The sequence below is a fragment of the Rheinheimera salexigens genome, from assembly GCF_001752395.1.
In the GTDB taxonomy this organism is placed as follows: domain Bacteria; phylum Pseudomonadota; class Gammaproteobacteria; order Enterobacterales; family Alteromonadaceae; genus Alishewanella; species Alishewanella salexigens.
Genome location: NZ_MKEK01000001.1, coordinates 2,810,843 through 3,272,215, shown reverse-complemented (window position 1 = coordinate 3,272,215; position 461,373 = coordinate 2,810,843). Strand labels below are relative to the sequence as shown.

At 42.4% G+C, this 461,373-nt stretch carries 441 protein-coding genes, 15 tRNA genes, 2 other RNA genes and 1 pseudogene (2 of these 459 only partly in view); 300 read left to right on the top strand and 159 right to left on the bottom strand.

Translation table 11 applies throughout. From position 1 onward, the window contains the following. The 10 genes from BI198_RS15115 to alr form a co-directional block, all read left to right on the top strand. Positions 1-532: the 3' portion of a S41 family peptidase gene (locus tag BI198_RS15115; protein WP_070050302.1), read on the top strand. It extends 818 nt beyond the left edge of the window; only the last 532 of its 1,350 coding nucleotides appear in the window; the start codon falls outside the window, past its left edge; it ends in the stop codon at positions 530-532. A 166-nt stretch (positions 533-698) separates the two neighbouring features. After that, positions 699-1,319, top strand: coding sequence for a tetratricopeptide repeat protein (locus BI198_RS15110; protein ID WP_070050300.1), 621 nt, complete (start codon positions 699-701; stop codon positions 1,317-1,319). Positions 1,320-1,420: 101 nt separating this feature from the next. Further along, a complete protein-coding gene (gene rnr / locus BI198_RS15105; RefSeq protein ID WP_070050299.1) occupies positions 1,421-3,799 on the top strand; it encodes a ribonuclease R in 2,379 nt (792 codons plus the stop codon). A gap of 42 nt (positions 3,800-3,841) precedes the next feature. After that, on the top strand, positions 3,842-4,573 hold the full coding sequence (gene rlmB, locus BI198_RS15100) for a 23S rRNA (guanosine(2251)-2'-O)-methyltransferase RlmB (protein WP_070050297.1): 732 nt from the start codon (positions 3,842-3,844) through the stop codon (positions 4,571-4,573). Between the two features lie 207 nt (positions 4,574-4,780). Next, positions 4,781-5,158 (top strand): 30S ribosomal protein S6, encoded by a 378-nt coding sequence (rpsF, locus tag BI198_RS15095; RefSeq protein WP_070050294.1) that lies wholly within the window; start codon positions 4,781-4,783, stop codon positions 5,156-5,158. Positions 5,159-5,167: 9 nt separating this feature from the next. Then, positions 5,168-5,473, top strand: a complete 306-nt coding sequence (gene priB, locus BI198_RS15090; RefSeq protein ID WP_070050293.1) for a primosomal replication protein N — start codon at positions 5,168-5,170, stop codon at positions 5,471-5,473. Positions 5,474-5,484: 11 nt separating this feature from the next. After that, positions 5,485-5,712, top strand: a complete 228-nt coding sequence (gene rpsR / locus BI198_RS15085; protein WP_070050292.1) for a 30S ribosomal protein S18 — start codon at positions 5,485-5,487, stop codon at positions 5,710-5,712. Between the two features lie 19 nt (positions 5,713-5,731). Further along, the gene (rplI, locus tag BI198_RS15080) at positions 5,732-6,184 is read left to right on the top strand and encodes a 50S ribosomal protein L9 (RefSeq protein WP_070050291.1); all 453 of its coding nucleotides are present in this window, start codon (positions 5,732-5,734) and stop codon (positions 6,182-6,184) included. Between the two features lie 116 nt (positions 6,185-6,300). Next, positions 6,301-7,710, top strand: coding sequence for a replicative DNA helicase (gene dnaB / locus BI198_RS15075; protein WP_201243530.1), 1,410 nt, complete (start codon positions 6,301-6,303; stop codon positions 7,708-7,710). Then, the gene (gene alr / locus BI198_RS15070; protein WP_070050290.1) at positions 7,710-8,801 is read left to right on the top strand and encodes an alanine racemase; all 1,092 of its coding nucleotides are present in this window, start codon (positions 7,710-7,712) and stop codon (positions 8,799-8,801) included. The genes dnaB and alr overlap by 1 nt, the downstream gene beginning before the upstream one ends. Positions 8,802-8,880: 79 nt before the next feature. On the opposite strand, the gene BI198_RS15065 is transcribed toward alr, so the two are convergent. From BI198_RS15065 to BI198_RS15055, 3 genes are all read right to left on the bottom strand, one after another. Continuing rightward, positions 8,881-9,345 (bottom strand): chemotaxis protein CheX, encoded by a 465-nt coding sequence (locus tag BI198_RS15065; protein WP_070050289.1) that lies wholly within the window; start codon positions 9,343-9,345, stop codon positions 8,881-8,883. Between the two features lie 86 nt (positions 9,346-9,431). Beyond that, positions 9,432-9,872 (bottom strand): zinc uptake transcriptional repressor Zur, encoded by a 441-nt coding sequence (zur, locus tag BI198_RS15060; RefSeq protein ID WP_070050288.1) that lies wholly within the window; start codon positions 9,870-9,872, stop codon positions 9,432-9,434. A 111-nt stretch (positions 9,873-9,983) separates the two neighbouring features. After that, positions 9,984-10,199 (bottom strand): hypothetical protein, encoded by a 216-nt coding sequence (locus BI198_RS15055; RefSeq protein ID WP_070050287.1) that lies wholly within the window; start codon positions 10,197-10,199, stop codon positions 9,984-9,986. Between the two features lie 225 nt (positions 10,200-10,424). On the opposite strand from BI198_RS15055, the gene tadA reads away from it, so the two are divergent. Further along, positions 10,425-10,913 (top strand): tRNA adenosine(34) deaminase TadA, encoded by a 489-nt coding sequence (gene tadA, locus BI198_RS15050; RefSeq protein WP_070050286.1) that lies wholly within the window; start codon positions 10,425-10,427, stop codon positions 10,911-10,913. On the opposite strand, the gene BI198_RS16155 is transcribed toward tadA, so the two are convergent. After that, entirely contained in the window at positions 10,876-11,046 is a 171-nt protein-coding gene (locus BI198_RS16155) for a hypothetical protein (RefSeq protein ID WP_201243529.1), read from the bottom strand. The genes tadA and BI198_RS16155 overlap by 38 nt on opposite strands. Before the next feature lie 15 nt (positions 11,047-11,061). Next, positions 11,062-12,534, bottom strand: coding sequence for a membrane-bound lytic murein transglycosylase MltF (gene mltF, locus BI198_RS15045; RefSeq protein WP_070050285.1), 1,473 nt, complete (start codon positions 12,532-12,534; stop codon positions 11,062-11,064). Between the two features lie 151 nt (positions 12,535-12,685). On the opposite strand from mltF, the gene purL reads away from it, so the two are divergent. Next, positions 12,686-16,579, top strand: coding sequence for a phosphoribosylformylglycinamidine synthase (purL, locus tag BI198_RS15040; RefSeq protein ID WP_070050962.1), 3,894 nt, complete (start codon positions 12,686-12,688; stop codon positions 16,577-16,579). A 79-nt stretch (positions 16,580-16,658) separates the two neighbouring features. On the opposite strand, the gene BI198_RS15035 is transcribed toward purL, so the two are convergent. The 3 genes from BI198_RS15035 to BI198_RS15025 form a co-directional block, all read right to left on the bottom strand. Beyond that, positions 16,659-17,585: a histone deacetylase family protein gene (locus tag BI198_RS15035; protein WP_070050284.1), complete on the bottom strand. Its 927-nt coding sequence runs from the start codon at positions 17,583-17,585 to the stop codon at positions 16,659-16,661. Positions 17,586-17,587: 2 nt separating this feature from the next. Further along, the gene (locus BI198_RS15030) at positions 17,588-19,435 is read right to left on the bottom strand and encodes a bifunctional acetyl-CoA hydrolase/transferase family protein/GNAT family N-acetyltransferase (protein ID WP_070050283.1); all 1,848 of its coding nucleotides are present in this window, start codon (positions 19,433-19,435) and stop codon (positions 17,588-17,590) included. Positions 19,436-19,544: 109 nt separating this feature from the next. After that, positions 19,545-21,077 (bottom strand): DUF3300 domain-containing protein, encoded by a 1,533-nt coding sequence (locus tag BI198_RS15025; RefSeq protein ID WP_070050281.1) that lies wholly within the window; start codon positions 21,075-21,077, stop codon positions 19,545-19,547. Between the two features lie 159 nt (positions 21,078-21,236). Between BI198_RS15025 and BI198_RS15020 the strand changes: the two genes are divergently transcribed. Beyond that, positions 21,237-22,157: a 2-hydroxyacid dehydrogenase gene (locus tag BI198_RS15020; protein ID WP_070050280.1), complete on the top strand. Its 921-nt coding sequence runs from the start codon at positions 21,237-21,239 to the stop codon at positions 22,155-22,157. 1 nt (position 22,158) lies between these two features. Continuing rightward, the gene (locus tag BI198_RS15015) at positions 22,159-22,740 is read left to right on the top strand and encodes a GNAT family N-acetyltransferase (RefSeq protein WP_070050279.1); all 582 of its coding nucleotides are present in this window, start codon (positions 22,159-22,161) and stop codon (positions 22,738-22,740) included. Positions 22,741-23,135: 395 nt separating this feature from the next. On the opposite strand, the gene BI198_RS15010 is transcribed toward BI198_RS15015, so the two are convergent. After that, positions 23,136-23,423 (bottom strand): hypothetical protein, encoded by a 288-nt coding sequence (locus BI198_RS15010; RefSeq protein ID WP_070050278.1) that lies wholly within the window; start codon positions 23,421-23,423, stop codon positions 23,136-23,138. A 277-nt stretch (positions 23,424-23,700) separates the two neighbouring features. Here BI198_RS15010 and BI198_RS15005 point away from each other — a divergent pair, with 277 nt between their 5' ends. Beyond that, entirely contained in the window at positions 23,701-24,102 is a 402-nt protein-coding gene (locus tag BI198_RS15005) for a DUF5656 family protein (protein ID WP_070050277.1), read from the top strand. Positions 24,103-24,196: 94 nt separating this feature from the next. Here the strand turns inward: BI198_RS15005 and BI198_RS15000 are convergent, their stop codons facing one another. Next, complete coding sequence (locus BI198_RS15000) at positions 24,197-25,528, bottom strand: M20/M25/M40 family metallo-hydrolase (protein WP_070050276.1); 1,332 nt, start codon at positions 25,526-25,528, stop codon at positions 24,197-24,199. Between the two features lie 117 nt (positions 25,529-25,645). Between BI198_RS15000 and BI198_RS14995 the strand changes: the two genes are divergently transcribed. Beyond that, the gene (locus tag BI198_RS14995) at positions 25,646-26,023 is read left to right on the top strand and encodes a response regulator transcription factor (RefSeq protein ID WP_070050275.1); all 378 of its coding nucleotides are present in this window, start codon (positions 25,646-25,648) and stop codon (positions 26,021-26,023) included. Between the two features lie 121 nt (positions 26,024-26,144). Continuing rightward, positions 26,145-26,453, top strand: coding sequence for an ArsR/SmtB family transcription factor (locus BI198_RS14990; protein ID WP_070050274.1), 309 nt, complete (start codon positions 26,145-26,147; stop codon positions 26,451-26,453). A 46-nt stretch (positions 26,454-26,499) separates the two neighbouring features. Here the strand turns inward: BI198_RS14990 and rpsT are convergent, their stop codons facing one another. Then, a complete protein-coding gene (gene rpsT, locus BI198_RS14985) occupies positions 26,500-26,769 on the bottom strand; it encodes a 30S ribosomal protein S20 (protein ID WP_070050273.1) in 270 nt (89 codons plus the stop codon). Between the two features lie 176 nt (positions 26,770-26,945). Between rpsT and murJ the strand changes: the two genes are divergently transcribed. The 20 genes from murJ to BI198_RS14890 all read left to right on the top strand — a co-directional run bounded on the left by murJ (position 26,946) and on the right by BI198_RS14890 (position 45,824). Continuing rightward, positions 26,946-28,520: a murein biosynthesis integral membrane protein MurJ gene (gene murJ, locus BI198_RS14980; RefSeq protein ID WP_070050272.1), complete on the top strand. Its 1,575-nt coding sequence runs from the start codon at positions 26,946-26,948 to the stop codon at positions 28,518-28,520. 50 nt (positions 28,521-28,570) lie between these two features. Continuing rightward, positions 28,571-29,548 (top strand): bifunctional riboflavin kinase/FAD synthetase, encoded by a 978-nt coding sequence (gene ribF / locus BI198_RS14975; protein ID WP_070050271.1) that lies wholly within the window; start codon positions 28,571-28,573, stop codon positions 29,546-29,548. After that, positions 29,545-32,373: an isoleucine--tRNA ligase gene (gene ileS, locus BI198_RS14970; protein ID WP_070050270.1), complete on the top strand. Its 2,829-nt coding sequence runs from the start codon at positions 29,545-29,547 to the stop codon at positions 32,371-32,373. Before ribF ends, ileS begins: the two co-directional genes overlap by 4 nt. Continuing rightward, positions 32,373-32,867, top strand: a complete 495-nt coding sequence (lspA, locus tag BI198_RS14965) for a signal peptidase II (protein ID WP_070050269.1) — start codon at positions 32,373-32,375, stop codon at positions 32,865-32,867. Before ileS ends, lspA begins: the two co-directional genes overlap by 1 nt. Continuing rightward, the gene (locus BI198_RS16390; protein ID WP_268793912.1) at positions 32,860-33,126 is read left to right on the top strand and encodes an FKBP-type peptidyl-prolyl cis-trans isomerase; all 267 of its coding nucleotides are present in this window, start codon (positions 32,860-32,862) and stop codon (positions 33,124-33,126) included. Before lspA ends, BI198_RS16390 begins: the two co-directional genes overlap by 8 nt. Positions 33,127-33,139: 13 nt before the next feature. Beyond that, positions 33,140-33,358, top strand: a complete 219-nt coding sequence (locus tag BI198_RS16385) for an FKBP-type peptidyl-prolyl cis-trans isomerase (protein WP_268793911.1) — start codon at positions 33,140-33,142, stop codon at positions 33,356-33,358. Between the two features lie 4 nt (positions 33,359-33,362). Further along, complete coding sequence (ispH, locus tag BI198_RS14955) at positions 33,363-34,295, top strand: 4-hydroxy-3-methylbut-2-enyl diphosphate reductase (RefSeq protein WP_070050268.1); 933 nt, start codon at positions 33,363-33,365, stop codon at positions 34,293-34,295. A 2-nt stretch (positions 34,296-34,297) separates the two neighbouring features. Further along, positions 34,298-35,314 carry a sensor histidine kinase gene (locus tag BI198_RS14950; RefSeq protein WP_070050267.1) on the top strand — a complete coding sequence of 339 codons (1,017 nt, stop codon included), beginning with the start codon at positions 34,298-34,300 and terminating at the stop codon, positions 35,312-35,314. A 55-nt stretch (positions 35,315-35,369) separates the two neighbouring features. Then, positions 35,370-36,101, top strand: coding sequence for a LytR/AlgR family response regulator transcription factor (locus BI198_RS14945; protein ID WP_070050266.1), 732 nt, complete (start codon positions 35,370-35,372; stop codon positions 36,099-36,101). Positions 36,102-36,238: 137 nt separating this feature from the next. After that, positions 36,239-36,802, top strand: a complete 564-nt coding sequence (locus tag BI198_RS14940; protein ID WP_074467441.1) for a GspH/FimT family pseudopilin — start codon at positions 36,239-36,241, stop codon at positions 36,800-36,802. A gap of 12 nt (positions 36,803-36,814) precedes the next feature. Next, positions 36,815-37,240, top strand: a complete 426-nt coding sequence (gene pilV, locus BI198_RS14935; protein WP_070050265.1) for a type IV pilus modification protein PilV — start codon at positions 36,815-36,817, stop codon at positions 37,238-37,240. Next, a complete protein-coding gene (locus BI198_RS14930; RefSeq protein WP_070050264.1) occupies positions 37,237-38,208 on the top strand; it encodes a PilW family protein in 972 nt (323 codons plus the stop codon). Before pilV (BI198_RS14935) ends, BI198_RS14930 begins: the two co-directional genes overlap by 4 nt. 2 nt (positions 38,209-38,210) lie before the next feature. Continuing rightward, a complete protein-coding gene (locus BI198_RS14925; RefSeq protein ID WP_070050263.1) occupies positions 38,211-38,720 on the top strand; it encodes a pilus assembly PilX family protein in 510 nt (169 codons plus the stop codon). 5 nt (positions 38,721-38,725) lie between these two features. Then, on the top strand, positions 38,726-41,956 hold the full coding sequence (locus tag BI198_RS14920; RefSeq protein WP_070050957.1) for a pilus assembly protein: 3,231 nt from the start codon (positions 38,726-38,728) through the stop codon (positions 41,954-41,956). Continuing rightward, positions 41,956-42,375 carry a type IV pilin protein gene (locus BI198_RS14915; protein ID WP_074467428.1) on the top strand — a complete coding sequence of 140 codons (420 nt, stop codon included), beginning with the start codon at positions 41,956-41,958 and terminating at the stop codon, positions 42,373-42,375. Before BI198_RS14920 ends, BI198_RS14915 begins: the two co-directional genes overlap by 1 nt. Before the next feature lie 101 nt (positions 42,376-42,476). Beyond that, the gene (gene pilV, locus BI198_RS14910; protein WP_070050261.1) at positions 42,477-42,965 is read left to right on the top strand and encodes a type IV pilus modification protein PilV; all 489 of its coding nucleotides are present in this window, start codon (positions 42,477-42,479) and stop codon (positions 42,963-42,965) included. Beyond that, positions 42,965-43,918 carry a PilW family protein gene (locus BI198_RS14905; RefSeq protein WP_070050260.1) on the top strand — a complete coding sequence of 318 codons (954 nt, stop codon included), beginning with the start codon at positions 42,965-42,967 and terminating at the stop codon, positions 43,916-43,918. The genes pilV (BI198_RS14910) and BI198_RS14905 overlap by 1 nt, the downstream gene beginning before the upstream one ends. Before the next feature lie 8 nt (positions 43,919-43,926). Further along, positions 43,927-44,304 (top strand): SRPBCC family protein, encoded by a 378-nt coding sequence (locus BI198_RS14900; RefSeq protein ID WP_083256642.1) that lies wholly within the window; start codon positions 43,927-43,929, stop codon positions 44,302-44,304. Beyond that, positions 44,291-45,403: a hypothetical protein gene (locus BI198_RS14895; protein ID WP_070050259.1), complete on the top strand. Its 1,113-nt coding sequence runs from the start codon at positions 44,291-44,293 to the stop codon at positions 45,401-45,403. The genes BI198_RS14900 and BI198_RS14895 overlap by 14 nt, the downstream gene beginning before the upstream one ends. A gap of 1 nt (position 45,404) precedes the next feature. Further along, on the top strand, positions 45,405-45,824 hold the full coding sequence (locus tag BI198_RS14890; RefSeq protein WP_070050955.1) for a type IV pilin protein: 420 nt from the start codon (positions 45,405-45,407) through the stop codon (positions 45,822-45,824). A 34-nt stretch (positions 45,825-45,858) separates the two neighbouring features. On the opposite strand, the gene BI198_RS14885 is transcribed toward BI198_RS14890, so the two are convergent. Together BI198_RS14885 and nadE are read right to left on the bottom strand one after the other, a co-directional pair. Further along, positions 45,859-46,359 (bottom strand): GspH/FimT family pseudopilin, encoded by a 501-nt coding sequence (locus BI198_RS14885; protein ID WP_070050258.1) that lies wholly within the window; start codon positions 46,357-46,359, stop codon positions 45,859-45,861. Positions 46,360-46,484: 125 nt separating this feature from the next. Continuing rightward, positions 46,485-47,315 (bottom strand): ammonia-dependent NAD(+) synthetase, encoded by an 831-nt coding sequence (gene nadE / locus BI198_RS14880; protein ID WP_070050257.1) that lies wholly within the window; start codon positions 47,313-47,315, stop codon positions 46,485-46,487. A gap of 109 nt (positions 47,316-47,424) precedes the next feature. On the opposite strand from nadE, the gene glnB reads away from it, so the two are divergent. The 4 genes from glnB to BI198_RS14860 all read left to right on the top strand — a co-directional run bounded on the left by glnB (position 47,425) and on the right by BI198_RS14860 (position 50,570). Next, positions 47,425-47,763: a nitrogen regulatory protein P-II gene (gene glnB, locus BI198_RS14875; RefSeq protein WP_070050256.1), complete on the top strand. Its 339-nt coding sequence runs from the start codon at positions 47,425-47,427 to the stop codon at positions 47,761-47,763. Further along, positions 47,687-48,730, top strand: a complete 1,044-nt coding sequence (locus BI198_RS14870; RefSeq protein ID WP_083256641.1) for a M28 family peptidase — start codon at positions 47,687-47,689, stop codon at positions 48,728-48,730. Before glnB ends, BI198_RS14870 begins: the two co-directional genes overlap by 77 nt. 49 nt (positions 48,731-48,779) lie before the next feature. Further along, positions 48,780-49,934, top strand: coding sequence for an MFS transporter (locus BI198_RS14865; protein WP_070050254.1), 1,155 nt, complete (start codon positions 48,780-48,782; stop codon positions 49,932-49,934). 99 nt (positions 49,935-50,033) lie between these two features. Continuing rightward, entirely contained in the window at positions 50,034-50,570 is a 537-nt protein-coding gene (locus tag BI198_RS14860) for a ZrgA family zinc uptake protein (RefSeq protein WP_070050253.1), read from the top strand. A 5-nt stretch (positions 50,571-50,575) separates the two neighbouring features. Here BI198_RS14860 and BI198_RS14855 read toward each other — a convergent pair whose 3' ends face one another. Further along, positions 50,576-51,118 (bottom strand): DUF3299 domain-containing protein, encoded by a 543-nt coding sequence (locus BI198_RS14855; protein ID WP_070050252.1) that lies wholly within the window; start codon positions 51,116-51,118, stop codon positions 50,576-50,578. 100 nt (positions 51,119-51,218) lie between these two features. On the opposite strand from BI198_RS14855, the gene BI198_RS14850 reads away from it, so the two are divergent. Together BI198_RS14850 and BI198_RS14845 are read left to right on the top strand one after the other, a co-directional pair. Next, the gene (locus BI198_RS14850) at positions 51,219-51,911 is read left to right on the top strand and encodes an ABC transporter ATP-binding protein (RefSeq protein ID WP_070050951.1); all 693 of its coding nucleotides are present in this window, start codon (positions 51,219-51,221) and stop codon (positions 51,909-51,911) included. Beyond that, the gene (locus BI198_RS14845; protein WP_070050251.1) at positions 51,905-53,155 is read left to right on the top strand and encodes an ABC transporter permease; all 1,251 of its coding nucleotides are present in this window, start codon (positions 51,905-51,907) and stop codon (positions 53,153-53,155) included. The genes BI198_RS14850 and BI198_RS14845 overlap by 7 nt, the downstream gene beginning before the upstream one ends. Positions 53,156-53,189: 34 nt before the next feature. Here BI198_RS14845 and BI198_RS14840 read toward each other — a convergent pair whose 3' ends face one another. Both BI198_RS14840 and BI198_RS14835 read right to left on the bottom strand, forming a co-directional pair. Beyond that, on the bottom strand, positions 53,190-54,563 hold the full coding sequence (locus BI198_RS14840) for an ATP-binding protein (protein WP_070050250.1): 1,374 nt from the start codon (positions 54,561-54,563) through the stop codon (positions 53,190-53,192). Positions 54,564-54,675: 112 nt separating this feature from the next. Continuing rightward, complete coding sequence (locus tag BI198_RS14835) at positions 54,676-55,560, bottom strand: PEP-CTERM/exosortase system-associated acyltransferase (protein ID WP_070050249.1); 885 nt, start codon at positions 55,558-55,560, stop codon at positions 54,676-54,678. A 490-nt stretch (positions 55,561-56,050) separates the two neighbouring features. Here BI198_RS14835 and BI198_RS14830 point away from each other — a divergent pair, with 490 nt between their 5' ends. From BI198_RS14830 to BI198_RS16515, 4 genes are all read left to right on the top strand, one after another. Further along, positions 56,051-56,467 (top strand): organic hydroperoxide resistance protein, encoded by a 417-nt coding sequence (locus BI198_RS14830; RefSeq protein ID WP_070050248.1) that lies wholly within the window; start codon positions 56,051-56,053, stop codon positions 56,465-56,467. A gap of 246 nt (positions 56,468-56,713) precedes the next feature. Then, positions 56,714-57,769 (top strand): GGDEF domain-containing protein, encoded by a 1,056-nt coding sequence (locus BI198_RS14825; protein WP_070050247.1) that lies wholly within the window; start codon positions 56,714-56,716, stop codon positions 57,767-57,769. A 230-nt stretch (positions 57,770-57,999) separates the two neighbouring features. After that, positions 58,000-58,575 (top strand): NF038132 family protein, encoded by a 576-nt coding sequence (locus BI198_RS14820; RefSeq protein WP_235605355.1) that lies wholly within the window; start codon positions 58,000-58,002, stop codon positions 58,573-58,575. A gap of 90 nt (positions 58,576-58,665) precedes the next feature. Beyond that, a complete protein-coding gene (locus BI198_RS16515) occupies positions 58,666-58,797 on the top strand; it encodes a PEP-CTERM sorting domain-containing protein (RefSeq protein WP_394331520.1) in 132 nt (43 codons plus the stop codon). Between the two features lie 1,029 nt (positions 58,798-59,826). On the opposite strand, the gene BI198_RS14810 is transcribed toward BI198_RS16515, so the two are convergent. The 6 genes from BI198_RS14810 to smpB all read right to left on the bottom strand — a co-directional run bounded on the left by BI198_RS14810 (position 59,827) and on the right by smpB (position 64,218). Beyond that, a complete protein-coding gene (locus BI198_RS14810; protein WP_074467427.1) occupies positions 59,827-60,915 on the bottom strand; it encodes an Arm DNA-binding domain-containing protein in 1,089 nt (362 codons plus the stop codon). A gap of 2 nt (positions 60,916-60,917) precedes the next feature. Beyond that, positions 60,918-61,127, bottom strand: a complete 210-nt coding sequence (locus BI198_RS14805; protein ID WP_141728893.1) for an excisionase — start codon at positions 61,125-61,127, stop codon at positions 60,918-60,920. A gap of 123 nt (positions 61,128-61,250) precedes the next feature. Continuing rightward, positions 61,251-61,490: a hypothetical protein gene (locus BI198_RS14800; RefSeq protein WP_070050245.1), complete on the bottom strand. Its 240-nt coding sequence runs from the start codon at positions 61,488-61,490 to the stop codon at positions 61,251-61,253. Between the two features lie 17 nt (positions 61,491-61,507). Continuing rightward, on the bottom strand, positions 61,508-63,139 hold the full coding sequence (locus BI198_RS14795) for a replication endonuclease (RefSeq protein ID WP_070050244.1): 1,632 nt from the start codon (positions 63,137-63,139) through the stop codon (positions 61,508-61,510). A gap of 83 nt (positions 63,140-63,222) precedes the next feature. Continuing rightward, positions 63,223-63,584: a transfer-messenger RNA gene (ssrA, locus tag BI198_RS14790) on the bottom strand. A 151-nt stretch (positions 63,585-63,735) separates the two neighbouring features. Continuing rightward, positions 63,736-64,218: an SsrA-binding protein SmpB gene (gene smpB, locus BI198_RS14785; protein ID WP_070050243.1), complete on the bottom strand. Its 483-nt coding sequence runs from the start codon at positions 64,216-64,218 to the stop codon at positions 63,736-63,738. Positions 64,219-64,324: 106 nt separating this feature from the next. On the opposite strand from smpB, the gene BI198_RS14780 reads away from it, so the two are divergent. Together BI198_RS14780 and BI198_RS14775 are read left to right on the top strand one after the other, a co-directional pair. Beyond that, positions 64,325-64,768, top strand: a complete 444-nt coding sequence (locus BI198_RS14780; protein ID WP_070050242.1) for an SRPBCC family protein — start codon at positions 64,325-64,327, stop codon at positions 64,766-64,768. Next, positions 64,761-65,102 carry an RnfH family protein gene (locus tag BI198_RS14775; protein WP_074467426.1) on the top strand — a complete coding sequence of 114 codons (342 nt, stop codon included), beginning with the start codon at positions 64,761-64,763 and terminating at the stop codon, positions 65,100-65,102. Before BI198_RS14780 ends, BI198_RS14775 begins: the two co-directional genes overlap by 8 nt. A gap of 62 nt (positions 65,103-65,164) precedes the next feature. On the opposite strand, the gene BI198_RS14770 is transcribed toward BI198_RS14775, so the two are convergent. The 3 genes from BI198_RS14770 to nadK all read right to left on the bottom strand — a co-directional run bounded on the left by BI198_RS14770 (position 65,165) and on the right by nadK (position 68,307). Beyond that, entirely contained in the window at positions 65,165-65,518 is a 354-nt protein-coding gene (locus BI198_RS14770) for an outer membrane protein assembly factor BamE (protein WP_070050240.1), read from the bottom strand. 67 nt (positions 65,519-65,585) lie between these two features. Further along, positions 65,586-67,259, bottom strand: coding sequence for a DNA repair protein RecN (recN, locus tag BI198_RS14765; protein ID WP_070050239.1), 1,674 nt, complete (start codon positions 67,257-67,259; stop codon positions 65,586-65,588). 166 nt (positions 67,260-67,425) lie between these two features. Further along, on the bottom strand, positions 67,426-68,307 hold the full coding sequence (gene nadK, locus BI198_RS14760) for an NAD(+) kinase (RefSeq protein WP_070050238.1): 882 nt from the start codon (positions 68,305-68,307) through the stop codon (positions 67,426-67,428). Between the two features lie 126 nt (positions 68,308-68,433). On the opposite strand from nadK, the gene hrcA reads away from it, so the two are divergent. From hrcA to BI198_RS14745, 3 genes are all read left to right on the top strand, one after another. Continuing rightward, a complete protein-coding gene (hrcA, locus tag BI198_RS14755; RefSeq protein ID WP_070050237.1) occupies positions 68,434-69,450 on the top strand; it encodes a heat-inducible transcriptional repressor HrcA in 1,017 nt (338 codons plus the stop codon). A 42-nt stretch (positions 69,451-69,492) separates the two neighbouring features. Next, a complete protein-coding gene (gene grpE / locus BI198_RS14750; protein WP_070050236.1) occupies positions 69,493-70,065 on the top strand; it encodes a nucleotide exchange factor GrpE in 573 nt (190 codons plus the stop codon). Positions 70,066-70,358: 293 nt separating this feature from the next. Further along, a complete protein-coding gene (locus tag BI198_RS14745) occupies positions 70,359-73,163 on the top strand; it encodes an FAD-binding and (Fe-S)-binding domain-containing protein (protein ID WP_201243525.1) in 2,805 nt (934 codons plus the stop codon). A 139-nt stretch (positions 73,164-73,302) separates the two neighbouring features. On the opposite strand, the gene luxS is transcribed toward BI198_RS14745, so the two are convergent. Then, on the bottom strand, positions 73,303-73,812 hold the full coding sequence (luxS, locus tag BI198_RS14740) for an S-ribosylhomocysteine lyase (RefSeq protein WP_070050235.1): 510 nt from the start codon (positions 73,810-73,812) through the stop codon (positions 73,303-73,305). Positions 73,813-74,045: 233 nt separating this feature from the next. Between luxS and dnaK the strand changes: the two genes are divergently transcribed. From dnaK to BI198_RS14710, 6 genes are all read left to right on the top strand, one after another. After that, entirely contained in the window at positions 74,046-75,956 is a 1,911-nt protein-coding gene (dnaK, locus tag BI198_RS14735; protein WP_070050234.1) for a molecular chaperone DnaK, read from the top strand. A gap of 60 nt (positions 75,957-76,016) precedes the next feature. Further along, positions 76,017-77,156: a molecular chaperone DnaJ gene (dnaJ, locus tag BI198_RS14730; RefSeq protein ID WP_070050233.1), complete on the top strand. Its 1,140-nt coding sequence runs from the start codon at positions 76,017-76,019 to the stop codon at positions 77,154-77,156. Positions 77,157-77,262: 106 nt separating this feature from the next. Beyond that, complete coding sequence (locus BI198_RS14725) at positions 77,263-78,063, top strand: M48 family metallopeptidase (protein WP_070050232.1); 801 nt, start codon at positions 77,263-77,265, stop codon at positions 78,061-78,063. Positions 78,064-78,290: 227 nt separating this feature from the next. Next, positions 78,291-78,902, top strand: coding sequence for a hypothetical protein (locus tag BI198_RS14720; protein WP_070050231.1), 612 nt, complete (start codon positions 78,291-78,293; stop codon positions 78,900-78,902). Positions 78,903-79,069: 167 nt separating this feature from the next. Next, positions 79,070-79,921: an HprK-related kinase A gene (locus BI198_RS14715; RefSeq protein WP_083256640.1), complete on the top strand. Its 852-nt coding sequence runs from the start codon at positions 79,070-79,072 to the stop codon at positions 79,919-79,921. After that, on the top strand, positions 79,915-80,997 hold the full coding sequence (locus BI198_RS14710; RefSeq protein WP_070050229.1) for a nucleotidyltransferase domain-containing protein: 1,083 nt from the start codon (positions 79,915-79,917) through the stop codon (positions 80,995-80,997). The genes BI198_RS14715 and BI198_RS14710 overlap by 7 nt, the downstream gene beginning before the upstream one ends. Here BI198_RS14710 and BI198_RS14705 read toward each other — a convergent pair. Beyond that, a complete protein-coding gene (locus BI198_RS14705; protein WP_070050228.1) occupies positions 80,984-82,339 on the bottom strand; it encodes a Na+/H+ antiporter NhaC family protein in 1,356 nt (451 codons plus the stop codon). The genes BI198_RS14710 and BI198_RS14705 overlap by 14 nt on opposite strands. A gap of 236 nt (positions 82,340-82,575) precedes the next feature. On the opposite strand from BI198_RS14705, the gene BI198_RS14700 reads away from it, so the two are divergent. From BI198_RS14700 to greA, 6 genes are all read left to right on the top strand, one after another. Then, on the top strand, positions 82,576-84,456 hold the full coding sequence (locus BI198_RS14700; RefSeq protein ID WP_070050227.1) for an MFS transporter: 1,881 nt from the start codon (positions 82,576-82,578) through the stop codon (positions 84,454-84,456). A 180-nt stretch (positions 84,457-84,636) separates the two neighbouring features. Further along, entirely contained in the window at positions 84,637-85,791 is a 1,155-nt protein-coding gene (locus BI198_RS14695; protein WP_070050226.1) for an iron-containing alcohol dehydrogenase, read from the top strand. Between the two features lie 91 nt (positions 85,792-85,882). Further along, positions 85,883-86,689 carry a 4-hydroxy-tetrahydrodipicolinate reductase gene (dapB, locus tag BI198_RS14690; protein WP_070050225.1) on the top strand — a complete coding sequence of 269 codons (807 nt, stop codon included), beginning with the start codon at positions 85,883-85,885 and terminating at the stop codon, positions 86,687-86,689. A gap of 200 nt (positions 86,690-86,889) precedes the next feature. Continuing rightward, positions 86,890-88,020: a glutamine-hydrolyzing carbamoyl-phosphate synthase small subunit gene (gene carA / locus BI198_RS14685; protein WP_070050224.1), complete on the top strand. Its 1,131-nt coding sequence runs from the start codon at positions 86,890-86,892 to the stop codon at positions 88,018-88,020. A 30-nt stretch (positions 88,021-88,050) separates the two neighbouring features. Beyond that, entirely contained in the window at positions 88,051-91,272 is a 3,222-nt protein-coding gene (gene carB, locus BI198_RS14680; RefSeq protein WP_070050223.1) for a carbamoyl-phosphate synthase large subunit, read from the top strand. After that, positions 91,269-91,745 (top strand): transcription elongation factor GreA, encoded by a 477-nt coding sequence (gene greA, locus BI198_RS14675; RefSeq protein WP_070050222.1) that lies wholly within the window; start codon positions 91,269-91,271, stop codon positions 91,743-91,745. The genes carB and greA overlap by 4 nt, the downstream gene beginning before the upstream one ends. A gap of 309 nt (positions 91,746-92,054) precedes the next feature. Here the strand turns inward: greA and BI198_RS14670 are convergent, their stop codons facing one another. Continuing rightward, positions 92,055-92,978 carry a LysR family transcriptional regulator gene (locus BI198_RS14670; RefSeq protein WP_070050946.1) on the bottom strand — a complete coding sequence of 308 codons (924 nt, stop codon included), beginning with the start codon at positions 92,976-92,978 and terminating at the stop codon, positions 92,055-92,057. Positions 92,979-93,103: 125 nt separating this feature from the next. Here BI198_RS14670 and BI198_RS14665 point away from each other — a divergent pair, with 125 nt between their 5' ends. Beyond that, positions 93,104-93,676, top strand: a complete 573-nt coding sequence (locus BI198_RS14665) for an FMN-dependent NADH-azoreductase (protein WP_070050221.1) — start codon at positions 93,104-93,106, stop codon at positions 93,674-93,676. A 50-nt stretch (positions 93,677-93,726) separates the two neighbouring features. Beyond that, a complete protein-coding gene (locus BI198_RS14660; protein WP_070050220.1) occupies positions 93,727-94,593 on the top strand; it encodes a pirin family protein in 867 nt (288 codons plus the stop codon). 133 nt (positions 94,594-94,726) lie between these two features. Here the strand turns inward: BI198_RS14660 and yhbY are convergent, their stop codons facing one another. Next, complete coding sequence (yhbY, locus tag BI198_RS14655; RefSeq protein ID WP_070050219.1) at positions 94,727-95,023, bottom strand: ribosome assembly RNA-binding protein YhbY; 297 nt, start codon at positions 95,021-95,023, stop codon at positions 94,727-94,729. Positions 95,024-95,106: 83 nt separating this feature from the next. Between yhbY and rlmE the strand changes: the two genes are divergently transcribed. The 17 genes from rlmE to BI198_RS14570 all read left to right on the top strand — a co-directional run bounded on the left by rlmE (position 95,107) and on the right by BI198_RS14570 (position 112,681). Beyond that, complete coding sequence (rlmE, locus tag BI198_RS14650; protein ID WP_070050218.1) at positions 95,107-95,736, top strand: 23S rRNA (uridine(2552)-2'-O)-methyltransferase RlmE; 630 nt, start codon at positions 95,107-95,109, stop codon at positions 95,734-95,736. Between the two features lie 57 nt (positions 95,737-95,793). Continuing rightward, a complete protein-coding gene (gene ftsH, locus BI198_RS14645) occupies positions 95,794-97,731 on the top strand; it encodes an ATP-dependent zinc metalloprotease FtsH (RefSeq protein ID WP_201243523.1) in 1,938 nt (645 codons plus the stop codon). 106 nt (positions 97,732-97,837) lie between these two features. Next, positions 97,838-98,671 (top strand): dihydropteroate synthase, encoded by an 834-nt coding sequence (gene folP, locus BI198_RS14640; protein ID WP_070050216.1) that lies wholly within the window; start codon positions 97,838-97,840, stop codon positions 98,669-98,671. A 3-nt stretch (positions 98,672-98,674) separates the two neighbouring features. Then, on the top strand, positions 98,675-100,009 hold the full coding sequence (gene glmM, locus BI198_RS14635; RefSeq protein ID WP_070050215.1) for a phosphoglucosamine mutase: 1,335 nt from the start codon (positions 98,675-98,677) through the stop codon (positions 100,007-100,009). A gap of 95 nt (positions 100,010-100,104) precedes the next feature. Continuing rightward, positions 100,105-100,848 carry a triose-phosphate isomerase gene (gene tpiA / locus BI198_RS14630; RefSeq protein WP_070050214.1) on the top strand — a complete coding sequence of 248 codons (744 nt, stop codon included), beginning with the start codon at positions 100,105-100,107 and terminating at the stop codon, positions 100,846-100,848. A 2-nt stretch (positions 100,849-100,850) separates the two neighbouring features. Continuing rightward, positions 100,851-101,183, top strand: a complete 333-nt coding sequence (gene secG / locus BI198_RS14625; RefSeq protein WP_070050213.1) for a preprotein translocase subunit SecG — start codon at positions 100,851-100,853, stop codon at positions 101,181-101,183. Between the two features lie 13 nt (positions 101,184-101,196). Beyond that, a tRNA-Leu gene (locus BI198_RS14620) sits at positions 101,197-101,281 on the top strand. Positions 101,282-101,354: 73 nt separating this feature from the next. Further along, a tRNA-Met gene (locus tag BI198_RS14615) sits at positions 101,355-101,431 on the top strand. Positions 101,432-101,712: 281 nt separating this feature from the next. Next, on the top strand, positions 101,713-102,168 hold the full coding sequence (rimP, locus tag BI198_RS14610; protein WP_070050212.1) for a ribosome maturation factor RimP: 456 nt from the start codon (positions 101,713-101,715) through the stop codon (positions 102,166-102,168). Positions 102,169-102,197: 29 nt separating this feature from the next. Then, positions 102,198-103,694, top strand: coding sequence for a transcription termination factor NusA (gene nusA / locus BI198_RS14605; protein ID WP_070050211.1), 1,497 nt, complete (start codon positions 102,198-102,200; stop codon positions 103,692-103,694). Positions 103,695-103,718: 24 nt separating this feature from the next. Beyond that, positions 103,719-106,397, top strand: coding sequence for a translation initiation factor IF-2 (gene infB / locus BI198_RS14600; RefSeq protein WP_070050210.1), 2,679 nt, complete (start codon positions 103,719-103,721; stop codon positions 106,395-106,397). A gap of 74 nt (positions 106,398-106,471) precedes the next feature. Then, positions 106,472-106,975: a 30S ribosome-binding factor RbfA gene (gene rbfA, locus BI198_RS14595; protein ID WP_074467425.1), complete on the top strand. Its 504-nt coding sequence runs from the start codon at positions 106,472-106,474 to the stop codon at positions 106,973-106,975. Further along, positions 106,975-107,898, top strand: coding sequence for a tRNA pseudouridine(55) synthase TruB (truB, locus tag BI198_RS14590; RefSeq protein ID WP_070050209.1), 924 nt, complete (start codon positions 106,975-106,977; stop codon positions 107,896-107,898). The genes rbfA and truB overlap by 1 nt, the downstream gene beginning before the upstream one ends. Positions 107,899-108,008: 110 nt before the next feature. Next, positions 108,009-108,278 (top strand): 30S ribosomal protein S15, encoded by a 270-nt coding sequence (gene rpsO, locus BI198_RS14585; protein WP_070050208.1) that lies wholly within the window; start codon positions 108,009-108,011, stop codon positions 108,276-108,278. A 189-nt stretch (positions 108,279-108,467) separates the two neighbouring features. Then, positions 108,468-110,597 (top strand): polyribonucleotide nucleotidyltransferase, encoded by a 2,130-nt coding sequence (gene pnp, locus BI198_RS14580; RefSeq protein ID WP_070050207.1) that lies wholly within the window; start codon positions 108,468-108,470, stop codon positions 110,595-110,597. A gap of 4 nt (positions 110,598-110,601) precedes the next feature. Further along, positions 110,602-111,486, top strand: a complete 885-nt coding sequence (gene nlpI / locus BI198_RS14575; RefSeq protein ID WP_070050206.1) for a lipoprotein NlpI — start codon at positions 110,602-110,604, stop codon at positions 111,484-111,486. Further along, positions 111,473-112,681, top strand: coding sequence for a hypothetical protein (locus BI198_RS14570; protein WP_070050205.1), 1,209 nt, complete (start codon positions 111,473-111,475; stop codon positions 112,679-112,681). Before nlpI ends, BI198_RS14570 begins: the two co-directional genes overlap by 14 nt. A 10-nt stretch (positions 112,682-112,691) precedes the next feature. Here BI198_RS14570 and BI198_RS14565 read toward each other — a convergent pair whose 3' ends face one another. The 14 genes from BI198_RS14565 to leuS form a co-directional block, all read right to left on the bottom strand. Further along, positions 112,692-113,057, bottom strand: a complete 366-nt coding sequence (locus tag BI198_RS14565; protein WP_070050204.1) for a PilZ domain-containing protein — start codon at positions 113,055-113,057, stop codon at positions 112,692-112,694. A 74-nt stretch (positions 113,058-113,131) separates the two neighbouring features. After that, positions 113,132-114,112, bottom strand: a complete 981-nt coding sequence (lipA, locus tag BI198_RS14560) for a lipoyl synthase (RefSeq protein WP_070050203.1) — start codon at positions 114,110-114,112, stop codon at positions 113,132-113,134. Further along, complete coding sequence (gene lipB, locus BI198_RS14555; RefSeq protein WP_235605354.1) at positions 114,105-114,776, bottom strand: lipoyl(octanoyl) transferase LipB; 672 nt, start codon at positions 114,774-114,776, stop codon at positions 114,105-114,107. The genes lipA and lipB overlap by 8 nt, the downstream gene beginning before the upstream one ends. A gap of 81 nt (positions 114,777-114,857) precedes the next feature. Beyond that, positions 114,858-115,139 carry a DUF493 family protein YbeD gene (ybeD, locus tag BI198_RS14550; RefSeq protein ID WP_070050201.1) on the bottom strand — a complete coding sequence of 94 codons (282 nt, stop codon included), beginning with the start codon at positions 115,137-115,139 and terminating at the stop codon, positions 114,858-114,860. A gap of 137 nt (positions 115,140-115,276) precedes the next feature. Further along, on the bottom strand, positions 115,277-116,437 hold the full coding sequence (locus BI198_RS14545) for a serine hydrolase (protein WP_083256639.1): 1,161 nt from the start codon (positions 116,435-116,437) through the stop codon (positions 115,277-115,279). 42 nt (positions 116,438-116,479) lie between these two features. Beyond that, positions 116,480-117,286: a septal ring lytic transglycosylase RlpA family protein gene (locus BI198_RS14540; RefSeq protein WP_201243519.1), complete on the bottom strand. Its 807-nt coding sequence runs from the start codon at positions 117,284-117,286 to the stop codon at positions 116,480-116,482. An 11-nt stretch (positions 117,287-117,297) separates the two neighbouring features. Further along, positions 117,298-118,416: a rod shape-determining protein RodA gene (rodA, locus tag BI198_RS14535; RefSeq protein ID WP_070050199.1), complete on the bottom strand. Its 1,119-nt coding sequence runs from the start codon at positions 118,414-118,416 to the stop codon at positions 117,298-117,300. Further along, entirely contained in the window at positions 118,409-120,277 is a 1,869-nt protein-coding gene (gene mrdA / locus BI198_RS14530; protein ID WP_201243517.1) for a penicillin-binding protein 2, read from the bottom strand. The genes rodA and mrdA overlap by 8 nt, the downstream gene beginning before the upstream one ends. Before the next feature lie 2 nt (positions 120,278-120,279). Further along, positions 120,280-120,750: a 23S rRNA (pseudouridine(1915)-N(3))-methyltransferase RlmH gene (rlmH, locus tag BI198_RS14525; RefSeq protein ID WP_070050198.1), complete on the bottom strand. Its 471-nt coding sequence runs from the start codon at positions 120,748-120,750 to the stop codon at positions 120,280-120,282. Positions 120,751-120,756: 6 nt separating this feature from the next. Beyond that, entirely contained in the window at positions 120,757-121,077 is a 321-nt protein-coding gene (gene rsfS / locus BI198_RS14520; protein ID WP_070050197.1) for a ribosome silencing factor, read from the bottom strand. Positions 121,078-121,157: 80 nt separating this feature from the next. Further along, a complete protein-coding gene (gene nadD, locus BI198_RS14515; RefSeq protein ID WP_070050196.1) occupies positions 121,158-121,799 on the bottom strand; it encodes a nicotinate-nucleotide adenylyltransferase in 642 nt (213 codons plus the stop codon). After that, positions 121,792-122,829: a DNA polymerase III subunit delta gene (gene holA, locus BI198_RS14510; protein ID WP_070050195.1), complete on the bottom strand. Its 1,038-nt coding sequence runs from the start codon at positions 122,827-122,829 to the stop codon at positions 121,792-121,794. The genes nadD and holA overlap by 8 nt, the downstream gene beginning before the upstream one ends. Beyond that, the gene (locus BI198_RS14505; RefSeq protein ID WP_070050194.1) at positions 122,829-123,308 is read right to left on the bottom strand and encodes an LPS-assembly lipoprotein LptE; all 480 of its coding nucleotides are present in this window, start codon (positions 123,306-123,308) and stop codon (positions 122,829-122,831) included. The genes holA and BI198_RS14505 overlap by 1 nt, the downstream gene beginning before the upstream one ends. 1 nt (position 123,309) lies before the next feature. Beyond that, positions 123,310-125,922 (bottom strand): leucine--tRNA ligase, encoded by a 2,613-nt coding sequence (leuS, locus tag BI198_RS14500; RefSeq protein WP_070050193.1) that lies wholly within the window; start codon positions 125,920-125,922, stop codon positions 123,310-123,312. Positions 125,923-126,274: 352 nt separating this feature from the next. Here leuS and BI198_RS14495 point away from each other — a divergent pair, with 352 nt between their 5' ends. From BI198_RS14495 to BI198_RS14465, 7 genes are all read left to right on the top strand, one after another. After that, positions 126,275-126,589, top strand: a complete 315-nt coding sequence (locus BI198_RS14495; RefSeq protein ID WP_070050192.1) for a hypothetical protein — start codon at positions 126,275-126,277, stop codon at positions 126,587-126,589. A gap of 148 nt (positions 126,590-126,737) precedes the next feature. Continuing rightward, positions 126,738-127,292 carry a zinc ribbon-containing protein gene (locus BI198_RS14490; RefSeq protein WP_070050191.1) on the top strand — a complete coding sequence of 185 codons (555 nt, stop codon included), beginning with the start codon at positions 126,738-126,740 and terminating at the stop codon, positions 127,290-127,292. Positions 127,293-127,380: 88 nt separating this feature from the next. Beyond that, positions 127,381-128,865, top strand: coding sequence for a SulP family inorganic anion transporter (locus BI198_RS14485; RefSeq protein WP_070050190.1), 1,485 nt, complete (start codon positions 127,381-127,383; stop codon positions 128,863-128,865). 20 nt (positions 128,866-128,885) lie between these two features. Beyond that, positions 128,886-129,740, top strand: a complete 855-nt coding sequence (locus BI198_RS14480) for a universal stress protein (RefSeq protein ID WP_070050189.1) — start codon at positions 128,886-128,888, stop codon at positions 129,738-129,740. 173 nt (positions 129,741-129,913) lie between these two features. Continuing rightward, complete coding sequence (nhaD, locus tag BI198_RS14475; protein WP_070050941.1) at positions 129,914-131,326, top strand: sodium:proton antiporter NhaD; 1,413 nt, start codon at positions 129,914-129,916, stop codon at positions 131,324-131,326. 133 nt (positions 131,327-131,459) lie between these two features. Further along, positions 131,460-131,810, top strand: a complete 351-nt coding sequence (locus BI198_RS14470) for a putative quinol monooxygenase (protein WP_070050938.1) — start codon at positions 131,460-131,462, stop codon at positions 131,808-131,810. A 108-nt stretch (positions 131,811-131,918) separates the two neighbouring features. Continuing rightward, positions 131,919-132,632: a ZIP family metal transporter gene (locus BI198_RS14465; protein ID WP_070050188.1), complete on the top strand. Its 714-nt coding sequence runs from the start codon at positions 131,919-131,921 to the stop codon at positions 132,630-132,632. On the opposite strand, the gene BI198_RS14460 is transcribed toward BI198_RS14465, so the two are convergent. From BI198_RS14460 to BI198_RS14450, 3 genes are all read right to left on the bottom strand, one after another. Beyond that, positions 132,629-133,339, bottom strand: coding sequence for a DUF3379 family protein (locus tag BI198_RS14460; RefSeq protein WP_070050187.1), 711 nt, complete (start codon positions 133,337-133,339; stop codon positions 132,629-132,631). The two genes, BI198_RS14465 and BI198_RS14460, sit on opposite strands and share 4 nt — an antisense overlap. Continuing rightward, positions 133,332-133,991 (bottom strand): sigma-70 family RNA polymerase sigma factor, encoded by a 660-nt coding sequence (locus BI198_RS14455; RefSeq protein WP_235605353.1) that lies wholly within the window; start codon positions 133,989-133,991, stop codon positions 133,332-133,334. The genes BI198_RS14460 and BI198_RS14455 overlap by 8 nt, the downstream gene beginning before the upstream one ends. Positions 133,992-134,201: 210 nt before the next feature. After that, on the bottom strand, positions 134,202-134,477 hold the full coding sequence (locus BI198_RS14450) for a hypothetical protein (RefSeq protein WP_070050186.1): 276 nt from the start codon (positions 134,475-134,477) through the stop codon (positions 134,202-134,204). 145 nt (positions 134,478-134,622) lie between these two features. Here BI198_RS14450 and BI198_RS14445 point away from each other — a divergent pair, with 145 nt between their 5' ends. Continuing rightward, positions 134,623-137,013, top strand: coding sequence for a Lon protease family protein (locus tag BI198_RS14445; RefSeq protein ID WP_070050185.1), 2,391 nt, complete (start codon positions 134,623-134,625; stop codon positions 137,011-137,013). A 65-nt stretch (positions 137,014-137,078) separates the two neighbouring features. Here the strand turns inward: BI198_RS14445 and BI198_RS14440 are convergent, their stop codons facing one another. The 10 genes from BI198_RS14440 to mtnN form a co-directional block, all read right to left on the bottom strand. Next, positions 137,079-137,657, bottom strand: a complete 579-nt coding sequence (locus BI198_RS14440) for a GNAT family N-acetyltransferase (RefSeq protein WP_083256637.1) — start codon at positions 137,655-137,657, stop codon at positions 137,079-137,081. Between the two features lie 57 nt (positions 137,658-137,714). Next, complete coding sequence (gene lnt / locus BI198_RS14435) at positions 137,715-139,271, bottom strand: apolipoprotein N-acyltransferase (protein ID WP_201243515.1); 1,557 nt, start codon at positions 139,269-139,271, stop codon at positions 137,715-137,717. 5 nt (positions 139,272-139,276) lie between these two features. Continuing rightward, on the bottom strand, positions 139,277-140,149 hold the full coding sequence (locus BI198_RS14430; protein ID WP_070050184.1) for an HlyC/CorC family transporter: 873 nt from the start codon (positions 140,147-140,149) through the stop codon (positions 139,277-139,279). A 33-nt stretch (positions 140,150-140,182) separates the two neighbouring features. Next, complete coding sequence (ybeY, locus tag BI198_RS14425) at positions 140,183-140,644, bottom strand: rRNA maturation RNase YbeY (protein WP_070050183.1); 462 nt, start codon at positions 140,642-140,644, stop codon at positions 140,183-140,185. After that, positions 140,644-141,648, bottom strand: coding sequence for a PhoH family protein (locus BI198_RS14420; RefSeq protein ID WP_070050182.1), 1,005 nt, complete (start codon positions 141,646-141,648; stop codon positions 140,644-140,646). The genes ybeY and BI198_RS14420 overlap by 1 nt, the downstream gene beginning before the upstream one ends. Before the next feature lie 62 nt (positions 141,649-141,710). After that, positions 141,711-143,147, bottom strand: coding sequence for a tRNA (N6-isopentenyl adenosine(37)-C2)-methylthiotransferase MiaB (gene miaB / locus BI198_RS14415; protein ID WP_070050181.1), 1,437 nt, complete (start codon positions 143,145-143,147; stop codon positions 141,711-141,713). A 90-nt stretch (positions 143,148-143,237) separates the two neighbouring features. Further along, positions 143,238-143,939: a DMT family transporter gene (locus BI198_RS14410; RefSeq protein ID WP_235605352.1), complete on the bottom strand. Its 702-nt coding sequence runs from the start codon at positions 143,937-143,939 to the stop codon at positions 143,238-143,240. Between the two features lie 237 nt (positions 143,940-144,176). Next, positions 144,177-148,724: an EAL domain-containing protein gene (locus BI198_RS14405; protein WP_235605351.1), complete on the bottom strand. Its 4,548-nt coding sequence runs from the start codon at positions 148,722-148,724 to the stop codon at positions 144,177-144,179. A gap of 123 nt (positions 148,725-148,847) precedes the next feature. After that, positions 148,848-149,888 carry a cobalamin biosynthesis protein gene (locus BI198_RS14400; protein WP_070050179.1) on the bottom strand — a complete coding sequence of 347 codons (1,041 nt, stop codon included), beginning with the start codon at positions 149,886-149,888 and terminating at the stop codon, positions 148,848-148,850. Between the two features lie 61 nt (positions 149,889-149,949). Next, a complete protein-coding gene (gene mtnN, locus BI198_RS14395; RefSeq protein ID WP_070050178.1) occupies positions 149,950-150,660 on the bottom strand; it encodes a 5'-methylthioadenosine/S-adenosylhomocysteine nucleosidase in 711 nt (236 codons plus the stop codon). A 188-nt stretch (positions 150,661-150,848) separates the two neighbouring features. On the opposite strand from mtnN, the gene BI198_RS14390 reads away from it, so the two are divergent. Next, positions 150,849-151,385, top strand: coding sequence for an outer membrane beta-barrel protein (locus BI198_RS14390; RefSeq protein WP_070050177.1), 537 nt, complete (start codon positions 150,849-150,851; stop codon positions 151,383-151,385). A gap of 47 nt (positions 151,386-151,432) precedes the next feature. Here the strand turns inward: BI198_RS14390 and BI198_RS14385 are convergent, their stop codons facing one another. Both BI198_RS14385 and BI198_RS14380 read right to left on the bottom strand, forming a co-directional pair. Further along, positions 151,433-151,888, bottom strand: a complete 456-nt coding sequence (locus BI198_RS14385) for a methylated-DNA--[protein]-cysteine S-methyltransferase (protein WP_070050176.1) — start codon at positions 151,886-151,888, stop codon at positions 151,433-151,435. Position 151,889: 1 nt separating this feature from the next. Next, positions 151,890-152,738 carry a DNA-3-methyladenine glycosylase family protein gene (locus tag BI198_RS14380; protein WP_070050175.1) on the bottom strand — a complete coding sequence of 283 codons (849 nt, stop codon included), beginning with the start codon at positions 152,736-152,738 and terminating at the stop codon, positions 151,890-151,892. A 230-nt stretch (positions 152,739-152,968) separates the two neighbouring features. On the opposite strand from BI198_RS14380, the gene BI198_RS14375 reads away from it, so the two are divergent. Beyond that, positions 152,969-154,207, top strand: coding sequence for a DUF819 family protein (locus BI198_RS14375; protein ID WP_070050174.1), 1,239 nt, complete (start codon positions 152,969-152,971; stop codon positions 154,205-154,207). 39 nt (positions 154,208-154,246) lie between these two features. Next, positions 154,247-155,329, top strand: a complete 1,083-nt coding sequence (locus BI198_RS14370) for an AI-2E family transporter (protein ID WP_070050173.1) — start codon at positions 154,247-154,249, stop codon at positions 155,327-155,329. 135 nt (positions 155,330-155,464) lie between these two features. Here the strand turns inward: BI198_RS14370 and BI198_RS14365 are convergent, their stop codons facing one another. Next, complete coding sequence (locus BI198_RS14365; protein ID WP_070050172.1) at positions 155,465-155,659, bottom strand: hypothetical protein; 195 nt, start codon at positions 155,657-155,659, stop codon at positions 155,465-155,467. 166 nt (positions 155,660-155,825) lie between these two features. Next, entirely contained in the window at positions 155,826-156,476 is a 651-nt protein-coding gene (locus tag BI198_RS14360) for a DUF2726 domain-containing protein (RefSeq protein WP_070050171.1), read from the bottom strand. A 244-nt stretch (positions 156,477-156,720) separates the two neighbouring features. Here BI198_RS14360 and aceB point away from each other — a divergent pair, with 244 nt between their 5' ends. Further along, positions 156,721-158,334 (top strand): malate synthase A, encoded by a 1,614-nt coding sequence (gene aceB / locus BI198_RS14355; RefSeq protein WP_070050170.1) that lies wholly within the window; start codon positions 156,721-156,723, stop codon positions 158,332-158,334. Between the two features lie 93 nt (positions 158,335-158,427). Here the strand turns inward: aceB and BI198_RS14350 are convergent, their stop codons facing one another. Further along, positions 158,428-159,372 (bottom strand): LysR family transcriptional regulator, encoded by a 945-nt coding sequence (locus BI198_RS14350; RefSeq protein ID WP_070050169.1) that lies wholly within the window; start codon positions 159,370-159,372, stop codon positions 158,428-158,430. Between the two features lie 239 nt (positions 159,373-159,611). Between BI198_RS14350 and BI198_RS14345 the strand changes: the two genes are divergently transcribed. Next, entirely contained in the window at positions 159,612-161,207 is a 1,596-nt protein-coding gene (locus BI198_RS14345; RefSeq protein ID WP_070050168.1) for an isocitrate lyase, read from the top strand. An 88-nt stretch (positions 161,208-161,295) separates the two neighbouring features. On the opposite strand, the gene BI198_RS14340 is transcribed toward BI198_RS14345, so the two are convergent. Further along, positions 161,296-164,088 carry an ATP-binding protein gene (locus BI198_RS14340; RefSeq protein ID WP_070050167.1) on the bottom strand — a complete coding sequence of 931 codons (2,793 nt, stop codon included), beginning with the start codon at positions 164,086-164,088 and terminating at the stop codon, positions 161,296-161,298. A 201-nt stretch (positions 164,089-164,289) separates the two neighbouring features. Here BI198_RS14340 and BI198_RS14335 point away from each other — a divergent pair. The 7 genes from BI198_RS14335 (at position 164,290) to gpt (ending at position 169,749) form a co-directional block, all read left to right on the top strand. Further along, positions 164,290-164,365, top strand: a tRNA-Phe gene (locus BI198_RS14335). A gap of 108 nt (positions 164,366-164,473) precedes the next feature. Beyond that, positions 164,474-164,549: transfer RNA gene (locus tag BI198_RS14330), tRNA-Thr, on the top strand. Between the two features lie 50 nt (positions 164,550-164,599). Next, a tRNA-Phe gene (locus BI198_RS14325) sits at positions 164,600-164,675 on the top strand. 190 nt (positions 164,676-164,865) lie between these two features. Then, complete coding sequence (locus BI198_RS14320; protein WP_070050166.1) at positions 164,866-167,034, top strand: prolyl oligopeptidase family serine peptidase; 2,169 nt, start codon at positions 164,866-164,868, stop codon at positions 167,032-167,034. 195 nt (positions 167,035-167,229) lie between these two features. Next, entirely contained in the window at positions 167,230-168,447 is a 1,218-nt protein-coding gene (locus tag BI198_RS14315; protein WP_070050165.1) for a phosphopentomutase, read from the top strand. A gap of 74 nt (positions 168,448-168,521) precedes the next feature. After that, the gene (gene deoD / locus BI198_RS14310; protein ID WP_070050164.1) at positions 168,522-169,223 is read left to right on the top strand and encodes a purine-nucleoside phosphorylase; all 702 of its coding nucleotides are present in this window, start codon (positions 168,522-168,524) and stop codon (positions 169,221-169,223) included. A 52-nt stretch (positions 169,224-169,275) separates the two neighbouring features. Further along, on the top strand, positions 169,276-169,749 hold the full coding sequence (gene gpt, locus BI198_RS14305; protein WP_070050163.1) for a xanthine phosphoribosyltransferase: 474 nt from the start codon (positions 169,276-169,278) through the stop codon (positions 169,747-169,749). Positions 169,750-169,808: 59 nt separating this feature from the next. On the opposite strand, the gene BI198_RS14300 is transcribed toward gpt, so the two are convergent. The 8 genes from BI198_RS14300 to queF form a co-directional block, all read right to left on the bottom strand. Then, complete coding sequence (locus tag BI198_RS14300) at positions 169,809-170,033, bottom strand: VF530 family protein (protein WP_070050162.1); 225 nt, start codon at positions 170,031-170,033, stop codon at positions 169,809-169,811. Between the two features lie 83 nt (positions 170,034-170,116). Continuing rightward, complete coding sequence (locus BI198_RS14295) at positions 170,117-171,124, bottom strand: isocitrate dehydrogenase (protein WP_070050161.1); 1,008 nt, start codon at positions 171,122-171,124, stop codon at positions 170,117-170,119. 159 nt (positions 171,125-171,283) lie between these two features. Further along, positions 171,284-172,756, bottom strand: coding sequence for a hypothetical protein (locus BI198_RS14290; RefSeq protein ID WP_070050160.1), 1,473 nt, complete (start codon positions 172,754-172,756; stop codon positions 171,284-171,286). Between the two features lie 6 nt (positions 172,757-172,762). After that, entirely contained in the window at positions 172,763-173,212 is a 450-nt protein-coding gene (locus BI198_RS14285; protein WP_235605350.1) for a DUF3192 domain-containing protein, read from the bottom strand. Next, the gene (gene xni / locus BI198_RS14280) at positions 173,193-174,002 is read right to left on the bottom strand and encodes a flap endonuclease Xni (protein WP_070050159.1); all 810 of its coding nucleotides are present in this window, start codon (positions 174,000-174,002) and stop codon (positions 173,193-173,195) included. Before xni ends, BI198_RS14285 begins: the two co-directional genes overlap by 20 nt. Further along, the gene (ppnN, locus tag BI198_RS14275) at positions 174,003-175,361 is read right to left on the bottom strand and encodes a nucleotide 5'-monophosphate nucleosidase PpnN (RefSeq protein WP_070050158.1); all 1,359 of its coding nucleotides are present in this window, start codon (positions 175,359-175,361) and stop codon (positions 174,003-174,005) included. Between the two features lie 19 nt (positions 175,362-175,380). Further along, positions 175,381-176,940, bottom strand: a complete 1,560-nt coding sequence (locus BI198_RS14270) for a GGDEF domain-containing protein (protein ID WP_235605349.1) — start codon at positions 176,938-176,940, stop codon at positions 175,381-175,383. Positions 176,941-177,012: 72 nt separating this feature from the next. Continuing rightward, entirely contained in the window at positions 177,013-177,855 is an 843-nt protein-coding gene (queF, locus tag BI198_RS14265) for an NADPH-dependent 7-cyano-7-deazaguanine reductase QueF (protein ID WP_070050156.1), read from the bottom strand. Positions 177,856-177,914: 59 nt separating this feature from the next. Between queF and syd the strand changes: the two genes are divergently transcribed. Then, complete coding sequence (gene syd / locus BI198_RS14260; protein WP_201243513.1) at positions 177,915-178,481, top strand: SecY-interacting protein; 567 nt, start codon at positions 177,915-177,917, stop codon at positions 178,479-178,481. Here the strand turns inward: syd and BI198_RS14255 are convergent. Then, complete coding sequence (locus tag BI198_RS14255; RefSeq protein ID WP_070050155.1) at positions 178,466-179,245, bottom strand: DUF2310 family Zn-ribbon-containing protein; 780 nt, start codon at positions 179,243-179,245, stop codon at positions 178,466-178,468. The genes syd and BI198_RS14255 overlap by 16 nt on opposite strands. Beyond that, positions 179,245-179,562: a hypothetical protein gene (locus BI198_RS14250; protein WP_070050154.1), complete on the bottom strand. Its 318-nt coding sequence runs from the start codon at positions 179,560-179,562 to the stop codon at positions 179,245-179,247. Before BI198_RS14250 ends, BI198_RS14255 begins: the two co-directional genes overlap by 1 nt. Before the next feature lie 209 nt (positions 179,563-179,771). On the opposite strand from BI198_RS14250, the gene BI198_RS14245 reads away from it, so the two are divergent. After that, positions 179,772-180,149, top strand: coding sequence for a DUF3192 domain-containing protein (locus tag BI198_RS14245; protein WP_070050153.1), 378 nt, complete (start codon positions 179,772-179,774; stop codon positions 180,147-180,149). 217 nt (positions 180,150-180,366) lie between these two features. Here BI198_RS14245 and BI198_RS14240 read toward each other — a convergent pair whose 3' ends face one another. Next, positions 180,367-180,594, bottom strand: coding sequence for a DUF2789 domain-containing protein (locus BI198_RS14240; protein ID WP_070050152.1), 228 nt, complete (start codon positions 180,592-180,594; stop codon positions 180,367-180,369). Positions 180,595-180,765: 171 nt separating this feature from the next. Here BI198_RS14240 and BI198_RS14235 point away from each other — a divergent pair, with 171 nt between their 5' ends. Then, on the top strand, positions 180,766-181,431 hold the full coding sequence (locus BI198_RS14235) for a GNAT family N-acetyltransferase (protein ID WP_070050151.1): 666 nt from the start codon (positions 180,766-180,768) through the stop codon (positions 181,429-181,431). A gap of 179 nt (positions 181,432-181,610) precedes the next feature. On the opposite strand, the gene BI198_RS14230 is transcribed toward BI198_RS14235, so the two are convergent. Next, positions 181,611-181,907, bottom strand: coding sequence for a DUF3301 domain-containing protein (locus BI198_RS14230; RefSeq protein ID WP_070050150.1), 297 nt, complete (start codon positions 181,905-181,907; stop codon positions 181,611-181,613). Positions 181,908-182,028: 121 nt separating this feature from the next. On the opposite strand from BI198_RS14230, the gene BI198_RS14225 reads away from it, so the two are divergent. Genes BI198_RS14225 through BI198_RS14215 form a run of 3 tightly spaced genes read left to right on the top strand, consistent with a single transcriptional unit; the run spans position 182,029 to position 183,640 of the window. Next, a complete protein-coding gene (locus tag BI198_RS14225) occupies positions 182,029-182,349 on the top strand; it encodes a YqcC family protein (RefSeq protein WP_070050149.1) in 321 nt (106 codons plus the stop codon). Next, on the top strand, positions 182,346-183,152 hold the full coding sequence (truC, locus tag BI198_RS14220; protein ID WP_070050148.1) for a tRNA pseudouridine(65) synthase TruC: 807 nt from the start codon (positions 182,346-182,348) through the stop codon (positions 183,150-183,152). Before BI198_RS14225 ends, truC begins: the two co-directional genes overlap by 4 nt. A 44-nt stretch (positions 183,153-183,196) precedes the next feature. Next, positions 183,197-183,640: a flavodoxin gene (locus BI198_RS14215; protein ID WP_070050147.1), complete on the top strand. Its 444-nt coding sequence runs from the start codon at positions 183,197-183,199 to the stop codon at positions 183,638-183,640. Between the two features lie 6 nt (positions 183,641-183,646). Here the strand turns inward: BI198_RS14215 and cysZ are convergent, their stop codons facing one another. Further along, on the bottom strand, positions 183,647-184,408 hold the full coding sequence (gene cysZ, locus BI198_RS14210) for a sulfate transporter CysZ (protein WP_070050146.1): 762 nt from the start codon (positions 184,406-184,408) through the stop codon (positions 183,647-183,649). Between the two features lie 262 nt (positions 184,409-184,670). Here cysZ and BI198_RS14205 point away from each other — a divergent pair, with 262 nt between their 5' ends. Further along, a complete protein-coding gene (locus BI198_RS14205; RefSeq protein ID WP_070050145.1) occupies positions 184,671-184,865 on the top strand; it encodes a hypothetical protein in 195 nt (64 codons plus the stop codon). A 101-nt stretch (positions 184,866-184,966) separates the two neighbouring features. Here BI198_RS14205 and dapD read toward each other — a convergent pair whose 3' ends face one another. After that, positions 184,967-185,797, bottom strand: a complete 831-nt coding sequence (dapD, locus tag BI198_RS14200) for a 2,3,4,5-tetrahydropyridine-2,6-dicarboxylate N-succinyltransferase (protein ID WP_070050144.1) — start codon at positions 185,795-185,797, stop codon at positions 184,967-184,969. Positions 185,798-185,803: 6 nt separating this feature from the next. Next, complete coding sequence (gene glnD, locus BI198_RS14195; protein WP_070050143.1) at positions 185,804-188,431, bottom strand: bifunctional uridylyltransferase/uridylyl-removing protein GlnD; 2,628 nt, start codon at positions 188,429-188,431, stop codon at positions 185,804-185,806. Between the two features lie 334 nt (positions 188,432-188,765). Here glnD and BI198_RS14190 point away from each other — a divergent pair, with 334 nt between their 5' ends. The 8 genes from BI198_RS14190 (at position 188,766) to BI198_RS14155 (ending at position 195,416) form a co-directional block, all read left to right on the top strand. Continuing rightward, positions 188,766-189,077: a hypothetical protein gene (locus tag BI198_RS14190; protein ID WP_070050142.1), complete on the top strand. Its 312-nt coding sequence runs from the start codon at positions 188,766-188,768 to the stop codon at positions 189,075-189,077. A gap of 176 nt (positions 189,078-189,253) precedes the next feature. Continuing rightward, a complete protein-coding gene (locus BI198_RS14185) occupies positions 189,254-190,132 on the top strand; it encodes an RHS repeat domain-containing protein (RefSeq protein WP_083256636.1) in 879 nt (292 codons plus the stop codon). Between the two features lie 87 nt (positions 190,133-190,219). Next, entirely contained in the window at positions 190,220-190,894 is a 675-nt protein-coding gene (locus tag BI198_RS14180; RefSeq protein ID WP_070050140.1) for a hypothetical protein, read from the top strand. A 1-nt stretch (position 190,895) separates the two neighbouring features. Further along, positions 190,896-191,465 (top strand): hypothetical protein, encoded by a 570-nt coding sequence (locus BI198_RS14175; protein WP_070050139.1) that lies wholly within the window; start codon positions 190,896-190,898, stop codon positions 191,463-191,465. 169 nt (positions 191,466-191,634) lie between these two features. Next, positions 191,635-193,062: an RHS repeat-associated core domain-containing protein gene (locus BI198_RS14170; protein ID WP_158007096.1), complete on the top strand. Its 1,428-nt coding sequence runs from the start codon at positions 191,635-191,637 to the stop codon at positions 193,060-193,062. Beyond that, a complete protein-coding gene (locus tag BI198_RS14165; RefSeq protein WP_070050137.1) occupies positions 193,059-193,535 on the top strand; it encodes a hypothetical protein in 477 nt (158 codons plus the stop codon). The genes BI198_RS14170 and BI198_RS14165 overlap by 4 nt, the downstream gene beginning before the upstream one ends. A 339-nt stretch (positions 193,536-193,874) precedes the next feature. Continuing rightward, a complete protein-coding gene (locus BI198_RS14160) occupies positions 193,875-194,636 on the top strand; it encodes an RHS repeat-associated core domain-containing protein (RefSeq protein ID WP_074467424.1) in 762 nt (253 codons plus the stop codon). A gap of 210 nt (positions 194,637-194,846) precedes the next feature. Then, positions 194,847-195,416 carry a hypothetical protein gene (locus BI198_RS14155; protein WP_070050135.1) on the top strand — a complete coding sequence of 190 codons (570 nt, stop codon included), beginning with the start codon at positions 194,847-194,849 and terminating at the stop codon, positions 195,414-195,416. Between the two features lie 99 nt (positions 195,417-195,515). Here the strand turns inward: BI198_RS14155 and map are convergent, their stop codons facing one another. After that, positions 195,516-196,304 carry a type I methionyl aminopeptidase gene (map, locus tag BI198_RS14150; RefSeq protein ID WP_070050134.1) on the bottom strand — a complete coding sequence of 263 codons (789 nt, stop codon included), beginning with the start codon at positions 196,302-196,304 and terminating at the stop codon, positions 195,516-195,518. A gap of 322 nt (positions 196,305-196,626) precedes the next feature. Here map and rpsB point away from each other — a divergent pair, with 322 nt between their 5' ends. The 19 genes from rpsB (at position 196,627) to tilS (ending at position 218,542) form a co-directional block, all read left to right on the top strand. Further along, a complete protein-coding gene (gene rpsB / locus BI198_RS14145) occupies positions 196,627-197,355 on the top strand; it encodes a 30S ribosomal protein S2 (protein WP_070050133.1) in 729 nt (242 codons plus the stop codon). A 110-nt stretch (positions 197,356-197,465) separates the two neighbouring features. Further along, the gene (gene tsf / locus BI198_RS14140) at positions 197,466-198,338 is read left to right on the top strand and encodes a translation elongation factor Ts (protein WP_070050132.1); all 873 of its coding nucleotides are present in this window, start codon (positions 197,466-197,468) and stop codon (positions 198,336-198,338) included. Between the two features lie 118 nt (positions 198,339-198,456). Then, positions 198,457-199,197, top strand: a complete 741-nt coding sequence (gene pyrH, locus BI198_RS14135) for a UMP kinase (protein ID WP_070050131.1) — start codon at positions 198,457-198,459, stop codon at positions 199,195-199,197. 48 nt (positions 199,198-199,245) lie between these two features. Then, positions 199,246-199,803, top strand: coding sequence for a ribosome recycling factor (gene frr, locus BI198_RS14130; protein WP_070050130.1), 558 nt, complete (start codon positions 199,246-199,248; stop codon positions 199,801-199,803). 117 nt (positions 199,804-199,920) lie between these two features. Next, entirely contained in the window at positions 199,921-200,685 is a 765-nt protein-coding gene (gene uppS, locus BI198_RS14125) for a polyprenyl diphosphate synthase (protein WP_070050129.1), read from the top strand. 5 nt (positions 200,686-200,690) lie between these two features. Next, positions 200,691-201,554, top strand: coding sequence for a phosphatidate cytidylyltransferase (locus BI198_RS14120; protein ID WP_070050128.1), 864 nt, complete (start codon positions 200,691-200,693; stop codon positions 201,552-201,554). Then, complete coding sequence (gene ispC, locus BI198_RS14115) at positions 201,554-202,747, top strand: 1-deoxy-D-xylulose-5-phosphate reductoisomerase (protein WP_070050127.1); 1,194 nt, start codon at positions 201,554-201,556, stop codon at positions 202,745-202,747. Before BI198_RS14120 ends, ispC begins: the two co-directional genes overlap by 1 nt. Continuing rightward, a complete protein-coding gene (gene rseP, locus BI198_RS14110; RefSeq protein WP_070050126.1) occupies positions 202,747-204,102 on the top strand; it encodes a sigma E protease regulator RseP in 1,356 nt (451 codons plus the stop codon). The genes ispC and rseP overlap by 1 nt, the downstream gene beginning before the upstream one ends. A gap of 26 nt (positions 204,103-204,128) precedes the next feature. Continuing rightward, complete coding sequence (bamA, locus tag BI198_RS14105; protein ID WP_070050125.1) at positions 204,129-206,621, top strand: outer membrane protein assembly factor BamA; 2,493 nt, start codon at positions 204,129-204,131, stop codon at positions 206,619-206,621. 44 nt (positions 206,622-206,665) lie between these two features. Beyond that, positions 206,666-207,184 (top strand): OmpH family outer membrane protein, encoded by a 519-nt coding sequence (locus BI198_RS14100; RefSeq protein ID WP_070050124.1) that lies wholly within the window; start codon positions 206,666-206,668, stop codon positions 207,182-207,184. Then, a complete protein-coding gene (gene lpxD, locus BI198_RS14095) occupies positions 207,184-208,248 on the top strand; it encodes a UDP-3-O-(3-hydroxymyristoyl)glucosamine N-acyltransferase (RefSeq protein WP_070050123.1) in 1,065 nt (354 codons plus the stop codon). Before BI198_RS14100 ends, lpxD begins: the two co-directional genes overlap by 1 nt. 2 nt (positions 208,249-208,250) lie before the next feature. Next, positions 208,251-208,703, top strand: a complete 453-nt coding sequence (gene fabZ, locus BI198_RS14090) for a 3-hydroxyacyl-ACP dehydratase FabZ (RefSeq protein ID WP_070050122.1) — start codon at positions 208,251-208,253, stop codon at positions 208,701-208,703. A 1-nt stretch (position 208,704) separates the two neighbouring features. Continuing rightward, positions 208,705-209,475 carry an acyl-ACP--UDP-N-acetylglucosamine O-acyltransferase gene (gene lpxA / locus BI198_RS14085; RefSeq protein ID WP_070050121.1) on the top strand — a complete coding sequence of 257 codons (771 nt, stop codon included), beginning with the start codon at positions 208,705-208,707 and terminating at the stop codon, positions 209,473-209,475. A gap of 317 nt (positions 209,476-209,792) precedes the next feature. Continuing rightward, a complete protein-coding gene (locus tag BI198_RS14080; protein WP_070050120.1) occupies positions 209,793-210,527 on the top strand; it encodes an endonuclease/exonuclease/phosphatase family protein in 735 nt (244 codons plus the stop codon). 301 nt (positions 210,528-210,828) lie between these two features. Then, positions 210,829-211,998, top strand: a complete 1,170-nt coding sequence (gene lpxB, locus BI198_RS14075; RefSeq protein ID WP_070050119.1) for a lipid-A-disaccharide synthase — start codon at positions 210,829-210,831, stop codon at positions 211,996-211,998. Continuing rightward, on the top strand, positions 211,979-212,572 hold the full coding sequence (gene rnhB, locus BI198_RS14070; protein ID WP_070050118.1) for a ribonuclease HII: 594 nt from the start codon (positions 211,979-211,981) through the stop codon (positions 212,570-212,572). Before lpxB ends, rnhB begins: the two co-directional genes overlap by 20 nt. After that, complete coding sequence (gene dnaE / locus BI198_RS14065; RefSeq protein WP_070050117.1) at positions 212,572-216,042, top strand: DNA polymerase III subunit alpha; 3,471 nt, start codon at positions 212,572-212,574, stop codon at positions 216,040-216,042. The genes rnhB and dnaE overlap by 1 nt, the downstream gene beginning before the upstream one ends. Positions 216,043-216,059: 17 nt before the next feature. Then, positions 216,060-217,016: an acetyl-CoA carboxylase carboxyl transferase subunit alpha gene (accA, locus tag BI198_RS14060; protein ID WP_070050116.1), complete on the top strand. Its 957-nt coding sequence runs from the start codon at positions 216,060-216,062 to the stop codon at positions 217,014-217,016. Positions 217,017-217,150: 134 nt separating this feature from the next. After that, positions 217,151-218,542, top strand: coding sequence for a tRNA lysidine(34) synthetase TilS (gene tilS, locus BI198_RS14055; RefSeq protein ID WP_070050115.1), 1,392 nt, complete (start codon positions 217,151-217,153; stop codon positions 218,540-218,542). Positions 218,543-218,544: 2 nt separating this feature from the next. Here tilS and BI198_RS14050 read toward each other — a convergent pair whose 3' ends face one another. Next, complete coding sequence (locus BI198_RS14050; protein ID WP_070050114.1) at positions 218,545-219,447, bottom strand: GGDEF domain-containing protein; 903 nt, start codon at positions 219,445-219,447, stop codon at positions 218,545-218,547. 137 nt (positions 219,448-219,584) lie between these two features. Further along, positions 219,585-220,745, bottom strand: a complete 1,161-nt coding sequence (locus BI198_RS14045) for a patatin-like phospholipase family protein (protein WP_235605348.1) — start codon at positions 220,743-220,745, stop codon at positions 219,585-219,587. Between the two features lie 106 nt (positions 220,746-220,851). Between BI198_RS14045 and BI198_RS14040 the strand changes: the two genes are divergently transcribed. From BI198_RS14040 to BI198_RS14010, 7 genes are all read left to right on the top strand, one after another. Next, a complete protein-coding gene (locus tag BI198_RS14040) occupies positions 220,852-221,688 on the top strand; it encodes a DUF3014 domain-containing protein (protein WP_070050113.1) in 837 nt (278 codons plus the stop codon). Positions 221,689-221,766: 78 nt separating this feature from the next. Continuing rightward, positions 221,767-221,863, top strand: an RNA gene (gene ffs / locus BI198_RS14035) — signal recognition particle sRNA small type. A 556-nt stretch (positions 221,864-222,419) separates the two neighbouring features. After that, complete coding sequence (locus BI198_RS14030; protein ID WP_070050112.1) at positions 222,420-224,801, top strand: TonB-dependent receptor domain-containing protein; 2,382 nt, start codon at positions 222,420-222,422, stop codon at positions 224,799-224,801. Further along, positions 224,801-225,394, top strand: a complete 594-nt coding sequence (locus tag BI198_RS14025) for a PepSY-associated TM helix domain-containing protein (protein ID WP_070050111.1) — start codon at positions 224,801-224,803, stop codon at positions 225,392-225,394. The genes BI198_RS14030 and BI198_RS14025 overlap by 1 nt, the downstream gene beginning before the upstream one ends. A gap of 16 nt (positions 225,395-225,410) precedes the next feature. Further along, positions 225,411-225,923: a DUF2271 domain-containing protein gene (locus tag BI198_RS14020; protein ID WP_141728889.1), complete on the top strand. Its 513-nt coding sequence runs from the start codon at positions 225,411-225,413 to the stop codon at positions 225,921-225,923. Positions 225,924-225,952: 29 nt separating this feature from the next. Further along, a complete protein-coding gene (locus BI198_RS14015) occupies positions 225,953-226,774 on the top strand; it encodes a DUF4198 domain-containing protein (protein WP_070050110.1) in 822 nt (273 codons plus the stop codon). Next, positions 226,774-228,075: an NADPH cytochrome P450 oxidoreductase family protein gene (locus BI198_RS14010; protein WP_070050109.1), complete on the top strand. Its 1,302-nt coding sequence runs from the start codon at positions 226,774-226,776 to the stop codon at positions 228,073-228,075. The genes BI198_RS14015 and BI198_RS14010 overlap by 1 nt, the downstream gene beginning before the upstream one ends. Before the next feature lie 379 nt (positions 228,076-228,454). Here the strand turns inward: BI198_RS14010 and rsmS are convergent, their stop codons facing one another. Further along, positions 228,455-228,631, bottom strand: coding sequence for a pleiotropic regulatory protein RsmS (gene rsmS, locus BI198_RS14005; RefSeq protein WP_070050108.1), 177 nt, complete (start codon positions 228,629-228,631; stop codon positions 228,455-228,457). Then, positions 228,621-228,884 (bottom strand): late competence development ComFB family protein, encoded by a 264-nt coding sequence (locus BI198_RS14000; protein ID WP_070050107.1) that lies wholly within the window; start codon positions 228,882-228,884, stop codon positions 228,621-228,623. Before BI198_RS14000 ends, rsmS begins: the two co-directional genes overlap by 11 nt. Before the next feature lie 138 nt (positions 228,885-229,022). Here BI198_RS14000 and BI198_RS13995 point away from each other — a divergent pair, with 138 nt between their 5' ends. Further along, on the top strand, positions 229,023-230,120 hold the full coding sequence (locus BI198_RS13995) for a tryptophan 2,3-dioxygenase family protein (RefSeq protein ID WP_070050106.1): 1,098 nt from the start codon (positions 229,023-229,025) through the stop codon (positions 230,118-230,120). Here the strand turns inward: BI198_RS13995 and BI198_RS13990 are convergent. The 4 genes from BI198_RS13990 to dinG form a co-directional block, all read right to left on the bottom strand. Then, complete coding sequence (locus tag BI198_RS13990) at positions 230,091-231,032, bottom strand: histone deacetylase family protein (RefSeq protein ID WP_070050105.1); 942 nt, start codon at positions 231,030-231,032, stop codon at positions 230,091-230,093. The genes BI198_RS13995 and BI198_RS13990 overlap by 30 nt on opposite strands. Further along, complete coding sequence (gene priC / locus BI198_RS13985; RefSeq protein ID WP_070050104.1) at positions 231,032-231,574, bottom strand: primosomal replication protein PriC; 543 nt, start codon at positions 231,572-231,574, stop codon at positions 231,032-231,034. The genes BI198_RS13990 and priC overlap by 1 nt, the downstream gene beginning before the upstream one ends. Before the next feature lie 54 nt (positions 231,575-231,628). Continuing rightward, positions 231,629-232,408, bottom strand: a complete 780-nt coding sequence (locus tag BI198_RS13980) for a sulfite exporter TauE/SafE family protein (protein WP_070050103.1) — start codon at positions 232,406-232,408, stop codon at positions 231,629-231,631. 130 nt (positions 232,409-232,538) lie between these two features. Then, on the bottom strand, positions 232,539-234,605 hold the full coding sequence (gene dinG / locus BI198_RS13975) for an ATP-dependent DNA helicase DinG (protein WP_070050102.1): 2,067 nt from the start codon (positions 234,603-234,605) through the stop codon (positions 232,539-232,541). Between the two features lie 511 nt (positions 234,606-235,116). Between dinG and BI198_RS13970 the strand changes: the two genes are divergently transcribed. The 11 genes from BI198_RS13970 to adk all read left to right on the top strand — a co-directional run bounded on the left by BI198_RS13970 (position 235,117) and on the right by adk (position 248,414). After that, the gene (locus BI198_RS13970) at positions 235,117-237,723 is read left to right on the top strand and encodes a TonB-dependent receptor plug domain-containing protein (RefSeq protein WP_070050101.1); all 2,607 of its coding nucleotides are present in this window, start codon (positions 235,117-235,119) and stop codon (positions 237,721-237,723) included. 129 nt (positions 237,724-237,852) lie between these two features. Then, the gene (locus BI198_RS13965) at positions 237,853-238,800 is read left to right on the top strand and encodes a class I SAM-dependent methyltransferase (RefSeq protein ID WP_070050100.1); all 948 of its coding nucleotides are present in this window, start codon (positions 237,853-237,855) and stop codon (positions 238,798-238,800) included. A 149-nt stretch (positions 238,801-238,949) separates the two neighbouring features. Continuing rightward, positions 238,950-239,357 (top strand): HvfA family oxazolone/thioamide-modified RiPP metallophore, encoded by a 408-nt coding sequence (locus BI198_RS13960; RefSeq protein WP_070050099.1) that lies wholly within the window; start codon positions 238,950-238,952, stop codon positions 239,355-239,357. An 88-nt stretch (positions 239,358-239,445) separates the two neighbouring features. After that, positions 239,446-240,297, top strand: coding sequence for an HvfB family MNIO-type RiPP peptide maturase (locus BI198_RS13955; protein ID WP_070050098.1), 852 nt, complete (start codon positions 239,446-239,448; stop codon positions 240,295-240,297). Positions 240,298-240,299: 2 nt separating this feature from the next. Beyond that, entirely contained in the window at positions 240,300-241,061 is a 762-nt protein-coding gene (locus BI198_RS13950) for an HvfC family RiPP maturation protein (protein WP_070050097.1), read from the top strand. A gap of 274 nt (positions 241,062-241,335) precedes the next feature. Beyond that, positions 241,336-241,884: an adenine phosphoribosyltransferase gene (apt, locus tag BI198_RS13945; RefSeq protein ID WP_070050096.1), complete on the top strand. Its 549-nt coding sequence runs from the start codon at positions 241,336-241,338 to the stop codon at positions 241,882-241,884. 45 nt (positions 241,885-241,929) lie between these two features. After that, positions 241,930-244,266: a DNA polymerase III subunit gamma/tau gene (gene dnaX, locus BI198_RS13940; protein WP_070050095.1), complete on the top strand. Its 2,337-nt coding sequence runs from the start codon at positions 241,930-241,932 to the stop codon at positions 244,264-244,266. A gap of 170 nt (positions 244,267-244,436) precedes the next feature. Continuing rightward, a complete protein-coding gene (locus BI198_RS13935) occupies positions 244,437-244,763 on the top strand; it encodes a YbaB/EbfC family nucleoid-associated protein (RefSeq protein ID WP_070050094.1) in 327 nt (108 codons plus the stop codon). Further along, positions 244,763-245,365: a recombination mediator RecR gene (gene recR / locus BI198_RS13930; RefSeq protein ID WP_070050093.1), complete on the top strand. Its 603-nt coding sequence runs from the start codon at positions 244,763-244,765 to the stop codon at positions 245,363-245,365. Before BI198_RS13935 ends, recR begins: the two co-directional genes overlap by 1 nt. A gap of 176 nt (positions 245,366-245,541) precedes the next feature. Further along, positions 245,542-247,476, top strand: a complete 1,935-nt coding sequence (htpG, locus tag BI198_RS13925) for a molecular chaperone HtpG (RefSeq protein WP_070050092.1) — start codon at positions 245,542-245,544, stop codon at positions 247,474-247,476. 293 nt (positions 247,477-247,769) lie between these two features. After that, on the top strand, positions 247,770-248,414 hold the full coding sequence (gene adk, locus BI198_RS13920; RefSeq protein WP_070050091.1) for an adenylate kinase: 645 nt from the start codon (positions 247,770-247,772) through the stop codon (positions 248,412-248,414). A gap of 69 nt (positions 248,415-248,483) precedes the next feature. On the opposite strand, the gene tpx is transcribed toward adk, so the two are convergent. Then, complete coding sequence (tpx, locus tag BI198_RS13915) at positions 248,484-249,107, bottom strand: thiol peroxidase (RefSeq protein ID WP_083256635.1); 624 nt, start codon at positions 249,105-249,107, stop codon at positions 248,484-248,486. Positions 249,108-249,233: 126 nt separating this feature from the next. Here tpx and BI198_RS13910 point away from each other — a divergent pair, with 126 nt between their 5' ends. Continuing rightward, positions 249,234-250,265: a response regulator gene (locus tag BI198_RS13910; RefSeq protein WP_070050090.1), complete on the top strand. Its 1,032-nt coding sequence runs from the start codon at positions 249,234-249,236 to the stop codon at positions 250,263-250,265. Between the two features lies 1 nt (position 250,266). After that, positions 250,267-251,226 (top strand): sensor domain-containing diguanylate cyclase, encoded by a 960-nt coding sequence (locus BI198_RS13905; protein WP_070050089.1) that lies wholly within the window; start codon positions 250,267-250,269, stop codon positions 251,224-251,226. Between the two features lie 77 nt (positions 251,227-251,303). On the opposite strand, the gene sodB is transcribed toward BI198_RS13905, so the two are convergent. Further along, positions 251,304-251,888: a superoxide dismutase [Fe] gene (sodB, locus tag BI198_RS13900; RefSeq protein ID WP_070050088.1), complete on the bottom strand. Its 585-nt coding sequence runs from the start codon at positions 251,886-251,888 to the stop codon at positions 251,304-251,306. A 239-nt stretch (positions 251,889-252,127) separates the two neighbouring features. On the opposite strand from sodB, the gene BI198_RS13895 reads away from it, so the two are divergent. Next, on the top strand, positions 252,128-252,481 hold the full coding sequence (locus tag BI198_RS13895) for a Grx4 family monothiol glutaredoxin (protein ID WP_070050087.1): 354 nt from the start codon (positions 252,128-252,130) through the stop codon (positions 252,479-252,481). 91 nt (positions 252,482-252,572) lie between these two features. Here the strand turns inward: BI198_RS13895 and rnt are convergent, their stop codons facing one another. After that, a complete protein-coding gene (rnt, locus tag BI198_RS13890) occupies positions 252,573-253,325 on the bottom strand; it encodes a ribonuclease T (protein ID WP_070050086.1) in 753 nt (250 codons plus the stop codon). Between the two features lie 132 nt (positions 253,326-253,457). On the opposite strand from rnt, the gene BI198_RS13885 reads away from it, so the two are divergent. Further along, the gene (locus tag BI198_RS13885) at positions 253,458-254,330 is read left to right on the top strand and encodes a flagellar protein MotY (protein WP_235605347.1); all 873 of its coding nucleotides are present in this window, start codon (positions 253,458-253,460) and stop codon (positions 254,328-254,330) included. 35 nt (positions 254,331-254,365) lie between these two features. Here BI198_RS13885 and BI198_RS13880 read toward each other — a convergent pair whose 3' ends face one another. The 4 genes from BI198_RS13880 to mnmC all read right to left on the bottom strand — a co-directional run bounded on the left by BI198_RS13880 (position 254,366) and on the right by mnmC (position 257,782). Beyond that, the gene (locus tag BI198_RS13880; protein ID WP_070050084.1) at positions 254,366-254,689 is read right to left on the bottom strand and encodes a hypothetical protein; all 324 of its coding nucleotides are present in this window, start codon (positions 254,687-254,689) and stop codon (positions 254,366-254,368) included. Positions 254,690-254,772: 83 nt separating this feature from the next. Next, positions 254,773-255,177 carry a response regulator gene (locus BI198_RS13875; RefSeq protein ID WP_070050083.1) on the bottom strand — a complete coding sequence of 135 codons (405 nt, stop codon included), beginning with the start codon at positions 255,175-255,177 and terminating at the stop codon, positions 254,773-254,775. Then, positions 255,164-255,805: a response regulator gene (locus BI198_RS13870; protein ID WP_070050082.1), complete on the bottom strand. Its 642-nt coding sequence runs from the start codon at positions 255,803-255,805 to the stop codon at positions 255,164-255,166. The genes BI198_RS13875 and BI198_RS13870 overlap by 14 nt, the downstream gene beginning before the upstream one ends. 72 nt (positions 255,806-255,877) lie before the next feature. Then, entirely contained in the window at positions 255,878-257,782 is a 1,905-nt protein-coding gene (gene mnmC, locus BI198_RS13865; RefSeq protein WP_070050081.1) for a bifunctional tRNA (5-methylaminomethyl-2-thiouridine)(34)-methyltransferase MnmD/FAD-dependent 5-carboxymethylaminomethyl-2-thiouridine(34) oxidoreductase MnmC, read from the bottom strand. Between the two features lie 174 nt (positions 257,783-257,956). Between mnmC and fabB the strand changes: the two genes are divergently transcribed. Next, a complete protein-coding gene (gene fabB / locus BI198_RS13860) occupies positions 257,957-259,171 on the top strand; it encodes a beta-ketoacyl-ACP synthase I (RefSeq protein WP_070050080.1) in 1,215 nt (404 codons plus the stop codon). A gap of 64 nt (positions 259,172-259,235) precedes the next feature. Here the strand turns inward: fabB and BI198_RS13855 are convergent, their stop codons facing one another. Continuing rightward, positions 259,236-259,427: a PA3496 family putative envelope integrity protein gene (locus BI198_RS13855; RefSeq protein ID WP_070050079.1), complete on the bottom strand. Its 192-nt coding sequence runs from the start codon at positions 259,425-259,427 to the stop codon at positions 259,236-259,238. 353 nt (positions 259,428-259,780) lie between these two features. Here BI198_RS13855 and BI198_RS13850 point away from each other — a divergent pair, with 353 nt between their 5' ends. Further along, a complete protein-coding gene (locus BI198_RS13850; protein WP_070050078.1) occupies positions 259,781-260,365 on the top strand; it encodes a glutathione peroxidase in 585 nt (194 codons plus the stop codon). Between the two features lie 377 nt (positions 260,366-260,742). Here the strand turns inward: BI198_RS13850 and rnhA are convergent, their stop codons facing one another. Then, on the bottom strand, positions 260,743-261,225 hold the full coding sequence (gene rnhA, locus BI198_RS13845; protein ID WP_070050077.1) for a ribonuclease HI: 483 nt from the start codon (positions 261,223-261,225) through the stop codon (positions 260,743-260,745). Between the two features lie 65 nt (positions 261,226-261,290). Between rnhA and dnaQ the strand changes: the two genes are divergently transcribed. The 4 genes from dnaQ to BI198_RS13825 all read left to right on the top strand — a co-directional run bounded on the left by dnaQ (position 261,291) and on the right by BI198_RS13825 (position 263,748). Further along, entirely contained in the window at positions 261,291-261,992 is a 702-nt protein-coding gene (gene dnaQ, locus BI198_RS13840; protein WP_070050918.1) for a DNA polymerase III subunit epsilon, read from the top strand. After that, entirely contained in the window at positions 261,980-263,338 is a 1,359-nt protein-coding gene (locus BI198_RS13835; RefSeq protein ID WP_235605346.1) for a TIGR03503 family protein, read from the top strand. The genes dnaQ and BI198_RS13835 overlap by 13 nt, the downstream gene beginning before the upstream one ends. 206 nt (positions 263,339-263,544) lie before the next feature. Beyond that, positions 263,545-263,621, top strand: a tRNA-Asp gene (locus BI198_RS13830). Positions 263,622-263,671: 50 nt separating this feature from the next. Continuing rightward, a tRNA-Asp gene (locus BI198_RS13825) sits at positions 263,672-263,748 on the top strand. 196 nt (positions 263,749-263,944) lie between these two features. Here the strand turns inward: BI198_RS13825 and BI198_RS13820 are convergent. The 4 genes from BI198_RS13820 to BI198_RS13805 form a co-directional block, all read right to left on the bottom strand. Beyond that, entirely contained in the window at positions 263,945-264,352 is a 408-nt protein-coding gene (locus BI198_RS13820; protein ID WP_070050076.1) for a DUF6691 family protein, read from the bottom strand. Positions 264,353-264,385: 33 nt separating this feature from the next. Beyond that, entirely contained in the window at positions 264,386-264,790 is a 405-nt protein-coding gene (locus BI198_RS13815; RefSeq protein ID WP_070050075.1) for a YeeE/YedE family protein, read from the bottom strand. An 18-nt stretch (positions 264,791-264,808) separates the two neighbouring features. Further along, the gene (locus BI198_RS13810) at positions 264,809-265,210 is read right to left on the bottom strand and encodes a rhodanese-like domain-containing protein (protein ID WP_070050074.1); all 402 of its coding nucleotides are present in this window, start codon (positions 265,208-265,210) and stop codon (positions 264,809-264,811) included. Between the two features lie 125 nt (positions 265,211-265,335). Next, the gene (locus BI198_RS13805) at positions 265,336-266,085 is read right to left on the bottom strand and encodes a sulfite exporter TauE/SafE family protein (RefSeq protein WP_070050073.1); all 750 of its coding nucleotides are present in this window, start codon (positions 266,083-266,085) and stop codon (positions 265,336-265,338) included. Positions 266,086-266,199: 114 nt separating this feature from the next. Here BI198_RS13805 and BI198_RS13800 point away from each other — a divergent pair, with 114 nt between their 5' ends. From BI198_RS13800 to rpoS, 12 genes are all read left to right on the top strand, one after another. Continuing rightward, a complete protein-coding gene (locus BI198_RS13800) occupies positions 266,200-267,096 on the top strand; it encodes an MBL fold metallo-hydrolase (RefSeq protein ID WP_070050072.1) in 897 nt (298 codons plus the stop codon). 555 nt (positions 267,097-267,651) lie between these two features. Continuing rightward, positions 267,652-268,398 (top strand): TerC family protein, encoded by a 747-nt coding sequence (locus tag BI198_RS13795; RefSeq protein ID WP_070050071.1) that lies wholly within the window; start codon positions 267,652-267,654, stop codon positions 268,396-268,398. Between the two features lie 48 nt (positions 268,399-268,446). Continuing rightward, the gene (locus BI198_RS13790) at positions 268,447-269,100 is read left to right on the top strand and encodes a hypothetical protein (protein WP_070050070.1); all 654 of its coding nucleotides are present in this window, start codon (positions 268,447-268,449) and stop codon (positions 269,098-269,100) included. 139 nt (positions 269,101-269,239) lie between these two features. Next, complete coding sequence (gene ftsB, locus BI198_RS13785) at positions 269,240-269,545, top strand: cell division protein FtsB (protein ID WP_317133701.1); 306 nt, start codon at positions 269,240-269,242, stop codon at positions 269,543-269,545. Then, positions 269,535-270,245, top strand: a complete 711-nt coding sequence (ispD, locus tag BI198_RS13780) for a 2-C-methyl-D-erythritol 4-phosphate cytidylyltransferase (RefSeq protein WP_070050069.1) — start codon at positions 269,535-269,537, stop codon at positions 270,243-270,245. Before ftsB ends, ispD begins: the two co-directional genes overlap by 11 nt. Continuing rightward, complete coding sequence (ispF, locus tag BI198_RS13775; protein ID WP_070050068.1) at positions 270,245-270,724, top strand: 2-C-methyl-D-erythritol 2,4-cyclodiphosphate synthase; 480 nt, start codon at positions 270,245-270,247, stop codon at positions 270,722-270,724. Before ispD ends, ispF begins: the two co-directional genes overlap by 1 nt. Continuing rightward, a complete protein-coding gene (gene truD, locus BI198_RS13770; RefSeq protein ID WP_070050067.1) occupies positions 270,721-271,764 on the top strand; it encodes a tRNA pseudouridine(13) synthase TruD in 1,044 nt (347 codons plus the stop codon). The genes ispF and truD overlap by 4 nt, the downstream gene beginning before the upstream one ends. A gap of 6 nt (positions 271,765-271,770) precedes the next feature. Next, entirely contained in the window at positions 271,771-272,523 is a 753-nt protein-coding gene (gene surE, locus BI198_RS13765) for a 5'/3'-nucleotidase SurE (RefSeq protein WP_070050066.1), read from the top strand. A gap of 1 nt (position 272,524) precedes the next feature. Beyond that, positions 272,525-273,163, top strand: a complete 639-nt coding sequence (locus BI198_RS13760; RefSeq protein WP_070050065.1) for a protein-L-isoaspartate(D-aspartate) O-methyltransferase — start codon at positions 272,525-272,527, stop codon at positions 273,161-273,163. 22 nt (positions 273,164-273,185) lie between these two features. Continuing rightward, on the top strand, positions 273,186-274,088 hold the full coding sequence (locus BI198_RS13755) for a DUF368 domain-containing protein (RefSeq protein ID WP_070050064.1): 903 nt from the start codon (positions 273,186-273,188) through the stop codon (positions 274,086-274,088). A 28-nt stretch (positions 274,089-274,116) separates the two neighbouring features. Then, positions 274,117-274,968 carry a peptidoglycan DD-metalloendopeptidase family protein gene (locus BI198_RS13750; RefSeq protein ID WP_070050063.1) on the top strand — a complete coding sequence of 284 codons (852 nt, stop codon included), beginning with the start codon at positions 274,117-274,119 and terminating at the stop codon, positions 274,966-274,968. Between the two features lie 102 nt (positions 274,969-275,070). After that, positions 275,071-276,045: an RNA polymerase sigma factor RpoS gene (gene rpoS / locus BI198_RS13745; protein WP_070050062.1), complete on the top strand. Its 975-nt coding sequence runs from the start codon at positions 275,071-275,073 to the stop codon at positions 276,043-276,045. Between the two features lie 8 nt (positions 276,046-276,053). Here rpoS and BI198_RS13740 read toward each other — a convergent pair whose 3' ends face one another. The 3 genes from BI198_RS13740 to mutS form a co-directional block, all read right to left on the bottom strand. Beyond that, positions 276,054-276,692: a GntR family transcriptional regulator gene (locus BI198_RS13740; protein ID WP_070050061.1), complete on the bottom strand. Its 639-nt coding sequence runs from the start codon at positions 276,690-276,692 to the stop codon at positions 276,054-276,056. Beyond that, positions 276,686-277,840, bottom strand: coding sequence for a benzoate/H(+) symporter BenE family transporter (locus BI198_RS13735; protein WP_201243509.1), 1,155 nt, complete (start codon positions 277,838-277,840; stop codon positions 276,686-276,688). Before BI198_RS13735 ends, BI198_RS13740 begins: the two co-directional genes overlap by 7 nt. A 126-nt stretch (positions 277,841-277,966) precedes the next feature. Beyond that, positions 277,967-280,537, bottom strand: a complete 2,571-nt coding sequence (gene mutS, locus BI198_RS13730; RefSeq protein WP_070050059.1) for a DNA mismatch repair protein MutS — start codon at positions 280,535-280,537, stop codon at positions 277,967-277,969. A gap of 45 nt (positions 280,538-280,582) precedes the next feature. On the opposite strand from mutS, the gene BI198_RS13725 reads away from it, so the two are divergent. The 21 genes from BI198_RS13725 (at position 280,583) to BI198_RS13630 (ending at position 302,940) form a co-directional block, all read left to right on the top strand. Further along, positions 280,583-281,074 carry a CinA family protein gene (locus tag BI198_RS13725; protein WP_070050058.1) on the top strand — a complete coding sequence of 164 codons (492 nt, stop codon included), beginning with the start codon at positions 280,583-280,585 and terminating at the stop codon, positions 281,072-281,074. 86 nt (positions 281,075-281,160) lie between these two features. Then, positions 281,161-282,195, top strand: coding sequence for a recombinase RecA (gene recA, locus BI198_RS13720; RefSeq protein ID WP_070050057.1), 1,035 nt, complete (start codon positions 281,161-281,163; stop codon positions 282,193-282,195). 384 nt (positions 282,196-282,579) lie between these two features. Then, the gene (locus BI198_RS13715; RefSeq protein WP_235605344.1) at positions 282,580-285,165 is read left to right on the top strand and encodes an HzsA-related protein; all 2,586 of its coding nucleotides are present in this window, start codon (positions 282,580-282,582) and stop codon (positions 285,163-285,165) included. After that, complete coding sequence (locus BI198_RS13710) at positions 285,122-285,889, top strand: SH3 domain-containing protein (protein ID WP_141728888.1); 768 nt, start codon at positions 285,122-285,124, stop codon at positions 285,887-285,889. Before BI198_RS13715 ends, BI198_RS13710 begins: the two co-directional genes overlap by 44 nt. Continuing rightward, positions 285,859-286,554, top strand: coding sequence for an outer membrane beta-barrel domain-containing protein (locus BI198_RS13705; protein WP_083256633.1), 696 nt, complete (start codon positions 285,859-285,861; stop codon positions 286,552-286,554). Before BI198_RS13710 ends, BI198_RS13705 begins: the two co-directional genes overlap by 31 nt. Positions 286,555-286,608: 54 nt before the next feature. Then, on the top strand, positions 286,609-287,097 hold the full coding sequence (locus BI198_RS13700; protein WP_070050055.1) for a TlpA family protein disulfide reductase: 489 nt from the start codon (positions 286,609-286,611) through the stop codon (positions 287,095-287,097). Beyond that, complete coding sequence (locus BI198_RS13695) at positions 287,063-287,344, top strand: DUF4266 domain-containing protein (protein WP_235605343.1); 282 nt, start codon at positions 287,063-287,065, stop codon at positions 287,342-287,344. The genes BI198_RS13700 and BI198_RS13695 overlap by 35 nt, the downstream gene beginning before the upstream one ends. Continuing rightward, positions 287,331-288,488, top strand: a complete 1,158-nt coding sequence (locus BI198_RS13690) for a DUF3570 domain-containing protein (RefSeq protein ID WP_235605342.1) — start codon at positions 287,331-287,333, stop codon at positions 288,486-288,488. Before BI198_RS13695 ends, BI198_RS13690 begins: the two co-directional genes overlap by 14 nt. Positions 288,489-288,500: 12 nt before the next feature. Continuing rightward, a complete protein-coding gene (locus BI198_RS13685; protein ID WP_070050053.1) occupies positions 288,501-289,040 on the top strand; it encodes an AraC family transcriptional regulator in 540 nt (179 codons plus the stop codon). Then, positions 289,025-290,932, top strand: a complete 1,908-nt coding sequence (locus tag BI198_RS13680; protein ID WP_070050052.1) for a tetratricopeptide repeat protein — start codon at positions 289,025-289,027, stop codon at positions 290,930-290,932. The genes BI198_RS13685 and BI198_RS13680 overlap by 16 nt, the downstream gene beginning before the upstream one ends. Beyond that, positions 290,922-293,888: a tetratricopeptide repeat protein gene (locus tag BI198_RS13675; RefSeq protein ID WP_070050051.1), complete on the top strand. Its 2,967-nt coding sequence runs from the start codon at positions 290,922-290,924 to the stop codon at positions 293,886-293,888. The genes BI198_RS13680 and BI198_RS13675 overlap by 11 nt, the downstream gene beginning before the upstream one ends. Continuing rightward, positions 293,875-294,591 carry a tetratricopeptide repeat protein gene (locus BI198_RS13670; protein ID WP_070050050.1) on the top strand — a complete coding sequence of 239 codons (717 nt, stop codon included), beginning with the start codon at positions 293,875-293,877 and terminating at the stop codon, positions 294,589-294,591. The genes BI198_RS13675 and BI198_RS13670 overlap by 14 nt, the downstream gene beginning before the upstream one ends. After that, positions 294,588-294,929: a hypothetical protein gene (locus tag BI198_RS13665; protein ID WP_083256632.1), complete on the top strand. Its 342-nt coding sequence runs from the start codon at positions 294,588-294,590 to the stop codon at positions 294,927-294,929. The genes BI198_RS13670 and BI198_RS13665 overlap by 4 nt, the downstream gene beginning before the upstream one ends. A 45-nt stretch (positions 294,930-294,974) precedes the next feature. Continuing rightward, positions 294,975-295,634 (top strand): MotA/TolQ/ExbB proton channel family protein, encoded by a 660-nt coding sequence (locus BI198_RS13660; RefSeq protein ID WP_070050049.1) that lies wholly within the window; start codon positions 294,975-294,977, stop codon positions 295,632-295,634. Continuing rightward, positions 295,618-296,136, top strand: coding sequence for a biopolymer transporter ExbD (locus BI198_RS13655; RefSeq protein WP_083256631.1), 519 nt, complete (start codon positions 295,618-295,620; stop codon positions 296,134-296,136). The genes BI198_RS13660 and BI198_RS13655 overlap by 17 nt, the downstream gene beginning before the upstream one ends. Then, positions 296,133-296,696 carry an ExbD/TolR family protein gene (locus tag BI198_RS13650; protein WP_070050047.1) on the top strand — a complete coding sequence of 188 codons (564 nt, stop codon included), beginning with the start codon at positions 296,133-296,135 and terminating at the stop codon, positions 296,694-296,696. The genes BI198_RS13655 and BI198_RS13650 overlap by 4 nt, the downstream gene beginning before the upstream one ends. After that, positions 296,693-297,667: an AgmX/PglI C-terminal domain-containing protein gene (locus BI198_RS13645; protein ID WP_235605341.1), complete on the top strand. Its 975-nt coding sequence runs from the start codon at positions 296,693-296,695 to the stop codon at positions 297,665-297,667. Before BI198_RS13650 ends, BI198_RS13645 begins: the two co-directional genes overlap by 4 nt. A 16-nt stretch (positions 297,668-297,683) precedes the next feature. Next, entirely contained in the window at positions 297,684-298,916 is a 1,233-nt protein-coding gene (locus BI198_RS13640) for a hypothetical protein (protein WP_070050046.1), read from the top strand. A 3-nt stretch (positions 298,917-298,919) separates the two neighbouring features. Further along, positions 298,920-301,214 carry a LamG domain-containing protein gene (locus BI198_RS13635; protein ID WP_235605340.1) on the top strand — a complete coding sequence of 765 codons (2,295 nt, stop codon included), beginning with the start codon at positions 298,920-298,922 and terminating at the stop codon, positions 301,212-301,214. After that, on the top strand, positions 301,180-301,353 hold the full coding sequence (locus tag BI198_RS16280) for a hypothetical protein (protein WP_235605339.1): 174 nt from the start codon (positions 301,180-301,182) through the stop codon (positions 301,351-301,353). The genes BI198_RS13635 and BI198_RS16280 overlap by 35 nt, the downstream gene beginning before the upstream one ends. A 9-nt stretch (positions 301,354-301,362) precedes the next feature. After that, positions 301,363-302,940 carry a general secretion pathway protein GspF gene (locus tag BI198_RS13630; protein ID WP_070050045.1) on the top strand — a complete coding sequence of 526 codons (1,578 nt, stop codon included), beginning with the start codon at positions 301,363-301,365 and terminating at the stop codon, positions 302,938-302,940. A 75-nt stretch (positions 302,941-303,015) separates the two neighbouring features. Here BI198_RS13630 and BI198_RS13625 read toward each other — a convergent pair whose 3' ends face one another. Continuing rightward, entirely contained in the window at positions 303,016-304,074 is a 1,059-nt protein-coding gene (locus tag BI198_RS13625) for an FAD:protein FMN transferase (protein WP_083256630.1), read from the bottom strand. A 201-nt stretch (positions 304,075-304,275) separates the two neighbouring features. Between BI198_RS13625 and BI198_RS13620 the strand changes: the two genes are divergently transcribed. The 12 genes and pseudogenes from BI198_RS13620 to BI198_RS13555 all read left to right on the top strand — a co-directional run bounded on the left by BI198_RS13620 (position 304,276) and on the right by BI198_RS13555 (position 318,971). Beyond that, positions 304,276-305,232 (top strand): homoserine O-succinyltransferase, encoded by a 957-nt coding sequence (locus BI198_RS13620; RefSeq protein ID WP_070050908.1) that lies wholly within the window; start codon positions 304,276-304,278, stop codon positions 305,230-305,232. A gap of 7 nt (positions 305,233-305,239) precedes the next feature. Continuing rightward, positions 305,240-306,322, top strand: coding sequence for a homocysteine S-methyltransferase family protein (locus tag BI198_RS16435; protein ID WP_070050044.1), 1,083 nt, complete (start codon positions 305,240-305,242; stop codon positions 306,320-306,322). Beyond that, positions 306,322-308,943: a methionine synthase gene (gene metH, locus BI198_RS13610; RefSeq protein WP_070050043.1), complete on the top strand. Its 2,622-nt coding sequence runs from the start codon at positions 306,322-306,324 to the stop codon at positions 308,941-308,943. The genes BI198_RS16435 and metH overlap by 1 nt, the downstream gene beginning before the upstream one ends. 497 nt (positions 308,944-309,440) lie before the next feature. After that, complete coding sequence (locus BI198_RS13605; protein ID WP_070050042.1) at positions 309,441-310,472, top strand: DUF262 domain-containing protein; 1,032 nt, start codon at positions 309,441-309,443, stop codon at positions 310,470-310,472. 1 nt (position 310,473) lies between these two features. Beyond that, positions 310,474-311,139 (top strand): MAE_28990/MAE_18760 family HEPN-like nuclease, encoded by a 666-nt coding sequence (locus BI198_RS13600; protein WP_070050041.1) that lies wholly within the window; start codon positions 310,474-310,476, stop codon positions 311,137-311,139. A gap of 466 nt (positions 311,140-311,605) precedes the next feature. Next, positions 311,606-311,824 carry a hypothetical protein gene (locus tag BI198_RS13595; protein ID WP_070050040.1) on the top strand — a complete coding sequence of 73 codons (219 nt, stop codon included), beginning with the start codon at positions 311,606-311,608 and terminating at the stop codon, positions 311,822-311,824. A 25-nt stretch (positions 311,825-311,849) separates the two neighbouring features. Further along, positions 311,850-312,080 carry a hypothetical protein gene (locus BI198_RS13590; RefSeq protein WP_070050039.1) on the top strand — a complete coding sequence of 77 codons (231 nt, stop codon included), beginning with the start codon at positions 311,850-311,852 and terminating at the stop codon, positions 312,078-312,080. A gap of 94 nt (positions 312,081-312,174) precedes the next feature. After that, a complete protein-coding gene (gene chrA, locus BI198_RS13585; protein ID WP_070050038.1) occupies positions 312,175-313,392 on the top strand; it encodes a chromate efflux transporter in 1,218 nt (405 codons plus the stop codon). A gap of 980 nt (positions 313,393-314,372) precedes the next feature. Beyond that, positions 314,373-315,698, top strand: a complete 1,326-nt coding sequence (locus tag BI198_RS13575) for a serine hydrolase domain-containing protein (protein ID WP_083256629.1) — start codon at positions 314,373-314,375, stop codon at positions 315,696-315,698. Positions 315,699-315,727: 29 nt separating this feature from the next. After that, positions 315,728-316,707 (top strand): annotated as a pseudogene (locus BI198_RS16510) (serine hydrolase domain-containing protein); the annotation flags it as partial. Between the two features lie 798 nt (positions 316,708-317,505). Beyond that, a complete protein-coding gene (locus tag BI198_RS13560) occupies positions 317,506-317,991 on the top strand; it encodes a hypothetical protein (protein ID WP_070050034.1) in 486 nt (161 codons plus the stop codon). 230 nt (positions 317,992-318,221) lie between these two features. Then, entirely contained in the window at positions 318,222-318,971 is a 750-nt protein-coding gene (locus BI198_RS13555) for a hypothetical protein (protein ID WP_141728886.1), read from the top strand. Between the two features lie 107 nt (positions 318,972-319,078). On the opposite strand, the gene BI198_RS13550 is transcribed toward BI198_RS13555, so the two are convergent. After that, a complete protein-coding gene (locus tag BI198_RS13550; protein WP_070050032.1) occupies positions 319,079-319,777 on the bottom strand; it encodes a transposase in 699 nt (232 codons plus the stop codon). Positions 319,778-320,208: 431 nt separating this feature from the next. On the opposite strand from BI198_RS13550, the gene BI198_RS13545 reads away from it, so the two are divergent. The 12 genes from BI198_RS13545 to BI198_RS16150 all read left to right on the top strand — a co-directional run bounded on the left by BI198_RS13545 (position 320,209) and on the right by BI198_RS16150 (position 327,073). Continuing rightward, positions 320,209-320,463 (top strand): hypothetical protein, encoded by a 255-nt coding sequence (locus BI198_RS13545; protein WP_070050031.1) that lies wholly within the window; start codon positions 320,209-320,211, stop codon positions 320,461-320,463. A 47-nt stretch (positions 320,464-320,510) separates the two neighbouring features. Beyond that, positions 320,511-320,708: a hypothetical protein gene (locus BI198_RS15965; protein WP_141728885.1), complete on the top strand. Its 198-nt coding sequence runs from the start codon at positions 320,511-320,513 to the stop codon at positions 320,706-320,708. Between the two features lie 197 nt (positions 320,709-320,905). Further along, on the top strand, positions 320,906-321,259 hold the full coding sequence (locus BI198_RS13535) for a DOPA 4,5-dioxygenase family protein (protein WP_070050029.1): 354 nt from the start codon (positions 320,906-320,908) through the stop codon (positions 321,257-321,259). 83 nt (positions 321,260-321,342) lie between these two features. Further along, positions 321,343-321,810, top strand: a complete 468-nt coding sequence (locus BI198_RS13530; protein WP_070050028.1) for a hypothetical protein — start codon at positions 321,343-321,345, stop codon at positions 321,808-321,810. Positions 321,811-321,995: 185 nt separating this feature from the next. Then, on the top strand, positions 321,996-322,352 hold the full coding sequence (locus BI198_RS13525) for an iron chaperone (protein ID WP_070050027.1): 357 nt from the start codon (positions 321,996-321,998) through the stop codon (positions 322,350-322,352). A 360-nt stretch (positions 322,353-322,712) separates the two neighbouring features. Then, a complete protein-coding gene (locus tag BI198_RS13520) occupies positions 322,713-323,432 on the top strand; it encodes an RNA polymerase sigma factor (RefSeq protein WP_070050026.1) in 720 nt (239 codons plus the stop codon). Between the two features lie 45 nt (positions 323,433-323,477). After that, on the top strand, positions 323,478-324,119 hold the full coding sequence (locus BI198_RS13515; protein WP_074467422.1) for a hypothetical protein: 642 nt from the start codon (positions 323,478-323,480) through the stop codon (positions 324,117-324,119). Positions 324,120-324,433: 314 nt separating this feature from the next. Then, on the top strand, positions 324,434-324,607 hold the full coding sequence (locus BI198_RS16535; RefSeq protein ID WP_449421107.1) for a GFA family protein: 174 nt from the start codon (positions 324,434-324,436) through the stop codon (positions 324,605-324,607). Positions 324,608-324,684: 77 nt separating this feature from the next. After that, positions 324,685-324,873 (top strand): hypothetical protein, encoded by a 189-nt coding sequence (locus BI198_RS16275; protein ID WP_235605338.1) that lies wholly within the window; start codon positions 324,685-324,687, stop codon positions 324,871-324,873. Between the two features lie 179 nt (positions 324,874-325,052). Further along, the gene (locus BI198_RS13505) at positions 325,053-326,291 is read left to right on the top strand and encodes a Vgb family protein (RefSeq protein ID WP_070050024.1); all 1,239 of its coding nucleotides are present in this window, start codon (positions 325,053-325,055) and stop codon (positions 326,289-326,291) included. 65 nt (positions 326,292-326,356) lie between these two features. Beyond that, on the top strand, positions 326,357-326,890 hold the full coding sequence (locus BI198_RS13500; RefSeq protein WP_070050023.1) for an MAPEG family protein: 534 nt from the start codon (positions 326,357-326,359) through the stop codon (positions 326,888-326,890). 12 nt (positions 326,891-326,902) lie between these two features. Further along, the gene (locus BI198_RS16150) at positions 326,903-327,073 is read left to right on the top strand and encodes a hypothetical protein (RefSeq protein WP_201243507.1); all 171 of its coding nucleotides are present in this window, start codon (positions 326,903-326,905) and stop codon (positions 327,071-327,073) included. Positions 327,074-327,157: 84 nt separating this feature from the next. Here BI198_RS16150 and BI198_RS13495 read toward each other — a convergent pair whose 3' ends face one another. Beyond that, positions 327,158-327,826, bottom strand: a complete 669-nt coding sequence (locus BI198_RS13495; protein ID WP_201243505.1) for an ankyrin repeat domain-containing protein — start codon at positions 327,824-327,826, stop codon at positions 327,158-327,160. A gap of 323 nt (positions 327,827-328,149) precedes the next feature. Here BI198_RS13495 and BI198_RS13490 point away from each other — a divergent pair, with 323 nt between their 5' ends. From BI198_RS13490 to BI198_RS16380, 4 genes are all read left to right on the top strand, one after another. Continuing rightward, entirely contained in the window at positions 328,150-328,494 is a 345-nt protein-coding gene (locus BI198_RS13490; RefSeq protein ID WP_070050021.1) for a hypothetical protein, read from the top strand. A gap of 379 nt (positions 328,495-328,873) precedes the next feature. After that, complete coding sequence (locus tag BI198_RS13485; RefSeq protein WP_070050020.1) at positions 328,874-330,709, top strand: SLC13 family permease; 1,836 nt, start codon at positions 328,874-328,876, stop codon at positions 330,707-330,709. Between the two features lie 362 nt (positions 330,710-331,071). Next, complete coding sequence (locus BI198_RS13480) at positions 331,072-332,283, top strand: hypothetical protein (RefSeq protein WP_070050019.1); 1,212 nt, start codon at positions 331,072-331,074, stop codon at positions 332,281-332,283. A 64-nt stretch (positions 332,284-332,347) separates the two neighbouring features. Continuing rightward, positions 332,348-332,482: a hypothetical protein gene (locus BI198_RS16380; protein WP_268793910.1), complete on the top strand. Its 135-nt coding sequence runs from the start codon at positions 332,348-332,350 to the stop codon at positions 332,480-332,482. Positions 332,483-332,700: 218 nt separating this feature from the next. Here BI198_RS16380 and BI198_RS13475 read toward each other — a convergent pair whose 3' ends face one another. Both BI198_RS13475 and BI198_RS13470 read right to left on the bottom strand, forming a co-directional pair. Further along, positions 332,701-336,363 (bottom strand): hybrid sensor histidine kinase/response regulator, encoded by a 3,663-nt coding sequence (locus tag BI198_RS13475; RefSeq protein WP_158007094.1) that lies wholly within the window; start codon positions 336,361-336,363, stop codon positions 332,701-332,703. A 75-nt stretch (positions 336,364-336,438) separates the two neighbouring features. Continuing rightward, the gene (locus BI198_RS13470) at positions 336,439-336,927 is read right to left on the bottom strand and encodes a TIGR00645 family protein (RefSeq protein WP_070050906.1); all 489 of its coding nucleotides are present in this window, start codon (positions 336,925-336,927) and stop codon (positions 336,439-336,441) included. 220 nt (positions 336,928-337,147) lie between these two features. Here BI198_RS13470 and BI198_RS13465 point away from each other — a divergent pair, with 220 nt between their 5' ends. The 14 genes from BI198_RS13465 to BI198_RS13400 all read left to right on the top strand — a co-directional run bounded on the left by BI198_RS13465 (position 337,148) and on the right by BI198_RS13400 (position 351,531). Next, entirely contained in the window at positions 337,148-339,286 is a 2,139-nt protein-coding gene (locus BI198_RS13465) for a S46 family peptidase (RefSeq protein WP_083256627.1), read from the top strand. 112 nt (positions 339,287-339,398) lie between these two features. After that, a complete protein-coding gene (locus tag BI198_RS13460; RefSeq protein WP_070050016.1) occupies positions 339,399-340,124 on the top strand; it encodes a DUF2189 domain-containing protein in 726 nt (241 codons plus the stop codon). A gap of 2 nt (positions 340,125-340,126) precedes the next feature. After that, positions 340,127-340,570: a regulatory protein RecX gene (locus tag BI198_RS13455; RefSeq protein ID WP_070050015.1), complete on the top strand. Its 444-nt coding sequence runs from the start codon at positions 340,127-340,129 to the stop codon at positions 340,568-340,570. Positions 340,571-340,639: 69 nt separating this feature from the next. Continuing rightward, positions 340,640-343,258: an alanine--tRNA ligase gene (alaS, locus tag BI198_RS13450; RefSeq protein WP_158007100.1), complete on the top strand. Its 2,619-nt coding sequence runs from the start codon at positions 340,640-340,642 to the stop codon at positions 343,256-343,258. A gap of 353 nt (positions 343,259-343,611) precedes the next feature. After that, positions 343,612-343,812: a carbon storage regulator CsrA gene (gene csrA / locus BI198_RS13445; RefSeq protein WP_070050013.1), complete on the top strand. Its 201-nt coding sequence runs from the start codon at positions 343,612-343,614 to the stop codon at positions 343,810-343,812. A 162-nt stretch (positions 343,813-343,974) separates the two neighbouring features. Further along, positions 343,975-344,064: transfer RNA gene (locus BI198_RS13440), tRNA-Ser, on the top strand. Positions 344,065-344,078: 14 nt separating this feature from the next. Beyond that, positions 344,079-344,155, top strand: a tRNA-Arg gene (locus tag BI198_RS13435). 89 nt (positions 344,156-344,244) lie between these two features. Beyond that, positions 344,245-344,321: transfer RNA gene (locus BI198_RS13430), tRNA-Arg, on the top strand. Between the two features lie 88 nt (positions 344,322-344,409). Continuing rightward, entirely contained in the window at positions 344,410-345,801 is a 1,392-nt protein-coding gene (locus BI198_RS13425; protein ID WP_235605337.1) for a PqiA/YebS family transporter subunit, read from the top strand. Further along, positions 345,791-347,464, top strand: a complete 1,674-nt coding sequence (gene pqiB, locus BI198_RS13420) for an intermembrane transport protein PqiB (RefSeq protein ID WP_074467421.1) — start codon at positions 345,791-345,793, stop codon at positions 347,462-347,464. The genes BI198_RS13425 and pqiB overlap by 11 nt, the downstream gene beginning before the upstream one ends. Continuing rightward, the gene (locus BI198_RS13415; protein WP_083256626.1) at positions 347,461-348,081 is read left to right on the top strand and encodes a PqiC family protein; all 621 of its coding nucleotides are present in this window, start codon (positions 347,461-347,463) and stop codon (positions 348,079-348,081) included. The genes pqiB and BI198_RS13415 overlap by 4 nt, the downstream gene beginning before the upstream one ends. A 242-nt stretch (positions 348,082-348,323) precedes the next feature. Beyond that, the gene (locus BI198_RS13410; RefSeq protein ID WP_070050010.1) at positions 348,324-348,566 is read left to right on the top strand and encodes an OadG family protein; all 243 of its coding nucleotides are present in this window, start codon (positions 348,324-348,326) and stop codon (positions 348,564-348,566) included. A gap of 12 nt (positions 348,567-348,578) precedes the next feature. Next, the gene (oadA, locus tag BI198_RS13405; protein ID WP_070050009.1) at positions 348,579-350,375 is read left to right on the top strand and encodes a sodium-extruding oxaloacetate decarboxylase subunit alpha; all 1,797 of its coding nucleotides are present in this window, start codon (positions 348,579-348,581) and stop codon (positions 350,373-350,375) included. A gap of 25 nt (positions 350,376-350,400) precedes the next feature. After that, positions 350,401-351,531 carry a sodium ion-translocating decarboxylase subunit beta gene (locus BI198_RS13400; protein WP_070050008.1) on the top strand — a complete coding sequence of 377 codons (1,131 nt, stop codon included), beginning with the start codon at positions 350,401-350,403 and terminating at the stop codon, positions 351,529-351,531. Positions 351,532-351,925: 394 nt separating this feature from the next. Here the strand turns inward: BI198_RS13400 and BI198_RS13395 are convergent, their stop codons facing one another. Then, positions 351,926-353,272: a peptidoglycan DD-metalloendopeptidase family protein gene (locus BI198_RS13395; protein ID WP_070050007.1), complete on the bottom strand. Its 1,347-nt coding sequence runs from the start codon at positions 353,270-353,272 to the stop codon at positions 351,926-351,928. Between the two features lie 148 nt (positions 353,273-353,420). Here BI198_RS13395 and tyrS point away from each other — a divergent pair, with 148 nt between their 5' ends. Together tyrS and acnA are read left to right on the top strand one after the other, a co-directional pair. Next, a complete protein-coding gene (gene tyrS / locus BI198_RS13390; protein WP_070050006.1) occupies positions 353,421-354,623 on the top strand; it encodes a tyrosine--tRNA ligase in 1,203 nt (400 codons plus the stop codon). A 139-nt stretch (positions 354,624-354,762) separates the two neighbouring features. After that, complete coding sequence (gene acnA / locus BI198_RS13385; protein ID WP_070050005.1) at positions 354,763-357,483, top strand: aconitate hydratase AcnA; 2,721 nt, start codon at positions 354,763-354,765, stop codon at positions 357,481-357,483. Positions 357,484-357,607: 124 nt separating this feature from the next. Here acnA and BI198_RS13380 read toward each other — a convergent pair whose 3' ends face one another. The 3 genes from BI198_RS13380 to BI198_RS13370 form a co-directional block, all read right to left on the bottom strand. After that, on the bottom strand, positions 357,608-358,903 hold the full coding sequence (locus tag BI198_RS13380) for a mechanosensitive ion channel family protein (protein ID WP_083256625.1): 1,296 nt from the start codon (positions 358,901-358,903) through the stop codon (positions 357,608-357,610). Between the two features lie 178 nt (positions 358,904-359,081). Next, on the bottom strand, positions 359,082-359,984 hold the full coding sequence (locus tag BI198_RS13375; protein ID WP_070050004.1) for an AEC family transporter: 903 nt from the start codon (positions 359,982-359,984) through the stop codon (positions 359,082-359,084). A 2-nt stretch (positions 359,985-359,986) separates the two neighbouring features. After that, positions 359,987-360,232, bottom strand: coding sequence for a GIY-YIG nuclease family protein (locus BI198_RS13370; RefSeq protein WP_083256624.1), 246 nt, complete (start codon positions 360,230-360,232; stop codon positions 359,987-359,989). Positions 360,233-360,350: 118 nt separating this feature from the next. On the opposite strand from BI198_RS13370, the gene BI198_RS13365 reads away from it, so the two are divergent. Beyond that, positions 360,351-361,598 carry a DEAD/DEAH box helicase gene (locus BI198_RS13365; protein ID WP_070050002.1) on the top strand — a complete coding sequence of 416 codons (1,248 nt, stop codon included), beginning with the start codon at positions 360,351-360,353 and terminating at the stop codon, positions 361,596-361,598. 89 nt (positions 361,599-361,687) lie between these two features. Here the strand turns inward: BI198_RS13365 and BI198_RS13360 are convergent, their stop codons facing one another. The 10 genes from BI198_RS13360 to cmoA all read right to left on the bottom strand — a co-directional run bounded on the left by BI198_RS13360 (position 361,688) and on the right by cmoA (position 373,135). Then, on the bottom strand, positions 361,688-363,535 hold the full coding sequence (locus BI198_RS13360) for a M2 family metallopeptidase (protein ID WP_070050001.1): 1,848 nt from the start codon (positions 363,533-363,535) through the stop codon (positions 361,688-361,690). Positions 363,536-363,675: 140 nt separating this feature from the next. Continuing rightward, the gene (locus BI198_RS16375; RefSeq protein WP_268793909.1) at positions 363,676-364,917 is read right to left on the bottom strand and encodes an ABCB family ABC transporter ATP-binding protein/permease; all 1,242 of its coding nucleotides are present in this window, start codon (positions 364,915-364,917) and stop codon (positions 363,676-363,678) included. Continuing rightward, on the bottom strand, positions 364,862-365,482 hold the full coding sequence (locus BI198_RS16370) for an ABC transporter transmembrane domain-containing protein (protein ID WP_268793908.1): 621 nt from the start codon (positions 365,480-365,482) through the stop codon (positions 364,862-364,864). Before BI198_RS16370 ends, BI198_RS16375 begins: the two co-directional genes overlap by 56 nt. Before the next feature lie 208 nt (positions 365,483-365,690). Further along, positions 365,691-368,159, bottom strand: a complete 2,469-nt coding sequence (fadE, locus tag BI198_RS13350; protein ID WP_070050000.1) for an acyl-CoA dehydrogenase FadE — start codon at positions 368,157-368,159, stop codon at positions 365,691-365,693. Between the two features lie 258 nt (positions 368,160-368,417). Next, positions 368,418-369,215, bottom strand: coding sequence for a DUF3108 domain-containing protein (locus BI198_RS13345; RefSeq protein WP_235605336.1), 798 nt, complete (start codon positions 369,213-369,215; stop codon positions 368,418-368,420). Further along, positions 369,196-369,846: a phosphoribosylglycinamide formyltransferase gene (purN, locus tag BI198_RS13340; RefSeq protein WP_070049998.1), complete on the bottom strand. Its 651-nt coding sequence runs from the start codon at positions 369,844-369,846 to the stop codon at positions 369,196-369,198. Before purN ends, BI198_RS13345 begins: the two co-directional genes overlap by 20 nt. A gap of 8 nt (positions 369,847-369,854) precedes the next feature. Beyond that, positions 369,855-370,898, bottom strand: coding sequence for a phosphoribosylformylglycinamidine cyclo-ligase (gene purM / locus BI198_RS13335; RefSeq protein WP_070049997.1), 1,044 nt, complete (start codon positions 370,896-370,898; stop codon positions 369,855-369,857). Positions 370,899-370,975: 77 nt separating this feature from the next. After that, positions 370,976-371,392 carry a hypothetical protein gene (locus BI198_RS13330; RefSeq protein ID WP_070049996.1) on the bottom strand — a complete coding sequence of 139 codons (417 nt, stop codon included), beginning with the start codon at positions 371,390-371,392 and terminating at the stop codon, positions 370,976-370,978. Positions 371,393-371,432: 40 nt separating this feature from the next. Next, on the bottom strand, positions 371,433-372,398 hold the full coding sequence (gene cmoB / locus BI198_RS13325) for a tRNA 5-methoxyuridine(34)/uridine 5-oxyacetic acid(34) synthase CmoB (RefSeq protein ID WP_070049995.1): 966 nt from the start codon (positions 372,396-372,398) through the stop codon (positions 371,433-371,435). A gap of 8 nt (positions 372,399-372,406) precedes the next feature. After that, a complete protein-coding gene (cmoA, locus tag BI198_RS13320) occupies positions 372,407-373,135 on the bottom strand; it encodes a carboxy-S-adenosyl-L-methionine synthase CmoA (RefSeq protein WP_070049994.1) in 729 nt (242 codons plus the stop codon). Positions 373,136-373,473: 338 nt separating this feature from the next. On the opposite strand from cmoA, the gene BI198_RS13315 reads away from it, so the two are divergent. The 19 genes from BI198_RS13315 (at position 373,474) to BI198_RS13225 (ending at position 389,057) form a co-directional block, all read left to right on the top strand. Further along, entirely contained in the window at positions 373,474-376,284 is a 2,811-nt protein-coding gene (locus BI198_RS13315) for a transporter substrate-binding domain-containing protein (RefSeq protein ID WP_070049993.1), read from the top strand. An 87-nt stretch (positions 376,285-376,371) separates the two neighbouring features. Beyond that, the gene (gene aspS / locus BI198_RS13310) at positions 376,372-378,150 is read left to right on the top strand and encodes an aspartate--tRNA ligase (RefSeq protein ID WP_070049992.1); all 1,779 of its coding nucleotides are present in this window, start codon (positions 376,372-376,374) and stop codon (positions 378,148-378,150) included. Positions 378,151-378,289: 139 nt separating this feature from the next. Next, a complete protein-coding gene (locus BI198_RS13305; RefSeq protein WP_070049991.1) occupies positions 378,290-379,033 on the top strand; it encodes a YebC/PmpR family DNA-binding transcriptional regulator in 744 nt (247 codons plus the stop codon). A 2-nt stretch (positions 379,034-379,035) separates the two neighbouring features. Continuing rightward, positions 379,036-379,560, top strand: a complete 525-nt coding sequence (gene ruvC / locus BI198_RS13300) for a crossover junction endodeoxyribonuclease RuvC (protein ID WP_070049990.1) — start codon at positions 379,036-379,038, stop codon at positions 379,558-379,560. 30 nt (positions 379,561-379,590) lie between these two features. Beyond that, a complete protein-coding gene (gene ruvA, locus BI198_RS13295; protein ID WP_070049989.1) occupies positions 379,591-380,211 on the top strand; it encodes a Holliday junction branch migration protein RuvA in 621 nt (206 codons plus the stop codon). Positions 380,212-380,214: 3 nt separating this feature from the next. Further along, the gene (gene ruvB, locus BI198_RS13290) at positions 380,215-381,231 is read left to right on the top strand and encodes a Holliday junction branch migration DNA helicase RuvB (protein WP_070049988.1); all 1,017 of its coding nucleotides are present in this window, start codon (positions 380,215-380,217) and stop codon (positions 381,229-381,231) included. 659 nt (positions 381,232-381,890) lie between these two features. Beyond that, positions 381,891-382,301 carry a tol-pal system-associated acyl-CoA thioesterase gene (gene ybgC / locus BI198_RS13285; protein ID WP_070049987.1) on the top strand — a complete coding sequence of 137 codons (411 nt, stop codon included), beginning with the start codon at positions 381,891-381,893 and terminating at the stop codon, positions 382,299-382,301. Further along, on the top strand, positions 382,291-382,980 hold the full coding sequence (tolQ, locus tag BI198_RS13280; protein ID WP_070049986.1) for a protein TolQ: 690 nt from the start codon (positions 382,291-382,293) through the stop codon (positions 382,978-382,980). Before ybgC ends, tolQ begins: the two co-directional genes overlap by 11 nt. Beyond that, positions 382,980-383,411: a protein TolR gene (tolR, locus tag BI198_RS13275; protein ID WP_070049985.1), complete on the top strand. Its 432-nt coding sequence runs from the start codon at positions 382,980-382,982 to the stop codon at positions 383,409-383,411. Before tolQ ends, tolR begins: the two co-directional genes overlap by 1 nt. A gap of 1 nt (position 383,412) precedes the next feature. Beyond that, a complete protein-coding gene (gene tolA, locus BI198_RS13270; protein WP_070049984.1) occupies positions 383,413-384,336 on the top strand; it encodes a cell envelope integrity protein TolA in 924 nt (307 codons plus the stop codon). Then, complete coding sequence (gene tolB, locus BI198_RS13265; RefSeq protein ID WP_235605335.1) at positions 384,333-385,685, top strand: Tol-Pal system beta propeller repeat protein TolB; 1,353 nt, start codon at positions 384,333-384,335, stop codon at positions 385,683-385,685. Before tolA ends, tolB begins: the two co-directional genes overlap by 4 nt. A gap of 39 nt (positions 385,686-385,724) precedes the next feature. Further along, positions 385,725-386,258 carry a peptidoglycan-associated lipoprotein Pal gene (pal, locus tag BI198_RS13260; RefSeq protein WP_070049983.1) on the top strand — a complete coding sequence of 178 codons (534 nt, stop codon included), beginning with the start codon at positions 385,725-385,727 and terminating at the stop codon, positions 386,256-386,258. 26 nt (positions 386,259-386,284) lie between these two features. Beyond that, entirely contained in the window at positions 386,285-387,103 is an 819-nt protein-coding gene (ybgF, locus tag BI198_RS13255; RefSeq protein ID WP_070049982.1) for a tol-pal system protein YbgF, read from the top strand. 216 nt (positions 387,104-387,319) lie between these two features. After that, positions 387,320-387,395, top strand: a tRNA-Lys gene (locus tag BI198_RS13250). 27 nt (positions 387,396-387,422) lie between these two features. Beyond that, positions 387,423-387,498: transfer RNA gene (locus BI198_RS13245), tRNA-Lys, on the top strand. A 17-nt stretch (positions 387,499-387,515) separates the two neighbouring features. Then, a tRNA-Lys gene (locus tag BI198_RS13240) sits at positions 387,516-387,591 on the top strand. A gap of 19 nt (positions 387,592-387,610) precedes the next feature. Next, a tRNA-Lys gene (locus tag BI198_RS13235) sits at positions 387,611-387,686 on the top strand. 85 nt (positions 387,687-387,771) lie between these two features. Further along, positions 387,772-388,830 (top strand): quinolinate synthase NadA, encoded by a 1,059-nt coding sequence (gene nadA / locus BI198_RS13230; RefSeq protein WP_070049981.1) that lies wholly within the window; start codon positions 387,772-387,774, stop codon positions 388,828-388,830. Between the two features lie 137 nt (positions 388,831-388,967). After that, positions 388,968-389,057: transfer RNA gene (locus tag BI198_RS13225), tRNA-Ser, on the top strand. Positions 389,058-389,340: 283 nt separating this feature from the next. On the opposite strand, the gene BI198_RS13220 is transcribed toward BI198_RS13225, so the two are convergent. Beyond that, positions 389,341-390,054 (bottom strand): 2OG-Fe(II) oxygenase, encoded by a 714-nt coding sequence (locus BI198_RS13220; protein WP_070049980.1) that lies wholly within the window; start codon positions 390,052-390,054, stop codon positions 389,341-389,343. Between the two features lie 155 nt (positions 390,055-390,209). On the opposite strand from BI198_RS13220, the gene BI198_RS13215 reads away from it, so the two are divergent. Beyond that, positions 390,210-390,497, top strand: a complete 288-nt coding sequence (locus BI198_RS13215) for an encapsulin-associated ferritin-like protein (RefSeq protein ID WP_070049979.1) — start codon at positions 390,210-390,212, stop codon at positions 390,495-390,497. Positions 390,498-390,595: 98 nt separating this feature from the next. Continuing rightward, positions 390,596-390,799 (top strand): hypothetical protein, encoded by a 204-nt coding sequence (locus BI198_RS13210; protein ID WP_070049978.1) that lies wholly within the window; start codon positions 390,596-390,598, stop codon positions 390,797-390,799. Between the two features lie 140 nt (positions 390,800-390,939). Here the strand turns inward: BI198_RS13210 and BI198_RS13205 are convergent, their stop codons facing one another. After that, positions 390,940-391,536: a DUF3617 domain-containing protein gene (locus tag BI198_RS13205; RefSeq protein ID WP_083256622.1), complete on the bottom strand. Its 597-nt coding sequence runs from the start codon at positions 391,534-391,536 to the stop codon at positions 390,940-390,942. A gap of 90 nt (positions 391,537-391,626) precedes the next feature. Then, entirely contained in the window at positions 391,627-392,367 is a 741-nt protein-coding gene (locus BI198_RS13200) for a DUF1499 domain-containing protein (RefSeq protein WP_070049977.1), read from the bottom strand. Between the two features lie 253 nt (positions 392,368-392,620). Between BI198_RS13200 and BI198_RS13195 the strand changes: the two genes are divergently transcribed. Next, positions 392,621-392,809, top strand: coding sequence for a hypothetical protein (locus tag BI198_RS13195; RefSeq protein ID WP_070049976.1), 189 nt, complete (start codon positions 392,621-392,623; stop codon positions 392,807-392,809). A 226-nt stretch (positions 392,810-393,035) separates the two neighbouring features. Beyond that, the gene (locus tag BI198_RS13190) at positions 393,036-393,761 is read left to right on the top strand and encodes a DUF445 domain-containing protein (protein WP_235605334.1); all 726 of its coding nucleotides are present in this window, start codon (positions 393,036-393,038) and stop codon (positions 393,759-393,761) included. A 143-nt stretch (positions 393,762-393,904) separates the two neighbouring features. On the opposite strand, the gene BI198_RS13185 is transcribed toward BI198_RS13190, so the two are convergent. Further along, positions 393,905-395,098, bottom strand: a complete 1,194-nt coding sequence (locus BI198_RS13185) for a dipeptidase (RefSeq protein ID WP_083256621.1) — start codon at positions 395,096-395,098, stop codon at positions 393,905-393,907. A gap of 295 nt (positions 395,099-395,393) precedes the next feature. On the opposite strand from BI198_RS13185, the gene BI198_RS13180 reads away from it, so the two are divergent. From BI198_RS13180 to BI198_RS13170, 3 genes are all read left to right on the top strand, one after another. Beyond that, the gene (locus BI198_RS13180; RefSeq protein WP_070049975.1) at positions 395,394-396,350 is read left to right on the top strand and encodes a hypothetical protein; all 957 of its coding nucleotides are present in this window, start codon (positions 395,394-395,396) and stop codon (positions 396,348-396,350) included. Between the two features lie 112 nt (positions 396,351-396,462). Then, a complete protein-coding gene (locus BI198_RS13175) occupies positions 396,463-396,849 on the top strand; it encodes a cytochrome b562 (protein WP_141728884.1) in 387 nt (128 codons plus the stop codon). 242 nt (positions 396,850-397,091) lie between these two features. Continuing rightward, complete coding sequence (locus BI198_RS13170) at positions 397,092-399,272, top strand: M3 family metallopeptidase (protein WP_070049973.1); 2,181 nt, start codon at positions 397,092-397,094, stop codon at positions 399,270-399,272. A 132-nt stretch (positions 399,273-399,404) separates the two neighbouring features. Here the strand turns inward: BI198_RS13170 and BI198_RS13165 are convergent, their stop codons facing one another. From BI198_RS13165 to BI198_RS13155, 3 genes are all read right to left on the bottom strand, one after another. Beyond that, positions 399,405-400,106 (bottom strand): YebC/PmpR family DNA-binding transcriptional regulator, encoded by a 702-nt coding sequence (locus BI198_RS13165; protein ID WP_070049972.1) that lies wholly within the window; start codon positions 400,104-400,106, stop codon positions 399,405-399,407. Positions 400,107-400,203: 97 nt separating this feature from the next. After that, positions 400,204-400,608: an MGMT family protein gene (locus BI198_RS13160; protein ID WP_235605333.1), complete on the bottom strand. Its 405-nt coding sequence runs from the start codon at positions 400,606-400,608 to the stop codon at positions 400,204-400,206. Positions 400,609-400,618: 10 nt separating this feature from the next. Next, positions 400,619-401,029, bottom strand: coding sequence for a YccF domain-containing protein (locus BI198_RS13155; protein ID WP_070049971.1), 411 nt, complete (start codon positions 401,027-401,029; stop codon positions 400,619-400,621). 227 nt (positions 401,030-401,256) lie between these two features. Between BI198_RS13155 and BI198_RS13150 the strand changes: the two genes are divergently transcribed. Beyond that, complete coding sequence (locus BI198_RS13150; RefSeq protein ID WP_070049970.1) at positions 401,257-401,844, top strand: HAD family hydrolase; 588 nt, start codon at positions 401,257-401,259, stop codon at positions 401,842-401,844. A 49-nt stretch (positions 401,845-401,893) separates the two neighbouring features. Here the strand turns inward: BI198_RS13150 and hemH are convergent, their stop codons facing one another. From hemH to BI198_RS13110, 8 genes are all read right to left on the bottom strand, one after another. After that, entirely contained in the window at positions 401,894-402,976 is a 1,083-nt protein-coding gene (gene hemH, locus BI198_RS13145) for a ferrochelatase (RefSeq protein WP_070049969.1), read from the bottom strand. 269 nt (positions 402,977-403,245) lie between these two features. Beyond that, a complete protein-coding gene (locus BI198_RS13140; protein ID WP_070049968.1) occupies positions 403,246-403,749 on the bottom strand; it encodes an FKBP-type peptidyl-prolyl cis-trans isomerase in 504 nt (167 codons plus the stop codon). 134 nt (positions 403,750-403,883) lie between these two features. Further along, positions 403,884-404,684: a tryptophan synthase subunit alpha gene (trpA, locus tag BI198_RS13135; protein ID WP_070049967.1), complete on the bottom strand. Its 801-nt coding sequence runs from the start codon at positions 404,682-404,684 to the stop codon at positions 403,884-403,886. Further along, positions 404,681-405,874 carry a tryptophan synthase subunit beta gene (gene trpB / locus BI198_RS13130; RefSeq protein ID WP_070049966.1) on the bottom strand — a complete coding sequence of 398 codons (1,194 nt, stop codon included), beginning with the start codon at positions 405,872-405,874 and terminating at the stop codon, positions 404,681-404,683. Before trpB ends, trpA begins: the two co-directional genes overlap by 4 nt. Then, positions 405,867-407,294, bottom strand: coding sequence for a bifunctional indole-3-glycerol-phosphate synthase TrpC/phosphoribosylanthranilate isomerase TrpF (gene trpCF / locus BI198_RS13125; RefSeq protein ID WP_235605332.1), 1,428 nt, complete (start codon positions 407,292-407,294; stop codon positions 405,867-405,869). The genes trpB and trpCF overlap by 8 nt, the downstream gene beginning before the upstream one ends. Beyond that, positions 407,281-408,306, bottom strand: a complete 1,026-nt coding sequence (trpD, locus tag BI198_RS13120) for an anthranilate phosphoribosyltransferase (RefSeq protein WP_070049965.1) — start codon at positions 408,304-408,306, stop codon at positions 407,281-407,283. Before trpD ends, trpCF begins: the two co-directional genes overlap by 14 nt. Beyond that, on the bottom strand, positions 408,303-408,893 hold the full coding sequence (locus tag BI198_RS13115; RefSeq protein WP_070049964.1) for an aminodeoxychorismate/anthranilate synthase component II: 591 nt from the start codon (positions 408,891-408,893) through the stop codon (positions 408,303-408,305). Before BI198_RS13115 ends, trpD begins: the two co-directional genes overlap by 4 nt. 3 nt (positions 408,894-408,896) lie before the next feature. Then, positions 408,897-410,531: an anthranilate synthase component 1 gene (locus tag BI198_RS13110; RefSeq protein ID WP_070049963.1), complete on the bottom strand. Its 1,635-nt coding sequence runs from the start codon at positions 410,529-410,531 to the stop codon at positions 408,897-408,899. A 407-nt stretch (positions 410,532-410,938) separates the two neighbouring features. On the opposite strand from BI198_RS13110, the gene rnm reads away from it, so the two are divergent. From rnm to rluB, 5 genes are all read left to right on the top strand, one after another. Beyond that, on the top strand, positions 410,939-411,796 hold the full coding sequence (gene rnm / locus BI198_RS13105) for an RNase RNM (protein ID WP_070049962.1): 858 nt from the start codon (positions 410,939-410,941) through the stop codon (positions 411,794-411,796). Positions 411,797-411,856: 60 nt separating this feature from the next. After that, positions 411,857-412,477, top strand: coding sequence for an L-threonylcarbamoyladenylate synthase (locus BI198_RS13100; RefSeq protein ID WP_070050894.1), 621 nt, complete (start codon positions 411,857-411,859; stop codon positions 412,475-412,477). 122 nt (positions 412,478-412,599) lie between these two features. Beyond that, positions 412,600-413,349 (top strand): segregation and condensation protein A, encoded by a 750-nt coding sequence (locus tag BI198_RS13095; RefSeq protein ID WP_141728928.1) that lies wholly within the window; start codon positions 412,600-412,602, stop codon positions 413,347-413,349. After that, a complete protein-coding gene (scpB, locus tag BI198_RS13090) occupies positions 413,349-413,933 on the top strand; it encodes an SMC-Scp complex subunit ScpB (RefSeq protein WP_070049961.1) in 585 nt (194 codons plus the stop codon). Before BI198_RS13095 ends, scpB begins: the two co-directional genes overlap by 1 nt. Then, positions 413,933-415,042: a 23S rRNA pseudouridine(2605) synthase RluB gene (gene rluB, locus BI198_RS13085; protein ID WP_070049960.1), complete on the top strand. Its 1,110-nt coding sequence runs from the start codon at positions 413,933-413,935 to the stop codon at positions 415,040-415,042. The genes scpB and rluB overlap by 1 nt, the downstream gene beginning before the upstream one ends. Before the next feature lie 8 nt (positions 415,043-415,050). Here rluB and BI198_RS13080 read toward each other — a convergent pair whose 3' ends face one another. The 3 genes from BI198_RS13080 to BI198_RS13070 all read right to left on the bottom strand — a co-directional run bounded on the left by BI198_RS13080 (position 415,051) and on the right by BI198_RS13070 (position 417,352). After that, a complete protein-coding gene (locus tag BI198_RS13080; protein ID WP_083256619.1) occupies positions 415,051-415,905 on the bottom strand; it encodes an SDR family oxidoreductase in 855 nt (284 codons plus the stop codon). A gap of 122 nt (positions 415,906-416,027) precedes the next feature. Then, positions 416,028-417,041, bottom strand: coding sequence for a UDP-glucose 4-epimerase GalE (gene galE, locus BI198_RS13075; RefSeq protein ID WP_070049959.1), 1,014 nt, complete (start codon positions 417,039-417,041; stop codon positions 416,028-416,030). 11 nt (positions 417,042-417,052) lie between these two features. After that, complete coding sequence (locus BI198_RS13070; RefSeq protein ID WP_070049958.1) at positions 417,053-417,352, bottom strand: YciI family protein; 300 nt, start codon at positions 417,350-417,352, stop codon at positions 417,053-417,055. A 201-nt stretch (positions 417,353-417,553) separates the two neighbouring features. Here BI198_RS13070 and BI198_RS13065 point away from each other — a divergent pair, with 201 nt between their 5' ends. Next, positions 417,554-418,984, top strand: a complete 1,431-nt coding sequence (locus tag BI198_RS13065) for a sodium-dependent transporter (RefSeq protein WP_070049957.1) — start codon at positions 417,554-417,556, stop codon at positions 418,982-418,984. A gap of 232 nt (positions 418,985-419,216) precedes the next feature. Here BI198_RS13065 and BI198_RS13060 read toward each other — a convergent pair whose 3' ends face one another. From BI198_RS13060 to can, 4 genes are all read right to left on the bottom strand, one after another. Then, complete coding sequence (locus BI198_RS13060) at positions 419,217-420,959, bottom strand: proline--tRNA ligase (protein ID WP_070049956.1); 1,743 nt, start codon at positions 420,957-420,959, stop codon at positions 419,217-419,219. Positions 420,960-421,054: 95 nt separating this feature from the next. After that, the gene (locus tag BI198_RS13055; RefSeq protein ID WP_070049955.1) at positions 421,055-422,122 is read right to left on the bottom strand and encodes a Kelch repeat-containing protein; all 1,068 of its coding nucleotides are present in this window, start codon (positions 422,120-422,122) and stop codon (positions 421,055-421,057) included. After that, entirely contained in the window at positions 422,094-422,801 is a 708-nt protein-coding gene (tsaA, locus tag BI198_RS13050) for a tRNA (N6-threonylcarbamoyladenosine(37)-N6)-methyltransferase TrmO (RefSeq protein ID WP_070049954.1), read from the bottom strand. Before tsaA ends, BI198_RS13055 begins: the two co-directional genes overlap by 29 nt. Positions 422,802-422,832: 31 nt before the next feature. Further along, positions 422,833-423,474: a carbonate dehydratase gene (can, locus tag BI198_RS13045; RefSeq protein WP_070049953.1), complete on the bottom strand. Its 642-nt coding sequence runs from the start codon at positions 423,472-423,474 to the stop codon at positions 422,833-422,835. A 206-nt stretch (positions 423,475-423,680) separates the two neighbouring features. Between can and BI198_RS13040 the strand changes: the two genes are divergently transcribed. The 3 genes from BI198_RS13040 to BI198_RS13030 all read left to right on the top strand — a co-directional run bounded on the left by BI198_RS13040 (position 423,681) and on the right by BI198_RS13030 (position 427,163). Continuing rightward, complete coding sequence (locus BI198_RS13040; RefSeq protein WP_070049952.1) at positions 423,681-425,099, top strand: mannose-1-phosphate guanylyltransferase/mannose-6-phosphate isomerase; 1,419 nt, start codon at positions 423,681-423,683, stop codon at positions 425,097-425,099. A 1-nt stretch (position 425,100) separates the two neighbouring features. After that, positions 425,101-426,537, top strand: coding sequence for a phosphohexomutase domain-containing protein (locus BI198_RS13035; RefSeq protein WP_070049951.1), 1,437 nt, complete (start codon positions 425,101-425,103; stop codon positions 426,535-426,537). A gap of 95 nt (positions 426,538-426,632) precedes the next feature. Beyond that, entirely contained in the window at positions 426,633-427,163 is a 531-nt protein-coding gene (locus BI198_RS13030) for an H-NS family histone-like protein (protein ID WP_070049950.1), read from the top strand. 177 nt (positions 427,164-427,340) lie between these two features. Here the strand turns inward: BI198_RS13030 and BI198_RS13025 are convergent, their stop codons facing one another. Continuing rightward, positions 427,341-428,087 carry a YciK family oxidoreductase gene (locus BI198_RS13025; RefSeq protein ID WP_070049949.1) on the bottom strand — a complete coding sequence of 249 codons (747 nt, stop codon included), beginning with the start codon at positions 428,085-428,087 and terminating at the stop codon, positions 427,341-427,343. Between the two features lie 227 nt (positions 428,088-428,314). On the opposite strand from BI198_RS13025, the gene BI198_RS13020 reads away from it, so the two are divergent. From BI198_RS13020 to BI198_RS13010, 3 genes are all read left to right on the top strand, one after another. After that, positions 428,315-430,756, top strand: coding sequence for a VolA/Pla-1 family phospholipase (locus BI198_RS13020; RefSeq protein WP_070049948.1), 2,442 nt, complete (start codon positions 428,315-428,317; stop codon positions 430,754-430,756). Positions 430,757-430,868: 112 nt separating this feature from the next. Then, a complete protein-coding gene (gene sohB, locus BI198_RS13015) occupies positions 430,869-431,864 on the top strand; it encodes a protease SohB (RefSeq protein ID WP_070049947.1) in 996 nt (331 codons plus the stop codon). Continuing rightward, positions 431,864-432,526 carry a thiopurine S-methyltransferase gene (locus tag BI198_RS13010; RefSeq protein ID WP_070049946.1) on the top strand — a complete coding sequence of 221 codons (663 nt, stop codon included), beginning with the start codon at positions 431,864-431,866 and terminating at the stop codon, positions 432,524-432,526. Before sohB ends, BI198_RS13010 begins: the two co-directional genes overlap by 1 nt. Positions 432,527-432,646: 120 nt before the next feature. On the opposite strand, the gene BI198_RS13005 is transcribed toward BI198_RS13010, so the two are convergent. Beyond that, positions 432,647-433,984, bottom strand: coding sequence for a dicarboxylate/amino acid:cation symporter (locus tag BI198_RS13005; RefSeq protein WP_070049945.1), 1,338 nt, complete (start codon positions 433,982-433,984; stop codon positions 432,647-432,649). Positions 433,985-434,162: 178 nt separating this feature from the next. Here BI198_RS13005 and BI198_RS13000 point away from each other — a divergent pair, with 178 nt between their 5' ends. Together BI198_RS13000 and BI198_RS12995 are read left to right on the top strand one after the other, a co-directional pair. Beyond that, positions 434,163-436,379: an Ig-like domain-containing protein gene (locus BI198_RS13000; RefSeq protein WP_070049944.1), complete on the top strand. Its 2,217-nt coding sequence runs from the start codon at positions 434,163-434,165 to the stop codon at positions 436,377-436,379. Between the two features lie 198 nt (positions 436,380-436,577). Continuing rightward, positions 436,578-437,549 carry a tetratricopeptide repeat protein gene (locus tag BI198_RS12995; RefSeq protein WP_083256618.1) on the top strand — a complete coding sequence of 324 codons (972 nt, stop codon included), beginning with the start codon at positions 436,578-436,580 and terminating at the stop codon, positions 437,547-437,549. A 138-nt stretch (positions 437,550-437,687) separates the two neighbouring features. On the opposite strand, the gene astB is transcribed toward BI198_RS12995, so the two are convergent. Then, positions 437,688-439,031, bottom strand: coding sequence for an N-succinylarginine dihydrolase (gene astB, locus BI198_RS12990; RefSeq protein WP_070049943.1), 1,344 nt, complete (start codon positions 439,029-439,031; stop codon positions 437,688-437,690). Between the two features lie 225 nt (positions 439,032-439,256). Here astB and topA point away from each other — a divergent pair, with 225 nt between their 5' ends. Continuing rightward, positions 439,257-441,866, top strand: coding sequence for a type I DNA topoisomerase (gene topA, locus BI198_RS12985; protein WP_070049942.1), 2,610 nt, complete (start codon positions 439,257-439,259; stop codon positions 441,864-441,866). 397 nt (positions 441,867-442,263) lie between these two features. On the opposite strand, the gene BI198_RS12980 is transcribed toward topA, so the two are convergent. Then, positions 442,264-443,028, bottom strand: a complete 765-nt coding sequence (locus tag BI198_RS12980) for a hypothetical protein (protein ID WP_070049941.1) — start codon at positions 443,026-443,028, stop codon at positions 442,264-442,266. A gap of 435 nt (positions 443,029-443,463) precedes the next feature. Between BI198_RS12980 and cysB the strand changes: the two genes are divergently transcribed. The 3 genes from cysB to BI198_RS12965 all read left to right on the top strand — a co-directional run bounded on the left by cysB (position 443,464) and on the right by BI198_RS12965 (position 446,296). Continuing rightward, complete coding sequence (gene cysB / locus BI198_RS12975; RefSeq protein WP_070049940.1) at positions 443,464-444,441, top strand: HTH-type transcriptional regulator CysB; 978 nt, start codon at positions 443,464-443,466, stop codon at positions 444,439-444,441. A gap of 75 nt (positions 444,442-444,516) precedes the next feature. Then, on the top strand, positions 444,517-445,395 hold the full coding sequence (locus tag BI198_RS12970; RefSeq protein ID WP_201243503.1) for a sterol desaturase family protein: 879 nt from the start codon (positions 444,517-444,519) through the stop codon (positions 445,393-445,395). A 91-nt stretch (positions 445,396-445,486) separates the two neighbouring features. Next, the gene (locus BI198_RS12965; protein ID WP_070049939.1) at positions 445,487-446,296 is read left to right on the top strand and encodes a substrate-binding periplasmic protein; all 810 of its coding nucleotides are present in this window, start codon (positions 445,487-445,489) and stop codon (positions 446,294-446,296) included. Positions 446,297-446,332: 36 nt separating this feature from the next. Here BI198_RS12965 and mutH read toward each other — a convergent pair whose 3' ends face one another. Next, positions 446,333-447,058, bottom strand: a complete 726-nt coding sequence (mutH, locus tag BI198_RS12960) for a DNA mismatch repair endonuclease MutH (RefSeq protein ID WP_317133699.1) — start codon at positions 447,056-447,058, stop codon at positions 446,333-446,335. 332 nt (positions 447,059-447,390) lie between these two features. On the opposite strand from mutH, the gene rppH reads away from it, so the two are divergent. The 11 genes from rppH to BI198_RS12905 all read left to right on the top strand — a co-directional run bounded on the left by rppH (position 447,391) and on the right by BI198_RS12905 (position 458,049). Beyond that, positions 447,391-447,894 carry an RNA pyrophosphohydrolase gene (gene rppH / locus BI198_RS12955; RefSeq protein WP_070049938.1) on the top strand — a complete coding sequence of 168 codons (504 nt, stop codon included), beginning with the start codon at positions 447,391-447,393 and terminating at the stop codon, positions 447,892-447,894. 31 nt (positions 447,895-447,925) lie between these two features. Then, positions 447,926-450,184 carry a phosphoenolpyruvate--protein phosphotransferase gene (ptsP, locus tag BI198_RS12950; RefSeq protein WP_070049937.1) on the top strand — a complete coding sequence of 753 codons (2,259 nt, stop codon included), beginning with the start codon at positions 447,926-447,928 and terminating at the stop codon, positions 450,182-450,184. A 128-nt stretch (positions 450,185-450,312) separates the two neighbouring features. Further along, positions 450,313-451,107, top strand: coding sequence for a sulfite exporter TauE/SafE family protein (locus BI198_RS12945; RefSeq protein WP_070049936.1), 795 nt, complete (start codon positions 450,313-450,315; stop codon positions 451,105-451,107). Between the two features lie 17 nt (positions 451,108-451,124). Next, complete coding sequence (gene lgt / locus BI198_RS12940) at positions 451,125-451,937, top strand: prolipoprotein diacylglyceryl transferase (protein WP_070049935.1); 813 nt, start codon at positions 451,125-451,127, stop codon at positions 451,935-451,937. A 2-nt stretch (positions 451,938-451,939) separates the two neighbouring features. Next, positions 451,940-452,791: a thymidylate synthase gene (locus tag BI198_RS12935; protein ID WP_070049934.1), complete on the top strand. Its 852-nt coding sequence runs from the start codon at positions 451,940-451,942 to the stop codon at positions 452,789-452,791. Between the two features lie 235 nt (positions 452,792-453,026). After that, positions 453,027-453,353, top strand: a complete 327-nt coding sequence (locus BI198_RS12930) for a DMT family transporter (RefSeq protein WP_070049933.1) — start codon at positions 453,027-453,029, stop codon at positions 453,351-453,353. Positions 453,354-453,559: 206 nt separating this feature from the next. Then, complete coding sequence (locus tag BI198_RS12925) at positions 453,560-454,675, top strand: S-(hydroxymethyl)glutathione dehydrogenase/class III alcohol dehydrogenase (RefSeq protein ID WP_449421117.1); 1,116 nt, start codon at positions 453,560-453,562, stop codon at positions 454,673-454,675. 83 nt (positions 454,676-454,758) lie between these two features. Beyond that, the gene (gene fghA, locus BI198_RS12920) at positions 454,759-455,598 is read left to right on the top strand and encodes an S-formylglutathione hydrolase (RefSeq protein WP_070049932.1); all 840 of its coding nucleotides are present in this window, start codon (positions 454,759-454,761) and stop codon (positions 455,596-455,598) included. A gap of 74 nt (positions 455,599-455,672) precedes the next feature. Then, positions 455,673-456,599 carry a bestrophin family protein gene (locus BI198_RS12915; RefSeq protein ID WP_070049931.1) on the top strand — a complete coding sequence of 309 codons (927 nt, stop codon included), beginning with the start codon at positions 455,673-455,675 and terminating at the stop codon, positions 456,597-456,599. A 200-nt stretch (positions 456,600-456,799) separates the two neighbouring features. After that, on the top strand, positions 456,800-457,441 hold the full coding sequence (locus tag BI198_RS12910) for a FlgO family outer membrane protein (RefSeq protein WP_070049930.1): 642 nt from the start codon (positions 456,800-456,802) through the stop codon (positions 457,439-457,441). Further along, positions 457,438-458,049, top strand: a complete 612-nt coding sequence (locus BI198_RS12905; protein WP_070049929.1) for a FlgO family outer membrane protein — start codon at positions 457,438-457,440, stop codon at positions 458,047-458,049. Before BI198_RS12910 ends, BI198_RS12905 begins: the two co-directional genes overlap by 4 nt. A 195-nt stretch (positions 458,050-458,244) precedes the next feature. Here the strand turns inward: BI198_RS12905 and BI198_RS12900 are convergent, their stop codons facing one another. From BI198_RS12900 to BI198_RS12855, 11 genes are all read right to left on the bottom strand, one after another. Further along, on the bottom strand, positions 458,245-458,445 hold the full coding sequence (locus BI198_RS12900; protein WP_070049928.1) for a helix-turn-helix transcriptional regulator: 201 nt from the start codon (positions 458,443-458,445) through the stop codon (positions 458,245-458,247). Between the two features lie 12 nt (positions 458,446-458,457). After that, the gene (gene ssb / locus BI198_RS12895; RefSeq protein WP_070049927.1) at positions 458,458-458,922 is read right to left on the bottom strand and encodes a single-stranded DNA-binding protein; all 465 of its coding nucleotides are present in this window, start codon (positions 458,920-458,922) and stop codon (positions 458,458-458,460) included. Then, entirely contained in the window at positions 458,916-459,161 is a 246-nt protein-coding gene (locus BI198_RS12890; RefSeq protein WP_070049926.1) for a hypothetical protein, read from the bottom strand. The genes ssb and BI198_RS12890 overlap by 7 nt, the downstream gene beginning before the upstream one ends. An 18-nt stretch (positions 459,162-459,179) precedes the next feature. Then, entirely contained in the window at positions 459,180-459,437 is a 258-nt protein-coding gene (locus BI198_RS12885) for a PapB/FocB family fimbrial expression transcriptional regulator (RefSeq protein ID WP_070049925.1), read from the bottom strand. A gap of 3 nt (positions 459,438-459,440) precedes the next feature. Beyond that, positions 459,441-459,635, bottom strand: coding sequence for a hypothetical protein (locus BI198_RS12880; RefSeq protein WP_070049924.1), 195 nt, complete (start codon positions 459,633-459,635; stop codon positions 459,441-459,443). Continuing rightward, entirely contained in the window at positions 459,632-459,988 is a 357-nt protein-coding gene (locus BI198_RS12875) for a hypothetical protein (protein ID WP_070049923.1), read from the bottom strand. The genes BI198_RS12880 and BI198_RS12875 overlap by 4 nt, the downstream gene beginning before the upstream one ends. Next, the gene (locus BI198_RS16000; RefSeq protein ID WP_158007093.1) at positions 459,985-460,143 is read right to left on the bottom strand and encodes a hypothetical protein; all 159 of its coding nucleotides are present in this window, start codon (positions 460,141-460,143) and stop codon (positions 459,985-459,987) included. The genes BI198_RS12875 and BI198_RS16000 overlap by 4 nt, the downstream gene beginning before the upstream one ends. Next, entirely contained in the window at positions 460,140-460,706 is a 567-nt protein-coding gene (locus tag BI198_RS12870; RefSeq protein WP_070049922.1) for an MT-A70 family methyltransferase, read from the bottom strand. Before BI198_RS12870 ends, BI198_RS16000 begins: the two co-directional genes overlap by 4 nt. After that, the gene (locus BI198_RS16145; protein ID WP_201243501.1) at positions 460,703-460,915 is read right to left on the bottom strand and encodes a hypothetical protein; all 213 of its coding nucleotides are present in this window, start codon (positions 460,913-460,915) and stop codon (positions 460,703-460,705) included. Before BI198_RS16145 ends, BI198_RS12870 begins: the two co-directional genes overlap by 4 nt. Before the next feature lie 161 nt (positions 460,916-461,076). Beyond that, positions 461,077-461,352, bottom strand: a complete 276-nt coding sequence (locus BI198_RS12860) for a hypothetical protein (RefSeq protein WP_070049920.1) — start codon at positions 461,350-461,352, stop codon at positions 461,077-461,079. Next, positions 461,349-461,373, bottom strand: partial view of a hypothetical protein gene (locus BI198_RS12855; protein ID WP_070049919.1) — the end only. 338 nt of this gene lie beyond the right edge of the window; 25 of the gene's 363 nt are visible here — the last part of the coding sequence; its start codon lies beyond the right edge, outside the window — the gene reads right to left on this strand; it ends in the stop codon at positions 461,349-461,351. Before BI198_RS12855 ends, BI198_RS12860 begins: the two co-directional genes overlap by 4 nt.

The following is a 461,373-nucleotide window of genomic DNA, read 5'->3' as shown; positions in this document are numbered from 1 at the left end:
CCAAACATTTATTAAATATCAGTATAATGACAAAAATAACAATAAAAATTCTACTACTTTGTTTTCATTAGGCCGAGGCAATACTACGTTAAATTTACCTAGAGTGGTGGTACTCACTACAGCAGGCAGTTGCTCGTCTAGTGAGTTAGTGATCAACTCCTTGGCGCCGTTTATAGATGTAGTACAAATCGGCGATACTACCTGTGGTAAGCCGGTCGGCCAACAGCCAGAAATTATTAGCGGTTATGTATTATTTGCGATTAATTTTCAAACCGTGAATGCCTTGGATCAAGGCGCGTATTTTGATGGCCTAGTGCCTAACTGCCGGGTAGATGACGAGGTCGTCGGTGATTGGGGTGTCAATGACGATCCATTATTGGCCGAAGCCTTATATTATTTAGATAACGAACAATGCAGTGCAGCCGGTGCCGCCCAAGCTTTTACTACTTTTAGCGCGATGCCTAATCAAGGTTTAACCCCAGTAAATGCGCCTATTGTTGGTTTGCCAGCTCAATTTGGTAATGAGCACTAAGTTTCAAATAAGGTTTTAAAACAGGGTTTAAATACGGCTAAGTGCTGTGATAGGATAAATAATCGTTAGATAAGACGATAAAAAAATACTATCACAGCAATAAAGATACTGTAGAATAACCCAGATTGGCCGATAACAGGTGATGTCGCAATTTTTAGGCGTTGTCATGATTAAACCGCGTATTATATTTCTATTATCACTGCTAGTCGCACCCATTTTTGCTTGTAGCCAAGAGCTAGAAGCAGTGCAATTATACTCTCAAGATGAATTATTAGGTTTAATTCGCACCAATAGCCATTTACAACGGGTACGCCAAGACGATTGCCAATTAGTGAAAGATATTGAAGCACGAGCGGATATTATGCAGCTACCTGCTTATCAATATTTATATGGTGACATGTTAGCGTATGCGGTGTGTGTACCACGTAATGTGGAGCGAGGCTGGGACTTAATGTTACAGTCTGCTGGACAGGGTTTGCCTGAGGGTTTAGAGCAGGTAGGTCGTTATTATCATCTTGGCCACTTTGTGCAGCCAGACCTTGATAAAGCCATTATCTACTTACGTGAAGCTTCGGCATTAGGTAATGTAAAAGCCCAATTACGTTTAGCTAAATTGCTGGCATCAGGTCAAGGAAGTCCAGTCGATTTTGAGCAAAGTTATCGTTGGTTGCATTATGCTGTGACGGCGGATGCACAACAACATAAACAAATTAAACAAACATTAGCAGCGTTAGCAAATAAAATGCCTGCTGGCGTAGTCGCTAGAGCAAAGCGACCCATAAAATGACCAATACAAGGATCGGTTAAAAGACCGGTTTAATGAATAGATACGCAATATTGCGTATCACTGTTACACTTAACCTAATTTAGGAAGACAAAGATACTTTAATGACGGTAAATGATCCGCATCTTGCGCGAGAGCAGGAAAAATATGAAAATCCCATCCCTAGTCGTGAATTTATTCTGCAACATATTGAAAAACGTAATGAACCAGCCTATTTCGATGAATTAGTCCAAGAGCTAGGTTTAGTTGACGACGATGCTATTTTCGCCTTAAAAAAACGACTACGTGCCATGGAGCGCGATGGCCAGCTTATCTACACCCGAAACCGCCGCTATGGTTTAGTCGATAATATGGATTTGGTAAAAGGTACAGTACTCGGTCACCGTGATGGTTTTGGCTTTTTAAAGCTAGACCAAGGTGGACCTGATTGGTTTTTACCCCAATTTGAAATGCGCCGGCTATTGCCCGGCGATAAAGTACTAGCAACAGCGCAAACAATTAAAAGTAAAGATAAAATAGAAGCTAGGGTTGTGCGTATTTTAGAAGCACGCTCAGAACCGGTGGTTGGCCGCTATTTTAAAGATTTCGCCTTAGGTGTCGTTGTGCCTGAAGACCCGCGTATTACTCAAGATATTGTGATACCTGATGGTGAACAAGGCGCGGCTCGCCATGGTCAAGTCGTCTTAGTCGAAATGACGCAACGGCCTTCCAAACGGGTTAATGCCATTGGTCGTATTACTGAAGTGTTAGGTGAGCATTTAGCACCTGGCATGGAAATTGAAGTGGCTATTCGTAACCATCAAATCCCGCATGAATTTTCTAATGCCGTGCTTGAGCAAGTTGCGGTGTATGGTGAAGAAGTATCAGAGCAAGCTAAACAAGGTCGGGTAGATTTAACCAAGCTTGGTTTAATTACCATTGATGGTGAAGATGCTCGAGATTTTGATGACGCTGTATACGCTGAATCCAGAAAAGACGGGGGCTGGCGGTTATACGTTGCCATTGCTGACGTCAGTGCTTATGTGCAACCCAATACTGCTTTAGATGACAGTGCGTTAGAACGTGGTAATTCAGTGTATTTTCCTGATCACGTAGTGCCAATGTTGCCAGAAGCGTTATCTAATGGCTTATGCTCTTTAAATCCTCATGTTGATCGATTATGTTTAGTCGCCGATATGAAGATCAGTGCCAGTGGTGAATTAGAAAGCTATCAGTTTTATCAAGCTGTAATGAATTCTAGTGCTCGTTTAACCTATAACCGGGTACATAAAATCATCCAAGGCGACGAAGAACTGCGCCAACAATATGCAGAGAACTTAAGTAATATTGAAGCCTTACAGCAGTTATATACCAAGTTAGCAGACGTTCGTACTAAACGTGGCGCGCTGGAATTTGATACTGTTGAAACACGCTTCATATTTAATAGTCATCGTAAAATTGAACAAATAGTGCCAGTGCATCGTGTCGAGTCACATAAGCTGATAGAAGAATGCATGATTATGGCTAACGTAGCAGCAGCACGCTTTATTGAAAAGCATGAAGCCCATGCCTTGTTCCGCGTTCACGAGCGGCCAGATGCTGACCGATTTGCTAACTTCCGCCGCTTTTTAGCTGAATTAGGTATTGAAGCTAATTTATCAGCCGAGCCAACACCATTAGAATTGACCCAAACTTTAGCCAGTCTGGGTGAAAGACCCGATCGTGAGCTGATTGAAACCACTATGTTGCGATCTATGAAGCAAGCGGTGTATCAAGGCGATAATCAAGGTCACTTTGGTTTGGCGTTGGAAGCGTATGCCCACTTTACTTCACCTATTCGGCGCTATCCTGATTTAGTTTTGCATCGCAGTATTAAATCGATTTTAGCTAAACAAGGTCAAAAGGTTACCGGTGCGCGTTATTATACCGAAGCAGAAATTGTGCCTTTAGGCGAGCAATGTTCCATGACAGAGCGTCGTGCCGATGATGCTACACGTGAAGTCGCTGATTGGCTAAAATGTGAATATATGCAAGATCACATCGGTGCAGAATTTGCTGGCGTGGTAGCAACGGTGACTAACTTTGGTTTATTTGTTCGCTTAACCGAGTTGTACATTGAAGGTTTAGTCCATATCTCGTCATTAAAAAACGATTACTACCATTTTGATGCCGAGCGCCAAGCTTTAATCGGCAAGCAAGGCAATAATAGCTATCGCATGGGTGATGTATTAAGCGTAAAAGTGGCAGCGGTAAATTTAGAAGCCCGCAAAATTGATTTAGTGTTAGCGGATGATGGTCAAGACGCATCGTCGAGAAAACCACGCAAAAGCAGTAAAAAAGCCAATGCTGCCAGCGCGACAAAATCTACTGACACGGCAAAGTCTGACAAAAAGCCAGCTAAAAAGCCTGCTAAAGCAAAAGGCGCACGTAATATAACGGCGTTGAAGAAAGCTAAGCCTAAATCTAAAGTGAAAAAGGCTAAAAAAACGCCTAAAGCTGATTGATATAACAATTTTAAATTTAAAATACAGTTTAACAGGTGATAAATGAGTGCAGATTTAGTATTTGGGATCCATGCGGTAGGCGCATTATTACAGCGTGCACCGCAAGACGTGCTTGAACTCTTTGTAATGAAAGATCGTGACGATAAACGCACTCAACCTTTAGTTCAGCAAGCGCGTGACAATGGTGTGTCAGTCCAGTTTTGTAATCGCAAGACTTTAGATGATTTAGTTAAAGGTCAGCACCAAGGTGTTGTGGCAAAAGCTCGGCCACAAAGTACCGGTAGCGAAGCTGATTTAGATGAAATTGTGGCCAAGCATGCCAAGCCATTTATTTTAATCTTAGATGGCGTAACCGATCCGCATAATTTAGGCGCCATTTTACGCAGCGCCGATGCGGCCGGTGTCCATGCCGTAGTTTCACCCAAAGATCGTTCAGTTAAACTGACATCTGTCGTACGTAAAGTGGCCTGCGGTGCCGCAGAAACCGTGCCTTTTATTACCGTAACCAACTTAGCGCGTACCTTACGCCAGTTACAAGATGCCGGTTTATGGATAGTGGGCACGGCAGGTGAAACTGACACCTTAGTTTATGATGCCGATCTTAAAGGCCCATTAGCCTTAGTATTAGGTGCTGAAGGCGATGGTTTACGCCGTTTAACCCGCGAAACCTGTGACAGCTTAGTTAAAATCCCCATGTTTGGCAGTGTATCTAGTTTAAACGTATCGGTTGCGGCCGGTATTTGTTTGTTCGAAGCCGTACGTCAACGCCAATAATTTCAGTCATTTACCCTACATTTTCAAGGGGTCAGAGTACTTGAAACTGCTTTTAGAGTTTCAAGTACTCTGACCCCTTGAAATGCTGCTTGTTATTTGACTACTAGGTGCGTATTATATGCGACCTTCGGCCATACACTATCGTTCCTTGCCTCTATGAGAACCACGGCCGAGTTCTTTGAGGCTTACTAACCGTAAGGAGCTACAATGCGTCATTACGAAATCGTTTTTATGGTTCACCCTGATCAGAGTGAACAAGTACCTGGCATGATCGAGCGCTACACTGGCGCGATCACTGAAGCGGGTGGTTCTATTCACCGTCTTGAAGATTGGGGCCGTCGTCAATTGGCTTACCCAATCCAAAAGTTACATAAAGCACACTATGTGTTAATGAACGTGGAAGCTCCACAAACTGTGATTGATGAGCTGGAAACTAACTTCCGCTATAACGACGCAGTATTACGTAACCTAATTATGCGCACTAATGATGCCGTAGTTGAGCCATCTCCAATGGCAAAGGTTCGTGACGAACGTCGTGAGCGTGCTCCTCGTGAAAATGACGAGCCGGTAGCAAACCAAGAGTAATATTTGTACATGGATAATTGCAGCGTGCTAGTTGGTAGCTTATGCCGTCAGCCAGATCACAGCGAAAGTCCAGCGGGAATTCCGCATTCAGTTTTAGTATTAGAGCATCGCAGTATGCAGCATGAAGCCGGCTTACAAAGGCAGGTTTATGTTCGGATACAAGTGGTTGCCACTGGCACTGAATTTCAACAAATAACTCGAAAATTAACGTTGGGTGATACGCTAAAAGTGACCGGTTTTTTAAGCCGTCATCAAAGCCGCAGTGGTCAAGCTAGATTGGTTCTGCACGCGCAACGCATTGAACAAATAAGTTAGGAGACAGACAAATGTCACGTTTTTTCCGTCGCCGTAAATTCTGCCGTTTTACTGCAGAAGGCACTGTAGAGATTGATTACAAAGATACCGCCGTTCTGAAAAACTATGTTACAGAAAGTGGCAAAATCGTACCTAGTCGTATTACTGGCACCAGCGCTAAGTATCAGCGTCAATTAGCTCGCGCTATCAAACGTGCACGCTACTTGGCTTTGCTGCCTTACAGCGACTCACACAGTTAATACGAAAGGGGTATAAGCAATGCAAATTATTCTATTAGACAAAGTCGCTAACCTAGGAAGTTTAGGTGATAACGTAGCGGTCAAGTCAGGTTATGCTCGTAACTTCTTATTCCCACAGGGAAAAGCAGTTCCAGCAACTAAAGTTAACCTTGAAAAGTTCGAACAGCGTCGTGCTGAATTTGAAGCTAAATTAGCTGCTGATTTAGTCGCTGCTAACGATCGCGCAACTAAACTTACTGAATTAGCAGAAGTGACTATCGCTTCTAAAGCTGGTGATGAAGGTAAATTGTTCGGTTCTATCGGTACTCGTGATATTGCAGAAGCAATCTCAGAAGCCGGTGTTAGTGTTACTAAAGCTGAAGTTAAATTACCAAACGGTACTTTACGTGAAACTGGCGAGTACGATATCGACGTTCAGTTACACGCAGAAGTAACAGCGACTATCAAATTAGTCGTTATTGCTGAAGCGTAAAAAGCTTTAAAGCGCACTGCATCTGTAGTGCGCTTCTTCTCTGCTCGTTCTAATACAAAAATATCCTCCACTTTACTTCTTATTCTGTGCTTAGCAGGGTAGCATTATGCTGTCTAATGCAAATTGATACAGGTGATATGAGTAGTCTAAAAGATAAACAAGTTGCTGCGGTTAAAATGCCGCCACATTCTATTGAAGCTGAGCAATCAGTGCTCGGTGGCTTAATGCTAGATAACGAAGCATGGGACCGAGTCGCTGAAAAAGTAGTAGAGCAAGATTTTTACTTACGCGCCCACCGCTTTATCTTTAATGCTATGTGGCGTTTGGCTGAGGCTAATCAACCCATAGATATTATTACCGTATCAGAATCGCTGGAAGCTAATCAAAAATTAGACGATGTCGGTGGCTTTGCTTATTTAGGCGAAATTGCAAAAAACACCCCTAGTGCTGCTAATATTTTGGCTTATGCCGTAATAGTACGCGAACGAGCGGTAGTGCGAGATATGATCTCTGTAGCACATGATATCGCTGATGCAGGTTATGATCCGCAAGGTCGCAATAGTGCGCAGTTGCTGGATTTTGCTGAAACTAAAGTGTTTAAAATAGCCGAGCAACGGGCTGATGCTAATGAAGGCCCAGAACCGATTAATAGCATTTTAGCTAAAACCATCGATAAAATTGATGAGCTGTTTCGTAATCCAAGTGATGGTGGCTTAACAGGTGTGTCTACCGGTTATGTTGACCTAGATAAAATGACTAATGGCTTACAACCTTCTGATTTAATAATTGTCGCAGCACGGCCATCAATGGGTAAAACCACTTTTGCCATGAACTTATGTGAGCATGCGGCGATTACCAGTGACAAACCGGTATTAATATTTAGTTTAGAGATGCCGTCAGAACAAATTATGATGCGTATTTTGGCGTCCCTAGGCCGTATCGATCAAACTAAGGTACGTACGGGGCAGTTAGAAGATGAAGACTGGGCGCGGCTATCGTCAGCGATAGAGCTATTAAATAGTAAAGGTAAAATGTATATCGACGATGCTTCTGGTTTAACCCCAACCGAAGTACGATCGCGTGCACGGCGTGTTGCTCGTGAGCACGGTGGTTTAAGTATGATTATGGTCGACTATTTACAGTTAATGACAGTGCCAGGCTTAAGCGAAAACCGGACCTTAGAAATTGCCGAAATCTCTCGCTCATTAAAAGCCTTAGCCAAAGAATTAAAAGTGCCGGTAGTGGCCTTATCTCAGCTTAACCGTTCACTAGAGCAACGCTCAGACAAACGGCCAATTAACTCTGATTTACGTGAGTCGGGTTCAATTGAGCAAGATGCGGACTTAATTATGTTTATCTACCGAGATGAAGTCTATAACGACGATAGTCCTGATAAGGGCACTGCAGAGATTATTATCGGTAAACAACGTAATGGGCCAATCGGCCGGATGCGCTTAACCTTCCATGGCCGTTTTTCCAGGTTTGATAACTACGCCGGTAGTACACGTTTTGAGGACGAATATTAATGCACCGCCAACCTCAGGTTCAAATTAATTTGCAGGCGTTACAGCATAACTATCTGCAACTGAAAAAATTAGCACCCAATAGTAAATTGTTAGCGTTGTTAAAAGCCGATGCTTATGGTCATGGCATGTTGGAAGTCGCCAGTGCTTTACCCGACGTGGATGCGTTTGGTGTCGCACGTCTTGATGAAGCGTTAGCATTGCGTACCGGTGGCATAGTCAAACCGATTGTTTTATTAGAAGGCTTTTTTCATGCCGACGAGTTAGAACAAGTGGTGGCATCTAATTTACAAATAGTGATTCACCATATTGATCAAGCTGAAGCGTTGTTGGCGGCCAATCTTTCCACACCAGTACCGGTTTGGTTAAAACTGGATACGGGCATGCATAGATTAGGTATTTTACCTTCAGACTATGTGGATGTGTATGAGCGCCTCATCGCAAGCGACAATGTGCAAGGGCCTATGCGTTTAATGACTCACTTTGCTAACTCAGATGATTTAACTAGCGATGCGACAGCGACTCAAATTGCCTTGTTCCAAAGCATTACCGTTGATTTAGTGGCAGAGCATTCATTAGCAAATTCGGCTGCGGTGTTAAGCCGGCCCGATACTCATGCGGATTGGGTAAGACCCGGTTTATTGCTCTATGGTGTTTCTCCGCTGCAAGGCCACACAGGGCGCGATCATAATTTACTACCGGTAATGAGCTTAGTCAGCAGTGTTATCGCCGTACGAGACGTTGCAGCTGGCGATGCGGTAGGGTATAGCGGTAGTTGGACTTCACCTAAGGCGACACGGGTGGCAGTAGTCGCTATGGGCTATGGCGATGGCTATCCGCGAGCGGCGGGTAATAAAGCCGAGGTATTAATTAATAATCAACGTTTTGCTGTTGTTGGCCGCGTGTCTATGGACATGATAACGGTAGATATTGGTGCTGCCGCGGTGCAAGTGGGTGATGAAGTCTTATTTTGGGGACCAAATTTGCCAGTTGAGTTGTTAGCTGAAAAAATTGGCACTATCCCATACGAGTTACTGTGCAACATAAGCAGCAGACGCCGAATAAAATTTAATTACGCCAATCAGACAGAGTAGTATTTGTTGCTAAAGATCCCTTGTTGCTAACCGTATTAGTTAGTAACAACGGATCATATTGATGGGTGTTTATTGTAGATTATTTATCAAAGCTAACTTCAATATGCACTTTGCCAAAATCAGAATCAAACGGCATCAGAATTTTTGCACCTTCCGATTTATGCGAAATAGTGTGGTCTTTCCCTGACACGACAACAGGTGTTGCCATGGTAAAATCATAACCTTTATCGGCCAATATACGCTTAGCACCGCCGGTAACCATATTGGTAATTTCACCCACCATATCAGTCACGTCTGAATTAATACCATCAGGGCGTTCGCCAAGCATTCTAAACATAACTTCAATTGCTAACGGGGCTTCAAACGTTATCGAAAACGAGCCTTTAATTTGCGGACTGATCATACCGATAAGGCCGGATACATCACCTCGCGCCACTTCATCTTTTTTGATTCGTGGTTTACCCGGAATAATCTTGGTGTTTGCCATAGTGCTAAGCACATTTACTAATGAGGACAGAAAAGGGTTAATAAATTCTACATTCATATCTTAGCCTAAGAGAAAGTCTATATTGAACCAGTAATACGCTAAAACCGCCCATTGCCGATACCTAATAAAGCGCGGTTAAAAATTTATTCTTCGCTACTACATTTATTGCAAATACCATGAGCTTCAATAGTTTGGTGCGAAATGGTAAAGCCCAGTGCTTGAGCTTGCTGATCAAATTCTTGTTGTAAAACATCGGAATGTAATTCATGTACATTGCCGCATTTATCACAGACTAAGAGTTGTGCCGGATGATGTTCATCAAAGTGATGGCAAAGTAAAAACGCATTGCTGGATTCTATTTTATGAATAAAACCCTGCTCAGTTAAAAACTCTAAGGCTCTATAGACGGTAGCAGGTTTAGCGGCAGGCTCGGTTTGCTTTAGTTGTTCAAGTAATTCATATGCACCGATACCGCCATCAATTTTTGCCAATAAACGAAACACTTTCTCTCGAATAGAGGTAAAGCGGGCTCCATTATTTTGACACACCGTGCGAGCACGAGAAACCAAAGACTCTGTATGCATATATAGCTCCAAGTAGCAATTATCGGCAGTGTACCATATCGGTATATAACTGCCACATTGCTATAAAACTGCCATTTGGGGCTACGGCAAGTTCATTACTGTAATAGTTAGTTACTTTAAACGATCGATTTGTTCTTTTAGTTGGTACGATTTATCAGTAACAATACTTTCTAATGTAGCGACTCGTTGTTTAACGTTATTAAGTTCAAGCTTTAAATCATCAACATCTTTGCTGCTAACTTTGTTTTTATTTTTACTATGCACTTCATACGCTGAATAAGCTAAACCACCAATAATAGCAATGGCGGCAATTTCAAATGGTCCCATGAGGTTTTCTCCTTGATAACGAAATAAACAGTAATTCAAGCATCACTAAAACATAACTAAGCATAACTAAAGCAAAGCCAATGCCACATTTATATTGCATTAATAATCAATAGCTTAGGTTTGTGCAAAATATCTTGATAGTATAATTAAACAAAACTTTAGCCAGACTCACTAAAATATAGTGGTAAACTAAGGTTAACGTCTAGCCATTAATTGTAAGCCATTATGACCGATGAAGATTGGATGCAGCTAGCCATAGGCTTAGCCGCTAAAGCCGAAGCACAAGGTGAAGTGCCTGTTGGGGCAGTATTAGTAAAAGATAATCAATTAATTGCAGAGGGCTGGAATCAAATGATTAGCAGCCAAGATCCGTCAGCGCATGCCGAGATGCAAGCGATACGAGAAGGAGCAAAGGCGTTAAATAATTATCGACTACTTGATTGCACACTTTATATCACCCTTGAGCCATGCAGCATGTGTGCAGGCTTAATGGTGCATAGTCGAATTAAGCGTTTAGTGTTTGGGGCTAATGACCTAAAAACGGGTGCCGCGGGTTCAGTATTGAATATTGTGCGCCAAGCAGAATTTAATCATCAGCTTGAAGTCGTATCGGGTGTGTTAGCCTCGGCATGTGCCGAGCAATTATCTGCTTTTTTTCGCCGCCGAAGAGCCGAGATTAAAGCGGCGCGTCTGCAGCAACGCGCTGGCGAATAAAGCCGTAATAATGCTGACGGCGTTGATGACTTTTTATAACACTGATATGCCGTTTTACTTTACGTCTATTGGCAGCAACATGAGATTGACGGCGGCGTTTTAATCTTAGTAAACTATTATTTTTTATTTTCATAGGCTTCCATTCACATTATTGTTTTTTGCTGTCGTTATCAGTAGTGTTACTCGGCTCAATATCAGGCTCAGACACTACAGGCGGCAATGTAGCTGAATCGAGTTCTTCGCTCAACCGAATTTTTTGCTGCTCCATTCTCTGCTCTGCTTGTTGGCGTTCATCGACCCACAACAACGTATCATAATAACGGCGAATATTTTCAACATAGGTAACGGCTTCATCGCCGCGGGCATAACCATAACGAGTATGTTGGTAGTGCCGACGTTGTCGCAGTAGCGGTAATTGCTGTTTCACTTCTAACCATTTATCCGGATCTGCGCCCATATTTTGGCTAAGTTTGCGGGCATCTTCAACATGGCCCCAGCCTATATTGTAAGAGGCTAAAGCAAACCATAATCGATCTGGCATTGGGATGCGCTCGGGTATACGACTAAATAAGCGGTGTAAATAACGGCTGCCACCGCGGATACTTTGTTCAGGGTCAAGGCGGCTATTGACGCCCATTTGCTTCGCCGTTGGCAAAGTTAACATCATTAAACCCCGTACCCCAGTAGGACTTTTGGCTACAGGGTTCCAATGTGATTCCTGATAACTGACTGCCGCAAGAAGGCGCCAGTCAAGTTCACCTGAATAATGTTCAAACCAAGGACGGTAATTGGGTAACACTTGTTCAATGGCATCAATATAGGCCAGCGTGTCTACATAATCAAACTCTTGCACATGGCCAAAATATTTATCTTCTAAAGCAATTAAATCACCGTTTTGATAAACATTACCAAAAAATTCAATTAATACTGCAAATAAGGAATCATCAGGGCTGTCTGCTAGCAACCAACTGACCGGAAGATTATCTTTTACGGTTAGCGCTAAACTCAGTTTAGGATAAAAGCGTCGATTTAAGGCCAGCTGATTAGAATCGGTAATAGTATAAGCAACGTCACCATCTATAACTTGTTGTAAAATTTCGTCAGCATCTAAAGTCGGTTCTTCTAACCACTGTAAATCAGGGTTTTCTTGTTGTAATTGGTGCAATGTTTCAGCGTGGCTGCTGTCTTTAACCACGACGATAGGCGCAGTTAATTCACTTAAGGTGCGGGGCCAAGTATTACCTTGCCGAAATACCAATACTTCATTTATCCAGCGATACGCTGGCGTGGCACGAAACTGGGCTTGGCGTTGCTCGGTTAAGGTTAAACCGCCGGCAATATAATCTACTTTACCTACGGCTAGTTTCTGGATTAAATCATCTAACTGATAACTGGGATAAAGCTCTAACTTAACGCCGAGTTTATCGGCTAAAGCTTGGCTAAGCTCTAATTCAAAACCAATAGGGCCATCTACCCCGACGTAATAGCTAGTGGGGCCATGCAAAATGCCAACTTTAATACTGTCTCGAGTATAAATCTGCTGGAGTTGGTTAGATGTTTGTTGTGGCGAGCAGCCAAATAACATCATTAAAATTAGTAACCAGAAGCTACTTTTGTGCATGTATTCTCACTTATTACGTCATTCTCAGCGCAGTTATAACAAACTTCTAGGCATCAGTCAGTTTTTACTCATACCACTTAGCGATAAATTTCATTATAATGATGCGCCTGTTTTAGGTTCCATCGACGTTCAACCAACGGAAACCAAGCCTATGTTGATCCTGCGTGGTGCACCAGCACTGTCTGAATTCAAAATCCAAAAGCTACTTGAGCAAGCTGCTCAAAGTGGTTTAGCTATCAGCGATATCTATGCTGAATATTTTCATTTTGCAGCTGTTTCAGCGCCGTTAAGCGCAGAACAACAGCAAATACTTAATAAATTGCTGACCTATGGCCCAAGTACTGCTAGCCATGAGCCAGAAGATCAGTTGGTATTAGTGACCCCACGGCCAGGTACCATTTCGCCATGGTCATCTAAAGCAACAGATATTGCCCATAACTGCGGTTTACCGCAAGTACAGCGTTTAGAACGCGGTATAGCTTATTATATCAGCGCTGATGCCCGTTTAGATAAGGCGCAATTACAACAATTATCTGCTTTGTTACATGATCGGATGATGGAAACTGTATTTAGCCAACTTGAACAGGCCGCAGCGTTATTTCAACAAGCCGAACCGGCTGAGTTGAGTTCAGTTGATATTATCAACGGTGGCGCAGAAGCGCTAGCTAGCGCTAATATTACTATGGGTTTAGCATTAGCAGATGATGAAATTGATTATTTATATCAAAATTTCACTAAGCTAGGCCGTAATCCCAATGATATTGAACTATACATGTTTGCCCAAGCTAACTCTGAGCACTGTCGACATAAAATCTTTAATGCCGATTGGACTATAGATGGCGTTGAACAGCCAAAGTCGCTGTTTAAAATGATTAAAAACACTTTTCAGCAAACACCTGATTACGTTTTATCGGCCTATAGTGATAATGCGGCGGTAATGGAAGGCTCCACGGCGGGGCGTTTCTTTGCTCAGCCTGGCACGCACCATTATCAATATCATCACGAACCTATTCATATTTTAATGAAAGTGGAAACCCATAACCATCCAACCGCTATTTCACCATACCCTGGTGCAGCGACTGGCTCGGGTGGTGAAATTCGTGATGAAGGCGCAACCGGTATCGGCTCTAAACCTAAAGCGGGTTTAGTTGGCTTTTCGGTGTCTAACCTACGTATCCCAGGATTTGAACAACCTTGGGAAACTGATTTTGGTAAACCCGATCGTATCGTTACTGCGTTAGATATTATGTTAGAAGGCCCCCTTGGTGGCGCCGCTTTTAACAACGAGTTTGGTCGACCCAATATTTTAGGTTACTTCCGTACTTATGAAGAACAAGTACTTAGCCATAACGGCGTTGAAGTCCGTGGCTATCATAAGCCCATTATGTTGGCGGGCGGCTTAGGTAATATTCGCGAAGATCATGTGCAAAAAGGCGATTTATTACCCGGTTCAAAATTAGTGGTATTAGGCGGCCCAGCGATGAATATCGGCTTGGGTGGCAGTGCGGCATCATCAATGGCATCGGGTGAGTCTGCGGAAGATTTAGACTTTGCGTCAGTACAACGTGAAAACCCAGAAATTGAACGCCGCTGCCAAGAAGTGATCGACCGTTGTTGGCAGATGGGTAAAGATAACCCTATCGTATTTATTCACGATGTGGGTGCCGGTGGTTTATCTAATGCGTTTCCTGAGTTAGTAAACGATGGCGGTGTTGGCGGTAACTTTGAGCTACGCAACGTGCCGAATGATGAGCCTGGCATGTCGCCATTACAAATTTGGTGTAACGAGTCGCAAGAACGCTATGTTATGGCTATTCCTGCTGACAAGATGGCCATCTTTGAAAAAATTTGCTTACGCGAACGCGCGCCTTTTGCCGTAGTCGGAGAAGCCACTGCCGAGAAACATTTAACCTTAACGGATAAGCACTTTGGCACCACGCCTATTGATTTACCGTTAGAGGTTTTATTAGGTAAAGCGCCGAAAATGCATCGCGATGTAGTGAGTGCGCAGGTAGTAGGTGAGCCATTAGTGTTAAGCGGTGTCACGATTAGTGATGCAGCCGAGCGTTTATTGCGTTTACCAACCATTGCCGAAAAGTCATTCTTAATCACCATTGGTGACCGTTCAGTGACCGGTTTAGTCGCGCGCGATCAAATGGTTGGCCCATGGCAAGTGCCAGTCGCTAACTGTGGTGTTACCGCCGCGAGTTACGACACTTATCATGGCGAAGCCATGGCAATGGGCGAGCGTACGCCAGTAGCATTATTAGATTTTACGGCATCAGCACGTTTAGCCGTAGCTGAAGCGATTACTAATATTGCCGCAACTGATATCGGCAGCTTAAAACGGATTAAGTTATCGGCTAACTGGATGGCCGCTGCAGGGCATCCGGGTGAAGATGCCGGTTTATATGCCGCAGTAAAAGCCATTGGTGAAGAGTTATGTCCGGCACTTGAAGTGACGATACCGGTGGGTAAAGACTCTATGTCGATGAAAACCCAATGGCAGCAAGATGGTGAAAACAAAACCGTTACTTCACCCTTATCGCTAGTTATTACCGCTTTTGCGCGTATAGAAGATGTACGTAAAACGGTCACACCACAATTACGTACGGATAAAGGCGTCAGTCATTTAGTATTAATTGATTTAGGCGCAGCGCAAAACCGTTTAGGTGCATCGTGTTTGGCCCAAGTGTATAAACAACTTGGTCAAACACCAGTTGATTTAGACAGCCCTGAATTATTAATTAACTTCTTCCATGCCATACAGCAACTTACCACTGAGCAAAAGCTATTGGCTTATCATGACCGCTCAGACGGTGGTTTATTTGTTACCTTAGCGGAAATGGCGTTTGCCGGTAAAGCCGGTTTTAATGTTGATATTGACGCTTTAGGTGCGGATGATTTAGCGGTGCTATTTAGTGAAGAGTTAGGGGCGGTTATTCAAGTCACTGATGCTGAGCTAGCTTATGTACAACAAGTCTTAGCGCAACATAACTTAGCTGAATTAAGCCATGTTATTGGTACGGTAAACGACAGCGACGTATTAAATATTAAGCGTCAGCAGCATAGCATTTATAGTGAAAGCCGTACCCGGTTACGTTGTATTTGGGCTGAAACTAGCTACCAGATGCAAGCGTTACGTGATAATCCAGAAACAGCTAAACAAGAGTTCGATGCCAAAGCGGATAAAGCTGATCCGGGTTTAAACGTTAAGCTTAGCTATGACTTAAACCAAGATGTTGCCGCACCTTATATTTTAAAAGGTGTTGCGCCTAAAATTGCTATCTTACGTGAGCAAGGTGTTAACTCGCATGTCGAAATGGCAGCTGCCTTTAACCGTGCTGGTTTTAGCGCCATTGACGTTCATATGAGTGATATCTTGGCTGGGCGCACTGAACTAAGCGACTTTAATGGCTTAGTGGCCTGTGGTGGCTTCTCTTACGGTGATGTTTTAGGTGCTGGTGAAGGTTGGGCTAAATCAATATTGTTTAACCCGCAAGCGCGTAAGCAATTTAGCGAGTTCTTTGAGCGTGATAGCACCTTTTCATTAGGGGTGTGTAACGGTTGTCAGATGATGTCTAATCTGAAAGAGTTAATCCCTGGTGCAGATTTATGGCCGCATTTTGTGCGCAATAAATCTGAGCGCTTTGAAGCGCGCGTAAGCTTGGTTGAAATTCAAAAAAACCCGTCGTTGTTCTTTGCTGGCATGCAAGGTTCACGCATGCCCATCGCCGTTTCACACGGTGAAGGTCATGCTGAGTTTGCTAATACTGCGGCTTTTGCTAAAGCCGATCAGAGTGGCACAGTGGCGATGCGCTTTGTGGATCACCATGGTCAAGTAACCGAGCAATACCCTCTTAATCCAAACGGTTCAGCAGCTGGTATTACCGCGTTAACCTCGGCCGATGGTCGTTCAACGATTATGATGCCGCACCCAGAGCGTGTATTCCGTGCCGTTGCTAACTCTTGGCAGCCAGATGGTTGGCAAGAAGACAGCCCATGGATGCGCATGTTCCGTAATGCGCGGGTTTGGTTAGGCTAAATAAGCCGCTCCTTAGCAGCCGCTCCTTAGAAATAGGGAGCGGCTTTTTTATACCAATTACTTTTATAGCATGTACTTTTTATAACATGGCTTTTAAATGCGCCACAACACTGCGACCTAAGGCACTTAAGGCATAACCGCCTTCTAAGGTTGAAACAATGCGACCTTGGCAATGTTTATCGGCTAACGCTTTAAGCTCTGTGGTGATCCAAGCAAAATCGGCTTCGGTTAATAAAAACTGCGACATTTCATCTTCAGCATGGCCATCAAAACCGGCGGCAATAAAAATTAACTCTGGAGCAAACTTATCTAGCGCGGGTAACACATGCTGACTAACTTGCTGTTGCCACGCTACTGATCGACAACCTGCAGGCAAGGGCACTTTTATAATATGCTCTGGTAACGTCTCTAATTCAGCCGTGTCAACATAAGGGTAAAGTTGATCTTGATAGGTTGAGCAGAGCAAAACTCTAGCGTCATGTTGAAAAATATCTTCAGTACCATTGCCATGGTGGACATCAAAATCAACAATAGCAATGCGCTGCAAACTATACTTTTCTAAAGCATAAGCCGCCGCAATGGCAATGTTATTAAACAAACAAAAGCCCATGGCTGCACTGCGAGTGGCGTGATGACCGGGCGGGCGCACCGCACAGAACGCTTGCTGGTTATCTGCTGCCATTACCGTATCTACAGCATTAATGGCAGCACCAGCGGCATGCAGGGCAGCCGTAATACTATGGCGATTAATTTGTGTATCTGGATCAATACGGGCATAACCTTCGCTAGGTGATAGCTCAAACAAGGTGTCGACATGTAGTTTATCGTGCACGCGATATAAGTCTTGTTTAGTCGCGGGTGTGGCATCGCGTTGCTGAATAATATACTCCATGCCCGAGCGAATAAGCTGATCATTAATGGCACTTAAGCGAGCCGGGCGTTCTGGATGATGCTCGCCAGCATCGTGTAAGCTACAACTAGCATGACTAAAAACAGTAATGGCCATAATTAAAGCTCTTTTTGTTTAGGGATGGGCAAGCGTAACTGTAAGGTTACTTCGGTCGGGTCATCAGAGGGTAAACGACTAAACCCAGCTTTTTGGAATACACTGAGCATGGCTCTATTTTCAGCGCGAACAAAAGCCGACATACTGGTTAAACCGCGCAACTGGGCAATATTAATCATCTCGCTTAGTAACAATTTGGCCATGCCCTTGCCCTGATGCTTTTCACGGGTAACAAAAGCCACTTCACAACCGGTATTATTATTAAGTAAATAGTAGCGACCGACCGCTTGAATTTGTACCGCTGAGCCTTTTTGCTTCACAATACATAAGGCCAGATCTTTGGATTGATCGACGCCAACTAAGGTGCAGGATTTTTCTCGGCTCATTTGGGTAGGGATAGCGCTATAACGCAACTGCAAGGTTTCTTTGGTATGGGAGTAAAAAAACTCTTGTAAGCGCCGCTCATCCGAAGGGTTAAGTGGCCTAAGATCAAACTCTTCACCATCAATATCTAATTTTTTAAAGCCAACACTGCCTAATTCTGGTACTTCCATCGGTGTATGCAATTGAAAATGTGGCACCCAATAATGAGCACGAACTTGCTCCAGCAACTGCTCACGAAATTTAGGATGAGCGACCCGTATTAACTCTAAAGAGCGCTCCCGAATGCTTTTGCCACGTAATGATGCCACGCCAAACTCCGTTACCACATAATGGACATGACCTCGCGACGTTACGACACCAGCTCCTTCAGATATCACAGGTACTATGCGTGATACGGTGCCATTTTTTGCCGTAGAGGGCAGGGCAATAATGGGTTTACCACCATTGCTCATTGACGCCCCTCGGCTAAAGTCAACTTGGCCACCAATACCGCTATAGAATAATCGACCAATGGAATCAGAAACAATTTGCCCGGTTAAATCGACTTCAATAGCGCTATTAATGGCAATCATTTTATCGTTTCTGGCAATATTGGTGGGGGAGTTAATATATTCGCTGGGATAAAAACCAAAGTGCGGGTTAGCATGCACAAAGTCATATAGCGCTTTGCTGCCGATACAAAAACTGGTTACGGTTTTACCTTGATGAAAGGTTTTTTTTCGATTGTTAATAACGCCTTTCTTAATCAAATCCATTATGCCATCAGTGATAAGCTCGCTATGTACGCCTAAATCTTTATGGTTACTTAAATAGCGTAAAACTGCATCACTGATTTTACCTACTCCAACTTGAATGGTGGCACCGTCTTCGACTAATAAAGATACATATTGACCAATACGTTCTGTTACGGCGTCTAATGGCGGCGGGATAACTTCAGGTAAAGCTTGTTCGGCATAATAAAACGCATCTATTTGGTCACGATGGATAAAAGCTTGGCCATAGGTAACGGGCATGGCGGGATTGACTTGGGCAATCACTTTTTTCGCTGCTTTGACGGCTCCGGACACGACGTCAACTGAGACGCCTAAGGAATGATAACCATGTTCGTCAGCTGGGCTCACCATAATAAGCGCTGCATCTAAAGGTAAAATACCATCACTAAATAAGGCGGGAATGCCCGACATAAAGCAGGGAGTATAATCAGCTCGACCTTCGGCTACGGCTTGGCGAACTTTATAACCGCTAATATAAAAAGCATTTACTTTAAACAACTGCTGATGTTGCGGCTCGGCCCAATTATTGTCACCTAATATAGCGACCTGGACTATTTCAATATCGTTTAGCTGCTTGGCATTATTGATAAGATCATTAACTAATGCGGTTGGCGCGGCGGCATGTGAACCTAAAAAGATGCGATCGCCTGATTTCAATAGCTGCTGCCAATTAAGCTTATTTTGACCGGTCATTACCAATTCCTTAGAGATTGCCCGTTTTATCTATCTGAGCTTACTCTAAACAAAAAGGCAACTGCTGTGCAGTTGCCTTTAGTCTTATAGAGCAATATTTATGCAGCGACTAATCAATACTGCGTTGGTCTTGGCGACGTGAGGTCACCGTTTGACGCTGCGCTTGCGGACGTGATTCACGTACTGTGGCCGCCGCTCTAGTCTGTTGTGCCGGCCTCGTTTGTTGCACCGGTCTTGACTGTTGTACAGCTCTTTGTTGACTAGCTTGTTGGCGCACTGCACTGTGATTTGACCGCTGTTGCTCACGTGCTTGCGGGGTATTAACCGCTTGGCGCTGTTGGCTGCGCTCTTGCGTGCGATGCTGGCTTTGCTGTTGAGTCATAACTCGCTGCGAATTGGGCATCACTGCACTAGCTGGGCGTTCTTGCATCAGTTTAACCCGAGTATCTTCATGTTGCTGACTACGGCGCTGCACACGTTCTACTGGCTGCGTTCTATCTACAACTGGACCTTGTGTGCGTTGATCCGAGCGCAGTTCACGAGTTGTCGTGGCGTGATCACGACGATTATTTATTCGGTCATTCTGTACTCTATCCTGCCGCAAGTTAGTACTATTAGTTACGTTGCGCTTAGGCTGATTAGATATTGTGACTTGATCTGCACTACGACGCTGATATGCCGGACGGTTCTCACGGGTAACCTGTGTTTTATTATAGTCACCATTATAGTTATCACGACGATAACCTCTATTTGGCTGACCTTTATATTCTTTGGTGTACTGTTTAGGGCCATAACCACCGTTGTATTGCTTATTTAACCGTGGGTGACGGTAATGTACGCCCCGACGATGGTAGCTGTCATGATACCAGCGATTGCTATTGGTAAAATGCACTCGACGTCTTGGATAGTAGCGAGGTGGTGAGTAATAATAGTTATGATTAACGATGATATGGCGTTGCTGCCAATCAAATACACCAAAGTAGAACCAAGGGTTTACATTAACACTGACACCCCAAGAAATGGCGTTATTAGTATAATGTCCACCTACATTGTGCCAATAAACTGGAGGGTAGGCAGGCCACCACCAGTTACCATACACAACACGGGTATCATAAACGGGCACATAAATAACTTCTTTACGGGCCGGCTCAATAATAATGATGTCGCGGTCACGTTCGACAACAACATGCTGAGTATCGTTTAAGCTACCTTGTTTATACGCTTTTTGCCGCAATAACTGCACCCGAGATAGCACTTCGGTTTCATCTTGTAGAAATGCTTCACCTAGTTGCTCTGTCCAGCTTAAGTCATCACTTAATCGAGTAAGTATCTGCGGAAAAGCCACTAAGGCTTTTACACTGGGATCCCAGTTCTCATCTTCAACGGCATCCACGGCTTGTTGGCCACTTAGCTTTTTATGTCGATTAAGCCAACGATCGGCTTGTACAACTTCTAAAGGATAAGTAGAAGCTATTAATATATGGGTTAGTACAGTGTCTGGATAAAGTGCAATTGGCGCCAACATTTGATCCAGTTCAGCTTCAGAAATGGTATTATCTGCTGCTGAAGCAGTGACAGGGCTGAGCATAAATATTAAGCAAACTGTCATTGCATAACTTAATTGCATCAGTAAGCGTTTCATATTAGCTTCCTCTTAGCTATCGCAGATCAGTAAGTGAATTCCTACTGGCGATATTTTGTTCAATTAAGTGAAGTTATAAGCTTTAGCGGCTGAATTGAAACTGAACTTTACCTAATCTTTACATTCACTAGCAGTATTCAAAAAACTATTGGTAACCTAATGAGCATAGCATTAATTATCCCCGATCGAGACCTTACCGAGCTGCAGCAGCGTTTACAGCAGAAACTTCCGCAAACTGAAGTTGAAATTTGGCCTAATATTAGTCAAGCGCAAAACATCGAGTTCGCTTTAGTGTGGAAACCTCCACTAGGTAGCTTATCTAGCCTGCCTAATTTAAAGGCTATTCAGTGTTTTGGTGCCGGTGTTGATGCTATTTTACAAGATAGCAGCATCCCGCTTGTGCCGATAGCCAGAATTGTTGACGACAGGCTTAGTCAAACAATGGTCAGTTATTTAGATGGTGTTGTTGCGCACTACCAATTACGCTTTGATACGTTTTTACAGCAGCAACAGCAACAGATTTGGAAGCCGAAAAGCCCAAGAAAGTTAACCCATATTTGTATCCTAGGATTAGGTGAGTTGGGTACAGCCGCCGCTAAGCATTTTGTGGCATTAGGTTATAAGGTTAGTGGTTGGTCAAGACGCGCAAAGAGCCTACCTCAAGTTACTAGTTATAGTGGTGATACTGAATTGGCTGCAGCAGTGACCGATGCAGATGTGGTGATTTGTTTATTACCCTTAACCGAGCAAACAGACAGCCTGCTCAATGATGAAGTATTTGCTGTTTTTAAAACCAACAGTATTCTTATTAATGTCGCTCGCGGTGCTATTGTCGATGATAATGCATTAATTCGTGCCCTAGATAGCGGTAAGTTACAAGCAGCCTGCTTAGATGTATTTCGCCAAGAACCGTTACCTGCTGAACACCCATTTTGGCAACATCCAGCTGTTTTTATTACCCCGCATATCTCAGCTGTCACTAATATAGAAGCGGCCATAGAGCAAACCATCTTAAATTATCAACGCCAGCAGCAAGGGCTACCAATGCAAAATTTAATTGATATCAAGCAAGGTTATTAATATGCAACAGACCTTAGTCACAACATGGTATTTAGATTATCAAGGGCCCACAGTACAACCAGTAACTTGGCCCAACGATGTACAGTTAGTAGAAGCCGAAATAGCCAGTCCAGAATTGAATCAATTTTTGTTTCGCACCGTAGGCGGACCTTGGCGATGGTATAGCCGCTTAAGTTGGAGCTATCAACAGTGGCTAACGTATCTAGAGCAGCAACAAGTGCGCACTTGGCTGTTATGGAATAAAGGGACGCCGGCAGGCTATATTGAGCTGGTAAAGCACCAAGATAACAGTGTTGAAATTATGTTCTTTGGTCTATTGCCGCAATTTGTTGGCCAAGGCTTAGGTAAAAAGCTGGCGCAACAGGCCATTTATTTAGCCCATTCTTGGCAGGCGACAAAGGTATGGTTACATACTTGCAGTGCAGATCATCCAGCAGCGTTACATAATTATCAACAAGCCGGTTTTAAGATTGTTAACAGCAAGAAAGCGTTAGAAACCCTGCCAGAGCCGAACGATAACCAACTTTTAACCGCTGAGTTTGTATTTTCTGCGTTACAGCATCATAGCAAAAGCGCTGGTTAAATACCCAGTTATTGTTAAATTGTTACAATTTCTCTAGACTGTTACGCGACTTAAGTTAACTTGGGTCAGATCTTAAACTAATAATAATAAAAAGCGTTACTGAGGTTAGTTATGAGTAAAGCGTCCAGTCGTGGTTTTGGCTTTACCGCAATCGCTGTTGTTGTAGTATTAATGGCGTTATCGGCATTTTTGACCAGAGCCGAAGCAGCATTACTGTATATAATATAAGTAATATTTTAAGCTGCAGGAATCTATAGGTCGAACGGATTGACCAGCACAGCCCCCAAGAGTATGTAATACTATTGGGGGCTGTTTTATTTGTACTCGAGCTATACTCGGCCAGCACGTAATTCGGGCAGTACTAATTCGGCCTAGTACTTTACTAGGCTAGTACTTTACTCGGGTAGCACTGTCGCAGGATGGTTTGCTAACGTGGTTTGTTGCAGCGCTTTCTCTGATCTTTTCGCTTTTATAAAGTGAAAAATATAATAAGCATTAATTAACAATACTAATAAGTTTGAAATCACACCTTGCAAAATATCGATATGGCTATAATAAACAAATAGCATGCTACAACCAATAAGGGTAGCAAGACGTAAGCGGAACACATCTTTAATAAAAAACGCTCCGATACAGATAACCAAGCCAATCCAGCTGATAATATCAAAAAATAAATTTTCCATATCGGTACTGCCAATATTAAGGGGGTGGTTGAATTGTGTGCATTATGCTGCCAGATCAAAAATTGCTCAACTGAGTAATTTTGCTAGTTTCGCATTAGATAAAGTAATCAACACTAGGCAAGCTGTAACAGAGGTTTGTTTTGCTTATATAAAGATTTTATAGAAATTATATAGAGACTTTATAGAAAGCTTTGTTGCTTATTTAGCCACTGAAAGCAGCAAATATAAATTAAGCAACTATACTAAAAAAGTGATGTTGCTGTGCAGGAGGCACACTATGGTTCCGTTAAGACTTTACGAAGTTATGCCATATATTTATTTTATTGCAGGTGCAAGCATACTCCAATTGCCTATAGTGGCTAATTCTTGGCTAGGTGTCAGTTTAGCGTTGTTATTGATGGCGCGAGGGGCAACTATTTGGGTGTTACGATCGCATAATCGCCGTTCTGATGGTGTCAGAAATAAAAGTTTAGGCCCATTACCATTTTGGTTATATGAACTATTACCTTTTGTATATGCCGTTAGTGCGGTATGTATTTTCTCTATTGCTGACAATCTGTACTTGTATCCATCGGCAGCAATATTACTGAGTGTATTTTTATTACTGTATTTATTTCGCGTTTTATATCGTAAACATCAGCGGCCTGATGTGAAATTTCCACGTCAGGCGCTGCGTTAACTGTCTACCATGTCACTGTGTCACGTATAAGTGTAATGACGATGACAGTACACGTTGATAGATACCGTTACACCTTGATAAAGGTAGGTACCGATTATTGTCGTAAGTCTACTTGGCTATTCGCTACGGCTTTAGTGGTGATTAACCAAGCGGCTAAGTTTTGCGCTAAAGCTTCGGCATTTACTTTATCAAAGGTGTCGTTAGCAGTGTGATGATAATCAAAGTAATCGGTACCATCTTGTAATAAGGTTACTACCGGCACACCTAGTGCTTTAATTACCGAGACATCAGGACCGCCAGAAGCATTATTATTACCTAAGCTAATATCTAAATGCGCCAGTTTCTGTTGTAACTCGGCAATAAATGCTAGCGATTTTTCACCGACACCACTGTCTAAACGCCAAACTCGGTCGGCACCAAAATCTGACTCTGACGCAAACACATGCTTATCCATATTAGCGGCATGTTTGGCTGCGTAGGCTTTAGCGCCTAATAATCCGCCTTCTTCATTACCAAATAGCACTACGCGAATAGTACGCTCTGGTTGGCCTTGTTGTTTGATTAATGCGCCCACTGCCATCACTAAGCCTACACCTGCGCCATCATCTAATGCACCCGTGCCTTGATCCCAAGAATCTAAGTGAGCACTAATCAACACAATTTCATCAGGTCGTTTGCTTCCGGTAATCTCGGCAATAACGTTATGGCTTTTTACGATACCGGGTAATTTATTCTGCATTGTTAGCTGTAGGGTTAAATTAGGTTGTAGCGCTAACATTTTTTCTAATTGAATCGCATCTGGTACAGAGATAGCTGCGGCAGGAATACGCGCTACATTATCGCTATATCGCATTACGCCAGTATGAGCAAAGCGATTTAAACTAGTACCAACAGAGCGAATAATAATGGCTTTAGCACCGAGTTTTGCTGCTTCTACTGCGCCTTGCGCGCGCGCGCCCACCACTTGGCCATAAAATTCACCTTCTTTATCTTTTGCCATACTATGGTTAATAAAGACAATTTTACCTTTTACTCTAGGTGTGTCGGCATTTTTTAGTTGCTCTAAACTGTCAAACATCACTACGTTGCTATCAATACCCAAAGCTGGAGTCGCAATTGAGCCGCCTAATGCGGTTACTACTAAAGACTGATGAAAAGGGGCATTCACGGTTAATGATGCTGCGCCACGCTGCCAATATGGCATATCAAAAGCTTCACGCCATACTTTATCGTATCCTAGCGCTGCAAAGTTTTTCTCTGCCCAAACCACGGCTCGCTCGTCTGCAGCGCTGCCGGCAATACGTGCACCTACTTCGACAGTCAACGACTCGGTAAGTTTATAAGCTAATGAATTATCGAGTTTTAGCTCATTAGCCGCCAAGTTGACACTAACTGTCGCAATTAGCATTGTTAACCAAATTTTCATGTTTTAGTATTATCCTTAGGTAAGTGATGACGCAGACTTTAGCATTTTTAGTAGCGGTCTACAGTATGAATAGTGTAAATTTATACTGAGTCAAAGGAATTGACATGGAGCAGCAGGATGCAACAGGGTGTGCCCGTAATACGAGCCTTAATTATTGATGATATTGAAAGCGTACGGCAGCATTTAAGGCAAATTTTATTTCAGCTTGGTATTGTTGATGTTCTAGAAGCTAAAGACGGCCTTAGTGCTGGGGCGCTATTTAACCAGTATAAGCCTGAGTTGGTATTTCTTGATTTACAATTGCCAGATATCAACGGTCAGTTGTTGTTAAAGCAATTTAAATTAAGCCAACAGCAAACAAAAGTATTTATTATTTCAGCCTATTCAACGGTGGATAATTTAAAGCAAGCGTTAGAATATGGCGCTAGTGCTTTTGTTATTAAACCCATTTCAGCCCATCGTATCAGTAAATTAGTCCAGCCATTGTTAGTGTAAACCAGATAAATTTAAGCTACACGGCTGATCAATTATCGGTTGTTTATTGCTAACATGTTTAGTTTAGCGCTGAAAACGAATATGCTTAGCGCAAGTAAAGTGTGTAAGGGGTTTCGGTACCATGAAGTTAGCCGATATGCTAGATAACTCAGCCAAAGCGGTGAAGTTGCTCAAGGCAGTATCAAATGAGCGTCGCTTATTAATTATGTGTCATTTACTTCCCGGTGAATTATCAGTGGGTGAAATGAACCAGAAGCTAGAATTAAGTCAATCTGCGTTATCGCAACATTTAGCCTTATTACGTCGGCATAAATTAGTGAAAACGCGAAAAGTTGCGCAAACAGTCTATTACAGTATTAATAGCGAGGAAGCAAAAGCCTTAATAGGTTTGCTGTATCAATTATATTGCACAGACAAGCCAGAAATTTAGCACAAAAAAAACCGGCTAATGCCGGTGTTTTTTATTTTGCTTTGTCTTAAGCCGCGCTTAATGCTTTTACATGTGCATTTAAACGAGATTTATGACGAGCTGCTTTATTTTTGTGAATCAGACCTTTAGCGGCCATGCGATCCAAAATAGGCATCATTTTGTTTAATGCTTCAGTTGAAGCTGTTACGTCAGCAGTAACTACCGCTGCGTAGGTTTTCTTGATGAAAGTACGCATCATAGAGCGTTGACTAGCGTTTTGCTGACGACGTCTCTCTGATTGAATTGCGCGCTTCTTAGCAGACTTTATGTTAGCCAAGGTGACACTCCTAAAAACTAAAAACCGGACCCTTTAAAGGCCGCATAATATGCCTATTTAATGGCCCGTTGTCAAATGAATTTACGATAAATACCTAGAATTAATCTATCTAGCTACTGGTAATTGTATTCTATAAACAGGCAGAATAGCACTGGTATTTTCCGAGGAGTGATTTCGTGTCAGATAAGTTATTAAAATCAGGCCTAATTGTTAGCGCTATGACCCTGATTTCTAGGGTGTTAGGCTTAATCCGTGATGTGGTGGTGGCTAATTTTATTGGTGCCGGAGCTGCAGCTGACGTATTCTTCTTCGCCAATCGTATTCCAAATTTTTTACGGCGCTTATTTGCCGAAGGCGCTTTTTCTCAAGCTTTCGTACCGGTTTTAGCAGAAGTTAAAGCCAAACATGGTGATGATGCGGTGCGATTATTAATCGCCAAAGTGACTGGCAGTTTAGGCGCTGTCGTGACTATCGTAACGCTTATAGGTGTTATTGCTTCACCTATTGTAGCTATGTTGTTTGGCATGGGCTGGTTTATCGAATGGTTAAATGACGGCCCAGAGCAGCATAAATTTGAATTAGCCAGTGTTATGCTAAAAATAACCTTTCCTTATTTATGGTTTGTTAGTTTAGTGGCGTTATCTGGGGCGATTTTAAACACCTATAACCGTTTTGCTGTCGCAGCGTTTACCCCAGTATTTTTAAATATCGCTATTATTGCTTGTGCAATTTGGCTGGCACCTACTTTAGAAGTACCCGCTTTGGCCCTTGCTTGGGGCGTATTTATCGGCGGAGTAATACAACTGCTGTTCCAATTACCCTTTTTAGCCAAGGCTGGATTTCTGGTTATGCCTAAGTGGGGCTGGCACGATGAACATGTGGTTAAAATTAGAAAATTGATGTTACCAGCATTATTTGGTGTATCAGTAAGTCAAATTAACTTATTACTTGATACCGTCATTGCTTCATTCTTATTAACGGGCGCCGTCAGCTGGTTATATTATTCCGATCGGTTAATAGAGTTTCCGTTGGGGTTATTTGGCATTGCTATCGCCACGGTCATTTTACCTAATTTATCGCGGCATCATGCTGGTGAAAATAAAGTACGCTTTAGTCAAACCTTAGATTGGTCGCTGCGTTTTGTGGCTTTATTTGGCATTCCAGCGATGGCAGGGTTAATGGTGTTAGGTAAACCCATTATTTCCTTGCTGTTTATGCGCGGTGAGTTTAGCCAGCACGATGTATTAATGGTGTCACATAGTTTAGTGGCTTATAGCTTAGGTTTATTTAGTTATATGCTGATTAAAGTATTAGCCCCAGGCTTTTATGCACGGCAAGATATTAAAACCCCAGTGCGTATTGGTATCATCGCCATGGTCGCCAATATGGTATTTAACTTAATGCTGGCACCGTTTTTAAGTTATGTTGGTTTAGCGTTGGCGACTTCGATGTCGGCTAGTTTAAATGCATTTTTACTCTATCGTGGTTTAAAATTAGCTCAGGTATACCAATTAACTAAAGCAACTTGGTTGTTTTTAGCCAAGCTAGTGCTAGCCACTATATTGATGGCTGCACTATTATATTGGCAAACGCCCAGCTTTTCGGCTTGGCTATTATTAAGCTTTAGTCAGCAAGCTATGTACTTATCAGGGCTATGTATAGCAGCCGTTTTGGTCTATTTTGTGCTGTTATTATTGTTTGGTATCAGATTAAGCCACTTCAAGGCGAATTCTATTGCTGAAAGCAACTGAGTTAGCGGTTATAATGCGCGGTTTATAAACAGCAGGTAGAATCAGCAAGCATGGAGTTAATTCGCGGCTTACATAATATTAAAGCTGAACATCACGGCTGTGTATTGACGATCGGTAATTTTGATGGTGTTCATTTAGGCCATCAGGCGGTATTGGCAAAGCTAATCGCGATAGCGCGGCAACAGCAACTGCCGGCTTGTGTCATGCTATTTGAGCCACAACCGTTAGAGTTATTTGCTGCCGAAGCTGCCCCAGCAAGATTGTCACGGTTTCGTGAAAAATATACGGCTTTAGCTGCGTTAGGTATAGATCGTTTAATTTGCGTTAATTTTAATGCTGCCTTTGCGGCTCAGCAGCCAGAGCTATTTATTCAGCAATTGCTATTAAAGCAGTTGGGTGTGGCGCATTTAATTGTCGGTGATGATTTTTGTTTTGGTCAAAATCGTTGCGGCAATTTTGCTATGCTGAAAAAAGCGGCTGAAAAATACAAGTTTGGTTTAACCAATACTTCTAGTTTAGTAATGGGCGAGCAACGTATTAGTAGCACGTTAATTCGTCAAGCTTTGCAGCAAGATAAGCTAAGTTTAGCGGCGGATATGTTAGGCCGGCCTTTTTCGTTAACAGGCCGAGTGCGCCATGGTAGAAAACTAGGTCGCGACCTAGGCTTTCCTACGGCAAACGTGTTTTTATATCGACGCAAGCTGCCGGTTGCAGGTGTGTATGCTATTCGCGCTAAAACCATGTATGGCTGGTTTGACGGTGTCGCTAATATTGGTAACAGACCCACTGTACAAGGTAAACGACAGCAGTTAGAAGCGCACTTATTTGATTTTAAAGCCGACTTATATGGCAGCCAAATAGAAGTGCAGCTGGTAAAAAAGATTAGAGACGAGCAACGCTTTGCAGATTTAATGGCATTGCAACAACAGATCGCAACGGATGTCGTTGCGGCTAAACAGATTTTTAATAGCGAGGCTGATGTAACCCAATCAGACGCTAACACTGACATAACGGAACATAACGGATGAGTGATTACAAGCATACCTTGAATTTGCCACAAACTGCCTTTGCGATGCGGGCGAATTTGGCCCAGCGTGAGCCACAAATGTTAGCTAAATGGACCGAAGCCGATTTATACGGCAAAATTCGGGCAGCTAAAAAAGGTAAAAAAAGCTTTATTTTGCATGACGGCCCTCCTTATGCAAACGGCAATATTCATATTGGCCATGCGGTAAATAAAATCCTTAAAGATATTATTGTTAAAGCCAAAACGTTATCTGATTTTGACGCCCCGTTAATTCCTGGTTGGGACTGTCACGGTTTGCCTATCGAATTAGTGGTAGAAAAAAAGTACGGTAAACCGGGCGTAAAATTGACTGCGGCTGAATTTAGACAGAAATGTCGTGAATTTGCTGCCACCCAAATCGATGCCCAGCGTACCGATTTTATACGTTTAGGTGTGTTTGCTGATTGGGATAACCCATACCGCACCATGGATTTTGATTTTGAAGCTAATATCATTCGTTCATTAGCCAAAATTGTCGATAACGGTCATTTACAGCAAGGCTTTAAGCCGGTGCATTGGTGTACCGACTGTGCTTCAGCGCTAGCTGAAGCCGAAGTTGAATATCAAGATAAAGTATCACCCGCCATAGATGTTCGCTTTGCAGTAACTAATGAAGCCGACGTTGATCGTTTTGATCATCCAGAAGGTCATAAAGGCAGTGGCAAGGTGTCTGTGGTTATTTGGACCACCACACCTTGGACCATTCCGGCTAACCGGGCAGTCGCTGTGAATGCCGAGTTAGACTATAGCTTAGTGCAAGTTGAGCAAGGCCCGAATGGCGCCGAGCGTTTAATCATAGCAACCGATTTAGTCACAGATGTGATGGCTCGAGCGGGTATTGAACATTATCATGCTTTAGGTTTTGCTAAAGGTGAAAGCCTAGAGTTAATGCCTTTACAGCATCCGTTATATGATTTCTCAGTACCGGTAGTATTAGGCGATCACGTTACAACAGATTCAGGTACCGGTTGTGTGCATACAGCACCAGGTCATGGTCAAGAAGACTTTATTGTTGGTAAACACTATAACCTAGAAATCGCTAATCCAGTGGGTGCGAATGGGGTGTATTTACCGGATACGCCATTATTTGCAGGCCAGCATGTATTTAAAGCTAACGACAGTGTAGTTGATGCCTTACGTGATGCTGGTGCTTTGTTATTACACAAAGCCTATACCCATAGTTATCCGCATTGCTGGCGTCATAAAACGCCGATTATTTTCCGTGCAACACCGCAATGGTTTATCAGCATGGAGCAACAAGGCTTACGCCAAGCATCATTACAACAAATTGAACAAACCCGTTGGATCCCAGAGTGGGGTCAGCAACGGATTGAAAAAATGGTTGCAGGTCGTCCAGACTGGTGTATTTCACGCCAGCGTACTTGGGGCGTGCCAATAGCCTTATTTATAGATAAAGATACCGGCGCCTTGCATCCTAACACTGCTGAATTAATGGAGCAGGTTGCACAGTTAGTTGAAAAAGAAGGTATTCAAGCTTGGTTTGATTTAGAAGCTGAAACCTTAATTGGTGATGACGCTGAGCAATTTGTTAAAGTTAAAGATACCCTAGATGTGTGGTTTGATTCGGGTGTCACGCATGCCTGTGTGGTGAGCAAGCGGCCTGAGTATAATGGTACTAGCCAAGCCGATTTATATTTAGAAGGTTCGGATCAGCATCGTGGTTGGTTTATGTCGTCGTTAATGACTGGCGTAGCCATTAATCAACATGCACCTTACAAACAAGTATTAACCCATGGTTTTACCGTAGATGGTAGTGGTCGTAAAATGTCTAAGTCGTTAGGCAATGTTGTTGCACCACAAGACGTGATGAACAAGCTTGGCGCTGATATTTTACGCTTATGGGTGGCAACCGCCGATTACACCTCAGAAATGACGGTGTCAGATGAGATTTTAAATCGGGCAGCAGATACTTATCGTCGTATTCGTAATACCGCGCGTTTTTTACTGGCTAACTTATCGGGTTTTAATCCTGAAAATGATATGGTCGCTTTTGAAGACATGGTGCAACTGGATCTGTGGGTGGTTAATCGCGCTGCACAGTTACAGCAAGAAATTGTCGATGCTTACGATAACTACCAATTCCATCAGGTTAGCGCCAAAATCATGAATTTCTGTACTGTTGAATTAGGTAGCTTCTATTTAGATGTGATTAAAGATCGCCAATACACGGCTCATGCTGATGGTATTGCCCGGCGTTCTTGTCAAACTGCGCTGTATCATATCGCCCAAGCGATGGTACGCTGGATGGCGCCAATTATGAGCTTTACTGCTCAAGAAATTTGGCAAGAGTTACCAGGCCAGCAAGAAGAGTTTGTGTTTACTGATGTTTGGTATTCAGGTTTTGCAGGCATTAGCGGTGGCAAGTTTTCTAATGACTATTGGCAGCAGCTATTACAACTGCGTGATGCCGTGAATAAAGTATTAGAAGCGGCACGTCGTGACGACAAAATTGGCGCCTCTTTGCAAGCTGAAGTGACCTTGTACGCTAATGATAAATTAGCTGCAGATTTAGCCTTGTTAGCCAATGAATTACGTTTTGTGCTAATTACCTCTACCGCTACCGTTAGCACTGATGCAGCACCTGCCGAGGCGATAGCGACAGATATTGCTGGCTTAAGCGTATTGGTTAATGCGTCTACCGCAACAAAATGCGAGCGTTGCTGGCACCACCGCCATGATGTTGGTGCGAATCCAGCGCATGAAGGCTTATGCTTACGGTGTGTTAGTAACATAGACGGTGAAGGCGAACAGCGAGAGTTTGCATAATGAAGTTATTTAGCCAAACCGGTTGGCGTTTTTGGTGGTTAATGTTGCTGCTATTAGTCGCCGATCAGGTGACTAAACAAATTGTGATTCAAAATATGCAGTTGTTTGACTCCATTAGCGTTTTACCGTTTTTTAATTTTACCTATGTCCGTAACTATGGCGCGGCGTTTTCTTTTTTAAGTGACGCCGGCGGCTGGCAACGTTGGTTTTTTACCCTAATTGCAGTGGTTGTGAGTATTGTTATCGCAGTGTGGTTAGCCAAGTTACCACGACAGCAGGTTAAGTTAAGCTTAGCTTTAAGCTTAGTGTTAGCTGGCGCGATAGGGAATTTGATTGATCGTAGCGTGTATGGCTATGTTATTGATTTTTTTCATCTATTTTATAAAAACTGGCATTATCCTGCATTCAACGTTGCAGACTCTGCTATTTGCATTGGTGCAGTGTTATTAATCTGGGATAGTTTTACCCATAAAACTGAGGCTAAGCATGTCTGATGTTTCTAATGTAACAAAGGTGACGGATACTAGCGCCATGGCAGAAGCTACTAGCAATACAGAAGCAACTATAGGCGCTAACAGTGCGCTTATTTTTCACTTTGATATTAAACTGGCAGATGGTAGCGCAGCGGATAGTACCCGCGTGCATAATAAACCGGCTAAGTTGCAAATGGGCGATGCTAGTATTTCAGCGGCGTTTGAAGCTGAACTAACCGGATTAAAAGCCGGCGATAAAAACGTTTACCCTAGCGCCTGAAGATGCCTACGGTATGCCTAATCCAGATAATATTTATTTTGTTGATCGTAGCCGCTTTTCTGCCGATACTGAGGCTAAAGTAGGGGCGATTATTGGTTTTTCTATGCCAGATGGCTCTGAATTACCAGGTTTAATCCGTGAGGTCGCCGGTGAATCGGTGACGGTTGATTTTAACCATCCGCTAGCAGGGCAAACGTTAACCTTTAGCGTAGAAATAATGCAGGTACTTTAAGTCTATGGATATTTTATTAGCCAACCCGCGTGGCTTTTGTGCCGGTGTCGACCGTGCCATTAGCATTGTTGAACGAGCCTTAGAGCTATTTGAACCGCCAATTTATGTGCGCCACGAAGTAGTACATAATAAGTTTGTGGTAGACGGCCTACGTAAGCGCGGTGCGGTGTTCGTAGATGAATTAGATGAAGTGCCAGATGATAATATTGTTATCTTTAGTGCCCATGGTGTATCGCAAGCGGTACGGGCTAACGCCAAGCAGCGTGGACTAAAAGTATTTGACGCCACTTGTCCGCTAGTAACTAAAGTACATATGGAAGTGACGCGTGCTAGTCGCAAAGGTGTAGAGTGTATTTTGATTGGTCATGCCGGACACCCTGAAGTTGAAGGTACTATGGGCCAGTACAGTAATCCGCAAGGTGGCATTTATTTAGTTGAATCGGTAGAAGATGTTGCTAAGTTAAATGTGAAAAATGCCGCTGCCTTATGTTATAGCAGCCAAACTACATTATCGGTTGACGATACTGCCGATGTGATAGAAGCCTTACGCAGTCGTTTTCCGGAAATTGAAGGGCCACGCAAAGATGATATCTGCTATGCCACTCAAAATCGGCAAGATGCGGTGCGTGATTTAGCCAATAAAGCTGATTTATTATTAGTGGTCGGCGCTAAAAACAGTAGCAACTCAAATCGACTACGTGAATTAGCCGATAAGATGGGCTGCGTGGCGTATTTAATTGATACCGCAGCTGATATTCAGCAAAGCTGGTTAGAGAATGTTAAAGCAGTGGGTGTAACGGCTGGCGCATCGGCACCTGAAGTATTAGTGCAGCAAGTGGTCACTCAGTTACAACAATGGGGGGGCGTGACGGTAACGGAAAATCCTGGTCGTGAAGAAAATGTGGTGTTTGCTATACCAGCCGAACTACGTTATTAATTATGCCTAGCGCGTTACCGGCTTTAAAGCTGCCTTATTTATGCCGAGGTCGGTTTTTATTACGCGCTATCGTACTGTCGCAAGCCGTCGCAGTAGTACTGTCATTTGCGCCAGGCATTAATACCGATGCTTGGTATCGACTAGGATTAATCAGTTTATTTGTCCATTGGGTGGTACTGCTTAGTACCGGCTGTTTATGCTGGTTACGGCCACAATTAAATAAACTGCCGGCAATGACTATTCTAGGTTGTTGTACATTTATCTTTATCATAATAACGGTGGCCATAAGCAGTTTAGCTTATCATTGGCTGCACGCGCAAAACTGGCCATTAAGCCAAAGCCTAGCCGGGTTTTTACTGGCAAATAGTATGATTGCTTTTATTATTAGCATGATTGCTATTCAGTTTTTTATTATGCACGGCGAGCATAGCGAGCAACTTGCCGCCCAAAATCGGGCTGAACTCAGTGCTTTACAAGCCAGAATTCAGCCGCACTTCTTATTTAACAGCCTTAATACCGTGGCAGAATTAACCCAAATTGATGCTAACTCAGCCGAAAAAGCCTTACTTGATTTAGCGGCATTATTTCGCGCCGCATTACATGTCGGTGAAGCACTGCCGTTAGCGCAAGAGTTACAATTAGCTAAACAGTATTTATCGCTAGAGCAATGGCGCTTAGGCAGCCGAATGCAAGTGGATTGGCAGCTACCCGAAACCATACCTGACATCAATATTCCGGTATTAACTATTCAGCCGTTATTAGAAAATGCCGTGCGTCATGGTATCGAAAGTTGCCAAGATAACGCACTGTTACGGATCCAATTGCTTGAATCACGAACAGCTGTTAGCTTTGTTATTACCAATCCATTTCAGCAGTTAAGTGCGAATAGACCGAAAAATGGTATCGCGATGGAAAACATTCGCCAGCGCTTAAAACTGCATTATGGTCAACATGCTAGCTTAACTTACAGTGTTACTGATAATGTGTTTAGGGTTAAGTTAGTCTTGCCTAGAGCGTAAAATTGGTAAAACAGGGTAGCAGTAAGGAGTAACAGTGGTGAACACGGAGAAGCTAATGCGAGTGTTGATAGTGGACGATGAGCCTTTAGCGCGGGCCAGAATAAAACGTTTATTACTGCAGCAACCGGGTTTTCATTGTGTAGCCGAAGCCGAAAATGCTAAACAAGCACTACAGTTAGCTCAGCAGCATGCCCCAGATGTGATGTTACTTGATATTGAAATGCCGGATATGGATGGCATTAGTTTAGCGTGTCAGCTAGAGAGCCTGAACCCAGTGCCCGCAGTTATTTTTGTTACCGCCCATGCCGAACATGCCCTAGAAGCTTATCGGGCAGCTCCGTTAGATTATATTTTAAAACCGGTCGCCGCAGAGCGTTTATTTGAAGCGCTGCAGCGAGTGCAAAGCCAGTTAGTAGCTCAGCAGCAAGTTAAGCCCGCAGCTTCAGCTGCGCAAACGGAAAAACTCAATTACACCATCGCTGGCGTGACTAAGCAGGTATGTATTACTGATATTTTATATTGTATGGCCGATGATAAATATGTCCGGGTTATTACCGCAGATACTACAGCGTTAATAGATCAAAGTTTAAATCAACTTCAGCAAATACTGCCGCAACATTTTTTACGTAGTCATCGTAAAATATTGATCAATAGTCACTACTTTCATAGCTTACATACCGCAAGCGACGGCCGAACGTATATTAAGTTACAAGGCCTAGACGAAAAGCTAGACGTATCTAGACGCGCCTTATCTAACATAAAACAATCCCTGCAACTTACCCCTTAAAATCATACATCTACCGCTTATCGGTTAATTAAACCGCTCATCACTATGTGGCTTGCTTGTATATGGTTAATAGATTATTTGTAATAATAACAGAAACCTATTTATTGCAATGTATTGCAAAATGGAAGGCAGCCAAGGTGTTTACAAACAAACATTATAAAAAAGCCAATGGCTTTACGTTAATTGAATTAATGGTGACGGTGGCGGTTGTAGCAATTACCCTGACTGTTGCGGTACCTAGTTTTACCGGTTTAATCAATGGTAATCGTTTAACAGGGCAAGCTAACGAGATTATTGCCGCTTTTATCTTAGCCAGAACCGAAGCGATTAAACAAAATCAGGTAGTGGTACTTTGCCATAGTAGTGATGCAGCTACTTGTTCTGATGCGCCGGTTGCAGGTTGGCAAGGTTGGTTAGTGATGCGCGAAGGTGGCGGTACTGTTATAGCTAGCGGTCAAATTAATACTGGCCGGATTAAAGCGTTAGCCAGTCCTGCTGTTTCTGGAGCCTCAGATATTATCCGTTTTACACCGCAAGGCTTAGCAAGAACCAGCACTAATGGTGCCTTAAACGCGGTTTTACGCATTTGTATCCCTTCAATTGATAATAATGTGCGTGATGTAGAGTTACGTTCAGGTGGTCGGGCTCGTATAACCCAAGGTGCAAGTGCAAGTTGTAACGCACCGGCTAACCCAAGTTAATAGGTAATTAAGATGAAGCATAATTTAAAATCGCCTATAAATTCACAACAAGGCGTGACGTTAATAGAAGTCCTCGTCTCGGTGCTGGTATTAGGGGTGGGTTTATTAGGTGTTGCTGGCCTGCAAACTACCAGTATAAAGAATACTAACAGCTCATACGAGCGCACTATGTCAATGATCCTTACGGAAAATTTAGTCGAATTAATGCGTTCAAATCCAAATATAGCTCGTACGGGTGGGTATTCACTTACCGATTGTACAGGCAGTACTGCTTTATTGACTGACAGTTGGGTAGATAGCGTGAAAGCGGTTACAACAGCTGAAACTTGTCCTGTAGTGGCATGGGATGAAGGTGATGATAGTTATACGGTAACAATTACTTGGTCAGATGACCGTTTAAATTCAGGAAACTCTATTGTAATGCAGGTTTTGCCATGAAGAATATAACAGCAGTTTCAACAGTAAGAACGGCAGGGTTTTCTTTAACCGAATTAATGATCGCGATGGTGCTTGGCTTATTAATTCTAGGCGGTGTCTTAGGTGTGTTTATGGCTAACCAAACCACCAGTCGAGTGAATAGTTCGTTATCTGAAGTGCAAAATACCGCTCGAATTGCATTTCAATTAATGTCTAAAGATATTCGCAGTGCCGGCTTTAGTGGCTGTGGTAACCCGGTACGAGTAGTGAATGTATTAAACTCAGCACAACCCTGGGCTGATTGGAATGAAGGTATCCGCGGGTTATCTTCTCCTGTTGCTGCTATAAATACTGTCACCCCTACGGTAGGTACTGAAGCTATTCGATTAATGTACGCTTCAGGTGCAAGTAGCAGTGTTAATAGCCATGATACTGGCAATGCAGAATTTACTTTAACGGCGGCACCAACTCTTAATCCATTAGATATTGCCATAGTATGTGATGATGTTTTAACCAGTATTTTTCAAGTGTCAGCAGTGAATGCTGGTGCAAGTACTCTTACATATAAAGCGCCCGCTGCGCCACTTAACTGCACTGAAAACCTAGGTTTTCTTGTTCCATTTAACTGTGCAACGGCACCGGTCCGAACTTTCCCAAGTACAGCCATGATAATGCGCTTTGAGTCAGTGGCGTGGTTTGTGGCACCTAGCGCAGATGATAGTAGTGTTAAATCGTTATATCGCGCCGCATTAGTCGGGACGCAACAAATTAATGAAGAAATATTATTTGGCGTTTCTAATTTACAGTTGCTGTATATGGATGCCACCACCAGGCAGTTTCGCGCTGCGAATGTAGTGATTGATTGGGGCGATATTGTTGCCGTTAGTGTCACGCTCACTTTAGATGATGAAGTATTAAAACAACTGGATCTGATGGCAGAAGCAAAAAATATCAACTTTATCGTCACGCTTAGAAATCGAGTAGGTTAAGTATGCACAGACATAATTTTAAACAACAACAAGGCGTAACCTTAGTCATTAGTTTACTGCTATTGGTCGCTATTACTTTATTAGCGTTAAGTAGCATCCAGCGCACCACGTTACAAGAAAAAATGACGGCCAATTTATATGATAAACAACTAACTCAACAGCAAGTTGAAGCTGCTTTATTAGAAGCGGAACGACGTTTAAATGTGTTAGATCCGGCGGCCTTAGGGTTTGTATTTCCCATTCCGGCTGCAGATCAAGTTGATCGCTGGACGTTAGCTGACCCAGGGGCACCAAATTGGCAAAACGCTAGCGCCATCAACGGTGGTATGGCGAATGCTGGCAGTTATATCGTGGAATATATGGGTGACTGGCCAGATCCGGATTTTCCGGATTGTAATAGTGCTACTACTCCGCCGCGGGGGTGTTTATCACCTACTTTTAGAATAACGGCTCGTACCGCTGATGATGACGGTCGCGCGGCAGTAATAATGCAAACTATTTGGCGGAGATAATAGTGATGAAATTATTTAAATGTAATGTTTTTGCTGTGAGCATGTTATTTGCTGCCAGTAGTGCTCATGCTGCAGTGGAATTATCCTCTTTACCCCTACAAACCGGTGGTACTGTGCCGCCAAACGTAATGTTTATTATTGATGACTCCGGCTCAATGGGCTGGGAATATATGCCGGATAGTATCAGTAATAGAGATGGTTCAGGTAAAAGTGAATTTTGTATTGAATATAAGAAAAAGGGAGATTGCAAAGACGAAGAGGAATATTATGATGGCAAAAAAGTAACCTATAAATGGTATTACAGCTCTAAAGTTAATGGTGTGTTTTACGATCCAGCAGTGACTTATAAAGTGCCAACGAAGAGTGATGGTGCAACTTCATGGGGTAAAGCTGACTTTAACGCTGCATTTGTTGATGGTTTTGTTAATCGAGGCAGTAAAAGAGATTTAGCAACTAATTTTAGACATCGTGATAAACGTTTTTATGGTGCTTTTTATTATCAGTATAACGAAACTAATAAAGACTGTAATGGTAAGGATGACGACAATGATTGTTATGACTTCGTCTCTGTTGTAGAGCAGTCTGAAGAAAAACAGCAAAACTTTGCTAATTGGTATTCATATTATCGCGACCGTATGATGGCGTCTAAATCAGCAATAAGTACGGCTTTTCATCAGCAAAGTAACTTGTTGCGTGTAGGGTATGGTTCAATCAATAAAACCGGTTCCTACAAAGGCGTAGCTGCATTTAATGGTGGGGCCCGTACTGGATTTTTCGATTGGTTATTCAATGTTAATGCCAGTGGTAATACGCCATTACGTCATGCATTAAACGAAGCAGGAAAATATTACCAAACCAATCAGCCTTGGTATACCGATCCTAGCGATACTGGAAGTGGCCAATTAACATGCCGTCAAAGTTTTAGTATTTTGATGACAGATGGTTATTGGAATAGCTCCCAAGCATCCACTAGTGCTGCGCGTGAGAATAATGACGGTACTGATGGCAACACCTATAGTAATGATTCAGGAGAAAGCTATAAATATGTAGCCGCTGATCCATTCAAAGATAGCTATAGTAATACCCTAGCTGACGTGGCGATGTATTACTGGAAAAACGATTTAATGCCCAGCCTAGAAAATAATGTGCCATCTGTTAAAGATACATCCCCAGCGTTTTGGCAGCATATGCGAGTATTTGGTATTAGTTTTGGTTTAGAAGGTAGTGTTGACCCAGTTGAAGCTTTTTCTGCCATTACTTCGCCCAAAGATTTGAAGTGGCCAAACCCTGGCAGTAGTGGGCCAGCTAAAATAGATGATTTATTGCATGCATCAGTTAACTCAAGAGGTGGCTTTTTTAGTGCGAAAAACCCACAAGAGTTTGCTAACAAATTATCAGAAACATTAAAAAATATTAATGCCGGCGTTGCTTCAGCTTCAAACTTAGCCGGCACGACTACTTCGACTCAAGCAGACAACTATGTTTATCAGGCAAGTTATAATGGTAAAGACTGGAGCGGTACGCTAACAGGCTATGATATTAACAATCCAACTGTTGGGTTATGGACTGCTAATTTCCCTACTTGGAATAGTCGTAAAATCTTATTTAGCGGAGCGACAGGTGTAAAGGATTTAACGTGGTCAAATTTAAACCCTGCAGAACAACTAGTTCTTAAAAGTGAAAATTTAGTTAATTATTTACGCGGAGAGCGGGTAAATGAAGCGCCCGCGACAGCTAACTTCCGCTCACGTAGCTCGGTATTAGGCGATATTGCTAACGCATCACCTTTTTTTGTTGCCGAACCTATAAATCGTAACTTTGGCCGGCATAATTGGGCTGGCGCAGATAAATATAATAGCTTTATTGCTAGTCATAAAAACCGCGATTCACGTTTATATGTGGGTGCCAATGATGGTTTTTTACATGCTTTTGATGCCAGTAATGGTACTGAAACCTTCGCTTATATGCCAAAGGCAATGCTACTACCCAGTACCAACTTAGTTTCTTATGCTGATCCTTATTATGAACATAAATACTTTGTAGATGGCTCACCCGTCGCCGCAGATGTCTATGTTAGTGGAGAATGGAAAACTATCTTAGTAGGCTCACAAGGCCGTGGTGGTAATAGTTTATTTGCATTTGATGTTACTAATCCTGATACAACAATGACTAAAGAGAAAGTGCTGTGGGATAAATCTTTTAGTCAGCTGGGTGTGATTACCACTAAACCAACTATCACGCGTTTAAATAATGGTAAGTGGGCGGTAGTAGTAGGTTATGGTTATAACAATATTACCAATGGCTCAGGCTTATTAGTCTTGGATATTGAAGATGGAACTGAAATTGCTAATATTGTTATCCCTAGTACAGTTGATCCAGATGCCCATGGTCTTGGCCAAGTAGAAGGCTGGGATGCTGATCGTGATGGAACTACAGACTGGTTTTTTGCCGGTGATTTATTAGGTAATATCTGGAAATTTGATTTATCCAGCAAAACTGCTGCCGAGTGGAAAGTTGCCTATTCTGGTTTTCCGTTGTTTAAAGCAAAAAATGCAGCAAATCAAGAACAGCCAATAACGGGGGGGTTAACCTTAAGCTCAGAGCCTAAAACAGGTCAGTTATGGGTGTTTTTTGGTACTGGTAAAATGCTAACTCCAAGCGATGTAAATAATACTGAAGTACAAAGTTGGTATGGCATTAAAGATGTTACTGGTATTACAGACCGAACTAAGTTGAAAAAACGAGAAATGCAAAATGTAATGTATACCGATGCTAGCGGCAGTCGTCCTGCTAGAACCGTATCAGAAGCAACTGCGAATGATATGGATGGTAAACTTGGCTGGTATATGGATCTTATTGATAGTAAAGAGCGTATCGTAACTCGACCTGTGCAAGCAGGTAATAACTTAGTGGTGAGTACTGCTATCCCCAGTGGTGATGACTGTAAGCCAGCGGGTGATGGTTATGTGATGTCAATTGACCCGTTTAAAGGCGCACGTTTAAAATACCACTTCTTTGATTTATCCAAAGATAGTGAGTTTGATGGTAAAGATGGTATTGATTCAGGTGAAACTAAACTAGCCGCCAGCGGTGTTAAATTTGATGGTACTCCTAGTGAGCCAGTACTGTATGAAGATAAAATGGCGATTGGTTTAGCGACAGCTAATATAGCTGTTGAAGGCTATAACGGTGGCGTAAGACGCGGACGTGTGTCATGGCGGGAGCTAACAAACTAATGATAAATAACAAATCACAATGGGGTATTACCCTTATTGAACTCATGATTGCAGTAGCAATAGTAGGCATATTAGCCGCTATTGCGGTGCCGTCTTATCAAGCGCATATAGTAAAGTCTAATCGTGCGGCAGCTTCAGCTTGCTTAGCTGAATACGCCCAGTTTATGGAGCGAAGTTATACGTCAAATATGCGTTATAATCCTGATGGTTTTGCTTTACCGGATTTACAATGTCGTAATGATATTAACGCCCGATACACTGTTGCAATAAAAGATTTAGCTGCCCGCAGTTATCAATTAACAGCGACGCCGACGACGTTGCAAAAAGACAGTGAGTGCACCACCTTAACCTTGGATCAAGCGGGTCGTAAAGGCGCGAAAGGTGGTTTTGATGCTACCGTTGTTGCTAAATGCTGGTAATTATTGAAGGTTATTTTATTAATTATTTAAGTAATTAATTTGATCTTTTGAAATAATGTTGTAACTTTAAAGTTAATAGCAATTAACTTAGGCATATGGAAATGCGGTTACAACAGGGTTTTAGCCTCCTTGAAGTACTGGTTTCACTTTTAATCATAAAAATAGGTCTGCTTGGCATTCTTGCCGGGCAGACCCTTGCCTTACGTAATGTTATTGATGCCACCCAGCGTACTCAAGCGGTGGCATTAACTAACGAGCTAATTAACAATATTTATAGTAATCAGCAACTCATCCCTTTAATGACTGGCCGGATAACCAAAGCGGCAGAATTAACCACTGCACCTAATTGTTCGGCTGACGTTGCGTGTAGTAAAGCTGAATTGGCCCAGCAACAACGCTTTAATTGGTATCAGCAATGGGCTACAGCAGCAAAGTTACCGTTAACTGAGCCTGAGTTCTGTCTGGCATCTAGTGCGGCTGGGCTTGCTATGTCAGTAAGCTGGCAACAACGTTTGGCTTCTTCACCTCCTGTTGCGGTAGCTTGTGAATTAAGCAAGGGTCGTAGTGGCTTTGTATTGGGTGACGGCTAATGCAAGCTAGAAATGGTTTTACCATTACTGAGTTATTAATTGCCATGTTACTGGGCTTGTTTTTGTTAGCAATGGCATTAACGGCCTTTAGTAGCTTAAGCCGCTCAGCAAAACAAACCCAGCAAATAGCCGAGTTGCAGCAAAACGGCCAATTTATTTTAAGCTTAATGCAAAATGAGCTACAGAATATGGGCTTTTGGGGTGGCAGGGCCGATGTATTATTAGCCGCAACTACAACTAAGCCTGATGCCCCGAGCCCTGACTGCCTTAACGACAGTATTGATAATGGCAGCTTCCCCAGTGTTGATCAGGGCTTTGTTACTTTATATGCCAAACCGGTCAACTCAGGCCGGCAGTTAAGTTGTATCCCCTCTGCGCTTAAAGACAGCGAACTATTGCAACTAAAACGCTTAATAGGACAGAGCCAGCCTGTAGGCACTTTAAAGTCGAACCGGTTTTATTTAGAAACCGATTGGCAGCATAGCCGTTTTGTTAGTGCCGCGAGCAGCGGCTTGCAAGCTGAGATGAATTATTATCCGTATCAGCATCTGGTGTTTTATGTCCAAAAGCAGTACCGAGACGGTGAATCTGTGCCGGTATTAATGCGCAAACGGTTAATACGCAATGCCAGCGGCCATGCCAATATAGCCACCGATTCCATCATTGATGGAGTCGAAAGGTTACATTTTGAATTTGGTATCGATGCCGATAATGACGGTAGCATTGATTATCAGCAAGCTACTGCAGAAATGACAGATTTGCAGTGGCAGCAACAACATAGTCGTATTGTGAGTATTAAGTTTTATGCCTTGCTGCGCGCACTGAAGCAGGATCGGCAATATAGCAATAACGACGTTTATTCCATGGGACCGCATAGTTTTAACGCCGACGGAGATCATTATCGTCGCTTATTAATTAGCAGTACGGTTTTCTTTCATAATAGCCAATTATAGGAGGAGAGATGAGTACTTCACGCGGTATGGTATTAGTGATTGCTTTGGTCATGTTAGTAAGTATGACCCTAATTATGACTGCCAGTTTGTATGTCAGTCAGTTAAGTAAAAAATCAGCCACGGCTGGCCAGCAGCAGTTACAAGTTGCCCAAAAAGCCCTAGCCGAACATCTTGCTGCGCTAAACACTAGCCCAGTTGAAGCGGTAGACGAGTTTGTGGTGTGTCCGGCAGAATATGCGGCATGGTCTGACTCGGTGCTGCGGTGTAAAACCTTATTACTCTCTACCGAAACTTATGGCCCTAGAGGACGTTTTTATAGCGGTTATACCAGTCTGGTGTTGCAACAGTCATTAACAGAAGAGATAACCGCTGATGAATTTAAATGATCTTATTATGCTGTTGGTATTAAGTTTTACTAGTTTAGGATTCTCGAGTTTAAGCTTGGCAGAATGTAATTTAAACTCAACCAGTGCTTTACCTTTACAGGTAGCGACAAGTATTACTGAGCCTACAGAAACACGAGAAATATTACTAAATCATAACCGTTTATTAAGCACTGAAGTTAGCCATGGCCAATTAGAATTGCGTGATGCTGATAGCTTAATATTATTTGATCAGCTAAGTGCTTGGTCAGATACCGATACGGATATTGATGCGGCTATTATCATGGCCGAGCCTGCGTTATTAGATCAAGACGCCAATGGGTTAGCCGATGCGGTATATGTTGTCGATATTAACGGGCGAGTCTGGTTTATTGCATTGTCGGCATCGGGCTTTGCCAGCCCAGTGTTAATTGCAGATTTTAGTGCCATCGATGCCAGATTTACCCAGCCATTACAATTAGTCCAAACCACTTATCAGGTAAATTATAGCGGTGTAGGTGACTTTCAGCGGATGAAAGTCAGTTTAGTCCTGATTGCTAGTCATGATGAGCTAGGGGATACCGTGCTGTTATTTAACCATCAACCGCAACTTAGTCGACTGATTAATTTTAGTGATTTAATGGATAGAACGGATCTTGGAGACGATGATAGTGATGTGGCACTAACAGATGCGGTGTGGCGGGATTTACAGCAGAGTCCAGGTTGGATAATTCAGCTTGATGCCTCAGTAATGCTAAAACCACAAGTGTATGCTGGCGTGGTGTATTTTGTGACAGCAGACACTAACAGCGAACGTACTGACTGTAATATTAGTGCTGAGGAAGAAACCCGTTTATTTGCCGTACATTTACATCATGCCGGTAAAGTCTACGCAAGGCGCAGTTGGCGAATTGACGCCATTGCTAATGCAGCCCTACAGTTAAATGCCCATGATGATAAGTTACAACTTAATTTAGTCAATGACACAGAGCACAGTGAAGTTATCCCTGAGATGTTAGCGATTACTGAGCATTGTGCTGATTGTAGCGAAGCCTTAAAAGCGGCAGATTTTCCGCGCAGTTTACGCCTTGCAACTTATGTTGCTGAATATGGTGCTTGGTAACATGCTAAATCAGCGTGGTTTTAGTTTAATCGAACTCATGATAGCCGTGGTAATAGTGGCCATTTTAGCCAGCATTAGTTACCCCGCTTATCAGCAATATGTATTACGCACCTATCGGGCAGAAGCAATACAACTATTATTAGCCTTAGCCAATGCGCAAGAACAACATTTTGCCGATCACGCTGAATACCAAGCTGATATTAGTAAGCTAAGCGGTATGGCAGAGCTAACAAGCTCTGGCGTAACCAAGTCAGGGCGTTATACGTTAAGCCTTAATTTAACTGATGCTGCAAGCGGTTTTACCGCTTTAGCTTCCGCAACAGGAATACAAACAGCGGATAGTGAATGTTTAAGTTTTCAGCTTAATCACTATGGCCAGCGTAATAGCGATAACGGCGTTGCACTAAGTTGTTGGCAGTGAGTTGGTGGAAATAAATTATTGGCAATAAGTGTAGTTAACTGGGACAAGCGCTATTAATAAGCGCTAATTTACTGCGACCGGCTTGGTTTAAGGTCATTTTATAGTGCCAATGATACTTAGCACTTGGGCAATAATAAAAGCTGCCATTCTCAAAGCCATCTAAGCTACCGTCGCGACGAAAACTGACTTGTTCACGATTATAAACTAATTTATGCGGCAGGCTAATGGCAGGAACCTGACGCAATAAGATTATTGATGAGTCAGGATGTAATAAACTAATTTGTATCGGTACATGTTGCCAATCTGCACTACAGGTTACGCCTGTCTTTGGGCATAATTGCACCGGTAAATTACTGCTAACGGCCATTATTCTAGCATAGGCTAAATGTTGGCTAAATTGGCGCATATACGCTGAGGCTTGCTGGCGCTCAGTTAGCTCCGCCATAGCGGGGATAGCAATAAACACCAAAATACAAAAAATAGCGATTGCGACGAGTAATTCTATTAAAGATAAACCGATATGATGCCAGCGCACTTTATATCACTCTTATTGGCTACAAGGTTGATAAAAAGTATAGTAAAAATTAACTAAATGTAAAACTGCGGCCAAATTTAGCCGAGTTTAGCTAAATTTGGTTTTGAATCTAAGTTAGCCTAAGGCTAACTATAAATGGTCGGGATAGGCTGGCGTTTATGCTGGGTTTTATTATAGGTAGCAATTAATTTTGCACTTACTTCTGGCGCAACCTCTTTGCCTTCTAAAAAGTCATCTATTTGTTGATAAGTTAAGCCTAAAGCGGCTTCATCTGCTTTTAACGGCGCTAAGCTTTCTAAATCGGCAGTGGGCGTTTTATCCACTAAAATCGCATTCGCTCCTAAGGTTTTACCTAATAACCGCACTTGGCGTTTATTTAAGCCAAATAATGGTGCCATATCGCAAGCGCCATCACCCCATTTGGTATAAAAACCGGTAATATTTTCAGCAGAATGATCAGTACCAATAACTAAACCTTTAACTAAAGCCGCGACATGATATTGCACTATCATACGAGCACGCGCTTTGACATTGCCTTTAGCAAAATCAACGTCATGTTCATTACTGGGTGCCAATGTTGTTGTTGCTACTGCGCTATAGGTCGCTTGATGTAGGGCATCTGCACCAGACTGAATATTAATCGTTAAGGCTTGGCTGGGCTGAATAAAGTCGATAGCCAGCTGGGCATCTTGTTCATCTTTTTGGTTGGCATAGGGTAAGCGCACGGCGATAAACTGGTACTTATCAGCATGGCCTTGGTTTAATTCATTTACCGCCAATTGAGCTAACCGACCACAAACGGTTGAGTCGACACCGCCACTAATACCCAAAACTAAATGTTTCATGCCAGAATTTTGTAGCTGTTGTTTAATAAAATCGACCCGGCGGCGAATTTCAAATTCAACATCAATCTGGGGTAGAACCTGCATTTGTTCAATTATTTCGGCGGCATTCATGGCAACAAACCTCTGGTGTTGTTATCTGTTATATTAATATACTACTGATTGCACTAAGGCTATGTATTATACTGGTTAATATCTTTGTGGCTAATCTATGGATGCTTAAATGAAAAAAATTGAAGCGATTATTAAACCATTTAAATTGGATGATGTACGAGAAGCATTAGCCGAAATCAATATTACGGGCATGACCGTCACAGAAGTTAAAGGATTTGGCCGACAAAAAGGCCATACTGAGCTGTATCGTGGTGCTGAGTATATGGTCGATTTTTTACCGAAAGTAAAGTTAGAAATTGTTGTGTCAGACGATCAAGTAGAACGCTGTATAGAATCTATTGTGCAAACAGCGCAGACAGGACGTATAGGCGATGGCAAAATATTTGTATTCGACGTTGAGCGTGTTATTCGGATCCGTACCGGCGAAGAAGACGAAGAAGCTATTTAGCTTTAAGCGAATTAACTGTAAGCAAATAGCTCAGTTATTTAGTTGTCGTTTAGTTGGTCAAGGGCTGATAATTTGTTTTATTAGTATTAGTGCCAACGCAACCAGCGTTAACTCGGTATTGGCCGACATCCAACAACTCAGTTCGGAATCAATGCAGGGCCGACAAACTAATACGCTGGGCAGTGAACAAGCCCAAGCGTATATTGCTGCACGTTATGCCGCTTTAGGCTTAGCGAGCTTTAAGCAAAGTTATTACGCCAATTATACTTATCAACGGGCTTGGTCAGATAAAACGGGCACCAATGTACAGGCCTGGGTTCAAGGCTGTAAGTATCCAGAGCATTATATCGTTGTAACTGCGCATTATGATCATTTAGGCCGTAAAGGATCACAGGTGTATCATGGCGCTGACGATAATGCATCAGGTGTAGCTGCTATGCTGGCGTTGGCCCAGCAGCTAAAAATCAATTGCCCAGCTTATTCTTATATATTTCTCGCTACTGATGGCGAAGAAACGGGCCTATATGGCAGTAAAGCTTTTTTGCAGCAGCCGCCTGTGGCTTTGACACAAATAATTCTGAATTTAAATTTAGATATGATCAGTCGTGCCGATCGGCGGGGTAGGCTATATGTAACCGGAGCCAATAAATATTCTGGGTTGAAAAAGCAACTGACCTTACTAGAGCAGGGAGCGCCAATCCGCTTTTTATCGGCCAGTGGGCCCAATCATTTTAACGGTCAATCTAGAAGTCAAAACTGGTTAACAGCTAGTGATCACGGTACATTTCATCGCCAAGGAATTAATTATATATTTATCGGTGGTCAGGAGCATCCGCATTATCATACCACTGACGATCAATGGCATTATATTGATCCTAGCTTTTTACAACAGTCGCTAAACAGTATTTATGCCACTGTATTTTGGCTAGAGCAACAACATCCTGAACGTTTAATCAGGGCAAAATGAATCGATTTAGTGTTTAACTCATAGAGGTTATTTCAGGTGGAATCCGTTAATGTCGAGTAAAGAGCAAAAGTTCTCTTGGTTTATATTTAGTTTAATGGCCAGTGTCACCTTTATGGCCATTTTGTCTGAATTAGCCCCATCTGGCATATTGCCTCAAATGAGTGAAGGGTTAGGCGTAGATGCTGCTCAAATTGGTTTCTTAGTCGGCATTTATGCCTTAGCCTCAGCTGTGTTTACCATCCCGTTAATTAGTGCAACCTTAGCCTTTAACCGAAAAACGTTATTGCTTTGGCTGTTAATCGGCTTTGCAATTTCTAATATTATTGTTGGCTTGTCTTCTTCTTACTCTGTAATTGTATTTTGCCGGATTATTGGTGGAGTATGCGCCGGTATTTTATGGCCTATGATCGCCGCTTATGGAACTCGATTAGTACCTAAACATCTGCATGGACGAGCCATCACCGTCATTATGGCTGGCGCAACCTTAGGCATAAGTGCTGGTTTACCTATTATGACTGCGATAGGAAATATGTTTAGCTGGCGCGCGGAGTTTATTGGGCTTGGACTACTTATTGCTCTTATTGCCTTACTAAGCTATTTATTTTTACCCTCGCTTGACGGAGAGCGACTATGTAAAACTAATTCACCTTTTACATTGCTAAAAATGCCTGCCGTTCAGATCATTCTGGCGTTAACTTTCCTTGCGGTTATAGCGCATTACGCGGTTTATACCTATATAAGCCTACTGGTTGCTAAGATAGCGTTTTGGGGTGGTATCGAGCTAGCGTTAGCTATTTTTGGTGTTGGTTCTGTTGTCTCTGTGGTGGTATCCGCCCGCTATATTGACCAATATTTGCGGGTTTTAATTATCAGTATGTTGGCAGTGGGCGCCATTGCTATGGCGATGTTTTTATTATTCCATGCTATCACAGGCTTAACCCATTTTGCTTTTTTCTTGTGGGGGCTGGCATTTGGGCCTGTGGTGACAATGTTCCAAGCGGCAATTAGCAAACAAGTTGAGTCAGCAAAAGACGTGGCGACTTCAATTCAGTCTAGTGCCTTTAACTTCTCAATTATGATAGCCAGTTATTTTGGCGGCTTGTTATTAAGCTATGGCTCGGCCATGGCGGTTGTGTATTTAGCGTTAGGTTTATTTATTCCGGCTATATTTATCGCGTTTTGGGCAAAACGTAGCTTGCGTTAAAGTAGAATAAATCAAGTTTGTCAGTTATAGAGCGCTAGAAAATACCTTAGTCGCTGTGTTATGTTAACAGAATTAGTGCGTCCCCTTGGATAATGAGCCATGAACTTTAAAACTATCTGTGTTTCAGCTTTACTTGCCTTTAGTATATTTTCCAGTGCTGCAGACGAGCAATATGCTGCAAGTGACACTAGCGTTTTAGGTGCGCATGAACATGGCAAAGCATTATTAATGCTTGTGGTTGATGGCAATGAAATGCAACTGGCGTTGCAATCTGCGGCGCAGACTATTGTTGGCTTTGAGCAAAAAGCCAGTACAGCTGAGCAAATAGCTGAAATTGCCGCAGCGATTGAGGTGTTTAATCGCGGCGAATGGTTTCAATTTAATGCCGATGCTAATTGCGAGGTAACTGCGGCCGAAACCAATACCGATTTGCTTGATGCCAAGTTTAATCGTGGTCATGCCGATTTCTATGCTAATTATCAATTATTGTGTCAACAACCGGCTCGCTTAAAACAATTAGACTTACAGCTGTTTAGTTTGCTGCCTAGCTTGCAACAATTACAAGTACAATGGGTTATTAATGGCCGGCAAGGTGCTGCGGATGCCAATTTAAATAATTCGACTATCCGCTTTTAGTTTGCTTAATAACTGTATTCTTCAACACTGTCAGCTTTAATACTATAAGCACTTTGCCCCAAATCGTGGCTCATGGTTTCGGTAATTAAAGTGCCGCTAATCCAAAACGGTGAATAAATCATATCGGCTTTTAAATTACGGGCACCACTAACATAAATTATTTGGTTAGGCGGCGGAGGTGGCACGTGAATACAAGCGCCAAAGTAAGGCACCAGAAAAAAATGGGTGATATTTTGTTTATCATCAAACTCTAGCGGGACAATAAAACCAGGGATGCGTACTTTACTATTATTCAGCTCGGTGCGAACTTTTGCTGACTTTAAAATTTCTTGCCATTGCATTGCAGCCGGATCATCGCCGGTATAGTCGCGATCAAAAATAGACTGATTAGTGTCATGCTGCACTTCAGGTAAATTTGCCATTAACTGTTGCTCAGAATCTGGAATTAAATCCGTCCACTCGATTGTTTTCGCTTCGCTAGCTAATAAAGACCCACTAAAAGCTGCGACCAGCATTAGGTAAAACATAATAAATAACATCCGTAGCATTGGAGCTGCTCCTGCAAAGTGGGCATAATAGGCCAGACTAATACTGCACATAAAAACAAAGCAATAATATGGCTATCATAACATGACACACAGAGCGCTCGTGACCGAACAGCTGAAAAATCCGGCAATTAATCTGAAAAATGTCCAGTTTGCTTATAGCAAAAATAGCTGGCAGTTACAGATCCCACAGTTAACCCTAGCTACAGGGCAACACTTATTTGTTTATGGCAGTTCTGGCTCAGGTAAAACAACCTTATTAAATTTATTGTCAGGTATTACGCAAGTGGATAGCGGAGAGCTATGGTTAAACGGCCAAGCTATGCATACATTAAGCGCTAAACAACGTGACTTACTGCGGGCGCAACACATTGGCGTGGTGTTTCAGCAGCTTAATTTAATTTCGTATCTGTCAGTGTTAGATAATTGTTTGTTAAGTAGTTATTTTGCCGGTAAAGACCGCAAGCAAGCAATATTACGTGCCCAAACATTATTAAAACACTTAGATATTGCTGAATCGCTATGGCATAAACCGGCGCGGATATTAAGTGTTGGTCAGCAACAGCGGGTAGCAATAGTACGAGCTTTAGTGCCCAAACCCACCATCTTAATTGCTGACGAACCCACTTCAGCTTTAGATAGTGACAACAGAGATAGCTTTATGCAGCTAATGTTAGCCGAAGCGAGCGCTAACCAATGCACGGTTATTTTTGTTAGCCACGACCGAAGTTTGCAGCAATACTTTCAGGCTTATTTAGATATGCGGCAGTTAGCGCAAGGGGTACAAGCATGCTAATTAAGTTGGCTCGACTAAGCTTATATAATCGTCGCAGTACTGTACTAATGACTTGGTTGTCACTGACCATTAGCTTAGCTTTGTTATTGGGCATTGATCATTTACGTCACGAAGCAAAAGCAAGCTTTACCAACACCGTATCGGGTACCGATCTAATAGTTGGCGCACGCTCTGGTCAGATAAATTTATTATTGTATTCAGTATTTCGTATTGGCAATGCCACGGCCAATATGAACTGGTCAACCTACCAAAAAATCATAGCCCATCCGCAAGTAAAATGGAGTATTCCTATTTCGTTAGGCGACTCGCACCGGGGCTTTCGGGTTATGGGCACCACCACAGATTACTTTAAATATTTTAGTTACGGTAACAAGCAGCCGCTGAAGCTGGCGCAAGGCGAGGCTTTTGCCGGAGTTTTTGAAACCGTTATCGGTGCCGAAGTAGCCAACAAACTGGGTTACCGTTTAGGGCAGCAGATTGAGCTATCTCATGGCATAGGAGCAGTAAGCTTTAGCCAACATAAAGGTAAACCTTTTACCATTGTTGGCATTCTTAACGCCACGGGAACGCCGGTTGATCAAACCGTGCATGTGAATTTACCGGCCATAGAAGCTATTCATCAAGGCTGGCAGCAAGGTGCTCCGGCGCTAGCACGTCCTAATGCTGCAGATAACTTAGATAAATTACAGCCCAGTTCGATTACGGCTTTTATGCTGGGTTTAAATTCGCCTATGGCTACTTTTACCTTACAGCGCGAAATAAATACTTACCGTGCTGAACCTTTGTCGGCTATTTTACCGGGTGTTGCATTAGCGGAGTTGTGGCAAATGCTAGCGATGGTAGAAAATATGTTGTTACTTATTAGTATGATGGTGCTATTAGCGGCTTTAGTTGGCATGGTGACAACGTTACTGGCATCTATGCAACAGCGGCAACGTGAATTAGCCATTTTGCGGGCAGCGGGTGCTAATGCTTGGTATGTGTTTGCGTTAATTCAAATTGAGGTGTTATTGCTGATGTTAGCTGCGTTTATATCTGCAGCTGGGCTATTAGCGCTAATATTAAGTTTATTGGCGTCAAGCTTAGCAGCCAATTATAGCTTAATGATTAGTTGGCACATTATACATTCGCATACTGGATATTGGGCGTTGGCTATTTTAATCTTTGCTGCGGTATTAGCGCTGTTGCCAAGCATTCAGGCTTATCGAAATACCTTAAATGATGGTCTGAGTGTGAAGTTATAATGCGTATTACTTCTTACTCATTACTTAATACCCATTACTTAACATCCATTACTAAAAACCGAGGGCAGGTGATATGGACTCTAAAGCCGTTGTCGATACTGTCTAATTGAATTTGGCCTTGTAGAATTTGTGTCACTAAGTTGAATACTAAGGTTAGGCCTAAGCCTTTTGAACCGCCACTGCGGTTAGAAGTGAAAAAGGGTTCAAAAGCGCGGCTTAAATGCTTTTCAGTCATACCGTGGCCATTATCACTAAGGGTAAGGCACCAAACCGCATCATGTAATGCAATGCTCAGGTGCAAAGTACGATTAGTTTGCTCAGTAAAAGCATGTAAACAGGTATTTTCAATAAGCTGGCGCAATATGGTTGCTAGCGCAGAAGAATGGGTTTGTATTTGTGCACCCGGAGGAATATCTACCACCACCTGCAACTGACAACTGGCAATTTCATATGCCAAACTAGCAATGACTTGCGAAATAAATGGATCTAACTTCAGCCAGACTGGCGCCGAGGCTGAAGGTTCTAAAGCCGTTTGTTTTATACTCTCTACTAAATCAACCGTACGTTGTAGGTTATTAGTCACTAAGTGAATGCTACTCTTCATCGCTTCGCCACGTTGTGAGAACAAGCTTTTTGTTAACTGGCCCGATAAATACAAGGCTTCTAACTCGGCTAATGTGGCTTGAGCATGGCTATTGGCGGTGACAGCAATACCTAAAGGGGTATTAATTTCGTGGGATATACCCGCAACCATTCTGCCCAGACTCGCCATCTTCTCAACTTCAATCATTTTATGTTGGGCATTTTTTAGCTCGGCTAATGATTGGGTCAGTTTTTTGGTTCTTTGTAGAACTTTTTGCTCTAATTGACTATTAAACTGGGTTAGTTGTTGTTGATAATCTAAACGTTCAGCGGCATTAATGGCGCGGCCCAAAATGTCTGCAAAGACAGTAATAAACATTATTTCTGCATCGGTCCAATGTTTAGCTTGCTGATGCTCAATCCGGATAATACCAACAGCCTTACCATGGTTTCTAACGGGAGCTTCGACGATAGTGCCTAGGCCTAAGGGTTTGAAGTAATGTTGATATAATTCAGAAGTGGGTTGGTTAGTAGATGGATCAAAAATAGCGGGGCTTTGTAAGTTATTTAAAGCATTAAAATATAATGGAAAATCTTGACTGTGTAAGCTTAAACTGCTCGGGGTTTCAAACAGGTTAAGATCAAATAAACATAAACAATCTATCTGGTTACCTTTGGCATTATGCAGCCATATACTAAGGCTATCTACCTGCAATTGTTGCTTAAGAGTGGTTAATATAAGCTGACCAGCAGTGTGCAGGTTTCCTTGATCAATTTTAGGATCTAAGCTGATATCTAATAGTATTTGTTGTAAAGATTTATTCATAAATGGCTTTAGCCTTATACTCAATGAGTAGCTGCTGACAAAAGCAAATTAATAAATTTATAACGTAATAAGAGTATTACGTTTAATACTAGAAGAGTAAACAGCTTGCAGCTTAATTATAAGCTGCAGTTGCTACAGAACGAGATATTGGTGCTGCTGTTACTTGTTCGCGGCGTATAGAGTGCATTAAGCTTGAAGTACCAGTGTTTGGTAATCTTATGCCTAATTGTTGAGCTAACAAGCTATAAAGCGCTAAGTAATCTGGTTTTAAAGTCGAACTTACCGTACGCATATCTAAGTAATACGGCGCGCGCTTACCATTAAAATTAATGCTTTCGCCAATTTGCTGAAAATGAATACCAATACGGCGTAAAATACGGGCTAAAGCGGGCTCTACCATCACGTAAGCGTGAAACTTACCTTTTTCAACACTTACTAGCGTCGCAATCAAATACAATGCCACTGCAACACTAGAATGGCATTCAGCTTCAAGTTTTTGCAACAATTGGTTTAGCGGGGTAGCATTTTCAGTAAGGGTAATTTTACGCCGGCGAATAGTAGCAGGTACCGCTAAGCGCGAAATTTCACAAATTTGGTTATGATCAAAATGCTTAGGCGATAACATGCTACTGCTATTCATACAGTAATTCTCAATGGGTAGCTTATCATCGGCATTTTTAGCCGTCACTAAACGAACCGTACCAGCTAAAGAGTCTGATTTAGTATGATTAATAAAACAGTGAATTGATCTAGGATCAAATTCATCATGCTCTAAGCCACTTTCTCTAACAGGTTCAAAATTCAGCTCTTCACAATATATTTGATGCCGTAAGCGATAAATCGCCCGTTGTTGCACGGGATTAGTTGCTAAGCATGCATTAAAAAAGTAAGGAAAATGCTGTAACACTGAATCTGAAGTTTTATGTTTAGCCGACTGCTCAAGTTTCTGGATACTAGGTTTTTCGGATCTAGTCGATAATGGCGGCATTGATATCATTGAAGTAGCCTTTCTTGTAATGGTATTAATTCAGTGTCTTGCAACTGAATTGCTAATGTTAAAATTAAGCCTGAAAATACCATTCCGTGTATACAAAAGCTGACATTTCCGTCACAAATCCACAGGCATGAATAACTATGCTACTGAATAGACAAGGCGTCAAATCGCAATTTTCAATTATGGGCGCAAAACTTAACGGTTTTTTACTAAGTAATTGATTTTATATGCTGAAAATATTTAAATAAAAAGTTTTATTTAAATCGAAATTGTTCAGCTAACATTAATTTAATTTTGTAAAACCCAAATAACGCATATTTAGCACCGATTGTCGGAACTTTAACAAAATTAGCGTACCGAATTGTTGTCGGCAACTAGCAGTTGAAGTAAGCGCAGGTGTAAATTTAAAACATTTACTTTATATCAGCAAAAATTTGACAAACAACTAAACTTGATAAGCAAAATTACCACTCACTTATAAAAGGATCTCATTATGGATATTATGTATAAAGCAGTTGTAACCTCTACCGGTGGTCGCGATGGTAAAGCAAAGTCAGACGATGGTTTATTAGAGGTTAAATTGGCGCCACCAAAACAGATGGGGGGCCCAGGTGGTGCGACTAATCCAGAGCAGTTATTTGCTGCTGGCTATTCTGCCTGTTTTATTGGCGCCATAAAAGCGGTAGCGGATAAAACCAAACAAACTGTACCTAATGACGTTAGCTTACGCGCTGAGGTTGGTATAGGTAAGATTGAGGGTGGCTTTGGTTTAGATATCGACCTATATATTAGTCTGCCTGGAATGGATAAAAATGATGCAGAAAGCCTGGTTAACAAAGCGCACCAAGTTTGCCCATACTCTAACGCGACCCGAGGTAATGTCGACGTGCGTTTGCATGTTGATGTATAAATGTAGTTTATTGTTATAATTTACAATTTTAACGTTGGCACCACTTATATAAAGCGTAGTTGGTGCCAACTCTATCTAATACATTCATTTTCTTATACAAAAAATATCGAATTATTTAGTGCCGGCTTATTTTAAATTGGTTTTAGTCAAGTACACCATTCTAGTTATATTTAGACGGGTTTATAAAGTTTTGATACTATTTAAAAAAATGGCTTGCGTAATACAATAAGAGAAGAGATAAAGATCATGGATGACCGAAATCGTAAGCATCAACGGCCTCCTTTTTGGCGCGTTGCTCAGCGCTGCTGTATTGTTGCCGGCGCCATCGATACAGCTTATTTTTTCTTGTTTTTAACGCTTGACTCTCCCGCACTTGCTTGGATAAACATCATTAGTGTTGCGATGTACATAACGGCCTATTATGCGTATCGTAGAAGGAAAAATCAGCTCGGCTCGCTGTTGATTTGGACTGAAGTAATTCTTCATGCTGCATTTGGTACTATTCTGATAGGTTGGGATAGCGGATTTTATTATTTTCTTTTAGCCTTTATTCCGGTGTTACCGGTAAGCATGGCGGCTAACAAAGCAATTGTTGCCTTGCTGGTATTATGGACATATTTTGTCGGCTTACACACGCTGGCTATATTTATAGATCCGATCCAACCAATATCCGCGCTCGGCCTATTTGCCGTGAATACGTTTAATCTAACAGTCGTATTTGGTATTTTTGCTTACTTAGCATTCTATTACATTCGTACGGTTACTTCTGCGCATCGTAAACTTCGTGAACATGCTACCACCGACTCCATGACCCGTTTATTTAACCGCCGTTACATGACTGAGAGAATGCAACTAGAAGCTCAGCAAGCCACTGTTAACCAAACAGCGTTAAGTTTTTTATTATTAGATATCGACTACTTTAAACAAATTAACGACCAGTATGGTCACCATATAGGTGATGAAGTATTAACCCAAGCTGCCGATTTACTTCGTGCTGAATTAAGGCCGAACGACATAGCCGCGCGTTGGGGCGGAGAAGAGTTTCTAATTGTGTTACCAGAATCATCTAACTTACAAGCAGCGATTGTAGCGGAGCGTATCCGTAGTGCGTTCGAAGACTTTGCTTGGTCAGATATCATTGGAGAAGATGTTAGTGTCACTATCAGTACTGGCATACACAGCATGCAACACAACGAAGCAATATCAGACACTATAAAAGCCGCTGACCATGCGCTGTATCAGGCAAAAAGCAACGGCCGAAATAGGGTGGAGCTAAGCATAAATCAAATGGTAACAGAATAACTTAATTGGTTTGTATCATTAAAACTGAACTAAAAGTATTCATTTAATTATTATATGAAAATTATTACTAATTTAAAGACGCTTAATAAGTAAAAGTGTCAGTTTGTTATACATTTTAATAAATTTAATATTCTTATTTTCCCTAATCTATTGTTTCAGTAATGAATTTAATTGTGGTCTGCTTGTTGCTTGATATGTGCTGCTAAACGATTAATTAGGGATTACACATTATGAAAAGTCGAAGCTTAGCAGTTTTAAAACTTTTATCTTCTATATTTACTGTAATGTTGTTTTCTTTTTCAGTAAATGCGTCAGTAATATTTGACACGGGAATACCTTCCGGCTGGGGTTGTACCGGTAACTGTGGTACTGCTGGTGCAGATGGCGTAGTAACCGAATCTCCTATTGCAGGTAATTACGGTTGGGTTTCAACAAGCGGAGGAGCAGCAGGAGTTGGTTTAGAGGGTTTAATAGGTACCAATGGTTCAGTGCTGTTATCATCATTATTTTCTGCTGAAAGTAATGATGATTTAAACTTTTACTTTAACTTTGTCACATCAGATGGCGCAGGCTTTGCCGATTATGCTTGGGCAAGATTGCTCGATGAGTCTTTCAATCAAATTGCAATGCTATTTACAGCCCGTACCTTGCCAACAGGCAATATTGTGCCAGGTATGGGCATGCCGACACCAGAGGCAACTTTATCGCCTAGCACAGTTGAAATTATATCTGGTGCTCCTTCATGGTCACCTTTAGATAGTTCATCTGGATTGTGTTATGACAGCGGTTGTGGTTATACCGGTTGAATTGAGTCTAGTTATCAAATACTTTTAGCGGGCAACTACTTTTTAGAATTTGGTGTAACAAACTGGACGGACACAATTTATGATACTGGTTTGGCATTTGATGGTATTACCGTAGGAGGTATAGAAATCGGTGTACCTCCAGTATCAGTAACAGAACCTGGAACGTTATTCATTTTTGGTTTTGCACTTACCGCTCTTCTGAGAAGAAGAAAAGTAATTTAATATTAATATTTACAGTAAAAAGCCAACCTTAGGTTGGCTTTTTTGTAACTATGTATCCTGTAATGACCTATCAATTTCTTGCTGAACAATAAAGTCAGGCTCTCTGCACAACTTTAAGTATCTAGTAGTAATTTTACAATTAAGATTGTACGTGGTGCGATAAAATTAAGTTTAGGTACAAATTGCAAGCAGCGCATTACTTTATGAAAGACTTTTTAATGAGAGCACTAACGAAAATTAGGTAAAACAACTTAACTCCAATTAGCATTCAATAAATCACATAAACTCGAAAGAAGGTGTTGGCTGTTTTGACTATAGCTAATTTATTGTAGGCAATAAAAAGCGGCGCTAATTGCGCCGCTGTTTATTTGGTGGAGCTGGCGGGAGTTGAATTGTGCAAAAGGTTAATCAAATCAATTCCTTAAAATACTACTGTCATAATCTATTTAATTTCAATTATAAAGTATATTTTAGTCTTTATTTTTAAAGTTTACAATTAACTTAAAGAAGTTTAGACGAAAGCCAGCTTTTATTATGATTGGTTAAGTCTTATTTTCTGGCAATTCCTTAACTATGGTAAAGTAATAAACTAAATAACCAAGCCAAGAAATAAAGAATGACATTATAAACCAAATAAATTTATGTTTACCTTGTACTTTTTTAGAACACAAAGCACATAACCAAGGTAGAATTCCTGTACTAAATATAAATAAAATAATTAGTATTTGCCAGATACTGATTCCGCCTATTCCCATGGGTTATTTCCCTATCTAATTAATTTATATGATTATGTTTATTGAAATATCATAGGAACCTTAACAGAAACATTATAAAAATACATCACTTACAGATAAAGATATTCGTTTGTGATTTCGCAAGTTACAAAGCAAATATTAATTATTTTAATAGTGTAAAGCTTCATAAATATTAGAGAGCCTTAACTCAAGGATATAAATTATTTATTTCTTTAGGGTACCCTCCGTTACACGGCTCCCCCCTATAGCAATAAATATCATATCTGATTTAAAGTTACTCAATCCAACGGGCATAAATTTGGCGAATCATGCCCCAGTCTTTATGTCCCATTTGTTTGGCTAACCATGTCGGATCTGCTCCTGCTGTTAGCATCGCTGAAGCGTAGCTATGGCGGCAATTGTATGGTCGGCGGTATTTCACCTTTGCTTGTTGTAACGCTGGTATCCAGAAACGTTCTCGCATTACACCATCGTATTGCCAAGGCGTTAATGTTCTTGGGTCTAAGAAGATGCGCGCATCAGGTTCAAGGCTTGGGTGGGTTGTTTTAATGCGCTGTAATACAGCTAATGCCTGAGCATCTAGATCGTGGGTGCGAAACGAGCTATTTGTTTTAGTGCCAGCAAGCTTGCCATGTACTATTGAACGGCGGATATACATACGCTGTTTATCAAAATCTATATCTTGCCATTGCAGTCCGAGTTGTTCGCCAGTACGTAAGCCTGTCCAGAATGCAAAGGTATAAAAGTCTCTAGCATAGCCCTCAGGTAGCGCAATTAATATCGCAGTGCGTTCTGCTGGGGTGAATGGTTCGGGTTCTGTACGCTGTTTAGGTGCAGTAGGGCATTTGTCCATTGGATTACTATCAATGATTTCGTCATAAACCAACTCTTTTAAAATACCATGTAAAATTGAGCGCACTTCATTGATGGATTTAGCCGAAATGGTGGCAGAAGCCGCCCAGTCTTTAAATACATAAGGTTTAAAGTCAGCAACCATTAACTTACCGAAATTTGGCAAGATATGAGTGTTTACTTTGCTGTTGTAGCCACGGTAGGTACTAGCCGCCCAGCGTTTACTATTGCGATGAAACCATAAATCGACAGCTTTACTTATAGTGATATATGCGGCTTTGTTGTTACTAAATTTAAACGCCATCTTGCTACTTGGGAAATGCTCAGCGTAATCAAATTTACCCATATCAATTTCATACAAGATTTGTTCACGCTTTCTAGCGACTTCCTGTAAGCGAGTTTTAGTAGGTGTCCCTCTAATTGTTTCTCGGCAACGTATGCACTGATACATAAACTCAATTCGGATTGAAGTTTTACCGGCATAGATGCCTTTATACTCAGTTGGCTGCATGTTTATTTACCAGTCTCTATCCAGTGTTGAAAAGCATGCATATCGATAAAAATACGCCCCTCACGTTTTCGCCAATGAATATCCATGCGAAGCTTACCTTTAACACGCAAAGCATTAAGGGCATCTTTGGTATAGCCAACTAGCTCTGCGCATTTGTCTAATGTCACCCAACGTACGCCATATTGCTCAAAGGAATTATTACCAATTTTCACAAAATCACCCATGTAATAATTAATAAAATCAAATACAAAATTGACCATATGGCATACATTCGCTTGCACCAATAGAGAGGCTTAAATTTAACATTCTGTTATCAGTGTGTGGTTTTATAGGTTCTATTCTTTTATTACGCGGTAGCTTTTATTAAATTCAGTTTTAGTAAACTGAGTTATGCGATCAATAAACTTAACCACCATTTCAACTTCTTCATTCAGTGTTACGACACCTACTACTAGGCCAATATTTTCAGGGACAAATTTATCCCCTCTGTTATGACGAATAACTGGCTTATTTATTAAGTTAACTACTTCATCAATACTAAAGCTCTGCTGCTGGTTTGTTGTTATTTGGTTCATTTGTTTTGTCCGTACAGTTATTTACACAAGTCCAAGAATTCCACCTCACTCAATGCGACACCCCCAAAAGGGGGAATCGCATCTCGGCTCGGCGGCTCCTTTAAAATGCGCCACTTTTTCAGTCTGGTGCTAAACGAGCAGTCCATAAACCTCAGCCCAGTAATAGAAGCTTTTCGTTGTTCACCGTATTTATTTAAGCTAGTTGAATTTATTTCACCGCTTAGGTAATCAATGACTTCAGATTCTTTAATGGCATAGTAAGGCGCTATACGATGTTCACTGCGTTTGGTGTTTACGGCATTCATAGCAAAGCAAAATGCCGCCCAATTTGCTGAGTCAGCGGCTTGGTAAGATTCGTTTAAATCGTTAAATGGGGTTTCACAACCTTTTAAGCGGCGAAGCTCTCGCCATACCGTGACACTTGGCCCACCAATTTGCTGGAATTGTCGAATATTGTTTGCCCGCGCCCAGGCGCTCGTGCGCTGCGCCGCATCTATCGCCTGCACGCCGTAACGGTCGGTGTCTAGTGCAAAACCATCTATGTTCTTTGCTACATACTTTGCGATATAACCTGCTGCACTGCCTTTAGCTGGGTCAATATCGACATAATTAATGCGATAGTCTTGAGCACCTTTTTCATCAGGAGAATCTAATAAGGCATAATCAGTGGTAATATTTTTAAAGGTATTAATTTGCTCGTTTGGCATAAACAGCAATAAGTGCCAGTGTGGCGTGCCATCATGGTGTGGTTCAACGACACGAAAGCCATAAGGTTTTATATCAGAACGATCTAATTTGGCGCGTATAAGCTGCCATACATGGTTTAAATAAGCTTGAGCATCAGCAACGCTACTGCCGTCATATTTTGCATTAGGTAGACCTGTGCTGTGGGTAGCATGCATTCTTGATGGGGTGGTAATAGTCGTGAAAATAGCGGCATGGCCACACTGTTGTGCGACTTCTTCAAAACCACGAATACGTACCATAAGTTCGGCGCGGCGTATGGCGGGGTTACTAATATTATGCTCTGCAATTTCATGTAGCGAAATACTCAGGCCATCTTCATTCTCTAAATGAGTACGCTTCATGTATTGTTCGCTTAACTGCTGGCTGTGTTTGAAGTTAGCAAAGCTAGTATCACCGCAGTATATGGCTTTACGTTTTGAAACATGATTTATGGCGCGTTCTATCTGGCCGATAATCTCTATTGTTTTACGTCTAATGCGTCTAAACCAAAACCGACTATCACTTAATCTATTGGCTAGCTCAGTGTCATTGTAATCAAGTGATCCCAGACCGTATTTTTGGAACTGTTGAATTGCGAACTGAATATCAGCAGGGTGATTGATGAGGTGGTGTTTGCATAGGTTGGCTTTATGTTGAGCAAAGATTTTTAGCATTGCAGGTTCTGCCGATAAATCTAAATCAGCAATACACATGGCATCTTGTACCGCATTAAGTAGTTTTAAAGCGCTGTAATATTCAAATTGATTTTTATCGCGCAGGTACTTGCTGAGGATTTGAAAGCTAACACCCGTTGCTTCATGGCTGGTGTTTTTTTCGTATTGGACACGAAAGTTGGCAGCAGAATGACAAAAGTTGGCAACAGGATGACAAATTCCAGAGTAGTTTTGGCTACTGGGGGTCAAGTTGGTTGCTAGGGAACGTATAGATAAGCTTTTGTTTTTGAAGCAGAAATGAGAAACGGCGCTAATTGCGCCGTTCTCAATTTTGGTGGAGCTGGCGGGAGTTGAACCCGCGTCCGAGACACCTAGCTCTTCAGTACTACATGCTTAGCACATTCTTTTAGTTAACCCTCTGAGCGCCGAATGGCAGGCTATCGTCGGGCGAGCCTGATTGGTTTTAATGCTTTGTCTCCAGGCGAAGACGCCACACGATCCTGTTAGGGGTGATCTTCCAGAGTCTCAGCTTACAGGCATGCGTGAGGGGAAGAGCTATCTACTGCCTATTAAGCAGCGACTGCGTACGTTTCGTCGTTTGCGACTATTGGTTTGCGGTTTTTTATACGAGGCCTACCGCACCTCGGCATGCACTTAGGAGTTCGTGAATCTCGTCGAATCCAGAATCAGCCCCGAATTCTGTGGTGAAGCACTTACACGCATCAGTGTTTTTGCATTGTACGTTGCAGTGGTTTGTTATACAAGTACCATCACAACCTTCTTTGCTTAGTCACACTTACTTAGATGGGGATGAATACAAATAGTTCAAGTCTATTTAATACTAATTAGCGTTTAGAATGCTTCATCATCCGTTCTTTTTCTCGCGACCAGTCACGATCTTTAACATCATCACGTTTATCATAGCTTTTTTTACCTTTAGCCAAGTGAAACTCAACTTTTACCCAGCAGGTTTTCCAATACATTGCTGTGGTGACTAAAGTATAACTTTCACGTTCGGTTAAGCCTATTAGCTTACTGAGCTCGCGTTTATGCAATAGTAATTTGCGGCTGCGATCTGGGTCACATATCACATGGGTAGAAGCATTATTTAGTGGCTGAATTTGGGCGCCAAATAAATACGCCTCACCATTTTTGATGATGACATAAGAGTCGGACAAATTAACTTTGCCTTCACGAATACTCTTTACTTCCCAGCCTTGTAAGCTAATGCCTGCTTCAAAACGGTCTTCTAAAAAGTACTCATGTCGCGCTTTTCTATTTAGCGCTATGGTACCATTTTGGTTTTTGCTATTGTTTTTTTTAGTCATAATTTATCAGTATCTACGGCCCTGTATTAATGAATTGCTTTGGCGTTAGCCTTGTTGCAGCCCGTTATTCTGTTACAATCTGCCGCGACAATATAGGGGACAGAGTATGCCACAAATTGAGCGCAGTGCCTTGGTTTTTTATAGCACTCAACAGATGTTTGACTTGGTAAATAAGGTGCCGGATTATCCGCAGTTTTTACCAGGCTGTACTGCAGCACGAATTGTAAATCAGTCTGAACAAGAGATGGTGGCGTCACTGCAAGTTTCCAAGGCTGGTATCGGACATACTTTTACCACCCGCAATACGCTGCATCCTTATCAACGTATCGACATGCAATTAGTTGATGGCCCATTTAAAAGCTTACAGGGTGGCTGGGAGTTTGTTCCGCTTAACGACCATGCCTGTAAAGTTGTGCTTAAATTAGAGTATGAATTTTCTAATAGATTAATTCAATTTGCGTTTGGCAAAATTTTTAGTGAATTAGCCGCTTCGATGGTGAATGCTTTTACTGTTCGCGCTAAGCAAGTATACGGAGAAGCTAATGGCTGAGCAACTTATGGTTGAGGTAGCTTATGCTTTACCTACTCAACAAAGTTTATTAACTTTATCGGTAGCGGCCGATGCAACGGTTGAGCAAATTATTCATTCATCAGGCATTTTGCAACAATACCCTGAAATAGATTTAAGCCAATTGAAAGTGGGTGTTTGGAGCAGAACCGTAAAACTGACTGACACGGTAAAAGAAGGCGATAGAATTGAAATTTATCGGCCTTTAATTGCCGATCCTAAAGACTTACGCCGCAGACGTGCAGAAAGAGCTAAAGAAGAAGGCAGAGCCGATAAGGTAACGGGTGGTCGTGTAGTGGATACAAAAAACGCTTAAACTTGGTTAATTAAGTTTAAGCGTTAAATTTACCAAATCAATATGCTGTTTTACGGCAATGATTAAATATCTAATGGCTGATTAAAATCAGCAGACTTTTCATAATCGCCGCTGATATCTTGCAACTTGTTGTCGTTAAAGCTAACGATAAGTTGCTTTTTAAAGTTATTGTCACCTGCGCCACTTTTTAATGAATAAAAATAGTGCCAAGTGTCATTATCAAAGGCATTGCTCGCTACCGGGCTGCCAAGTACATACAGCACTTGCTCTTTAGTCATTTCGACCCGAAGTTTGTCGATGTCTTTTTGCTCTAAAAAGTTGCCCTGTGGAATATCAATGCGATATACCCAGCTGCTACAAGCGCTAAGACTGCTCAGGCCAATAATTAGTAATACTGTTGTTAAAACTGCTTTCATATACTTTATCTACTCTAGCTGAATGCGCACATCATACCCTATCAGACGTACTGATAAAAACCCTCTTTCAGACTACAGGCGCACATAAAAGTTCTCTAGCATTGGCCAACGCACTGGCACTGATGTTTTCACCGGCTAATAAACGAGCAATTTCGCTAATACGTTGCTCATCGCTAAGCGGGATCATACGAGTTTCGGTAGCAACGCCGTCGGTATATTTTTCAACAAATAATTGTTGATGACCTTGGCTGGCAACTTGCGGTAAATGGGTAACACAAATAATTTGAGTTTTTTCACCGAGTTGACGTAATAAGCGACCTACACCAGCGGCAACTGGGCCACTGATACCCACATCTACTTCATCAAAAATTAAGGTTGGGGTGGTTATTTTGTCGGCAAGAATAACTTGCACCGCTAAGCTGATCCGAGAAAGCTCACCGCCAGAGGCCACTTTTTGCATCGCTTGCAAAGGCTGACCTGGGTTGGTAGACACTTGAAACTCCACCGCATCAATACCGTTAATACTGGCTTGAGATAAGCCAAGCTCGGTTAACTGAATATGAAATTTAGCATTACTCATACTTAACTCATGCATGCTGGCACTAATTTTTTTACTCAGCTGATCGGCGGCTACTTGGCGCTGCTTTCTTAACTGTTGTGCTTGCTCGGCATACAGCTCTTTGGCTTGCTCGATGCTGTCTGCTAGTGAGGCCAAGCGTTCATCATTACAGGTGAGCTCTGCTAGTTGGCTGCTAAGTTGTTGGTGTAATGCCGGCAATAACTCATTACTGGTTTGGTGTTTGCGAGCCAGTGTTAGCCATTGGCTTAGGCGCTGATCTATATAATCTAACCGCTCTGGATCCAGTTCCATTTTATCGCTATAGCGGCGTAATTCACGGCTGGCTTCTTCTGTTTGCACTAATGCTTCGTTTAGCATTTGGCTTATAGGCGCTAATGCAGGATCTAAGCTACACAAATGATCTAATTGAGCATGAGCAGCTGATAAAGTTTGATAGATATTTTGTTGTTCATCGTCATACAGTGATTGCACAATTTGCTGGCTTTCACTTAATAAGGTTTGGCCATGGCTAAGTAAATTATGCTCAGCTTCTAAACTTTCATACTCATCAGCAGTAGGAGCGAAGCTGTCTAATTCCACAACTTGATATTCTAATAACTGGCGCTGGGCATCACGTTGCTGTTTTGACTGCTCAAGTTCGGTATATTCGCGCTGCAATTGCTGCCACTGACGCCACGTTTCTTTAGTGTTATTTATTTCTGTATGGTGGCCGGCAAAGCTGTCGATAAGTTGGCGTTGATAATCACTTTTTAATAATTGTTGATGGGCATGTTGACCATGAATGCTTAATAAATGTTGGCCTAAAGCTTTTAATTGTTGCGCCGGCACTTGTACGCCATTGATATAGCCACGTGAACGACCTTCGCTGCTAATAACCCGACGCACGATACATTCATTAGCCATGGCTAAATCTTGCTCGGTTAGCCATTTTTGAGCAGCAGTTAGCTTACTGACATCAAAAGTAGCAACAATATCGGCTTTATCAGCCCCGGGGCGCACTACATTTGCATCTGCGCGTTCGCCTAAACACAAAGATAGTGCATCGATAGCAATTGACTTACCGGCACCGGTTTCACCTGTTATGGTTGACATGCCATCGGCCCAATCGATTTCTAATGCGCGTACTATAGCAAAGTTGCTAATGTGAAGATGACACAGCATATAAGGCTCCCGTTTCGATGCAAAATTGCACCTCGTAGCTAATATAAATGACATGTGTTTGCGCATGTTTTGTATTAGCTGAATTGATAAAGTTACTGCTTAAAATAACAGTGGTTATTTATACAGTAACTTTATACCGGAAATTAAGCCTTAGCAAGTGACTTGTTTAATAAAGTTTGCTACCCCAGCCAAGTTTATTTCTCAGGACATGAAAGTAACTATAACCAGGCGGATGGACTAAACGTAATGGGGTAGGGTGTTTGCGGATATAAATATCATCGCCAGGCATTACGGCTAAAATAACGTGGCTATCGCAACTAATTTGTAAGTGAGCATCATTAGTACTAGCCACTTTTAAGCGAATTTCGCTGCTGCCTGACACTACCAAAGGCCGGCTACTTAAGGTATGTGGAAACATCGGCACTAAGCTAACCGCATCTAAATCTGGAGTTAAAATAGGCCCGCCACCGGAAAGTGAATATGCAGTTGAGCCGGTTGGCGTACTAATAATTAAGCCGTCAGAGCGTTGAGAAAACACAAACTCATCATTTATGTAGGCTTCAAACTCAATCATATGGGCGACTTTATCGGCGTGTAATACCGCTTCGTTAACTGCGCTATTACTGCTTTTAACAATGCCATGGCGATGCACGGTTATTTCTAGTAAATTACGGTTTTCAGTGACAAAGTTACCTGCCAGTACCTCATTTAACGGTTGTTCAAAGCTTTCAGGCGCCAAATCGGTTAAAAAGCCTAAATTACCACGGTTAACCCCGAGCACTGCTATATCAAATCTAGCTAATACTCTGGCGGCCCCGAGCATATTGCCATCGCCCCCTACCACTATGGCTAAATCACACTTCTTACCTAACTCTACTAAATCTAGAATTTGTGCGTCGGGTAAATCAATCGAATCTGCCACCCGTTGTTCAATATAAACGGTTAAGCCTTTAGCTTGCAGAAACTGATATAAGCTAAGCAGGGTTTGATTTGCACCGGCGTGATGGGGTTTGCCAATTAGGCCGATAGTTTTAAAAGCGTCAGACATAGTAGTTTCCTTACACAGCATTTAGCCAGTATAGCCGCAGCGTTAGTCAGACACTAGTCGCATTTATGGCTTGTTTCAGTAATAACTGCCCCCATATAAAGCTTACATTTGTATCAGGAAGTAGGCATGACGTTACCGCTAAATCGCTCTGAGCTAATACTGAAGTTGATTGTTGAGCAGTACTTATTAGATGGCCAGCCGGTTTCGTCTAAACTGTTGGCGCAGCATGCCGAGTTAGCAGTAAGCTCCGCCACGGTTCGTAATTCGATGGTACTACTTGAGCAGGAAGGCTTAATTCGTTCGCCGCATACTTCTGCTGGCCGAATTCCCACAACTAAGGGTATTCGCTTATTTATTGATAAAATGATGCGGTTACAGCCGCTTTCAGCCATGTGGAGTACTGAGTTACAACGCAAGCTGACTGCGCAATTGCCAGTATCATTATTATGTCAACAAGCTGGACAGTTACTGACTAACTTAACCGGTTTTGTCGCGATTATTAGCGCTCCTAAAGCGGAAGGTCGGATGGTTCGACAAATTGATTTAGTGCGTTTAGCCAGTGATCGCTTACTGTTAGTGGTAATAGATGAAGATGGCGATATTCTGCATCGAGTGTTGCACTGCGAGCATGCCATTGATAGTGCCACTTTAAGTAAGGTTTTATGTTTATTGAATGCCGCACTCAGTGGCGGTCAATGGCAAGAAGGTATAGAGCGCTTAGGTAATGTGGTACGTAACGAAAGTGATTTATGCCAAAGTTTATTGCGTAAAGTGTTAGGTCAATTAAGTTTAGATGAGTTACAACAACATAAACCGATTATATTTGGCCAACATCAACTGTTATTAACACCTGATTATCAGCAAAGCCCGGCCTTACAACAAGTGATGCAGCTGTTAGAATATCCGGATGGATTAATGTCACTGCTACAGACAATAACCAAAGATGGTCATCCTAAGTTATTGTTAGGCAAAGAGTCAGGTTTTGCTGAACTGGCAAATGTAAGTATTATAGCGCAACGTTGTCAGGCTGAACCGCAGCGATTCGTTGCTTTACTTGGACATAGAAGAATGGATTATGGTCGATTAATTCCGCTGGTTAGCGCTTGTGCCAGACAATTAAGTTTGCACTTGAATCGGCAATAAGTATCCCCATAATACACCTACTTAATTTGGGAGTAGCAACACATGACAGAGCAACAACAGCCGAACGACGTAAATGCTGAGCAAACCCAGCCAGTAAACGAACAAGCCGAAACAGTAGAGTTATCGGCTGAGCAAGATATTATTACTAAATTAGAAACAGATTTAAATCAAGCGCAAGCGCAATTGGCTGAGCAAAAAGATTTAATGCTGCGGATCAAAGCTGACGCAGAGAATACTCGTCGCCGTGCCAGCCTAGATGTAGAAAAAGCACATAAATTTGCTTTAGAAAAGTTTGCCGCTGATTTGTTATCTGTTGCTGATAACTTAGAGCGCGCACTAGAATTTGTTGATCGCGACAATGAACAACTGAAAGGTTTTGTTGAAGGTGTCGATTTAACCTTAAAAGGCTTTTTAGATGTCGTGGCTAAATATGGTGTTAATCAAATTAATCCACAAGGCGAGCCATTTAACCCTGAGTTTCATGAAGCTATGACCACTATGCCAACCACAGAATTTGCGCCAAACACGGTCACTTTTGTGATGCAAAAAGGCTATGAATTAAATGGTCGTTTATTACGTCCAGCCATGGTAGGTGTCGCAAAAGCTCCTGAATAAGCGTCCATGAATAAGTAAGACAGCTTATTTTGCTTAATTAAAAACCTTGCTTAGTTTTATTACCAACTAAGCAAGGTTTTGTTGTTTATAAAGGCTTATTTTTATAAGTGCTGTTTAAACACAGCTAGATTTAAAATACAGCAGCTTTACTTTAAATAGTTGTAGCTTATTAATGCTATAACTCAGCTTAAAAACTCGTCCTTCCACAGTTTTTGATACAAAACCTTATACAAGCCAACGTAGAATGCTTACTATCAGTTAGTGTCGCTGTAAGTTAGTCATTTGAGGTCTAGATGTTGTCGCCGCCGTTTATTCAGTCTGTAAAACAATTAATTCCTGCTGAGCGTTATTTTGATGATGCTATTGCAACCTTAGCGTATGGAACAGACGCCAGTTTTTATCGGTTATTACCCAAGTTAGTGTTGCGAGTAGAAACCGAAGCCGAAGTGGTTAGCCTGATTAAACTAGCGCATCAGCATCAGGTGGCCATTACTTTTCGTGCTGCTGGCACCAGTTTGTCTGGGCAAGCAATAACCGATTCTGTATTAATTGTACTGGGTGAAAATTGGCAACAACGCGAAGTACGTGGCTTAGGTGAACAAATTCGCTTGCAGCCAGGTGTGATCGGTAATGACGCCAATAGCGTATTGCGCAAGTTTCAGCGTAAAATTGGCCCTGATCCTGCTTCGATCAATAGCTGTAAAATTGGCGGTATTATCGCCAACAATGCCAGCGGCATGTGTTGTGGTACGGCACACAATAGCTTTCAAACCTTAGCGGGTATGCGTGTAGTGTTATTTGATGGCAGCATTTTAGACACTGAAGATGGCCCAACTGTTGCAGCATTTCGACAAAGTCATGCCAGTTTATTAACGGCATTAGGCCAACTGGCCGAGCAAACCCGAGCTAATACGCTGTTACTACAAAAAATTCAGCATAAATATCGCTTAAAAAATACCACCGGTTTTTCACTTAATGCACTTACTGAATTTACTGATCCTATCGATATTTTAATTCATCTAATGGTCGGCTCTGAAGGCTGCTTAGGCTTTATTAGTTCTGTAACCTTAAATACAGTGCCAGATTATCCTCATCGCGCCAGTGCATTACTGGTTTTTCCCGATATCGAGCAGTGCTGTCATGCCGTTACGGTGTTAAAGCAACAACCGGTAGCGGCAGTAGAATTGCTTGATAGACGCAGTTTACGATCAATCGAGCATAAAGCCGGCATGCCAGATTGGGTAAAAAACTTATCCGTTTCGGCTAGTGCTTTACTGATTGAAACCACCGCAGCGTCAGCCAGTTTATTGCAGCAGCAAATACAGCAGATAAATGTCGCCCTTCAGGGCTATTTATTAGAACAAAAAGTACCGTTTAGCACTGACCCCAAAATCTATAATCAGCTATGGGCCATTCGTAAAGGCACCTTTCCCGCAGTAGGCGCAGTGCGAGAAACGGGCACTACAGTGATTATTGAAGATGTGACATTTCCAATTGCTCAACTCGCCGCAGGCGTATTACGCTTGCAGCAATTATTTGATAAGTATCAGTATAATGAAGCGATTATTTTTGGTCATGCCTTAGAGGGCAATTTACACTTTGTGTTTACCCAAGGCTTTGCTGATACAGCCGAGGTAGCAAGATACGCTGCCTTTATGCAAGATGTCGCGCATTTAGTCGCTGTAGAGTTTGGCGGCTCACTTAAAGCCGAGCATGGCACTGGGCGTAATATGACGCCTTTTGTTGAGCTAGAGTGGGGCGAAGAAGCGTATCAACTTATGTGGCAAATTAAACACTTGCTAGATCCAAAAGCTATTCTTAATCCAGATGTAGTGCTCAGCCATAATAGCCAAATTCATCTGCAGAATTTAAAGCCGCTACCGGCAACCGATCCGTTAGTGGATAAATGCATTGAATGTGGTTTTTGTGAGCCAGTCTGTCCATCGCGCAAGCTGACATTAACACCACGCCAACGCATAGTGGTGCAGCGGGAAATTGCCAGCTTAACCCGCAGTGGTGCTGATAAAGCACGGTTAAAACAACTGCAACAAGCCTATGAATATCAGGGCAATGACACTTGTGCCGCTTGTGGTATGTGCAGTACCGCTTGTCCGGTAGGGATTAATACCGGTGACTTAACTCGTCAATTACGGGCTAAAAACAATACCCGCTGGCAAGGGCTGGCGAAAGTTATCGCCTCGCGGTTTTCTACTGTAGCCCAAACTGCCCGGCTCGGGTTAAGCGTTGGCAACACACTACAAAAGTTATTACCGTTTTGGCATAACGCTATGCCCACGGCGCACTATATGAAGTCGAGCGAGCTTGCTAGCTTAAGCTCTTGTACCAAAGCGGGTTCTGACACAAGTTTGCAACAACAGCCTAGCCAAAATAATGTCGATCTCATCCCCGTGATTTACTTCGCTAGTTGCTCGGGGCGGGTCATGGCACCGGCGGCTAACAGTAAAGATAAACGCAGCTTAATTCAGGTGATGCAAGCGTTATTAGCTAAAGCCGGTTACCAGCTTATTATGGCCGAAGGCTTAGATAACCAATGCTGTGGTATGCCGTTTCAATCTAAAGGCCAGTTTGCTGCTGCTGGCCAAAAACAACAGCAGTTAGAACAATGGTTACTACAGGTGAGTGATAACGGCCGATTGCCGGTGTTATCTGATACTAGCCCATGCAGTTTAACCTTAACGGGCAAGCTAGACGCTCGTTTGAACATTAGCGATAGCGTCGATTTTTTAGTGGATTTTGTTCTGCCTAAATTGCAGTTAACCCAGCTTAATACGCCAATAGCGTTACATGTGACTTGTAGTGCCAGCCAACTAGGCCATGCCGAGAAGTTAAAGCAATTATTAACTGCTTGTACTGATCAGGTTGTGATCCCAGAAGGCATTAGCTGTTGTGGTTTTGCCGGTGATAAGGGTTTTGTGTTGCCAGAGCTCAATGCGTCAGCGTTAGAGTCATTACAGCCGCAAGTTCAAGCCTGTACGCAAGGGGTGTCAACTAGCCGGAGTTGTGAGATAGGGTTATCTAAGCATAGCGGCATTGAATATCAGCATATTGCTTACTTGCTGGATGCGTGTGCAAACTAGTGTTGAGATATAACATAGAAGTGACTAGTTGCCTATGGCAACGGTAACCGCGCTGTAAGCGCTAGTGACTGTTCGCTTTGCGAACTTGTTACAGCTTACTTAGCAACGACTTGTTGTCGTTGCTAAGTAAGGGCTTGGCTTACAGCGTATTTAATATAGCGTCTGGTAGCGCTAATTCATCGTTTTGATTAACACCAACACCACGAGCAATAATATCTGCTGCAATTTGCTTGGCTTCATCTAAAGAATGCATTTGTGCCGTACCACACTGATAAATATTCAGCTCAGGAATATCGCTTTGCTTAGTCACGTTTAATACATCTTGCATAGCTGCTTGCCACGCCGTGGCGACAGTTGACTCATCTGGCGTGCCAATTAAGCTCATATAAAAGCCAGTGCGACAGCCCATAGGTGAAATATCAATAATTTCTACCTGCTGGCTATTTAAGTGCTCACGCATAAAACCAGCAAATAAATGCTCTAAAGTATGAATGCCTTTTTCTGACAAAATTTCTTCGTTAGGCACACAAAAACGCAAATCAAATACCGTAATAGCATCACCCTTAGGCGTATGCATCTTTTTAGCAATGCGAACGGCAGGTGCTTTCATAATGGTATGGTCGACGGTAAAACTATCCAGTAATGGCATAAAATAACCTATTTCTTAGCTAAACGGTGGTGGTCATTATAGTCAGGTCGCCTAGCAGAAGTTAACCGTTTTTACGATTAAAGGGCTGAATTTAGCTGCAACAATAGATATTTCAGCAATTTTCATCACAAAACAAAATTTTTTAGTCAAATAACCTTGAATGAAACAAGGCCTATCCCCATTAACTGTTCAACGCAATTTTTAATTGTTCAGAATATAAGTGGAGAGCAGTTATGGGTAGAATTATTGGTATAGATTTAGGTACAACGAACTCTTGTGTAGCAATACTTGATGGCGATAAGCCTCGCGTATTAGAAAATGCTGAGGGTACACGTACTACACCTTCGATTATTGCTTATGCCGAAGACGGTGAAGTTTTAGTAGGTCAGCCGGCGAAACGCCAAGCGGTAACCAACCCTAAAAATACCTTGTTCGCAATTAAGCGCTTAATTGGTCGTCGGTTTGAAGACGAAGAAGTACAACGTGATATTAAGATCATGCCTTTTGCAATTGTTAAGGCTGATAATGGTGATGCGTGGGTTGAAGTTAAAGGTAAAAAATTAGCGGCACCACAAATTTCAGCCGAAGTGTTGAAAAAGATGAAAAAAACCGCTGAAGATTATTTAGGTGAACCGGTAACAGCAGCAGTTATTACGGTTCCTGCCTACTTTAACGATGCGCAACGTCAAGCAACTAAAGATGCGGGCCGTATCGCGGGTTTAGATGTTAAACGTATTATCAACGAACCAACAGCTGCAGCATTAGCTTACGGTATGGATAAGAAGAAAGGCGACACTAAAGTTGCAGTATATGACTTAGGTGGTGGTACTTTCGATATTTCAATCATTGAGATTGATGACTTAGACGGCGAGCAAACCTTTGAAGTATTAGCCACTAACGGTGATACCCACTTAGGTGGTGAAGACTTTGATAACCGTTTAATCAACTATTTAGTTGAAGAGTTCAAGAAAGAGCAAGGCTTTGACTTGAAAAATGATCCGCTAGCAATGCAGCGCTTAAAAGAGTCTGCAGAAAAAGCGAAAATTGAACTGTCTTCAGCATCACAAACTGAAGTGAACCTGCCATACATCACAGCTGATGCATCAGGTCCAAAACACTTAAACATTAAAGTAACGCGCGCTAAATTAGAATCGTTACTTGATGATTTGATTCAACGTACCTTAGAGCCATTAAAACAAGCATTAAAAGATGCTGATTTAAGTGTAGGCGACATCAACGACATTATTTTAGTTGGTGGCCAAACACGTATGCCTAAAGTGCAAGAAGTGGTAACTGCTTTCTTTGGTAAAGAGCCACGTAAAGACGTTAACCCAGACGAAGCAGTTGCAGTAGGTGCGGCAATTCAAGGTGCGGTATTATCAGGTGATGTGACTGACGTTTTATTATTAGACGTTACGCCATTATCGTTAGGTATCGAAACTATGGGTAGCGTAATGACAGCGCTAATTGAGAAAAACACCACGATTCCTACCAAGAAGTCGCAAGTGTTCTCAACGGCTGAAGATAACCAATCTGCGGTAACTATCCATGTGTTACAAGGTGAACGTAAGCGTTCGTCTGATAACAAATCTTTGGGTCAGTTTAACCTAGAAGGTATTCGTGGTGGTCGTCGTGGCGAGCCACAAATCGAAGTAACATTCGATTTAGATGCTGATGGTATCTTACATGTGTCGGCTAAAGACAAAGAAACCAATAAAGAGCAAAAAATCACCATTAAAGCCAACTCAGGTTTAACGGATGAAGAAGTTGAAGCAATGGTACGTGATGCCGAAGCGCATGCTGAAGACGATAAAAAGTTTGAAGAGTTAGTACAAACACGTAACCAAGCTGATGCCATGGTGCATGCAACGCGTAAGCAATTAGAAGAAGTTGGCGATAATTTAGCGGCTGAAGATAAAACAGCTATTGAGACGGCAATTACTGATTTAGAAGCTGTGTTAAAAAGCGGTGATAAAGAAGCTATTGATGAAAAGTCTCAAGCGTTAATAGAAGCTTCGCAAAAGTTAATGGAAGCCGCTCAAGCTAAAGCGCAAACCGAACAAGGTGATGCCGGCCAGCAAGCTGATTCAAATGACGACGTTGTTGACGCTGAGTTTGAAGAAGTTAAAGACGACAAGAAGTAAGTTAAGTTTAACTGGGCTGAGTTTACTCAGCCCCTCAACATAAGAAGTTAGCACTAACCTATGTCGAAGCGTGACTATTATGAAGTATTAGGTGTCGCTAAAGATACCGACGACAAAGATATCAAAAAGGCTTATAAACGCCTCGCTATGAAATTACACCCTGATAGAACTAAGGGTGATAAGGCCATGGAGGAGCAGTTTAAAGAAGTCCAAGAAGCTTATGAGATATTGTCGGATGAGCAAAAGCGAGCTGCCTATGATCGCTTTGGTCATGAAGGTGTTAATCCTAATCGTGGCGCTGGTGGTTTTGGCGGTGGCTCAAATGCTGATTTTGGCGATATTTTTGGTGATGTGTTTGGTGATATCTTTGGTGGCGGTGGCCGTCGTGGACAATCAAGAGCGCAACGCGGATCAGATTTACGCTACAACTTAGAATTAAGTTTAGAAGAAGCTGTTCGTGGTAAGTCTGTTGATATTAAAATACCAACAATGGCCAGCTGTGATATTTGTGATGGTTCAGGCGCCAAGAAGGGCACCTCGGCTAAGTCTTGCGGTACCTGTCAAGGTGCTGGTCAAGTTACTATGCGCCAAGGCTTCTTTGCTGTGCAACAAACCTGTCCAACCTGTAGTGGCCGCGGTAAAGTTATTGCTGACCCATGTAAAAAATGTCATGGCGAAGGTCGAATTGAAAAGACCAAAACCCTATCGGTGAAAATACCGCCAGGCGTTGATACAGGCGACCGCATTCGCTTAACCGGCGAAGGCGAAGCGGGTATGCATGGCGCTCCAGCAGGTGACTTATATGTACAAGTGCATGTAAGAGAACACGCCATTTTTGTTCGTGAAGGTAGCAACTTATACTGTGATGTGCCGCTTAGTTTTACCACAGCTGCTTTAGGTGGTGAGATTGAAGTACCCACACTTGATGGCCGGCTTAAGTTAAAAGTACCGGCAGAAACGCAAACAGAAAAAATGTTCCGTTTACGTGGTAAAGGTGTGCAATCCGTTCGCGGTGGTGCCGTAGGTGACTTAGTATGTAAAGTGGTTATCGAAACACCGGTAAATCTTAGCGACAAACAAAAAGAGTTACTACGCCAGTTAGGTGACAGCATGGCCGGTGATGCAGAAGCAAAACACCGCCCTAAATCTAAAGGCTTTTTTGATGGTGTAAAAAAGTTTTTTGATGACTTAACTAGTTAAAAGTTTAAGAAAAAACCACCTTCGGGTGGTTTTTTTTTCGTTAAGCGATAATATTAACTATACTCAATTTTCTATTAGCTATTTTAGCTAGCATAAGGATATACCTATGTTAAAAACAACGGCGCTGGTTTCTGCAACAGTTTTATTATTAGCAGCATGTGTCCAATCGCCCACCGGCCGTAATCAAATTATGTTATTTAATGATGCTGAGCTTAGTAAAATGGGCGCACAATCATTTGAACAATTAAAAGCCGAAACGCCCATTTCCAAAGATCGCAATACTATTCAGTATGTGCAGTGTGTAACAGGTGCATTAATTAATGTCACGCCGTCAGAATACTCACGACAAAATTGGGAAGTGGTAGTATTTGACAGCGAACAAGTGAATGCCTTTGCTTTGCCAGGCGGTAAAATTGGTATTTATACTGGTTTATTAAAAGTAGCAGAAAACCAAGCGCAATTAGCCGCGGTTGTTGGCCATGAAATCGCCCACGTTATGGCAGGACATAGTAATGAACGGTTATCGACTAACCAGTTTGTGCAAACTGCGCTAACCTTAAGCAGCACGGCAATGAAAGCGTACAACGTGCAATACCAAAACGAATTAATGGCAGCATTTGGTTTAGGCGCGCAAATTGGCGTGACCTTACCTTTTAGTCGGGCTCACGAAACGGAAGCCGACATTATGGGATTAGACTTAATGGCCAAAGCCGGTTTTGAACCAAGACAAGCGGTTAACCTGTGGCAAAATATGGCAGCAGCAGGTAGTGCGGGTACACCAGAAATTTTATCTACCCACCCATTACCGCAAAATCGTATAACGTCATTACGGGAAAGAATGCCTGCAGCAATGAAAACCTATAATGAGCGTAAAACCACAGCTGCAACACCGCGTTGTAGTTTATAAAGCGGAGTTAAGGGCGGTAATATAACACAAAGATGTCAGCTAAATGTTGGTACAAAGTGAGTTATTAAATGTGTCAGTTTGCTTTACAATTGTTGGTTGCCGGGCAAGATTAAGTTCAATTTATGTATATGTAACAATGGCTTAAATTGTTGGATTTGATTTTGCATGGATCTAGTATTACACTCAATGTAACTTGCATTGATGCAAATTGCTTATGGAATAAGGCTATGAAACCAATGGATAACAAGGAATTAATCGTAAGCCAAACTTCGCGCAGAAAGTTTTTGCAAAGAACCGCGTTAGGCTCTTTACCGGTGTTACTAACATTAAAAAGTAAAGCTGCTTGGGGTACCAGTACGCTTAATTGCTCATTGAGTGAAAATGCCTCGCAAATGCAATCTGTTCAACCGGAAAAGTTTGCAGAGTGTCAACGCAGCTTTGACTCGCACGGTAGTGCAAAATTATATTTAGAAAATAAAAAGTCTAGAGTAGGTGGTGGTAAAGGTGGTTATTTTTATAAGCCGGCTAGCACCCCGATAGCTGCTTGGAGTAAATCGTGGAATGGTATCAATATTTATCAAGATACGCTGTTTAGCCAAATTTTTAACGGCAGTTATAGTGGTACTTTCAAAGACGCGGTAAATCAAGGCGGAGATTATGCATTGATTCGAAATATTACGGCCGTGTTTTTACATGCACTGTATTACCAAATGACGGGACAAAGCACTAACATTCCATCACCGGCAGAAATTGTAAGCGCTTATGTTAACTCGGTTACCCAAGCGCAAAAAGATCAGTTGGCTGCACTACTGGTATTTTATATCGACGGAAGTAGTTAAATTAATGCAAAAAAGCCTTGGCTACACTGCTTGGTTAATACAACAAGATACCCAAAAAAGCACGTTGCAATTATCGTTTAACGATAACAGTAGCGTGCTTTTTTCGTTATTAGATCATACAACCTGTATCGAAACTGGAACAGAGCCAGAGACACAGGAGTCAACACTTGACTGAATTTGCCATCTATACCGCGCCTTTTTCAGTGTTAGTCGCTAATCGCAGTAATAAGCTTTTAAATGCTTTGTCAGAGTTATATCCACCCCAGCTAATAGCTGAACCTGATCCAGAGCAGATTTATGATTTTTGTCTTAATGTGCAGCGAAAATGGTCAGGTTGGGGCCGGCCTTATCATGTCTCGGCCGGACAGCAGCATTTTAGAATGACTGATACTGAGCAACTAGTGCCGGTATTTGAATGGGGGCTTAATTGGTGTGTAGCATCGTACCAGCATCAATATTTAGCTATCCATGCAGCAGTATTAGAGCGCGATGGTAAAGCTTTAATTATGCCGGCACCTCCTGGTGCAGGTAAAAGCACTTTATGTGCAGCGCTAATGCTAGAAGGTTGGCGTTTGTTATCAGACGAGATGTGTTTAGTGGATTTAACCCATGGCCACATAGTTCCTTTTGTTCGCCCTGTCAGTTTAAAAAATCAATCATTATCGTTATTACAAACTTGGTATCCAGCAGCGAGAATATGCCAAATAACCGCAGGTACAACTAAAGGTACCGTTGGCTATTTGTCACCTTCAGAGACCAGTTGGCAATCTTATCGACAAACTGCAGACCCAACTTGGGTTGTTTTTCCGCAATATAATGCCAGTCAAACTACTTTACAGCTAAGCCGCATTAGTAAAGCAGATGCCTTTATGCATATGGCTAATAATTCATTTAATTATGCCGTATTAGCAGAACAAGGCTTTAGCAGCCTTGGCCGGTTAACGCAGCAAATAACGGCATATCGTTTAGAGTATGCTGATATTGAACAAGCACTTACTGAGTTGAATAAGCTATGCTAAATAAGCACTTGTTAACTTTTTTTGCTACGCCTACTGTTTTTATTCAAGCTGCTACCGCTCGGCAATGGACAGAGTTTTTACAGCAAGCCAGAGAGCATGGTTTAACGGCAAGGTTTTATTATTTATTACAACAGCATAATTTGTTGGATCAGGTGCCAGTGCAAGTACGGTTACACGGCAAGTCGGCCGCGTATTACGCCGAAAAACAACAACACTCACTGTATTTTGAATTACAGCAATTAGAGTCGTTGTTTGTTCAGGCAGGCTGTCCTTGTATATTGTTAAAAGGAGCTGCATATCGCGCTTTGGCGTTACCTATGAGTTTTGGCCGTTTGTTTGCCGATATTGATATATTGGTACCGACGTCACGGCTTAAACAGATCAGAGATAAATTGTTTTTTAATGGGTTTGCCGAAGGTGCAATGAGTAATTACGATCGTGACTACTATATTAATTGGTCGCACCAAAACCCACCGCTACAACATTATCAACGCGGTACTGTGATAGATTTGCATCATCATATTTATCCAACCGCATCAGCGAAAAAAATTGATATCACCCCTATTTTCAACCACGCCCAATCTATGCCTGGCTCGGTTTTTAAGGTGCCAAAGGCTGTGCATTTATTTATTCATGCTGCGGTGCATTTATTTTATCAAGAAGAAAGCCACAAACTAGTCAAAGACATTATTGATTTGAATGATCTGTTATTAGAGGTCGAGCAACAACAGCAACTTAGCTTGCTAATGGAACAAGCTAGGTTAATGGCAGTGCAATCTGCAGTCATTAATGCTTGCTGGGTTTTAGCCGAACTGTTTGCTAATAAAACTGCGCTTACGGTGTTAGCTAACGCAGCTGAAAAGCCGCAGTTAGGCGTGGGTAAATTGCTATTATCTATGCTGCGAGGTCGAACTGTAACGGCATGGCTAGCCCGTAAAATATGGTTTGTTCGAGGCCATGGTTTAAAAATGCGTTGGCAAATACTGCTCTATCACACCTTAGCTAAACCATTAGTTATTACCCGCAACTGGTTGCAACGGGTAATTGATACTGATACTGATACTAAGCGTGGCTAGTTATTATGTGGCCAGCGGGTGTACTTGTATGGGTACTTTTACGTAATAGTATGATTGTTACAGCCACCACAAATAAAATCATACAGTAATAGCTTTGGCTAACAACTTGCCACGGCGTTAAGCCAAAACTAGCTCCTAATAATAACGCCTGGGCACCATAAGGCACTAAGCCTTGACTGACACAGGCAAATATATCTAATAAGCTGGCACTGCGTTTAGGGCTAATATGATGCTGTTTCGCTAAGGTTTTACTGATGTCGCCGGTTAAAACAATGGCGACTGTATTATTGGCAATACAAAGATTACTGCTAAAAGCTAAGGCGGCAATGGCTAGTTGCTGGGCTTTATTACCCGCTAGCTTTAACGAATTTGCCACTAATTGAATATGTGAGGCAATCCACTGTAAACCACCTTGTTGTTTAATAAACTCACTTAATGCACTCACTAGCATGGCTAAAATAAAAATTTCTTGCACATTACTAAAACCGGTTGCGATATCTTGGCCTAAGTTGCCGATATTATAATCAGCGAATAGTGTGCCTTGTCCTGCTGCTAGTATTACGCCTAATAGCAATACCACGAATACATTTAAGCCCATGATGGCTAATATTAAAATTGCTGCGTAGGGTAATACTCCACTCCAATTCACTGCTTGATGAGTGATAACCGCGCCGTCTGAGGATAAAAAGATATAAAGCACCAACGTAATAAGTGCTGCGGGCAGGGCGATTTTAATATTTTCTTTAAACTTATCTGACATCTTGGCACCTTGGGTGCGGGTTGAAGCAATAGTGGTATCTGAGATCATGGATAAGTTATCACCAAACATGGCACCACTTAATAATACTCCGGCCACTAATGCCGGCTCTAAATCTGCTTGAGTAGCTAAACTGACGGCGATAGGGGCTAGCGCAGCAATAGTGCCCATTGAAGTCCCCATAGCTGTGGCAATAACGGCAGCTATGATAAACAATCCCGGTAGCAACCAATCGGCAGAGACTAAACTTAAACCCGCATTCACGGCTGCGTCTACGCCACCAGTTGCGGTAGCAACGCTAGCAAAGGCTCCCGCCAGTAAATAAATAATACACATAGTAATAATATTATGATTACTGGCGCCAGTGATCATGACATCAATAGATTGGGTTAACGGCGCTCTATGTAAGTAAATCGCCAGCATTAGCGCCGGAATAATAGCAACATGGCCAGGCAATTGATAAAAGGCATACTCAACACCTTGGCTTTGTAAATACAAACCAGTACCTAAAAACAAAACGACAAAAAACAGTAGCGGTAGTAACGAACGCTTAGCGCCAACGGGCGTTAATAAGGGTGTAGTCATAACAATACCTGTAGTAAAGGGCTGATACCGCGACTGAAAATCTAAGTCGCAATATATAGACGGCTAGAAGTCCTGTCAATGTTGGTATTAGTTTCTTTTGTACCATGCTATAGCGAATTACTCTAATTACGCTAATAACGCAATTAAGTTGAATTAAGCTAAGTGCTGGCGCAGTGGCGTTGTTTTTATTATGCTGCCTAGCAAATAAATATATAAAAATTGTTAATGGAGTAACTATGTCAGGGTTGAAGGTTATGGCTAGCAAGCGGTTTTTACCGTTTTTTTTAACCCAAGCATTAGGCGCTTTTAATGATAATGTGTTTAAAAATGCGTTAATGCTAATTCTGGCATTTACCGCAGCGAATGCCTTACCTTGGCCTATTGATGTCACCATGAATGTGGCCGCTGGCTTATTTATATTACCGTTTTTATTGTTCTCAGCTACCGCAGGTGCACTGGCCGACGCGCGTTGTAAAACCACGTTAATTCGAGCGCTAAAGCTGATTGAAATTGGCTTAATGCTGGCCGCCGCGATAGCGTTTTATTTTCAACAGTATCTACTATTATTGGGCTTATTATTTTTAATGGGCAGCCAGTCGGCATTTTTTGGCCCGGTAAAGTACGCTATTTTACCGCAGTTACTGACAGACAAAGAATTACTGGCCGGCAATGCTTGGGTAGAGATGGGCACCTTTGTTGCCATTTTACTCGGCACTGTATTGGGTGGGCTTATTGTCGGTTTTAGCCAGGCGCCGTTGTGGATCGGCATCGTAATAATGCTGTTTTCGGTGTTAGGTTATGTCGTTAGTCGGCATATTCCTAAAGTAGGCAAGGTTGCGTCGGCACAAAAATTTCGTTTTGCACCTTGGCAGCAAACAAAAACAGCCATTAGCATTAGTTACAGTAATCGTAATTTATATTTATCTATCATGGCCATTAGCTGGTTTTGGTTTTTAGGCGCCAGTTATTTAACCCAATTTCCCAACTTTACTAAAACCGTATTAGGCGGTGACAATACGGTGGTTACCGCGCTGCTAGTCGCCTTTTCGGTCGGTGTCGGTATCGGCTCTATGCTCTGTGAGCGTTTATCCGGAGATAAAGTAGAACTGGGTATCGTGCCCATAGGCTCTATGGGATTAACCATATTTGGCATCGCCTTGTATTTTAGTAGCCCGTCGATTGCGCCGACCAGCGTAGTAAATTTAAGTCAGTTTTTAGCCACCGCACATGGCTGGTGGTTATTAATTACGCTAAGTTTAATTGGGGTTTTTGGTGGTTTATTTATTGTGCCATTATATGCGTTATTACAACAACGCGCTGAACCACAGCAACGGGCGCGAGTGATTGCCGCCAATAATATATTTAATGCCTTATTTATGGTGGCAAGTGCTGTAGCCGGTATTGTATTTTTGTCAGTATTACAGATTTCGATTAGTGAATATTTTTTAGTGCTGGCGCTAATGAATATTGCAGTGGCCGTTTATGTCTATTACCAAATGCCAGAGTTCGTATTACGGTTTGTGATTTATTTACTTAGCCATAGTATGTATCGGGTGCAAAAGAAGGGCTTAGAGCATATCCCAGAGCAAGGTGCAGCTGTGCTGGTGGCTAACCATATTAGCTATGTTGATGCGCTGTTAATTGCTGGTGCAGTAAGGCGACCAGTGCGCTTTGTGATGGAAAAAGCAATTTATGATTTACCAGTGGCGCATAAGCTATTTAAAGCCGCCAAAACCATTCCAATATGCAGCAAACAACGCAACGAGCAAGTGCATGAAGCGGCGTTTGCTATGATAAAGCAGGAGCTAGCCGAAGGTAATTTAGTCTGTATTTTTCCTGAGGGCCGCTTAACTAAAGATGGTGCTATAGACAGCTTTCGTCCTGGTATAGAGCGCATATTAGCCGAAAGCCCAGTGCCCGTTGTACCTATGGCACTGAAGGGGCTTTGGGGCTCATTTTTTAGTCATCAAGGCAATGGCGCCTTTAAATTTAAAGGCCGGTTTTGGTCGGTTATTGAACTTGAAGCAAGCCAAATTATACCGGCTTGTGCCGTTACGGCAGATGGATTAGAGCAAAAAGTAAAGCAATTATACTCTGGGCCATTAGACAATAACTGAGCATAAATGATTATTTAACGGCTTAAACGCGCTAATCAGCTGACCAGAATTGCTGTTTGGCGCAGTAATCCCCAGCAACGCTTAAATTGCTTTATCTTAATCTACAGACAGTACGAGCAGTACAAAACAGTGCGATATAGTGTAAGTCGATACTCGCAATTTAAGTAATGGTGTAATGATATGTTTAATTTTTCTTTTCAAAATCCGACCAAAATTATTTTTGGTAAAGAGCAAATAGCTGCGCTAACAAATAATATACCGCCAGACAGTAAAGTATTACTGCTTTATGGCGCAGGCTCTATTAAACGTAATGGTGTTTATCAACAAGTCACAGCGGCATTAAGCGACTTTACTTGGCTGGAATTTTCTGGAATTGAGCCTAATCCTAGTTTTGAAACTTTAATGCAAGCGGCCGATTTAGTGCGCCGAGAAAAAATTGATTTTTTATTAGCGGTAGGGGGTGGCAGTGTTATTGATGGCGCGAAATTTATTGCCGCTGCCGCTGTGTTTGAAGGCGATGCGTGGCAAATTTTAGCCGAGGGCGCCAAAGTTACGTCAGCAATTTCGTTAGGCTGTGTATTAACCTTGCCAGCAACCGGCACCGAAAGTAATGGTAACTCAGTAGTTACTCGCTATGAAACTCAGCAAAAACTGGCTTTCTCCAGCCCATTGGTATATCCAAAGTTTGCTATTTTAGACCCGACAGTGACCTTTAGTTTACCGGTGAAACAAGTTGCCAATGGTGTAGTAGATGCATTTATTCATGTTATTGAGCAGTATTTAACCTATCCAGTCAATTCGCCAGTACAAGACCGATTCGCTGAAGGATTGCTACAAACCTTAATAGAGCAAGGGCCTTTAGCGCTTAGCCAGCCCGATGACTATGATGTTCGTGCCAATATTATGTGGGCTGCTACCATGGCCTTAAATGGCTTAATTGGCCAAGGTGTACCGCAAGATTGGTCAACCCATATGATAGGTCACGAACTGACGGCGTGTTATGGCTTAGATCATGCGCAAACATTAGCAATAGTATTGCCGGCATTATTACAACAGCAAAGACGACAAAAACGCGAGAAACTGCTGCAATATGGTCGTCGTGTTTGGCAACTGCAAGGTACTAATGAAGAACACATTATTGATCAGGCCATTGCCAACACTAAAGCTTTTTTCCAACAGATGGGCGTGCCGACACAGTTAGCCGATTACGATCTTAGCGCTGCAGCGATAGATACTGTAGTGGCAAAGCTAGTTCAGCATAAAATGGTTAAACTAGGCGAACATGGTGACATTACACCTGATGTGGCTCAGCAAATATTGCAACAGGCCATGTAATCAATTACTTTTTGGCTGTGCGGCTTTAATACTCGTTGCAGCCGCTTTTTAAACAAAAACCATTATGATGGATATTATTTAAGGTAAGTTTATGCCAACTATCGGAATTTTAGGCGCTAATGGTCGCATGGGACGAGCGTTAATTAATGTTGCTAAACAGCAACAACTTAAGCTCAGTGCGGCAACCGTGCGCCAAGGTTCGTCGTTAGTCGGCATCGACGCCGGAGAATTAGCTGGGTGTGGCAACATAGCGCTGCCGGTAACTGAAGTGAATGCTAGTAGCATGAATCAAGCAGATGTTTGGGTCGACTTCACCTTGCCTGAGCCCATGCTGGCGCACTTGCAGTTAGCGGTTGCTCAGAATAAAGCCATGGTAATAGGAGTGACCGGCTTAACAGATACGCAATATGCGCAGTTACAGCAAGCCAGTAAATCGATAGCCATTGTTTGGGCACCTAATATGAGTGTTGGCGTAAATTTATTACTGCATTTAGTGCAAACTGCCGCCAAAGTGATGGGAAATACTGCTGATATAGAAATTATTGAATCTCACCATAGATTTAAAAAAGATGCACCATCTGGCACCGCGTTAGCCATCGGTAACAGTATTGCTAAAAGTTTAAATAGAGACTTGGCCGAGGTTGCAGTGTATGGCCGAGAAGGTGATACCGGAGAGCGAGAGCAACAAACTATTGGTTTTTCTACCATTCGTGGTGGTGACATAATTGGTGATCACACCGTATTATTTGCCGATTTAGGTGAAAGACTGGAAATAACCCATAAAGCCTCCAGCCGTGAGACATTTGCCCAAGGCGCCATGCGTGCTGCTGTCTGGTTGAAAAACAAACAGCCAGGACTTTATTCTATGCAACAAGTGCTTGGTTTAGCCGATTTATGATAGCTTTATGCACCGTTAAGTGAATAAAAGTTAGCAAAGCCAGTAATTTCAATAAAAGCAAAAAAAACATAGAAAAAAAACCTCAGATCGCCTAAAATAGTCAGGTTTGCCTAAGGCAAATTCGGGTATCATTTTTTGGGTCAAAACGGGTACTAAACCTTATAGTGTTTAAGCCCGTTTTTTGCTGTTTGGAGGTTATTTTGTCTAAGTCCGCCCTGCTCGTACTGGAAGACGGCACCGTATTTCGCGGTACAGCCATTGGCGCTAAAGGAGTTTCTGTTGGAGAAGTAGTGTTTAATACTTCAATGACGGGGTATCAAGAAATATTAACTGATCCCTCGTATGCAGAACAAATCGTCACTCTTACTTATCCACATATTGGCAACACTGGCACAAACTCTGAAGATGAAGAATCGAATCAGGTTTGGGTTAAAGGTTTAGTCATCAGAGACTTACCTCTACTTACCAGTAACTTCCGTAATCAACAATCGTTAACTGATTATCTTAGCGCACACAACATTCTTGGTATCGCTGATATTGATACTCGTAAACTAACCCGAATCTTGCGAGAAAAGGGTGCGCAAAACGGCTGTATTATGGCCGGAGATGATTTAGATGAAAGCAAAGCATTACAATTAGCTAAAGACTTTGCTGGCTTAAATGGCTTGGACTTAGCCAAAGTAGTCAGCACTAAAGAGTCGTATCAGTGGATTGAAGGCACTTGGAAGTTAGGCCAAGGCTTTAACCAAACTAACTCGGGCGAGTTTCATGTTGTCGCATATGACTTTGGTGTCAAACGGAATATTTTACGTTCATTAGCTGAACGTGGTTGCCGAATTACGGTTGTACCGGCGCAAACACCCGCAGCAGATGTGTTAGCCATGAACCCAGACGGTATTTTCTTATCTAATGGTCCAGGCGATCCGGCACCTTGTGATTACGCTATCGACGCGATTAAAACTTTCTTAACAACCGATATTCCAATTTTTGGTATCTGCTTAGGCCATCAGTTATTGGCGTTAGCAAGCGGTGCACGTACGTTAAAAATGAAATTTGGCCATCACGGTGCTAACCACCCAGTGCAAGACTTAGACACTAAACGGGTAATGATTACCGCACAAAATCATGGCTTTGCAGTTGATGAAACTAGCTTGCCAGATACTTTGCGCGCGACCCATAAATCATTATTTGACGGTACCTTGCAAGGATTAGAGCGTACAGATAAAGCTGCGTTTAGTTTTCAGGGCCACCCTGAAGCAAGCCCAGGCCCGTACGAAGCCGCTGAGCTATTCGACCATTTTATTGCGCTGATGCGTAAACACTCAGCCTAAGCAAACACGAATTACGGAGACTCAGACGCAATGCCAAAACGTACCGACATAAAAAGTATTCTTATCTTAGGCGCTGGCCCTATCGTGATTGGTCAAGCTTGTGAGTTTGACTATTCAGGAGCTCAAGCCTGTAAAGCGTTAAGAGAAGAAGGCTATCGAGTTATTTTAGTTAACTCAAATCCTGCCACTATTATGACCGATCCAGAAATGGCTGATGCGACTTATATCGAGCCAATTCACTGGCAAGTAGTGGAAAAAATCATTGAAAAAGAGCGCCCTTGTGCTGTATTACCTACCATGGGTGGCCAAACTGCACTTAACTGCGCATTAGACTTAGAGCGTCATGGTGTGTTGGCTAAGTACAATGTTGAGATGATTGGCGCCACAGCAGACGCCATTGATAAAGCAGAAGACCGCGGTCGTTTTGATAAAGCTATGCGTGCTATTGGTTTAGAGTGTCCGCGTGCAGGTTTTGCTCACTCAATGGAAGAAGCCTTTGCAGTACTTGAAGATATCGGCTTCCCTTGTATTATTCGGCCTTCATTTACCATGGGCGGCTCAGGCGGTGGTATTGCCTATAACCGCGAAGAGTTTGAAGATATCTGTACCAATGGTTTAGATTTATCGCCAACAAACGAGTTATTGATTGATGAATCATTAATCGGTTGGAAAGAGTACGAAATGGAAGTAGTACGCGATAAAAACGACAACTGTATTATTGTCTGTGCCATTGAAAACTTCGACCCTATGGGCGTACATACTGGCGACTCCATAACAGTAGCACCGGCGCAAACCTTAACTGATAAAGAATATCAAATTATGCGTAATGCCTCTTTGGCAGTACTGCGTGAAATTGGTGTTGAAACCGGTGGTTCTAACGTCCAGTTTGGTATTAATCCTGTAGACGGCCGCATGGTGATTATTGAGATGAACCCGCGGGTTTCTCGTTCTTCTGCCTTAGCCTCAAAAGCAACGGGTTTCCCTATTGCTAAAGTCGCTGCAAAATTAGCGGTGGGTTATACCTTAGATGAACTCGCTAACGATATTACTGGTGGTTTAACACCTGCATCGTTTGAGCCAAGCATTGACTACGTAGTCACTAAGATCCCTCGTTTTAACTTTGAAAAATTTGCCGGCGCTAATGACCGTTTAACCACCCAGATGAAATCGGTGGGTGAAGTGATGGCAATTGGTCGTAACCAACAAGAGTCATTACAAAAAGCGTTGCGTAGCTTAGAAACCGGCATGTCGGGTTTAGACCCTATTGTGGATTTAACCGCTAACGATGCTAAAGATATTATTGTTCGCGAATTAAAAGAACCTGGTGCAGAGCGTATTTGGTATATCGGCGATGCATTCCGTTTTGGCATGACAATCGAAGATATCTTTGCTCTAACCAACATTGATCCTTGGTTCTTGGTGCAAATTGAAGACTTAATTAAAGAAGAGCAAATCTTAGCTACTGCCGGTTTTGCTGGTTTAGACAAAGACGCTATCGCGCGGGTTAAACGTAAAGGCTTTGCCGATCAGCGTATTGCCGATGTATTAGGTGTCAGCGAAAACGAAGTGCGTAAAAAACGCCATGGTTTTGGTATTCATCCGGTATACAAACGGGTTGATACTTGTGCTGCTGAATTTGCTTCTAACACAGCATATATGTATTCAACCTACGACGAGGAGTGTGAAGCTGCCCCAACTAATCGCGATAAAATCATGATTATTGGTGGTGGACCAAACCGTATCGGTCAAGGTATCGAATTCGATTATTGTTGTGTTCATGCTGCCTTAGCGTTACGCGAAGACGGTTATGAAACCATTATGATCAACTGTAACCCTGAAACCGTATCAACCGATTACGATACGTCAGACCGGTTATATTTCGAGCCAATCACCTTAGAAGACGTGCTAGAAATTGTACGAAAAGAACAGCCTAAAGGCGTTATCGTACAATACGGTGGCCAAACGCCATTAAAATTAGCGCGTGCTTTAGAAGCTAACGGAGTGCCAATTATTGGTACCTCGCCAGATGCGATTGACCGTGCAGAAGACCGCGAGCGCTTCCAACAAGCCGTAGTCCGTTTAGGCCTTAAACAGCCGAAAAATGCCACGGTAACCAGTGTCGAAGAAGCCTTAAACAAAGCCGCTGATATTGGTTTCCCAATGGTAGTGCGTCCGTCTTATGTTTTAGGTGGCCGGGCTATGGAAATTGTATACGACGAGCAAGATTTACGTCGTTATATGACCGAAGCCGTAAGCGTGTCTAATGACTCACCGGTATTACTGGATAACTTCTTAGATGATGCGATTGAAGTCGATATCGATGCCATCTGTGACGGCACTGAAGTAGTTATCGGTGGCATTATGGAACATATCGAGCAAGCGGGTGTGCACTCAGGTGACTCAGCCTGTTCATTGCCACCGCATACCTTGTCGGTAGAAATTCAAGATGTGATGCGCGACCAAGTGCGTAAATTAGCGTTAGAGTTAGGCGTTGTAGGCTTAATGAATACCCAATTTGCGGTTAAAGATAACGAAGTTTACTTAATCGAAGTCAACCCTCGTGCTGCCCGTACCGTACCTTTTGTGTCTAAAGCCACAGGTGTTGCTATTGCCAAAGTAGGTGCGCGTTGTATGGCCGGCCAATCTTTAGCGTCACAAGGCATTACTAAAGAAATAATTCCGCCATACTTCTCAGTAAAAGAAGTTGTGATCCCGTTTAATAAATTCCCAGGGGTTGACCCTATTTTAGGCCCTGAGATGCGTTCTACGGGTGAAGTAATGGGTGTGGGTGATACCTTTAGTACTGCGTTCTCAAAAGGTCAGTTAGGCGCAAGTTGCTATATCCCTACAGGTGGCAGAGCCTTGCTTTCAGTGCGTGACAGCGATAAAGTAAAAGTAGTTGAGTTAGCAAAACTAATGGTTGCGAAGGGCTTCGAGCTTGATGCAACTGGCGGTACCGCTAAAGCATTACAAGCCGCAGGTATCGAATGTCGTACGGTAAACAAAGTATTTGAAGGCCGTCCACATATTCTGGATAGAATTAAAAATGGTGAATACAGCTATATTGTTAATACGACTGATGGCCGTAAAGCAATAGAGGATTCTAAAATAATTCGCCGTGGTACCTTGCAGCATAAAGCAAATTACACTACAACCATGAATGCCGCTTTTGCCACGGTAGAATCCAGTGCAGCGAGCGCGTTTGAAAGTGTTGTGTCGGTGCAAGAATTACATAAGAGAGTAAACGCATGATTCAGATCCCAATGACGGTGCAGGGCGCAGAAAACTTGCGTCTTGAATTGCATGAATTAAAGTCGGTAAAAAGACCGGCTATTATTCAAGCAATCGCAACTGCACGTGAGCATGGCGATTTAAAAGAAAATGCTGAATACCACGCTGCTCGTGAGCAGCAGGGGTTCTGCGAAGGTCGAATTCAAGATATCGAAGCTAAGTTATCTAATGTACAAATTATTGACATTAGTAAAATGAAAAACACCGGCAAAGTTATCTTTGGTACCACAGTAACCATTCTTAATCTGGAAACCGATCAAGAAGTTACTTACCGCATTGTCGGTGATGATGAAGCTAATATTAAAAATAATTTAATATCAGTTAACTCGCCCATAGCACGCGGTTTAATTGGCAAGTCAGTAGATGACGTCGCCAATATCACCACACCTAACGGTGTAGTGGAATTCGAAATAACAGCAGTAGAGTACCTTTAAGTTTAAATATACTTAAACATGACTCAGATTAAAAATAGCGCCGTTTGGCGCTATTTTTGTTTGTATTTCAAAAAAATTAAAATGGGGTCGTAGCTAATTAATTTTTTGTTAACGGTAAAGAGTAAAGAGTAAAGAGGAACAGAGATAAATCTACATAATTTTATATACAGTGTTGCTGTAGGCAATACAACGGTTAGATTATTCGCTCTAAGGGGAAATGTTGTTATGGATAACATAACTGCGTTAACCAACAGAATATAAATATCAAAATTGGCTATTAACAAAAAATTAATTAGCACTGACCCCATATTAGGTTTGTAGGTGGTGCTGTAGGCGCTGGGCAAGCTCTTCTACGGCTGGGCCGGCGTGGCTTTGCGCGGTTTTAATTAAATATAGTGGTATACGCTGGTGCATGTCGGTTGCCATTTTTAATGGTACTAATTGGCCAGACTTTAATTCGGCGGCTATGCAGGCGGGGGGAAGTTTGGCAAAGCCTAAGCCGGCTGTTACGGCTTTAATGCTGCTGGAAATGTGTGAGAAGCTCCAACGCTGCTCTGAGCCTAACCAACCTTCATCGCGTTGCCGTTGCAGGCCAGAATCTTTAATGACAATTTGCCGATGTTGCTTTAAGTCATCTTCATGGATAGCTCGGGCTAATTGAACCAGCGGATGGTTGGGGCTGGCAACATATTGCATTAGGCTCTCACCTATTGGCATGCCCATAAAGCCTGTGATTAAGGTGGGGCTTAACACAATATCGGCTTTGCGAAATAACACGGCTTCATCGGTGCCTGAAAGCGTGGTTTCTAGTACGTTTATTCGCGGTTGCGGGTGATCGGCTGAAAAGCTTTGTAAAGCACAAAATACGTTATCCATAGCGACAATGGCATCTACGGCCAGGGTAACTTCTGTCTCCCAGCCTTGGGCAATATAGTTAGCAATATTTTCAATTTGGCTAGCTTGGGCTAGTAAGTTGCTAGCATAACGGTATAGCACCTTACCAGCTTCTGTCAGAACAGCTTTTCGCCCCTCTGGCATTAAGGCGGGCGCAGGCAGTTGTGCTTCTAACTTGGCAATTATATAACTAACACTAGACTGGCTTTTATGTAAATGTTCAGCCGCTTTAGCAAAAGAGCCTTCATCAACAACGGCTTTAAAGGTAGCCCATTGCTCTAAGGTGATTTTGGGGAGTCGGCTTAATTTAACTGACGAGCTATTTTGTGAGTTAGGCATAGTATTCATCAAGATTATTGATTGATTTTAGCTAATATACCGTACATTTGATTAAGTTGTAACGGATATAATAGCTAGCAATTAAGTTAACCAATTTAAAAAAATCAGTCAAAGAGGACACTCATATGAACACGCAAAACATTTTATACGTAAAGTCTAGCATCTTCGGTGATAACGGCGTATCAAGCGGTATAGCTAAAAAATTAGTCGCAGCCCTAGCACAAAAGAAAGACTCTGCCATTGTTGAGCGTAATGTTTCAGCTGGTGATATTCCACATTTTTCTATGCAAACTATCGAAGCCATTGGCGCGGGTAATGCAACATTAGCCGATACATTAATTGCCGAAGTACAACAAGCCGATGTGATTGTTATTGCAGCGCCTATGTATAACTTTGCTATTCCAAGCCAGCTTAAAGCTTGGTTTGACCATATAGCAAGAGCAGGTGTAACTTTTAAATACACCGAAGCAGGCGCGGTAGGCTTGTTAACTAATAAAAAAGTATATATTGCAACCGCACGTGGTGGCTTGCATCAAGATAAAGGCACGAATTTAGATACAGTTTATTTAAAAACTATGCTGGGCTTTTTAGGGATCACCGATGTTGAATTTATTTATGCAGAAGGGGTTAACCTAGGCGAAGAGGTGCGTGTTAAAAGCATTGCCGCAGCTGAGCAGCAAGTGCAAGCAGTAGCTTGAGCTTATAAACACAGCAAGCCACTTAAATATAACTGAAGCGAGGTGTAAATATGACTCAGAAACACAATGCTGTAAAAATTCAGCAGCAAGTTGTCGCCCGTGCAGCATCTGATGGTGATGGTGTAAAATTATTGCGTGTATTTGGTGGCAATAATTTACAGCGCTTTGATCCATTTTTAATGTTAGACGAATTTGGCTCAGAGCAAGCTTCAGATTATATTGGTGGCTTTCCATCGCACCCGCACCGTGGCTTTGAAACGGTAACCTATATGCTGCAAGGTAAAATGGAGCATAGAGACCATATTGGTAATGTTGGCCTGTTAGAAGACGGCGGTGTGCAGTGGATGACAGCGGGTAAAGGCATTATTCACTCGGAAATGCCAAAACAAACTGAAGGTAAAATGCATGGTTTTCAGCTTTGGGTTAATTTGCCAGCTAAAAGAAAACTTGTGCCTGCAGCTTATCAGGATACGCCTGCTGATAAACTGCCTTGGCAACAGTTTGCAGGTTTTAGTGTTAAAGCTATCGCAGGTGAAACTAGCATTAATGATAATAAGATAAATGGCTATTTTACTATTGCTGATACAGAAGTGGTTTATCTTGATATTCATTTAGCCCCAGGCCAAACAATTAGCATACCTAAAAGCGAGCAGCTTAATGCGATGCTCTATAGCTACCAAGGTGCTATTCATGTTGGTGAGGCAGGCTCGATAAATAAAGAAAAGACCTTAGGGCTATTATCAGGTGCAGGCAACTTGACGATAAGCAATAACAGTAATGACACAGTAAAGTTTTTATTTATTGCCGGTAAGCCATTACAAGAGCCAATAGCGCAATATGGGCCTTTTGTTATGAATACGCCAGAGGAAGTAGAGCAAGCTATTATGGATTTTAGAAATGATGTGCTTACTGACTAGCATTGACACTTTTACTTTAACTTTTAGCTATTAGCTCGTTATTTAGCTTATTTAAAACGAATTAGGCTATAATAGGTTAACAAGTAAAAAAAGCGCCAAAAGGCGCTTTTTTGTTATCAGGTTAAAAAGGCAATTAACCGCGAGGTAATTGAATCTTTTTATCTTTACTTGGTCTGAAGATAACCTGTATTTTACCGATAGCTTGTACTTGCTCAGCTTTGGTTTCACGAACAATAGCATCCATAATTAATACTTTTTGTTCGCGATCTGCTGTTGGTACTTTAATTTTAATTAACTCATGAAAATTAAGTGCTGTTTCAATTTCGGCAAGTACACCTTCGGTCAGACCGTTGTTGCCAAGTAAGATAACCGGCTTAAGATCATGTGCTTTTGCCTTTAAAAATTGTGTTTGTTTGTTAGATAAACTCATAAAATGACTATTTCCGCTGCAGACGCTTGAATTTTGGCTATTGTAACGCCATCTAAGCGATAACACTAATTAAGAGTGATAGCATGACGAAGAAAAAACGTTCAGCAAGTTCTAGCCGCTGGTTACAAGAGCATTTTGCTGATCCTTTTGTGCAACAAGCGCAAAAGTTAGGTTTGCGTTCACGCGCAGCGTTTAAATTAGAACAGATCCAACAGCAAGATAAAGTGTTTAAACCCGGCATGACGGTAGTTGATTTAGGATCAGCACCCGGCAGTTGGTCGCAATACAGTACGGGCGTGGTGGGTGAGAAAGGCACTGTGATAGCCTGTGATATTTTACCGATGGACCCTATTAATGGTGTGCACTTTTTACAAGGTGACTTTCGGGAAGAAGCAGTGTTAAATGCCTTACTGAGCCGAATCGATGGTAAGAACGTAGATGTTGTATTGTCGGATATGGCGCCGAATATGAGTGGTAATGATACTACTGATCAGGCACGATCCATGTACTTGATCGAATTAGCACTCGATATGTGTAACAACGTATTGAAGCAAAATGGTAGTTTTGTGGTCAAAGTGTTTCAAGGTGATGGCTTCGAGCAATTTGTTAAAGATGTGCGCGCAGCCTTTACTACAGTAAAAATACGTAAGCCAGATTCTTCGCGTGCACGATCACGTGAGACATATATCGTGGCGACCGGCTTCAAAATTTAGTAAAGTAGTCGGGAATTTATAAATTTTGGTAATAAAGAGGTTATAACCTTGAGTGACATGGCAAAGAATCTAATTGTCTGGTTGGTGATCGCTGTCGTATTAATGTCAGTATTCAACAGCTTTGGGCCTAATGAAAACAGCGAGCGGCAAACCAACTACACTCAGTTTATCAAAGAGGTAAACCAGGGGCAGATCCGTGAAGTGAAAGTTGAACGCACGGGTGTGATTACCGGTGTAAAGCGCAGCGGTGAACGTTTTGAAACCGTAATTCCTACTGGTTATGACGATAAACTGTTAGATGATCTGATTAAAAATGATGTCAGTACCCTTGGTGCTAAACCTGAAGAAAGTAGCTGGTTAGCCACTATCTTTATTTCTTGGTTCCCAATGTTATTGTTAATTGGTGTCTGGATTTTCTTTATGCGTCAAATGCAAGGCGGCGGCGGTAAAGGGGCAATGTCGTTTGGTAAAAGTAAAGCGCGCTTAATGGGCGAAGACCAAATTAAAACCACTTTTGCCGATGTTGCGGGTTGTGATGAAGCTAAAGAAGAAGTCTCTGAATTAGTCGATTACTTAAAAGATCCTTCACGGTTCCAGAAATTAGGTGGCCGTATTCCGAAAGGTATTTTGTTAATCGGTCCTCCAGGTACGGGTAAAACCTTATTAGCTAAAGCCATTGCGGGTGAAGCAAAAGTACCTTTCTTCACTATTTCTGGTTCAGACTTTGTTGAAATGTTCGTTGGTGTCGGTGCGTCACGTGTCCGAGATATGTTTGAACAAGCGAAAAAAGCCTCGCCTTGTATTATCTTCATCGATGAGATTGATGCGGTTGGTCGCCAGCGTGGTGCCGGTTTAGGTGGTGGTCACGACGAGCGTGAGCAAACATTAAACCAAATGCTAGTAGAAATGGATGGTTTTGATGGTAATGAAGGTATCATTATCATTGCTGCAACTAACCGTCCTGATGTATTAGACCCAGCATTATTACGTCCAGGCCGCTTTGACCGTCAAGTTGTGGTTGGCTTACCGGATGTTAAAGGCCGTGAGCAAATTTTAAAAGTTCATATGCGTAAAGTACCATTAGGCGAAGGCGTTGAGCCATCAGTTATTGCCCGTGGTACACCTGGTTTCTCAGGTGCTGATTTAGCAAACTTAGTTAACGAAGCCGCCTTATTTGCTGCCCGCACCGATAAACGCGTGGTATCAATGGATGAGTTTGAGAAAGCCAAAGATAAAATCATGATGGGCTCAGAACGTCGCTCTATGGTGATGACTGAAAAAGAAAAAGAAATGACGGCTTATCATGAAGCAGGTCACGCCATTGTTGGCCGCTTAGTACCTGATCATGACCCTGTGTATAAAGTGAGTATTATCCCACGTGGTCGCGCTTTAGGTGTCACTATGTATTTACCAGAGCGGGATCGGGTATCACATAGTAAACGTCATTTAGAAAGCATGATTAGTTCGTTATTTGGTGGTCGTATTGCTGAAGAAGTGATCTATGGTTTTGAGTATGTAACCACAGGTGCCTCTAACGATATTGAACGCGCTACTGATTTAGCCCGTAAAATGGTGACGCAATGGGGCTTTTCAGAAAAGCTAGGTCCACTGTTATATGCAGAAGAAGAAGGCGAAGTGTTTTTAGGCCGCTCTGTATCTAAAAATAAACATATGTCAGAAGAAACGGTTAAAGCTATCGACGCTGAAATTCGTGAGTTTATTGATCGTAACTATATACGTGCTAAAACATTAATTGAAGAAAACATGGATGTGTTACATACCATGAAAGATGCATTAATGAAGTATGAAACGATTGATGCTAAACAAATTGATGACCTAATGGCCAGACGCGAAGTACGTCAACCAGAAAACTGGGAGCCAAGAGCTAAGCCAACTGATGACGATAGCGACGATACTAGCAGTGACACTACCACTGATAGCAGTAGCGATAATGTTTCAGCTAGCGATAAGCCTTCTGAAGGTAACTTGCACTAAGCCTGCAAGCGTAGAATAAACTAAGCCCCGCGTTCCGGGGCTTTTTTGCTATTACTTTATGTGATTTTTTGCGTGTGCTTTTTGCCGTTAACGTATCGGAGTCGATATGATTTTACAGTTACCTAGACAACGACAGCTCAATTTAGATCGACCTGTGGTTATGGGTATTTTAAATCTTACCCCAGATTCATTTTCAGATGGTGGCAACTACACCAACTTAGATGCGGCGTTGCGCCAAACAGAACAAATGTTAATTGATGGTGCCAGCATTATTGATATTGGTGGCGAGTCCACTCGCCCAGGTGCGGTTGATGTTTCATTAACTGAAGAATTAGCGCGAGTGATACCGGTTATTAAGGCAATACGGCAGCGTTTTGACTGTGTTATTTCAATTGATAGCAGTAAAGCAGTTGTAATGTCAGAAGCGGTTCAGGCAGGGGCTGATATTATTAATGACATTAGAGCCTTACAAGAACCTGGTGCTTTGGAAGTTGCTGTTGCATGCCAAGTGCCTGTATGCCTGATGCATATGCAAGGCGCCCCGCGTACTATGCAACATCAGCCAAGTTATCAAGATGTGGTGCAAGACGTAAAACAGTTTTTGCAGCAACGCGCCGAGCAATGTATCGCGGCTGGCATACTGGCAGAAAATATTATTCTTGACCCCGGTTTCGGTTTTGGTAAAAGTGTCGCACATAATTATCAGTTGTTAACCCAACTAACAGAATTTATCGATATGAACATGCCAGTATTGGCAGGCATGTCACGAAAATCAATGATTGGTGAATTATTAAATGTGCCTGCTGCAGAGCGGATGATTGGCAGTGTCGCTTGTGCCACTATTGCCGCTATGGCTGGCGCTCAAATAATTCGAGTACATGACGTTAAAGAAACTGTACAAGCAGTGCGGATCGCAGCTGCAGTACGGCATGGAGCATAATAAATGAGCAGAAAATATTTTGGTACTGATGGCGTGCGCGGTAAAGTCGGTGAGTTTCCGATAACCCCTGAATTTGCCATGAAACTAGGCTGGGCAGCCGGTCGAGTATTATCAGAGCGTGGTACCCGTAAAGTATTAATTGGTAAAGATACCCGGATCTCTGGTTATTTACTAGAAACCGCTATGGTAGCTGGATTAATAGCGGCAGGTATTAATGTGCGTTTACTTGGTCCTATGCCAACACCGGCAGTAGCCTATTTAACCCGAACCTTTCGGGCTGAAGCGGGTATTGTTATCAGTGCTTCACATAATCCTTATTATGATAATGGTATAAAGTTTTTTTCTGCTGATGGCACTAAATTAGCCGATGAAGTTGAGTTGGCAATTGAGGAAGAGTTAGAGAAACCAATGATTTGCGAGCCATCTGAAAAGCTTGGTAAAGCGATGCGGATTGACGATGCTGCGGGTCGTTATATTGAATTTTGTAAAAGCCACTTACCTAATCATTTATCATTAAGTGGCATGAAAATTGTTATCGATTGTGCTAATGGTGCTACGTACCACATTGCCCCAGCTGTGTTTAAAGAATTAGGTGCCGAAGTCGTTATTATTGCTGCAGCACCAGATGGCATAAACATTAACCACGAATGTGGCGCAACTCATACTGCTTTATTGCAGAAAACCGTTTTAGATAGCCAAGCCGATTTAGGTATCGCTTATGACGGTGACGGCGACAGAGTGATGATGGTTGATCATACTGGCAATGTGCTAGATGGTGACGAAATTGTTTATATCATTGCTCGAGCTGCAAAAAACCAAGGTAAATTACAAGGGGGTGTTGTTGGCACCTTAATGAGTAATTTAGGCTTGGAGTTAGCCCTTAAAGAATTAGAGATCCCCTTTGTGCGCAGTAAAGTAGGCGACCGTCATGTTATGGAATTATTGCGTGAACATAACTGGCGTATTGGCGGTGAAAACTCAGGTCATGTTTTAAACTTAGACTATACCTGTACTGGCGATGGCATTATTGCCTCGTTACAAGTACTAAATGCCATGATTGAGGCTAATTTATCTTTAGCCGAATTTAGCCAAGGCATGAAAAAAATGCCCCAAGTATTGGTAAATGTTAAATTTGAAAAAGGTACAGCTCCACTAGAAAATCATCACGTCAAAGAAGTGATTGCTACTGTTGAAGCGAAATTAAATGGCGCTGGGCGGGTGTTAATTCGTAAAAGTGGCACTGAACCGTTAATACGGGTGATGGTGGAAGGTGAAGATGAAGCCGTGGTGCGCGCTTTTGCAGAGCAGATTGCCGATGCGGTAAAAATCGCCAGCTAACTCCAGCATTTTAGTTTAACTAGATGTTAGGTCTTGAATGTATTGGGCGCCTTGGTTAACATCGCGCCCGTAAATGATAAAGGTTAGGAAACGGTATGAAAGTTCAACATCGGCTACTGGTAGCTAACTGGAAAATGAATGGTTCAGTTGCATTAGTTCAGACTATGAATGAAACATTAGCGGATATAAGCTTATCTGCGGTAGATGTTGTTATTTGTCCACCTTTAACCTTACTGCATCACTTTACTGTACAAGGTAATGTCCAGCTTGGTGCCCAGAATATTAGCCAACATAACGCAGGTGCTTACACTGGCGAAATAAGTGCTGACCTGTTGTTAGAAGCGGCAGTAACTTATGTTATTATCGGCCATTCTGAGCGCCGTACGCTTAACCTTGAAACCGATGAGCAGATTGCGGCTAAAGTAAAAGTCGCCGTGCAGGCTGGTTTAATTCCCATCTTGTGTATTGGTGAAACGTTACAGCAGCGGCAACAAGAAAAAACCGAGCAGGTTATTGCACGCCAACTTGATGCAGTGTATGCTTCGCAGCCCGAATTGCTAGCAAAATCAGTAATTGCCTATGAGCCAATCTGGGCGATAGGGACAGGTGAGTCAGCGTCACCGGAACAAGCACAAGCTACACATGCTTTTATCCGTGACCATTTGGCAAAGCTTGATAAAGAAGCAGCATCAAATATAAAGTTATTATACGGTGGCAGCGTAAATGGCGACAATTGTTCAGCCTTGTTTGCCCAGCCAGATATAAACGGCGCATTAGTTGGTGGTGCTAGCCTTAAAGCAGCAGAGTTTGCGCAAATTTGCAGTAGTGCACAGGAATAAGCATGTACGAAATTTTAATTGTAGTGTATTTATTAGTTGCCATTAGCTTAATAGGATTAGTATTAATCCAGCATGGTAAAGGCGCCGATATGGGCGCAGCTTTTGGTGCAGGTGCATCAGCAACCGTATTCGGTTCGTCTGGTACCGGTAATTTTTTAACCAAAACAACTACTTTGTTGGCTACCGTGTTTTTTGTTGTCAGTATTATTTTAGGTAATTATAGTACTGGTCAAACTAAACAAGCTGATGAATGGCAAGATTTATCTGTACCAGTTACAGAGCAAGTAGACGCAGTAAAACAAGAACCTGTTAGCGATATCCCTGTAGGAAGTTAAGCAGCTTATTTTTGCCGAGGTGGTGAAATTGGTAGACACGCTATCTTGAGGGGGTAGTGTCTTAGGACGTGCGGGTTCAAGTCCCGCTCTCGGCACCATTAAATGCTTACTTTACGCAGGCAAAGCTTGCGATAAAAAGCGCAGCGCTATATAATGATTACCTATTACGGACGCGGGATGGAGCAGTCTGGTAGCTCGTCGGGCTCATAACCCGAAGGTCGTTGGTTCAAATCCAGCTCCCGCAACCAAATTAGTTTGTAGTAAGGTTATATAGAACGCCCTCGGGCTCCTCTTTATAACCGAAGAGCGAAGGTCGTAAATCCGACTGCCGCAACCAAATTTTTGACAATAAGCATTGGCGATATGTTTGTTGATTGGATGCCTCTTCGCCCCGCTAGCTCGGGGCGTTTTCGTATCTGCAGACTGTGTTTTAGTAAGTAATGGGCTGTAGGCCCTTTTTTATTTGTGTAAACAGTACTGGCGAATGGTTGCCAAATTAGGTTGCACAAATTGTGTTTTGGAGGTCTTTTTGACTAGGCAAGAACAAAAACTGACTGAATTGCTTCGCCCAACAGTTGAAGCAAATGGCTTTGAGTTATTAGGCTTAGAGGTTGTGCAAGCTGGCCGTCATTCGACATTACGTATATATCTTGATCATGCAGATGGCGTTAACGTTGAAGACTGTGCGTTAGTAAGCCGTGAAGTAAGTGCAATATTAGATGTTGAAGATCCCATACAAGCAGAATATTTGTTGGAAGTATCGTCACCAGGTTTAGATCGTCCATTATTTATCCCAGCGCACTATGCTGCGGTACTAGGACAAAAAATTGAAGTTAAATTAGCGATCCCACAAGATGGCAGACGCAAATTTAAAGGCATGCTAACAGCTATTGAAGACGATATGTTGATAGTGGAAGTAGATGGCAAACCCTATCGTTTGCTGATGGATAATATTGATAAAGCAAACGTGGTACCTGTTTTTTAAGATACCGGGGCAAATCGAGGCAACAAACAATGGCAAAAGAAATATTATTAGTTGTTGATGCAGTTTCAAACGAAAAATCAGTGCCAAGAGAGAAAATCTTTCAAGCACTAGAGTTTGCATTAGCAGCGGCAACTAAAAAGAAAAATGGTGGCGATATTGAAGCACGCGTCAATATCGATCGCAAAACGGGATCTTACGAAACTTTCCGTCGTTGGCTAATTGTTGCCGATGATGAAGTGCAAGAAAACCCGTACCGCGAAATCACGCTATCAGCAGCCCAATATGATGACGAGTCATTAAATATTGGTGATTATGTTGAAGAACAAATAGATTCAATTCAGTTTGACCGCATCACTACACAGATGGCAAAGCAAGTTATCGTACAAAAAGTACGTGAAGCAGAGCGTTCACAAGTTGTTGAAGCTTATATCGACCAAGTAGGCGAGCTCGTCACCGGTGTAGTTAAAAAAGTTAACCGCGATAGCATAATTGTCGATTTAGGTAATAACGCAGAAGCCATGTTAGGCCGTGACGAAATGTTACCGCGTGAAACTTATCGTCCAGGCGATCGGTTACGTGCATTATTATTTGAAGTTAAGCCTGAAGCACGTGGTGCCCAGTTATTTTTAAGCCGTTCACGTCCAGAAATGCTGTTAGAGTTATTCCGCATTGAAGTGCCAGAGATTGGTGAAGAGATGATTGAGCTTCGTGGTGCTGCACGTGATCCTGGTGCTAGAGCGAAAATCTCGGTGAAAAGTAATGACCGCCGTATCGATCCTGTTGGTGCTTGTGTTGGTATGCGTGGTTCACGCGTACAAGCAGTTTCTAATGAATTAGCCGGTGAGCGCGTAGATATTGTATTATATGACGATAATGATGCTCAATATGTCATTAATGCTATGGCACCTGCTGAAGTGGCGTCTATCGTGGTAAACGAAGATACCCACTCTATGGATATCGCTGTTCAAGACGATAACTTAGCCATGGCAATTGGTCGTAATGGCCAAAACGTGCGTTTAGCTAGCCAATTAACAGGCTGGGAATTAAACGTTATGTCGTTAAGCGACATGAACAAGAAACATCAAGAAGAAAGCAGCAAAACTCGCCAAATCTTTATGGAATTTTTAGATATTGATGAAGATTTTGCTGACGTGCTTATCGATGAAGGTTTCTCTTCATTAGAAGAAGTAGCATACGTGCCAATTTCTGAATTACTAAGCATTGACGGTTTTGATGAAGACATCGTAGATGTTCTGCGTACTAGAGCTAAAGCGGTATTAACCACTCGCGCCCTAGCTAGCGAAGAATCACTAGAAAGTGCTAAGCCTACAGAAGCGTTATTAGCGCTTGAAGGTTTAGATACTCATACTGCCTATACACTGGCAAGTAAAAAAATAATCACGTTAGACGACCTAGCTGAGCTAGGTGTAGATGATTTACTGGATATAGCGCCAATGTCGGAACAACAAGCCGCCGACTTAATTATGGCAGCCCGTAATATCGTCTGGTTTAGCGAAGAACAATAGTAGTCAACGGAGGTAACAACACAAATGGCAGAAGTCACTATAGAAAAGCTAGCCACGGATGTCGGTACTACTGTTGATCGGTTAGTACTACAATTCGCTGAAGCGGGCATTACAAAAACCGCTGGCCAAATGGTTAATGAAGATGAGAAAAAATCACTTTTAGATCATTTAAGTGCGCAACATGGTGGACGTACGGCTGAGCCGTCACGTTTAACTTTACAGCGTAAAGAAAAATCAACGTTAAGTGTCGCTAGCGGTGGCGGACGTAATCGTGAGATCACGGTTGAAGTTCGTAAGCAACGCACTTATGTTAAAAAACCACAAATTGATGAAGCTGAAGTAAAAGCCCAAGAAGAAGCACGTATTGCTGAGCAACAAGCGCAAGCTGAAGCTGACAAAGCCCGTGCAGAAGCTGAACGTGCAGTAAAAGAAGCTGCAGCAGCAAAAGCTAAAGAAGAAGCTGATCGTAAGGCCGCGGAAGCAAAACGTCGCGAAGATACAAAACAGGCCCAATTATTGAAAGATGACCCTGAAGAAGCCGCGCGTCGCGCAGCTAAAGAGCAAGCACGTAAAGAAGCCGATCGTATTCGTCAGCAACAAGAAGCTGAATCTTTACGTAAGTTAGAAGAAGATGCTAAAAAACAAGCTGAAGCAGCCCGTAAATTGGCTGAAGAAAACGGTGAGCGTTGGGCAGCAGAAGCTAAAAAGCCGGTTGAGAATAATGACTACCACTTAACCAGTAATGAATTTGCTAAAGAAGCTGAAGACGAAGTAGACGCTAAAGAAGAGCGTGCAGGTCGTCGTGGTGCGGGTAAAAAAGCGCCACCGAAAAATAAAAAGAAAGATGATGCTAACGATAGAGAAGCCTTTAATCGTGCCAATCGTCATTCTAAGAAAAAGAAAACGCCAACCAGTATGCAGCATGGTTTTAATAAACCAGCACAACCAGTTGAACGTGAAGTGAAGATTGGTGAAACTATCTCTGTTGCAGAATTAGCCGCTAAAATGGCAGTAAAAGCATCAGAAGTAATTAAAGTGATGATGAAAATGGGTGCTATGGCAACCATTAACCAAGTTATCGATCAAGAAACTGCTTCAATCGTTTGTGAAGAAATGGGTCATAAATTTACCCTGACTAAAGAAAACGAACTTGAAGAAGCGGTAATGTCGGTTCGCGAAGGCGAAGGTAAACTTGAGCCAAGAGCACCGGTTGTTACGGTTATGGGCCACGTTGACCATGGTAAAACTTCATTACTAGATTGTATCCGTAAAGCTAAAGTTGCTTCAGGCGAAGCCGGTGGTATTACTCAGCATATTGGTGCTTACCATGTAGAGACTGAACGCGGAGTTGTTACCTTCCTTGATACACCAGGTCACGCCGCATTTACTTCTATGCGTGCGCGTGGTGCAAAATCAACGGATATCGTAATCTTAGTTGTGGCAGCAGACGATGGTGTAATGCCACAAACCAAAGAAGCAATCCAGCATGCTAAAGCTGCGGGTGTGCCAATTGTAGTTGCGGTAAACAAAATTGATAAGCCAGAAGCCGATCCAGATCGGGTACGTAACGAACTATCTCAATATGATGTTATTTCAGAAGAGTGGGGCGGTGATACGCAGTTCGTACAAGTTTCTGCAAAAGCCGGCTTAGGTATTGATGACTTACTTGAAGCGGTACTTAACCAATCTGAATTATTAGAATTAACGGCAGTTCGTGACGGTATGGCTCGCGGTGTTGTTATTGAATCACGCTTAGATAAAGGCCGTGGTCCAGTAGCATCAATCTTGGTGCAGCACGGTACGTTAAAGCAAGGCGAAATCGTCCTGTGTGGTTTTGAATACGGTCGTGTTCGTGCCATGCGCGATGAAAATGGTAAAGAAGTTAAATCAGCGGGTCCGTCTATTCCTGTAGAGATCCTTGGTTTATCAGGCGTACCACAAGCGGGTGATGAAGTAACTGTTGTTAAAGACGAGCGTAAAGCCCGTGAAGTTGCTCTATATCGTCAAGGTAAGTTCCGCGATATTAAATTGGCGCGTCAGCAAAAAGCTAAACTTGAAAACATGTTTGCTAACATGACTGAAGGTGATGTTTCTGAACTAAACATCGTGCTTAAAGCGGATGTTCAAGGTTCAGTAGAAGCGATTATCGAATCGTTGATGAAGCTATCAACTGATGAAGTAAAAGTGAGAATCATCGGTAGTGGCGTTGGCGGTATTACTGAAACTGACGTAACCCTTGCTGCGGCATCGTCTGCAATCGTAATTGGCTTTAACGTTCGTGCTGATGGTACTGCGCGTAAGCTAATTGAAGATGAAGGCCTAGACTTACGTTATTATGGCATCATCTATGAGTTGCTAGATGAAGTACGTGCAGCCATGACGGGTATGTTAGCACCAGAATTTAAACAGCAAATTATTGGTTTAGCTCAGGTTCGTGATGTATTCCGTTCACCTAAATTTGGTGCAGTTGCTGGTTGTATGGTGACTGAGGGTGTCATTAAACGTCAAGCGCCTATTCGTGTACTACGTGATAACGTGGTTATATTTGAAGGTGAGTTAGAATCGTTACGTCGCTTTAAAGATGACGTTAACGAAGTTCGAAATGGTTATGAATGTGGTATCGGTGTTAAAAACTACAACGATGTCCGTGAAGGCGACCAAATCGAAGTATTTGAAGTTATTCAGGTTGAACGTACCCTGTAACTTGCGTTTAGTTGCTAAAAACAGGGGCCATTCGGCCCCTGTTTTGTCTCAATAATCGTTTAGGACAATAAATTATGAGTAAAGAATTCTCTCGCGTTGACCGACTTTCCCAGCAGATGAAAAAAGAAATGGCTGTGATTTTACAACGTGAAATAAAAGATCCCCGTTTGCACAGCATGATCACCGTATCTGATGTTGAAGTATCTCGTGACTTATCGCATGCAAAAGTATTTGTAACTTTTCTTGGCTTAGAACAAGAATTGGTAGCGGATAACTTAAAACTGTTAAATGACGCTTCGGGCTTTGTTCGTAAGTTAATTGGTAAGCGGATCCAATCACGCATTGTGCCAAATATTCGCTTTTCTCATGATGCGTCGTTAAACGAAGGTATTCGCATGGCTACGTTAGTGGCTGATGCTCGTCGTGATGATGATCGTCGCCGTTTAGATTCTGGCCAAGAGTTAGATGAAGTTGAAGCTGTCGACTCAGATGATGTTACAGATACTGATATCAGTACTTATGCCACTAATGATAGCGACACAGATACCAATACAGATAGTGAAGAGTCGAAAAACTAATGGCTCGTCGTAATGCGCGTGCGGTTAATGGCATTTTGCTCTTAGATAAGCCGCTTGATATCAGCAGTAATGGTATTTTGCAGCGGGTACGTTGGTTATTTCAGGCCAAAAAAGCTGGCCATACTGGCGCTTTAGATCCTCTCGCATCAGGTTTGTTGCCACTATGTTTTGGCGAGGCGACTAAGTTTAGCCAGTTTTTGTTAGATACCGATAAAACCTATCAGGTTAAAGCAAAGTTTGGCATTCGTACTAGTACCAGTGATAGTGAGGGTGAAGTCATTAGTGACAAGCCTGTGCAGCATGATCAAGCGATGTTAGAGCAAGCCATGCAAGCCTTTCGCGGTGATATTCTGCAAATTCCTACCATGTTTTCGGCGTTAAAGTATCAAGGTCAACCTTTATACCGTTACGCCAGACAAGGCATTACAGTGCCAAGAGAAGCGCGGCCAATCACGATTTATCGGTTTGAATTAATTGATTTTACGCCGCAAGAAGCTAGTTTTATTGTCCATTGCAGTAAAGGTACTTATATTCGCACCTTAATTGATGACTTAGGCGAAGCATTAGGCTGTGGTGCCCATGTCTCAGCTTTACATCGAACCCAAGTTGGCCCATTCGATATTAGCCAAGCGCAGACAGTGCCATTTATAGAGGAAAACACTTTACCCTGTCATGATAGTAAAGATTTCTCTGTAGTTGATGCCTTACTACTGCCTATGGATGCGGGTATAGTAGAATTGCCTAGTCTAACTGTTACGGCTGCTGAGCAGCAGCAATTACAGTATGGTCAAAGCTATGCCACCGCTTTAACCGATATTGCAGCGATTAAACTGTATAGCCAAAACCATGAATTTATAGGTATTGGCCAAGTTAATGCTGGAGTGTTAAGCTCTCGTCGGCTATTGAATACGGCTATAGAGTAAAAAACATTGTAAAAGCTGTTGCAACTGGTAAAATGCCGCGGTTAATTATTGTCTGCTGAATGAGTGATCGGCGACAAGTTATTTTAATTCACTCACATTTGGAGTTATCTATGTCATTAAATGCTGCAGAAAAAGCAAAAGTTGTTGCAGACTACGCAACTAAAGAAGGCGATACTGGTTCACCTGAAGTACAGGTTGCTTTATTAACTGCAACTATCACCCATTTGCAAGGCCACTTTGCTGAACATAAACACGATCACCATTCACGTCGTGGCTTGTTACGCATGGTAAGTCAGCGTCGTAAATTATTGGATTACTTAAAAGGTAAAAACCAAGAGCGCTACGCGACATTAATCAAACGCTTAGGCTTACGCCGTTAATAAGTAGTTTGCATAAAAAAGGGGCTTTTAGCCCCTTTTTTATGCGTAAAAATTAGTTTTTATCATAATGTGTCAATAAGTTTAGTTTTAATGGAACTATCTTTTAATATTGGTTACAGAGTATACTAGTAACGAAATAAACGAAAAATAAGACATCGCAATTAGGCGATTAAGCAAAGGAAACAAAACGTGACTCCAATCGTAAAATCATTCCCATTCGGCCAACATACATTTACTTTAGAAACCGGCGTAATTGCCCGCCAAGCTGATGCTGCAGTGCTTGCCAGTATGGGTGATACCTCTGTACTTGTAACGGTTGTTGGTAGAAAAGAACCTAAGCCTGGTCAAAATTTCTTCCCGCTTACGGTGAATTATCAAGAAAAAATGTATGCTGCTGGTCGTATTCCAGGTGGTTTCTTTAAACGTGAAGGTCGTCCATCTGAAGGTGAAACCTTAACTGCGCGTTTAATTGACCGCCCATTGCGTCCATTATTCCCTGAAGGTTTTCTTAATGAAGTACAAATCGTTGCAACTGTAGTATCAGTGCAACCAGAAATTCAGCCAGATATCGTTGCATTAATCGGCGCTTCAGCAGCGTTAGCGATTTCAGGCTTACCATTTGCAGGTCCAGTCGGCGCAGCCCGTGTTGGTTATATCAATGATCAATATGTGATTAACCCTTCAGAAGAAGAGTTAGTAAGCAGCAAACTAGATTTAATTGTTGCTGGTACTTCTAGTGCAGTATTAATGGTTGAATCAGAAGCTAACGTATTATCTGAAGATGTTATGTTAGGCGCGGTAGTGTATGGCCACGAGCAAATGCAAGTTGCCATTAATTGCATCAAAGAATTAGCCGCAGATGCTGCTAAACCAGCTTGGAATTGGCAGCCACCTGCTAAAAACCAGCCATTAATTGCTAAAGTTGCTGAGTTAGCCAGTGCTGACATTGGTGATGCATACCTTATTACAGAAAAAGCTAAACGCTATGAGCGTATTGGTGAAATTAAAGCCGCGCTATTAGAGAAATTGACTGCAGAGTTAGCAGCAGACGACAGCATAAACGGCCAAGAGTTTTCAGATATTTTTCATGCTTTAGAAAGCCAAGTTGTTCGTACTCGCATTACTAAAGGTGAGCCACGCATCGATGGCCGTGACCCAGAAATGGTTCGTGGTTTAAGTGTAATGACTGGCGTGTTACCACGTACTCATGGTTCATCATTATTTACCCGTGGTGAAACGCAAGCGTTAGTAACGGCTACTTTAGGTACTGCACGTGATGCACAAACAGTTGACGATTTATTAAGTGCTAAAACTGATACCTTTATGTTGCATTATAACTTCCCTCCGTACAGCGTGGGTGAAACGGGCATGATCGGTTCACCTAAGCGTCGTGAAATTGGTCACGGTCGTTTAGCTAAGCGCGGTATGCAAGCAGTAATGCCTGAATTTAATGATTTCCCATATACTATCCGCGTTGTATCTGAAATTACAGAATCAAACGGCTCTAGCTCTATGGCGTCAGTTTGTGGTGCATCTTTAGCATTAATGGATGCAGGTGTACCAATCAAAGCTTCAGTAGCGGGTATCGCTATGGGCTTAGTCAAAGAAGGCGAAGATTTTGTTGTGCTGTCTGATATCTTAGGTGATGAAGATCACTTAGGCGATATGGACTTTAAAGTGGCGGGTACTACTGAAGGTATTACTGCCCTGCAAATGGACATTAAGATTGATGGTATTACCCAAGAAATTATGCAAATTGCGTTAAAACAAGCAAAAGCAGCGCGCTTACATATTCTAAACGTAATGGACCAAGCTATCAGTGGTCACCGTGATGAAATGTCTGAATATGCACCGCGTATTTACACTATGAAGATTAACCCTGAAAAAATTCGTGAAGTTATCGGTAAAGGCGGCGCTGTTATTCGTCAAATTACTGAAGAGTCAGGCTGTACAATTGAACTTGAAGATGATGGCAGCATAAAAATTGCCGCGACTACCGCTAAAGCAGCTCAAATTGCTATTGATAAAATCAATGCTATTACGGCTGAAATTGAAGTGGGTACTATCTACGAAGGTGAAGTTGTTCGTATCGTTGATTTCGGCGCCTTTGTTAACGTATTACCTGGCAAAGACGGCTTAGTGCATATTTCACAAATTTCTGATGAGCGTGTTAACAACGTATCTGAGCATTTAACGGTTGGCCAAAAAATTAAAGTTAAAGTGCTAGAAGTTGATAAGCAAGGCCGTGTTCGTTTAAGTATTAAAGAAGCGAGCGAGAAACCAGCTGCAGACACTGCAAATGCTGAAGATAAAGCTTAATAGCATGACTAGCCAGTTAGCGCCGTTGGCGCTGCTGGCCGCTTTGCTTGGCGGTTGTGCACAGACTCAAACTGAGCCGCAAGGCTGGTTAATCCCAGAGCCACTGGCGGTTTCATACCGTACAGAGCTTGCTATAGCGCGACTCACTGAAATATTACACCGAGCAGAATTAACAGAAGAGCAAATAGCTCAGCTGTATTATGATCGTGGTGTGATGTATGACAGTGTCGGTTTGCGCTCATTAGCGCGCTTAGATTTTTTACGCGCTTTGCGTTTAAAGCCTGATTTAGCGGATGCTTATAATTTTGTTGGTATTCACCATACTGTTAACGGTGAATATAACCAAGCCTATGAAGCCTTTGATTCTGCATTAGAACTGGCACCAGAGCATGAGTATGCCTACTTAAATCGTGGTATTGCGTTATATTATGCCGGTAAAAGTGAGCTTGCTATCAGTGACTTTGAAACCTTTTTACAACTTAAATCCGATGATGCTTATCGGATGTTGTGGTTATATTTAGCCCAATCAGCAGTCTCAATTGAACAAGCCAGCGTAGCGTTACAACAGCAAGCTTTACAACTTGATGCAGCTAATTGGTCAACAAATTTAGTGGCGTTCTTTAATGGCCAAATCACAGAAGCAGAGTTACTCAATACTGTTGCTGAAGATTTAGTATCAGAGCGGATGCTAGCTGAACGCTTGTGCGAAGTGTATTTTTATCTTGCAAAGTGGCATCACAGCCAACAACGCGATGAGCAAGCACTAAGCTATTATAAGCAAGTGTTAGCAACCAACGTGTTTGAATTTGTTGAACATCGCTATGCCAGAGTAGAAATATCTCGACTGCGCGGTGATCCTGAACAAGCTGAATATGATGGCGAGTTTTAACTTAGCCAAGCTGATATTATCTAAAAAAAGCCAGTTTACTGGCTTTTTTGTCTTTTTGCTGTTGCTAGGCTGTCAGCCTACCGACAACAGCAGCAGTAATGACAATCATTTAATGCAACAAGCTCAGACTGATGCAAGTGCAGCCAATACATTAGCGGCAAAGCGATTAGCCAGTAATGAGTTAGTGGCCGCTTTAAAGTGGTTGCAACAGGCTGCTAGGTTAGGTGATGTCGCGGCTTTAGCCCATGCACTGCAGCTTCAGCAGCGCTTAGAAGGTAAATTAGCCACAGCGCATTGGTTAGCACAGTCTGTAGCCACAAAACAGCTTAAACTGAGTTCGGTAAGCGAACTTCAGCAGCAGCAATTAGGTTTCTGGTCTGAACCAAGTGTTGTTACAAACCCCAGTGTACTAACTGTAGCTGGCTATACCAGCCCTAATGGCTGTGCAGTTACTATTCAGCCAGTAGCCACTCAATTGGCCGGTGTCCAGCAGTGGCGGCTATTACAGCAACAATGGCAACAGCACCCGCAGTTATCACAGCTAGCGGTATGCTATTCTGCTTTGAAGCATGTTAATAGCACCGAATTAAACTGCAGCGAACAAGTTGCTACCCGTATTTCTTGTCAATACCAAGCGTTAGAACCTTTGGTCGCAAAGGCTGATATTAGCCAAGTTGTAATAATAGCTGGTCGCGGTAAAGCCAGTTATAACAACGGTATTATTCAACTACCAGACAATGCGTCTTTAGCCTTATTCCAGCATGAATTTTTCCATTTACTGGGTTTTATTGATGAATATAAATTAGCTGTTAGCAGCGCAGAGCAAGTCTGTCATGCCGAGCTAATCCACCCTAATATTGTGTTAAATAATCAAGTTGAATATTATCTACAGCATTGGCAGCTAAAGGGGAGTGAACTTGAATTAACAGCGGTTGAGAGTTGTAATGCAGTCGGGATTCAAGCTTATAGAATAGTAGCAGCAATCAATCCAATGCAATTTTATGAAGCCAAGATGCCCGCGGTGTATTTACAGCTAGCGCGCAAAGTGTTGCAACAACCTGAGCAGATTATGCCAGTACAATATTACTTTGCTTACCTTGCACGGCAACAGCAAGATTGGCCGTTATGGCAACAGTTTATGCAACAAGCCTCAAAGCGCGGCTATGCGGATGCCCAGCAGGCTTTAAGTTTATAGCTTATGTATATCAGCTAACTTGTTGCTCAATTAATTGTTGTAATTCAAGATCAAGTAAATCAGCATCGCCTAAATTTAATTGTAATAGTCGGCGAAAGTGGCTGGCACTATCAATATCAATAGCCTCACAATGTAAACCTAAGACTTGATCGGTCTGGTGGGCAACGCTAACTTGCATAGTTAGCTCGATAGGGTAGTCGTTTAAGACAATTCGTAACTGCATTTTATGCGGAAACGCCACAGGCCAGTCGGTTGGCTTTTTAACTAAAGCTCCTTTTAAAGACAGATTAAGTACTTCAGTGGCGCAACTGTAACTTGCCATATCAAGATGCGCGATACCATGGAAGCTGACTCTACTAAACTTGCGTTTCTTCATAGTGCTACCTAGTTTTATCGTTATAAGCATAGCGCTTTATTGCTAAAGCGCAGCATCTTGTTCTGACTAGCAGATTATGGCGTACTGTAACTAATAATTTCTTCACCCGCGGCTTGGCGATCTGCATGATAGCTAGAGCGCACAAATGGACCACTCGCGACATGTTTAAAGCCTAACTCATAAGCAATTCGCTTTATTTCGTCAAACTCTGCAGGTGGCATATAACGCTTAACCGGTAAGTGGTGTTTACTGGGTTGTAGATATTGGCCAATGGTTAACATATCTACATCATGTTGACGTAAGTCTTTTAAAACTTCGATTAGCTCTTCAGTAGTTTCACCTAAACCGACCATTAATCCAGATTTAGTGGCAATACCTGGATGGGCGGCTTTAAAACGCTGTAATAACTGTAATGACCATTTATAGTCAGCTCCCGGCCGTGCTAATTTATACAAGCGTGGAGCGGTTTCTAAATTGTGATTAAATACATCTGGCGGCGTATCCACTAAAATTTCTAGCGCCGCGTCCATTCTGCCACGAAAATCAGGTACTAAAACTTCAATTTTAATCTCTGGATTATATTTACGAATAGCAGCGATACATTCGGCAAAGTGTTTAGCACCGCCATCGCGTAAGTCATCACGGTCTACTGAAGTAATGACTACATATTTAAGCGCCATATCACGAATGGTTAAGGCTAATTTTTCCGGTTCTTCAGCACTTGGCGGTAATGGACGACCATGAGCGACATCACAAAATGGGCAACGTCGAGTACAAATAGCGCCTAAAATCATAAAGGTGGCAGTACCGTGATTAAAGCATTCGGTTAAATTAGGGCAGGCGGCTTCTTCACACACTGAATGTAACCCATGCTTGCGCATCGCGCCTTTAATTTGATCTATACGCTCTGAGCTTTTGGGTAATTTAATTTTTAGCCATGCTGGTTTGCGCAGCATTTCTTCTGGCTCAGTAGGCAATACCTTGACTGGGATCAAGGCCATTTTAGCGGCGTCACGTAATTTAACGCCTGGTTCCATACGTGCTGTTTTAGTCATTTTGCCAATTCAACCCTGTTGTGTGGTGCAGCTTAGTTACCTGCAGTTGTTGCTCGAAACACTGCACTATTCGTTGTTTAGCTTCTGCAACGGTTTGTGGGCCGTTTAAATCTTTGCATTGTACCATTTGCATCCCAGCGTAACCGCAAGGATTAATGCGCGTAAATGGCGTTAAATCCATATTAACGTTTAGTGCTAAACCATGAAAGGTGCAACCTTTGCGGACGCGTAACCCTAAAGAGGCTACTTTTGCTTCATCAACGTAAACGCCAGGAGCATCAGATTTTGCATAAGCATTAATATTATAGCTTTGCAGTAGGCTTACTAATACTTGCTCTATCAGCGTGACCAGATGTCTTACACCAAGTTTACGTCGCTTTAGATCTAATAATACATAGACGACCAATTGCCCCGGGCCATGATAAGTAACCTGACCGCCTCTATCGACTTTGACTACCGGGATATCGCCTGTAAACAACAGATGTTCTGCTTTTCCGGCTTGGCCTTGGGTGAATATTGGTTGATGCTCTAATAGCCAAAGTTGGTCTAAGGTTGCGGCATCACGTTGATCAGTAAAATCCTGCATGGCATGCCATACATTGGTATAGCATTCTATGCCTAGATCTCTAATGATTAACTGATTACAGATGCTATCGCTATGCACAAGGTTTACCCGTTCGTTGAAAACTGGCAGCATTATACCGTGTTATGGCCTGAATACGAACAGCAGTAAACCGACTGTGATCTATAAAACGTAACGAACTAACTCAATTTTGCCAAGTTCGGTATACAGTAATTCGATATGATCTTTACTGGTAACGGTGACATTAACTGCAACTGAGTGGTAATTGCCTTTAGCGCTAGGCTTAACGGTTGGGCTATAATCACCGGCTTCAGTATGCTGACGGATTACTGTCATCACTAAATCAACTAAACGCTCATCTGCTAAGCCTAATACTTTAAAACTAAAGTTGCAGGGAAAATCTAAATATTGATCAAATTTGGTGTCTTTAACTATTTTACTCATTTTACAATCTCTGTGCTTTAAAATGGATTAACTTTAACCCTTTACAGCCTAATTATAACAAAGAACCCGGCTAAAGCCGGGATTCATATTTATCACGTTATGCCGTGATAATAACGGAAGCGGTTTTCTCAGATTAATTAAAACTGCATTTTAATATAATCAACCATGCGGCTGAAGAAACCACCCTTAGCAACATCTTCTAGTGCCACTAACGGATAGGTTGCAACATCTTCATTGTTCAGCTTTAAAAATACGGTGCCAACTTGCTCGCCTTTAGTAATGGGGGCCAATAGTTGCTGATTCAAGGTGAAATCTGCTTTAAGATTTTTGCGTTGACCACGCGGAATAGTCAGCTGTACTGGGTTTAAAATGCCCAATTGGATGTTTTCTTTATCGCCTTGCCAAATACGCTGCTCTGCAAACACTTCCCCGGCAGGATAAGCGGTAATAGTTTCGAAAAAGCGAAAGCCATATGTTAATAATTTTTTATTTTCAGTTTGCCGAGCACGCTCATTAGAGGTGCCCATAACCACTGATACTAAACGCATACCATCACGAGTAGCTGATGTAATTAAACTAAAACCTGCTTCATTAGTATGGCCGGTTTTAATGCCATCTACTTCTAAGCTACGATCCCACAATAAAGAATTACGGTTATATTGCTTAATATTATTATAAGTAAATTCTTTTTCGGCATAGATAGCATATTCTTCAGGCACATCTCTCACCAGAGCAGCGGCCAAAATAGCCATATCGCGAGGCGTAGTATAATGCTCGGCAGTCGGTAAACCATGGCTATTGCCAAAATGACTATTATGCATACCTAAGCGCTGGGCATGAGCATTCATTAAATCGACAAAAGCTTGTTCGCTACCTGCGATATGTTCGGCCATAGCCACACAAGCATCATTACCTGATTGAATAATAATACCGCGGTTTAAATCAGCAACGGACACTTGAGTGCCCACTTCAATAAACATTAATGACGAACCAGGAAAGTTTTTGGCCCAAGCCTTTTCACTGATGGTGACCATGTCGTCGTTTTTGATATTACCTTTTTTTAGCTCAACACCGATAACATAACTAGTCATCATTTTGGTTAAGCTGGCAGGTGCTAAAGAGGCATCTGCATTAGATTCGGCCAACACTTTTTGGGTATCAAAATCAATTAAAATATGGCCTTTTGCTGCCACTTCAGGCGCTTGCGGGATCATTACTTGGGCTAATGCCGGCAAACTAATGCTGATACTTGCCATAGATATGGCGGCGACAGTAAAAAGATGACTATAACTATTCATAATACCTGTTCTTTTAATAATAAGTGAATGTAGTACGCATGGTTAACTACACCAGTGGCTATCAAAATAATAGGCACTGGGGTAATCATTGCGGCGCAAGTGTTGCAGCCATTGCTGAGCTTGTTGCTTATTTGTTGTTGGACCAACCAATAACCGATAAATTCCTTCCGCAGGACGAATTTCGCTGGGGAGCTGTTGTTGTTTAAGTTGATGCTGTAATTGGTTTAATTTTTTACTGTCAGCACTTGCAAATACTTGAATAAAACACTGTTCAGGTGTTTGCGCAGCAGCAAGCATGGCTGGCGATTGTAATAACTGCAACTGAACTCTTGCTGTACCTTGCTTTAGCATATCAAGTTTATGGGCTGCAGAATATGATAAGTCTATTATTCTATCACGATGGAAAGGGCCACGATCGTTAACGCGGACTATGGCTGATTTCATATTATCTAAGTTAGTCACCTTAACATAAGAAGGCAAAGGTAGTGTTTTATGCGCGGCGGTCATAGCAAACATATTATAGGTTTCGCCATTAGAGGTTAAATGGCCATGAAATTTATTGCCATACCAAGAAGCCATTCCCACTTCGTCATGATCTAACACTTGTACCAAAGGCGTATAATGTTGACCAAATAATTGATACGGTTTATTACCGCCGCGGCTAAGCTGCTCAGTTTGCGGCGTAGGGTCGGTCATTTCTAAATAGGTGGGTAGGCGCTCAGGTATACTATCAGTTTGCTGCTGATAACGACCGGCATTAGGTTCGGCTGGCTTTGGCGCTATAGGCTGAGGCTTACTGCTACAGGCAACAATAGACACGAGCATTGCTAAGCTAAAAATTATTTTCATTCTGTTAATCATTATAGAGTTGCCAACATTCGTTTATGTGTACTCACTGACATAATTACACCAAAAGCTGCCATCAAGGTCACCATAGAGGTGCCACCGTAACTGACAAGGGGCAAGGGCACACCTACTACAGGTAAAAGCCCTGATACCATGCCTATATTAACAAAAACATAGACAAAAAACGTTAAAGTAAAGCTACCGGCGACTAATTTTCCGTAGCTGTCTTGAGCTCGACTAGAAATAATCATGCAACGACTAATAATAAACAGATAAATGCTTAATAAAATAAGCACACCGGTTAAACCAAATTCTTCACTAAGTACGGCAAAAATAAAGTCGGTATGACGCTCAGGTAAAAACTCCAACTGAGATTGGGTACCCTGCAACCAGCCTTTACCCTCTAAGCCACCCGAACCAATGGCAATTTTAGATTGAATAATATGATAGCCAGAACCAAGTGGATCGCTTTCTGGATTTAAAAAAGTTAGTACCCGTTGGCGTTGATAATCACGCATTAAAAACAACCATAATACGGGTGCAAAGGCTGCTATAGCCGTTGAGACAACTGCGATAAGCCGCCAGCTCATACCTGCAAGAAAAAGTACAAAAACACCCGCAGTAGCAATTAAAATAGAGGTGCCTAAGTCCGGTTGTTTAGCGATTAATAACGTCGGGATTAAGCACATTAAAAAACCACCGGCTAAATGACGTAACTTAGAGGGTAAACTATGCGATGAAATAAACCACGCTACTGCCATAGGCACTGCTAGCTTCATTAACTCTGAGGGTTGAAACTTCATAAAACCTAAATTTAACCAGCGTTGAGCGCCTTTACCTACATGGCCAAACAATAATACGGCTATCAGTAAGCATAAACCGAATAAAAATACTGGAAATGACCAGCGCATCAAGGTTTGCGGTTTTATTTGGGCAAATACCAACATGGTAATCAAGGCGATTGCTAACCGGATAATTTGGCCTTCAACCATGTCAATATTTTGGCCAGAGGCACTATAAAGCACCACTAAGCCAAAGCCCATTAAGGCCAATAAACCCAATAATAACGGTAAATCTAAATGGAATCGGCTTAATAAGTTTGCTGGTGGTGCATGGCTAAAGTGTTTATTCATTTTGATTCACGCCAGCCGAAAAATAATAATCTAATAATTGCCGTGCTATGGGCGCAGCGATACTGCCACCACCGCCAGCATTTTCTAAAGCCACCACGACGACAATTGTCGGTTTATCGTAAGGTGCGTAGCCAATATGCATGGCATTGTCACGATGTCTTTCGTCAATAGCTTCGGCATCATACTTTTCATCTTGAGCAATATTAACCACTTGGGCAGTACCCGTTTTACCGGCAGCTTGATATTCGGCACCAATAAAAGCTCTATGCGCAGTGCCCCCTAAGGTACTGACGGTTTTATGCATAGTGTCCATTACCGTCTCCCAGTTTTTACTATTAACCACATCAATGGCGGGTACTAATGCAGGGGAGTTTGGTGTACTGCTATCGTCAGTAGTAAAAGCGGTAACCAAATGTGGTGTTGCTAACATGCCTTTATTTATTAGCACAGATGTTGCCAATGTTAGCTGCAACGGAGTCGTGGTCCAATAGCTTTGGCCAATGCTAAGCGGTACGGTATCACCGGGATACCAAGGTTGGTTATACCGTGCTCGTTTCCAGCCTCTAGAGGGCATGTTGGCACTGCTTTCTTCTAAAATATCAATACCGGTTTTCTCGCCAAAGCCCATTTTGCGCATATATTCAGAAATGCGATCTATGCCTAGCTTGACGCCAAGATCGTAAAAATAAGTATCACAACTTTTAATAACAGCCGTATATAAGTCTACCCAACCATGCCCCCAGCGTAAGTGATCGCGAAACTTATGGTCACTGTTAGGTAAATTATAAAAACCGGGATCCCAAATTTTTGTACTGGTGTTAATGGTATTGGTTTCTAAGCCGAGTAAGGCTAAATGCGGTTTAATAGTAGACGCAGGTGGATACACCCCCTGAGTAACCCGATTAATTAGTGGTCGGTCACGGGAATTTAGTAGCTGATTATAATTGGTGTTACTGATACCGCGCACAAACAAGTTAGGATCGTAACTTGGGTTACTATAAAACGCCATGACCGCGCCATCGCGCGGGTCAAGCGCAACAATAGCACCGCGATGTTGTTTTAATACTTGCTGCGCCGTTAATTGTAAACCAACATCTAAACCGAGTTGAATGTTTTGTCCTGACACTGCAGGAACGGAGCGTAAGACACGAATGGTGCGACCGCGATTATTGACCTCAACTTCTTGATAACCCATAGTGCCATGCAGTTGTTGTTGATAAAAACGCTCTAGGCCTATTTTACCAATATCGCGAGAGGCCGCATAATTGGCTAATTCACCCGATGCATCTAATTGCTGTAATTCTCGGCGATTAATCTTACCTATATAGCCAATTGCATGGGTAAATAAGTCCGCAAAAGGATAGTAACGGCTTAAACGTGCTTCTACCGATACACCGTTAAAACGGTGCTGGTTCGCGGCTAAAATCGCCACTTCATCATCATTTAATAATTCTTTTAAAGCGATACTATTAAATCGGCGCTGTTGTTTTACTTGTTGTAAAAAATTTTGTTGTTGCTCGTCACTAATGACGATAAGTGTGGCTAGTTCAGCTAAGGTATTCGTCATATCGCTGATTTGCTCAGGCACCAGTTCTAATGAAAATACTGGCCGGTTTTCGGCTAATAAAATACCGCTGCGATCATAAATAAGGCCCCGGTTTGGTGCCAAGGGCACCACTTTAATTCGGTTACCTTCAGAGCGGGTTTGATAATCTTGATAGGACACAATTTGCAGTTGATATTGATTATAAATAACGACGAAAAACAATAGGAATACTATAACAATAGCAACAACAGCCCGCTGATTAAATAAGCGGGCTTCGGCAGCGAGATCTTTTATAGCGACGCGCTTTTTTAACATCTTTACTCGCGATGATAAGGGTGGTTAGTACTAATGCTCCAAGCGCGATATAAGCTTTCCGCTAACACAACGCGAACCATGGGATGCGGCAGGGTTAACGCCGATAGAGACCATTTTTCTTCACTGGCTGCAATACAGTTGGGTGATAAACCCTCAGGGCCACCCACTAGTAAACAGATATCTCTACCGTCATGTTGCCATTCAACCAATTTTGCCGCTAACTGCGGGCTGCTCCAATTGTGCCCAGTTACTTCTAGGGTCACTATTTTGCAGCCTTTACCAACAGCAGCGAGCATTTTTTCGCCTTCTTGCTCAAGGATACGTTTAATATCGGCATTTTTACCGCGTTTACCAGCTGCAATTTCAATGAGCTCCAGTGGCATATCACGGGTAAAACGTCGGGCGTATTCTTCATAGCCTTGCTGAACCCAAGCGGGCATTTTACTGCCAACGGCGATAATGGTTAACTTCATGCGGTATTAGGCATCCCAAAGTTTTTCTAATTGATAATGCTGACGCATTTCGTCAATCATGACATGGAGTACAACGCTGCCCATATCTAGCAGAACCCAATCCCCTGAAGCCTGACCTTCCATGCCTAAAGCTTGCACATCAACTTTTTTCATTTCATTGGCAATATAAGTAGCTATAGACTTAGTATGGCGGGTAGAAGTTCCCGAACACACTACCATATAGTCAGTGACCGTCGATTTATCTCTAACATCTACTGTTATGATATCGCGACCTTTCATATCGTCGGCTTTATCGATAATAAAACTCAATAGTTCGCTGGATTGCACCCTAATTCCTCATTTAATGTTTAAGCAGGTATTTTAACATAAAAAGCCTAAGCAATACTTTATACCTGTGCTAATCGTTTTTAGTTTAAGCCTTGATAGAGCTGGTGTTGCCGAATGTAACCGAGTACATCCGTGGTTAACCATTTTTGTACCGGTTGTTGTTGCTGTAACGCCATGCGTAACTCGGTAGCCGAAATTGGGATCATATCGTTTGCACTAAGCCAGATACTACCATTTTGTTGTTGTTGAAATTGGGCTAAAGACTGACAGCGATATTGGGCTAAAAGCTTAGCAGCATCGCCTTGTTCAACAGTATAACCAGGACGGCGGCAGACAATTAAATTGGCATGATTAAGAATAGTTTGCCATTGATGCCAACTACAAAACCGCGTTAGCGAGTCCATACCAATAATTAAATTCAGGGTAGCTGATGGATGCTGCTGGCGTAATAGTCTAATTGTCTCAGCGGTGTAAGACAGCGTGGTACGTTTTAGCTCAATATTCTCTACGCCTAACTCAGGGTAGGGGGCAGTGGCTAACTTAACCATATTCAATCTATGCTCTGCGCTGACACCAGGGCTTTGTCGATGTGGTGGTAAATGGCACGGCATCAGATCAACCCGGTTTAAATGGCACTCTTTAGCCACCGCGCGGGCAATGCCAATGTGACCAATGTGGATAGGATCAAAAGTACCACCGAGCAAATTAATCTGCTTAGTCATATTGTGCCTGTTGTAAGCTAAAGTTTTTTGCCACCGGTGTAATAAACAACAGCACTAAGTGGCTTAAGGCAATTTCGGTATTATTAAGCTGGCCGCTTTTATATAACCGATCGAACGCTGCTAATTCAAGCAACAAAAAATCTAACCACTTAGCGGGCAAGCGGGCTAAGGCTTGTTGATATTGCGGTTGCCGCTTAGGCCAAATAGCCAGTTGCTTAAAGGTTTGCGCTAAAGGTTGTTGGCTTTGCTGCAGCTGTTGTAATTGCAGCACTTCTTTTTGCAATTGCCAAGCAATAATAACCGGCTCAATATCTTGCTGATGTAAGCGCTGTAAACGATGTAGGGCTTCGTCGGCTTGGCCTGCAAGCATGGCATCCACTAATTGAAACACCGTAAAATGCGAATGGTCAGCCAAAAATTGCTCTAATACTGCGGCGTCTATGGTTTGCTTAATACCGCTAAGTGCCAGCTTTTCTAATTCTTGTCTGGCCGCGAGTAAGTTACTGGCACAATGGTGTTGTAATAAGGCTATGGCATCAGGTGTTAGCTGTAGTTGCAGTTGTCGTGCACGCTGATTTAGCCATTGCTGGCTTTGTTTATCATCTAGCTGATAAATGCCGACTTGTACGGCGTGAGTTTGCAGTTGCTTAAACCACACTAGCTTACTGACATCATTTAGGCCACGTTCACCATGGATTAGCAACACGATATCAGGGTTTAATAAATCGGGCAGCCGCTTTAGGCTGTCATTGGCAGCAGGGCTTAATTTTTGCTGCGCGAGTTCTAACTCAATTAAGCGCCGCTCAGAAAATAGCGACATGGCTTGCAGTTCTGCTTCCAGCTGTTGCCAATCAAATTGCGCATCGGCCACTAAACTGATGCGCTCTGAAAAGCCTTGCGCTTTAGCCGCTAACCGTAGCGCATCAATTGCTTCTAACTTTTGTAAGGGTTCTTCACCAAAAATCAAATAACAGCCGGCTAAAGGCTGTTGTAAATGAGTTGCCAGTTGATTGGCATACAGCTTTTGCATTAATGCAGCCGCGATAATTGACGAAGTATGCGATTAGCGGCTTGTTCACGTAGCTCGCCTAGCATCAAATCCAGCTCTTTAGCTTTAGCCAGCGCCTGATTAGGGTCGTCTTGATAGTCGCGGAATAATTCAAACTGATAAAATTGCGGTTCAGCATCTGGCATCGTTAACGCATACCGCACTTTATAGATCAGTTCATATTCTGCTACTTGGCCGTTTGGAAATAACGATAAGGTTCGCCGTTCTAATGAGTCGCTTACCAGCTGCAGCATAGGTGCAGTTTGTTGCATGCTATCCAACAACTGCACTTTATTATGCTGTAACTTAGCACTGACTAATTGAGCTAATTCTGAGTGGCGATCACTTTGAATATACATAGCTGGAAAATGGCTTAGCGGTAGGTTACCCCGTAAATGAAAGCCACAACTGGTGAGCAGTAAACTGCTCGCCAGTATCAGTAAGCCTAACGCGCGGGCCATATTAGCCAACCACCAAGTTAAGTAACTTTCCTGGTACATATATCACTTTACGAATAGTCACACCTTCTAAGTGGCGACCCACATTGTCATCTGCTTTAGCGCTATTTAGCACACTTTCTTGATCGGCACTGGCAGCAACTGTTACTTTACCGCGCACTTTACCGTTCACTTGCACCACTACCAGCTTTTCATCTTCAACTAAGGCGTTAGTATCGACTACTGGCCATTGGCTTTGCTCAATATGTTGTTTTTGGCCAAGTTGCTGCCATAAATATTGCGCTACGTGCGGGATCATAGGGTTTAACATTTGTAATGTGGCTAATAAGGCTTCTTGCATAACAGCACGGTCTAGCTCGGTGACTAAACTGGCTTTTTGTAGCTTATTAGATAATTCCATCACTGCCGCAATAGCAGTATTAAAGGTATAACGCCGACCAATATCATCGGATACTTTAGTAATGGTTTTATGTAGCTCGCGGCGTAATATTTTTTGCTCAGAGTTAAGTGCGGTTAAATTAAGTTCAGCCACCTTACCGGCTTTAACAAAATTAGCGACTAGGGCATAAACGCGCTTAATAAAGCGATGTGAACCTTCAACCGCAGAGTCAGACCATTCTAACGTTTGCTCTGGTGGTGCGGTAAACATCATAAATAAGCGTACGGTATCAGCACCGTACTGATCGATTACTTTTTGCGGGTCAATACCGTTATTTTTCGACTTTGACATCTTGCTCATGCCAGAAGACATAACCGGTTGGCCATCGCTGGTTAAAATTGATGATGTTATACGGCCTTTTTCATCGCGTTGTACCGTAACATCTTGCGGTGAAATCCATTGTTTACCACCATTGTCTGTTTCACGATAAAAAGTTTCAGCTAACACCATACCTTGGCATAACAGGTGTTTAAACGGTTCATCAGAGTTGACTAAGCCAACATCACGCAACAACTTATGGAAGAAACGGGCATATAATAAGTGCAATATAGCGTGTTCTATACCACCAATATATTGATCAACCGGTAACCAGTAGTTAGCTTTGGCTGGGTCTAGCATGGCCTTATCACTATCTGGGCTACAGTAACGGGCGTAGTACCAGCTTGATTCCATAAAGGTATCAAAGGTGTCTGTTTCGTGAAACGCTTCCATGCCGTTATAGCTAGTTCTGGCCCATTCAGGATCAGATTTTATCGGCGAGGTAACGCCATCCATTACCACATCTTCCGGCAACAGCACCGGCAGTTGATCTTCTGGCACTGGCACTTGACTACCATCAGCTAGGTTTAGCATGGGGATAGGCGTACCCCAATAACGCTGGCGTGAAACGCCCCAGTCACGTAGACGGTAATTTACTTTTACTTCGCCACGGTTATCAGCTTTTAACTTAGCCGCAATAGCGGTGAAGGCATGCTCGAAATCTAAACCATTAAATTCTGCCGAATTAATTAAGATGCCTTTGTCGGTAAAAGCTTCAGTGCTGATATCGCTAAGTTGATGACCATTCTCAGGGCTATCTTGAACAGCATCAGCAGCTGTGATTACTTGTTTAATGGGTAAATTATATTTGTTAGCAAACTCATAATCGCGCTGATCATGTGCCGGTACAGACATCACTGCACCAGAGCCATAATCCATTAATACAAAGTTAGCTACCCATACCGGCACTTGCTCACCGGTTAATGGATGCACGGCAAATATACCCGTAGCACAACCTTTTTTGTCTAAGGTTGCCAACTCTGCTTCGGCCAATTTACCGCCTTTACAGTCGGCAATAAATGCCGCTAATTCAGCATTGTTTTTTGCTGCGGCTAAGGCTAAAGGGTGTTGTGCCGCTACGGCAACATAGGTAACGCCATACAGGGTGTCAGGGCGGGTGGTGTAAACCGAAAGTTGCTCACTACTATTGGCAATATCAAAAATGATATCAACGCCTTCAGAGCGACCAATCCAGTTTTTTTGCATGGTTTTAACTTGCTCTGGCCAACCGTCTAGTTGGTCTAGGTCGGCTAATAGTTGTTCAGCATAATCGGTGATCTTGATAAACCATTGGGCTAATTCACGTTGCTCAACTAAAGCCCCTGAGCGCCAACCGCGACCATCAATCACTTGCTCGTTAGCTAATACGCACTGATCAACCGGATCCCAGTTTACGGTGGCCATTTTTTTATAGACTAAGCCTTTTTCATATAGCTTAGTAAAAAACCATTGTTCCCACTTGTAATACTCTGGTTTACAGGTGGCAAATTCGCGATCCCAATCATAACCAAAACCTAAGCGTTTTAGCTGGGTACGCATATAGTCAATGTTTTCGTAGGTCCACTTTGCTGGCGCAGTATTATTATTAATAGCGGCATTTTCTGCGGGTAAACCAAAGGCATCCCAACCCATAGGCTGCATAACATTTTTGCCTTGCATGCGCTGAAAACGACTCACCACATCACCAATGGTGTAGTTGCGCACATGGCCCATATGCAAGCGACCGCTGGGATAAGGGAACATAGACAGACAGTAAAATTTTTCTTTGGTCTCGTCCTCTGTCACTTTAAAAGCTTGGGTTTGTTCCCACTCTTGCTGCAGAGCGATTTCAATCTGCTGCGGGTTGTATTGTTCTTGCATTAAGGTCTTCCAAAAAATGGGGTTAATACAGCTGCTGTTATTGCAGCAAAAAGTACCTATAGCATACCGCAGCAACGTATTGACAACAAGAACGGCATGGTTTTAAGGCTAACTAATGTGCGGGCGTAGATTAATTAAATATTGGCTTAGGGTTAGATATTATAATTGGCTTAAAAATATCGATAAGCTGCTATTTATCATCAAAATATCCTTGCTGCGTAATCGCTAGTACTTGCTTCTTATTTAGCGAAGGCTTACTGTCTTGAATAGAGTGAAATTAGCCATTTTAATTAAAGTGTAATTAACAAAAATCTAGCGTAATACACTTATCTAGTCACAAGGATGCAGGAATATGGTAGGCAAAACGGCTTTTAAATTCGGCTTGGTTGGCATTGCTTGCTTTATGTTGGGGCTGGTTGTTGCAATCATGTACCAGCAATATGATTATTATAAATGGCAAATGAAAGTTAAAATTCATGAGTCAATACATGTTTTAGAGCAATTAAAACAAGTAGATAGTTATGACGCTGCTTTACTTAGAATTAAACGTAATGTTGCCTGCGAAGTAGAAAATTACCAATTAAGAAACCAAGAGGCAGGTTTTGCTGTTGACCAAGATTTTATTAATTCAACGATGGAGCAAATTAAACTTAGTTGCGACCAGTAACCTACTAGCTAAGGTTTAAAAGCAGTTGATATAGCTGCTTTTTTTTATTCAAGAACTATACTGATTGTAGATGCCTTTTCTATGTAATTTTTCGAAGCAATTATCGCTAAGTAATTATCTTTAAACAACAATGTCTAAGGAATAGTGAATGCAAAGTCTAAAACAAAAGTATCAGCAATGGTTAACTGATTTTACTGCTACCTTACAACAGGCTGAAGAGCAGCAGCTTGAAAATATGATTGATGTTATTGAGCAATTAAAAGCTTATTTAAAAGCGGGTCGTGATTTAAGTGCATACGAAACCCAGTTGTTTGTCGAAACCTTAAAGCGGCAGTGGCAAGAGAATGATCAAATTGATCACCAGTCAGAAACTCCTTTAATTGAAAATACACCCGCTGCAAGCGCAGCAACTAGCAGTATACCATCTACCAGCAATGCAGAAACAAGCACTGCACCGTCATTATGGCCTGAAGCCTTATGGCAAGAGCTCAGCTCAATTACCGATAAAAGCCAGGTGGAATGGCAAGAGTTAGCCCAAGACTTTAAACATAACGGTGTTTATTATCAGGGTGAAATTGTCGGAATGGCCCGTTATCGCTGCAGTAAGTGCTTACAGCATATTGATTATACTCACCCAGCAGAGCTATTAGCCTGCAGTCAATGCGGTGGGGTGCAGTTTCATCGTGAAGGTTTGCCGGTTTAGATTGTCTTGACATACCTGTATTGGCAGTGGCGATTTGCACGGTAATTTGCTAGAATTCGCGGTCATTTTGCCAGCTTAAGTACCTAATATGCTCAATTATTTAAAACAACATTGGTTTTCAAATATACGTGGTGATGTGCTTGCCGCTTTAGTGGTCGCCTTAGCTCTGATCCCTGAAGCCATTGCTTTTTCAATTATTGCCGGTGTTGACCCGAAAGTCGGTTTATATGCGTCGTTTTGTATTGCAGTTATAACCGCTTTTGCTGGTGGCCGTCCTGCGATGATCTCTGCTGCTACTGGCGCTATGGCGTTAGTAATGGTGACCTTAGTTCGCGAGCATGGTTTGCAATATTTACTGGCAGCAACTTTATTAACCGGTGTGCTACAAGTTGTTTTTGGTATTTTTAAGCTGGGCGATTTAATGCGCTTTGTGTCGCGCTCAGTGGTAACGGGCTTTGTAAATGCCTTAGCAATCTTAATTTTTATGGCGCAAATGCCTGAGTTAATTGGTCAACATGGCAGCAACATGGTCTATGGTATGACGGCGCTAGGCTTGATGATTATCTATTTATTTCCGTATATAACCAAAAAAATACCCTCACCGTTAATCTGCATCGTGGTATTAACCTCGTTAGCTTTGTATTTTGGCATCGATATTCGCACTGTAGCAGATATGGGTGAATTGCCGGATACCTTACCTATTTTCCTCTGGCCAGATGTGCCGCTGAATTTTGAGACATTAACCATTATCTTCCCTTACGCCTTAGCGTTATCGGTGGTAGGTATTCTAGAGTCGTTAATGACCGCCACTATTATTGATGATTTAACTGACACCAGCAGTAATAAGAATCGTGAATGTGTCGGCCAAGGTGTGGCGAATATTGGTTCAGGTTTAATTGGTGGTATGGCTGGTTGTGCCATGATTGGTCAATCGGTTATTAACGTAAAATCGGGTGGCCGTACTCGGTTATCAACGTTATTAGCCGGTATTATATTATTAATAATGGTGGTATTTCTGGATGCTTGGGTCGGCATGATCCCAATGGCTGCATTAGTCGCTATTATGATAATGGTGTCTATTGGTACCTTTAGTTGGTCGTCGATAAAAGATATTAGAACGAATCCAGCCAGCTCGAGTATTGTAATGATTGCGACAGTATTAGTTACCGTGTTTACCCATAATTTGGCGTATGGTGTTTTTGTTGGCGTGTTGTTAAGTGCTTTATTTTTTGCGAGCAAAGTGGGTCGCATTTTATATATCAGCTCTAAGTTATCAAACCAAAACAAACAGCGTGATTATAAAGTGGTTGGCCAAGTGTTCTTTACCTCAGCAGAGCAATTTGTTGCTGGCTTCGATTTTAAAGAAGCGATAGAAAAAGTGACCATAGATTTAAGCCAAGCGCATTTTTGGGATATCACCGCGATAAGTTCATTAGATAAAGTGGTGATTAAATTTCGGCGCGAAGGCACAGTAGTGGAGTTAGTCGGATTAAATGAAGCCAGTGCCACTTTAGTGGATAAATTTGCAGTCCATAATCAACCGGACGATATGGCGAAATTAATTAATCATTAAATGGTATGCAGGAGCAAGTTATGACAAAAAGAATTATGGCATGTATCGACGCTTCACCTTATGCCGAAGCAATATGTGATTATGCAGTATGGGCGGCTAAAAAATTACAGGCGGCAATGTCAGTTATTCATGTCTTAGATAAAGCCCAGCATACCCATACGCCAGATTTAAGTGGCAGTATTGGTTTAGGCTCGCAAGAGTTATTGTTACAGCAATTGGCTGAGTTAGATGAAAAACATGGCAAATTAGCCATGGAGCGTGGTCGACATATTTTAGAGGCGGCAACTGCACGTGCTCAGCAAGCGGGCGTGACTGATGTTGATCAGCGCTTGCGACATGGTCAATTAGTAGAAACCCTAGTGGCAATGCAAGACGAAAGCCGATTAGTTGTAATGGGTAAGCGGGGTTTTAGTAGTGCTGAAGAGCATGGCCATATTGGCTTACATGTTGAACGGGTGATCCGCAGTGTTAGCACGCCGATTTTATTGACCCAGCAAGCTTACATTGAACCAAAACGGATTATGTTAGCTTTTGATGGTAGTGCCACAGCAGAAAAATGTTTAGCCACGTTAGCCAATAGCCCTTTTGCCCAAGGTTTACCGGTACATATTGTGATGGCGGGAGATGAAAACGAGGCTAACCGTAACCTGTTAGCCGCGGCCACGTTACAGTTGCAACAAGCCGGTTTTAAAACTAAAAGCGCAATTATTGATGGTGATCCTGAACAAGTTTTAAATGAATATCAGCAACAGCATCTTATAGATATGATGGTAATGGGTGCTTATGGTCATTCACGGATTAGGCAGTTTATTGTCGGCAGCACCACAACCAGCATGATTTGTAATGCTAAATGCTCGTTGCTTATTTTGCGATAAATGATCTGCGATAACAAAATTGTCCATAATTAGAATGTTTATTCTAATTGACCTAATTTACTTAAGTATTCTAACTTAGATGTTTTATAATAGGCGTTCGACTTTGTCGGACGTCTTTTTTTTAACTTAAGGATAACTTTGTGAAACAGTATTGGCTGTACTTGCTGCTGTGTATGGTGTTTTCTCCTGCAGCGTTCGCTGCAACTGGAAGTTTAAATCTAACTACCTCTGTTATTGGTCTGTCATCTTTAGCCGTGTTTTTCTTCGCTTACATGCTGGTTATGGCCGAAGAAAAAATCCACTTACGAAAATCGAAACCGGTGTTAGTTGCCGCAGGTATTATCTGGGTGCTAATTGCCTGGAAGTATATGCAGGCTGGCTTACCTGGAGTTGCTGCAGTAGCCTTTCGCGAAACCTTGTTAGAATTCTCTGAGTTAATGCTTTTTTTGCTGGTAGCCATGACCTACATCAATGCGTTGGAAGAGAGACGGTTATTTGATGCCTTGCGCGCTTGGATGATTCGTAAAGGCTTTAGCTATCGTAGTTTATTTTGGATCAGTGGTGTCTTAGCCTTTGTTATCTCTTCTTTTGCCAACAATATGACCACCGCAATGTTAATGTGCGCTGTGGTGATGAAGGTAGCCGAAGGCGATAAGCGCTTTATTAACCTGACCTGTGTCAATATTGTTATTGCGGCGAATGCCGGCGGCGCTTTTATTCCCTTTGGCGATATTACCACCCTAATGGTCTGGCAAGCAGGTATTGTGACCTTTCACGAATTTTTAAGTTTATTTATCCCGTCGGTGATTAACTACTTGGTGCCGGCTATCATAATGAGCTTCTTTGTCGAGAACCGTTTCCCGGCGGCGCTGCAAGAAGATGTCGAGTTAAAGCGCGGTGCGCTACGAATTTTGACCTTATTCTTATTTACCATCGCCTCTGCCGTAGTGTGTCACTCATGGTTAGGATTACCGCCCGTCTTAGGTATGATGACAGGCTTAGGTTATTTGCAATTTTTTGGTTATTTTCTGCGGGTTACCTTGCCAGGTTCATTGGCTCGCAAGCGGGCGATGGCCGAACGGGTGGGGGATGAAGAGCGCATCCGCTCATTAGGCCATATTGTGCCGTTTGATGTCTTTAGTCGAGTGGCACGTGCCGAGTGGGATACCTTATTGTTTTTCTACGGCGTGGTAATGTGCGTAGGCGGCTTAGGTTATCTTGGTTATCTAGAGTTATTGTCAACAACGTTATATGGTAGCGGTAATGCAACCTTTGCCAACGTCGTTTTGGGATTAATGTCGTCGGTGGTAGATAATATACCGGTGATGTTTGCGGTATTAACAATGGAGCCTGTTATGTCGCATGGTCAGTGGTTACTGATTACCTTAACGGCTGGTGTTGGTGGTAGCTTATTATCCATAGGCTCGGCAGCGGGTGTTGCGTTAATGGGCCAAGCGCGTGGCTATTATACCTTTGTTGGCCATTTAAAGTGGGCACCAGTTATTTTACTAGGTTATGCCGCCAGTGTGGCCACGCACTTATGGCTAAATGCAGATTTATTTCTAATAGTAAGTGGCGGCAAATAAACGGTGCTAAAGCACTGAATATTTAATTCACTAAGTAGTTGATTAAGTATTTGAGTAAGTATTTGATTAAGTAATTTAAAACATAAAATAACCGCCTGTTGATAGCAGGCGGTTATTTAGTATGGAGCATAAAATGTCTAAAAAAGTGTACTGCATTGCCCAATTTCTACCTAAACCTGGCCAAGAAGCGGCGTTATTTCAAGTGTTACAAAGTTTAGAGCCCAATACTGTGCGTGAAGACGGTTGCTTGCAATATCGCGTTACTCGGCAAATAAGCAGCTCATTTGCCACAGGTACTAGCTTTCCAATTGCATTTAATGAAATATGGGCGGATATGGCTAGTTTTGAAGCCCATTGCCAACGTGAAGAAATTAAACAGTTTTTTGCTAAATACTGTGCTGCAGCTGATGGCTTAGTGGCAGATTGGAATGTCTGTATTTATAGTGATGAGCCAGATCATTATGATGCACCAAAATTAGCGTGACCTTTTATAGTTTAGGCGTCGTTGAGGTGTAGTTAAGGTGTAGCTTAGTTGTAATTTAACAGCAGTTTAGTCATGATTTAGAATAGCTTCGTTAATTCAGGAGTAAATATGAGCGATGTTGTCAGCTTAATAGTGATAACGCTAGCGGCGGGCTTAACCATGTCGTTAGGTGCCAGTATTGCTGCGGTAGAGCATATTCATCGGCAATGGTTAGCCCAAGAGTTACGCCACTCGGTGCTGGCTTTTGGCGCCGGCGCATTGTTATCTGCCGTGGCATTAGTGCTGGTGCCAGAAGGTATTGAGCACCAAACAATGATACCGGCATTGTTGTGGTTTTGTGCCGGTGGTGTCGGCTTTATGCTGTTAGATATGTTGCTAAAAAAAATTGATACTCCGGCGAGTCAATTAGCGGCAATGTTGGCCGACTTTATTCCTGAATCTATTGCACTGGGTGCGGCTTTTGTTGTTGACAGAAGTACCGCTATGTTATTGGCTGGACTAATCGCGCTACAAAACTTACCTGAGGGCTTTAATGCTTTTAGAGAGTTAACGGCAGCAAGTAGTTATCGACGTCGTACCGTTATTATTGTGTTTGCGGCAATGGCTCTATTAGGGCCCATAGCAGCTTTAATCGGTCATTACTGGTTGGCAAATTCAGCGCATATTATTAGCGCTATGGTGCTTTTTGCTGCTGGCGGCATTTTGTATTCGGTATTTCAAGATATGGCGCCGCAAATAAAATTAGATAAACATTGGGGCCCGCCACTGGGCACGGTATTAGGTTTTGCCCTAGGCGTCGCGGGCTTAATGCTGACGCATTAAGCACTCACGCGTAAATTAGCCAGTAATTTTTGCGGTAACACATTTAGATCGGCTGGCTCGCGGCTAACAATAACCAAATTCGCTTGTGCCATAGCAAAGCTTAAGCCTTGATAATCGGTATCCGAAAAATTAGCAATTAAATCTAGCTGGCTATCTTTAGGCACAATAAATACAGTCGCGTAACCGGTGTCGGTTCTTATGGCTAAATGAAGAGAACGGACGCCTTTAAAGGTGCAAAAGCGGGCATATATAATCTCTTCGGCCCAATCTTGTAAGCTAATATTAAAGCTAGCAAGTTTAGTATTGACCTCGGTTAAAGGCTGCTGCACTAAATGACTATCAACAAAGTTGGCTTCTTCATGGACATGGGCTAACACATGACTGGCCATATCCTCGTGCTGATAGTTAGTATAAACAACCACACTTAATATCGACACTAACGCTAAAGACGCGGCCACGGCTAAATTTATTAACCAAGGCGTCTTGGCTTTGCTTTTATTGGCTAGTTGCAATAATTCGCTAGCGAGTTCTGTTGGGGCGGTTATGCGTAATGCTTGCTCAAGTTGCTGCTGTTGTTGGCGGACTTGAGACACAAATTGCTTAAATTCAGCATCTTGTTGTATTAAGGCATTAACCTCAGGACTTTCAATACTAGGGTCTTGCAAGACTAATTGTTTAAGCTGCTGACGTAGCTCAGTATTATTCATGGCCATTCTCCCCAGAGTAAGCGTTAGAAAGTAGGCTACGCAATTTATTGCGGGCACGAAATAAGCGGGTGTTCACGGTGTTCACATTCAAATTTAGCAGTTCGGCAATTTCATCACTGCTAAAACCCGCTAATACTTGCAGTATTAAGGGTTCGCGATAATCCAATGGTAATAAGGCAATTTGCGCTCTTAACTTTTCGTTATCATAAGTTTGTGCTGCACTGACTTGTGTTGTATCGATTAAATTGTCTTGTTCTGCATCGTAATCATAATCAAACTGCTTACGTTCAAAGCGTCGTGCATTCTCACGTCTTAGAATGGTAAATAACCAGGCTTTAGCAGCCTTAGGATCTAATAAACTATCTAAGCTTTTCCATGCGCGTAGGTAAGTTTCCTGCACGATATCTTTAGTGATGTCGGGATCTTTACATAACCAGTAAGCATAGCGATATAAATCGGTATGATATTGTTTAACTAACAATTCATAACGTTGACGACTAGTGCTTTTAATACCTAACACCGCGGCTAATTTAGCTTTTTTAGCGGCGACATAATCTGAAGCTGACATACTAATTTTCTGCGCAGGGTTATTAATAGTGCCTAGCGTAACGGTATTTAAGTACAAAGAACATGTTTTGCTGTCGTTCGTCATCTATTTTACCGATTAACCTTGCGAGTTAGAGCTTAAAATACGGCCATAGCTGAAACTGCAGCTATGCCAACGCGGACTTACATTTGTCAGTGATATATCGGAAACTAATAAATTAAATGCAGGCATAATCATCCTAAAATGTAGTCAACGGCTTCAGGATCATAAGAACGGTTTAGGCAGGAAGATATTTCAACAAAGTAAAAGTTTTATTTAATGTACCCGATATTCACGACAAAAAAAGTCAATCACAGCATCGGCATCTAAGTTACTAAAATGGACTTTACGACTGGCAATAATGGCTTGGCCTAACGTACGTAAAGTATGCTCAAGGGGAACACCTACAGGGCGATCTAATTTATGCACAGCAAATAAAAAATTTAATGCGGTTGATGCATAAGATTTATTGGGCGCCAAGGCAACTAAATCTAACTCTTGTAAGCGTACGCCAAGGTTGCGTATTTTTTGTAAACGATTAGTTTCGCTCATGACAACTCATTATTAGTCAGGCCAGATACCCTCTATATCGACCTTTAATATCAATTCTTTAATCATTTGCTGAAATAGCCCAGCACAGTGGCAGCAGTTTTTGGTAGTATAGTGGTTAGAAAAGCAGTTAACGCTAAGGCACTACATGACCAACACTGTACACCCTTTGTCACTGTCACCTGCACAGCTGGCGCCACAATTTGAGCAACAACTAATTACTCAGGCGTTAGCCCATCAGCAGCTAAAAGCCAGTTTTATTGGCCAAGATCGTGCTAAGACAGCACTGGGTTTTGCAATTGGCATGGATATGCCAGGTTATAATCTGTATGTCATGGGTGAGCCTGCGTTAGGTCGCTTCACCTTAGTTGAAGATGTTTTAAAGCAAGCTGCAGAGCAAAAGCCCACGCCTGATGAGTGGTGCTATTTAAATAATTTTGATGATGAACGGGTGCCCGGTATTTTACGCTTATCGCCTGGCGAGGGTAAAAAGCTGGTTAAAAAGCTAGAAGCGTTAATTGATGACTTATTAGATACCTTTCCTGCCGCCTTTGATAACCCGGGTTTTCAGCGCAAGAAAAAAGCCATCGCGCGTGACTTTGATCAAAAATATGATAAAGCCATTGCACTGGTAGAAAAAGAAGCATTAACCAAACAGGTATTATTAGTTGAAGATAATGGTGCTGTTGGTTTTTCGCCCATTATTGACGGTAAGCCGGTTATTGACCAAGAAGCGGCTAATTTATCTGAACAACAGCGGCAGCACTTTTATGACATGGTAACCGAATTAGAAATTACCCTGCATGAACAATTATTAGAATTGCCGAAGTGGAAGCGAGATTTATCTGAGCAACAACGTGATTTACGCAAAGACACCATAGAGCAAGCGATTAAGCCGATGCTAAAGCAATTAGAGCATGATTACAGTGCTCAGCTTGGTGTGCAGCGTTATATTAGAGAGATGCGCAGCCATTTAGTCAAAGCGGTGTTAGAGTTCTTACCGGATGATTCAGACGCTGAAAAACAAGAAGAAGGCGATAATCGAGAGTTTTTTATCGAAGAATTTGTGCCCAATGTTTTAGTTCACTTTGAGCAAATGTCGGGTGCGCCAATTATATTTGAACCTAACCCAAGCTATGGCAATTTATTTGGTCGAGTGGAATACAGCTCAGCTGGGAACTCGCTTTATACCAACTCACGAATGATTCGCCCCGGTACCTTGCATAAGGCCAATGGCGGTTATCTTATTCTTGATGCTGACAGGTTGCTAACCCAACCCGCGGTTTGGGATGCGTTAAAGCAGGCATTAAAGTCGGGTGAACTGCTAATTGATACCCTTAGTGATCATGCGGTAACTAATTCGACCATCATTACACCAAAACCCATTCCATTAAACGTAAAAGTGGTATTGCTTGGCTCACGAGATTTATATTATTTAATCCAAGATGTTGATGAAGAGTTTAATGAGTTATTTCGGGTACTCGCCGATTTTGAACATTATCTGCCTTTTACTGAGCAAACAGTCAGTAATATGACGCTGCAAATTAAACAGCAAATGCAGCAATTAAATATTGCTGAGCTTAGCAGCGGTGGCTTAACGCAGTTACTTAACTTTAGCTTTCGCCAAGCTGAGCATCAACACAAGTTATCGGCTCGCTTTGCCGATGTCTTAGAGCTGGTGCGAGAAGCCTGTTTTTATGCCAATCAACAGCAAGACCAAATCTTAACCGCCGAGCATGTGCTGCAAGCCCTGAAGGGTAAACAATACCGAACTGGCCGTATCAGCGAGGGCTTTTTAGAGGATATCCAAGAAGGCCAAATCTTAATAGACACCTCGGATGTTGCTGTGGGTAAGGTTAACGGCTTAACGGTATTAGAGATTGGCGATACCGCTTTTGGTACCCCTGCTCGAATTAGCGCTACTGTGTTTGCGGGCTCTAGCGGTGTGGTCGATATTGAGCGTGAAGTTGAGTTAGGTAAAGCTATTCACTCTAAAGGAGTATTACTGCTAACCGGTTATTTAGGTGCAAAATATGCTCGAAATTTCCCGCTTACCTTATCGGCTAATATCGCCATGGAACAGTCGTACGGTCATATTGATGGCGATAGTGCGGCTTTAGCTGAAATCTGTGTGTTGCTGTCGGCCATTACTGATATCCCGTTAAAACAAAGCTTAGCGATTACCGGCTCAATCAATCAACATGGTCAAGTGCAAGCTATTGGCGGCGTGAATGAAAAAATTGAAGGCTATTTTCGGTTATGCCAAAGCCGGGGCTTAAGTGGTGAGCAAGGGGTGATTATCCCAGCCAGTAATCAAATTAATTTAGTCCTTAACGATGATGTGATTACAGCCGTTCAACAGCAGCAGTTTCATATATATGTGGTGAAAACAGTAGATGAAGCTTTGGCGCTCTTAACTGGGCTGGATGTTGGCGTGGCGAATAAACGGGGTCAATATCCAAAAAGATCGGTTAACGGTAAAGTATTAGCGCGTTTAGAAGAAATAGCTGAAATTGTTAATGGTAGCTTAGACGATTAATTAGCTAAGCCGATTAAACCCTAGCTATGCTGATACAAGTGTAGCGAGGGTTTAAATGCCCAGCCTTAAATCTGTGCAAATGCCGGCAAGTATTGCACTTTACCGCTGGCATTTTTCATGGCATCCGGGGTTAACTCTAATAACATAAACACTTCATCGGGTACTTGCCAAGGGCAGCTAATAGCAAAGTTACTGGCCGGAATAAAGCCAAATTTAGGATAGTAACTGGCATGGCCTAAAACTACGACAGCATCAACCTTGTGTTGAAAGCAGGTTTCTAATCCAGCACGAACCAGCGCAGAGCCTATACCATGCTGTTGTAACACTTTTGACACTACCATAGGTGCTAGTGCCATCATTTTTATCTGCTTAGCGTTTTCAAGTTGCACCGGTGAAAACATAATATGCCCGACAATATTACCATGTTGCTCGGCAACTAAGGCAATATAGTCTTGGGTCTGCTGGCGCAAAGCGTCGTTGAGCAGCGCTTCATCAGGGGTATTAAATACCGTTCGTGTTAACGCTGCGACATTAGCCCAATCAGCCGCCGTTTCTGGCCGAACATGGGTATCGTAACCCATGGAATGCCAAGTAATATTACGTCGCCGTTGTAAGGTTTTACTAATATTATGCAGTAGCGTCATTACACACTCCGAGACGATAAAGTAATACTTACTTAATCTAGCTTAGTTTAGCTTAGTCTATTTAGTCTGAGTTGTTAACAAGTCACGGTGCCGCCTGCGACTGAATAGAATAACAATAAATATTGCCATACAACTAATGCGTAACGGCCAGTCACGCCATACTTGATACGGGGTCATGCCGGAGGTTAGCTGAATATTATCTTTAATCACAGTGGCACTAAACTGGGGGGCTCGTTGCTGTAATTGCCCGCTAGCATTGATGGTAGCGGTAACACCGGTATTAGTAGCCCGTAATAACGGACGACCAAACTCTAAGGCGCGCATTTGCGCTATTTGTAAGTGCTGCTGCGGGCCTATGCTATCGCCAAACCATGCATCATTGCTCACGGTTAAAAGTATTTCAGTGTCTGAAGTAAAATTGGCAGCAATTTGTTGCGGAAAAGCGATTTCAAAACAAATAGCCGGTAAAAAATGATGACCATTGGCTTCTAAGTTGGGTTGAACATAAGCACCCCGACTAAACGAACTCATGGGTAGATCAAAAATAGGTGCCAAGGTGCGCAGCCAGCTTTCAAACGGCACAAATTCACCTATGGGTAATAAGTGATGTTTGCTATAACGATTAGCATGGCCATAGTGATAATCACCTTCTTTAGCGTGTTTAGTTTTTTTACCTAACACGATTAAATTATTCCAAGCTTCGCCTGTTTTAGCGTTGTAATCGAGAATGCCGCTAATGACAGCCGTATTTTGATATAGCGCGGCTTGGTTTAAATTATCCAGAAAGGCGTCAGCTAAAGGTTCTAGTTTTGGAATGGCAGCCTCAGGCCAGATAACAATATCAGCTTGAAAATGGGGCCGAGTTAAATCTAAATACTTTAGCATAGTGGGCCATTCTTGATCGGGCTCCCAGCGTAAAGCTTGTTTGATATTGCCTTGCACCAGTAACACCGACACTGACTCTGCCGTATTTTGCCAGCCTTTAAACGGTTGTAAAAATGGGCTTAGTATAAAAATAATGCCAGCTATAACAATATAGCTATAGCGAGCGAATACAGCTTGTAAAGTAAAAGCTTGGGCTAAAGCGGCAGCAGCAAAGGCTAATAAAAAGCTAATGCCGGTTTCGCCAATAAGGGGGGCATAATGCTGTAAACCAGCACTAGTTTGACTATAACCAAGCGATAACCATGGAAAGCCTGTAAGCAGCCAACTGCGTAACCACTCGGCTAACGTCCAACTGGCAGCAAATAATAATGGCATATACTTAGGCTGCTTTAAGCGTAAGGTTAACCATGCAGCAAAAGCAGGGAAAAGCGCTAAATAGCTGACTAATAGCAACATTAAACTTAAGCTAGCAATTAGCGGTAATCCCCCAAAATCAGCAATGCTGACATGGACCCAGCTTATACCAACTCCAAACCATCCTAAGCCATAACTAAAACCATATAAACAGGCTTGGCGTGGGCTAGTCGCGCGTTGGATAAAGTATACCAAGAGCGCCAAGCTAAAGATGGGCAACCACCACAAGGTATAAGGCGCAAAAGCTAAGGTGTTTAAACCGCCACTAAGTGCCAATAACAAGCAACCGATTACAGCGGTGTTAAGTTTTAACAAAGCGATTATTCTTCCTCAGCAGGACTATTATCTTTAGCGCAAGTCACTTGTAATTGCACTAAACGACGGCTATTTGATTTGCTAACTTTAAAGGTTAACCCTCGCAGTTGAATACTTTCGCCTTTTTCTGGCATATGACCAAATGCATGTAGCACTATGCCGCCGATGGTATCGGCATCTTCTTCATCAAAGCTGGTTTGAAAAGATTCATTAAATTCATCTACTGGCGTTAAAGCGCTAACTTTAAACACGTGAGACGCCATACGTTTAATGTCATGCTCTTCTTCTAAATCGTGCTCGTCTTCTATTTCACCGACAATTTGTTCTAAAATATCTTCAATGGTGACTAAGCCCGATACGCCACCATATTCGTCTACAACAATTGCCATATGATAACGTTTTTGCCGAAACTCTTTGAGCAGGGCATCAACCCGTTTACTTTCAGGAATGATTACCGCAGGGCGCAGTAAATCGCGTAAGTTCCATTCGGCTTTAGTTGGATCTAAAGTGTACTGAAGAATATCTTTTACCAGCAAAATACCTTCAATATGGTCTTTATCTTCATTAACGATGGGATAACGGCTGTGGTTGTTTTCCATTAAGATAGGCAGTAATTGCTCTATGGTATGGTCAATATCTACAGTAGCCATTTGTGAACGCGGGATCATAATGTCACGAGCGCGCATACTAGAGACATCTAGCACACCGTCGAGCATGCCCTTGGTATCATTATCAATTAAATTGCGAACTTCGGCTTCAGCAATAATATCTTGTAAATCTGAAATATCTTGAGGTTCTGCGGAAAAAATACTAGCAATTCGATCTAGCCAAGATTTACCGGCAGAACCGCGACTAGAGTGGGGGTTGTCGTCACTCATCAGTGAACTGGTGCTCCAAAAAAGTAAAAGAAACTATTCATTATCCAACAAATAGGGATTAGTAAAGCCAAGTTGTTGCAGTAGCAGGATTTCTTCTGCTTCCATTTCTTCTGCTTCAGTATCATTTATATGGTCAAAGCCAAGTAAATGCAAGCTGCCATGAATGATCATATGCGCCCAGTGTGCTGTTAAGCTTTTACCTTGCTCACTAGCTTCGGCTGCCACGACAGGGGCACTGATCACTAAATCGCCTAATAAAGACAATTCGATCCCAGGAGGACACTGGAAAGGAAAACTCAGAACATTCGTCGGTTTATCTTTACCGCGATATTGCAGATTTAATTGTTGGCTTTCTGCATTATCAACAATACGTACCGTCACTTCAGCGTGTTGCTGAAACGGCTGTATAGCGGTTTGCAGCCATAATTGAATATCTGCTTGCGTAGGCAAGTCTTCTTGTGCTGTTGCCAGTTGTAGGTCTAGTATAATAGACATTAAACTTTACTGCCTTCAGCATTAGCCAGCTTAGCGGCTTCATGCGCTTCATAGGCCATAACAATGCTTTGCACAACAGGATGGCGAACCACATCTTTGGCATTAAAATAATTAAGACTAATATCATTAATATCCGCTAAAACATCTATGGCATGTTTTAAGCCTGAATATTGGCCTCGCGGTAAGTCAACTTGGGTAATATCACCCGTGATCACGGCTTTTGAACTAAAACCAATCCGAGTTAAGAACATTTTCATTTGTTCCATCGTGGTATTTTGGCCTTCATCAAGAATAATAAAGGCGTCATTTAAGGTGCGGCCACGCATATAAGCTAACGGCGCAATTTCAATAATACCGCGCTCTAATAGCTTCTCTACTTTTTCAAAACCAAGCATTTCAAATAAAGCGTCGTATAACGGCCGTAAATAAGGATCAACTTTTTGGGCTAAATCACCGGGTAAAAAACCGAGTTTTTCACCGGCCTCCACAGCAGGTCGGGTTAAAATAATTCGTTTAACCATATCACGCTCTAAGGCATCTACTGCGCACGCTACGGCTAAATAGGTTTTACCGGTGCCGGCAGGGCCAATACCAAAACAGACATCGTGCGATAAAACATTGCTGACATACTGAGCTTGGTTAGGATTGCGCGGTTTAATTAAACCTTTTTTAGTTTTCAAACTAAAATGGCACGGTTCAGCTGTTTGTTGTTGATAGCTAATATCGTAATTTTCGTTGATAGTTAAATGTACCTGTTCTGGTGTTAAAGCTGTTTGCTTTAGTAACGCAGTTTGCGCATACAGTTGCTGTAAAATATCGATTGCCGCTTCAGTATTATCTGCAGGGCCAGTGACTTTAATATGGTTATCACGATAACTAATTTGCACCAATAAGCGTCGTTCAATATGTTTTAAATTATCGTCAAAAGGACCACATAATGACGTTAATCGCTGATTATCAGCAGGTGTTAAAGTTAATTCAGCGCTATGGTTAGTTTGGGTCAAAGTTTACTCTCAAACAATAAACGGAACAGCACAGGCTGTTCCTCATTAAGTTAAAGTATAAATTAAGGTATGAAGGTGGCAACACCAAGCTCATTGGTCGCATCAGTCATAGCTTTTTGTCTAGCTAATATTTGCTTAGGTGGAGTATCGCGACGTAAGCCCATTTCCGCTTCAGAGCGGATAAAATCGCCACGTAATGAGTTGCTAAAGACATCGGTAATTTTCACATCTACCAGTTGGCCAATCATTTTCGGTGAACCTTCAAAGTTAACCACGCGGTTATTTTCAGTACGACCGGTTAATTCCATAATATTCTTTTTAGAAGGCCCTTCAACTAGCACGCGTTGCACTGAGCCCAGCATGTTACGAGCAATTTTCAGTGCTTGCTGATTTATCCGATCTTGTAATATATATAAACGCTGCTTTTTCGCAGCTTCTGTTACGTCATCTGGTAAATCAGCCGCTGGCGTGCCAGGTCTGGCGCTATAAATAAAACTAAAGCTCATATCAAAATCAATGGCTTGGATTAAATCCATGGTCGCAGCAAAATCAGTCTCATCTTCACCAGGAAAACCAATAATAAAGTCTGATGACATGCTTAAATTTGGCCGTATTTTTTTAAGTTTACGGATTTGTGATTTATATTCAATTGCTGTGTGGCCGCGTTTCATTAAGTTTAAGATGCGATCTGAGCCCGATTGTACTGGCAAATGCAAATGATCAACTAACTCAGGCACATCACGATACACTTCAATAATATCATCGGTAAATTCAACTGGGTGCGATGTAGTATAGCGAATGCGATCAATACCATCTATCGCCGCGACTAAGCGCAGCAGTTCAGAAAAATGACAAATTTTACCGTCGTGTGTGGCGCCACGGTAACCGTTAACGTTCTGGCCAAGTAAGTTAACTTCACGCACACCTTGGTCTGCTAATTGCGCGATTTCAAATAAGACATCATCCAATGGCCGACTGACTTCTTCTCCACGGGTGTAAGGTACCACGCAAAAAGTACAGTATTTTGAGCAGCCTTCCATTATAGAAACAAAAGCAGTAACACCATCGGCTTTTGGTTGTGGTAGGCGATCAAATTTCTCGATTTCTGGAAAAGAGACATCGACTACCGCTGATTTTGAGCCTTTAACCGAATTGATCATTTCCGGTAAACGGTGCAAGGTTTGCGGGCCAAACACTATATCAACGTAAGGCGCGCGTTGACGAATAGCGGCACCTTCCTGTGAGGCAACGCAACCACCAACACCAATAATGAGGTTTGGATTTTTTTCTTTTAGCGGCCGCCAACGTCCTAACTGGTGGAATACCTTCTCCTGTGCTTTCTCACGGATGGAGCAGGTATTGAGTAATATAATATCCGCATCTTCTGCTTCGTCAGTCAGAATATAGCCGTGTGTTGCATCTAAGAGATCTGCCATTTTAGATGAGTCATATTCGTTCATCTGACAGCCCCAAGTTTTAATGTGCAGTTTTTTGCCCATTGTGCGTTGTTACCTGTAATGTTGCTTGGAAAAATGGTGAATATTTTAGCTTGTTCAGCGCAGTGTTACCAGCGCTAGCGCAGACTGTATTTAAAGTAATCGTTGCCGAGTACTAATATAACCGGCATAAAAAATAATAATGACACCTAATAACCAACTCATTGTCACCGGCTCTTGCCAAAAAATATAGCCAAAAAAGCCAGCAAAAATAACACTGCTATAAGTCCAAATGCCAATATCACTAGCAGGAGCAATAGCATACGCCTTAGTCATAGCCAATTGGCCAATGGCCGCTAAAACACCCATCGCCGTAAAAGCATACCAAACAGTATCGGTTAAGGGTTGCCAATAAAAGGGTAGGGGTATTACTGACATCAGTGCAGTTAATAATGAAAAATAAAACACAATGCGCACTGCCGGTTCGGTATCTGACATATAACGGATGGTAGTTTTAGTTACGGCGACCAAAAATGCTGAGACTAAGGCAAGCAAAACGATAGCAGTGACATCATCATTTATCACCGGTAGTGCAAATACCACGCCGACAAAGCCTAAGCCAATACTAAATAAGGTTAATCGACTCGGTCGCTCTTTAAGCCAAAAATAAGCAATTATTGGCACAATAAAAGGCGAGATTAACAGCACTAACATGCCTTGGGCTAACGGCATTCTGGCGAGGACATAGAAAAAGCAATACATGGAAATGATGCCGGTTAAAGACCGAGCTAAGTGCAAATACCAGCGCTGAGTTTTTAAAAGTTTAAAACCGTGCCGGTACAAAAAAGGCAGCATGAGTAAGAGGGCAAAGAAATTACGAAAAAAACCACCTGAGCTTCAGAGGCGGTACCGCTAGTAAACTTGACGAGTGCGCCAATACCGGCAAAGCAGGCCTCGGCTAATAACAACAACAAGGCACCACTGACTAATGGCGGCACGACAAGACTCCAGAAAATTAAGCACTGCCAAGTATAACAGAGGCAATCGTTATTAGGGCAGTGCTGATAACATAACCATTAGTCTAATAAGCCACTAATCTAGTGTTGCGAATTCTGATTCGCTTTGCAAAAACTGCAATAAAGTAGCGCTAGGCATCGGTTTGGCGAATAAAAAGCCTTGAATGAGGGCACAGTCACGCTGACAGAAAAAAGCCAGTTGTTGTTCAGTCTCAACGCCTTCAGCGATGCAATACATGCCTAAACTCGACGCCATACTTAAAATAGCGTCAATAATAGTTTCATCGTTGACATCGATACCAATATCTTTGACAAAGCTGCGATCAATTTTAATACCATCAATAGGCAGCTCTTTTAAGTATTTTAACGAAGAGTAGCCGGTACCAAAATCATCTAGGGCGAGTTTAATGCCCAGATCACTTAAGGCTTGCATGGTTTCGATGGCACTTTCATGATCGCGCATCAGGGCACTTTCAGTGACTTCATAGCATAGGTATTCAGCTGATAATTGATATTTTTCTAATAATAAACGCGTGTGTTCGGCTAAAGCCGGCTGTTCTAAATGCTGGGTAGATAAATTGACCGACAAATAAATTTTATGACCTTGATCATGCCAGTGTTTTAGATCGGCTAAAGCCCGTTCTAACAGTTTCTGGGTCATATTAATGATGAGTCTTAATTCTTCGGCTAACGGAATAAAATCTACTGGCGATATCATGCCATCGCTTGTTTGCCAACGTAATAACACTTCAGCGCCGACGGCTTTGCGGCTTTGACTGTCAATGATGGGCTGATAGACGTTAAAAAACTCATCATGCTGTAAAGCTTGACGTAGTTGTGTTTCACGCGCTAATTGCATGTGAGCTTTTTCATTCATTTCAGCGGTAAAAAACTGAAAGTTATTACGCCCAGCAGCTTTGGCATGATACATCGCAACGTCGGCATGCTTAAGCAATTCGGTGCCAGTTATCGCATCTTGCGGGTATACAGCGATACCAATACTGGGAGAGATACCAACTGTATGCGTTCCTAAAAGCATAGGCTCACTGATAATCATCAGCATTTTACGCGCTATATGGCTAATGTTTTCTTCAGTTTTATAGCCTTCTAGCAACACCACAAACTCATCGCCGCCAAGCCGGGCGACACTGTCACAATCACGCAGGGTTAACGTTAAGCGGCGCGATACTTCTTTTAATAATAAGTCACCAACATCATGGCCCAAAGAGTCATTAATTTGTTTAAATCGATCTAGATCAATAAAACATAACGCTAAGGATTTTTTTGCCCGCTTGGCAAGATCAATACCATGGTAAATACGATCCATTAACAAGGCGCGGTTTGGTAAGCCGGTTAATGCATCGTAATTGGCCAGATAGCGCAACTCTTCTTCTGCTAGTTTTTGTTCGGTTATATCCGTAAATACTAAAACATAAAAAGCTTTTTCTGCTTGCTCGCCGACGACGCTGATATTAATTAATGTCGGACGTTCTCTACCATCTGGCGTGATAACGACCTCTTCACCTTGCCAATGTTCACCTATCTTCATCTGTTGTAGAAGTTTGGTATAAAAACGCCTGCGGCTTAAACTAATGCCTAAATGATGTAACTTAGGCGTGCTTAAGTATTGATCCATATTACCAAAAGCGGTGGTAAATGAGAGGTTAGCCGCCACTAAACGTTGTTGATTATTCATGATAACGACCCAGTCTCGAGTCTGCTGAAAAGCTTCGCCAAATAAACGAGCTTTTTCTGAGGTGGCACGGCTTTCGGTAATATTAGAAAAAGTACCTAAGACGCGCTGCACACTATCATTATTTTCACATCTGATAGCTTTACCCATAACCCTAAACCATAACCAATTGCCTTCTATATGGCGCAAACGATAAGTGATATCGAAATTGGTATCAGACTGCTGCATAAAGCGCTGCCAAGAAGAAGTAAAGTCATCTAGATCATCGGGGTGAATCAAATCAAAATGCTGGGTAAGGGTTAATGGAGTACGATTGGTAGCGTACCCTAGAATTGTCTGCACTTTTGACGCATACACTCTATCATCACTTGCTTGCCACTCCCACACGCCGCTATCAACCGAGGCGAGTGCTTGCTGCAGGCGTTGCTCACTTTGTTGCACTTTAAGGTGTGCAGAATTAACTAACCGCTGTTGCTTGAGCCGAGTGTAAAAAAAGATAAAGGTGATCAGCATAATCAGTAGGATATAGCTAGCGATAGCCCAATTAGATAGCCAAGGGGCAGGTTCAATCTTTAAAAACAGTTGTGCGACTTTACTTTCTCTACCATTGGTTGGCGAGACAGCAACAACATTAAAGGTATAATCACCGGGGCTTAATTGCGGGAAATTGACTTTATGTTGATTTTGTAACGGAAAGTTAAGTGATTGCTTACCCTCTAGCCAAAATCGATATTGCATTTTATGGGCATCGCGAAAATTCATACTGCTAAAGTGCAGTTCAATACCTAAGTCTTGGTGCGATAGCGTAAAGCGGTGTTGATTTAAATTACCTTGAATATTACGTTTATCGCCAGTTTGGGTGGAGAGCGCGGTAATAATGACTTTGGGTTGATGTTCCTCTGTTGCTAAGGCTTCAGGTTCAATGATAGTGATACCACGCATGCTACCAAAGACTAAGCGGCCATCGGCCAGCGCAGTTGAGGCGCTACCATTATATTCATGCGACAATAAACCATCTGCTTTGGTAAAGTTTTCAGTGTGTAAGGTTTTCGGATTGAAGCGTGATAACCCTTGATGAGATGAATACCAAATATTGCCTGCTTTATCTTTCTGTAATGCATAGGCAATTTTACTATCAGTACTTTTATTAGGATTGTGTAATAAATCTAAATTCTCGCCATCAAAGCCTAAAAGACCAAGGCCAATAAAACCGACCCAAATAACATTATTATCATCTATCAACATTTTATCGGCGTTACGGCCTAAATGCGGTTGATAAGGTTGATGCTGATACACGAGCTCAGCTGTTTGTTGTTGCAGATCATAAGTCCACAATTGATCGGCATTGGACAATAATAATTTTTCGCCATGCCTTAACATGCCAAGAATACTGCCGTATTCAGTAGGACTAATAACGGCCGACAAATTGGCTAACGGAGTTAATTTACTACTGGTTAAATTATAACGATAAAAGTTATCAGGAGTAGCAAAGTAAAAATAATCTTGATATCCATAAGTAAAATTATGAGCTTGTTTTAATATTTTAGCATCGTCAGCTGTAATACTCGGCGCAACATGCAGTTGATTGAGTTTAGTATCAAAATAGTTTATTCCAGTGCCTGTTACTAACCACAGTTTGTTATCTTGAGTAACCGGAAAAACGCGACCAAAAGTGCTGCTATGCAATACTGTTTTAACATCAGGATTGACATAGTGCTGGGTAACTTTTCTGGTGGTTAAGTCAATCTGATTTAAGCCGTTATTGGTGCCAACCCAGAGCTCAGTGTCAGATGTCGTGGCAATGGCATAAACTTTTTCATTACTTAAACTATATTGGCTATCTGCAGTTTTTGAAATTTGCATAATGGCTTGACCACGGCTGTGCCAGTAATAAGCGCCATCGTTACGAGTGGCAAGCCAATAGCCACCATAGTCATCGGCTGCAATATCCAGAATATTTTCATCATATAAAATTGCATTGCTTTGCGTTAAGCGTAAAACATTTTTTAACCGGTTGTCTGCTGGTGTAAATTCAATTAACCCTTGATCAGTGGCAATTAAGGCCTGATCTTGCTGCCAATGAATTTGCCAAATATTATAATCAGCTAGATGTTGAATTGGCGTATATTGGGTTTTCTGTTGGACATAGCTATTAATTTCGTTAACACCGATGCTATAAAGGCCATCAACGGCGCCAATCCACAGCCGTTGCTGCTTAATTTGTAAATACTTAATATGATTTTGATCTAGTTGTCGACTGGGTGTGTCGTTAAGCATAGCTGGCGTTAAATGCGGTAACAGTGTGGCAACACCGGTTTTCATATCCAAATAATAGACACCATTAATGGAACCGATGTAAATGTTACCGTCAACCACATAAGCATTACGTAACCAGCCATTATCAATATCAAAGTCGGCCAAACTAAACAGTTGCTTTACCGTAAAAGCTGACGCTTCACTGCTATGGGTAGAAGTAAGATATAAACTATCATTAATAATAATTAATAAATGGTCTTTATCATATTCTGCGATGGAGATGATACGAGCGTTTTGTTGGTTATCGTTAAGCGTTGTCAACGGGATAGCCAACTCAAATTTAGTTAACTCTGGATCAAATAAATAAATACCATTCTTTTCTGCTGCAGCCCAAATTCGCTGTTGTGAGTCTTGTAATATCTGCACAAAAGCCATTTCATTGAGCGGATATTCAGTTGAGCTAAGTTGTAATACTTTATTGCTGTCATAGCGATTAATGCCAGCATTGGTAGCTAACCAAAGGAAGCCTTCGTCATCAATGAGTAAATCGCGAATTGAGCCCTGCGATAAGCCTTGATCTGGCGTAAGTGCTCTTAGTAACGGTGTGGTAGTAGCATTAACAACAAAAATTGTCGCGCAGCACACAGCAAAGAAAATATAACGCCAATTTTTCACTGGTTCCCCTAACATAAGCAGCTTAATGTTATTATTTTGGTGCTGCTAAAGTAATACTTATAAAACATATACTTGTTAACGCTTACTTTGTCCAGCGATTCGAGTATATACAGTTTTGCTTACTTAACGTGGTAGAAACCACAAATAATTAAGTAGGCTTAGCGCACAAATTAACAGTAATACATAAAGATGTAAAAAACGGATTAGGCGCAAAGTACATATTATATCGACTGCAGCGGGTGGATGTTTAGCTGTAAAGCGCATTCTAGACACTTTATTTTGTATGTATTTATGATCAATATCTTTTTTGCTTGCAGATTTATTACCAGAAACGTTTTTGTCCGCAGGACGGTCTTGGTTTTTATGTTTATAGTAGGCAGGTCCGCCTAAATCACAATTAAGCGCAACACTGGCACAGCTTAGTAAGTAAAAACTACCACGACTAAAAAATAGGCGCGTTTGTTGGCACTTTTTATAACAACGTATTAGTCCATATTGTAGCGCAATAAGACTACTGCTGAACATTAATGCCGGCAAGGCTAGGAAGGTTGCTATAACTGAGGCCGGATAGCCAAAATAGCGAAACTGGCTAAGCTTAGGATTCCACTGTCGTTGTAGTTCTTGTAATAAACGATAGCTAAGCGCGGCTAACCCGCCACCCAGTAAAAAATAGCCTAAGGTAGCAATAAATAACTTACTACTTTGCAGTAACAAGCTTTCTAGTAGCGCTTTACTTAAGCCCATGTTCGTTAAGGCTTTAGTTTGGCGTAACAGCAAGCCATCAGCTTGTTGTCGGGCTAAAGACAGTTGTTGCTGTTGTAACAGCGAACTAATACGCGCGGCCTTTTGGCTTTGCGAGCGCCAATCTAAACAACAATACAGTAATAGCGCATCTAATATTATCGGCAGTTCAGAAAATTGATATAACGCGTAAAACAGTATTATACAAGGTAAAACAGCCACTAAAATGGCCAAGCAACCCGATAATAGTTGCTGCTGTTTGCTACGAGTTACATCGGGATTAACTTTCTTGGCTAATTGTTGGGCAAAAAAGCGGAATAAAGTCAGAGGATGATAAGCATCAGGCAGTGGTAATAGCGTTGAGACTAAAACCACTGCTAGTAATACAAGGGGATAAACCGGTAATGTGTCTAACCAGCTCATATTACCAGTATCTCTCGTTCCATGGGCTCATGTTGCCAACACTCAAGTTATTGACCTCTGGTTATAAATTAAGCGTCGCTAAACGGCTAAGTAACTGTTTTACCATCGCTGAACTGTTTTTTGATGCCACTTCTAAATAAGCTTCAAAAGATTCAGGCGATTCTTTGCCGGCAATATCGCTAAGGCTGCGAATAACCACAAAAGGTGTGTTAAGCATATAACAAGTTTGGGCAATAGCCGCGCCTTCCATTTCGACTGCTAGCATTGTCGGGAACTGCTGGCGCATTATGTTTATTCGGTCCGGATCACAAATAAAGCTATCACCAGTGGTAATTAAGCCTTTCTTAGTTTTACAAAAACCTAAGCTAGCAATGCTTTGCTCTGCAGCACTGACTAAATCAGGATGCGGGATAAAAGCCGCGGGCATTTGTGGCACTTGACCTAATTCGTAACCAAAAGCGGTTACATCAACATCATGATGGCGCACTTCACTGCTAATGACGATATCGCCAACATTTAATTCTGGATCAAAACCACCCGCTGAACCGGTGTTTATAATCGCATTGGGCGTAAAATGTTGGATCATTAACGTAGTGGCTACAGCACTAGCCACTTTACCTATGCCAGATTGTACTAACACTACACGGCAATTGTTTAATTCACCGGTGTAAAAAACACAGTGGCCAAGCTCTTTGGTTTCTAAATGGGATAGTTGCTGGCGCAGTATGGCAACTTCTGCTTCCATCGCGCCAATAATGCCAATTAATTGCATGCTGTCGTCTCTAGATTAAAAACCATTAGTATAATGGCCTTGGCTTATAAAATCCTAACTTTTAACCGGTTTAAAGTTCAGGTGGCATTAATCTGCAGCCAGTATGCTTAAGTCACTGAATTGAAATCAGGATAAATTTTGCTTCGAGCAAAGTTAAACCAAAAAAAGTAATCCAAGGAGTTTTAACGATGAAAAAATCAATTTTACTTGCAGCAGCTTGTGCTAGTGTTTTCGCCGCCGCCGCGACAGCGGATATTCGTTGGGATTATGTCGGTGCTGGTTATACAGATGCTTATGTCGATGGCCCTTATATTGAAGGTTCTATGCGTTTAGATAGCAACTGGGTTGCGGATGCAAGCTTCTCTGTGCTGTCAAAGCATAATTACGATGTTAATGTATTGAAAGCAGGCGTTAAATATCTATTAAATCAGCGCTTAGATTTTTCACCTAAGACCCAAACTTACGTTTTAGCCGGTTTACAAACTGAATTTAAAGATGGCGATGACACCGGTGGATACGCTGGTATCGGCTTTAAGCATCCATTAACACCACAAGTTGAGTTGTATTCAGAAGCCAGTTACCACTCAATTTACGATGATTATGGTAGCTTAGTGGGTGGTGTAGCGTTTTACTTTAGCCCAGACTGGGCAGTACGCAGTAATATTGCCTTAAATAGCAGTGATGTTAAAAATGAATTCCGCTTTGGTGTCTCTTACCAATTCTAATTCGACCTTAGTTAATGCGCTGTAATAAGCGTTAATCGAACAGCACCCTAGTGGTGCTGTTCGTGTTTAAGTAACCACGCTTTTCTATCTAACCCTCCAGCATAACCAGTAAGTTTACCACTAGCGCCAATAACACGATGACACGGCACTATAATAGAGATCGGGTTGCGACCATTAGCGGCACCTACTGCACGCATGGCTTTGGGCCTTTCAATTTGCTGGGCTATTGCTGCGTAACTGCAAGTGCTCGCAAAGGGGATAGTGGTTAGTTGTTGCCAAACTTGTCGCTGAAACTCAGTGCCAGTTGCGGCTAACGGTAAGTCAAACTGCTGTAAGTTACCGGCAAAGTAAGCATTAAGTTGCGCTGCGGCTTGCTCAGTTATTGGCGATGGTTTAGCGGTAGCTTGCTCAGAGGGCTGAATAAAGAGTGCTTCAGTCACGCCCTGTTCTGAAGCAGAAATGCGCATCAGGCCAAGTGGGGTGTCAATATATTGATGATACATATTAAGCTCCTAAGCTAAACCAAAGTTGAAACGTAGCATAACTACGCCAAGGTGATAATAAGTTTAGATCATCTGCCACTGTTTCTGTTTGTTGTAAGGCTTTTTTTATGCCTAAATCTCCGGCTAGCCATATATCAGGCTCAGATAAACCACGTAACTTGGCGTAGTTTATGCTCCAAGGACCTATACCTTTAATACTTAACCATTGCTCTGGTGCAGCATTCGGTTGCTCAATCATTAGCCCTGCCAACGCCAGTAGGCTCTCTCGGCGTAATTGCGGTACTTTAATCATATCTAATGAGCTAGCTAAAACTGTTTCTGGGCTGGGGAATAAATATTTAGGGCCGTCGGACGGTATCTCTAATTGCACATCTAACGGCTCAACTAACGGCTCACCTAACGGCTCACCTAGGGCACTCACTAAGCGGTTAAGTTGGGTGCGGGCACCGGCTACGCTGACTTGTTGGCCTAAAATCGCTCTAACACCGGCCTCCCAAGCATCCCAGACGCCAGGAATGCGTAAACCAGGAATAAAGCCTTGGCGGAATAAACGGTGTTGGCTAAGGCAGTATTCTACTTGTTGTATGTCAACATCAAGATCCAGCAAGCGTCTGATGTTCGCTATTAGCAATTTTGTATCGGTGTCTGCAGCATAATGTAAGTTAAGCTGGAGTTGACGGCCATTTAATACCCTGACTTCAAACCAGCCCGGTTGCTGTTGATAACAGAAAGTACGGCCATAATGGCCATCACGTACCCAATCAATGCCATTAAGTGTGCGAAATTGCCAAAAGTTTAGCATGTGCTGCCAGGCTAAAGGAGGGGTGTAATCAAGTGTCAGCTGGATCATCTTGGCTCTGTTAATTAACGCGACTAAAAAAGCTATAGTACATAAAATCTAAAACCATGCTTACTCATTTAATCTGATACCAAATTTATCTGGCGTTTAAAGCTTTCTCAGAAGCTGCAAACTGTCGAAAAACGGCTGTAATATAGCGGTGTCTGCTTTGAGCTAAGCAGCGGCTATGCTATGTTGACGAAAATTATTATAATGACGTGTCAACTCGAACAAGGTCTATTATGCAAGAAAGCACTGTTTTAATTACTAATGATGCGGTTGTGCTAGGAATACTAGCAACAATTTTGGGGCTAGTTTTTTATACAAGTCATAGTCAAAACCGCTACTGTAAAGCGTTTTACAAATACGTTCCGGCACTCCTACTATGCTATTTTATACCCTCGTTATTTAACAGCTTTGGCATTATTGACGGTGAAGGCTCGGCTTTATACAAAGTTGCCTCGCGTTACTTATTACCTGCCAGCTTAGTATTACTAACATTAAGCGTTGATTTTAAAGCTATTTTAGGGCTTGGACCAAAAGCATTAATTATGTTTTTAACCGGTACGCTAGGTATTATAATCGGTGGTCCAATTGCATTAACCTTAATGGGCACAATATTTCCGCAAGAATTAGGCGGTGATGTTTGGCGTGGTATGACAACCATTGCAGGTAGCTGGATTGGCGGCGGTGCTAACCAAGCGGCAATGAAAGAAGTATTTGACGTTCAAGGCAATATTTTTTCGGTGATGATCACCGTGGATGTTATCGTTGCTAATCTTTGGATGGCCGTATTACTTTGGATAGCCAGTCGTGCTGACTACTTTGATAAAGCAAACGGTGCGGATACCACAGGTATTAAATACTTACGGGAAAAAATAGAAAAGTACCAAGCTGAAAACTCCCGAATTCCAAGTTTAAATGACATTATGCTGATAGTTGCGGTGGCCTTTGGTGTGGTCGGCTTATCTCACTTCTTGGCAGATATCATTGCTCCGTGGTTAGAGCGGGTAGCCCCTCAATTAGCGATGTATAGCTTAACCAGTAGCTTCTTCTGGTTAGTGGTTATTGCCACCACGTTAGGCTTGTTACTGTCTGTGACCAGAGTACGTAATTTAGAAGCGGCTGGCGCATCTAAAATAGGCTCAGCTTTCCTATACATCTTAGTGGCAACCATTGGTATGCATATGGATGTAACAGCGATATTGGATTATCCGCATATGTTTTTAGTCGGCCTAGTCTGGATGGCGGTGCACGCGGGTTTATTATTGGTGGTGGCTAAGTTAATTAAAGCACCGATGTTTTATATGGCTGTAGGCAGCCAAGCCAACGTGGGTGGTGCCGCTTCTGCACCCGTTGTTGCCGCGGCATTTCATCCGTCTTTAGCACCTGTTGGGGTGTTATTAGCGGTGTTAGGCTATGGCTTAGGTACTTACGGTGCTTATATTTGTGGCTTATTGCTACAACAAGTTGCACCTTAATACATGTATACCAGTTGTTTAAACAAGGATCGAGTGACAATGGCAGAATTTAAAACAGAACCCAGACACTGGCTATTAATTATAGCCCTGCTATTGGCACTTTATGCCAGTTATTTACTCATAGCACCTTATGTAGGTGCCTTAGTATTAGCTTTTGTGTTGTCATTATTATGTATTTCATTACATAAGCGACTTGAAGCCAAGTTACCCGGTAAACCTAATTTGGCGGCGGCGTTATCATGTACGGCCTTAGTAGTTGTTATTGTATTACCTGCTGGGCTGGTATTTTTTGCTATTGTGCAGCAAGCGGCGCAATTTACTAAACAAAGCTATCAGTGGTTAAGTAAAGGCGGCGCTGAAAAGCTATTACAACACCCATCTATTATCAATGGCAAAGAAAAGATAGAGCATTACTTACCCATCGATAGCGTAAATACCCAAGATATCATTCAGCGTTTAACGGAGTTTGCTTCTAGTTTTGGTAAAGTTTTATTGGATATGGGCACTAAATTAGTCGGCGATATTACCGGAGTATTATTTGGCCTGTTTCTGATGTTATTTGTGTTGTTTTTTTTACTTCGCGATTACGACAAAGTGGTGGATGCTTTACATTGGTTAATCCCGTTAACGCGTAGCCAAGAAAACGCGCTATTAACTGAGGCAAAAAACGTTGGCCGTTCTGCAGTAATGGGCTCGTTTTTAACCGGCATAGCACAAGGTGTTGCAGGTGGTATTGCCATGTCTATTGTTGGCATGCCAGGCTTATTTTGGGGCACAATGATGGCCTTTGCGTCATTTATTCCGCTAGTAGGCACGGCATTAATTTGGATACCTGCTGCATTGTATTTAGGCTTAACCGGAGAATGGGGTTGGGCAGCCTTTTTAGCGGGTTGGGGTGTTATTGTTGTCGGCTCTATTGATAATTTTTTACGACCTATATTGATGCAAGGCAGTTCTAATATGAATACCTTGCTGATTTTTCTGTCATTAATCGGCGGTATTCAATTGTTTGGTTTAATAGGCGTAATTTATGGGCCTATTATTTTTGCCTTAACCGCAGTGTTATTAAAACTGTATGCAATAGAGTTTAAAGGTTTTTTAGAGCAGCAAGATAAAAGCTAGGCCGATAGTAAGCTTTGTTTATAAGTGTTTTAAATGGGCTATAACAAAGAGATAACGAGCAAGTAGAGGCTTAGCCAGTAAAAAAATAAAGCCAGCATTATGCTGGCTTTATAGTTTGCGACATATGGCGAGAGGTTAAACACTAATATTAATGTTTTGGCCTAAGTTGCCTACAGGTGCAGAAGATTGCACTTGTTCAACACTTTGCATAGCACTTTGTACTAGCATAGTGGCCATTTTAGCTTCTTGATTTTGCTGTTTTTTTGCCATTACGGCGCCAAGAACTTCAAAAGCTTGCGCTGTCGCTGTAGAGCCTACAGATTGACTCATAGTACCTCCTATGACAATACACTGCATTAGTGTAACGGCAACTACGAGAATTACTTAAGTTTTTTTTGGAATAGCAGGCTAAATGTTTTTTTTAAATAAAAAAATACCGCCCGTTGCAGCGGGCGGTATTCCAACTTAGCGCGGAGTGACTCATTTCTCCAAAGCGTTAAGAAGCCTGTATCAGCGCGGTTTGTTGCGCTTTAATTTGTGAATGCGATAAAACCGGTATCGGCAATTTATTGCCATTGCTCGCTGGTTTTAATGAGCGAACCGGTCTGGTTGGTCCTTTTTTAACTAAACCTTTAAACGTCGGTTCTGGTTTAGTCACTGGTTTTCCTAATCGATTGGCAATCACAGTTTGAATTTCACTAGCAGTATAGCCTGCTTTTATTTTCATGCGTAAATAGGGTACTGCTGCGGCATCTAAAGCACCATTAACAAACCAGTCTGGTATCGCTTTATGGCCTTCTTTATTAGTATTGTTTACTAAGTCTAAAACAGCAATAACCCGCATATCATTAGGGTCACAAAGCACAAAGTCTAAATATTTTGCATTTAGTTTGCGTAAGGTACTATTGTGAGTTTTATCGCCGACACCTTTTTTTATTTCAATAATATCAGCTAGTTTTACTCTATTAAGTACTTTGTACTCACTACTCACCGCTTGCTCTAATAATTGCATAAAAGCTCGTTCTACCGGGCTGAAAATGCTATTTCGCTTTTGCACCGGAAACGGATTACCATTAGAAACAAAGCGATTTGCGACCAATGCCACTACTATGACTAATAGTAGGATCAATAATAAAACAAATTCCATAACCACCTCTGACATTAAATTGACGCAGTGCCAATACTTAGCCTTACCGTAAGTATTAAGCACAAGCTGTGCCATGATTTTAGTTATGCGTAAAATATTGTTATGCGTTACATGAATGGCAGAGATTCTTTGTATTGATATGTTTTATAGTGGAATGGGCTTATAGTAAAAATCTATTTGGTTAATATAAGCGCTTATTAGTTAGCTTATATATTAACGCTAGCAGCAAAAAAGGACTGACCTTATGACGACCACTAGCCGTGCTGAATTAAGCATTATTGCCCCTTTAACTAACGATTATCAGCAAATTTTAACTGAATCGGCTTGTGCCTTATTAGTTGAATTAACCCGAGAATTTCGGCCGCGTTTAAAGCAGCTACTTGCTGAGCGACAAATCGTACAGCAACGTTATGATGCCGGAGAACTGCCGGATTTCTTAGCCGAAACAGCCAATATTCGTCAAACTGACTGGCAAGTGGCTGCGATTCCTGAGGATTTACGCGATCGTCGAGTAGAAATTACCGGTCCGGTCGATCGGAAAATGATTATTAATGCCCTAAATGCTGACGTTAAAGTGTTTATGGCAGATTTTGAAGACTCGCAAGCCCCCAGCTGGCAAGGGCTTATGCAAGGTCAGATTAATTTACGTGATGCTAATCTTGGCACTATTAGTTATACCGATGAAAATTCAGGTAAGCATTATGCGTTAAACCCCGATCCGGCATTATTAGTTGCCCGTGTTCGTGGTATGCATTTATGGGAAAAACATTTAGTTGTTGATGGCGAGCCCGTCCCTGGCTCTATTGTCGATTTTGCCCTGTATTTTTTGCATAACTATCAAACCCGTACCGCTAATGGCAGCGGTGTTTATTACTACGTACCAAAATTACAGACCCATCAAGAAGCAAAATGGTGGGATGATTTATTTCGTTACACTGAGCAGAAGTTTAACCAAGACATTGGTTGCATCCGCACTACAGTATTGATAGAAACGTTACCGGCTGTGTTCGAAATGGACGAAATCTTATATATGCTAAAAGATCATATAGTGGCACTGAACTGTGGCCGCTGGGATTATATTTTTAGCTATATAAAAACGCTGAAAAACCATGCTGATAGAGTATTGCCGGATCGGCAAGTGGTGACCATGCAACAACCGTTTTTAAATGCTTACTCTCGGTTATTAGTGAGGACCTGCCATAAACGTGGTGCCTTAGCGATGGGCGGTATGGCGGCATTAATTCCGTCTAAAGACCAAGCAGAAAACACTAAAATTTTAGCTAAGGTGCGTGCTGATAAAGAATTAGAAGCGAAAAATGGTCATGATGGTACTTGGATAGCCCACCCAGGACTTGCGGCAACAGTAAACACCGTGCTTGATCAGTATTTAACTGCTACTAAAGTTAACCAGCTTGATGTTACACGAGAGCAAGATGCGCCGATTACTGCGGCAGAGCTTCTTGAGCCGTGCCCAGGTGAACGGACAGAAGAAGGTATGCGAACCAATATTCGGGTGGCATTACAATATATTGCAGCTTGGATCAGTGGCAAAGGCTGCGTACCTATTTACGGTTTAATGGAAGATGCCGCCACCGCAGAAATTTCTCGAACCTCTATTTGGCAATGGATCCAGCATAAAAAGCAGTTAAGTAATGGTCAGTTAATTACTAACCAATTGTTTAGCACTATGCTAGAGCAAGAATCAAAAGTGGTACGGCAAGAAGTGGGTGAAGCACTTTGGGCTGAGCAAAGCTTTACTCAAGCGCAGCAGTTATTACTGGATATTACCACTTGTGATCAACTGGTAGACTTTTTAACCTTACCGGCCTACGAGTTACTGAGTCAAAGCAACGGATAGCTTATACCGGCCTACAGCGCCGCAATAAATATGCTAGCGCTCAGGTTAATGAGTTGCATGTTTATTGCGGTATTTAATTAGGCTAACACGTATTTAAGTCTTGTTTAGTTCGTCAGCTACTTCAGTAATCAAACGTCTAAACCAAATATGGCTAGCGTCTTGGTGCAATAATGGACTCCAAATCATTTTTAGCTCGATAGCTGGAATAGCAAAAGGCGGGTCCATAATTGCCATACTAGTATCATTTTCATATAAGCGTGCAGCACGAGTTGGCAACGTGGCAATTAAATCCATACCGACCGAGAGATGCATAGCAACATGATAATTACGGGTAAATACCGATATTTTACGCTGCTTGCCGATATGGGTTAACGCTTCATCTACCCAGCCTAACTTTTGCACATCTTTAGGATCCATGCCTACGCCAACACCAAAACCGGTTTTACTAACCCAAATATGCTGGGCTTTTAAATAGCTATCAAGATTAAACCGCTCTAACACCGGGTTACTAGCACTTATTAAACAAGAAAAGCTGTCGCGCCACACCGTCTTTTGATGAAAAGATTGCGGCAGTTGATCAAAACGGTTAATCGCCATATCCACTTTACCGTTTTCTACGTCATGAAAATTAACATCAGACGGAGTCATAATATCGAGGCTAGTGTGAGGGGCCAGTTCGCGCATTTTTTTTAATAACGCCGGTATTAGGGTAGAGGCTGCATAATCACTGGCCATAATCCTAAATACCCGCTGGCTTTGCTCGGGCTCAAAGTCTTTATTAGGTTGTAGGGTTTCTTCTAGGGTTAATAACACACCACGTACGATAGGTGCTAACTCACGGGCACGCTCAGTCGGTACCATGCCATCAGAAGTGCGAACTAAAATAGGATCATTTAATAAATCGCGCAGCCGTTTTAAACCATTACTCATGGCCGGTTGAGTAATATTAAGTTGGCCAGCAGCACGGGTGACATTTTTCTCTCGTAACAACACATCTAAATAGACTAATAAGTTTAGATCCATTTTTTTAATATTCATTTTATCTATGACTCATCATTTAAATATAACGTTACTGAATTATAGGCTCGAAGCGGTATTCAGCGTCAAGTAAACTTTGCTATAAATCTAGGTATAAATTTGGTGAATGATAGGAATCATTAAAATTAGCTTTATGAATCTTACGACTCGCATCTATAGTGTATGTCAACAGGTAAGCGTTCACCTGCAACATTTCAGCGTCAATTACGCTGCGCGAACAGCAAGTAGAGGAAATAATTATGTCAGCATACCAAGATGCGATACAAAAATTAACCCAATTACGTCAGCAAAACGGCGCCGCTTGGGCTGCAATTAATCCTGAGTCTGCCGCTAGAATGCAGACCCAAAACCGTTTTCATACCGGTTTAGATATTGCCCGTTACACAGCAGATATTATGCGTGCAGATATGGCAGCTTACGATGCAGATACCAGTGCTTACACCCAATCATTAGGTTGTTGGCATGGTTTTATTGGTCAGCAAAAATTAATTTCTATTAAAAAGCACTTCGGTAGCACTAAAAAGAAATACTTATACTTATCTGGCTGGATGATTGCCGCTTTACGTTCAGACTTTGGTCCCTTACCTGATCAGTCCATGCATGAAAAAACCGCAGTGCCAGCACTAATTGAAGAGCTATACACTTTTTTAAAGCAAGCGGATGCTCGTGAACTAGGGGGCTTATTCCGCGAACTAGACGATGCGCGTGATGCAAACAATGAGCAGCAAGCTGCCGCAGTACAGCAAAAAATCGATAACTTTGAAACCCATGTTGTGCCAATTATTGCAGATATTGATGCCGGTTTTGGTAATGAAGAAGCCACCTATTTATTAGCTAAAAAGATGATTGAAGCAGGTGCTTGTGCTATCCAGATTGAAAACCAAGTGTCTGATGAAAAACAGTGTGGCCACCAAGACGGTAAAGTAACGGTTCCGCATGCTGATTTCTTAGCAAAAATTAATGCCGTGCGATATGCCTTTTTAGAACTAGGTGTGGATAACGGTATCATCGTTGCCCGTACCGATTCATTAGGCGCAGGGTTAACCAAACAAATTGCCGTTACTAACGAGCCAGGTGATTTAGGTGACTTATATAACAGCTTTTTAGACGGTGACGTGATTAAAGGTGCCGACGATATTGCCAATGGTGATGTTGTGGTTAAAGCCAATGGCAAATTATTAAAACCAAAGCGCTTAGCCAGTGGTTTGTTCCAGTTTAAAGCGGGTACCGGTGTTGATCGCGTAGTACTAGATTGTATTACTTCGTTACAGCACGGTGCGGACTTATTATGGATAGAAACTGAAAAGCCCCATGTTGGCCAAATTGCTGAAATGGTTAACCGTATTCGTGAAGTAGTACCGAATGCCAAACTGGTTTACAACAACAGCCCATCGTTTAACTGGACTTTAAACTTCCGTCAGCAAGTATTCGACACCTGGCAGGAAGCCGGTAAAGATGTGTCAGCTTACGCCCGAGCTAAGTTAATGAGTGAAGAGTATGACGCTACAGCGTTAGCCAAAGAAGCCGATGATTGGATCCGTACTTTCCAAGCAGATGCGGCACGTGATGCCGGTATTTTCCATCACTTAATCACATTGCCAACGTACCATACTGCAGCCTTGTCGACCGATAACTTGGCTAAAGAGTACTTTGGTGATGCCGGTATGCTGGGCTATGTAGAAGGCGTACAACGTAAAGAGATCCGGCAAAATATTGCCTGTGTAAAACACCAGAATATGTCGGGTTCAGATGTTGGTGATGATCATAAAGAATACTTCTCGGGTGATGCCGCGCTTAAAGCCGGTGGTAAAGATAACACTATGAATCAGTTTTAATTAAAGTATTAACTAATTAAGACTAAAAAGGCAGCTGTTAGCTGCCTTTTTTATTGCTAATTACCGGCATTAAACCCGTTTTCAGCAATTAATAGCGCTGCTGGACATAACTGACCACGTCTTGATACTTTTGCTCTAAGGTGCGGATAGTTTCATTGATCACCGACCAATCACTTTGCTCTGCTGCTTTTTCTAATTTTGCAGCTTGCTCGGTTAACGTTAAAGCACCGACACTTTTGGCTGACGCTTTTAATTGATGGCCAATAGAGCAGACTAAGCTTCTATCTTGTTGCTGCGAATGCTGCTGCAGTTGTTGCAGTAATTCGGCGCTGCTGGTAACAAAATAGTTTAAATGCTGCTCATGCTTTTCGGGATCATTGCCCAAATAGTTAGCAATAGTTGTAAAGCAAATTGGCGCCGGTAGCGAGTCTTTTACAGTAGATGGAGTAGCTGGAGTAGATACCGTTGCAGTAGATGTGTGTTGTGCGTCGTCGTCATGCGGCAGCCAGCGATCCATCATGGTCTCTAATGTAGCCAGTTCAATTGGCTTAGTAATATAACCGTCCATACCAATACTCAAACACTTTTGTTCTTCACCTTTAAGGGCGTTCGCGGTGACAGCAACGACGCGAGTAAACTCGGCTCCTTCACTAAGGTGTAGGCTTTCCTTTCTAATAGCAGTGACTAAATCATAACCACTCATATTAGGCATATGTAAATCGGTTAAAATAAGCGGGTAGTGATAACGACGCCATTTTTCCAGCGCGATAGTACCATCATCAGCCACTTCAACGGCATAACCTAAGGCATTTAGTTGCTCAACAATAACACGTTGATTCATTAAGTTATCTTCAGCTAATAACACTAATCGACGTTGCTTACGCGCGTCGCTAATAGACGGCGCTTGTTTAGTCGTTGCTAAGTGATAGTCGTGGTATACCGGCTTAGCTTTGCGTTTGGCGGCAATTAAAATAGCGTCATATAAGTGGCTGCGGCAAATAGGTGCGCTGTGCAAATAATAGACTCGATCAGTACTTTGCTCTGACAACTCAACTTGATTAGTGATCACCACAAATTGCACTTGATTCATACTTGCGTGCTGTTGAAGTTGCTCGATATCGTTAACTGACATTTGCTCATAGGTGGCATCTAGCACCCAAACTGCGGCTTGCTTAGGCGGTAATAGCTTCTGAGTCGATGCTCGCTGAGTTAATCCGCCAATACTGTCCACGCTATCCAACTCTGCGCCAGCGTAGCTTAAATATTGTTGTATATGTTTGCGGTTATGGGCATCGGTGGTAAAAAAACAAATATGAATATCTTGTAGTAAATCTTTAGCCACATACTGCAAGTCATCTGAGCGGCGCATTGGAATACGCACGCTAAACTCGGTGCCTTTATCAACTTCACTTTGAGCGTTGATCTCACCGTACATCAGGGTCACTAAACGTTGGCATATAGACAAGCCTAATCCAGTGCCACCAAATTTGCGCGTAATAGAGCCTTCTGCTTGATTAAACGGTTGAAACACATAATTTAGCTGGCGCTGGGTCATGCCACGGCCATTATCAATAATGCTAAATTGAATTTGACTAAAATCAAGATTCTCTTCAAGCATTTCGGCTTTAATCATGACTAGGCCGGTTTTGTCACTACTGGTGCTGGTAAATTTAATGGCATTACCGGCTAAATTATACAGTATTTGGCGTAAACGAACCGGATCGCCAATTAACCCATCCGGGATCTTAGGGTCAATAAACAGTTTTAAATCAATTTGCCGTTGATGCGCGACTGACACTAAAATTCGTCCCACGGCTTCAATGGTTTCTACTAAAGATAGCGGTATGGTTTCAAGCTCTAATTTACCGGCTTCGATTTTAGAAAAGTCTAAAATATCATCCAAAATACGCAGTAAAGAAAAAGACGATTCTCTTACCGTATCTGACATTCTAAATTGTGAGGTTGATAGCTGAGTTTTACGTAATAAGTCTACGGTACCAATAATGCCATTCATTGGCGTACGAATTTCATGGCTCATGGTGGCTAAAAAAGTCGACTTAGCTTCATTGGCTTTCTCAGCGGTTAGCTTAGCGGCTTCTAAGGCCTCAGTTCGTTGTTTTATTTGTTGTTCAACTTCTTGTTTTAAATTAGCAATATTGGCTTCAGATTCAGAAAAAGCTTTGTGAGATAACTCTATTCTGCGGAATAACTGGTTGATATAACTGGCTAATACGCCGTATTCATCGTCGGCATGGCTTTCTAAACTACCTTGAAATTGCTCTTTTTCTAATGCAAAACGAGTACCTATAACCAATGGTGATAAGCGACGGCTAAAAAAGCCTGAAATATGACGAGCAAAAAATAGGCTGAGTATTAGGCCTAGTACAATAGATACGATAAAGATAATGAGTACAGGTAACTGGCTTGGCGGTGTCAGTCGTTGCACATATATGAGCAAGGCTTGTTGTTCACTATCAATAGTGATGAGCTGGTTAGCCAATAAGTAATTGTCTTGTTGCTGGCTCAGATTTTTTAATTGCGGTTGTGGTGCATAGCCTTGCACGTTGCTGGTATTGGCAATTAATTCAAAGTTATCGGTTTTATTATTACTGAGATATAAATAAAGGGCTCGGTTACGGTCACCATTGCGGCTTTGCAATAGCATTTGCTCTGCTTGCTTATTATTTTTTTGCTGCAGTAACGGCAGTAAAATTCGACTGAGCATTTTGCTTTCAGTTTCAAGACGCTCTAGTCCTACATTGTTTTGCTCTGGATCAGGTAAACTAATAAAGAAAAACAAACTAGCTTGTACACACAAAATAATCATAGACAGCAAGGCCAACCGTTTAAAAATAGGTCGGCTAAATGATAAGTTTTTCATTGAAGATCCATTTTTTGCTGCTTACACTTTAGCAGGCTTGTTCGAATGAAGGTATTTTAACAACTTTGAAAAAATAACATAGTTGATTAGGCAAACTACAGCTTATTAGTGGTTTTTGTACAAGTTATAAGCTAACAGCACTAACTCTATAAAATATCTATTGACTTAATAGCGCAAAATCCGTTTAATACGACCCGCGTTGCCTCGATAGCTCAGTCGGTAGAGCAGAGGATTGAAAATCCTCGTGTCCCTGGTTCGATTCCGGGTCGAGGCACCATTAAATTTTTGGTGTCTGTATTTATTAACTTGGCTTTGACAGTAAAGTTTTAACAGTTTAATCTGTTGTATTCTCACAGCATCATACGATATAACAAAATTTGTCGTAGCCGCTTTAGCTCAGTTGGTAGAGCAACTGACTTGTAATCAGTAGGTCATCCGTTCGACTCGGATAAGCGGCACCATTGTTTAAAGTTATAGGCTAATATTAGTCATTAACTAGCACAGTTTATGTGCCTCGATAGCTCAGTCGGTAGAGCAGAGGATTGAAAATCCTCGTGTCCCTGGTTCGATTCCGGGTCGAGGCACCATTATAAAACAACAAACCAGCTTCGGCTGGTTTTGTTGTTTTTAGCGATAGTAGATTTTGTTAGCCCTTGATTTTACGCTTTAACTGCTGGATCTGAGCGCTAATTGGTCGCTAATTGATCATAGTCAAGCTTAGGCTTCTTTGCTAAGCTGCTTCGATATTATAACAACAATAAATCGGAGCCTATAGCTATGAAATATGCCCTTAGTATTTTAGCCGTATCGTTATTAACTGCCTGTGGCAGTGCGGATAACGTTAATTCTTCAGCCTCAACTCAAACGACTGCGACTATGCCAAATACCACGACTGCCATCACTTATCCTACTACCGCTAAAGGCGAGGTGGTAGACAGTTACTTTGAGCAACAAGTTGCCGATCCTTATCGCTGGTTAGAAGATGATCGTAGTGCTGAGACCGAGGCGTGGGTTACAGCACAAAACAAAGTCACCTTTGATTACTTAGAGCGCATTCCATATAGAGAAGATATTAAGCAAAAACTTACCGCATCTTGGAACTATGAAAAAGTAGGGGCGCCGTTTAAAGAAGGTAAATATACCTATTTTTATAAAAATGACGGTTTGCAAAATCAGTATGTCTTATATCGCCTGCTTGAAGACGGTAGCAGCGAAGTATTTTTAGACCCTAATACTTTTAGTGCTGATGGTACCACCTCATTAGCTGGCGTGACTTTTTCTAAAGATGGCTCTAAAGCAGCATACGCGATATCTGAAGGCGGAAGCGACTGGCGTAAAGTGATCATTATTGATGCAGAAACTAAACAGCAACTTGAACCAGAACTGGTTGATATTAAATTTAGTGGCATTAGTTGGGTAGGCAACGCAGGGTTTTATTACTCAAGTTACGACAAGCCTGATGGCAGTGAGCTTTCAGCTAAAACCGATCAGCATAAATTATATTACCATCAATTAGGCACAGCACAGCAGCAAGACCAAGTTGTATTTGGCGCTAGCGATGGGCAAAAGCACCGTTATGTTGGTGCGTCTGTTTCAGACGATGCGCGCTATTTATTAATTTCTGCGTCAGTGTCTACTTCAGGCAATAAACTGTTTATTAAAGATTTAACCCAGCCAAATAGTCAGCTAGTGACGATTTTAGATCACACTGATTCAGACACCTATTTATTAGATAATGATGGCAGTACTTTATTTTTAGTGACTAACTTAAATGCGCCAAATAAAAAAGTGGTTAAGGTTGATGCAGCAAATCCGACTGCAGATCATTGGCAAGATATTATTGCCGAAACTGAGCATGTGTTAAGTGCCAATAAAGGCGCGGGCTATATTTTTGCCGAGTATATGGTTGATGCCATATCTAAAGTGCAGCAATATGATTATAGCGGTACATTAATCCGCGACATTCAACTGCCAAACTTAGGCAGTGTGTCTGGCTTTGACGGTAAAAAGCAAGACGATACTTTGTATTATTCATTTAGTAATTACACCACAGCACCGACCATTTATAGTTTCTCGGCTACCAGCGGTAAGTCCGAGGTATATCACCAATCTGCGGCTAAGTTTGCCAGTGACAACTTTGTATCTGAGCAAGTGTTTTATGCCTCTAAAGACGGCACTAAAGTACCGATGATTATTAGCTATAAAAAAGGGCTTAAACTTGACGGCTCTAACCCGACTATTTTATATGGTTATGGCGGTTTTAATGTCAGCTTAACTCCAGGCTTTAGTGTCACTAATGCCGTTTGGATGGAGTTAGGCGGTGTTTACGCCGTACCTAATTTACGCGGTGGCGGCGAATATGGTAAAGACTGGCATAAAGCCGGTACCCTAATGCAAAAGCAAAACGTATTTGATGACTTTATTGCTGCAGCTAAATATTTGCAGCAGCAAGGTTATACATCAGCTGAAAAACTGGCAATTCGCGGTGGCTCTAACGGTGGTTTATTAGTGGGTGCCGTTATGACCCAACAACCTGAGTTAGTGAAGGTCGCTTTACCTGCTGTAGGTGTTATGGATATGCTGCGTTACCACACCTTTACTGCAGGGGCAGGTTGGGCTTACGATTACGGCACCAGCGAGCAAAGCGTCGACATGTTTAACTATTTACAGGGCTATTCTCCGGTACATAATGTTAAGCAAGGTGTGGCGTATCCAGCGACATTAGTGACAACAGCAGATCATGATGATCGAGTTGTGCCTGCGCATTCCTTTAAATTTGCTGCCGAACTACAGGCTAAAGCTGCGGGGGTTAATCCACAACTAATCCGGATTGAAACCAATGCCGGTCACGGTGCCGGTACGCCAGTGTCGAAGCAAATAGAGCAAACAGCCGATATCTTCAGCTTTACCTTATACAATATGGGCTATACCGCCTTACCTAATTAAGGCGCTTATGTGATTAAAAGCCCGCTACTGGCGGGCTTTATCGTTTTTAGGCCTAAGCATTGTAAAAGCGAGGGCTTCGTTTTACACTGCGTGCCCTTTTTATTTTTTGGCAGATCTTGGTGACTATACGACCAGCTTTACAGTGGCTCTGTGTTAAGCTGTGATCTTAATCAAGACATCGTTGGAGTAACAGATATGACTAAAGCAGTAATACTGGTGCTAGACAGTTTTGGTATTGGCTATTCAGCCGATGCTGAAAAATTTAATGATGTAGGTGCTAACACCTTCGCCAGTATCGCCACTGAGTTTTTTAAACAAAAAGGCCGTCAGTTAGCATTACCGAATTTAACTGCTTTAGGTTTAGTTAATGCCGCGACAGAAGCGAGTTCAGGCCAGCAAGCTAACGTACCAAGTGCTACCGAGCTTAAAGGTGGCTATGGCTATGCTCAAGAGCTTAGCAGTGGTAAAGACACACCAAGTGGTCATTGGGAGATGGCAGGAGTGCCTGTGTTGTTTGAATGGGGTTATTTCCATGATAAAACCAACAGCTTTCCGCCAGAACTGATTAATGAACTGTGCCAACGTACCGGTGTAAGCGGTATTTTGGGTAATTGTCATGCCTCGGGCACTGATATTTTAGTCAAGCTTGGCGATGAGCATATTAAAACCGGTATGCCAATTTGCTATACATCTGCTGACAGTGTGTTTCAAGTGGCGGCGCATGAAGAACATTTTGGTTTACAAAAGTTACTTGATTTTTGTTTAGTTGCTCGCGAATTATTAGATAAGTATAATATTGGCCGCGTAATCGCTCGGCCATTTTTAGGCGATAGTGCGGCAAATTATGCCCGTACGGGTAATCGTCGTGATTTCTCTGTACTGCCACCCGCGCCAACCGTGTTAGATAAACTAACAAAGGCTAATGGCCAAGTGATCAGCATTGGCAAAATAGCCGATATTTATGCCCATCAGGGCATCACTAAAAACATTAAAGCGACCGGCTTAACCGCTTTAGTTGATACCAGTTTAGAACAAATGGCCCAACAGCCGGATAATAGTCTTATATTTACTAACTTGGTTGATTTTGATCAAAACTATGGCCATCGGCGTGATGCCATTGGTTATGGCGAGGCGCTAGAGTATTTTGATACCCGTTTAGCCGAGGTCATGGCCGCTTGTGACGCGGATACCATGCTTATTTTAACCGCTGATCATGGTTGCGATCCTACTTGGCCTGGTACTGAACATACTCGGGAATATATTCCGGTACTGGTGTATCAACCCGGTATGCACGCCGTTAACTTAGGTAAGCGTAATAGCTTTGCTGATATAGGCCAAACCTTAGCTGAATATTTTAACTTAGAACCAATGCAGTATGGTGATTCATTTTTAGCGCAAATTAGTTTTAAATAAGCAACTTGCCAATAAACAGATAGTGAATACCAGAATTAATTAACCAGAACTTGAATAACTAATAAGAGAATTTTATGGCTACTCCGCATATTAATGCCGCTGAAGGCGCTTTTGCTGAAACTGTACTAATGCCCGGTGATCCACTGCGGGCTAAGCATATCGCTGAAACGTTTTTAAGCGATGTGGTTTGCGTTAATACCGTGCGCAATATGTTTGGTTATACCGGCACTTATCAGGGCAAACCAGTCAGTGTATTAGGCTCGGGCATGGGCATTCCATCAATGTCGTTATATGCCACTGAATTAGCAAAGTTTTACGGTGTAAAAAACATTATTCGTATTGGCTCATGCGGTGGTTTACCGTTATCAGTTAAGGTACGAGATGTGGTTATTGGTATGGGTGCAAGTACTGATTCCAATGTTAACCGCAACCGTTTAGGCGGTATGGATTTTGCTGCCATTGCTAGCTATAGCTTATTAGAAAAAGCAGTAGCCGCAGCGCGAGCCAAAGATATCGATGTTAAAGTGGGCAATGTGTTTACGGCCGATTTATTTTATAACCCGGACCCAACCGTGTTTGATAAGTTAGAAAAATATGGTGTGTTAGCCGTAGAAATGGAAGCGGCGGGTTTATACGGTGTGGCTGCCGAATACGGTATTAATGCTTTAGCTATATTTACTGTGAGTGATCATATCCGTACTGGTGAAGCCTTAAGTGCTGAATTGCGTCAAACCAGTTTTAATGAAATGGTCGAAGTGGCGCTTGGCTGTATCTAACTTAGCGATACTACTAATCTAGTTATAGCCGCCTAAACAGACGAGAATTAATATGTCTTTATCTAAAAATAAGCAGTTTTATGTCTCTTGGGAAGCATTTCATCGTGCTACAAAAGAGTTAGCCCATCAGTTATTAGAGGGTGGCTATACCGGAATTTTAGCCGTAAGTCGTGGTGGCTTAGTGCCTGCTGCTATTTTAGCGCGTGAATTAAATATTCGGCTGGTCGATAGTATTTGTGTCGCCAGTTATGAATATAATCAGCAAGGTAGCTTACAGGTTTTAAAACAAGCCAGTATCGAAGATAGTGAAAAGCTATTAGTGGTGGATGACTTAGTTGATACCGGTGAAACGGCAAAAGTATTGCGTAGTTTGTTTCCTAAAGCTTATTTTGTCACTATCTATGCTAAGCCACAGGGTAAACCGTTAGTGGACAAGTATATAACTGATATTGAACAAGATACCTGGATCCAACTGCCATGGGATATGGAATTAGCCTATAGCCAACCGTTAGCAGAAAAAGGCTAACCGTTAGCTACTAAGCTACTGATTTACTAAGCTACTAAGTTAATAACTAACTAAGCTGCTTAACTGCGCAGTTTAGTCACAATATACAGTTGTTCAACTTTGTCTCTAGCCCAAGGCGTGCGGCGCAGAAACTTTAAACTGCTTTTTATAGACGGATCAATTTGAAAGCAGTTTATATCTATTTTTTGCGCTAATACAGGCCAGCCATAATGGTCGACTAAAGCAGTAACGACTTGCTCTAAGGTTACGCCGTGTAGTGGGTTATTTGCTTGGGTTGCTGACATTGTTGCTCCAAAATATTGCTAGACCAAATAAAAAGGCGCATCAGCGCCTTTTTTAGTTTACTACTTTTAACCCGTCTGAACGATTATAAGCGCTCTAACATCGCGGCGGTAAAGTCAGTGGTACCATAATTACCACCTAAGTCACGCGTAGTCCGATCACCCGTTGCAATAACATCAGCTAATGCAGTACGAATTTTCAATGACTTTTCGTGTTCGCCTAAATAATCTAGCATTTGAATCGAGGCTAAGATAACCGAGCTTGGGTTGGCTAAGTTTTTACCGGCAATATCTGGCGCACTGCCGTGTACGGCTTCAAAAATGGCACAGTCAGTACCAATGTTAGCGCCTGGCGCCATACCTAAACCACCAACTAAACCGGCACATAAGTCAGATATAATATCACCAAATAAATTGGTAGTAACAATGACATCAAACTGTTGTGGGTTCATTACCAGCTGCATACAGGTATTATCAACAATCATTTCTTGGCTTTCAATATCAGGATAGCGGCTCGCGACTTCACGCGCCGTTTTTAAGAATAAGCCTGAAGTTGATTTAAGAATATTAGCTTTGTGTACGATAGTCACTTTTTTACGCTTTTCACGACGAGCAGTTTCAAAGGCGAATACCGCTATACGCTCGGCGCCATCGCGCGTAATAACGCTAGATGCTTCTGCGACCATGCCATCTGCAGATACGACTTGGCCATGGCCAGAATACATGCCCTCGGTATTTTCACGAATAGTGATAATATCAATATTCTCATAACGCGCTTTAGTACCTTTAAACGAAATAACTGGCCGTACGTTAGAGTACAGGCTGAATTGTTTACGCAGAGTAACGTTAATCGAGGTAAAACCATCACCTACAGGTGTGGTTAAAGGACCCTTTAAAGTGATTTTATTGCGAGCAATCGCATCTATAGTAGCTTGCGGTAATAGCTCACCGGTTTTTTCTAATGCTGTTAAGCCAGCATCAACATATTCATAAGTAAAGTTACAGCCAACTTTATCTAATACTTGAATTGCGGCTTCAACAATACTCGGGCCAATGCCATCACCTTTGATGACAGTAATTGTCTGATTACTCATGGGGGATCCTTAGCTTTTATATGCAAGAGAGTGCCTCTGATGGGCCTCTGAGAACGGCGCTGAATATAGCATTTTTTGCATGAATGCGCCAGTTAGCTATGGCTTACTCAGCTTAGCTGCGGCTTATAGTGCCTATAAACAAGGTGAATAGCGCTATAACTACAAATCTAGCTGTAGCGGACAATAGCAGTGAGTTTTGCTAGCAATTAGCTGACACAGTTCATCGGCTTGATAGCTAAAGTTTGCTGCAGCCTGTTGCTGTAAGCGTAATAAAAGCTGCTGTAAAGGCGCGCTAGCATTAGCCTGTGCAGATGGAGCTGAAGCCATAGTCGTTTTTGCGCCTTGCCAAGCCGTTAATAAACCTAAACTCAGATAACTCAGCTTCGTTGGTTTACGTTGCAGGTAAGATATCAGTTCTGTCGCCGCATGTTGCCAATCACCTAACTGATAACGATTCAACAGTAACTGGACATGACTTAAGTATTTATCATCAGCCATTAAAGTGGTTAAAGGTAAGTTTAGGTGCGACTGTGCAGGGTTTAAGCGGATTATATTGACTATAGGCTGTAAATAATTATGCGGGCTAAGCCATAAAGGTGCACTTAGACAAAGCGCGATGAGTTGGGCTTTATCTTCAGTGAGTTCGCCGGGTAGCAATAGCAATAATGCGCTAGCAAAACACTGGGTAAACTGTTGCAATAATGTATGGTTGGGTAGGTTGAGATCGGCTAATTGTTGCTGCACTTCGGCACGGGCTAATAATAGCGGCAAAGCATTTATGCCTAGCAATGAAATGGCTAATTTGACTTGGCTTATATGTTGTCGTTGTCGGTTAAGCTGTGACGCGCGTTGCATAACGTGAGTAGCCATGACCGGATGCTGACTGATATAACTTTCTAGCTGCGCGTAGTCATCTAAAGGCAACTGAGCAACCATGGAGTCATTAGATAATAAGCTAATTGTTGTGCTCGCCAGCGCGGACGGCGCGACAGGCTGACTAATGTTCTTTGCTAATACCGTTAATAGCTTTAATTCAAGCTCACAGCCACTATGCATGATAAGTAAGGCCATTTGCTGGCTTAGGCTGTCAAAGGTTACTGCTGAAGCCTCTGTTGTCGTTACTGCTGCTGATTTAGATGCAGTCAGTTGTTCTGCTAACGTTAATAAGTTACTTAACGACAGTTGTCGGCTATAAGCTAAGCGCCTCTGAGTGGCATAACAGTGGCTAAGAATAGCCAAAATATTATGGGGCAAATTTTGCGGCTGGTTTTTGGCACAAGCCAGTGCCGGGTATTTAGTCAGTTTAGCTACCGAGTGGTCAGCTTGAGCTAACACGTCTGCGTGTAGGCTGCTGCAAAAACTGCTACTAAGCAATAAAGAAGTTATTGCAATTGGCCATTGATAATTTAGGCAGCAAATATATAGTATTTCGATTCTTACCAGAGCGGGCGTTAAAGCGGGTTTATACTTTAAAACCGATACCGGTTGCTCAATTAACGCTAAGCGGCTTGCGGTTAATTGCTGACTAAATTGATAAAGCTGTGCTTTGGACTCAGTTGCTTTAAGGCTGGCTAACTGTTGTTGATACAGCTGAGTATAAAGTTGCCATGGCGTAAGCGGATTAGCGGCCATACTGATTTATTGGGTTAAACTGGATTTTATAGCGTTAAATTGGCTGACAGCATCTGTGCCAATAGCAATTAGCTGACGATTTTTTAATAATAGAGCGGTGCATTCATCAGCGGTGGTAATACCGTCCGGATTATTTCTATGGGTACGAAAGTACAACACTTGATAAATATCTGCGTTGGTTTTTATTGCTTCGGTAATATCAGGGCTACCTAATCTTTGCAAAATGTCAGTTTGGCTCAAGCCTGTATGCGGTTTATAGGTGGCGATAATTTTAGCATTAAAGGCTTCGCGATCAGCCCAATTCATTTGCTCGGTATTATCTTGATAAAAAAACACCACGGCCAAGGTTAGCAGTAAGTAGCTGCCCACGCCGACAAGACAAAACAACAGCAGTTTTGCTTTGGTACTGGCAAAATAATGCAGTAGGTTGTATTGACTAGGCCGTGCTGGGTTCAAGACGAAGCTCCTGTAAATTTACGCCAAGTTCGACATCGGTCTTTAAACTTAATATTTGCATAAATATTTGGATGTCGTCTTTATGTTGCAAAATCTTCTCGCTGGTTTTTTTATGGCATTGTTCATGCTTTATAGCTTGGCCCAGGGTGTCGGCTAACGCCAGTAATTCCAGGGCCGTTTTCGGGCCTATGCCTGGTACACCGGGTATATTATTGGTGTTATCGCCCACTAAGCTCCAGTAGCGTACTAATTGCTCCGGTGGCACACCAAACTTTTCTTGTACGGTATCGCTACTATTGAACTGGCGATTAAAATGATCATAAACATGGATCTGTTCTGACATCAGCGGCAAAAAGCCTTTATCGGTAGAAACAATCGTCACTTGTTGTTGGTGCTGGGCCATGCGAGTGGCAATAGAGGCAATAATATCATCTGCTTCATAGTCTTGTTGTTGTAATGAATGAAATCCCAGCTGTTTAGCGACCTGTTGTAAAGCCGGCAGCGCATCGGCCAGCATAGTCGGCATCGGTTTACGGTTGGCTTTGTAATCGGCAAATAACTGCCGCCGCCAATAGCTGTTTTCACCATCAAAAACTAATGCAGCATGGCTTGGTTTAAGCTCATGCTGCAATTTTAACAATGACTGACGAAGCGTTTGCTCGGTATTAGTAATAATTTGCGCTTTAGTGGTGGCGGCAACTTCATTTGCTAACGGTAAATACGGTCTCTCTTGTACCGCGTAGATGCGTCGGATCAAGTTCATCGCATCTATCAATAACAAATGCGCCATTTATTTAATCACTCGATAGCAAGGGGTATAAGTGCTGCCCGGTAATTTCATCCGACCTTGTTCGACAAAAGCTTGCAGCAAGGTATCCATTAGCTGCATTAATTTAGGCTCACCACTAATGATAAAAGGCCCTTGGTCACGAATAGCTTTAATGCCTTCTTCTTTAACGTTGCCAGCAACGACAGCAGAAAATGCTCGGCGTAAATTCGCGGCTAAACTGGCTTTTGGCTGCTCCAAGTGTAAGTCTAACGTGGCTATATTGGCGTGAGTGGGTAAAAATGGTTGTTGAAAATCAGCATCTATTTTTAAGGTCCAATTAAAATGATATGCATCACCCACTTCAAGTCGATAATCACGTACCGCTTTATTCGCAGCTTTTAGTTTTCGCGCCACGGCAATAGGATCGTCAATAATAATATCAAAAAGTGCCAATGCTTCTGAGCCTAAGGTTTGCTCTACAAAACTAGCTAAGTGATTAAAATAAGCTTCACTTTGTTTAGGTCCAGTTAATATAATCGGTAACTGCTGCTGAGCATTATCTGGATGCAGCATAATACCTAATAAATATAACAACTCTTCTGCCGTACCGGCACCACCTGGAAAAATAATAATACCGTGAGCTGTTCGAACAAAAGCTTCTAAGCGTTTTTCGATATCAGGTAGAATAACCAGCTGATTAACAATAGGGTTAGGTGGCTCTGCCGCGATAATACTGGGCTCGGTTATACCTAAATAACGGCCATTACGAATACGCTGTTTATTATGGCCAATAGTGGCACCTTTCATTGGGCCTTTCATAGCTCCTGGGCCACAACCGGTACAAATATCTAAACCCCGTAAACCAAGCTGATAACCGACTTCTTTAGTGTATTTATACTCGATATCACTAATGGAATGGCCGCCCCAACAAACAATTAAATTTGGCTCATTAGTGGCGTCTATCACCCTAGCATTACGCATAATATCAAACACGGCATGCGTAACGTGGCTACTATTGCTTAAGTCGAGCCAGCTTTTTTGGTTTTGTAATCGAGAATGGTAAAATAAGATATCGCGTAGCACAGCAAACAGGTGCTCATGAATACCCTTAATAATATTGCCATCAACAAAGGCATCTGCTGGCGGATTAAATAACTCAATTTTAATGCCGCGTTCACGACTGAGTAAATTAACTCTAAAATCTTGGTATTGCTCATAAATTTCTGTTGAGCTGTCAGTATGGCTACCGACGTTAAGTACCGCTAAGCAACAATTACGAAATAGTTGAAACGTCGCTTGCTCGGTATTTTGCTTTAATTTATCAACTTCTAATTGAGATAATAAATCCATGGAACCTAATGGGTTTAGCTGCACGTGCATGGCTGTTCCTTGTATAAACTTAGTCGGTTACATTTTCTGATGCTAGTTTTAGAACGACTTGATTACGACCAGTATGCTTAGCTTCATATAATGCTTTATCGGCGCGGTCAACGGCACTTCGCTGAGTATCAGTGCTAATAAGTTGAGTAGCGCCGAATGAGATAGTAATGGGCACTTTAACATTTTTAAATTTAAACGGAATATTGGCTATTTTATCCCGCAGGGTATTAAGCGGTTTCTCTAAATCTTTTAGTGCCGTTTTTGGAAATAAAAATATAAACTCTTCACCGCCATAGCGGGCAATAAAGTCGGTTTCACGCAGGGTGTTTTTTAACGCCTTTGCAATCACTTTTAACGTTTTATCGCCGGCGTTATGGCCATAATTATCATTAATACTTTTAAAATGATCAACATCGGCAATCACCACACACAATGGGCTGTTATAGCGCTTAGCCCGCTTTAATTCAAATTGGTAGCGCTCGTCAAAGGCAGCGCGATTAGGTATTTGCGTTAAAGAATCTTGTAAACTGCGAAAGTTTTGTTCAGCAATACGTTGTTTAAAGATAACAGCATCTTGCTCTAACTCATGTAAGCGCTGGGTCATGCCGGTTAGCGTTTGCAGCATATTTTGCCGATGATCCAACTCTAACTGCTGCTGTTGCTCTAGCGATAAAGAAATAGTGGTTAGCTTGTCGGCCACTAACAATTTAAGTTGCTCTAACGAGGTAGCGCTACGGCTACTCTTTGATAAATTGCTAATCTGTAAACTGATTTGTTGATTAAAACTTATTAATTGCGACTGCAGTGCACTAGAGCTAGAAACTGAAGCAATAACAGCCTGTTGCACTGTGGCTAAAGTATCATTTAATTTTAATAAAAAGTGCTCTGACAATTGTCGTTCATTATTAATGCTCTGAATAATGATATTAATGGTTTTAAGGCAAGCTTGTAATAAAGCTTCAATTGATAACTCACCTAATAAGCTGCTACGAATGCCATCAATTTCAATGGCAGACTCTTCGGCAAAAGCCAGTTCACTTAATAAATTGGTTAACTCGTTACTAATTTTTCGGCAAATCTCAGTATAGCGAGTATCGCTTGTCTGGTTTTGATCGATACTGGCTTTAGTTTGTAATGCTGATTGATACAACTCAGATAGCTTGGTTAAATGCGGTAAAAAAGCATGTACCGTAGCAGAAGGTTGTTCAACGCTGACTAATAACGATCGTAAATCACGGCGTAATTGATCGGGTAAACCTTTTTGTAATTGTAAATATTTACCCGCTGTAGCGATACCTTGTTGCGCTTTTTGTAATTCAAGCTGATGTTTAGATTCAAGTTGCTGTAAACAGGTACTGGTTGATTCTATAAAGGGGATTAATTTTTCTAAATCGGTACCGCGATTTAATTCGCTGCGTAGCTTTGCTAGCCTATTATCCAGTTCAACATCAACCCCTTTACAGGCTAAAGACAAACGTGACACAAACTGGGCAAGTATTTTAAATTGCGCTTCGTAAGTGTCTTCTAACAACTTACGTGCTTTTATTGCCTTATCAAGTTGTTGGCGATCGTTGTGCAAAATGATTCCCTAAACCAGCTATTCATTAGCCTAATAAATTGAGTATATCGATTATCGGAATAAAAGCGATAATTACTGCCTGCTTAAGCGTATAGCAGGTGGGCTACGTTGTTCACTACAACGCCAAGGATTAATATCTAAGCCGCCACGACGAGTATAGCGGGCATAAACGGCTAAATACTGCGGCTGGCAACGGCTCCAAATATCAAGAAAGATTCGCTCAACGCATTGCTCATGGAATTCGTTATGATTACGAAAGCTAATTAAATAGCGTAGTAATGATTCGTGATCAATTTGTACACCGCGATAATCTATATAAATACTGGCCCAATCGGGTTGCGAGGTAATTAAACAATTTGATTTTAATAAATGAGAGTGCAGTTTTTCGGCAACAATATCTGCATCTTTCTGGGTATGCAGCAAGCTGGCATCATACTGATATTGATCTATTGCAATGTCTTGATCATCAAGGCAATGCCCAGGGATCCAAGTCGGTTGAAACGTGGTAATTTCATTGACATTATGCAAATTAACCGCAACTGCAGCACCGGCACAAGCCGATAAATCACGTTGTAAGTGTTGATATACTTGGCCTAAATCTGCAAATCGACTTTGATTAAAACTATTTAAATACAGCTTAAACGACTTTGACTCAATTAAGTTAACTGAGTCAAAGGGGACTGTAAAAGTGGCTAGGGCAACCTGAGGTTTGCCTTTATGATTAAGCCATGACAATTCATAACCATGCCAAGTATCATGACCAACAAAAGGTAAGTCCGTGCTGTTTAAACCTATTGCTTTGCGGCCCATACTGCGTGGTACACCCTGCAATAAGCTGGCATCATATTGGTCAATATAGTCAGTGGCTTTACCTAAACTTAAACTGGCCAGTATCTCTGAGGGATCATTACTCATATCTGCTTTTGTCATCACTTACAGGTTAGGGTTACAATGGCTTAAGTTTATCATAAACCATGACGGAAAATCGTGTGACCTTAAGCCACATTTACTCAGATTTTATTCAACAGTCACTGCTGTGGCATCAACAGCAACAACTCACATTAACCACCTGGGTTGATCCTGCGAGTCCATCGCCGTGCCAAGTCGGTGATATTGTCGATGGTAGCGTGCAATGGCAACCGGCTTTACAGCAGCCAACTGCAGACTTTTCTAACGTTGAGCAAGCACTAGAGCTAACTTTGCATCCTGATATTATCACTTTTTATCAACATTATTATGGCGCAGGTTTAGCCGCAGAGCATCAGCGGGGCAAGTTAGCCTTATTAATGGTATGGAATGCCGATGATCTAAATCGGCTGCAACAAAATATTATTGGCCATATTTTAATGAAACGGCGCTTAAAGCAGCCAGAAACAGTGTTTTTTGCAACCACTGAAGATGACGATATCATGTTGAGCATATTAAACAGTACTGGCGAAGTTTATCTAGAGCGAGTAGGCCAAGATGTCAGTGAAAAGCTGGCGGCAAATTTAGCCCAGTTTATTAGCCAAATACAGCCCTGCGCTTATGAGGGGCTTTGACAATCCCACGCAATATTACTGACTAAACGACAGCGCTGACATTGAAAATCAAACAGCTCTGCTACCGGCTCAGTAAGGCGCCAATTACCCTGGCAACTAGGACAGCGTTTGTCAGCTTCGTTAGCACAGTCAGGGCTAGTGCCACTATAAAGGGCGTAGTAAACCGGAACTTGATTAGCCAGCTCTAGTTGCTTGGCTAATTGCCTACCTTGGCGGTTAAGTTGGCTATGTAATTGCTGTAAACTGCGTTCAGCGCTTTTGTTTAGCACTCGGTGTTGTTGCATTTGTATTTCGTCTAAAGCTTGATATTGCAGTTGCCAGCGGATCAGCATTTCAAAATCTGTGGCGGTATTACTTAACTGATACAGCGGTATAGGAGCCAAATGTTCACCACAACGAACGGGCGAGCACGTATCACTAAATCGGCTATACACAATATAACTAGCGGGTGCAGAACAAGGATCGGTATGCTGAGACATCAGATCCATGCCCACTATATTTAGTTGCGGAAAAGCTAATCCGGCTGCACCTAAGTGATTTAATGCGGCAGTAGCTTTGGCACTATGTTGCTTAGGCTGTAATGCATCCTGATGCGGTAGCACCACCCGACAGCTAAAGCTTTCTTGCAACCAAGCGGTAGGAAACTCGCGACCTAACACTTGGCCATTAAAAATTAAGGCTTCTATGTAGTTGCGAATGGCGACTTCTGCTTGATTAAAATCAGTATTAGCAATAACGCTAAACTCTAATTCAGCTACATACATTACGGCTGTTCCAATTTTGTCAGGATCTGATCTAGTTTAGCTTCTATACGCGCTAATCTTGTGGCAATACTTGTAACAATATCATTATCAGCCAGCTCTGAACTGGCTTGCTCAGTAGGGGCGGTGTTTTGCTTTTTGTTTAACGCAGAACCTGAAGCGAAAATTGGGTTTGCCCGCCAATGCTGATAAGCACTAAAAAGCTGAGGCGCGCTAATCTGCCCGGCTAAACGCGCCCTAAATAAGGCTAAGCTGGGTGTTTTCCCTTCTTGCTGCAACTGTGCAGCAACCTGTTGCAGCAATGTTACCGAATCTGTCATTGTTATTGCCTGTTTGACTAACAAGTAGTGAAATTTACCACTGTTAGTAAAATAACAGTAGCGTTTAATTTTTAAGTTATTGTTTTTAAATTAATAAATATTTGGCATAGGCTTTGCTGTCTTTGTAAAGTTACCTTGTTAAAGAACACAAGCGGCATACATTAAGCCCTAAAGGCTGAACAATTAATAATTAAAACAGGATAATCATTATGTTAGCAAAAACTTTTGTTGCAGTAACCTTAGCTGTAACCTTGTCAGGGTGTGTAGTGGCTGTTGGTGGCAAGCATAAATTTGATGATGCAAGTGAAAGTGATAGTAAAAGCAATTGGCAAAAAACTCAGCGTTACAATCAAGAACAAGTTAATAAATTTGAACTAGATATGTCTATTGATACTATTCGCAGCCTAATGGGCGCACCTGATTTTAGTGAGTCGTTTGATCAAAATGGTACCGCAGTACAGGTGTTATTTTATCGCACTCATCATATAAAAAGTGACGGTAAAACAACAAAAGACGAATGTACGCCGGTTATTTTCAAACAAAATAAGTTAGTTGGCTGGGGCGATAAAGCGTATCAATATCTATAAAGCTAGGCGTCATTATCTACTTTTGTAGCAGTTATTAGTTCAGTACAATTATTAATTCAGTATTATTATTAGTTTAATACTATGCTGCGCATGCTATACCTAACAGTGTATGTCATGCGCGACTGTCATTTAGTAAATTAAGCGGCAGCAATTAAGCGCAACTTGCATCAACTAGGCTCGACTATATCTAACTGCTTATATCTAAATATAGAAATGCTTAGCGCAGTTGGATGCTAAGTTCGTCAATAATTTCACACCACTCAGCGTCTTCTTGTAATGAGTTACGTAAAAATTTTGCTTGGCTAGGTTGCCAATACGGCGCATCTTGAATGGCAACATCAGCCGCTAACTTATGATTGGCGATAAAATCTTCTATTGCTTCAGGCTCAGAATCTAAACCTAATTGTGCAAATAAGCTGCTCATACGGTGGATTTCGGTTTGCATGTTAACACTCCAGAATAATGACCAAACAATTGCCATAACTTTAAACAAAGTTTGAGCATAGTTTACGCAAAGTATAAGCATAGTAGAGTTTTATTTATCTTAGCTTAACTTGGCAATATTTAAGCTTACTGCTAAGGTCAATACACTTAAAGTTGCCAATCAAGGACGGTTATGACCTCGGATGTAAACCCGCTAACGCTAGATAATATAAGTGCTGCTATGTTAAGTGCTGCTATGTTAAGTGCTGAAGATGTAAAATCTGCCGGCTCTTTGTTGTATTTATCTTATTATGATGATCCGTTGTTTATGAAAATTTTTCGGGCGCATGAGTCGGATTATGAACTACGTTTGCGTGCCGCCATTCGTGAAGAATTAACTACTTTTTGGCACGCCCAGCAGCCAATGATAGGTTTATTTAATCAGCAGCAATTATTGGGTGTTGCTTGCCTTACAGAGCCTAATACAGATAATGGTGAGCGCTTGTGGCATTGGCGACTTAAAATGTTACTTACCGCAGGTTATGTTTCTACCAAGCAATTATTAGAAAAAGAACAAACCATTCATTCCGCTATGCCGGTAGAGCAATACCATATGTTGGCATTTTTAGCCGTGTCACCTAAGCATCAAGCATTAGGCTTAGGCCATTATTTATTACATGCCGTTAATTCAATCGTGGATAAAAGCCCCGACTCAGCTGGCGTAGGCGTTTTTGTTACCTTGGATAAATATAAATCACTCTTTACCGATAATCATTACCAAAATGTTGAAGAACTCAGCTTTGATAATGTAAGTGGATATTTAATGTTTAGACCAAAACAACCTGCGCTAAGCACTTAAAATTTAACACTAAACACTCAAGTGTACATACGGATCGGTTTACCCACTTTCCGCCCATCCGGGGCTGCAATGGTTAGTTTAGGGTAAAACCGTTCCTCAATAATTCATCTTAGTTAGCCCACACTAAACACTCAACACTCAACACTAAACACTCAGCACTCAGCACTCAACACTATTATCTATACCCGATAAGCCGGTAATTCAAACGCTGCTAAACGCATGCCAGATAAAATTAATTCTGCTTGGTAACGGCTTTCACCATCACCACTAAAATCAACTTGATAACTGGTAAGCCAGCGAATGCTGCCATTGTGCTTACGAATGCTATGGCCATTACGGGCGCAATCTAATAACTGCAGCTCTTGCTGCTGACATAACTGTTTAGCTAATAAATTAGCTCGTTCATCTTGCTTACGCTGTAGCCAAAAACCATAACAAATACCGGTTAACACCAACAATAATATTACTGGACCCATTGCTTTCTCCTGCAATTAAGTCTTGATCATGCTGTTGTTTTGTTGCTTTTACAAGTCTAGCGATGGCGGCGGCTTATGCTAAACTAGCGCTAAACCATCAGGGCGATATAAATAGGCCGTTATGAATAGTCAGATTGAATTGTTATTAGCAGAGCTAGAAATCGAATTGAAACTTATTAATTTATGGAGTGCATCACCGCCAGATGCTACGGCCATGAATAGCACGACACCTTTTTGTTGCGACACTATGCCACTAGAAAATTGGCTGCAATATATTTTTATCCCGCGTATGCAAGCCTTAATCGCTGCCCAAGCGGCCTTACCTAATAAGGTCAGTGTCCACCCAATGGCTGAAGAAGCATTTAAAAGCCAAGGGGCTACTGCGCAACCTTTATTAAGTATTATTAAGCGTATCGACAACAGTTTATCTGGTGTGGCATGAATGACGCTGAGCTAACACCAAGCAGCGAGTCGAATGACATAAAAACGCCATTAACCATCTTGTATCAAGATGAGTATTTAGTGGTGATAGATAAGCCTAGTGGCATGTTAGTGCATCGCTCCTTTTTAGATAAACACGAAACCGTGTTTGCTATGCAAACCTTGCGCGATCAAATTGGCCAGCATGTCTTTCCGGTACATCGCTTAGACCGACCAACATCAGGTGTGTTAGTGTTTGGGTTATCAAGCGACATTGCGCGGATATTATCAGAGCAACAACAGCAGCAGTTATGGCGTAAATATTATTTAGCCGTAGTGCGCGGTTATATGCCCGAAGGTGGCGAGTTAGATTATGCGTTAAAAGAGCAACAAGACAAAATTGCCGATAAATTTAGCCGTGATGACAAAGCACCACAACAAGCCATTACGCGCTATCAGCCCCTACAACAAATTGAATTAGCCATACCCGTAAGCCGGTATCCTGCGGCGCGCTATTCGTTGCTGGCGCTACAACCCTTAACAGGGCGTAAGCATCAGCTGCGTCGGCATTTAGCCCATTTGCGCCATCCAATAGTAGGTGATACCAGTCACGGTGATGGCAAGCATAATAAGTTGTTTTTGCAGCACTTTAATTGTCGAAGGCTAATGTTAATCGCTAAACAGTTACAGATACCGCATCCAGTCAGTGGTGAAACTTTGCTGTTTAGTGCCGGTCTTAACGAGCTTGAACCCTTATTTCAGCAGTTTGGTTGGCCGATAGCGGAGCAATATTATCAGCAGCAGTTTACCGAGCATTTTAGTTAATGTTTTGTAGACAATGTTTTTAAACAGAATTTTATGGAGGCCAAATGGCAAAAATCGCAGTAATAGTCGGCACTGTTTATGGTGGTGCGCAGTATGTAGCAGAACAAGCAATCAGCACCTTGGGTGAGCTTAATTATGATTGCCAGTTATTTGAAGATGCCAGCTTAGATGCAGTATTAGCTTTCGCAGCCGATATTTGGTTAGTGATTAGCTCTACCACAGGAGAAGGCGATATTCCAGATAATGTGTTTCCATTTTATTTACAGCTTAAAGATCAGTTTCCACTATTAACCAATAAGCGCTACGCCGTGATTGCCTTAGGCGATAGCAGTTATGATAATTTTTGTGGTGCCGGCGAGCAATTTAATGAGTTACTGGCAGAGCTGCAAGGGACAGAAATAGCCCCTATGTTGCGTATTGATGCAATTGAAACCTTAGAGCCAGAGCTTTTAGCGCTACCTTGGTTAACCGAGCATTTTAGCCATTAACTTTTCTTAGCAATACTTATCTAATTTTCGATAATGTGATTGGCCCGGTAGTTGCTCTGCCGGGTCATTTTGCAGTGCAAATTTATCCACCCACATTGCCGTTGCCCCACAAATCGCTATTGGCATAACAAACAAATTAAATAGCGGGATCATACAGCCTATAGCAACGGTAATACCAAAACTAAAGCTATCTGGCCAGCGTTGTCTTAACTGATTGCGCATAGTATGAAAGGGAATTTTATGGTTATCAAAAGGGTAGTCACAATACTGAATAGCTAACAACCAACTGGTAAATAAAAACCATAAAATTTGTCCACCTACAGGTAATATAAAAAACAGGATCAAAAATATAATTGCCCGCGGTATGGCATAAATTAGCTTTTGCCATTCCCGGCTTAATAAGCGCGGGATATCTTTAATAAAGGCCGCAGTATCCATGTTGCCAATCGGTTGACCGGTTAAATAGGCTTCAACTTTTTCACTTAATAAGCCATTAAAAGGGGCGGCTATCCAATTTGCAACTAAGGTAAAACTAAACGCTAAGCCAATCACTAGCGACATCACGCCTAATGGAATTAGTAAATATTCTAACCAACTTAGCCAACTAGGTAAGTATTGTTGCACCGCACTAATAAAGCCATTTAGTTGTTGTAACAGCACATAAAACGCCAATGAGAATAAGACTAAATTAATAGATAATGGCACCAATACAAAACGTTTTAATCCTTTAGTATGGATTAAGCTTAGGCCACGGAAAAAGTAGTACATTAGCGCCTCACATTGCCGTAAAAGTATTAATATTGGCTTTGATAACAAGTTAAGTATAAAGCGTAGTATAAAGATCTGGGCTAGAAAAAACTGTGATCGTTAGCCTATTTTTGGTAACAGAATATAATTGGCCGGCATAAATTGCATTTGTTTGCTGTTAGCACTGGCGTTTAGGTCAAAGTTTTATGCTAGAATAGCCGCTGTTTAATTATGCTGAAGCATGTGATATTGCTCAGTAATATTTTAGAGAAAAGGGTGAGATATGGCCATGTTAGTTAGTGCGCTAGTATTTGGCGTAACTGTACTGTTGTTAGTAATGGGGCTGACGTTTTGTGTTTCAGCTGCACTTGTACCTGCACAAGCCGACACAGAGAAACGCTTTGAAAAGCGACTTGAGTACGGTGTAATGGGCGGTGCGGGTATAATTTTATTTATTGTTATGCTGTTTATTAGCTAACCATTTATAGCTAGGGCTAGAGTTGGGGGATTTAACTTATTAGTCTCTGCGGGCGGTTAAAAGCGTAATGCTTAGGTTAACTCGCCCGTTTGCTTTGCCTATTACTCTTGCTCAATAGCGCGCAATAAAGCGTTAACACCTACTTTAGCGCGAGTTTGGGCATCAACCCGTTTAACAATAATAGCGGCATATAAGCTGTGGCTACCATCTTTGCTTGGAATACTGCCCGGCACTACCACTGCACCTGCAGGCACTCGGCCATAACTAATAGTACCGGTTTCTCGATCATAAATTCGGGTACTTTGGCTAATATAAACCCCCATCGACAGTACCGCGCCTTGCTCAACAATAACGCCTTCAACTACTTCTGAACGAGCACCAATAAAGCAATCGTCTTCAATAATGGTAGGGTTAGCTTGAAGTGGCTCTAAAACACCACCGATACCCACGCCGCCAGATAGGTGCACATTCTTACCAATTTGCGCACAGCTGCCAACCGTTGCCCAAGTATCGACCATAGTGCCTTCATCAACATAAGCGCCAATATTGACATAAGACGGCATTAGCACCACGTTTTTACCAATAAAGCTGCCTTGGCGCACGGCAGCAGGTGGTACTACACGCACCGCATCTTGGCGAAACTGCTCGGCACTATAGTTGGCATACTTCATCGGCACTTTGTCATAGAAACGGTTTTCAGCACCGTCCATAACGGTATTGTCATTAATGCGAAAAGATAACAGCACGGCTTTTTTTAACCACTGATGCACCACCCATTCGCCAGTAATTTTTTCCGCTACGCGCAAACTACCGTTATCTAGCAGTTTAATGACGTTAGTTACGGCCTGTTTTACTTCCGCAGTAACCGTATGTGGCGTGATATCGGCACGTTGTTCAAACGCCTGTTCAATTAATTTTTTTAATTCTAACATGGTGGTTTAAAAGCCTTCTGATTGCTGGGAAAGTTGTTCGATTAATGCTGATTTTAACGCTTGTTGCTGCTCGAAACTAAGCGCCTGTTCGTCACTATTAGATAGCATAAAAAAGTCTTCAGCGCGCTCACCTATAGTGGTAATTTTTGCAGCATGAATATTAATATTGCAGCGCTGAAATACTTCACCAATATTGGCCAGTAAGCCTGGGGTATCTAATGCCGCTAATTCCATCATAGTGCGCTTGCTAGTGTTGCCGGGCATAAATGCCACTTTTGGCGGCACATTAAATTGTTGCATTCTTCGTGATAAACGATTTTTTTGCCGCGATAAATCAGGTTTGTCTTGAATATATAACTCTAGTGCCCGCTTAATACTTTGCTGGCGCGATGGCGAATTCACCGGCTTGCCGTTTTGCTCTAAAATAACAAAGGTATCCATAGCAAAGCCATCTTTGTTGGTCATAATTTGGGCATCAAAAATATTAACTTTTTTACTGTCTAACGCTGCGACCATGCGAGCAAACAGTTTTGGCTGATCTTTAGTATAAATAAAAACATGACTACCGCCGCGAATAGGCGTTTTACTTAGTATTACTAACGGTTGCTGTGGGTTTTTATGGCGTAAAATATGTTCACAATGCCAAGCAATTTGGCTGGGACTATAACGAGCAAAATAGTCGGCTTTTATTCTGGCCCATAGCTGTAATACCTCAGCTTCGTTAAATTTTTGTTTTAACAGCATTGGCATAGCACCGGCTTGATTTTCACGAATTAAATCACGTAAATCCATCGGCTTTTCTAAGCCGCGGCGAAACGCTTTTTGGGTCGCGAGAAACAGCTCACGTAATAATGAGTTTTTCCAATCATTCCATAAATTATCATTGGTGGCGCGAATGTCGGCTAAGGTAAAGCAGTATAAATAATTTAAACGCGTTTCATCACGAATTTTTTCGGCAAATTCAGTGACCACTGCTGGATCATATATATCACGACGCTGGGCGGTAATGGACATTAATAAGTGATTTTCAACTAACCAGACAATTAATTTACTATCAAAATCGCTTAGCTGGTGTAGCTTGGCAAATTCTCGCGCATCCATAGCGCCCAGTTCAGAATGGTCACCGCCACGGCCTTTAGCAATATCGTGAAATATGCCGGCTAAATATAATAATTCAGGTTTTTCCATCCGGCGCACAATGTCGCTACAGAGCGGAAATTCATTTTCATGCTCGGTCAGGGTATATTTATACAGATTTTTTAATAAGCGGTGGGTGTGTTCATCCACAGTATAAGCATGAAATAAATCAAATTGCATTTGGCCAACAATATTGCGCCATTGCGGTAAATAAGCGGCCAATACGCCATAACGATGCATTAAGGTAATGGCATTGTCCATGCCGCGCGGATGGCGCACTATGGATAAAAATAACTGCCGGCAGCCTTCATAATCTTGCAAGTCGCCCATTAAGCGACGTCTAACTTGACGGATTAAGCGCATGGTAGCGGAGTGTATGCCGGTAATATTAGAATTATTGGCAATATGCCAAAATAAGCGCAGTAAATTATCTCGACGGGCAAAAATAGCATTATCGCGTGCGGCAATTAAATGCCCTTGCAGCTCAAAGTAATCATCTAATGGCTGTACTTTTACTTTAGCGTCGGGGTTTAAGATACTGCCATCAAAATGCTGCAGTAACATTTCGTTCAGTTCGCTAACCCGCTGCACGGTGCGAAAAAACCGCTTCATCATCCGCTCTACCGAGGCTTTGCCATCAGCACCAAAGCCAAGACGCTGCGCTACAGCGGGTTGGTAATCAAATAAAATCCGGTTCTCGTTGCGGCCAGCTTCTACATGCAGGGCAAAGCGCATTTGCCATAAATAGGCCTCGCACTCCATTAACTCTTGATATTCATCTTCAGTTAGATAGTGATAAGCCACTAGCTCGCGCATAGTGCGGGTTTGAAAGTGGCGCTTAGCCACCCAGCCAATGGTTTGAATATCGCGCAAACCGCCGGGGTTAGCTTTTAAGTTAGGCTCTAAGTTATAGGCAGTGCCATGGTATTGGGCATGGCGTTGTTGTTGCTCATGGCGCTTAGCTTGAAAAAAATCTTGGCTAGTCCAAAAATCATCGGCATACACATCTTGTTGCAGCTGTTCAAATAACGAAGCATTACCGGTGAGTAAGCGCATCTCAAGTAGGTTAGTGGCGATGGTAATGTCGTCTTTACCTAAATTGAGCGTTTCATCCAAGGTTCGTACGCTGTGGCCGACCTCTAAGCGCAAATCCCATAACAGGGCAATAAACTGGCTAATGGCTTCTTGCTGACTGTCGGTGAGGGCGCCTTGGGCTAAAATCAGTAGATCAATGTCCGAGCAAGGATGCAGTTCGCCGCGGCCATAACCGCCAACGGCAATCAGGCTGAGTTGCTTGCCTTTATGCAGCTCTAACTTATGCCACAGCTGCACTAACACACTGTCAATAAAGCTGGCTTTAGCCTTAACGAGGCTAGTCACCGGTTGCGAAGAAAAGCTGCGAACAAGCCAGTCGTGAAAGTCAGTAAAATGCTTCTTATAGCCGCTTAAACTATAATGCTCGGGCAGCGGTTTATTAAAAGTGACTGCCTGATTCATTGTGCTAACCTCGCTGTTTTATAATACCTAGCGTTATTGAGTATGATTATTCGCTGCTAATGAGCCAATTTCATTTAGAATGACTTTAACATCTTTTTTATTTTTCTCATACAATCCAATCTCGTGCGGCTATTGATGAAAAGTAAATATTCTATTGCGGATGCTTGGCTGCTGGACAAAATCAAAAAATTAATAGCGACTCAAAATATATTTCACCGCCCTCATTTACAATATATATATTCTCAGCTATTAATCTTGTGTGAAATATTGATTACTTAAAGTTAGCGAGGGTGTATGAAAAAAAACTTTATTTTTAACATTATTGACAGCCGGTATGTCATTTAGCGTAATGGCAGGTTGTGATGGCCCAGTATGCTCAGGGGAGATTATTTCTTTTGCCGAAGCATTAAAAGTCAGCTCAGATGAAATCATGATTTCGGTGAATGACAGTGTTGACCGCAAAGTTCTGTCATGTGAGTTAATTAGTGACAAATTTATTGCGCTTCCGACTAGTAGCAAAAATGCTGATGCGATGTATTCGTTGCTACTAACAGCCTTTGCAGCAAATGCACAAGTGAATCTTGAATTTAATCCTGCTAGTAAGCAATGTGAAATTGGCTCAATCGAGCTTATTCCTTCTAAATAACAAACTTATACCTACCTCGTCGCGGTCAGCGAAGGAGTGCAATGCTATGCGTTCTGGATTTTGTCGTGCTTTGTTAATCGTTTTATTTTGTTTGAGCTTTGCTAGTCTCGCCGCTGGTTATGAAGTGTTCAGCGACGACTTAGGTAATATATATCTTAAAGCACCCCACAAACTGATTGTTGTGCCACAGCAAGCGCAGTTTTGTCTACACCGCCTTTGATAAACCATCCAAAGTAACTCAAGGGGCGAATTACACAGACTTTGCTTATGGCACTGACCGCCAGCTTTACCGGCGCACCGATGTTAGAAGCGGCCAAGCTACCGATGCGTTTTATATCGAAGGCCTGTACGAGCGAGTAACGCTGCCATCTGGCGTGGTAGAGCATAAGTTTAATGTGGGTAACACCGTTATCACCAAACGCAGCAACGGCGTGCATGACGAGCTGTACCTGCATAAAGACAATCAGGGCTCGACCATTAGTATCACTAATGGCAGTGGCGCAGTATTGCAGCAGTTTATCTACGATCCTTGGGGTAAGCAGTACAGCGTAAGCACCAATAGCTTGTTTACTACTTACAGCAACCCCGGCACCAGTAAAGGCTACACCGGCCACAATATGGTGAATGACTTTGAGGTTATTCACATGGGCGGGCGCACCTACAACCCGCACTTAGGCCGTTTTATGCAAGCCGACCCGTTTATTCAGGCACCGGGTAACCTGCAGAACTACAACCGTTATAGCTATGTGCTAAATAACCCGATGAGTTATACCGACCCGAGTGGGTATAATTTCTTTAAAAGCGCTTATAAGTCATTAAGTAGATTAGATGGTCGTTATTATTCACACAAAAATGTATTTTCGCGCAACCAGTACCTGAATATGGCGCACCAGATAGGCCTTAGTTTTATTCCTGGTTTCGGTATGCTCGCAGGCGCACATTCAACTTTTGACAGCGTATATTTTGGAACTGGGAATTTCCGTGCTGCAATGCGAGCAGGTGCAACGCAGTACGCTTCAAATTTCTCTATTAAATCAATTGGTTCGCACTATTAGGACCAATCAGGTTCCGGGAATATTTATTTTGGTGGGAACTATCTGACTGTAGGGCAGGTAGCGGGCCAAATAGCGGCTCATGCGATAGTGGGCGGAGTAACAGCAAGTTTGCAAGGCGGCAATTTTGGCCATGGTTTCTTTAGTGCAGGTGTAACGAAAGGTGCTGGTGGTGCCTGGTTGCCTGGTGGTGGTGATCTGGGAGCGGGAGATGTCGCTTATGGTACTGTGGTATCTGCAGTTATAGGTGGCACTGCCTCGGTAATTTCTGGAGGTAAGTTTGCCAATGGCGCCCAGACGGCAGCGTTTCAGTATTTGTTTAATCAGATTGGAGACAACTATCCTTTCGGTAAAGAAGCGCAAGATGCATTGAACGATTTAACTCCAGACTATATTAGAGATATGGAGGATGCTGCAGCCCAAATTCGTATAAATTATGTAAAGGGAAAGTATTCTGAGATATTGGCCGCAGAATATTTTGTAGAGACTTATGGAGCGGAGGTAATTATAGGGCAAGTGACTTTATTAGTGGATCAAACTCTAAGATTTCCCGACTTAACTGTACTTTATCCCAACGGCACAATTTCTTTTGTTGAAGTTAAGTCTGGAATGGCTAGGTTAAATGCTCAGCAAGTTCGATTAGACAGAATAATTCAGTCTCAAGGGGCAAATATTATGACTGCACCTTACGGCAGCTTTTTGAGTTCCGGTAGAATAGGCCCAACAGATACTGATTTGGTTAGAGTTATGTTGAGGGGGAATTGATATGCATTTAACAGCTACGACGAAAAAAATCTTAAAAAACCATGGATATGATCAACTTCATTCTTTTGTGGGTGGAAAAGTTTTTTTAAAATTGATTAATGTTAATGAACGGCTGGGTTTTGGTTTTTTTACTATGCCTCAAGGTAAAGTGCAGTGTATCTTTGGATATTTAAATTCTCAGATGATTGAATTGGAACATAAAGTTGAAAATTCAGACGCCAATGATTTTACTGGTTTTGTATTTTCAAAACCGTTCGAAATGTTAGGGGGATTTGAAAGCATAAATGAATTTCTGAACGACATAGATGAGCTTAAAATAGTAAATCAATGCATAACTGCGTTAGAAACTATGTCTACACCAAATTTTTTTGAATCAGAAAATAAATATGAGAAAGCTAGAAGTTTATATTTAGGTTTTATATATAAATTGAGTGACAAGAGCGAAGTCTCGAAAAATGATATTATACGTTGCATGGAGAATGGTACTACTTTGACAAGTCAAATGAGATTCAAATTCAATAATCTCCTTAAATACATAGATAAGATAAGTCAGGGTTCGAAAGGTAGCTAATACTTTAAGAACTCTCAAGGGCAGGGGGCCTATCAAGCTTAAACCGAGTGGGTATTTCTTTAAATGAATGGCGGACAAAGCGTTAGGCAGAAGTGGCGCCCAGTCTGCGGGCTTCGGTATTGGTGGAGTGCTAGGCGGCGCTGCCGCAGGTTGGGCTTTCGGCCGAGCTATGAACAGTAACGGCGTGGCGACTGTAGTTGGTGTAGCCTTGAATTTTGTGCCTTATTGTCAAGGGTGGTTTTCTGCCTTGTTTAGTGCGCAACGTACGTATTCTAATGGTACTGTTACAGTATTACAGCAATTTATCTACGACCCATGGGGTAAGCAGTACAGCGTAAGCACCAATAGCTTGTTTACCACGTACAGCAACCCCGGCACCAGCAAAGGCTATACCGGCCACAATATGGTGAATGACTTTGAGGTTATTCATATGAACGGCCGCACTTACAACCCGCACTTAGGCCGGTTTATGCAAGCCGATCCGTTTGTTCAAGCACCGGGTAATTTACAAAACTATAATCGCTATAGCTATGTGCTGAATAACCCCATGAGCTATACCGACCCGAGTGGGTATTTCTTTAAGAAATTAGGTAACTTTGTTAAGCAGTACTGGAGAGTTATTGCGGCAATTGCGGTTACTTATTTTACGGCTGGCGCTGCTAGTGGATGGGCTGCTGCTTGGGGGTTTTCTGGTGCAGCAGCAGGAGCTGTTACCGGAGCTATAGCTGGAGCCGCAGGTGGTTTTGTCGCGACTGGATCTTTGAAGGGGGCTTTAGTTGGAGCGATTTCAGGGGCCGCGTTTGGGGCAATAGGGGCCTCAGGGTGGAATGACGTAGGAAAATTTGCGGCAACAGGAGCGGTTGGAGGGATTTCTTCTGACTTGCAAGGTGGGAAATTTGGACATGGTTTCTGGTCGGCTGGGTTAGGTAGTGCTGCTGGCGGGCAATATAATTCAAATGCTCCGAGTCAAGTAATTGTATCTGCCGTGATAGGAGGAACGATTTCCAAGCTTACGGGTAGTAAGTTTGCTAATGGAGCATTTACCGCTGCGTTTGCTTCTGCATTGAGAGCTGACTGGGGAGAGACTAAAGCAAGTGTTGGACATACCGCTGGCTCTGGTGATGATGAAAATACGATTGTAGAAAATAGAAAAGCGCTACAAAGTGAACTTGATAAACTTGCTGCAAACGGCACTCTGAGCAAAAAACACTCTTTTGATACAGTGGATGCCGCTGCTAAAGAAGTCTTAAATGCTACAGCCCCACTTTCTAAAAAGTATGGTCTAGAAGTTGGGGGCAATATATATCAAGATGGAGGGAAGTATCATTACACAATGCCAATTATAGGTGATGGAATCTCCGTAAGTGTTCCTACTAGTTGGATTGGTTATCATACTCACCCGAGTGGTGGCATGTACTTTTCCAATAGCTTTGCTACTGCGGGAGGGGGAAATGATGCGCTATGGGTTCAAAAGAGTGGCAACCCTTTATATATGGGAGTTCAGTTAAGTAGCGGTTCTGTGGGAATTGCTGTATGTGAACCCAGAAGCTGCCCAAATATTGGTAGGTTTGGAACTACAGGTAGGATAGTGCAATGATTTTTAAAAGTTTCGTAATAGCGAATGTGTTTTTATTTTTAGTCTCTTCGTGCTCTTTAAATGCAACTTCAGCTAATAGCTCTATAGTTGGTATGAGGTATGTCAATGAGTGTAAAAATTTCATTGAAAGCAGAACGTCTGAGACGATTTCTCAAAATATTGATACCGCTTATGTAGAAATCTTTAAAAAAGGTAGCGTAGTAGCATTTACTGAAGGATCGGTTGGCACCTTTGGAGAGCGTGACAAAGGATACAAGCAGCATTGGGCTTGCGGCTTCCTGCGAAATGAATTGGTTTATGTAACTGCACCAATGCAAGAGCCAATTTGGGATTTAAAGTTGGAAGAAATATTTGAAAACTATGAGCTTGATGTTAAGGAATTACTTTTCAATAAAGAAAAAGGTGAGTTTAAATATTGCTGCGAGCAGTTATTTTCGCCTGATAATATTAAAAAGCATAATCCTGACTTTTAAATAAATGGTTCTATAAATAATCAAAAGGGGGTAAGAGAAATTGATTTTAAATCATTCTAACTTGGTTTTGATTCATTTTGGGAGCAACCTCAGCCAAGCAAACGGAACCGTTCAGGGCAGATCCAGTAACCGTTCCCACCTCATCGCGGTTAGCGAAGGAGTGTAATGTTACGCGTTCTGGATTTTGTCATGCTTTGTCTATTAATACAAACTGATACTAAGGCACAGGTTATAGCCATGACTTACGACAACGTAGGTCGTTTAATACGCCGCTACGACCCATAGGGTACAGCTTGCTGGGAGTTTGGCAACAATGCTGCCAGTTATCACAAATGTAGGTTGTATCGCAGCAGCAGTTATGCCGGGGAGGGGCACAAAACCCTATTACAGCAGTTTAGCTACGACCCTTGGGGTAAGCAGTATAGCGTAAGCAGCAATAGCTTATTCACGACTTACAGCAACCCCGGCACCAGCAAAGGCTACACCGGCCACAATATGGTGAATGACTTTGAGGTTATTCACATGGGCGGGCGCACCTACAACCCGCACTTAGGCCGTTTTATGCAAGCCGACCCGTTTATTCAGGCACCAGGTAACCTGCAGAACTACAGCCGTTATAGCTATGTGCTAAATAACCCGATGAGTTATACCGACCCGAGTGGGTATAATTTCTTTAAAAGCGCTTATAAGTCATTAAGTAGATTAGATGGTCGTTATTATTCACACAAAAATGTATTTTCGCGCAACCAGTACCTGAATATGGCGCACCAGATAGGCCTTAGTTTTATTCCTGGTTTCGGTATGCTCGCAGGCGCACATTCAACTTTTGACAGCGTATATTTTGGAACTGGGAATTTCCGTGCTGCAATGCGAGCAGGTGCAACGCAGTACGCTTCAAATTTCGCTATTAAATCAATTGGTTCGCACTATCAGGACCAATCAGGTTTCGGGAATATTTATTTTGGTGGGAACTATCTGACTGTAGGGCAGGTAGCGGGCCAAATAGGGGTTCATGCGATAGTCGGTGGGGGTAATAGCCTCTTTGCAAGGTGGTTAATTCGCAAATGGTGCCAAGGCCGGAGCATTTCAGTATTTGTTTAATTAGGTAGGTAAATCGATAATATCTAAAATTACAAATTACAAAATAAATTTCTCGCAGAGTATCAAAGAATCTAAACAATAGTTTGTTAATCATTTTAATGATTAACATAAAAAAAGTTTGAATTTAATTAAGCTTGTATTTTTATTTAATATATATATATTTCACTTTTAATATACATTTTTTCTTAATTTAAATTAATGGAGTAATTAATGATCAAAAGTGCGTTCAGGACGATTGTGTGCTTATTTATACTAATATTATCTTTAACTGGGTGTGATAGTTCATCAGATAGTGATGACTTGGATATTCAATATTACCAAGTGTTGGTTGAAGCTAAACCTGAGTACTTTAATCCGGAAATAATGCATACATTGCCATTAAATGCTTTAGCTACAGGGCAGGGAGGGCCAGATACACGTGCAAACCTTATTACTGGTTTTTCACACAGTTTTGGCACAAAGTATAATTTAGATATTCGGCGCTATCCAACTACAGAGGGCGGACAAAGTGGTTACATTTATGAGTTGGTGAAAATTATCAGCTCAAATCAGGATGAGATAGGAACTGTCTATCAATATCCTCAAGTTGAATTAAGTGGTGGGCCAATAGGTAAGGATGAATCTGGAAAATTTTATTTTTATCCTTATGAATTTAAATGTGCTGAAAATGTTGACTGCGAAACACTTGTTAATATCGCAGATAGTGGAGGAGTTGTGTCATTAGAGTTAACCCTAACAGGGGATGAAACTGTGCCTGTTACGTTAACTTATTGGCAATAAAGCTTTGGGTTTTAGGCTAACAAGTTACTACTCCTGAGGGATTTCAGTTTAATGCTGAGCCCTCAGGTATAACATCATTAGTTATAACAATAACAATAGTTATTCTGCAGTAAGAATACGCTCTAAATCTTCATTGCTGCGCAGAGTTAAAATTTCACAGCCGGTATCAGTAATTAAAATGGTGTGCTCAAATTGAGCCGATAAACTGCGATCTTTGGTCACCACTGTCCAACCGTCTTTAAGCATTTTGCTTTGTCTGGCACCGGCGTTAATCATCGGTTCAATAGTAAGGCACATGCCGGTATGTAATACTTCACCGGTACCTGGACGACCGTAATGCAACACTTGTGGCTCTTCATGAAACACAGCACCAATGCCGTGGCCACAATATTCGCGCACTACTGAATAGCTATGCTGCTCGGCGTGCTGTTGAATAATATTGCCGATATCGCCTAGGCGAACGCCATTTTTAACTTTTTTCAACGCTAAATATAGGCATTCTTGGGTAACGCGAATTAAGCGCTCAGCCATAATGCTCGGCTTACCGATCACAAACATTTCAGAGGTATCACCGTGATAACCGTCTTTAATTACCGTGACATCAATATTAATAATATCGCCGTCTTTTAATTTTTTATCATTCGGAATGCCATGACAAATAACATGGTTGACTGAGGTACAAACCGATTTTGGAAAGCCATGATAATTCAGTGGGGCAGGAATGGCCTGTTGTTCATTGACAATGTAGTCGTGGCAAAGCGTATTTAACTCATCCGTGGTCACGCCAGCTTTAACATGCGGTTTTATCATCTCTAATACTTCGGCCGCTAAGCGCCCGGCCACACGCATTTTTTCAATTTCATCCGCAGTTTTTATGATTGCTGTCATGCATAGTCTCTCTTTGATAGCGTCAGGTTTTAGTTACTAACAATTTGCTGTAAAAATACACATTTTATTGTGTTTGCATGACGCCTATGGTATAAAGCGCGCCGCCAATTAGCAAATTGCATTCTGTGCTATATTAGCATTATTGCTGCTGACATCGCACATAATCACTAGCAATTGGCGGAAGTTAAACAAAACTTAAACAAAACACACATACATCGGCACATGTACCGGGGTGCTTTGCTTAGCGCTTAACCAAAGCCTAAACAGAGTCGGGACATGGGATGTATGGAGGCTTAACCCCTAAATACAGGAAAATAAAATCATGGCAAAAGTTTCTATGCGCGACATGCTCCAAGCGGGCGTTCACTTCGGTCACCAAACTCGTTATTGGAATCCAAAAATGAAGCCATTCATTTTTGGTGCGCGTAACAAGGTGCATATCATCAACTTGGAAAAAACTGTTCCAATGATGAACGATGCATTGGCATTTATTCAACAAGTAGCAGCGAAAAAAGGTAAAATTTTATTCGTTGGTACTAAGCGTGCAGCATCTGAAGCAGTAAAAGAAGCCGCAACTAAAGTTGATCAGTTCTATGTAAATCACCGTTGGTTAGGTGGCATGCTTACAAACTGGAAAACAGTGCGTCAGTCAATCAAGCGTTTAAAAGACCTTGAATCACAAAGCCAAGACGGTACTTTTGACAAGCTAACTAAAAAAGAAGCTTTAGATCGTACACGTGAAATGGACAAGTTAGAAAAAAGCTTAGGCGGAATCAAGAATATGGGCGGTTTACCAGACGTTCTATTCGTAATTGATGCTGACCACGAGCATATTGCTATCAAAGAAGCGAACAACTTAGGTATTCCAGTTGTTTCAATCGTTGATACTAACTCTGATCCAGTTGGTGTTGATTATGTAGTTCCAGGTAACGATGACGCTATCCGCGCTATCCAGTTATACTTGGCTGCTGCTGGTCAGGCTATCACTGATGGTCGTGAAAAGAATATCGAAGTACAGGCTGAAGCCGAAGCTTTCGTTGAAGCCGAGTAATTTTTCTGTCATTTAGCGTTGCTTAAAATCAGCGCTAATACAGAGCAAAATTGCGACAGGGGCTTTTTGGCCCCTGTTTGTTCAACCAGAATTAATACGAGGGAGCTCTCATGGCTGTAACTGCCGCTTTAGTAAAAGAACTTCGCGAGCGCACAGGCGCTGGCATGATGGATTGTAAAAAAGCACTGGAAGAAACCGGTGGTGATGTTGAAACCGCAATTGATGCGATGCGTAAAAGCGGTTTGGCTAAAGCTGCCAAGAAAGCTGGTCGTATTGCTGCAGAAGGCGCAATCATTACTCGCGTAGGCAATGGTGTTGGTTTAGCAATTGAATTTAACTGCGAAACAGACTTTGTTGCTCGCGATGAAAACTTTTTAAGTTTTGCTAATTCTGTTGCTGACTTAGCTCACGCAAATAACTTATTCACTGCTGAAGCTATTTTAGCAGCTGACTTAAACGGTACTTCAGTAGAAGATACTCGTGCAGCATTAGTGGCTAAAATTGGTGAAAACATCAATGTACGTCGCGCAGCTGTAGTTGAAGGCGCAATGATCGGTCAATACGTACACTCTGGTCGTATCGGTGTGTTAACCGTATTAGACGGCGGTAATGAAGAAGTGGCTAAAGACGTAGCAATGCATATTGCTGCTAACAACCCAGGCTTCTTAACGCCAGAAGACGTTCCTGCTGATGTTGTTCAACGTGAACACGAAATTCAATTAGATATCGCAGTTAATTCAGGCAAGCCTAAAGAAATTGCAGAAAAAATGGTTGCAGGCCGCATGAGTAAGTTTACGGGTGAAGTAAGCTTAACCGGTCAGCCGTTTGTTAAAGACCCATCTGTATCAGTTGGTGACTTCTTAAAACAACACGATGCTAAAGCTGTTTCTTTCACTCGCTTAGAAGTTGGCGAAGGTATCGAAAAGAAAGAAGAAGACTTTGCAGCAGAAGTTGCTGCACAGATTGCGGCTGCTAAGAAGTAATTATCACTTCTGCCTAATGGCAAAACCCGCTAGAATAACCGCGACTTCAGGTTTTTACCTAAGCCGCGGTTTTTTTTATCTATAATTTAGCAAATTCACTCTGCACTATGAGGTTGTCATGAGCACAAATCCCAAACCAAGATACCGTAGGATTTTATTAAAACTTAGTGGCGAAGCGCTAATGGGCGATGAAGGCTTTGGTATCGACCCCAAAGTACTGGATCGTATGGCGCAAGAAATTAAAGAATTAGTCGAACTTGGTGTGCAAGTAGGCATTGTTATCGGTGGTGGTAATATATTTCGTGGTGAAGGCTTAGCCAAAGCGGGTATGAACCGCGTAGTGGGCGATCATATGGGCATGTTAGCAACCGTGATGAATGGCTTAGCCATGCGCGATGCATTACACCGTGCCTATGTTAATGCCCGATTAATGAGTGCCATTCCCCTGAATGGTGTTTGCGATAATTACAGCTGGGCTGAAGCAATCAGTTTATTAAAGTCAGGCCGTATTGTCATTTTTGCCGCTGGTACCGGTAATCCGTTTTTTACTACCGATTCTGCTGCTTGTTTGCGCGGTATTGAAATTGGCGCCGATGCAGTATTAAAAGGCACTAAGGTGGATGGTGTTTATTCAGCCGATCCGGTAAAAGATCCTGCAGCCACGTTATACTCTAAGCTTAGTTATAGTGAAGTATTGGAAAAAGAATTAAAAGTAATGGATTTAGCAGCATTTACCTTAGCTAGAGATCATAATTTAAAAATTCGCGTGTTTAATATGAACAAGCCTGGCGCACTAAAACGGGTAGTAATGGGTGATCCAGAAGGGACAGTGATCGACCACGCGGAAAATTTACAGTAAACTAGTAGCCTTATGCCTAAGTGCATTGGATAGAAAAGGATAAAGATCGTGATTAACGACATTATTAAAGATATTAAAGTTCGTATGGATAAAAGTGTTGATGCACTTAAATCACAGTTAACTAAAGTACGAACCGGCCGCGCCCATCCAAGTTTATTAGATGGCATTATGGTGCCATATTACGGTACGGACACGCCCTTGCGCCAAGTGGGTAATGTGTCTATTGAAGACGCCCGTACCTTAGCCATTACCGTGTTTGAAAAAAGCCTAACGGCTGCGGTAGAAAAAGCCATTATGGCGTCAGATCTTGGTTTAAATCCAATGTCTGCTGGTACTACTATTCGCGTACCATTACCTTCGTTAACAGAAGAACGCCGCAAGGACTTAGTGAAATTAGTTCGCGCTGAAGCAGAGAATGGTCGTGTTGCGGTGCGTAATATTCGCCGTGATGCTAATAATGATTTAAAAGCGTTATTAAAAGATAAAGACATCAGTGAAGATGACGAACGTCGCGCAGCAGATGAAATTCAAAAAATTACTGATATCTTTATCAAGAAAGTTGATGAAGTGTTAGCAGACAAAGAAAAAGATTTAATGGAAGTATAATTAAGTCTGCTGCTACAACAAAAAGCGTTGCGACGCTAAGTGACGCAACGCTTTTTTATATGTTTAACATCAAATGTCTGACTGATATAAGGCAATAACAGGGATAGGTCTCACATTATGACTGCAGCTGAGCAGCTCAACCCACAAAACTTACCACAACATGTGGCTATCATTATGGATGGCAATGGACGCTGGGCTCAACGGCAAGGTAAACCAAGAGTCTGGGGGCATAAGAAAGGTGTTGAGTCAGTTCGGCGTAGTGTCAGTTTTTGTCGTGAGCTAGGTATTAAATCGTTAACTTTATTTGCTTTTAGTAGTGAAAATTGGCGTCGGCCTGAAGATGAAGTTAGCAGTTTAATGCAATTGTTTTTAATGGTATTAAAAAGCGAAGTGAAAACCCTGCACAAGCATAATGTGCGGTTAAAAATAGTGGGTGATTTAAGCGCATTTACCGATAAATTAAAGGCAAGTATTACCAAAGCTGAGCAATTAACGGCAAATAATACCGCTATGACCCTAAATATTGCCGCAAATTATGGCGGACGCTGGGATATTGTTAATGCAGCAAAAGCCTTGGCACAACAAGTTGAACAAGGTAGTTTAGCCAGTGCCGATATAACAGAAGCCTTATTTGGCCAACAGACGCAAATGTATGAGCAACCAGAATTAGATTTACTTATTCGTACTGGCGGTGATGTTAGAATTAGTAACTTTTTACTATGGCAAGCCGCTTATGCTGAGTTATGGTTTACTGAAACACTGTGGCCTGACTTTAATCAGCAAGTATTTTCAGAAGCAATTGCTACTTTTGTTAATCGTGAACGCCGTTTTGGCTGTACTGGTGAGCAAATTAGGCAATTAGCAGAAAGTAGCAAAGGATAACGATATTGTTTAAACAACGGGTAATTACCGCATTATTACTAGCGCCTTTGGCGTTACTGGCTGTGTTTTATTTGCCATTGCCAGGGTTTGTTGTGTTTATTTCTGCAGCGTTTTTATTAGCTGCATGGGAGTGGAGTGGCTTTTGTGGTTTAGCCAATAAAAGTATGCGGGCAATGTATGTCTGCTTAACGGCGGCCATATTCTTGCTGCTATATGTACTATTGCCAGCACAATTAGCGCAGCCTCTAGCTACGCAGCTACTTTTGCATAGTTTATTATTAGTAGGCGTGGCTTGGTGGCTAATTGCAACCTTGTTAGTACTCACTTTCCCGCGCAGCCAAAAGGTATGGGCGAAACGAGACTGGCTTAAAGCCTTAATGGGCTGGTTTACCTTAGTTCCAGCGTGGGCAGCCGTACTCTATATTCGCCATACCGGTTATGCCGAATCGGAATTTACCGGAGCTTGGTTAATTTGTGCCTTATTGGGCTTAGTTTGGGCAGCAGACATTGGTGGTTATATTGTTGGTAAGCCTTTTGGTAAACATAAACTATTACCACGGGTTAGCCCAGGTAAAACCGTTGAAGGTATGCTAGGTGGTTTAGGCTTTGTTGCGCTATTAGTCACTCTGGTTGCTGCGCTGCAAGACTGGCCAGAACAAACCGCATTTTGGTATATCGCTGCTCTAATGTTAACGGTGTTATCGGTGTTTGGCGATTTAAGTGAAAGTATGTTTAAACGCGTTGCTGGGGTAAAAGACAGCGGGGCATTTTTACCCGGTCATGGTGGTATTTTAGATCGCATAGATAGCCTAACCGCAACCGCGCCATTGTTTGCCTTAATTATTGCTCTTCTTAGCGGTCATTATTAATGCGTAAAGTGGTTATCCTCGGTTCAACCGGTTCTATTGGTGTTAGTACTTTATCAGTCTTGGCCGAGCATCCGCAGCAGTATCAAGTGTTAGCGCTTACGGCTGCCTGTCAGACTGATAAGCTGTTTGCGCAGTGCATGCAGTTTCAGCCGCGTTATGCCGCTATGGTGGATATTGACGCCGCCTATCAGCTTAAACAGCTGTTACAGCAAGCAGGCAGTAAAACTGAGGTGTTAGCTGGTGCCGAAGCCTTATGCCAATTAGCGTCCGATAGCGAAGCTGATATTGTGATGGCTGCTATTGTGGGTGCTGCCGGTTTATTACCTACTTTAGCCGCCGTAGAACAAGGTAAAACCGTATTATTAGCCAATAAAGAAGCGCTAGTAATGAGCGGTGAGTTATTTATTAAAAAAGTGCAGCAGCATCAGGCAATTTTATTGCCAATTGATAGCGAGCATAATGCTATATTTCAATGCTTACCTGCCGCGTTACAACAGCATAGCTACAGTCAGTCGATAGCCAGTTATGGTATTAGTAAATTATTATTAACCGGCAGCGGCGGCCCTTTCTTAACCACGCCATTAGCAGAGTTTGAACAGTTAACGCCAAGTCAGGCCGTGGCGCATCCAAACTGGAGTATGGGCGCTAAAATATCAGTCGATAGCGCCACTATGATGAATAAGGGCTTGGAGTTTATTGAAGCGCGCTGGTTATTTAACTGTCAACCAGACGATATTGAAGTGGTGATCCATCCGCAAAGTATTATTCATTCTATGGTGCAATACAGTGATGGTTCAGTGCTAGCCCAATTAGGCCAGCCAGATATGCGCACGCCTATTGCCCATGCTTTAGCCTTCCCCAATCGAATGTCTAGCCCAGTGCCGCCGTTAAGCTTTAAGCAAATGCGCGATTTTACGTTTTCAGAGCCAGAGCCAGAGCGCTACCCAAATTTATACTTGGCCATCGCTGCTTGTCAGTATGGTCAAGGCGCAACAACGGCGCTTAATGCTGCTAATGAGATTGCCGTCGCGGCATTTTTACAACAAAAAATTCGTTTTACCGATATTCATCGCGTTAATGCCGCTTGTTTGGAACAATTTGCCCAAACCAAGGTCTGTACATTGGAGCAAATTTTACAGCTTGATCAATCTGCAAGGCATAATGCCGAGCAATACATAAGGAAACACTGCTAATGTCTGGCGCGATATGGAACTTGCTGTCCTTTGTGGTCGCACTTGGCATTTTAGTAACAGTGCACGAGTTTGGCCATTTTTGGGTAGCCCGTAAAAATGGGGTGTTAGTAAAACGTTTTTCAATTGGTTTTGGCAAAGCGTTAATTCGCTGGCGCGATAGGCAAGGCACTGAATTTGTTATCGCTGCTATTCCGTTAGGCGGTTATGTACGGATGTTAGATGACCGTGTTGATCCAGTGCTACCACAATTTAAAGACTTAACTTTTAATAGTAAAACCGTTTGGCAACGTATGGCCATTATTGCTGCCGGACCTGCGGCTAATTTTGTGTTTGCATTTTTTGCCTTATGGCTAATGTATATGCTGGGCGTGCAAACCATTAAACCCATAGTGGCCAGCGTTACCGAACACTCCATAGCGGCCCAAGCTAAGGTGCCCAGTAACGCCCAAATTATCTCGGTGAATGGCTATACCGCCACCGATGCTAATAATGTCAATTTACTGCTGGTTGAGCAATTAGGCCGAAAGCAAATTGAGTTAGGCTTTAAAGATTTTAGCACTGGGCAAAGCAAAACGGTGATCTTGGATACTAGCGACTGGCAGTTTAATCCTGAGCAGCAAAGTGTATTTGCCAGTTTAGGCTTAGAGTTAGAACGGCCGAAAGTATTAACCCAACTAGCTTTAATCGCTGATGATAGTGCTGCGCAGCGCGCCGGTTTGCAAGTAGATGATACCATTTTGCAAATTGATGATGCTGTTATTACTGAATGGGCCCAAGTGGTAAACCTAATCAGCAATAGCCCCAATCAACCGTTACACATGCTGGTAGAACGAAGTGGTAGGCAGCTTGAGCTGACGGTCACTCCGGCGAGTATCGAAGGTAAAGATGGCTTTTCGCAAGGTATGTTAGGGGTAAGCCCTAAAGTTACGCCTTGGGCGGATGGCGTGGTGTATACCCAGCGCTATGGCCCGCTAGATGCAGTAGTCGCGGGCTTTAATCATAGCTGGCAGTTAATTCGGTTAAGCTTCTCAATGATTGGCAAGCTGATCACCGGCGATGTTTCAATGAAGCATTTAAGTGGTCCTATTTCGATTGCTCAAGGCGCAGGAACCACTGCAAGTATAGGTTTCGTTGCTTTTTTATCGTTTTTAGCGTTAATAAGTGTTAATTTAGGCGTCATTAACTTATTACCGTTACCTATCCTTGATGGAGGCCACTTAATGTACATGCTAGTGGAACTAATTCGGGGTAAACCTGTCTCTGAAAAGGCGCAGGAAATAGGTTTCAGGTTTGGCGCGGTACTCCTATTGATGTTAATGGGAATAGCCTTGCTAAATGATATTTCTCGTTTATAAATAACTAATCATAAGTAGTTCACATAATGACAATTAGACGATTAGTAGCGGCGATGATACTTGCAACAGCAAGTGGCTCGGTGCTCGCGGAACAAAGTTTTACAGTGCAGGATATTCAAGTTGAAGGCCTGCAACGTGTAGCATTAGGTGCTGCATTAAATAATTTGCCATTTAACGTTGGCGATACCATTACTGAATATAACCTATCGCGTAGTATTCGTACCTTATATGCTGCTGGACACTTTGATGATATCCAAGTGTTTCGTGATGGCAATACGATTATTTATCGCTTGCGAGAACGGCCAACCATCAATGCCATTGAGTTTGATGGCAATAAAGATATTAAAGAAGACCAGCTAACAGAAAGCTTAGCCGGTAATAAAGTCGAAGTGGGTGAGCCGCTAGACAAAACCATCTTAAAGAATATTGAAACCGGTTTAACCGAGTTTTATCACGGTGTTGGTAAATATCAGGCAGCGGTCGACATAGAAATTGTTTATTTACCCCGCAACCGAGTGAACTTAAAAGTGAAGTTTACCGAAGGTGATGCGGCGTCTATTCGGCAAATTAATATTGTCGGTAATAAATTATTCTCTAACGATGAATTGTTAAAAAATATCGAGTCAAAGCAAGATTTACCGTGGTGGCGTTTTATGTCATCTGACCGTTATCAAAAACAAACCTTGCAGGGCGATATTGAAAAAATAACCAGTTATTACTTAGACCGTGGTTATTTACGCTTTAAACTTGATTCATCTCAAGTGTCGGTTAGCCCAGATAAAACCTCAGTATATGTAACGTTAAACATAACTGAAGGTGAGCAATATACCGTTAAAGGCGTTAAATTTGTTGGTGATTTAATTGGTAAAGATGAGTTTATTAAAGCCATATTGCCGATAGAAGATAACCAATTATATAACGGTGCTTTAGTGACTTACACTGAAGAAAGTATCGCTAGATTACTAGCTCGGTTTGGATATGCCAATTCTAAAGTGCGCACTATTCCACAGATTAATGACGACACTAAAGAAGTGGAGTTAACCATTAGTGTTGACCCAGGGAAACGAGTGTATGTGCGCCGAATTAATGTAGCGGGTAACAATAGTACTCAAGATGAAGTGGTACGTCGTGAGCTACGGCAAATGGAAGGCGCTTGGTTATCAAATGATTCGTTAGAATTATCTAAAGACCGTATTCAGCGCTTACCTTATATTGAATCTGTAAGTTACGATACTGTGCCGGTACCTGGTATTGATGACCAAGTTGATGTTGGTTTTAAAGTTAAAGAACAACCATCCGGTAGCTTTAATGCCGGTATTTCTTATGGTAACTATATGGGATTATCATTCCAAATAGGCGTCCAACAAGAAAACTTCTTTGGCACCGGTAACTCTGCGGGTATTAGTGTTAACACTAATAAATATCAAAAATCAGTAAGCGTAAACTACACTGATCCGTACTTTACTTTAGACGGTATTAGTTTAGGTGGCCAAGTCTTCTATTCTGAATTGGATTACAGTAAGCAGTCAGCTAACTTAGAAGCGTATAACTACCAGCGGTATGGTTTTGGCGCCAATATGGGCTATCCGATTAATGAATATAACCGCTTAAACTTTGGTGCTAACTACGTTGTTAACAAAATTAATAGCGTTAACGAGTACGATCAGCTGCGTCATTTCCGGGCCATATTGTTAGAGAGTAATAATCCGGATGGTGGCTATAACTTTACCAACTATGAGTTATCAGCGGGTTGGGTACAAAGCACGTTAAACCGGGGTTTATTCCCTACCGCTGGGCATTATTTCGGCTGGAATATTAAAGTCACCACGCCAAACTCAGATTTACAGTTTTTCAAAAGTAATTTTGAAGCACGTAAATATATTCCATTAAGTAATGATCACGCTTGGTCATTCTTAAGTAAGTTAGAGTTAGGCTATGGTAATGGTTATGGCAATAAAAATGGCTATGATCACACTTTACCCTTTACCGAAAACTTTTATGCCGGTGGCCAGAATGTGCGAGGTTTTGAAAGCCGCATAATCGGTCCACATGCTATCTATCGTACGCCGTCAAGCATCCCAGGTATTCCTGATATAAATGCCGGAAGCAATGGTTACACCAACGATTTAGACACTGATACCTATTTTGTATCAGACCGTTCTTTCGGTGGTAATGCCATGGCGATACTTACGTTAGAAATGATAACGCCAACACCTTTTTTAAGTGATGATTATCGTAACTCAGTCAGAACTAGCATATTTTTAGATGCCGGTAACGTGTGGGATACTGAGTTTGATATCAATCGTTACGCTAATTTAAGTGTTAATAATTCTCTAGGGTTTAAACAACCAGAGCTAGCCGATTATTCAGATCCAACTTTAATTAGGGCAACCGCTGGTGTATCGTTACAATGGATTTCACCCATGGGACCATTGACATTTAGTTTGGCAAAAGTTATTAAAAAGTACGAAGGCGATAAACAAGAAAACTTTAGTTTTAACATTGGTACAACTTTTTAAATGCAATTAAAAAATCTAATTTAAAGTGTAAATAGGGAAACATAATGATTAACAAGCGTATTTTACAAACAGCAATGGTTTTAGTAGCTGGTTTAATGATGTCAGCGACGGTTGCAGCAAAAGAAATGAAAATTGGTTATGTTGACGTACAAGCGGTTGCGAGCAAGTTACCGCAAGCGGCAGCATTACAACAAACCATTAGAACAGAATTCGGTTCGCGTATGGAAACTGTTGAAAAACTTGAAAAAGATATTGGTTTTAATATTGAAAAATTGCGTCGCGATGGCCCAACCATGAGCGAGAAGCAACAACAAGATTTAACCAATACTGTTAATAATCAACGTCAGCAATACGACCAATTAGCCCGTCCGTTGCAAGAAGAATTGCGCGCGCGTCAAACTGAAGAACGCAATAAGTTATTAGGTTTAATTCAAAGTGCGATTGATGAAGTGGCAGCTCGTGATAAATACGACCTTATTTTAAATTCTGGTGCTGCTGTTTATGCAAAGCCTGAATACGATATCTCTGACGCTGTTGCCAGCATTGCGAGCAAGAAAAAATAATGACCAGTTTTACGTTAACCTCACTAGCCGAGCTATTAGACGCTCAGCTAGTGGGCGATTGTACTGATGTTATTCATTCAGTCGCGACATTACAGAACGCAGGTCCCGGTCAAGTTAGCTTTTTATCAAACGCTAAATATCGCAAATACTTAGCCGAAACCACAGCATCAGTCGTGTTAGTCACTGCTGATGATTTGCCGTTTTTAGCGCCTGGAGTTGCGGCGTTAGTGGTAAAAGACCCCTATATTGCTTTTGCTAAAGTTGCCCAGAAATTAGACAGTACGCCTGCGGTGGCGATTAATATTCACCCAACGGCCGTGATTGATGATTCGGCAACTATAGCAACTGATGTTGCTATAGGCGCCAATGCCGTAATTGCTGCTGGCGTAACGTTAGCGCAAGGTGTGCAAATAGGCGCAGGTTGCTTTATTGGTCAAGATGCCAATATTGCGAGTAATACTAAGATTTGGCCAAATGTAACGGTTTATCATGGCGTTAAAATTGGCGAAAATTGTATTATTCACAGTGGAGCTATAATTGGTGCCGACGGCTTTGGTTTTGCTAACGAGCAGGGTAACTGGTTAAAAATACCGCAAGTTGGTAGTGTGATAATTGGCAATGATTGCGAAATTGGCGCTAATACCACTATTGATCGCGGGGCGATTGAAAACACCACTGTTGGCAATAACGTGATTATTGATAATCAGTGTCAAATTGCCCATAACGTCAGTATTGGTGACCACACCGCTATGGCCGGTTCTACCGTAGTTGCGGGTAGTACTTCTATTGGTCGTTACTGTATAATTGGTGGCGCTGCAGTCATTAATGGTCATATTGAAATATGTGATGGTGCTCATATTTCAGGTATGGCGATGGTGATGAAACCGATATTAGAAAAGGGTGCTTATACGTCAGGTATTCCTGCGACAAGTAACCGAGAGTGGCGCAAAAACACCGCTAAGCTGCGGCAGATAGATCAACTATATCAGCGCGTAAAAGCGCTAGAGTCGCAGTTTAAAATTCAGCTTGCTTCAACAAGCGCTGACACTACTACAGAGGAATAGCCTTGGCTAATAACTTAAACAGCCTGCAAATTCAGGAAATAATGGCTTTATTGCCACATCGGTATCCTTTTTTGCTTATCGATCGCGTGCTGGATTACACACCGGGCGAAAGCTTAACGGCATTAAAAAATGTTTCAATTAATGAACCTATTTTTACCGGTCATTTTCCTAATATGCCTATTTTCCCTGGAGTATTAATTTTAGAAGCTTTAGCTCAAGCTACAGGTATCTTAGGGTTTAAAACGGTTACCGAGCGTTCAGATAACGAATTATATTTATTTGCCGGTATTGATGACGCTCGGTTTAAAAGACCAGTAGTGCCAGGCGATCAAATGATCTTAGAAGTAAAGTTTTTAAAAGAACGCCGTAATATATGGAAGTTTTACGGTGAAGCAAGAGTTGATGGCCAAGTGGTATGCTCGGCTGAATTAATGTGTGCTAGAAGAGAGCTATAACGTGATCCATCCAACAGCAGTAGTTGAATCCAGCGCCGTCATTGGTAAAAACGTTACGATAGGCCCATTTAGTTATATTGGCCACAACGTGACTTTAGGTGATGACTGTATCGTTGAATCGCATGTAGCCATTAAAGGCCCAAGCAGTTTTGGTCGCGGTAATCATTTTTTCCAATTCTGCAGTATTGGTGAAGCTTGCCAAGATAAAAAATACCGTGGCGAAAATACGCAATTGCTGGTGGGTGATTACAACGTGTTCCGCGAAGGTTGCTCAGTGCACCGCGGTACCGTACAAGATCAAGCTAAAACTATTATTGGTAGCCATAATTTATTTATGAATACCACCCATATTGCCCATGATTGCGTTATTGGTGATAACGTTATCTTTGCCAGTGGTGCTCAAGCCGCCGGCCATGTTCATGTAGGTGACTGGGCTATTTTAGGCGGAATGACAGGCGTACATCAGTTCGTGCATATTGGCCCGCACAGTTTCTGTGGTGGCGGCTCTATTGTGCTTAAAGATGTGCCTCCTTATGTCATGGTACATGGCGCACCCTGCGTGCCAGGCGGTATTAACACTGAAGGCTTAAAGCGTCGTGGTTACAGCAGTGAAGCATTATTAGAAATACGCCGTGCTTATAAAGAAGTGTACCGTAAAAACCAAACCACCACTGAAGCCTTAGCGGTATTAGCCGACAAAGCCCAGCAGTTCCCAGAGCTTAAAGTCTTCACCGATTTTATCGCTAACGCCAGCCGCGGCATAGTGCGTTAGTAATACACTGCTAGCCACAATAAATCATTACCTAGAGCTTCTATTAGTCGCTCTAGGTATAAAAAATATTTGCACTCACCCCGAATAATATCAAGCCGCTATACAGTTACAAGCCGCTATGCAGTTAATTGACAGCCATGTAATTCAACTACCGGTAAATTCTGTTATTTAAGCTAAAGTCAGATGGTTAGTAATTGGTATTAAATAGCATTAACAACAATAGTTGTGATCTTTGTTCTTTGGTTAAGCTACCGTCAACAAGCTGGTCTGTTAATATATAAAATAAGCTTAATAATCTGTAAGGCAGGATATTCGTTATGCTTCGACCCAGTATTGCTCCGCATCAGTTGATCCATCAAGATCAGCCTTTAGATACCAGTTTGCTGGGAGTGATGTGTTGGAATAGTCAGAAGTTAACGATGAGCCCTAAATTTCAGCTCTGTTTAACTCAGTTGTTGGCGCGTTACCCTACGCAATTATTGCTTTTGCAAGAAGCCAAATTAGCCATAAGTAACAAATTACACTTAGATGGCTGGTCTTATGCCATCTCGCCAAATATTCAAACGCCTGCTCATTTATTTGGTGTGCTAACCGCAGGGCAATGCGCCTTTAATGATATTAAACCCATTTTAAGTCAAGTGCGTGAACTGAGCTTTGCTACTCATAAAAGTCAAATTATTACCCAACATCCGTTAAGTAATGGAGACTCGTTATTAGTGGTCAATATTCACGCTATTAACTTTGTTAGTCATAGTCAATTTCAGCAAGAAATTGCGGTATTAAGGCAAATTTTATTACAGCATGAGGGGCCATTAATTGTAGCCGGCGATTTTAATATTTGGAGTCGTTCGCGGCGGTTATATTTAACCCAGTTTTGTCGCGCCATGGGTTTAAAAAAAACCATGATGGAAGACTCTCATCATATAAAAACTTTTTGGCGAGAGCCGTTGGATTTTATTTTGTACCGAGACTTAAAGTTACGTTTAGCTGTGGCAATTAATACGCCTATGGTTTCGGACCATAATCCTATCTATGCCCAGTTTTCATTATAATCTATGCCTGCTTACTGCTAGTTAATTTCTAGCAATCTAATATCAAACTATTAGCAAGCTGTTAGCAAGCTAGCAGTAAACAATAGTTAAACTTGCAGCATTTAACCTTCAAACAAACAGCCCATACCTCGCTATTGAGATAAGCCTTTGCTGATCTTAGCAGCAATTAGCTAATTAAATTTCCAACAGCATAGCAAAGCGGGTAAGATTGTTATTCTAAAATAAGCCAGTTTTTGTCATAGCACGCGGTTAATTATATCGCTGACTAGGCAATGTCATTTACAGAAAAACTAAAGGCGCAATGATTAATATAAATACTGAAATAGTTAAAATAGCCATTATCGTCGGCGAGCACTCTGGTGATATTTTAGGTGCAGATCTAATAAAAGCCTGCCAACAACAGTATCCTAATGCCCAGTTTTATGGCATTGGTGGTCCGCGTATGCAAGCGTTGGGGTTTAAGGCACACTTCGATATGGAAGAGTTAGCTGTCATGGGCATTGTCGAAGTGCTTGGCCGTTTACCGCGATTACTTAAAGTTAAAAAACAGATTATTAGTACATTATTAGCTGACAAGCCAGATGTGTTTGTCGGTATTGATGCCCCCGATTTTAACTTACCGGTAGAATTAAAATTAAAACAAGCCGGCATTAAAACGGTACATTATGTTAGCCCGTCGGTCTGGGCTTGGCGGCATAAACGGATATTTAAAATTGCGGCAGCTACCGATATGGTGTTGTCGTTATTGCCGTTTGAAAAAGCGTTTTATGATAAATACCAAGTGCCTTGTACCTTTGTCGGCCATACCTTAGCCGATAGCATGCCGTTAACGGTGGACAAAGCCGCAGCCAAACAAGCTTTAGACTTAGACAGTAGCGCAAGCGTGTTAGCGATTATGCCAGGTAGTCGCAGTAATGAAATTAAATTGTTGGCAGCAGACTTTCTGCAAGCCGCAGCAATATTACAACAGCAACAGCCTTCGTTACAGTTAATCTGTAATATGGTAACGAACGACAAAGCGGCGCAGTTTGCAGCTATTAAGCAGCAGATAGCGCCAGATTTAAAGGTGCAGGTTTTTATTAATCAAGCACGCGAAGTATTATTAGCCGCCGATGCCACTTTTATTACTTCGGGTACGGCGACGCTAGAGGCCATGTTAGCCAAGTGCTTAATGGTGGTTAGTTATAAAGCCAATTGGCTCACTTACCAAATTGGTAGTCGCTTGGTAAAACTGGCTCATTTTAGTTTGCCTAATTTATTGGCAGGGCGTGGCATGGTCAGTGAGTTATTACAGCATCAAGTCACACCTGCTGCGCTAGTGGCTAACATGCAGCCTTTATTAACGACAGATCGCGAGTCGTTACTAGCCGAATATACCGCTATTCATCAAACGATTAAATGTAATGCCAGTCAGCGCGCAGCTGAAGCAATTTTTAAGGTGATAAATCACAATGCAGTATCAAAGGCCTAATGTCACATTAATCTGTGGTGTGGATGAAGTTGGCCGCGGCCCGTTAATTGGTGCTGTGGTGACAGCCGCTGTTATTCTTGATCCCACTAAACCTATTGCTGGTTTAACCGACTCAAAAAAATTGAGTGAAAAAAAACGCATCTTACTGGCTGAACAAATAAAGTCGCAGGCTTTAGCTTGGGCACTGGGTCGAGCTGAAGTGCATGAGATTGATGAACTGAATATATTACATGCCACTATGTTAGCCATGCGCCGTGCTGTAGCTGCGTTACACATTACGCCGAATTGGGTATTAGTCGATGGTAACCGTACCCCTGATTTTGGTATTAATGCCAGCGCGATAGTCAAAGGTGATGGCTTAGTGCCAGAAATTAGTGCTGCCTCTATTTTAGCTAAAGTAGCGCGTGATAATGAAATGTATGCATTAGATCAAGCCTATCCCCAATATGGTTTTGCTGCCCACAAAGGCTATCCTACTGCCGCACATTTAGCAGCTATTACCGAACATGGCGTGTTAGCACAGCATAGGCGCAGCTTTAAGCCGGTGCGCATCGTGTTGGAGCAACAAGGCTGATGGCAGAACCAAGTTTTATTCATTTACGGGTCCATAGTGACTTTTCATTAGTTGATGGTGTCGCCAAAATAAAACCTATTGTCAAAGCGGCTAGCCAGTTACAGATGCCTGCTTTTGCCTTAACCGATCAAATGAATTTTTGTGGTTTAGTCCGGTATTATAGTGCAGCCCATGCGGCAGGGATTAAGCCGATAATAGGTGTCGACTGTTGGGTGCAACATCCTGGTTTAGGTACTGAGACCAGTCGAATACTGTTATTAGCGGCCGACAATACTGGTTATCAAAATCTATGTGATATTATTTCCAAGGCCTATTTACGTGGTCATGTCATGGGAAAACCACAAATTGACCATGACTGGTTAGCCGAGCATGCTAGCGGCGTTATTGTGCTGTCGGGTGCTAAAGATGGCGTGTTAGGCAAAGCGCTGATTAAACAAAATCAGGCTTTAGTTAATGAGCTAGTGGTGTATTACCAACAGCACTTTCCTAATCGGTTTTATCTAGAACTGTGCCGCACGGGTCGACCTGATGAAGAGCTGTATATTCAGCATGCCATTGCATTAGCTGAGCAACATCAACTGCCTGTAGTGGCCACCAATGAAGTGGTATTTTTAAAAACTGAAGACTTTGCCGCCCATGAAATTCGCGTGGCTATCCATGACAGCTTTACCTTAGATGATAAGCGCCGTCCTAAATTGTATTCAGAGCAACAGTACTTGCGCACAGAGCAAGAAATGCAGCAACTGTTTGCTGACTTGCCTGAAGCTTTAGAAAACTCAGTACAAATAGCTAAACGCTGTAACGTAACTATCCGCTTAGGTGAATACTTTTTACCAGCGTTTCCTACCGGAGACCTATCCGACGCTGACTTTTTAGTTATGAAATCACAAGAAGGCTTAGAGCAGCGTTTATTAACGCTATTTCCTGATGCCAGCGTGCGTGAGCAAAAGCGAGTAGGTTATGACGAACGGTTAGAAATAGAGCTGGGTGTTATTAACCAAATGGGTTTTCCAGGCTACTTCTTGGTAGTAATGGAGTTTATCCAATGGAGTAAAGATAACGATATTCCAGTTGGCCCAGGTCGAGGCTCTGGTGCCGGTTCACTGGTGGCTTACGCGTTAAATATCACGGATTTAGACCCGCTTGAATATGATTTATTATTTGAACGTTTTTTAAATCCCGAGCGGGTATCGATGCCAGACTTTGACGTCGATTTTTGTATGGACCGACGGGACGAAGTTATCGACCACGTTGCCGATATGTATGGCCGTGAAGCGGTATCGCAAATTATTACCTTTGGTACTTTGACAGCCAAAGCGGTTATTCGCGATGTTGGCCGGGTATTAGGCCATCCATACGGTTTTGTTGAGCGAATTTCTAAGCTAGTACCGATGACACCCGGTATGACCTTAGAGCAAGCTTTTAAAGAAGAGCCAAGGTTACCGGAGCTATATGCTCAAGATGAAGAAGTTAAAGATCTAATTGATATGGCGCGGCAATTAGAGGGCGTCACCCGAAATGCCGGTAAACATGCCGGTGGTGTCGTTATTGCGCCGACTAAAATTACTGATTTTTCGCCATTGTATTGTGATGAGCATGGTAATAACCCGGTTACTCAATTTGATAAAAGTGACGTTGAATATGCCGGTTTAGTTAAGTTCGACTTTTTAGGTTTACGTACCCTGACTATTTTGCAGTGGGCGGTCAATATGGCCAATACACGCTTAGCTAAAGAGGGCCGGCCTTTAGTCGACATTAATCATATTCCGCTGGTTGATAAAGCCTGTTTTGACTTACTGCAAAAAGCCGATACTACCGCGGTATTCCAGTTAGAATCGCGAGGTATGAAAGATCTGATCCGCCGCCTGCAACCTGACTGCTTTGAAGATATTATCGCCTTGGTGGCACTGTTTAGGCCGGGGCCGCTTCAGTCCGGCATGGTAGACAACTTTATCGACCGCAAGCGCGGCCGAGAAGCCATTTCTTACCCTGATGAAACCTGGCAGCATGACTCGTTAATACCGATATTAGAACCCACTTATGGCATTATCTTGTATCAAGAACAAGTTATGCAAATTGCCCAGGTGCTGTCCGGATACTCGCTGGGTGGCGCCGACTTATTACGCCGGGCTATGGGTAAAAAGCAACCAGAAGAAATGGCTAAACAGCGCGATACCTTCCAAGAAGGTGCGGCGAAAAACGGTATTGATCCTGATCTGGCGATTAAAATTTTCGACTTAGTGGAAAAGTTTGCTGGTTATGGTTTTAACAAATCGCACTCTGCTGCTTATGCGTTAGTGTCTTACCAAACTTTATGGATGAAAACCCACTTTCCAGCTGAATTTATGGCTGCGGTAATGTCAGCCGACATGGACAATACTGATAAAATTGTTACTTTAGTCGACGAATGTGAACGGATGAGGCTAAAGCTGATCCCGCCTGATGTTAATGCTGGAGTACAAAAATTTACCGTTAACGAGCAAGGCCATATTGTTTACGGTATCGGTGCTATTAAGGGCGTCGGTGAAGGGCCAATAGAAGCCATTATTGAAGCCAGAAAGCAGCATGGTGCTTTTACTGACTTATTTGATTTTTGTGCCAAAGTAGATTTAAAGAAAATTGGCCGTCGGGTAATTGATAAGCTTATTTTAGCTGGCGCTATGGACAAACTAGGACCGCACAGAGCGGCTTTAGCGGCGACCTTAGAGCAAGCGATGAAAGCAGCCGATCAACATGCTAAAGCGCAAGCCGTTGGCCAAGATGACTTATTTGGCTTGCTTAGCCCAGAGCCTGGCGATAGCAGTGCTGCTTTTGTTCAAGTGGTCGCTTGGCCAGATGAAATATGGTTAGAGGGCGAACGAGAAGCATTAGGGCTATACTTAACCGGCCATCCAATTAATCGCTATTTAGAAGAACTACCGCGTTATTCATCTTGTCGTTTAAACGAGCTGCAACCAACGCGTAAAGATCAATCAGTACAAGTTGTTGGTTTAGTGGTGTCGGTGCGGGTAATCGTTAATAAAAAAGGCCGACGCTGGGCAATTGTTACGTTAGATGATAAATCTGCTCGCTTAGATGTGCGGTTTTTCCCTGATATGTTAGAAACTTTTGAAGAACTACTGCAAAAAGACGTTATTTTGGTGATAACGGGACAGGTCAGCTTTGATGATTTTAACGGTGGCCTTACAATGACCGGCCGCGATGTCAGTGAAATAACGCAAGTTCGAGAAAAATCTCTACGTTGTTTGAATATCACTGTACAATCAGCACAAATAGACCACAATTACCTGCAAAGATTACAGCAGGTACTCAGTGAATATAAGGCAGGTACCGTACCGGTTAATATCCGGTATCAGCGCCAGGAAGGCGAGGTGATGTTACAATTGGGTACCCCATGGTGGGTGACACCTGCCGACGCTTTGTTGCACCAGTTAAAACAATTGGCAACAATAGAACTGGAATTTAATTAATTAGGTAGTGACTGTCGATGATGCTGAATTATTTGGAGTTTGAGCAACCAATTGCTGAACTTGAAGCAAAAATAGACGAATTGCGTAACGTAAGTCGCAATGGCGATTACGATTTAGGCTTAGAAGAAGAAATTAATAAACTAAAAGAAAAAAGCCTAACGTTAACCAAAAAAGTGTTTGCTGAGCTAGGTGCTTGGCAAGTCGCGCAATTAGCGCGCCATCCACTAAGGCCCTATACGCTTGATTATATTAAGCATATGTTTACTGATTTTGATGACTTAGCCGGCGATCGCGCTTTTGCAAACGATCACGCTATTATTGGCGGTACAGCGCGCTTAGGCGAGCAACCGGTGATGATTATTGGTCATCAAAAAGGCCGTAATACTAAAGAAAAAATTAAACGTAACTTTGGTATGCCAAGACCAGAAGGCTATCGTAAAGCGTTACGCTTAATGGAAATGGCCGAACGGTTTAAAATGCCAATTTTAACCTTTATTGATACCCCTGGCGCTTATCCTGGTATTGGCGCAGAAGAGCGCGGCCAATCTGAAGCCATAGCTCGTAACTTAAAAGTGATGGCTGGTTTAAAAGTGCCAGTAGTCTGCACTGTTGTTGGCGAAGGTGGTTCAGGCGGTGCTTTAGCTATCGGTGTTGGCGATAAAGTGAATATGTTGCAATACAGTACTTACTCGGTTATTTCGCCAGAAGGCTGTGCATCTATTTTATGGAAAAGTGCTGAAAAAGCCCCTTTAGCCGCCGATGCTATGGGTATTACTGCAGCGCGGATCAAAGAATTAAAGCTGATTGACGAAGTAGTGCCAGAGCCATTAGGTGGCGCGCATCGCTCAGCAGAGCAAATGGCCAAAAATTTAAAACAAGTGTTACTGCAAGATTTAACGGTTTTAAATAAAATGAGCATAGATGACTTATTAGACCGTCGTTATAAGCGTCTAATGTCATACGGTTACTGTTAATCGTTAATTATTAATAGATAACAACTACTAAATTAAGCCAGCACCTAAGTGCTGGCTTTTTGTTATATATCTGGGATATTACGCTCTGGACTATCTAGCCTGTTTTTACTACGGAAGCCAAAGACTGAGTGAGTATGAGTACACTAAGCGCAGAAGTTTTATTAGACCAATTACTACAACAAGGGCTACAGCAAGGCTCTGAGCAACAGCAAACACTGCAAGCTGAGCACCAAGTGGTGTTAGCGCTCAGTGGTGGCTTAGATTCTATGGTACTGCTAGATTTGCTGGCTAAAGCGCGGCAACTGTGTGGCTTTAACTTGCAAGCGGTGTATATTAATCACGGTTTAAGCGCCAACGCAGCAGCATGGGCAGAATTTTGTCAGCAGCAATGTGCCCAGCGCCAAGTTGAGTTTACAGCAGTCAGTCTTAATCTTGAGGGGCGGCATAATTTAGAGGCCCGTGCCCGACAAGCTCGCTATGCAGCACTAAGCAACTTTATTCAGTCAGATAAACATGTGTTGCTAACCGCGCATCATGCTGATGATCAAATAGAAACGTTATTATTAGCCTTAAAGCGTGGAGCAGGCCCAGCCGGATTAAGCGGTATAGCCGCAACCAAAACTTTTGCAGCAGGGCAGATATTACGGCCATTACTCGCCTTTAGCCAAGCCCAATTGCAACAGTATGCTACCGAGCAGCAATTAAACTGGGTGGATGATGAAAGCAATGCCGACACCCAATATGAGCGCAATTTTATTCGTCATCAAGTGGCACCCTTATTACGTGAACGCTGGCCGCACTTTGCCAAAACGGCCAGTCGTAGTATGCAAATAGTGGCTAATATGCAGCAGTTGGCCGATCATTATACCGAGCAGTTTTATGCCAATGTAGTGCTTGATGACTGCTTACAATTAGCAGCGTTAGCGCAATATGTGCCGCTACAGCAAGATTTACTGATCCGGCGCTGGTTAGCCGCTAGTGGGCTTAATCCATCAGTACAATGGTTAGACACCTTATACCAAACAGTTATCCAAGCACGGGTCGATAGCAGCCCTATGCTGATGTTAGAAGGGTATAAAATCCGACGTTTTGCCGATAAGTTGTATAAAGTGGCGCCAGTAACGATTGCTAAGCCAAACTACCAATTAGCGTGGCAGGGTGAATCACAGTTATTGCTACCCGATGATTTGGGCCAATTGCATTTTATGGCTTCAGCAGCCGAAACTGAACAGGTAACGGCAACACTAATGGCGCCAAGCGAAGCCCTACCGTTAGTAGATGCAAATGCCAGTATTGTCTTTGGTAAGCTTAGTTTATCGTTTAAACCGGCCACAGCCAGCCAACACAAGCCATTAAAGCAATGGTTTAAGTTATGGCAAGTACCGCCTTGGCAGCGTTTACGGGTGCCATTACTATTGAACCAGCAACAGCAGCTGATTGCGGTAGTAGGCTATGCTTCAGCCATACCAACGCAACAGGCTAAATACTGGTTACGTTGGTCGCCAACAGCGGCTGAACAAAAATAAGCTTAAAGTGCGATGCGCAGTTTACTTTTACCGGCATTTTTGGCTTGGTATAACGCCTGATCTGCTGCGGTAAATAATTGCGCTAAGCTTTGATCCGGCTGCAGCAAAGCTAAGCCAATACTGACGGTAACTTGATACTTCTGACACAAGGCAATTTGGTTAATGGTTTTTAATAAGCGCCGGGCAATAAGCTCAGCACTGGCGGTATCAGCAGCAGATAACAAAATAGCAAACTCATCGCCACCAAAGCGAAATACGCTATCAGTGATACGTAAGGTATCGCGCATAGTGTTAGCGACCGCAATTAACAACTCATCACCCGTACTATGGCCAGCAATATCATTAACTTGTTTAAAATTATCTAAATCTAATAACATTAAACCACAGCTATCATCATACCGTTTTGCCAATTGCACTGCTTTATTTAAGCTATCGTCAAAAAAGCGACGGTTACCTAAGCCCGTTAAAGTGTCTTTTAAAGCCATTTGCTGTAAGCGACTGACCACTAAGGCATTACGCAACGCAAATAACCACTCAGTTTCTAATTGCAGTAACTCACGCTGTAACATTGGCGTAAAAGCACTATCGCTTTGATACACTAACTCGGCTAAGCATTGCTGATTCAAAATCAACATACTGCGATGTTCATAAATCGCCGCTTTTGAGCCGCTAGCGATAAAATCACCCACCGCAGTATGCACCTGCAGCCAAGCCAAAGGCAAAAGCTTGCCGGCCGCCATCGAGACAATATTAAGTTGTTGCTGTATTTCTAAGGTAGTTTGTAATTGACTGACTAAGCTTTGTTCGCGACCTTGCGGCTGCTCAGGCCAATGTTCTAGCTTTGTTATAGCGGCATAACTGGGGGCATTACTGCCGCCATTATCCTGTAGCAAAGCATATTCCATGATTAAACCCTTTATAAATTATCGTTCTTACATGGACTAATGCAAACATTAGGCCATAATTAAAGGGTTGTTATATTTAACTAAAACACGGTTTACAGCTAAAAAGCATTAAAACAGCCAAAGGTTTGACGCCAATATTAACTTTTTAAAAATTTTAATATTTGTGGCATTTGTTGATTAGCATCTTCGACACCTAATTCAATTAAGCGTCGGGTATAACTTTTCTCAAACAATAAATAACTGGCTAAACTGGATTCAGAATGCTGGCGTGTACCGGTTAAGCGCAAAATAGTACGTACCGCTAACGGCAGCGCTAAATAATGCTCACTGGCAATTTGGCTAAAGTTTTGGCTGGGATTAATCAACAAGGTGTCAATTTTCTTTAACGGTGAAGCAATAGTGTGTTGTTCTAAAACAGCAATAGTGCTGTTAATTCGTTGCAGGCGTTCTAAATCTGAATTAAGGGTATCCGTGAATACAGTATCTAACAAATGGCCTGCTATAGTAGCAAGATCAGGATGGTGCATCATACGTTGGCTAGAATCATGACTACGTGGGTCCGCTAGACCAATAATCATAATTTTATCAGCACCTAGATGAATAGGCGCACTTAATGGTGCTAACTGATTGACCGAGCCATCACCAAAATATTGTTGGTGAATACGCACTGAGGGGAACACTAGCGGAATAGCCGCAGAGGCCATTAAATGATGTACGCCTAATAAGGTTCGTTGGCCCGCACGTTTTGCCCGACGCCACTCTTGGGCATCTTTAGATTGGAAGAAAGTAATGGAGTCGCCGTTATTATAACAAGAGGCGGTAACCGACACGCTAGATAAATAGCCGCCCATAATATTGCGATCTATCCTTTGTAAATCTAAAATCTTAGCTAACATTAAGCGTAAGGGTTTACTATCAAATAAACTGACTGGGGTTTTATTGGCATAATCAGCTTGAAAACCACTAAAAACACTGCGAAATATATGTCGAAACACCCGAATATAATCCGCATAGTAAACTTGATGGGTAGAAAAGTTGCGCCATATCCACTCTAGCTTTTTGACACCAAGGTGGAAGCACGACGCATAGCTGGCCATCGCGGCACCATTAATTGCACCGGCAGACGTGCCACTAATAATTTTAAAAGGTATCGCACTATTTCGAGGGTAATGTTGGGCAATAGCTTTAAGCACGCCGACCTGATACGCTGCTCTGGCACCGCCTCCTGCTAAAAGCAAGGCAGTTTGTGACGCATTTTTTTGCGTGTCATTATTAGGTGTTATTTTCGGCGTAACCAAGTTGAACTTTTTCCCTATAACAGGCTCATTAATAGTATATTGCTAGATCTAATACAGATTGCAATGCCTATTTGTCGAGCAACAGCAGATTATTAACGAGGTAATTATGACAACAGACACCAGTACCACAGGTCAACAAAAATATTATTTTGCTATTGCTGCCGTTGTCGTAGTGTTATTGCTGGCGCTCTGGTTTTTATTTAAACCGGATGCCAAGGTTATAGAGCCAGAACAACCGATAGCAACTGAAACAGCACCACCGGTGATAACTGCGCCAGTAGAAACCGTCACTACTCCTGAGTCAGAGTTTACAACCGATTTACCGGCTGAGCCAGAAGATGTTGTAGAGGTTGTTGAAACGCCCTTACCGACATTAGATGAATCTGATCCTGAAATTAAGCAGACGTTACTTAATCTAGATTGGCAACCGGGTTTGGCATCATTAATCGTTACCGATCAAATGGTCCGGAATTTTGTGGTGCAAGTAGACAATATTGCTCATGGCCAATTGGTAAAAGGTCATAATGTATTACAGCCCATAGATCAGCGCTTTATTGGTGGTAAAAATCCACCCTACCAGTTAGAAGATGCTAACTTTAGTCGTTATGAGCCTTATGTTGCGCTTTTAGAAAGCATCTCAGCAGCTGAAATGTTAGTGACATTGCAGCGTTTTGAACCCTTAGCAGAACAAGCATTTAAAGAGTTAGGCTATCCAGATGATTCTTTTAAACAGCGGGTTGTTAGTGCTATAGATGTGTTGTTACAAACACCTGAAGTGGATTACCCAATAACACTGGATCGGCCATCTGTAATGTATAAGTTCGCCGATGCCAGATTAGAAGCTCTGCCAGCACCGCAAAAAATGATGTTACGCATGGGCCCTGAGAATCAAAAGCGTTTAAAAGCAGTTTTACGTCAATATCGTACAGAACTGCAGCAATAGGCCTTACTAGGCTTGCAAGCACCGTAAGTTTTGCGCATAATGCGCGCCAGTTGATTATTCAACTGTCAATGGTAACCCCATTGGTCCTCTCGCAATACTAGTAAGCGAACCTGGTCAGGCCCGGAAGGGAGCAGCCACAGTTTATGATGTATGTGCCGGGATGTGGCTGCTGGGGTTGCCACCCAAAATCTGCTTTATCTATCTTTTGATAGTATAAGTTGACATATTTGAACTAAAAGATGCCATAAACGGGTAGTATAAATTGGCATAGACTACTTTTAACCTAATGGTTTACTGACAATTTGTTGTGTGAAGCTCACACATTCCCGCGTAAAACCTTCATGAATTTGTTAGTCAAAAATAAATCTACTTGTTTGTTGCGTCGTTATTAGAGTTTAATGCCTGCTTTCATTTTTAATGCCCAAAATAATAGTCGTATTTGAAACCCAACCATTAGGGTTTAAGTACCTGTTTGAAAATTGTATTACACCCCTGATTTTATAGTTACTTATTTATAAAGCTCCCCAAAATACATTGAAATGTAACCACAGAGTAATACAGCTGAGGAAAACTTTCGTGTCCGCGTTTTAAACAGCTGAACTGCAGTAGAGCTATTAATGCAAATACTAATGCGAGTAGTTATCATTTGCGTTGACGTGTAGGTGTTTCATCGTTTAGTATGTGTTTGAATATTTAGCAGTATTACCCATAGACATTAAAGGACGAAAAAAATGAAACATGCAGTGCCAACAAAGCTGTCTTTATTAATAGGTTTAACTTTAGCTGCGCAAGCTAACGCCGATTTAGCTGATGTGGCTTACACTCCAGACGGTATTGAGCGCATTGTAGTTACAGCGTCAGGTTTTGAGCAAAAATTGACAGAGGCACCTGCAAGTATCTCGGTTATTACCCAAGAAGAAATTCGCCAAAGTTCATTTACAAGTTTACTAGATGCAGTGAAGTATCAAGAGGGCGTTGATATTGGCACTACCCGTGATAAGACAGGCCAAGGTTCTGTAAGCATGCGTGGTCTTACCGGTGAATACACCTTGCTTCTTATCGACGGCCGTCGCCAGAATAACCATGGCGATATTTACCCAAATAATTTTGGAGGTAACGCTTTTAACCATGTCCCGCCATTAGCCAGTATTGATCGCATCGAAGTTATTCGTGGGCCAGCTTCAACGCTGTATGGCGCAGATGCACTTGGCGGTGTTATTAATATTATTACCAAAAAGCATACTGCAGGCTGGAGCGGTGAAGTAAGCATGGGCAGAAGTGTGCAGTCTGATGATGAGTTTGGTGACGACTTCACCACGGAAATTTCAGTCATGGGGCCGTTAATTGATAATGTATTAAGCTTGGGACTGCGTGGCAGTCTTTATGACCAACAAGCGTCTTCACCGACATTTGCACCTGCAATTGATCCTAATGGCAATGTAATAGTGCGAGAACTCGGTTTTGGTAGCGGTGGACGTACCGTGGATAATAATGACAAGCATGTTGGTTTTTCGCTGTCGTGGACACCGGCTGATAATCAACGCTTAAAGTTCGATTACGACTCTTCAAATCAAGTTTACGATAATACGCCAAGCTATGACATTGAAAATGATAGTATTATTTATCCATTAGGCACTAAAGACAGTATTGAGGCACTTTGGCAAGATAGTCGGGGTAAAGTTAATCCCCGCACAGGTTATGCTGCAGATCAAGAATTTGATCGTAATTGGTGGTCATTGGCACACGATGCACAATGGGGCTTTGGTTCTAGTATGATTGCTCTGTCCTATGTAGATACTGCTAACAATGGCCGTACCATACCGCTTAGCGTGGCTGAACGCTTATTATTACAGGAAATGTATGACGGCACGGGTGAGTATGCCGGTTTAACTGAAGAAGCCCGCCGTAATCTAGCTGAAGAAACCTTTTTACCACGTCCAGCAAGACCACTTGAAAGTAAGCAGTACACGTTAGATGCGCGACTTGATATACCTTTAGAAGCGGCGGGCTATCATAATTTTGTAGTGGGTGGTCAACTGATACACGGTGAATTAATTGATGGGGTATTTGGTTTAGAAACCGGCACCACGGGCAAAAAGCAGCGGCAAAAAATGTATTCGTTGTATGTCGAAGATAACTGGATGATGAACGAAGACTTTACTCTGACCGCAGGGGTTAGGTACGACAACCACGATACTTTTGGTAGTCAGGTTTCGCCACGATTGTACGCTGTATATAGCATTAATGCTGACTGGACATTAAAAGGAGGCGTGAGTACGGGTTACAAAACTCCGAATACTACTGATTTATATGACGGAATTACTGGTTTTGGTGGCCAAGGGACAAGCCCGTTTGCGGGTAATCCTGAACTTCAGCCAGAAACCAGTGTGAATTCTGAAATTGCCCTGTATTGGAACGCTGCAGATAGCGGCCACAACTTTAACATTACGTATTTTAAAACCCGGTTTGATGACAAAATTGCTAGTGGTGATACGATCCAAAGCTGCACCCAAACTCAAGGTGTTCGGCCTTGCGTAAATTTAGGCGAATATGATCAGTTAGGGTACCAAACTTACAGTCAGAAAATAAATATTGATGAAGTTGATATTCAAGGCGTAGAAATCGCAGGTCGTTATCAATTTACGCCAAAATTGTCTTTACAGGGTAATTATACTTGGACCGACAGTGAACAGAAAAGTGGCGCGCAAGCAGGACAACCCCTAACCAATACTGCTGAGCACATGGCAAATATTCGTGCGTACTGGGCTATGACTGACACCCTAACGGTATATTTGCAAGGAGAGCTGCGTTCTGATCGATACCGTGGTTACGACAGCATAATAAATAAAGCGCTGTATTATAAAAATTATAGCCTGCTTAACCTTGGTGCCAGCTATGAACACAGTGAATTTATCCGTTTTGACTTTCGCATAAATAATCTACTTGATCGTGACTTCACTTCTTACTCAACTACTTACACCGATTTAAATAATGATGGTGAATACGACTACGTAACCGGCCGCGGCGCCGTTAGCGAAGTTCTGTTTACTGACGACTATAACGTTAAAGATAAATCACGTAATTTATGGATTGGCATGACGGTAAGTTTCTAATGCACCTATCTATTGGCTCGGTTAGGCAATGGCACTGGGTAAGTGCAGCAGTGACGCTGGTAGGCATGCTGATGTTTGCTGTTACTGGCATTACCTTAAATCACGCTGCTGATATCCGTGGTAATACTCAGGTAATCAGCATTGAAGCTGAGATACCAGAGTCGGAGCTTGAAGTGCTTCGGCCGTTGCCTGCTGGTGAGATAATGTTGCCAGCAACGCTGCGCAGTTATCTTAACAATTATGGTGTGAATATTACCGGACACGAACTAGGGCAATGGGATGGCATAGAGTTTTATATTGCCATGCCTAAACCTGGAGCGGATGCGTGGCTGGCTATTGATACTCAGCTGGCGCATTTTAGTTATGAACGCGCGGATCGTGGTTGGGTGGCCTATTTTAATGACTTGCACAAAGGCCGCGATGCAGGAGTCGTTTGGTTTTGGTTTATAGATATTTTCGCTCTGTTTTGTGTAATTTTTTGTAGCACTGGTTTAATTTTGTTATTCAGACAAGGCCCACATCGGCCTATGACATGGCCAATAATCGCCTTAGGGGCATTAGTACCGATAGTAATAATACTGGTATTTATTTAATAACGAGGAGCATTACATGAGTTGGATAGTTATGGCATTAACGTTAGTGATAAGCATATTTAGCAGCCATAAGCTTAGTGCATCAGAAATAAATTTAACGGTAACTTTGCCGCGATTAAATGTGGCTGAATACCATGCGCCCTATGTCGCTGTTTGGATTGAAGATGAGCAGCGTAAAATAACCCATATTGCAGTGTGGTATGACACCGCGTTATCTAATAACAAGGGACAAGAATGGTTAAAAGATCTTCGTCAGTGGTGGCGTCGCGGTGGTCGCGAACTGAGTATGCCTGTTGATGGGCTTAGCGGTGCGACCAAAGGACCTGGTCAACATATAATTCAAGCTCAGTTATCTGCCGTTTTATCAAAGCTACCTGCTGGCAAGTACCGCATTATGGTTGAAGCTGCGCGCGAAGTTGGTGGGCGTGAACTGCTGCAACTGCCAATACAATTACCGTTAACTGAACAGTCGTTACCTGCGGAAATAGCGGGTAAAGCTGAGATTGAATTAATTCGCTTACATTTTTAATTTCGTTATTATTTTTAAGGAGTAAGACAATGCATTTAAAATTTATATTAGTAGCAGCTGCAGTAGTATTGATTTCAACACCAGTGAGTGCTCACCGCGCATGGATACAGCCTAGTGCAACAGTGTTGTCGGGTGAAGAAGCTACAGTAACGGTAGATGCTGCTATCTCTAATACGTTATTTCATCCAGATCATGTCGCTATGTCGTTAGACGGTATGCAAGTAATAGGTCCTACAGGTGACAAAGTTGATATTATCAATGCTGCGAAGGGCCGTTATCGCAGCGTGTTTGACATCGAGCTTAAAACTCAAGGTACCTACAAAATTGCGACATCTTCAGGTGGATTACGTGCAGTGTGGCGCGATGCTGACGGTAAGCGCAAAATGTGGCCGGCAAGGGGGCAGCAAGCCAATGAGTCTGAATTTGCTACAGCCGTTCCTATTAAAGCCACTGATTTGATAGTCTCCAGAAGTTGGCGCCGTGTTGAAACCTTTGTAACGGTTGGTTCGCCTAGCAAAGCTGCACTGCAACCTACTAACCAAGGTTTAGAGCTAATACCCGTAACGCATCCGAACGATTTATATGCCACCGAAACCGCTACCTTTAAATTATTGTTTGATGGACAGCCGGCAGCTGGGGCAGAAATCGAAGTTGTGCCAGGTGGTATGCGTTATCGTAATACGCAACAGACGATTAAAATCATGGCTAACCAACAAGGCGAGTTAAACATCACTTGGCCGCATGCAGGTATGTACTTTTTAGAGGCCAGCTATAGTGATGATAAAGTAGCTAAGCCAGCAACAGTTCGCCAAGGTAATTATTCAGCAACGTTTGAAGTATTACCTCTGTAATGACATTGCTAGCAATACTACTTGGTTTTATTTGGTTAAGCTGGACATTGAGCGTGCTGTGGCGTTATCGTCAGCGCCAGCCGGTTAATGGGCAACTGTCGGTGTCAATACTCATTGCTTACGCCAGCCAAACTGGGTTAGCTCGGACGCTGGCGTTACAACAGCAACAGGCATTGGGTGGGCCAAAGATAGCTAGCTTAATGGCATTGTCTGAACTGATACCAACTCAGTTAGCTCAGTTTCAAAAAGTCGTATTTGTTGTCAGTACATACGGCGATGGCGAACCCCCAGATAATGGTCGTCGCTTTTATCGTGATTTGCTAGCGTTAAATAAAACCACCTCGGTTAATCGAGGTGGTAAACATAATGCAAATAACGGTATTTTAAGCAATGTTAACTATGAAGTGTTAGCACTAGGTGATAGTCGGTATCCAAAGTTTTGTCAGTTTGCTGAGGATCTTAATCATGAGCTGACTAAGCTGGGGGCTAAGTTAAATACGCCAATACATAAACAAGATCAATGTCAGCCAGAACCGACACAACATACAGTGCAACTTTGGCAGCTAAAAGCGAGAGTAAACTTAACCAACGAACTAGATACTGGCTTATTTCATCTTCGTTTATCTAGTAAACAAAAGGGAGTGCAATGGCAAGCTGGCGATTTGGTTGTTATTTATCCCTATAATGATCTAAAAGCAATACCGCGTCGCTATTCAGTGGCGTCAGTGCCTGATGATGGCGAGATGAGTTTGATTGTGCGGCAACATCAAAATGATAATGGCACTTCTGGATTTTGCTCTGATTGGCTAACCTCAAAATTAGCTTTAACGGACTCTGTTATGTTGCAATTAGAACAGAATGTGTTATGCCATATAAATAACAACCAATTGCCACTACTGCTGATTGGTGCTGGCAGTGGTTTGGCGGGTATTCGCGGCCACTTAGCACAGCGAACACATCGAGTAAACGCAGGCGAAACATGGCTTATCTATGGAGAGCGCGAAGTAGACTCAGCACAGACGCTTTATCAAGAGTTTAAACACTGGCAGCAGACAGGCGTACTAACGCAGCTAGATTATGCATTTTCACGTGATCCTGTAACTCCTTGTTATGTTCAAGATGTAATGAGGGATAAGTGGCTGCAAATTGCTGATTTCTTAGGTGAAAATGGGCAGATATATGTATGTGGTCGCTATGATGGTATGGGGACTGCTGTAGATAGCTTACTTCTTAATGCACTTGGCTCGGATGGTTATCAGCAAATACAGTCGCAGGGGCGCTATCTACGCGATTTATACTAACGTCATTAGCCCAACTTATTACAGATTTATGGATGTTTAAAATGGATATTTCAACAAATGAAGCTAATTGGTTTGAACACTTAATGTATTATCTTTTATTTGATTTCGCCATAATTGCGGTAGTCGTAGTAGGCTATTTAAGTATTAGAAATATTGCAATGTCGAAAGGTAAGCATTCAAAAAATCAGTACAAACATTATTAATTCTCGCCAACAAAAATGGTTTTAATATTTACAAACTAAAGAGTGAAATTTCATCAATAAGTTTTACTGCCTGTGCCAGCGATAATAACAGGTTTAATCACTTTTGCGCGCTCACTCAAGTCACACACTAATATATTTTACGGTATTAAATAGCTAACATTATGTCATCTTTTGCTTCAGTCGATGATTTTTGCATAGGGTTCGGCTGGCAATTTCTGTAAGTAATCTTGTTTTACGATCTCTAAAGCGGCCAAAACAATTTTGGGCGTAATATTGTTTTGTTCTAGCAATAGAATTAAATCTACTGCTAATTGAATGTGATCTGGCGCTTGTTGCAGTGATTTATTCACCATGCGTTGCCAAAAATTCTTGACCGCGAGCCACTGCCTCTTTTACTTTTATTTCCATTTCAATACGTTCATTTTGCGGTAAATAAAAAGCCATGTCGACGGCATAGCGAATATAGCGGGGTGGTAAAAGGTTTAAACTAATACAGCATAAGTCTGCTAAATATTCAGCATCTTGGCTTTTATCTAGGCCGAGTTCTACTAAGTGATCTAACAGCATTTTTTCATAATAATTATGGATATCATCGTGCAGATTCATTTTAACCTCATTCAGTCTTATCAAGGCTAGAGCATAATCAGCTTTAGTCTAAAACACCACTACAAACATTGAGTTCGGCTTAATGCTTGTTACAATGCCTTATCACTAGGTTAGCGAACAACTAAGCGGACAATAATAATGCAAAAAAATACCACACCTTGTTACTACGGTGACTACTTACAGTTAGAAAAACTTCTTACTGCCCAAGCACCCGAAAGCGCTAAATATGCAGCTGAGGCCCATGACGAAACCTTGTTTATCATTGTCCATCAAGTGTATGAATTGTGGTTTAAACAAATTTTGCATGAATTAAAAGCTGTGATGGCTGAGTTTGCCCATGCAGAAGTAAAAGACGAGCAGCTAACCGGCATAGTACATAAATTAAAACGTATTATTACCATTCAAAAGTTACTGAATACCCAAATTGGTGTAATAGAAACCATGACTCCGCAAGACTTTATGTCGTTTCGGGATTATCTGGTGCCAGCGTCGGGTTTTCAAAGTGTTCAATTTAAAATGTTGGAAATAGGCTTAGGCTTAAAAAGTGGCTTTCGTATCGACTTTGATAAAAACTCCTTTTATAGCCGTCTCAATGTAAAAGATCAGGACTTTCTTAAGCACTTAGAAGATGAGCCCAGTTTATTTGAGCGTATTGAAAAATGGCTAGAGCGGATGCCTTTTTTACAATTAAACAACTTTAGTTTTTGGCAAATGTATCAGCAAGCCACCGATACTATGTTAGCGGATGATAAAGCAACGGTGCAGGGTATAGAACAAATTGCTGAGCACGAACGCGAGATGCAGTTAAAAGAAATTGAACGTACTGCAGAAAAGTTTGCTGCGCTGTTAGATGCCGATAAATACCAGCAGTTACAGCAAGACGGTACGTTTCGCTTAAGTCAAAAAGCCATGTTATCGGCTTTGTTTATTACGCTGTACCAAGAAGAACCGATGTTTAACTTGCCGTTCCAGCTGTTAACCTGCTTAACCGAGATAGATGAAAACCTGACTATTTGGCGTTATAAGCATGCGATGATGGTGCAGCGAATGTTAGGGACTAAAATTGGCACTGGCGGCTCTTCTGGCCATGACTATTTAAAACGGACTACAGAAAAGAATCGCATTTATACCGACTTGTTTAATATGGCGACCTTTTTATTACCTAAGTCTGATTTACCGGCATTACCAAAAGAAATTAAACGTGGCTTAGGTTTTTATTTTGCTGGCCAAGAGTGAGCCAGTCACGGTAAAAGCGGCTTTAAATAATTGCAGATGCAATTGCACCAGCGCAGTTATATTGCGCTGGTAGCCACCACCTATTACAGCAGCGACCGGAATATTCTGCTGATAACAACGGCTTAATACTAATAAGTCGCGTTGAAAAATCGTTTGGCTAGATAAATTGAGTAAACCTAATTCATCATCTTGGTGGCAATCGACGCCGGCATCATAAATAACTAATTCTGGCTGATGCAGTCTTATTAACGTATCTAAACTTTCAGCCACCGTGGCTAAATACTCGCTATCGCTACAATCTTTACTTACCCCGACATCCCAGTCAGATAGCTGCTTACGCGACGGGAAGTTTTTTTCACAATGAATTGAGCTGCTAATGATCCGCTGCTCATTTTGTAGCATGTGTGCCGTGCCATCGCCTTGATGCACATCTAAATCAAAAATCAGTATTTTGTCGACACCTTGCAGCAACATTGACTGCGCGGCAAACACTAAGTCATTAAATAAACAAAAACCTGAGCCAGCATTGGCAAAGGCATGGTGATAGCCGCCCGTTAAGTGGATAGCTATGCCATGCTGCATAGCCAACTGAGCTGTAGCTAAACCACCGCCTAATGAGTGCAGCGAGCGGGAAAATAAAGTTGCTGACCAAGGAAAGCCAATGCGGCGCATGGCTTTAGGACAAATAGTGCCATGCTGCAGCGCAGCAATATAGTCAGCGCTATGGCTTAACTGCAATTGGTCAGCTGTAATAGCATTAGGCGTAGTAAAAGCACTAGCTGGCACATTAAGGTTTAACAGCTGCTGATAAAGCTCGCGATACTTGGTTATTGGATAACGATGCCGTTCCGGTAAATCTAACTCGCTATAGCAGGGGTGATACACTAAAGCCGGTAAGTGGGTCGCTGCCATTACATATTTTGCCGTTCAAATTGCTGTATTTGTTGCTCTACCTCTGAAATGGCTTTGCGGCAACGGCCTAGCCGCTGATGCAGGGCTAGGCTACGCTGAATTTGTTCTGGGCTAGAGCCTCGACTTTCAATACTAATCATATCTAATAAACGGCGCTCAAACCCCTGATACTCGCTAAGCTGCTGGTATAATTGCTGACTAGATTGGGTTATTTGTTCTACTACTTTTTTCGCGGCGCGGCGTTTAAAGCTTTGTTGGTGTAAACCAAGATTACGAAAAGCTTGAGTTAGGGCAGTGGTTTGCTCGCTAAGCCGTTGCACTAAGCGTTGCTGAGCGATTAAAGACAGGCTAGTTTTTTCAGTTAAATGCTTTAAGTTGCGCTGTGCTTCAGCCACATAATCAGCCAAATTAGCAGAGCGACAGCTAAATAAGTCACTATCAAACCAATGTTGTGGTTTGCCATAGGGGCGTTTTAAATCAGCCGCTTCCGCTTGCTGGCGCAACTTTATTAATTGTTGGTTAAGTACTTCTGTTAATTGCATGGCTAATCTCCACTGGCCTACATTACGTAATGTTAGTCCTAAGCTAGTCTTAAACTAGCCCCAAGCTTGCCAAGCTAAGCGCAGTGCTATTAGTACTACCACAGTAACAAACACTGGCCGAATAAAGCGACTACCAAAGCGGATGGCGGAATGGGCACCCAACCAAGCCCCAAGCATTAAACATAGGCCCATGGCAATGCCCAGTACAAAGTTAACATGACCTAGGGCAATAAAAGCCATTAATGAAAAGCCATTACTAATAAAATTCATACTGCGCGCTACACCGCAGGTCAGTAATAAATTTATGCGGTACATAGCCATGGTAGATACCATCCAAAATGCGCCCGTACCTGGCCCAGCAATACCATCATAAAAACCTAAGCTAAAACCTTGAATGCGTTGTTGCCATTTGGTTTTATTTGTAGCGACCGGCAAAGTTATTTTGTCGTCAGGTTGCATGCGATTAAATACACTGTAGATGGCAGCTAATAAAATAATTAATGGTAATATTTTCTCAAGCGTTTCTGTGCTTATTTGGTCAACCACAAAAGTGCCCAATAAGGCACCTATGGCAGTGAAAAACATACACTGACGCCAATATTTAATATCAAACAATTTTTTACGATAATAAGTAACAGACGCCGTAAAAGAGCCAAAGGTTGCCGCCAGTTTATTGGTGCCTAGCGCGGTGTGGGCGGGTAAGCCAGCGGTTAATAACGCCGGAATAGTTAATAAACCGCCGCCACCGGCAATGGCATCAATATAACCAGCTATAAAAGCAATACTGCATAATAACAGCAACAACGATGGCTCTAGGGCAAGGTCTAGTAACACTAAGGATTTCCTGTGATTTGTGATGGTTTAACTATTACTAAATACAACTGCTAAACACAGTTATTATATACAGTTGCTAAACAGTTACTAAAGAAAGTAAGTAACGCTAACTAAACATTAAACCACCGCTTTAGTATTCTATTTGCCGCCGAAACGGCGGTAACGCGTTAAGCATAGCGCTACCATAAGATTTATTGACCAGTCGGCGATCGAAGATGATTATACGGCCTTGATCCTGTTCTTGTCTAAGCAGTCTACCACAGGCTTGTACTAGCTTCTTCGCTGTTGCCGGAATAGCCAATTGAGTAAAGGCATTACCCCCTTTTTTGCTAATGGCTTCGGCTAATGCTTCTTCTAATGGCGATGTTGGAACGGCAAAAGGTAACTTGGTGATGACTAAATTGGTTAATAAGTTACCGGGTAAATCTAAGCCTTCAGAAAAGCTTTGGGTACCAAATAAAATGCTGGTTTTATTATGTTGGCAATTGCTGCCATGTAATTGCAATAACGCTTGTCTAGACGCTTCACCTTGCACCAATAACGAAAAGCCTTGCTCGCGCAGTGCAGTAGCCACCTGTTGCATCTGCCAATAAGAAGCAAAAAGCACTAAACTGGCTTGTTGCTGAGGCAAATAATGTGGCAACTGGCTAATTAATTCCGCGGTAAACTCCGCCACCGTTGGTTCTGTTTGCATTTTTGGAATAATAATAATGCCTTTTTCAGCGTAGGCAAACGGCGATGCCACCTGCACTATTTTTACGCCCTCAAAATCGTGGAGGCCCAGATCAAACTTTATATAGTTAAAAGAGTTCAGTGCCGTTAACGTCGCCGAACAAACAATAACGGCATAAGCTTCGGCAAATAACAGCTGGGCTAATTTATTCCCTACTGCCAGCGGGCAAGCATGGGCGATTAACTTATCGCTATGCTCTGCCAGCGCCACCCAGCGCGCTTGATTAACCGTATTGCTTTTACTGCTAGGCTGCACTGCATAAAGCTGCCACAACGCTTGCTGTTGCTCTAATTGCAGCCCCAAAAAGCTTAACTCCTGCAATAGGGTTAAACGCGGCTTTAGCGCCAATTGGTTCGACGTTATGTGTTCTGGCACTAACTGTTGCACTTTTTCTAACTGAGACTTAGCTTTACTGCTCACTCTGGCTAATTCCTCAGCTTGCTGCTGAATGAGTTTTGGCAATGCGGCTTCAGTAAATCGGTATAAAGGCTTACCTTCAAACCAACTAGATTTAAAGGGCGTAGCCACTCGCTCGATGGTTTTAAGCAAAGCACTTAGCTCGTTACAGCTGTCATCTAAGCGCAGTAAGCTTTTTATTTCAGTTTCGGGTAGCAAAGCAATTAATTGTTGAATGGTTTTGCCGGCTTTATCCAGCCAGACATTGTTATGGCTAATAGGCGCATTAGCGGCAAAAAAATCTCGGGCTGTTTCGGCTAAGTGATGGCCTTCATCAATAATATAAATACAGTCTTCTGGTGGCGGTAAAATAGCATTTCCGTTGGCTAAGTCAGCTAAAAGTAGGGCATGATTAACCACTAATACTTGCGCTGTATCTGCCTCGGCGCGGGCTAAATGAAACGGGCAGTTAATATGGGCTCGGTTACTTGAGCTGCAATGCATCGCATCAGCATTAATGTCTGCCCACTGTGGCTCGGGAATAGTGATGCTTAAACTATCTTTATCGCCCAACCACTGTCGTTGTTGCCATTGCTGTAATAGTTGTTGCCATGGTGCTACTTCTGGAGCAGAGCTATTGTTGCTTTTGCCTTTGGCAAACAACTCAGGATGTTTAATCTGTTGTTTTAAACGCTCAATACAGGCATAGCGCTGCCGACCTTTTACCAATGAATAGTCAAACGCTAATTTACTGTGCAGCTGAAAAAAAGGTAAATCTTTAGTGATTAGCTGTTCTTGTAAAGCGACGGTCGCCGTAGCAATAACCACGGTTTTCTTGTGCTGTAATGCATAGGGAATGCTGGCTAATAAATAGGCTAACGATTTACCAGTTCCGGTACCTGCTTCAATTAAACCTATACGCTCTTGCCGATGATATTGACCGGCAATAATATTCGCTATTTCAGCAATTAATTTATTCTGCGCCGGCCGGGGTTGATAATTGGGCATGCCAGTTTTTATGCTTTGATGAATGCGTCTAATATGGATTTTTAATTGTTCAGATAACATGGCTCATGTATTTATATACAGGTAATGTATGGATTACTTTAACCAGTTACGGGCTAAAGCGACAGTTAAAAAAGTTATAAAATAAATAAAAAAACCAATTTAGACTGTTTTTTCAGCAATTGTTTAATATAACAGCTAAAATGAGCTGTAAAGATTTATTTACATGTAAATGTAACGATAAAGGTTAAAATGTGTTACTGCTTTAACTTTTTAAAATCACAAATGCACTTAACTAATTGATTAATAAATGTTATGGTTTGTCTGGTAGTATATTTTTAAAAAAAACCTATGTACATTTATGCTTACTAATTAAGCAGAATAAACAGCCGACAATTTAAATTGCAAATTGTTCCATAAAAGCTGTTGACCCTGCTGAAAATTTGCGTTTATTATCTAGGTGCGACAAATCGGAGTAATTCCGAGGTAAACGGAGTGCCAGACGCCGTAAAAGGTTGGTAACTGTTTAAAATAGAATCACTACAACTAACGATAGTGGTCCAGGGAGAAATACATGTATACGAATAATAAATTAAGCAAAGCTGTACGTTTAGCGATTGCTTTTGGCGCTGCTTCAGCCACAGCATTTACAGCATCTGTAAATGCAGCAGAACAAGACGAAACTGCAAAAGTAGAACGTATCGAAGTTACGGGTTCACGCATTAAGCGTACTGACCTTGAAGGCGCAGTACCTGTTACCGTTATTGATCGCGCTGCGATTGATTTCTCAGGTCAGACTTCAGTATCAGATTTAATCCGTAACACTACCTTCAACTCATCAGGTTCTTTCCGTCCACAATCTGGTAGTTCTGCTCAAGGTATCTCGCAAGTAAACTTACGTGGTTTAGGTGCTTCACGTTCATTAATCTTAGTTGATGGCCGTCGTTTACCTAAGTCACCATCTACTGGTAGCTCGCAAGATTTAAACGCCATCCCAATGGCTGCAGTAGAACGTATTGAAATTCTGTCTGATGGTGCATCAGCGGTATACGGTTCAGACGCTATTGCCGGTGTAATCAACATTATCACTCGTAAAGATTTTAACGGTGCTGAATTCCGTATCGGTAAATCAACTGTTAGCATTCCAAACGAAGGTGGTGATCGTGAAGAAGGTTCAGCAGTATTTGGTTCAAGCAGTGACAACTCAAGCGTAGTTGGTGGTGTTTCTTGGAACAGCCGTGACATCATTTATGAAAATGCCTATGACTGGGTATCGCCAGGCGCATCAAGCTTTGGTGCTAACTGGCTAACTGATTCTGGTTATAAGTCAGTTATTTCTGCAGCAGAATGTGACAACTTAGAGAACTTTTTCTCACTAAGTTCAGGCTTATGTGCGTATAACTTTAACGCTACTAACGCCAACGAAGCTTCTACCGGTAACCAAGCTGGTTTCTTAAAAGCAGAATACAATATTAATGATGACTGGAAAGTTTTCTCGCATACATTAATTTCAAAAACTAAGTCATTTGGTCGTTATGCTCCATCGTTAAACGATGCTGGCGATGCGGCATTTATGTCTGCAAGCAGCCCAAATAACCCGACTAACCCTGATAGCCCATTCTACGATGCGGCTAACGGTGCTAACCGTGACGTACAATTCCGTCACCGTTTTGCTGCCTTAGGTAACCGTGATAGCGAAGTTGATAACTGGTCAACTGACTTCTTAGTCGGTGCTGAAGGTGCTATCGGTGATGTTATCGTTGATTTTGGTGTGCGTAAAAACAAAACCAAAACTTACGAAATTGGTCGTAACTACTTAATGGGTTCTAACGCGCGTAAAGCTATTGATAGCGGCGACTATATGTTAAACGACCCGTTTGGTACTCGTTTCACGACTGACGCAGATAGAAGTGCTTATGAAGGCGTATTAAAAGGTTTAAACGTAACGACTTCACGTATCGGTACTTTCGATCAAGAAGAAGTATTCGGTTCAGCGTCGTTTGACGTTATGGATACAGACGCTGGCGCGATTCAAATGATCGTCGGTGCAGAATACCGTAAAGAAGATTACTCAGATACCTATGACTCATTATCTGAAGCCGGCCAAGTAGGTGGTTCAGCAGGTAACAGTGCTGGTGGTGGTCGTAACCTTAAGAGTGGTTTCGTAGAAGCGTTAATTCCAGTAATGGATGGCTTAGAGTTCTCAGTAGCCGGTCGTTACGATAAGTACTCTGATTATGGTAGTGATTTCTCGCCAAAAGTATCAGTACGTTATGAGCCAATGGACGGTTTAGTATTCCGTGGTTCGTACGGTGAAGGTTTCCGTGCGCCAACGTTAGATATTTTAACTCAGAAGCCATCTCCTGATAATCCAAGTGTACAAGATGACCCATCATGTATTAACTTCGGTTTAGAAGCAGGTTGTGATATCCAAGTTAATGCTTTAACTGTTGCTAACCCAGAAATTAGCTCAGAAACATCTAAGCAACTTTCTTTAGGTTTGGCTTATCAGCCAACAGAGTGGTTAAACTTATCACTTGATTACTACGATATTGAAATCAGTAACATGATCCGTTTCTTCGGTTCAGATACGATTTTAACTCGTGAGCAATCAGGTGACCCAATCCCAGCTGGCTTAGGTGTAGCACGTTTAGCAAATGGTGGTATTGACTTAATTACTCAAGGTTATGCTAACGAAGGTAAGTGGGCTGTAACGGGTGTTGATTTCAACTTAAACACTAACTTTGACTTCGGTGCTGCTGGTCGTTTAAAGCAGACAGTACAGTTAAGTCACCGTTTAAGCAGCGAAATCGATGGTGGCCGTAACTCAATCACAGATCCGGGCGATCCGCGTCAACGTGCTTCATTATCAAACGTTTACGTTTGGGAGAACTTAGACTTCGCGTGGAACATCAACATGATTGGTTCACAGTTTGAAGATGTCGATCAAGTTCCAGGTCAACCAGGCCAAGTTGTTCGTACTGGCCACGTTGGTACATGGGTAACGCATGATATGCAAGTTAGCTATACCTTACCTACCAATACTAAGATTTCTGTTGGTGCGCAAAACGTGTTTGAAAAAGCGCCTCAGTTAATCCCATTTGGTGGTCGTAACTATAACTTCGATTTATATGATGCTTATGGTCGCGTAGCTTACGTTCGTTTATCACAGTCTTTCTAAGACTAAGATAAAGCTTAGGTAGTTCTTAAGTCATTGTTATTAAGATTTAAGTAATACTTGAAGAACCTTAAAAAGGCGGGGATTTCCCCGCCTTTTTCTATTTTTAAACGGGACAATAGGATTGCAGATATGCAGCATTGGAATTCGTATTGGAGCAATACCAAAACCTTAAATAGTTTTGCTGAAGGTCAGCAACAACATGGTTACAGTGGTGATATTGCCCAGTTTTGGCAGGCTATATTGCAACCAGTAGCAGAGAATAGCACTATTGTTGATATTGCCACCGGTAACGGAGGGTTAGCGGTCCTAGCCCAGCAGCACAACGCTAGCTTTAACATTATCGCTACTGATGCCGCCGATATTAACCCGCTCACTTTGTTTAGCCCCAGTGATGACTGTTATCCAGCTTTACAGCAAATTCAGTTTATGGCCAATGTACCGACAGAGCAGTTAACCCTAGCAAGTAACAGTGTCGATTTAGTAATTAGCCAATTTGGCTTTGAATACGCGCCCTTAGCAGCAGCGTTAGCGCAAATACATCGCGTGTTAGGTAAGAAAGGTAAGTTTATTGCGTTGGTGCATAGCCAACATTCGTTTATTACCCAAGATTGCCAAGACGGTGCCACGGTATTACAGCAACTGTTACAAACCGACGGCTTACTTAGCCAATTAATGCAATTTGCTAACCTGTGTCAGGCACTGGCGACAGAAACGCAATTAAGCACCGCACAACAGCAGCAGTTTTCCGAACATAATACCGCCTTATTACAATTTTTTAGGCAGACCCAACAGCAGTTTACGGTACAGAATCAGCAAGAGTGGTTTAATTTAATCGCAAAAGATTTAGTGCCATTAATTATGAACTGGCAAAGTTTAACATCGGCCACCGTTGACAAAACCAAGCAGAATTTGCAGCATTTCTTACAGCGCATCCAAGATCAAATAGCCAGTGCTTGGACTAATCAACGAGCCGAAGAAGTTAAAGCGCTATGCCAAACCACATGGCAACAGGTAAGCGTAGAGCAAATGCAGATTGAAGAGGGAGTTTTGTGCTGGATAGTGCAGTTACAAAAATGATAATTTTAAAACTCTAGTTTTTTATACCGGTATTTTATTAATTATTATTATAAAAAGCTAAAAGGAATAAATTAACTGAAATACAGTATTGGTTAAAACGGTCTATTATTAAGCAAGCTAAACCCAACAAACCTCAACAGGTGAAAATAATGAAAACAATTAAACATAGTAATGTAGCAATGGCAGTGGGTGCTTTAGTTTTTGGCTCATTAGCCACAGTAAGTACCAGTGCAGACGCCAACCCTTTTACTGCTCAAGAGCTCACTTCTGGTTATCAAATCGCTGCTAGCGAAGGTAAGTGCGGTGAAGCTAAGTGCGGCGAAGAGATGAAGAAGAAGCATGCTGAAAAAATGAAAGAAGGCAAATGCGGTGAAGGCAAGTGCGGCGAAGAGATGATGAAAAAATCAGCCGATAAAATGCAAGAAGGCAAATGCGGTGAAGGTAAATGCGGCGAAGAGATGATGAAAGAACACGCCGATAAAACCAAAGCAAAAAGCAAAGAAGCCACTTGTGGTGCTGGGAAAACTCAAGATGCCAAATGTGGTGGTGCAGTTTAATAGTTGATAGTGATCTTATAATAAGCAGCATATTGATCTGCATTATGAGTACCATATGCTGCATTATTAAGGATAACAGGATATAACCATGACAGCAGTACAAGGTGTAGGTTTAGGCTTGCGGCGTGAAATGCTGGGGCAAATGTTGCAGCATAAACCTGCAGAAATTGATTTTTTTGAAGTGGCGCCAGAAAACTGGATACCGTTTGGCGGCGCGCTACAAAAACAATTTAGCCAATTAACTGAACAGCACCAGTTTATTTGTCATGGTTTATCTTTATCTATTGGTAGCCCAGCCCCTTTAGATATTCAGTTTATAAAGCAAGTTAAAACATTTTTACAGCAGCATAATATTAGTATGTATAGCGAACATTTAAGTTACTGCTCGGGTGCCGGCCATTTATATGATTTGATGCCTATTCCGTTTACTGCTGAAGCGGTAGATTATGTTGCCAAGCGTGTGCAGCAAGTACAAGATATTATAGAGCAGCCTTTAATATTAGAAAATGTGTCTTACTATGCTGCCCCTGGTCAAGAAATGTCAGAGTTAGATTTTACTCTAGCCGTAATACAACAAGCAGACTGTAAGATGTTGTTGGACGTGAACAACATTTATGTAAATTCGATTAACCATAGCTACGATGCTAAGCAGTATTTACAGGCTATTCCTTCCCAGCGCATCGCCTATTATCATATTGCCGGTCATTATAAGCAGGCAGAGGATTTACTAATAGATACCCATGGCGCCGATGTAATTGATCCGGTGTGGCAGCTATTAGCATTAGCCTATCAACAACATGGTGTTAAACCGACCTTGTTAGAGCGCGACTTTAATATTCCTCAGTGGAGTGGCTTGCAACAAGAACTAAGCCAGATCCAGCAATTACAACAGACTGCACATGCTACAGCTTCGACACCCGTAACAGCAAAGCGAGCTTAATAATGAAGTTTCAGCAAATTCAGCAGCAATTTATGGATCATATTCAAGATCCTGAACACAATGCTGCGCCTGCCGATATTGAGGATAGGCGCTTAGCGATTTATCGCGAGTTGTTTTTTAATAATGTAGTTGGCTTTGTTAGTACTGGGTTTCCGGTTTTGCGCTCGTTATATTCCGAAGCCGAATGGCATAGGTTAGTACGGCAGTTTTATGCCGGTTATAGTTGTCACAGCCCGTATTTTTTGCATATAGCAGAGCATTTTTTACAGTTTATACAGCAGCAGTATCAGCTAACAGACTCTGATCCTATCTTTATGCTGGAATTGGCCCATTACGAATGGTCAGAACTTTATTTAGCGACTTTACAGGACAGTCAACAGGATGATCTAGCCGCTATACCCCTTGCTAGTGCTGCGGTATTAACGGCGCCACTGCAATTATCGACCTTGTGTTTATTGTTAGCCTATCCGTATCCAGTGCATCAAATTAGTCAAGTGTTTCAGCCCACGGCTGCTAGCGAGAATCAATTTTATTTACTCTATCGCAATGCGCAAGATGAAGTGAAATTTATGCTAATTAATCAATTAACGGCTTTGCTATTACAACAGCTCCAACAAACACCGGGAATAACCGCTAACAGCCTGTTTTTACAGCTGCAACCGCAAGTACCGCAATTTAGCCAACAACAATTTCAGCAAGGCGCAAGCACTATATTGCAACAGTTTGCGTCAAAAGGCGTGATTCAGGCTTTTCAAATGGGCTAAAATTCATTACCATATCACTATAATTTAATCGCATTATAAAGAGTAGCGCAATGTCAGACGAGAACTTCAAAGACTCATTCAATTTTTGGCAATTCTTGGCGTTAGTAGCAACTTTTGTTGGTTTGTTGTGCTTAGCACCAATTTTGCGTTGGATCCAAATACTGGGTTGATTAGCAGCATTTGCTGTCAGCCGTTTAAGTAAAAGCCGCCTTATGGCGGTTTTTTTGTCTCAGACCAGTGACTCGTTTCTGGTGAGTAAATTAAGGTTTTTATTATGGATAAGCAACTTCTTGCAACTGAGTTAAAACAAGTGATTAAAACGGTAATGGATTATCCTAAGCCAGGTATCGTATTTCGTGATGTAACCAGTTTAATGCAAGATGGTCCTAGCTTTAAAAAAGTGATTGATGCATTTTGCGAAATTTATAAAGACCACGGTATCGATAAAATTGTTGGTACTGAGTCGCGTGGTTTTATTTTCGGCGCGCCTTTAGCGTATGCCATGGGTATATCCTTTATCCCGGTTAGAAAGCCCGGCAAGCTGCCGCGTAATCGGATTAGCCAAAGCTACCAATTAGAATATGGTGAAGATACGCTTGAGCTGCATGCTGATGCTATTTGTGCTGGCGACAAAGTGTTGTTAGTAGATGATTTACTGGCAACCGGTGGCACTATTGATGCGACGGTAAAGTTAGTGCGTCAACTCGGTGGTATTGTTGAAGATGCCGCTTTTGTTATTGCCTTAACCGATTTAGGTGGCGTGGCAAAATTACAGCAAGCCGATTTAAAAGTGCTTAGCTTAGTTGAGTATGCCGACGAATAAGCTTAGTCTGGACTTAGAGCAATTATTAGAGTGTAAGCAGCGGTTATGAGTTATCAGGTTTTAGCACGCAAGTGGCGTCCACAGCACTTTTCTCAATTAGTGGGGCAAGAGCATGTAAAAAACGCGCTCAGCAATGCCTTAACCAATAATCGGCTGCATCATGCCTATTTATTTACCGGTACTCGCGGTGTAGGTAAAACCACGATAGCCCGCATTTTTGCTAAAAGTTTAAATTGTGAGCTAGGTATTACGGCGTCACCTTGTGGTGAATGCACAGCGTGCCGTGAAATTGATGCCGGTAACTTTGTCGATTTAATGGAAATTGATGCCGCGTCGCGCACCAAAGTAGAAGATACCCGTGATTTATTAGATAACGTGCAATACGCGCCAAGCCGTGGCCGGTTTAAGGTGTATCTAATAGATGAAGTGCATATGCTGTCTAAGCATAGTTTTAATGCCTTACTTAAAACACTTGAAGAACCACCGCCGCATGTTAAATTTTTACTGGCGACGACTGATCCGCAAAAATTACCGATCACAGTATTATCTCGCTGTTTGCAGTTTAATTTATTAGCCTTAAGTCCTACGCAAATAGCGCAGCATTTAGCCTATGTATTAACCGAAGAAAATATTCCTTTTGTTGAACCGGCATTAAACTTAATCGCCAAAGCGGCTAAAGGCAGTTTGCGTGACTCATTAAGTTTGACTGATCAAGCTATTGCCCAAAGTAATAGTGATATTCAGCTTGATGTTATTAGAACCATGCTGGGCTATTTAGAGCAAAGCTGGGCTGAGCAACTATTACAGGCTGTTTTGGCCCAAGATGCGGTTGGCTTACAGCAGCAATTAGCCACGCTGGTGCAGCAACATAATGACTATGCGCAAGTATTAGACGATATGTTGTCGATTTTACATCTAACCGCATTAAGTCAATTTACCCCCGCGGCAGCAGCGATTAGTGAAAGTGCAGATTTTATTCTGCAATTAGCTCAGCGCTTAGAACCGGCTCAAGTGCAGTTATATTATCAATTATTAATCAGCGGTAAAAAAGAATTGGCTTACGCCCCAGATGCCCTGATTGGTTTAGAAATGGCGCTATTACGGGCTATGGCGTTTGCCCCCGCTAGCGTTAACTTAGTAAGCGGTATTAGCCAACCGAGCCACCCAAATAGTGCAGTAGAGCCTGTAACGCTAAGTAGCCATGTTGCTTCCAAAACTGATGCACTAAGCACTGTTGAGCCAAGTACTGCTGAGTCAAGCACTGCTGGGTCAAATACAGCTATGCCAAAGCCAGTGGCGCAGCCAATGCAAACACCCGAGCTGCCAGCGCAGTCTTTAGCTCAAGCTTCTGCACCGGCAATAACAGCAAGCCCAGTAGCGCATTCTCAGGAAGTACTAGCACCTGATACACCTGAGGCGTCCCAAGAACAACAACGGCTGCCAATACAGCCGATGGCAATAGATGCCATAGTAGAGCCACAGCAGCCAGCTATAGCGCCGAATGCCGGTATTGACTCGGTAACCTCCGGCATTATGGCTAGGCGAGGCATAAGCTTAGAGCAAAACAGCCGCGCTGCTGAAAAAAAGATTGAGCGGCCATTAGCGCCGCGCTTGGCAGAGTCGGCTGTAACGGTGCGGCCAGAAGCGTCGCCGGCATTACCTCAAAGTCAGGCCAATAGTAAGGCTCAGATGCCACAACCTGCCATGCAGCAGCCAGTACATTCGCCATCCCAGTTACCAACACAAGCGGCTACGCCTAATAGAACAGCACCAGCTCAGTCAGCCGTTATTGATGATGCAGGCTATAACGATGCTGTTGCCGGCTTAAATGATGAGCCGAATTATGAAGCGAACTATGAGCCGAATGATGAACCTAATGACGAGCTAGCGCCATTTGATAATGGCCAAGCTGATGCGATGTGGCAGCAATATCAAGCAGAGACACCGCCATTAACGGAATTTGATGGCAGTATTAATCAGCAAAATTTTTCAATTAAATTTGCGGCCCAAGTAGATGCGTGGGCGGCCAGAATAGAGCAGTTAGATACCGGTGGTTTAAGTAGGTTGTTTTTACTTAATGCAGCCATCAGTTTACAAGGTGAGAATATGCAGTTAAGTGTTGCTAAAAGTCAGCAACATTTAGACGATGCTGAGTTTAGACAAAACTTACAGCAACTATTAGAGCACAGCTTTAATCAGCGTCTGCAATTACAGATAAGTTATCATGATGAAGTCGCTGATAGTCCTTTGGCTATTCAGCAACGCATAGTTGCTGAGCGGCGAGTATATGTGCATAAATTACTGCAACAAGATGACAACGTTATTCAGTTCCAGCAATTATTTGCGGCACAAATGCTAGAAGATACCATTCAAGTAAACTAATCTAGTGTTACAAACAAGACTTGTATTTATGCTACTGAATCTTTATCTTGTCGCGCTAAGGTCATGCAAAAGCACTGCGCAAATACGCACTGCTTTGCCAAACTAAGCTTTACCAAATCGAAAAAAGCGTAACACAAATTACTAAATACTAACTAACAGAGAGCGATATTATGTTTAAAGGTGGTATGGGCAATATCATGAAGCAAGCGCAAGCTATGCAAGAGAAAATGCAAAAAGCGCAAGCCGAAATCGCAACCATGGAAGTAACGGGAGAGTCTGGTGCAGGTTTAGTGAAAATAACCATGTTAGGTAATCACAATGTACGCCGTGTTAGCATTGACGATAGCCTGTTAGAAGATGATAAAGAGATGCTAGAAGATTTAATCGCAGCTGCGCTTAATGATGCTGTGCGTCGGGTTGAAGAAACCAGTAAAGAAAAAATGGGCTCAGTTGCTGGCGGTATGCAATTACCACCAGGCATGAAAATGCCATTTTAATGAGCCGTTATACGCCATTATTACAGCAGCTGATTGACGCCTTACGCATTTTACCGGGTGTAGGGCCTAAATCTGCCCAGCGTATGGCTTTTGCTTTACTTGAGCGCAATAGAGATGCCGGTTTAGCTTTGGCTGATGCCTTGGCACAAGCCATGACCAAAATAGGTCATTGCCAGCGCTGCCGTACGTTTTGTCAATCGACGCTCTGCGCAATTTGTGCTGATCCTAAACGTGAGCTCGATGGCATAATGTGTGTTGTTGGTTCAGCGGCAGATCAACATGCCATTGAACAAATTGGCCAATTTAAAGGCCGCTACTTTGTGTTGCAAGGCTATTTGTCGCCGTTAGACGGCATTGGGCCACAAGACTTAGGGCTGGATAGCTTAAGTTCACTATTAGCCGAGGGTGGCACCACAGAGCTTATTTTAGCCACTAATCCAACCGTTGAAGGTGATGCTACGGCGTTTTATATTGCCGAGTTAGCGCAAAAACATAACGTTAAAGTGTCAAGAATTGCCCAAGGTATCCCTATAGGTGGCGAGCTTGAGTTTATTGATGGCACCACGCTATCACACGCCTTTAGTGGCCGAAAACAGTTTTAGAAATTAAAAAGGGTCAGAGTGATTTTATTCGTTTTAAATAAAATCACTCTGACCCTTTTTAATTGTTATGAGCTTGAAAATCTGTAAATCCTCCCCATATTAGATGACAGTATGTTGCTGCCTTAGTTGGTTGCACATTAATGCCATTAACCTGTTATGTTTAGAGGATTAACACAATGAGTGACACCACAGCAAATTCAGCTGGCCAAAAGCAAACCCATGGCTTTCAGGCAGAAGTAAAACAGCTATTGCAGCTGATGATCCATTCACTGTATTCAAATAAAGAAATTTTCTTACGTGAGTTAGTATCTAACGCGTCAGACGCAGCCGATAAGCTACGTTTTATGGCGCTGTCTGATAGCAGCTTATACGGTGATGACGGCGATTTACGCGTTCGTATTAGTTTAGATGAAACAGCCCGTACCTTAACCATTATCGATAATGGCGTGGGTATGTCAGAACAAGATGTGATTAGTCATCTTGGTACTATTGCCAAATCAGGCACTAAAGAATTTTTCTCCCAGTTATCTGGCGATCAAAGTAAAGATTCTAATTTAATCGGTCAATTCGGTGTTGGTTTTTACTCCGCTTTTATTGTTGCTGATAAAGTCACCGTGCGTACGCGTAAAGCGGGTGCGGCTGCTAATGAAGCTATTGAGTGGGAATCGGCAGGTGAAGGCGATTACAGCATTACCCCTATTACTAAAGACAGTCGCGGTACTGAGATCGTTTTACACTTACGTGAAGGTGAAGATGAGTTCTTAAGCCGTTGGACTGTTGAAAAAATTGTCACTAAGTATTCAGATCATATCAGTATCCCGGTTGAGTTTTGGCAAGAAGAACAACCAGAGAGCGAAGGCGAAGACGGCGAGAAAGTCGCAGCAGTGCCAGGCCATTGGCAAGCAGTTAACAAAGCTACGGCATTATGGACCCGTGATAAGTCTGAATTAACAGATAAAGAATACAATGAGTTTTACAAGCATATTTCTCACGATTGGAATGATCCACTAAGCTGGAGCCATAACAAAGTTGAAGGTAAGAGTAATTACACCAGCTTGTTATATGTTCCTAAAAAAGCGCCATTTGATATGTGGAACCGTGATGCGCAACATGGTTTAAAACTGTATGTACAGCGCGTATTTATCATGGATGACGCTGAACAGTTTATGCCTAGTTACTTACGCTTTATGAAAGGTGTATTAGATTCTAGCGATTTACCGCTGAACGTATCACGGGAAATTTTACAAGATACTAAAGTTACTCAAAGCTTACGCAAAGGCTGTACTAGCCGTACTTTAAAAATGCTAGAAAAGCTTAGTAAAGACAGTGAAAAATACCAAGCATTTTGGGATGAGTTTGGCCAAGTATTAAAAGAAGGCCCAGCTGAAGATATGGCCAATAAAGAGCAAATAGCGGCTTTATTGCGCTTCTCTTCTACCCATACTGACGACACGGTGCAGAGCGTTTCATTAGCCGATTACATTAGCCGGATGAAAGAAGGCCAAGATGAAATCTATTATATTGTAGCGGATAGCTTTGCTGCGGCGAAGAATAGCCCACACTTAGAAGTGTTACGTAAAAAGGGCTTAGAAGTGTTGTTGTTATCTGATCGTATAGATGAATGGTTGGTTCAGCACCTAACTGACTTTAACGACAAAAAGTTACGCTCTGTGGCGAAAGGTGGTTTAGATTTATCTAAATTAGATGACGAAGACACCAAAAAGGCACAACAAGAAACCGAGCAAGCTTTTGCTTCTGTAATAGCGCGCTTTAAAACCGCACTAGGCAGCCAAGTTAAAGATGTCAAGGTTAGCCATCGCTTAACCGATAGCCCAGCTTGTGTGGTGACTGACGAGCATGATATGAGCACGCAGATGATTAAGTTGATGGAATCTGCTGGCCAAAAAGTGCCAGAAGTAAAACCTATCTTTGAAATAAACGCTGAACATAATTTGGTTAAGCATATTGCCGATGAGCAAGATGAGCAGCGTTTCAAAGAGTGGTCAGAAGTATTACTTGATCAGGCGTTATTAGCAGAGAAAGGTAGCCTTAAAGATCCTGCTAGCTTTGTGAATCGCTTAAACCATTTGCTGCTGTCTTTAGCAAAATAACCGCTAATTAAGCTAAAGCGTAAAGCTTTTCTAAAACCACCTTCGGGTGGTTTTTTTCTATCCAACTTTAGTCGAGGCTTTACGGCTGCTTTTGCTAAGTTAATGTTGGTTTTAATAACCTAGATAGCGTTATTTGTCTGGTGTTAAGCCATAACCAATTAACCACAGGTATGGCGCGCCAATTGGGCGATTGGGGCAACACGGCTGACAAACTTCTTGTTTCAAGTAACGCATTGTGTAAAGATCTGGGCTTTATTATATAACTATGTATCTCAGAAAATGAGGAATTTGCTATGCGCATAATATTGTTGGGTGCCCCAGGTGCCGGAAAAGGAACTCAGGCTCAGCTCCTGATGAATAAATACGGCATTCCACAAATATCAACCGGTGATATGCTGCGCGCAGCGATAAAAGAGGGCTCAGCTCTTGGTGTGGCTGCAAAGCAAGTGATGGATGCAGGTCAGCTAGTGTCTGATGATCTTATTATTGGTTTAGTCAAAGAACGTATTGCTAAAGCTGATTGTGCCAAAGGGTTCTTATTAGACGGCTTTCCACGGACGATTCCGCAAGCAGATGCCATGAAAGAAAACGGTATTGTGATTGATCATGTTATTGAGTTTGACGTTGCTGATAACGTTATTGTTGAGCGTATGAGTGGCCGTCGGGTTCATCCCGCATCGGGTCGTGTATATCATTTACGTTATAAGCCACCTGTGGTTGAAGGTAAAGATGACGTGACTGGCGAAGAGTTAATCATTAGAGCAGATGATGTTGAAGCGACTGTTCGTAAACGTTTAGCTATTTATCATGAACAAACCGAGCCATTAGTTGGCTATTATCGTGCAGAAGCACAAGCCGGTAATACCCAATATCATCATATCGATGGTAGTAAACCGGTAGACGAAGTTGGCGCTGAGTTATTATCGCTACTGAGTTAACCCGGTCTAAAACAAAAAACCCAAGTAATAACTTGGGTTTTTTTATGCTTAATCAGATCAGTGCCAAGCTTATTTGTTTTTTTCGATAACACTATTTAAGGCATTTAAGGCATCAGTGTAATCTGGCTCGGTAGCTAAATTTTTCACTAGCTGTTGATAAACCAGGGTGCCTTTATTATCAATAATTAACACTGCTCGGGCTAAAATGCCCATATCTTTAATCAGTAAGCCATAGTTAGTACCAAAGTCACGCCAAACGGCATCAGATAATACCGCCATCTCTTCGACTTGTTCTTGTTGGCAAAACCGTTTTTGGGCAAAAGGTAAATCAGTACTGATGGTTAATAACACCACTTGCTGCGGTAAGCCCGCGACTTCATTATTAAAACGTTTAGTTTGTAATGAGCAAGTGCCAGTATCTATACTTGGTACAACGCTAATTAATAGCGTTTTTCCTTTAAAATCAGCAAGTGTTACGGTTTTAAAGTTACTATCAACGACTTTAAAGTTTGCTGCTTTTTTATTAATTTCTGCTTTACTACCCAAAAGTACTACATTTTTATTACCTGCTTTGATTAAACTTAGCCGTTCGGGTAGTTTGGCTTGGAGATCAACTGCCGCTATACTGCTGCTAAAGCTACACAGTGTAATTAGGGTCAATAGCTTAATACTTAAATGAGATAGTGCAGTCATGATGCCGCTCCTGTTATGATAAATGGCTAAATAAACATGGCTAAATTGTGCTACATAATACTGCTATTGCTTGGTCTGTCAGTTTCAGGCTAGACTGAGTTGTAGCGAGTGCAAAGTGAGAATCGGATGCCCACAGCTGTTTTAATATGTGATGACTCAAACTTGGCGCGAAAACAGCTCGCCAAGATATTACCACAAGAGTGGCAAGAAAATTTATATTTTGCCGGTCACGGTGCTGAAGCACTTGCGGTTTTAAGCCAGCATGCTATCGATTGGTTATTTTTAGATTTAAATATGCCGGTCATGGATGGCTATCAGGTTTTAGCTGAATTAAAAAAAAGTAATAGTAAAACTAAAGTTGTTATCGTTTCCGGCGATATTCAACCAGAAGCCTATGAACGCGCCAAAGCGTTAGGGGCCATCGACTTTATTAAAAAACCGGCCGAAACGGCAAAGATTCAGCAATTATTACAACGTTTTGGTGCCAGTCCAAGTCTCAACTCTGCTACAGATATAGCTACAGATAAAACGGCAAAAATATTACAAGCTGAAGCAATAGAGTTAAGTTGTGACATGCGCGATGTGTTACAAGAGCTGACTAATATTGCCATGGGCCAAGCCGGAGATTTATTAGCCCGCTTACTCAATGTGTTTGTTAAACTACCCATTCCTAATGTCAATTTAATTGAAGTTAGCGAATTACATATGGCATTGGCCTCTGTTGAACGCGAAGCTAGTACCGCCGCGGTATGCCAAGGTTTTATTGGTGGAGGGGTTTCCGGGGAAGCCTTGTTGATTTTATCTGAGTCTAGTTATAAAGATATTGCTCGGTTAATGAATTATCATGGCAGTTTATCGGCACAGATTGAATTAGAATTACTGATGGATATTAGTAATATTTTAATAGGTGCGGTATTAAAAGGGTTATCCGAACAGTTAGATATCAGCTTTAGCCAAGGTCATCCTGTGGTATTAGGTCAGCGTGAAACCGTTAGTGAATTAATTAAATCTAATGCGCGGCGTTGGCGAAAAACTTTAGCAATAGAGCTGACTTACGGTATTGAAAATTACAATATAAGTTGTGATTTATTGTTGTTGTTCACGGAAGATAGTTTAAAAACCCTGAATTACAAAGTTGCTTATTTGTTGGAGGGTTAGCATGCCGCAAGCGCAAATAGATGTCTCAGAAATTCATTGGTTAATGGATATGTTTCGAACTGTGGATGTCGGGTTAGTGGTATTAAATTGCGACTATCGGATTCAAGTTTGGAATGGTTTTATGGAAAACCATAGTGGCTTAACTCCGAGCCAAGTAAGAGACCGTTATTTATTCGATTTGTTTTCAGAGATTGATGAAGATTGGCTCAGACGTAAATGTGATCCCGTCATTTTATTAAAAAACCGCGCTTTTACCATCTGGGAGCAGCGACCTTATATTTTTAAATTTCGTAATTATCGGCCTATAACGGGCTCTGCGGATTACATGTACCAAAATTGCACCATTTTTCCGATAACCAGTAACAGCGGTGAAGTAACTCATCTGTGCTTTATTATTTATGATGTAACTGATATTGCCGTTAGCCGTTTGGAACTTGAACAGATGAACACACGGTTGCAGCAATTATCGAAAATTGATTATTTAACCAAGTTGTATAATCGTGGGCATTGGGAAGAAAATTTAATACAAGAATTCAAGCGGTTACAGCGTTATTCGCACTATAGCACCCTGTTAATGTGCGATATTGATCACTTTAAGCAGGTTAATGATACTTACGGTCACACTGCGGGTGATTTAATGATCCAAAAAATTGCCGATGCGATACGCTTAAATTTACGTGAGACCGATATAGCTGGCCGTTATGGTGGCGAAGAGTACGGTGTACTATTAGTTGATACCACTTTAGAGCAGGCCACGCACTTTGCTGAGCGCTTACGCCACTCAATCGAGCAAATGGTGGTGATGTATAATCAAATGCCCCTTAAAGTGACGATAAGTTTGGGGCTGGCCGAGTTTAATAGCACCATGAAACAACATGTAGATTGGATTGAAGCGGCAGATAAAGCCCTATATGAATCTAAAGTATCTGGACGCAATCAATTAAGTTGTTATCAGCCTTAGTTTAAAATGAAAATTAAACCTTTAAGCAATAAAAAAAACCCAGCTTTTGCTGGGTTTTTTATTGCTAGATTATTTGCTTATTTAGCAAAGTTTTCTGCAGCAAACTTCCAGTTTACTAATGCCCAAAACGCATCTAGGTAAGCTGGGCGCGCATTACGATAATCGATATAGTAAGCGTGTTCCCACAAGTCTACTGTTAATACAGGCGTTAATGACTTATCAGTTAAAGGTGTAGCAGCGTTGCTGGTATTCACAATATCTAATGTGCCATCAGCCTTTTTAACTAACCAAGTCCAGCTAGAACCAAAGTTATTTACTGCTTTATCGTTAAGTGCCGCTTTAAACTCAGCAAATGAACCCCATTTAGCGTTAATAGCATCGGCTAATGCGCCTGTAGGCTCGCCACCGGCGTTAGGTGCTAAGCAATTCCAGTAGAAGGTATGGTTCCATACTTGAGCTGCGTTATTGAAAATACCGCCTTCAGAGGTGCGAACAATTTCTTCTAAAGACTTACCAGCGTAATCGGTACCTTCAATTAAGCCGTTTAATTTTACAACATACGTATTGTGGTGCTTGCCGTAATGGTACTCTAAAGTTTCAGCAGAAATGTGTGGTGCTAAAGCATCTTTTGCATAAGGCAATGCAGGTAATTCAAAGGCCATAGTTGTTCTCCGTTAGCGTTGTTTAACATGTCTGTGTGGCGTAGACTACAAAACCTGACTAGTTTACTCAAGTTTTGCTCTGCCAAGTTTAGGACGATTTTGATTACTTTTTACTATTAAAGTAAAAATCGTTTTTCGTTATCTACATAGATATGGGGTTTTTTTCTCAAAACTCAAGTGTAACTAAGTAAAGAACAGCGTAAAATAGTATTAGGCTCATTTTTTTGTAAGAGGTAATCATGGAAACAATTGATAAAATTAAGCAACAAATTGCAGAGAACCCGATTCTTTTATTTATGAAAGGCTCACCTAAATTTCCAAGCTGTGGTTTCTCGGCACAAGCGACTCAAGCTTTAATTGCCTGTGGTGAGCAGTTTGCTTATGTCGATATTTTGCTCAACCCTGAAATCCGTGCCGAGTTACCTAACTACGCTAATTGGCCAACCTTTCCGCAACTTTGGGTTGATGGCGAATTGGTAGGTGGTTGTGACATTATTTTAGAAATGTTTCAGCGCGGTGAGTTACAGCCGTTGATTGCTGCAACTGCGGCTAAAACAGCTACAGATACAACAAGCAATACTGAAGCAGAGTAATGGCTATTGCTAACGCCTGCTTTAAGCGGGTGTTAGCATAGTAGTTGCTTAAATAGAGGCTTAAACAGAGACTTAATCAAAGTAGTTCTGTTTAAGCTTGCTTAATGTCAGACTCTGCATCGTTTTTGTCTTTTGGCTTAGACTCTGTGCAATCAGTATCCTCGCAATCAGTATCTTCGCAATCAGTATCAGCAGCTTCATCGTTAGCTTCAGCAGTGCCACCTAGTGGCCAACCACCCAGATCACGCCACTTATTAATAATATGACAAAATAACTCAGCAGTACGTTCAGTGTCGTAAAGTGCGCTGTGCGCTTGTTTGCTATCAAAGGCGATACCGGCATACTGACAAGCTTTAGCTAAGACCGTTTGGCCAAGAGCTAATGCCGATAGGGTAGTGGTATCAAAAGAAACAAAAGCATGAAAAGGTGAACGTTTATACTTTAAGCGTTCAATTGCCGCATTAACAAAAGCCTGATCAAAAGCAGCATTATGAGCCACGATAACACTGCGTTGACAGCCAGCTGCTTTTTGCGCGGTACGAACAGCTTTACATATTTCACTAATTGCTTCGCGCTCGCTTACGGCACCTCTTAATGGGTTAAACGGATCAATACCGTTAAACGCTAATGAGCTGGCATCTAAATTTGCCCCTGCAAAGGGTTCAACATGAAAATGCAGCGTTTTTAGCGGCAATAAGTTGCCTTCATCATCCATTGTCAGCAATGTTGCTGCAATTTCTAATAGTGCATCGGTTTTGGCATTAAAGCCTGCTGTTTCTACGTCGATAACAACAGGATAATAGCCACGGAAACGTTGAGCTAAGAGTGAAGTAGGTTTTGTCATAATAGCGCCATATTACAAATCAAAGGCTATTATGCCAAAAAATTAGGCAAACGTCTTGGTGCGGCATAGTGTTTGCTTATGTTAGAGTCAAATAAGCAATAGCTTAGCGTTAATTAGTGGTGAAACATGCAGATGCGTTCGATAATCATAGCTTTAACCGGTTTGTTAACGGCAACCAATGTTGCTGCAGCGCCGCAATTGCGTCAATATTCTGCCGCTATTGAAGATTCAGCTTGGCAATTAAGCAAAAACACGCCAGTAGAATGTCAATTACAACATACGATACCGCGCTTTGGCCAAGCGATATTTCGCAGTGTCGCCAGTAAAGGGCTTAATATGGCTTTTGAGCTGCAAATGCTGCGCTTGCCAGATAACTATGCTTTAGCACAAGTATTGTCGGTACCGCCCGCTTGGCGAGCGGGTGAGCCGAGCAAAGCCATTGCTAATATGAAATTATTAAAACAATATAATGGTGAGCTACCTAAAAAAGCAGCATGGACCTTACTCACTGAACTTGAACAGGGTTTTAGCCCAAGCTTTTATTTTAATGATTGGTATAGCCCGTACGACAAAGTGGTGGCTGCGATTAATCCGGTACAATTTACCGCTCGGTTTGCAGAATTTAATCAATGCATAGCCGCTTTACTGCCTTATAGCTTTGATGATATTGCCTTTACGGTACTAAATTACGAATCAGAGAGCGATGAGTTAAGCCGTGAGTCTAGTCGTCGTTTGCAACAAATAGCTGAATACCTTAAGTATGATCAAGATATCGACTATGTTGAGATTCAAGGTTATAGCGACAGCTATGGTGGTCGTTGGATGAATGAGCAATTATCAATTAAACGCGCAGAAAAAGTGAAATCGTTTTTTGTTGCTGCCGGTTTAAGCGCCGATAAAGTTCAGGTAGCTGGGTTTGGTGAGCGGCGGCATATTGCACCCAATCAATTAGCCATTGAACGCAAAAAGAACCGCCGTGTAGTGTTACAACTTAGTAAGCCTTAATTTGGAACAAGCATAATTTATGCTGTACCATAAAACTATTGCTGCACCATAATGTCAACTTGGCGCCAGTCATTGCGTTCTGACAATAAGATCCGCACTTGATGACCGTCGACCTGGAAATATAAATTTTCTCGGCCGTATATGGCTTCAGTTTTTACTGGTTCACCTAAGTGCTGCAGATAATACTGGCGCAAGGCGGGCATGCTCTGTTGGCTAAAGTAACTTAATACCGCTGGTAATTTGCTGTCTAAGCGGGCAAATTCCCGCGCATCACTAGCAAGCGGTACCTGATAAAAGTCTGCCGCTACTGTCAATCCTGATGTACCTAAGGCGACGATAAATAATAAAACTAAACGCATATAATTTCCTTACTTACTATGCTGTTATTTTAACTTTAACAAATTTCTAGTGAACTTACCCGTAATTAAACGTCTGTTTAGATTTAATTTTTTAAGCGATGTTTAGCATATAAACGCATTGCCGCCATTATTTTATCGCCAGTAAATGGCTTAACTATAAAGGTGGCTGCGCCCGATTTAATACTGCTTTGTACATTCTCTAAGGTGCTATTAGCGCTAACCATCACAATAAAGCAATCTGGTTTAACCCGTTTTATTTTGGCCAATAAATCTAAGCCTGAGCCGTCAGGTAATTCGATATCAAGAAAAATAATGTCGGGGCTTTGTAAGCTAAATATATTCATAGCGGATAAAGCCGAATTAGCATTGAAAAATTGAAAATTATCGACAGCCACCGTTTTGCTTTTAGCCAGTGACATAATATTGTTGCGTAATAACTGTCGAGTGTAGTCAATATCGTCAACTAATAATATTTTAGCTTGCTGCATTCGTTACTCCACACTGGTGTAATAACAGACTAAAGTGCTGGCATACTGATAACAGATCAGCATCAAGAGTTGATTGCTGCAATTGAGTTTGTAACTGATCGGCTGTGTTGGCCAATTCGGTATGGCCAAAACTTGCTGCTCCGCCTTTTACCTTATGGCAAATTTGCCGCATTAGGGTTTGGTTGCGTTCGGCTAAAGCCAGATTAAACTCGACACTTTGTTGGCGTAAATTTTCATAAAACAGCCTTGTTAAGGCATCATCTATTACTAACGGAATACGTTGTACAGCAGAAGCTTGTAATAACGCGTCGGCCAATTGTTGATTATTAATCGGTTTAGTTAACACTTTATTGAAACCATCTTCTGTGACGGCATCGGCAGACATAGCATAAATAGGCCGATCATAGCCCAGCTGTCTCAGTAATTGCATGGCTTGGATACCATCACAAATTGGCATTTGAATATCGGTAATAATAATATCGTATTGATAGCTTAAGGCTGCTGTAATGAGTAATTCACCATTTTCAACGGTGTCTACACTTAAGCCTAATTCTTCGCATTGCGTTTGTAATAATAATCGTAAAAAATCATCGTCTTCAGCGATTAGAATGTGCTTATTTGTTGTCATGGAAATCCCTAATGCTTAAAACGATAAGCTTATGCTGTATTTCTTATTATCATTAATTGTTGTTAATAGCTGTTATTTATTCTTAGGTTTAAATCTAGCCGCCGACAGATTATGGCGTTGCAATTGAGTTAACGGTAGAGGTTCTGTACAAATTTGGCAAGCAATTAACTCAGCCAACATAGGGGCATACATAATGCCTCGGGCACCAAAGCCGCCTAAGGCAAAAAAGGCCGGCTCAATCTCAGCAGCAATAGGCGACTGATCTGGTAAGCCTGCGCGAAATGCGGCACAGGCGCTATGTACTTTTGCTCCACTAAGCCACTCTGGAGAGTCAAGTTGCTCAGCAACTTGTTGCATATTTTCAGCATCATCATTGCTACTAATAAAAGCAGTAGTTGATTGGCGATCAAAGGTTGCGCCTATAGAGTGTAAACCTTGCCATGCCGGTGTTATATAACCTTTGTGGCAAAGCACTGTTTTTAAACCTGCCATTTTTGGCTGGCTAACATGGCTAACTTGGCCGCGAGTCGTAATAATGGGTAGGGCATGGGTGGTGGCAAACTTTGCTAATTGGCTGCCTGCAGCCAGCACGATATAGTCGCTAGTGAAAGTTTTGCTTGCAGCGCTAATTAGCCAGTTGTCGGTTTGGCGCTGCATGTTCAGTACTTGAGTATTATTACTAAAACGAAAATTAGACTGCTGTTGTAAATAAGCCAGTGCAGCTTGGCAAAACTGTTTGGGGTTTAACCAACCGGCTAACGGATAATAAATACCAGAGTGTTGCAATGCTAAGCCTGCTATAGCTGTCGCTTGTTGGGCATCGACCGCGCTAACAAGTTGCTCGGGCCATAATGTTACTATCTTTGATTGGCGATACTGTAACTGAGGTGTGGTGCCTAGATGGATCATGCCACAAAAATCCAGTTTAAAATCTAACCCACGTTGTTGCCAGCGCTGATAAAATTGGCGTGCATATAAAAAAGCTTGTACTTGTAGCTGACTATTTTCAGTAACTTGGGCATGTAAACTTGGATAAATTGCGCCTTGACGATTTTGCGATGCTTGCATGGCGACGTCGTTATCTGCACAAATTAAGTGGACGTTAATATTGCGTTGTTGCAGGGCTAGGGCGGTGCAAAGCGAAGCAATGCCACCACCAATAATAGTTACTTCTTTGTGTGCATTAGCTTTAGTTGCATGAGCTGTTTCAACGCTAGGCGTATTAAAGCAATTATTATTGTCGCTGGTGACAGAAGGTGCCGTCGCGGTTAGCATTTCACGCTTGCGGCCAAAGCCTTGCACTTTCTTTACACTAAAACCTGCCTGCTGAAGGCCCCGCTTGACCATGCCTGCGGCAGTAAACGTCGCGATGCTAGTATTGGCGTGACTAATTTTTGCTAAGTCGGTAAATAATTTAGGCTGCCACATTTCTGGGTTTTTACTGGGCGCAAAGCCATCGAGATAAATGGCATCAGCAGGCGTTAAGTTCGGCAACACTTCACTAACATCGCCCAACCATAAATCAACAATAACCCTGCCATGGTCAAACACTAAACGGTGACAGCCTGAGACGCCCAATGGATATTGCTGTAACAGCTGCTGTATTAACGGCTGTAATTCAGGTTGATCCGCATGCACTTGCAGTGCTTGCTGTAAATCGGCGAGGGTTAGCGGATATTTCTCAATACTGCTAAAGTATAAGCGTTGGCACTGAGCGTCAGGGTGTTGTTGTTTAAATTGACAAAAACGCTGCCAGGTTACTAAAAAATTGGCGCCAGTTCCAAAACCGGTTTCTACAATATGAAAAGTGTCAGCAGTGTGGGTGTGCCAACGTTGCGGTAAACCATTTTGCTGTAAAAAAACATAATCTGTTTCAGCTAAACCCCCTGCATCTGAAAAATAAACATCTGCAAAGGCTTCAGCATAAGGGATGCCTTGTGCTGTAAAGTGTACTTTGGCATGGGTAAGCTGCGACATATATTGAAAATCCACCACATTTTGGGCTTGTAGTTTACCCGAAGCTTAAGCAAAATTGGTAATAGAGTACAAGTGTGCGCTGAAAGCTGACCACTTTATGAAACAAAGTCCGTACAATAGCGCTGATAAATCATTTACAACGGTGTGGTACTGAGCCAGCCAATGGGAGATAGCATGAAAAGAGCCGTAATCACCGGTATGGGAATCGTATCGAGTATAGGTAATAACAAAGACGAAGTATTGGCTTCATTGCAAGCTGGTCGTTCTGGTATTAGCTTTGCTCAGGAGTTCGCTGATTTAGGCTTACGCTCGCAAGTATGGGGTAATATTAAACTTAACCCGGCTGAGCATATTGATCGTAAAGCCTATCGTTTTATGGGTGATGCCGCTGCATTCGCTTATATTGCTATGCAAGAAGCCATCAAGGATGCCGGTTTTAGCGAAGAGCAAATTTCTAATCCGCGATTTGGTTTAGTAGCTGGTTCAGGTGGAGCATCTTCTAAAGTGCAAGTTGAAGCGGCAGATATTCTCCGCGAAAAAGGTGTTAAGCGGGTAGGCCCTTATGCGGTGCCTAAGACGATGTCTAGTACCTGTTCTGCTTGTTTAGCCACACCGTTTAAAATTAAAGGTGTTAACTATTCAATTAGCTCGGCATGTGCCACCAGTGCACACTGTATTGGCCATGCTGTTGAGTTAATTCAATTAGGCAAGCAAGATGTGGTATTTGCCGGTGGTGGTGAAGAAGTTCACTGGACCCTAGCCATGGAATTTGATGCCATGGGCGCATTATCGTCAAAATATAATGAGACTCCAGAAATTGCTTCGCGTACTTATGATGCTAACCGTGATGGTTTTGTAATCAGTGGCGGCGGCGGCATGGTCGTAGTTGAAGAACTTGAGCATGCGTTAGCACGTGGCGCGACTATTTATGCTGAAATTGTTGGCTACGGTGCAACATCTGACGGCTTTGATATGGTCGCTCCAAGTGGTGAAGGCGCGGTACGTTGTATGGAAATGGCCATGCAAAATGTTGACGCTGAAGTGGACTACGTTAATACCCATGGTACAAGTACTCCAGTCGGTGATGTAAAAGAGTTGGCTGCTATTCAGCAAGTGTTTGCTAATAAATCACCTGCCATCAGTGCGACTAAAGCCATGACAGGTCATGCTTTAGGTGCTGCCGGTGTGCATGAAGCGATTTATTCATTATTGATGATGAAGCATAGCTTTATTGCGCCATCCATTAATATTACCGAGCTTGATCAAGCTGCAGCGGGTTTAAATATTGTTACTAAGACCCAAAAAGCTGAGCTAAATACAGTGATGTCAAATAGCTTTGGTTTCGGTGGCACTAATGCCACATTAATTATGCAAAAATATAAAGCATAAGCCAGATATAAGATCTCGGATGTCGAGATCTTAAGAAAAAAACGGGCGCTAAGGCGCCCGTTTTTTATGCTTCATCTTCCAGATCCCAGTCATCAAGCAAACTACGTAAACGCTTTTGCTCCATCAGGTCGTCGATGCGGCGTCTTGCCTCTAATTTTTGTTGCGATTTACTGTCTTTAGGCGACAGTGCACTAAGCAGTTCAGTATCATCAGATACGTCATCTAAATCAAAGTCAGGGGCTTCAACTTCTGACATAATTATATCCTCAAGATTTTTTTGCTTATTTACTCAAATCCTAACGTAATTGATAGTGAATTTTTTTTATGTAGACGATAAATTATATTTCACTATAAATGCAGATTTAATTAGATTATTGTAAAACAATAAGTTACAGCTGAGGCTGGACGTAATGCTAGGCTGTTTTTACCTTGAGTAGAACAATTTATGTGGCTAAAATTTTGCTAATAAATACGATCTTAATGCTGAGCGCCAACGTATAATCTAGAGTTAACAGATCACTTTTTGTTAGCTTAATAGACTACACTAACAAATAACTATCAGCGTAAAACAGCCCATATTTAGGTGGTTATTAATTGGAGAGAATTGGCATGAAAAAGTGGATAGCAACAGTTGCCGTAGGGGCCAGCTTAATGGCTACGTCGGTATTAGCGAATCAATGTGGTGATATATTAGGCCATTCGATGCAGCAATTGAAAACCCGAGAAAGCATAGATTTATGCCAAGAATATCAAGGTAAAACTTTACTGATTGTTAATACTGCCAGTAAGTGTGGTTTTACGCCGCAATTTGACGCCTTAGAAGCCTTATATCAAAAGTACCAAACTGCCGGTTTAGTTATTTTAGGTTTTCCGTCAGATAGCTTTAAACAGGAATATGACGACGCGGAAAAAACCGCAGAAGTGTGTTATTTAACCTACGGTGTGCAATTTCCCATGTTTGCTAGCTCAAAAGTACGAGGCGATGACGCTAACCCAGTCTTTAAAGCCTTAATTAGTAAAACCGGTGAAGCACCATCTTGGAACTTTAACAAATATTTAGTCAGTGCCGATGAGCAAAACGTAAAACACTTTGGCAGCCGCACGACACCTGATGATAAAGACTTTATTGTAGAGTTAGAGAAAATGCTGGCGGCAGCGAAGCCAGTAACAGAGGCTAATACTAGCAGTGACTAGCGGTTAATATGCTAGTTTTGAGTGCTAAGTGCTAAGTGCTAAGTGCTAAGACTTTAGCGATAATTGTGAACTGACTAAGCTACATTAATGAGGACCGGTTTTACCCTAAACTAACCATTGCAGCCCTGGACGGGCGGAAATGAGCCCCCAGGGATGGGTTTACGGCGTGTTAGTGTGGGTAAACCGATCCGTATATACACTTAAATTTAAGTTTAAACTCTTAGTGTTGAGTGTCTACTATTTAATGAGGATCGGCTTTAGCCTAAGCTAACCATTTCAGCCCTGGATGGGCGTAAATGAGCCCCCAAGGATGGGTTTACGGCGTGTTAGTGTGGGTAAACCGAGCTGTATATTTTGGAGCCAGTCCATTGTTGCAGCTAGGCTTCTTTAGCTTGGCTAGCTTCAAACTCAGTATCTATAGTGGTTGGTTTAGCTTCAGCCGCCGTCCTTGCCAATACATCACAGCGCTCATTTTCAGGATGGCCGCTGTGACCTTTTACCCAGTGCCAGTTTATTTGATGTTGCTGGGTCGCTTTATCGAGTCGTTGCCACAGGTCTTGATTTTTAACCGGCTTTCTTTGACTGGTTAGCCATTTGTTGCGCTTCCAGCCTGCCAGCCATTGGGTAATGCCTAAACGCACATATTGGCTATCGGTCGTTAACTCTACATCGCAAGGCGTGGTGAGGCTTTCTAGGGCGATAATAGCGGCGAGTAGCTCCATGCGGTTATTGGTGGTTAAACGAAAACCACCACTTAATTCTTTGCAGTGTTGTTTATAATTTAAAACCGCAGCATAACCGCCGGCTCCGGGGTTGCCAAGACACGAGCCATCGGTGAAGATGGTAACAGTTTTACGCATAAAGCCTTTCCTCTTACATAATCGGCGTATAATCTACCTTAATTACGGCACAAAACGAAATGAACATGATAAAAAGACAACTTATTCTTGATACAGAAACCACCGGCATTAACCCAAGAGATGGTCATCGCATTGTTGAAATAGGCTGTGTTGAATTAATTAACCGCCGTTTTACCGGCAATAATTATCATGTCTATATTAACCCAGAACGTATTATCGAAGCCGAAGTCGTTAGGATCCATGGTTTAACCAATGAACGCTTAAAAGATGAACCAAAGTTTCGGGATATAGCCCAAGGCTTTTACGAGTATATTCAAGGTGCAGAATTAGTCATTCACAACGCGCCTTTTGATGTCGGTTTTATTAATCATGAATTTTCGTTATTACGTTCACCGCTTCCGCCGTTAGAGCAATATTGTACGGTGCTCGATACTCTTGCAATGGCACGAGAGCTACATCCTGGGCAAAAGAACAACCTAGATGCGCTTTGCCGTCGATACGATATTATAAACAGCCACCGAACCTTACACGGCGCCTTACTGGACGCCGAAATCTTAGCCGATGTCTATTTAATGATGACAGGTGGCCAAGTTAGTTTGAATTTGGCCAATGAGCAAGATAGTAATCAGCAGCATGAGGGTGAGTTGCGTATCCAACGCAGTGGTCGTTTAGCCGTTATTGCAGCGTCAGAGGCTGAATTGGAAGCACACCAAGCGCGTTTAGACTTAGTGCAAAAGAAAGGGGGATCTTGTCTGTGGCGAGATTAATATTATTAAGTCTGTTTAGCTTATTATTTACCGTAGCTGTTAGCGGTCAAGCTAATAATCCCGAAGCTAAAAATACCGACGCTAAAAATGTTAAACGGGAACAGGCAACACCAAGTCCGCAGTTAGATAATGAAAGTTTTGCCTTGCTGCAGGACTTACCGACCAAAAACCAAATACCGTTATTTGATAATCGCTTTCGCATTGACGAAGAAGTTGCAGAAATTACGTTATTGTTATTTCGCCGCCGCGGTAGTGCATCAGTGGTGTTAGTGAGACCTGACGGCAGTAAGCTACATTTTAATACCGCAAAGCAGCATGATGTGGCGTGGCATGATGCCGATAGTTACGATTTAATTAAAATAAAACAGCCGATGCCAGGGCCTTGGCAAGCCATTGGCAGTTTATTAGCAGAAAGTCGGGTAATGGTGCTAACGGAGATCGAGCTGTTAGTCGATCCTTTGCCTCAGCAGTTAATGGTAGGTGAGACGGTAAAAGTTACCGCGCGTTTACTTAATGGTGGTGAGCCCATTAATGCTAAAGAATTTCGCGATGTACTAAACTTAGAAGTTATTTTTGTTAGTACAAATAAACCCGATATGGATAATTTTGGTCGGGGTATTGTTCAAGTCGCTCATTTTCGTGACGATGGCAAAGGCTATGATGAGCGGGCACGTGATGGCGTGTTTACAGGCGAGTTTCAATTACGTTTTGCAGCGGGCGAGTGGTTACCTAAATATATCGTCAGAACGCCGTTATACACCCGTGAAATTGAACAGGCTGCAGTGATGTTAGAACCGGCAGCAATAGTGGCAGATATTAAGATGTCGCCAGCAATTAACGAGGCGTTATCAGATGAGGTGCCTCAGCCACATCAGATCATCTTTAATGTCAGCAATCCGGCAATCAATGCCCAAAGTATTTTACTGCAGGGTCGTATTCGTTATCCTAATGGTGAAGTTGCTGACTTTTCATTAAATGAAGCCGGTAATGCCATACGCCAACTTAATTTAAATAATCGGGGCCATGGCAGTTATATTGTCGAAGTTATGGCCTTCGGTACCCGGGTAGATGGCCGAGAGTTTGTATTAAGTTTACCCGAAATTAGTTTTATGTTGCCACCGGCCGAAATAGTTGCGGTGGTAAAACCGGTATCAACTGAACAGTTACAAGTGACAAATCCAACTGAAGCAGCATTTCCCTGGTTATTGGTTATATTCAGCAATGTTTTAATTTTAATTATTGGCATTGGCGCCATTTGGTTTGTGCTCAGTGATAAAAAGGCCGCAGATTTACTGTTTTGGCAAAAAAATCCAAGCAGGCAGAAAAAATGCCAGAAAGCAGTTTAGTCACTAATAATAACCAAGTTTCGGCTGCGACAAAAAATACTGTGCAAAAAAGCGACGATATAGGTGACATTCTTGATCTAACGCTACCGGATGATTAAGGATTAGACAAAAGCGGCGAAAAAGGAGTTGACGACCATGAACCTAAACCGTATCATTCCCGCCGCACAGCAGGACACCCTATTGAAGTCTTGCTGGGTAATTGTTGCGGAGTGGTAGTTCAGTTGGTTAGAATACCGGCCTGTCACGCCGGGGGTCGCGGGTTCGAGTCCCGTCCACTCCGCCAATTTTTGTAAAGAGTGCTTTTGTAAAAAAGTACTTTGTAAAGTGTACAGTGGAGCGGTAGTTCAGTTGGTTAGAATACCGGCCTGTCACGCCGGGGGTCGCGGGTTCGAGTCCCGTCCGCTCCGCCATTTTCTGTTGTTTTTCTTCCTGATTAAAATACCAAATTAATATTTGCTACATCCTGATTCTACAATCTAGAATGCTGGGAGCTAAGCCATTTGTTATATTGCCCTAAATTTATACTTAAGCGTTGCATCAAGTCTTAACTAGCTCAGCACAGTGCTAAGGTACTTAGCTAAGCTGTGCTGTATATCAGAGTTTGCGTTATAGCGCCCACTTACGACTAATAAACCAACCCACGATCATGGCTGCTACAAAGGCTAGGGTGCCAGTACTACCCGAACTGATGGCTGCAATGGCAGGCCCTGGGCAATAGCCGACTAATCCCCAACCAGCACCAAATAACACTGCGCCTATTACTAACGGCTTATCAATTTTTTGCTTAGTCGGTATCTGAAACTTTTCTGCGCAGACAGGTTTTTGTTTTGACCTAACTAACCAATAACCAATACTGTACGTTACTAATGCGCTAACCATCACCAGCAGTAAACTGGGATCCCAATTTTTATCTAAGGTTAAAAAAGCTAATACTTTACTCGGTTCAATCATTTGCGAATAGCTGATGCCAATTGACATGATTAAACCTGATATAAATGCGATTACTAAAGCCATCTTATGCTCCTGCTAAAACTGTATATGCAATGGTTAGTGGAATAAGGTGGCAACCATCACGCCAACTAACATAAATAATATTGTGGCGGTGATAGAGCGTGGTGAAAATCGGCTGATACCACAAATGCCATGACCAGAAGTACAACCGCTGCCCCAGCCGGTACCCATACCCACTAGTAAGCCAGCAATAAGCACTGGCCAGCCTAATTCAACGGTCGTGTAGCTAAAGTCGGCAATCATTAGGCTTAACACTAAAGGCCCAGCAATTAATCCCAGCACAAAGGCCAGTCGCCAACCACGTTGCGCCGTTGTAAATAAGGCATTTCTAGCAATACCCGATATACCGGCAATTCGGCCGGAAAAGATAAATAGGATTAGTGCTCCTAAGCCAATTAAGCTACCACCAATTAAGGCAGAAACAGGGGTGAAGTTTTCCATGTTATGTCCTTTTAATTGTTAATTAACGATAGGCTGTTTGGCATCAAGCCAGCCTTGCATGCCAGGGCTAACAGAATAAATATCGCTAAAGCCCATTTGTTGTAACGAGGCAGTGGCAAGTGCTGAGCGGCCACCAGAGCGACAAATAACATAAATAGTAGAAGTGGCTAATTGTGCTAAAGCCACTTCTGGCGCACAGCCGCTAGCCGCCACTTTAGGATGATTGTGGATACTCATCTCTAAGACTCCGCGTGGATAGTTAACCGCACCGGCGATATGTTGCTGGGCAAATTCTGCCGGCTCTCTAACATCGATAAGTACAGTGTCAGGGTTGTGCTGAAGTGCCGAGGCTAGCTGGGCAATATCGACTTCTTTAATTTGTGCTTTAGCTTCTGTGATCAGTTGCGCTGCAGTTTTCATTTTTTACTCCTATTTAGCTAAGTAGTTTTTAAGCTTATCGCTAGTTCAACTTACTTAGATTAGTCAGATTATTAAAAGTATGTAATTAATTTAAAGAGTTTAGTTAACTTAAAGAGTTTAAAAATTCACAGTACGGATTGATATATCACCACCGTTGCCATAAGTAACAAAAATAATGCAAAACCACGTTGCAGCAATTGTTTAGGAACATGTTTAGCAATTGCGCCACCAATGACGCTACCGATAATGCCAAAGGCAATAATGATGGCTATTGATGTCCAGTCAAACACGGCACCTTGAGCAACAAGTGTTGAGTAATACTTTAAAAAACCTACACTCGACTGTAAGGTAATAATCACTAAACTGGTGGCAATACTGCGCAGCATGGTTAAGCCGCCCAAGAGCACTAAAGCCGGAACGATTAAAAAGCCTCCGCCCACACCGACAAAACCGGTAATAATGCCGACGGCCAAACCAGTAAAAATTAAAATAATAGCTTTAATAGTTACCTTTGCTTCTTCTGGCAGCGTTTTTTTACGCCACATTAAAAAGGCGGAGATAAACATTAATATGGAGAAGAGTAATAGCTGCCATCGACTATCGACTAAAGTACCGAACCAAGCACCTAGATATGTGCCCAACATACTGGGTAGAGCAAATAGCGCCACATGTTGCCAACTAACCCAGCCTTTTAAACTACTGCGAACGGCAGCAAATAAACTAATAGACCCGACAATAAAAAGCGAAGATGCTATCGCTAACTCGGCTGGCATTTTTACTAAATAAAGCAAAACTGGCACGGTAAGAATTGAGCCACCAGAACCAAATAGTCCTAAACTTAACCCTATGCTGATAGCTGCTAAAAACACTAACATTAAGCCGTTGCTCCATATATCAATAAGTAATATGCTTATAACATTATTGAATTCTAATGTAGTTTTGTTTATGCTGCAATTGTAATTTAGCATTTGCTAATTTAAGAGGTTGTTATGAGTATCGCTAAGCCAGAACATCAGCCAGATCTCACCATAGAAATGTTTTTTGATACCGATAGTTCCACCTGTAGCTATGTCGTGGTAGATAACCAGACTAAACGTGCAGCTATTATTGATCCGGTGTTAAATTACGACGCAGCGGCTGGCGCTGTGAGTACCGAAGCAGCAGATGCGATATTGCACTATATTGAGCAACAGCAATTAAGTGTTGACTGGATCTTAGAAACCCATGCTCATGCTGATCATTTATCGGCGGCTGATTATTTAAAAGCAAAAACCGCGGCGCCTATCGCTATTGGCGAAGGCATTAAGCAGGTGCAGCAAACCTTTAAATTTATTTTTAATATTAATGATACTGAGCTGCAAGCGAAAGGCGATTATTTTGATAAGCTGTTTGGCGATAATGAACACTTTATGATTGGTAGCATTAAGGCACAGGTTATTAATACCCCAGGCCATACTAACGATAGTATTAGTTACTTAATTGGCGATAATTTATTTGTAGGTGATTCGTTATTTATGCCTGATGGCGGCACTGCACGATGTGACTTTCCGGGGGGGGATGCGCATGTGTTGTATCAGTCAATTCAGCGAATTTACCAATTACCTGATGCAACCAATATTTATATTTGCCATGATTATCAGCCTGAGGGTAGGCCATTACGCTATAAAACCAGTGTAGCAGAGCAAAAGCAGCAAAATATTCATGTTAAAGCCAATACTGCTGAGCAAGAGTTTGTGCAAAAACGCCAAGCACGCGATAAAACACTGGCGGTACCACGATTAATTTATCCTGCCGTACAAGTAAATATTCGTGGCGGACAGCTACCCAGCGCAGCGGAGAATGGCGTGAGTTACATTAAAATACCTTTAAAGGTATCAGCAGAGTAATTTGTCCAAGACTGGTTTAAATAATGAGTTGTTGAAATAAGCAATTGACACTCACCGCGTTATTTCACCCAGGTAATTCACCAAGTTAATTGCCACGTTTATATAAATTCTTGCACTAGGTTTAATTTTGCAGCTTAGCTTTAACATTAGCTTAGTGCACTTTATTTAAGCGTCTCAATCTCTACAAAATTTAAGCCCAGCAATCCCTACCAATCACCCCATTGATAAAATTTAACTTAGCTGCCTAAAAAAAATAAAAAATCTGCCTCTTCGGGCTAATTTAGCCAAAAATATAGACTATATTCAGTTAGCGTTGAGTTAATGGGTATACCGTAAATGATTAATTTTCGCTTAAGTTAAGCGTAAGCGAGTATTAGGCAAAAAAAAGGCCGGTAAGCGGGTTGGGACGCTGGCCGGCCATTACCCCTAAGCGAGAAAGCTAAAGTTTATGCTTAGGTGACACTATAATACTGAGCAGATTGTTAAAAGCCAGCAGCAATATGTAAGCGTTTATGTGAATTGTAAGTTTTTAATAGATATTGATTAGGATTAACTATGTTCGAATGGATTTATAGCCCAGAAGCCTGGGTAGCTTTAGCAACATTAATGGCTTTAGAGATTGTTTTAGGCATAGATAATATTATTTTTATCTCTATTTTAGTGGCCAAGCTACCGCCAGAAAAACGTGATTCAGCTCGTCGCATCGGCATCGGTTTAGCAATGTTATCTCGCTTAGCGTTATTGTTTAGTTTGGCTTGGGTTATAGGTCTAGTTGAGCCACTATTTACGGTTTTTGATTACGAAATATCCGGTCGAGATCTGGTGCTGATTTTGGGTGGTTTTTTCTTGTTGGCTAAGTCCACTCATGAAATACACGATAGTTTAGAGGGCAGTACCGGCTCAACCGCAACCAAAGCGGCAGCAAACTATATCTCAATTTTAGTCCAAATTACCCTGTTAGATATCGTGTTTTCGCTCGATTCAGTCATTACCGCCGTCGGCTTAGTCGATCATTTATCTATTATGGTCATCGCCGTTATGGCGTCAGTATTTGTGATGCTGTTTGCGGCTAAAGCTATTGGCGAATTTGTTGATTCACACCCCACCATAAAAATACTGGCATTATCTTTTTTAATGTTAATTGGTTTTACCCTTATAGCCGAAGGTTTAGATGTGCATGTACCTAAAGGTTATATTTACTTTGCCATGGCATTTTCGGTCGGCGTAGAGCTAATAAACCTGCGAGTAAGACGGAAAAATACAAAGACAGTGAAGCTACATAAGAAAATCGATAACCAATAGTTGCAGGTTTGCTTTTACAAGTTATGCTGCTTTGGTTAACATCTGCTAATGGATAATCCAAGTAGTCAGCAGCCACACTTTTGGCAGGTATCGAAAGATAACCAAGGTTATACTGAGCTTTGTAACGCTTTATATGAGCGTGAATTGTTGCGCTTGTCGCAATTGCCGGCCGAGCAACTTGTTAACTTAGCCGGTCGTTTGGCTAGCTTAACTTTCTATATTCGTCGCGCGGCCAGTAATATTCTAAAACAGCAGGCAGAGTTACAATTAGATAGCCAAAATGGCTCTTGGTATTCATTGCAAGCTAAGCGTTGCCCAGCCCGCAAACAACAAGCTGATCCGATAGATGTTTTTTATCAAAAACATGCTAAACCCGGTTTAGTAGTTCCTATTTATATTATGCATTTAAACCAAGAGCATATTTTGCTCGATACTATTGATGAAGTAGATCAAGCGGGTTTAAGACTGCATTGTAATCAGCATGGTTGGTTTGCGCTGTCGGGTACGCCATTACAAGCCGACAATAGTGAAAAGTTTTTACTTAAGCCGACTAAAACCATTATGACGGCAGCATGCTGTGGCCATCAGTGGCTAAAAGAGGATAGAACAACGCCGCGCTTACTCAGCTTACGCGAATTACTATTAACCAGTCGTTTAAACTGGCGCAATTTTGCTAAACCTTTGCCAGCGCTACAGCCATGAGCGAAAATATAGCCATGAACGAAAATACAGCCATGAGCAAAAAAGCCGTCATAATCCCAAATTACTTGCTTTGCAATGACAGCGCTAAGCTTCATAATAAAGTTCGAGTTCTTTTTTACCTGCAGCGAGTTAACACGCTATGATGCGATTATTTACCGTATTGCTGCTGGTGTTACTAGGGTTGTCACAATACCGACTCTGGTTTGGTCAGCACAGCATTACCGATTACTGGCGTAAGCAAGACGAAATACGCACTCAATTGTTAAGCAATCAAGAGTTAGAAAAGCGTAATCGCTTATTAAAAGCCGACGTAACCGATTTGCAGCAAGGGCTGGATGCGATTGAAGAACGCGCCCGTAATGAATTAGGTTTAATCAAACAAGATGAAGTGTTTTTTCGCTTATTTAGCCAGTCAGATAACACGGACAACATGAATGAAAGATAATGCAACACCGGCATCGCCTGCAATACCAGCGATTGCCGTGATTGTGCCAGCTGCAGGTATCGGTAAACGAATGCAAGCAGAACGGCCAAAACAATATTTAGTGTTACATAACAAAACCATATTAGAACATAGTTTAGCCCGACTACAGCAAGTGCCAACGTTAAGTAAAATATGGTTAGCGTTGGCAGAAGATGATCCCTACTTTGCAGATATCAATTTTGATCAGTCACAGATTGTAACAACCAAAGGTGGCACTGAACGCATGCATTCAGTATTAAATGCGTTACAGCAAATTGAGCCGTATAAATATCCTTGGGTGTTGGTACATGATGCTGCACGACCTGTAGTTCGCCAAGCAGATATAGAGTTATTGATTGAACGTTGCATAACGACTGGTGATGGTGGGGTATTAGCTTGTCGGGTACGTGACACTATGAAAAGAGGCGAATTAACGGTGGCTCATACCGTCAGCCGTGAGCATTTGTGGCATGCTTTAACGCCACAGCTATTTCCAACCGCATTATTAAAAGCCGCATTAGAAGATGCCATTCAAGCTGGGGTGTATGTGACGGACGAGGCTTCTGCAATGGAATGGGCCGGTCATCCGGTATTATTAGTGGAAGGACATAGCGATAATATTAAAATTACCCAGCCGACTGATTTAGCTTTAGCGGCTTTCTATTTGGAGCAATTAATATAATGAATATTCGCATTGGCCACGGCTTTGATGTGCACGCTTTTGGTGGCGATGGGCCAATTACCTTGGCAGGGGTGAAAATTGATTATGCACAAGGCTTACTGGCGCATTCTGATGGTGATGTAGTACTGCATGCGCTCGCCGACGCCTTATTAGGCGCGATAGCCTTAGGCGATATTGGCCATCATTTCCCTGATACCGACGCGGCGTTTAAAAATATAGATAGTCGTATTTTATTGCGTAAAGTGTATGCCGATGTCCAAGCTGCAGGTTATAAAGTGGGCAATCTTGATATTACTATCATGGCCCAAGCACCGAAAATAGCGCCGCATATTACCAAGATGCGTGAAGTCATTGCTGCCGACTTGCACTGCCAGCTTAGCCAAGTAAATATTAAAGCTACTACCACAGAGAAACTCGGTTTTGTTGGCCGCAAAGAAGGCATTGCAACAGAAGCCGTAGTGCTGTTGGTCAGCGCATGAGTGAGTTACAACCATTAGAGTATTTATATTCACAGCCAGCAGCAACGGCGCTATTACGCCAACAGCCTGAAGATTTTATTGTTGATGAACAGCTTAATTTCACTCCGTCTGGCGCCGGTGAGCATATTTTATTACAAATTGAAAAAACCGGCCAAAATACCCAGTATGTGGCTAAGCAAATAGCCGAGCTAACAAAATTACGGGCCCGTGATATTAGTTATGCCGGATTAAAAGATCGACATGCTGTTACTCGGCAATGGTTTTGTTTTAAGTGGCCGATTAAGCAAGAACTACCTTGGCAAGAGTGGCAAATAGAAGGCTGCCGTATTCTTAGTATGCAGCGCCATTATCGTAAATTACGCTTAGGCGCATTAAAAGCTAATAGTTTCCAAATATGCTTACGCCAAGTATCAGACCCACAGTCGGTATTAGACCGAGCCCAGCAAGTTATCCAAGGCGTGCCAAATTATTATGGTGAGCAACGCTTTGGCATTAATGGCGGTAATTTACGCTTAGCCGAGCAATTATTCGCAGGGCAAAGTATTACCGATCGTAAATTACGTGGTTTAGCCTTGTCTGCCGCCCGTTCGTATTTATTTAATCAGCAGGTAACTGCGCGTATTGAACAGGGTTTGTTTAAGCAAATTCTTGCTGGTGATGTGTTGCAGTTAAGTGGCACCGCATCTGTGTTTAAAGCTCCCATTGTTGATGAAGCTTTAAACCAACGGCTAGCAAGTCAAGATGTTAGTATCACAGCGGCCTTGCCAGGTATGGGTGAGTCGATGGCAACAGCCGATAGTTTAGCATTTGAAAGCAAAGTGTTAGCTCAGCATCCAGCCTTAATAAATGGCTTAATTGACTATCGTTTAAAGTCAGAGCGACGCACTATGCGTATTGTGCCGCAACAACTACAGCTAACAGCAGAGCAGCAAGATATTAGGTTAAGTTTCAGTTTGCCAGCAGGGTGTTTTGCCACTAGCGTGCTTAGAGAGTTAGTGCAGTATCAAGACTGTGGCCGCAGTGCTGCAACAGTGGAGTAGTAATTGATGAAAATTTTATTAAGTAATGACGATGGCGTGCACGCTAAAGGCATGCAAGTGTTACAACAAGCGTTAAGCCAAATTGCTGATGTAACCACCGTAGGGCCAGATCGTAATTGTAGCGGCGCCAGTAACTCGTTAACATTAATAAACCCATTGCGGGTGCAACAGATGGAAAATGGCTTTTATTCTGTTAATGGTACGCCAACCGATTGCGTACATTTAGCCATTAGCCAATTGTTAGATTTTACGCCTGATTTAGTGGTGGCGGGTATTAATCATGGCGCTAATTTAGGTGACGACGTCCTGTACTCTGGTACCGTTGCGGCCGCTACAGAAGGACGCCATTTAGGTTTGCCAGCGATAGCCGTGTCATTAGCCAGTACCGATCCTGACCATTTTACTACGGCAGCTTTTGTTACCGTGCAAGTGATTAAAAAATTGAAGTCGCATCCATTACCGCGAGATCAAATATTAAATATCAATGTGCCTGCGGTAAGCATTGAGCAATTAAAAGGCATTAAAGTGACTCGGTTAGGCAGACGGCATAAAGCCGAAACCATGACTAACAGTACCGATCCTTGGGGACACACTATATACTGGTATGGCTCATTGGGTAATGAATTGGATGCAGGTGAGGGCACAGATTTTGATGCCATAGCCAATGGTTATGCATCTATTACACCGTTACAAGTAGACATGACGGCTTATAAAAGCGTGGACACCTTACGGCAATGGTTAGAGGGGATTAAACTGTAACATGGCAGTCGCGACATCAAGAAGCGCCAGTGTGCTGGCGCAAAAGCTTCAGGCTGATGGTATTAGGCACCCGCTGGTGCTGCAAGCCATGAGCCAAACACCTAGGCATCTTTTTGTTGAATCAGTTTTAGCGCATAAAGCGTATGAGAATACCGCCTTGCCTATTGGCCAAGGTCAAACTATCTCTCAGCCTTATATCGTCGCGCGGATGACAGAATTATTGCTGCAAGATAAAACCCCAGGCAAGGTGTTAGAAATTGGCACTGGCTCGGGTTATCAAACCGCGATTTTAGCCCGGTTATTTCCGCAAGTTTGTAGTGTCGAGCGGATTAAGTCGTTACAGTTTCAAGCTAAAAGACGTTTGCAGCAATTGGATCTACATAATGTTGCCATGAAACATGGTGACGGTTGGCAAGGCTGGCCAAGTAAAGCGCCATTTGACAGTATTATTGTCACGGCTGCGCCGTCAGAAGTGCCGATGGCATTATTAGAACAATTAGCCGACGGTGGTCGTTTAGTTATTCCAGTTGGGGCACAAGAGCAAGTGTTACGTATTTATCAGCGCCACGGCGATACTATCACCAGTACCGACATAGAAGCCGTTCGTTTTGTGCCGCTGGTACCGGGTGAATTAGCTTAATAGCTAAAATTAAGGGTAAAGCATGCAGTATCTGCAATGGATCATCAAAGGAATGGCGATGGGCGCAGCCGATGTAGTACCTGGCGTGTCAGGCGGCACCTTAGCGTTTATTCTCGGCATTTATCAACGATTATTAACCGCAATCAGTGCCTTTAATTTAACAGCCGTTAGATTGCTATTACGCGGCCGCTTTAGCGCCTTGTGGCAGTATGTAGATGGCACTTTTTTAGTGTGTTTATTTAGCGGCATTTTAGTCAGCATCTTTGCTTTAGCAGGGGTGATTAGTTACTTTTTAGAATATCGGCCAGTGCCACTTTGGGCGTTGTTTACCGGCTTAATTTTGGCTGCTCTACCGCAATTATGTCGCAGTATTAGCTGGTCTTTGCCGCGGCTGTTTTTGTGCTTACTCGGTATCATTTTTGCTATCGCTATTAGTCTACTTTCGCCCACAGAATTACAACCCAGCGCATGGATGTACTTTGTTGCCGGGGCAATTGCTATTTGTGCGATGATTTTACCCGGCATTTCAGGTAGCTTTATTTTATTAATATTAGGTATGTATAGTCACGTATTGTTAGCCGTGACATCATTACAACTTGGCGTACTGGCCTTGTTTTTCGCCGGTTGTGTTACCGGTTTGTTAAGCTTTTCTCGGCTGTTAAATTGGCTATTAGCTCGCTATCATGATGCCAGCTTAGCTTTTCTAATTGGTATTGTTATTGGCGCCTTATATCGCATATGGCCTTGGCAATGGCAAAATCAGCTGTATTTTCCTTGGACTTATCCAAACGCTGCTGGTGCTGCAGACATATTGGTGGCCGCTGGTTGTGCGTTCGCGGGTGTAGTTATTATGTTGCTGTTATTGAATTTAGAGCGCTGGTTAGGTATGCCGTCGGCAAGTAGCTCTAAACAACAAGTCGACTAAGTAGAAGGAGCGGGCTATTCGCTTAAAAATGCGTACGGCATTTATTGTAATAAGTTTGTTATTATTCAATATCATATTGCAAGGGTGTTCGTCCAGAACCGCCCCAGCACCCGTGACGACATTAGAATTAAGGCAAAATTTTTATAATGAGCGTAATAAAGGCAGTTTACAAACCAGTCAATACACAGTGCGTAAAGGCGATACCTTATACGCTATAGCGTTTCGAGCCGGCTTAGATGTGCGACAGCTAGCGGCAGCCAATAATATAGCTAATCCTTATATAATTTACCCCGGTCAAGTCATTAAGCTTAAAGTTTCCCGTAACCACAACAACACGACTCGAACCGTAGTAGCAAAACAAACTACGGTTAAAAAACCATCAAGCCAAATCAAATCAAATAGTTCAGTAAATGTCCATAAACCAGTTGCACCAAAAAAGCAAACAGGTTATGTTCAGAGTGCAGGTAACAATAAAATTACAAATTCGGCAGCATCTGAGTTAAATAATAGCTTAGTACAATGGCAGTGGCCGGTTAAAGGTAAAGTTATTGCGGGCTTTTCGTATCAAGAACAAGGCAATAAAGGGATTGATATTGCTGGAGTGGCGGGTAATAGAGTCAATGCGGCCGCGAGTGGCCAAGTTGTCTATGCTGGCAACGCATTACGAGGCTACGGTAACTTAGTAATAATTAAGCATAACGATGATTATTTAAGCGCTTATGCGCATAATCGAAAGTTATTAGTTCAAGAGCGACAAATGGTTTCTGCAGGCCAGCAAATTGCAGAAATGGGTAAGTCAGATGCAACTGATGTCCGTTTGCATTTTGAAATACGTTATCGTGGTGGATCAGTAGATCCTTTGAAGTATTTACCTAAATAATGATATAGCGGTAGTTGTAAAAGTTATAGTCAACGTTAGCGTAAGCATGGATGCGATAAGCAACAAGCTCACCCTGCACCCAATAAATGTGGGAGAAAGGATATGGGAAAACATAGTGACGACGACGTAGTAGATTTAAAAGACGACGATATTGTTGAAGACGAGACACTGTTAGATGCAGACAAGCCTGAGGATGAAAATTCCACTAAGGATGAAGTGTTTAGTAGTGATGAAAATTATAAAACCATGGATGCTACCCAAATTTATCTGGGTGAGATAGGTTTTTCCCCTCTATTATCAGCCGAAGAAGAAGTGTATTTTTCGCGCTTAGCTCTTAAAGGCGATGAAGCAGCACGCAAGCGTATGATTGTGAGTAATCTGCGTTTAGTGGTAAAAATTGCTCGACGTTATATCAATCGAGGCTTAGCCTTACTTGATTTAATTGAAGAAGGCAATTTAGGCTTAATTCGTGCGGTAGAAAAGTTTGACCCAGAACGCGGCTTTCGCTTTTCAACCTATGCCACTTGGTGGATAAGACAAACCATTGAACGTGCCATCATGAATCAAACCCGAACTATTCGGTTACCTATTCATGTGGTGAAAGAACTAAATATATATTTGCGCTGCGCCCGTGAATTATCGCAAAAGCTAGATCATGAACCGACACCAGAAGAAATTGCTGCTGCCTTAGATCGGCCGGTTGAAGATGTGCGTAAAATGCTTAAGCTAAACGAAAGAATTACCTCAGTAGATATGCCGGTTGCAGGTGCCCCAGAAAAGCAATTACTAGACATAATAGCTGATGAAAAAGAGCTTGGCCCCGAAGGTAATTTACAAGAAAGTGATATTAAACAACACTTAATTAAATGGTTAGATGAGTTAAATCCTAAACAGAAAGAAGTATTAGCTCGTCGGTTTGGTTTGCTTGGTTACGAGCCATCAACATTAGAGGATGTGGGTCGTGAAATTGGCCTAACCCGCGAACGGGTACGGCAAATTCAAGTAGAAGCGCTTCGTCGCTTACGTGAAGTGGTTACCCAGCAAGGCTTAAATATTGATGTTTTATTTCAAGAATAAATGTAACGCTAAGAGTTTTGTTTAAGCAATAGAGGCTGCAACAACCTATTCGCTTCACTAATATGTGCAGAGAGTAGCAGACAAGCCGCCTCTATATCTTGTTGGCGTAATAATGCAATTAACTGTTTATGTTCATTAGCATTGGTTGCTTGGTAGTTAAGGGCGTGCTCTTGATAACCTAAATAACGCGCTACTTGTTGGTGTAGCTGATGTAAAATCCGCAGTAAGTGCGGTTTGTGGCAACTTTGATACAATATTGCGTGAAATTGCCAATTTAATTCCCCGCGCTGATACAGCGATAAATTCTCAGTACCTTCAATAATATTTAACATATCTTCGGCTTGACCTAACTGGCTAAAGCTCATGTTTGCTGCGGCTAAGCGTAAGGCGAGTGGTTCTAACTGCAAGCGAATTTGGCACAGTTCCTCTGCTTCTGTAGTGCTTAAACCCGGGATCTGGATCCCAGCTTTGCCGTGAGGTATTAACCAAGCTTCTGCTAATAATTGGCCAACGGCATCCCGCACTGGAATGCGGCTTACTTGATAATGTGTTGCCAGTTGTTGCTGGGTGACAACTTGCAATGGTAACCATACACCTTGTTGAATATCCTGTTTTAATAATTGGTATAACGACTGTTTCTTTAGCATTTAGTTTTTGCTCGCGTTTTATTAATTAGCAACACGGTTAACCCACCGCCAATAATGCCCCAAAATGCAGAGCTTATGCCAAACAATTGCAATCCAGATGCGGTAACTAGCAATGTGACGACGGCTGCTTCACGGTAATGTTCATTAGCAGTCGCATTGGCTAAATTTACCGCTATAGTGCTAAATAATGCTAACCCAGCTAAGGCGGTAATAAACTCGCTAGGAAATGCCGCAAATAACGCCACTATGGTGGCCGAAAACAAACCAGCCATTAAGTAACATATCCCAGCAGCAATACCGGCAATATAGCGTTTTGCGGGTTCTGGATCCGCCTCTTCACCAGTACAAATTGCTGCAGTAATAGCGGCTAAATTAAGTGAAAACGCGCCAAAAGGAGCCAAGATTAAGGTTAGAAAAGAGGTGGTGGTAATGAGTGGTGAAGCTGGCGTGTTAAAACCACTGGTACGTAAAACGGCAATACCGGGTATATTTTGCGATGCCATCGTCACTAACAATAGCGGTAAACCAACGCCGAGTAATGCCGATAAAGACCATTCTGGTTGGATAAATATCGGTGTAGCCATACTAAACTGGATAGTGGATAAGTCGGTATCACCTTGTAACAGCGCCACCATAACACCTACGACTAATACCCATAAAATGGTATAGCGAGGGGCCAAGCCCTTAGCGAGTAAATAACTTAGTAGCATTAAGCCAACCAGCAATTGTTGCTGCTGCAGCGCGGTAAACACATCTAAACCAAATTGCAGTAAAATGCCGGCTAACATGGCGCTGGCTAACGGTAACGGCAGCAATCGGCTTAATTTATCAAACCAACCGCTGATGCCGATGAGAAGACCCAAAGCGGCAGCAAAGATAAACACGCCAATGGCTTGGTTGAGGCTTAAACCTTGTAAGCTGGTGGCCAGTAAGGCAGCACCTGGGGTAGACCACGCGGTAATAATCGGCGCTTTATAATACCAAGATAGCCCGATACAACTTACCGCCATGCCAATGCCTAAGGCTAATAGCCAAGACGCGGTAATAGCATCATCGGCACCAGCAGCATTGGCAGCTTGCAGTACTATTGCCACCGAGCTAGCAAAACCGACTAATACCGCGACAAAACCGGCGACTACTGCGGACATGCTGAAGCGCTGAAAGGTCAACATTATTTACTTCACTAAAATGTATACAATAGTAATAAATTGTATACATTAATAATGAGTAAGCAAGTTATTCGTTGTCGCTTAAGCAACGCTTGTGATCGGGAACTACAGCTGAGCTTTTAATTGATATAGTAAATCTAGTGCTTGCTTAGCCGATAATTGGTCAGGATCAATAGCGCTAAGTTGTTGCACTATTGGGTGCTCAACTAAGGCTAATTCAAGTTGCGGTGCTGTATCGGCAGTTTTACCCGGCTCTGTTAATAAACTTTGCTGCTCTAATTGGCGCAGTTTCTGTTGCGCTTGGCGAATAATGGTCTTTGGCACCCCCGCTAATTGAGCCACTTGTAAACCAAAGCTTTTACTCGCTGCGCCTTCTTGCACATTGTGCATAAAGACTATTGTTTCGTCATGCTCAATGGCGTCTAAATGAACATTAACAATGCCCTCAGTACGCTCTGCTAGCTCTGTTAATTCAAAGTAGTGGGTAGCAAACAAGGTTAAGGCTTTAATGTTTTTAGCTAAGTGCTCGGCGCAAGCCCAGGCTAAACTTAGACCATCATAGGTACTGGTGCCACGGCCAATTTCATCCATAAGCACTAAACTATGCTCAGTTGCATGGTGCAAAATAGTAGCGGTCTCAGTCATTTCTACCATAAAGGTCGAGCGGCCTGAGGCTAAATCATCTGAAGCACCAATACGGGTGAAAATACGATCTATCGGACCAATCTCAGCACTGCTTGCTGGCACAAAACTGCCAATATAGGCCATTAACACTATAAGTGCAGTTTGGCGCATATAGGTTGATTTACCCCCCATATTTGGGCCAGTCAACATTAACATCCGCCGTTGTTGTTGCATGGTTAGTGGGTTAGCTATAAAAGGTGTGCTTAATACTTGTTCAACGACTGGGTGACGCGCTTGCTGTAACGCAATGCCCGTTGTGCTAACTAAAGTTGGCCGGCAATAGTGTAAGCTATCAGCACGCTCGGCAAAGGTGCAAAACACATCTAATTCGGCTAAGGCTTGGGCTAATTGTTGTAGCGGTGCTAAATATTCAGCACAAAGATCAAACAGCTGTTCGTATAACTGCTTTTCAATTGCCAGTGCTTTACTTTGGCTACTTAATACTTTGTCTTCATATTCCTTTAACTCAGGAATAATATAGCGTTCGTTATTTTTTAAAGTTTGCCGACGAACATACTCAACTGGCACCTTGATATCAGCGCTACGGCCGGTTTCAATGTAATAGCCGTGAACCCGATTAAAGCCTACTTTTAATGAGCTTATACCGGTACGCTCGCGTTCACGTTGCTCTAATTGCACTAAATAATCTGAAGCGCCAGTGGCTAAGCTGCGCCATTGATCCAACTCGGCATGGTAACCATCGGCAATCACGCCACCATCACGAATTAACACCGGCGGCGCGGCAACGATGGCTTGCTCTAATAATTGGCATAAGGCTGGGATAGGTTGTGCGGCATGGCCAATGTTTTGTAATGCTACAGCTTGTTGTTGGCTAAGCTTAGGCGCAAGTTCAGGTAATAACTGCAAGGCTTGGCGCAACCTGGCAAAGTCACGCGGTCGGGCGCTACGCAATGCCAAACGGGTAATAACCCGCTCAATATCACCAATATTTTTAAGATCAGGTTGTAAGTTTTCGTAATGCTCAATTAGCTCGGCTACGGCATCTAAACGCAGATTCACTAATTGTTGATTGCGTAGCGGGGCATGGATCCAACGTTTTAATAACCGTGAACCCATTGCGGTTTGGCTAGTATCTAACACGGCCGCTAAAGTGTGCTCGTAATCACCGGACAAGTTTTGGGTGAGTTCTAAATTACGCCGAGTGGCAGCATCTAGTACGATATTATCTTGTGGTCGTTCTAGGCCAATAGCACGGATGTGGGGTAAATGAGCGCGTTGGGTATCGTTAACATACTGCATTACACAACCTGCCGCCATTAATGCGACAGGGGCATCTTCAACGGCAAAGCTCAGTAAATCTTTCGTGCCAAACTGTTGGCATAACAGCGATTTTGCCGTGGCTAGATCAAATTCCCAAATTGGCCGACGCCGAGCGCCTTTGCGTTTTTCGGTTAATTCCGGCGCATTAAAGTCTTCGGGATACAATAATTCTGCAGGGTTTAAACGTTGTAATAAAGCGGCTAAATCGTCTAGGTTAGCCACTTGATTCAGTAAAAAGCGGCCACTGGTTAAGTCTAGTTGGGCTAAACCATATTGCTGGCGTGAATGGCTAATGGCACAAAGTAAACTATCTTGACGCGCATTTAATAAGGCTTCATCGGTAACAGTACCCGGAGTGACAATGCGCACAACTTTGCGCTCAACGGGCCCTTTACTGGTAGCCGGATCGCCAATTTGTTCGCAAATCGCAATAGATTCACCTAATTGAACTAAACGCGATAAATAGCCTTCAACGGCATGATAAGGTACGCCTGCCATGGGGATAGGTTGGCCATTACTTTGGCCGCGCTTGGTCAGGGAAATATCTAATAACGTTGCTGCACGTTTGGCATCATCAAAAAACAATTCGTAAAAGTCGCCCATCCGATAAAACATCAAAATATCGGGATGTTGGCTTTTAATCCCTAGATATTGCTGCATCATAGGGGTGTGAGTGCTTAACGCTTGCTCCATTTTATTATCTGACGGCATAATAACGCTATGTCTTCCTAGTATTTAGTTAAATTAAGGATAGTTATGGTCAACAGTCTGCAGCTGGCAACCGAATTAGGCCAGCTATTATTACGGAAAAAATGGACTATCACCACCGCAGAATCTTGCACCGGTGGTGGTATCGGTTATTGGTTAACGGCTGTGGCAGGTAGTTCAGCCTATGTTGACCGTGCTTTTATTACCTATAGCAATAAAGCTAAGCAACAATTATTGGCCGTGCGCAGTGCTACATTACTGCAATTTGGCGCTGTCAGCGAACAAACCGCGACCGAGATGGCAGCGGGTGCAGCTAAAGCCGCTGGGGCACAATTTGCGATATCGGTAACAGGAATTGCCGGTCCAGAAGGTGGCTCAAAAGATAAACCAGTGGGTACAGTCTGCTTTGGTTTTTATCTTGATGGCTCTATAATTAGCTTAACAGAAAGGTTTAGCGGCGATCGTCAGCAAGTAAGGCAACAAAGCATTGATTACGCCTTAAAACGTAGTATAGAGTTGTTGACAGCTAGCCTAAACTAGAATACTGTACGAGTATACAGTATTAATTGTTCGGTGTTACCAACATAAGCACCTTCTTAAGCACCGACTCAACCATGGAATTAAAAATGGACGACAATAAACAAAAAGCGCTAGCCGCGGCATTAAGCCAAATTGAACGCCAGTTTGGTAAAGGCTCTATTATGCGTCTTGGTGATAGCACCGCGCTTGATATTGCTGCAGTGTCAACGGGTTCAATAGGTTTAGATATTGCACTTGGCATAGGCGGATTACCTTATGGCCGTATTGTTGAAGTTTATGGCCCAGAGTCTTCAGGTAAAACCACGTTAACATTGCAAGTTATTGCTGAAGCGCAAAAAGACGGTAAAACCTGTGCTTTTATCGATGCTGAACACGCATTAGATCCAGTATACGCCAAAAAATTGGGTGTAGATGTCGAGTCTTTATTAGTATCACAACCAGATACGGGTGAGCAAGCATTAGAAATATGTGACATGTTAGTGCGTTCGGCGTCAGTCGATATCATCATAATAGACTCAGTAGCTGCATTAACACCGAAAGCGGAAATTGAAGGCGACATGGGCGATAGCCACATGGGCTTACAAGCGCGTTTAATGTCGCAAGCATTACGTAAATTGACCGGTAATATTAAGCGTTCAAACACCTTAGTTATTTTCATTAACCAAATACGAATGAAAATCGGTGTTATGTTTGGCAACCCTGAAACAACTACAGGTGGTAATGCCTTAAAATTCTATGCTTCAGTGCGTTTAGATATCCGCCGTATTGGCTCAGTTAAAGATGGCGATGAAATAACCGGTAACGAAACCCGCGTTAAAGTGGTAAAAAATAAAGTGGCACCGCCATTTAAACAAGCTGAATTTATTATTCAATATGGCTCTGGTATCAATAAACATGGCGAGATAGTTGATATAGGTGTTGCCCAAGGTTTAGTAGACAAAGCGGGTGCTTGGTATGCTTATAAAGGCAGTAAAATAGGCCAGGGTAAAGCTAATGCCATTCGTTATTTACAAGAAAACCCGACAATTTCAAATGAAATTGAAGCAGAATTACGTAAGCGGTTATTGCTAAAACCAGGTGATAAACCAACAGAACCTCTTGCTGAAATAGAAGCAGAATAAACAACCAATAATAGTCACTTAGCATTAAGTAGTACGCATAAAGAATTAATTGCTAAGTGCTAAGTGCTAAGAGTTAAATTGTTAATAAAAAGCCAGTTTTAAAACTGGCTTTTTTTATGACTAAATTTCAGCAATCGGTAATGGTTGATAGCAAAATTATCAGCGAAATATGAGTGTATACAGTTAAGCGGGTTATAGCTGTATCAAAGATGGGAATACAATACTGCTTATTCGCTAGCAAGGCGTAAACAAAAGGTAATAATAACTTGCTCTACTTTAGCTGCAACGATAAGCTACCAAGACAGTTTGTAACTGTATGTTAATAATAAAACTTAGAAAACCGTTGCCGGTGTATAAATAATGATAATAATAAAGTGGTTATACTTGGCACTGATTGCATTTGCTTTGATAAGCTGCAAAGCCGATATCAGTATTCAGCAAGAACCTGAAGACACAGTAGTACAAGAGTTTGCGTTAGCTTTTATAGAACGCAGCTTGCCTATGGCTGATCAAGACAACATAAGCCAAGATCTGTTTACACCTGCTGCTTCTCGTCCAGGGGCTAAAGTCATTATTAAGAAAAATGCCTTTGCTGCCTCAAGCGAAACTGATATTACTAGCCAATTATTTGCCGATGATGCCGCTTACGATGTAAAAGATTTAGCCTTATCGGCAGATGGTAACCGTTTGCTTTTTGCTTTAAGAGCACCAGAAATTGCCAATGTTGACGATGAGTTCCAGCCAAAATGGAACATTTGGCACTATGATCGTTTAAGCGATAGCTTAACCCCTATAATAGCTGACCCACTGCAAGCTGAAGCTGGTCACGATATTAACCCCGCATTTTTACCCGATGGCCGGATTATATTTAGCTCTAGTCGACAAAAAACCGCCCGGCAAATTTTATTAGATGAATTTAAACCGCAATATACGGCGTTAGATGAAAGTCTTAATGATGCCAATTTTAATCTGCATGTTATGAATGCGGATGGCAGTAATATTCAGCAACTAAGTTTTAATTTAAGTCATGATTTATACCCAGTGGTGTTAGAAAACGGCAAAATATTATTTAGCCGTTGGGATAATCACCCAGGGCGTAGCATGCTTAATTGGTATCAAATGCAGCCAGATGGCACTGAAACTGAACTAGTTTATGGTTGGCATTCGCATGATAGTGGTGCGGATAATACCCGTGTCGAATATAGTAAAGCCATAGTATTAGATAACGGTGAAGTCTCCGTTGCCTTGAGTTCAAATCAAGTCGCTTACTTTAATAGTTGGCCACAACAAGTCGCTTTAGCTATTGCCAGCGATAATTTACAACCACTTTATGCCGAAGTGTTAAATCAGCCGGCGCAAACGCCGCTGTTTCCGTGGGCGTTTAGTAACAGTGATATCGCCACTTCCGCGGGCGCTGTAAATAGTTATTTTCCGCTAAAAGATGGCACCGGTCGATATTTAGTCAGCTGGTCACCTTGTCGGGTTATGAACGAACAGCAAGTGCTAAGTTGTGCTCAAGTGGAGAATATTGCCGACTATACGTTAGCGGCGCCACTATATGGTTTATGGCTGTTTGATAACCAGCAACAAACTCAAGTTCCAGTACGCTTAGGCCAAGACGGTAAAATGCTGTCAGAGCCTGTCGTTATGCAAGCCTTTGCTCGACAAGTCTATTTACCAGACAATCCCAATATAGATCCAGAATTAGCGGCTCAAGATAGTGCGATTTTAGATATTCGTAGCGTGTACGACCTTGGTGGTGAAACCACTGCCGATATAGCTGCATTAGCCGATCCGATGCAAACTAATGCTCAGCAAAGACCTGCCCGTTATTTACGTTTGTTGCGTGGTGTACCTATACCACCTGAAGAAGTATTAGAGCTAGATAATAGCGCTTTTGGTGTTAACCGAAATCAACAAATGCGCGATATCTTAGGCACAGTGGCAATAGCGCCAGATGGTTCGGTGCGGGTTAAAGTACCCGCTAATATACCGTTTAATTTGGCAGTGCTTAATGCGGATGGTCAGGCTATTAGCCCTATCCACCGTAATTGGTTAACTTTAAGACCTGGTGAAATACGCAGTTGTAATGGTTGCCATACCGCAGATAACACTAGGCCCCATGGCCGACTAAGCGGTGAGTGGCCCAGTGTTAACCCCGGTTTAGATTTTGCCGGTTTAATGCCAAATATTGCGCCAACCCTTAGCTCTGAGGCTGGAGAAACCTTAGCCCAAACGTCAGCAAGAGTATTGGGTACACCCACGTTAACACCAGGTTTGTCTTTTATTGATATTTGGACTGATCCAGCTCAGCGCGAACCAGATAGCAGTGTTGAGCTAAACTTTGCCAATTTAACCACTGCACAGCCTGCAGGTAGCGAATGCTTTGACCAGTGGCAAGCACGCTGTCGTTTACGCATTGATTACCCAACGCATATTCAACCGTTATGGCAACTCGACCGTCGTCAGTTTTCGCCGTTAACCAGTGAGTTATTACAGGATAATACATGTGTCAGTTGCCATAGCCGTACCGATGCAGCAGGCAATACCCAACTTCCCGCAGCGCAGCTAGAACTAGATGCTGAGCCGTCAGATTTAGAGCCTAACCATTTTCGTAGCTATCGTGAGTTATTAAGCCCAGACAATGAACAAGAGTTAGTCGCGGATGTGTTAGTCGATCGCATGGTACAGGCGACAGATGCCAACGGTAATTTATTATTTTTAACCGATGCTGATGGCAATTTAATCCTAGATGAAAATGATCAACCCATTGCCATTATGGTTACTGTGCTCGTTTCGCCAACCATGCGGGCAGGCAGCGCAGCCAATAGTAGTGGCTTTTTCAGTCGCTTTGCTGCTACCGGAAGTCATGCTAATTACTTAACCGCTACTGAGTTAGCATTAATAAGTACTTGGCTAGATATTGGTGGCCAATATTACAACTCACCCTTTGCTGTGGTGGAACCCTAATATGCGTTTAATGGCGGGTATCTGTTTATTGTTAGTTAGCTTTTTTAGCGCAGCAGAATCACTTAGCGTCAAAGTGACAGCCGACTTTGTTAATTTATACTCAGGCCCGGGTCGTGGTTATCCCATAACCCAAGTGGTATTAAAAGGTGAGCAACTTGAATTACAGCAACGGCGTACTGACTGGGTGCAAGTGAGTTTTAAGCAGCAACAGTTGTGGTTAGCCCGGCAAGATTTAAGCAAAGTAGTGAGTTTAGATAACGAATATTTTCAGATTAGCGATGATAAACGCGCCGAATTATTAGAGCAACGCTGGCAACTCGGCTTAATGTTTGGTGACTTTAACGGTAATAGTTATTACCAGTTAAATACTCAATATGCCTTTAGTCACTATGTGCAAACTGAACTTGCTATTGGCCAAGCCCAAGGCGAGCAAGCCAATAATCAAATTTTAGAATTAAGTGTATTACTAAGCCCCTTTCCACAGTGGCGATTATCACCCTATTTTGCCATAGGTGGCGGCATGATCCGGATTAATCCACGGACAATATTAGTGCAAAGCACTGAGCGTAATAACGCTTTAGCCAGTACCGAGTTAGGGTTACGTTTTTATTTAACGCGGCAGTTTATTCTGCGAGGTGGTTATCGGCATAGTGTGATCATGACCGATAGTGATGACAATAAAGAGACAGACACATGGAAACTTGGCTTCAGCGTATTCTTTTAGTTGCCGGCGGCACCACTTGTGTAGTGCGGACTTATTTAGTGCGGACTTATGTAGTGGCGGGTTATTTAGTGCTGGGTTTAGCCACTGTTGTCACTAGTGCAGCAGTACAAGCCCAGCAGGTCACGCCAGACATTGAACGAAATGTGATCAGTGAAAACATACTGGATAGTGAAAATTGGTCTTTTGGCATCAGTGCCGGTTTATTAAGTATTGAAGATTTTGGTAGCAGTAGCCTATTCAGTGCGAAATTAGCCTATCACATTAACGAAGACTGGTATTTAGGTACTGAATATTCCATGGCCAAAGCAGGATTAACCTCTTTTGAGGAATTAAGTGGCGCGGCACCATTGTTAACCGACAGTCAACGCAACTGGCGCTTTTACGGCGCGCACCTTGGTTATGTGGTGTTGCCAGGCCAAGCTTTTTTATCAGAAAACTATGCCTTTAATTCTGGTTTGTCAGTATTTATTGGTGGCGGTAATGTGCAATTTGCCGGTGATGATGTGTTTGCCTTGCAGCTAGGCAGCCAATATCGGTTATTTATTACCGATTGGTTTGCCGCAGAACTGACGGTAACCGATTATATTTTTGAAACCACTATTTTAGCCAATAGCAAAACTAGCCATAACTTAGCGTTGAGTTTAGGTTTTTCAATGTATTTTTAATGTATTTTTTAGGTTGCACGCTAGTGCGTTTTAACTAAAGGTAGAGAATAAATAATGAACAAAATAGCCTCTTTAAGTGTAGTACTGCTAGTCATGCTGGGGTTAGCGCCAAGCTTTGCATCTGCTGAAATGGCACCCGATTTTAGCCTGAAAACGCTGACAGGCGATAATGTTCGATTAGCCGAACAGCGTGGCGATATTATCTTAATTAACTTTTGGGCTAGTTGGTGTGGGCCTTGTATTCAAGAAATGCCTAAGTTAGATCAGTTAGCCGAAAAATATCAGGGATTAGGTGTTCAGGTTTGGGGCATTAATGTGGAAACAGATACCGCAGCGGCCAATGCTTATTTAGCCAAACTACCAGTTACTTTCCCTATTTTGTTTGATAGTGAAAATAACGTATCAAAGGCTTATGCCATAAAAGCCATGCCGACAACCGTTATTATTAATAAAGATGGTGAAGTAAGTGCTGTGCATCACGGCTATCAAAGTGGTTATGAGAAAAAATATGAAGCTGATATTAAAAAGCTACTGCGGCAATAACGCTATGACTAGCCGGCAACGATCTAGTTTGTACAAATTAAGCTTATTGGTCGGTATGCTGATGGTAACTGGCTGCAGCTCGATACAGCCTTGGGTGCAACCTTATGAGCGCGATAAGCTGGCCGATCCCATAATGGCGTTTGGTCGCCATCCTGTTGCCTTGCAACATGTTGCCCATGTTCGCGATTCACGTGAAGCTGCTAAAGGGGCTAACGGCAGTGGTGGGGGCGGTTGTGGCTGTAATTAAAGCGGGTAGCAGTTTAGTGCTAATGCCATTACTAATACTAGTGGTACTAACCGCATGCTCGGTTAGCGCAGCAGTATTACCCCAAGATAGAGCTGATATTATGTATCACCGTTATGAAGGCGGTGGTGTATCTATTGATGGCCCAGCATTAATGTTACGCAAAAAAGCCTCAGATACCTTAGCCTTATCAGCTTATTATTATGTCGATACCGTATCCGGCGCCTCAATCGATGTTGTTGCAACCGCATCGGCTTATACCGAGAAGCGTAATGAAGCGCGCTTCGGTATCGATTATTTAGCTGGCGATAGCATCATTAGTATTAATTACGCCCAAAGTGATGAGAACGATTACAACGCTAAATCTATGTCGTTTGGTATTGCCCACGATACGTTTGGCGGCATGACCACCCTAAGTATGGAAGCTGGGATGGGTGATGATGATGTTAGCCGTAATGGTGATGATAGTTTTAAAGCCAACGTACGCCGCTTTAATTATAAGTTGGGTTGGAGTCAAATTTTATCTAGTAACTGGATCAGTGCTATTAATTTGCAACTGGATCAAGATGAAGGCTTTTTAAATAATCCCTATCGCAGTGTACGCTATCGCGATGCTAGTCAAGCCTTAGGCTATGGCTATCAAAGTGAAATTTATCCTGCCACCCGTAATGCCGTAGCTGTAGCCTTAGTCAATAAAGTGTATTTACCTTATCGCGCTGCCGTTACTTTAAACCTGCGCCATTATCAAGATAGTTGGGATATTCGGGCTTTTGATGCCGAGTTAGAATATGTCCATCCGCTAGGGGCCAACTGGATACTTGAGGCTAAAGCGCGGTTTTATAGCCAAAATCAGGCCGACTTTTATCAAGATTTGTTTGAATTTAAAGACCAACAAAACTATATGGCGCGAGATAAAGAGCTAAGTGAGTTTAGCAATCTTACCATCGGTTTAGGTGCAAGCTATCAATTAGCAGCATGGTCGTTTTGGCCGCAAGTCGCGCCAGAGGTTACGCTGCAATGGGATCATATTCGGTTTGATTACGCTAATTTTCGTAATGTTACGGTAACAAGCGCTGAGGCTGGCTTAGAGCCACTTTATCAGTTTGACGCTAACGTGTTTCGGGCCTTTTTTAGCCTGTATTTTTAGTAGGACGACACCATGAGGTTAGTATTAATTTGTTGTTTATTTTGGTTTAGTAGCCTTGCGTTTGGCCAAGCTGAAAATCAGAGCCAAGGCCAAGCAAAGACTGAACCGGCAGCCGAACAACTAGAGCAGTTAAAACAGCAACTCGTTCAACTGAATCGCGAATTGTTTTTGTTGGAGGAAGAGTTGTTATTCCCACCTGAAACCCAAGTGGCGGTTTTTGTCTCGGTTGATACTGGCCAGTTTTTCCGCCTTGATAGTATTGAATTGTTATTAAATGACAAACCGGTGACGGCACATTTATATACTGCCCAGCAATTAGAGGCATTAGGCCGTGGCGCTATTCAACCTTTATTTAAAACCAACATCAAAGCCGGTAAGCATAACCTTACGGCGGTATTTGTTGGTAAAGGGCCAGACAATCTAGATTATCGACGTGCGGTAAGTTATGGCTTTACCAAACAAGACGATGCTGTTTTGCTTGAATTGCAAATCAAAGATCGTAGTAGCGACTATCAACCAGAATTTATTGTTCAGCCATGGTCCGCCAATTAAGCTGGCCGCTGCTGGCGGCGCTTTTATTAGTTTGCAGCTGGGTCAGTAATGGTTCAGAACAAGCTGGTGCAGTAAAAGCTAGCTCAACCAAAAGCGATATTACTGAAAAGCATTATCGCCAAGCCGCTTGGCAATTTTATTTACAACAACCCGCTGCAGCGTTAGAGGCCTTACAATTAGCCCCTAGCCGCGATGCGCGCACCCAATTATTAGAAGCAGGCTTATATTTACAATTAGATATGCCACTGCATGCGGCTACTATTCTACAACAAGTATTAGAGCAACCAACTGATAGCCAAAATGCTTTACCGCAAGCGCTACGCAATATCGCTTTACTGCAGTTTTCTCGTTATCAATTAGAAACCGGTAATAAAATCGCGGCAAAACAGTACTTAGCCCAAGTCAATATGACGGCAGATAAGCAATATTTGGGGCAACAACAGTTATTAAGCCAATTACTACATTGGCCAGATATTAGTATTCCTAAAACACCAGACTTTAACTTGTTAGCTGACCAAGCTGAAATGCCTTATATTGTGAGTAATCAGGCGTTAATCATCGCTAAACAGCAGCCTGAAGTGGCACAGCACTGGTTAGCGCAGCTACAAACTCGGTTAGGACACACTGTAGAGTTAAGTTTTTGGCAGCAATTATTTAGTGGCCATTGGTTAACCTTAAATACGCCAACGGGCTTTTCATATCCACAAGCAGAGCGAGCAGCGTTGGTGGATTATGTACAACTTAGCCGTGCTGAGCTGTATATCAACAGCCAAGATTGGGCCGCTGCCGATGCCATTTTAAGTCAATTTCCGCAAAACAGCGTACTAAGTAGTAATGCACTGGCGTTATACCGACAGATTTTAACCGAACAGCGGCATATTCCTACTTTACTTGCCGTGTTACAGCAACAAATAAAACAACAGCCGTATAGTGTTACCGCTTGGCAAGCGGCTACCCGCATTGGTGAGCAATTAGAGCGAAATCAACAGCCAGAAGCGGCATTAGCAGCCTATCGCTGGGCAGATAAATACTATCAGCAGCAACAATATGGCTTGCTCAGAGAAGCAAAACCGATTGACGTTAGCCAGCTAGCAGAACCGCTAACGCCATGGCAGCAGTTACAATTTAGTAGTGATGATCAACTGCACCAATTACAGCAGCAAAGCATTATGCTGCAACAACATATTAATCAGGCACCAGTACGCCAAGCGCGGTTAGCTAGGTTGCAACAAGTAGTCGACTACAAATCAGCCAAACAGCACAGTCTTTTAACCAGCCAGTTGCCTGCTTTCCACGCTCAACGCCAAGTCCTAACTCAGCAAGTCGCGAGTTTACAGCAACAAATTGCCGAGCAAGCTCAGCAGCCAAGTTCGTTGTTTTTAACTCAAGGTGAATTACAGCAGCAACTAACGACGGTGCAGCAAGCACAAGGTCGCTTAGTGCAATTGCAGCAACATGATAGTCAAAAGTATCAAGCTCACGCCCAGCGCTTACAGCGTTTATCCGGTTTATTATTATGGCAATATCAACATGATCAGGCTGATAGGTTATGGCAGTTAAGCAAACAGCAGCAACAGTTAGTGCTGCAACTAGAGCAAGTAAGCACTAAATTACACCGCCTAAGCCAATTAGGGGATGGTGAAAACAGATTACAACAACAGCAGCAACGGTTGCAGAATTTAAGTGCCCAACAGCAACAGTTGAATATGGCATTATTAAGTAATCAGCAACGTAAATTAGCTCAATTGAATCAAAAGCTACAGCAACATCGTCTGTTGCAAAGCGAGCAGTTGCAGCAATTACAACGGCATAATAAGCAAGCCATGGCCAGAATGATGGAGCAATTATTGACTTCTGCTAGTCGCTTAAACGAGGCTAAGCATGCAGATTAATCAATCCATATCCATGCCAACAAAACTGCTAAAGCTCGCGCTAGTACTGTCTTTAACCAGCTGCGCGGTGTCTAAAGAGGTTGCTAACACAGCTACCTTGAATCAATTGCCGGCATTTGAACAAAGCGCGTTTGCTGAACAGGCCGAAGTAACTGAAACGGCGTTAGATGCACTATATCAACAAATACTAAGCTTAGCGCCGCAGCCCGAAACCAGACAAAAAATACTGTATCGTTTATCACAACTGCATACCGAGCAGTATGAACGCCAAGATTTAAGCCTTACAGAAGAAAAATCTGCGCTACATGCCTTAATAGATCGGTACCAGCAGTTGCTGCAGCAATATCCCGATGATCCTAATAATGAATTACTGCGTTACCAATTAGCTCGCAGCTATGATTTATTAGCGCAGCCAGAGCAAAGTTTAAGCCAGTTAACGGTTTTGTTAGCACAATATCCAGACTCTAACTTTGCCCCAGAGGCGTGGTTTCGTAAGGCTGATATTCACTATAGTCGCGGCGAGTATGAATTAGCGTTACAGGCTTATTTACAAGTATTAGCTGCAAAACAGCCTAGTTTTAATCAGCATGCACGCTATATGGCGGGTTGGAGCCACTTCAAATTACAGCAATTTAATTTAGCCGATCAGCAGTTTTTACAATTATTAGATAGCAGTTATAACCAGTTACTCCAGGCTGATCAGCAACAAAGCTTACGCCAAGAAGTGCTGAATATTTTAAGCATATCGTTAAGTTATCAGCAACAAGCCGAAAGCTTGCAAGCCTTGTTACAACAAGTGCCTTATGCCAGTGGTGAACGACCCATCGCATTAGTGGCTTTGTTGTATCAATCTTTAGCCGATTTTTTACAACAAAAAGGCTTTATGGCAAAAAGTTTAGCCAGTTACCGTATTTTTATTGCTGACAATGCCGATACTTATACCGCAGCACAATTTCAATTGCGTTTAATCCAGCATTATTTAGCCAGCGCAAATGCCGAAGCAGCCTTAAATGCCCAGCAGGAATATATCAGCTTATTTAATGCTGATTCGGCATTTTGGCGCCGAGCTAGCCCAGCGGATATCAGTAAAGTAACACCACGACTGTTACAGTATTTAGATTATTTTGGCCGAGCTCACTATGCCGATGCGCTAGCGACTGTATCAAGCCAAGATGCGACAACGCAGGTTGATGTGAAGCAGCAAGCCTTTACCAGAGCTATTCCGTATTGGCAGCAAATGCTGGTTATTCTTGGTAACCGAGCAAGCTATAGCCCAGACTCTACTGCGGATACTGAATCGGCTAATGGCCAAAATAAGCCCCGTTATATTGCCGCCGATATTAATTATTTATTAGCCGAATCTTACGCCGGTAGTCAGCAGTTAGAATCAGCGTTTAGCTTATATGCAGCTTTGGGCTATACCGATACATCGCGTCAAGCAAGTCTGTTTAAGCCACAAGATGCCGCATATAAAGCGCTGCTTTTAGCTCAATCTTTAGCAGAGCGTACAGCCCAAAGTGAGACATCAAGTGTTGATTATAAATCGCTGCAACAGCGCTGGTTACAGCAACAAATAGACTTTGTTAGCCAGCATCCGCAGCATCCAGCCGCGCAGCAAGTTGCCCTACAACAAATACAACAAGACTATACAGCGCAGCGCTATAGCACGGTAATTGCACAAGCTGAAGTTGTTATAAACTGGCCCTATGCTACCGAGCAAAGTACTCATTTTGCTAATGAAGCACTTTTTTTACGCAGTCAATCAGAGTTGGCTCTGCAGCAGTATGCTGCGGCTGAACAAAGCTTGCAGCAGCAACTTAACTTGAGCTTAAACTCAGCTCGACGTCAGCTTATTACCGAGCAATTAGCCTCGAGTATTTATCAGCAAGCGCAACTACCAGGCATAACTAACCTTGCTGCTATAGCCCATATACAGCGGTTACTGGCTGTATTGCCAGACTCGCGTTTTCATGAAGCGGCAGCTTTTGAGCAGATTAGCTTATTAATCGCCGAAGCTAATTGGTCTACCGTGCCGGCTTTATTACACAGCTTTATGGCAAAATATCCTAAGTCAGAACGGATCGCAGCGGCTAATGCGCAACTGATCCAAAGTTATCAGCAATTAGAGCAATGGCAATTGGCGGCCGAGCAACTGTTAAAACTCTCAGCAAACTCTACCGATCCAGAGCAGCAACGAGATGCCTTATGGTTGGCGGCAGAATATTATCTTCAAGCTGAACAGCTAGATTTAGCCAGACAAGCATTTCGCGATTATGCCAATCAGTATCCGCAGCCACATGCTATAGCCCAAGAAGCGCGGCAGCATTTAGTCCAGCTGTATCAACAGCAAAATGATATTTACCGTAAAAATTTCTGGTTAGCCAAAATAGTCAGTTTTGAACAAGCCGAAACCGCTAATAGCAACATTACCAGCAACAGTGCAAGTAACAATGCCAGTAACAATGCCAGTACTGAACGAACTCAACAATTAGCTGCAACGGCTGCACTTATGTTAGGCCAGCATGAAAATAAATTGTTTGCTCAAGTAAGCTTGCGTCATCCACTACAGGCTAATTTAACTAAAAAACGTCAGCATATGCAGACGGCCATTAGTCATTATCAGCAGAGTATTGATTACGGGGTGGCCAGCACCTTAGCAGAAGCGCAATTTAGTATTGGCCAATTATATGACGATATGGCCCAAGCGCTTTTAGTCTCAGAGCGCCCGCAAGGACTAACGGCGTTAGCTGCAGAACAATATGATTTATTACTAGAAGAACAAGCTTATCCGTTTGAAGAACAAGCTATCGAGCTTTATCGGCAAACTACGGCCTTAATTCAGCAGCAAATTTATGATAGCTGGGTTAAGCAAAGTTTTACCCGCTTACAAGTATTATTACCGGCTGAATTTAATAAAACTGAAGCCTATTTGGAGGTAGCTGATGCGCCGCATTAATTATAGCCTTCTGCTGTTGGCGTTATTGCTCAGCACAGCTTGTAGCCAACAGCCAACAGCTATTAAGCCTGCGACAGCAACTGACAGCGTTAGTATAGGAACGAATGCGGCAGCGTTACCCAAGGTGGCTAAGTCGCTACCTGGCAGTGAGCAACAGCAATTTACCCAGGCCAAACAGTTAATGCAGCAGCAAGACTTTGACAATGCGGCTGAATTACTGCAAAACATTGTCGCCAGCCAAGCAGACTTTGCTGGCGTTTGGTACAACTTAGCGGTTTGCCAATGGCAATTAAACCAAGCCGGTGAGGCGGAATCCAGCTTGCAACAAGCCTTGGTTGCGGATGCTAAAAGTGCGAGCCTAAACCAAAGCGCGGGCCTGAACCTAAGTGCCAGTCTAAATCAAAATGGTAGCCTAAATAAAAGTGCCAGCCTAAATTTATTAGGAATTTTAGCCCGAGAGCAAGGCCAATTTGGCCAAGCCGAGCAGTATTGGTTGCAAGCAGTGCAAGCCAACGATACTGCTGCGGCACATAAAAATTTAGGTATTTTATATGAGCTGTATCTGGGGCAATTAAACCAGGCACAACGCCATTACCAACGCTATTTTGAATTAAGCCAAGATCCACAAGCTAAGATGTGGCTAACCCTAATTGACCGGCAATTAGCCGCGCAGGGCAGCAGTGACGCTGAGGAAAGTTTATGAAGCCACATTATTTTTTAAAATCAGAGCACGTTTTAAAACCAGAACACATTTTAGCATTTTGTTGTTTTGGCCTATTGGCAGCTGCACCGTTACAGGCTGCTGAACCAGAGCCAGCTACGGTGAAGTTAACCACCACCATTAGTGGAAACCAAGAACAACCTAAAACCATTTATATTTTACCGTGGCAAACACCGGTTAGTGTTATTCGCATACCAGCCGCCACTTTACCTGAGGTTAACGCCAGCAGTTCGCCGTTAGATCGGCAACAGTTTTTACGTTTTATAGCGGTGCAATCGGCAACGGTCAGTATCCAATCAACACCTGAATCAAACCAATAATTTATTAAATAATATAATAATAAATGTATAACGAGGAATAGCAGTATGGAGTGGTTAAACGGCATCGTTTTGTTTTTACAGCAAGGTGGCATATTTATATATCCCATTGCTTTTATTTTAGTGTTAGGCATCGTGATAGCAGTAGAGCGCTGGTGGTTTTTACGCTCTGTGCACCGGGTTAACCATAAAGCTTTTTTACAAGTTCAGCCGGCAGTAGCGCAAGCAGATACCCAGCGCATAACTGAATTAGCCGCTACTAGTAATGCACCCATTTTGACCATGCTAGCCAGTGGCGTGCATCGCTCACAAGGCTCCAAAAGACGGGAAGACATGGAATATGCCATGGAAGAAGTGGTACTTGAGTACAGTTTACGTTTACAAAAACGGACCCCATTTTTAGCTACCTTAGCCAACGTGGCCACGCTACTGGGGTTATTAGGTACCATTATGGGATTGATTACCGCGTTTTCTGCAGTGGCCAGTGCTGATCCATCTGAAAAAGCCAGCTTATTATCTGCCAGTATTTCGGTGGCCATGAACACGACAGCCTTTGGCTTAATGACCGCTATCCCATTAGTGTTTATCCATGCCTTAATTCAAGGTAAAACGGCCAGCGTGATAGATACCATGGAAATGGTCGGCATAAAACTAATGAACAGTATTGCAAAACGAAACACAGGTGATGCGGATGTTAAACAGGCGTAAACCCCCGCTTATGGAGGCCGAGCTAGACATCACATCATTTATGAACTTGATGATCGTTTTAGTGCCGGTATTACTGTTAAGTTTAGTGTTTGCCCAAATTCGAGTGCTTAATATTCAGTTGCCAGCGATGACCGAGCAATTAATTCAGCAAGAGCGCGAGCAGCCACAGCAATTAGAGTTAGAGATTTATGCCGATAAATTACGCTTAAATTATCCGGCGGGCGAACCTTTGCACGAGTTTTTGTTAACCGAACAAGGCCAGCTAGATTTTGTAGGGTTAAGTGTATACCTGCAAGATTTAAAGCTCACCTTTCAACAAAAACAGATAGAAAAGCAAGAGATCACCATTTTAGCGGCGCCAGAACTCGATTATCAAACCCTAGTCACGGCTATGGATACCGTGCGCTCATTTAAAGCCGTGGTGGTAGCACAAGTGGTGGATGCGGAATTGTTTCCATTAATTTCGCTTGGTGAGTTACCTACAGAGGAGCGCTCGCCATGAAACAGTCGTTTAGAGCAAAAAGACTGCAACGGCAAAATCGACGCTTAGGCCAAACCAGTAAGTTAAACCTAGTGGCGTTAATGGATATTTTTACCATTCTAGTGTTCTTTTTAATGGTAAATCAGTCTGAAGTTAAAGTATTACAAAGTAATAAAGATATTAATTTACCTAAGTCGGTTTCAGAAATATTACCGACCGAAAAAGTTATGCTAACTATTACCGCCAATGGTTTATTAGTGCAAGGAAACCCAGTATGGCAAGGCGATTGGCAAGCGCTTACGGCGAATGACTCAGCGGCTAGTGACTCTGCTGCTATTAAAGCTGAGCTAAGCCAAGCCGTTACAACCGAGCTTAACTATCTTGCGACGCGTGCCGGTGCGTTACCTGAAGCTTTAATCGAAAGCGGTCGGCAGTTAACTGTTTTAGGTGATGCTAGCACCCCTTATGCGGTGCTAAGGCTGATTATGGCTATTTGTGCCGACACTGAATATCGTGATCTTTCATTAGCGGTAAGTGCTATGCCCAGTCGTAATGTGGCGAACGCGCAGGAGCAGCTATGACAGAAGCAGCTATGAGTAGCGGTTACGCCAACCACTTACAGCAATTAGATTGGCAATTTGAAGATAAACGCTTTTATCAGTTATTAATGCTAGGTGCCGTATTGTGGTTGGTGCTAGCGATTATCGTACCCGCGTTAACGGTGCCAGAGCCCAGTCGGCAGCAGCAAGAGCGCATACCGGCGCAATTAGCCAAAGTGATGTTAGAGCAACGTAAAACCCCGCCGCCTGAGCCGGTTAAAGCGGAACCTAAGCCAGAGCCGGAAGTTAAAAAGCCAGAGCCTAAGCCTGAGCCAGTAGAAGCAGCAAAAACGCCGACAGTGCCAAAGCAAGACATTGCAACGGCTCGTCAGCAAGCTCAACAAACCGGCTTACTGGCGTTGCAAGACGATTTAGCCGCCATGCGGCAAAGTTTTAGCGCCAATAAAAACCAAGCTAAAGTGAAATCAACCGGCCAACAGCAAGCAGCACAAGTGCAACGCGATGTAATTAGTAATCAAGCCAAACAACAATTTGCCCAGCAGCAAGCGGTAACCGCGACTGGCGAAGTGGCCCGCACAAAATTAGCCGATAATGGCAGCGCTCAGTTGCAAAAGCAGCAGATCGAAGGGCTAGCGGATCAAGATGCAGCCAATGCGCTGGCCGCACAAGAATCAGCAAATAGTACAGCAGAAACGGCGTCTAAAGGACGTTCTGAAGCCATGATCCGGCAAATATTAGAAGCAAATAAAACCAGTTTATATGCGCTATACAGCCGCGCTTTACGCCGCGACCCGTTATTGCAGGGAAAAGTGGTGTTTGAATTTGTAATTAATCCAGATGGTAGCTTATCCACTGTCAAGATAGTGCAAAGTGAATTAAACAATAGTGCATTAGAGCGCCAATTAAGCTTGCGCATGCAAAGCATTAATTTTGGTGCCGAGCCGGTTGCGGTGACTCGCTCCCAATGGACGGTAGAGTTTTTACCAAGCTAAAATAGCTGAGGTTGTGATGAAGATAACAACAATAATACGCAGGATAAGATATAGCCTTAGCCTGTCACTTTTAATCAGCCTTACGGGCTTATTTGGCCTAGCTAGCTTATCGGTTCAAGCTGGTTCGCTACAGCAAGCCAAACGGTTGCACGACCGCTTAGCCGGGGTGCCGGCAGATGCGGCAACCTTAAGCCAAATGCAGCAATTAATAGACGCCGGTAATGCTAAAGGCGCCGCAGAATTAGCACTGCAGCATCCAGATTTTTACCGCACCACCTTAAAGCTATTTGCTTCAGCCGCCACCAATCGGGATCAAGATGTATTTGAGCCGCTAAATGATTACTCGGCGACGGTAATTGGCTTAATTCGTGACGATATAGACTATCGCCAGCTATTACAGACCGATCTGCTGTATGTCGGCAGTGATAGTTTAGATTTGCCACCTTATAACAGCACCGATAATGCCCACTATGTCGCCCTAGAGCAGCAAGCGGTCGATTTAGCCCAGTATTTAGAACCTAGAGCTCAAAGCAGTTTAAATGCTATCCCAGCAGCAGCAAGCGCCGGTGTTATGACTAGCCGCGCCGCAGCCAAAGCGTTTTTTTATCTGGGCACTAACCGAGCCATGTTTCGCTTCACCTTGCTTAACCAATTGTGTACCGACCTAGAGCCACTGCAAGATATTAGTATTAGTCCAGCGCAAATTCGCCAAGATATCAGTCGTAGCCCAGGCGGTGATAGCCGGTTATTTAATAATAACTGTATTGGCTGTCATGCCGGTATGGACCCGATGGCGCAAGCCTTTGCCTATTATGATTATCAATTTAGCGATGAAGATGGCAGTAATGGCCAAATTTTTTATCAAGCCGCCGGCACCGTGAATGAGACAACCCAATCGCGGGTACAAAGCAAATACCATATAAACTCGGGTAACTTTGTTTATGGCTATCAAACTGAGAACGAAGATTGGGCTAATTATTGGCGTGAAGGCCAAAATCAATCTTTGGGTTGGTCAGAAAGTTTACCCGGCGCCGGTACTGGGGCCAAAAGCTTAGGTGAAGAACTCGCTAACACCCAAGCTTTTGCTCAGTGCCAAGTGAAAAAAGTATTTCGCACTGTGTGTTTACGCCAACCGCAATCATTAGCCGATGTTACGGCTTTAAACGCCATTACTGATAGCTTTAGCAGTAGTGGATATCGCATGAAACAAGTATTTGTCGATACTGCAACTTACTGTATGGGAGATTAAGCAATGCGTTATTTCATCCTTTGTATGTGCAGTATGTTCAGTATATTGCTACTTAGCGGCTGTGGTGAATCAGCAGTAGAGCAGAATCCGCCACCACCAGTGCAATCAGATAATAGTAATTATGATGGCCCAGCTGCGCAAACAGAGGCTATTCAACAATTTAAATTAAGTTTTTGGGATAATGTTGCCTCTAATGACCGCTGTGGTGCTTGTCATACCGCTGGCGATACAGCGCCATATTTTGCCCGCAATGATGATATCAATTTAGCTTACGCTGCTGCGTTACCGGTAGTTGATTTAAGCGATGTCAGTAAGTCGTTAGTAGTGACTAAAGTGGCGGGCGGTCATAATTGCTGGTTAGCCAGTGATAGCGCTTGTGCCGATACCATTAGCCAATGGCTACGGAACTGGGCCAGCACTACCGAAGCAGAAGCCGCTACTATTACTTTAGTTGCGCCAGTAATACGTGAGCCGGGAAGCAGTAAAAGCTTGCCAGAAGATAGTGGCTTGTTTAGCAGCAGCGTTTATCCATTATTGCGCCAGCATTGTGTTGCGTGTCATGCGCCAAATGCACCGCAAGTGCAGTCGCCATTTTTTGCCGACGAGAATGTCAGTGCCGCCTATCAAGCCAGCCAGCGCTTAATAAACTTAGATAGCCCAGAATTATCGCGTTTAGTGCGACGTTTAGCCGACGAGTTTCATAATTGCTGGTCAGATTGCGCCAACGATGCCGCAGTTATGTTGCAAGCTATTACCGATATTGCCGATAACGTGGTGGTATCTGAACTGGATCCGCAATTAGTGCCGTCGAAAGCCTTACGCTTAGACGATGGTGTCGTGGCATCCAGTGGTGGCCGTTTTGAATCAAATCAAATTGCTTTTTACCAATTTAAAACCGGCGAAGGCAGTATTGCTTACGATACATCAGGCGTAGAGCCCGCTGCCAACTTAACCATGCAAGGTGATATTGATTGGATTACCGGCTGGGGTATTAAGATTAATCAAGGACGGGCGCAAGCCAGTACCCAAAGTAGTAAAAAACTAAGCCAGTTAATGACGGCTACCGGCGAGATGAGCGTGGAAGCCTGGTTAATACCGGCGAATGTTAGTCAAATGGGGCCCGCGGCGATTGTTAGTTATGCCGGTAGTGCCACAGAGCGTAATTTCACCTTAGGCCAATCGCTATATAATTATGATTTTTTATTACGCAGAGGGGCGAGTGGCGCAGATGGTTTACCCGCCTTTAGTACCGCTGACGCCGATGAATTACTGCAAGCCAGCTTGCAGCATGTGGTGATTACGCACGATCCGGTTAAGGGCCAACGTATTTATGTAAATGGTGCTGATAGCGGTGTTAGTGCCGCGCCAGAGGCAATACGTAATTGGGATGACAGCTATGCCTTAATGGTGGGTAATGAAGCCAATGGTAATCGACAATGGCAGGGTAGTGTACGCATGCTGGCGCTACATAATAAAGCCTTAACCGCCGAGCAAATAGGCCAAAATTATGCTGTTGGAGTCGGTCAGAAGTTTTATTTGCTGTTTAGCATTGCCGACTTAATTGCACTGCCAGAAAGCTACATTGTGTTTGAAGTAGCCCAATTTGACGAGTATTCGTATTTATTTAACACGCCCTATGTCATCAATCTGAATGGCGATTCATTACCTCAAGACTTAAACATTAGCGGCATGGCGATAGGCATAAATGGTAAAGAAGCCAGTATTGGTCAAGCGTGGATTAAACGGCAGTTTAGCTTAGCGGCTAGCACCGATTTAAGCCAAGCCCAGGTACTGTCTGAACAAGGCACTATTATTGCTGCCGAGCGCGGCGTAGCCAGTGATGAGTTCTTTTTATCCTTTGGCCAAATTGGTCAGTTTACTAATGTTAGAACCGGCATTAGTGTTGCTACTCAGCAAATTACCATGCAAGCAGATCAAAGCGCTGATATAGGTTTGCGTACTTTTGCAAAAATTAACGCCAGTATGAGTGCGTTAACAGGTGTGGCTCAGCAGCAGACAGCTGTGGCTAACACCTACCAAACTATTCGGCGCCAACTACCGGCAGCAGATAGCATTGAAACCTTTGTTTCAGCGCAGCAAATGGCGGTAACTCAGCTTGGTATTGCTTATTGCAACGCTGCGATTAATGATGACGCTATTCGCAACACTTGGTTTGCCGGTATCAACTTTAACACCAGCCCAGATCAAACTTATACCGCAGCCAAAAAAAAGCCAGTTTTTACAACAACTGCTCGATCAGTTAATGCCGTTATCGGCCTCGTCGGTTGCCTTGCGTAATGATGCAGAAGCAGAATTAAGCGCGTTAATTAATCAATTAAGCCAGTGCACGGGAAGTTGTGCGCCTGAGCGCAGTGCCACTATTGCTAAAGCGGCTTGTACCTCAGTATTGGCCAGTGCGGAACTGCTATTGCAGTAGGAGTATAAAATGAAACAACCTAAAGCATTACATCCAGACAGTCCGTTACTGCATAATTGTCACAGCAAGCCAGTAACACGCCGCGATTTTATTGCCACCGGCTTAAGTTATGGTGCCGCTATACTGACGACAGGCTCAGTCATGAGTATGTTTGCTAATCCATCTAATGCATTTGCTGAGCTGGCGCCTGATTTAGAGTTATTAAAACGGCAATGCGGTATTAATGTAGAAGGCGCAGGCAAAATACCCTTTATCTGTTTTGACTTAGCCGGGGGAGCCAGTATTGCCGGCTCTAACGTGTTAATTGGTGGGGCAGGAGGTCAACACGATTTTTTATCCACTCAAGGTTATAGCAAATTAGGTATTCCAGCCGACATGGTACCGGGTGCGGTGAATGCCGCCGATCCAGCCGGTGGTTTTATTAATCAGCAATTAGGCTTAGCCTTTCATAGCGACTCGGCCATGTTACAAGGCATATTAGAGCGCACCAGTATGGCAACGCAGGCCATGACCAATGGTGCAGTGTTACCAAGCCGCTCTGAAAACGATACCAGTAATAACCCACATAACCCTATGTATGCTATCGCTAAAGCTGGAGCCAGTGGCTCGTTAATGCCGCTTATTGGCTCGCGCAGTTCCGACTCGGGTGCTAATTCAATGGCACCGCTAGCCTTTAATAACCCTGAATTTAGACCGACTAAGATCGACCGGCCAAGCGATGTCACCGGCTTAGTAGATGTCGGTGATTTATTTGGTTTGCTGAGTCAAGATGATGCCGTTGCCGTAATGGAATCTATTCAGCGTATTAGCGACAGTAAGCTTAGCCAAGTAAACACTAAAATTACTAAAGATGCGGTGATAAAAGACTTAGTGCGTTGTGGCTATGTTAAAAGTGCCGATTTGGCCGACCGCTTTGGTAACCCCGCAACCTTAGATCCGGCAGCGGATCCCGATATTGTTGGTGCCGCAGGTATATTTAGCGCAGATGAATTTAATAGCGATGCTGAATTTAGAAAGACCGCCTCCGTTATGAAATTGGTGGTAAATGGTTTTGCTGGCGCAGGATCTATTACCATGGGTGGCTTTGATTATCATACTGGTGAGCGTGGTACCGGTGAATTACGCGATTTACGTGCAGGCCGTTGTATTGGTGCGTGTTTAGAATATGCAGCTCGGGCCAATAAACCGCTTATGATGTATATCTACAGTGATGGCTCGGTCGCCAGTAATGGCCGAATAGACGAGTCGGAATTTGGTCGGGGTAAAGGCGAATGGACTGGCGATAACTCGTCTACTGCCGCGTCTTTTATCTTGGTTTACAATCCACAAGGCCGACCCACTTTACTCGGAGGCAATGCGGCAGAGCAAGCCAAGCATCAACAAATTGGCTTTATGCGCCCAGATGGCTCGGTAGAAACCGGATCTTCTATGGCGGCCAATAACGTTAATTTACTTGTCCAGACCGTGTTACTAAATTATATGGCCTTACATGGCGAGCAAAGCCAGTTAAGCAGCGTAGCGCCGTTTCATGGTTTAGGTAATGCCGCTAGCATGGATAGATTAACCGCTTTTGCGCCCATCGTATAAAGGTTAGCAACAAAGCCAATATCGAGCGGTATAGCTTATTTTCTAGCGGCCCAATCTTGAGGTGTGGTATTGAGCTTAGTCTTGGGCTAAGCCGCTAGAAAAGTGCATGTTTTTATTTTCATCAATAAAAATAGCTTCATAATCGGCTAGGGTTTCAATTAGCTGCATGCCTTGTTGTAACCCCAAAACAAACAAGCTAGTAGATAGGGCATCGGTATAAGTAGTATCGGCGCCAATCACGCTAACGCTAAGCAAGCCGGTGCTGCTTTTGCCAGTACTGGGATCGATAATATGATGATAACGCACGCCATCTTCAATAAAATAACGCTCATAATCACCCGAAGTACTAATAGCAGTGTCTATTAACGGTAGCTGGGCAGCATAGCGATCTTCTTGTCGCGGATGTTTAATCGCCACCAGCCAAGGAAATCCCAGTTTGTCACCTAACAAACGGGTATCCCCGCCCGCAGTCACTAACGCATGTTTAACGCCTGCCTTAGCCAATAGCTGAATAGCTTGTTCGACCGCATAGCCTTTAGCGATGCCGCCTAAATCTACTTTTACGCCTTGCTTGGCATAACGCACCTGATTAGGGGCGGTTAATAGCACACTGTTATAATTAATTAACTGTTTAGCTTGCTGTAATTGGCTGGCATCAGGCTTTTTATGCTGGCGATAATCATAATAAAAACCCACCGAAGCAAAAGTAATATCAAAAGCGCCTTTAGTCACAGTAGAAATTTCTGCCGCGCGTTGCAGTAACTGAAATAACTCAGGCGACACGCTAATACTTTCGCTGCTAGCCTTAGCGTTTAATATACTTAGCTCGCTGCTAGCAATATAAGGGCTCATTAACTGGTTAATACGTTCAAACTCGGCTTGTACTTGCTTAATCAGCGCATCAGCTGATGCCGGATCTTTACTCCATAATTCCACGTAAGCCGCTGTACCCATGGTCTCAAACGCTAAGCGATGCCACTGTGCTTGGGCTGGTACAACAGAGTGCGCCGCAGGTTTGGTTGCAAGCTGAGCTACAGGCTGGGCATTTGTTTGTGCAACGGTTTGCGCAACTGTTTGCGTATAAACAGCTGAGGCTGAAAATAAACTAATAATAAAGATCAGATACTTTGCCATGCTGGCCTGCTATTAAATACTAATGATCGTGTGGAAGTACATTGTTACAGAGCTAGTGGCTTAGCACAATTGGCTTGAGGGGTTGCTAAACTTTTATTAAATGTTAATTTAGCCATCTAAACGTTTAGATGTTGACATCTGCTTGCTGTTTTTGCACAGTAGGGCTATTAGATATTAATCCCAGCCTATTGAGTGTTAGCTATGCCTATTAAAGTTGTCGATCAGCTACCAGCTGTTGAGGCCCTGTTAGCCGAAAACGTTTTTGTAATGACAGAAAGCCGTGCCGCTCAGCAGGATATTCGGCCGCTAAAAATTGCTATTTTGAATTTAATGCCCAATAAAATTGCAACCGAAATTCAATTGTTACGGTTACTGGCTAATAGCCCGTTACAGCTTGATGTCGAGCTATTACGTTTAGACGATCATGTTAGTAAAAACACCTCAGAAAATCATTTAAATTGTTTTTATCACTACTTTTCTGCAGTGCAGCATAAAAATTATGACGGTCTTATTATTACGGGCGCACCGTTAGGTTTAGTGGATTATGAAGAAGTTACCTATTGGCAGCAATTTGCTGATATTTTAGACTGGGCCGATAGCCATGTAACCTCTACTTTATTTTTATGCTGGTCAGCCCATGCTGCTTTGTATCAATATTATGATTTGCAGCGCGACATCCGCGGCGAAAAACTATCTGGTGTGTATTGGCAGCAAGTTAAACAACCCTTATCGCCCTTAGTTCGCGGCTTTGATGATGCTTTTTTAGTGCCGCACTCCCGTTATGCCCAAGTGGCCGAGCAAAAATACCAGCAACATCCTGATTTACATATTTTGGCCGCAGCCAATGCAACGGGGGCTTACTTGCTACAAAATACCAGTGGCAGTCGGGTCTTTGTTACTGGCCATCCAGAATATGATGTAAATAGTTTAGATGATGAGTACCAGCGAGATATTGCCGCGGGCATTGATAGTGTGCTGCCAGAAAATTATTACCCTAATGATGATGCTACCCAGCCACCGCTAAAATTATGGCAAAGCCATGCCTTTTTATTATTTAGCAACTGGCTTAATTATTATGTGTATCAAGCGACACCGTTTGATTTAAGCCAAATTGGTCAGCCTTTAGCTTCAGTTAATTTAGCCTCAGTCAATAAATGAGTCCAATATGAGCCAAGTACTAGCTTCAAAACAGCGTTTAACACCAGAGCAATTTCGGCAACAATTAGCTCAACGGATTATGATTCTAGATGGCGCTATGGGCACCATGATCCAGCAACATCAATTACAAGAAGCCGATTATCGTGGCAGTGAATTTGCCGATTGGCCTTGTGATGTTAAAGGTAATAACGATTTATTAGTGTTAAGCCAACCTGAGCTTATTGCCGATATTCATCGCCAATATTTATTGGCTGGCGCAGATATTATTGAAACCAATAGTTTTAATGCCACCTCTATTGCGATGTTAGATTATCAAATGCAAGATTTGTCGCCGCGCATTAATCAACAAGCAGCCGCTATTGCTCGGCAAGTCTGCGATGAAATAACCGCCCAGCAGCCAGATAAACCGCGTTATGTGGCCGGTGTGTTAGGGCCAACTAACCGCACAGCCTCATTATCGCCAAGGGTAAATGATCCGGGTTTTCGTAATGTTAGCTTTGATCAGTTAGTTGAGGCGTATAGCGAATCGACACTGGCGCTTATCGAAGGTGGTGCTGATATAATCATGCTCGAAACCATTTTCGACACCCTTAATGCTAAAGCGGCGGCCTTTGCCGTCTTACAAGTATTTGAGCAGATAGGTTACGCCTTACCAGTGATGATTTCTGGCACCATTACCGATGCCTCAGGCCGTACGTTATCTGGCCAAACTACCGAAGCGTTTTATCATTCATTAGCCCATGTTGAGCCGGTCAGTTTTGGCTTAAATTGCGCTTTAGGCCCAGATTTATTAAGGCCTTATGTCGAAACCTTATCTAAAGTTTCAACCGCCTTTACCTCAGTGCACCCTAATGCCGGCTTACCTAATGCTTTTGGTGAGTATGATTTAGACGCTGCTGAAATGGCAGCTGAAATTGCCGACTGGGCCAAGCAGGGCTTTGTGAATATCGTCGGTGGTTGTTGTGGCACCACGCCTGAGCATATTAAAGCCATTTATGAAGCCATACAGCATTATCCTCCGCGGCAGCCAAAAACGGCTGATCATACTTTTCATTTAGCTGGCCTTGAAGCCTTTTCCGTGGAGTGGTAATGAAACAGCAAGCACGATTTATCAATATAGGCGAGCGAACTAATGTCACCGGATCGGCACGGTTTAAAAAACTGATTTTAAACGGCGACTTTGAAACCGCCCTAGATGTTGCTCGCCAGCAAGTTGAAAACGGCGCCCAAATTATTGATATCAACATGGACGAAGGCATGTTGGACAGTAAAGCAGCCATGGTACGATTTTTAATGCTATTGGCATCAGAGCCGGATATTTCTCGGGTGCCTATAATGGTCGACTCGTCAAAATGGGAAGTTATCGAAGCCGCATTAAAGTGTATTCAAGGCAAAGCAGTAGTGAACTCTATTTCGCTAAAAGAAGGGGAAGAGCAGTTTATTCAGCAAGCCAAACTGCTACGCCGTTATGGCGCAGCGGTTATTGTAATGGCCTTTGACGAAACCGGCCAAGCCGACACCAAAGCACGTAAAGTGGAAATTTGTCAGCGGGCTTATAAAGTATTAACCGAACAAGTAGGCTTTCCACCGCAAGACATTATTTTTGACCCTAATATTTTTGCTGTGGCTACCGGTATTGAAGAGCATAACAACTATGCCGTCGATTTTATTCAGGCCACCAGCGAAATAAAACGCTTATGCCCGCACGCCAAAATATCTGGCGGTGTGTCTAACGTGTCGTTCTCGTTTCGCGGTAACGATGCAGTGCGCGAGGCCATTCACTCAGTATTTTTATATCATGCCATAGCAGCGGGTATGGACATGGGCATAGTAAACGCTGGCCAACTGGGTGTGTATGACGATATTCCTGAATTATTACGCGAGCGAGTAGAAGACGTTATTTTAAACCGGCGTGATGATGCCACCGAGCGCTTATTAGAGATTGCTGCGCAGTTTAAAGGCGATGGCAGTGTAGCTGAAAAAGTAGATGATGCTTGGCGCAGTTTGCCGGTCAATAAACGCTTAGAGCACGCCTTAGTTAAAGGCATTACCGACTTTATTGAAATAGACACCGAACAAGCCAGACTAGAAGCCGAGCGGCCGTTGCATGTGATTGAAGGTCCGTTAATGGACGGCATGAACGTGGTGGGCGACTTATTTGGCGCCGGCAAAATGTTTTTACCGCAAGTGGTAAAGTCGGCCCGAGTAATGAAAAAAGCGGTGGCCTATTTACAACCTTATATCGAGCTAGAAAAGTCCGGCAGTAGAGCGCAAGGTAAAGTGTTATTAGCCACCGTAAAAGGCGACGTGCACGACATTGGTAAGAATATTGTTGGCGTAGTACTGCAATGTAATAACTTTGAGGTAATAGATTTAGGCGTTATGGTGCCGTGCGCCAAATTACTGCAAGTCGCTAAAGATGAAAACGTCGATATTATTGGCTTATCGGGCTTAATTACGCCGTCGCTAGACGAAATGGTTCATGTTGCCAAAGAAATGCAGCGGCTAGGCTTTGAGTTACCATTATTAATTGGCGGTGCCACCACCTCTAAAACTCATACCGCGGTAAAAATTCAACCGCATTATCCACATGGCGTCGTGTATGTGCCTAATGCTTCGCGCAGCGTGTCTGTAGTGCAGCAGCTTATTTCAGCCACACATAAACCGGTATATTTAGAGCGGATTAATCAAGAATATGACGTCGTGCGTGAGCAGCATGCTCGCAGTCGGCCGGGTGAAAAAATTCTGTCTTTTGCCGATGCTCAAGCCAATAAGTTTGTGCTTAATTTAGACTTAGTGGCGGCAAAACCAAAGCAATTAGGCGTGCAAGTGTTTAACGATATCGATTTAAACACGTTACGGCCTTATATCGATTGGACCCCGTTTTTTATTACCTGGCAGTTATCGGGTAAATACCCGGCAATTTTAAATCATGCCGAAGTTGGCATAGAAGCCCGCAAACTGTTTAAAGACGCCAACGACATGCTAGATTTAATGATTAATCAGCAACAGGTTGCCGGTAAAGCCATTTTTGGTTTATTCCCGGCCAATAGCGATGGCGAAGATATTATTATTTATACTGATGATACGCGGCAGCATGAGCGTTGCAGGTTGTTTAATTTACGCCAACAAATGCAGTTGCGTAATAAAGCGCCTAATTGCTGTTTAGCCGATTTTATAGCCCCGGTTAATAGTGGCATTGCCGATTACATGGGCGCGTTTGCCGTTAGCACCGGTTTTGGTGCCGATGAACTGGCGGCCAAATTTGTCGCCGAGCATGATGATTACAACAGTATTTTAGTGAAAGCCTTAGCCGATAGACTCGCCGAAGCTTTAGCTGAATATTTGCACTTACAAGTCAGACGCCAATATTGGGGCTATGCCGCCGATGAACAGCTAGATAACGAGCAACTTATTCGCGAGCAATACCAGGGTATTCGCCCCGCACCCGGTTACCCAGCCTGTCCGGAGCATACTGAAAAAGCCACCTTGTGGCAGTTATTAGATGTAGAAGCGCAAATAGGTATTCAACTAACCGAAAGCTACGCCATGTGGCCCGGCGCCGCCGTCAGCGGCTGGTATTTTGGTCACCCAGAAACCAAATACTTTGCTGTAAGCAAAATAGACCAAGATCAACTACAGCAATACGCCAGCAAAAAAGGCTGGGATCAGCAACAAGCAGAAACCTGGCTCGGGCCTAATTTGCGTTAATAACGGTTTTAAAAGCATTTTAACTGACTTAACGGGCTAATAACGCCATTAGCCCGCAGCCGCATTGCCTCCATTAACCGCAAGCCACTACCGTATAACTATTGCGCCAATAGCAAATATTGCGGTTCAATCATCACTAAAAGCTGTTTAACTTCTATTTTAGTTAATACTTCCAGTAATTATGCATTTCTTCAGCAATATATTGTAAGAAGGGTGATGATACAGGCATAGCCTACCCCTAAAGTTAACTGTTTAAATAAACAGTGTAGTTGGGAGTGTTAATATTGCCTTGTTAGAAGGGTTTTTCCGTATTTTATAACAAAAAAATCACTTTGTATTATTAACCTATTGTAAATTAAAGAGACGTGAAGTAATGTTCAATGCATTAAATTTACAAAAGCGGAAAAGCCCGTGTTTAAATCCGGATTGTTCCGCCCAATAAGCGTTAGCACTATTGATATAACTATCGTGTATAATTCAAAGTTTTAGGGACATCTATGAAAAATTACGTAAATCAACTCGACAAAGAAACTCGAAAAGTTGATTTTGATTCGTTTGATATATCTGTAAAAGAATTAGTTTCAATGTCGGAAGAAGGTATTATTGATATTGCCCCTGAATATCAAAGGCAATTTAGATGGCCTATTGACAATCAATCACGATTAATTGAATCAGTATTATTGGGAATTCCAGTTCCAAGCTTATTTATGGCTGCCAATAAAGATGGCTCTTGGGAGTTAATCGATGGTGTTCAACGGTTAAACTCATTAATACATTTTGTTGGAAATGAAGAGCAATTAGAAAAATTTGGTTTTGATAAAGCTTTAGTATTAAAAAATCTAGAAGTACTAACTGAATTCAATGGTGCATCCTACAAGGATTTACCACAGACATTAAAACTAAAGTTTTCATTAAGACCATTAAAAGTAACTACTTTAAGTGATAAAAGTGATTTAAAAGTACGCTTTGACCTTTTTGAACGCTTAAATACTGGCGGAATAAAACTAACCGATCAAGAAATTAGAGCTTGCGTATTTAGAGGGCAGTTTAACGATTTTCTTAATGAACTTGCTGAAAATGAACATTTCAACCAAGTGGTAAATTTACCTGCTGCTAAAAGCAATGATGGCAGTAAGAATGAATTGATACTCAAGTTTTTTGCTTATAAAAACAATCGAGACCGTTTTGATCACAGTGTTGTTGGTTTTTTAAATGAATTTATGTCTGAGGCAACCACTTCCTTTAACTATAAAAAAAATCGTACTATTTTCGAAAAAACATTTGAAGCATTAGCAGAAGAGCTACCTGATGGAATTAAAAGGGGAAATCGAAGTACTACTCCTTATAATCTTTTCGAGGCTATTACAATTGGTGCTGCAGATGCTATTGAGGCTGGTCATGATATTTCAGGGAAAAATGTTAGTACTTGGATTGACGATCAGGATTTAACCAAACTAACATCGGGTGCAACTAATTCAAGACCACGACTTAATGCTAGAATCGGTTACTGCTTCGATAGGTTTCGGTAGTATGTATCAAGCTGTAGAATTGGAAATTACTGATCGAGTGAATCAATCAAAAGAACTAATAAGCCATATTGCTTCATTAGAAGTATCAGAACAAAGTTCTGAGTTATTGAAAATACAAAAGGGTTTCCTTTTCATATCTCTTTATTCATCTATTGAATACACTATAACTAATGTTGTATCTCGATTTTTGGAAATATTAAAGCAAGAGCAACTCAAACCGATGGAGTATAAGAAATATTTATTATGTACTGTATTAGATAATAAATTTAATTCACTCCTAGGTAGCAGTAAAAAAAACATATGGAATAAGAAAAAAGAATTCTTTGATGCCTTGTTCTCTGATGAACCTGCAATAATTGATGATTCCGTTTTTCCAACTGACGGCATTAATATATCCCAAAAACAAATTGAAGATATTTGGGATATTTTCCATATTAGTGGTAATGCTATTCCTGAAACGGTCAATACTTGGGTTTTGAAGGAAATTAAGGAGCACAGGAATGCTATTGCTCACGGTAGGGAAAAAGCCTCGACTATAGGTGGGCGTTATACTGCAGGAACTCTTAATCAAAGAGTGGCTGATGTCGAATCACTTTGCTTCCATATCGTATCTGGTTTTGAAAGTATCTCTACGTCAAAAGATTACAAATACTCTGGAGCAGCATAGTGCTAACACATATGAGCCTTCTCGGAGTCAATAGGTAAAGCCGCTCTTCTGGCCGCGTTAGCGGCCAGTTAGTTATCCATCAGCAAGATACTCTGCTTCATCTGTCATCATGGTTGCCAGGCGATAGCCTGCAACAAACACAGGGCTCACTTATCTCACTCTCAGTGAGTGCCTGCTGATTTCTGCATCCTTGCTGACAGCAGGGGCACCAGACATTCATCGGTTAACCTGTTGCTGGCACTATTCAAGGCGACGGGCTTAAAGCCAGTTGTTTCATTCATAACATCGTAAAGCTTAAAAACTATAGTCAATTAGTGGCGTAGTTACCCCACACCTATCCCAAATAAGCTAGCTAATCCATTAAAGTTGCTTTGTTAGTTAACGTAAAACTAAAAAAATAGCAAAACGCCTAGGAGTCTCAGCTGGAGCATCGGCTACAGGAATAGGTGCTCCTATAGGCTTACTTATGATGCAGGGACTTATGCAGCGCTCTTCTCATGCCGCAATGCGTCTTAGAAATAAAAGCCCTAAGCTTTACGTCATTTTGCAGGGAAATGGTGATCTGCAACTACTCTACTTTTTACTGGAAAAGCCTCTAGAGAAGTACGTCCAAGCCATTTCAACTGCTGAAAGAAACAATGCACAATTTAAAAATACAATAAAAATAAAGTATAAACTGAATTAATTTAGTAATTTATGAGAGACTAATTATGACTCCAAAAAAATGGACCTATTACTTATCGAAACTTACATTAATCGATGAGATTCTAGGTTTTATTTACTGGGCGCTTGCTATTTACGGTATGTTTCTTATTGCAGGTTATATTGAAAGCCAAATTGCTATGATATCCGCTCTTTTAATTTATATCATTACAGTAGCCATTTTTTACATTTTCATTTTAAAAAAAGTCAAAAGGTATTTTAAAGAAGATCCAAAGTAAATGTATAACAAAGCGCTGCACTTGGAAAAATTACTCGCTACGCTCCTAATTTTCCAGTGAGCAAAGCGTTAGCCGTAAAAAGAAGCTGTGTCTCATGATTGAAACTACAAAAATGAAATCGCCATGCGGCAGTCCCGCAGAAGTATTCTTCGCGTTCTTAAAGCTCGGCCTAACGTCTTTCGGTGGGCCAATCGCACATCTGGGTTACTTCAGGGCGGAAATTATTGAGCGTCGTCGTTGGCTGAGTGATGAGCAGTTCGGGCAATTGCTAGCACTCTGCCAATTCCTACCCGGCCCAGCTAGTAGTCAATTGGGTTTTACTCTCGGACTGCTTCGCGCAGGTTGGCTCGGTGCGCTTGCTGCCTTTGTCGCTTTTACCCTTCCGTCGGTGCTTCTGCTTGTAGCCTTCGCTGCCGCTATGCCGTTACTTAATGGCGCCATGGGAGACGCTGCAGTGCATGGTTTAAAGCTTGTAGCTTGCGCGGTGGTCGCTGATGCCGTTTTAGGCATGTCCAAGAAGTTGTGCTCCGATGCGCTAAGAAGAACTATTGCTGTGTTGTCAGCGGCGACGTTATTGCTGGTGTCTTCTGCTTTTGCCCAGCTTGCTGTCGTTATAGTGGCTGCTGTTATTGGCGCGTATTTTATACGAGAGATAAAGGCACCAGAAAATGATAGCGGGTTCCAAATTTTCTACGGTCCACGAGTCGGCGGGATGCTGCTTATCCTTTTTGTGGGTCTGCTGTTTGGCTTACCGCTCATTGCAACGGGGAGGCCGGATTTCGCATCTGTTGCGGAGGCGTTCTATCGAACGGGTGCATTGGTATTCGGCGGCGGTCATGTAGTCCTTCCCTTGCTTCAAGACTCTATCGTTTCGACTGGCTGGGTCGCTCCAGAGCAGTTTTTGTCTGGCTACGGTGCATCTCAGGCAATTCCCGGGCCCATGTTTGCTTTTTCAGCCTATCTCGGCGCGATATTGTCACCTTTGGAAAATACGTACCTTATGGCAGCTACGGCGTTGGTCTTCATTTTTCTGCCGGGGTTCCTTTTGGTCGCTGGCGTTCTTCCGTTCTGGGGTGCTGTTTCACGCCATTCGACGGCGGGCAGAGCCATTGCCGGGGCTAATGCGGCAGTTGTTGGTCTGTTAGTAGCCGCCCTTTACAACCCCATCTTCACATCTGGCATAACCAGCTCGGCAGATCTGGCTATTGTGGTGGTCGCGTTCGGTATGCTTGTTGTGTGGCGAGTATCTCCGCTTATTGCGGTGCTATGGTGTGTCATCGCCAGCGTCTCGCAATTATGGCTTTTTCCTTGAGTCCGTGCAGTTGACGGCTAACAAATCGTTGAGCGGGACGCCTGCTCCGCTGCGCTCCACAGACGCCCCTGAACGTGGGCGTTAGCTACTACGGAGTGTATTTTGGATCTCTTGATATTTTCAGTCGTGTTGGCCGTCATAATGGTTCTTCTAACTTTCGTAGTTAGGCCATTAATTTTTCTGCCTGATCGCGTTTTTGAAAATAGCGGGGAAAATGTTTTAGTTTATAAAAACCCGACAAAGCTAAATGTTAACAAAGGTCAGCCTCTTGTCATCCCAGTATCGTCTATAAGCAAAATTCAATTGGCTTCGAATATCGTTACGCTGTTCAATAAAAGCGGTAACGCAATTGATATATCTGTCCCAAACACTAAATTTACAATGCAAGTATTTCAAAGTGCGCAGATTCACTTCAAGGAGGCCGAGGTTGTTGAAATACATAGCTAACAAATGCATCAAACCTGATTCTTCAAGCCGGCCGTTTTTTGCAAAACAAACGACGAAAGCAGGGAAGTCCAAATAGAACACCTCTGTCGTATATCTGTCGTAGAGAATTCAGGTTCCTGTCGTATGATATTCGTAAATGTTTTTGAGAACGTATGTGATGCTGTGTATCTCCACAACCTGGTTATGAATATAAAATGAAAACTAATGCAGAACTGATCGTAAAACTAAGAAAAAATAGATCTTGGTCGCAAGAGGAATTACTTCTTGCTAAGCAATGAACCATGAACTACGTTTTGTTAATGCGTATGTGGCAAAGGCTCCGACTAGTAATTTTTGCCAATAACACCTTTTATATATTTCCTTCCATTACCACGCCGTTACGCCAGTTAATTTTGAGAAGTTGAAAATCGTTCTGTTTATGGCGGTGTTTGGCGGCATCGGAACATCTTTCTAGCTCGTAGTTCTTCAAGTTCTGGAAGCGGACGATCTCTCTTACTGAATGTATGGCGGTTAGTGGCCAGAGGACATGCAATATGAACAAACCTTGGCAAATTTTCACACTCAAACTGACACTCGGCAATACTAGTTCGACTTCTGTGTCGGATGCTCGGAAATCTATCTGGTTTGAGGCGCGAAAAAGTTCGACGAGTCTTGCTGCGGCTGTTTGCGCTCTAATCCTGCTCAGTACTGGATGTGTACAGCACGAGACTTCACTTGAAGAAGACTCCAGCTCTCACTCTTGGCCGGGCGAGGAGTGGCAGACTTCATCACTTGAAGCGGAAGGCATCGCTGTGCTTCCTATCACTCGATTTGTCGAGGAAATCAAATCCGGCAAATACGGAATGGTCGATCATTTTCTCCTCATCCGCAATGGCCGCGTGGTGGTAGATGAGCGATTTACACGAAACTATGAGGCTGTCGCTGCTAAAGTTCGCCCGGAAGAGCGAATTGGCTTAAACAGACGTGATCCCAAATATGATTACGAAAATGTCGACTATCATCCATATTACAAGGGTTCAGAACTTCACACACTGCAATCCGTATCAAAAAGCGTAACCTCCCTCGCGCTCGGGATCGCGATTGACAACGGATATATCAAGGGGGTTTCTGCTCCCGTCCTCCCTTTCTTTGCCGCCTATGAGTTCGACAGATCAGACCCGAGGAGAGCTGCGATGACGGTCGAAGATTTGCTAACAATGCGAAGCGGCATCGAATGGGAGCCTGACGGTAGTTTTCAGGACCCTAAGACCAGCACGGTCAGTCTTGAGAATGCCGAGGAGTGGGTACAGTTTATTCTTGACCACCCAATGGATACCGAACCGGGCACATCTTTTGAATATAATGACGGCGCAAGCGTTCTTTTGGGCAAAATCATTGGCACCGCGACAGGGCAAAGGCTGGATAAATGGACCGAAGAACGCCTGTTTGATCCAATCGGAATCGAGAATTATTATTGGAAAGCTACACCCGATGGCGAGATAGACAGTATGGGCGGCTTGTACCTTTCGGCCCATGATCTGGCACGAATTGGGCTGCTGGTTTTACACCAGGGAATGTGGGCTGGTGACAGGGTGGTCAGTGAGAACTGGATCCGCCAATCAACATCCCCGCACGTCGTCGATACAGCTCCGAATGACGATGATGACAATAGAGTATATGGCTATCAGTGGTGGCTGCCAAACAGTAACACTGCCAGACCAAGGGCTATTGCCGCGACGGGTTTTGGTGGCCAGCGCCTCACAGTCATTCCCGAACTGGACCTCATTATAGTCTTTACCGGATATGATTTACGTGGTGAATATTGGGCGGCTGAGCAAGCCTTGCGCACCGGGATACTGCCCGATGCAGTGCGTAGATAGCTATCGATTTCACTTCAAGGAACTCAAAAATGCCGAATACTTCACTCAAAGGGACTAATAGTCGCCGGTTTTCGCAGATACATGTTTGTGCCTTGATGTTTTTGCTAACGATCATAAGCGTTTCCGTTACTGCAGAAGAATCTGCCGATAATAAGCCATTCAATAAGCTAGATGTTGTGCTTGATAATCCTTTTGATATGCCGTTTGAACGCGCTGATATTAATCTCCTGAATTGGCAACATTGGCCGTATAGTCGCTATGCCAGTCACCATCCAACTGAATTTGTCAGCATGGCTATAATTTATGCTGATAGAGAAGCGTTGGCATTGGAGGAAAATAGTAACGATCCCCTGGACCTTCGCTCACTTAAAATCACGCTTGCTCAGGAGCAAATTGTCACACTAGAGGAAGCACTGAAGGGGATTCAGATGAAAGGCTTTGCCATCATGCATGGCGGGAAGCTGGCTTTCGAAACCTACGGACAGGGTATGCAAAAGCAAAACATACAACTGCTACAATCTTCTTCGAAAACCTTTACCGGCATGTTGATCTATAAGTTGGCAAGTGAAGGGAAATTGGATTTGACAGCTAATGTTAAAGAATATTTACCGGACTTGAATGCGGGGGTTTTCGACGGTTCGACATTACAGCATATGCTTGATATGCAAGTCGGATTCCCAGATTTTGGTAGTTACAACAAAGCGGGCGATTTAGGTTATTTGAGTGAGGTTTACATGGGATTGAAGCCAAAGGTTTTGGGCGTTACTCAGCGCTCAACGCTTGCTTTTATTCGTCAATTTCAAAAACCCGTATTCGCACCTGGGACTGAGTTTACTTACGTTGATATGAATACTCAAGTGCTAGCGATGATAGCCGAGCGTGTAACAGAAAAACCGTATGCGCAACTTATTGAAGAGACGTTTTGGCTTCCTTTACAGGCACGTTATGATGCTGCAATTGCCGTAGACGAAGACGGCCACGCAGGTGCCAGCTGGGGTTTAGCCATCACNGGATCAGTTTTGCATTGTTGGTAACAATCACTCTGCGAGATGCAGCGCGCTTTGGTCAGATGATGCTAGAGCGTGGAGTCTTTAAAGGGAAAAGAATAATACCTGAAAGCTACTTTCAATCCACATTCGACACCCCTTTCACAGGACACTCAACTTCGTACAAAATATTAGGTATGGAAGAGGAGTACAAAAACCAAGTTTGGATGATTCAGGATGCCAACTTAATGTACACCGCCGGATCTTTTGGCCAGTATATCTTTGTCGACTATAAGAATAAATTTGCTGTGGTATTCATGGCGAATTGGGCCAACAACAGTATTCAGAAAAACCTAGATCATATGTTACGGATTGTCCTTAGTGTTGGTGAACATATCGCTAAAAAACAAAAAGATTAGAAATTGCTCAGATTTATTGGCGTTATGAAATAAGCATAGCGATGCTAAAGTTGCTGAGTAGTCATAAATACATAACATATATGAGCCTTCTCGGAGTCAACTTCGCAATACTACTACAACTATTTGTCAATACTGGACGACGCCACAAAATTCTGTCACGCCTTGCTAAAAAATTAACCATGAACTACGTTTTGTTAATGCGCATGTGGCAAGAACGCTTACTAGTAACATTCATCAGCAACACCTTTTATATCTTTCCTTTCATTACCACGCCGTTACGCCAGTTAATTTCGAGTAGTGCTTTTTAAGTGCCAACACCCTTAATAAGGTCATAAAACAGATGCTGAAAATCGCGCTGTTTATGGAGGCAATGGGCTATTTATTTTGTTGGAGTATGCTTGAATGAATGAGAGTAAATCTATGTTTATTGAAAGAATTGCTAGATATGCTCTAGGTGAGAATACCGACTATGACCTTAACATCAAGCGTTCTATGGGACGGCTCGGTTTATGCACTGAGACGCAGTCGATTATGGGTATCACAAATATCATCCTGAAAGAGGATATCAACATGGCTATTGACCCAGGTTTATTAGCAGAATTAGTAAGGTTAGTTAAAGATGTTATTGAAAAAGGACGTCGTGACCGATTGATTGAATTAGTGAACGATTTTTTTACCCGATACAATTTTGTATTGCGTAGCTGGACAAGGATGGAGGATCGGCATAAAAATTGTCATAAAAAAGATGACGAAGTTAATAAGCATTTACAGGATGCAAAAAGTGCGGCTAAAGCTGGCGATGCAAATGCAATGCAAGAGGCAATTGCCAAAGCCAAAGATGACCTTGAGGAGTTGGCTGAGTGTTTGGGCATAGAGATTATGCCTTAGAGCATATCCAGTCAAAAAAGCCTAACACATATGAGTCTTCTCGTAGTAATAGTAAAACGGCTCTTCTGCTCGGGTTAGAAATTAATCTGTTATACAACAATCGTATAAAAACACCGTCAACTCGTTTGCAATGCTCACTATCTGTGGTCACTACAAATGCGCCGGGGTGGGTAAGCGTTATGTTGATTAACAAAAATATGCTAATTATCCTAATAAAAGGAGTAGGGCGGATGAGTATTCTTTCATCAATAGGGAATGGATTGAAAAAGTTGGGGCTTGCCGTTGCTGGTGGCTTAGGGCAAATTTTTGCTGGTTTTGGTTCGTTTATTCATTGGTTAACTGGGAGCTTTGATTTTGGGCTGGGTTTGCTTGGAATTCGCCCTGAAAAGACATTGTATCTAAAAGTGGTGATACTGCGCGAAATTGATTCTAAGTCTTTGACGATACAGCAAGAGGTACAGGACTGCATTGACTTTACAAAAGATATTCTAAAACGTGAGTTGAACGTCAAATTAGTTCCAGTTGATGACGAGTTTATTGAAACACTGTCGGTGGTGTCGCCGCCCGAGGTATTGGATGCAAGTTGCGGGACAGCCGCATGGGCTGATGATTTTGGAGTTGCGGGTGATTTTTTTAGGATGAACAGCGCCGTCATGTTTTTCCGCAGCCAAACCGGTTGGGGTTCACCGATCACGGCATTTATCGTTAATTCTGTGGCCGACGGAAATTCGCGGGGGTGTTCGCTTGGGCCGTTGACAAGTTACGTAACTATTTCAGACGACAGAGGATTGATAGCGCCTGAAACCGGAACAGCGGCAAAGACGCTTGCTCACGAAATTGGCCATGCCTGCGATCTGACCCAAACGAGCGGAGCCAACAATCTAATGACACCATCCGCAGAAGCACCAACGGGGACTACATTAACCCACATGCAAAAAGCGCGCTTTCGTTGGTCACGCCATGTGAGTTACTGGGTTTAATTAATAGTAGTGAGTCACATACTGTATAGCCGACCGAAAATCGGTACTAATGGCGGCCTTTTAAACATCTAAAATTGTAAAGTTGAAAAATTGGGGTCAGATAAAAATTAATTCTGTTTCTGCTTAGACTTTGGTCGACCCGGTTGCTCTTTATGCTGGCGCCGACCGGTTAATGCTTCTATTTCTTGTTTAAAGCGATCATTTCCCAACGCCATGCCGCTTTTTATCGTACTGCGAATATCAGCAAGCATGGCTGCACTGACTTCAATCTTAAATAAATCCCGGTACGCTTGCTGCCGTTCAGCCGCTGTATCTGCCAATGCTAAATAACAGGCATGTGGCTGACACAACGCAGATTGCACGCCTTGAGCGTTTATGGCATAGCTCGACCAAGGATACTCAAAAGGTGACTCAACCATACCTGCCCGTACCGGGTTCAATTCGATATAGCGATACACAGCCATTACGTAATGGGCCTGCTGCACCAGACACGACTTAAAACGTCCTTCCCACAAGGTGCCACTACGCTGGTAAGCTCGGTTAAAATACCGCACATATTGCCTGCCAATGCTTTGCATCATTAGGCTAATACCGCTATTGTCAGACGCTGTGCAAAGTATATGCGCATGATTGGTCATCATTACCCAAGCATGAATTTGCACCCCAAAGGCCTCCGAATATTCCTTCAGCCAATGGGCATAAGCTGCAAAATCATCGTCAGTCGCAAAACATACCTGACGGTTGTTGCCGCGCTGAATAATATGCTCTGGTACGCCCGCTAAATGCACTCGGGGAAGTCTTGCCATAATGCTGCCTTACCATCTCAGATTAGGTTAAGCATAGCCTATTAAATTTTCATCTGACCCCAATTATTATGCTAAAGTTGCTGAGTAGTCATAAATACATAACACATATGAGCCTTCTCGGAGTCAACTTCGCAATACTACTACAACTATTTGTCAATACTGGACGACGCCACAAAATTCTGTCACTCCTTGCTAAAAAATTAACCATGAACTACGTTTTGTTAATGCGCATGTGGCAAGAACGCTTACTAGTAACATTCATCAGCAACACCTTTTATATCTTTCCTTTCATTACCACGCCGTTACGCCAGTTCATTTCGAGTAGTGCTTTTTAAGTGCCAACACCCTTAATAAGGTCATAAACAGATGCTGAAAATCGCGCTGTTTATGGCGGCGTTAGGTAAATAGGAAAGTACCGATAGGAGACTTCAATGACTGATGTTGTATTACTTCAATTAATGAGCTCGCTGTTTTGGCTTTTGGTGTTCGGCGTAATTGTATTTATATTTCGACGGGAAATCAGAGCTTTGTTTGGTTCAGTTGCTAGTTTTAAAATCGCTGGATCAAGTTTCGAATTTCAAGACAAAAAGGATACTTTGCAGTCGTACATTCTTTTAACAGAAATACTAATTGATATGCTTTTTAGAGAAAGCTGGGAAGTCCCGTTGGCACCCTTAGAAGTCTAAGGATTCACTTATTGTTATTTATTTGTCCACCTGAATGAGAGAATAAAATGGACCAAGTAGAAAAGACAATCGAAGAAGCTTACCAAGCCCATTTAGCCGCTCTGTATCAAGTATTATCGCAAGCTATATTAGCCGCTAATGGCGATGGTGAGGAAGTATCCGCTGCTGAAGATCGATATAAGCAAGGGCTGGCTCATGCTGCGGATGTTCGAACTCGCGCACGAGCTGCAGCCGGGATATCGTAAAAATTTGGGCTATTGGCGAAAGAATATTTTCAAGCATCCACACTCATCTATGGCAGGCAGTATATATATGCTAGGGTTTGAGCACGATAAGATTGCCGCTTCTACCAAGTTGATTAATTTAGTTTCCCTCGGTCACAGGGATGCTGCGCCAGCGGCTACGCGGCAGTTAGCAAGGGTTAAGCAATATAGGAGAAGTAATGAGAGAGATTAAACGCCCTGTTAATTCTCATAGGGCTTATCACGCCCATGTCTATTTTGAGCAAGAAACTTTGGAGTTTGCTGCAAAGTTATGTAAAGAGGCAGGTGAGCGATTTAACCTTAAAGTGGGTCGTATCCATCAGGCAATGGTAGGGCCTCATCCAAAATGGAGCTGCCAAATTACTTTTGGCGCTAAGCATTTTGATCAGTTGGTGCTTTGGCTTGAACAAAACAGAAAAGGCCTTACGGTGTTGATTCATGCTCTGTCTGGTAATGATCTAAATGATCATACTATTTATGCTTATTGGCTTGGAGATAGCGTTGAACTTGATATATCAATGTTTAGTGCCTAACACGGCTAAGCAACATCAGTCGCTGCGCTTGTTAGAGAGTTATTTTGCTGTGGTTAGCGGCGTTATACGATTGAGTACAGCAGATGGATAATATATTAATTGCATTGCTTATTTTTATATTAGTATTCGCCATGGCATTGTATTACTTAGTCTTTATAAAAAAGGAAAGATATCTACTCCCTGGTACTGTGGGTGGAATCATTTTCATAATATTTGTTTTAGTGCCAATTATAATAATTGTTCTGTATTTTCAATTTACGGCTAGTAGTAAATTACAAGCATTAGGGTTTACTCCGCACCCTAATCTAACCAGTAGTATGGGTATTGCTAGCGGACAAGGTGATAAGCCTATCTGGGTATTCTCTTATTCTGACCATGATGAAAATATTATTGATTTTTATAGAGTGCAGAAAAATTCTGTAGGTTGGATTCTTGATCATGAAGAAGCAAATAAACTGGTTTTTTTAAAAGATAATAAAAAAATGAATATAACTTCGGACAACAAAACCATTGTTTTTAGCTTATCAGAAGTCAATGAACGGCTAAAATAACTCAAACGAAAGCTAAACAGTTGGTTCGCTTTGCACCTCGCCTTTTAACGCAAATTGTATGGCTTTGTTGGGGGGAGTAGCCATGCTCGCGAGTAGTAAAAGCTAAAAAGGCCATTAAGTCTTCATAAGTTGCGCGCGCATAAACTGATGCCGTAGCTTATAACTTGTTGTCGAGAGGATTGGACATGACAAAGTTTGCAAACCATGACGCCTATATCGCTGCGGCCCCGGAAGAGTTTCAGCCGCTGTTGGTGCAACTTCGGGCGCAACTTGCTAAAACCCTTCCTGACGCGGAGGAGTTAATCGCCTACGATATGCCCGGTTTCGGCTTCGGAAAATCGATCATCGCAGGCTATGCGGCTTTTAGTAAGCAATGTGGCCTCTATGTAAGCAAGGGCGCAATTATTGCCCATGCTGAAGATATTGCGGCTTCTGGACTCAAAGCTAGCAAAACTGGCGTTACTTTTTCCCTGCGTAAACCTATCCCAGACGAGCTGGTTGAAAAGCTCGGTCTTGCCTCGCGAGAAGACCTTGGATTATAAGCGAGAAAACTACTCGCTCTCGCACTTTACTGACTATTGCAGTTGGTTTAGCTGAGGTTCTGCTTGTTCCTGATATAACCGTTTAGTTGATTCCCCCTTGCCATCATTTGAAAAAAACGCCCCAGAAAAGCCCTGTTTTTATGGGTTACATTTGAAGTGATTATCTGAATTTATAGCCGTCAATCTGTTCTAAAGCCTTGTATTTTCGCCTCTTACCGTCAAGCAGCCTGCAATAATTAATTAGTGCGCTAATATTCAGCGTATATAAAAGCTGGCACATTTTTAAAATAAATGTCACCGATTTTAATTGGCTGCGTCTAATAGTGTATGAGCAGCAATACCGGGATGGAGACTCTCTGTATGACTAATTCAAAAGCCGAAGCAGCGATACCACTGACCGAGTTAACTGATATTAATTTACTAGCGCGAGCGCGCTTGGGCGATGGCGCGGTTTTTGAGTTGATAGTGCGTCGGCATAATCGGGCGTTGTTTCGTGCCGCAAGAGGGGTGCTGGATGATGACGATAGGGCACAAGAAGCGGTGCAGGAAGCGTATTTAAGTGCATTTAAAAACATGGATGGTTTTCGGGGCTGCGCGTCACTTAAAACCTGGCTGACCCGTATTGTGGTTAACCAAGCAATTAGTATTAAACGCCGTCAGCGCCCGGAAGTGTCGTTGGATGACAACGTCACTATTTTGCATCGCCGCCAATTAGACGGGGAGCAGAATATGACCGATTTCGCCGATCAACATACGCCGGAAGGGGCGGTTAGCCAGCAAGAAATAAAGCATTTGCTAGAAGCGGCTATTCGGCGCTTACCAGATACGTATCGCAGTGTATTTATGCTACGTGCGGTAGAGGGGATGTCGGTGATTGATTGCGCTTTTTGCTTGCAGCTTAGTGAGGACGTGGTTAAAAAACGTTTATCGCGGGCACGCGACATGTTGCGCAAAGATCTGGTGCAGCGGGTAGAAAACCAAGCATCTGATACATTTGAGTTTGCGGGTAAACGCTGCGATGCGGTTACCGCTCTGGTAATGACAGAACTTATTCGTTGCGGAATGATCAAGCCAGTTTGAACTGACCTTTATTCCGCCCTTTATAACAACCAAAGGAGAATGATGATGAAAACGACACTAATGATACTGGCAGCGACTATAGCGACTATGGCTGCGTTTTCTGCCGGGCCAGTGTTAGCTGCTGATACCGAGCATGCTATGGATATGCAACAACAGCAGACTGGCATAAATATGTTTGGCGGTGCTATCTACACCGGTGAACCGGCATTGGCCGTTACCGGTGCATTGGTTAAAGCCGGTGGTGGTGCTGATAACTTTAGTTTTGCTAGCGCCTTGGTTGCCATGCTCGGAGAAGAAACCGTGAATGCTGAAGTCGCTAAGCTGACCAAGCAATATGGCGAAGATGAAGTAAATACCTTTCTTGGCGGTATGGATGCGGCTATTGGCTTTGGTCTTAAGCGCGCTGCTGAAGCGGGTGTGATTATGCCTGAGCCAGCTGAGCTTTCGGGGGCAGAGTTAGCAAAAACGCTAGTCCAGGCGGGCACGACGCCGGATGGTACTTTTTGGAGTGGTTACCTGTTTGATAAAGCGCTTTCTAACCAACTGCATAATCAGGTAATGATAGATATTAATAGCCATGCCAGTTATGAGGAGGATAAGATCACCCATAAAATACTTAACCAAGCGATGTATGACGTAGCCCAAGCACTGGGAATGAAACAGGTAAAATTAGCTAAGCTTCATTAAAAATGGTGTTTAGCTGCATTAACAAGTTAAGGGTTGCCTGGTTATTCAACACTACTGTGGAGAGTTAAGGCAACCTATCTGCGTATACATATACTCATCGCTTGCCACACAATATGTATCTACTACACTTATTAAGCGAAAGACATCCATCCACACCAATAGCATCACTGGCTTGCAACAACTTGTACCGGCTTTGCCGGTGTGAATAATGTTAAGTGCAACTGTCATCGGCGGAGGCCGACATTAAGGCTTCTGTCGTTATTTATTTTCACTGAAGTTGCGATCCAGCCGGATTGCCCACAAGGAAAGAAATTATGACCAGTTCCTATATAGGTGGCTGCGAACATGTTCGTATTAAAGCCCAGGCAGAACCGATTGATAACCACGTTTGTCACTGCAATGTATGCAAGGGTGTGACAGGCCAGCAGAGCACGCATGTGGCCTTTTTTAAGCACTCCGATCTCACGGTTGATCATCCCGAAAAATGAACCGTCAGCCATTCAATAAGGATAACCCAAGCGGACCGCTGGAGCTTTGCACCTGTGCCGATTGTGGTTCCGCCCTGATGCTTGATGACAAACAAAAACGCATTCGCGTCGCAGTGCCAAACGTCATGGGTTACAAAGTAGCAGAGTTTCCCGAGCCCACTTATCACGCATTTTACGACACAACAAAAGGCTACCCAAAGCCATCTGACGGTCGTCCGGTTTATGAAGGCCTACGCCCTGAATTCGCTTGGCCTGAACCCGCTTAAGCGAACCGCTTTATCCCCGACTAAAAGGGGCTCAACAAACTCTAAACAAAGATCTAGTCTTAACATCTGGAGAAACCTTAAGAGGCAGATCCAGATGTTATTAGTTTCAGCTGTTGTTATTCGCTGCTATTGTTCTAAATTAACCAGAGGTCACTGCTTTACATATTGGGAGCAATTTGATGAAAGTCTTATTTTTTACGGCAATACTGTTGCCATTGGGCTTTGGCTTAGCGGCCACTTCAGCAGCACATGCCAACAGCTTGCCAGAAGGTGAGGCTAAACCTTTGGTGCAACAACTATGTAGCAGTTGTCATCAAAGTAATAGAATCAACCAGAGCTCTGGCTATAGCCGTGCAGGCTGGCAAGAGTTGATCAGTAGCATGATTGATTTGTCAGAACATCCATCGCAAGCATTAATTATTAGTTATTTAGCCGAGCATTTCCCAGCGCACAATCAACTAAGCCCAACTCTAGTCGCGGGCAATAGTGTTATCAACTTCAAAGAATGGCTTGTTCCTACTCTTGGCCAAAGAGCGCGGGATCCTATTCAGGCCGCGGATGGTAGCATTTGGTGGGCGGGGCAATGGGCTAATGTCATAGGTCGAATTGATCCTAAGACCGGCGAGATGGAAGAATTTGCTTTGCCAGCAGGCGCGATGCCGCATACGGTTACTGTGGATGGTACAGGTAACATTTGGTACACCGGCAATAAAAATGGCACTGTAGGCCGCTTTGCACCCGAAACAGGCAAGATTACGGAGTATGCGATGCCGGATCCTGCTGCGAAAGATCCGCATAGCGCCATCTTTGATCGCCATGGCCGGATGTGGTTTACCTTACAGCACAGTAATCAGGTAGGGCGGCTATCGCCAGCAACTGGCGAGATCAAGCTTATATCAATGCCGACGGCAAATTCTCGGCCATATGGCATTAAAATTGATGGCAATGATAATCCGTGGGTGGCCTGTAATGGTAGCAACTGCTTGGTTAAAGTAGATGCAACGACGATGGCAGTGCAGGAATATAAACTGCCTGATGTAAAAACCAAGATTAGGCGACTAGATTTCAGCAGTGATGGCATGGTGTGGTATGTCAATTCTAGTCAAGGCCGCTTGGGCCAGTTTAACCCGGTCACTGGAAAGAGCAAAGAGTGGCCATCGCCAAGTGGAACACAATCTCACCCTTACGCCATTGCGGTTATTGATGACATTATCTGGTACAACGAATCAGGCATGCGACCGGATACCCTCGTTCGGTTAGACCCCAAGACCGAACAATTTCAAAGCTGGCCTATTCCATCAGGGGGTATTTATGCCGGTATTGTCAGGCATATGCGGCCAACCGCTGAGGGTAATTTGCTTATTCATCAAGGCAGCACCAATAGAATTATCTTGGTGACTATATCGGACGAACAATAGCTGAGCTGCTGGCACGAAAGCCAGCTAAAATATATAACGGCGTTATAGTCGGCGGAGCGTCATTAATGACTCAAGTAGAGAATAACAAAGTCGTGAAAACTGGCATGGTTATTGGTGTTATCGCGACGTTATTTTTATTTGTTCTGCTGTATATAGTTAGCCCTAAATTTAGCCATGAAGTTGAGTTGCTGCACAGAATTAAGCTTGCCATAGCCTGCCTAGTATTTCCCACAGCATTCTTTTTAGTCACTATTGTTAGAGTCGGCTTGCAACGCTTTGGTAACCCATCCGATAATCCACTACTAGTTGTGGCTAATTCAAACGCCATGGCCGTTAACCTGAGGGTGTTATCTAATACTCATGAACAAGTTGTTCTTTTCGCCTTAACGACATTAGCGTTATCTGTGCTGCTTCCCTTTAACTATCTAAGTTTATTACCAATCTATTCTGCTATCTTTTTTATCGGCCGTATTATATTTTGGTTAGCTTATAAACATAATCCGTTATGGCGGGCTCCCGGCTTTGCTATGAGCATATTGCCCGCAGTTGCCGGGCTAGGTTACAGCTGTGTCGCTGTAGTGATGCGGCTTATCTTATAGAGAGAATAGCTAATGACCAAAAAAGTAGTTAAGTTTGTATACGAAAAAGAAACCAAAAACAGTGTGCGTTATAAAGAGATGCCAGATGAAGGAACCGCGCCTATCGTGGGTACTTTGTATGTGCAGAAGTGGTTTGCAGGTGATAGTAAATCTATTGAGGTAACCATAGATAAAAAAGACTAGCTGTTCAAGGAGAAGGGCAATGGTTTATCAACATAAACAAATAGGTACTGCGCTATTATTAGCTGTTGTTAACAATGGCGCGGCTTATTTAGCCCCCGCTTTTTCCAAAATGTTAACCATTTCAGTATAACCTCTCTGGCGCGCATGTTGTAGCGGTGTAATACCGTCTTTGTCTGCCAAGTTGACGTTGGCACCTGCGTCTAGCAGCAGCTGAACAATAGCAATGTGACGAGGCCCGCCATCTGCGAGAATAATCGCTTCTAGTAAAGCGGTCCAACCCAAGTAATTAATTTGATCAATGTCAGTACCAGCTTGGATAAGTGTGCGCACTGTTTCAACATGCCCTCTCTCTGCCGCCGGAATAATAGCCGTGCCGCCATAGCGGTTGGTGCTAGCTAAATCAGCCCCGTTGTTAAGTGTCATTTGCAGAATTTCGAGGTGCCCGCGCGCACCAGCGTATAGATAAGGGCTATCTTGAATCGCATCTTTGGCATTAACGTCTGCACCGGCGTTAATTAGCAACTTGGCGGCCTCGATATGATTAGCACGTGTGGCAAGCATTAGCGGTGTGCGCATTAAAGCATTGCGGGCGTCGATATTAGCCCCTTGGCTAAGTAGCACTGCTATTTGACGGCTATCACCCGTTGCAGCGGCGTCATGCAACTGGCGCTCCATTGGGCCAACATTACTGAGCAGAGCCATCGACATAAATAAGGCTGCGCCTAAAATAGCGGCAATAAATATACGTTTCATCCACATTATTTCTCTATATAAGATAGGCCATTAGTACATTCAAAAATTGTACCTTTATAGCATATGTTAATCAAACTTCAGCAGACACATCTATTACAAAGCCTCTTAACTTGAGGTATAGGGTTAGGGGTTAACTATTGTTAAACCATACTGTTACCTTGATAAAATTAATCTTTTTTCAAGTATAGATGGTAAATGGCTGCAAGTTTTGTTAACAATATGCAAACTAGTTAATTAGCGGCGCCATATTAGGGCAAGAGCGCAGTTGCCTATCCGAAAACAAGTGCACAGAGTTAGGTATCAACTTAAAAATGGAGACATATATGAAGGTGTTAAAATATAGCCTAATGGTGGCAGTGATAAGCTTTATGTTGGGCTGTGGTCATGGCTATGAGGGGGAGTACGTAGCTATTATGGGGTCATCTAATGAGCCGGTAAATGCATATATAGGTAATATGGGAGACCATAACATTATAATCGGTGCAGATTACATGGAAGATGAAGGTGCGCGTTCTGAATACGACAAGGTATTTGTGCGTAAATCAGGCAAGGAAAGTTATCTGGTATTCAAAAACGAAGAATTTGAAGAAGCTTGGAAAATTATCGATAAAAATACACTGTTGCAAGGAAATGATCTGATACATGTAAGGTTGGTTAGAGTTAAATAGACAGAACAATGCTCACAATTAGGCACAGTTTAGTTTTTAGCAAGGTCCAAATTTACCAGAATTTATCAAAATTGAAGTCACCAAACGAGAGTAGCAGCTGTAATTAAAGGTAGCGACTAGCCAGCTTTAACTTACCTACGTTTAATTTATTGGTTTTGTGCCGTTTTTTCTTAAAACGGCCTGACATTTTGCTAGGTCAGTTCTATTATTTGTTTGTTCCCGCGGAATTTATTTGCTGTTGGTACTATTTTATAGCGGTTAAAACTGAGTGGGAAATGCCTAATGTTTCAGGTTGTTTTCATTACAGGCAAGGCTAACTGCAAGCTTCTTTAATTACAGGTTAATCTAATTGAAATGTAACTACAGGCGAGTATAACCAATGAATTATCCACCTATGCCTGAACCGCATACCTTAGCTGTGCTGGGATTAGTTGTACTTGCGCTGGTGTTGTTTAGCCGCGAAAAAATGGCTATTGAAACCTCTAGTCTAATTATATTGGTATTACTTACCTGTGGCTTTACGGCATTTCCTTATATTACGCCAGAGGGTGAGCCGCTTGAGGCAGTGGCGTTTTTCAACGGTTTTGGTCATGAGGCATTGATCGCGGTGTGTGCGCTGATGATCGCGGGTCATGGTTTGGTGCGTACGGGTGCACTTGAGCCGGTGGGGCGAAATTTGGCTCGTTTGTGGCAACACAGCCCAAAACTGAGTATGTTGCTGACACTTATTATCGGCGCCTTTCTTAGTGCCTTTATTAATAACGTTCCCATCGTTATTCTGCTGTTACCCATCCTGATTAGTGTGTCGTTACGAACGGGTACATCGTCTACAAGAGTATTAATGCCCATGGGGTTTGCGACGCTAGTGGGTGGTATGAGTACAACTATTGGTACTTCGACTAACTTGTTAGTGGTGTCTGTGGCTGCGGATATGGGATTACCACGAATACAGATGTTTGATTTTTTTATCCCTGCGGCCATCGTTGCCTCACTGGCTATTCTTTATCTGTGGTTAATCGCGCCACTGCTGTTACCGCCCAGACAAGCGACACTGACTGATACCTCGCCCAGAATATTTTCGGCTCAATTGGTTATTCTGGATGAGGGCTTTGCGGTTGATAAAACCCTATCAGAATTATTTGCAGCCACCGGTGGCATAATGGAAGTTAAGCGGATCATGCGTGGTAGTGGCACCTTTTTAATGCCACTGCCCGATACTCATATTCATGCTGGCGATCGATTATTAGTCAACGATACGCCGGATAACCTTAAAGAATTTGAACGAGCGCTGGGGGCGACATTATATGTGGGAGACACTGCTGTCGATGAAGAACATCCATTGTCGGGTGCAGGTCAACAAATCGCTGAAATTATCGTGGTGCAAGGCTCGCCGTTACAAGGCATGACTCTGCGGCAAATTAACTTTGACGATAGATATCAGTTATTGGTACTGGCGATATCGCGCAAAGGTAGCACACTAGAAACCTTGCGTTCAAAAATAGAGCAAGTGCGGATGCGTACCGGTGACATTTTGTTGGTGCAGGGGCAGGATGAAAAAATAGCAGAAATAAAACGAGCCGGTGATTTACTGGTGCTGGATGCAACCGCTGACTTGCCGTATACCGACAAGGCGCTTACCGCATTATTTATTATGGCCGGCATTGTTATCGTTGCTGCCTTTGGTCTAGCCACTATTGCTATTAGTGCGGTGTGTGGGGTATTAATCATGTTATTAACCCGCTGCTTATCTTGGCGCCATGCTTCTATGGCTTTAAGCACTAGGGTAATTATGATTGTAGTCGCGAGTTTAGCGTTGGGCTCGGCCATGTTACAAACTGGCGGTGCTGAATATTTGGCGCAGGTGTTTGTTGCGGTAACCAGCGGAGCTTCAGCGCCGGTTATTCTTTCTGGGCTAATGCTATTAATGGCTATTTTAACCAATATCGTTTCTAACAATGCGGCAGCCGTTATTGGTACTCCTATTGCTATTAGCATTGCGCAGCAACTGCAGCTGGATCCGGAACCTTTTGTTATCGCGGTGCTGTTCGGCGCCAATATGAGCTATGCCACGCCTATGGCTTATAAAACCAACCTGTTAGTAATGAATGCGGGTGGTTATACCTTTATGGACTTTGTGCGAGTGGGTGTGCCATTAACCTTTATTGTCTGGTTGGGGTTATCTTTTTTATTACCCTTTTTATACAAACTGAGTTAATCAATTGCAGGCAGCAGTATATTATTATTGTTCTAAATAACACCTTGTAAATCTTACGATCCAATCGGTAACCGTTACAGATTTATGTTGCTGTTATGTCTTCTTGGTATAGCATGTGCGCGCTTAAATACAGTCAAAAAAATGTGACTAACCATAATTAAATAAAAGTTAACTTCAACAGAAACCGGAGTTTACTTAGGGCCGACCTAAAGTGGCTACTAAGCGCGATCACTAAAACATACCTAACATTAAGCTTGGCTTAAATCTTGCGAAACACTTTCTGCATTAAATGTTAATCACCTAACGCTACGGTAGCTGATTGAGTTAAGGCAGCGGCCGTCTATTTAATCCAGGAGATCATCATGGTTATAGATACACACAATTCATCTACCGTAGCTGGGGCTACTTTTAACGTTCCCGTGGGGCATCGTATAAGTTGGGGAGCGGTATTGGCCGGTGTCAGCTTATTTATTGCCATTAGTTGGCTGATGCTGTTACTTGGCTCTGCAATTGGAGTAGGTATTGCAGATGCTACCGACTTATCAGCCATGGGAGACGGTTTAGGTATAGGTTCCATAATTTGGATATTGCTAAGCACGCTTATTGCTACCTTCGCTGGTGGGCTTCTTGCTGCCAAAATGTCAGGAACTGCTGATGATCGTATTGGCGCCTTGCATGGTCTGACTGTTTGGTCAGTGGGTACAGTGCTTATTATCTTATTGGGTGCAGCTGGCGTCGGTGGTGTAGTAAATGCCATCAGTGGCGCTATGGGTTCAGCCAATAAGGTGAGTACCACCGTCATAGCCAAAGCCTCAGGTGCTGACGTAAATAGCGGTTTACCCGAATCAGTAGCGACCAGTATCGCGGCAATTATTAAACGCCAAGCATCTAATATAATCAGCAATACCGGCAGCGGTGCCAATAGCCCAGATCAAGGCGAAGTACGCTCGGCAATAGAATCTTTAAATGCTGAAGACACCGGTGTTATCACCAGTGCATTAATTGCTGGTGATACAGATAAAGCCCGTACTGAGTTAGCGCAACGTAGCAACTTATCAGATGCTGAAATTGATTCGATTATCAATGGAGCCGAGCAAAAAGTACAAAGCTGGAGTAAATCTGATGGTGCGATACAAGCCGAACAATGGCTAGATGAACAATTTAATGACGCTAGAAATGCGATGAGTCAATCTATCGCTAATATGGCTGGCTCAGAAGTATCAACACAAGAAGTTAATCGCGCGTTGCAACAGTTAGATCAGGAAACCATGCTGGAAGCTGGCCAATATTTAATCATGGGGCAACCAGAAATGGCTAAAGATGTGCTTGCAGTTAATACCAGTTTGTCTGAACAGGATATTCAAGCAATTGTTGACGGTGCAGAAAAAGAAGCTAAACAATTTATTGATAAAGCTAAAGCCAAGTTAAACCAAGCAACCGAAGCGGTGGGCACTTATACGCAAGCTGTATTATGGTCAGCGTTTATTGCTGCGGCTTTAGGTATGTTAGCTGGATTAATTGGTGGTCACTTAGGTGCTGGAGCGGTGCGTCGTGTGTATGCAGTGCAGCGGTAACGTGATGAATGAGTATAACTGTTAGATTCCTAAAAATAGTATTAACAGTAACGAGGAATATATTATGAGATTAGGTCTAGTTGGATTGGTATTATTACTATTAATCGCCGGCGCTGTAGTGCAGAACGTCGTTATTGGCGGCATAGGTGGGTTAATACTACTTATTGTGCTGATACTCTTTTTAACCGGCAGAGTCTAACTTTAAGAGTCAGTATTCTTAGTCAGTATATTTGGTCAGCATAGTAAGTATTAAGTGGCTTAAATTAAGCTAGCTATGCGACTCAGCAAATTTAAACTGATTGCTACTGGCTGTTAAAGTGCAGCAATAAATTTTTAAAACGCCATGTCCATTAGGACATGGCGTTTTTATTGTAGCAATAGGCACCACCAACAATATTAGCAATATTTCGTTAACCGTTAACTTAACCACCGCTCAAGCTTTTGCATTAATTCGGCGTGACTAAACGGTTTGCTTAGCACGTCATCCATATTGCTGCTGTAACATTGCTTTATAATGTCTTCACTGCAGTGGGCAGTCATGGCAATAATGGGTGTGTTGGCGTAATTGGCTAGCTGACGTAATTGCTCGGTTGTTTCGTAGCCGTTTAAGCCGGGCATTTCTATATCCATTAATACTAACGAGACTGGTTGCTGTTGGGCCATAGTTAGTGCTTGCTCACCGTTATTAGCCGTTAATATTTGATAGCCTAATTTTTGTAACACAATTTGTACTAACACTTGGTTAAAGTAATTATCTTCTACTAACAATACGGTGTGTTGCGCTGGGGTAAGTCTTTTGGGCTCTTGCTGCGCTGTTGTTGACTGGTTTGCTAAAGTAACAGCAGTGGCTTCACTTGATTTACTGGTTGCTGAACCGGTTGCAGCTATTGTGGCTGTAAAATTAGAACCCGCTGCTTGTGGCGGCACCTGATTAAACAGCAAGCTAAAATAAAAACGACTACCGACGCCTTTCTGACTACTTAACTGTAAGTTTCCGCCCATTAATTTCACTAAACGGTGACTAATGGCTAAGCCTAAACCGGTACCGCCATACTTACGGCTGATAGAGCTATCTGCTTGATTAAAAGCGGTAAACAAATCTTTTTGCTGTTCAAGCGCAATACCAATACCGGTGTCTGCTACGCTAAAGTTAATTAATGTTTGCCCGCTATGCTGTTGTTGGCTTTGCGTGATGCTTAAGGTTATTTCGCCGCGTTCAGTAAACTTTATAGCGTTACTTAGCAAGTTAATTAATATTTGGCTTAAGCGTAAAGCATCGCCTGCGACTAATGTAGGTATGTTGCTATCAATATGTTTGCTGAATTTAAGCGGTTTATGTTGTAGCTGATTACTAAAGATATCGCTGACTTGCTCAACCGTGTCGACCAGCGAAAAAGGCAGACTCTCTAGTTGTAGCTTATCCGCTTCTACTTTTGAAAAATCTAAAATGTCACTAATCACACTGAGTAAAACTTTGCCTGAGGCTTGAATTTTTTGCAGATAGCTATTGCGCTTAATAGGATCATTACATTCTTGGGCGAGTTCAGCGAAGCCAAGTACAGCATTTAGCGGGGTGCGTAATTCATGGCTCATATTAGCCAGAAACTCACCCTTGGCTACAGAAGCTGCTTCAGCATGTAGTTTTGCTTGTTGGAGTTCTTTCATGGTGAGCTGCATGTCGGCACTGTGTTGCTGTATTTGCAGAGTTAGTTTTTCTTTATCTTTTTGCAGTGAGTAATAATAGCCTTTAAGTATTAAGTACAGGCTTAAAGCAAATAGCAGCAAGTAACTGAATAAGGCATAACTAGTTAAATACCACGCTTTAGTAATACTAAATTGTAATGGCTGGGATAAATACAGTTCATTTTGGTTATCTCGACTGCGCAGCATAAATTGGTAATCGCCACTGGGCAAATTAGTATAGTCACGATACAGCTCAGTGCTGAATTCAGACCAGTCTTTATCATAACCTTCTAATTTAACTTGAAACTGTGGCGTAAATAGATGGCTGTAATTAGGGCTAGCATAAACAAAACGTAAACTATTAACGTTGGGGGCTAAGGCCAATTCTTGTTGTGTAGACATAGCAGTACCTGAAAAGAGCACATTAGCATCGCCAATTTGACGCAGCTGGCGTATTAGTGGGGCTTTAGTAGTAATGGTTTGGTGCTCTTCACTGGCAAAGCGAAACACACCTTCGGCGCCACCAAACCATATAGTATTGGCTTGATCAATCATTAAGGTATCAAAGGGTATATCTCTTAAAGGCTCTAGGGCTGCGGCCTGCCAACGATACTGCCCAGAATTGTCGGCCAATAAAGCACCAGCACGGCGACTGCCGTCAGTGTTATCCCACGTTAATAGCCATAAATTACCGGCGATATCTTCTTGGGGTAAACGCACCCAAGGTTGGGGTTGGCTAAAAGCAGCAGCCAATTTTTGGTCTAAATAAAACTGCTCTTTTATTCGATCGAAGCGGTAAAAGCCGGCAACAGTGGCAATAAGCAGTTGTTGGTTAAATACTGAAACAGCATTACGGTTGGCACTAGGTAAGCCAGCGGTTTTAGCAAAACGCTTCAACGCTAAGGGCACAGAATTACCGCCTTGCCATTGTTGCGGAATAATTAATTGATACACACCATGCGCTAACGAGCCTAACCACAGCTCGCCATTATCTAATTCTAAAATACTATTTATATTGCCTTTGACACCGGGGACTTGACCTTCATCATGCCAATTGCCGTTGTCATAGCGCATGCTAGCAAGACCATCTTGTAAACCAATATATAAGCGATCTGGGTTGGCTTTTGATTGATATAGGGTTTTACTGGCCTGCTCTGAGGGGCGAATTAATTGCAGCTGCTGCTGAACTAAGCTATATACGCCCCGGCTATTGGCAACCAGTAAGAGTGGGCCGAACTCCATAAAGTCCCAAGTTTGCTTTTGTATGGCAGAAATAAGCGTAAAGTGTTTACCGTTATCTTGATAAAATAAACCTAAGCTGGTACCGACATAAAGTACATTATTATGCTTATGCAGGGCTAAAACATTGCCACGTAGGCCATTGTTATCATCAAAATATGAAATTGCCGATGATAAATCAATGCGGCTTAAGCCATGGTCTAAAGCTAACCAGAGTCCTTGTTGATGGTCTTGATAAATGGCTCTTACGTTTTGATCAACCACACCAACAGATTTATCTAGATGATGTTTTAACTTGCCCTCAGGGGTAAGTATATAAGCACCACTTTGGCTAGTGCCTAACACAAAATCACCACTATTTAATGAATAGCCGGTATATAAAACGTCGGTCATTAACACGGAGTTGATATCGGTTTGCCATGGCTGACTGCCATTAGCATCCATTAAATATAAACCTTTAGTGCGGCTGCCAACCAGTAGCCGAGTGTCGTCATAGCGCAGCAATACATAAACACTGGTGCTAGCAAAACGCTCACTGCCGGCTACTAATTGAAAGTTATTATTAACTAACTCCACTAAGCCTGTGTCTTGCTCACGCACGATTAATCGGTCATCTAACCAAAAAGCTTTAAGAAACCGGCTGTTAGTACGCCATACTTTTACCTGATTATCTGTGGCATGGTCATAGCTAACACGAAAGATATAATTACGGCTAACAAAGTACACACCTTCTGCGGCGGCAAAGGTTTGGCGGACATCTTGAAAATCACGATATTCGGCAGGTATGCGATCAATTAAAGACACATAGCGGCTATCGTTTTGCTGATCTAGATAGCCAATGTCACCTTTAGCGCCGACATAAATATTGCCATCAACAGCTAAGGCTAAAGAGCGAGCTACAGATTTATTACCGGTTTGGATCATGCGCCATTGTGCGCCATCGTACTGCATAACACCGACATTGTTACCAACATAGAGTAAACCATGTTGATCTTGCGCTATGGCCCAGTTTTGGGTGCCACCATTGTAATCTTTAGGCTTAAAATTCGACAGTAACGGTGCGCCAGCTAATTCAGCCGAATTGGCTAAATTTAGCACGCTCACTAATAGCAACAAATACACGGTTAGCCATCGTGTTATACAAGATCTAAATTTCACTATGCTGACACTCCTTTGTAGCATAGTGCAAACGGACTTAAGCTTGAAAGCTTAGCGGAATAGTCTGTATTGCACTTATTTACGCAGTAACTTATCTAAATAGCCCATAGCAAATGCAGATAGCACAAAAGTGATATGCATTAATAAGTACCATTTAATTTTATCATTACTGATATTTTCTGTATTCATAAATACTTTTAATAAATGTATTGATGAAATAGCCACGATTGAAGCGGCCACTTTATTTTTTAATGAACCGGCATCCAGCTTTCCTAACCAGCCCAACTTTTCATCATTGTCCTCTAAATCTAATCTTGAAACAAAGTTCTCATAACCAGAGAACATTACCATCACAATTAACCCGCCGACTAAAGTAATATCAATGAGTGATAGCACCACTAACACTAATTCAATTTCTTTCATGGAGAAAATAATGGGGATGATGTGCCAAATTTCCTGAAAAAATTTAATACCTAAGGCTAGTAGTGCCAAACTTAAACCAAGATAAATTGGCGCCATAATCCAACGCGATGCATACATTATTCTTTCAAACCAAGCTTCCATAAATAAACCCATTTTGTTGTTAGGGTTTATTATCCGTTGTTATCGCCCTAGGTCAAGGATGAAATAAGCAACAATTAAGTGTTTAATCAACTGCTTAATTGATTGTATAAACAGTATGAGGCAATTACCGCAAATTTGAGCGTCTTGCCGCATTATTGTCAGTGTGCTGTTCAGAATGTGATAGCGTTCAATACCATGAATTTTCAGGTGATACTGTGTAATGAATCTATGTCGTATGGCCAGTGTAGCGCTGTTGTTATGTTGTTTATCAGCGACGGCGAATGAAGGTTTTTGGCAAACAGCACAACAAACTGAATTAGCCACACATCTAGCCAATAATCACGCCAACACAAAAGCAGACATTATCAATAAATTAACTCAGCTTAGTTTGGCAACTGCTGTAAAAGTAAATAATTGCAGTGGCGCGCTGGTGGCTAAACATGGCTTAGTATTGACCAGCAATAATTGTATTGCTGATAAAATAGCCCAATCTGCTGCGTTATCTGTTGAAGGGCTAGTGGCGAATGATAACTTTGCAGCAATAGACGCTAATAAAGAGTTGCCACTGCAAGGTGTAAAAATAACTATTCCGCAGCAAGTAGATGATGTCACGTTAGTGATTAAGCGCCAACTTGATAGTCAGTTAACTCCTCAGCAACGACTAATAAAACTGCAGCAGCTAACAGAGCCGTTATTACAACAGTGTGAGCTGCAAACTAAATTACGCTGTCAGTTACACACAGTTGATGGTGGGTTACAGTATAAAATAGTTAAATCATTAGAAATACAGGATGTTCGGTTGGTGTATGCGCCTAATGCGGCTTTAGCACAATTAGGCCAAAAGGCAGATGCTAACGCGTGGCCACAATATAGTGCGGATTATGTGTTTTTACGTGGCTATGTTGACCTTAAGGGCCAAACAGCAGATTTTTCATTGCAAAATGTACCGCACCAAGCGGAATCGTTTTTAGCTTTTTCCACCCAAGGTGTTAGCGAACATGACGATGTTTTAGTGGCTGGCTTTCCTATGTATAGCCAGCGTTATCAAACGGCAGCGGCTGTCAGCTTACAATTTGAGCAGCTAGAACCGTTACAATTACAATATCATCAGCAAGCGTTAGGTATAATCCAGAAACATACCACCAGCAATAGCCGGCTGGCGGAAACTTATCAGCATCAACTATATTGGCTGGCTAAAATCATTACTCAAGAGCAGAAACAGCTAGCGCGTTTTGGCCATAGTTCGGTGATTAAAAATAAGCTTAGCCAAGAAGCCAAATTAGCAACGTGGATAAATGGCAGTTTGGTTCGGCGGCAGCTGTATACTCAAGTAGTACAGCGTGTAACGGAGCTTAATCAACAGCAATATCAACAATCCCGGCGCGATCTTACATTAGAAAACTTTAACTATGTTCAGCTGCCATCATTAGCGCAGCAGTTATATCACTATGCCTTACTTAGGCAAGACCAAACCAGCAATAGCACTGCATTAAAGCAAGCCAAGCACGAGCTAACTCAAAGCATGCAGCATATTGCAGAGCATTTTGATAGCCGTGTTGATCAAAGCTTAGCCTTACAATTTTTAGCCGAATATGCCAAATTACCGCCAGAGCATCGCTTAGCAGATCTAGACCATTATTTTGCTTTAAAGGATGGTTTTAATGTCGAAATAGTTCGGCATAAATTAGAGGCCATTTATCGTGGCTCTAAATTGAGTGACAAAGCGCAGCGCGAAGCTTGGTTAACCGCTAATGTTGAGCAGTTCGTGCAAAGCCAAGATACCTTAATTAGCTTTGCGGTTGCTATGCAAAAAAGCCATGAAAAAATTCAGCAACAACGACAGTTGCTTGAAGCTGAGTTAGCCCAAGCTTGGCCAGCTTATATTGAGGTATGGCAAGCTTTTAATGATGCTAATAATTTGGATTTTTATGCTGATGCTAACGGCACTTTGCGGCTAAATGTTGCTCAAGTGAAAGGCTATCAACCAAGAGACGCAGTATGGTATCAGCCTTTTAGTTCTGCCAAAGGCTTAATAGATAATTTTGGCCGTACTGAAGCTGCACCTGCAGTAAACAAGCTGATGCAGCAGTTACAGCAAACTGAATATCAAAGTTTACCGATTAACTTTTTAACTAACGCTGATATTACCTCTGGTCATGCAGGCGCGGTAACCTTAAACTGGCAAGGTAATATTGTCGGTATTGTTATAGATGGCGCGTGCGAGACGGTTATTAGTGACTGGCATTATGATGAGCAACACAGTCGGGCTATTCATGTTGATAGCCGTTATATTTTATGGCAATTACAACAAGATAAAGCCGCAAAAACCTTATTAACCGAGTTAAGCAGAGCAAACTAGGCGGTTAGTTTAAATTGATTATTAACTAGCGCTCTTAATTAGTCTCATTTTGCAGTATTATATTCGCTTAATTACGTTTTGCTATTAGCATTTTATACGCATTGGAGACATAGTGAATAACCAGTTTCGGATTAAGCTTATTGTGCGGCGAGTAAAGGCATTGTCACCGCTACAATGGCTGCAACAAGGTTGGCAAATATTTAAACAAGCGCCGATGATTTGGCTATTAATGTTTTTCACCCTTATTTTTACCGCTGCGCTGGGTTCTTTACATACCTTATTAAATATTGCTGCGTTATTTATTAGCCCGTTTTTAACCGCGGGTATATATAAAAGCATTGTTGATATTCAGCAGAAAAAAACCATTCAATACACTGATATGTTTACTCCATTGCAACAACCGAGTTGCCGCATGGTATTTATTCGCTTGGCCGCCATCAATATGCTGGCTGCTATACCGTTAAGCGTATTAGCGCAAACCATTTATAACCAACAATTAGAGGGCATTAACGACCCTTGGTTGCTGCTGTTATTTGTTGCTAGTTCAATTATTATTTGGATGGTGTTTGCTTATGCCGTTGCCATTGCTTACTTTTTGCAAGAGCATAGGCTGTTAGCCATCATGCAAGCCAGCTTTGTTGCTTGCTGGCGCAATATTACCCCTTTAGCGGTGTTTGCTGGATTAAGCTTTTTATTAATATTATTAACTGTACCCACCATGTTTATTGGCTTAATTGTGGTTATTCCTGTACTTAATATTGCTTTCTTTTTATCGTTTAATGATTTTTTTGCCCTGCAAGTTAACACTAAAGAGGGTGATGGTGTGTTGGAAGTATAAGCATGCTTGAACCGGCAGAATTAAAACATAAAGCGCTAAGTTGGTTAACACGACGCGATTATAGTGAGGTAGAGTTACGCCGCCGCTTACAGCAGTTGGGCGGCTTAAGCGAACATATTGAGCAAGTTATAGCTTGGTGTAAAAGCTACGACTATCTGAATCAACCGCGCTATATTAAGATGTTAGTGCGTAGCCGAACGAATAGAGGCTATGGCTTTAACTATATTGCTCAAGAGCTGAAACAGCATAATATTGGCGTGGATGAGCTAAAGCTGTGCTTAGCAGAATTAAATATCGATTGGTTTGCAGCGGCAAAGCGGGTATATAGCAAAAAGTATTCGGATAGCCCAGTAATTGATTACAAAGATAAAATGAAACGTATGGCGTATATGCAACGCCGTGGTTTTAATCATGACCAGATACAACATATTTTTACAGAGTATTAAATTAACGAGTTACTTGGTTTAATTAATTCGTTTTGAACAACCCAACGTGGACAGGATTTTTTCATGACAATGACATCGGCCAATATCAGGCGTGCTTTTTTAGATTTTTTTGCCAGTAAACAACACCAGATAGTGCCTAGCAGCTCGCTGATCCCAGGTAACGATGCCACATTGTTATTTACCAACGCTGGCATGGTGCAATTTAAAGATGTCTTTTTAGGCCAAGACCAACGTAATTATACCCGCGCGGTATCTTCACAACGTTGTGTTCGAGCGGGTGGTAAACATAACGATTTAGAAAATGTTGGCTACACAGCACGGCACCATACTTTTTTTGAAATGTTAGGTAACTTTAGCTTTGGCGATTATTTTAAGCGTGAAGCTATTCAGTATGCGTGGCAATTTTTAACCGAAGAAATGCAGTTACCAAAACATAAGTTGTTGGTGACGGTATATGAGTCTGATGACGAAGCTTATGCTATTTGGTTAAACGAAATTGGTGTGCCGGCTGAGCGAATTGTTCGGATTGGCGATAATAAAGGTGCCGCTTACGCGTCTGATAATTTTTGGTCGATGGGCGATACCGGCCCTTGTGGACCTTGCTCTGAGATTTTTTATGATCACGGTGAGCATATCTGGGGTGGCCCTCCAGGTTCAGCCGAAGAGGATGGCGATCGGTTTATTGAAATCTGGAATATCGTTTTTATGCAGTTTAATCGCCAAGCCGATGGCCGCATGGATCCGCTGCCTAAGCCCAGCGTTGATACGGGTATGGGGCTTGAGCGCATAGCCGCTATTTTACAAAATGTGCACAGTAATTATGAAATAGATATGTTTGTTGGCTTAATTAATGCTGCGGCCAAGATTACCGGTGCCACGGATTTAAGTGATAAATCATTACGGGTAGTGGCGGATCACATTCGTAGCTGTGCATTCTTAATTATTGATGGCGTGCAGCCGTCTAATGAAGGGCGTGGTTATGTGTTACGGCGCATTGTCCGTCGTGCAGTACGCCATGGTAATAAACTTGGTGCTAAAGGCGCGTTTTTCTATCAATTAGTGGCAGAACTTGTTAAGCAAATGGGCGAAGCCTATCCAGAGCTGGCACAAAAGCAGGCCGTGATAGAAAAGGTACTAAAATTAGAAGAAGAGCAATTTGGCAAAACTCTAGAGCGTGGTTTAGTTATCTTAGAGCAAGCTTTGCAGCAGGTTGAAGGTACTGTTTTACCGGGTGAATTAGTGTTTAAGTTATATGATACTTATGGCTTTCCAGTCGATTTAACTAATGATGTTGCTCGTGAACGTAATTTAACCATTGATCAAGCTGGCTTTGATGCCGCGATGGCCGAACAACGAAAACGTGCCCAGCAAGCGTCAAATTTCTCTGCCGATTATAATACCAACTTAACCACAGCCCAGCAGTCAAAGTTTACTGGTTATAGTGAAGAAACTAATCAAGCCGTGGTGTTAGAGCTCATAAAAGAGGGTGAAGTGGTAGCACAGCTTGAAGATGGTGATACTGGTTTAGTTATCTTAGATCAAAGCCCATTTTATGCAGAGTCAGGCGGCCAAGTCGGTGATACGGGAAGCTTAAATTTAGCTTCTGGTGCGGTATTTATGATTGAAGACACTATAAAGCTGAACAATGCTATTGCTCATAAAGGCAAGGTGTTGGGTGGCATTAAAACGGGTGATGCCGTTAGCGCACAAATTGATACCGTGCGCCGAGCTGCAATCAAACAAAACCACTCTGCTACCCATTTACTGCATGCTGCTTTACGTCAAGTATTGGGCGAGCACGTGACCCAAAAAGGCTCGTTAGTGCAACCAGATCGGTTACGTTTTGATTTTAGCCATTTTTCCGCAGTAAAAGCCGAAGAGTTACGCCGTATAGAACAACTGGTCAATGAACAAATTCAGCAAAATCATGCCTTAGAAACCCGATTAATGTCTATTGAGCAGGCTAAAACCGCCGGTGCTATGGCGTTGTTTGGTGAAAAATACACTGACGAAGTACGTGTATTAAGTATGGGTGAATTTTCGATAGAACTTTGTGGCGGAACACACGTCAAACGCACCGGAGACATTGGTTTAGTAAAACTGATTTCTGAAGCAGGTATTGCTTCAGGCGTGCGCCGTATAGAAGCGGTAAGTGGTGCTGGCGCTGTGGCGTATGTGCAGCAGTTAGAGCAACAAGCACAACAAGTGGCTGCAGCACTTAAAGGCGATGTGTTAAGCATTGCAGAGCGCGTAGAGCAGTCTTTAGATCGCAGTAAGTTATTGGAAAAAGAAATAGAGCAATTAAAAGCTAAATTAGCCAGTCAAGCGGGTGCATCTATTTTAGATCAAGCAGAGCAAATTGCCGGAGTAACGGTGTTAGTCGCTCAATTGCCGGCTACCGAGCCAAAAGCGCTACGGACGATGCTTGATCAGTTAAAAAACAAATTAACATCAGCGGTTATTTTATTAGCCACAGTAAATGATGATAAAATTAGCTTAATAGCTGGTGTGTCTGCCGATGTTACCGATAAAGTGCATGCTGGAAAGTTAGTGGGTTGGGCTGCCGAGCAACTAGGTGGTAAAGGCGGTGGTCGTCCTGATATGGCCCAAGCCGGTGGTACCGATGTTAATGCCTTAAGTGCAGTACTTGACGGTGCTAAGCAGCAGGTTAGCCAGCAGCTCGCTTAAGGCTAAATAAAACTATTAGTTTAATCTTTAGTAAATAGCTTAATTAAAAGCATAGTTAAAAAATTAGTAAGCCAACGGCCTTATCGCATAGTGTTATGGTCGTTGGCGTAAATTTAAGCCAAGAATGTTGATACAATGTTGATTGGTCTTAAATTCTTTTAATTATGGCGAAAAATAACCTGAAAATAGTAATTGGTTGCTACAATTACTAGGCTTTTCCATTACAAATAGCTAATTAGTGTCATTATTTACCTTGTCAGGCTGTTAATCAGCTCAGGCGCTGAGTTATGATACCCCACTATAAATTTATCTCAGTGTGAAATGCATTGAGAAAATGCAACAGGAGCAAGCGAATGCTAATTCTTACTCGTCGTGTTGGTGAGACACTGATGATTGGTGACGAAGTCACAGTGACCGTATTAGGTGTAAAAGGTAACCAAGTTCGCATTGGTGTAAATGCACCTAAAGAAGTTTCTGTACATCGCGAAGAAATTTATATGCGTATCCAAGCAGAAAAAGGCACAACTGAAGAAAATTTCGGTGGTGATAAGTAATTTAGTTTACGTGACAAACTTTGCTTGCATAGTATTGAATTTGTCCATTTAGTGCTGGTTATCTAAACAATTGTTTAAAAGGTCGCCAAACGCACTTCTAATTACCAGAAATTGTTTGACATATATTCTTAAGACATTAATATACACGCCGCAACACAGAGTGGAGAAATGGCCGAGTGGCTGAAGGCGCACCCCTGCTAAGGGTGTATAGGGGAAACTCTATCGAGGGTTCGAATCCCTCTTTCTCCGCCATTTTGTTTTAGACCGGACGCATAGCTCAGCTGGATAGAGTACTCGGCTACGAACCGAGCGGTCGGAGGTTCGAATCCTCCTGTGTCCGCCATCTAAACCTTAGATGGCCAAGTGATGAAGTAAAGTAAAGAAGTTGTAGTAACAAGTTTTAATATTTAAAGTAAAAGTTAGCACCACCCCGGACGCATAGCTCAGCTGGATAGAGTACTCGGCTACGAACCGAGCGGTCGGAGGTTCGAATCCTCCTGCGTCCGCCACATTAAGAAGAACCCGCTCTGGTGAAAACCTAAGCGGGTTTTTTATTACCTGCTTTTTATTATCTAAATCATCAGCGTTATGCTATAAATGCACTATAAATTTGTGGCTAACACGCTTAGAATAAACCGTATTAGCGGCACAGCAATTCTTCTATCTACTGCAGCGAGCCAATCCATAGTGACGGTTTTAGCTACCACTAATACAGCAGCACAGCCAATATCTGACAACCACAGTGTTACTATGCAAACTGTGTTATGTCGGCATTGCGATTTAGTTCAGGAAATTACTACTTTACAGGCTGGCGAAGAGGCATGTTGCAGTCGTTGTAACCATACTTTAGATGCTCGGCATGTTCAGCCGATACTTAGGCCTGTGTTGTATGCAGCAACAGCGTTATTTATGTTGTTGTTAGCCAATTTATTTCCCTTTGTTAGCATGTTTGTTGCCGGTGATCGGCATCAAATGAGCTTCTTTGATACCTCGTCAGTGTTATTTCAACAGCATCATCAATGGCTAGCCTTACTGATTTGGTTGTTAATTCAAGCTATTCCGGCTTTTTGCATGATGGCAATTATATATTTAAAGCTAGGTATGCTCTATAAACTACCGTTTAGAGTATGGGTGGCGCGGGTTTTATACATGTTAAAACCTTGGAGTATGGTCGATATCTTTTTAATGGGTCTTATTATTAGCTTTGTTAAATTAGTGGCCGATGCTGAAATTTCTTTAGGGGCGAGTTTTTGGGCCTTCTGTATTTTTTGTTTATTACATTTGCGGGTGTTTCAAGTTATTGATCAACGAGAGTTATGGTCAAAAATATCGCCAGCGCCATCGTTATCACTCAACACTACAGTAGGTATGGGTGGATTAGAGCAAGGCTTAAAGCTGTGTCAAGTGTGTACGGGAATGGTGTTGTTACAGCATAAAAATTGCACGCGTTGTCACAGTACGGTGTATCCGCGGCAACGTGGCAGTATTCAAAATACCATCGCTTTATTAGTCGCCGCAATAATACTGTATATACCTGCAAACTTATTGCCGATTATGATCACAGTATCGTTTGGTGATCGTATAGAATCGACAATTATTAGTGGCTTAATAATTATGTGGCAAGACGGCGCTTATCCAGTGGCCATTATTATTTTAATTGCCAGTGTGATTGTGCCAGTTGCAAAAATACTGGTGTTATTGTGGTTGTGTTATTTAACCCGAATATCCAAAGCAGGCCGACAACGTTATTCGACACAAGTGTATCGGGTGGTTGATTGGATAGGCCGCTGGTCGATGGTGGATGTGTTGGTGGTTGCCATTATGGCAGCTTTAGTTAGGTTTGATTTATTAATGACTGTTTATCCTGGTGTGGGCGTTATTGTATTTGCTGCCGTGGTGATATTAACTATGTTAGCAGCGTTAAGTTTTGATCCGCGGTTATTATGGGACGCACGTCCGGTATATGAGGGGAAAGCGAGTGACAGATAGTGAAGTTACAACAGCGAAAGTCCGCAGTATTAAACAATGGTCACCAATCTGGGTTGTGCCACTCGCTGCAATCTTGGTTGGTTGCTGGATGCTATATAATCACTACCAGCAACAAGGGGCATTATTAACGTTAGTGGCTGCAGATGCTGAAGGCATTATTGCCAATAAAACCCAAATTAAAAGCCGTAGCGTTGATGTTGGTCAGGTGGTTTCCGTCGAATTAAGTGGCGACTTAAAACAAGTTATTATTAAAGCGCGGATGAAACCTGCCATTAGCGCCATGCTGAACCAAGACTCACAGTTTTGGGTGGTTAAACCGCAAATTGGCCGAGCGGGTGTCACCGGTTTAGATACCTTGTTATCTGGCGCCTATATTGAATTGCAACCAGGCGAGTCTGAAGTAGAACAGCGTCATTATCAGTTATTACCTTCCCAACCTGCAGCACCGGCCGATGCGCCGGGTATCCGCGTTATGTTGAGTGCATCAGATACCAGTGGTTTAGCCGTTGGCGATCCGGTGCTGTATCGAGGCTATGAAGTGGGTACGGTCGAACACAGTGAATTTAATTTAGGTCAAAAACGTACTGAATATCAAATATTTATTCGTGAGCCTTATGATAGTTTAGTGTCTGAAAACGTCCGTTTCTGGCTTAGTAGTGGTTTTTCATTTGATTTGAATGCGGAAGGCTTACAAGTTGATATTGCTTCAGCAACTACATTATTAAGTGGCGGTGTAAGTTTTGATTTAATGCAAGGCTGGCCCAGCGGTAAAGCGGTCGATAATGGCTCTGAGTTTCAATTGTTTCCCAACCGACAACGGGTGCAAGAGGGCATGTATAACGATTATGTTGAATACTTATTATTTTTTGACGAGTCGGTACGAGGTTTAAAATCAGGCGCGCCGGTTGAGTATCGCGGTATTCGTGTAGGTACGGTTGCTAGTGTGCCGTTTTTCTTTTCTATTGAAAAACCGTTTGAAGTATCTTTGCAACAAGGTATACCGGTGTTGATTCGGGTTGAAACTGGCCGGCTATATGAAAACTTAAGTAAAAAGCAGCTTAAAGAAGAATTAAATAAAGCCGTTGCCAAAGGCATGCACGCTACATTAAAACCCGGTAACTTATTAACCGGCGCATTATTTATTGAGCTGGCGTTAAATAATGATCCTGTCTTTGTTGAGAGCCAAGTCAGCTTATTAGCAGAGCAAAGGTTGTTAAGCGACAGTGCTGGCTACCCAATGTTACCCAGTGCCCGTAGTGGCTTTAGCAATATTGAACAAAAAGTATTAATGGCGTTAGACAAAATTAATAACTTACCGATTGAGCAATTATTATTGCAAGGTGATAAAACCTTACAAAGCACCGATGCGTTGATGCAAAGTGCTTCAATACTTGTTAAACAAGTCGATGCCTTATTAACGTCACCGCAACTACAGCAGTTGCCGCAAGATTTGCAACAAAGTATGCAACAGTTGCAAGCGATGTTAGCGGGTATTAGCCCAGGATCGCCAGCTTATGATCGATTAGACAGTAATTTGCAAACGCTGGATCAAGTTTTACGTGATGTGCAACCGGTTTTGCAATTATTAAATCAACAAAGTAATGCCTTATTCTTTAATGCTGAGACCGCCGCTGATCCTGAACCTAAGAGAGCTAAACCATGAGAATGTTTAACGTTTTTGTACTAGTACTTGTTATGCTAACGGCTGTTACAGCCTGTAGTAGCTCGGTATCGGTGGATTATTACCAATTAAGCACGGCTAAATTAGCGCATGAAGCAAAATCAAATGACCAATCTGTTTTTATACCACCGGTACAAGTAGCCAGTTATTTAAATAGTAAATCGTTAATTATGCAAATGTCTTCGGTGCAATTGGTATTAGCTCGGCAGCACTTATGGGCCGAGCCCTTAGATCAACAAATTCAACGTAAATTGGCCAATAGCCTAGAGGCAAGTAATCAAGGTTACGTTATCGCGCTTAAGCCGAGCTCTGACGCGGTGACGCTGGTAGTGAGTGTCGAGCAGTTCCATGGCACGGCGGAAGGCTATGCCGTGCTGCGGGGGCGTTATAGCTTGCAGCCGGCTTTTAATCATGGCAACAATAAAACGGCTAGTGACAATGTTAATGAAAATGCCAGCAAAGTGAAAAACTATACTTTTAGTTATCAATTGCCTTTACAAGCTGATGGCTATCCAGCCTTAGTAATAAGTTTAAGCCAAGCGGTAGAGCAGTTAGCTGAGGACATTTTGCAGCAATTAACTAAGCCAGCCTCTATTTAAAGTTAAACATAGCGTCAGTTGCTGTTACGCTTAGCGTTTAAGTATAAGGTTAGCAACCTAGTATTTTTGCTGTTAATAGCAACTATCAATCAAGGTTATTTAGCGACAGCAAGTTAACACCGCATAATGCTATGTAATATAAGAAACATGGCAAAAATCAATGTCTAAGTAATTTAACTAAAATATCTTAGCATTGTCGGGCAGTCATAATTACCCCAAGCCAAAATTAAGAGGAATGCTAGATGGTGACAGAATTATTAATCGAGTCAGCCAATTTAATGTTGATAGGCATGGTGTCTGTATTTTGTTTTTTATGGCTGCTGGTTTTGGCTGTAGGGCTATTAAGTAAAGTTATGCAGCGTTACTTTCCTACACCGGCAAAAGAAAAATATATCGATAATATACCGGCGGCATCAACGGCAGTTTCTCCCGCTATTGTTGCTGCAATTACTGCAGCAATTCACCAGCATCGGCAACAACATTAAAAGGACCTGAATATGAGTAAGCCATTATTATTAACCGAATTAGTGTTGCGTGATGCGCACCAGTCATTATTAGCCACCCGGTTACGTCTCGAAGATATGCTGCCTATTGCCGCCAAATTAGATCAAGTTGGTTATTGGTCAATTGAATCCTGGGGCGGAGCAACTTTTGACTCTTGTATTCGTTATTTAGGTGAAGATCCGTGGCATCGTATTCGTGAACTAAAAAAAGCTATGCCAAATACAAAGCAGCAAATGCTGTTACGAGGCCAGAATTTATTGGGTTACCGTCATTATGCTGACGATGTAGTGGAAGCATTTGTAGAGCGCGCGCACAAAAATGGCGTTGATGTATTCCGTATTTTTGATGCTATGAACGATATCCGCAATTTACAAACTGCAGTACAAGCAGCGATCAAAGTGGGCGCGCATGCCCAAGGTACTATTTCTTATACTGTTAGCCCAGTGCATACCATTGATATGTGGGTTGACATGGCGCGGCAGTTAGAAGATATGGGCTGTCACTCTATTTGTATTAAAGATATGGCTGGCTTACTTAAACCCTATGTGGCTGAAGAATTAGTGACGCGGATTAAAGAAGCCACTAAAATCCCATTAGCTATGCAGTGTCATGCTACAACGGGGTTAAGTACAGCGACGTATCAAAAATCTATTGATGCTGGTATCGATATTCTAGATACAGCCATTTCATCTATGAGTATGACTTATGGCCATAGCGCGACAGAGACTATGGTTGCCATTACCGAAGGTGAGTCGCGTGATACTGGGCTTAATATTGAACTGTTGGCAGAAATTGCCGCTTACTTTCGTGATGTTCGGAAAAAATATGCTCAGTTTGAAGGGTCATTAAAAGGGGTTGATGCCCGTATTTTAATCGCCCAAGTTCCAGGCGGTATGCTAACTAATATGGAAAGTCAGCTTAAAGAGCAGGGTGCGCTGGATAAATTAGATACCGTCCTAAAAGAAATTCCGCGCGTGCGTGAAGATTTAGGCTTCCTGCCACTTGTTACGCCTACCTCGCAAATTGTTGGTACTCAAGCGGTGCTTAACGTGTTAACGGGTGAGCGTTATAAGAGTGTAACTAAAGAAACGGTTGGCGTGCTTAAAGGCGAATATGGTGCAACACCTGCCGCGGTGAACAAAGAGCTACAATTGAAAATTTTAGCCGGCGAACAGCCAATAACGTGTCGGCCGGCCGATTTAATTGAGCCTGAGTTAGCTAAGCTCACTATAGAATTAAATAAGTTAGCGGATTCAGAACAAATTCGTTTAGCGGATGAAACCATTGATGATGTATTAACTTATGCCTTGTTCCCACAAGTGGGCTTAAAGTTTTTAAAGAATCGGGATAATCCTGCGGCATTTGAACCGGCACCAGAGCAATTGGCTGAGCAAGAAGAGAAAGCTAAAGCAGAAGCCCAAGCCGCTAAAATTGCAGCAAATAATAGTGAACCAGCCAGTTATAGTGTGCGGGTAGATGGCAAGGTTTATAAAGTTGAAGTAGCCAGTGGTGGCGAACTAACCGCTATTAAACCTGTGGTATCGGAAAATATACCCGGCAGTGCATCCTTGACTGGTAGTGCCACGCTTAATGCGCCATTAGCCGGTAATATCTGGAAAATAGTGGCTAAAGAAGGCAACAGCGTTAAACGCGGTGATGTGGTTATTATTATGGAAGCAATGAAAATGGAAACAGAGGTACGTGCTGTCGCTGATGGTACTGTAACTAAAATCCATATCGCTGCAGGCGATGCTGTTAGCACGGGTGATGTGCTGATTAGCTTTAATTAACGCTAGCTAGCTTTAAGGATATGTTATGGATTCAATTACAACGTTAATTGCCTCAACGGGTATCGCTAATTTCACGGCTGGCCAAGTTGTAATGATGTTAGTTGGCTTTGGTTTGCTATATTTAGCCATTGCCCGAGGCTTTGAGCCACTTTTACTGTTACCCATTGGTTTTGGTGCGATTTTAACTAATATTCCAATAGCGGGCTTATCAGAGGTGGGTGGCATTCTTCATATGATTTATGAAGTAGGGATCTCAACAGGGATCTTTCCACTGCTAATTTTTATGGGGGTAGGCGCTTTAACCGACTTCTCTGCCTTGATAGCTAATCCTAAAATGTTATTTTTAGGAGCTGCGGCGCAGTTTGGTATTTTTGCTACTTTAATCGGTGCTGTGGCGTTAAATGTTGTACCTGGGCTTAGTTTTACTCTAAAAGAAGCCTCAGCGATTGCTATTATTGGTGGTGCTGATGGTCCAACGGCCATATTTTTAGCCTCTAAGTTAGCGCCAGATTTACTTGGTGCTATTGCAGTAGCGGCATACTCATATATGGCGTTAGTGCCGTTAATCCAGCCGCCTATTATGCGGGCATTAACCAGTAAAGCCGAACGTAATATTCAAATGAAGCAATTACGCGAAGTTAGCCAAAAAGAGCGTATTTTATTCCCACTGTTAGTGTTGTTATTAACCATTCTACTATTACCTAGTGCGACGCCATTAATTGGTATGTTTTGTTTAGGTAACTTAATGCGCGAGTCTGGCGTGGTCGATCGGTTAAGCAAAACCGCCCAAAATGAGTTGATTAATATTGTCACCATCTTCCTAGGGTTAGCGGTAGGCTCAAAGCTTAGTGCGGATAAGTTTCTGACCATGCAAACGCTAGGGATCTTATTATTAGGTGCTGTCGCTTTTGCTATCGGTACTGCCTCCGGGGTATTAATGGCAAAACTAATGGCTAAGTTTTCTAAAGAGCCCATTAATCCATTAATAGGGGCTGCAGGAGTATCAGCTGTGCCTATGGCGGCGCGAGTAGTGAATAAAGTGGGTTTAGAAGCTAACCCACATAACTTCTTGTTAATGCATGCTATGGGGCCTAACGTAGCCGGCGTTATCGGCTCAGCGGTAGCGGCAGGTATACTGCTCGCACTAGTAGGCTAGCTGAGATAGTGGTGAGTGTTGAATGTTTAGTGACAAGTGACAAGTGACAAAGATAAATTATTGCGGTTCGGTTTTAGCCTAAACTAACCATTGCAGCCTTGGACGGGCGGAAATGAGCCCCAGGGATGGGTTTACGGCGTGTTAGTGAGGGTAAACCGAACTGTATATACACTTTAACTTAGTTTTAAATTTAGTTTTAAACTTTTAGTGTTGAGCATCTAATATTTTGGAGCCAGTCCAGTGACACAAAGCATTAGCAGCTAGCAGCTAGGATGTAGGCTGTTAAGCAACCAACAAAAAAGCCAATCTTCGGATTGGCTTTTTTGTTTTCAGTCTAACTCAGCACTCAACACTAAACACTCAACACTAAACACTAAACACTCAACACTAAAGCTTATGGTGCTGCTGTAGGCTCTGCTGCTGTTTTCGCTAACAATACTCGCTCGTTAGTGTGTAACTGGGCTAAAATCTGCTGGGCTTGTTGGGTAAATAATTGCTTTTCGTTACCTTGTAATGGGGTAGCCTGTGGCAGCTTAATTGTGCGCGGATTACGATGCACACCATCTAATAAAAATTCATAATGTAAGTGAGCGCCGGTAACGCGACCAGTTGCACCTAAACGGCCCAGAGTTTGGCCCTGACGAACCTTTTCACCTTTACTTACTTGGCGCTTAGATAAGTGCAAATATTTAGTCACAATATTATTGGCATGTTGAATAAACACATAGTTACCATTTAAATTGTTGTAAGCAGAAGCGATAACACGACCATCACCAGCGGCCATAATAGGCGTGCCTGTAGGGGCCACATAATCAACACCATTATGAGGGCGTACGGTTTTTAAAACGGGATGCAACCGGCGCGGGTTAAAGTTAGAGCTTACATATTGAAAGCTGACTGGCGCACGTAAGAATGCTTGGCGCATGCTAGCACCATCAGGCTTGTAGTAGTTGCCATCAGTGTGACGAACTGCTTGATATAAATGGCCTTGGTTTTGAAACTGGGCAGCAATAATATTGCCATTGCCAATAAACTCACCATCGACAAATTGGGTTTCGTATAACACGCTAAAGCTATCGCCAGCACGGATATCTAAACCAAAATCGACATCCCATCCAAAAATTCCAGCTAAATTCATAATCTGGGCTTCAGATAATCCCGACTCTATGCCTGCACTCCAAAAATTACTGCGAATTTCTGCACTTGAAAATTGGCTGCGTAGCTCAACTTCTTTTTTCAACTCTTCAGCAATAAATTTACCATCTACATCACGGCTAATACGTAAGGTGGTTAAGTGATTTAAGGCATAGCGTAATTCTTGTAATTCACCTGTTTGGTCTAAGCCAAACTCTAATTGTTCGCCAGGAAATAACCGAGTTAAGGTTTTAGCTTGTGTGCCTAATGCTAAAATATTTAACATAGTTTGCTGGCTGACATTGGCTTTTTTAAATAATGCAGAAAGCACATCACCTTTTTGTACCTGCAAAGTTGCCCAGTTCAACGAGTGATCTTCTTCTGGTAACTCCGGTAGGCTAGCAATCGCTTGTTCTTCAGCAATATCTTCCGCTGTTTGCGGTAAATCTAAGCTATAACGTTTACCAATTTCTAAAGCTGCGCTTTTAGTGCCTTTAGAGGCAGCGGCTTGTTCAGAGGGTAATAGTAAAGTAATAGACAGCATCACCGAAATGCCGACAATTAATACGCGGTGGGGCTTGGGAATTTTAGTGACTAAATGATGCATAATACGAGTCAGATCTCAATAAACGTACAAAAACCGAGCATATACGTTTTAATTGCAATACACCAGTCTTTTGTGCGTTTGCAGCTGCTTGTACATGCTATAGAATAGGCGTAATTTAACATTAATTAAAACTAATTGGGAGAGACAAATGGCGGACTGGGAGCTAGCTTTAGCGGAATTAAAGCGCGGTTGCGAAGAAATTTTGCTTGAAGAAGAGCTTATTGCCAAATTAAAGGAAGGCAAGCCACTGAAAATAAAGGCTGGCTTTGACCCTACGGCACCTGATCTGCATTTAGGTCATACCGTATTAATTAATAAATTACGTACCTTTCAGCAGCTAGGTCATGAAATCATATTCTTAATTGGTGATTTTACTGGCTCTATCGGTGATCCAAGCGGTAAAAACGTTACGCGCAAGCCACTGAGCCATGCAGAAGTATTAGCTAACGCTGAAACCTATAAAGAACAAGTGTTTAAAATCCTTGATGCTGATAAAACGCGGGTGGCGTTTAATTCTGAGTGGATGGATAAGTTAGGCGCAGCCGGCATGATTAAATTAGCATCACGGCAAACTGTTGCCAGAATGCTTGAGCGTGACGACTTTAAAAAACGCTACGCCAATAATCAATCTATTGCCATCCACGAGTTCTTATATCCATTAGTTCAAGGTTGGGATTCTGTAGCCCTGCAAGCGGATGTTGAAATGGGCGGTACCGACCAGCGCTTTAATTTATTAATGGGCCGCGAGTTACAAAAAGATGAAGGTCAACGGCCACAAACCGTGATGATGGTACCTTTGCTAGAAGGCTTAGACGGCGTACAAAAAATGTCGAAGTCGTTAGGCAACTATGTCGGTATTACCGATGCACCAAACGATATGTTTGGTAAGATTATGTCTATCTCTGACAGCTTAATGTGGCGTTACTACGATTTGCTTAGCTTTAAGCCTATAGAACAGATAGCGGGATTAAAGCAGCAAGTTGCAGACGGTGCTAACCCCAGAGATATTAAAATTCTATTAGCTAAAGAAATTATTGCGCGTTTTCACACTGAAGCTGATGCTGAAGCAGCGCATCAAGACTTTATTCAGCGTTTTACCAAAAATGCGTTGCCGGATGAAATACCTGAACAAAGTATTAGCTGTGAAGCTGCCAGTATGGCCATTGCAAATGTATTAAAAGAAGCTGGTTTAGTGGCAAGTACGTCTGAAGCTATTCGGATGATTAAGCAAGGTGCGGTTAAACTTAACGGTGAAGATAAAATCACTGATCCTAAGTTAGAAATTGCTAAAGGCTCAAGTGATATTTACCAAGTGGGTAAACGTAAGTTCGCAAAAATCTCTTTAGTTTAATTGTTTTATAAAACAATAACTTGACATAGCAGGCTGCGGCCTGTTATGTATCTCACCTAAAGGACTATCTAACGTATTAACTTAGCATCCTTCAATATCTGCACTACACTCATAGTAGAGTAATAATAAGGAGACTTGCATGACAACATCAGCTCACTTCGCGAAAAAACTCAGTGTCGGTGGTAAAGAATACCAGTATTATAGTTTAGCTACCGCCAGTGCGGATTTTGGCGATATTGATCGGTTACCTTTTTCGTTAAAAGTATTATTAGAAAACTTACTACGTCATCTTGATGGTGACAACGTTAGTGTTGACGATATAAAAGCCTTAGTTGATTGGCAAAAAACGGGACACTCAGAACGAGAAATCGCTTACAGCCCAGCACGCGTATTAATGCAAGACTTTACCGGTGTACCTGCAGTTGTAGATTTGGCGGCGATGCGAGCGGCTGTTGCCGAGTTAGGCGAAGATCCTACTAAAGTTAACCCTTTAACCCCCGTTGATTTAGTTATTGACCACTCGGTTATGGTAGACAGTTATGCTAATCCTGAAGCATTTCAGCGCAACGTAGAAATGGAAATGCAACGTAACCATGAGCGTTATTCTTTTTTACGCTGGGGTGCGACTGCCTTTAATAATTTTAGAGTTGTACCACCGGGTACCGGTATTTGTCACCAAGTTAACTTAGAGTATTTAGGTCAAACGGTATGGACCAATAACGATACTGATACACCAACGCTATATCCTGATACTTTAGTAGGTACAGACTCGCATACCACTATGATTAATGCCTTAGGTATTCTAGGCTGGGGCGTGGGTGGTATTGAAGCTGAAGCCGCTATGTTAGGGCAACCTGTTTCAATGACCATACCTGAAGTAATAGGTTTTGAGTTTGTTGGCAAGTTGCAGCCAGGTATTACAGCAACTGACTTAGTGTTAACCGTTACTCAGTTGCTGCGTAAGCATGGTGTGGTAGGTAAGTTTGTTGAGTTTTATGGCGATGGCTTAGATATGCTATCACTTGCTGATAGAGCCACTATTGCAAACATGGCGCCAGAATATGGGGCGACTTGTGGTTTCTTTCCTGTTGACCAAGTAACGTTAGATTATTTAGCCTTAACTGGACGGGATCAAACGTTAATAAATAAAGTTAAAACTTATACGCAAACTCAAGGTTTATGGCGAGAAAAAGGCCATACCCCTATTTTTACCGATAGTTTACGCCTTGATTTGTCAGATGTTGTACCTTCACTAGCCGGCCCAAAAAGACCACAAGATCGAGTCACTTTGTCTGGTTTAAAACGGCACTGCAATGACATGCTGGCTTTAGATATCGATGCCGATAAAGAAAGCCGTAAAGCCTTGTTAAATGAAGGTGGTGGTCAGCCGCAAGCAAGTCATGTTGTGGATCATGATATAGAGCACGCGGGTGAGCAATTTAAATTAAAAAATAATGCCGTGGTAATCGCCGCTATTACCTCTTGTACTAATACCTCTAATCCTAGTGTGTTGATGGCGGCGGGTTTATTAGCGCAAAAAGCTTTAGCTAAAGGCTTAAAACGTCAGCCTTGGGTTAAAAGCTCATTAGCACCAGGATCTAAAGTCGTCACTCGGTATTTAGAGCAAGCCGGTTTAATGGCACCTTTAGAGCAGTTAGGTTTCCATTTAGTGGGTTATGGTTGTACCACTTGTATTGGTAACTCTGGTCCTTTGGCCGATGTTATTGAGCAGAAAATCAGTTCAGCCGACTTAAACGTTTCTGCAGTATTATCGGGTAACCGTAACTTTGAAGGTCGGATCCATCCGTTTGTAAAATCAAACTGGCTAGCATCACCGCCATTAGTCGTTGCTTTTGCTTTAGCAGGTACTATTGATATTGATCTAACTAAAGATCCGTTAGGCGAAGATCAGCAAGGTAATCCGGTTTATCTACAAGATATTTGGCCAGATAATGCTGAAGTAGCCGCTGCAGTGAGTCAAGTTCAAACCAGTATGTTTACTAAAGAGTATGCAGCAGTATTTACCGGCGATGACGCTTGGAAAAATATTAATGTGCCTAAAGAGAGAACATATCCTTGGCCGGAGTCTACCTATATACGCCATCCTGATTTCTTCCAGGGCTTAAGTCGCAAGCCTGCTGCAATAGAAGATATTGTAGATGCGCGTTTATTAGCACTGTTAGGCGACTCAGTGACAACGGATCATATTTCACCCGCTGGCTCTATTAGTGACACTAGCCCTGCAGGTATATATTTACAGCAGCAAGGCGTTGGGACGGTTGATTTTAACTCTTATGGCTCACGCCGTGGTAACCATGAAGTCATGGTAAGAGGTACTTTTGCCAACGTTCGTATTCGTAATGAAATGGTACCTGAAGAAGAGGGTGGCGTAACCCGGCATTATCCATCAGGTGATAAGCTGGCTATTTATGATGCAGCTATGCGTTATCGCCAGCAGGGAGCACCAATGGTTGTCGTGGCGGGTAAAGAGTATGGCACAGGCTCATCACGTGACTGGGCAGCTAAAGGTACTTTAATGCTTGGTGTACGCGCAGTTATTACTGAGTCTTATGAGCGGATCCACCGTTCTAACTTAATCGGCATGGGTGTTTTACCTTTACAGTTCCTTGCGGGAACAGATCGTAAAACATTAAAACTAAAAGGCGATGAGCGCTTTAGTATTCGCGGTCTTAATAATTTAAAACCGAAACAAAAGCTAACAGTTTTTATTACTTATGCAGATGATTCACAGCAAGAAATAGAGGTTGTTTGCCGGATAGATACCGGTAATGAGCTTTCGTATTACCAGCATGGTGGCATTTTACATTATGTGTTACGAAATATGATAGGTAGTGCATAAAGCTTAGTGTTTAGTTTTGAGTGCTAAGTGAATAATTAAGCCCCAGTTCGCGTCGTTAATTTTGACGCTCACTGAGGCTTTTTTATGGCTGAAAGTATTTAAAAGCAGCTTATATCCGCGCTTATTATTCTTTAGGTAGAAAAACGTTATCTGAACGAATATGTAATTCCCGTTGAGGATAAGGAATGGTTATTTTAGCTTCTTTAAAAGCACGCCAAATTGCGACATGAATATCTGACTTAACGGTATCTTCGCCATATTCTGGGTCGCCAATCCAAACTCGCAATTCAATCTCAATACCATTTTCTGCAAAGCTTTTCAGCATAACGGTGGGCTCAGGGCTTGCCAAAACGCGTATCGATTTATTGGCACAGCGCAGCATAATGGCCATCGCTTGTTCTGGATCATCATTATAGCTAACTCTAACCACGATTTTTAAGCGCACATTACGGTCGTCATAACTCCAGTTAATTACTTCAGAGGTAATTAAATTTTCGTTAGGAATTAAGGTATCAACGCCCTCACGATTACGCACCACCACATAACGCGCTTTTAACTCGTGTACCCAACCAAAGTTATCACCGACAGAAATAACATCTCCTGGTTTAATTGAACGGTCTAACACTAAAATAAAGCCACTGATAAAGTTGGAAGCAATACGTTGCAAACCAAAACCCAGACCGACACCTAAAGCACCACCAAAAATGGCGAGTGAACTTAAGTTAATGCCTACCGCATTTAAGGCAATTAAAAAGGCTAAGGTAATTAAAAACACTTTGCTAAATTTACTAAAACCTACCTGCATACTTGGGCTTATATGCTTAGAGCGTTTTAGGCGTTGATTAAGTAATTCGGCTAACCAAATAGCAAAAGTAAAAGCGAATATAATGACTAAAATAAGTTTAAGCACGGCTAAAAGAGATACTTTACTCTCACCTAAGGTAAAAGCTAAGCTATCCATAGCGGTAAGCAGTGGGGTTAAAAAGTCAGTTAAGTGCAGAATAACAATCAGCCAAATGATAATAGCAATTGCGGTTTCAGAGGTTTTTGCTAAGGCACTGGCAATAAAAGCTTTACGTAAGATATACAGCAGGATGCGGATGACGCCTAACGCCAATACTATTGGCATTAAGAAGTTAATTACCGAGTGCGGTAGACCTTGATGTTTTAATATCGCATTACTTATAGCTAAAAGAATCGCTAAGGTAAAAGGCCATAACATACGTTGCGAACCACGAACGGCCATACGACGCAAACCAGAAATAGCTTGGGCATTTTGATGTAGCTTGCGCTGCAGATAATGATTTAGGGTAAAAGTGATAATGGCAGATAAAACAATAAAACCAATTTGCCACCATAAATTAGTTTGCTGCAGCAACAGCATGGCATCTTGTTGGAACTTTAATAACTGCTCAGACATAGCATTAATTCTTTAATAACCGTCTGTTTAAATTAGCAGATTTAACGGCGCTACACCATCTATACCGCTTGTTAGCTATGGGATAGCACTTCTAAACCAGTTCTAAACCACTTGTATAACCGTCAAGCTTGATGCCAGTTATCATTAGCCGTTATAAAGACTGTTCTTACGACCGGTCTTAAGTTAATAACGTAAACACTATAGGTAATGTGGCAAGGCCTAATAAAATACCTAAGCCAATAATACCACTGACGAGTCGGGGGGCAAGGCCAGCCATAATAGCTATGGCACCAGCAGATATCATCGGTGGCATGGCGGCCTGAAAAATACTAATGGTAACGGCCATACCGGATTGACCCATGCTAAACCAGATTAAAGCGGCTAATAACGGCATCAATATTAATTTTATGACGATAGCGCTAATCAGTGGAGATAATTCACTTTTACTAAATTTAATGGTTAAACCAAAGCCTACGGCAACCATGACTACCGGTACTAAGGTGGCGGATAGGTTATCAATTAAATCTTGGGCAAATGGCGAGTAGCCAGTATCACGTAGCAATAAACCAATGACTAAGGCTATAAAGGACGGAAAAGACAGGATCTTAACCATTATGCCTTTAAAGGTAGGCTTTGTTGCTGTAGGGCTATAAAGTGCAGCAATAATGGTGACATAAGTGGCTAATGCGATAAAAGATCCCACTTGATCATAAACCACGGCATAAGGCATAGCATCGCTGCCAAATAAAGCCTCGGTCATTGGAAAACCTAAAAATGAGGTATTGCCTAATGGTAAAATAATCAGCAAAGCACCGGTAACTTCTCGTGACCACTTAAACACTCGGCTTAAGCCTAACACCATTAACACCACAGCAATTAATAACAGCCATGGCGTAATAGCCGGGATCAGTAATTCAGCAGAAAACTGTAAACGCGGTACATTTTGTAAAATAAGTGCCGGCAATGCGACATACAGCACATACATATTAAAAGCGATACCACTGCTTTGCGGCATAGCAGGTACTCGGCGTAATAGAGCACCAATAATTAAATACACTAATACCAGATAAAAATTTTCCATGCTTAATTGCCCGCGTTATAGGCAGCTACTCGCTGCTCTTTGTCTCGTTTAGATAATTGTTTGAGTTGATATTCAGCTTTGCTGGCACTGGCACGGTCAGCAAAGGGTTGCTGATAGACTAACTGTAATAGGCCTTTTCCACGGAGCGCTTTAGCGCCACCGACTAGCTCACCTTGGTGCTGGCGCAGTCGTCGCTGCGGGTCGGTAGAAATACCGGTATATAATTGATTACTATGGGTACGCACCATATACAAATACCAGCTAGTACTCATTGCAAATAGGTTGCGCTAGTAGCTTCTGTTATACTGTTTAAATCACAGCAGATAGCGCATAGTGCGGCTGACGGCTGGTTTAACAGGATTTCAAATGTCATTTCAATCTTTCGCATTGGCACAACCCATTTTAAAAGTATTAACAGAGCAGGGCTATGATCAAGCCACGCCAGTTCAGCAACAAAGTATTCCGGTTATTCTTGCAGGTAAAGATGTTTTGGCTGGTGCACAGACAGGCACGGGTAAAACGGCCGCGTTCACTCTACCATTGCTCCAACAGATGCTCAATGCGCCTAAGGTTGTACACAAGTCTCAAGTGCGCGTTTTAGTATTAACACCTACTCGTGAATTAGCGCAGCAAGTGTACGATAATGTGTGTAAATATAGCCAGTATCTTAATACCCACTCAGCAGTATTTTATGGCGGTGTATCGATAAAGCCGCAATACGAGTCGGCTCAGCAAGGCTTAGATATTTTAGTGGCGACACCAGGGCGCTTAATAGACCACTTACATCAAAAAACCATTGATTTATCAGCACTAGAAGTCTTAGTGCTAGATGAAGCTGATCGGATGTTAGATATGGGTTTTGTGGTTGATATTAAACGTATTATCGCCAAGTTGCCTGAGAAAAGACAAACCCTATTATTCTCTGCTACCTATTCTGATGCCATTAAACAGTTAGCCGAGCAATTACTTAATAACCCGACATTAATTGAAGTTGCTGCCAGTAATGCTACCGCAGAAAGTGTTGAGCAGTTAGCCTATTTAGTGGATAGACATCGTAAACGCGAATTGTTGTCGCATTTAATTGGTCGGCATAATTGGCGCCAGGTTTTAATTTTTGTTCGTACTAAACATGGTGCCGATCGTTTAGCCAAACAATTAGGCAAAGATGGCTTAAAATCGGTATCCATCCACGGCGATAAAAGCCAAGGCGCTCGTACTAAGGCTTTAGCCGACTTTAAACAAGGTGCAGTAAGAGTATTAGTCGCGACAGATATTGCTGCGCGTGGTTTAGATATTAACGATTTACCCTATGTCGTAAATTATGATTTACCGCAAGTGGCCGAAGATTATGTACATCGCATTGGTCGAACCGGTCGCGCCGGAAATACCGGTGTTGCGCTAAGCTTAATTACCCCAGATGAAACCTCAGCGTTACAAGAAATAGAGCGTTTAATTCAGCAAGTGATTACACCTGAAGTTATTGCCGGTTATGAACATGACCCAAGTTACGTTACCCCAGAAGAGGGTGAAGCGCGCAATATAGCGGCCAAAAAGTCACCGCGTAGAGGTGCAGATAAAGCTAAGTTACGCCAAAAAGGCTTAGCTAAAAAGTAACTAATAGCGTAAATAAAAAAGCCTGCATTGATTGCAGGCTTTTTATATTGGCTTATGCGAGGCTTATTGTTCAGCCCACATGGAACATACTACCAACCACATTGTTGGCCTTTATTTTGTTCATCTAAGTAGGTTTGTAAAGGTGCGAAATAATCGAGTAATGCCGTAGCATCCATTTCTGGTTTACCTGTCACCACTGCCAACGCTTCTTGCCAAGGTTGGCTAGAGCCCATTTCTAGCATTTGATTTAGCTTAGCACCGGCTTCTTTGCTGTTGTAAATAGAACAGCGATGCACAGCTTCTTCACTGCCGGCAATATCACATAATGCTTTGTGGAACTGGAACTGCAATATGTGGGCTAAAAAATAACGAGTGTAGGGTACATTGCCCGGTACATGGTACTTTGCACCTGGGTCAAAGTCAGTTTCAGTGCGGGCGACAGGTGCAGTTACACCTTGATATTTTTCCCGTAACTGCCACCAAGCATCATTGTAATTCTCAGGTTTAATTTTGCCGCTAAATACCTGCCAGCGCCACTGATCAACCATTAAACCAAAGGGGATAAAGGCGACTTTATCCATAGCCATTTTCATTAATAAGCCCAGATCTTTAGACTCATCAGGTACGGTATCAAGTAAACCAATTTGCTTTAAGTAATCAGGTGTTACTGATAACGCTATGGTGTCACCAATAGCTTCATGGAAACCATCGTTAGCACTTTCTTGATAATATACGGGCTGATCTTTATAGGCACGTTGATAGAAGTTATGCCCCAGTTCATGGTGGATAACTGAAAACTCTTCACCGGTGCGCTGGATACACATTTTAATTCGTAAATCGTCTTTAGCATCTAAGTCCCAAGCTGAGGCATGACACTCTACGTCACGATCGGCAGGTTTAGTAAATAACGACCGCTGGTAAAATGTTTCCGGTAGAGCAGCAAAGCCTAACGAGGTAAAAAAGCCCTCAGCTCCTTTAACCATTTTTACTTCATCGTAATTGTGCTTAGCCAGTAATTCAGTCACATCATAACCAGGATCAGCATCTGCAGGCGCGACTAAATCGTAAATATTACCCCAACTTTGCGCCCACATATTACCGAGTAAATGGGCTGGAATGGGTTTGTCGAGTGGCACTTTATCGGCGCCATATTTTTCAGACAATTTGGCCCGAACATGACAATGTAAAGAGTCGTATAACGGTTTAACTTGGCCCCAAACCCGATCTAACTCGGCAGCAAAATCATCGGCTGGCATATCGTATTTCGACCGCCACATGGCACCGGTATCGGCATAACCTAGTTCTTTAGCACCTTCATTAGTTAACTCAATTAAACGCTGGTACATTGGACGCATTGGCTTGCTTATTTCACGCCAACCTTGCCACATCTCAAGTTGTTCATTGTAATCGCGGCTAGTTGCCATCACGCTAGACATTTCGCCTAATGACATGCAGGTACCGTCGGTTTTACAATATTTACCTTTACCATAAGTGCCGCCTAAATCAGCGACAATTTTTGCCATTTCAGCCGTTTTTGCAGCATCTTTGGGGGCCGGCAAGGTTAAAGCTAGCTTTAACTTATCTAATTTACGCCGATTATCAGCAGACAGTTGCACCTTATCGAACTTAGCCGCGGCAGTGGCTAGCTCAATCATCTCAACCGTCAATTTTTCATTAATATCAGCTGATAAAGAGGCAGTATCTTCGGTTATAAAGTTAGAGTAAATCCATTCGGCGCGGCTAGATTCTAAAAACAATTGAATTAGCTTAGGTTCGGTAGCGGCTAGAAAAGACACTGCATCAGCTTCGGTTAACGCTTGTTTAGTTACCGTGCTTTGTTTAACGCTTAGATTATTTTGTTGCTGGCTATCACAAGCGCTTAATAATAAAGCTGAGCTTACTATCGCCGCAGTAATAGAGAGTTTAAGGATTTTCATAAGGCTACCTTGTACTTATCATTGTTATGGTGCTAATGGTGGTGATAACAGTGGTGCTATATAGGGTATAAATACTATAGTATTTTTTACTGATTAGGTTGAGAATAACAACCTAATCAGTAGATTGCACCTAGAGCTAATTAACGGCTTTGCTGCTGTTGTTGTAATTGCCACATTCTAGCGTATTCACCTTGTAGCTGTAATAGTTGTTGATGACTACCTTGCTCTACCAGTTGGCCTTGTTTTAACACAATAATATTATCGGCATCAGTAATAGTTGATAACCGATGGGCAATAACTAGGCTGGTGTGATTACGCGCAACATCGCGCATAGCACTAAGTATGGCTTGCTCTGCGGTTGAATCAAGTGCAGATGTTGCTTCATCAAATATTAGAATCGGCGCGCGTTTTAATATAGCCCTTGCGATAGCAATACGCTGTTTTTCTCCGCCAGATACTTTTAAACCGCGCTCACCCACCAAAGTAGCATCACCTTGCGGCAAACTAGTAATAAACTTGCGCAAGTGAGCTAAATCTATTGCAGTATCAATATCTTGCTCTGTGGCATCAGGAAAACCATAACGAATATTCTCTCGGATACTGCTATTAAACAGCACAGTATCTTGCGGTACTATGGCGATGGTTTTACGTAAACTATCCAAAGTGGTGGTTTTAATGTTTTGTTGGTCAATTGAGATTTGGCCATTGTCAAGATCATAGAACCGATATAACAACCGGCTGATGGTACTTTTACCGGCACCGCTAGCGCCAACAATAGCCACTTTATGCCCAGCGGGGATGTCAAAGCTAAGCTTTTGTATAATTGGCCTTTTGCTGTCATAGGCAAAATCGACATTATCGAAACGGATGGCAGCTTTTGTTATGCTTAATTCGGTGGCGTTTTGGTCATCCTTAATTTTAGGTTGGCGCATTAACAGCCCCAACATATTTTCTAAATCGGTTAGGGCCCGACGAATTTCGCGATAGACAAAACCAAGAAAATTTAATGGAATAAACAGCTGAATTATATAAGCATTAACCATAATTAAATCGCCTAAGGTAAGCTGCTTCTCAACAACTTGACTGGCGGCTAACCACATTAAGGCGGTAATAGCCCCAGCAATAATAAGTGCTTGGCCAGAATTTAAAGCCAGTAAGCTTAAACGGTTTTTTAACCGAGCCTGCTCCCAGTTGGCTAAAAATTTATCGTAGGTGCGGGCTTCATATTGTTCGTTATTAAAATATTTTACCGTTTCATAATTCAATAAGCTGTCGATAGCGCGGCTGTTAGTAGTGTTGTCGGCTTGATTCGCCTCGCGGGTGTATTTATTGCGCCATTCGGTTATTACTACAGTAAAAAAAGATATACACCGCCACAGCAAACAGAGTTATCAGGCTATATAACGGTGAAAATAAGGTGGCAAAAATAATAGTAACAGCTGCAATTTCAAATAAAGTCGGCGCGATATTAAACATTAGAAAGCGCATTAAAAAACTTAAGCCATTAGTACCGCGTTCTATATCACGGCTAATGCCACCGGTTTGTCGATCTAAATGAAAAGCTAATTCTAAACTGTGCAGATGATTAAATACTCTTAAGCCTAATTGGCGCATGGCGTGTTCGGTAATACGGCCAAATAAGGCATCACGCACTTCACCAAAAAACACCCCCGCAAAACGCAGCGCTCCGTATGCAATAAGTATGGCAACCGGCACAATAATAATTTTACTTTGCGCTCCATCTAACGAATCGACAATGTGCTTTAAGGCTAAAGGCATCAATAGCAACGCTGATTTAGCGGCAATCAGCGCTAAAATAGCTAAAGTAACCCGAAATTTAAATTGCCATAAATAAGGCCACAATAAGGCCAATGTTTGCTTTAACGAAGTGGCATGTGCCTGTCTAGTTGTTTGAGGTTGCTTAGCTGATCGCCGCATACTGGCCATGCCTTGTCCTGTAGTTTCTTGAATGTTGAGTGTTGAATGCTTAGTGCTTAGTGCCTAGTTTTACAGCTAAGTGCTTAGTTTAAAAAGGGGCTATTACACTAACCGCTTCATAGTAATAGTACTGTATTTGGATGGGTTTAGCGTAGTAATAAAAAAACGCCGGCAAAGTTGCCAGCGTTTTGTTTGTTGTCACCGCTAAGCTTAGCGCTTAGGCAACCTTGTCGGTTTCATTGGCGCCTAAACCTTGCTGGGTTAAGCTTTTATCCGCTGCTAAATCTTCAGCTGCAAAATCATCGACGTTAATGGCAAATAAGCGACCTGTTTCGGCAGTGCGCAGTATTTCAGCTTCAGCAGCTGTAATAACGCCAAGCTCTAAGCCTAATGTTGCCACTTCATCTAAACGATAGAACGGTAAACGCTTACCACTGGCTTTAGACACTTTATCAAATATTGGCTCTGCCGCTAATACATCTAGCAGTACTTGCTCCATGCGGCCTAATAAGTTTAAAGGCTCGTTTTTCAGATACATATGATGACCTAAACGTGAGCGAGCTTCGCTAGGGGTTTGCATAATGCGCGATACGTTATGCTCAACTTGATCTGAAGGTTTACGTAATGTACGGCCCCAAGGGAACACGATACGCTTTAATACCGCGGCAATAATGCGATTAGGGAAGTTATCAAATAACTCGCTTAACGCTAACTGTGCCCGGTACATATTGTCTTCACAAGCCCATTGCACAAAAGGTAAATCGTCTATTTTACGGCCTTCATCTTGGTAACGCTTAAGTACAGTTGAGGTTAAATACAACATACTTAAAATATCACCTAAACGGGCAGAAATACGTTCACGGCGTTTTAAATCACCGCCTAACGTAGCCATAGCCACGTCTGACATTAAGGCTAACGATGCACTAAAACGATTCATTTGTTTATAGTATTTAGCCGTTGCATCGTTGTAAGGTGCATTGCTAAAAATGCCGCCGGTTAATGATAACCAGAAAGTACGGAAGAAGTTGCTAATAGCAAAACCAATATGACCAAATAAGGCTTTATCAAACGCAGTAACTGCCGCAAGTTCATCATCTAATTGTGCCGCTTCTAACTCAGCTAATACATAAGGATGGCAGCGAATGGCACCTTGACCATAAATGATCATGTTACGGGTAAGAATATTGGCACCTTCAACCGTAATGGCAACGGGCGCACCTTGATAACCACGAGCTAAATAGTTATTTGGTCCCATGCAGATACCTTTACCACCATGAATATCCATGGCATCGGTAATGGCTTGGCGCATGCGTTCTGTCATGTGGTATTTAGTAATAGCCGAGATAACAGAAGGCTTCTCGCCTAAGTCTATGGCACCGACAGACATTACCGTAGAGGCATCTGCCATATAAGCATAACCACCAATACGGGCTAATGACTCTTCAATACCTTCCATTTTACCGATAGGTATTTTAAATTGGCGACGAATACGTGAATAGGCACCCGTGGCTAAAGCTACGGCTTTAATGCCACCGGTACTGTTTGATGGTAACGTAATCGCTCGGCCTACTGATAAACATTCCACCAGCATACGCCAACCTTGGCCAGCCATATCAATACCACCGATAATATAATCTAGGGGTACAAAGATATTGTCACCTTGGGTAGGACCATTTTGGAAGGGGACGTTTAGTGGAAAGTGGCGGCGGCCAATTTTCACGCCTTCAGTGCTAGTAGGAATTAAAGCACAAGTAATGCCTAAATCTTTTTCTTCACCGATTAATTGCTCAGGGTCATATAGTTTAAAGGCTAAGCCTAATACCGTAGCAATAGGGGCTAACGTGATATAGCGTTTATCCCATGTCAGGCGCATACCTATTACTTCTTTACCTTCCCATTCACCTTTACAGATAATACCTTTATCAGGAATGGCACCCGCATCTGAACCGGCTTCTGGACTGGTTAGAGCAAAACAAGGCACTTCTAAGCCTTTGGCTAAACGGGGTAAATAATGATTTTTTTGTTCTTCAGTTCCGTAATGTTGTAATAGCTCACCTGGGCCTAATGAGTTAGGTACGCCGACAATGCTTGATAACACCATACTTTTACTAGTGAGCTTTTGTAGCACACAAGATTGGGCATAAGCAGAGAACTCTAAACCGCCATATTCTTTCTTAATGATCATGGCAAAGAAACCGTGATCCTTTAAGTACTGATACACTTCTGGAGTTAAATCGGTACGTTCATGGGTGATATGCCAATCATCAATCATGGCCAATAACTCTTCAACAGGGCCATCTAAGAATGCCTGTTCTTCTGCACTTAAGCGTGGCTTAGGAAAATTATGCATTTTAAGCCAATCAGGATTGCCACGAAATAAATCGCTTTCCCACCAAGTAGTACCAGCGTCGATAGCTTCGCTTTCTGTGCGGGACATTTCAGGCATAATTTTGCGATATAAACCCAGTAAAGGTTTCGTTAAATATCGCTGACGAATAGAAGCAATATTTAATGGCAGGGCAATAAGGGCAAATATTATCCATGGCACTATGCCGATAATATCTAGCAGATTACCGACAACAAGCACTGCCGCGATAACTGCAGTAAAAAGAGTTAAACTAGCACGATTGTAAGCCAGTATGGCAATTGCGGCGATTAAAACCACCGATAAAATAACAGCATCCATCACATTCTCCAGATTAGAGGTCAGACCACTATTTTGTAAGAGTAATTGGCTTTTGCAAAAGTTGCAATACCTAGCACAGATAAGATAGTAAACAGTTTTACACTTTAGTGGATTTAGCGGAATTACATAAGATAAGTATAAGCATGAATAAACAAGTTGTTATGCGGCAATAGCGTTGTTTTGCCGCGATAATAACTAAAAAGCCAACTGCTAATACGCGCTTATACGTACAAAAATGGCAGTTGGCTTAAAAATATTTTAAGGCAGGGTAACTTCAGTTGTGTTGTCAGGTGTCGGCTCTGCAGTTTTCGGCTCTGCTGTTGAAGGCTCTAAAGTTAAGGTATGCAATTGGACATCAAATTGCTCAACATTATCTTCGCCACGCCATAAACGTACTAACATATAGTTTAAATCAGGGGCGACCCAAGCATAAATTTGTTTATCGCTATTAGCACTGTCTTCGACTCTAGCGATACGCAAGGTGCGAGTATTGCCATAAGGCAGTGGCAAGAGTTCTTCGCCAATCACTTTGTAGTTATAGACCTTAGCATTACCATTCTTATTTAGTACGGTATAACTAAATTCTGTTTTGCCGGCTTGCAGGTCAAGGCTTAGCTGCAGTTGATAGCTAATTAAATCCAGCAAATCATCTTGCCATTTTAGTGGTTTCGGTTGCCTTTTTTTGCCTACAGCGAGTTGTAGTTTGTCATGGTCCAAATGTAACTCATAATGCCTATTTGGCCCTGTACCTGAGCGCTCCATAACATATTGGCTAGGTTTTATTTGATTGTCTACAATCGTAAAATGAGACGTTTCGCTACGTTTATCTGAAAATAATAACCATTTTATAGCACTGCTGTAACCAAACTCGTATTCAGTACCATTTTGTTTTAAATAACGATTGGCTTCACCATGCTTTTTGCCAGCACGATAAACAATATAATCGGCATTAAAACTATCTAATGTCGCAGCAACGGCTGGCCAGGTAATAGTGGCTGAAAGGAGGAAAAATGACGCCAACTGGCGCCATTTTGTTTTAGTTATCATCTTCATCATTGGCATACCCATTAGTCTTGAGTAAATTACCATCCAACCATGCCTGATCAGCGCGTTGTTGTAAACGATTTTGGCAAAACCAGCGTATAACTAACGGATATATACGGTATTCTTGCTCATGTACCCGCTCGGCGAGGCTAGTGATGTCATCGTCTGGAAAAATAGGCACTTTAGCTTGTAATATCACTGGGCCGCCATCTAGCTGGTCTGTTACAAAATGCACACTGCTACCATGTTCAGTGTCTTTTGCGTCTATGGCTCGCTGATGGGTGTGTAAACCAGGATACTTAGGCATTAACGACGGATGAATATTAAGTAATCTACCATCAAAATGTTTAACAAATTCAGGCGTTAAAATACGCATGAAACCTGCTAGTACGACAAGGTCAGGTTGATATTGTTCAATAGATTGAATAAGTTTTTGATCATAGCTTTCTCGGCTGGCAGCGCCAATATGGCTAAGTACCGCAGTTGGGATGCCGGCTTCGCTGGCGCGAGTTAAGCCATATGCAGAGTCTTTATTAGCAATTACTGCTTTTACTTCACCCTGAATATAACCCTTGCTGCAGGCATCAATAATCGCCTGCAGGTTAGAGCCATTGCCAGAAATCAGTACGACTATTGATTTCATCAGGAGCCTTATTCGTTAATAATAACCAATTCATCATCTGCAGTAGCAGTTTGAATTTCACCCAAGTGCCATGCCGTTTCACCGGCTGCGGTTAATAAGTCTAAAGCAGGTTGTAATTGCTCTGCTGGCACCACCGCGATCATGCCAACACCACAGTTAAAGGTGCGGTACATTTCGTGTTGGCTAATATTGCCTTGCTGCTGTAACCAATTAAATATAGCAGGCCACTGCCAACTTTTACCATCGATAATGGCTTTAGTATCTGCGGGTAATACCCGAGGAATATTTTCCCAAAAACCACCCCCCGTGATATGACACAAAGCGTGGATAGGCAATTGCTTAATTAATTGCAGCACGTTTTTGACATAAATACGGGTAGGCTCAAGTAAATGGTCGGCAACAGTTTTGCCTTCAAGTTGGATCTCAGTGCTTTGGCCACTGAATTCTAATACTTTACGGACTAATGAAAAACCATTGGAGTGAGGACCAGAAGAGGCTATCGCGATAAGTTGATCGCCCGCTTTTACTTTAGTGCCATCTATAATTTCGGCTTTTTCAACTACACCAACACAAAAGCCAGCAATATCGTAATCTTCGCCATGATACATACCAGGCATTTCAGCCGTTTCACCGCCGACTAAAGCACAACCAGACTGAACACAACCTTCGGCAATACCATTAACAACGGCAGCAGCAGTTTCAACATCTAATTTGCCAGTAGCATAGTAATCGAGGAAGAATAATGGCTCAGCACCTTGCACGATTAAGTCATTGACACACATGGCCACTAAATCAATACCCACACCGTCATGACGTTTTAAATCCATGGCTAAGCGTAGTTTAGTACCCACACCGTCGGTGCCTGAGACTAACACTGGCTCTTTATAGCCAGCAGGGATCTGGCATAAAGCGCCAAAGCCGCCTAAGCCACCCATAACTTCAGGGCGACGAGTACGTTTTACCGCACCTTTAATACGATCAACTAAGGCATTACCTGCGTCAATATCTACTCCGGCGTCTTTGTAGCTTAAAGATGTTTTTTGCTCGCTCACGGCTGTCCTCGAATGGCTAAAAGTGGAAAGTCTAAAATTGTGGTTATTTTACCTGTATAACAGCGAAGACTAAAGCTTTACTGCAGTGCATTTGCCATTGCTTGCATCACGTAGTCATACACACTAATAGTATTATCGTGCATGATCTTATGATAACAGACTGAAGCAAAAGGAAATTCTTTATCTGCGAACTGAATATAAATAAACGGTGCTTTAGCATCTGTTTCATTATTTGCCCAAGAACCACCCACGTTAGCAATAAAGACTTCACCTATATAGGCTGCAAACATATTACTGATAGTAAATAATATCTCTGCGTCATGCGGTTTTTGCTGTTCTTGTTGATGAAATTTAGCCAAGATCTTATCCAGCTGTTGTAAGCTTTCTATGCTGCGATCTAGCGTTATTTTATGTTCTTGTTGGCAATAAATCACCGCGTCGTTAGCTGATTCTTGCATTAGCTTACTTATGTCAGAATTTTGTTTATTTGGCATAGTACTCTCAAGTTGTTGGTCAGCAGACTTTCACTGCAGGCTAGCTATTGGCGGTAATCACGGCACGTAAGGGAGCCGGATAGCCTTCTATGGTCTTACTATGATCATTTGGATCCAGAAAATCAATCAGACTTTCAGTGTCCATCCAACTGGTTTTACGCTGTTCGTCTAACGTCGTTTGGTTAATATCTACTACTTTTACATTACTAAAGCCCAAGCGCTCTAACCACAGTATTAAAGCAGCACAACTAGGAATAAACCAGACATTACGCATTTTAGCATAGCGATCGGTGGGGACTAATACTGTATTGGCATCGCCCTCTATCACTAACGTTTCCAGTATTAGCTCGCCTCCAGGACGTAATTGCTGTTTTAATTGCTGTAAAAAGTCCAGTGGTGAACGGCGGTGGTATAACACACCCATCGAAAACACCGTATCAAACTGCTGTAAAGGCGGCATATCATCAATACCAATGGGCAGCAGATTCACCTGTGGGTCGGGATTAAAGTGTTTAATAGCATTAAATTGGGCATAAAAAAGCTGTGAAGGGTCAATACCCACCACAAATTCTGCGCCTTCACCGCGCATGCGCCATAAATGATAGCCACTACCACAGCCGACATCTAACACGTAGCGCTGCTTGAGTGGTGTGATATGGGGCAAAATACGTTGCCATTTAAAATCTGAGCGCCACTCAGTATCAATTTCGATACCATGCAAATCAAACGGACCTTTACGCCAGGGTTTTAATTGTTGCAGCACATGTTGAATGCGCGGTGCTTGACCAGAGGTTAAATCGGTATCACGACCAAAAGTCACACTAGACTTTAAGTCAATTAAAGATGGCGTGGTATCAGGTAATTGGGCTAAGGCTTTTTGCCACTGTTTAAAGTCGCCATGTAAGGCCTGTTTTGCCCACAGTGCAAGTTGCGCCGGTAAGGTTTCTAACCAGGGCGCTAAACGGTTTGTCGCCAGTTGGGCATAAAACGCATTAAAATTAATCATTGGCAACCTTAAGATTTAATAGCCAGCATCGAGCAAAAGTTAAAACATTGAAACCAAACTGTTTGCTGGCTAAAACCGGCCTGGCTTAAACGACGGGCATGTTGTTGCAAGGTATCAGGTTGCATCACATTTTCTAAGGCAGTCCGTTTTTGACTGACTTCTAACTCGCTATAACCATTAGCGCGTTTAAAATCATGATGCAAATCAATAAGTAGTTCGTTTTCTGTGGTTTGAGAATGAATAAACTTTTCCGATAAAATTAATAAACCACCTGGTTTTAAGCCGTTATAAATTTGCTGGATTAATTGATCGCGATCGGTTTTAGGTAAAAACTGTAACGTGAAGTTGATAACCACCACTGCGGCATTGCTAATGTCGATATGCCGAATATCGGCTAATTGCACGTCAACAGGGACGTCAGAACGAAATGACTGCAAATGGCGTTCGCAACGTTCAACCATAGCACTACTATTATCAACCGATATTATTTTACAATTTTCGGCCGTGAGATTGCGGCGCATGGCTAAGGTTGCCGCGCCCAACGAGCAGCCTAAATCATAATATAAACTATCAGGCTGTTGGTATTTTGCCGTTAACTTACCGATGGTTTGGATAATAGTATGATAACCCGGCACAGAGCGTTGGATCATATCCGGAAATACATCGGCAACTTGGTCGTCAAAGCGGAAATCTTGAACTTCACCTAGGGGTGCGGCGTAAATTGAGTCTTTTTGCATATCTTTTTATATGTCTCTTGGCATGTCTCTTGGTAAATCTCTACGCATACCCCTTAGCATATCTCTTAGTATAGAAAGGGGTAATAGCGCTTAATCGCTTTTATTAGCACTAAAAACTCTATTAGCTAGCTAATAACTAGCTAATAACTAAAGTACAGTTTGGTTAAGTTTACCTTAAAATACAGCTTAACGGCTACTTAAGTCAGGTTTTTAGGCTATTTTCAGCGGTTTTATTAAGCTAACAATTATGCCAGTAAAATTAGCGGAGTGCTGCTTGCTTGACCAAATGATTATCTGCACGGCATACTAAGGAACAGATTGCATAGTTGTAGGTAATAATGAAGCAAGGAATTTCTAAATTACTCTATTTAATACTATTTTTTATGCTGCCGCTGGTGCAAGCCGCTTTGCCGTCGCCATTAAAAATAGCTATTAGTGATAATACTTATCCCTATATGTTTCTTAATCAGCAGGGCGAGCCTGAGGGCTTAGTGGTTGATTATTGGCAACACATCGCGCAACAACAGCAAATAGACGTGCAATTTATAGCAGCTAATTGGCCAAAAACCATTGAGTTGTTAGAACAAGGCAAGGTAGATTTTCATGGCGGTTTAGCCGCAAATCCAAAACGGGCACAGCAATACCAGCTTGGGGATATTGGCGTAAATATTTACAATAATATTTTTGTCCATCGTGATATGCCACATTTTAAGAATGTACAAGAATTAAAGCCCCTAACTATAGGGGTGATTGAGCGTTCTAGCCATGTTGCCACCTTACAAACGTTAATTCCAAACGTTAAGTTAGCGTATTTTTCTACTATTCAAGATTTATATACTGCGGCTGTGCAAGGTGAGTTATTTGCGTTTAGTGCCTTAGATATGCTGCCAACCACTTACGTTGATTTTAAACAGTTAAATGCATTATTTCCATTACATAAAAAAATGCCGATTACCAAAATTGATTTAAGCTATGCCGTTTATCAAAAACCAACATTATTTGAGCAATTACAACTTGCCACAGGGCAGGTTGAACCCAGCCTAATCCGTCAATTAGAGCAACGCTGGCTGGGAATACAAGTTGAAAAAGATACCTTATTATTAGGTGTGCCGGTTAATAATCCGCCTTATATGAATATTACCGCCGAAGGAGAAGCAAGAGGCTTAATCATTGAATTATGGCAAGCTTGGGCTGAACAAACCGGTAAAAAAATTGCATTTGTCCCCGACACATCCGCTAATACGGTGCGTAGCCTAGAACAAGGCCGTATCGATGCCATTGTCGCTATGACTATTAATGAGCAAACATCAGATAAAATAACCGAGGCTTATCATGTCTATAGCTTTAATTCGTTATTCTACTATCCAAAAGTTAAAGGCGAATTACGTTTAGATACCTTAACGGACGAAACGGTTGCCGTGTTCCAAAACTCTCCTTATCTAGCTGAACTAAAACAAAAGTATCCGCAGCTCAGTTTTAAGCTATTTGTATCTTTAGAAGATATTCTTAGTGCCGTACAGCAACAAGAAGTGATTGGTTTTATTGGCGGTGCTGCCATCATTCCAGTGCGCTTACAACAACTTAATGTCGCTGATAGTTATATCGGTGCAGCAAAACCGATAGTAGAAGGTGCACTTTTTGCTTTGGTACAAACAGGAAATGAAGGGTTAAGTAATGAGATACATCAAGGGTTTGCTAGCTTAAGTCTTAGCCAATTAGAAGCTATCGAAAAACGTTGGCTGGATGAGCCTGAACGCTATTTTGCCAAATTTCGGCAAAAAGTGCCCTTAACTGCTACTGAGCAATCTTGGTTAGACGCTCATCAACCAATTAAACTAGGTATAGTTAAAGATTTGCCGCCAATGGAGTTTGTTGATGATAAGGGTGAAGCGGCGGGTATTACTATTGATATTGTTAATGTTATCGCTCAGCGTTTAAATACCCAAATTGAGATTGTTAAGTTTGATAGCTTTACGGAATTAAAAGCCGCCTTTAAACAAAACTCGATTGATTTTATCGGCAGTATTGGTGAGCAGCCAGCAGGGGAAAAAACGATATTGTTAACCGAGGCATATTGGTCAAGCCAATGGGCTATTATTAGCGGTGTTTCAAGTGAAAAGGTAAATAATGTTAAGCAGTTAGCTGGTAAGCGAGTCGCCATATATAAAGATTACGCGATGGCAAATGAGCTGCCAAATTATGTGCATGGTACAGCAATAACACTCACTGATAATCTAAAACAAGCTATCAATTTATTACAGCATGGCGAAGTGGATGCGGTGATCGAGTCAGTTGAAGCAGCAGGGCAGTTTTTGCGTGACTCAGGCTATGTAAATTTACAAATTCAAGTGCTTGAAGGGTTAGCAACTGACCCGACAATGTTTGGTGTCAGACTGGATTATCAACCCTTAGTGGTATTGCTCAATAAAGGCTTACGCAGCCTTGGTGAAGAGGGCGGCAAACAAATTTATAATAAGTGGTTTGATTTTCAAATTAACCAAGGCCTAGATAAAGCCCAGTTTACTCGCTTAATGATGCAGGTCGGCGGCGCCGCATCGCTTATTATCATGTTTTTTATTATTTGGAACTATTCCTTACGCAAAGAAGTCAATTTACGCCGTCGTGCTGAAGACAAAATGCGTTTTATGGCCACCCATGATGATTTAACCCAATTGCCTAATCGTATTCTATTAAAAGAACGTTTAGAACAAGCCCTACTGCAACATGCCAGACATAATGAAATGCTGGGATTATTATTTATCGACTTAGATGGTTTTAAAGATATTAATGATAAATATGGCCATGATGTCGGGGATGAACTGTTACAACATCTGGTAACCATTTTACAAGGCTCTGTGCGAAAAAGTGATACTGTGTCCCGTTTTGGTGGCGATGAGTTTGTGGTGCTATTAACAGGCTTAATGCACCGTAATGATGCCGCTATAGTGGCAGAAAAGGTATTACAACGATTAAAGCAATCTATCATGTTATCGATAGGTTCTGTCACCATAGGCGCCAGTATTGGCATAGCTATTTATCCGGATGATGGCACCGATAGCGATAAGCTATTAAAAGTGGCAGATAATCTAATGTACCGGGTTAAGCAGCAAGGCAAAAACCAATATTGTTTTAGTAAACCTGGGTTTTAATCAGCTAGCAGTGACATTAAGGCTAAAATCTCTATATAATCAGCCGTTATTTTCGTGTCACTGATTAGCAAGTTAGAGGAAGGTTTAATGCGTAGCCATTATTGCGGTTTATTAACTGCACAACATGCAGAACAACAGGTTTCATTATGTGGTTGGGTAAACCGCCGCCGCGATTTAGGTGGGCTTATTTTCCTTGACCTGCGTGACCGTGAAGGTTTAGTACAGGTTGTGTGCGATCCGGACTTAGCCGAGTTATTTAAAGTCGCCTATACCTTGCGAAACGAATTTTGTATTCAAGTTAAAGGTCAAGTACGTGCGCGGCCTGAGTCACAAATTAATGCCGATATGGCCACCGGTGCCGTTGAAGTCTACGCCAGTGAAGTTATTATTTTAAATAAAGCTGCGCCATCACCATTAGACGCCAATCAAAATAATAGCGAAGAACAACGCTTAAAATATCGATATTTAGATTTACGCCGTCCGGTGATGAGCGATCGTTTAAAGTTTCGGGCCAAAGTAACCAGCTTTGTCCGTAACTTTATGGACAACAATGGCTTTTTAGATGTTGAAACGCCTATCTTAACCAAAGCGACACCAGAAGGCGCTCGTGATTATTTAGTACCAAGCCGCACCCATAAAGGCGAATTCTTTGCTTTGCCACAATCGCCGCAATTATTTAAACAATTATTAATGATGTCGGGTTTAGACCGTTATTATCAAATCGTTAAATGCTTCCGTGACGAAGACTTGCGTGCCGATCGTCAGCCAGAATTTACTCAAATAGATATCGAAACCTCTTTTATGAGCGCCGAGCAAGTGATGAACTTGACTGAAGAAATGGTGCAAAAAATGTTTGCTAGCTTGCTAGACGTAGATTTAGGCCAATTTCCACGCATGACCTATCATGAAGCCATGCGTTTATACGGCTCTGATAAACCAGACTTACGTAATCCTATGCAATTGGTTGATATTGCTGATTTAGTTAAAGACGTTGAGTTTAAAGTATTCTCAGGCCCAGCCAATGATGCTAAAGGCCGTGTGGTGGCATTAAAAGTGCCACAAGCAGCCGCTAAAGTGTCGCGTAAAGATATTGACGGCTACACCAGCTTTGTTGGTATTTATGGCGCTAAAGGCTTAGCGTGGATGAAAGTCAACGACACCGAACAAGGCATTGAAGGTATTCAATCGCCGGTAGCGAAGTTTTTAACGGCTGATATTGTCAGTGAAATATTACAACGCACTGCAGCCCAAAACGGCGACTTAATTTTATTTGGTGCCGATAACTACAATACTGTGTGTGAAGCGATGGGCGCACTGCGCTTGAAAATAGGTGAAGATTTAGCCATTACGCAAGCGGGTTGGCAACCACTATGGGTTGTTGACTTCCCGATGTTTGAACAAGCCGATGATGGCAGCTACGCCGCTGTACACCATCCGTTTACCGCACCAGTTGATAGTGCAAGCTTTTTAACCACGCCAATCGATCAAATCCAGCAGGGTGATTTATTATCCAACGCTTATGATATGGTATTAAATGGTACCGAGTTAGGTGGTGGTTCTGTTCGTATCCATAATTCAGATGTCCAAGCTAAGGTATTCAGCTTACTGGGCATTAGTGATGAAGAAGCCAAAGAGAAATTTGGTTTCTTATTAGAAGCCTTAAAATATGGCGCGCCACCGCATGCCGGTTTAGCGTTTGGTTTAGATCGTTTAGTGATGCTAATGACCGGTGCGACTTCAATTCGGGATGTAATGGCTTTTCCAAAAACAGCTACGGCTGCTTGTCCATTAACCAATGCACCAAGTAGTGCTAATCCTGCTCAATTGGCAGAATTAAGTATTCAAGTTATAAAAAAGCCTAGCTAGGCATAACTAGCCTTATATCTAGGAAAAGCCAAAGTGCTAGCAATGCACTAGCGCGTTATTAGTCTTATCGTACAGCGGCAGTGTAATACTGCCGCTTATCGTAGAGCCGTATATAACTTATTATATTAGGAGAGATAAAATGGCCGGCCATAGTAAATGGGCGAACATGAAGCATCGCAAAGCCCGTCAAGATGCAAAGAAAAGTAAAATCTTCACTAAAATAATCCGCGAGCTAACCGTCGCTGCCAAGCAAAACCCTGATCCAAGCATGAACCCTCGTTTACGCTTAGCGGTAGATAAAGCCTTATCAGAAAACATGACCCGAGACACCATAGACCGTGCTATTAAACGTGGTGCTGGCGCCAGTGAAAGCGAAAACTATGAAGAGTTAGTCTATGAAGGTTATGGGCCTAACGGGGTGGCTATTATAGTTGAAACCATGACTGATAATCATAAGCGTACCGTAGCCGAAGTACGGCATGCCTTTAGTAAAAACAATGGAAGCTTAGGTACATCTGGCTCAGTTGCGTATTTATTTAGTCGTTTAGGGGTCTTAATGTTTGCACCGGGTGTCGACGAAGATGCGCTAATGGAAGTGGCATTAGAGGCCGGTGCCGATGATATTGTTACTGATGATGATGGCAGCATAGAAGTATTAACTCAGCCCGATAATTTTGAAGATGTTAAAACAGCATTAGTGGCTTCTGGTTTTAACGCAGAGTCGGCTGAGGTGACTTTAGTGCCGTCTATTCGCGCTGAAGTAGAAGCCAGCAATGCAGCCGAATTTTTTAAACTTATTGATATGTTAGAAGACTCAGACGATGTACAAAACGTGTATCACAATGCCGATATCAGTGAAGAGCTGATGGCGGAATTTGGCTAATTATGAATATAATTCTCGGCATTGACCCGGGAAGCCGTATCACTGGCTATGGCGTAGTGCGCCAAGTGGGTAATCAATTTAGCTATGTTGCTAGCGGCTGTATTCGCTTAAAAACCACCGATTTATTACCCGAGCGGTTGTTGGATATATTTAACGGTGTTAGTGAAATTATTCAACAAACCCAACCGACTATTTTTGCTATTGAACAAGTGTTTATGGCCCGCAATCCAGATTCGGCCTTAAAGCTAGGCCAAGCGCGAGGCGCGGCTATTGTTGCCGCTAAAAACGCCGGGCTTGAAGTCTATGAGTATTCAGCGCGCCAAGTAAAACAAGCGGTAGTCGGTACTGGTGCGGCTGATAAAGCCCAAGTACAACATATGGTGCGCACCTTGTTAAAGTTAGCCGCTAACCCACAAGCCGACGCAGCCGATGCGCTTGCAGTGGCTATGTGTCATGGGCATACTCAGCAAAGTTTAATTAGTTTAGCCGGTCAAGCACGTAAAACCGTGCGCGGTCGTTTGCAATAATCCGCCTAGGGAAAGTAATAAGTAGAAAATATGATAGGACGATTACGTGGTATCTTGTTAGAAAAACAGGCCCCTGATTTATTAATAGAAGTTGGTGGAGTCGGTTATGAAGTGCAGTTGCCACTCAATAGCTTTTATAATTTACCGGCGATAGGCGCAGAAGCCATTATCTATACCCATTTTGTGGTGCGTGATGATGCCCAATTATTGTTTGGCTTTACCAATGAAACCGAGCGAGCGTTATTTCGCCAGTTAATTAAAGCCAATGGTGTTGGCCCTAAATTGGCGCTAACCATATTATCTGGCATGACAGCACAGCAGTTTGTGCGTTGTGTACAAATGGATGATATGACCACCTTAGTTAAACTGCCAGGTGTAGGTAAAAAAACCGCCGAGCGTTTAGTGGTAGAAATGCGCGACAGGCTTAAAAACTGGGGCGTTGCTTTAGCTACACCCACAACCGATAGTATGTTGGTGATTGATGATGAAGCTATCTTTACCCGGCCTATCAGTGCCGAAGATGACGCTATCAGCGCTTTAGTATCATTGGGCTATAGTCAACTGCAGGCAGCTAAAGCGATTAAAAAAGTGATTACCCCAGATATGAGCAGTGAGCAATTAATTAAAACCGCGCTACGGAGCATGATTTAAGCCATGATAGAAGCTGATCGCCTTATCCAGACCACTGCTACGCGTGAAGATGAAGTCATTGACCGGGCTATTCGGCCAAAAACCTTAGCCGACTATACAGGGCAAGAACATGTCTGCGAACAAATGGCTATTTTTATTGAAGCTGCACGAGGTCGGGGTGATCCATTGGATCATTTGCTTATTTTTGGCCCACCGGGTTTAGGTAAAACCACGTTAGCCATGATAGTGGCCAATGAAATGGGCGTAAATATTAAAAATACCTCTGGCCCAGTGTTAGAGAAAGCCGGCGATTTAGCCGCACTGCTGACTAACTTAGAGCCAAACGATGTGTTGTTTATTGATGAGATCCATCGTTTAAGCCCTGTGGTTGAAGAAATACTTTATCCGGCGATGGAAGATTATCAGCTGGATATTATGATAGGCGAAGGCCCAGCTGCACGTTCTATTAAATTAGAATTGCCACCCTTTACCTTAATTGGCGCTACTACCAGAGCAGGGGCATTAACTTCACCCCTGCGCGATCGTTTTGGTATCGTGCAGCGACTAGAGTTTTATAAAGTCTCAGAGCTAACCCAAATTATTTTACGCTCAGCGCATTATTTAAATTTACAACTAGACGAAGCTGGCGCCACTGAAATAGCCCGCCGATCACGAGGCACACCGCGGATAGCGAATCGATTATTACGCCGGGTTCGGGATTATGCACAAGTAAAGGCCAACGGTGAAGTCACCATCGAAATTGCAGCACAAGCACTGCAAATGGTTGATGTTGATGCCGAAGGTTTCGACTATATGGATAGAAAGCTATTGCTTACCATTATTGAAAAGTTTGATGGTGGTCCAGTGGGCTTAGATAACCTTGCCGCCGCGATAGGTGAAGAAAAAGATACTATCGAAGATGTTATTGAACCATTTTTAATTCAGCAGGGTTTTATTCAGCGCACACCAAGAGGGCGCATTGCCTCACCTAGAGCTTATAGCCATTTTGGTTTTGATTTACCCGAGTCGACAAAACAATAAAAAGTTTGCAATAAAACGACTGTAATAAGGTTGTTTTAAGGTTAATGCTGAATTTTAGCTAAAAAAAAGCCCACTTAAGAGTGGGCTAAGCAACAAGTTGAAGCAGGGCTTCAAAAAAATCCAGGGAACATGTGAAACATAACAACACTTAGTAGAGCTAAGAGCAGTTAATAAGTGAACTTGGCTAAAGTGCAGCAACTTCATTACCGCACTAGTGCGCTAGCTCAGAACACAAGCGTATATTAGGTTAACTGAGCAATTACTTCAAACGAGAAAAATTACCACTTAAGTATTAGTAAATCTAATGCGAATGACAAAGGTAGCCGGTAAGCTATTGTTTAGTTAATAGACTTATCTAGCTCAATAAGCCGTATTCATGTAGTGTTAAGCCTAACTAGACGATATTAGCGGTATTACTATTTGTTAGGCAAGAGGTTTGGTTGCTAGTTAATAAATTAAACAATTGAGTTAATCTTGCTGAGTTGTTAACTGGTCGCAGTAGTGCTGCTTAACTTAGTTATTAGCGTTAAGTTTAATCAGCAGAAGTGCTAACAAAAAACAAGTAGTCGTTATAAAAAAATATAGTTAGCAATATCGCTACTTACCAATTGAGTTAGTGCCGCAGCTTACATATTATATGCAACCTAAAGCGAACATACATGTCTAAAACAATCTTTACTTTTCCAGTGCGTGTTTATTACGAAGATACAGACGCCGGTGGTATTGTATATTATGCCAATTACCTAAAATTCTTTGAACGAGCACGTACCGAATGGTTACGTGCTTTAGGTGTAGAGCAGGATTTATTATTAGCAAATGATGTGGCTTTTGTGGTGACTCAGGTAGTAATGGATAACTATAAAGCCGCTAAATTTAATGAATTATTGACCGTGCGTAGTCAAATTAGTACTTTAAAACGCGCGAGCATGGTATTTAAACAGCAAATACAAAATCAGGCCGGTGCAGTTGTGTGTTCGGCAGACATTAAAATAGCCTGTGTATCATTGCAGGAAATGAAAGCCCGAGCGATTCCGGCAGAAGTGACAGAGGTATTACAAGGTGTCAGGTGAAATTTCAATTTTAAGTTTATTAATAGAAGCAAGTATAGTTGTACAACTCGTGATGCTGGTTCTGTTGGTAATGTCCGTTATGTCATGGGCCATGATTATTCGTCGGCGTAAAATATTAAGCGAAGCCTTAATTGATGCCCGTAAGTTTGAAGATAAATTTTGGTCAGGTGTTGATTTATCAAAACTGTATAATGAAGTAAACGCTCGTTCTACCGTAAACGGCCTAGAAGCTTTATTTAAAGCTGGCTTTAAAGAATTTGCCCGTTTGCATAAATCCAGCAGCAAACAATCTGTTGCGGTAATGGAAGGTACACAGCGTGCTATGCGCGTAGGCTTGTCGCGTGAAGTTGAACGCTTAGAAACTAATTTACCCTTTTTAGCGACTGTTGGCTCTATTAGCCCTTATATCGGCTTATTTGGCACGGTATGGGGCATTATGAATTCCTTTATTGCTTTAGGTGCTGTTGAGCAAGCTACATTATCAATGGTAGCGCCGGGTATTGCTGAAGCACTTATTGCTACTGCTATTGGTTTATTTGCCGCTATTCCGGCAGTTATAGCCTTTAATAAGTTTTCGCATCAGGTTGAAGTGCTTGAATCTCATTATGCTAATTTTGCTGAAGAATTTGCCAATATTTTAAATCGCCAAGCGATGGTAAGTAATGGAGACAATAGCTAATGTACGTGCGGAAAAAGCGTAGATTAAAAGCTGAAATCAACGTTGTACCTTATATTGACGTTATGTTGGTGTTATTAGTCATCTTTATGGTGACCACACCGCTTATTACGCAAGGGGTAAAGGTTGAACTGCCAAAGTCTGCTGCAGAACCGATTAAACAAATGAAAGACGGTAAAACACCTTTAGTGGCGACGGTAGATCAAGATGGCTTGTATTATTTTGAAAAAGACAGCAAGCAACAAGGGCCTTTTACCACTGAACAGTTAACTGTTGAAGTCGCAAGTTGGTTAACCATAGAGCCGGGAACCCAAGTCATTGTGAAGGGGGATGGCAGAGTGAGTTATGATGCGATAATTCGCTTAATTAATATATTAAAACAAGCTGGCGCGCCATCGGTGGGATTAATGACTGATAACGTGGACTCGAAATAATATGGCTATAAAAATAGACCCACCATTAGCAAAATCGCTGGGGCTGCATTTAGTCGTTATTATTTTGTTAGTGTGGGGCGCAGATTTTACCTCTAAGCCTGAAGTTGTTAATGTTACGCTGGAATCTGAAGGTGAAGCGCAAGCACCGGTTGAAGCAGTTGCTATTGATTCTGAAGCTTTGCAGCAACGAGTTGCCCAAATGCAGCGCGAAAAAAGCGATGCTAAAGCGGCAGAAGAGAAACGTATTCGTGACTTAGAACGTCGTGCTCAGCAAGCAGAAAAAAATCGTGCTGATGAAGAAGTGCGCTTACAGCAAGTCGCGGCGCAAAAGCGTCAAGCTGATGCAGAAGCAAAAGCGTCACAAGCCGCAGCAGCCGATGCCAAAAAGCTTCAGCTACAAGAGGCCGAAAAAGCCAAGCAAGCAGAGCAAGCCAGAATTAAAAAAGAGCAAGAGCGCAAAAAAGCTGAAGATGCAGCTAAAGCGGCTGAGCAAAAGCGTAAGCAAGAACAAGAAGCATTAGAGAAAGAACGGGCAGAGCGGGCGCGTAAAGCAGCCGATGCTAAGCGCCAAGCAGAGCAAGAGCGATTAATGCAAGAGCAATTAGCCAAAGAAGCCAGTGCCAGATCGGCGGCGCGTTCTCGGCAAGCTGCAACGGAAGTTGATCGCTATAAAGCATTAATATCAAATACAATAAATCAAAATTTGTATAAAGATGAATCTATGCGAAACAAATCGTGCTCAGTGAATATCAAGCTAGCTACCACTGGCTTTGTAACAAGTGTTAATGTGCTAGGTGGCGATAGAGTAGTCTGTGACGCTACAGTACGTGCAGTAAACCGCATAGGTAGTTTACCTATGTCGCCAGATCCAGATGTGTACAAGGAACTGAAAGATATAACCCTAAGAGTGGAGCCCGAGTTTTGATTACTTCTAATTTTTATCGTGTTGTTTTTGCTGTCATAGCAATAGTACTAAGTGGCTCGGCTAAAGCGTCGTTAGAAATCGTTATAACTGGCGGTTTAGATTCAGGACGACCGATTGCCATAGTGCCGTTTACCTTTAATGGTGCCACTATACCAAGCCAGCGTTTAGATGAAATTATCTCTGCCGATTTAATGCGCAGTGGTAAGTTTAGTCCATTACCGAGCATTAAAATGCCGCAACGTCCGGCGAGTTCAGGCCAAATTGATTATGCCGCCTGGGCGCGTGAAGGTGTCGAAGCCATTGTTGTTGGTAATATTACTGAAAGCGGTATTGACCGCTATACTGTTACATTTGAACTGATTGATGTGCAAAAAGGCAGTAATGGCTTAAATAAACAGATGCTTAACGCGGGTAAATTAGTATTAAGCCAAGATCATGTTCTAGATAGCCGAGAAACCACAATAACGGGCAGCCAGTTTCGTCAATATGGCCACCGTATTAGTGACATCGTATATGAAAAACTAACCGGTGAGCGCGGCGCATTTTTAACAAAAATTGCTTATGTGCTCGTTAACAATGATACTGAGTTTGCGCATCAATTAATCGTAGCCGATTATGATGGTGCAAACGAGCAAGTTTTATTGCGCTCTAAAGAGCCATTAATGTCGCCTACCTGGTCACCAGATGGCACTAAACTGGCTTATGTGACGTTCGAAAAGCGCCAAGCGCAAATATATATTCAAGATATTTATACCGGTCGTCGCACTATGCTTAGCAGTACGCCGGGTATTAATGGTGCCCCGGTGTGGTCGCCAGATGGTCGCCGCATGGCCATGGTGTTATCAAAAGATGGTAACCCAGAAATCTATATTATGGATATTGCGTCAAAAGCATTAACGCGAGTAACAAACCATCGCGCTATAGATACCGAGCCGTCTTGGTCACCTGATGGTAAAGAGCTTTTGTTTAGTTCTGAGCGTGGTGGTAATCCGCAACTTTATAGCGTAAATTTGTTAACGAATAAAACAAGAAGAATCACTTTTGAAGGTGAGATGAATCTTGCAGGATCTTTTACTGCTGACGGTAAGTCGGTAGTAATGGTTAATCGTACCAGAGGGTTATACAACATTGCTAAATTGGATTTACAAACCCGATTCTTGCAAGTGTTAACTCGGACAACGCTGGATGAATCACCGAGTGTGGCTCCAAATGGTTCTATGATTATTTATAGCACTATGCATGGTTCAACACAGGTGTTAGCACTGGTTTCTATGGATGGTCGTTTTAAAGCAAGGCTACCGGCGGTGGAAGGCGCTGTAAAATCACCGTCGTGGTCACCCTATTTATAACAATAATAGTTACTACTTTTAAAAACAAAGGACAACATCATGAAATTAAATAACGTATTAAAAGCTTTATTAGTTGCATTACCAGTGCTGACTATGGCGGCTTGTAGCTCTACTTCAAGCATGGATGAATCAGATGCCAACACACGTGCAAATGAACAGCAACAGCAACAAGAAGTAGTACAAGTTGAAACTGTAGAAGCAGTAGTAAGCCCAGCTGAACAAATGCGTCAAAAATTAGACACATTGCGCCAAGAAAGCACAGTGTACTTTGACTTTGACCGTACTACTATTCGTCCAGAGTTTGTTGAAACATTACAAGCCCACGCTAGCTTTTTAACAGCTAACCCAAGCGTACGTGTTACTGTTGAAGGCCACTCAGATGAGCGCGGCACGCCAGAATATAACATCGCTTTAGGTGAGCGTCGTGCTTTAGCAGTTGTACAGTACTTACAAAACCTAGGTGTTTCAGGTGGCCAGGTTTCTACAGTAAGTTACGGTGAAGAAAAACCATTAGATCGCTCACGTACGGAAGCAGGCTTTGCTAAAAACCGTCGTGCAGTGTTAGTCTACTAATAACTTAACTTATTATAACGACTCGCATGAAAGCTAAATATACCTTGTTAGCAGCATTAGTACTGGCACACGCCAGTGCTAATGCCAATCCTGCTCCGGTAACGGACATTAATCTTAATCGTTCTGCTGATGCTAACGCCAATAGCAGCGCTAATATCTATGCCGCAGCACAATCTGCACCTAGTGGCAGCTTAGAGCAGCGCTTAGCCATGTTAGAACGGATTGTTGAAGCGCGATCTAACGGTCAAATTCGCATGCAACAGCAGTTACAAGTGTTGTTAGACGAAGTAAGCGAATTACGGGGTGTTACCGAAACCCACGCTTATAAATTAGAAGAGATTTTGCAACGGCAACGCGATTTATATCAAGAAATTGATCGTCGAGTGTCTGAGGTGCAACAAGCAGGTGCAAATTCAGGTTATACTGCCCCTGAGCCACAAGTGGCCGAAACCGCGTATTCAACCAATATTTCTGAAAATCAAGATTACGATAAAGCCGTCAATATGGTGTTAAAAGATCGCCGCTATGATGAGGCTATCCCGGAATTTGAACGTTTTATTCGTACTTACCCTAATTCTACTTATGCCGCTAATGCCCATTTTTGGTTAGGCCAGTTATTATTTAATAAAAATGAACTAGCTAAAGCGAAAACCCAATTTGAACGTGTAGTTAATACTTACCCAGATTCTACCAAAGTAGCTGATGCGTTATTAAAATTAGGCCAAGTAGCCGAACGTGAGAATAATAAAGCGGCAGCTTTAAAATATTATCAGCAATTAGTCAGTAAGTTTAAAAGCGGTACTACCGCTAAATTGGCCCAAGATCGTATTAGCGCCTTACAATAAATTAAGGGATTGCTAGGGTTAATGCTCATAGCAGCACAAAATTTATTGTTTAATAACTAAACTGTTTTAACTACTGATAAGTATCAAAAAGACCATTTTGCATAATATTAACTGCTCAGCGCTGAGATTTTGAGCAGTTAAACCGCTTTGGGCTTCTTTTTACTAATTATTTCTTGCACTGAAGCTGTAAATCAGTAAGATATGCGTCCGCGGTAAGGGCCATTAGCTCAGCTGGTAGAGCAGTGGACTTTTAATCCATTGGTCGATGGTTCGAATCCATCATGGCCCACCATTACTGCGCAAACATTGATATCGAAATGGGCCATTAGCTCAGCTGGTAGAGCAGTGGACTTTTAATCCATTGGTCGATGGTTCGAATCCATCATGGCCCACCATTTCGATACCCCTGTTAGGGTCATTAGCTCAGCTGGTAGAGCAGTGGACTTTTAATCCATTGGTCGATGGTTCGAATCCATCATGACCCACCAATATCCCTTTTTCTTGCATGGGCCATTAGCTCAGCTGGTAGAGCAGTGGACTTTTAATCCATTGGTCGATGGTTCGAATCCATCATGGCCCACCATGCAATCGCTTATCTACTGTCTTTTATTAAATCAACTCGGTATAATAGCACCCCATAAAAAAGCCATTAATACAGAGTTAGCCCTATGGAACAATCGTTGTATTTCACAGAGCATGATTTTGCTTTTCCCGCTAAACCTAAGCCGCTAAATAGCGATGAAAAAGCTGCGTACAAGCAACGTATTAAAACCTTGCTGCAGCAAAAAGACGCCGTATTGGTGGCGCACTATTATACCGACCCTGAAATTCAAGCCTTAGCCGAAGAAACCGGCGGTTGTGTTTCAGATTCATTAGAAATGGCTCGTTTTGGTAACGAACACTCCGCCAGCACGTTAATCGTTGCCGGTGTTAAATTTATGGGTGAAACGGCCAAAATATTAACACCAAACAAAACCGTGTTAATGCCAACACTAGAAGCTACCTGCTCACTAGATTTAGGCTGCCCAGCAAAGCCATTCTCAGACTTTTGTGATCAACACCCTGATCGCGTAGTTGTAGTGTATGCCAACACTTCTGCCGCGGTTAAAGCGCGTGCCGATTGGGTGGTTACCTCGTCTATCGCGTTAGAAATTGTCGACCACCTAGATAGCCAAGGTAAAAAAATTATCTGGGGCCCAGATAAGCATTTAGGTCACTATATTCAAAAGCAAACCGGCGCCGATATGTTGATATGGGACGCCGCCTGCATAGTGCACGACGAATTCAAAGCCAACGCGCTTGTAGAGCTTAAAAAGCAGTACCCGAATGCAGCAGTGCTAGTTCACCCAGAATCGCCTGACAGCGTGGTTCAGCTTGCTGACGCGGTAGGTTCAACTAGCCAGCTTATTAAAGCTAGCCAAACTTTACCTAACGATATGTTTATCGTCGCTACCGACAAAGGCATCTTCTATAAAATGCAGCAATTAGCGCCGCATAAAACTTTTATAGAAGCCCCAACCGGTGGTAACGGCGGAAGCTGTCGCAGCTGCGCGCACTGTCCATGGATGGCCATGAATGGTCTCAAGGCCATAGAGTCAGCTTTAGTTGACGCCACAGGCCACGAAGTATTTGTCGATGACAGCATTCGCGAAAAAGCCTTAGTGCCATTAAACCGGATGTTAAACTTTGCCAAAGAGTTAAACATGAAAGTAAAAGGCAACGCTTAAGCTAGCAACGTTTAGTATAAACCTAGTAAACGCTGATAAAGCCAGCAATAGCACGCTTTATCAGCAAGCTATACGCGATAAGACTTGCAGCAACCGCATATTTTATCTAGTATAGCCGCGCTTGTAACACAAGCATCGGAGAAGTGGCTGAGTGGCTGAAGGCGCACGCCTGGAAAGTGTGTTTAGGTTAACCCCTAACGAGAGTTCGAATCTCTCTTTCTCCGCCATCTAAATAGAAAAGGCCCACGCTAAAGCGTGGGCCTTTTCTATTTAGATGCGTCGTAATCGAGAATTTGGTTCGAACTCTGCGTTCGACCAATTTGCCGGGAGCAAATTGGAACGCACTTTAGTGCGGCCCCAACGGGGTGAAGGGCAGGAGGCCCGGAATAATCTCTCTAATAGTCTAAGCCATAAGCTATCGAAGCCAAAAAGGTCAAATCCAAAAGGCGTGGTTTTTTTGTTTTAACGCGGTGAGCGAGGTCTTAGTTCGAACTCTTCGTTCGACCAACCTCACTCAGACCAATACCAACTGGTCACGTTGTAGCGATATTGGTGGCTGTTCTGTGTTGTTAGCGCATTTACCCAGTGCTCAGAGCCTTCTGAAGCAGGATCAAATAATACACAGCGGTTATATAACGGCGCGATAGTAATAGGGTTATTATCCGTGCCTTTGAAAACCAGTTCACCGCCGTTGTTGTTTTCACGGTTACAGCTGCTGTGCCAGTCTTTATTTAAATACAGCAACATACAGACTTCTCGGCCAGGTGAGTCATCCGCGTGTAAATTAACAAAGTCACTTGCCGTAAGGCGAAAATAATTGGTATTAATGCTTGGCTCAGCCACGTTGATGTCGGTGATTACCACTCTGAAAATCCGCGATAACAAGGATAGAAACTCATCGCTGCGTAAAAAAGCTAAAAACTGCAGGGCGCTATTAGAATCAGCGCTATTCATACTAGTCCCATCACGCAGCCACATATCACGTTGCACAAAACGTTGTTTTTTGTGGGTCTTTTGCCATTTAGCATTATCGACATATAAAGCCGAGTAAGTGTGTTGTTGGGTTTGCCAGTTATGCTCTTGCTGTAACACGCGGATGACTTGTTGTAGTTTGGCGTCATTAAATAAATTATCAATAACGATATGATTGGGGCTAGAGCGCAATAATGTCTTGCGATAGCCGCGTATCGCAGAATCGATAACTTGCTCTTCATTCAGCCACATGGCAACAACTCACTTGTAAGATTTGATAGGTCTTAAAAGCGTGATGATACAACATTTTAAGCTGTGTAAACTAGCCAAACGGCAACCCCTGCAATACCTGCTACAGTTATTTGATGTTTAGCTAATTGAATATTCAATCATTGGGGGAAACAAATATGTCGAATGAAGGTTATCATGAGCCAATAAATGAACTTACTAGCGAAACACGCGATATGCATAGGGCGATAGTATCGCTGATGGAAGAGCTTGAAGCTGTTGATTGGTACAATCAACGCATAGATGCTTGTAAGGATACAGAGTTAAAAGCTATTTTGGTGCATAACAGAGATGAAGAAAAAGAGCATGCTGCCATGGTGCTGGAATGGATTAGAAGAAAAGATCCTCAATTTAATAAACAGCTAAAAGATTATCTGTTTACTGATAAAGCTATTGCTGATAAATAATAGCCATGACAATGCATGTTATAGTACAAGCAGTGGACTACAAGTTTTAGGTTACAAACCTGATAGTTTAATTTTTACTGCACGTTACGGGGGCTAATATGGCTAATCAACAGGAACCTAGCATTGCTAACTTTTCGGCTTTGAAAACCGCCATAGCCAATGGTGAGGAGCAGCTGGTACAGCAATTATTGACAGATCAACCGATGCACGTGCTGGAAAAAAGCTATCTAATAGATTTGGCCAAATTAAATAATAATCACGCTATTATAAAGCTTTTAGAACAGGTTGCCGTAAAAAATTAGGTACCTAAACACCCGCTGGCTGTGCTGATATTACTTCGCCAGCGGATAACGGCTTTAGTGGATAGTTTTAGTGCATAGTGAATTTATTGCGTTACCTCGGCTTAACTACAATCTTTAACTACCATTTTTAACCACAACCTTTAACCGCAATCAGCTTTAAGCCACTTGCCTGTTTGTTGCATGGTCATTTGTTCTGCTTTACCGTTTACGTCAGTACTAAAGCTAGCATTGCCAGTATAGGCCTTGCGACTACTAAGGGTCATAACCCCATTGCCACTTGTTGGCGGGTTGCCCTTACAGCTAAAGGCAAAGCTGTAGCTGTTATCACCCGTCTGAGTAATATTTTGCTCACAGCCATCTTGTTGCGGTAACTGGCCGCGATCGATTTGCTGCTGGGTTAAACAAACCTGCACCGAGCGAGCTGATAAGTCGAACGAACCGCCTTGGCTAGAGAGCATTTTTTGCATCATTTGCCGCTGAGCTGCTGGCATGGTAGCTAGTTGTTGCTCTAACTTCTGCATGGCACGTTCTAATTCGCCACTGGCGGTTTTAATATTAAAACTATGTTGCCATAAGCCAGGTTCAATATCGATTTTTACTGTTTCGGCAACGGCTGAATTGCTTAAAGCGAGGGCGGTGACAAGTATTGCGCTTACTAGGATGTATTTATTAGTTAAGCGCGCAGTTATTTTCAGCTTAGTTTTAGTATGGGTAGTGACAATTTTACAATCTTGCATGTTGAGCCTCCATGGCGGTTAAACAAGATGGCGATATTAAAGAACAAGCATAGATGGGAAAAGCTAAACCGCCAAATTCAGCCATGATCATTATTGACTAAAACGCTGGCTAAACTCTTGGATCCGTTTGGCATTGACACCGCGATCACCAATACCTATTCGCGACACGCTACGCAAATCAATTCGACTGCTTTGCTCAAATGTCGAGACTTCTACAACAACATAATCGGCAAAGTTAAAAAATGGCGTTCTGGCCGTGCTTTCAAAACGAAGTGCTTGCGGATCTTTATAGACAATAGTCCAGCCCATATCTTTTGCCACGGTTAACGCTTTTTGGTAAGCCTCTGCATTTGATAATTCTGTCACTATAGGTTTAATAGTGGGATAGGCTTGCAGCTGTTGAGCTGCAATGTCTGCTCCGCCATATACTAAGCTGTTTTTAGCGCCTGGGCGGCTATCGGTTAAAAATGTAAACTGAGGAGGAGACAGGCTGTTAGTGGTTATATCGTGAATTGGCGGGTACTTTACGGGTTCGATAAGCAAGGCTAGCATGCTAGGAGCCAGTATGGCTAAACCAAGCAGTAAAGCGACTATCGACGATAATCTGTCTTTGCCTGCAGTTCTAAAACTCGTCATTAATGCTAGTAGCGCTACCCCTACTACAATATAACCCAACAGATCATTGTATTTTCGACTTGCCATAAAGCCGACAATGGGATCCCATAATCCCATAGATGAACCAAACACCATTAAAGCTACTGTGGCAACCGCGAGCAAAGCCAGAAACAAAGCAACTTTGCTCGTGGCTTTGCTGAAACTACGTTTTTGCATAATATCTATCCTTTAGAAAGGCTTTACTAACTAATTTACTGCTGACCAAATTTTACTATCGACCAAATATTGTAGACCAGAGTTTGTAGTAATACATTTCTAAAATTACTCATAATATTTATTGAAAGCCTAAAAGCAGTTTAATTTCTCAATTCAGTTTCAGGTCAGTTTCTGCAGACTATGCTAATCTTAAAAGGCGATCAGCTAAGTATTCTTAACTGATGTCATCTTTATCAGGTCGCAGGAGTCAATTATGAGTGCAGTTAAACAAAGCCATATTCAACAGCAGCGTTATTTCTTTCAACAGCAAAAAACCATCGATCTAACCGAGCAAGAGCGGCAAGCCTTAAGTTGTATTTGGGCAGAGCAAGATGCCAACGAGCCCTTGTTGTCACATCAAGAAGTAGAAACCGCACATTGTGCAGAGCTGGGTTATAACTAATTTTTTATAACGAGTTTGTTATATAGAAGTTTGTTCTAAATAGGCTTATTTTTAAATAGGTTAGTATAAATTAGTAAATGCGCTGGTAGCTAACTAATGCTCAAACCTAAATGTTGAACCTAATGTTAAAGTGTTCTTTGCTGAATTCAGTCGGCGGTGCTTGCTAGTCAGCGCGAGCCTGATTAAAATTAGCGCCAAGTGATTTTGGGGTTGAGAATGATTTAGCATGAATAAAAACAGTATTAATAAAAGTATAGTAACAAACCTTCTGGCGTTAATTGTATTGATGGTGGGTTGGTACTGGCAGCAACCCATCATATTAAGTGTGGGGTTATTTGCGTTGTCGGGTGCGCTTACCAACTGGCTAGCCGTACATATGTTGTTTGAAAAAGTACCACTGTTATATGGCTCTGGCGTTATTCTGCTTCGTTTCGAGCAATTTAAAGCCGGTATTCAGCAATTAGTGATGCAGCAATTTTTTAGCGCTGAGAATATTCAGCGCTTTATGCAACAGCAACAACAAGAACATGCCACACCGATTGATTTACAGCCAGTAATTGAACAAGCAGATTTGTCACCTGCCTTTGACTCACTGGTTAACGTGGTTGAACAATCTTCCTTTGGCAGCATGTTAGGCATGTTTGGTGGCACTGAAGCTTTAATGCCTTTAAAACAACCTTTTATTGATAAACTAAAAGCGGCTTTAACCGATATTGCCCATAGTGATGACTTTAACCAGTTGGTTATGGCGCAGTTAAATAAACCTGAGCAAACCCAAGGCCTGCAACTGCAGGTGCAAAGCATTGTAGAAAAACGCTTGCAAGAACTCACCCCAGAATTAGTGAAAGATATTATACAGAATATTATTCGTCAGCATTTAGGCTGGTTAGTAGTGTGGGGCGGTGTTTTTGGTGGGTTAATTGGCTTAATAGCAGCGTTAATTCAAGGCTAATTAATAAGCAACTTCTATCGCAAAGCTAGCAATACAAATCTAGTCAAACCTAGTAACATTCTTAGTAAAGGTTAGTAAGAATCGTCGCACTGGTTAAACGTTAAGGCTAACCAGTGCGAATAAATACGGTTTAATTTTACTAATTATTTTTGTGTTGCAGCATAGGCTTCTACTTGACGCCACACCCGCAATAAATTACCCGATAAAATCTTTTCAATATCCGCTTCGCTATAACCACGGCTTAATAAACCGGCGATTAAATTAGGGTAGGTTGAAACATCTTTTAAGCCTTCAGGTAATGAATCACCAACACCATCGTAATCCGAGCCGATCCCCACATAATCAATACCTACTAATTTCACTACATGATCAATATGATCTAATACCGAATCAACAGTGGCGAATGGGTAAGGGTTTTCAGCCTTAAATTTAGCGGCAAAAGCGGCATCATTGGCCACGCCAGCTTGTTTAGCGGCAGCGGCGCGTAACGCGCCATATTGGTTAGCTTGGCTAGCAACGAAAGACGAACCAAAATTGATTTGAATAACACCGCCATTTTGAGCCAGTGCTTTGATCATTTTGTCATCCATATTACGCTCAAAGCCCGGCACAAAGCTGCGTAAAGATGAATGCGAGGCAATAACGGGGGCCTTACTAATGGCCACAGTTTGATAGAAAGCATCATCTGAAACATGTGAGATATCAATCATCATACCGATGTTATTCATGGCAACGACTAACTCTTTACCAAACGGGCTTAAGCCTTTCCATTTGCGACGAATATCGTAGCTTGAGTCGGCAATATGGTTGCTTTCCGAATGCGATAAGGTGATGTAGCGAATGCCGCGGTCATAAAAATGTTGCAGGTTTTCTAGTTTACCTTCAATCGGCGTACCGTTTTCCATGCCCAGCGCTAGTGAAATTTTGCCGCTACCAAATTGGGCAATCACATCTTTACTATCCGGAGCCATTGCAAACTTATGTGGTGCGCGGCCAACTAAGGCTTCCATGCTATCAATTAACTTATTTGCTAACAGGTAGCCACCCCCAGTGCGCTCGTAAGAAGCCGGAATATAAATAGACATAAAAGGCACATTTAAACCACCTTGCATGGCCCTGGGATAATCAAAATCACCGCGCTGGGTTTGTACGCTGACATCTTCCCAATCTTTGTATAAACGATAAGGCACATCAATATGGGTGTCGATAATAATATATTGCTGGGCTAACTGCATTGCTTTAGCTTCATGGCTTACATTAGCGGGTTTACTACTACTACAAGCAGCAAGGCTAAGTAGAATGGCTGCAGAAATAGCGGTTTTTGCAATTGATTTCATATGAATACTCTATTTTTAAGATTTGTGTTTGATAATTGGGTTTATATAAGAAATATGTAATGGCTTGATAATGTCGGATTATTATTACGCTAATCATTACTAGGGTGCAAGCTAAGCTAGGTTGTATCGGCTATTAATAATATAGCGTGTATTGCATTCAATAACGTCCAGCTTCTTTACACTTAGTTACAGCTGTTAAAAGTTAATAATTTAATACTGAATTTAATCAACATTTTAGATGAAATGGCTTGTTTTGTGCTTTAACTACATGCTTTGACAAAAAAGGATAGTTAAAATGAAACTTAACACAGTACATCATGCAGGTATTGCAATGGCATTGTTGTTGGGGGTGAGTGGTACAGCAACAGCTAGTTTAATTAGTGGTTTTGAAACCCAGTTTGATACTGATTTCGCTGTAGCAGGTGTAGGAGGTCTGCGCGGAAATGGTTTTGGTGATATAAATTTAACCGGTGTTGTTGGCACCGTGACTAAAGCCTATTTATATTGGCATGGACCTACCGACTCAACTGATCCAAATTTTAACGCTAATCTTACCATGAATGGTAATGCAGTCAGTGGCACTAATATCGGGTTTTCTGACGATAATTTCTGGGGCCAAGAAAATAGCCAAGCGTATCGCGCCGATGTTACATCGCTCGTTAATGCTGATGGTACTTATTCATTAGCAGGTTTATCTGCTGCTAACTCAAATGGTGCCTCATTAGTGGTGTACTACGATGATGGTGATAGCACTAACAATCGAGATATTGTTAGTTTTGATGGTAATGATGCCAACTTTGCCAATACTTATGATCCCTTGGGTTGGTTAGTAGAATTGTCGGGTATTAATTACAGTGGCGGCGATGCTTTTTTAACCATGAGCGTATCAGATGGCCAAGATTTTGGTCTTGGTGATGATGGTATCTTCTTTTTAAATGGTATTGCTTTAAATACCGCCGATCTTTTTGATGGTGCTACTGTGCCTCAAACGCCGGGCAGTTCTGTAACCAATGGTGGCTTATGGGATATTGTGACTATTGATATCACCTCTTTTCTGAATATAGGTTTAAATAGCCTATCATTAACCCATAGTAGCGAAACCGATGCGTTAAGCGCGATTCATTTTGCCATTAACTTACCTGAAGGGGCGGCGCCCGATCCAACTGACCCCACAGATATTCCTGAACCAGCAGTATGGTCGTTGTTTCTATTAGCCTTGTATTTTGGTCGAAAAACACTGCGTTTAAGTTAATCTCCTAGTGTTATATAACCAAAGCTCTGCGTAACTGCAGAGCTTTTTTACGCTGATATTGTGCTAGATACAGGATATAATCCTATTTTTAGTGATTGAGAAGTATTTAGCCATGAGATATTTGTTATTTGTATTGTGTTTGATGTTGTCTTATTCGGTAGCTGCAGCCGCTAAAGTGGATTTAGAGAAAACCATGAAAGAGATGGCTTTTCAATATAAACAAGCCCACGAAGCAACCAGCATAGTACAAATTTCCCCGCATATTGAAAATTTAAAAACGCTTACCACAACCGCATTAACAGCTGATTTTCCTGAAGATAAAGCGCTACAGTTTAAACAAGGCTTAAATAAAGTGTTGCAAGAATTAACCGCAGCAGAGCAAGCGGTATCCGTGGAAGACTTAGCATCAGTAAAGCAGCACCTGCAAGCAGTTGATGCATTACGTAAGCAGTATCATAAGCAGCGTAAAGTCAGCATTTGGAAGCTGTTATTTGGTTAGTCAGCAAAACTGTAGCGAAATTTGAACGGTATTTGTCGTGCACTAACCGCATAAAAGCGGGTTTTTATTGGGTTTTTAATGCCGAGCAGGGTAGGCTGTAATATAAACGCCGCCTAACTTATTATAAAAGTTAGCGTATAAAATTCAGCGTAACTAAAATTAGCCCATAATTAAACTTAAAATAATTGATGTAGTGCCACTACGGTAGGTACTACCTGTTTTACACCATCCAGGAGCAACGTATGAAATCTTTGCCACTTTGGCTTACTACAGCCATTGTTTCTGCAAGCCTAATTGGTTGTAGCGACACTACAGTGCCTAACACCGAAAAAACGCCAATAGCAGTTGCCACAGCGCAATCTCAACAACAAAATGTTTTACTACAGCCATTTACAGGTCCTTATCAAGGCGTACCTGCTTTTGATAAAATGAATTTAGCTGATTTAAAACCGGCGCTTGAAATGGGTATGCAGCAGCATTTAGCGGATATTGATGTTATTACCAGTAATGCCGCTGCGCCAACCTTTGAAAACACTATTGCTGAACTGGAAAAAGCCGGTGCAGCCTTAGATCGCGTATTTAGATATTATGGTATTTGGAGCTCTAATAACTCTTCAGAAGAATTTAGAGCGATTCAAAAAGAAATGGCGCCTAAGTTATCGGCATTCTCATCATCGATCACTCAAAACGAAGCCTTATTTAAGCGGGTTGAAGCAGTACATAATTCAGACTCGTATAAAGACTTAACCTCTGAGCAGCAGCGTTTAACCCATTTAGTTTACTTAAGCTTTGCTAATAACGGTGCTACTTTAGATGCCGATAAAAAGCAGCAATATGCAGATATTAATCAGCGTTTAGCTCAGCTTTATACTGCATTTTCAAGTAACATTTTAGCCGACGAAGAAGGTTATGTTCTGTATTTAAATTCAGATCAGCTAGGCGGTTTACCGCAGTCGTATATTAATGGTGCGGCATCAGCTGCCAAAACCCGTGGCAAAGAAGGCATGTATGCAGTAACCAATACTCGCTCTTCAATGGACCCGTTTTTAACCTATTCTACTGATCGCGCGTTGCGTGAAAAAGTCTGGAACACCTATTATAGCCGTGGCGATAACGGTGATGAGCATGATAACAATGCATTGATTACGGAAATCTTAGCCTTACGCGATCAACGTGTCGGCCTATTAGGTTTTGATAACTACGCCACTTGGCGCTTACAAGATCGGATGGCAAAAAAGCCTAGCAATGCTATGGATTTAATGATGTCGGTATGGCCAGCGGCTATAGCGCGGGTTGAAGAAGAAGTGGCAGACATGCAAGCGTTAGCCGATAAGATGGGCGATAACATTGAAATTGCCGCCTGGGATTATCGCTATTACGCCGAAAAAGTACGAAAAGAAAAATACGACTTAGATTCTAACGAAGTTAAGCAATATTTACAGTTAGATAAACTGCGTGAAGCTATGTTTTATGTTGCGGGTCGTTTGTTTAATTTCAACTTCACCCCAGTTGCAGAAGGTACGGTTCCGGTATTTCATGAAGACGTAAAAGTGTGGCATGTTACTGATAAAACAACGGGTGCTGACATTGGTTTATGGTATTTAGATCCGTTCGCTCGTCAGGGCAAGCGCTCGGGTGCTTGGGCAACAAGTTATCGTGGCTACAGCACTTTTGATGGCCAAAAGAATGTGCTGTCATCTAACAACTCTAACTTTATGCAAGGTGCACCAGGCGAAACAGTGTTAATTTCATGGGATGATGCTACAACATACTTCCACGAGTTTGGCCATGCTTTACATGCCTTGTCAGCTAAAGTCACTTACCCAACCTTAAATGGTGGCGTGCGTGACTATACTGAGTTCCAGTCTCAGTTGTTAGAGCGCTGGTTATTAACCGACGAAGTCATTGATCAGTTCTTAGTGCACAGTGAAACTGGCAAACCTATGCCAAAAGATCTGGTAGAAAAAATCAAAAAAGCGGCGACGTTCAATTCAGGCTTTAAAACCACTGAATATTTAGCGTCTGCCATTATCGATTTAAAACTGCATATGTTAGATGATCCTAGCAATGTTGACCCAGATGCGTTTGAGCGTGATACCTTAAATGCGATGAATATGCCTAAACAAATTGTTATGCGTCACCGTACGCCTCATTTTGGTCATGTGTTCTCTGGTGAAGGATATGCTGCGGCGTATTATGGTTATATGTGGGCAGAGGTGCTAACTTCTGATGCCGCTGAAGCCTTTGCTGAAGCACCTGGTGGTTTCTACGATAAAGACGTGGCTGGCAAGTTAGTTGATCACTTATTTAGCGTACGTAACGCGGTAGACCCAGCAGAAGCTTACCGTGCCTTCCGTGGTCGTGATGCGACTATCGATGCCTTAATGCGCGATCGTGGTTTCCCAGTACCAAAGAAAAAGTAACCGTTACACCTAACAGGTAAAAGTAACTAAAATAAAAAAGGGCACTTATCTATATTGAGAAAGTGCCCTTTTTATTATCTACGCTTAAATTGTTTAGACGTCTATTGTTTAACGCTGAGTTAATTAACGCGCTTACGCTATACCCGCATAAACATGTTGGACGTCGTCATCGCCATCGATTGCATCCAAGAAGGCTTCTACTTCGGCTAAGGCGGCTTCGTCAGTTAACGAAACAGGGTTATTCGCGCGATACACTAAACGGGCAGTATTAACGCTAAAACCAAACTCAGGTAGCGCTTTGCTGACTAAGTCTAAATCGGCAAGTTCGGTTAAAAACACCATATCGCCGTCATCACCTTCTTCAAAGTCTTGGGCACCGGCTTCAATGGCTGCAAGTTCAGCATCAGCATCTGGACTAGTTGGCGTAGCTTCAATTTGACCTAAGTGTTTAAAGTCCCATGATACTGCACCCGATGTGGCTAATTGGCCTTTGCGAAATAATATACGCATGCTCATCGCGCTACGATTTTTATTGTCGGTTAAACACTCAACAATAACCGGCACCTGATGAGGCGCAAAGCCTTCATAGACTACAGTTTCATAGTTAGCAGGGCCATCCAGTAAACCGGCACCTTTTTTAATCGCCCGCTCTAAGGTCTCTTTTGGCATCGAGGCTTTTTTGGCGGTTTCTATGGCAGAGCGCAATTTTGCATTCATGTCGGGGTCGGCACCGTTTCGTGCAGCAACGGCGATTTCTTTTGCCAGTTTAGTAAAAATACGGCCTTTAGCATTAGCAGCATCTTGCTTATGTTTGGCTTTCCACTGTGCACCCATAATTGCGTCCTGTTTTATATCGTTAACGTTAGTAGGGCGCTAGTCTAGCGAAAAGCAGGCTTTTAACGCAATAAAAATCCTAATTCTTTAGTAAAACTTAGTATTGCAGCTTATGCATTATTTCGGCTAAATCGGGTTGCCAAAAGTAGACTTTTGGTACTCGGTTGTTTAGCACCAGCACGCCTTCTGCCATTAACAGCTGCTGTTGGTTCAGGGCATTTGGGCTGCCAGCTTTAAACGCTAGCTGCCTATCGCTGCGTATCACGCGCTGCCAAGGTAGGTTCATTGTAGAAGGCGCAAGACCAAGCGCTTTACCTACTAGCCGAGCACGACCAGGCAAGCCAGCTAAATCAGCAATTTGACCATAGCTGGCGACTTTGCCTACGGGGATGTGCAGTACCGTTTGCCAAATGCGTTGGTATTTTTGCGCAGCAGTTATACTGCCTGTCGTTGTGCTTGGCATAGCGCTTAACTTAGTTGTTAACATATTAGTCGGTAGCATGGCTGAAGGTTTACATCCGTCTTGGCACTACGGTTTTACCAACGGGCGCTAAGGTTAACATGGCTAATTTAATATGCTGAATGCCAAAAGGAATACCAATAATAGTGACAAAACAAGCAATTGCTGAGCCGATATGACCAATAGCTAACCAAATACCAAAGACTAAAAACCAAATAATATTAGCAATAGTGCCTAGAGTGCCGGTACCAATATCATGGCGTTGGTTGATATAGCGCCGACTAATCGCTTCTTGACCAAAGGGCCAAAATGCCATTTCACCAATAACAAAGCAGGAGCGACCATACGGAATACCAATAATACTAATAAAACACAAAATACCCACTAGCCACCACATTAGGCCCATAAAAAAGCCACCTAAAACTAACCAAAGGATATTAAAAAGTAATCTAAATAAGCCCATACTGTCACTCCACGCTGTACTGTTTTATCACTAATGCTTTAGCAATAGTGTTTAGTTGTTTTGCTTAGTTATGAGCAAAGCACAAATCAAGCCACAATGTTTTCTTTTTAAATCAATGAATTATATAAGTTGCAATCAAGAGGTGTGGTTATTAGACTTATTATTAGTAAAAATGACCACAATAGCTAATGATTAAGCAACTCAAATACGACTTGGAGAATAAGTGGATGCAGCAACAAATTAAAGCTGTCGCTTTTGATCTAGATGGCACCTTAGTGGACTCGGCATTAAATTTTGCCGCGATCTGCCAAGAAATAGGCTGGCCAGCAGGTACACCATTATTAGAGCAGTTAGCCATAACAACAGACGCCACCAGTTACCAGCGGGCTTTTGATATTATATATCAACATGAAATGGCCGGGGCTGCTTTGGCAACTTGGATGCCAGGAGCTGAGCAGTGTTTACAGGCGCTGGCAGAACAGGGCATACCCATTGCATTATTAACCCGTAATATGCGCCAAGCGACAGATTTGACCATGCAGCGATTAAATATGCAGATAGAGTTGGTGGTAACACGTGATGAGTTTGCCGCTAAACCTGATCCTGCCGGTTTATTACATATTGCCCAGCAGATGCAAATAGCACCAGAGCATATTTTGTACGTAGGTGATTATGTTTATGACCTACAAGCGGCAAAAAATGCTGGTATGCCATCATGTTTATACTTAAACGACAATAACCAGCATTTTAGTGAGCAGGCCACTTGGACTATCGCCCATTTTGACCAGCTCACAGCTAATTTAACTCGGCGCTAAGCTAATTAAAGCTTATCAAAACTCATCATAAATAAATACCAGGCAAAAATTAGTAGCCTTTACTGTCAGCAAGTTGTTTCGCGCGATCTGGCCGAAGTGAGTCAGCGCTATATTGCCAGCCATGAATATTGTCAGTAATTAACTGATACAAGGCGTTAATGTGCTCTGGCTCGTCATTTAACGCACTGATATATTCGTACCGTTCACCACCAGCCTGTAGAAAATAGTGTTTATTTTCTTCACCAATTTCCTCTATGGTTTCTAAACAATCAGCAGAAAAGCCCGGACAAAATATTTGCACCGCTTTAACGCCTGTTGCCGGTAAGCTTTTTAGGGTTTCATCGGTATAAGGTTTTAACCATTCTTCACGGCCAAAGCGGGATTGAAACGTCGTCAGGTATTGATCACTAGTTAAACCTAACTGCTCGGCAATTAAGCGTGAAGTTTTATAACACTGACAATGATAAGGATCGCCATTGGTTAAGTAGCGTTTTGGAATACCATGATAAGAAAATATTAATTTGTCTGCTTTGCCCTGTTGTTGCCAATGCCGTTGAATACGAGCGACCGCTGCGGCAATAAAAGGAGCGTAATCAGCATAATGCGACACAAAGCGAAAGTCAGGTAACCAACGCCGTTTAACAAAATTTTCAGCTATGGCATCAAAAGTAGAGGCGGAGGTAGAAGCGGAATATTGTGGATATAATGGCAATACTACTAATTTACGTACACCTTGCTTAAACATTTTATCCAGAACAGATTCCATGCTCGGATTACCATAGCGCATGGCAAAATCTACCACCACATCATTACGGCCAGCATGGGCAAATTTAGCGGCAATAGCGTTAGCTTGAGCTTGAGTATGAAACAATAAAGGTGAGCCTTGGTCAGTAAATACCGTGGCATAAGCTTTAGCAGAGCGTTTTGGTCGAAATTGTAAAATGACACAGTTAAGCACAAACCACCAAATTAACCGTGGCACTTCAACCACCCGTGGATCAGATAAAAATTGCTTTAAATAGCGTTTTAAGGCCGGTTTTGTTGGTGCATCTGGAGTGCCTAAGTTGGTAATAAGTACACCCACTTTATCCGGCTGCTGATGGTCAAACTTAGTAGTATTAATATAACGCATAATATTGATTCATAGTATTGATTAGACTCTTATTAAAGTAAACTCAGCGGGTGTAAACGGCAGATTATAACGTTGGTTAAACAGGCCAATAAGTTTACTGACAACAACATATACCGTGATATTAACAGTTTAAACGAGTGATAAGAATGTTATAGCGCAAGTCTATGCAAGGTAACAGTGATTTTATAGTGATGAAATGATGCGTTTTTTGCTGACAAAGTCATTAACCTAGCTTTGCCAGCAAAATAGTATTTTGCTGCTTTTAGCTATTAGTGGTTATGACCACCTTCACCGTGAGCATGGCCATGCGCTAATTCTTCCGTTGTTGCAGCACGCACTGACGTAATGTTAATCAAGAAATGTAAGCTTTTACCGGCTAAAGGGTGGTTAGTATCAACATCGGCTTTAAACATACCCATTTTAACAATAACCACTTGGCGCTGACCTTGCTCGGTTTGCACCACAGCCGTCATGCCTTCTTTCCACTTTTTCGCACCCATTAAGTGTTTTACTTGCACGCTTTGAATAGCGTTTTCGTCACGCTCGCCATAAGCTTGCTCTGGGCTTAAGCTAACCTCCAGCTCATCGCCAGCTTGCTTACCTTCCAATGCTTGCTCTAATCCGGCCAACATTTGCTGATGACCATGTAAATATAATAATGGACCGTCACTGTTGGTGTTTTTGTTAGAGTTCTCTAATTCAACTTTATCACCTGAGGTAATATCAGATAATACATAGTTGAATTGAACGACGCTGTCTTTGCTAATTTGCATAATGGGCTCTACCAGAAATAAAAACGCTATTATCCCGCGCTTAAGGTTAAAGGTCGATAGCTTTTTTTAATGCGACCTAAACGGGGCTAAATTGGCCTGAGCTAGCTTAGGTCGCATCCAGTGGTAACAAGCGCTTAGGTTGCTGCTTTCATACTGCTGACAAACTGTTGCAGCGATAACAGCAATTCAGCCGGATGGTGCTGATGTTGCTCTATCAGTTTAACAATGGCTGAGCCAGAAATAGCCCCGGCCGCACCGTTATCTAATGCTGCCCGAACATGGGCCGGTGTGGAAATACCAAAGCCCAATAATGGCGGTGCTGGGTTATAACTGCGAATACGATCAATTAATTCACCAGTAGGCATAGCGGCAGCAGTTTCGGTACCGGTTACACCGGCTCGACTTAATAGATAAGTATAACCACGACCATACGAAGCTACTTGGCGTAAGTCTTCGTCATCAATATTAGACGGCACAATATAAATAGGCGCAATGTTGTGCTTTGTCGCCGCTTGGCGAAAACGCTTACTTTCATGCAAAGGTACATCAGCAATTAATACTGAATCGACGCCAGCGGCGGCGGCTTGGCTATAAAAGTTATCAATACCCCGAGCCATGACTAAGTTAGAGTACAGTAATAAACCTATAGGAATAGTGGCGTTATATTCTCTTACTTTAGCAATAATATCAAAACAGATAGCTGGAGTAACACCTGCAGCTAAGGCGCGGATGTTAGCACTTTGAATGGTCGGGCCATCGGCTATCGGATCTGAAAACGGTATGCCCAGCTCTAGCGCATCAGCACCGGCGTCAATTAAGGTTTTAATAATTTCAAAGGATAATTCAGGTCCAGGATCACCAATAGTAATAAAGGGCACAAACGCGCCTTGTTTCTGTTTGGCTAGTTGCTCAAACATGTGCTGATAACGCTTCATGGCTGCTCTCCTGGGTGCAAAATGCTGTGAACATGGGTTAAGTCTTTATCGCCACGGCCAGATAAATTAACCAGTAATACTGCTGGCTCTGTTGCAGCTGCCGCCATTTTTAATGCTTGAGCTAACGCATGCGAGCTTTCTAATGCCGGAATAATACCTTCGGTTTTAGCCAGCAGTTGAAACGCATCTAATGCTTCATCATCATTGATAGCAATATAACTGGCACGACCGGTTTGTTTTAAATAGGTATGCTGCGGGCCGACTGCAGGGTAATCTAAGCCAGCAGAGATAGAGTAAGACTCTTCAATTTGGCCATCATTTGTTTGCATAATGGCAGTATAAGCGCCGTGTAAAATGCCATAGCTACCTGTGCTAAGCGCGGCACCGTGCTGATGGGTATCAATACCTTTACCACCGGGCTCGACACCGATTAAGGCCACATTGGGCTCGGCAATAAAGTCGTTAAAAATACCAATGGCATTAGAGCCACCGCCAACACAGGCAATCACGGCATCGGGTAATTTACCTTCAGCTTTTAATATTTGTTGTTTAGCTTCTTCACCAATCATTTTTTGGTATTCACGCACGATAGTCGGAAAAGGATGCGGACCCGCTGCGGTGCCTAATAAATAATGGGCGGTATCATAATTGGCCGACCAATCACGCATTGCTTCATTTACGGCATCTTTTAAGGTGCCAGAGCCGCTAGTGACAGGAATAACGGTCGCGCCCATGAGTTTCATCCGAAACACATTTGGCTGCTGGCGCTCAATATCTTTCGCCCCCATATAAATACGGCAGCTTAAGCCAAGTAACGCACACGCCAACGCAGTCGCTACGCCATGCTGGCCAGCACCGGTTTCGGCGATAACTTGTTTTTTACCCATGCGCTTAGTTAATAACGCTTGGCCAAGCACTTGGTTGGTTTTATGCGCACCACCATGCAATAAATCTTCACGCTTTAAATAGATTTTTACTAATGGATTAGGTGAAATATTCCGACATAAAGTGAGCGGCGTTGGTCGGCCAGCATAATGAGTTAATAGCTGCTGAAATTCGGCCTGAAATTCTGGGTCTTGCTGGGCATCAACAAAGGCTTGTTCGAGCTGCTTTAATGCTGGCACTAATAATTGCGGTACAAACATACCGCCGTATTCACCAAAATACGGATTTAGTTTTAACTCACTCATAATTAAACTCTCTGATCTGTAAAAAGGTTGACTGAATTTTTGCTGGATCTTTAATGCCAGGGGCAGATTCTAAACCGGAATTAAAGTCTAAGCCTGCTACCGCAAGTTTTAGAGCACAGCTGACATTGTCGGTATTTAAGCCACCGGCTAACATCACTGGGGTGTCAGGCAGTTGCTGTTGTAATATATTCCAATCAAAACGCACGCCGCTGCCGCCTTGTTGGCTGGGATGAAAGCTGTCTAACAGTACTCTATCGACCAAGCTATTGGCTGAATCATCAACCAAGGCGCTAAACTGCGGTAAACTATCTTTGATGCGATAGGCTTGCCAAATTTCGCAATTAGCCGGTAACAAAGGTCGCAGCTGCTGGATATAGGCGTCGGTTTCATCACCATGTAATTGTACTGCGCTTAATGCGAGTTGCTGAGCTGTTGTCACTACTTCTGTTATGTCAGCATTAACAAAGACACCGACATAACATAAAGGCGCGGCTTGCTGAATTTGTATAGCCTGCGTAAGGGTAACAGCCCTTGGCGATTTTGGATAAAATATTAGGCCACCGTATTTAGCCCCAGCTGCATAGGCAGCATCTGCTGCTTCGGCTTGGGTTAAACCACAAATTTTATGCTCACCTAATACTAGCGAGCGCGTGGCTAAGTCTAAGTTATGTTCAGCCATTAACGAACTGCCGACTAAAAAGGCATCTGCTACTTGGCTTAAATGGCGTACTTGCTGATTAGTATGAATACCCGATTCTGATACTATGGTAATGCCATTTGGGATCAGTTTGGCTAACTTAAAGCTAGTATTTAAATCAGTATGCAGGCTGCGTAAATCACGGTTGTTAATACCAATTAAATTGGCATCTAATGCCACTGCGCGTAAGGTTTCTGCGCTATTACTCACTTCAGTTAGCACCGTCATATTTAATGACTTTGCCACCGCAGCCAACTCGCGATATTCAGCATCATCCAGCACCGATAGCATTAACAATACTGCATCAGCCCCGCACGAGCGGCCTAAATAAATTTGGTAGCTGTCGATAATAAAGTCTTTATGCAATAACGGCTTTTCAACTAAACCGCGCATAGTGTTTAAGTATTCATACTTACCCTGAAAGAATTTTTCATCGGTTAATACCGATATACAATCAGCATACTGATCATAGGCGTCTGCCAGTTGCTTAAGGTTAAACTCAGCACGAATTAAGCCTTTAGAAGGCGATGCTTTTTTACACTCTAAAATAAAACGTGGCCCAGGTTGTTGCAGGGCAGCTAAAAAGTCATATTGGCTGGCTGGTAGCTGCTGTTTAAACTGTTCACTAATGGGCTGCTGCTGCTTTAAAGCGGCCACTTCTAGTTTTTTATGGGCAACAATTTTGGCTAATACGTTAGGCATAGCCTCACTACTCATGGTCATGACTTAACTCCTTAAACTGTTGCAGCGTGCTATAGGCTTGTTTGCTTAGCAGTAACTGTAAAACGCTTTGGGTATTGGCTGCTAAATCATCACCTAAGCCGGTTATCTTCATCATAGCTGCAACATTAACGGCTACAGCAGCGTTGTGGGCTGGCGCACCTTGGCCTTGTAAAATAGCTAACGTTGCGGCGGCATTCTCAGCAGGCTCGCCTCCAGCAAGGGCACTTAATGGTGTTGTTGTTAAACCGAAGTCGGCTGCAGTTAACGTAAATTCGCTAATATGACCTTGGTTTAATTCGCATACGGTGGTGTCACCATGCAAGGCTATTTCATCACAGCCACTACCATTTACAACCCAAGCCCGCTTGACGCCAAGTTGCTGTAAGGCTTCGGCCATAACCCGACATAGCTTGGCATCGTATACGCCAAGTAGTTGAAAGTCAGGGCAAGCAGGGTTGACTAACGGGCCGAGCAAATTAAAAATTGTCCGGCTTTTTAAGCTATTGCGCACCGTCATCGCATGTTTAATGCCAGCATGATATTGCGGTGCAAATAAAAAGCTGCAGTTGCTGTGTTGTAAACTATTAAATGCTTGTTGTGGTGTCATGGCAATATTAATGCCCAACTGCTCGAGTAAATCGGCGGAGCCAGAGCGCGATGACACACTACGATTACCATGCTTAACCACAGTCATGCCCATAGCCGCCGCCACGATAGCCGCTGTGGTTGAAATGTTAATGCTATTACTACCATCGCCACCGGTGCCACAGCAGTCAATACTACCACTGATTGCCTGGGGTAACTTAATGGCTGCTTGGCGCATGGCGCTGGCAGCACCGGCAATTTCAGCGGCGGTTTCACCGCGTAATTTAAGTGCGACAAGCAAAGCGGTTAAATGGATTTGATCTACTTCACCGTTAACTACTGCAGTAAAAAATTGTTCGGCTTGAGCAAAGCTTAGTGGCTGACCGGTTAGGCTATGCTGGACGATTGCTAATAAAGAACTGCTCATGCTTTACTCCGTAATAAGTAAGCAATACTTTGCTTTAATAGCGGCTTGCCTAAAGTAGTTAAAATAGATTCAGGGTGAAATTGAAAACCTAACATGCGTTGTGGTTCGTTAATCACCGCCATTGGAATATGCCGATCAGTCGCTAACAGATCGAGTGCATTAGGTAATTCGGTGGCCATTAATGAATGATAGCGAGCCACAGTAAAAGGGTTAAGTAAGTCGGCAAAAACGGCATGCTCGGTGAGTTTAATCGCGGCAGTTTTACCATGTATGGTTTCGCCTGCACAGCCGACAACACCACCATAATGCTCCACAATAGCTTGATGGCCCAAACAGATGCCCAGTATTGGCACATTGCCAGCACACAGTTTTATAAGTTCAGGCATGCTGCCTGCATTCGCGGGACTGCCCGGGCCGGGTGATAATACCAGTAACACTTCTGCCGTTTCAGCTTGCATCTTTTGGTAAATATAAGCGGCAGGCACGGTATTGCGGTACAGTTTAATTTCAAAACCCAGCTGAGCAAATTCATCAACTAAGTTGTAACTAAAAGAGTCGATATTGTCGAGTAAGTAAATAATGCTCATATTTTATTCCTCAACAGTAGCTTGGTTAGTACGATTCTGAGCAGAAGCATTCGCGCTAAGAATGGCGCTAATGACCGCTTGGGCTTTGCTGCGGGTTTCGTTGGCTTCATCTTGAGCCACAGAGTCAAACACTACGCCCGCACCGGCTTGAATATAAGCGGTGTTATTAGCGACATAAGCCGAGCGGATGACAATGCAACTATCAAAGTCGCCATTGCCAGCTAAATACCCAACCGCACCGCCATAACTTCCTCGGCGCTTGCCTTCAACTCCGCGAATTAATTCGGCGGCTTTGACTTTAGGGGCGCCGACTAAAGTACCCATATTCATGCAAGCTTGATAAGCATGTAAGGCATCTAATTCTGGCTTTAACGTACCAATAACGCGGGACACTAAGTGCATAACATAAGAATAGCGATCCACTTTTAATAGCTCTTTAACATAGCGACTGCCTGGCACACTGATCCGAGCGACATCATTACGCGCTAAATCAACCAGCATTAAGTGCTCGGCCTTTTCTTTTTCATCTTGGCGCAACTCTAGTTCAATCCGGCTATCTAAATCATTATCAATGCTGCCATCTGCGGCAAAACCACGGCGGCGGGTACCGGCAATAGGATAAATTTCGACTTGACGGTTGTTAGCGGCAAATTTAAGTGCGGATTCTGGTGAGGCGCCAAATAGGGTAAAAGCGGCATCTTGCAGATAAAACATGTAAGGACTAGGGTTTTGTTGCTTTAATTTAGCGTAAGCAGCAAAAGGGTTAGGGCAGGCTAAAGTAAAGCAGCGAGAAGGCACCACTTGAAAAATATCACCGGCGACAATGCGGTGCTTTAATTGCTCGACTTGAGCTTTAAAGTCATCATCAGAAATATCGACACTGACGGTACTATCAATAGTGTTCTCACTAGCGCTTCTATCAGCTGCGATACTCGTTTGTACAGGAATTGGTTCAGCCAGTAATTGTTTTAATTGTTCTAAGCGGTTGCCAATAACAAAACAATTTGCTGGCGCTTGCTCACCACAAAACACATTACCAATCAGTCGGCTTTGCTCAGTTTTATGATCTAAAACTAATAACGTTTCGGCTAAATAAAACACATAGTCTGGACATTGGTTTTCCGCGATGGCGACATCAGGTAACTGCTCAACCGTCGCCACCATGTCATAACTAATAGCCCCGCCTAAAAACACCGCAAAGGGTTCATCAGAATGACACCGCAGTTGTTGTTGAATTACTCGCAAGGCACTAAAAGGGTTGGGTTGTAATAAACGTAAGTTTTCTTCAAGTAGCGGGTCGGGCTGGCTAAAGGTGAGGTGGAGTATTTCTGGGCGTAAACTTACTTCTGCTTGAGATTGTAATTTGTCGGCTAAATACGGTAATAAGCTTTGGCCATTGGCACTGACTGCGCTTATTGTCACCTGCATGCCATTACACTCAATACGTAAGGCTGCGTCCAACAGCATTATACTTTTAACACTGTTTTTGCTATCAATTTCGGCGGACTCAAGCAGCATAGAATAAGCACTATTGGCACTGAGTTGCTGATAGCGACTTAATACATCGTTAGGGTAGGCAACGGGCAGCGTCATGCTGGCAATTTCGCCGCTAACTTGGGTAATATGACTAAAAATCATCAGTTATTTTGTCCTTTATTATCAACAGCTTTTATAGTTTATTGCCGTTATTTGCTGCCGCGGACACATAAAAAAAGCCCGCTTCTTGCGAAAACGGGCTTTAGGTAATTACAGCTAATACAACACCTACACACGCCCGTTGGGAATGTGCCACCACCAATTAATTAGGTTGAAAGTTGTTATAAATAGCATTAGGTAATTACGTCAGTATTGGTTAAGTTGCCAACATCAAACCGCAAAACTAGCTATCACGTCAAGGGGTGGGCGATAAAAAAGTTAAAAATAAGCCATCAAACCTACTTTTATATTGTTTATATACAGAAAACGCTTATTTGGATAATAAACTAGCGGCTAATTTTGCGCTTTTGCCCAGCTGTGCGACAATAGCAGCATAATTTGAGGTGCAAATGAAAATTGATTTACACAGCCATACCCATTGTTCTGACGGGTTGCTTTCCCCTACTGAATTAGTATTACGCGCAGTAGAGAAAGGCGTTAACGCCTTGGCAATAACTGATCACGACACGGTGGCTGGACTTGCTGAAGCTAAGCAAAGTATTACTGAGCAACAATTACCGTTGCAGTTAATCAATGGCGTTGAGATATCAACTAGTTGGCAAACATTTGAAATCCACATTGTTGGTTTAAATATTGATCCGACTAATGCGCAATTTTTACAGAACTTAGCCACGCAACAGCAGCGCCGCTTAGAACGCGCCGAAGAAATGTCGCATCGCTTAGCCAAACATAATATCCCCGATGTATTGCCGGCTGTGTTAGCGCTAGCGAACGGTGCGGCATTAACCCGCACCCATTTTGCGCGGCATTTAGTAAATATTGGCCAAGCTAATAGCATGAATAATGTATTTAAAAAATTTTTAGGCCGAGGCAAGATAGGTTATGTAGCAAATAGTTGGGTAGATATGGCTGAGGCGGTGCAGTGGATCCAAGCTGCAGGCGGCGAAGCTGTGCTGGCGCATCCATTAAAATATAAGTTAAATACCAAGTGGTTAAAACGTTTATTGGCTGATTTTGCAGCCGCTAATGGCGATGCGGTAGAAATTATTTCACCGCAACAAACGCCTCAACAACGCCGTGATTTATGGGCGTTATGCCAAGAATATCAATTTACCGCATCAGTAGGCTCAGATTTTCATCAACCAACAACTTGGAATGAGCTGGGAAAAAATCTATATTTAACTGATGACGTTAAACCTGTTTGGCATCACTGGCCTTTAGCACAAGTTGCAGGTAATGCTTTTTAAATGAAGCTTAATCAAGAACCATGTAATTTAAATCAAAAATACAGTAGAAGCAGAGAAATTATGAGCCAATTTTTTCATATTCATCCAGACAATCCACAGCAGCGGTTGTTAAAGCAAGCTGCGCAAATTATTTTGCAGGGCGGCGTGGTGATTTACCCAACAGACAGTGGCTATGCTTTAGGCTGTGCTGTAGGCAATAAAAACGCTATGGAGCGCATACAGCAAATTAGACAAGTGAGTGCGGATCATGACTTTACCTTAGCCTGTCGCGATTTATCTGAGTTGTCGGTTTATGCAAAAGTAGGAAACAGCGCTTTTCGCTTAATTAAAAACAATACCCCAGGTGCTTATACCTTTATTTTACGGGGTACTAAAGAAGTACCTAAGCGATTGTTAAACGATAAGAAAAAAACTATTGGTATTCGTATTCCAGAGCATAAAGTCGCATTAGCATTATTAGAAGAATTAGCCGAGCCAATGTTATCGACCAGCTTAATTTTACCCGGAAAGCGTTTTGCAGAAAGTGATCCTGATGAAATGCGTGCTCAGTTAGAAAAACAAGTCGATTTGATTATGCATGGTGGCGTTATTGGTGAAGCGCCAACCACAGTAGTAGATTTATCTGAAGATAAACCGATTATTGTCCGTGAAGGCCGTGGCGACATATCGCCGTTTAATTAATTGTCGCTAAGCATTCAGTGAGCCAAAACTTGGCAGATCAGCATGTTGTAATTAGTAACAGTTTAGAAGCCTTAACTGTGCAACAGCCTTTGCCGCTTGCTTTTGTGCGTGGCGAAGCGGTAATGCAACATCCAGAAGATTTATATATTCCGCCAGGTGCGTTAGAGATTTTATTGGACGCATTTGAAGGGCCACTCGATTTTCTGCTGTATATTATTCGCAAACATAAGTTTGATATTGTTGACTTACCCGTTAACGAAATCACCTTGCAGTACATGGAATATATTGACCTAATGCAAGGCTTGAATTTTGAATTAGCGGCAGAATATTTAGTGATGGCGGCAATGTTAGCGGAAATTAAATCTCGTTTATTATTACCGCGCCATACTGATATTGAAGCTGAAGAGGCCGACCCACGGGCAGAACTGATTCGCCGGCTACAAGAGTATGAAATTTATAAACAAGCTGCGACAGGTATCGATGATTTACCGCGTGAAGAGCGCGATATGTTTAACGCTAATGCTAGCTTGGATGACGACTTTGCACCGTTAGTGGTATTGCCGGATGTTGCTCTGGCTGATCTCGCTTTTGCCTTAAAAGATATTGTTAAACGCAGTAAAGATTTTCAAAATCACCATATTAAACGCGAGAGTTTATCTACCCGTGAACGGATGAGCCAAATATTGGCTTTATTAGCTAAGCATAACGGTTACATAGCCTTTGCCGCCTGTTTTGAGCCCAGTGAAGGCCGTACGGGTGTTGTAGTGAGCTTTCTGGCGATATTAGAGTTAAGTAAAGAAAAACTAATCGACATAACGCAAGTTGAAGCTTATGCGCAAATACATGTCAAACTAACAATAAGTGAGGCATAATGGCGACGAAAATTAATGATGCCCAATTAACTCAGTTAGTGGAAGCAGCAATATTTTCAGCAGATAAACCCTTAAGTGTTGAACAGCTGCAAAGCACAGTATTAGAAGACCTAGCGGTTAGTAAAAAACGCTTAACTGCGGTTTTACAACAACTGGTTGCCGATTATGCTGGCCGCGGTGTTAGTTTAAATCTAACGGCTTCTGGTTATCGCTTTCAAACTAAACCCGAGCTGAGTAGTTATTTAGCCCGGTTATGGCCAGAACGCTCGCCCCGTTATTCACGGGCAGTATTAGAAACCTTAGCGCTTATTGCCTATAGGCAACCCATTACTCGTGGTGAAATTGAAGATATAAGAGGCGTATCGGTGAGTAGCCAGATTATGCGCACCTTAGTTGATCGCGAGTGGGTAAAGTTGGTAGGGCATAAAGAAGTGCCAGGTCGTCCTGGTTTATATGCAACAACAAACCTATTTTTAGATTATTTTGGCTTAAAAAGCTTAAGCCAGTTACCTGCATTGCCTGAGTTTCAAGCAATGAGTATTGATTTAGCAGACACTGTCGGGATGACAGAGGAGATACACTAATGAGTGATAAAACCCCAAGCAAAAAAATTGTCAGTGAAAAACCAGCAAAAGTTAGCGGTGAAAAGTTACAAAAAGTTTTAGCCCGTGCCGGTGTCGGCTCGCGTCGCGAAATGGAATTATGGATAAGTAATGGCCGAGTAACGGTTGATACTAAACCTGCCGTTTTGGGTGATAGAGTAAGCGAAACTCAACAAATTCGGGTTGATGGTCATCTGGTACAAATTACCACTAAGGCCGATCAGGTTTGTCGGGTTATTGCTTATCATAAGCCAGAAGGTGAAATTTGCTCGCGTACCGATCCAGAAGGACGGCCGACTGTTTTCAATCGTTTACCGACAATTAAAGGCTCGCGCTGGATTGCTATTGGTCGCTTAGATATTAACACCTCAGGCTTACTATTATTTACCACCGATGGTGAGCTAGCAAACCGTTTAATGCACCCACGTTTTGAAGTTGAGCGTGAGTATGCAGTACGGGTATTTGGTGAAGTTAACGATGCCATGATCCAGCGTTTACGTTTAGGCGTTGAGTTAGAAGACGGTAAAGCTAACTTTAAGAAAATTAAAGCGCTACCGGGTGAAGGTTTAAACCGTTGGTTTCATGTTGTGCTTACCGAAGGCCGTAACCGTGAAGTACGCCGGATGTGGGAATCGCAAGGCACGGTAGTAAACCGGTTAATACGGGTACGTTATGGTGATTTATTATTACCTAAACATTTACCTGCCGGTGGTTATGCTGAATACCCATTAGAAGATGTTAACTATTTGCGCAAACTGGTTAGTATGCCAGAAGAGTTGCAAACCTTGGTTAAACCTGAAGATCGTAATGAGCGTCGTCGTCGTATGGCGAGCATGAAGCGTGCGGTGCGTAAGCATCAAATAGCCAGTAAAACTGAAGGTAAGCGTGGTGAAAAACCAGCTGCTGAAAAATCACCAGCGACTAAGCCAGGTTCTAAGCCGGATACTAAACCAGGTTCAAAACCAGGTTCAAAACCAGGTTCTAAGCCAGGCCAAAGACCGACTAAACCGACTAACGGCAAAGCACCTGCAGGCCGTAAGCCGGTAAGAAAGCCTACTGGCAAAAAACCAAGCCGTGAAGGTCGTGGTTAAAACGAGCGTTAGCGCACTTTAGTATTACGTACCATTTTATACAGTAAGTTAGGAGACAGCCTTGAGACAATAGCTCCAAGGCGCTCCTTTATGCCACCAATGACGATATAGTTTTTATCTTTTGTTAGCGCTTTGACCGCTTTTTCAGCAAATTTGTCTGCACTCATCGCATTAGCTTGCGCATTATCCATTTTTCCTAAAGCACTACCATCACCGGTTAAAGCATTACGCGAGACATCGGTATTAACAAAGCCAGGGAAAATAGTCGCCACTTGTAAGCCTTGGTCAAATAATTCGGCGCGTAAACTATTGGCCCACAGGTGCAAAGCCGCCTTGGCCGCGGAATAACTGCCGCGATACTGGGTACCGACTAAGCCAGCGACGCTAGAGACAAACACCACTTTGCCACCGTCATCTGCTAATAATAACGGTAAGGCTTGGCGGGTCAGATTAATTTGAGCAAAATAGTCTACTTCAAATAATTTACGCTCCGTCTCCAGCGTGGTATCCATAATTAATGAGCGCTGACTAATGCCGGCGTTATTAATCAGCCAATCTAAGCGACCTATTTGCTGTTTAATAGTGGCTAAAGCTGCTGCTACAGCTGCAGTATCGGTAATATCCAAAGGTAAGAGTAGATGTTGCTGGGCATTTACTAAGCTATCCCGAACCCGGGTTAACTCAGTTTCTCTACGTGCACTTAAAATTAATATCGCACCAGCAGCCGCGAGCTTATTAGCTAGCGCCTCACCAATGCCGCCAGAAGCGCCAGTGATCCAAATAACTTTGTTATAAACTACTGTGTTATTAATTACTGTGTTTTTAATTGCGGTGTTATGTGCTGCAGAGTGTAAAGACGCCATCTAAGTGTAATCCTGTGCATAAAGCTATGCACAGGACATTAGGCAATATTAATCAGGTTGTAAAGCAACAGTTGCGCTTAAAGGCTTTTATATAAAATTAAAAAACGAGCACTATAAATGGCTTAGCTATAACCATTAGGATTAGAAGACTGCCAGTGCCAACTATCGCGCACCATATCTTCTAAGGTTTTTTCTGCTTGCCAACCAAGTAACTGGGCTGCTTTGTCGGGGTGAGCATAGCAAGTAGCAATGTCACCAGGACGACGGGCTACAATTTGATAAGGCACCGCTACTTTGTTGGTTTGGCTAAACGCATTAACCATATCTAAAACACTATAACCGATACCAGTGCCTAAGTTAATTGCCGTAATCCCGCTATTTTTAGTGAGGTATTGTAAGGCTTTGACATGACCTAAGGCTAAATCGACAACATGAATATAATCGCGCACGCCAGTACCGTCATGCGTGGCATAGTCATTGCCAAAAACACTTAATTGCTCACGCTTACCTACCGCAACTTGGGCAATAAAGGGCATTAAGTTATTGGGTATGCCATTAGGGTTTTCACCAATACGGCCACTGGCGTGGGCACCTACCGGATTAAAATAGCGTAACAGGGTAATGCCCCAATCAGGCTCTGCTGCCACTAAATCTTCCAAAATATGCTCTATCATCAGCTTACTTTGACCATACGGATTAGTCGCTGAACGCGGTGCTGATTCAGGGATGGGCACTTGCTTGGCATCACCGTAAACGGTGGCTGAAGAACTAAATACCAGCTTTTTAACCTGAAACTCGCGCATTACTTGGCATAACGTAACGGTGCCTGCGACATTATTATCATAATAATGCAGCGGCAACTGGGTAGATTCTCCCACGGCTTTTAAGCCAGCAAAATGCACTACAGCGCTAATAGTATGATGAGTAAACACTTGGCGCAGTGCGGCGGCATCACGAATATCACCTTCAATGCTAATAATGCTTTTACCGCTGAGTTGCTCAACGCGGTTAAGGGCTTCATTAGAACTATTACTAAAGTTATCAAAGCTAATGACATTAAAACCAGCATTAACTAATTCTAATGCGGTATGACTACCGATATAACCGGCGCCACCGGTGAGTAAAATATATTCCATGTTTGAAATCCTTAAGGCAGTACTTTTTTAAACGGTTTTACCGTTGAATGAGCATACACACCGGCAGCAAGATACGGATCGGCGTCAGCCCAACTTTGGGCATCTTGCAAACTAGCAAATTCGGCAATCACTAATGAGCCGGTAAAACCTGCAGTACCAGGATCATTGCTATCTATTGCAGGCAGGGGCCCTGCAACGAATAATCTTTGTTCGGCTTTTAATTGCTCTAAACGCGCTAAATGGGTTGGTCTAGTTGCTAAACGCTGCGCTAAACTATTAGCAACATCTTCAGAATAAATCATATATAACATGGTAAAACACCTTTGAGAGCAACTGGAAATGAAGCACGAACTTTAGCAGAAGGCGTACCTTAAACCAATGTCGTTGATCGAATGTCATTAAACGCATCGGAGCAGTGCAGTACTAGGATTTAGCGCATTTGCCTGTTAGCATGCAAAAACTATAAAAAATAAATTATTCTAACAATAAAAAATCAGGGAGTCCGCGTAGCAATGAAACGTGAACAATTTAGTTCTAGTCTCGGCTTTATATTAGCCGCGGCAGGCTCAGCAGTGGGGATTGGCAACTTAGTCGCTTTTCCGGTGATGGCCAGTAAAAATGGTGGCGCAGCATTTCTTATTATGTACGCTTTTTTTGTATTCTTTATTTGTTTACCTGTAATGCTAGCAGAAATGAGTTTGGGTCGACATACTCGGCAAAACCCACTGGGTGCTTATACCGAAATAGGTAAGTCTGCCGCTTGGCGTGGTGTAGGTTGGCTTTCTGTACTGACGCCTTTTATGATTGGCGTATTTTATTTAGTTATCACCGTATGGATATTTGGTTATTTGGCTAAATCGGTGATGGGCCAATTAAATGAACTAGCAGCTGCCAATAGCTTTGGTAGCTTTATTAATAGTGACGAGCTATTTATTTATATGGCTGGTGTAGTTGGCTTAACCTTCTTAATTTTGCAAGGTGGCGTTAAACAAGGTATAGAAAAAGCCGCTAAAGTATTAATGCCATTGTTATTTTTAATGCTAATAATCTTAGTTGGCTATGTGTTAACTTTAGAAAATGCCATGTTAGGCGTTAAGTTTTTCTTAGTACCAGATTTTACTAAAATGACCGGCGAAGTGTTAAACGGTGCCTTAGCGCAAGCGTTTTTCTCGCTATCTTTAGCAATGGGTATTTTAATTACCTATGGCTCTTATATTCAAAAAAACAACAATATTGTTCATGCCGGTAAGATGGTGGCAGGGTTATCATTATTAGTCGCGTGTTGTTCTGGCTTATTAATTCTACCTGCAGCGTTCTCGTTTAATCCTGATATTCAAATTAGTGAATTATCAGAATCCAGTATCAGCATGATCTTTACCTTTTTACCGAAGATATTTTTAGCCATGCAGGCTGATATTGGTTACTTAGGGGCGTCCTTTGTTGCCAGTTTCTTCTTTTTATTAGTGTTCTTTGCGGCATTAACATCGCTAGTGTCCATTATCGAAGTGCCCGTTGCTAGCTTAATGGATGGTAAAGGCGTAAGCCGCCGCACAGCCTTATATACATTAGGTGGCGCTATGATAGTGCTGGCGATTATTAGTGCCTTATCGTTTGGCAGAGTGGATATTTTCACTAGCTTAACCAGTTATGGTGCAGGCGCTGATGGTTTAGCCATTAATAAATCATTCTTTGATTTAATTTATGATATTTTTTACGAAACCATATTGCCACTTAACGGCTTGCTGTTATGTTTATTTGTGATTTATCGTTGGAAAAAAGTGAACTTAGATGCGGAAATTAGCCAAGGTAATAGCAGCTTTGCTGGCTCCATAATGCAAAAATACATTAACTTTTCGTTAGGCACCTTTATTCCTCTTATCTTAGCGGTGATATTTGTAAATACCGTATCTACGATTTTCTTTGGTAAAAACTTATTGTTCTAAGTAATCCAATATTCAGATTAAGGCAGCTTCGGCTGCCTTTTTTATTTTAGCTTATCCAGCTTGGTAGATATTACTGATCAGTTACATTCAGTATATATGTGTAGATATGGTTATTGATCTAATTAAAGACGCAATAAAAAAGGCAGCTATTAGGCTGCCTTTTTCTATTTATCTACTCTGTCTATCTATTCTGGCTATCTACCCTGATTGGGCAAGGATAAAACTAAAAGAGTTATTTTTGCTGCATTCTTTGTTGCAGAATGCTAACGATATCAGCGATATTTAATAACTCTTTTTCGCCGCTGCGACGATTTTTATATTCGACTTCTTGGTTGTCTAAGTTGCGCTCACCAATAACAATACTGTGAGGAATACCAATAAGCTCGATATCGGCAAACATCACGCCTGGACGTTCTTTACGGTCGTCAAAAAAGACTTCAAAGCCTGCAGCCGTTAATTGATTATAAAGCGCTGTAGTGGCTTCTTCAATGCGTACAGATTTGTGCATATTCATTGGTATTAAGGCAATTTGAAACGGCGCTATAGCGTCTGGCCAAATAATGCCATAATCGTCATGATTCTGTTCTATAGCTGCGGCGATGATGCGCGATACACCGACACCATAACAACCCATGGTCATTATCTGATGCTTGCCAGCTTCGTTTAATACGCCAGCTTTTAAGGCTTGAGAATAAGTTTCGCCAAGTTGGAAAATATGGCCAACTTCAATACCGCGTTTTATTTCAAGCTTGCCTTTACCGCAAGGGCTGGCGTCGCCAGCGACGATGTTACGGATGTCGGCAACTTGATACTTAGTTATATCGCGATCCCAGTTTACGCCGGTTAAGTGATAACCGTCTTTATTCGCACCCACTACAAAATCCGCTAAATGCGCAGCACTATGATCAACAATAACCGGTACTTGTATATTAACAGGACCGACAGAACCGGCACCGGCATTTAATAAATCGCGTAATTCTTGCTCAGAAGCAAATTCTAACGGTGATTTAACCTGTGCCAACTTCTCGGCTTTAATTTCGTTTAATTCGTGGTCGCCGCGTAAAACTAGAGCAATTAATTGTACGGTTTTACTGGTATTTTTTGCATCATCTGCAGTAGCAGCATGGACAAATAAAGTTTTAGCAATTTGACTATTATCGACATTTAATAACTGAGCGACGTCTGCGACAGTGCCTACATTAGGCGTAGCAACTTCGGCCATCTGTTGACTTGGCGCAGGGCGTTCACCTGTTGGCGCAATCGCTTCGGCCATTTCGATATTGGCGGCATAATCGCTGCCATCAGAAAAGGCGATAGCATCTTCACCTGAAGCGGCAAGAACATGGAATTCATGTGACATACTGCCACCAATGGCGCCCGTATCCGCAAGTACAGGGCGAAAATTTAAGCCTAAGCGATTAAAAATATTACAATAAGCCTGATACATAGCATCGTAGGTTTTTTGTAAGCATTCTTGGCTTAAGTGAAAAGAATAGGCGTCTTTCATTAAAAATTCGCGAGCACGCATCACGCCAAAACGAGGGCGGCGTTCATCACGAAACTTAGTTTGAATTTGAAATAGGTTTAACGGTAGTTGCTTATAGCTAGTGACTTCGCGACGGACTAAATCGGTGATCACTTCTTCGTGCGTTGGGCCAAGGGCAAAGTCACGATTGTGTCGATCTTTAAAGCGTAATAGCTCGGCGTCCATTTTGTCCCAACGGCCAGATTCCTGCCATAACTCTGCCGGTTGTACCATCGGCATTAATACTTCGATGGCACCGGCTTTGGTCATTTCTTCACGAACAATTTGTTCAACTTTACGCAAAACACGCACACCTGTGGGTAAATAGGTGTACATGCCTGAAGCAACGCGACGGATCATACCTGCACGCAGCATAAGCTGATGACTAATTATTTCAGCATCTGCTGGCGTTTCTTTAACGGTTGAGAGTAAATACTGGCTGCTGCGCATGGTGATCTCTATATGATGCAGTAAAAAATTAGCGCTATTCTAGCAAGCCAGCGCGGTCAATTCTATTACTGTTATTTAAGTTGTTATTTAAGTTGTTATTTAAGTTTAATCTGATGTTTTATCAGCTTGTTACTAACTTGTTGTTCTGCTTGCATACCACCGACAGAATAAATGCTGCCATTAATATCTACCAAGCTATTTAAGTCCATAATAGCAGTGCTGTTTTCAGCACTTAACCATTTTTGTTCTGCTATAGAATACAGCCACACTTCGCTGCTCGGTTCTGCCGGTTGTTGATTATAGCCAATACCGTTATAGCGATGCGCGGTTGTACTGCCTCCAATAAACGCAATAACTTTTTGACCGGCTACTTCAGTCGCGATGGCGGCCATGCGAAAACGTGCCTTACCCGTAGGGTGAGGAATAACGCGCCAATCAATACTGTTGGCATTATTACCTACCACCCCTAAGTAACAAGCGGCTTCGGCTCTAAGCTGACGAGGTTTATCAGTAAAGTAGTCTATGGTTACGCCATCACATAACAGCATTTTATTATCGACCATGGCACCACTTAAGCCAAACACACCTTTACCAGGTAACGGGGTGGCTTGTGACCAGCGCTGGGTATAGTTATCAAAGATTTGAACTAAATTAACATTACCATAATCACTCCAACCACTGGCCAGATAAATGTAGCGATTTTGGTAAGTTAGCGCGACGTTATCACCAATAGGTACTGGAATATCATTTAACTTGGTATAACGTTTGGTGACGGGATCTAAGCGATAGCTATCCTCAGAAGTTTGTACACTGCCATCAGCGTTAACGGTGTAGCCACCAAAGATAAAGAAATTATTATTTAACGCTGTTGCGCTTGCTGCAACTCGACCATTAAGGTTTTGCTTGCTGGGCACAGCAGGTAACTGTTGCCAATTAAAATCACCTAAGGTGTGCATCCAAACATGGTTATGCATGTCGCTAAACTGTTTACCTGGGGCCAAACCTAGCATGGACACAATATAGGTTTTACCGCGTAAAGTAACGCTAGCAACCGAATTGCTGGTTACTGGCTCAGGTAAGTCAGGTATTGTTTGGGCGAAGCTGGCACTGCTGACTAGTGCGATAAGCGTTACGCTAAGGTAACGGATGGATCTCAGTAACATGGTTTTGCTCTCCGTTCACTGTCCATTTAATATTGTAGTGGTAAAGGGTCATACCATATTGCTGTTCGCCACTACGCTGTTTTTTATATGATGGACGTGGATCCTGTTTTAACACTTTTTCTATAAAGCGTTGTAAGTCAGGGTATTGTAGTTGCTGCTGACAAAAAATTGTCGCTTGGCTTGAGAAGCTCACTTGCATTGCTGTTTCGGGTGCGGCATCGGCAAAACCACTGGCAGCGTCAGGTAAAGCATCGGCGTAAGGTAAATAGGGTTTAATATCTAAAATTGGCGTGCCATCCAGTAAATCAATACCACTTAATTTTATGATTAATTTATCTTTTTTTCGTTCAATACCTTCAAACTTTACCACAGATAAACCAATAGGGTTAGGCCTAAACGTGGCACGGGTAGCAAACACGCCTTTACGGGCATTGCCGCCTAAACGTGGTGGCCGCACCATTGGCGACCAACCTTTATCCGCAGTTTGATGAAACACAAATACTAGCCAGAGATGACTAAAGCTATCGAGACCTCGTACTATAGTGTCATCGCTGTAATCTGCTTCAAGAATTATACTGCCACGGGCTTCTTCAATTAAACCCGGTTGACGTGGAATAGCAAACTTCTGCTTATAAGGTGATGAAATATAACCAATAGCTTTAAACTGAAATGAATCCATGACTTCCTATTTAGTAACTAACGACAGAAGACTAATCATGGGATAGGTCTAAAGTGTAAATGTCATCAATGCTATCGCAAGTTGAATGGCTGACCCTTAAGTCTTTAACTCGGCCATTACGCAAGCTGTATACCCAGCCATGCACGGCTAAAGATTGGCCACGATCCCAAGCTTCTTGCACAAAACTGGTATGGCATAAATTACTGACTTGCTCTTTAACATTAAACTCGATTAATCGATTTAAGCGCTCTTCTTCATCTAAAATATCGTCGATTTCTTCGCGATGCATCGAATAGACGTCTTTAACATGGCGTAGCCAGTTATCGGCAAAGCCAACCCGTTGTTTCAACATAGCCGCTTTAACACCGCCGCAGCCATAATGACCTACCACCAAGATATGTTTAACTTTTAAGATCTCGATGGCATATTGCAGTACAGATAAGCAATTCATATCGCTGTGTAAAACTAAATTAGCGACATTGCGATGGACAAATAACTCGCCAGGTAACAAGCCTACAATTTCATTAGCAGGCACGCGGCTATCGGAACAGCCAATCCATAAATATTCAGGAGCTTGTTGCTCGGATAACTGCTTAAAAAAGCCGGGTTGTTCTAATTCAATCCGGTCGGCCCATTCTCTGTTATTAACAAATAGTTGTTTAAACTCTGGCATACTAATATTCCGCGCTATAACAATCGAGCTAAAATACCTTATTTTAGCTTAATCTGCAGCACCGACCAGCGTTAAACCGATAAATGCCGCGATAAAGCTCAACTAAATTAGGTTATGTTAAGATAAATTGCTAACCAATGACTGAGTCGCTGACTATACTCTTATTAGCATGTTATATGAATGGAATTTAACTGAAAGGAATCAATATGATCCCCGTAATATTATCTGGTGGCTCTGGTACTCGGTTATGGCCTTTATCCCGGGCAAAAAAGCCTAAGCAGTTTCTACCGTTATTGAATGATAAAAGTATGCTGCAAAATACAGTTTTAAGGTTAAAAGGCTTAGCTAATTTACAGCAACCGATAGTGATTTGTAATGAAGACCATCGCTTTATGGTGGCAGAACAATTTAGAGAGTTAGGCCAAGGCACGCCGACTATTTTACTTGAACCACAAGGCCGCAATACAGCCCCAGCGATCGCGGTAGCCGCATTGCAAGCATTGCAAGTTGATACCGACCCAGTGTTATTGGTGTTAGCGGCCGATCACGCTATTAAAGATATTCCTGCTTTTCATCAAGCCATTGAGCAAGCTTTGCCCGCGGCAGAAGCGGGTAAGCTAGTCACCTTTGGTATAGTGCCCACATCCGCTCACACTGGTTATGGCTATATTAAACAGGGCAAAAGCTTAACTGAATCATTGTCTAGCAATGTGTTTACGGTGCAAGCCTTCCAAGAAAAACCTGATGCTGTGACCGCGCAAAAGTTTGTTGATGGCGGTAATTATTTTTGGAATAGCGGCATGTTTATGTTTAAAGCCAGTGCTTTTTTAGCGGAGTTACGGCAGTTTTCGCCCGATATTCTTCAAGCTGTAGAACAAGCGTTAGCGTTGGCAAAAACAGATTTAGACTTTATTCGGCTGGATAATGAGGCTTTTTCTGCCAGTCCATCTAACTCAATTGATTATGCGGTAATGGAAAAGTCGGCCAATGCGGTAATGGTAAGCCTAGATGCCGGTTGGAGCGATGTCGGTAGTTGGGATTCATTATGGCAAGTGATGGCTAAAGACGAGGCCGGTAATGCCTGTCGCGGTGATGTGATGTTAGAGCAATGTCGTAACAGCTATATTAATGCTGAAGAACGCTTAGTCACTGTTATTGGTTTAGATGATGTCATCGTGGTTGAAACAAAAGATGCCGTGTTAGTGGCCAATAAAGCTCATATTCAAGGCGTGAAAAACATCGTATCAAAACTGCAAAGTTATGGTCGTAGCGAGGTGGAATTTCATCGCGAGGTATTTAGACCTTGGGGTAAATATGACTCGATCAATAATGGTGAGCGGTTTCAGGTTAAGCATATTACGGTGAAACCAGGCGCTAAGTTGTCGGTGCAAAAACATCATCATCGTGCCGAGCATTGGGTCGTCGTCAGCGGTACGGCATTAGTGCGCAATGGCGATAAAGAGTTTTTAGTGTCTGAAAATGAATCCACTTATATTCCACTAGGCGTTATTCACTCCTTAGAAAATCCAGGCAAAATTGCGCTAGAACTAATAGAAGTGCAGTCGGGTAGTTATCTTGGCGAAGATGATATTGTGCGATTTGAAGACAAATATGGTCGGGATTAAGATGGAAAAGCTATCTTGTTTTAAAGCTTATGATATTCGCGGACGCTTAGGTACTGAACTTAACGAACATATCGCCTTTTGTATTGGCAGAGCTTTCGCCCAATATTTACAACCTAAGCAAGTTGCATTGGGTGCCGATGTGCGAGCAACCTCAGAGCGCTTAAAATTGGCGTTAGCCTTTGGCTTAATAACCGAGGGTGTTTCTGTTATTGATTTGGGCATGACAGGCACTGAAGAAGTGTATTTTGCGGCGCAATATTTAGATATTCAAGGTGCGATTGAAGTTACCGCTAGCCATAACCCAATTGATTATAACGGTATGAAGTTAGTGCGGGAAAATGCTCGGCCTATTAGTGGTGATACTGGCTTAGTCGAGATAAAACAGCGCACATCAGCATTCTTAGAACAGCCATTTGCCCAGGATGCGTTTGAACAGTTTTGCCAGCAATGTGCAGCTGTCGCACCAGAGCAATCCATTGCAATAGCAAAAGCTGAATATGCAAGACAATCAATATTACAGCCTTATATCGCTAAAATGTTAAGTTTTATTGATTTGGCTAAACTAGCCCCGCTTAAGCTAGTGGTGAATGCCGGTAATGGCGCAGCAGGTCATGTAGTTGATGCTATCGAGCAGCAGTTTATAAAGCAAAACATACCCATAACCTTTATTAAACTGCAGCATCATGCGGATGCGAGCTTCCCTAATGGTATTCCTAATCCGCTACTTATTGAAAATAGAACGGTTACTGCTGAAGCGGTGTTGCGGCATAAAGCCGATATGGGCATTGCCTGGGATGGTGACTTTGATCGCTGTTTTTTATTTGATCATCAAGGCCGCTTTATAGAAGGTTATTATATTGTCGGTTTATTAGCCTCAGCTTTTTTGCAACAGCAACCTGGCGCTAAAATTATTCATGACCCGCGTTTGTATTGGAACACCCAAGCCATAGTGACTAAGCATGGTGGTCAATCAATATTATGTAAAACTGGCCATGCCTTTATTAAAGAGCGGATGCGTACAGAAGATGCAATTTATGGTGGTGAAATGAGTGCGCATCATTACTTTAAAGACTTTGCCTATTGTGATAGCGGGATGATCCCATGGTTATTAGTTGCAGAGCTCATGTCTACCAGTGCTAAGTCGTTATCTAATCAAGTTGCCAATATGATAAGCGAATATCCGTCTTCTGGAGAATTAAATTTCACATTAAATAATCCTGAATATAAGATGAATGTGATTAAAAAGAAGTATAGTTATATGGCTAAACTCATTGATTATACCGACGGTATAACTATGGAGTTTGATAGTTGGCGCTTTAACATTAGACTATCAAATACAGAGAGTGTTTTAAGATTAAATGTAGAGTCGAAACAAAATTATGTATTAATGAAACAAATGACGGCTGAAATCATATCTATATTAACAGCAGCTGAATAATAGTGATTGTTTGTTTACTATAATTTAGTTTAATTTCTTTATTTATAATGACTTATTGATTATGCTTATGCAACGCTATATCACTGGAGAATACAATGTCATTGTTATTAGAGAAACGCGAACTAAAAAAAGCAGCCAAAGAGCTTACATTAGTAAAGCTAACTGAGGTTATTGAAGTATTAAACGCTGTTTTAGCTGAAAGACAAACCGAAGTGGAGCTAATTGAGCAGTTAGAAACCTTAGCTAAATCACAAGGTTTTACGTTAGAGCAGTTAGGCTATAAGCAAAGTACAGATGTATTGCCGACAGAGGTTGGCGCGGCTAAAACCAAAGCAGAAAAGCGACCGGTTAAACCAAAGTTTAAAACCATCAATAAAGAAAGCCAATATTTTTATGTTGAAGATGGTCAGCTACAATTGTTGCGCACTCATACTATGAAAAAGGGCTTACAAGCTCGTGGTATTAATGTGTTGCCTGTGGCAGAAGTCGATAAAAAATATAGTAGTCAAATAGATCGCTTAATTGCTGATGCGACAGAGCAAGCGGTTAAGAATTTCAATAATAAAGTTGATAGCTGGAATGAATGGGCGCAAGTTAATGGCGGCGAAATCCTAACCAAAAAATAACTAAGCCAGAAGTAACTAAGTCAGAGTTAAAGCTGCAGTATATTACAACATTAGGCAAGTCTGACTTTGGCCTGTTTAAAGCCAAGTCAGCTTGCCTAACGTGTATTCTTGTTCAAGATGAGCGAAACACTACATCAGTATCGGACTGATAGTGCTATTTTATAGTATTAGATAGCATTAGCGTTTTGGCTGGGCATCTATTGATTGGCCATTTTCGTTAATACTATCGTCACTCATTAAATATAAATATAACCACATTAAATCAGCCGGTGTTTTCAGCTTGGTTATATCTTCTGCTGGATAGGCACCGCTGCGCATGGCAGTACGTGTAGCGCCAGGATTTATGCAATTAACCCGCAGATTAGTCGATTCAAACTCGTCGGCCATAACTTCCATTAAGCCTTCAGTAGCAAACTTTGATACCGCATAAGGGCCCCAAAATGCTCGGCCTTTTCTACCTACACCTGAAGACGTAAAAACAATAGACGGTTTGGCTGCTAAACGCATCACAGGTACTAGCGCTTGTGTCATTAGCATGGCAGCCGTAACATTAACTTGCATAATGTCTTGCCATGTCTCTAAATCGATATGCTCAAAGGGAGTAAGTACGCCTAAAATGCCTGCATTGTGCAATAAGCCATCTAAGCGACCAAACTCATTTTGAATAGTGCTAGCCATATCGCGATAATGTTTAGCGGTAGCGCCTTTTAAGTCTAGCGGCACTATAGCGGGCTCGGCACCACCATTGGCAATAATTTCATCATAAACAGCCGTTAGTTTTTTAACGGTTCTGCCTAATAAAATAACCGTAGCACCATGGGCAGCATAAGTAAGGGCTGCTTCTTTACCAATTCCATCACCGGCGCCAGTAATAAGAATAACTTTGTTTTTTAGTGCGTCTTTTGACGCTTGATACTGTTGCATAATAATAATCCACCGCGGTCAAAAACGGCGTCAGCATACGCTTAAAATGCGAAATTTGCATCTTTCTTCCTTTATTGTGTATTTTTCAACTAGCGATTTCTGTTTTATTGAGTTAACTTTAACTGGTCGTAGCTGTTAATAGCTAAATTTGGCGAAAAGATTTCAAATAAGCAGAGTAAGCTTTTGCTTTGCAAATAAAAAAATAGAAATTAGGACGGGGAGAGATTATGAACAAGCTAGCATTAAGCATAGCTGTTGCGGTTGCGCTAGGACTAACCGCCTGCGGTGACTCGCTACAAGATATAAAAGACGACGCGCAAGCTAACCCAATAATACCTTTATCACGCGTGGTATTTGATCCAGGCGCATCAACGCCGCGGCTATCGGTACCCAACGATTTATTATTCCAAGGTACAACCGATGGCACTTTAACTTTAGATGCGGGTGATTCGCCTGATTATACTAATCCACAAGTTGCGCTTGGCGCCTTGGATGGTTGGTCTACTCAGAATCCATTTGCAATAGATATCGACTTTACTGCTGGCGTAAGTTTAGATGCCACTTCAGCCAGCCAACCAGGTGCAGTGAAAATCTTTGAAATGTTAATGGGTGATCCAGCCTCTAGCGATGAAAGCTGTCGTGCAGTGCCTCGAGGTTTTGCCTGTAAAGCGGTTGGTGAATTAACCTTCGGTCAAGACTTTTATACTGCAGCTAATGGTAATAGCGTTGCCGTCATTCCATTAAAACCATTAAAGCCTAAAACCAGCTACATGGTAGTATTAACTTCGGTTTTACAAGACAGTGCTGGTAATACTATAGCGCCATCAACGTCGTATGAGTTGGTAAAACAAGATTTTGCCACTAAACCGTTAAGTACTGAATCACAACGTAATTTACAACAGTTAATTAATGGCTTTGAAAATGCAGTTGCAGCACAAGGCGTTAATAAAGATACCATTATTTATACTGCCGCTATGACGACTCAATCGGCGGGTGATGTATTAGCCTCAATTAAAGGTTTAATGGCACCTAGCCCATTAAACAATAATACTCCACCAGTGCTAATGGCTAGCAATACCGGCATGTTAGTATCTGATATTATATTTCCAGGCCAAACCATAGCTGATACGCCGGCAGATCCACGTTTTATGTTTAAATTAGCCCGTTATTATAGTGGCACAATTAAGCTGCCATACTATTTAGGTGAACCAACAGAAGCGAATCCTTTAGCACCATTAAATACCCGCTGGTTAGCACGTTGTGATAGTGGCGCTATTATTGCTGCCTTACCGGCATCAATGAAACCAGAAACACCAGTGTCGGCCAATGATGCTTATTGTCAAGGCGCTAGTGGTGGAGCTTTGCGCGATTTAACCCAGTACGATGCAGAGGGTAATGTAACGTCTAAACTTGATAAAGCTCGTCACTTAACGAAGTTTAATACCATACCTGCTACAAATAGTATGCAAACCTTAGATGTGCAGATTACTGTGCCAAATACTGATTATCCTAGCATTACGATGCCAGAAGCGGGTTGGCCGGTAGTGATATTACAGCACGGTATTACCTCGAAAAAAGGTGATATGTTAGCGGTTACAGGTGCTTTATCGTCACAAGGTTTTGCTACTGTTGCCATTGACCACCCATTACATGGTACACGTGGCTATAGCGTAGAAGTTCCTGCTGCTGATGGTACAACTAAAACGGTTGTAATTAACGCAAGCACTAACTCTGCTACTGACTATATGAACTTATCTAACTTATTAGTCACTCGCGATAATTTAAGACAAAGTATTGCTGACATGCTCGGTTTACGTTTAGGTTTAAACTTTGCCCAAGGTGTCGACTTAGACATGTCTAATGTACAATTCTTAGGTCACTCACTAGGTGCTATTACAGGTACCTCTATGGTGGCTATGGCAAATAGCCCAACGGGTAATCCGGCGTTAGATGGTTTGTATAATATCAAAACGGCAGCTTTAGCTATGCCAGGTGGTGCTATTGCAAACTTCTTATTAGATTCGCCTTCTTTTGGTCCACTTATTAAATCAAGTGTAATGCTGGGTGCCGGTGGGGCGACTGCGCAATCTTATATTGACTTTGCAACGGTTAATAACGGTTGTGGTAAAGCATTAGTACCGCCTTTTGCTGCTTGTTATCCACCATTTGTTGAGTACTTACAACAAACAGGTAATACCGCGGCATTAACGGCATTAAATACGGCTTTTACTAAGTTTGCTTTTGCTGCGCAAACAGTAACTGATGCTGGCGATCCAAATAACTACGCTCAACGCTTAGTGGTTTCAGGAACACCTAGCTACTTGATTGAAGTAGTTGGTGATGGTGTAGATAACTTACCTGACCAAGTGGTGCCTAATGGCTTTGCTAATCCATTAGCGGCATTACAAGCGGGTAAAATGCCATTAGCAGGTACCGAGCCATTAGCACGTTTACTAGCGGCTACTGCGATCCCTGATACTGCGGGTCCTGCTCTGTTAGAAGGCAATGCAATTGCTCGCTTCGCTGCAGGTGACCATAGTTCAATCCTAAGCCCAGCGACTAGCGCTGCAGCAACAACAGAGATGCAAAAGCAGACAGTGAGTTTCTTTGTTAGCCAAGGTGCGGCAGTAGTAGTTAATGATGCAAGTGTAATTGCACCTGCTAATTAATCTTTAGCAATACAGTTAAAAAGCTCGGCTTGCCGAGCTTTTTTTATTGCTAATTGTTTCTCTATTTTTATAACCAGTTACAATGGCATAAGACATTAAAGAGGGCACTGGATTGGAATTTATATACGAATATGGTTTATTTTTAGCAAAAACAGTCACTTTTGTATTGGCTTTTGCTGTGATTGTTTTATTGATAGTGGGTGCAGCTGCTTCTAAAGCGCGGCCCAGTAAAGCACAATTAATTTTTAGCGATTTAACCGAGCAATACCATCAGCGCGTAGAGCAAATGCAGCAAAAGCTATTAAATAAAAAACAATTTAAAAGCTGGAGTAAGCAACAAGCTAATGCAGAAAAGTTATTAACAAAACGCTTATATGTAGTCGATTTTAACGGCAGCATGGATGCCAAAGAAGTGGATGCATTGCGCGAAGAAGTCACGGCAATATTGTCAGTAGCAACGCCTGAAGATGAAGTGCTATTGCGTTTGGAAAGTGGCGGTGGTGTGGTGCATGGCTATGGTTTAGCCGCATCTCAGCTAGATAGGTTACGCCAACAGAATATTCCCTTAACCGTAGCGGTAGATAAAGTCGCGGCTAGCGGTGGCTATATGATGGCCTGTATTGGTCATAAATTAATTGCAGCGCCTTTTGCCATTATTGGCTCTATTGGCGTGATTGCCCAGTTACCTAATTTTCATAAATTGCTGCAAAAGCATGATGTTGATTTCGAACAATTTACCGCTGGCGAATTTAAGCGCACAGTAACTTTGTTTGCCAAAAACACTGAATCTGGACGGGAAAAATTCCAGCAAGAATTAGAACAAACCCATCAATTATTTAAACGTTTTGTTCAAGACCATCGACCAGAACTAGAAATAGATAAAGTGGCTACAGGTGAGCACTGGTTTGGTTATCAGGCATTAGAGTTAAATTTAGTTGATATGTTACAAACCAGTGATGATTATATGCTGTCACATTTAAGCACACGGCATATTTATCAGGTTAAATTTCAATTAAAAAAAGGCATCGCAGAGAAAATTGGTGTTGGCTCTGCCGGTATATTGTCTATTTGGTGGCAAAAAATAGCGCAGATCTCTAGGTTATCTTAATGCAGGCCGAATTTTGGCTAGCCTGCTGGGAAAATGATCACTTAGGTTTCCAGCTAGATGATGTTCATCCAATGTTGCAGCAACTTTTGCCACAGCTAGCCTTACCGGCGGGCGATGTATTTGTGCCGTTATGTGGTAAATCTTTGGATTTAGCGTTTTTAGCCCAGCAGCATAATGTGGTGGGAGCTGAACTGTCCGACATTGCCTGTCGTGATTTTTTTAGCCAGCAGCAGTTAATACCAACAGTTAGCCAGCCCGTTGCCGGTTTTACTTGTTATAGCGCGGAGTTTAAAGCTAAGCGCATAAACCTATGGCAGGGTGATTTTTTTAATTTACCCAATCAAGCGGTGGCAAATTGTCAGTTTATTTATGATCGCGCCGCTTTAATTGCACTACCTGCCGATATGCGACAGCAATACGCAGCTAAGTTATTAAGCTTATTTAAACTAGGTGCACAATTATTATTGATAGGGGTTGAGTACCCGCAACAAGAAAAAAATGGCCCACCGTTTAGCGTCAGCGCAGCGCATATACAGGCGTTATTTCCTAAAGCAGACATTCAGGTATTAGCCGAGCAAGATCTTACCAATAAAGGCTTTGCAAGACGCAAGTTTGCCGTATCAAGGTTAATTGAAACGGCATATTTAATTACGTTGAATTAATAAAATTACGATTAACGAAAATTGCTAAGCAGAATGCTGAACGTAGGATAAGATTTGCCCTACAGAGCTATTATAATTCTCGATAGGGCAATAAGTGGTAAATGAAACAGGCTAGGCTGACTAATTTCGTAACTTATTAAAGTCGATATTTTCCTCTTTAACCCCAGCTTTAGGGTCGTTGTAGACATCAATATCAAATTCTTTTTCACTCTTACCGACAATACACGACACCATGGCATCACCACAAATATTGACGGCCGTACGAGTCATATCTAGTAATCTATCCACACCAATAATTAAGCCGATACCTTCAACAGGTAAACCAACCTGCTGTAACACCATGGCCAGCATAATGAGCCCTACGCCAGGTACACCTGCTGTACCAACAGAGGCTAAAGTTGCGGTAAGAATAACCATTAAAAAGTCAGTTACTGTTAAGTCTACGCCAAACACTTGGGCAATAAATACCGTAGCAACACCTTGCATAATGGCCGTGCCATCCATGTTAATCGTGGCACCCAGTGGGACGGTAAAGGAGGCAATACTATTTTTAACGCCTAATTTTTTAGTAACGGTTTCCATCGTTACTGGCATAGAGGCATTACTGCTAGAGGTGCTAAAGCCGAACAGGGCAGCATCACGCATTTTGCTAAAGAAAATACGTGGGTTTAAACCTGACACTACCTTTAACATCACTCCGTAAGTTACAAAGCCGTGTAGCAGTAGCACAAATAGCACTACTGCAAAGTATTTAGCTAAGCTGGCAATGGTTTCAAAACCTAAAGTGGTAAATAACTTAGCCATTAAGAAAAATACACCATAAGGGGCTAAGTTCATCAGTAACGTGACTAACTTCATAATCACATCACTTAAGTCAGTAAATACAGCGGCTAAGCGCTCACCGGCTTTACCACTCATGGCCATGGCTAAACCAAACAGTACGGCAAAAACAATAATTTGCAGCATATTGCCTTTAGCCATCGATTCTATTGGGTTACTGGGGAATATATTGATAAATACTTGCGATAAAGACGGCGCTTCACTCAAGCTAAAACTGGCATCTGTTTGCATTTGCACGCCAATACCAGGACCAATGATTAATGCTGCAAAAATAGCTAATGAAATCGCGATAGCGGTTGTTAGCAAATATAAACCGATGGTTTTACCACCAAGCCGTCCTAAACTTGACGTGTCGGACAGTGAGCAAGTACCACAGACTAGCGAGACAAAAACTAAGGGTACTACCAACATTTTTAAGCTGGCGATAAAAATTTCACCACCAACGTGGAATAAGCCATCAACAAAGAACGCTTTTAAAGCAAAGTCGAAACCAAATATATAAAGCATGCGCTCTTCTTGGCCTGCCAAGATGGTGTTGAATAAAAACCCAACAAAAATACCGGCACACATACCAATAACAATGCGTGCGGTTAACCCTAATTTTTTATTTTCGGCCATAACTTCTGACTAATAATGAATATTGAATGGCGCTAAGCCTAACAGGTTGTGTTATAGATGGGCAGATAAAGGCAAAAAATTATTTTAAAATTGAAATGACCTTTATCTGGTTATTAGTTTAAGATACTCTTAATATTAACAAAACTATAAATAATAAGAAAAGCTAGGGAGAGTTTACATGCGGAATGTCCAGCGACTTTTTGTCGCGCTATTAATTTCAGCACTGGCCGCTTGTGGTGGCGGTGGTACCCTGAATAACGATAACAGTGGTGGCGGTAATGGTAGCACTGTTGTTTACTCATTGGCTGTAGCGTTAACTGACGCAAATGGCTCAGCATCTACAGCGCTATCGCAATCTACCCCTCTAACGGTGACAGCAACACTAAGTGCTACCAATAATGGTGTAATAGCAAATAAAGTCATTAATCTTGCTGTTAGTGACTCAGCATTAGCCTCTTTTGGTAACACTGCTGGTACTGCTCTGACCGACGCTAATGGTGTTGCAACAATAGCATTGCTAGTAGGCTCTAAGTCAGGTGCAGGGCAAGTTGATGCCAGCTTTAGCGATGTAACAAGCAATGCCGGCTTTGTCTCTGCTGGCGATGGTGGTGACTCTGTTGATATTACTATCGGTGGCGTGTCATTAATTGCAGATACTTTACAATTAGGCTCAAGCTCAACTGATAAAGTTGAGTTAAGTGCTTTAGTGCGTGATTCTAATAATGTTGTTGTTGCGGATGTGCCGGTAACTTTTTCAACCGACTCTGGTGAATTAGTGCAAATAGATGCAGTAACAGCAGCAAACGGTATTGCGCGAGCGACTTTAACCACGAAAACAGATAAAAATAATCGTGATATTACGGTTAGAGCAACGGTACAACAGCAGACATCTGAATTAATAGTAAAGGTTAAAGGGACTGTTGTTGATGTATCAGCGCCAAACTCAGTAGTCTTAGCCGATACAGCAACCATTGATATCTTTGTAACCGATTCAAGTGGCGTAGGCATTCAAGGTGTAACGGTTGCTGTAAGTTCATCTTTAGCCAATACATTAAGTGAAACTAACCCAGTAACGGTTGGCACTGCAGGTAAAGCAAGTTTAAGTTATACCGCCGTTAATAGTGGTAACGATACCTTAACCATAACCGCTTTAGGTGTGACTAGCTTTGCAAATATTAACGTCAGTGCAGATGCTTTTGCTTTTCAACAAGCAGCTGCTGAAGGCGAAAATGTGTTAGAAATTGATTTAAGTGCAGCGCAACAGCTTTCAGTGGAATGGTTAGTTAACGATGCGGCTAATGTTGGCCAACTTGTCACCTTTAATACTACCCGTGGTGCTATTGCTAGCACAGTAGCGGGCTTAGCTAATGCTGTAACGTCTGAAGATACAACCGATGCAGCTGGTGTAGCAGAAGCCTTTGTTCGCTCTGAATATGCTGGGTTAGCGACAATTAGTGCTCGTGGCGGTGCAGGTGAAGACGCAGTTAGCACGAAAAAAGTGGTTGAGTTTATCGCAACTAATCCAACTAAAGTAGAAGTGCAAGCCTTCCCAGCACAAGTTGGTCCGGGTGAAAGTAGTGCAGTACGGGCAATTGTTCGTGATGCCAATAACAACCCAGTAAAAGGTCGCACGGTAGTATTTTCGTTAGATAATGCTGCAGGTGGAGCTATCAGTTCAGGTACAGCTGTAACTAACTCGCAAGGTGTCGCCTCTACGGTATTTACTGCTGATGCCAATACTGGTACCGGCTTTGATGGTTTAAATTTACAAATACATGGTGCTTTAGAAGCAGATAATACTATTGCTGGCATGACAGATATAGCAGTGGGTAAACGGACATTATTCTTCCGCTTTGGTACGGGTAATGCCATTGCTAAGCCAAGTGCCAGCCTGTATTCGAAAGAGTTCTCAATTATCGTAACTGATAGTTCAGGTAACCCTGTCGCGAATCAAGAGTTAAATGTCGCCGTTGTGCCTATAACATTTGGTAAAGGTTTTTGGGTGAAATCACCACCACCACCAGAAGAGTTCAAATTATGGGCCAGTAATCGGGTTATTACTTGTCCAAATGAAGACGTAAACTTTGACGGTATTTTAGAAATTTCTGAAGATACTAATGGTGATGGTTTACTAACCCCAGGTAACGTTGCTACCGTGCCAAGAACGGTAACAGCGGATGAAAACGGTATTGCGACCTTTAATGTGCAGTATCCGCAGGATTATGCCACATGGTTAGATGTAAGGTTGCAAGTTTCAGGTACTGCTGCGGGCACTGAAAACGTAGCGCATCGCTTATATACTCTACCTGTTGCAGCCGAGGATGTGACGGTTGAAACGTCACCACCGCCAGCAAATCCATTAGGTGTGCAAGCAGATTGTCGCACGACAATTTAATATACAAAGTATGAAATCAATAAAAAAGGAGCTTCGGCTCCTTTTTTATTGGTTCAATAAGCATGTAGTCAACTTGTTTAAATGGTAACTTAGATTGCTAGTTGTTAATTTTATTATTTGTAAGCTATGGTTTGAAAACAGACTGTGCTTTACAGCGCTGAAAACTACTAAACAAAAAATTTTTTCTGGAGCCATTTAATGCGTACTAATATGCTACTCCTGAGTTTGTTGATGCTAACCCCTACTGTACTGGCCAATAACACTAACTTAGCAAATCAAGTAGAAGCTTTATGGCAAGTTAAAAATTATCAGGCTGCGCAGGCGTTATTGGCTGATAAAGTAAATAAAAAATCGAAAGATAGCCAATTACTGGCGTTATGGGGTGAAACAGAAGCTAAGCTTAACAATATTGACTTAGCGGAGGAGATTTTAAAAAAAGCGATTCAGCTTGATGGCAGTAATGCCGATTATCAGCATTGGTATGCAACAGCCAGTTGTAATAAAGCTGCTTCGGTAAGTATGTTTAGTGCTTTAGGTTATGCTAAGCGCTGTAAAAAGGCCTATGAAGCCGCACTAGCGTTAGCACCAGAGCATCCTCGCAGTTATATAGCCCTAGGTAGCTATCTTGCTCAAGCGCCTAGTATTGCCGGGGGGGATAAAAAGGCTGCTTTAGAGTTAGTGAATCAGTTAAAAAAAATAGATGAGCTGCAAGGCTTGTTATTAGAACTTAAGATGACTGACTTTAAAGATGAAGCTATGTTTGAACAGTTTTTAGCCGATAAGGAAATATTAACGCAGCGCCCAGAAGCCTATTTTTATCGTGGCCAGCAATTGTCATCGAGTGAAGATTACAGCGGCGCTATAGGTTATTTTCAACTGGCATTACAGCAAGCTGCTGTGGATGATGATGCGGTAACAATTTTGGCTGAAACACGATATCAGTTAGCACGCAATGCTGTGTTGGGACAAACAGCAGCAACTGAAGGTATCGTGGTATTAACTCAATATTTAACGGAATCGACAGATGCTAAGCGAAATGAATGGGCGAAATATCGCTTAGCACAATTGCACTTATTGAATGATGACAAAGGGAGTGCTCAGTTGATAGTTGATGAATTACTTGCAACCACGCAAGACGAAAAATTAAAACATGCACTAAGCGATCTTTAGAAGATAGATGTTCAATGTCAATCGAGCAAAATACCAAAATATCGTAATAAATAAAATGCAAGCAGCCAAGGCGTTTAGCTGTAATAGTTCAGATAAGAACGCCTTGAAAGCTTATTAACTGGCCGGTATTAGTTACTGCTACACACGCTGAAACTGATACACAGAGCCTAGATCTAGTAGCTGAGTAAGCTCATCTAACGCTGTGCGCGATTCAACTAATAATTGCGGATCAGCTAAGTCGGCTTCGGCTAGTTCATCGCGGTAATGCTTATCTACCCATTGATTAAGCTCGCTAAATAAGCCGTCACTCATGATAACACGCTGATTAACCGCAGCTTGTTCTTGCTCGCTTAACACTACGCGCAGCCTTAAACAGGCCGGGCCGCCGCCGTTTTGCATGCTTTGTTTTACATCATAATACTGCACATGTTTAATAGGCGTGTCGCGCTGCACTAATTGCTCTAAGTAGCTATGCACGGTGGCGTTATCACGACATTCTGTTGGTGCAATAATAGCCATCTCACCATTACTTAATGTAATGACTTGGGTGTTAAATAAGTAAGTTTTTATCGCTTGTTCAACACTTATCTCGTTAGTTTTTACTTCAATAAGATGCAACGCTTGGTCATTACCAAATTTGCGCTGCACTTCGGCTAATTTAGTTTGGCTATCAACAAAAGCTTGTTGATGGTAAAACAAAACATTTTGATTCCCCACGGCAATGACGTCATTATGAAACACACCTTGATCAATAACGTCTGGGTTTTGTTGCATATAAACTACGTGGCTGTCTTTTAAACCGTGTAGCCGAGCAACGGCTTCACAGGCTTCTAAGGTGTGCCTAGCAGGGTAGCGAGTTGGCGCTGGTTTGCTGCTATCGAAGGCATGACGGCCATAAACAAAAAGTTCTACGCCGGTTTTTCCATACTGGCTGCAAAGTCTGGTATGATTTGCCGCGCCTTCATCCCCAAAGTGATCATTATCGGGTAAATGTGTATGATGCGCGAAATGATTTGGATCACGGAACATAGCCTGTAAAATATTACCGGTTGTGTTAGGTTCTAAAGACCGATGAAATTTATTGGTTAAGTTGGCTGGGGTAAAGTGTACTTTACCATCAGCGGTATCAGCGCTAGGCGAGATAGTTGCAGCATTTGCTGTCCACATGCTTGAGGCTGAACAAACGGCTTTAAACACTGCAGGAGCTTGTTTAGCGGCTTTTGCAATAACGGCAGCATCTGAACCAGTAAAGCCAAGACGGCGTAATGTATGAACATCAGGGCGCTCTTGCGGGGCAAGTACACCTTGCACCATGCCAAGGTCATGTAAGGCTTTCATTTTACTCAGGCCTTGCTTAGCTGCTTGGCGAGGGCTAGATTTGTTTTTAGCGTTAGATAAAGAGGCTATGTTGCCGATAGATAAACCAGCATAGTTATGTGTTGGCCCTACTAGGCCATCAAAATTTGCTTCAATAAATTTCATAGTTGCTTGTTATCCTCTTTAGGCATGGCACGGTTGCTATTATTTCTGCAGTCATTAAGATGCGCCGTTTTATGCTGGTTATGATACCAGTAGATAGCGCAGAAATTGAGTAGATTTGCATAATAATCAGTTTATTCACTTGTCACAACCGCGGTTTACGGATATACGTTAAAAAGCAACTTAATTGGCAAGCACTAAAATTTAGTTAGGGATCTCAGGATTAAGATGGCGAAATCACTGGTAATAGTCGAATCACCGGCAAAAGCAAAAACAATTAATAAATACCTAGGTAAAGACTTCGTAGTTAAGTCTAGCGTTGGGCATATCCGCGATCTACCCACCAGCAGCAGCAAAGAAAAATCTGCCGCTAAAAAAGAATTAAGCAAAGAGCAAAAGCAATATCAAGCTTTGGTTGATCGCATGGGTATTGATCCAGAACATGGCTGGAAAGCCCGCTATGAAATATTACCCGGCAAAGAAAAAGTCGTTAAAGAATTAAAAGCCCTCGCAGAAAAAGCCGATATTATATATCTGGCAACGGATTTAGACCGCGAAGGGGAAGCCATTGCATGGCATTTAAAGCAAATTATTGGTGGTGACGACGCCAGATTTAAACGCGTTGTGTTTAATGAAATCACCCAAAATGCCATCCAAAATGCATTTGAAGAACCCGGTATTGTTAACGAAGATAGGGTAAATGCCCAACAAGCTAGGCGCTTTTTAGATCGCGTTGTCGGCTTTATGGTATCGCCACTGTTATGGAAAAAAGTAGCCAGAGGGCTATCTGCAGGTCGGGTACAATCGGTAGCGGTGCGTTTAGTAGTTGAGCGTGAGCGGGAAATAAAAGCCTTTGTTCCTGAAGAGTATTGGACAGTAACAGCTGATACCACAACGGCTGCTGCAGATGCATTACAACTTGATGTTACTAAACAGCAAGGCAAAGCGTTTAAACCGGTTAATAAAGCCCAAACCGAAGCGGCTTTAGCTGTACTTAAAACTGCAGAATTTAAAGTTCAAGAGCGTGAAGACAAACCAAGCAGTAGCAAACCACAAGCCCCTTTTATTACGTCAACCTTACAACAAGCGGCCAGTACTCGCTTAGGTTATGGCGTGAAAAAAACCATGATGCTTGCCCAGCGTTTATATGAAGGCGGCCATATTACTTATATGCGTACCGATTCGACAAACTTAAGCGCTGAAGCAGTAGCAACCTGTCGTGATTATATTGAAGAAAACTTTGGTAAAAAGTATTTGCCAGAGAATCCACTCAGTTACGGTAGCAAAGCCAACGCACAAGAAGCACACGAAGCGATACGCCCTTCAGAAGTAACCGTATTAGCCTCTAGCTTAGGTGATATGGAAGCGGATGCACGCAAATTATATGAATTAATTTGGCGTCAATTTGTTGCCTGTCAAATGCCTCCGGCGCTGTACGATGTCACCAATGTTATAGTACAAGCGGCAGACTTTGAATTACGCGCTAAAGGCCGAGTATTACGCTTTGATGGTTGGACTAAAGTACAACCTGTTGCTAAGCGTAAAGGTGAAGAAGACAGCCTGCTACCTGATATTAAACCTGGTGATGTTTTAGAGTTAAAGCAATTAAATGACACCCAGCATTTTACTAAACCTACCGCACGTTTTAGCGAAGCCAGTTTAGTAAAAGAGTTAGAAAAACGCGGTATTGGTAGACCTTCTACCTATGCGTCGATTATTTCGACCATTCAAGACCGTGGTTATGCCCGAGTGGAAAATAAACGTTTCTATGCCGAAAAAATGGGTGAGATTGTCACCGATAGGTTGGTAGAAAACTTTAGCGATTTAATGAACTATGACTTTACGGCCAATATGGAGCTGAAGTTAGATGATATTGCTAATGGCCAAGCGGCTTGGCGTAAAGAATTAGATAGTTTTTATGCTGATTTTCAACAAAAATTAAAAACGGCTGAGTTAGAACCAGAAAACGGTGGCATGCGGGTTAATCAATTTGTACTCACTGATATAGCCTGCCCAACGTGTGAACGACCAATGGGTATTCGTACCGCATCTACCGGTGTGTTTTTAGGCTGTTCTGGTTATAACTTACCACCTAAAGAGCGTTGTACTACTACTCTTAACTTAGTGTCTGGTGACGAAGCCATTGCGGTATCGGATGATGATGAGCATGAAACTGAAGTCTTAAGACAGAAAAAGCGCTGCCAAAAATGTGGCACTGCGATGGATAGCTATTTAATAGATGAACAGCGTAAGCTGCACGTTTGTGGTAATAATCCCGCTTGTGATGGTTACGAAATAGAGCAGGGCACCTTTAAGATTAAAGGTTATGACGGTCCACTAATTGAATGCGATAAATGTGGCGCTGATATGCAGTTAAAATCAGGCCGTTTTGGTAAGTATTTTGGTTGTACTAACACAGAGTGTAAAAATACCCGTAAATTGCTCCGCAGCGGCGAAGCAGCACCACCAAAAGAAGATCCAGTACATTTACCTGACTTAAAGTGTGAGAAGTCAGATACCTACTTTGTGTTACGTGATGGCGCTGCCGGTTTATTTATGGCAGCGGCAACGTTTCCAAAATCACGCGAAACTCGAGCGCCGCAAGTGGCCGAGTTGGCAAAATATCGCGATATTATTTCACCGAAATTTTATTACCTCGCCGATGCACCAAAGAAAGATCCAGAAGGCAATTTAGCGGTAATACGCTGGAGTCGTAAAACCAAGCAGCAGTATGTGATGTCTGAAAAAGATGGCAAAGCAACGGGCTGGTCAGCTTGGTACGAAAATGGCAAATGGGTTGTAACGAAAAAAAGTAAGCTAATTAAATGTTTACCATAAAAAATACTCGCATCTGCGAGTATTTTTTTTCATAACACTAAACACTAAACACTAAACACTAAAGTGTATATCCGGATCGGTTTACCCACACTAACACGCCGTAAACCCATCCCTGGGGGCTCATTTCCGCCCGTCCAGGGCTGCAATGGTTAGTTTAGGGTAAAACCGTTCCTCAATAATTTATCTTAGTCAGCCCACACTGAAAACTCAAAACTTAAGTGTATATCCGGATCGGTATACCCACACTAACACGCCGTAGACCCATCCCTGGGGGCTCATTTCCGCCCGTCCAGGGCTGCAATGGTTAGTTTAGGGTAGAACCGTTCCTCAATAATTTATCTTAGTCAGCCCACACTAAAAACTCAAAACTAAACACTCAAAACTCAACACTCAAAACCTACCACTTACGTTTCGGTCCAAACAGCTCGTCCATATCTTTAGTATCTTTTTCTTCTTTTTTAACTCTGTCTCTAGCATTACCATCTTTTAATTGGGTGGCAATACTTTCTAAGGTGAGAATAACTTCAGATTGGCGCGCAGTAACGTAGTCATCTTGATGGGGAAAATTGCTTAAAGCAGCTAAAGCTTTTTCAAAGTATTGTCTGGCAGAACCCAACATGCCGTTTGATCTCGCTTTTAAACCACGCTTAATTTGGCTTTCTACATTAATGCGTAATTGTAATGTTTCTAAGCGTTTATCTTCTTCAATAACCACTTGAGTATCAACATTACCTCTGGCGTGTTCACCTCGTAACACCAGTCGCAACTTCTTAATACCTTTAATCATACTAATCAGTTGCTGATCATTATCTGGCAAGGTAAGGGCATCATTGAAATGATTAACTTTAGACTCATCTGCGTTTAAACGGGACTCGGTTTCATTTAACCGATGCCGTAAGTCTTTTGCTTTTGGTTCTAGATCGACCATGGCTTTTAAGGTAAAGCTAATGCGCTTTAACAGCATTTGGCTAATAGCAGGCGACAGGGGCACATTAGATGAATTTAATAATAATTCTTCACTGTCTTCAAGCATGGCGCGCAGCTTACTATATTCAGCGCGCTTTAACGCCGCTAAGCGTTCTTTGTGTTGCTGAATGGCACTGACAATTATACCAATAATAATAAGGGCAACTATCAATACAATGATCAAAGTTAACAGCATTTAGACCTCTTAATAAACTGCTCGTAAGAGCCTATAATGATGAACAAACGTCAATTAAGTGTAAATTTAGCTAAAGACATAGCAAAACACATACCAACACACAGGCTAATAACAATATCAATTTTATCACTTAATAATTACGTTGTGACTCTAAGCATAAACTCACCTGTTTAACACTATATCCTACAGCGGTACTTAGTGCATCATTAACTAAATAAAGCCTGCCATCATTGTAAAATTGACCGATTATTTTGTCTGCAGAGGGGGTAACTGAATGTTAAATCACTATGCTGCCTCAATTTTTGGTATTAAAATCAAGCTTAAAACAGCCAATACTAATAATTAGATTATACTTAACACTTAAAAATATAAGTTGGAATATCCTAATGCCAAGGTATATTGGTAATTGATATGCCATTACAGGGTCGGTAATAAATGAAATTACAACAACTGCGCTATATTGTTGAAGTACTAAATAATAATTTGAATGTTTCTGCTACAGCCGAAAATTTATATACCTCACAACCTGGCATCAGTAAACAAGTGCGCATGTTAGAAGATGAACTTGGTATTCAAGTATTTGGCCGCAGTGGTAAGCATTTAACTCACGTTACTGCTGCTGGTAAAGAAGTGATCGAGCTTTCTAAACAAATTCTAGCTAAAGTGGAAAGCATTAAAGCCATAGCGAAAGAACATACTTTACCGGATCAAGGTAAATTAAATATTGCCACTACACATACCCAAGCTCGCTATGCTTTACCTAATGTAATTAGTGGCTTTATACAAAAATATCCTAAAGTATCGTTGCATATGCACCAGGGCTCACCACAGCAAATATCTGAAGCCGCCTCTAGAGGCGATGCCGATTTTGCCATTGCTACTGAAGCACTGCATTTATACAGCGATTTAGTGATGCTACCTTGTTACCACTGGAATCGCAGTGTCATAGTTCGTAAAGATCATCCTTTAGCTCAGTTAAAGCGCTTACTCACTATTAACGATGTAGCCACCCAGCCTATTGTCACCTACGTGTTTGGTTTTACCGGCCGCTCTGAATTAGATAAAGCTTTTGCAGCCCAAGGGCTAGAGCCACATATTGTCTTTACTGCCACCGATGCTGATGTGATTAAAACCTATGTTCGTTTAGGCTTAGGTGTGGGTGTTATCGCCTCAATGGCCATGGACGCAGAATTAGATACCGATTTAGTTGCCATTGATGCAAGCCATTTATTTGACGCTTCAACTACTAAAATAGGCTTTCGTAAAGGCGCATTTTTACGTAGTTACATGTATGAGTTTATTCAGCGCTTTGCACCGCATTTAACTAAAGAAGTAGTTGAGCAAGCTAACTTACTACGCAATCAAGATGATATTGATAAGCTGTTTGTAAACGTTACCCTGCCGGTACGCTAATTAAGGCGCCAATGGTACTAAGCCTAAGTTTGCAGTAACATCAGTTGTATACTGCAGTGTTAACGGTTGCATTTTATGATTTCGGTTGAATTAATTCTACTGGCGTTAAGCCCTGTGTTTTTGGCTTTTGTTGCTTGGGAGTGGTGGCGTTATCGGCAAGTACAGCCGGTTATGTATCGCTGGCAAGACTCGCTAGCCAACGCGGTTTTAGCGTTAATGCATCAAGGCGGCGAATTACTTGCTGTTATTGTGCTAATGCCATTATTTATCTGGTTATATCAATGGCGATTGTTTGATATAGACCTAAATGCTGGCACTATGTTGTTGGCTTTTGTACTACAAGATTTTTTGTATTACTGGTTTCATCGTGCTTCACACCAAATACGCTGGCTTTGGGCGTCACACATTGCCCATCACAGTTCGCGACAATTAAACTTCAGTACTGCCTTTCGGCAAAGCTTAACTTATCCTATATCTGGCATGTGGCTGTTTTGGACGCCCATGATCCTTATTGGTTTTACACCTAGCATTGTTTTGGCCGTGGTAGCGTTAAATTTAGCGTTTCAATTTTTTGTTCATACTCAAGCGGTAAAAAAGCTCGGTGTATTGGAATACATTTTTAATACGCCATCGCATCATCGGGTACACCATGCGTGTAACCCTCGCTATATCGATAAAAATTATGCCGGGGTATTAATTATCTGGGATCGGTTATTTGGTACTTTTACCCCAGAAAGAGCCGATGAGCCTTGTCGATATGGCCTTACTGACGATTTTGCTTCAGATAATCCCATTCGTATTACTTTTTATGAATGGCAGAATATGTGGCAAGACTGCTTAGCGGCAAAAGGTTGGCATCAGCGCCTACGCAGTATTGTCGGTAAACCTGCCACTAAATCCAAAGCTAATAAGCAAGCCCATTTATTAGAAAAACCAACCTTGGATGTTGATTAACGTCAATTTATTGCAACTTAACGCTAAAGATAACGGCTAAAAAACAGACTATAGACTAAGCTTAGATAAAGTTGAAAGTCAGGGGTAGCAGATGAATAAATTAATGTTAGTCATGGGGTGTGCATTAATAGGCGTAGTGGGTTGTAAGCCAGCAGAACAAGTGATAATTGAAAAAACGACTGAAGTGATAGAAGCCAAAGCGCCGGATTGTACACTGACCTTTGGTATTGATGCTTGGGAACCGTACCAATATATGACGGTGGATAATAAACCTACCGGTTTGGATATCGAGATAGCATCGGCGGTGTTAAATAATATGAACTGTCAGCTTGCGGTTGAGCAAGGTAGCTGGACTGAATTATTGCTTAAACTAAAAACTGGAGAAGTCGATGCGGTTCTAGGGGCATCGAAAACTGAAGATAGAAAAAGTTTCGCTTATTTTTCAGATGCCTATCGTAAAGAACGGTTTCAGCTATATGTACGCAAAGATAATATCAATTATCCTTATGAAAATATCAGTGCATTTTTAGAAGATGGTCATAAATTAGGTATTGTTAATCAATATTATTACGGTGATGACATGGCTGAACTTTATGAAAATGAAACCTTTCAACCGTTATTTGTCGGTGCCATTATTAGTGAGTTAAATATAGCCCGATTATTAGATGAAGAAATTGATGGCTTGCTTGAAGATAGCTTTGTCGGGGCGTCAATTATGCGTCGCAAAGGCTTAGATAAATATATAAAACCACATAATATTAGTTTAGAAAGTACCGATGTTTTTGTTATGTTTAGCCAAGAGTCTGTTACCGAAGAGCAAGTTGCAGCCTTTAATCGGGGCTTAACCCAACTTAAAGAAAATGGTGAGTACAATAAACTGGTTAGTAAGTATAGCCATTAGCATTGGGTAACGTTTCTTCAATATATTTGGTAACGGTTATTCAACGCTAAGTGAAAACTGCTGCTGTAATATGGCAGCAGTAAAATTTGTTTTTAAATAAAAGCCGCGCGGCAGGGTGCGAATAGGTTGGCCCTGACTACCAATTGCATCAGTTAACGCTTTACTGTTAGCGGCTTTGGGTCTTAATTGTAAGTATTTACCCGTGGCGCCTCGTATATCAGCAATGCCCCCTAAGCTAATTAACTCCATTAACTCTTCCCAATCTTGCTGTAATGCTTGTTGTTGTGCTGAATTGGGCTGCCATAAAAAGGCATTGCCAATAACACGCTCGGCCAACGGGATCTGGCGTTCAGCTAATACCGGCAACCATAAAATATGGCGTAACTTTTCACAGACCCAAGAGTTTTGCCACTCTAAACCAGTAACACCGGTTAAAGGCGCGACACAAACATAAGTGCTTTCTAATGGCTTGCCTTGTTGGTTTATCGGTAAGGTTTTTAATTCTATGCCTAAATCAGCAAAATCAACCACCGCTTGTGAGCCGCCAGTAGCGCCAAGGGCGTGTTCAATCAACTGGCCAACCCAACCCTTGTCTTTCAATAGGTTTTTAGGCACAGCTTGTTCTAGGCTGGATGCTAGCTGGCCTAATGTTAAGCCGGCAATTGCGTTACAGCGAGCCATTAAATCTTCAATTGTTTTTGGCGGAGTAGGCATAATAAGTAGAATAATTAATTTACTGACAACGCTAGCATTTTTTGCCACATTAAGCTGCTTAAAAACAACACAAAGTGACTTATCCACAGGGAGAATGATGCTGACTATTAACTTGGGTTGGTTTAGTGAGTTGATTATTAATGTATTTTTGGCTGTTTGTGCAATGTATACTTTGCAAAATATATAGTTATTAAGAGCTTTGCCGCTACTTTGCCACAGGGTTATCAACAGAAGCTGTGAAAAAGTCCACACTGGTGCCAATAAAAACTATCAAACTGTGGATAACTGTGTACAAGTTAGGCTGAAAATAGCGATTGCTCCACAGCCCAGTTTGTGAAAGAATCTTTTCATAGTAGATTTATGATCCGCCAGAGGTTTCAGTGATCGATACCGAAGGATTTCGGGCTAATGTCGGCATAGTAATATGTAACAGCCAAGGACAGGTGTTTTGGGCTAAACGATATGGTCAGCATTCTTGGCAATACCCCCAGGGTGGCATTGATGATGGCGAAACGCCTGAGCAGGCCATGTATCGTGAATTAAACGAAGAAGTTGGCTTAACACCAGCAGATGTGCAGGTTATTGCAACCACTAAACATTGGTTACGCTATAAATTGCCGAAACGTTTAATTCGTAAAGATAGTAATCCTGTGTGTATAGGCCAAAAGCAAAAATGGTTTTTGCTGCAGCTGACTTGTCATGAAGATGATGTAAACTTATTAAAAACCACCCATCCTGAGTTTGATAGCTGGCGTTGGGTTAGCTATTGGTACCCAGTACGCCAAGTGGTTGCGTTTAAGCGCGAAGTTTATCGAAAAGTCATGAAAGAGTTTGCCCCTGTTGCTTTGCCCTTTATTCGCCGCGAAGGAAAAAGAAAAAGTTAAATATTTATAGTTAACTAAAAATGAGGCTCTTATGTTAAGCCAGCTAAGACGAATTGTTCAAGATGTGGCACAAGAGCCAGTGCTTAACAATGCGCTTGCTGGCTTAGTCACCAGCATTAAACAAGCATTAGAAACTGAGTGCTGCTCGGTGTATTTAGCCGATTATGAACAACAGCATTTTATGTTAATGGCCAGCGATGGCCTTAATCCTGACGCTATTGGTCAGGTCGCTATTGGCTTTTCTGAAGGCCTTATCGGTTGGGTAGGGCAACGCGAAGAACCGATTAATTTAGCTAAAGCCCAGTTACATCCTCGATTTAAAGTTACGCCTGAAGTCAGCGAAGACCATTTCTCAGCTTTTTTAGGCTGTCCTATTATCCATCATCGTAAAGTCCTTGGTGTGTTAACCATCCAGCAAGCGGTTGATCGGATCTTCAATGAAGATGAAGAATCATTTTTAGTTACGCTAGCAGCGCAACTGGCATCAGTGTTGGCTAATGCAGAAATGCGTCAAGCAGCCAGTGAAAGTTCGGCCACCCAAATTCAAACCGGCCACTTAAAAGGCTTACCCGGCGCGCCAGGTATTGCCATGGGCCACGCTCATATTTTAGAGCCTGCTAATGATTTCAACGCTATATCAGTTAAACGCTCAGATAATCCAGACAAAGAATTAGCGCATTTTTATCGAGCAGTTAAAATTACTAAAGCAGAGTTTAATCGGTTAGCCGAGCGTATGGCAGGCCATTTACCGCCCGATGCCTTAGCTATTTTTGATGTTTATCATCAATTATTAGATGCCGCTAGCTTAGGTACAGAGATAGAGCAGCAAATAGCCGATGGCTGGTGTGCAAAAAGTGCCCTAAAACGAGTCGTAGAAAAATTTGCTCGCAAATTTGATGATATGGACGATAGCTACTTACGGGAGCGCGGTACCGATATTCGCGATCTGGGTCAACGGGTATTAAATAACTTATTAGACACTGAAAAGCGCAAAATAAAACTGCCCGACGACGTCATTCTAGTGGCCGATAATGTTACCGCAACCATGTTAGCCGAGATCCCGCGGGAAAAGCTGATGGCAATAGTGTCATTAAAAGGCTCTGTTAACTCGCACGCGGCAATTATGGCTCGGGCACTGGATATTCCAGCCGTGATGGGCGTGGACGAACTGCCTTTACGACAATGGCAAGGGCAGTACTTAATTGTTGATGGCTATCAAGGCAATGTTTTATTATCGCCCGTGGCCGCAATTTGCGCTGAATATCGGCGTTTAATTAATGAAGATGCGGCCATAAATGCTCGTTATTTAGAAGAAGTTCATTTACCTTCGCAATCATTGTGTGGTGTGAAGTTTGATTTAATGGTTAATTCGGGCTTAGCGGTTGAATTAGAAACTGCCGATCTGGAACATACCGATGGTGTCGGTTTATATCGCACCGAATTTCCGTTTATTATGCGCAGCCGTTTTCCTACCGAACAAGAACAAACCGCGTTATATCGTAAAATATTAGAAAGCTCACCCAATAAACCGGTGATTATGCGCACCTTAGATGTTGGCGGTGATAAAGCGCTGCCTTATTTTAATATCGAAGAAGAAAATCCGTTTTTAGGCTGGCGTGGTATTCGTTTAACCTTAGATCATCCAGAGATTTTCTTAGTGCAAATACGCGCCATGTTGCGGGCTAATTTAGCATTAGATAACTTACATATTTTACTGCCAATGATTTCTGATCTGGCTGAAGTCGATGAATCATTACGTTTAATTAAGCAAGCCTGCTTTGAAGTCAGTGACGAGTTATCCATAGCATTACCTCGACCTAAAGTGGGGGTAATGATTGAAGTGCCGTCCATTATGTATCAGTTACCCGAACTAGCGCAAAAGGTTGACTTTTGCTCGGTAGGCACTAATGATTTAACTCAGTACTTATTGGCGGTAGATCGTAATAATCCACGAGTTGCTGGTTTATACGATGCCATGCATCCAGCCGTATTACGGGCTTTATATACATTAGCTCAGCAAGCAAAGGGCCTACAATTCCCAATTAGTGTCTGTGGTGAATTAGCGGCAGACCCCGCAGGTGTATTGTTACTTGCCGCTATGGGTTATCGTTATTTTAGTATGAATAGTAGTAATTTAGCTAAAATTAAATGGTTGTTGCGCCGGATAGAGCTGTCGGAATTAGAGCTGTTATTACCCGAAGTACTCGCCTGCAGTTCGGCCAAACTTGTAAGGCTGCATGTGCAACGTTTTTTAGAACAAAAGCAGTCGCTTAATCAACTTCGAGCTTAAGCGTTAGCTTGTAAATAAACGCATTACAAATATTCACATTAATAAACCAAGTATTTTAATAATCACATTAATAAACCAAGTATTTTAATAATCATATTAATGAATCATTTTAATAAAGAGAGCACATCTTGCTGACGGTTATTTTAATTACCTTAGTGTTAGGGGCTGTTGTGGGCTTCCTCGCGGGCTTATTAGGCATTGGCGGTGGGCTAATTATCGTGCCTGCGCTAGTTATGTTACTACCCGCTTATGGTATCATCGCGCCTGAAAATGCGATGGTAGTGGCAATTGCCACCTCATTAGCGTCTATTATCGTGACGGCGAGCTCGTCAGTATTAGCCCATCATCGTAGGGATAATGTGCCGTGGTCAATTGCTACGGCCGTGCTAATTGGTGCCGCTATTGGCGCAACAATAGTGGGTTATTTTGCCCATAATATTAGCGATGATATTTTAAAACGGGTATTTGCTGTAGCGGTGTTATTGCTCGCGTTACGCTCGTTAGGTTCGCGAAAAACCATTGGTAATAAGCCCTTACCTAGCAAAGGTTGGTTAGGCTTTATATCTGCCGTTTTAGGTGGTATTGCTAGCCTACTTGGAATTGGTGGCGGCGCATTATTTGTACCACTACTAAACTATTTTTCTGTTGATATGCGTCGGGCCATTGGCTGTGCCGCAGCTTCAGGTATTGCTATTGCCGTGTTTGGTTCCATTGGCTATGTGTTAGCGGGTTGGCAACATTATTCTTTAGCACAAGGTTTTATTGGCTATATTTATTTGCCCGTATTAGCCGGCATAGTAACAACCTCCATTTTTATGGCACCAGTAGGGGCACGGATAACGCAGCGACTGCCGCTATTAGCGATTAAACGGGTTTTTGGGGTGTTTTTAATTTTAGTCTCAGTCAAGATGATGTTTAGTTAAGGGTAATAAGGGTAGTTATGTCAGCAGGGTATATTACATTTCCACAAATTGATCCGATCATATTCTCAATAGGTCCCATAGCGTTAAGATGGTATGGCTTAATGTATTTAATTGCCTTTGGCTTGGCATGGTGGCTAGCAACCAGAGCGGCTAATAAGCCAGGTTCAGGTTGGACAGAGCAGCAAGTTAGCGACTTATTATTTCAAGGCTTTGTTGGTGTCATTCTAGGTGGTCGCTTAGGCTATGTATTGTTTTATCAATTTGATTACTTCCTGCAAGACCCACTGTATTTATTTAAAATATGGACCGGCGGTATGTCGTTTCATGGTGGCTTAATCGGCGTATTAGTGGCGATGGCCTGGTTTGCTAAACGTAATAATAAAGCCTATTTACAACTAGGTGACTTTGTCGCCCCGTTAATTCCATTAGGTTTAGCCGCAGGGCGTTTAGGTAACTTTATGAATGCCGAGCTATGGGGCAGACCAACAGATGTGCCTTGGGCGGTGTTGTTTCCTAATGCTGGCCCCTATGCACGGCACCCATCACAACTGTACGAATTTATGCTTGAAGGCTTAGTATTATTTGCGTTAATTATCCTTTATCGACGCACTAATCCACCCATTGGCGCTTTAGGCGGGTTATTTTTAGCCGGTTATGGCGCTGCTCGTTTTACCGTAGAATTTTATCGAGAACCGGATGCGCACTTAGGGGTGTTATCTGCCGGCATGTCAATGGGACAGTGGTTATCGTTACCAATGATAATCATCGGCTTAGGCATTATTGGCTATGGCTATTGGCGTCGATCTCAACAGAAACAACAGGCAGTATAAGCATGAAACAATATTTAGATCTTTGTCAGCGCATTATTGATCAAGGCGTCTGGGTAGATAATAAACGAACTGGGGTTAGATGCTTAACCTTAATTAATGCTGATTTAGAATACGATGTTGGTGCTAATGCGTTTCCATTATTAACCACGCGAAAAAGCTATTACAAAGCCGCTATTGCTGAATTGCTAGGTTATATTCGTGGCTACGATAACGCGGCAGATTTTAGGGCTATTGGCTGTAATACTTGGAATGCTAATGCCAATGACAATGCCGCTTGGATAAAAAACCCTAATCGTAAAGGCACTGACGATATGGGCCGAGTTTATGGTGTGCAAGGCCGAACTTGGCAAAAACCGGATGGCACTTTTTTAGATCAGTTCAAAAAAGTAGTCGATAACTTAAGCCAAGGAATTGATGACCGCGCTGAAATTATCACTTTTTATAATCCAGGGGAAATTGAATTAGGTTGCTTACGGCCCTGTATGCATACCCATAACTTTTCATTATTAGACGGCACCTTATATTTAACTTCATACCAACGTAGTTGTGATGTGCCACTGGGCTTAAATTTTAATCAAGTACAATGCTTTGTGTTATTAGCCTTAATGGCGCAAATTACTGGTCATAAAGCCGGTAAAGTGTTTCATAAAATAGTTAATGCCCATATTTATGAAAATCAGCTAACGCTGTTGCAAGATGTGCAGCTTAAACGTGAGCCATTACCACTACCGCGTTTGCATCTTAACCCTAAAATTAAAACCTTACAGGATATAGAAACCTGGGTCACCACCGCGGATTTCGAACTGGAAGGCTATCAAAGCCACGAAGCCATAAGTTATCCGTTTACGGTTTAAGGTTATATACGGTTCGGTTTACCACACTAACATGCGGTAAACCCGTTCCTTATTAATTCATCTTAATCAGCCGACACTCACAACTAAAAACTCACCACTAAAACCACCACATTGTTTCTGCATGGTAAAAGTAACTTACTAAACAGACGTATTATCATCTTTATTAAAGTAATTATAATACCCTCATGAATTAGCCGGGGTGGGCCATGGCTTTGGTAACTGTATAGGAAACAAAATGAGCTGGTTATTTCTTTTTTTTGGTGTTGCCGCTGAAGCTATGTCCCATGTAGCGTTAAAACAAACCGAGGGTTTTACCAAGCCCGTTGCTAGTGTCTTGGTATTGCTAGGGCATCTCGCGGCCTTTATGTTTTTGGCTCAAGCAATGAAAAGTATGCCGGTTGGTATTGTGCATGCGTTATGGGCTGGGTTAGCCATTGTTAGTGTCACGATATTGTCTGCGCTGATATATCGCCAGCACTTAGATTTAATGACCTGGTTTGGTATGGCAATGGTAGCTATTGGTGTGGTGATGATTAACTTATCCCAAGGTCATCATCATTAAGCAGCCGCCCATTAAGTGATAACAGGCACGCAAGGCACTTTACGACTAAACTAAAGTGTCAGAAAACAGCCAAGTTATTCAATTGATAATATTCGTTTAGCTAATTAAATTAAAGACTTAATGTAACAATTTATTTAGCAATTTAATTTACGATTAGCCCTAATTATTTTAACCAAAAAGTGAGAATGCAGATGTCAGATAAATTTATTAAATCAAAAGCCGCCATCGCCTGGGGGCCAAAGCAGCCATTATCGATTGAAGAAATCGATGTCATGCTACCACGTAAAGGTGAAGTGTTAGTTAAAGTAATAGCCTCAGGCGTATGTCATACCGATGCTTTTACTTTATCAGGTGATGATCCAGAAGGTATTTTTCCTGTGGTATTAGGCCATGAAGGTGGTGGTATCGTTGAACAAATTGGTGAAGGTGTCACTAGCGTTCAAGTTGGCGATCATGTTATTCCGCTATACACCCCAGAGTGTGGTGAGTGTAAATTCTGTTTATCAGGCAAAACCAACCTGTGCCAAAAAATACGTGAAACCCAAGGTAAAGGCTTGATGCCAGATGGCACTACGCGCTTTTATAAAGATGGCCAGCCAATCTTCCATTATATGGGCTGTTCAACCTTTTCTGAATACACCGTTTTGCCTGAAATTTCATTAGCGAAGGTTAATAAAGAAGCGCCACTAGAAGAAGTGTGTTTATTAGGTTGTGGTGTCACTACCGGTATGGGCGCAGTAATGAACACGGCCAAAGTAGAAGAGGGCGCTACCGTTGCCGTCTTTGGTTTAGGCGGTATTGGTCTATCAGCGGTTATCGGTGCCACTATGGCCAAAGCTAGCCGGATAATCGCGATTGATATTAACGAAAGTAAGTTTGAACTGGCCAGAAAATTAGGCGCTACAGACTGTATTAACCCGAAAGATTACGACAAGCCGATTCAAGACGTTATTGTTGAACTCACTGATGGCGGTGTTGATTACTCGTTTGAATGTGTGGGTAACGTAAACTTAATGCGCTCAGCGTTAGAGTGTTGCCATAAAGGTTGGGGTGAGTCGGTTGTTATTGGTGTCGCTGGTGCCGGTCAAGAAATTTCAACCCGTCCATTCCAATTAGTCACCGGTCGAGTATGGCGCGGTTCTGCTTTTGGTGGCGTTAAAGGTCGTACCGAGTTACCTGATTACGTAGAGCGTTATTTAGCCGGTGAGTTTAAGTTAAGTGACTTTATTACCCATACTATGGGTTTAGAAGACATTAACCATGCTTTTGAACTAATGCACAAAGGCGAAAGTATCCGCACCGTTATCCACTTCGACAAATAAAAGTTATCGATTAATACAGACTATCGATTACAAAGACTAAGGCTGCCCCTATACATTATGTGGGCAGCCATTTGAGGCCCAGAATGACCATTGAAAATATAAGCTGCAATAAAAGTTTTGACGGCTGGCATAAGCAATATAGCCACTTCTCTAAAACCTTAAATTGCCAGATGCGTTTTGCTATTTATTTACCACCCTCAGCCGGAGTCAATAAAAAAGTCCCGGTATTGTACTGGCTGTCAGGCTTAACCTGTACTGATGAAAATTTTATGCAAAAAGCCGGCGCTCAGCGTTTAGCTGCCGAACTCGGTATCGCCATAGTGGCACCCGATACGAGCCCACGCGGTGACGATGTTGCTGATGATGCAGGCTACGACTTAGGTAAAGGGGCAGGCTTTTATGTTAATGCTACCCAAGCGCCTTGGAACCGCCATTACCAAATGTATGATTATGTGGTAAATGAGCTACCAGATCTGATTGAAGAGCTGTTCCCAGTATCAGATAAACGTTCTATTTCTGGCCATTCTATGGGCGGTCATGGTGCTTTAGTTATTGGCATGCGTAATCCACAGCGTTATCGTTCCATGTCAGCCTTTAGCCCTATTAGTAATCCAATGGATTGCCCTTGGGGCAAAAAAGCTTTAACAGCTTATCTAGGCACTGATGAATCTACTTGGCAAGCCTATGACGCTAGCTTATTGATGCGCAAAGCCACTGATTTTGTGCCAGTTTTAGTAGACCAAGGCGGCGCGGATGATTTTCTGGTTGAACAATTAAAACCAGAAGTATTACAAGCAGCGGCCAAAGAGAGTGGTTATCCATTACAGTTAGCTATTCATCAAGGTTATGATCATAGCTATTACTTTATCTCTAGCTTTATCGAGCAGCATTTACGTTTCCATGCTGAATATCTCAATAAATAATTAAGCTTAACTGCCGTCGCTAACTGCGATGGCAGTACTTTTAGCATGCTAAATAAATATCAATGGAGTGAGCTATGATTGTTCGTGATAAACCCAATCTATTTCAGCTGTTTTTTACCTTACGCGGCTCTATCGTGCCATTGATATTTCCACAAATTGTGTTGATAGCGCTACTCGGAACTGCAGTAGCCTTAACCCAAGAGTATTTCCCTAGCATATTTCCCAGCTTTACTTTGGCACCCTTGGCGCTATTAGGTGTGGCCTTATCGTTATTTCTCGGTTTTCGTAACAATGCTAGCTATGATCGCTGGTGGGAAGCCCGCAAACAGTGGGGCCAACTTGTGGTTGATGCGCGCAGCTTGTCACGGCAGCTAACTACATACATAACTAATGATACAGATAATGGCCGACAGACCCAGCAACTAATGGTTAAGCTAATTATTGCGTTCACTCATGCTTTACGCCACCATCTACGCAAGTCAGATCCTTGGACTGATATTACGCCTTATTTACCAGCAGCTGAACTGGTCAGTTTACAGAGATCTAAAAACCTGCCCGATGCTATCTTGCGTTTACTTGGTAAATATTTAGCTAAGGCGCAAGAACAAGGCTTGTTATCAGATATTCTAAGCAAGTGCCTGGATGAACGAATCACCTCTATGGCTCAAGTGCAAGCCGCTTGTGAGCGGATTAAACACACGCCATTACCTTTTGCTTATATGCTGTTAGTGCATCGTACCGCTTATTTATACTGCTTTATTTTACCTTTTGGTATCGTCGGTACTCAGGGATTATTCACGCCGTTATTTTGCGCTATTGTCGCTTATGCTTTCTTTGGTTTAGATGCTTTAAGTGAAGAATTAGAAGATCCCTTTGGCTTAGCCGCGAATGACTTAGCCTTAACGGCTATGTCTCGCTCTATTGAAATAAACTTATTAGAAACTTTAGGTGAAACTGAGTTACCAGAGCCCATTTTGCCGCATAATTATTTGTTACAGTAATTTATTACAGTAACCCTTCATAACTAACTGCTACAGTAACGCTGTAAATTGCTGTAGCAGAGCCCTCTAAACAAAGGCCTCTATTTAACCATTCCGTATGGACATTCCGTTGATTGAAAGCCAAACTGCCAAAAAATTGATCCCTAAAACTAAAATGTTATGGCCTAATTATTGCTTCGCTTTTAGTATAGGATTTGATAATGACAACCTCATTAATTAAGGGTGGCGGTATGAAGGCACTAAAATGTGCAGTGATTTTAGGTATCAGTTGGTTGTTAGTCAGTTGTAGTCTGGTTAATTCTGCCGCTAACTCAGCACAGCAACCAGCAAACACGCTAGATGCTTATAGCCAGCTATTAGCGCTAAATTTATTAAGTCAGTTACCTGCTAATAACGGGATGTCAGCGGATAAACCGCGCATTGCCGTTAGCTCATTTGTGCCGGTGAATAGTTTCTCATTAGAGCAAGTCGATGAAACTGAAAAGCAAATGGCCAATCAGTTAAGTGAAAGTATGCTCAGCCAAATTAAACAGCAAGGCTTCGATGTTTATGATTATCGCTTGCGCGATCAGTTAGCGCTAAAGTCAGATCATGAACAAGCGTTATCACGGCAAATAACGGCTATAGCCAACAGCAGTTTGGCCGATACCTTATTAGTGGGCACTTATAGCTTGCTAGCCGAAGGTGTGATGCTAAACACCCGCTTAATTTCTGTTAAAAATAAGCGAGTATTAGCAGCCAGCAGTCAGTTGGTGCCAAGCGATATTTTTTGGCAGCAGCAACGCGTGCTGCAACAGGGTAACAAGTTGTACCGTACTAATTTAACCGGAGCTGTAAAATGAAGCCGATAACTTTTTCTCTTACCCTGTCTTTAGCGGCACTGCTATTAACGGCTTGCACATCATCCACGACTCCAGCCACTTCTAAAGAAGCTACAGCTCAAGCGCCAAGCGAGGTTGGTGTCGATACCGATAATACCTTACTTACGGTAAATACGTACTCGCAAGCGTTAGTTTATCAGTTAGTTGCCCATTGGCAGCAAACCGACCCCTCAGCCATGGTCGCGGTAACCGACTTTAGTTATGTTGATTCGGGGTTAGAGCAAGCCAGTATTTTAAGTAATCACTTAAACGAAGCCATGATGCACGACCTGCATACCTTTGGTGTGCCCGTGCTAGATTATAAAGCCACCGATTATATCCGCGTAACAGAGCAGGGCGACTTTGTGTTAAGCCGTAATTACCAAGAGCTAAGCGGCGAGCTACCTATTCGTTATGTCGTTACCGGCACCATGACTCAGCATCAGCAAGGCATGCTAATTAACGCTCGTTTAGTACGTATAGACAACAAACAAGTCATGTCAGTCGCCCGCACCTTTATTCCAGAGGCCGTTGTCAGCGCTATTATCCGCCATACTGAACAAGCAACCTTGCAGTTAACGCAAGGCTAAACATGTTTAGCAAGATAGAACAAAGCTTACTTAAACTAACGTTGTAATAAATAGAAGCAGAGCGGAGCTGAAATCGAGGTAGATAAGAAAATGGCGTCCCAGACAGGAGCCGACCAGCCGCATTTTTAAAGGCTTTGGCTGGTAATTTTGGTAACTGTAGTATCATCTGTAGTATTAAAATGTTTTGGTGCCCAGTTATGACTGCAATATTCCAACGTTACTTGCTATGCGCTCACGTGTTTTAATCCACTCGTCAATTTGCTGTTCTGACCATGCTACAGATCTGGCGCCTAGCTTAAATGGCGCTGGCGCTTCGCCACTTTTTACCATGGCGTACCAAGTGGTTTTACTTACCGGTACTTTCTTTAATACGTCAGGCAATTTTATTAGTTGCAAAGCTATTCCCCTTTAACGACGGTTATTGTTATAACCAGTATTAGACCTTGGACCCAATACAACTGACGCTTGTTGATAGCCAGATTGTTGCTGCTGTTGTTGATAACTACCTTGCTGCTGGCTTTGGTTTTGTTGCGGCGCACCGTCTAGCATTTGCAGTTCATTGACTACAATTTCAGTGGTGTAGCGTTCAACGCCTTCTTTATCAGTCCATTTTCGGTTTTTTAATTTACCTTCAATATAAACCTTACTGCCTTTTTTTAAGTACTGGCCTGCTATTTCAGCTAGCCGATTATAAATAACAATGCGGTGCCATTCGGTTTGCTCTTTTTTCTCGTTGGTTGCTTTGTCGGTCCAACTTTCAGACGTTGCTATAGTAAAATTAGCGACAGCACCACCTTGTGGCATATAACGCACTTCCGGATCTTGACCTAAGTTGCCAATTAAAATTACTTTGTTTATGCCTCTGCTCAAAATACATTTCCTTTTTCTAACTCACTACGCCAAATTGACCGCGCCTCTTTTATTTGACGCTGCAATTCATTAGCAGCTTCAAAAGGTTCTGGTACATGTTTTTTTAAGTGTTCCCGTAATTCTTCGACTTTATCTGAATAACCTTCACTCTTAGAAATCACTTCTTTAATCAGGTCTTCGATAACAAATATGTCTGCTATTAATCGAATACCAGCTACTTTTTGCTTTGATAATTTAGCCATAATCACCCCTAAAACTTATCACTTAACTGATTTTAAATGCTGCCAGTCTAAATCTTTAATTTGCTCGATTATTGCTGCAACGTCGTTTAATTTATGTAATGCCCGGTTAAAGTTACTTAACTGAACACCGTTTAATGCTGCTGATGCTGTGTCGCTATATCCTTTGCACAAGTAGTCTTGCAGTGCATCTTGCACGCCCTCACTGCTTATTTTTGTTAGCTGTAACAGCAGTTTGAACCTAGCTACGCTTTCACCGCCTTGGATTAAATTCCTCATTTTTTAAGCGCTCGCTTCATTTGGTAGGGCCCTTAAAAACTTGTATTGGCTTTTGTTGAGCAAAGTTTTCTCATAAGGCGAACTGGTGATGATGCAGCCAAAATCAGTAGATCTAGCCTTAACAACAGTGCCAACCGGTACGCCAGTGCTTTCTTTCAAAATTTTGACGCGAATATTTAGCGTTCTTTGCTTTTTCATGCGGCACCTGTCTTTACTCTGTTAAGCCTGAACTTAATGTTATGTATCTGGCCAATTAGCTCGTTAACTTCCATTTCAGCACTAAACGCTTCATCAAAAACTTTCACTAGATTCAGCTTTGAATGGGAAATAAGTTCCTTTTCTCTTTTTGCCATTTCATTAAGCTTCGACAGGCCTTGTTTTGTTTTATATTCTCCACTTTGAATTAGTTCATTAGCAGAGATCCTTAATTCAATTAAACGACTGGCGCAGTGAATTGCGTTATCTTCTTTTATTTTTACTCTTTTAAGTTTTGCTAAGGCTCTTTTATGTGCCGACTGCAAAGCTTTTAATGTTAATTCGTTAAACATCATTCACCTGCCTGCTTTTCTTTAATTAGTTTCTGTTGCACTGGGCAATTATTTGCCGCCCAACAACTGCCGCCTTTAGAGTTGTTTTCAACTTCACTTGGTGCGTAACACCAACCGCAATCCCAATGTGGGCAACGGTTTAATTGAATGTCGCTCATGCTGTTTTAACCTGGTTAATATCCAAAGAGCTTTCAATCTCATTGCCCCAAACGTCCCAACCAGCTGCAGCTGTTCTTGCGAACATTTCTAGCCGTGGAACATCACCACAAAGATTCACTATTTCATCACGGTAAATTGATGGTTTTTCTGAGTGTTGACCTAGCATTTCAGCGCGCACTTGGCGAATAGCTCTATTAGCCGCTTTTGGTTTGCCACGAACAGCAATTAACGCGCACTCTGCACCAGCGCGAGTCCAGTAACCCATGCCGAAGTGGGGCATTAAATTGGTTGTTAGCTTTTGCCAGATAAACGCATTCATGTTTTTTATGGTAAAGCCCCAAGCTTTAACTAAATCTAAAGCTTCTTGTGGTTGGCTGCTTACGTACCACATAACTAAAACGCAATCAGGAGCACATATAGCGGGTACATCAAGCGCTTTCATTTGCTCAAGCGTCATAGTGTCGTATTTAGCTGCAGCACCAGACTTCATGCTTCCGCCTGTATTTTTGCTATTGAATGACCATGGAGGATCAGCATAGATGATGTTGTATTGCTTGTTCATGCCGTCACCTCACCATGGTTATTACGAATATCAGTAATAGCATCTTCTATTGTCGGGTGGCGTTCGTGCATGCGGCCATCACGGCTATGGCGTTTATGCGCTATCAGTTTCAGCATACGCGGGCCTGATGGTTCTATTTCAAAACGGATCATGCGGTCATGAGCTAAAACAACTGCACGAGTAAGATTTGAATAATCGAAAGTAGACATATAGTGCGTACAAGTGCTGTTTATATAAATTCCGCTTTCACCACATGGATGAATTTTGCCGAACAAGTGATTGCCGCCGCCGTGAATGTCACAAAGCAATTCGAAGCATTCAAGTTGGTCAGCATTCATCCAGGGGTAATTTTTATAGTAAAATTCGTTTTTCATTTGCTATTCGTCCTTGAAAATAAATAAACCGATTTAATTTTGCCGCTGGCTTCTAATGCTTCACGCTCTGCGTTATCTCTACTGGTGTAAGCTATGCTTGGAATGTTGTTAACTATCACCACATAAATTTGCTGGTTTAAATTGGTCGAATGTAAGTGAACAGATTCAACCTTGCCGCCAACCTCTATTGCTTCATCGTTAGCCACGTTTTCATGTGCGTAGGCTACGATCGGGGTGTTGTGCAATAGCACTAAATAGATAACTTGGCTCATACGTTCACCTGCGCATAGTTA

Excerpts from the sequence above, each read along its gene's own strand:
- luxS (WP_070050235.1), bottom strand. The coding sequence starts at position 73,812 with ATGCCATTACTGGATAGTTTTACCGTCGACCATACCATTATGAAAGCA.
- hrcA (WP_070050237.1), top strand. The coding sequence starts at position 68,434 with ATGACGTTACCGCTAAATCGCTCTGAGCTAATACTGAAGTTGATTGTT.
- BI198_RS14920 (WP_070050957.1), top strand. The coding sequence starts at position 38,726 with ATGAAATTATTTAAATGTAATGTTTTTGCTGTGAGCATGTTATTTGCT.
- BI198_RS14700 (WP_070050227.1), top strand. The coding sequence starts at position 82,576 with ATGTCAGGGTTGAAGGTTATGGCTAGCAAGCGGTTTTTACCGTTTTTT.
- BI198_RS14720 (WP_070050231.1), top strand. The coding sequence starts at position 78,291 with ATGAAACCAATGGATAACAAGGAATTAATCGTAAGCCAAACTTCGCGC.
- BI198_RS13020 (WP_070049948.1), top strand. The coding sequence starts at position 428,315 with ATGAACAAGCTAGCATTAAGCATAGCTGTTGCGGTTGCGCTAGGACTA.
- BI198_RS14710 (WP_070050229.1), top strand. The coding sequence starts at position 79,915 with ATGCTAAATAAGCACTTGTTAACTTTTTTTGCTACGCCTACTGTTTTT.
- BI198_RS13500 (WP_070050023.1), top strand. The coding sequence starts at position 326,357 with ATGACTCAAGTAGAGAATAACAAAGTCGTGAAAACTGGCATGGTTATT.
- BI198_RS12915 (WP_070049931.1), top strand. The coding sequence starts at position 455,673 with ATGATTGTTCGTGATAAACCCAATCTATTTCAGCTGTTTTTTACCTTA.
- BI198_RS13545 (WP_070050031.1), top strand. The coding sequence starts at position 320,209 with ATGACTGATGTTGTATTACTTCAATTAATGAGCTCGCTGTTTTGGCTT.
- BI198_RS13800 (WP_070050072.1), top strand. The coding sequence starts at position 266,200 with ATGAGTATCGCTAAGCCAGAACATCAGCCAGATCTCACCATAGAAATG.
- pal (WP_070049983.1), top strand. The coding sequence starts at position 385,725 with ATGAAATTAAATAACGTATTAAAAGCTTTATTAGTTGCATTACCAGTG.
- BI198_RS12980 (WP_070049941.1), bottom strand. The coding sequence starts at position 443,028 with ATGCTGTTAACTTTGATCATTGTATTGATAGTTGCCCTTATTATTATT.
- BI198_RS14300 (WP_070050162.1), bottom strand. The coding sequence starts at position 170,033 with ATGTCAGCAACCCAAGCAAATAACCCACTACACGGCGTAACCTTAGAG.
- queF (WP_070050156.1), bottom strand. The coding sequence starts at position 177,855 with ATGAGTAATGATCCCTCAGAGATACTGGCCAGTTTAAGTTTAGGTAAA.
- BI198_RS13875 (WP_070050083.1), bottom strand. The coding sequence starts at position 255,177 with ATGCAGCAAGCTAAAATATTATTAGTTGACGATATTGACTACACTCGA.
- nadE (WP_070050257.1), bottom strand. The coding sequence starts at position 47,315 with ATGAATGCCGCCGAAATAATTGAACAAATGCAGGTTCTACCCCAGATT.
- BI198_RS12890 (WP_070049926.1), bottom strand. The coding sequence starts at position 459,161 with ATGGCTAAATTATCAAAGCAAAAAGTAGCTGGTATTCGATTAATAGCA.
- BI198_RS14240 (WP_070050152.1), bottom strand. The coding sequence starts at position 180,594 with ATGCAAACCGAAATCCACCGTATGAGCAGCTTATTTGCACAATTAGGT.
- metH (WP_070050043.1), top strand. The coding sequence starts at position 306,322 with ATGAAACAGCAAGCACGATTTATCAATATAGGCGAGCGAACTAATGTC.
- fadE (WP_070050000.1), bottom strand. The coding sequence starts at position 368,159 with ATGGATGCTGTTATTTTATCGGTGGTTTTAATCGCCGCAATTGCCATA.
- BI198_RS13895 (WP_070050087.1), top strand. The coding sequence starts at position 252,128 with ATGGAAACAATTGATAAAATTAAGCAACAAATTGCAGAGAACCCGATT.
- BI198_RS16150 (WP_201243507.1), top strand. The coding sequence starts at position 326,903 with ATGACCAAAAAAGTAGTTAAGTTTGTATACGAAAAAGAAACCAAAAAC.
- BI198_RS15110 (WP_070050300.1), top strand. The coding sequence starts at position 699 with ATGATTAAACCGCGTATTATATTTCTATTATCACTGCTAGTCGCACCC.
- BI198_RS13660 (WP_070050049.1), top strand. The coding sequence starts at position 294,975 with ATGGAGTGGTTAAACGGCATCGTTTTGTTTTTACAGCAAGGTGGCATA.
- csrA (WP_070050013.1), top strand. The coding sequence starts at position 343,612 with ATGCTAATTCTTACTCGTCGTGTTGGTGAGACACTGATGATTGGTGAC.
- BI198_RS14950 (WP_070050267.1), top strand. The coding sequence starts at position 34,298 with ATGCCTAGCGCGTTACCGGCTTTAAAGCTGCCTTATTTATGCCGAGGT.
- BI198_RS13005 (WP_070049945.1), bottom strand. The coding sequence starts at position 433,984 with ATGGCCGAAAATAAAAAATTAGGGTTAACCGCACGCATTGTTATTGGT.
- BI198_RS13175 (WP_141728884.1), top strand. The coding sequence starts at position 396,463 with ATGAGATATTTGTTATTTGTATTGTGTTTGATGTTGTCTTATTCGGTA.
- BI198_RS13950 (WP_070050097.1), top strand. The coding sequence starts at position 240,300 with ATGAAGTTTCAGCAAATTCAGCAGCAATTTATGGATCATATTCAAGAT.
- tpiA (WP_070050214.1), top strand. The coding sequence starts at position 100,105 with ATGAAAGTTCAACATCGGCTACTGGTAGCTAACTGGAAAATGAATGGT.
- glmM (WP_070050215.1), top strand. The coding sequence starts at position 98,675 with ATGAGCAGAAAATATTTTGGTACTGATGGCGTGCGCGGTAAAGTCGGT.
- BI198_RS14295 (WP_070050161.1), bottom strand. The coding sequence starts at position 171,124 with ATGAGTAATCAGACAATTACTGTCATCAAAGGTGATGGCATTGGCCCG.
- dnaQ (WP_070050918.1), top strand. The coding sequence starts at position 261,291 with ATGATAAAAAGACAACTTATTCTTGATACAGAAACCACCGGCATTAAC.
- BI198_RS15965 (WP_141728885.1), top strand. The coding sequence starts at position 320,511 with ATGGACCAAGTAGAAAAGACAATCGAAGAAGCTTACCAAGCCCATTTA.
- BI198_RS16370 (WP_268793908.1), bottom strand. The coding sequence starts at position 365,482 with ATGGCCAGTATGCGGCGATCAGCTAAGCAACCTCAAACAACTAGACAG.
- rnt (WP_070050086.1), bottom strand. The coding sequence starts at position 253,325 with ATGACAAAACCTACTTCACTCTTAGCTCAACGTTTCCGTGGCTATTAT.
- BI198_RS13650 (WP_070050047.1), top strand. The coding sequence starts at position 296,133 with ATGAAACAGTCGTTTAGAGCAAAAAGACTGCAACGGCAAAATCGACGC.
- BI198_RS12905 (WP_070049929.1), top strand. The coding sequence starts at position 457,438 with ATGAAGCCGATAACTTTTTCTCTTACCCTGTCTTTAGCGGCACTGCTA.
- BI198_RS13455 (WP_070050015.1), top strand. The coding sequence starts at position 340,127 with ATGCTTGAACCGGCAGAATTAAAACATAAAGCGCTAAGTTGGTTAACA.
- recR (WP_070050093.1), top strand. The coding sequence starts at position 244,763 with ATGAGCCGTTATACGCCATTATTACAGCAGCTGATTGACGCCTTACGC.
- mutS (WP_070050059.1), bottom strand. The coding sequence starts at position 280,537 with ATGCCGTCAGATAATAAAATGGAGCAAGCGTTAAGCACTCACACCCCT.
- BI198_RS13795 (WP_070050071.1), top strand. The coding sequence starts at position 267,652 with ATGTTCGAATGGATTTATAGCCCAGAAGCCTGGGTAGCTTTAGCAACA.
- dapB (WP_070050225.1), top strand. The coding sequence starts at position 85,883 with ATGCCAACTATCGGAATTTTAGGCGCTAATGGTCGCATGGGACGAGCG.
- ruvB (WP_070049988.1), top strand. The coding sequence starts at position 380,215 with ATGATAGAAGCTGATCGCCTTATCCAGACCACTGCTACGCGTGAAGAT.
- BI198_RS13910 (WP_070050090.1), top strand. The coding sequence starts at position 249,234 with ATGCCCACAGCTGTTTTAATATGTGATGACTCAAACTTGGCGCGAAAA.
- BI198_RS14855 (WP_070050252.1), bottom strand. The coding sequence starts at position 51,118 with ATGCTACGGATGTTATTTATTATGTTTTACCTAATGCTGGTCGCAGCT.
- ispF (WP_070050068.1), top strand. The coding sequence starts at position 270,245 with ATGAATATTCGCATTGGCCACGGCTTTGATGTGCACGCTTTTGGTGGC.
- BI198_RS14890 (WP_070050955.1), top strand. The coding sequence starts at position 45,405 with ATGCTAAATCAGCGTGGTTTTAGTTTAATCGAACTCATGATAGCCGTG.
- BI198_RS13965 (WP_070050100.1), top strand. The coding sequence starts at position 237,853 with ATGCAGCATTGGAATTCGTATTGGAGCAATACCAAAACCTTAAATAGT.
- leuS (WP_070050193.1), bottom strand. The coding sequence starts at position 125,922 with ATGCAAGAACAATACAACCCGCAGCAGATTGAAATCGCTCTGCAGCAA.
- BI198_RS13140 (WP_070049968.1), bottom strand. The coding sequence starts at position 403,749 with ATGCAAATTAGCAAAGACAGCGTCGTTCAATTCAACTATGTATTATCT.
- BI198_RS13555 (WP_141728886.1), top strand. The coding sequence starts at position 318,222 with ATGAGTATTCTTTCATCAATAGGGAATGGATTGAAAAAGTTGGGGCTT.
- BI198_RS16000 (WP_158007093.1), bottom strand. The coding sequence starts at position 460,143 with ATGAGCGACATTCAATTAAACCGTTGCCCACATTGGGATTGCGGTTGG.
- BI198_RS13345 (WP_235605336.1), bottom strand. The coding sequence starts at position 369,215 with ATGATGAAGATGATAACTAAAACAAAATGGCGCCAGTTGGCGTCATTT.
- tadA (WP_070050286.1), top strand. The coding sequence starts at position 10,425 with ATGACCGATGAAGATTGGATGCAGCTAGCCATAGGCTTAGCCGCTAAA.
- BI198_RS13180 (WP_070049975.1), top strand. The coding sequence starts at position 395,394 with ATGAAACTTAACACAGTACATCATGCAGGTATTGCAATGGCATTGTTG.
- sodB (WP_070050088.1), bottom strand. The coding sequence starts at position 251,888 with ATGGCCTTTGAATTACCTGCATTGCCTTATGCAAAAGATGCTTTAGCA.
- BI198_RS14245 (WP_070050153.1), top strand. The coding sequence starts at position 179,772 with ATGTTAGCAAAAACTTTTGTTGCAGTAACCTTAGCTGTAACCTTGTCA.
- BI198_RS12965 (WP_070049939.1), top strand. The coding sequence starts at position 445,487 with ATGAATAAATTAATGTTAGTCATGGGGTGTGCATTAATAGGCGTAGTG.
- mltF (WP_070050285.1), bottom strand. The coding sequence starts at position 12,534 with ATGCACAAAAGTAGCTTCTGGTTACTAATTTTAATGATGTTATTTGGC.
- dnaE (WP_070050117.1), top strand. The coding sequence starts at position 212,572 with ATGGCAGAACCAAGTTTTATTCATTTACGGGTCCATAGTGACTTTTCA.
- BI198_RS14670 (WP_070050946.1), bottom strand. The coding sequence starts at position 92,978 with ATGCCTAACTCACAAAATAGCTCGTCAGTTAAATTAAGCCGACTCCCC.
- BI198_RS13935 (WP_070050094.1), top strand. The coding sequence starts at position 244,437 with ATGTTTAAAGGTGGTATGGGCAATATCATGAAGCAAGCGCAAGCTATG.
- BI198_RS14995 (WP_070050275.1), top strand. The coding sequence starts at position 25,646 with ATGCAACAGGGTGTGCCCGTAATACGAGCCTTAATTATTGATGATATT.
- BI198_RS13425 (WP_235605337.1), top strand. The coding sequence starts at position 344,410 with ATGCACTATAAATTTGTGGCTAACACGCTTAGAATAAACCGTATTAGC.
- BI198_RS14430 (WP_070050184.1), bottom strand. The coding sequence starts at position 140,149 with ATGAGTGACGACAACCCCCACTCTAGTCGCGGTTCTGCCGGTAAATCT.
- truC (WP_070050148.1), top strand. The coding sequence starts at position 182,346 with ATGAATGACGCTGAGCTAACACCAAGCAGCGAGTCGAATGACATAAAA.
- BI198_RS14000 (WP_070050107.1), bottom strand. The coding sequence starts at position 228,884 with ATGAATCTGCACGATGATATCCATAATTATTATGAAAAAATGCTGTTA.
- BI198_RS13905 (WP_070050089.1), top strand. The coding sequence starts at position 250,267 with ATGCCGCAAGCGCAAATAGATGTCTCAGAAATTCATTGGTTAATGGAT.
- pilV (WP_070050265.1), top strand. The coding sequence starts at position 36,815 with ATGAAGCATAATTTAAAATCGCCTATAAATTCACAACAAGGCGTGACG.
- BI198_RS13195 (WP_070049976.1), top strand. The coding sequence starts at position 392,621 with ATGAGTGCAGTTAAACAAAGCCATATTCAACAGCAGCGTTATTTCTTT.
- accA (WP_070050116.1), top strand. The coding sequence starts at position 216,060 with ATGATGCTGAATTATTTGGAGTTTGAGCAACCAATTGCTGAACTTGAA.
- pilV (WP_070050261.1), top strand. The coding sequence starts at position 42,477 with ATGCGGTTACAACAGGGTTTTAGCCTCCTTGAAGTACTGGTTTCACTT.
- ispD (WP_070050069.1), top strand. The coding sequence starts at position 269,535 with ATGAAAGATAATGCAACACCGGCATCGCCTGCAATACCAGCGATTGCC.
- BI198_RS13995 (WP_070050106.1), top strand. The coding sequence starts at position 229,023 with ATGCAAAAAAATACCACACCTTGTTACTACGGTGACTACTTACAGTTA.
- BI198_RS13665 (WP_083256632.1), top strand. The coding sequence starts at position 294,588 with ATGAAGCCACATTATTTTTTAAAATCAGAGCACGTTTTAAAACCAGAA.
- BI198_RS13590 (WP_070050039.1), top strand. The coding sequence starts at position 311,850 with ATGACTCCAAAAAAATGGACCTATTACTTATCGAAACTTACATTAATC.
- BI198_RS13695 (WP_235605343.1), top strand. The coding sequence starts at position 287,063 with ATGAAGCTGATATTAAAAAGCTACTGCGGCAATAACGCTATGACTAGC.
- pyrH (WP_070050131.1), top strand. The coding sequence starts at position 198,457 with ATGAGCACAAATCCCAAACCAAGATACCGTAGGATTTTATTAAAACTT.
- BI198_RS14830 (WP_070050248.1), top strand. The coding sequence starts at position 56,051 with ATGGATATTATGTATAAAGCAGTTGTAACCTCTACCGGTGGTCGCGAT.
- aspS (WP_070049992.1), top strand. The coding sequence starts at position 376,372 with ATGCGTAGCCATTATTGCGGTTTATTAACTGCACAACATGCAGAACAA.
- BI198_RS13815 (WP_070050075.1), bottom strand. The coding sequence starts at position 264,790 with ATGGAAAACTTCACCCCTGTTTCTGCCTTAATTGGTGGTAGCTTAATT.
- BI198_RS14505 (WP_070050194.1), bottom strand. The coding sequence starts at position 123,308 with ATGGCCCGCGCGTTAGGCTTACTGATACTGGCGAGCAGTTTACTGCTC.
- cmoA (WP_070049994.1), bottom strand. The coding sequence starts at position 373,135 with ATGCAAAAAGACTCAATTTACGCCGCACCCCTAGGTGAAGTTCAAGAT.
- BI198_RS13670 (WP_070050050.1), top strand. The coding sequence starts at position 293,875 with ATGCGCCGCATTAATTATAGCCTTCTGCTGTTGGCGTTATTGCTCAGC.
- BI198_RS13080 (WP_083256619.1), bottom strand. The coding sequence starts at position 415,905 with ATGGCGTCTTTACACTCTGCAGCACATAACACCGCAATTAAAAACACA.
- BI198_RS12935 (WP_070049934.1), top strand. The coding sequence starts at position 451,940 with ATGAAACAATATTTAGATCTTTGTCAGCGCATTATTGATCAAGGCGTC.
- BI198_RS15065 (WP_070050289.1), bottom strand. The coding sequence starts at position 9,345 with ATGAATGTAGAATTTATTAACCCTTTTCTGTCCTCATTAGTAAATGTG.
- smpB (WP_070050243.1), bottom strand. The coding sequence starts at position 64,218 with ATGACTAAAAAAAACAATAGCAAAAACCAAAATGGTACCATAGCGCTA.
- BI198_RS13010 (WP_070049946.1), top strand. The coding sequence starts at position 431,864 with ATGCAGGCCGAATTTTGGCTAGCCTGCTGGGAAAATGATCACTTAGGT.
- BI198_RS14745 (WP_201243525.1), top strand. The coding sequence starts at position 70,359 with ATGTTGTCGCCGCCGTTTATTCAGTCTGTAAAACAATTAATTCCTGCT.
- BI198_RS14915 (WP_074467428.1), top strand. The coding sequence starts at position 41,956 with ATGATAAATAACAAATCACAATGGGGTATTACCCTTATTGAACTCATG.
- BI198_RS13750 (WP_070050063.1), top strand. The coding sequence starts at position 274,117 with ATGCGTACGGCATTTATTGTAATAAGTTTGTTATTATTCAATATCATA.
- BI198_RS15055 (WP_070050287.1), bottom strand. The coding sequence starts at position 10,199 with ATGGGACCATTTGAAATTGCCGCCATTGCTATTATTGGTGGTTTAGCT.
- BI198_RS16535 (WP_449421107.1), top strand. The coding sequence starts at position 324,434 with ATGACCAGTTCCTATATAGGTGGCTGCGAACATGTTCGTATTAAAGCC.
- BI198_RS14390 (WP_070050177.1), top strand. The coding sequence starts at position 150,849 with ATGAAAAAATCAATTTTACTTGCAGCAGCTTGTGCTAGTGTTTTCGCC.
- BI198_RS14725 (WP_070050232.1), top strand. The coding sequence starts at position 77,263 with ATGTTAAAAACAACGGCGCTGGTTTCTGCAACAGTTTTATTATTAGCA.
- rlmE (WP_070050218.1), top strand. The coding sequence starts at position 95,107 with ATGACGAAGAAAAAACGTTCAGCAAGTTCTAGCCGCTGGTTACAAGAG.
- BI198_RS13645 (WP_235605341.1), top strand. The coding sequence starts at position 296,693 with ATGACAGAAGCAGCTATGAGTAGCGGTTACGCCAACCACTTACAGCAA.
- grpE (WP_070050236.1), top strand. The coding sequence starts at position 69,493 with ATGACAGAGCAACAACAGCCGAACGACGTAAATGCTGAGCAAACCCAG.
- lpxD (WP_070050123.1), top strand. The coding sequence starts at position 207,184 with ATGACCAGTTTTACGTTAACCTCACTAGCCGAGCTATTAGACGCTCAG.
- BI198_RS14155 (WP_070050135.1), top strand. The coding sequence starts at position 194,847 with ATGATCAAAAGTGCGTTCAGGACGATTGTGTGCTTATTTATACTAATA.
- BI198_RS14695 (WP_070050226.1), top strand. The coding sequence starts at position 84,637 with ATGTTTAATTTTTCTTTTCAAAATCCGACCAAAATTATTTTTGGTAAA.
- lspA (WP_070050269.1), top strand. The coding sequence starts at position 32,373 with ATGAAGTTATTTAGCCAAACCGGTTGGCGTTTTTGGTGGTTAATGTTG.
- BI198_RS14490 (WP_070050191.1), top strand. The coding sequence starts at position 126,738 with ATGCAAAGTCTAAAACAAAAGTATCAGCAATGGTTAACTGATTTTACT.
- BI198_RS13620 (WP_070050908.1), top strand. The coding sequence starts at position 304,276 with ATGCCTATTAAAGTTGTCGATCAGCTACCAGCTGTTGAGGCCCTGTTA.
- syd (WP_201243513.1), top strand. The coding sequence starts at position 177,915 with ATGACGGAAAATCGTGTGACCTTAAGCCACATTTACTCAGATTTTATT.
- BI198_RS14050 (WP_070050114.1), bottom strand. The coding sequence starts at position 219,447 with ATGGAATATGCTTTGCTACAGGATAATGGCGGCAGTAATGCCCCCAGT.
- BI198_RS13515 (WP_074467422.1), top strand. The coding sequence starts at position 323,478 with ATGAAAACGACACTAATGATACTGGCAGCGACTATAGCGACTATGGCT.
- BI198_RS14290 (WP_070050160.1), bottom strand. The coding sequence starts at position 172,756 with ATGGCCGCTAATCCGCTTACGCCATGGCAACTTTATACTCAGCTGTAT.
- BI198_RS13315 (WP_070049993.1), top strand. The coding sequence starts at position 373,474 with ATGAAGCAAGGAATTTCTAAATTACTCTATTTAATACTATTTTTTATG.
- BI198_RS13165 (WP_070049972.1), bottom strand. The coding sequence starts at position 400,106 with ATGGGTGCACAGTGGAAAGCCAAACATAAGCAAGATGCTGCTAATGCT.
- BI198_RS13160 (WP_235605333.1), bottom strand. The coding sequence starts at position 400,608 with ATGCTACCGACTAATATGTTAACAACTAAGTTAAGCGCTATGCCAAGC.
- dnaB (WP_201243530.1), top strand. The coding sequence starts at position 6,301 with ATGCAAATTGATACAGGTGATATGAGTAGTCTAAAAGATAAACAAGTT.
- BI198_RS13885 (WP_235605347.1), top strand. The coding sequence starts at position 253,458 with ATGCGTTCGATAATCATAGCTTTAACCGGTTTGTTAACGGCAACCAAT.
- BI198_RS14810 (WP_074467427.1), bottom strand. The coding sequence starts at position 60,915 with ATGCAGCCAACTGAGTATAAAGGCATCTATGCCGGTAAAACTTCAATC.
- BI198_RS15005 (WP_070050277.1), top strand. The coding sequence starts at position 23,701 with ATGGTTCCGTTAAGACTTTACGAAGTTATGCCATATATTTATTTTATT.
- mrdA (WP_201243517.1), bottom strand. The coding sequence starts at position 120,277 with ATGTTAAAAAAGCGCGTCGCTATAAAAGATCTCGCTGCCGAAGCCCGC.
- BI198_RS14800 (WP_070050245.1), bottom strand. The coding sequence starts at position 61,490 with ATGAACCAAATAACAACAAACCAGCAGCAGAGCTTTAGTATTGATGAA.
- dapD (WP_070050144.1), bottom strand. The coding sequence starts at position 185,797 with ATGTTAGAATTAAAAAAATTAATTGAACAGGCGTTTGAACAACGTGCC.
- BI198_RS14025 (WP_070050111.1), top strand. The coding sequence starts at position 224,801 with ATGCACCTATCTATTGGCTCGGTTAGGCAATGGCACTGGGTAAGTGCA.
- BI198_RS13400 (WP_070050008.1), top strand. The coding sequence starts at position 350,401 with ATGGATTCAATTACAACGTTAATTGCCTCAACGGGTATCGCTAATTTC.
- BI198_RS14400 (WP_070050179.1), bottom strand. The coding sequence starts at position 149,888 with ATGAGCTGGTTAGACACATTACCGGTTTATCCCCTTGTATTACTAGCA.
- rpsR (WP_070050292.1), top strand. The coding sequence starts at position 5,485 with ATGTCACGTTTTTTCCGTCGCCGTAAATTCTGCCGTTTTACTGCAGAA.
- dnaX (WP_070050095.1), top strand. The coding sequence starts at position 241,930 with ATGAGTTATCAGGTTTTAGCACGCAAGTGGCGTCCACAGCACTTTTCT.
- BI198_RS13150 (WP_070049970.1), top strand. The coding sequence starts at position 401,257 with ATGCAGCAACAAATTAAAGCTGTCGCTTTTGATCTAGATGGCACCTTA.
- BI198_RS14835 (WP_070050249.1), bottom strand. The coding sequence starts at position 55,560 with ATGATATCAATGCCGCCATTATCGACTAGATCCGAAAAACCTAGTATC.
- BI198_RS14925 (WP_070050263.1), top strand. The coding sequence starts at position 38,211 with ATGCACAGACATAATTTTAAACAACAACAAGGCGTAACCTTAGTCATT.
- carB (WP_070050223.1), top strand. The coding sequence starts at position 88,051 with ATGCCAAAACGTACCGACATAAAAAGTATTCTTATCTTAGGCGCTGGC.
- BI198_RS14100 (WP_070050124.1), top strand. The coding sequence starts at position 206,666 with ATGATTAACAAGCGTATTTTACAAACAGCAATGGTTTTAGTAGCTGGT.
- tolR (WP_070049985.1), top strand. The coding sequence starts at position 382,980 with ATGTACGTGCGGAAAAAGCGTAGATTAAAAGCTGAAATCAACGTTGTA.
- tilS (WP_070050115.1), top strand. The coding sequence starts at position 217,151 with ATGAGTACACTAAGCGCAGAAGTTTTATTAGACCAATTACTACAACAA.
- BI198_RS13575 (WP_083256629.1), top strand. The coding sequence starts at position 314,373 with ATGAACAAACCTTGGCAAATTTTCACACTCAAACTGACACTCGGCAAT.
- BI198_RS13170 (WP_070049973.1), top strand. The coding sequence starts at position 397,092 with ATGAAATCTTTGCCACTTTGGCTTACTACAGCCATTGTTTCTGCAAGC.
- alaS (WP_158007100.1), top strand. The coding sequence starts at position 340,640 with ATGACATCGGCCAATATCAGGCGTGCTTTTTTAGATTTTTTTGCCAGT.
- tpx (WP_083256635.1), bottom strand. The coding sequence starts at position 249,107 with ATGACTGCACTATCTCATTTAAGTATTAAGCTATTGACCCTAATTACA.
- scpB (WP_070049961.1), top strand. The coding sequence starts at position 413,349 with ATGGCGACGAAAATTAATGATGCCCAATTAACTCAGTTAGTGGAAGCA.
- BI198_RS13395 (WP_070050007.1), bottom strand. The coding sequence starts at position 353,272 with ATGCATCATTTAGTCACTAAAATTCCCAAGCCCCACCGCGTATTAATT.
- BI198_RS13955 (WP_070050098.1), top strand. The coding sequence starts at position 239,446 with ATGACAGCAGTACAAGGTGTAGGTTTAGGCTTGCGGCGTGAAATGCTG.
- BI198_RS13305 (WP_070049991.1), top strand. The coding sequence starts at position 378,290 with ATGGCCGGCCATAGTAAATGGGCGAACATGAAGCATCGCAAAGCCCGT.
- xni (WP_070050159.1), bottom strand. The coding sequence starts at position 174,002 with ATGGCGCATTTGTTATTGATAGATGCGATGAACTTGATCCGACGCATC.
- BI198_RS13380 (WP_083256625.1), bottom strand. The coding sequence starts at position 358,903 with ATGTCTGAGCAGTTATTAAAGTTCCAACAAGATGCCATGCTGTTGCTG.
- BI198_RS14860 (WP_070050253.1), top strand. The coding sequence starts at position 50,034 with ATGAACTTTAAAACTATCTGTGTTTCAGCTTTACTTGCCTTTAGTATA.
- ftsB (WP_317133701.1), top strand. The coding sequence starts at position 269,240 with ATGATGCGATTATTTACCGTATTGCTGCTGGTGTTACTAGGGTTGTCA.
- BI198_RS13215 (WP_070049979.1), top strand. The coding sequence starts at position 390,210 with ATGTCGAATGAAGGTTATCATGAGCCAATAAATGAACTTACTAGCGAA.
- trpA (WP_070049967.1), bottom strand. The coding sequence starts at position 404,684 with ATGAAGCGTTATCAGCACATGTTTGAGCAACTAGCCAAACAGAAACAA.
- BI198_RS13970 (WP_070050101.1), top strand. The coding sequence starts at position 235,117 with ATGTATACGAATAATAAATTAAGCAAAGCTGTACGTTTAGCGATTGCT.
- BI198_RS16385 (WP_268793911.1), top strand. The coding sequence starts at position 33,140 with ATGCCTAATCCAGATAATATTTATTTTGTTGATCGTAGCCGCTTTTCT.
- BI198_RS13685 (WP_070050053.1), top strand. The coding sequence starts at position 288,501 with ATGAGGTTAGTATTAATTTGTTGTTTATTTTGGTTTAGTAGCCTTGCG.
- ispH (WP_070050268.1), top strand. The coding sequence starts at position 33,363 with ATGGATATTTTATTAGCCAACCCGCGTGGCTTTTGTGCCGGTGTCGAC.
- rnhB (WP_070050118.1), top strand. The coding sequence starts at position 211,979 with ATGCAGTATCAAAGGCCTAATGTCACATTAATCTGTGGTGTGGATGAA.
- rpsB (WP_070050133.1), top strand. The coding sequence starts at position 196,627 with ATGGCAAAAGTTTCTATGCGCGACATGCTCCAAGCGGGCGTTCACTTC.
- BI198_RS13550 (WP_070050032.1), bottom strand. The coding sequence starts at position 319,777 with ATGGCAAGACTTCCCCGAGTGCATTTAGCGGGCGTACCAGAGCATATT.
- BI198_RS13220 (WP_070049980.1), bottom strand. The coding sequence starts at position 390,054 with ATGTGGCTGAATGAAGAGCAAGTTATCGATTCTGCGATACGCGGCTAT.
- BI198_RS16155 (WP_201243529.1), bottom strand. The coding sequence starts at position 11,046 with ATGAAAATAAAAAATAATAGTTTACTAAGATTAAAACGCCGCCGTCAA.
- cmoB (WP_070049995.1), bottom strand. The coding sequence starts at position 372,398 with ATGATTAATTTTAATGCGTTTTATGCCCAACTGGCGACAAACCGTTTA.
- BI198_RS14235 (WP_070050151.1), top strand. The coding sequence starts at position 180,766 with ATGACCTCGGATGTAAACCCGCTAACGCTAGATAATATAAGTGCTGCT.
- BI198_RS14480 (WP_070050189.1), top strand. The coding sequence starts at position 128,886 with ATGACAAAAAGAATTATGGCATGTATCGACGCTTCACCTTATGCCGAA.
- BI198_RS13360 (WP_070050001.1), bottom strand. The coding sequence starts at position 363,535 with ATGAAAATCCTTAAACTCTCTATTACTGCGGCGATAGTAAGCTCAGCT.
- BI198_RS13375 (WP_070050004.1), bottom strand. The coding sequence starts at position 359,984 with ATGGAAAATTTTTATCTGGTATTAGTGTATTTAATTATTGGTGCTCTA.
- BI198_RS14840 (WP_070050250.1), bottom strand. The coding sequence starts at position 54,563 with ATGAATAAATCTTTACAACAAATACTATTAGATATCAGCTTAGATCCT.
- BI198_RS12880 (WP_070049924.1), bottom strand. The coding sequence starts at position 459,635 with ATGAAAAAGCAAAGAACGCTAAATATTCGCGTCAAAATTTTGAAAGAA.
- BI198_RS14895 (WP_070050259.1), top strand. The coding sequence starts at position 44,291 with ATGAATTTAAATGATCTTATTATGCTGTTGGTATTAAGTTTTACTAGT.
- nlpI (WP_070050206.1), top strand. The coding sequence starts at position 110,602 with ATGACTAGCCAGTTAGCGCCGTTGGCGCTGCTGGCCGCTTTGCTTGGC.
- BI198_RS14470 (WP_070050938.1), top strand. The coding sequence starts at position 131,460 with ATGTCTAAAAAAGTGTACTGCATTGCCCAATTTCTACCTAAACCTGGC.
- BI198_RS13625 (WP_083256630.1), bottom strand. The coding sequence starts at position 304,074 with ATGGCAAAGTATCTGATCTTTATTATTAGTTTATTTTCAGCCTCAGCT.
- BI198_RS12860 (WP_070049920.1), bottom strand. The coding sequence starts at position 461,352 with ATGAGCCAAGTTATCTATTTAGTGCTATTGCACAACACCCCGATCGTA.
- BI198_RS14775 (WP_074467426.1), top strand. The coding sequence starts at position 64,761 with ATGGCTGAGCAACTTATGGTTGAGGTAGCTTATGCTTTACCTACTCAA.
- purN (WP_070049998.1), bottom strand. The coding sequence starts at position 369,846 with ATGAAATCAATAGTCGTACTGATTTCTGGCAATGGCTCTAACCTGCAG.
- BI198_RS14450 (WP_070050186.1), bottom strand. The coding sequence starts at position 134,477 with ATGAGCGAAACTAATCGTTTACAAAAAATACGCAACCTTGGCGTACGC.
- recN (WP_070050239.1), bottom strand. The coding sequence starts at position 67,259 with ATGCTGTGTCATCTTCACATTAGCAACTTTGCTATAGTACGCGCATTA.
- BI198_RS12930 (WP_070049933.1), top strand. The coding sequence starts at position 453,027 with ATGAGCTGGTTATTTCTTTTTTTTGGTGTTGCCGCTGAAGCTATGTCC.
- holA (WP_070050195.1), bottom strand. The coding sequence starts at position 122,829 with ATGCAAAAGCTGTATGCCAATCAACTGGCAACTCATTTACAACAGCCT.
- BI198_RS14455 (WP_235605353.1), bottom strand. The coding sequence starts at position 133,991 with ATGACGAACGACAGCAAAACATGTTCTTTGTACTTAAATACCGTTACG.
- BI198_RS16390 (WP_268793912.1), top strand. The coding sequence starts at position 32,860 with ATGTCTGATGTTTCTAATGTAACAAAGGTGACGGATACTAGCGCCATG.
- BI198_RS12875 (WP_070049923.1), bottom strand. The coding sequence starts at position 459,988 with ATGATGTTTAACGAATTAACATTAAAAGCTTTGCAGTCGGCACATAAA.
- BI198_RS14570 (WP_070050205.1), top strand. The coding sequence starts at position 111,473 with ATGGCGAGTTTTAACTTAGCCAAGCTGATATTATCTAAAAAAAGCCAG.
- BI198_RS14485 (WP_070050190.1), top strand. The coding sequence starts at position 127,381 with ATGCTCAATTATTTAAAACAACATTGGTTTTCAAATATACGTGGTGAT.
- BI198_RS13850 (WP_070050078.1), top strand. The coding sequence starts at position 259,781 with ATGAAAAAGTGGATAGCAACAGTTGCCGTAGGGGCCAGCTTAATGGCT.
- BI198_RS14870 (WP_083256641.1), top strand. The coding sequence starts at position 47,687 with ATGGCAAAATATTTGTATTCGACGTTGAGCGTGTTATTCGGATCCGTA.
- BI198_RS14345 (WP_070050168.1), top strand. The coding sequence starts at position 159,612 with ATGTCAGCATACCAAGATGCGATACAAAAATTAACCCAATTACGTCAG.
- nadD (WP_070050196.1), bottom strand. The coding sequence starts at position 121,799 with ATGACTAAGCAGATTAATTTGCTCGGTGGTACTTTTGATCCTATCCAC.
- rpsO (WP_070050208.1), top strand. The coding sequence starts at position 108,009 with ATGTCATTAAATGCTGCAGAAAAAGCAAAAGTTGTTGCAGACTACGCA.
- BI198_RS13210 (WP_070049978.1), top strand. The coding sequence starts at position 390,596 with ATGGCTAATCAACAGGAACCTAGCATTGCTAACTTTTCGGCTTTGAAA.
- BI198_RS14080 (WP_070050120.1), top strand. The coding sequence starts at position 209,793 with ATGCTTCGACCCAGTATTGCTCCGCATCAGTTGATCCATCAAGATCAG.
- topA (WP_070049942.1), top strand. The coding sequence starts at position 439,257 with ATGGCGAAATCACTGGTAATAGTCGAATCACCGGCAAAAGCAAAAACA.
- BI198_RS13520 (WP_070050026.1), top strand. The coding sequence starts at position 322,713 with ATGACTAATTCAAAAGCCGAAGCAGCGATACCACTGACCGAGTTAACT.
- trpD (WP_070049965.1), bottom strand. The coding sequence starts at position 408,306 with ATGAGCAGTTCTTTATTAGCAATCGTCCAGCATAGCCTAACCGGTCAG.
- BI198_RS14905 (WP_070050260.1), top strand. The coding sequence starts at position 42,965 with ATGCAAGCTAGAAATGGTTTTACCATTACTGAGTTATTAATTGCCATG.
- rnr (WP_070050299.1), top strand. The coding sequence starts at position 1,421 with ATGACGGTAAATGATCCGCATCTTGCGCGAGAGCAGGAAAAATATGAA.
- truD (WP_070050067.1), top strand. The coding sequence starts at position 270,721 with ATGAGTGAGTTACAACCATTAGAGTATTTATATTCACAGCCAGCAGCA.
- rsmS (WP_070050108.1), bottom strand. The coding sequence starts at position 228,631 with ATGGTGAATAAATCACTGCAACAAGCGCCAGATCACATTCAATTAGCA.
- BI198_RS13200 (WP_070049977.1), bottom strand. The coding sequence starts at position 392,367 with ATGCAAAAACGTAGTTTCAGCAAAGCCACGAGCAAAGTTGCTTTGTTT.
- BI198_RS13960 (WP_070050099.1), top strand. The coding sequence starts at position 238,950 with ATGAAAACAATTAAACATAGTAATGTAGCAATGGCAGTGGGTGCTTTA.
- BI198_RS14660 (WP_070050220.1), top strand. The coding sequence starts at position 93,727 with ATGACTCAGAAACACAATGCTGTAAAAATTCAGCAGCAAGTTGTCGCC.
- BI198_RS13675 (WP_070050051.1), top strand. The coding sequence starts at position 290,922 with ATGCAGATTAATCAATCCATATCCATGCCAACAAAACTGCTAAAGCTC.
- ileS (WP_070050270.1), top strand. The coding sequence starts at position 29,545 with ATGAGTGATTACAAGCATACCTTGAATTTGCCACAAACTGCCTTTGCG.
- trpB (WP_070049966.1), bottom strand. The coding sequence starts at position 405,874 with ATGAGTGAGTTAAAACTAAATCCGTATTTTGGTGAATACGGCGGTATG.
- miaB (WP_070050181.1), bottom strand. The coding sequence starts at position 143,147 with ATGGGCAAAAAACTGCACATTAAAACTTGGGGCTGTCAGATGAACGAA.
- BI198_RS14320 (WP_070050166.1), top strand. The coding sequence starts at position 164,866 with ATGAAATATGCCCTTAGTATTTTAGCCGTATCGTTATTAACTGCCTGT.
- BI198_RS14230 (WP_070050150.1), bottom strand. The coding sequence starts at position 181,907 with ATGGGTCCAGTAATATTATTGTTGGTGTTAACCGGTATTTGTTATGGT.
- astB (WP_070049943.1), bottom strand. The coding sequence starts at position 439,031 with ATGAAATTTATTGAAGCAAATTTTGATGGCCTAGTAGGGCCAACACAT.
- BI198_RS12885 (WP_070049925.1), bottom strand. The coding sequence starts at position 459,437 with ATGAGGAATTTAATCCAAGGCGGTGAAAGCGTAGCTAGGTTCAAACTG.
- map (WP_070050134.1), bottom strand. The coding sequence starts at position 196,304 with ATGACAGCAATCATAAAAACTGCGGATGAAATTGAAAAAATGCGTGTG.
- BI198_RS13535 (WP_070050029.1), top strand. The coding sequence starts at position 320,906 with ATGAGAGAGATTAAACGCCCTGTTAATTCTCATAGGGCTTATCACGCC.
- BI198_RS13725 (WP_070050058.1), top strand. The coding sequence starts at position 280,583 with ATGGTCAACAGTCTGCAGCTGGCAACCGAATTAGGCCAGCTATTATTA.
- rnm (WP_070049962.1), top strand. The coding sequence starts at position 410,939 with ATGAAAATTGATTTACACAGCCATACCCATTGTTCTGACGGGTTGCTT.
- ybgC (WP_070049987.1), top strand. The coding sequence starts at position 381,891 with ATGTCTAAAACAATCTTTACTTTTCCAGTGCGTGTTTATTACGAAGAT.
- BI198_RS14380 (WP_070050175.1), bottom strand. The coding sequence starts at position 152,738 with ATGATCCAGCTGACACTTGATTACACCCCTCCTTTAGCCTGGCAGCAC.
- priB (WP_070050293.1), top strand. The coding sequence starts at position 5,168 with ATGGATAATTGCAGCGTGCTAGTTGGTAGCTTATGCCGTCAGCCAGAT.
- cysB (WP_070049940.1), top strand. The coding sequence starts at position 443,464 with ATGAAATTACAACAACTGCGCTATATTGTTGAAGTACTAAATAATAAT.
- BI198_RS14440 (WP_083256637.1), bottom strand. The coding sequence starts at position 137,657 with ATGACGCTACTGCATAATATTAGTAAAACCTTACAACGGCGACGTAAT.
- BI198_RS14545 (WP_083256639.1), bottom strand. The coding sequence starts at position 116,437 with ATGAATAGTTATAGTCATCTTTTTACTGTCGCCGCCATATCTATGGCA.
- BI198_RS14565 (WP_070050204.1), bottom strand. The coding sequence starts at position 113,057 with ATGAAGAAACGCAAGTTTAGTAGAGTCAGCTTCCATGGTATCGCGCAT.
- BI198_RS14495 (WP_070050192.1), top strand. The coding sequence starts at position 126,275 with ATGGTAGGCAAAACGGCTTTTAAATTCGGCTTGGTTGGCATTGCTTGC.
- BI198_RS14360 (WP_070050171.1), bottom strand. The coding sequence starts at position 156,476 with ATGGAATTTGTTTTATTATTGATCCTACTATTAGTCATAGTAGTGGCA.
- BI198_RS12970 (WP_201243503.1), top strand. The coding sequence starts at position 444,517 with ATGATTTCGGTTGAATTAATTCTACTGGCGTTAAGCCCTGTGTTTTTG.
- BI198_RS14030 (WP_070050112.1), top strand. The coding sequence starts at position 222,420 with ATGAAACATGCAGTGCCAACAAAGCTGTCTTTATTAATAGGTTTAACT.
- acnA (WP_070050005.1), top strand. The coding sequence starts at position 354,763 with ATGACAACATCAGCTCACTTCGCGAAAAAACTCAGTGTCGGTGGTAAA.
- tyrS (WP_070050006.1), top strand. The coding sequence starts at position 353,421 with ATGGCGGACTGGGAGCTAGCTTTAGCGGAATTAAAGCGCGGTTGCGAA.
- BI198_RS13480 (WP_070050019.1), top strand. The coding sequence starts at position 331,072 with ATGGTTATAGATACACACAATTCATCTACCGTAGCTGGGGCTACTTTT.
- BI198_RS14015 (WP_070050110.1), top strand. The coding sequence starts at position 225,953 with ATGCATTTAAAATTTATATTAGTAGCAGCTGCAGTAGTATTGATTTCA.
- BI198_RS12870 (WP_070049922.1), bottom strand. The coding sequence starts at position 460,706 with ATGAACAAGCAATACAACATCATCTATGCTGATCCTCCATGGTCATTC.
- nhaD (WP_070050941.1), top strand. The coding sequence starts at position 129,914 with ATGGTGTTTTCTCCTGCAGCGTTCGCTGCAACTGGAAGTTTAAATCTA.
- BI198_RS14340 (WP_070050167.1), bottom strand. The coding sequence starts at position 164,088 with ATGAAAAACTTATCATTTAGCCGACCTATTTTTAAACGGTTGGCCTTG.
- priC (WP_070050104.1), bottom strand. The coding sequence starts at position 231,574 with ATGCAATTAACAGAAGTACTTAACCAACAATTAATAAAGTTGCGCCAG.
- BI198_RS13740 (WP_070050061.1), bottom strand. The coding sequence starts at position 276,692 with ATGCTAAAGAAACAGTCGTTATACCAATTATTAAAACAGGATATTCAA.
- BI198_RS14900 (WP_083256642.1), top strand. The coding sequence starts at position 43,927 with ATGAGTACTTCACGCGGTATGGTATTAGTGATTGCTTTGGTCATGTTA.
- glnB (WP_070050256.1), top strand. The coding sequence starts at position 47,425 with ATGAAAAAAATTGAAGCGATTATTAAACCATTTAAATTGGATGATGTA.
- BI198_RS16145 (WP_201243501.1), bottom strand. The coding sequence starts at position 460,915 with ATGTCTACTTTCGATTATTCAAATCTTACTCGTGCAGTTGTTTTAGCT.
- ribF (WP_070050271.1), top strand. The coding sequence starts at position 28,571 with ATGGAGTTAATTCGCGGCTTACATAATATTAAAGCTGAACATCACGGC.
- BI198_RS13635 (WP_235605340.1), top strand. The coding sequence starts at position 298,920 with ATGCGTTATTTCATCCTTTGTATGTGCAGTATGTTCAGTATATTGCTA.
- BI198_RS15030 (WP_070050283.1), bottom strand. The coding sequence starts at position 19,435 with ATGACCGGTCAAAATAAGCTTAATTGGCAGCAGCTATTGAAATCAGGC.
- BI198_RS15025 (WP_070050281.1), bottom strand. The coding sequence starts at position 21,077 with ATGAAACGCTTACTGATGCAATTAAGTTATGCAATGACAGTTTGCTTA.
- BI198_RS15015 (WP_070050279.1), top strand. The coding sequence starts at position 22,159 with ATGCAACAGACCTTAGTCACAACATGGTATTTAGATTATCAAGGGCCC.
- BI198_RS13790 (WP_070050070.1), top strand. The coding sequence starts at position 268,447 with ATGGATAATCCAAGTAGTCAGCAGCCACACTTTTGGCAGGTATCGAAA.
- BI198_RS14225 (WP_070050149.1), top strand. The coding sequence starts at position 182,029 with ATGAATAGTCAGATTGAATTGTTATTAGCAGAGCTAGAAATCGAATTG.
- BI198_RS14365 (WP_070050172.1), bottom strand. The coding sequence starts at position 155,659 with ATGAGTCAATCTGTAGGCTCTACAGCGACAGCGCAAGCTTTTGAAGTT.
- BI198_RS14190 (WP_070050142.1), top strand. The coding sequence starts at position 188,766 with ATGTCATTTAGCGTAATGGCAGGTTGTGATGGCCCAGTATGCTCAGGG.
- BI198_RS14215 (WP_070050147.1), top strand. The coding sequence starts at position 183,197 with ATGGCAAAAATCGCAGTAATAGTCGGCACTGTTTATGGTGGTGCGCAG.
- BI198_RS13065 (WP_070049957.1), top strand. The coding sequence starts at position 417,554 with ATGAAACGTGAACAATTTAGTTCTAGTCTCGGCTTTATATTAGCCGCG.
- BI198_RS13525 (WP_070050027.1), top strand. The coding sequence starts at position 321,996 with ATGACAAAGTTTGCAAACCATGACGCCTATATCGCTGCGGCCCCGGAA.
- BI198_RS13330 (WP_070049996.1), bottom strand. The coding sequence starts at position 371,392 with ATGCCAAATAAACAAAATTCTGACATAAGTAAGCTAATGCAAGAATCA.
- BI198_RS14930 (WP_070050264.1), top strand. The coding sequence starts at position 37,237 with ATGAAGAATATAACAGCAGTTTCAACAGTAAGAACGGCAGGGTTTTCT.
- yhbY (WP_070050219.1), bottom strand. The coding sequence starts at position 95,023 with ATGAGTTTATCTAACAAACAAACACAATTTTTAAAGGCAAAAGCACAT.
- greA (WP_070050222.1), top strand. The coding sequence starts at position 91,269 with ATGATTCAGATCCCAATGACGGTGCAGGGCGCAGAAAACTTGCGTCTT.
- BI198_RS16380 (WP_268793910.1), top strand. The coding sequence starts at position 332,348 with ATGAGATTAGGTCTAGTTGGATTGGTATTATTACTATTAATCGCCGGC.
- fghA (WP_070049932.1), top strand. The coding sequence starts at position 454,759 with ATGACCATTGAAAATATAAGCTGCAATAAAAGTTTTGACGGCTGGCAT.
- oadA (WP_070050009.1), top strand. The coding sequence starts at position 348,579 with ATGAGTAAGCCATTATTATTAACCGAATTAGTGTTGCGTGATGCGCAC.
- BI198_RS13155 (WP_070049971.1), bottom strand. The coding sequence starts at position 401,029 with ATGGGCTTATTTAGATTACTTTTTAATATCCTTTGGTTAGTTTTAGGT.
- BI198_RS14460 (WP_070050187.1), bottom strand. The coding sequence starts at position 133,339 with ATGAATAATACTGAGCTACGTCAGCAGCTTAAACAATTAGTCTTGCAA.
- infB (WP_070050210.1), top strand. The coding sequence starts at position 103,719 with ATGGCAGAAGTCACTATAGAAAAGCTAGCCACGGATGTCGGTACTACT.
- BI198_RS12995 (WP_083256618.1), top strand. The coding sequence starts at position 436,578 with ATGCGTACTAATATGCTACTCCTGAGTTTGTTGATGCTAACCCCTACT.
- BI198_RS13190 (WP_235605334.1), top strand. The coding sequence starts at position 393,036 with ATGAATAAAAACAGTATTAATAAAAGTATAGTAACAAACCTTCTGGCG.
- ybeY (WP_070050183.1), bottom strand. The coding sequence starts at position 140,644 with ATGTCTATTATACTAGACCTACAACTGGCAACAGCACAAGAAGACTTG.
- BI198_RS13115 (WP_070049964.1), bottom strand. The coding sequence starts at position 408,893 with ATGAGCATTATTTACTTACTCGACAATATCGACTCTTTTAGTTACAAC.
- bamA (WP_070050125.1), top strand. The coding sequence starts at position 204,129 with ATGACAATTAGACGATTAGTAGCGGCGATGATACTTGCAACAGCAAGT.
- BI198_RS16275 (WP_235605338.1), top strand. The coding sequence starts at position 324,685 with ATGCTTGATGACAAACAAAAACGCATTCGCGTCGCAGTGCCAAACGTC.
- lgt (WP_070049935.1), top strand. The coding sequence starts at position 451,125 with ATGTCAGCAGGGTATATTACATTTCCACAAATTGATCCGATCATATTC.
- BI198_RS13490 (WP_070050021.1), top strand. The coding sequence starts at position 328,150 with ATGAAGGTGTTAAAATATAGCCTAATGGTGGCAGTGATAAGCTTTATG.
- BI198_RS14010 (WP_070050109.1), top strand. The coding sequence starts at position 226,774 with ATGACATTGCTAGCAATACTACTTGGTTTTATTTGGTTAAGCTGGACA.
- BI198_RS16280 (WP_235605339.1), top strand. The coding sequence starts at position 301,180 with ATGCCGTTATCGGCCTCGTCGGTTGCCTTGCGTAATGATGCAGAAGCA.
- BI198_RS14370 (WP_070050173.1), top strand. The coding sequence starts at position 154,247 with ATGGCAGAATTTAAAACAGAACCCAGACACTGGCTATTAATTATAGCC.
- BI198_RS14250 (WP_070050154.1), bottom strand. The coding sequence starts at position 179,562 with ATGACAGATTCGGTAACATTGCTGCAACAGGTTGCTGCACAGTTGCAG.
- BI198_RS13595 (WP_070050040.1), top strand. The coding sequence starts at position 311,606 with ATGATGCAGGGACTTATGCAGCGCTCTTCTCATGCCGCAATGCGTCTT.
- BI198_RS13495 (WP_201243505.1), bottom strand. The coding sequence starts at position 327,826 with ATGAAACGTATATTTATTGCCGCTATTTTAGGCGCAGCCTTATTTATG.
- zur (WP_070050288.1), bottom strand. The coding sequence starts at position 9,872 with ATGCATACAGAGTCTTTGGTTTCTCGTGCTCGCACGGTGTGTCAAAAT.
- deoD (WP_070050164.1), top strand. The coding sequence starts at position 168,522 with ATGGCTACTCCGCATATTAATGCCGCTGAAGGCGCTTTTGCTGAAACT.
- BI198_RS14255 (WP_070050155.1), bottom strand. The coding sequence starts at position 179,245 with ATGTATGTAGCTGAATTAGAGTTTAGCGTTATTGCTAATACTGATTTT.
- aceB (WP_070050170.1), top strand. The coding sequence starts at position 156,721 with ATGACGACCACTAGCCGTGCTGAATTAAGCATTATTGCCCCTTTAACT.
- hemH (WP_070049969.1), bottom strand. The coding sequence starts at position 402,976 with ATGCGTTATATTAATACTACTAAGTTTGACCATCAGCAGCCGGATAAA.
- BI198_RS13095 (WP_141728928.1), top strand. The coding sequence starts at position 412,600 with ATGCAACATCCAGAAGATTTATATATTCCGCCAGGTGCGTTAGAGATT.
- BI198_RS13680 (WP_070050052.1), top strand. The coding sequence starts at position 289,025 with ATGGTCCGCCAATTAAGCTGGCCGCTGCTGGCGGCGCTTTTATTAGTT.
- nadA (WP_070049981.1), top strand. The coding sequence starts at position 387,772 with ATGGAACAATCGTTGTATTTCACAGAGCATGATTTTGCTTTTCCCGCT.
- BI198_RS13485 (WP_070050020.1), top strand. The coding sequence starts at position 328,874 with ATGAATTATCCACCTATGCCTGAACCGCATACCTTAGCTGTGCTGGGA.
- purL (WP_070050962.1), top strand. The coding sequence starts at position 12,686 with ATGTTGATCCTGCGTGGTGCACCAGCACTGTCTGAATTCAAAATCCAA.
- BI198_RS14175 (WP_070050139.1), top strand. The coding sequence starts at position 190,896 with ATGCATTTAACAGCTACGACGAAAAAAATCTTAAAAAACCATGGATAT.
- BI198_RS14465 (WP_070050188.1), top strand. The coding sequence starts at position 131,919 with ATGAGCGATGTTGTCAGCTTAATAGTGATAACGCTAGCGGCGGGCTTA.
- BI198_RS14170 (WP_158007096.1), top strand. The coding sequence starts at position 191,635 with ATGAACAGTAACGGCGTGGCGACTGTAGTTGGTGTAGCCTTGAATTTT.
- BI198_RS14945 (WP_070050266.1), top strand. The coding sequence starts at position 35,370 with ATGCGAGTGTTGATAGTGGACGATGAGCCTTTAGCGCGGGCCAGAATA.
- BI198_RS13035 (WP_070049951.1), top strand. The coding sequence starts at position 425,101 with ATGGAAAAGCTATCTTGTTTTAAAGCTTATGATATTCGCGGACGCTTA.
- htpG (WP_070050092.1), top strand. The coding sequence starts at position 245,542 with ATGAGTGACACCACAGCAAATTCAGCTGGCCAAAAGCAAACCCATGGC.
- BI198_RS13600 (WP_070050041.1), top strand. The coding sequence starts at position 310,474 with ATGTATCAAGCTGTAGAATTGGAAATTACTGATCGAGTGAATCAATCA.
- ispC (WP_070050127.1), top strand. The coding sequence starts at position 201,554 with ATGCGTAAAGTGGTTATCCTCGGTTCAACCGGTTCTATTGGTGTTAGT.
- BI198_RS15020 (WP_070050280.1), top strand. The coding sequence starts at position 21,237 with ATGAGCATAGCATTAATTATCCCCGATCGAGACCTTACCGAGCTGCAG.
- BI198_RS14780 (WP_070050242.1), top strand. The coding sequence starts at position 64,325 with ATGCCACAAATTGAGCGCAGTGCCTTGGTTTTTTATAGCACTCAACAG.
- BI198_RS13185 (WP_083256621.1), bottom strand. The coding sequence starts at position 395,098 with ATGAAATCAATTGCAAAAACCGCTATTTCTGCAGCCATTCTACTTAGC.
- BI198_RS14705 (WP_070050228.1), bottom strand. The coding sequence starts at position 82,339 with ATGACTACACCCTTATTAACGCCCGTTGGCGCTAAGCGTTCGTTACTA.
- BI198_RS13990 (WP_070050105.1), bottom strand. The coding sequence starts at position 231,032 with ATGGCAGCGACCCACTTACCGGCTTTAGTGTATCACCCCTGCTATAGC.
- BI198_RS13070 (WP_070049958.1), bottom strand. The coding sequence starts at position 417,352 with ATGTTATATATGATTTATTCTGAAGATGTTGCTAATAGTTTAGCGCAG.
- can (WP_070049953.1), bottom strand. The coding sequence starts at position 423,474 with ATGCCAGAGTTTAAACAACTATTTGTTAATAACAGAGAATGGGCCGAC.
- gpt (WP_070050163.1), top strand. The coding sequence starts at position 169,276 with ATGTCTTTATCTAAAAATAAGCAGTTTTATGTCTCTTGGGAAGCATTT.
- BI198_RS13805 (WP_070050073.1), bottom strand. The coding sequence starts at position 266,085 with ATGTTAGTGTTTTTAGCAGCTATCAGCATAGGGTTAAGTTTAGGACTA.
- rseP (WP_070050126.1), top strand. The coding sequence starts at position 202,747 with ATGTCTGGCGCGATATGGAACTTGCTGTCCTTTGTGGTCGCACTTGGC.
- BI198_RS14990 (WP_070050274.1), top strand. The coding sequence starts at position 26,145 with ATGAAGTTAGCCGATATGCTAGATAACTCAGCCAAAGCGGTGAAGTTG.
- BI198_RS13505 (WP_070050024.1), top strand. The coding sequence starts at position 325,053 with ATGAAAGTCTTATTTTTTACGGCAATACTGTTGCCATTGGGCTTTGGC.
- ruvC (WP_070049990.1), top strand. The coding sequence starts at position 379,036 with ATGAATATAATTCTCGGCATTGACCCGGGAAGCCGTATCACTGGCTAT.
- rlmB (WP_070050297.1), top strand. The coding sequence starts at position 3,842 with ATGAGTGCAGATTTAGTATTTGGGATCCATGCGGTAGGCGCATTATTA.
- ppnN (WP_070050158.1), bottom strand. The coding sequence starts at position 175,361 with ATGCACGTGCAGCTAAACCCATTAGGTTCCATGGATTTATTATCTCAA.
- folP (WP_070050216.1), top strand. The coding sequence starts at position 97,838 with ATGATTTTACAGTTACCTAGACAACGACAGCTCAATTTAGATCGACCT.
- BI198_RS13415 (WP_083256626.1), top strand. The coding sequence starts at position 347,461 with ATGAGAATGTTTAACGTTTTTGTACTAGTACTTGTTATGCTAACGGCT.
- BI198_RS14385 (WP_070050176.1), bottom strand. The coding sequence starts at position 151,888 with ATGTATCATCAATATATTGACACCCCACTTGGCCTGATGCGCATTTCT.
- BI198_RS14165 (WP_070050137.1), top strand. The coding sequence starts at position 193,059 with ATGATTTTTAAAAGTTTCGTAATAGCGAATGTGTTTTTATTTTTAGTC.
- mtnN (WP_070050178.1), bottom strand. The coding sequence starts at position 150,660 with ATGCAATTAATTGGCATTATTGGCGCGATGGAAGCAGAAGTTGCCATA.
- BI198_RS13855 (WP_070050079.1), bottom strand. The coding sequence starts at position 259,427 with ATGTCAGAAGTTGAAGCCCCTGACTTTGATTTAGATGACGTATCTGAT.
- BI198_RS14845 (WP_070050251.1), top strand. The coding sequence starts at position 51,905 with ATGCTAATTAAGTTGGCTCGACTAAGCTTATATAATCGTCGCAGTACT.
- rplI (WP_070050291.1), top strand. The coding sequence starts at position 5,732 with ATGCAAATTATTCTATTAGACAAAGTCGCTAACCTAGGAAGTTTAGGT.
- rodA (WP_070050199.1), bottom strand. The coding sequence starts at position 118,416 with ATGAATAAACACTTTAGCCATGCACCACCAGCAAACTTATTAAGCCGA.
- BI198_RS13705 (WP_083256633.1), top strand. The coding sequence starts at position 285,859 with ATGGAAACTTGGCTTCAGCGTATTCTTTTAGTTGCCGGCGGCACCACT.
- tolA (WP_070049984.1), top strand. The coding sequence starts at position 383,413 with ATGGCTATAAAAATAGACCCACCATTAGCAAAATCGCTGGGGCTGCAT.
- dnaJ (WP_070050233.1), top strand. The coding sequence starts at position 76,017 with ATGTCGAAGCGTGACTATTATGAAGTATTAGGTGTCGCTAAAGATACC.
- BI198_RS14770 (WP_070050240.1), bottom strand. The coding sequence starts at position 65,518 with ATGAAAGCAGTTTTAACAACAGTATTACTAATTATTGGCCTGAGCAGT.
- BI198_RS13030 (WP_070049950.1), top strand. The coding sequence starts at position 426,633 with ATGTCATTGTTATTAGAGAAACGCGAACTAAAAAAAGCAGCCAAAGAG.
- BI198_RS13465 (WP_083256627.1), top strand. The coding sequence starts at position 337,148 with ATGAATCTATGTCGTATGGCCAGTGTAGCGCTGTTGTTATGTTGTTTA.
- rpoS (WP_070050062.1), top strand. The coding sequence starts at position 275,071 with ATGGGAAAACATAGTGACGACGACGTAGTAGATTTAAAAGACGACGAT.
- BI198_RS13700 (WP_070050055.1), top strand. The coding sequence starts at position 286,609 with ATGAACAAAATAGCCTCTTTAAGTGTAGTACTGCTAGTCATGCTGGGG.
- BI198_RS13820 (WP_070050076.1), bottom strand. The coding sequence starts at position 264,352 with ATGGCTTTAGTAATCGCATTTATATCAGGTTTAATCATGTCAATTGGC.
- BI198_RS13640 (WP_070050046.1), top strand. The coding sequence starts at position 297,684 with ATGAAGATAACAACAATAATACGCAGGATAAGATATAGCCTTAGCCTG.
- BI198_RS13755 (WP_070050064.1), top strand. The coding sequence starts at position 273,186 with ATGCAGTATCTGCAATGGATCATCAAAGGAATGGCGATGGGCGCAGCC.
- BI198_RS14315 (WP_070050165.1), top strand. The coding sequence starts at position 167,230 with ATGACTAAAGCAGTAATACTGGTGCTAGACAGTTTTGGTATTGGCTAT.
- BI198_RS15010 (WP_070050278.1), bottom strand. The coding sequence starts at position 23,423 with ATGGAAAATTTATTTTTTGATATTATCAGCTGGATTGGCTTGGTTATC.
- BI198_RS13025 (WP_070049949.1), bottom strand. The coding sequence starts at position 428,087 with ATGCAACAGTATCAAGCGTCAAAAGACGCACTAAAAAACAAAGTTATT.
- BI198_RS14820 (WP_235605355.1), top strand. The coding sequence starts at position 58,000 with ATGAAAAGTCGAAGCTTAGCAGTTTTAAAACTTTTATCTTCTATATTT.
- BI198_RS13040 (WP_070049952.1), top strand. The coding sequence starts at position 423,681 with ATGATCCCCGTAATATTATCTGGTGGCTCTGGTACTCGGTTATGGCCT.
- BI198_RS15035 (WP_070050284.1), bottom strand. The coding sequence starts at position 17,585 with ATGGCCATTACTGTTTTTAGTCATGCTAGTTGTAGCTTACACGATGCT.
- BI198_RS13605 (WP_070050042.1), top strand. The coding sequence starts at position 309,441 with ATGAAAAATTACGTAAATCAACTCGACAAAGAAACTCGAAAAGTTGAT.
- BI198_RS13630 (WP_070050045.1), top strand. The coding sequence starts at position 301,363 with ATGAAACAACCTAAAGCATTACATCCAGACAGTCCGTTACTGCATAAT.
- alr (WP_070050290.1), top strand. The coding sequence starts at position 7,710 with ATGCACCGCCAACCTCAGGTTCAAATTAATTTGCAGGCGTTACAGCAT.
- BI198_RS13365 (WP_070050002.1), top strand. The coding sequence starts at position 360,351 with ATGTCATTTCAATCTTTCGCATTGGCACAACCCATTTTAAAAGTATTA.
- BI198_RS13560 (WP_070050034.1), top strand. The coding sequence starts at position 317,506 with ATGAATGAGAGTAAATCTATGTTTATTGAAAGAATTGCTAGATATGCT.
- BI198_RS13530 (WP_070050028.1), top strand. The coding sequence starts at position 321,343 with ATGGATAATATATTAATTGCATTGCTTATTTTTATATTAGTATTCGCC.
- BI198_RS13370 (WP_083256624.1), bottom strand. The coding sequence starts at position 360,232 with ATGGTGCGTACCCATAGTAATCAATTATATACCGGTATTTCTACCGAC.
- BI198_RS13410 (WP_070050010.1), top strand. The coding sequence starts at position 348,324 with ATGGTGACAGAATTATTAATCGAGTCAGCCAATTTAATGTTGATAGGC.
- cysZ (WP_070050146.1), bottom strand. The coding sequence starts at position 184,408 with ATGTACTACTTTTTCCGTGGCCTAAGCTTAATCCATACTAAAGGATTA.
- truB (WP_070050209.1), top strand. The coding sequence starts at position 106,975 with ATGGCTCGTCGTAATGCGCGTGCGGTTAATGGCATTTTGCTCTTAGAT.
- BI198_RS13055 (WP_070049955.1), bottom strand. The coding sequence starts at position 422,122 with ATGTTACTGAGATCCATCCGTTACCTTAGCGTAACGCTTATCGCACTA.
- BI198_RS13470 (WP_070050906.1), bottom strand. The coding sequence starts at position 336,927 with ATGGAAGCTTGGTTTGAAAGAATAATGTATGCATCGCGTTGGATTATG.
- BI198_RS16435 (WP_070050044.1), top strand. The coding sequence starts at position 305,240 with ATGAGCCAAGTACTAGCTTCAAAACAGCGTTTAACACCAGAGCAATTT.
- BI198_RS12910 (WP_070049930.1), top strand. The coding sequence starts at position 456,800 with ATGACAACCTCATTAATTAAGGGTGGCGGTATGAAGGCACTAAAATGT.
- BI198_RS14205 (WP_070050145.1), top strand. The coding sequence starts at position 184,671 with ATGGCCATGTTAGTTAGTGCGCTAGTATTTGGCGTAACTGTACTGTTG.
- rnhA (WP_070050077.1), bottom strand. The coding sequence starts at position 261,225 with ATGCGTAAAACTGTTACCATCTTCACCGATGGCTCGTGTCTTGGCAAC.
- BI198_RS14020 (WP_141728889.1), top strand. The coding sequence starts at position 225,411 with ATGAGTTGGATAGTTATGGCATTAACGTTAGTGATAAGCATATTTAGC.
- nadK (WP_070050238.1), bottom strand. The coding sequence starts at position 68,307 with ATGTCTGACGCTTTTAAAACTATCGGCCTAATTGGCAAACCCCATCAC.
- ptsP (WP_070049937.1), top strand. The coding sequence starts at position 447,926 with ATGTTAAGCCAGCTAAGACGAATTGTTCAAGATGTGGCACAAGAGCCA.
- glnD (WP_070050143.1), bottom strand. The coding sequence starts at position 188,431 with ATGAATCAGGCAGTCACTTTTAATAAACCGCTGCCCGAGCATTATAGT.
- BI198_RS14665 (WP_070050221.1), top strand. The coding sequence starts at position 93,104 with ATGAACACGCAAAACATTTTATACGTAAAGTCTAGCATCTTCGGTGAT.
- lipA (WP_070050203.1), bottom strand. The coding sequence starts at position 114,112 with ATGACTAAAACAGCACGTATGGAACCAGGCGTTAAATTACGTGACGCC.
- BI198_RS14865 (WP_070050254.1), top strand. The coding sequence starts at position 48,780 with ATGTCGAGTAAAGAGCAAAAGTTCTCTTGGTTTATATTTAGTTTAATG.
- rluB (WP_070049960.1), top strand. The coding sequence starts at position 413,933 with ATGAGTGATAAAACCCCAAGCAAAAAAATTGTCAGTGAAAAACCAGCA.
- rbfA (WP_074467425.1), top strand. The coding sequence starts at position 106,472 with ATGAGTAAAGAATTCTCTCGCGTTGACCGACTTTCCCAGCAGATGAAA.
- secG (WP_070050213.1), top strand. The coding sequence starts at position 100,851 with ATGTACGAAATTTTAATTGTAGTGTATTTATTAGTTGCCATTAGCTTA.
- BI198_RS13760 (WP_070050065.1), top strand. The coding sequence starts at position 272,525 with ATGGCAGTCGCGACATCAAGAAGCGCCAGTGTGCTGGCGCAAAAGCTT.
- BI198_RS13100 (WP_070050894.1), top strand. The coding sequence starts at position 411,857 with ATGAGCCAATTTTTTCATATTCATCCAGACAATCCACAGCAGCGGTTG.
- dnaK (WP_070050234.1), top strand. The coding sequence starts at position 74,046 with ATGGGTAGAATTATTGGTATAGATTTAGGTACAACGAACTCTTGTGTA.
- trpCF (WP_235605332.1), bottom strand. The coding sequence starts at position 407,294 with ATGACCATGAGTAGTGAGGCTATGCCTAACGTATTAGCCAAAATTGTT.
- BI198_RS13110 (WP_070049963.1), bottom strand. The coding sequence starts at position 410,531 with ATGATTTTTAGTCATATTACCCAAGTTAGCGGCGAAATTGCCAGCATG.
- fabB (WP_070050080.1), top strand. The coding sequence starts at position 257,957 with ATGAAAAGAGCCGTAATCACCGGTATGGGAATCGTATCGAGTATAGGT.
- mnmC (WP_070050081.1), bottom strand. The coding sequence starts at position 257,782 with ATGTCGCAGCTTACCCATGCCAAAGTACACTTTACAGCACAAGGCATC.
- recA (WP_070050057.1), top strand. The coding sequence starts at position 281,161 with ATGGACGACAATAAACAAAAAGCGCTAGCCGCGGCATTAAGCCAAATT.
- BI198_RS14540 (WP_201243519.1), bottom strand. The coding sequence starts at position 117,286 with ATGAAAATAATTTTTAGCTTAGCAATGCTCGTGTCTATTGTTGCCTGT.
- ruvA (WP_070049989.1), top strand. The coding sequence starts at position 379,591 with ATGATAGGACGATTACGTGGTATCTTGTTAGAAAAACAGGCCCCTGAT.
- adk (WP_070050091.1), top strand. The coding sequence starts at position 247,770 with ATGCGCATAATATTGTTGGGTGCCCCAGGTGCCGGAAAAGGAACTCAG.
- rlmH (WP_070050198.1), bottom strand. The coding sequence starts at position 120,750 with ATGAAGTTAACCATTATCGCCGTTGGCAGTAAAATGCCCGCTTGGGTT.
- BI198_RS13000 (WP_070049944.1), top strand. The coding sequence starts at position 434,163 with ATGCGGAATGTCCAGCGACTTTTTGTCGCGCTATTAATTTCAGCACTG.
- dinG (WP_070050102.1), bottom strand. The coding sequence starts at position 234,605 with ATGTTATCTGAACAATTAAAAATCCATATTAGACGCATTCATCAAAGC.
- BI198_RS13870 (WP_070050082.1), bottom strand. The coding sequence starts at position 255,805 with ATGACAACAAATAAGCACATTCTAATCGCTGAAGACGATGATTTTTTA.
- galE (WP_070049959.1), bottom strand. The coding sequence starts at position 417,041 with ATGGAATATATTTTACTCACCGGTGGCGCCGGTTATATCGGTAGTCAT.
- ybeD (WP_070050201.1), bottom strand. The coding sequence starts at position 115,139 with ATGAGTAAAATAGTTAAAGACACCAAATTTGATCAATATTTAGATTTT.
- uppS (WP_070050129.1), top strand. The coding sequence starts at position 199,921 with ATGACTGCAGCTGAGCAGCTCAACCCACAAAACTTACCACAACATGTG.
- BI198_RS14445 (WP_070050185.1), top strand. The coding sequence starts at position 134,623 with ATGACCAACACTGTACACCCTTTGTCACTGTCACCTGCACAGCTGGCG.
- nusA (WP_070050211.1), top strand. The coding sequence starts at position 102,198 with ATGGCAAAAGAAATATTATTAGTTGTTGATGCAGTTTCAAACGAAAAA.
- BI198_RS13735 (WP_201243509.1), bottom strand. The coding sequence starts at position 277,840 with ATGTCCGCAGTAGTCGCCGGTTTTGTCGCGGTATTAGTCGGTTTTGCT.
- apt (WP_070050096.1), top strand. The coding sequence starts at position 241,336 with ATGGATAAGCAACTTCTTGCAACTGAGTTAAAACAAGTGATTAAAACG.
- rpsF (WP_070050294.1), top strand. The coding sequence starts at position 4,781 with ATGCGTCATTACGAAATCGTTTTTATGGTTCACCCTGATCAGAGTGAA.
- tsaA (WP_070049954.1), bottom strand. The coding sequence starts at position 422,801 with ATGGATTCATTTCAGTTTAAAGCTATTGGTTATATTTCATCACCTTAT.
- surE (WP_070050066.1), top strand. The coding sequence starts at position 271,771 with ATGAAAATTTTATTAAGTAATGACGATGGCGTGCACGCTAAAGGCATG.
- chrA (WP_070050038.1), top strand. The coding sequence starts at position 312,175 with ATGATTGAAACTACAAAAATGAAATCGCCATGCGGCAGTCCCGCAGAA.
- BI198_RS13205 (WP_083256622.1), bottom strand. The coding sequence starts at position 391,536 with ATGCAAGATTGTAAAATTGTCACTACCCATACTAAAACTAAGCTGAAA.
- BI198_RS13880 (WP_070050084.1), bottom strand. The coding sequence starts at position 254,689 with ATGCGTTTAGTTTTATTATTTATCGTCGCCTTAGGTACATCAGGATTG.
- tsf (WP_070050132.1), top strand. The coding sequence starts at position 197,466 with ATGGCTGTAACTGCCGCTTTAGTAAAAGAACTTCGCGAGCGCACAGGC.
- BI198_RS15000 (WP_070050276.1), bottom strand. The coding sequence starts at position 25,528 with ATGAAAATTTGGTTAACAATGCTAATTGCGACAGTTAGTGTCAACTTG.
- BI198_RS14825 (WP_070050247.1), top strand. The coding sequence starts at position 56,714 with ATGGATGACCGAAATCGTAAGCATCAACGGCCTCCTTTTTGGCGCGTT.
- lpxB (WP_070050119.1), top strand. The coding sequence starts at position 210,829 with ATGATTAATATAAATACTGAAATAGTTAAAATAGCCATTATCGTCGGC.
- BI198_RS13060 (WP_070049956.1), bottom strand. The coding sequence starts at position 420,959 with ATGCGCAGCAGCCAGTATTTACTCTCAACCGTTAAAGAAACGCCAGCA.
- BI198_RS13655 (WP_083256631.1), top strand. The coding sequence starts at position 295,618 with ATGTTAAACAGGCGTAAACCCCCGCTTATGGAGGCCGAGCTAGACATC.
- BI198_RS14375 (WP_070050174.1), top strand. The coding sequence starts at position 152,969 with ATGCAAGAAAGCACTGTTTTAATTACTAATGATGCGGTTGTGCTAGGA.
- BI198_RS14410 (WP_235605352.1), bottom strand. The coding sequence starts at position 143,939 with ATGCTGCCTTTTTTGTACCGGCACGGTTTTAAACTTTTAAAAACTCAG.
- BI198_RS14040 (WP_070050113.1), top strand. The coding sequence starts at position 220,852 with ATGACAACAGACACCAGTACCACAGGTCAACAAAAATATTATTTTGCT.
- ftsH (WP_201243523.1), top strand. The coding sequence starts at position 95,794 with ATGGCAAAGAATCTAATTGTCTGGTTGGTGATCGCTGTCGTATTAATG.
- BI198_RS14350 (WP_070050169.1), bottom strand. The coding sequence starts at position 159,372 with ATGAATATTAAAAAAATGGATCTAAACTTATTAGTCTATTTAGATGTG.
- BI198_RS13810 (WP_070050074.1), bottom strand. The coding sequence starts at position 265,210 with ATGAAAACTGCAGCGCAACTGATCACAGAAGCTAAAGCACAAATTAAA.
- ybgF (WP_070049982.1), top strand. The coding sequence starts at position 386,285 with ATGAAAGCTAAATATACCTTGTTAGCAGCATTAGTACTGGCACACGCC.